Raw genomic sequence first — 461,373 nt, 5'->3', positions numbered from 1 at the left:
GATCCCATCCCGCTTGTAAAAGAGCGATTGCTGGTGGGGCGGCGCAGCGAGTGCGATATTCAATTGAAGTTCGCCAATGTTTCAAGCCAGCACTGCCGGTTGACTCTCGAGCACGGTTATTGGTTCATTCGGGACCTGAACAGCCGGAACGGATTGAAGGTCGATGGTCGCCCCGTCCAGCGTAAGCGTATCGACCCCAACAGCAAAGTGTCCATCGCACGCCACGAGTATCTCATTGAATATGAGCCGCAGTTGCTCGGCGCCTTCGGGCCTCCGCCTGCGGACGACGATTACATGGAAGACTTGATGAAGAGCTCTTTGATGGACCGCGCGGGATTGTCCCGCCGCGATTCAAAGAAGCCCTCTTCAAACCAAGGCTGAAGCGGTTAAGTTTAGCGGTTCTTGGTTCCATCCAGGGTCCTGTGGAAGACAATTCTGCGAGATTCTGGATGGGGATTACGTCCCGCTTCCCACCGTTTGATAAAGCACCTGCCCCCATGACTCGATTGGCTCATCACGTTTTTTTCACTTTGAAAGACCGCAGCGACGAAGCGGTTCAATCGCTCGTTGAAGCTTGTGAAAAGTATCTCAACAACCACGACGGCCTCGTCGATTTCGCCGTGGGAACGCGTGAAAAAGAGCTCGCTCGTCCGGTCAACCACGATTTCGATGTTTCGCTGCACACCGTTTTCGCCGATCGTGCGGCGCATGATGCTTACCAAACCGCTGAGCGTCATCTGCAGTTCATCGCGGAAAATAAAGAGAGCTGGGCCGAAGTGAAGGTCTGCGACAGCAACCTTCGCTAGAGAATCGCGTCACTGCCGATGGTGTCATTGCCAATCGGTTGGATCGATCCGGTAATACTTCTTTAGCAGCCCGAACAACTCGGGGTGCCGATTCTGCATCGGCCGAGGCCGCTCGAAAAAGCATTCGCTGGCGACGGCAAAGAACTCGGCTTCGTTGGTCGCACCGTACGGATCCAATAGCGTTCTTCGGCCTGCATCGACGTCGTGAACCAATTGCTGGAATTCTTGTCCGGCAATCTCGTTCCAAGCCGTTTGGTCGGCGGAATGGGCAAACGAAATCGAACCGCCCATCTCGCCATCAAGCCCATCCAAGTGATGGGCGAATTCGTGAATCACGACGTTGCGGCCATCGTCGTGATCGGCTGCTAACAAGACTTCGGGCCACGACAAAATCACCCCGCCATTGTCCCACGCTTCGCCGACGGTGTGCTCCAGTACGCCATCGTGGTTGCGAACCATCACGTCGGGGTAAACGAGAATCGTCGTCACCCCGTCGAAATAATAGTCTCCGGAACGAAGCAGGATGAACGCCGCATGTCCCGCGATCGTCGTCTTCATCTCAGCCGAGACTTCGAGCCCGTCGCAGCCTTCCCAGCGGCGTTCGGCGATCAAAATCCGAACGCAATCGAGAATCCGCTGTTGCAGCTCGGGCGGCAAATGGTTGAAGGCGGGAACGTTCTGTTTCAGGATTCGCAGTTGCGGTTCCGGTAACGCAACCGCCAACCACCTTCGTCGACGACGGTTGCGAAAAAAGGACCACATTACTTTTGATTGACCTCGACGCCAAAGGAGGTCAGTTCGGCGGTTTGGGCTTCAAGCTTTTTGGCGTCAATCGGGTTTTCACCGAGGTAAACCCGCAGAAACGGAGCGAACCGACGTTCCCCCTGAAAATCCTTGCGACACATCTCCACCAGTGGCGAGAGATCGGCGATCTTGTTTCGCAACAAGATCAGTAGACTCAATTCTCGCAACCCTGTGATCGGTTCAAGCGAGCTGATTTGGTTGCCAGCGATGTCCAGCGTCGACAGCCATCCGAGATTGCGAACCGGTTCCAAATCGGTCAGTTGGTTCTCCGAGACATCCAGCGACCAGATTTTGCTGAGATTTTTGATCCCGTCGATCGAGGTCAATGGGTTGTTAGCCAAATACAATGTCCGCAAATTGCTCATCGCTTCCAACGGCGATGTGTCGCTGACGCTGTTGCCCGATAAATCCAAAAGCTGCATCGCGGTCAATCCCGCCAGCGGTTTGAGGTCGGTGATTTGGTTGTTTGCCAGCGTCACCGACTGCAATCGTTTCAATTCCGCGATCGGCGTCAGATCGGTGATTTCGTTGTCCGCCAAATCGATCAGCATCAACGCATGACAATGCTCTAGCCCATCGAGGCTTTTGATCTTCTTTCCCTTGCCAACAACACGAGAGATGTTAGCGACATCTTCTTTGGTGATCGCTTCGTTGTTATTGCGTTTGGCGAAGACTTCGGCCCGCACGGCGGCTTCGAGTGCGGGGTCGGGAAATAAAGAAGGGGCCGGTTTAGCGGCTGCCTCTTTTGCTGCGGTTTCTTTTGCAGCATTCTGCTTGGCAGCGGCTTCCTTGTCTTCACCACGAACGGCAGTGGCCGGAAGGGCAATCAACAGCGTGAGCAGAAAAGCAGCGGTGGCATTCAAGACTGGCATGCGAACGTCTCTCCAGTACAGCAGGTGGGACCTGGTCAGCAAGCGGTTTCTCGCGTCGCAGGTGTGGATGGGACAAAACAGGAATGGTTGCCCATTCTAGTCCATTTCCCGCCGTGTTCCCATATCGCAGTGAAAGACGTGTCCCCAGGCGTGGGGGGCGGGGGCGGTCGGTGGTCAGTTGCAGCCTTGCCACCCCGCTGGCTTTCCGTCTGTCCTACCCCACCCGACAGCACGGAAGCCATTGATCACTTTGCCGATCGCAACACGCCGCCATCGGCAAACGTGTTTCCTGATACGAGCCGCTCTAGCCAAACAAACGCTCGTGTGGATCGGTCAAGCCGTCGGCGAGTCGTCGCAGTGCTTCGGTTTCGATCTGCCGAACACGTTCGCGGGTCAGTCCCAATTCGGCACCGATTTCTTTCAGTGTCTTGGGCTCGCAGCCGCCAAGTCCAAAACGCAGTTTCAAAACGGTGGCTTCACGCTCTTCGAGATCTCCGAGCAATTCCATTGCATGACGCAGGATGTCATGGTCAAGCATCTCTTCGTCCGGAGCCTTCAAGCGTTCGTCCATCACCATGTCGCCAAGAGACCAACCGGCTTCGGTTTGGTCGCTCTGGGGCGTACTGTTGCTGATGCGGATCGCTTTGCGAATGATCGGCAGCTTCTTTTTCGGAAGTCCCAACAATCGAGCAATCTCTTCGTTCGATGGCGTACGACCAAGCTCTTCGCTTAATCGCGCCGTCGCTCGTCGCCATTTGCTCAACAGCTCGACCATGTACGCAGGAATGCGAATGGTCTTGGCGCTGTTGATCAACGCGCGTTTGATCGATTGTTTGATCCAGTAGCTTGCGTAGGTACTGAAGCGAGTTCCCATCGTCGGGTCGAACCCTTCGACGGCTCGCAACAGTCCGAGGTTGCCCTCTTCGATCAAATCCTGCAGCCCCAGCCCTTTGCCGGTGTAACCGCGAGCGATGTTGACGACCAAACGCAGATTGGCGCGAACCATACGGTCGCGAGCCAACGCGTCGCCTTGAGCAATGCGTGCTGCGAGTTCGGTTTCGTCATCGGCGGATAACAACGCCGTTTCGTTGATCTCACGCAAATAAGTTTCCAATGGCGATTGAGCCGCATTGCTGCGAGGCATCGCTCGTTTGGACGGACGAATACGAGATTCCGCAAGTTCGGTATCAACTTCGGACTCGAGGTCGCTTGAAAGTTCTTCGATTTGTGACATGGATTACTCGGACGCTAGTGGTCGAACATCGTCTTTCGTCCATCACGTTGTCTGCTCGAATTCGTCGCCGCGCCGATTGCGATGTGGCGGTGATCCGGAAATTCGTCAAACAAGGGGAGGAAAACGTGACGCGAAAGACACATTCGAAGGGGTGGAGGTCAGGTGAACAATGCTAGCATCGGCAAGTTCTCGACTCTGACTCCACTTTCCAGAAAAGCGGACAAGTGTTTCCGATTATTCCGATTAGGCAGGCCTCTTGGGCTGCCCAAAGATTGCCGAACACGGCGGAATTGGACGGTTACGCAAAACCGTCAGGGGGACGTCAGCGGCGCGTCGTCGGTGAAAAGGATTGCCAAAACTTCAAAATGACCGAAGTTTTCAGGGGCGAAGGACGCGTGTACGACATGCAGCCCCACAGCGGCGTTGGCTCTTCGCCACGATCGTGGCTCGCGACCATTTCGTCCTCGTTCGCTCGACGCGATGATTTGCCGGTCGGCAGCCTGTTCGCTTGTCGATTGCTGATTGCAGATCGAAGCCCGCGAAGCCGTGTTTCCGGTCACCCAAGAGAGTCCAAAAGAAAACGCCGCCGGACCACAATCCGGCGGCGTTTCAAAATTCAAGTCAGCTTGAAGCCGCGTTGACTTCGCTCTGACGCGAACGATTTATTGCTTCGCAGTACCTTTTTATTGTTTTGCAGTACCTCTGAAGCTTTCGTTGCCAATTCCGATGATTCCAACGGCAACGCGTGGGCCGGCATCGCCCGACGGTTGGCTCTTGAGGTCATCTTTGCCAGCGTGCACCACAAACGATCGCCCCAAGATAAAGTGCAACGCGGTGTCCTTGGTGGTCACATTGACCGTGGCAACCCCTTGGTCATCCGCAAGAATGTTTCCGAGGTCGCCAGCGTGACTGTGAGCTCCGGGGGCGCCATGATCATGACCGGCCGGATTGAAGTGACCGCCCGCTGAGGTGCCGTCCGCTGCGCGGCGATCGCCGAACTCGTGGATGTGGAAGCCGTGCTCGCCCGGCGTCAGATTGCGGACTTTGCCAGTGATCACAAGCTCGTCGCCCTTCTGCATCAATCGCAGCGTGCCACGTGCCTTGTTGTCCTTGGTCGGCATCAAGACACAAACGCCAAACGTAGGCAGTTCGGCGTGTGCATGATCATGCGAATGCTTGTCATCTGCTGCGTTTGCAACAGGAGCAACAAACCATGCGGCGAGCGCAACCAGTGCCATTGTTTTCATAATACCCAGTTTCATCGATCGTCTCTCGTTGTAGGGGGGAATGGTGAAGGAGCAATTGTGTTAACTTTTTCTAAGTTAGCGATTGTACACATTCTGGGAATGTAAGTCGTTTACCCAAATCATGTTTTTTGAAAACGACACGTACTCGCATCCGCCGCAAAGGTCGTTCCGATTATGCAGCGGTTTCGTTGAATTTCGTTGAAAAGTTAGTTGGATTCTCATTTGGATGGGGTTCGTGTCATTCGCCAAGGCTGCTCAGCACGTTGGGATGTCACACACTGTCGGATGGCAACCGCTTTTGGCGGTCGATTGTGTTGTGGTTTCGATTGGCCCACCGACCTCCCCTCGCTTGCACCCGATTGAATGGCCAACACGATGGGGTGCGGTGGAGTAGTCGCAAACGCAAATCTAGCGGTCATGGCGGGATGCGACCGTGGATTGTCCTCACCTGCGGCAACGAGTATTGTTCGCTTGTCATCCCTGATTCTCCGCTGGCTGCTCCGGCGTGCCGCGGACCGTTTTGCTCTCTTGTTACGTGAAGTTCGATGCTGATTGATTGCCATCATCATTTGTGGAAATATTCCGCCGCCCAATACGGATGGATTTCGGACGAAATGTCCCGATTGAAGCAAGATTTTTGGACGGACGAGCTGCGACAAATTTCCAGCGAATCCGAGGTCACTGGTTTCGTCTCGGTCCAAGCCCGTCAATCGTTAGAAGAAACCGATGACCTGCTTCAGTTCGCCGCCACCGAGCCACTCGTCCGCGGCGTCGTCGGCTGGGTACCGCTTGCCACCGAGCAGATCGAAGCGTCTTTGGATCGCTATGCCGATGCCGAAAAGCTGAAAGGAGTACGGCATGTGGTCCAAGATGAACCGGATGACCGCTTCCTGCTTCGCCGCGATTTCAATCGCGGCGTTTCACTGCTAAAGGATTGCGGTTTGGTCTACGACATCTTGATCTTTGCTCGTCAATTGCCCGCCGCCGTTGAATTTGTCCGGCAACATCCCGATCAAGTATTCGTGCTGGACCACGTCGCGAAACCGACGATCAAGAAATCCGAGTTTGATCATCAATGGGAAACTCATTTTCGCGAGTTGGCGCGGTGCGAAAATGTCGCTTGCAAATTTTCGGGCATCGTTACCGAGGTTCGTGATGCTACATGGGACATTGAAACGCTGCGGCCCTATTGGGACGTCGCGTTGGAATCATTCGGTCCGAAACGATTGATGTATGCGAGCGATTGGCCTGTTTGCTTGTTGGCTAGCGAGTATTCACGCTGGTTGGGCGTGGTACAGGAATTGGCGAGCGAATTGTCGCAAGACGAGCAGGACGATTTCTTTGCCAACAATGCGGTCCGTCAATACAAGCTGTAACGCTAGTCCGCTGCAATCGCAGCCGCCGGCGGTAGCCAAAACCATTTCCCCATCATTTTGTACGGACGATTCCTGACCATGCGTGCCATCCAAATCTCGGAACTTAAGACTTTAAAGCAAGTGGACATCGCTGAACCCGCTGCTCCCGCCGCGGGCCAAGTGCTTGTTCGCACGCATCGCATGGGCGTTTGCGGAACCGACATCAGTTGTTATCTGGGCAAGTTTCCGTTTTTTGATTTTCCACGAATCCCCGGCCACGAACTGGGTGTGGAAGTCGTGTCGGTCGGTGATGGCGTTGCCCATGTCAAAGCCGGAGATCGCTGCAGCATCGAACCGTACATGAATTGCGGGGAATGTTACGCTTGTCGCCGCGGCGCCATCAATTGTTGCCAAAATCTAAAGGTGATTGGGGTGATGATGGATGGAGGACTATGTGAATCGTTTTTGGTCCGTGCGGATAAATTGCATCCATCGGCCAAGCTGACCTACGATCAATTGGCGCTGGTGGAAACGTTGGCCATTGGATGTCACGCCAACGATCGAGGTGCTCCGGAAAACGGCGACCACGCATTGATCATTGGGATGGGCCCGATCGGATTGGCGACACTCGAGTTTGCTCGGTTGACCGATGCAACCATTAGTGTGATGGACATGAACCCTGCGCGACTCGATTTCGTCCGTCAAAACTATGGCATCGAAAACACCGTGCTGTTCAAAGCCGATGGCAGCGAAATCGAGCGAATGAAAGAGATTACCGGCGGTGACATGTACCAAGTGATCACTGATGCCACCGGCAACAAACATTCAATGTCCGGGGCGCTGCAGTATTTGGCGCCAACCGGACGGCTTGTCTACGTCGGCATCACCACCGACGAATTGAGTTTCAAGCATCCGGTGATGCATCGCCCCGAGGCGACGATCCTGGCTTCCCGAAATGCCTTGCCGCCCGATTTCACCCGAATCATCGGTTTGATCGAAGACGGCACGATCAACACCGATCCTTGGATCACCCACCGCACCAGCTTTGATGGGGTAATGGATGAATTTGAATCCTTCACCAAGCCCGAAACCGGGGTGATCAAAGCGATCATCGAAGTGGTTTAGTGCGGAAAACGAAAAGGGAATCATCGCGATCGCCACCCCCTCTTTCGCATTGAAGCTCGATCGAATCGACCGTAACCGTTCATTGGTTCAGCGATCGGCGTCGTGGATCTCGCGAGAAATCCCTGTTTGCGCTGACGGAGGGTGATTGTGTTGGAACTCGGGCGAGTTCTGCGGCATAATGGCTGCGGGACGATTCTCTTGTCCCGATTCTTCAAGCTCTGCCCCTTCGCCAACGCTTCATTAGGTTGACTCGCATGAACCCCTTCAACTACTTCACGCGTCGAGCAGTCATGCTGTTCGGCATCTTAGCTTGGACTCTGGTCATTGCCGGTTCGGGCGAAGCGAAGCAGCCCAATGTGCTCTTCATCTGTGTCGATGACCTCAATCACTGGGTGGGGTACACCGGACGCAACCCGCAATGCAAAACTCCTAATATTGATCGCCTTTCCGCGATGGGTGTCTCGTTTACCAATGCCCACTGCGCCGCGCCCGCGTGCGGACCTTCGCGTGCGTCATTGTGGTCTGGTATTCGTCCGCACAGCTCGGGCTGTTACGTCAACGGTGATCCTTGGAAGCGGCACATTGCCGAGGGGCTGAATTTGAACGCGCACTTCAAGAAGAATGGCTACTACACGGCCGCGATGGGCAAGACCTATCACTCCAGCGCCGGCGGGCTGGCAACCGTCTATGCCTCGGAGTGGGACGAGTATCCTCCGGTGCACAGCGAGAACAGCGCTGGCCGCAGTCCTAGCAAATACGAAGGCTTCCACCAGCCGCTTGGACTTGACCTGCAAGACAAGGACCTTGCCGATTGGCACACCGTCGATTTCTGTATCGATCGCATGAAACAAAAACGGGACAAGCCGTTCTTCATCGCCTGCGGGTTGATCAAACCGCATCTGCCGTGGGCCGTCCCTCGCAAATATTACGACATGTACCCGCGTGACGAGGTTCAACTGCCGCCGCACCGCGAAGACGATTTAGCGGATCTTCCCAAAGCCGGTGTGAAGATGGCGGGGCCCGAAAAGGACCACGCAAAATTTTTGAAGTCGGGGCGTTGGAAAGACGCGGTTCAGTCCTATTTGGCAACGATCGCGTACGTTGACATGAACGTCGGCCGATTGCTGGATGCTTATCAAGACAGTCCCGAACGCGATAACACGATCATTGTGTTTTGGGGCGACCATGGTTGGCACCTCGGCGAAAAACAACACTGGCGGAAATTTGCATTGTGGGAAGAAGCCACTCGAACCCCTTTTATCTGGGTTGCACCCGGGGTCACCCAGCCTGGGACGCTTTGCGACCGCCCCGTCGATTTCATGAGCGTCTATCCGACACTTTGCGAGCTCGCAGGGCTCGAATCTCCCAACCACCTGGAGGGCAAAAGCATCGTGGGGCTACTTGAAAATCCTGCGTCCAAGTGGGACGGAGTTGCGTTAACGACCCACGGTTACCTCAATCATGCGATCCGCGATCAACGCTACCGTTACATTCGTTATGCGGACGGTTCAGAAGAGCTTTATGACCACCAAAATGATCCGTACGAATATACGAATCTCGCCGGAAACATCGAGTTCGCAGCGGTCAAGAAAAGGCTCGCCGCTCATGTGCCTTCGCAAAACGAGCCGCCCACGAAGCCCGCAGCGGCAAAGAAGGCAAATGCGGAAAAGAAGAAAGCCAAACGGCAATGAGATCGGTTGAATGCGAGTGCCATCGCAGTGGCAGGACGGATCAGCTTCCCTAGTGCGATTCACCGCTCAGCGCCCGTTGCAATCTAGCTTGGGTAACGCGCCGCTATCGAAAACATTCGTTCGGGGTCAAAGTCGATGGCATTGACCATGCGTCTGAAACGATTTGCCCCCGGCTACGTATTTTGAGTTTGCGCGATTGTCTTTAGGGGCAAAGCCCCGGACGTTTACCTAGCCCAGTCCAACGGGCTGGGACCAAGGAAACCAATGAATGGAAGGGCTAACGGCCCGGCCGTTTGTTCGGACTTAATGAGGGCGGCTAGGCAAATTGCTGGGCCGTTGGCCCGAAGAACGTCTAAACGCGCAACTTCAAAACTGACGCGTCGGGTTGGGACTTGCTGGGAAAAACGACAATGACGCAGCGTCAACAATTGTTGCGTGTGAATTGGTGGCTTCCGCAGCGGGCAAGCCAAAGCGGCCTGAGGATCAAGGGTCCGCAAGCAGCGAGCGGTACAATTCCGCCTCTTCCTCTGGCATCGTTTTTAACAGCGGCCGCATGGTGTAGTTTCCGTGCATCTTGCCATCCCGCATGAACATCCAATCGGAGATCTCGGTTTTCTTTACCGTCCATGATTGGCCGATCTCGACGTTGCTCACAACGCCGGGGTCGTTGTTAATCGTGCCCTTGAATTCGCCGTTTTGAAACGAGACGTCGGTCAGCCAAAAATGTTCGGTTTCCCCTGCGTCCTCGATCGGGGCTTTGACCGCATGGTCCGTCCCGGTTGGTTGCGAGAGCTCGCTGATAAATGAATCGACCTCGGCACGCGCACGCGAGATCGCCGTGTCCATTTCCTGTTCGTCGTAGCCGGATGTTACAAGTGTCTCTGGAGTGGTTTTGCCGCATCCACTGATTGCAAACAAGAGAATCAGGACGAGGCTTGAGCAATGTCTCATGAATGGGTTCCTGGTGAACAGTGGGCATAACGCGGGCGGAGTGAATGTGTCTGCGGCAACGTCAGGCACCTGAGTTGGGTTTAGGTTGGGTTGGGCGGCGGTTTAGTTACGCGGTTTAGTTACAACGCGAAGCAGTATACCCGAAGAACCACTAGCGCGAGAGGTGACGATGCCTGTAGCTGAAAGCGACGAGGGTGGTTTCCCCAAAACCATCGACTTTGGCACCGAACCGTTGGATTTTTACAGCGGAGCGGCGCAAGCCGCCCGGTCAACATCGAACGATTTACTCACCGCAACCCGGCGAAGCTGCATCCTGGATAGCGACTAGGATCTTCGGTGTCTGCCGCGGCGTTGTCGGCCGCGTCAAGATTCCTAGTGAGCTTGCCTTGCCGGTCGATGAGTGATCGCATTTTTGCTGGGATTGTCCCTGACTCACGCCTGCCATCGATTGGAAGCCGCCGGATCGGAAGTATCGCAGTCCGCTGCGTTTGCTATCGTCGCAAAAGGAGGGCAGGCAAGCGGAGGCGAAAAAAAACAGCGAAAGCCATTCAGCGTGGCTAGCCCGGTTCGCCCTCAATAACTTGGCTTCGCCCGGCAAAATGCTGGCCGTTGTGCCCACCTCTGGCGTCCTTTTTGCCTATTTGGCTTGACAATTTGGCTGTTTTAAACGATTGTTTAAAACAGTTGTTTAATAATACAGGTTGAGGGTGCAAACTTGTCTGAAATCAATTCGGCGGATCCGCCGCTGGATGTGGCGACCGATACTCGCACGCGGCTGTTGATGGCCGCCGGAGCCGTTTTCGCCAATCGCGGCTTCAATCGAGCGACCGTGCGTGAAATCTGCGGCGAAGCGAGCGTCAATATTGCCTCGGTGGGATACTACTTTGGCGACAAACTGGGGCTGTATCGTGAGGTGATGGAGTACGTTCGCCAGTCGCGTGAGCATGCGTTTCCGGTCCCGCCATGTCTCGGTGACGATCCTCGCTACGACCTGTATTGTCTGGTCCACACGCTGCTTTCGCGGATGTTGACCGACGACGAAGGGGGCTGGGAAACCGAGCTGTTTCTGCGCGAAATGCAGAATCCGACAGCGGTATTTTGCGAGATGGTTAATGACTGTTTCCGCCCAATCTTTGATCAGATTCGCAGTGCGGTGTCATCGATTCTTGACCAACCGGTGCCGCAGCACGTGATCGACCAACTAGCGCTTAGTGCGGTCGGTCAATGTCTCTATTACCGAGTCAGCAGCGGTGTGGTGAAGATTTTGATTCCCGAGTCCGAGCGTGACAAGCATTACGATGTTCGCTCGCTCAGCCACCACATCACGGCGGTAATCCTAGCGGCGGCGCAACATGCCGCCTTGGTGGACCACAAGTCGCAGCTCACTGAGTTAGTCGAGACACTTGCCAAACCCATCGAAAAGAACCAATAGAACGTCGTTTTCACCCAATATTCATCATGACTTCTCCTGCTGTTACTAACCATAGCGACGCGACTTTACCACCGTCGTCCGAAGCGTCGCGATCGATCGACGCGGGACATTCGCCGGATCCTTCCGTTTCATCCATGAATCCTGACCCCACATCCCCTCCGGCCACCCGGCACGTTTTTACGCCGTCGTGGTTCCTGTTCAATCTGATCATCCCCATTGCGATTGTGGTGGTCGCCGTGGCGACGGTGATCGCACTTGGCAAGGTGGCTCCGTCGCAGCGTCCGCCTGCTGATGCAAGCTATGCGGGACGCATGAAGGCGTTGACGCCGGTGCGGACCGAGCGCGTCAAAGCGTTGAGCGATTTCGGTCGGCAATTGCAGTTGCAGGTCGATGGCACCGTCGTTCCGTATCGCGAAGTGCGACTTGCGACGGAAGTCGCTGGGAAAATCATCTTCAAATCGGACCAATGCGAAGCGGGGGCGTTTGTCAAAAAAGGCGATTTGCTGATGCGGATCGATCCGACCGATTATGAACTTGAAGTCACTCGTTTGACCCGGCTGAAAGAACAAGAGTACGAGGCGCTCGGCGAAGTCGATCAGGAGATGGCGAACACCAAACGGTTGATCGAAGTCGCAATCCAAGACGAAACGTTGCAACAGCGCGAAGTGCAGCGGTTACAGTCGCTGCCGGGCGGTTTTGCCAGCGAGGGCGAAATCGATAAAGCGAGACGGGCGGTATTGCAATCGACGCAGCAGCGTGTTGGCTACGAAAACCAGCTTGAATTGCTTCGCAAACGTCGCGCTCGATTGGAAGCTTCCGAGCGGCTTGCCAGCGCTCAATTGGAAACCGCTCGTGTCAATTTGGAGCGAACCGAAATCCGATCTCCGATCGATGGAGTGATCGTTAACGAAGATGCCGAACTGAACACCTTTGTGGCTCGTGGCAATCCGATTGTGACGATCGAAGACACCACCAAAGTCGAAGTGGCCACCAATTTGCGAATGGATCAACTGTATTGGGTGCTTGATCAAGCCGATCGATCCGCCACACCGGGCAATGCCCAAGGACGCGGGTACGATCTTCCCGAAACCCCTGCGATTGTCGAGTTTGAAATCTCCGGTCGCGAGGGCAAGGTCTATCGTTGGGACGGGCGACTGTTGAGCTATGACGGCATCGGTCTTGATCCCACGACGCGAACCGTTCCCGTCCGTATTTTGGTCGACAATCCTAGCGCGTTCGAAACCGAGGACGATTCGTCGTCCTTGTCCGGGCCGTCGACATTGGTGCGAGGCATGTACGTGACCGTCAAGCTGCTGATCGAGCCGCGGACGCCATTGGTGGTCATTCCCGCAGCGGCGATGAAACCTGGCAACCGTGCCTGGGAATTTGTCCCCGACGAAACGGTACTCGAGGTTGCAGCGCAATCGTCGCTGCCGGGGGATCCAGCGCCGGCGACGACCTTGGTGTCGCAGTCCGAAAACGAATCCACGCTGGGATCGTCACCGGAATCGACTTCGGTGCAACCGCAAACACCCGATGAAACGTCCGACGAAGACAAAACCGATGGATTTGATCCGGCGGCATGGCAGGCGGGCCGAATCGTCAATCGCGATTCGATTTTCCCCGTCGATTCATTGTCGGTCGCCGGTGAGTTTGCCGAGTCCGATCAAGACAATCCGCTGCAAAATGGCGATAAGAAGTGGTGGGTATGTGAGGTCAAGGATCAACGAATGAAAGCAGGCGCGTACGTGGTCGTATCGCCGGTGGGTACGGTCGAAGGCGATACGATGCCTGCCCGCATGCGGACCATGGACGCATCGGGAATCGCAGCCGAAGCGTCCTCGACAACAACGCATGTATCGGCGGACTCGCGATTTGACGTGACCAAGGAGACCGCCAAGTGAAACGGTTTATTGGTTGGGCGATCCGAAATTCGCCAGGCATGAACGTCTTGATGTTGGCGCTGATGTTAGTCGGCGGGATTTCGCTTTGGAAAATGCGTCGGGAAGTTTTTCCCGAATTCGAACTCGAAGTCGTGATGGTCACGGTCCCCTACCCCGGTGCGACTCCGCAGGACACCGAAGAGGCGATCTGTCAAAAGATCGAAGAGGCGATTCGCGCCATCGATGGGATCAAAAAGGTCACGTCGATTGCTCAAGAAGGTTCGGGCTACGTGTTGGCGGAACTGCGCAGCGACGTCAAAGACGTGCAGAAGGTGATGTCCGAGATCGACCGCGAAGTCAATCGGATTCCTAGCTTTCCCGTGTTGGCCGAAGATCCACAGATTCAACAGATCACATTTCGCGAAGCCGCGATTCGTGTCGGCGTCGTCGGTCCCGATGACCGGTCTCGCGAAGCCGAATTGCGATTGCGTGAGGTAGCCGAAGAGGTTCGCGATGATCTGCTGCAAATCAACGCGGTCTCGTCCGCATCGATCATGGGGTCACGCGATTACCAAATTGATGTCGAGATTCCCGAGGCGACGCTGCGAAGCTATGGGCTGACGCTCAGCCAAGTGGCGTCGATCTTGCAAGCCAGGAACGTCGAATTGCCCGGTGGATTGCTTAAATCCGAAGGTCAAGAAGTTTTGCTGCGTGCAAAAAACAAAGGGCGTATCGGCGAAGAAATCGCCAAGCTTCCACTCGTCACTCAGGCCAACGGAGTCGTGTTGACGGTAGCCGATCTTGGTGTGGTCAAAGACGAATTCGCTGACGTAACGGCCACCGGTGAAATCAATGGCGAACCGGCCATGGTCGTGAATGTCGAACGCACCAAGAGCGAGGACTTGTTGGCGTTGGTCGACGCGGTTTACGAATACGTGGACGTAAAAGAGCTTCCCGAGGGCTATCGATTCGAAATTTGGGGCGACAGCAGCAAGGACGTGCGAGACCGTCTTTCGCTGTTGCTGCGAAACGGTGCACAGGGCTTGTTTCTTGTGTTCTTGGTACTCGCGTTGTTTCTTGAGATCCGTTTGGCCGTCTGGGTTGCCCTCGGTATTCCGATTTCAATTCTTGGCGCCGGCGCGATGTTGTCTTGGGGGGATCAGACCCTCAATATGCTAAGTCTGTTTTCGTTTCTGGTCGCATTGGGCATCGTTGTGGATGATGCGATTGTGATCGGCGAAAATATTTATTCGCACCAGCAGATGGGCAAATCGCTGCTCGATGCGGCGATCGACGGGGCCACCGAGGTTTTGCCCAGTGTGGCGGCATCGGTAACGACCACCGTGATCGCGTTTTCGCCGATGTTTTTCGTGTCGGGCGTGATGGGGAAATTCATGGCGGTGATTCCCTTTGCCGTGATCGCGATGCTGTTGATCTCGCTGTGGGAAAGCACGTTTGTATTGCCTTGTCACTTGGCTCATCGACATCACGGCGTTTTTCGCCTGATTTCGATCGTGATGTATCCGCTGCGACCGTTTGGATTGTTGTTGGGATGGGCCAGTGTGCGAGCGACCCAGGGCATGGATTGGGTTTGTACCCGGTTTTATGTTCCCACGTTGAAATTCAGTTTGCGACATCCTCCGTTCATGATCGCGGTCGCGGTTGCGATGTTCTTGATCACGATCGGAATGGTGCGAGGCGGAATCGTCAAAAGTATTTTGTTCCCGAAATCGGATAACAACTTCTTGCAAGCGACGATCGTGTTTCCCGACGGCACCTCAGCCTCGGAAACCGATCGGGCGACTCGCACAATGGAAGAAGCGATCCGTCGTGTCAGTATCCGCGTGGCGGAAGATCGGGCCGCAGAAACGGGCGTTCCTGTTGATGAAATCTACCCGCTGACCGACGGTAAGGTGACCGGGCCAGTCCGGTTGACCTATCGCGAGAACGGAAAGATCACCAATACCCAAGGCCCGATGGGCGGAAACGGGGGCGGTGGTAGCCATCTCGGACAGGTCTTTGTCGAACTGTTTGATACCGAAATTCGCGATATCCATAGCGATCAACTGCTAGCGATGTGGCGTGAGGAGGTGGGCGAGTTCGCAGGGGCCGAGAAAGTCACATACGGCTCGGTCGGCGTCGGACCGAGCGGCAAACCGATCGAATTCAAACTGCTTGCCCAAAGCGAAAACGTCGACCAATTGTTGGCCGCGACCGAAGCGATCAAAACTCGCCTGGCTGATTTCACTGGCGTCTATGATATCGCCGATGACAACACCCCAGGCAAATGGGAGTTCCAGTTCAAAGTCAAGGATCGAGCGCTCGCCACCGGCGTAACGCCGATGGATTTGGGGGATACCGTTCGCAATGCTTACTTCGGAGCCGAAGTGATGCGATTGCAGCGAGGACGTCATGAAGTCAAGTTGATGGTCCGGCATCCCGAAGACGAACGTAACAGTTTGGTCAATTTTCGCGAAATCCGTGTGCGTACCGCCGATGGAAAACAGAGCCCGATCACGGAATTGGCGGATGTGGAATTGAAGCGAGGATTTTCGGAAATCAACCGGGTCGACCAGATGCGTTCGGTAACCGTATCCGCCGACTTGGATGAAATAACGGCCAATGCCGATTTGATCATTGGTGAACTGCAAACGGATTACGTGCCGCAGTTGTTGAAACAATACCCCGCGGTATCGCTGCGATGGGAAGGGCAACGCGAACAGAGCAACGAGTCGGTGGGCAGTTTGATGGTCGGATTTGCGATCGCAATCGTGTGCATGTTTGTTTTGTTGGTGCTGCAGTTCCGCAGTTACGTCCAGCCGCTATTGATTTTGGCCATCGTCCCGTTTGGAATGATCGGTGCGGTGTGGGGACACGCGGTGCTCGGATTGCCGTTAACGTTGTTCAGCATGTTTGGACTCGTGGCATTGGCGGGAGTCGTGGTGAACGATTCGATCGTCTTGATCGACTTTATCAATTCACGAGTCCGCGCCGGGGTTCCGCCTCGTGTGGCACTGATCGAATCAGGTGAACGACGTTTCCGTCCGATCATGTTGACTAGCTTGACGACGATCGCAGGACTGTTGCCATTGTTAACCGAAAAGTCGTTCCAGGCACAATTGTTGATTCCGATGGCCGCCAGTTTGGCGTTCGGATTGATGTTGGCCACATCGCTCGTCCTGTTGTTGATCCCGGTGTTTTATCTGATCTATATCTGGGTCATCGAACACCTGGGTTTTTCCGTCACCGAAGATGAGTGACCACCGCATTTCAGCCGGTCAAAGCTAAATCGATCGTGGGCCGGATTGCAGCGAAGCGAAGATCCGGTAGTAGGCGGATTTGGGCGGGCAACACAGTGCAACTGTAACGCTCGCAGCATCAAGGCGGGTCATAGCCGCCTGGGTTCCAGGGATGGCAACGCAGAATACGCCACACCGCTTTGATGCTGCCTCGCAGCACCCCGTATTTGCGGATCGCTTCGATCGCATACTGGCTGCACGTGGGCGTAAAACGACAATTGGGACCTATCATCGGGCTGATCGCCATCTGATAAAAACGGATGGGAGCAAGCACGATCACGATGATCCAGCGGTGAATCGTTTTGAACATGCCTAGGTCTTGGTTTGCGCAACCGCAGATTCGCTGCGACCATCTCGGATATGAATCAACGCGGCGATGCTAACGACCGCAATCACGGCGGGCAGGATGAAAATCGAATAACCGGTTTTTAGGGTTTGCACGGAATCATAGTTCGTCGCTTCCGCAACCAGGATCGCGGTGTAGGCTGCAAACAACATCAGCATCACGGCGCCTTCGAACCGTGACACGGTCGAGCGGCTGATGAAAATAGGCCAACAGATCAGCGCGATCATCGCCATCACGGCCAGATCAAACCACAACACCGATGTCGTTACCGGCACGCCGGCGGGGGACAATACCGCCGCCGCTGGCAATACGATCATCAAATTAAACATGTTGCTGCCCACAGCGTTTCCGACGGCCAAGTCACGTTGCCCTTTCATCGCGGCGACCACCGACGTCGCTAACTCGGGAAGCGAAGTCCCAATCGCGACGATGGTCAACCCGATGACAATCTCGCTGATCCCAAACTCGGTCGCGATTTTCACTGCTGAATCCACCAGCAATTGAGCGCCCAGGACGAGCATTCCCAAACCGATCAAGATGTAAACGGCGTTCAAAGTGGCTTGGCCGATGGACAAGGTTGGGTGGGCTAGGAAGTCGGGTTCCAATTCAATCGCACTCCGCCGCGACGCTTCCTCGCGTCGGCCTTTGCGAATCATGTAAATCGTATAGAGGACAAAGCCGAGAAACAGCAGGATCCCTTCGACACGGGTGATCGCCCCGTCGTAGCCGGTTCCCCATACCGCCAACGAGGACGCGATCATCACCGGAACATCCAAGCGAACCAATTGGGACGACACGGTGAGCGGAACGATCACTGCCGAGATTCCCAGAATCAGCAGGATATTGCAAATGTTGCTGCCGATCACGTTGCCCAAGGCGATTTCCGAATCCCCCTTTAAACTGGAAACCGATGAAACGGCTAGCTCAGGGGCACTCGTTCCAAATGCCACGACAGTCAAGCCGATGATCAGAGGCGAAACGCCTGCAAATGCCGCAAGCGTCACCGAACCACGTACCAGCAGTTCCGCTCCGACCACAAGGATCACGAGTCCGACAAGAAGCAACACGTAGGTCATCTGGGAATCAATCTTTGCGTAACAAGAGGGGGGCTGTTGGGTGAACATGACGATTCTATGCGGAAAGTCAGGTTCGAGGAACATGCGTGCAATCGCGGGGGGACCGTCGCATGGCCGGGCAGTTTGTTGCCCAAATGGACGATTCGGGCTTAGTACCGTATCAATCTATTCCCGATCCATGTTGTGATCCGCGCCTCGGCCGCGGCTGACGCTACATGCGTGTTGCAGTAGAATGAGCCGTTCGTCCGCAAGCAGCTTTCGATGATGCCGCCTGCGTTCTCCATTTTTGCAAGTCCAAGTTTACGAGGTGACATTTGATGCGTTTCGTCTTTGCGTTGTTGATGATCGGAATGGGAGCTTCGCTGGTTCAAGCCGAAGTGCAAACCAAAGAAGTCACCTATCAGGATGGCGACGTGACACTCGAAGGTTTTGTCGCTTGGGATCCGGCTGCGATTTCCGAGCCCGTACCCGGTATCTTGGTGGTCCATCAATGGATGGGGCAAACCAACTACGAACGAGGTCGATGCAAACAATTGGCGGAATTGGGTTACGTCGCGTTTGCGTTGGACATTTACGGGAAAGGCAACCGGCCTGCAAATCCGCAGGAAGCGGCGAAAGTTTCGGGGACGTTCAAAAACAATTCGGCGCTCTACCGAAAACGTTTGAATTTGGGATTGCAACAATTGTTGGCGCAAAAGGGAGTCGACGAGAACCAAATCGCTGCAATCGGTTACTGTTTTGGTGGCAAGGGGGTGCTTGAATTGGCGCGTAGCGGTGCCGATGTCGATGGTGTCGTCAGCTTTCACGGAGCACTGGATTCCCCGAGTCCCGAAGATGGCAAGAACATCAAGGCCAAGGTGCTGATTTGTCACGGAGCCGATGATCCGTTTGTCCCCGAAGCCGACATCGACGCGATGAAGAAAGAGTTCAATGAAGCCAATGTGGATTGGCAAATGATTTACTACTCCGGAGCCGTGCACTCGTTCACGCAGCCGATGGCCGGCAACGATAACTCTCGCGGCGCCGCCTACAACGCCAAAGCCGACCAGCGATCATGGGTTGCGATGAAGGCATTTTTCGCCGAGTTGTTTGATTGAATCGCGTCCCACAAAACGTAGCGAAAGTCGCCAACGGCTTGTTGATTTAGTCGTACGATGGACTTCCTAGTCCGTCGAATGCGCCATTGACGGACTAGAAAGTCCATCATACACCCCTTGCCGCAGGAAACTTCATTAAATCAACAAGCCGTTAAGACTTTCGGCGGTTTGGAAGCAACTAGCCAAGTGTTTTTCTAAGCGGAGCGGTGCGAGCCGCCCGGTCAAAATCGAACGTTGAACTTGCTGCAACCGGGCGGCTTGCGCAGCACCGCTACCCAACGTCGATGACGTTGGGAAGCGTCCACTAGGCCTCTTTTTTGCCTGCCCGCTATCGCGTCGTATAATTCGCGATAGATTGATCACCGCTTCGCGCTTCGCTTTCCTCAAACCCAGAGTCAATATTCCAACATGACCTACCTATTGCTGTTGCTCGGCTTGGCCATTTTGGTGTTTGGAGCCGAACTACTTGTGCGTGGGGCGGTGACGTTGGCAGGGGCGGCTCGCATTTCACCGCTGGTGATCGGTTTGACCGTCGTCGCGTTCGGAACGAGTGCGCCGGAGCTTGCCGTTTCCTCGGTTTCCAGTTTGAAGGGCGACGCAGCGATCGCGCTGGGGAACGTTGTCGGCAGCAATATCTTCAACGTTTTGTTGATTCTTGGCGTATCCGCCGTCATTGTTCCGCTATCGGTGTCGTCCCAGTTGGTTCGTCTTGATGTGCCGATCATGATCCTCGGTTCGATGGTGGTTTGGCTAGCTGCCTACGATGGCACCATCGGACGTTGGGAAGGCGGCGGTATGTTGCTGTCTTTTCTGTTGTATACCGCATGGTTGATTCGCGCGGGCCGCAACGAAACCAAATCAGACGAACTGGCGGTCGAGACGCAGGTTTCGCCACGAAAGTTGATCGTAAGCCTTGTCTTGCTGTTGATCGGTTTAGTGGCGTTGGTTTTCGGCGCCGATCTGCTTGTCGATTCGGCAACGGTGATCGCCCGCCAGCTTGGTGTCAGTGATATGGTAATCGGATTGACCATTGTGGCTGCGGGAACCTCGTTACCTGAATTGGCAACATCGATTGTTGCAGCGATGCGAGGCCAACGTGACATTGCGGTCGGAAACATTGTCGGCAGCAACGTGTTCAATCTGATGATGGTGTTGGCCACTGCGGCGGTGTTAGGAGCCGACGGTGTCCCGGTTGCCGATGCGGTGCTGTGGTTCGACCTCCTCGTCATGTTTTGGGTGGCGATTCTCTGTTGGCCGATCTTTCTTTCGCACGCGGTCGTTTCGCGAGCCGAGGGCGCTGTGATGTTGATGCTGTTTCTGATTTACAACGGATTGCTGGTCGGCGGGGTGCTGCATTTGCAGTGGGTTGCGACAGCCAAAACGCTACTTGTTTTTGGATTGCTGCCAATCGTTTGCGTGGTTGTCAGTTACGTCGCTTGGAAACACACGCGGCCCCAGTCGCCCGCTGATCGTAGCGCCGACCAAGCATCGTAATGAAACCATGGTCGTTGATTGCTATGCGATCAACACGCTATTCGTCCATCGTCGATGTCGAACGATCGGGCGATCGCTGCACGAGCCAATCAAAGATAGGCGAAGTCATCAATGTGGTAACGATCGCCATCAACACCAACATCACGAACAGCTCTTCAGAGATCAATCCGCGTTGCAAACCGATATTGATCACGATCAATTCCATCAACCCTCGCGCGTTCATCAGCACGCCGATCCCGAGCGACTCACGCCCGGGAACGCCGGTCTTCCACGCCGCCATCGCGCATGCCGCTCCTTTGCCAACGATCGCGATCAGCAGCACGATTCCGCACAGCCCCCATTGATAGAAGCTGTCCAGCACCGTGATTTGCGTGTTCAAGCCTGAATAGGTAAAGAAAAGTGGCAACAAGATTGCGACCGTAAGCGGTTCAATTCGCTGGATCAATTCGCGAGTCACCGCTCCGCGTGGGATCACGGTGCCAATGATGAAGGCACCAAATACCGCGTGCAAATGAATTTTGTCCGTGAACCAAGCTCCAAGCGACATGGCGGCCAGCGCGATCGCCAAACTCGCTGGATGCAACGAATGTTCATTGGGGCGATTCCCATCAAGCAATCGGCTCAGCAGTGGCCGAATCACGATCACGGCGGTCAAGATAAATGCGATCCCGCCGCCGATGCTCCAGTATGCCAACGAAAAATCATCGTCAAAACTGGCCAACACGAGTGCTAACAAACACCAAGCCGCGGCATCGTCAATCGCGCCAGCCCCAATGGCGACTGTCCCCATCCGAGTTCCCGCGAGACCTTTGCTGTGAATGATCCGAGCCAGCATTGGAAACGCGGTGATGCACAATGAAGCGCCCAAGAACAACATGGCTTCGATCAGGCCGGTTTGCGGCATGAACAACGACGTATGTCGGACAAAGAACCACGCCAATGCCGAACCAAAGACAAACGGAACCAGCATCCCGGCGACTGAAACGGCAAGCGAGCTGCGAAAGTGTTGGCGAACAATATCGAGCCGAAACTCCATGCCAACGACGAACATGTAGAGTGCCAATCCGAGTTGAGAAATCGGATACAGATAGCTCTGCGAATCTCGCGACGTTTGGGTCGGATCCCATGGAAACAGCGATTGCTGCCACTCGGGCAACCAAAGACCAAATAACGAGGGCCCCAGTGCAACCCCTGCAATCATCTCTGCTACGACTTGCGGTTGGCCAAATTTCGCCGCTACCCATCCAACGCCTCGGCACACCAACAAGATCACAGCGATCTGCAGGAAAAGGTGCAGCGTTAGGTCAAGGTTATTCATGGGCGGCGGAAAACTCGCAATCAAGCATCGGATAGCGAACCGTTCGCAGAGTCGATACAGCACTCGGCAACAGACAACGCACCCCACGTCATCCAGTAACGATTATAGACAACGGTCGTATGTTGTCTTGGTTTTAGATGGTGCCATCCAACCGCTTTGCCCTCCCAACCGAGATTGCGGATGTTAACGTAGCGGAAGTCGCGGGCGGCTTGTTGTTTTAGTCGTACGATGGACTTCCTAGTCCGTCGAATCCACCATTGACGGACTAGGAAGTCCATCCTACACCCCTTGCCGCAGGAACCTTTACTAAATCAACAAGCCGTCAAGACTTTCGATCCATGACGCACGTCCCCCGAAACTCACACGCGACTCTCGCTACGAAATGCTTCACTATGTTCGTTCCCCGGCCCTGAGAATGGTTCGTCGCGAAGTGACGTCACGCAGTAGCCACGAACGCGAACGTCCGTGCCGCGGACTACCAAAACGAACCCCAGTCGCAAACGCGACGACGTGAAAGACGCCGCGATCGCTCTCAATCCGTTCTGCTGACCCGCCTAGACGGCCAGCTCGAGCGAATTGTCACTTGGCTTGTCGAAGTGACGCTGAACCGTGTCGGTTTCAAAATCGAATTCAAACTCGCCAGGCTCAAAATCGATGGGAACTTGGCAACGAGGCGGCTCGATGCGGTTGAGTTTCCAATCGATCCTGCGAAGCCACGACAGTGATTTTTCCCAGGCCTTGATCGCATCACGCATACGAACCGCCATCGGGTGATTCGGGTCGCGTGTTTCGTTGATGACATCCAGTGCACCGCTGGGTGACCCTTTCATTAACAACGCCATGGCAAAGTTGCGTTTGCACGCGTTGCTGACGTCGGCTCGCTCGGTGACACTTCCCGGCGTCAACACAAACTGACGAAATACAGCCAACGCTTCTTCGACATGACCGAGCCGCAATAGACAGACGCCAAGAGTGTTGCGAACCAAAGGGTCGCGTCCCGCGGACCGAAGCAGCTCGGTGGCCGCTTGATAGTCGCGTCGTCGAATCAGATTCGAAACGCGTGCAACCGCGGGATGCAGCGGGGCCGCATTTTTTGATTTCGTTGCCGACGATAAAGATTGACTTTGATTTCGGTTGTGTTTGTGAGTGCGCGCAGACATAGAATGGACTCTCGGTAAAAGAACAAATGCAAGAAGAAAAACAGATTGAAAACGAACCAAGCAGGTCGTTTAAATCTGCAATCGCACGTGCAAGTCCACGAGATTGGCTGCCGCCACCGTGTCTAGTTCGGTGATGCAACTGCAGCAATGCCACTGCGGAGAAGAATATTTCGCCTGCGAAACAAGGGCGAACCCGAGATCGAGCGTCTTTTGTGACTCAGGTCGATGTTCGTGGACGTGGCCGCTCTGGCCTGCGGGGCGAACGATTTCGATCGCCACCTTGGCATCCGCACTGACGTTGGTCACGCCTGCAGCGATGTTCGAACCAGGTTCTGCGGCTCGCTGGATCCCCATCGGGACCAACTGGACCAACGCCGCTAGGAAAATGAACAGCATCAGTGGTTGGCGACAGGCAAGATGCCACCGACTCGGCAAAAATGCCAAGAGTGAGACATCGCTAGGAAGTTGCCGTTGGGCCATCTAAATTGCGGTTCAATGGTCGGCCATCATGATTTGGCCGGCGAGTGTGAAAGCTCGGCTGCATCGCGTGTTTTGCGACACGATTACAACGCTTGCGTCAATTATCGGATGCGGCCGATCGTAAGCAAGAGCGCATTGCGAAAATTTTACGAACTCACCTCTCTTCATTCTGGGGGGCTCGATTGTGTCGTCTGTGTCACCCCTGAGGATCCCCCGCCGACGAAATCGATCGGATTGCACCGAATTCCCCAGCCCGCACGTTTTATGTAATCCATACCTATACGTTGCAGTAATTTTTGGGGCCATGTTAGAGGAACCGGGGCATGTTAACGGAACGACCAAACACAGAACGCAAAGCACTTGCAGTCAACTTGGACGCGCGTCGCTATGGATCGTTCGCCGAAATCGGCGCAGGCCAAGAAGTCGTCCGATGGTTCTTTCGCGTCGGCGGCGCAGCAGGCACAATCGCCAAGAGCATGTCGGCCTACGACATGTCTGTCAGCGATGCGATCTACGGCGAATGCGAACGCTATGTTTGCCGCCAACGACTGCAAGACATGCTCGATCACGAACATGCACTGAATCTGGAGCGTTTGCGAGAAAGCCGCGGCGACACGACGGCGTTCTTTGCGTTTGCTGACACCGTCTCGGCTCGCAATTTTCATGGCACCAACGATTGTCACGGCTGGATGGGAATCCGATTCCAAGCTCATCCACGCGACCAGGACAGCCAAATCATTCTTCACGTCCGCATGTTGGACACTGAAAACGCATTGCAACAAGAAGCCCTCGGTATCGTGGGAGTCAATTTGTTGTACGGCGCTTTCTTTCTAAACCATGAACCCGATCAATTGATCGAATCGCTGCTGGACAACCTCAGCACGCGTCGGATCGAAATCGACATGATCGAGTTTTCAGGGATCGCGTTCCGTCACGTCGACAATCGCGTCATGAGTTTGCGATTGGTGCAATTGGGGCTCAGCAGCGCCGCGATGTTTTCGGCCAACGGTGAAGTGCTGCAGCCATCGGAAGTGCTCTATAAAAAGCCGATCCTGGTCGAACGCGGCAGTTTTCGTCCGCTCACCAATGTCAATGTCGACATGATCGAAGCGGCGAAAGAAAAATTCCAAGGCGAATCCGACGTGGACGCAAACGAAGTGGTCTCGCTAGCCGAAATCACGATGAAAAATCTGCAGGCCAACGGTGACATTGATCTGCGAGACTTTCTCGCACGAGTCGATTTGCTTGCGGCCAGCGGGATGACTGTGTTGATTTCGGATTACTTTGAATATTACCGGCTCGCCGCCTATCTGGCCCGCTACACCAAAAAGAAGATTGGGATCACGATGGGGGCCGCCAGTTTGGTGGAGCTGTTCGACGAAAAATATTACACCAAGCTCGATGGTGGCATTCTTGAATCGTTTGGTCGTTTGTTCAAAAACGATTTGAAACTGTACATTTATCCGCTGCTGGATCGAAAATCGGGCGAGCTGACGACGGTGGATAACCTGAAAATTGCCGAGGAAATTCGCACGCTGTATCGTTACCTTGTCGACAAGGGATGCATCGAACAGCTTGACGATTACAATCCCGAACATCTCGGTACGTTCTCGCGTGAAGTCCTCGAACAAATCCAATCAGGCGATCCGAGTTGGACCGAACATGTGCCATCGGAAGTGGCCAAGTTGATCCAACAGCGAGGCTTCTTTGGTTGTCCACGTCCAAAGGCGGTGAAGGCCGTTGAAAAACCGCGAGCGGCAATCGCTCCTCTGGCTGTCGGCAACAAATTGATTCCGTCGGCGGAAGTCCACTCCTACTGATTCGCCGCCGCCATCGACACGGTTTGTCGCGATGCTTTATGATCATGCCCAAAACATGCGGCGTGATCGTCGCGGTCATTTCGCTGATTTTGGAAAACGCCGATGCGAATCAAACCTGTTGAAAATGTGGATCTGACGACGCCATACGGATCAATGCGAACGCACCTGTTTCGCCCTGATCGCGATGGAAAATTCCCAGGCGTGATCTTGTTCGCCGAAATCTACCAGATGACCGAACCGATTGCCCGCACCGCAGCCATGATCGCAGGTCATGGCTTCATCGTCGCAGTGCCCGATGTCTATCACGAATTCACCGAGCCCAGTGAAGCGTTTGCCTATGACGCCGTTGGGACCGAACGTGGAAATACGCTGAAGACGACCAAGGAACTGGCCAGCTACGATGCGGATGCACGGGCTGCAATCGAGTTTCTGCAAAATGATTCGCGGTGTAGCGGCCGGATTGGAACTGTCGGCATCTGTCTCGGTGGACATCTCGCCTTTCGTGCCGCCATGAACAAACCGGTGCAAGCCGCCGTTTGTTTCTATGCGACCGACATTCACAAACGCAGTTTGGGCAATGGAATGTGCGACGACAGCCTGGACCGTATTCCCGAGATCGATGCCGAGATGATGATGGTTTGGGGACGCCAAGATCCTCATATCCCCGGCGAAGGTCGCCGTTTGATTTACGACGCGATGACCGCCGCGGGCACGCGATTCAGTTGGCACGAATTTAATGGCGAACATGCGTTCATGCGAGACGTCGGCCATCGCTACGATCCCGAACTCGCCCATCTGTTAAACGGCATGATGTGTCAGCACTTCAACAGCCATCTGAAGTAGTACTGGTTTATACCCGCGTCACGAGGACCTATTAAACCTCGTTGTTCTGCACTGCCGCTTGCTGCGTCAATGTCGTCAAAACCGATGGCGACCAACTGGATTCGCTTTGGTGTCCCTTCGCAGCACGGCGTCCGATCCCGCCCATTTCGGGCAGCACGCTGGCGGCGATCGCAAGGATTTCGTTCGTCAGTTCGGGGAACATTTGCTGTAACGCGATGGTGAAATTCAAAGGATTACGAATAAACACCTCGCCACGTCCGTGTTGACATGCGGTCAAGATTTGCTTTGCTGCGGTTTCGGCACTCATTGCCATAGGCGGGATCGAATCGCCGATACTGAACCATGCGTACTCGCGGCGATGTTGCCCCTTGAAGATCGCATTGCGTGGGCTGCCCGTACGCATCAATGCGGGGCAGGCGGTGGTGACGAAGATGTTTTCTTGTTTCAGTTCGGCACGCAGCCCGTTGGAAAGTCCAACCAAGGCAAATTTGCTTGCTGCGTAGGGCAGCATGTGAGGCACCGCTCGTTTGCCGCCCAATGAAGCGACGTTGACAATCCGCCCCCATCGCTGATTTCGCATGTGGGGAAGCGTTTCCAAAATGGTATGCAACGCGCCCCAGCAATTCGTTCTCATCGCATTTTCGAAATCGTCCATCGTCATCGAATCCAACGGTCCCACCGTGATGATGCCTGCAACGTTGATCAGCACGTCGATTCCGCCATACTGCTGTGCAACTTCATCGATAAACGCGGCAACTTGTGATTTGTCTCGTACGTCACAAGGTTTTGCCAATACTTCGGCTCCACGTTGACGCAGTTCGTTGCAAGCGACATTGAGGTCTTCTTCGGTGCGAGCACAAATCGCTAGCCGTGCTCCTTGATCGGCCAATTGTCGAGCCAGAACCAATCCGAGTCCTCGTGATCCGCCACTGATCACCACTCGTTTGTCTTGCCAGGAAAACTCGCGGTTGTGTCGGGCGATCGTGCGAGCCAAATGTAAACCGCCGTAAGCAGCCGCGGCGGTGATCGCCAATTTGGTTAACTTACTCATGCGTCTGATAACTCACTTTCGCTTTTTAGCACTTCGTCACCATCGTCTTGTTCGATCAGGTAGGCCGGTTCATCGTCGCTGGCATTCCGCGTGATCTCACTTCCTTTGATCGTCTTGGTGACTTTTTGTTTATACGATTCTTTGATTTGTCCCGTCGCAGTGCCGCTTCCGTATTTCCAGCGGACATATTGGTTCACTCTAAATTTCTGTGACATGTTTCTCTCTCCGGAAAATGCGATGTGGTTGGTTCCACTAGGCCACGCTGGCAACTTGGACCACGCAATTGTCGCAGCAGCATTCGTTGCCCGCCTGCTCGTCCTGGGTTGCAAAATGTTTGGCAATCCGCGACCAGCGACATTCGGTTGATTCGGCGTACTGGACCATCTGATCCAACGCGATCCGGCGATGTTCGCTCCGCAATCGTGAATCGTCCGCCAGACGGTCCGTCACCTCGTGGTCGATTTGATCGACAAGACAAGTCCATTGCCCCCGACCCGATGGTGCTACCAAACCCGCAGACGCCAAATGCTGTAGGCAATTTTTCAACGTTTGTTGCCCTACTGGACTGATCTGTTTCAAGTCATTCAGAGACACTGATCCGGCAGCATCACCGTATCGCTGGACGCCTTGGATCAAGGTGTGATGAGCGGTTCGCAGCTGAGATGAATCAAGGCTGCCGCCGGCAAACAGTTTCTGCAGTCGCAAATCCTCGCGGTCGTACAGCAGCGTACATGCAGCGAGTTCTCCGTCGCGGCCGGCCCTGCCAAACTCTTGGTAATAAGCTTCAATCGAGCCGGGAATGTCGTGATGAATGACTCGCCGGATATTCGGTTTGTCGATTCCCAATCCAAAGGCATTCGTTGCGAACATCACCGCGGCCGGACCGTTCATGAATGCTTCCTGCGACTTGATTCGATCCGCTTTTTTCATCCGGCCATGATAGGCAAGTGTCGGCATTGGCAGATCGGCAAGCCGGTTAGCCAGTCGTTCGACCGTGTTCGTGGTTGCGCAGTACACGATCGCCGGTTCGTTCGCGATCAGGTCCGATTCATCGCTTAACAGAGATCGAAGCTGACGCTCTTTTTCATCATCGCCATACGACGCCATCACCGACAAACGTAAATTCGGTCGATGGGTCCCCGTCGCCACAATCGCTGGATCGGAAAGCTTCAAGCAACTGACAATTTGGTCGATCGTCTGAGGCGATGCCGTGGCGGTCATTGCCAGTGTCGGAGGGTTGCCAAGTCGTTGGCGAGCGTAATGCAAACACAAATAGTCAGGCCGGAAATCGTGTCCCCACTGGCTGACACAATGCGCTTCGTCAATCACAAACAGATCGACTCCGACCTCGCTCAGCAATTGACATATGTCGGACTGCTGAAGCCGCTCAGGCGTCGTAAAGACAAACTCGGCTTTTCCCGACTGGATGTCTTGATGAGATTCGCGAAGCTGTTTTGCTGACTTCGAACTATTTAGGATCGCGGCTTGGCATCCGAGTTCGCGAATGTGCTTGGCCTGATCTTCGGCTAACGAGATCAGCGGGCTGACTACCACCGTCACGCCCTCGAGTGCCAGTCCCGGAAGCTGGTAGCACAAGCTTTTGCCCGAGCCGGTGGGCATCAGGATCAACGTGTCCCGTCCCTCCATCGCCGCCTTACAAGCCTCGGATTGACCCGGTCGAAACTTTTTAAATCCGAAATCTTCGCTGAGACGATTACGGAGTTGTTTGATGGAGGTCACTGCAATCTCAATGATTGAAATATGGTGAACCGTCGGACCAACCGCAGTCGCAGCGGCCGACAGATAAGGTGTGTGTATTTCAGAACCGCCATGGCAAAGCACGCGTCAGCGTTTGACTGACATGGCGGTTCCACTGTCCGATGCGATAACGCAATTAGCGTTCCCGCTGCGTGGGGATTTTTGAATTCAGGCGTTTTGCCGAGCAAAATTCAGCTGAAACTGAAAATCCCATATCGGGCACGCCCACGGGGTTGACACGAGGGCTGATCGGACATTGACCAACAGGGCAATTCGTCAATCATGTGCTGGCTGAAATAAAAGTCTGCAAGCTGAATTCAGTGCCCCCCGGACCACCTTGATTTTGCACCGTCCCAATTCAAAACCGTCCCAATTCAGGATCGCCCCATTTCAGAGCGGGCAGTACGGCGAAACCGTGCCGTTGCCTCGTCGGCGCCAGCTCGGTTTCAGCTTGGCTCGGTTAGTCCGCTTCGCTGTTTTGCCGCAGAACCGGATGGCTGCAGGCGCCGAGGTCAATCACGCTCGTTTGCGGACCGAGCGGATCCGGTCCGAGGTTAGGCAATTTGCGTTGTTTAACGAAGCTAGTCTATAGGGAATGTCGCGATCGATGCCGCGATTCGCGAGGTTTGCCGTCTTCGTCTTGTCTATACAAAACGACATCAACCGATTGAATGCACACAAATGTGCACCAGCACACTCCGGAAAAAAAATTCAAATCTCTATACACTTTCTGCCTGATTGTTTTGTGACGGGGTGAAGATTGCGTTAGGATGGTCTGAGACTTCAGCGATTTGTGTACTCGGATACAAAGGTGCGAAATGATTCGAATGTTGCAATTGGTTGCGGTGATCGGCATTGCTGCAGGATGTGGGCAGAGTCATCTTTACGATCAATTCGCTGAGCTCGATATTCCTCAGTGGACCGAGGTTGCCGCGAGATTGCTTGAACCCGAAACATCACAAACCGAACCACCGAGCTACGCGGCGAGGTTTGTCTTGATTGATGTGGACAATGAAGCGTGTCGAAAGACCCACGGAATCGACAAATCCGAGTTGCAAGAACAAGTCTGGGCACGCGACATGTTGGATGTCACCCTTCGAGGAATCAAATTGGGGACCCATTACGACGCAGTCATCCAAAAGATTGGTGAACCAGAGCGTGTCGCGATGGGCAAAGCGAGAGACCCGCAGGGCGTCGTTACCTATGTCTGGCTTGATGACCAAGTGGGAATGACGATGTTGATGTTCGATCAGGATCGTTTGGCTGCAGTCATGCCCTGCTGGTGATTCACATGGCACCTCATTGCATATGATTGCCGGTTCGGAGCTTCGTCACGAGAGAACCATGCAGTTCCGCGTCAGGCACGGATGGAATCAACGGCAGTCATTTTTCGCTTTTGGGGACCGAGGCGATCGTTGACGTCCATGGCGGTCAGCATTGTGTTGTAAACGTCTAGCCCTTCGGCATTGACGTCCATGATCTGGCCTGTCTTGAAGCGTCCACCTGCCGCAGTGATGGCATGGAAGACACCGGAAAGTTCACGTTTGACATCGTTGTGACGCCCGTCCCCTGATTCGGTCGAGATCGTGATCAGCGAATTATCCAAAATCGTTTTGCCGTTGGCGTCGATGGAATCTTTATCGTCCAGTCGGCTCAGGAAGTAGACCACTTCACGCATCTTCAAGTGGGCGTGCGCACGTAGCTGTTCGTTCTTCTTCTTTTCGTTGAACTGGTGCCACCATTCGTGGCTGCATCCCTTGTCGCCCGAGGCTTTGTGCTGAGCCGCATCATCGAAGGCAAAGATCTTGCGGCCGTCATATTCGTAGTCGCCTTTCAAACGAATGCGTTCCCCCGCGGCAAGGAACGTGAGCGAACCGAAACGAACGCGATCCATTTGAATGGCCATCGCGTACAGATCCGCCATCAACCGCCATTCGCTGGTGAGTTCATCCACGGTGATGTCGATCCCCATTCCTCCTGGATCCGCTGCGCCGCCGTGCAACAGTTTCGATTCGGCGGGCAGCGTCGGTCCGCCATCGCTTTTTGACTTCATCGCATACGCTCGCTGCTCGAACTCGCGGATCCGTTCCAGATGCTCGACGATCCGTGCCTTCGAGGCCCTTCCCAGCGGCGAATTGGCTCCGGTGTAGAACTTGTACTCCTCCGCGACGGTATCGAGCACACTACGTTTGAGTCGATCACGCCGCGCGTCAATCGATTCGTTTGGCATCGCCAGTGATCCGAAGACACGCTCGAACACGTCGCGAGGCTTCTCTTGCATCGTCGCAGCCACGGTTCCATCGGGGGTGAAACTGTGCACGTAGCGGCCAACACGACTGCGGCGAAAGAAGGTGCCCGCCACCAACGTCGGTACCATCCCGGGCGGCAGACCGTTCGGGTGGTGGGCGCGGCGAACCATCTGGTCAATCGAGGCGCCGCCCGCTTTGGCTTCGCCGTCTGGCGGTTCGGCGGTGAAGGCGGCGGTCGCACCATCGTAGTGTGCATTGATTCCTTTTTCGTCGGCACGCACATGGTCGACGCCACGCATGATCAGCAATTTGTTGCTAAGCGGTTTCAGAGGTTCAAGCACTCCCGCAAAACCTTCCTTTTGCAGCGGCGCCGGAATACCGAGCCCAAAGAAAACGTTGAAGGCCCGCGCCGGAACGATCGCCTTCTCAGCCGCGTGAGCCGTCGAAACCAGCATCTCCTCAAGGAACGGCAGTCCGATGGTGATGCCACCGATCCCCTTAAGCAGCATCCGTCGATCAATACAAGTATTCGTCATTGATTGGTCTCCAACAGTGGGGATGGTAGTTGGTTTACAGGAAGGTTATTGACAAGAAGATAAAGGCAATTGTATTTCATTTTCCTGTCACCCATTTTCCTGTATCTCTTTTTCCGTTGGCCCGATTCCTGGGGCAGATCGCTAGGCACGCTCGCGACTCAACGGGCATGGGGTCGTCTGTCTATCGGTAGTTGGTTTACAGGAAGATGAATGACAGAAAGATGAAGGCGACTGCGTTTCATTTTCCTGTCACCCATTTTCCTGTATATCTTTTTCGTTGGCCCGATTCTTGGGCGAGATCGCTAGGCACGATCATGACTCAATCGGCATGGGTTCGTCTGGTTCTCGGTAGTTGGTTTACAGGAAGATGAATGACAGGAAGATGAAGGCGGCTGTGATTCATTTTCCTGTCACCCATTTTCCTGTATATCTTTTTCGTTGGCCCGATTCTTGGGCGAGATCGCTAGGCACGCTCGTGGCTCAATCGGGCATGGTTTCGACTGTTTCTCGGGAGTTGGTTTACAGGAAGATGAATGACAAGAAGATGAAGGCGACTGTGTTTTATTTTCCTGTCACCCATTTTCCTGTATCTCTTTTCGTTGGCCCTGATTTCTGGGCGAGATTGCTAGGCACGCTGGGGGCTCAATCGGCATGGGGTCGTCTGTTTCTCGGGAGTTGTTTTACAGGAAGATGAATGACAGGAAGATGAAGGCGACTTCGTTTCATTTTCCTGTCACCCATTTTCCTGTAAGTCCTGATTCGTTGGCCCGATTCTTGGGCGAGATCGCTAGGCACGCTGGTGGGTCAATCGGCCTGGGTTCGTCCGTTTCTCGGTAGTTGGTTTACAGGAAGATGAATGACAGGAAGATGAAGGCGACTGCGTTTCATTTTCTTGTCACCCATTTTCCTGTATATCTTTTTTCCTGGCGCCGATTTATGGACGAGATCGCTAACAATAATCGCAAGTCAATTGGCATCGGTTTGTCCGCTTCTTAGGATGTGGTTTACAAGTAGTTGGAAGAAAGCAAGATAGGGGCTACGCGGTTAAGGTTTTGAAGGTGACCAGCGACCGGTTGATGTTGATCCAGTGAATCGCTTTGAGTTCCGTGTGCTTAAGGATTCTGCGGGCGTGATGTTCAAAAGCATGCAACTGTTCAACGAGTGCAGTGATTCGAAAAGCGACGCATGGCCGGCAAAGTCTGAATTTCTGAGTGCCCAGTTTACCGTTCTGCGAAACGATATCCACGTTCTGCACGACCTGTTCCTCGCCACCTAGGATTTCTGTGGCGAAATCTACGTACAGGGTGATATCGAGTCCAACACCGATATCACGGAGGAAGTCTACCAAGCAGTTCTTTAAATCATTATCACGTTGGGCTTCCGCCTGCCAATGTTTGTCGTCGATCTCGAATTGCTTGCGATCGGAAGGCGTGAGTGTGCAGTTCACAAACTCATGTTGAACTTTTTCCGTTCGCACATTGATCAACATTCCACGACGCAGTCCGGTAAGTAATAAATAGTTGATGAGCTGTGACCGATGTCGTTCCGTTAGCGATTCGGTGGCCTTGAATTCAAATATCGCTCCAGCCCCCGCCAATACGTCGATGAAATACGGTTTCCGATAACTCTTAAACACAACCTCAATGGGCTCTTCTAACGAGAGATCGTCAACACAAAAGCTTAATTCCCGTTTGTAGATCACTTCGTCAAAGAACCGTCCAAACTCTTTGTGAATTTCAAAGGTCTTGCCAAGCACATTGTAGGCGACTTTGGTAAATCGTTCCTGATCCCAACGCTCAGGCGTGAATCGCATCTCAATCGGCATCGGTTCGTCCGTTTCTCGGGAGTTGTTTTACAGGAAGATGAATGACAGGAAGATAAAGGCGACTGTGATTCATTTTTTTGTCATCCATTTTCCTGTATCTCTTTTCGTTGGCCCTGATTTCTGGAGGAGATCGCTAGGCACGCTTGCGACTCAACGGGCATGGGGGCGTCTGGTTCTCGGTAGTCGGTTTACAGGAGGATGAATGACAAGAACATGAAGGCGACTGTGTTTCATTTTCCTGTCACCAATTTTCCTGTATATCTTTTTCGTTGGCCCGATTCTTGGGCGAGATTGCTAGGCACGCTCGTGGCTCAATCGGCATGGGGGGCGTCTGTTTCTCGGGTGTTGGTTTACAGGAAGATGAATGGCAGAAAGATGAAGGCCGCTGAGTTTCATTTTCCTGTCACCAATTTTCCTGTATCTCTTTTTCGGTGGCTCGATTCTTAGGCGAGATCGCTAGGCACGCTCGTTGTTCAATCGGCCTGGGGGCGTCCGTTTCTAGCTAGTTGTTTTACAGCAAGATGAATGACAAGAAGATGAAGGCGGCTGTGTTTCATTTTCCTGTGTGTCTTGTTTCCGTAGGCCTTGATTTTTGCACGAGATCGCTGAGGACAATTGCCGTCATCAAACTGGGGTACGTTCCGCCGGCGGATTGAGCCGACTTGTGGATGGCGGCGACGATCGGTGCATCGGCGGCGGTGAGGGGACGTCCCGTCGCAAACTGCGTGACCTTCCATGTCAGACTCTCACGAACTCGATCGCTGCCGGACAACACCTTCATCAACTCTGCCGACGACTGGTATTTCACCGGCTTGGCGTCGCCTGGAAACAGCACTTCGCCGTCGTCTCGCAGCTTGTTTCCAAATTGGTCCAGCTCATGATAGACGCCCACGCCATCAAACTTTTCCAATCCGAACGCCAGCGGTTCAAATCGCACATGACAGACACCGCACTTTACGTCCGCGATGCGTTGCTCGGCGATACCACGCTGAGTTAATCCGGCTTTGGTAGGTGGTGGAGTGGTATTGACGCAGGGCGGCGGCGCGTTGATCGTGCCCCGCAATAGATCATCGAGCACAAACAAGCCACGCGAGACCATTGACGCACCGTCGCCCCCGATGGTCAGGACGCTTCCCTGCGTTAACAGTCCGCCACGACCGGGAACCGACGAAACGTCGTAACGCTGCAAACCGTTGCCAATCGGTTTCAATCCATAATGTGTGGCCAGCTCGGGAGTGGCGTAGGTGAACTGGGCGTCTAGCAAGTCGGACAGGGGACGGTCCTCTTTCCACACCACGTCATGGAAATAAGCCAAGGTCTCGTCTCGCATGTCATCGGCGAGCTTTGCGTTCCAGTTTGGAAACCGCTTTGGATCGGGACGCATGTTCCGAAGCCGTGGCAGATTGAGCCATTCGGACACAAATTCAGCGGATCGGTCTTTGGCCAGCGGATCATTCAGCATTCGTTTTACTTGAGCATTTAATTTCGCAGCGTCCTGCAGCTCTCCGCGATCAGCGGCCTGCATCAAAGCTTCGTCCGGCGGTGCTCCCCACAGGATGTAGCTCAGCCGTGATGCCAGTTCGTAGGAATCGACTTCGCGTGAGCCGCCGGCGTCATGCTGACGTTCGACTCGATAAATGAATCGAGGCGACTGCAGCATCGCTTCGATGATGTACGCCATGGCTTGTTCGAAATCACCTCCGGCACTGGCGACCGTCGTCGCGATACCGCTGTATGCGTTGATCTCACGCTCACTGAGCGGTCCGCGGAACATCCATTTCCCCATCGCCGCGACATGGTCACGCATCGTGTCATCGGTTGACAATTTGGTGCTTTTAGAGAACCTTGCCGCGAACTTTTTCACATCCATGCGTTGGACCGTGATTTCGGCTAAACGAGCATAGGCTTCGACGTGCTTCAGATCGACGCTCAAGTTGTAGGCCGTGTTACGAAATCCGTCCGCCCGCAGGTCCGGCGGCAGAATCGCCTGCGCTTCCTTGGCAATATCGACTTCCACGGCGCGACGAATCGTGGTGATGTATTCGGTGACCGTTAGCCGCTGTACCCAGACGTCGCTGCTGCCTCCGCCGTGCACGTAAATCACAGGATCGATACGATCGACCGAATAGACCGCTCCGCTATCGAGCCACCTCTTCAGCGCGGCCTTTTCATCATTGCTCAGCGGAGCACGATCCTTGGGCATTTCGTCGGACGACACTGATTGCCACAGCAGGCTGTCTGCGGATTTCCCAGGCACGATCACCTCGCCGCTCTCACCACCCGCCAAGGCTGCGGTCTTTCTGGATAAATCCAAATCCCCTTTCTTGATGGCCGAGTCGTGACATTCCAAGCAGTGTTTGGCAAACAGCGGTGCCACATCATGCTCAAAAAGACTTGCTGAAACCGACGCCAGGCTCGGTGGCTTCGGAGGACTTGGTTTTGATCCTGCTGCAAAGTTCTGCTGCACTTGCGACTCCGTGAGCGCGGAAGCGAAAATCGCCACCATGTGCAATTCACCGATCCATGGGCGATCGCCTGTGGCTTCATTGGCGAGTATCAACCGATGCATTGCGTCCCAGTTGCCCAAGTCGCCCGCGACGTGTCGGTTGGCAACTTTCCGTCCGTCCAAATAAATCGTTGCCGTTCCTTTGCGATCGCGAGTGAAAACAACATGAGTCAATTTCGGTTGCAGCGACTTCCGAGGACTGGCCATCGAGGGCAATCCGTTGCGATCGGTCTTGCTCGACCGCAGGCGGATATCCACCATGTCTTTGTCTTGTCCGAGGGTGACGTTGCGTTGACTGGTATCCGAGGAAAGCGACACGATTCGGGCAGGTCCTGCTTGTGAATTGTTCGCAGGTTTGATCCAAGCTTCAATGGTGATTTCGCCGGACCGCTTGACCGAGTCGATGATCTTCGTGGCGGGGGTGGCCGAAACGATGGAGGTCGAAGAACGGATGACCAATGCGCCGTTTTTCCATTCAACGCCTTTCGCTGCTTGGATCTTCAGATCCAGCGGCTTTCCCGCGCCAGAACGATCACGGACGGTATCGCCCTGGTCCTCGTCAAAGGTGTACAGCGTCTGTAGATGACTCGATATACGCTGGGCATTCGCTGTATCGACGAGAATGATCGACATCGCCGCGACCAATAAGTAGACGATCGCTTTTCTCGTTCCCGGCAGCTTGATATGAGCGTTTGTCATACGTCGGTGAACCGCACCTTTTTGGGCAATGGGGATTCAGAGGCGAAACCTCTTTCACACCTTTATATGCCGGCCACCGACGAATGTGTTACCAAAAAATATCAAGTCTATTTGCTTATGCCGAACTTGGTTCACCGGCGTCGTAAGGCCGTCGCGAAAATCCTGTTTCGTTTCGTCCGGGGGAACGTGCTCGGCTGTAGACGGCCACCCGAAAGCATTTCCCCTTGCCCGGGGCGGTTGCCGCTGGCAAATCGAGCAAGCCGTCAAGACTTTCGTTCGATCACGGATGCCCCCGAAACTCACTCGCAAGTTTCGCTACCTGAGGCTTCGCAGCGACGACTGACTTGGGGAGACGATCAAAACTGTACTGCTAAGCTGGTTTTGTGGACGCTCATTCAGTGACTCGGTTGCGGACCATCAATTCATCGATCAATTTTTCGAGCCTGTCCGGTCGCCCTTGGATTGCCACGTAGCGATGCCGTTTCTTTCCACCGGATCTCCATTCGCTGTGTCCGTCCGAATCGATGATGACGCGGCCCGTCGGGCTGATCGTCCAGTACTCGTCTTGGACACCGCGAACGGCTAACAGCACGGCGGCTTGATCATGTGCAGGTTTGCCATGGTCGATCGCAGCGCCACCGAGGTACGGACGCAGTTCAAACGCGCGACGCACAGGATTGTCCGTTCCGCACGCCTGCAGCGACTTGCCACATCGCAGTGCCGCGCCCACTTCGAAGCCTTGCCAGATGATCTCGCCTGGCCAGCGATTGGTCACGCTGACGGCGGCGGCAGGGTCGAGACGAAGGTTCGTTTCCGGTTTGGCCGAACGAGGAAAGTGGCCTCCCATGATCACGGTCTGTTTCACCTTGGTACGGATCAGCTCTTCGCCGCTCAGCGGGCTGACCGAATCAGCCGACGAGTTCAGCAGGTCTTCCAGATTACTGAGTGCTCCGACGCTACAGATCACAACCGAATGGTCCTCTGCCGCCGCCAACGTTTCGCGATACAGACGCAGCGCGTCGATACACTGTTGGTCGCTCGGACAGTCGTGCGGGAATCCCGTCGCCAACGCTGGCGTGTAAGAACTCGGATGATTCCAAGGGACCTTCGCGCCGTCCTTGTCGGTCGCGATCGGGACATCACCGCGGCCATAAAACGTGTTGATCACGTCACAGGCAGCCGCCGACAGCCCTGCGGCGTCGGCGCGGTTGGTGATCACCGCCAGTAGTTTCGCTTCGCCGCGGTCGGCCAATTCGTTCAAGATCGCCAGCGCGCCCGCATCATCGCAATCGTCCGCCATGTCCGTGTCAAAAATAACGGGTACAGGCGTAACGGGAACGGGATCCGAGGCGTTAACGTACGTGGTTGCAGTAAACAACAAACAAACTTGGACAAAGTATTTCATGGCATCAGGGGAGATTGCTGATTTGGCTAGCCGTTTTTGGCCAACCGAAGAGCGACATTGTCGCACGGAACCAGCAGTCTTCATCGTCGGGGGGCGACAGGGGGGGATGGTAGCACTGAAAAAATGCACGCATTTTTATGCTTAGCCAGCATACAAGAAACTCGGGGCGAATGTCGCCGCAGACCGTGCGAAAACTCGCTGGCCCGCTAGCTGCAATGCAGTCAGCCAGTACGCCGATTTTTCCATTCGGGTTGGGAGGCAACAAAATTTGTGGCGACACGGGCGAGTTATTTGTGTCGGGCACTCGTTTTGATCACCGAATCGGGCATGACATCGGTAGGGGATTCTTGTTAAAAACGGGCCCTCGCCAATCGGAATTCCATGATCCCATTGCAAGCATTCGATCTGCCATGAAATTGAATTACAAAGAAACGTCGGCGGCACGAGTACCAGGGCACGTGATGGATGGGGGGACCCTGCGAATCGAGGGGGTCTATGCCCCAGCGGGAAATCATGCTGCGAAGAAGGCGTTTCTGAGCGTGATTCGCAGCCGCGCGGACATTGGCGTCCACGCATTTTTGTCAGAACGCACCGTGATCGGCCGTAGCCCGACGTGCACATTTCCGCTGCATGACATGAAGGTGTCGGGACATCACGCGACCATCACGCGGATCGGGGACGGAGGGTACATCATCGAGGACCTCAACTCGACCAATGGGACGCGAGTCGATGCGGTTCCGGTCGTGGGGCAAAAGGTATTGAAAGATGGCGACAAGATTTTTGTCGGCGAGACGGTGGTTCGCTTCGCGCTTGCTGATGAACTTGACATCGACTACCACAGCGAAGTCGCAACCCTGGTGGGCACCGATCCACTGACCGACCTTCCTTCGAAGCGACGGTTTGACGAAGCGCTGGAGTTCGCGTTCCAAAATTCGCTTCGCGGCGAGATGCCGCTTTCGGTTTTGATGATGGACATGGATGGCGTTAAACAGATCAACGACACCCATGGCCACCTTTACGGCGCCCACGTGATCGGTGAAACCGGTCGATTGATCGCCAAAGTGCTCGGGAATAAAGGACGAGCCTGCCGGTTTGGCGGCGACGAATTCAGTGCGTTTTTGCCGGGACAGGATCTTGCCTCGGCATGTACGGTCGCGGAGCAGATTCGCACCGCAGTGGAATCGGCCGGAATGGAGAAAGACGGTATTCCTCTGCGTCCGACGATCAGCATCGGAGTTTCATCGTACACGCCGGCGTTCACCAGTTCGCTTGCACTCATCACCAGTGCCGATGACGCGCTGTATCGCGCGAAAGCAAGTGGCAAAAATTGCGTTGCACTGTAAATCTTCTGTCTGATCACGCGTTGCTTTGAACCGGCATTGCCCAACCCGGGCAATGCATTGTTCATGCACGGCGATCTACCAAGTCTTGATTGCGTGACGCACTCGTTCATGCAAGCGTTCTTCTAATGCTACGTCTCGCGGTTGCGACTGCATGAGGAAGACCCGGACGCGAGTCCGAGGACGATGCCTTCGTGACTAACCATTCGCAGACTAGAGAAGCTAAAAAACATAAAGTGGGAAGGCGGAACGTGGCCGCAAACCCACTGCCGCAGCATTTCGGGCCAATTCCAATCGTGGTGGTCACTGACAGGACAATTTGTTGATCCTGCGACCAACGTGTTCTAAAAAATTGGCCTAAACGAAACGTTTCGACAGAGAACGCGTGCTTGGCACCGCATTGGATATTAACTGCTGCGGGTGCGTTGCTGATGCCAATCCTGGACGAATTCTGAGCCGTGATTGCCCGGCAAACAAGGCCTCTGGCAATCGGTGCCCCCGCGATCGGTTTGTCGTGACACCGTGCTCGATGATTCGCCTCTCTCGCACGTCACGCGAGCGGCCATTCACGTTAAGCCATACCATGATGGCGCAAACTTTGCAGCCTTGTTACAGGAGGTCAAAATCGCATCTTTTCCGGAGGTTTTTTGCGTTATGTCTTATGTCGAATCCGCCCACGACTCGGTCAAAACCATCACGGCCGAATCAAGTGCATCGCAACGGATTGCCGATTTTATCCGTCATCGCGAGCAACGCGATTCGTCGCCGCGTGAGCCGCGAAATAGCAAATTTTGGCAGCGGATGAACGCGACGACGACATCGCTGTGGCTGGACAGCGGTGATGTTGATTCGATCGATTCACTTTGGTGCCAACAATTCAGCGGTGTCACGACCAACAACACGCTACTGAACGATGAGGTGCAAAATGGGGCCTACGACGAATTGGTTCCCCAAATAAGCAAACTGGTGGGCAATCTCCCCGACGATGTGAGAGTGCGGGAAATTGGTTTCGTTTTGAACCTATGTCACGCACTGAAATTGGTCCAGCAGTTTCGCTGCAACGTCAGTGTCGAACTGCACACCGACGTTGCGCACGACAGTGAGGCGACGATGGCGTACGCGCGGCGATGCCATGACCTATGCCCCGAGTTTTTTATTGTCAAGATTCCGTTCACCCCGTCTGGTTTGATCGCCATCAAGCAGCTTCGCGACGAGGGGATACGCGTGAATTGCACGCTCGGGTTCAGCGCTCGGCAAAACTACGTCGCGACCGCCTTGTCGCGTCCATCGTTTGTGAATGTCTTTCTCGGACGTTTGAATTCGTATATCGCGGACAATCATCTTGGGGATGGGCAAGGCGTTGGCGAGAAAGCGACACTGGCCAGCCAGGCGGAAGTCAGCACATTCACACGAGGGTTGCCGATGACCGACACCCAGCAAATTGCCGCCAGTCTGCGTGACGCGTCGCAATTGCCCAAGCTCGCCGGCGTCGACGTAATCACGATGCCGACCAAGGTTGCAAAACAAGCTGAACAGTCGCTTGATCAACCTTGGCAATCCCAGTTAAATCAATCGCCGAAGGTGCAGCTAGGCGATCAAATTGATCCCAGTACCGTGCGAATCGAAAAACTTTGGGACGTCAGCAAGGCGGAACGCAATTTTGTGCAGAAAGCGATCCTGTTGCCGCCTGCCAACGCGGTGGAACTAAAACAGATGGCAGCTGATCATCAGATCGAAGATCTGTTTCCAGAGATGGCGTCCGAAGAGAAGCAGGCGATTGCCGAAGACGGCAAGATTCCCAATCATCAACGCTGGCAACAGCGAATGGTTCGTGGCGATCTGGCAATCGATTCACTTATGACTTTGGCCGGATTGGAAACGTTTGCTAAATCGCAATCGAAATTAGATGATCGCATTCGTAAGCAGTTGCGGTGATCGTTTATTGCATGATGTAGCTCAGTCACCGAATCGGTCGGCGGAGAGGTGACTGCGGTCATCGCAATGTGCGAATCTTCAGCTCCGTTTCCGAGGTCGAGGCTAATCCATCTCGAAGTGCTTTTTCAAGAATGCAACGGCGTGGTCCCAGCGGCGATTGTAAAAGAGTCGGTCCTTTGTGGTTTCGACTGTGAACACTTCGCATGGCACCCCTAGTTCATCAGCACGCTTTTTCAGTTCGAGGCCAAAGAAGGGGTGATGGATGCCGTCCATCGCATTTTGCATTGCGATCTCGGGATCCTTCGATCGCCGGTAATAGAACACCGAGGGCGGATCATCTTCGCTGAGATGAGTGATCGGCGAGCATTCTTGGATCGTCCGGAATTGCTCGTCCTCGATTTTGTCAGTGTCCTCGATTGTATAGCCAAATAGCTGCTGCAATCCGTCGCCCATCCAGGCGTCGCCAGGAATGTGTTTTTTGATCCAGCGGAAATCGTACGAGGTTTGTGCATTGAGCAAGACGACGGCGGAAACACGAGTCGACTGACGTAACATGGGATCCGCTGCCGTCGGATCCGCGCGGTCGGGGCTGTAGGCAATCCACTGCGCCAATCCCGCACCGGCTGAACCGCCCCCGATCGCAATGCGTGATTTGTCAATATTCCACTTCTCTGCGTTTTGTCTTAGAAACTGCACCGCATGAGCACAATCGTGAAAACAAGCCGGTGCAATCGCATGTTGGCTCAAGCGATAATTGAGCGTCACATAGTGAATGCCGTTTTCGACAAAGGGGCGTGCAAACAAGCTTCCTTCCGACTTGTCGCCGCGGCGGAATCCGCCGCCATGGATCCAGATCATGCATGGCGCAGGTTCATTGTTCTCCGTTTTAGCCAAGTAGACATCCAACACATGTCGTTCATGTTCGCCGTAGCGAACGTCCCGATGATCGGGGTCTCGCCGTTCTCTTTGTCCACCCCTCATGGCCGCGTCGCCCTGACGCAGATTGGCTGCTCGCGACTGAATCGTTTCCATCATCCGCTGGCGGTCCGCACTTCCGATCGCCGGTCCAGACTGATCGCCTGCTATCGCTCGTAAGTTTTTCAATTTTTGCGCAGCGACATCGGAAAGCAACAACACCCCGTCGCCATCTTCGTCCAACTGATCGAACAAGCGTTGTGGACCCGTAAACTCGGATCGCGTCAATTTGCCGTCACCGTTTATATCGTCGTTCTTCATACGGGTAATGAAACGGTCGGTGCCGCTTTGTGCGAGCAGCATGATTGGCAGCACAAGCGTGCCGAAGATCGCGATTGCAAATCTTGTTGTCACGAGTGATTTTCCAAGCTAAAACGAATGGAGGAAAAAACTTCCGATACGGCGATCGGACGAAACGGGGCTGCGGCATCCGTGCATGTGGCGGTCGCATTGTTAGGTGGATGCGGCGTGGTCTGCCACCATTGACTTTGGCGATTCGGAGCCCCGAGTGGACATTCATTCGCTACGTAGGATTTTTTCCATCTTGCGGCCTTTCGCCAATTCGTCGACTAGCTTGTCGAGGTATCTGACCTTTTGCGTCAGCGGATTCTCGATCTCCTCAACCCGGTAACCACAGATGACACCGGTGATCAGGTGGGCATTGGGATTCAGCTTGGCTTTCTGGAAAAACTGTTCAAAGTTGACCTTGTCTTTGATCTGTTTTTGCAGCGTCTTTTCATCAAATCCGGTTAGCCAGCGGATGACTTGATGCAGTTCGTCGGTGCTCCGGCCCTTCTTTTCCACCTTGGTGATATAGTGCGGGTAGACCGAAGCAAACGTCATCGTGGCTATCCGTTCATCGTGGCTTTTGGTGCTTTTCATAATGCAGTGCAAAATAAACGTGAAGTCAAATTTGGAATCCGCGAGCTCTAGAACCGAACGTAATGTTTCCAGTGGATATGCGTTTCGGTCTCATTGCTGCCACGCGACACGGTCAACGTGGTCGAGGTGTTTTTTGTGGTGACAAGGATCGTGTGAAGCGCAAAGGGCCGCCCCGCCGATTCGTCCGAAATCAGCACGGCTCGTCCATCGGTCCATTCTGCTTTCGTCTTGTCGTCGGCCTTGGGATTGGGCGTTAGTTTCTTCTCATAAAAGGCAATCACTTTTTCGACCGAGTCTTTGGTCGTCATATGGGTTTTGCACACCATGGACGCCGCCGTTCTGTTGCCATCGGCGTTGACCGTGGGAACGTCCGACATCTCACTGCCGCTAAGTTTGGATTGGGGGTATTGCCACTTTAGAATGGTCCCCATCAGCGTGATCGGTTCATCGGCGGTCGCTGTGGTTGGGGTTCCGATCCATACAGCCGCAATCAGGAACGTGGCAATCAATCGCATTTGACAGGGTTTCCAGTTTGTGAAAAGCGAGAAGGGACTCAGCGTCGGCGACAACATTCCAGTCAAGACGCAGTGCTATTGGTGGGTATCCAGACCAAGCCAATCATACCGCAAGCGTCGCGGCAAAGCGCGATGTTGGGCAAATTCAGCCACTCGTCGTCGTCACGGTCGCGCGGGCCTCGCGAGACCGCCAAATTTCGCAGCGGAACCTGACCTCGTCAAAACCGTCCCTGGTTTCGCCTGTCCGGTTCATAGGATCATTACCAGATGAGAATGATTAAAGGCGGGTGGGATTTCCCACCGCAAGATGCACGTTATTTCCGCTAACGCAAATACGGGCCTTCGACATTGCGATCGCTTCGGGGCTTTCGCATGGCTTTGGCGCGATCGATACATCATCGGAAAATCATTCGGCCCTTTTCGCGTCGAGGCTTTGTTTGGACATCTTTGCTTTGGGACCAAGAATCTCACTCTCATCCCCATCTGTTGCGAGATAAAACTCCCTTCGATGGCTAGCGAATCCCATCGCGACCAGCGGAGTGAATGCAAAACAAGTCGATCGAAAAAGAGAGGGTGATTTGACACACCCTCGATGAACGGGCTCGGCCATCGAGAGCACTCGAAGTGATTATGTGGCCCCCTATCTAGGTCTTTGGATAACCACGCCGGATTTCATCGCCAACCACCTTGCATGCAATAATACAGTGAGTTCAGATTGATGCGTTCTGTGGTGGTATTCCATCGTTGTAGAGCAGTGGTCCCCGTGGTTCTCCATTCCCCATACTCGTTTCATGCGTGAAGTCATTGGGGCAATGGTGCTGAAAATCTTGCAAGTGAAACCTTAGAAAACGCTAATCCGATGTCCAAACAACTCCACAAGCGACTTTCCACCGATATCCACTTGTTAGGCGATTTGTTGGGAAAGGTGATCCGCCGCCAAGCAGGGGTCAATGCGTTCGAACTCGAAGAACGTTTTCGTGCGTTATCGAAAGTGCGTCGACACGATCACGACTCGGCGGACGAAGTCGCCGTCCGCATCGCCGAGATCGTGGACGATTTAGATTTACAGCAGATCTGTGAAGTGGCCCGAGCTTTCACACTCTACTTTCAATTGATCAATGTGGCCGAAGAGCACCATCGCGCGAGGGTGCTGCGGACACGAATCAAAATGGAGTCGCCGAAACCGATCGCCGAATCGATTCGTGCTGCAATCGCGGAACTGGCCGACGCCGGGGTCGACGAGATGCACATGCAGAACATGTTGCAGGGGCTGCATATCGAGCCCGTGTTCACGGCACATCCCACCGAAGCAAAACGCCGTACCTTGATCTCGAAACTAAAACGGATCGAAGAAGGCCTCCGTCATCTGGACGAGATGAACTTGTTGCCGGCAGATGAAGTACGCGTGAAACAGGGGATGTTAGCCGAGATCACCGGGATGTGGCTCACGTCGCAAGCTCGGCAAGCGAAACCGACCGTTACCGACGAAGTTAAAACAGGGCTTTATTATTTCGATCAGACGATTTGGGATGTCGTTCCAAAGATCTATCGCGAGATGGAAGAAGCACTCGCCGAACATTTTCCCTCGGTGCAACTGCCCAAGCGGTTTCTGACATTCGGCAGCTGGATCGGCGGCGACCGAGATGGCAATCCGAATGTCACGGCGTTTGTTACTGCCGAAACATTACGGCTGCATCGCGGGATGGCTTTGTCGCGGCATGGCGAAACCGCGGGGGCGCTAACACGGACGCTTAGTCTCAGCGAGCAGTTGCATACGCCTGCAAAGGAGCTGCTTGAATTGCTCGAACAGGAATTGTCAGGCAACTCGGGACACGTCAAGTTTCTGGCGGAGCAGTATCCGGACGAGCCCTATCGATTGCTGGCTGCGGCGTTAAAAGCGGATTTAAATGATGCCAATCATGATCCTGTCAAATCGCGATTGCTGGAAGATGACAACTCGCCGATGGCCGAATTGCGTACAGCAGCGGACTTGCTAAAACCGCTAGAGAGCATTGACCTTAGTCTGCGCAACGGACGTACCGATACGATCGCCGACGCTCAGTTAAAAGACGCGTTGGTCCAAGCCAACGTCTTTGGGGTCAATGTAGCACGATTGGATATTCGTCAGTTCAGCGATTATCACGACGCAGCGTTGGCAGAGATTTTTGCCAAGCTGGGGATCTCCTCGAACTACTTGGAACTCACTCCAGCGGAACGAGCCGAATTGTTGACGACGCAACTTGCCAGCGACAATCCGGAGATCGGCGAACCGAGCGACTACAGCGAAACGACCGCCGAGCTTTTGCAATTGTTTCGGGTCATCGCACGAGCGGTAGAGTTGTACGGCCCAGAGATGATCGGACCGTATATCATCAGCATGTCCAAGGACGTCGACGACGTACTGGCCGTGTTGCTATTGGCAAAATGGTATGGACTGTGTCAGCGTAGTGATGGCAATCCACAGGCGCTGCCTGCGATCGCACCGTTGTTCGAGACTCGCGACGACTTGAAAAACGCCCCCGAGGTCATGACAAAACTGTTCGCTCATCCTGCTTATCGCGAGCATCTTGCGGCGCAGGGGATGGAACAGAACGTGATGATCGGCTATTCCGACAGCAACAAGGACGCCGGTTTTCTAACAGCGACCTGGGAACTGTATCAGGCGCAGGATCGGCTAACGAAGTGCTGTCGCGAGCACGGCGTGTCACTGACCATTTTTCACGGCCGCGGAGGCACCATCGCGCGAGGCGGCGGTCCAGCTAACCGTGCCATCCTGGCTCAGCCGCCGGGGTCCGTCGAAGGGCGTATTCGTATCACGGAACAAGGCGAGGTGATTAATGATTACTACTTCCACCCCGAGATTGCGGCTCGTCATTTAGAGCAGCTCGTTAGCGCGGTGTTGGTTGCTTCGACGCCGGCTCACAAGCGAAAGGCGACTCCAAAAAAATCTTGGTTGGACGCGATGGAGCAGCTTTCGGCCACAGCGTTTCGCAGCTACCGCGAATTCATTTATGAGACACCGGCACTGTTGCAATATTGGCAGGAAGCGACACCGATCAACGAACTGAGTAGCATGCGAATCGGATCACGTCCGGCGCGGCGAAAGGGGAACGATGTGCTAGCTGGTTTGCGTGCGATCCCGTGGGGATTCAGCTGGATGCAAAGTCGGCACAATCTGCCTGCATGGTATGGCGTCGGTCAGGCGATCGCGGCGTTCGTCGGCAGCGGTGATGACGCAGAGAAGAATTTGGCGTTACTGCAAGAGATGCATCGCCATTGGCCGTTCTTTCGCGCAATGACCGACAACCTGCAGGTCGCGCTGGGCAAAGCGGACATGGGCATTGCTCGCCGCTATGCCGACTTGGTCAGCGACGCGACGGTGCGTGAGGAGATTTATGAGTCGATCAAAGCGGCCTACTCACTGACCGAGCATTGGGTGCTACGCGTTGCCGGACAACGTGCGGTGTTGGAAAATCAACCCACGTTGCAGCGGTCAATCCGTCTGAGAAATCCGTACGTCGACCCGCTGAACTTCTTGCAGGTGCGGTTGTTAAAGCAGATGCGGCAACAGAGCGGCGGCAGCGAAGATCCCGAGTTGCAGCAAGCCTTCTACATCACCATCAACGGCATCGCCGCAGGTTTAAAGAACACCGGCTAGAGGTCGAACGCACAACGATTGGTAGCTGCGAAGATGATGAAATTGCAGAATGGCCGAGCCATCTGGCTTGGCGGGCTGTTCGTTGGCGGTTCGCGAATTGCCTTGCGGCTTGTTGAATCAATCTCAATGCGAATCGCGCCGGTCAGCCGTGGGCCGTACGGCCAATGCCATCTGCTTTCACACTGAACGGGTGGTTTTCATAGCGGAGCGGCGCGAGCCACCCGGTAAATTTGGAACGTGTTACTCGCTGCAACCGGGCGGGGCCCCGCGTTGCACCGCTACCCAAGGTCGATCGAATTGGGCGTAAGACACTTGGTAGTGCGTGGCACCCGGCCGCTGACGCGTCGCGGCTCAATAAGTCAACAAGCGGTTTGCTGATTTCGCGGCCACGTTTCGCGGTCGATAAGTGGGCTTGGCGAAAGCCCGTGTCTCGGTCGCTGCTTGCGACTAAGGCATCGCCGCTACTTTCGCGTTATCCAAGATGGCTGACGTACGGCAAATCGGACAGTGCGCTACGGCTTACTTTTCCAGAGTTTAACGTGCATCACGTCGTTCTTTTCGTCGGTCCCCTCGGTGCTGCGTCCCCGCCGGACGTCGGATTCGAGCAGACCGAGCAATCGATTGGCAACATCGGGTTCGCTCAAGTAGAGATTGTTGGTCTCGCCGAGATCCGACGCCAAGTCGTACAGTTGGGCTTCGGGGGCGTCAGCGGAAACATTTTTCTCACGCGGTGCGGTCAACCCGCCCGACCCGCGAGCGAGCAACAGTTTCCAATCACCCTGACGATAAGCAAAGTGGCCGTCGATTGCGTGGTGAATGATTCCCGCTCGAGTGGACTGGATCGGTTGGCCATGCAGCGCTGGCAAAAAACTGACGCTGTCTTCAGCGGAGCCCGCCGGCAACTCGGTCGCTAAAATTTCGGCGCACGTGGCCATCAGATCCCACTGGCCGATCGTTTGGTCCGAGCGTGTTGATGGTTCAATTTTGGCGGGCCAGCGAACAACAAACGGCACCCGATGGCCGCCCTCCCAAAGGTCACCTTTGGAACCTCGCAGCGGCCCGCTGACGTAGTGTCCCTTTTCTTTCAGCTGTTCGATTTTGGCCATCTTTGAACAGCCGTTGTCGGTGGTGAAAATAACGATTGTATTTTTCGCGCCGGGTGACTGATCGACCGCATCGACAATCGCGCCGACGACGTCGTCTGTCTGCATGACAAAATCACCGTAGCGGCCTACGGCGCTCTTCCCGTTCCACTGAGCCGATGGCACGATCGGGGTGTGGGGTGAGTTCAGTGCAATGTACGCAAAATACGGTCGCTCTGCTGTTTGCCGGTTGATGTACTGGACCGCTTTTTGTTTCAGCATCGGCAGCACGTCCACCGCTTCGAAATCCGGCTCCGCCGGTCCTTCACGCTGGTATTTCTTGGTTGCCGTCGCCTGGCCTACGAAGCGATCATTTTCGATGTAGATAAACGGTGGCATGTCGAGCGAGGCCGAGATGCCATAGAAGTAGTCGAAACCTCGCGCCGTTGGACCATTTTCGATCGTGCCCGTCCAATCGATGTTCTCGGGACTGTGACCTTTGCCCGGAGCCTTGCCATCGGTGGTAGGGATATCCATTCCCAGATGCCATTTGCCGATCGCAGCGGTGTTGTATCCCTGGTCCTTCAAGAAATCCGCCACGGTCACCCGGTGCGGATCGATCAGCGGCGGGCTATATCCATACAGCACGAACCGTTGCAGTTGGGTCCGCCAGTTGTAACGTCCGGTCAGGATGCTGTATCGCGTTGGCGTGCATACCGATGACGACGAGTGCGCGTCCGTAAAATGCATGCCTTGTGATACCAATTGATCGATGGCTGGCGTAGGCACCTTGCACCGATCGGGATTCATCGCAGACACCTCGCCGTATCCCATGTCGTCCGCAAGGATGAACACGATGTTGGGCCTGTCTGGCGGGGCCGCTCCTGCGACACCAACCAGTGCCGCAGTGCTAAACACGATAAACAGAAGAATCGTTTTGGGGGCGATTGTAGCCTTCATCATGCAACCTGATCTTGATAGAGCTTGGCCAAATTGATTTTGACCAAAAGCAACACCGCCGTTGGCCACAGCCTAAGAATCACTCTTCTTCCGCGTCGGGTTCCACATAGCCATCCTCCCACTGCTTCTCGTATTCATTTGCGCCTTCTACCAGCTCGGGATGTTCTTCAAGGTATGCATTGAGTTCATCCTTGCTGCCACCCGTCACGGAATTGTCTTGTTCTGAACAGCCCGTCATTGCCGCAACCAACATCACGGACAGGAGTGCAGCAAACACACACGGTTTTGAGATAATTCGTTTCACGATATCGATCCTAAAAGTAAAATAAATGGTCTTCCGATGCGTCTTGTTACAAGGCAAGACACACCAGATCAATAACGGTGCCAGCCCGATGACTGACACCGTTTCGTAACCTATCAACGCACTTAAGCGTTTCTGAGTTCTCGGTCGTCCATGATCATTGCATCCATGATCATTGCATTTGTGATCATTGCTGGATTGACGACAGACCCACCAGGAGCAGAGGCGGGATTAAAACTCGGAGTCAATGACTTCTTTGGCCGCTCGAGTGCCCAGAGCACCCCACAAACCATAAGGGCTCTCCGACCCCGGTGGTGTAGCGGACCCCAGCGTTGCAACTCTGGGGGCTTGCTGATTTCCAGCTTCGATCGAGTCAGTAATGAATTTGACTGCCCCGTCGCCCATCAGCACGTGGACACCACCTTGATGGCGACTGCTGGGCGGCGCGATGGCTGCAGCCCGCGAATTGGACGAACCCAGACACATCCGTTCGTTCGGAGGCCAGATCGTCGTCATCCCCGAATACGCGGGAGCCGCCCAAGCCCATTTGTACCCACGTCGGCGTTCCGCGTTCCCTTCCGTTTTCTGAGACGTGTGCCAAAATTGAGGGCGCTCGGGATCCGTATTGGGACACAAGTTGGACGGAACACGATCCGTGAGCCGTCTGCCATCGATATTCGTCGATTCGTAACCAAACTCGGTTCGTTTGTCGCGGTCTCCTAGGTCGGTCGCGATCTCGCCGCCGGCGATGGTGTTGGACAGGCCATCCAAAACGTCACGGAACCTCGTCGTTTGCCGCATCACGAACATCCCACGCTGAGCAGCCCGCACAGCCTGAGACGCTCGAGGAGCACCGGCTGCGTTCTTAGCGCCCTCGTGTGATTGGTGCGGGCTATCGCCGTAGCAGTAGGCGTAATTGGTTCTTCCTTGGGACGGAAGCCCGTTGCCAGGATCGCTGGGGCAACGCAGTGCCGGAATGTTGGTACGCCAGGGGACGTAGTTGTTCGCACCATGATGAGACAACCACATCTCTGGATTGGGGCCCATCGGCTGCCAAACGTCGTTTGTGGTGGAGGGATCGCCGTCGGCGTCAAGCGGATTGGAGATCTGTTCCCAAAGACTTTGTTGCTCGAAGAACGGTGTTAAGCCGACCAACCAATTCAAGTACACGTTATTGGCATTGGTTCCCGGCACAACCGCACTTGCAGAGGTGACTTTTGCTGTGCCGCTTCCGGCAGGCGGCAACTGCTTGTAGGCAGAATGGTAGTTGTGCATCGCCAAGCCGAGTTGCTTCAGATTGTTGCTACAACTCATTCGCCTCGCAGCTTCGCGGGCTGCTTGCACGGCCGGCAACAATAGCCCGACGAGGACGCCAATGATTGCGATGACAACGAGAAGCTCCACCAATGTGAAGCCAGAATGTTGTGGCTTTTTCATGTCATTCACCAGAAAAGAGAAAAGAAAGCGACTAACGCAGCCTGAGTCGATGGCTGTCCCACTCCATCTAACGGATGCAGCAGACAAACCAAATTGTTCAGAAAAAACGGTCGAGTGGTCGAAAAGATGCAGGAAAATTGGATTCAAGCGCGAACGGGACGTCGATCTGACATCCTGGAAATCACAATCCAACGCCGCACTTGATCTATGACGAGCAGGGGGAATTTCTTAACTACTAAAATGTAGGAAATTCACGTTTTTTTAAGGACCATGGTGCTGGATCACCGGCGAATCAAACCACCTACGCGTCGAAATAACCATTTTCATTATTCCATCAAGGCAGCCACGACTCAAGAATTTATTGCGACACCGGGTTAAGCATCTGCGACGCGCGAGTTGAGCCCCGATTTGCGACATGGATCACCGAACCATGGCGTTTTCATCGGTTGAACAAGAGCCAGTCAGACGGATTGTTGGTGAGATACATGCTGTGTCCCTCAGCGGTCCATTGTCGCTCGGCTTTCCAAGCCGATTGCGTTCATTCACTCAGAACAAACCGTTTGATCGGCAGTCACGTCCTTAAGCTCATGATTGCGAGCAGGACATCGCCAGCAACGACTCATTTCTGTCCGACGAATGGGAGGGCCGATGAACAAATTCAGAGCGACAATTTGCCAGACGTTGTTCTTACCCATCGTTTCAGTCGCGATAGCGACGGCAGCAGCGAACATGACTTGCGAATGTTGCTATCGCAACAAGATCTGCGCACCTCATTGTCGCTCGGCTTTCCAAGCCGATTGCGTTCATTCATTCGCATCAAACCGCTTGATCGGCAGTCACGTCCTTAAGCTCATGATTGCGAGCAGGACATCGCCAGCGACGATTCATTTCTGTCCGACGAATGGGAGGAGCGATGAACGAATTCAGAGCGACAATTTGCCAGACGTTGTTTTTACCCACCGTTTCAGTCGCGAAAGCGATGGCAGCAACGAACAAGACTTACGAGCGTTGCTATCGCAACAAGATCTGCGCACCTCATTGTCGCTCGGCTTTCCAAGCCGATTGCGTTCATTTACTCGCAACAAACCGCTTGATCGGCAATCGTTCATTGAAACCACGCGTGCACCACCAGCGATTAGCGCACCACTCGCACCGCCGCATCGGATGTAACCGTCTGCGGGGACAGACGAATACAAATCCGTAGCGTTACCCGTCGACGCTCAAACCCATCACGCTTCGCCCCCGATCTCGACCGGCTTACGTTTCCGAGATGGCTTAAAGTAAACCAACGCTCAGTAGCTGACTCTCCTGTTTTGCAGCACACCGTTTTGCTTATCAACGAAGTGCTCGCCAAATCAGCTGGCTTGCTGATTCCACATTCACTCTACGCGGCCCGATTGGTGTGTCCGTCATGTGATTGTCACCTCACCAAGGGCACGATCGACGATGCCAAGTTCTTCTGTGAGAAATGCGGTTCAGAATCCGCCCGTTCAACTGGCGTCCATAGCCATGTATCGCTTGCACGCGTAGAAGACTTGGGAAATCAAACGTAGTTCACGGTCACACAAGTTCTTCAGGTTTGGGGGCTGCGAGGGACGAGCCTAATCCCAAACCCATGTTGAAGGCGAGCCGCTTTGTGGCGGGAGGAGGCTGGATCGTTAAAGCGACGTCGTTTGACATTGCCAAACGCTGGTGGAGAGTGCCGCGCGATGCATCGCAGTGCCCCGGATGATGTCCTGCAATCATAGGAATACAGGAAAATGGGTGACAGGAAAATAGTGATGCTACAGTTGGGGGCTGATCATTTTTCTGTCCTTCATTTTCCTGTAAATCCACCTTTGCTTGATTGGTCGATGAAGCGATGCTTCGCGAGGTCGGTTCCTACACAATGAACTGACTAGCAACCCATAGTACATTGCCAGCAACGACTGAATAGAATCAGTGCAATCAAAAGCGAGACTCCAGCGTGGAGTCTCCTCCCCATAAAGATACGACACCGAGTCGTGCATAACTCCGTTGTCGGTGCGAGGTCTCTTGAATTGTCGGTCGTACTCAAAGACGTTCTCGCCGTTGTCGCGCCTCGACTTCGCGCCCACGGCTACAAAGGCTCTGGCCAGAACTACCGGCTCGTAGATGAAAATGCCGTTTCGGTCGTCAACTTCCAAAAGAGTTCAGGCGGTGAGCGATTCTACGTAAACGTTGGAGTCCAGCCGTTGTTCGTGCCAACGGAAGGTGAATCCACGCCGGACGCGAAGAAAATCAAAGAACCCGAATGCATTTTTCACACCCGTCTTAAGCCGCCGCAAAACGCAATGGCCGGTTGGCCCTATTCGGTCGATCTTGCTGAACAACTGGCAGCAGACTTCGACGACCTTCATGCCACGTTCGTCCAACCATTGATGACAATTCCAGGCCCCGTGACGGAGGCTTCCGTGGGCGACTTCGATGAACATACCGGGCATCCGCTGCTGGGTGCCCGACATGCCCGTAACTTTCTGCACTTTGCCCGTATCTCGTTGGCTCGTGGCAACACCGAGAGGGCTGCCGAATTCTCACAGGCGGCAATCGATATTTGTCCCGAGCGAGCATCGACTTTGCTTCATCATCTAAAGGACGTTTTAGCTAGAGCGTCGTTGTAGCTGTTCGATCGACGACAAGGCATTCACGCTGCGCCGCTTCGCGGACACCTTCGACGTAGTGCAAACCTCGTTGGTGTTATACAATCAGCTTAGATTCATGACATGGTTCGCTTCCATCGAGGCGTTGTCGTGAATGCCAGCCCATTGTCCAATCGAAGGCAAGGTAATGTGACCAAGATTAGATTCGAGGACTACTCTGGGGCCGCCCCAATTCTGCTTCCCGTGAGCATCCTGCACTATTGGCGCGGCTTCTACCTTCCGGCCGACCCGGAGGATGGGTTACCCGACCTCGAACTCCCAGACGGTGCGTTCAATATCTGTGACGATTTCGATTTTTCAAACCCGAAAACCGATTACGATCGGGCGTGCTCTCTCAGCGGAGCCGTCGAGACGATCTCGGTTGGTCCGGGGAAGGGGCTGGTCTTTGGTGCAGAGCTTGATTCGCTGACGTGGTGGCAGGATCAGCGCATGCTCGTCAATGGTGGTCTGCCGACAACATCGAGGCTGAACGAAGTCACATGGTCCGACGAGCTCGACTGGCACACCGCCGAATCAGACTTCGTCCTCATGAATGCATGCGACCACGGTGCTGATCCGAACCTGAAGAACTTCTTTGAAGTTAAACTTGCTGCCGGGGAATATCTGATACAACGTGGCGATTCCAGCGATTGTCGAAATGTGGGCAACGACCCCGCGTTCGTCTTGTTTCGTTTTCTGTTGAAACTCGATGGCTAGCATTTTGACGGAAGCACGGCCAACAATGCGTATCCGCAATGCCCACTTCGCGGGTCGCCTTTGTGTTTGAGTCAGCGGACGCCCTGACATAGAATCAATCGGTCATTCGACGTTTTCAGCTTCGTCCGAGGCGGCGTCGGATATGCAACCCGTTGTGCGACCTTGAGCAAACCACTTCGATGCCATCGATGCTCCACCAACTGCTATCCTATTCGCCGATCGCGTGGCTCACTTTTCTGTGCATCACTGCAATCGCATCATTCGCTGGACGCGGTTGGGGCATCATCGCAGGTCACGTCGCCGTGGCGTTCGCTGTACTCGGGTTCGACGTCCAGTGGGTTCAGTCTGAGATCGCAGAATCTGATTGGAGTGGGACGCCCGATCAAGACATCGTATTCCTCGTGGGTGTAGCCATTCGCGTCGTTCTTGTTAACGCCGCCCTGCTGCCTGTTGCCATCCTGTTTCGTCGGCTTTCGCTCCGCTGGCGTCCACGTCCATCGCAACCGGTCGCCTAACTACATAGGGGAGGGGTGATGTCAGCGACGGGCGAGCCTGATCCCAAACCCATGTTCGAGGCGAGCCGCTTCGTGGCAGGAGGCGGCTAGATCGTCGACGCGACGTCGTATCACATAACGAATCCTAGTGGAGAGTGCAGCTCGATACATCGCAGTGCCCCGGATGATGTCCTGCATTCAGAGGAATACAGGAAAATGGGTGACAGGAAAATGATGATTCTGTAAGTTGGGGACTGCCCATCTTTCTGTCCTTCATTTTCCTGTAAATCCACCTTTGCCTGATCGTTCAATCAAGCAATGCTTCGCGAGATCGATTTCTCCTCAATCGACCTTGCAGCAGCTCATAGTGCGTGGTTCAAATTATCGTTTGAAATCAGAATTCTGAGGAGTGAGCCTCCTGCGTGGAGCCACAATCCATAAGGTACGGCTCCGTGTCGCATGTACAAACTTGGTTGCGACTTATGTGCTTGCCGCAGCTGCAATTCTTATTTCGTGTCGATTAGTTCGCAAGAGCGTTCCCCTTTCTTTGGCTGCGCCGACACTCATTGCCGCTGATTGCGATTATTTCGATTGGCTGTGTGAGACGCCGATGGCAAAATTACGTCGGTCGACGTTACCGATTTATAGGTTGAGGTGCAGTCAAATGCACCTGACTCGAGCCGTTGCGATCCGCATTACCAGGCGGTTGGAAGATTACAGGAAGATGGGAGACAGGAAAATGATGATGCTGCAATTGGGTGCTGCTCATTTTTCTGTCCTTCATTTTCCTGTAAATCCACCTTTGCTTGATTGTTCAATCAAGCGATGCATCGCGAGATCGATTTCTCCTCAATCGACCTTGCAGCAGCTCATAGTGCGTGGTTCAAATTATCGTTTGAAATCAGAATTCTGAGGAGTGAGCCTCCTGCGTGGAGCCACAATCCATAAGGTACGGCTCCGTGTCGCATGTAAAAACTTGGTTGGCGACTTATGTGCTTGCCGCAGCTGCAGTTCCTCTTTCGTGTCGATTAGTTCGCAAGGGTGTTCCCCTTTCTTTGGCTGCGCCGACACTCACTGCCGCTGATTGCGATTATTTCGATTGGCTGTGTGAGACGCCGATGGCAAAATTACGTCGGTCGACGTCACCGTACTTTAGGTTGAGGTGCAGTCAGATGCACCTGACTCGAGCCGTTGCGATCCGCATTAACATGCGGTCAGAAGATTACAGGAAAATCGGTGACAGGAAAATGATGATGCTGTAAGTTGGGGGTGAGCATTTTTCTGTCGCTCATCTTTCTGAAAATCCACCTTTGTTTGATGGGTGTCTGAACCCATGTCTCGGGAGCCGATTTGTCGTGCAGCCGAACTTTGTAGTTACCCTTGGTGCCTCGTCAAAAAAATTGACGGAAATCGGAAGTCTGAAAAGCGAGTTTCTGCCTAGAGCCTCCACCGATAAGGTGCGGCAGCCAACACGTCTCAGCGGCACTCGTGGGCATTCATGCCGAATCGCCTTGACATTCCGCCTTTGGTAGACTGCACGACGTGCACGGCTGTTTGGTGTCGCGAACTGCGGCGATGGCGGTGCGGATCCGTTAGTAGACCCTCATTCGATGATGTTCATACCGATGCCTGCACTGATCGACATGCGTGGCAATTTGATTGCCGCTGCTATCTTGTTGGTGATTGGCGTCGTCGTGTTCCGGTTTGTTCGCCCACCATCTGCAACGACCTCGTCGCGTCGTTGGCTTCCGATTGTTGCTTTTGTCTGTGGTCCCGTGGTCGCGTTTCTCTGGACGATCGCAGATGTGTTGTGGATTCAGCCCGACTCGTATCTCAACTTCGCTGAATACGTCGAAACATTGATTCGCGTGCTTATCATCGGCGTCATCGGTGGCGTGGTCGGGGCGCTCGCTTTTGGGGTGGGCGACCGTATCACGCTTCACCGCCGCCGCTAATATAGTTTTGCGCTGGGGCTTCAGCAGGCCTTGTGCTGTTTGGCGGCGTCGGCAGGCCTAGGTGCAATTTTGGGTAGTTCAGGCTCAATCGCTTTGTTCGGGGCGTGTCGAAAGAACTTTGCTGTCTGACTCAAGTGCTTGCGGTAGTTGCAGTTCCTAACCGTGTCGATTGGTGCGTATTAGTGTTCGCTTTGCTTTGCCTGTACCGAACACTCCTTGCCGCTAATTGGCACAAATCAAGATTGGATGTGCCAGGCGACGATGGCACGATCACGTCGGCGGATGTCACCGAACGCTAGGTTGAGACGCAGTTAGATGCGACTGACTCCGTCTTTTGGAATCCACGTTATCCGGCGGTCTGGAGATTACAGGAAGATGGGTGACAGGAAAATGATGATGCTGTCGGTTTGACGATGAGCATTCTCGGTCGCAATGAACGTGCTGTCTCCGGCCTGCTGGCTCAGCGAAGGAAGAAAAGGACGAACGAAAGCGGGGCGGGGTTGGATTCGGGTGAAGGACGCCAGCTCCAGCGACTGCCGATCGCTAGTCGCGGCCATCAGCCAGAAAGGGCGACGCATTTCGTTCGGGATTCAGGCGAATCAGAATGGGCCAAGATCGAGATCGTTGCTGGCCGATGTGAAAAACGTTTGGCCTGAGGTATCGCTTGGCCAGAGATATTAGTCGACCAGAGATATTAGTCGGCCAGAGATATTAGTCGGCCAGAGAAGTTTGTGCCGGTGAGGTGGCATCGCTTGTTGCGGGAACGGCAGATGGTCAACTAGCCTCGTTGGGCTATCAACCTGCGTTCAAAAGAGTGGGCGATACTGGATTCGAACCAGTGACCTATGCCGTGTGAAAGCATCGCTCTAACCAACTGAGCCAATCGCCCTCTTTTTTCCGTCGTCGCGGTTTCGGTCGGGAATTTCGCAATGGTATTGCGGGTGACTTCACGACGGCGTCGACAGGCTTCAAAGCGTAACCGCAGACGCGGATCGGTTCCAGTGGCTGGTGCCGAAAATGTTTTTCGCGGTAGAAAAATGTTTGTCGAAAAATCTCTGCCGTCCCCAAACGTCGCTCCGTCGCGACTAGGAGGGAACGGCGACTAGCGGGAAACGACGACTAGGGATGAACGCCGATTGGCTGGAAGCTCGGCTTGATTACCGCAGCGGCTTCCAGCCAGAATCGTAATCCACGTCGCTTGATCAGGCTGGGGGTTTGAACTTTGGAGCCGATGGCTCTTCGGGTTCTTCCTCCGGCTCGTCCAGCTTGGTCGATGCAGGCGTGTCCATCGTCAAGGCTCGCTTGGCTTCGTATTCGGCCTCGCGAAATTGTTGCTGGACGTCGTTGAGAGTGCGTCGCACATCGCGGTAGCTGCTGCCAAATTTGCGGGCAACCTCGGGGAGATTGCCGCCAAACAACACGACTGCGATGACTCCGATCACCATCAACTCAAATGGTGACAAACCAAACATGTTACGCTTTCCCGCTTGGCGAGTGGGTCTCGTCCTCTTCGTCGTCCGCCGTTTCCGCCATGCCACGTTTGAACTCGTTCGCACTGCGACCGAGGTTTCGCATCAAACTAGGCAGCTTGGCTCCGCCGAACAGGACCAGTGCAATCAACAGCACGACCATCAATTCGGGAAGTCCAGGGAAACCGAATGCCAGTACCATGCACTGCGTAAACATCGACATCATTAACATTTTTTGCTCCGCTACCGAGGCTCTTGAAGGAGAATCCTGACGCAAACTTCGGCGAAAGCGGGTAGGTCGATCGACACGCGGGGGCGCCGAACACCTCCAGAACCGATGGTCGGGGATGGATGGGGGGCGAGCAACTTCGCTCGCGTTGCCCCCATTGTATTGTCCGGGCGAGAAGAGTCAAAGTCCCGTGGCTCAAAAATCAGTTTGCGGGTCTATTTGGGGTCGGATTTTGACGCCTTTCCTCGATCACCCCGCTACGACGGGCAAGCCAACGCAATGCTTTCTGATTTATGGCCCATCATTTCGAGTGTCCTGGGCGTGTTTTTGGTGATGGGGGTCGGGGTTCTGTGCCGTCAAACCGGCTGGTTGACCCGGCAAGCGGACCATTCGCTTGCCAACCTGACCGCCAAGGTGCTGTTGCCCGCCCTGTTTGCTCACCGGATTTTGACCAGTGATCAAATGAGTCAGTTTTCGACCGCTTGGTTTCCGCCGACGTTTGGATTTGGGACGACGGCGATCGGGTTCCTGGTTGGCTTTTTGATCGCTCGCTACGCCGGGCATTGGATCGGACTGGACAGCGATTCAAAGCAGCGAACGTTTGCACTTTGCGTCGGCATTTGCAATTACGGTTACATCCCGCTGCCGTTGGCTCAGCGGTTCTACCCGCAGGCCGAGGTGGATCTAATTTTGCACAACGTCGGTGTCGACATGGCGCTGTGGAGTATCGGGATTGCCGTGATCGGTGGTCAGAGCGGTGGTGGGTGGCGGCGGGTGATGTTGAGCGCGCCGGCGGTAACCGTGATCATCGCCGGAGTGATGAGGCGTTATGGACTCGAGCAATGGGTGCCCGCTTCATGCATGAGTGCCATCGAGATGCTGGGCAATTGCGCCATCCCGATGGGGTTGCTGCTAAGCGGCGCGATCATCGTCGACTACGTGAAGGAAACCACATGGGCGGGATCAGGCCGTGTGATCGCTTGGTCGATCGCGATCCGCCAATTGTTGCTGCCAAGTTTGATGATCGGGTTGGCCACCGCGATCGCGGCGTGGTCCAATTTGATGACGATCGACATGAAGCAGGTGGTGATGCTGGAAGCCGCGATGCCCGCCGCGGTGTTCCCGATTGTGTTGGTGCGGTTGTATGGGCGTGATACCTCGACCGCGCTGCGGGTGGTCTTGGCGACGTCGATCGCCGGAATCTTGTTGGTGCCGGTGTGGTTGGGAATCGGCAAATGGTGGTTCGGCATTTGAGTGGGTGGGTTGCCGGCGGCGCATAAAAGAAGCCGGGCGTGCCTCAACTCAGTGCACGCCCGGCCTCATTGTTTAGTCAGCCGTGACTCTCCGTCTTAGTTTAATTTTCCAGCGAAACGATCGTTGCTTCCAAGCTTGATCCGCCTGCCGTCCTGGCTGGCGATTACCTTTGATGCTTCTTGCATTTCAATCCTGGGACCTCTTGTCCGGTGAACGCGAATCCGTGCGTCAATCGAAATGTTTGTCGCGGCAATGAAGTTCGTTTTCAATCTCCCTAATCACCCGTCCGTGCGTAGCTCTACTTACTAAATTGGTTTTCGAATCAACTCGCTGCGATTTGCAGACTCCTTCTGCGGTGCAGCGTCTAGTGGAATCGAGGACGACATTGTGACCGTTGGATCGCGAGTCCGTGCGAACAAAGCGGAAAAGCAATGTTGTCGATGTTTGCCAGCTCGAACAAGTTGCCGATCCTACTTCGCTCCTCGAAGCAGGATGGCGGGGTTCGAGCGATGTGGAACTAGGCCACCAGTCGAAGGTCTTCTTGCATGACGCGTTCACGCACGCCATCGATGAATTCTTCGAAGATGCGGATGTCAAGCGCCGATGCGGCTCCGCACTCAGGATGGAATTGAGTTCCCAGGGCAAACCAATCCATCATCTCGCTTTCGATCGCTTCGATCACGCCATCGGGGCAGCGTGCGGTCACGCGGAAGCCAGGAGCGACTTCGTCAATTGCCATGTGATGACGGCTGCTAACACGGATTTCGCCATCGCCGTAAACGCGGCCGACCAACGAGTCGCTTTCCACGTTCAGCGTGTGGCGGTGATTGGGATCGTGAGGGTCGTGGTGAGGCACTGCGTTGGGCAGGTCCTCTTTGATGTTCAAGAACAGGTTTCCGCCCTGGTGAACATTCAACAATTGCATGCCGGTGCCAATTCCGAGCACGGGAACGCGACGTTCGGCAAGTTCAGCGATGATCAAGCGGTCGCTGGTTTCGCGAACAGGATCCAACGGGCGAACCGAAGGATGCAACATAAAGCCATCGTTGCGTGGGTCCAGGTCGGCTCCGCCGATCATGATAAAACCATGCAAGTTTTCAATCGCGGTGTGGATCGATTCCGCGTCGTCCATCGGCGGTAATACAACTGGAATCCCTCCCGCTGCGATCACCGATTGAAAGTATCCTGCTGCGATGTAACTGTAGGCGGGTACGTTACGATTGGCAGCACGAAAGTCGGCATTCATGCCGATCAAAGGCTTACACGTCATCCGAAAGTTCCTCTTCGAAGATCGCGAGTGATAAAAAACGCGTTGCAAAAATCATTTCGCAACATGTGGCGACAGAAAACAATTCAGAGAAGATTTTTTGAATTCGAAAAGGAATGCTTGCGATGTCAGTGAGTGCCATCTTGGCTTTCATCCCATCGTGACGTTTGGACAAGTCCTATAAACAAGTTCCGCAAGGAGCTATGTTGTTCGGAAATCCCATCGTTGTTTTCCGCCGGAAATGACACACGCCGTGTCACTTCTGGTGCGGCGAAACTTTATGCGGGTATGCGAACATTGCAAACCCTTTTTCCTAGCTAGGTGATATTCGCGGACGCTAGCACTACGGGTGGTGCTAGCAAATGCGTGGTTTGCTAGCAACAAGCGGATTTCCGCACTCGTTTTGGATCCTGGTCAGCCGCGGAATTGTTCGTTATAAATTCACCAACATCAATGCAGCCAACGACTTAGGACTAGAGCGTGAGATTTAGCAACGTTTGCCTCGATGCAATCGGTACCGAAATTCCCCAAGAGGTTTGGACGAGTGATGATTTGGAACAGAAACTCGAGCCGCTCTACAGCCGGTTAAAACTTCCCGAAGGTCGCCTGGCGCTGATGAGCGGGATCGACCAGCGACGGGTTTGGCCCAAGGGAACGATGCCCAGTGAACCGAGTGTACGTAGCGCTCGCCGCGCGATGGAAGCGTCGGGGATCGAGCCCCATCGGATTGGTTGTCTGATTCACGCCAGCGTTTGCCGTGACTTTTTAGAGCCCGCAACGGCCTCGCGAGTTCACCATGAATTGGGATTGCCGTCGAGCTGTTGGGTCTATGATGTTTCCAATGCCTGTTTGGGCTTGATGAACGGTGCCGTTCAAATTGCCACGCTGATCGAAGCCGGTGTCATCGAAGCGGGCATCGTGGTGGGGACCGAAAACAGTCGTCCACTATTGGAACAAACCATCGCTCAGTTGAACGCCGATCAAGCGCTGACTCGGCAAAGTGTGAAGCCTGCCTTTGCATCGCTGACGATCGGATCAGGAAGTTGCGCGTGGCTGTTGGCTCATCGTGATGTGATCGGATCAAGTGTTGAGGGGCGCGATCGCCAACGGACAATGTTTGACACCGCGATCGCCGAGGCGCGAACTGAGTTCCATGATCTGTGTCGCAGCGACCAGGATTCGGCTGGCGCCGGGATGACGCCGCTGATGGATACCGATTCGGAACGTTTGATGGCCGAGGGCATCGCGACCGGTGCGGCAGCATTTGAGCGATTGTTGTCCGAATCGAATTGGACGCGATCGGATATTTCACGAACGGTGTGTCATCAGGTCGGATCGCGTCACCGAGTGGCAATGCTTGAAGCAATGGGGCTTTCGCCAGAAACCGACAGCATCACGTTTCCGTTCTTGGGCAACACCGGTTCGGTCGCTCTGCCGTTGACGCTTGCCGCTGCTGCCAAGCGAGGTGATCTTTCCAGCGGAGACCAGGTCGCGATGTTGGGGATCGGATCAGGAATCAACAGCGTGATGATTGCAGCAAATTGGGGCGATACGAAGGTCAGCGGCAACATCGACGCCATCTTGTAGGTTAACGTGGTGTCGATCGCAAACGCCGACGGTTCGGTGTTTGTATTTCCACCATGGTTCGAAGCAGGGCGGTTCATCTTGAGCGACGAAGTGTTGGCATTTCTGTCATTGCTGCCGATCATCGTCGTGGCGGTGTTTTTGGTCATGTTGCGATGGCCCGCCAGCCGTGCGATGCCATTGGCGTACCTAGTTGCCTGCGGATTGTCACTGTGGGTTTGGCAAGTGGATGGATGGCAGGTCGCGGCGGCAAGCGTCAAAGGATTGATCGTGGCTGCGGAGTTGTTGTACATCATCTTCGGAGCGATCTTGTTACTGAACACGCTTCGTCAAAGCGGGGCGTTGCGGACGATCCGAAAGTCGTTTCAAGACATCTCGCCTGATCGACGCATCCAAGTGATCATCGTGGCATGGTTATTTGGATCGTTTATCGAAGGAGCTGCCGGTTTCGGAACGCCTGCGGCGATTGCAGTGCCACTGTTGGTCGGTCTGGGTTTTCCCGCGATGGCAGCGGTGGTGTCGGGGGTAGTGATCCAAAGCACTCCGGTCTCCTTTGGTGCCGTCGGCACGCCGATCCTGATTGGCGTCAGCAGCGGTTTGGCTGGCGAAGGGACGATCGACGGATTTGCCCAAAGCCATGGATTTGCCGATGGTGGGACATTGTTGTCGTTGATCGGATTGCGAGTGGCGATGTTGCATGCGATCGCCGGAACGTTGATTCCGCTGTGGTTGGTTGCGTTGATGACGCGATTCTTTGGTGAGAACCGCTCGTTCAAAGAGGGCTTGGCGGTTTGGCGTTTCGCACTGTTTGCTGCCGTGGCAATGACGGTTCCGTACGTCTTGGTCGCTTGGTTGTTGGGACCCGAGTTCCCATCGCTGTTGGGCGGATTGTGTGGATTGGCAATCGTGGTGCCCGCCGCGAAGGCTGGATTCTTGATGCCCAAAGCGGACGCGATTTGGGATTTTCCGCCCACCGACCAATGGCCCGCGGATTGGCTGGGCCGACCGCCTGGACGGCTGCGACACGACGCCGATGTTCAAACCGAAACGCGACCGATGGGATTGATCGCGGCATGGTCACCGTATGGGGTCGTGGCGCTGCTACTGGTGCTGACGCGGCTAGATTGGGTGCCGGGGATCGAGTGGTTGACGGGATACAATGGATCGCCGGCGCAATGGGTGAAGTCGTTTGCAGTACCTGTGAGTAATCTTTTTGGCACTTCGATCTCCGAGATCATTCGTCCGGTCTACTTGCCGGGGACCGTGTTTGTGATCGCCGCGTTGATCGCGGTGGTGTTTCAGCGAGTACCGATGCGTTGCTGTGTGGACGCGTGTGGTGAATCGTTTCGCACGATCCTGCGTGCTTCGGTTGCGTTGATCTTTACCGTGCCGATGGTTCAAGTTTTTATCAACAGTGGGCACGGGATCGCTGGTTACGAGTCGATGCCCATTACATTGGCCGAAGGCGTTAAGAACACGGTCGGCGATGCGTGGCCGGTGTTTGCCACGTTCATCGGCGGGTTTGGAGCTTCGATCGCAGGCAGCAATACGATCAGCAACATGATGTTCTCGTCGTTCCAATTCAACGTGGGCGAGAAGCTTGGTGTCGATCCCGTTTGGATCGTGGTGTTGCAAGCGGTCGGCGGCGCTGCGGGGAACACGATTTGTGTCCACAACGTGGTCGCGGCCTCGGCCGTCGTTGGCTTGGTGGGTAAAGAGGGAGTGATCATCCGCAAAACGCTGTGGGTGTTCACGTATTACGCGTTGCTACTTGGGATCATCGGCTATGGGATCGTGTGGTGGGGACGATGAGGTGGCACACCGTCGTTTGCCGCGTGTTCAGACCTGCAAATCGTTCAGGCATTGAAATCAATGTGGGGCGGCGGTTCTTGCGGAGTCGACGCCGCCTCTGCATTGGGATCGGCAGCGTCATGTTCGTCGCCGGGTTGTTCCTCTGGCTGCGTTTCTTGTTCGTCGTGCTCCTTGGCTCGTTCAAACGTGTCGTACATTTGACGGCCGTCTCCGCCGCGGTCATGGGTTTGTTCGCTCGAGTCGATTGCGCTGGCCTCGGCTGTCTTTCCGCCTGGGTTTTCGGCCGTCGCTTGTCGCTTGGTGGCTTCGGCTGCTTGCGAGTCCGCTTCGCCTCCGCGGGCGGCGGCGCGAGCGGTGCCTGCGATGTTGGCTGCGGCCGAGCTAGGATTGACTTGCATGATCACTTACCTCGCAGGTGTTCGAGACGGTGGAGGTGGGAAATGGGATCGTGCTAGCGAAACCAATTTCCAAATCCGCGTGGCGAAGGTTCCGTTGCTTCCGGGACGACCTCCCCCGTGTCATTTATACCAGGATTAGCATTGGTGATTGTCGGAATAAACCGTTCGAGCGTCTCGCCGACTCCTTCAAACGCACGTCGTTCGATGGTCGGTGCGTGAATTGGGCCCTTCACGTCGATGGTCCAGAGCGTGTATTTTTCGCCTCGCAATGGCCGAATGATTTGCGTAAACGCATTTTGAGGGCTGACGCGCGTATTGAACGACAGATCGAGTTCTCGGCGTCCATCGAGCGATCCGCTGCCGTCCAACGCGACCCAGTCGCCCCACATTTTTAGCTCGTTGAAGTTCACCGTGTCACCGAAAACGCTGAACTGGATCGTGCCATCGGTGAACGCGACATCTTCGGTCGGTTTGATACGCAGCTGGTTCAGGACCTGTACGATCAGTGGCAATTGGTAAAGATTGGCCTTGGTGACTTGGGCGTTCCCGGTGCCTTTTAGGAATTCGAGGGTCCCCAAACTGCCTTCGAGTGACGCCGTGCCCGAGAACTCGCCGCTGATGTCATTGTCGACATGTCCAAAGTCGGCAAGGATCGTGGGAAGTTGAGCGTCATGCACTGCAATGGCAACGTCAAAACTGCCCGAGGAAAGTTCCAGCTCGCCATGCAGTTCGATGACGCCGTCAAAGAGTCGGCCAGTAATCGATCGTGTCGACGGAGCCGGCGAAGGGACTTGATCGGCTCCGGCCAAACCCGATGCAGCCGCCTTGCTGCGCACTCCCAATTTCAGCACATCGTCCACCACGGTGAAGGGGCCTTGGATCGTCGTGATTTGCAGATCATCGATATGCATCGAATCGATATGCACATCGCCCGAGGCACGAATCCCCTGCTGGTCACGGCTACCGACGACCGAGATTTCACCTCGCAATGAGTGGACCGGGCCGACATCCGCGATTCGGTTTCCTTCGAGCTGCAGGGCGATGTCCCACTGGATCACGGGTTCGACGTGATCGGCGTCGGGCAGCATCGTTTTGGTTTGGCCGCGAAGCGACACGGGACCTCGCAGCTGCAATCGTCGCATCGCTTCACGCATTTCGTTAGGCAGTGCCGCGATCAATTCGGCATCCGGATTCAACCGGCTGCCGCCTTTCAGATTCAGCGTCAATTCCCAGCGTCCGCTCGGCGTTTTGACACAGTAGCCGTCGGCGGCTAAACGGGACGCACCATGTTGTCCATTGAGCGAGTCGATATAGATCTTTGATCCGTCGTAGCGAACCGTGCCACTGCTGATGTCGATTCGATAGGGCAGCGTGCTGGGACGCAAACTGAGCGTTCGGTTGTTGATCTGGTTGGCGTAGATTTGCCGAGCCGTCAAATCGATTTGCAGCGGTCCGGAATGCTCTTGTTGTGTCACCCAAACATCGGCTTCGTCCAACACGCCGCCCGGAGCGAGCGAGTCCCAAGTGTGCTGGGCCGACTCGGGTAGCGAGGACCGCAATGCATCATCCATCGGGATGTTGGTCGTTTGAAACACGAGGGCAAGCTGCGGCGGCACTTCGATACCGCTGCCTGAATCGGAGATGCGAAACAGATTTGGATCGGGCGAAGGTTTAGGAATGCGGTAGGTGCCTTCGCAGCGAACCTCGCCCGAATTGGCGCTCAATCCGCGAAAGTCCGTGATGCGAACGACGTCGTCAGTGACTTCGATGCGGCCATCGACGTTGTACAGCGGGTAGGCAAACTTTTCGTAACGCAAATGGCCATCGATGATTCGCAAATCCAATTGGCGAGTATTGCGGCCGCTTGCGTCAGTGCCAAACATCGCACTGGCAAGATGCACGGACCCGCGAGGCCGCAGCGATCGAACGAACGACTCGAGCGTCGATTGCGGCGCGCCGCGGTGCGACAGCGAATTGATTAGCGTGTTGTCGATGGCAATCGGGCCATCGGCGGCCATCACAAAGGTTTTTTCGTTGGTGATTCCTGGGCGAATGGGCAGACGGAATGCACACTGCATGCGGTGGCTGTCGATGCGTCCGTTTAGCGAATCACTTGACGCAATGCCGTCACGGACCTCGATGCGGCCCACCAATTGGTGCACTGGGTAGGGGAATTTTTCGTAGCGAATGTCGACACCTTTACAGGTCACGTCGGCGTCGGCGTCCCAGGTTCCCGAGCGGCAAGTCACATCGGCTTTGACATCGATGCGTCCATGCGGCTGCAGATGATCCCAGCCGCGACGGGCCGTCTCGGGCAGCACCGAGGCGAATTGGTCATCCAGCAGCAAGCCGTGCGTGACGACGTGCAGATCGGCATCCATCGGCCATCGATCGCCGCGTAGGTCGCCATGGACCCGCACGACGGCTTCACCCAGCGAGGCTTGCGACGCTTCGATTCGGATCGATTGCGGCTCGGCAACAAACACCCCTTGCAATTGGGTGATCGGTTTGGGCAGTTGAGCGTGAGTGAATTGGCCCTCGTGGATCGTGGACCGCACGCGGTATTTCCAATCACGACCGGGAGCTTGGAACAGTGAACAGGAAAGGTCGCAGACGCATTGCAGTCCACGTACATCGACCAATGGCCGCTGCAGCGCGACAGGCAAACGATTGAACAGTTCGCGATCAATCTTGACGCCCCGCACCGAGCCACGCAGATCGTTGCTCCCTTGGACCGAGTCCCACTGAACCCGAAACGCGTCCGCCAGATCGCTCGAACCGGTCGCCGAAACGGTGCGGTCCACTCCGCCATCAAGTCGCTCGGTGTTGACGATGCTTAGCTGAGCAATCTCGGTGCTGACCGGACGTTGAATGGCCGACGGATCGTACCAATGGATTGTCCCTCGCTGCACATCGATCCGCGGTGCTTCGGGGCCAAGTTTCGGCAATGGCATCAGATCCATCAGCGAAGGGGTGCCATCGTCGCTCAAGGTCACGTTGGCATGAAAGCCGTTAATGGCAACCCGGTTGGTCGTCAACGGGATCTCTTGGTCAAGCAACTTTTCAGGATGAATGTTGGCGACCACCACCAATTGTTCGATCCGAACGAGCTCGCGAAGCGGAGACGCGATCGCCGAAGGATTCGCGATCACAATGTTTTCAAAGATGATCCCAACCGAGCTTTCAAAACGACCACGCCCAATCGAGACGTCGTAACCGACGTAGTGGTCCTGCAACTTCTTTAGCAGATGCCGACGGGCTTGTTCCCCCAGCGTGTCGGGGGCCAACATCGGCACGACCGTCACCAGTGCGGCCGCAATGAGCGCAGCCCAAAACCAACGCGCGAATGCACGCGAGACTTTGGGTTTCGGATCAGAGTTGGACCCAGCCAATCGCAAACAGCCTATTCACAAACCAAGGGCATCCATGTCCCCTGATGCTGGGGGCTCTCGAAAAGACCACTCAGCACGAGGTTAATCTGTCGCGATACTAGTCCGAGGCTCAGCTGCCAAGCCACCCCAAAAACGACCAGAACCGGTAGATCCACGGCGATTGCCAAGGCGATTGCAACGCCGTCGACATCGAAAAAACGCTGATCGCTAGCATGGCGTGGAAGATGCCTCGCTTCTGCGCTTTCTCGGCATACTCGTCGAGAATCGGTGCTAGCATTAGCAGCCACAGCGGCGTGAACCATAACACCCAGCGAAAACAGCAGCTAACGCCTCCATAGTTGCGGTCGATCAGCGGGCGGGCGAGATAGAACAGCAGACAAACGACGCTAGCAATTAAGACTGCTAGCGTGAACCGGCGATAGTCGTGGGGCCCGAATGAGAGTCCTTTGATCAGCCCGATCGGGACCAACAAAAAGATCGGGGTGAGCGAAAAAATTCCGTGATGGCCGATCGTCATGTTGAGGAAATAGACGATTCTGGAGGGCTCGCCCAAATCGACCCCCTTCCGCCGGCCGTCTTGCCAGTAGCTATTGGGGTACTCGTACCAATCGTCCCAGAAATGCAGTGCCCAATTTCCAGTGGCGGTTCGAGTCAGTGAAAAGAGCTGGTCATCGTCGCTGCGGACACTCCATCGTCCTTTTTCGTCGGATGGTTTGACCGAGATTTGTTGCGAGGGTTCGATCAGATTGCGCTCGACGATTTTTTGATGAATCTGATCGGTGGGGACGGTATCGAGCGATGCATCGATTTCGGCAATCAGGTCGCCGTTGCCGCGATGAGCATAGGGAGGCCGCAGACTGCCATGGGCGGCATAGTTGGTTCCGAAAAATCCAGTAGCCACGATGATCAATCCGGCGGCAAACGGCAGCAGCGATCGCGAGTCGATCCAGACAAACAGGACGAACCACAACACCATCATCGAAAGGGCCGGCAGTTCGTTTGCCGCGGTAAAGGCAGCCGCCAATCCTGCCAACAGGTACACGGCCTTCGGCATCACGGTTGAAGCGCCCGTCACTGAATCGTCTAATTTCTCGCAGGCGAACAAGTAGATCCACATCGTCAATGCGGTGAAGGCGGCGGCCACCAAATGATTGTTCAGCGTCATCGAAAAGGGCAGTAACATCGTGCCAAAGACAATCGACAGGGCAAGCGATTGCCGAGCCCAAGCGTTTCCACAGATGCGCTCGATCGAACCGATCGTACAAAAGTAGAACAGCGCCAGTAGTGGCAGGTTCACCAGCGCTAGTACGATTCGCGTCGCATAGATGGGATGCTCGGTCATCGACAACCCAAGCAAGTTGTTGACAAGAAAGTAGACGCCTGCAACGAGCGTGGGAAACAGCGGAGGTTTGCTGCTGTAGTAATGCAGTTTGCCATCGTCGCCGCGGTGACGCACTTTGTCGATTGTGTTCCAAGGGGTGCGGTTCTTGGGGCCTTTGATGGCGATTTGGCGATCAATTTCGTAGGTTCGGTCTTCGACCAACGCGGCAACCGTGCACCAGCGGCTGCGATCATTGGCACTTAGAAACGCGGTGTCGCCTTCGCGGCTGGTCACGGTGGCGATCCGGCCTGCTGCGATCCCCAGTCCGATCAAAATCAGCAATAGATAGGCGGTGTATCGCTTCTTGCGTGCTTGCGTGTCTTTGTGCATCAAGGTTGTTCGTGAAGTAATTGATAGGAATGTGGGGTGGCGTTGTCGTCTTTGCGAAAATCAAAGTCGGCAATGGCAACGTGACATTTTAAGCTTGTTTACTCTGGTGTCCGATTCGTTTGGCAACACTAAACGGCGTCTGCGTGTCGCGCGAGAGCGAAACGATCAATTCCGCCAGCAAACCGGCCAACAAAAATTGGGCGCCCAGCAGCACGGCGACGATGCAGTAATAAAAGATCGCTGTTTCGTGTAGGTGGATGTCTTCGATCGATGCACTGGACCGGCTGATCACCCACCATGCGGACAAACTGACGATGCCCAATCCACCGAAGCTAAAGAAGATCATGCCTGCAGTCCCGATCAAATGCAGCGGGCGTCGCGAGTAACCGGTCAGGAAATAGATCGTCATCAGATCCAGAAAGCCTTTGATCAGTCGCGAGACTCCATATTTTGAATGACCGAAGCGGCGAGCATGATGTTCGACTTCAATCTCGCCGACTCGCCATCCTTTTGCCGCCGACAACACCGGCACAAAACGATGCAACTCACCATACAGTTTGACTTCGTCAAAAATCTCGCGGCGGTAAGCTTTGAAACCGCAATTGTGATCGTGCAAATGGACCCCGGTCATCCGGCTGACCAACCAATTGAACACGCGGCTTGGCAGCACTTTGTGCCATGGGTCGTGCCGCACCCGTTTCCAGCCGCTGACAACGTCCTTGTTCAATTCGAGTTGTTCGAGGAAACGTGGGATCTCTTTGGGATCGTCCTGCAGGTCGGCGTCCATGGTGATCACGATTTCGTTCTTCGCGACTTCGAAGCCGGCCGACAAGGCAGCGGCCTTGCCAAAATTGCGTCGTAGTTTGATGGCGCAAACTGAAGGGTCGGCCTCGGCGATCGCTTCGATCACCTGCCACGAATCATCGCGTGAACCATCGTCGACAAAGATGATTTGGCGTTGGATTTGTTCCGTCTGGCAAACCTCTGCGATGGCGGCATGCAGTGTTCTTAACGATTCGCTTTCGTCTAAAACCGGAATGACAAAGGAGACACTGTGGGCAGACAACGGAGTTCTCGATAACGGGACCACAAAACAACGGTTTCCTGCCGCGGGGTGTAGCGGAATTGCTTGGTAGGGGCAGGAGCCAAAACGACACTGTACCGGTTTGCGAGAGGGCTATCCATGGGACTGTGTACGAGCCGCAACCGGTGAACTTGATTTTCGCAGCGGGGTTGGCGGTCAACAGCGAAGCGTCCGGCAGCCATTTTATCGTCCATGTTGATTCTGTTTCGAGCACGGATTGGTTGCGTTTCGTTGCATTCGGCGCGGCCGCGAAATCGTCCGATTCGAACAAATGGCGTCAAGCGATTACCGGGGGAAACAGCGCGGCGGCGACCGGCACAGCAAATGCATTATTGACATTTTGCGGTTTAAAAACGCCGGTCGTTTCGAGTTTCTCGCCGCGGCCGTATTCGCAGTGACAATTGAAAATGGGAATTTAGGCGATGGCACATAAAAACAGACGAGTCGAGAATGCACGGACCAAAGAAGAACGCGAAGAGCTGCGGAACGAGGATCCGATTACGGGTGAAGCGGGATCGCATCCCGTCGGAACCGGGGTTGGCGCGGCACTGGGCGGTGCTGCGACCGGTGCCGCAGCGGGCGCCGTTGCTGGTCCCGTGGGGACAGTCGCGGGAGCGGTGATCGGCGGGATCGCCGGCGGTTTGGCAGGCAAGGCGGTCGCCGAGAATATCGATCCGACGGTCGAAGTGGCCTATTGGCGCGACGAACATCAAAACCGTGACTACTACAACGACTCCTACACCTACGACGACTACGCTCCGGCGTATCAGGCAGGCTGGGAATCGTTTGACCCGGACGTCAACGAGGACTGGGCTGACCGCGAGCGGATTGCACGTCAACGATGGGAGGAACAGGGCGGCGCCCCACTGATGCCTTGGGATGACGCCCGGCCCGCCGCCGAAGATGCCTATACTCGCGTGCGAAGCCGGTCGGTCAGTAAGCCGCGTTAAAGAAACACGCGGAAGCAATGGAATGCAGAACCGGTGTCCGTTGGATGGTTGCAGCGGTTTGCCAATCACTTCCGATTGGCAAACCGCTGCCATTTGGCACGCCGCGATAAAAGCCACCCGCTTCGTGCAAAAGTAGATGGCATTGGCTTCGTCTCGCGGGGTCACTCGGGCTGCAGAGCACGATCCGACGTTTTCGCAAGATCCAAAAATACGATGCACGAAGGATTGCCGACCGGCACATAGTGGTTCGTAAATGTCAAACCGCCGCTGTCGCGATGGACCCGAAACACGGCGATGTGGTCGGCGCGTTGGTTACAGCAATACAGAAAATTGCCACTTGGATCGAACTGGAAACTTCGCGGGTAATTGCCTCGCGTCCATTCTTCGCCAACATAACTCAGTTCGCCATCGTCGCCGACCGAGAAAATTCCGATGCTGTCGTGCAACCGATTGCCTGCGTAAACATACTTGCCATCGGCGGAAACCAAGATCTCAGAGCAAAAATTGCTACCTGTAAACTCGGCGGGTAACGTCGACACGGTTTGTCGGGCGGTTAGACGGCCGCTGTTTGGGTCGTAATCAAACAGCACAATCGTCGATCCCTCTTCTTGGATCGAATAGAACCAGCGACCGTTGGGGTGAAAATGGAAGTGGCGTGGGCCGTCACCCGCAGGAAGTGATATCGAAGCAGGATTGTTCGGAGTGAGCACGCCCTTATCCGCATCAAATTTCCAAACGAAAATCTTGTCCAATCCCAGGTCCGCGTGCAACGCAAAGCGTCCTGAGGCATCCGTTTGGATCATGTGAGCATGCGTGCGGTCATGTCCGCTGATGGCAAAACTGCCCTGCGGAGCGTGCGTGGCCGTGGTCGGGCCGATTTCTCCCTCGTCCACTTGAACGTCGCTGGCGTGATCAAGTTGGCCATCGTCCAAAATCGGCAGCACGGCGACAGAACCACCAAAGTAGTTCGCAACCAACAGATTTCGCCCGCTCGGGTCGATGTTGACGTAGGTCGGCCCCGCGCCGCCTGAGGGGACGGTATTGAGTCGTTTCAATTGACCGCTCGGGTGATCGATCGCAAACGAGCTGACGGTGCCTTGTTTGTCGGTTCCCACTCGATCGGTTTCGTTGGCCGAATACATTCGGCGGCCATCGGCACTGACAACCAAACTGCTGGGACTGGTCCCCATTCGGTACGTCCCGGCGGCCGTCATGGCTCCGGTGTCACGGTTGACCTTGAAAATGTGAATGCCGCGGCCGTTGCCGGGCGGTAAATCGACTTGCGTCGGTAACACGTCACGAAGCGGTGAGCTGAACGTGCCGACGTAGGCAAACAGCGGCTTTTCATGGTCCGCGGCCTGGGTCTGTCGCGAGCTGACCATCAGCGACATTGCTGCAAACACAGCGGCCAGAACATGAAGCGATAAAACGGTGGGTTGGTTTCGTGTCGACATGGCAAATTTGGGGCGGGGTGGCGATAGCAGAGCCATACTATAGCCGATCGATGGTTCGTGATCGCGCCGCAAACAAATGTTTTATTTTTCGGTCGTTGATCGCTGCTGCGATCACAACGCGATTTTCTAAACAGTGTCCGGCTCGCCATCGAATCAACCGGTAGAATGAAGCCGTCACGGAATTGGTTTGATCCGGATTCCGGATGCGGCCCCCAACCTCTGCCCCGAGCTCGCTATGACTTTGTTTTTTCGGCCCCTGTTCTTTGCTGCAATATTTGCCGCAGGGCCGCTGGGTTTGCTAACACCGTCGCTGCTTCCTCAAGCGAGCTGCCAGGCAGACGAACTGGGTTGGGTTCAGGTATCCGCCGATGGCAAAGGATTCTCGTTGGCCGATTCGGGCGAGTCATTCATTCCGTGGGGATTTAACTACGATCATGACGGTGACGGGCGTTTGATCGAAGATTATTGGGATGACCAATGGGATCGGGTTGCGTCGGCTTTTGGTGAAATGAAAGAGCTTGGCGCGAACGTCGTTCGCATCCATCTGCAGTTTGGCAAGTTCATGGACAGTCCGACTAAACCCAATGCAGGTTCACTCTCACAACTTGCCCGTCTAGTCGTCTTGGCCGAGCAAACAGGGCTTTATCTCGATTTGACGGGGCTGGGGTGTTACCACAAGCAGGACGTGCCGCAGTGGTACGACGCGTTGAGCGAACAAGATCGCTGGGCGGCGCAGGCGGTGTTTTGGGAAGCGATCGCCAAGCAGTGTGCGGACAGTCCCGCGGTGTTCTGTTACGACTTGATGAACGAACCGGTCGTCCCCGGCGGCGACAAGGCACGCACCGATTGGTTGGGGCATGGATTTGGTGACAAATATTTTGTGCAATTCATCACGCTGGATCGCAAAGGCCGTGATCGCACCGAGGTCGCGAGGGCGTGGGTTGGCAAACTTGTCTCGGCGATCCGTCAACATGACGACCGTCACTTGATCACGGTCGGGCTTGTGCCTTGGAGCCTTGATCGTCCTGGATTGACCTCCGGATTTGTGCCCGACAAGATCGCTGGCGACTTGGATTTCATCGCGGTGCATCTCTATCCCGAAACGGGAAAGGTGGACGAGGCGATCGAGACGCTCAAAGGATTTGCTGCTGTGGGCATGCCGGTTGTCATCGAGGAGGTCTTTCCCCTGAAATGCGGCGCCGAAGAGTTGGGCGACTTCGTCGATCGTTCCAAACCGTATGCAACGGGTTGGATCGGATTCTATTGGGGCAAAACACCGGCACAGCTACGGCCGGCGACCACGTTGTCCGAAGCATTGACATTGGCGTGGCTCGAGCTATTTCAGAGCAAGCGTGAATCGATCCTGGGTCCGCCAGAGGATACGTTTTTGTCCAACGGAGTGACTGCGCATCGTGGCAACTCGGGCGAGTTCCCTGAGAATACGTTGGCGGCGTTTCGCAGCGGGATCGATGTCGGCGCCGACTGGATCGAATTGGACGTCTTGCGGACACGTGATGGTCAGTTGGTGGTGATTCACGATCAAACGACTCGGCGAGTCGGTGACGTGGATCGTGTGGTCAGCGAATCGAGCTATGCTGAATTGGCTAAGATCGATGTTGCGACTGATTTCCGAAAACGCAGTGGAAAATCGCTGGCTGAGTGCCCACCCATGAATATGCCGCTGTTAAGCGAGGTTTTGGCGATGGTAAAGTCACAGCGACGAACACGTGTTTCGATTCAACCCAAGATGGACTGTGTGCCCGATGTAATCTCGTTGGTCCAATCGATGAATGCCGAGCCATGGGTGGGGCTAAATGATGGGAATTTGCAATACATGGCCGAGGTAAAGCGGATCGCACCAGAGATCCCCGTGTTTTGGGATCGCGGCCCGAATACCGACATCGAAAGTGATATTCAGATCGCCAAGCAACATCAATTCGAGTCCTTGGTGCTGCATCACTCGGGGATCACACCCGAGAAGGTTGCAAAGATCAAAGCGGCAGGCATCGAAGTCGGCGGCTGGACCGTGAACGATCCGGACGTGATGCGTCGATTGTTAGAAATGGGGGTGCAGCGAATCTATACCGATCATCCACGCCGGCTGTTGTCAATCAAATCATCGCGATGACCGCATTGGTGGATGCAGATTGCTTTCGTTGTCAATCATCCAATCGGTTCCAACCCAATCGGCTAGAAAGGAAAGCCCTGCAGCATGCAGATGATGCGATGATTTTAAAAAAAGGAGAAGCTTCGGCTAGGAACGGACTTTCTCGGTATCGTCGGACTTCTGTTTGATCTTTGCCACTTTTCGTTGGATGCGTCGTTCGATGAATCCAACCAGGATCAGGACCACGACGGCTAAGACTGCGATCCCCACCGCAAAGTAGAGTTGTCCAACGGCAACGGCGATTCCAATTCCGGCGGTCAATAGAATCGAGGCGGCGGTGGTTAGCCCTTCGACTCGATTGTCTTGATGATGAATGATCGTGCCTGCGCCAAGAAAGCTGATGCCGACCACGATGGCTTGGATCATTCGAATCGGATCGGCGCTGATGTTGTTTTCGTTGCCTTGATTGAATCGCTCGAGCACGACGTCGCCTAGCAGGACCAACATCGCCGAGGCGGCACAAACGAACATGTGAGTTCGCAATCCTGCGGGTTTGTCGGCGAATTCACGTTCAATTCCGACCACCGCGCCGAGGGCTCCGGCGATCACGACGACGACGATTTGGTAAAGCTGGTCTTCCATGGTGCTGAGTCGCAGTTGATTGATGAGCGATGGGATTCCGAGCGGTCCAATGAGTTCGTAACGAATCCGAAGCCGTGTGATTCACCCTCGTATCCGCCTTTTGAGGTTGCGCTATTGTCGTTTTTCCCGACAAATCCAAACCCGAAGCGTTAGCGAGGGACCAAGAAAATATCGAGATTCCCTCGCTGACGCTTCGGGTTGTGACAAAAATCGCAACTTCAAAACATCCGCTCGCGTTTTTATTCGTTACTGCTACAAATTTCGTGCCGAACCGGTTCGAGCTGATTTTGGATGTAAACCCAAGCAGCCAACGCCATCAAGCTTTCCACCGCGATGAAAACCATCCGCGCCATGATTGCGGCCAACAACGCGTGCGTGGGGCCGGTCACCAGGCCAAGGATGGTCGTTAAAACCAATTCGCGAATGCCCGCCCCGCCCGGCAGCAGCGATGCAAACCCGATCACCATAGCAAGTGAAATCGACGCAGTGGCGATGGCCAGTAACTGGGCCGTCGATTCGGGCGGCGCCGCCGTCGGAATCGCGGTCACGATCATCGCGAACGAGCCTCCGATCAGAATCCATTCAATCGTCGACCAAGCCCAGCCCTTACCGCACGCGATCCAAGCGTGATGACCAAGATCAGAGCTTTGCTTCATGAGCCGATTGGTCACGATTTGAAGCACCGGGGGCATCGTCGGAATGCTGGCCAGCACCGCTCCGGTTGCGGCGGCGACCATCATCCATACTGGGACTGGCAGGGTGACGATCACGATGCCTGCGACCGCGGCGCCGACGGCCATCATCATGAACGTTTCTAAAAACACGCAAATGGTCGCGGGCATGACCGGCACCGAACATCGCTTTAGCACACCGACTCGCAACACGACAACCATCGCCTTGCCCGGTACATACTTGCCGATGTGCCCGAGCATTTGCGCCGCGACAACGAGAGCCGCTGGAGGCCGATGCCCCAGCACCACCAACCAATCGCGAAGCACTATCCCCGATACAAGCGTTCCGGCGGCGTACAGAATCGCGGCCACGCCGATGCGTGACCAGCGGATGGTGCCAAGCGTGGGCAGGCTGCGCCGCAACGCAGCACGTTGCTCCTGCAGCGCGGACGTGGTGATCACATCCTCGGTCGCCGCGATTTGCAGGTCGATTTCGTGGATCTGGCGGACGACTCGGGCTCGCTCGGTTTGCCATTGGCGTGCGGCCGAGCGGACGGCAAAAAACAATCCAATCACCACCGCGATGGCAATCGCGATTTTGGCAATTCGCAGCCACCGTTTGCGTCCGTGACGATGTGATGCCGAGCCCGGTGACGAGACATCACTCATTTCGGGGGATTTGTTTGACTGAGCCACTGCGATTCTTTCGAGAACATTTGATCCGTCTATCCATAACGACGGCGATCCTTCACAATCGGGCACGATCCGATTGGGATACAATTCCTAACCAAGCTGCAACATCACTTCCACCCTTTCCCACCCACAAGCCGAGCAGGCTCGATGACGAAACGTCGACCCAAAAATTCTGCCAAACCGCCTCAGCCATCTTCGTCGCTCGCTTCCTCGCCGCAGTCGTCATCGACAACGGGCACGGGCGTCGATCCGTCGCCGCCGCGAACCCTGGCTTCCACCAAAGCGATGCTGGAACGATTGCCGTCGCTGTCGCGGATTTTGTCCGTATTGATGTTGCTGCTCGGTATATTCGCGGTCGGAGCGTTGTTCTACAAGGTGATGGCCGGGTTCTTTGTACCGTTGTTCCTGGCCGCCCTGTTGGTCGTGATCTTTCGTCCGGTGCATGATTGGATTTACATCCAAACCAAAGGAAAGCGGCGATTGGCGGCCGCAACGACCACGCTGATGATCCTGATGATGGTGTTGATGCCGATCATTGTCGTGTTGTCGGTGGCGACCAGTCAGTTTACCGCGATGGTCAGCCACATCAATTTTAATGATCTGACCAACGCACTCGATCGTGCTCGTGACCAATTTGGGATTTCATTGCCGCACGCGGAAAAGTTCCGTCGGTTGGATGAGCTGACCGATTCGCTGGACGATTCGGTGCTGGCCAGTGAGGGGCTGCGTGGTATCGACCAAGAGACGTCGGTCGCCGAGTTTTTGATGTCGTTGTCCGGCGTGATGCAGGCTTCGGAACATCGTCAGATCATTTTGGACAACATTTCCGAAGCAAAGTCGCTGATCCTGTTTCTGCAGAACGATGTCGAAGGTCCGCCCGCTGCAGATGCAGCAGCTGAAATCGCGATCGAGCGGTTGGACGAACTCAAGAATTCGTTGCCCCACGCCAGCGAAGTTGCAAATCGGCCGGACCCGGCAGATCCGATCGATGCGGGGGATCGCGAACCCGCTGCGGATTCGGACGTCGCGTTTGGCGACCCTGTGAACGAGCGTAATCCGGATGACGTTATTCCGCTGGATCAACTGAACGCCGAAGAACAATTTCATCGTCAAAGCGTGATCGCTTCGGCGGCAATCCGATCATGGATGCAAACGTTGCTTGGGGGGACGCTACGCAGCCAAGTTCGATTGATCGCCAACCCGAGTGCCGAAGATTTCAAGAGTCTTATGAGTCGCGGACGTGAATCACTGCAGCCGCGGTTTGTCAGTCTAACCAGTGCAACGGGAAATTACCTTGGCAAGATCGTGGTGGGGTTATTGGTTCTGATCATTGCGGTTTACTTTTTTCTGATCGATGGCGCAGCGATGATTCGCACGCTGATGCGGCTGAGCCCGCTGGACGACAATTACGAACGGCGGCTGTTGTTGGAATTTGATCGCACCAGTCGCGCGGTCGTGTTGGCAAGTGTACTCAGCGCAATCGTGCAAGGGATCTTGGGTGGACTGGGCTACTACGTACTCGGATTCGAATCGGTGGTGTTGTTGTTTTTGGCCACCACTCTGATGTCGTTGGTGCCGTTTTTGGGCGCCGCGTCGGTTTGGGTGCCATGTGTGGTTTGGCTTGGCATGGTCGAACAACGCTGGACCGCGGCAATTGTGTTGGCACTATACGGGATGTTGGTGATTTCATCGATCGACAACGTGATCAAAGTCTATGTGCTGCACGGCCGTTCGCAATTGCACCCGCTGTTTGCGCTGCTGAGCGTGTTGGGGGGGGTAAAAGTGTTTGGCCCGATCGGAATTTTGGTAGGCCCGATGGTCGTGGTGTTCTTGCAAACGCTGCTTGAAATCCTCAATCACGAGCTCGATGACACCGCCTCGGCCGAAGCCATCACCGAAACGACGGCGAATGAGGGCTAGACGGCCAAGCTCGCTATTCGCACCTTGAACCGTCTTTGCTTTGCTGCGGCAATGTTAAAACTAGCCGAAGCCATGTCTAGGCAAAAACTCTTGCCGTTGCGTGCATTTGTGTGATGCCGTGATCTATCATGGCAAGTTTTGAATCCGAAATAGAAGGTACGCGTTACATTGACCTTCTTTGCATCGCGAACGTCAAATAGGGGATTGCGGAGATGAAAATGTTCATTGCTGTCGCGAGGATTTGCCTGATAGTTGTGATTTGCCTTGCCGCCCCGATGTTGGCAGCGCTATCAGGCGTCGGTGGTACTGCGGCGTGTGCCGAGGAGGTTCTTTTCAGCACGTCGTTCGAATACGGCGACGACGCCGCTTTTCGTGCGGTCCAAGACGGTCCAATTCGAATCCATGCCACGGGAACTGCAAGTGTCACGTCGAAATATGCTCGCACGGGCAAGCAGTGTTTGCACTTGCTGGGCGACGAAAATAATTCGATCACGTTTGTGATCCCTGCCGAGATGCAAGCGGTCAAAGGAATCGAATTCCATGCGGAACGCTGGACCCGTCGAGACCCGTTTTCATTTTTGGTCGAGGCAAGACAAGGTGACCAGTGGCACGAGGTTTCCAAGATTGACCGTATCGTCAACGTCGGAGCTAGGTTTTTGTCGCACATTCAACTTGCGATCCCCGCTGACGAAAAGGTCGAGGCGATTCGCTTCAGCGTGACCGCGGCACCCCAAGCCGGGGTTTTGATCGACGATTTGTCGCTGCTCGCATCGCCGCCGCAGCGACCGAGTTCGATTCCATCGGACGTGATGCCAACGGAGCCACTGAAATTGATCGATGATCAACCGTTGTTCGTGTCCGGCCAAGACGACACGCATACCTTTCGAATTCCCGCGATCGTAACCGCGGTCAACGGTGATTTGATTGCGGCATGTGATGCGCGAAGAAAAGGGAGTGCGGATTTGATCGGACAGCGCACGATCGACATCGTCTTTCGGCGTAGCACCGACAACGGCAAAACCTGGTCGCCGATGGAGGTGCTTGACCCGTACCAGGACGGCGGCTGTAGCGATCCGTCTCTGATCGTCGACGAGACGACGGGGAATGTCTTTTGTTTCTACAATTACATGGTCGCCGATCGAACGAGTAAGGAATACCGCTTCGTGGTGCAAAAGAGCTCGGATCATGGCGTGACTTGGGACGCTCCGATTGACTTTACCGATCAAGTGGCTGGTCCTGAATTGAAGGATGCCTTTAAATTCATTACTTCGGGGCGCGGGATCCAAACGCGTGCGGGTTTGCTAGTGCACAACTATGTGCAGGTCGGCAAAGGCGTCACGTTGTTTGCAAGTCCAGACCATGGTGCGAGCTGGAAAACCATCGGTGATGTCAGCCCCGGTGACGAGTCGAAAGTTGCTGAGCTACCCGATGGAACGCTGATGGTGAATTCACGCATCGGTCCGGGAAAGCGGTTTGTACACAGGTCATCTGATGGCGGGCAAACGTGGGACAGCGTCAGCGATTTCAGCCTGCCCGACCCTCGCTGTAACGCCTGTCTCATCCAGTACACGGCCAAGCGAGATGGTTATGCCAAAGATCGGCTGCTATTTGTCAATGCCGCGTCCAATTCGGCACGCGAGAACTTGGCGGTGCGGATCAGCTACGACGGCGGTTGGACTTGGAGCGAAGGCAAGGTGATCGATCCAGGACTGTCAGCCTATTCGGAGATCACGGTGCTCGCAGATGGCAGCTTCGGCGTGCTCTACGAACCAGGATACAAAGAGGTCCGCTTCGTCCGCTTCACGCTCGAGGAATTGACCGACGGCGAGGATCAATTGGTCAAACCCTACGCTGCTGTAGGGAACAATTGACTGTCTCCATGAATCTCGCAGTCAGCGGCATTCACCAACGCTGTGAAGGATTTTGAGACGGCAAATGACGGCATTCGCGTTGCGTAGCTGCGCTCGCCAGAGCGTGGATAGTTGCCGGCCAATACGAATCACCACCTTCTGGCGAAGGTAGCTACGAGAAAATGCTTCACAGCGTTTCGGTTAACAACTGCCAGCAGACAAGTTGCATTCGTGGCATGTGAAACGGCCCTTTCCAAAGATTACCTTTCAGCGGCGAACTGACGCTTCCGTCGCGATGAAGGTAGCCAAACCACTCGCCATGTTCGGGGTCGGGAAAATGTTCATAGGTCCAATCATGGATCATCGCGTGCCATTTCGCATACTTCGGGTCGCCAGTCAGTTCGTAGGCTAATAGCGTCGCGATGATCGTTTCGTTTTGAGGCCACCAGAACTTCATGTCGTGCCAATATTCTTGAACCGGCAACCCGTTAACGTCGACGAAATAGAGCATTCCGCCATGTTCGCGATCCCAGCCATGCTCCCACATCCAGTCGAGCATCTTGCATCCGGTGCGAATCAGTTCCTGATCGCCACGGATTTTTCCTTCCATCATAATGAACCACGCACCCTCGATCGCATGCCCCGGATTGAGCGTTCGCCCATCGAAATGATCGATCCGTGCGCCGTCAACGCCCACCGTTTCCATCACACACTGGATGTCGTCTTTCAAGTGAAAACGCCGAATGTCTTCGATGCTGCGGTCGATCCACTCGTTGGCATCGGGCAGGTTGATCGATTCGCGTAACTCTTGGGCGGTGACGATCGTGATCATCGGAAAGCCGAGGCCACGCAGCGGACGAGTGTCGGTGAATTTGGGGGCGGTGTCTTGCGGATTCAGGTTGTGATCAATGAAACGCCGGAACGTCCGCTTCGCTTTTTCGGCATAATGCGATTCGCCCGTCGCTTTGGCCAACTCTCCGTAAGCGATCGCAGCAAAACTTTCAGTGAACGCATAGCGTCGCTTACGAATCGGTTTCCCATCACGCGTGACATGAAACCACATCCGGCCGTCACTTGGGTCAAAGCAGTGATCGTCAATGAACTTTGCTCCGTGCTTGGCTAGCTCGAGCCAATCAGGTCGCTGATCAACGTTGTTGTAGAGTTCCCCCAACAGCCATGCGAATCGTCCCTGTTGCCAAACGCCCTTGTCGGTATCGATGACGGTGCCATCACGATCCAGTGACATCATGAAACCGCCATGCTCTCGATCGACACAGTGCTCGGTCCAAAACGGCAATGTGTCATTGAGTAATCCATCGCGGTACGTCGAAATCAATTTAGCACGGCGGATAGCATCCATAAACGTTAACCTCGTAGCGAAAGTCGCAGAGACTTTCGGTTTCTGTTGGTTTGCTCGAAACTCTCTGCGAGTTTCGCTACGTCACTTACGGTGTAGCGTATAGATCGTCAGGCCTGTCAAATCGTTCGATGGCTTGCCAAACGCGAGACTGCTGGCGAAACCGACGACGACACAGGAGGTAATGCCGCTGGCGGTGTAGAGATATCCGTTGAAGGCAGTGAACTTCCATAGCCAAAACATCACTCCGGCACCCACGATCGCACCAAGCATTGCCCCGGTCGCATTGGCTCGTCGGCTGAGCGCTCCCAACACGAACAATCCGCCCAGCACTCCCATGAACAAACCGATGACCATGATGAACGTGTCAAATAGCGACTTGATGTCGGGATTGACGAAGACCAGTCCCAGCAGCGTGCCAAGCACTCCCAACGCGAGCGTCCAGAAACGGGCCGCGTTTAGGTAGCCGTGGTCGGATTTGCACAGATTTAATGGACGCATGAAATCGGTGACAATCGTGGTGGCCGTTGAATTCATGCTGGTCGACACCGTCGACTGAGCTGCCGCAAACACGGCGGCCACGATCAGACCGGCGATTCCAATCGGCATTTCACGAGCGATGAACAATGGAAAAATTTGATCGGTCGTGATCGTCGGATCCAGTTTCTCGGGATGCGAACGGTAGAAAGCAAACAGTGCCGTTCCGATCCCAAAGAACAATAACGTTGCTGGGATGGTCAGCACCGCGTTGGTCCAAATCGAACGTGCCGCCAACTCCTGGGTCGCCGTGGTCATGTACCGCTGCACCACCGCTTGATCGGCAGAGTACGACGAGACATTCTGAGCGATCGAACCAAGGATGATCACCCACAGGGCGATCTGCGCACTGGTGGCGTCCCAGTGGAAATTCGCAATTTGAAACTTCTTCGCATCCGCTGCTGTCGTCGCAAATCCACCGATACCTCCATCCACGCCGCTGACCAGCAAGATCATCGCCAACAGCCCGCCACCCAGTAACACCACGGTTTGGATGGTGTCGGTCCAAATGACGGCTTCGATTCCGCCCATTGTGCAGTAGGTGATGCTTAGCACGCCCATCAACAACACCGATTGCGCAGGGGTGAGCGGTGTGGCGACCGCGAGCGCCAAACCGGTGAGCGACATCACTACGGCCATTCGGAAAACATGAAACAGCGTGAAGCTGGCGCTGCCAAACAGACGCACGCCAGGACTAAATCGTTTTTCCAAGTACTCGTACGCACTGGTGGCGTCGATCCGGCGATAAAACGGCATCACCACAAAGACCGCCAGCACCGCGACCACCGGAATCATGAAATTGCCAATCGAGTACACCCAATCCTGAGCAAACGATTTGGACGGAATGCCGGTGAACGTCAGCGAGCTGAGCATGGTGGCAAAGATGCTGCAGCCAGCGGCCCACCACGGAATCGTCTGGCCGCCCCGGAAGAAATCGTTCGTGTTCTTGTTCTTGTTGGTGAAGTAGACGCCAACGCCAACCATTCCAAGTAAATAGCTAAAAAGGACGAGGTAATTGACCGCGCCGAAGTCTCGATCGGTGTTGGTCGGTGTGACGCGATACACCTGGGGCGATCGCACGCGTGGACGAATCTCGCCGCTGGGAACGATGATGGAACCGTCCCACTTCACTGCGATCGTGGTGACATGATTGGCAGTCGTCGCACCCGCTTCGACCCAGGTATCGGTGATCGTGTGATACGCCAGCGATTGTTTGATAAAGCCAGGATGATCGTCTTTGAGCTCATCGCCCTTGAAAAACAGTGAGCCATCGGCGCCGCCCAGCACGAAGATGTGGCTTTGCCCAAAGCCAATTCCGGTGCCAGCCATCACGCACCACGGCGTTTCATTTCGCTGCCGCCACTGCTGTGTCGCAGGCGTGTACTCCCAAACGTCCTTTAGAAAGTCAACTGTCTCACCGACTTGTCGCCGGCCGCTGATCACATAGACACAGTCGTGATACCCATTGTGCTGTGCGACGGTCAGATTGAACGCGCGTGAGGGACCTGGACACGGCGGAAGCTCTTTCCAACGGAATTCGCTGGCGTTGCCTCGCTGCGACAAGTCCAACGACCAAAAATTCGATATCGCCGACTCGAGTGAAGCATCTTGTTGGCCGCCAGCGAAATAAATCGTATTGCCGGATAACGTGGCGGCTCCATGGGCACACGGCTTTGGTAGCGGCGGATACTCCGCGACCGTGATTTTTTCGCCATCCCACTGCAGCAAGAAGACTTCATCATACGTGCCGGTGGAGTCACTTCCACCGATACAGACGACGCCGTCGTCAGTCGATACGGCGGCACCGTAGGCGATCGGTTTGGCGAGTTTGCCGCCGTCTTTCCACTTGTAATCGTCTCGGTCGTTTCCGAGGCGGTTCTTGACGAGTACGAAGATCTCGTCATGCCATTGTTTTTCGTTCTGCCAAACCGGTTTGGCAAAGTTTGCACCTCCGGCGATGATCAATGCGTCATTGTGAACCCCTGCGTAGGGCCCCGCGAATCCAAGCTCATCGGGCACCGGTGGCAGTTCGTTCCAAGTCAACCATTGCGGTTCGTCGGGCCAGGTCTTTGAACCAGAAAACATCGACATGGCGCCAATGAATACGCAGGCAAGAAAGATCGATGTGGCGAAGTGCCTCATAGCGAATTGGTCGAAAGTGAGGAACTAGGCTGTGACCACTGAAAGTACCCAAGTGACGACAAATCGTTTCGCAACCTTTCGATTTCAGATTCCGAAAGACGGCCTTGAGGCAGACGACAGCCACCGATATTGAATCCATTCATGCCGAGCACCGATTTCATGGCCGCGTGAAACGGATACTTGCCGATCGTCCGAATCATCTCTACCGAAAGCGACTGCAAACGTCGGGCTTCGTTCATATCGCCTTGGCGAAACGCTTCCATGATTCCAAGGTACAGCGGAGCAGCGATGTTAAAGGTGCTGCCGATGGCTGCTGTGGCGCCGGTCGCCAATGCGCCGAGCATCATTTCATCACACCCCCACACGACATCGAATCGTTCCGGATCCACCTGCAAACACTGCAGAAACACGTGCAGCTTGGTGTCGGTGTACTTCAAACCAACAAGATTGGAAATTCGTTTGCCCCCACGCTCGAGAAACTCGGCCATGTCCAGTGCCGAACCGGTCAGCGCCGGAATGTGGTAGTAGTAAAACGGCAGCTCAGGTGCACCACCGGCAACTTCAGCCATGCAATCGATCAGCGTGTCAACATCATTGATGCTGAAGTACGACGGGCAAGTCGCGGAGACGTAGTTCGCGCCAATCTCTTGAGCGTGAGCAGCAAGCTGTCTCGCTTCGGCCAAACTGTTGTGTCCGACTTGAATGATGACCGGCACGCGACCCGCAGCGGCTTTGACATATGCCTCCGCTACGACTCGCCGTTCCGCTCCACTGAGCGACATTCCCTCGCCCGTACTTCCGCAAACGTATAGCCCGCGGATGCCTTTCGCAAGCAACCAGTCGGTCATCGCCGCGATCGGATCAAGGTTCAGCTCGCCGTCATCGTGCAGTGGTGTATACGTCGCCGCAATCAATCCACTTAGTTTGTTGTCTGTCATGCTTTAACCGTTAAGGGGAACCGATGTTGGGAAATGCCGGATATATAATGTCCATAGACTACGCGACGTGCACGGTCGTGCAAACTACGAATTGCAGATTCGTGCCGCGTCATAGCTTAACCATTTTTCAATAGGGTAACGGAACGCGCGTGAGAGTTCTGGTTCGTTCGGGTAATCCGCCGAAAGTCTTGACGACTTCCGCTACGACCAGCCTGTAGTGGAGCTTGCTAAAGCTCCTCCCTCCCCAAGAAACAGGGAGCGTGAGCAAGCTCCACTCCATTAGAAACCTTACAGGTCAATGATTGACCAAGTACGCAAGTTCCTCTCGTTGATCCTCGACGATGTCCGGTGCATTACGCAAAAGTTACAGATTGTTGAGGTCTTGGCGATCCTCGTTGCGAACATAAGCTCCTGCGGCGTGAATGCGATCTACCAAGCCTTCATTGGTCAATCGAGGGTTTGCCATGCGAACCGGAATCACGCTCTTCCCAAATTTTCCCGCAAGCGTCCGATTTACGAGCTGTTTCCTCGGCGAAACCTCACCACTAGTGAGCCTGTCTCGGATAGATCCGATATAATCGTACGACATTTCAGCCAAGCTTCGATCGACAGATTTGCTCGGTTTCGACGTGGGACGAACAGGTAACGCAATGATGGAGCCATCGCGGTGGTTTATCGATAACAAGTGTCGGCGGCTGGGGCCTCGTGCAGGCTTGCCGTCGATGCACGTGAGCACTTTCGTCCATTCATGATCCCCCAAACCAAGTGAGTTTAACTTGCTCTCGATTTCCACTACGGACATTCATCTGCCCAGCCCCTTGCCGGTGGGGCTCTCTCGCTACGTCGATCGCAAGGAGATGGCTCGTGGCGGAAACGGCGTGCTGTATTCCGCATTTGACCAGGTCATCGGGCGAACGGTCGTGATCAAGGTGCTGTTGCAAGAATACCGATTGGATCGATCGTTTCGTCGTCGACTGCTACGCGAGGCGCGTGTCACCGCACAGCTCGAGCACCCTGGGACCGTTCCGGTCTATGACATTGGCGATGACAGCGAGCTCGGCATCTATTACGTGATGAAGCGAATTTCGGGTGAGAACTTCTTCAACGTGTTACGAGCCATCGCCAAGGGAGACAAGGAAGTGGAAGAAGCGTTTCCCCTGCGACGTCGAATCGAAATCATCGAAGCTGTGTGTCAAACGTTGGCATCGGCCCATGCGCGAGGTGTGATCCATCGTGACGTCAAACCCGAGAACATCTGGGTGGGAAATTTTGGCGAGGTCACGTTGCTCGACTGGGGGTCAGCAAAAGTATGGGGCGAACCCGCGGCGGCGGCGTTACAGGATGTGGACACGAATCAAAATCGTCGACGTGTGATCGCCGACTCGATAAGTACCGAGTTGGTGAAGCATGACGTTGACGACTTCGATCTGCCAAACTTGACGCCGGTTCAACAGTTGATCGGAACCCCGACTTACATGTCGCCCGAACAGATCGGCAACCGAGACATCGACGACCGCTGTGACGTGTTTTCGGCGGGCGTTTGTCTGTACGAAGCGATGGCGATTGCAGAGCCTTTTCGCGGTCGCGATCAAGAGGAAACCTTTGACAACATTTGTTCGCGACGGCCAACGCCACCGAGCGAGCGATCGCCAAGTCGGAATATTCCCGAACTGGCCGATGAAATCTTTGCAAAGGCGACCCGAAAACAACCGTCGCACCGTTACCAAACCATGCGTGAATTCATCGACGATCTGCATCGCTTGCTACTCGTGACGAGCACGACAAAACAGCGTTAAGTACTTTTCGGAAATAACTTCGTGACTCCAGTTTCATTATAAATCACGCGGGAAGTGCTTTCTCTGTAGAGGACGAGGCAACGAGTCCCGTCGTGTCACTCCGTCGCTGGGACTCGTTGCCTCGTCCACTACATTCTAATCTGGGATTCGTAGCCTCGGCATTGTTTTCATGGGTACGATTGGCACGCGTCTGCTTCCGGAACAACAGAAAAATGCTGCAGATGCAACGCAACGTCAAGGGTTGGTTTCCCGTCCCGAGCTTATTCACAGTTGCGGCGTGGACGGACAGATTCGCGAAATCAGAATTCCGCTTGGTGATTTTTTAAAGTAGGCGTGCCACTTCAGTTGTTGGTTCTTTTTGCGACGCTCGCCCTCGTGCCATCTCTGTTTCCATTCTAGCCCCGAACAGTTTTGAATGGCTCTGACCGGCTTTGCCCGTATTGAATCCGTTGTTGCGAAGCGAACGGATTCGCAATGTGCGAAGTGGTGTGTAGACAGTTCCCCTCGTTCGTTTCCCAGCGTTCGATCTCGTGCAGTGCTTCCCTGTCGAGGTTGATTGCCACCTTCCAAACGAGTGGTTTGCCTTCTGGCGTTTAGCGTAAGGAATCATCAGAAGCGTCAACCTGAGTTGTCTTGCTGTAAACGATGGTGCCGTTTTCGACGCAAAACGAGCTTGCTGTGCCATCAAACGCACTCTCAGGATCGTTGGCGCACTCGTTGCATTGTTCAGCCGGTGGTGTAAGTCGCTTAGCGTTTCGGCGCATGATCTTGATCCTGCCGCCCCCCACACAGCCTTTCTGGAACAGCAGCGTTTAATCGCCCCTACTTACTTGCACCCTTACTTACTCACTGGCTCACCTGGAGGTATCTGCCTTGCTCTTGTGGAAGACTTCGCCATCAGCAATCGACAGTGACGAGATTGCGCGACTGCCAAAACAGAAAGTTCGAGCGGCACCGCGAAACGTCAGCAAGGTTTCATGGACTGTCAAACCAAGTTTCGTCACGGACACTGAATCGGGTGACTACCAAAGAATTGGCGATGACGAGGCACGCTACATCTTCAAGATGGTACTGATGATGCTGCTAATACTCGTATTGCCCGCCGCCCTAATGCTGCTCTATCTACTCTTCCACTCGGAAGCTTTCCATTACGACCTCACTCGAAACCAGGTCCCCGTGTCATGGCTTCCACGCAAATGAACGTAGCCGATGAAGATGACGGCCGACTGGTTGAACGACGGGAACGTGAATAACACGGCGAGACAGCGGGCCCGACAGACAACCGGAACTTCTCCATGCATATGAATAATTGAAAACTGAATGAATCACATCGAAAAAACTCTACCGCTGCCACTACAACCGATCGACAAATGGCTGCGTCCCCTGGCTCGATTCTTGCACATCGAAGCGACCAGTGGCATCGTGCTGGTGGTCTGCACCGTGATTGCTTTAATCGCGGCTAATTCTCGATGGGCTGCGACCTACTTAGCCTTCTGGCAAACCGACATCACACTCGGTGTTGGCGATTATCTGTTTCATCATTCGCTGCATCACGTCATCAATGATGGCTTGATGGCGATCTTCTTTTTTGTGATTGGGCTGGAGGTTAAACGCGAAATCGCTCATGGGTCGCTGTCAGATTTCAAGCTGGCCTCGCTGCCAATCGCTGCTGCGATTGGCGGGATGATTGTTCCAGCGGGACTGTATCTTTCGATGCAGTACGGCGAACCCGGCATGCGGGGCTGGGGGATCCCCATGGCCACGGACATCGCCTTTGTCGTTGGCTGCTTGGCGATTCTCGGCTCGCGAGTACCGCACCGTCTCAGGATCCTGCTTCTATCGCTGGCCATCGTCGATGACATCGGCGCGATCCTGGTAATTGCAATTGGTTACACCGAATCACTCGACGGTCGCTTCTTGACGCTCGCCGCCGTTGCAATTGCAGTGGTGCACCTGTTTTCTCGCATTGGGGTGCGTCGGTTTCCTCCCTACATTGCCGTCGGTGCCGTGGCGTGGATCGCACTTCACGAATCAGGTGTACACGCCACGCTGATTGGGGTGATCCTGGGGCTGATGACGCCTGCGAAATCCACCTTGGTGCCTGAACTGTTTCGCGATTATCTGCACGAGAAGAAAGAGGATTTTCAGCAACAACGATGGGCCAAGCGAAGTCATCGAGCCGAAGTGGTTCAAGAAGTCCAGCGACTCTCGCGCGAAACTGTCTCGCCGCTGGAGTATCTTGAAATGACGCTTCATCCTTGGACGGCTTATGTCATCATGCCGGTCTTTGCACTCGCCAATGCAGGCGTGCTCATTGAACCGGCAAACTTAAGTGATTCGGTCGCGATCGCGGTCGTGTTGGGCTTGGTCGTTGGCAAGCCGATTGGAATCGTGTTGTTTAGTTGGTTGGTGATTCGTTCGGGTATGGCCAAGCTGCCTGAGGGAATCAGTTGGCCCGTATTGATTTCGGGCAGTTGCCTTGCAGGGATCGGATTCACGATGGCATTGTTTATTGACGGGTTGGCGTTCGGAGCCGAGGGGCTCGACACCGCCAAGACCGGCGTGTTGGTCGGTTCGGCCGTGAGTGCGGTTGCAGGCGTCGGTTTGCTGTTGTGGACATTGCCGAAACGATCGGCAGAATGAACGACACGTCGGTGTTGCAGACCTCGCAATCGCGAGTGGCTGGATTTGGCGTGACGGATCTGCATGACGTTTTTCAAACGATCGTATCGCAAGCGGATATTGCGGGCTCGAAGCCTTATCCCTAAGCCCACTTAAACGCATGTATTGCGTTGAATGTCCAGCCTCAGCAGCACGATCGATGTGTTTTAAAGATCGAACGCTCCGACTCGTTCAGGTTGAAACGACATTTTCTCGACTCGTTTTCGTGTCTCACGATTCAAGACGTGCAGTGTCAAACTATCGCCGACGCACAGTCCGAAGATTCCAGCGCCCAGTGGTGACAGGATCGATAGTTTGCCTTCCGCGATGCAGGCCTCGTCGGGATACACCAACGTGAACGTGTCCGCCTCATCGCGATCTAAGTCGAAAAGATTGAACGTCGAATTCATCGTCACGATGTCGGGCTGCATATCGCGAGAATCAACCACGGTGGCTCGCTCTAGCTTGCTTTTGAGTTCTTTCAAGTGTGTACGGTCGCTGCTGATCGCTGCAACGAAATGGCTGTCCAGTAGAGACTGTAGCCGAGTGAGGTCGGTTCGACTGACGACAATGGTGCGAGATGACATGATGGCGTACCGCGAAGAATGGTATGTGTTTTATAAGGGAGAGATCGAGAGTTTGTTTTTAAAGGAATCGAACGGAAGCGAAAAGTTTTGGCCACTTTCGCTGTGTGAATCAGACTGCAACGCTTTCATGTTCAGATTTGGAACAGGAGCTCTTCGGCTCGGTGTGTGAAACGAAGTTCGAGATTTCATGGTTCGTTTCGCAGCACAACCGTCATTTTGCAATTGGTTTGGCGAAAGAGTGTCTATGCGATTGCTCGCAGCAGAATCGCAATGACAAACAACAAGATCAATGCGATCTGACCAACCAGCGTTTCAGGGGACCGATGATCGACGAATGGTTCATCAAGCCCGTACTTGTTCTCAACTTTGGCTTGGATGGGGTACTCGGGAATTCGCATCAACATGACTGAACCTCCTTTTCAGTGAGAATGTAGCGAGTCACGTGACGTGGATCATCGGTTAATGCAACGTCCATACCAGCAAGCCGTGGTGTGCCACAGTGTGTGAATTCAGCCAAAATCATGACATGTACATGATTCTCGAGCGTCAAACGACGTTGCCAATGGCAATCCGAGTTGACGCATTCGAGTGGGGGATTGTCGCAGGCCGCTCCTTTGTTCCGTCGTGGAAACAACGGATCGACCGCGTGATCCGCGGCTTCGAAAATATCCCCGTCTTTGCCTCGACGATGCATTCCGCCAATGGACCATTGTTTGCATCAGGACAATAGCGAGCGCTCGTGAGAGCAAAGCAAAACGGAATCGAGATAAACGATATCAAATGACCGCATCCTGAACCGCGGCGTCATGTCTACCGAGACAACACGGCTGAATCGGTATTGTCCGATCTGAAAGGTTCCGTTTTGTGAGCAAACCTGATCGCTTTGTTCACGCGTCCAAAATCAGTTGCACAGCTCCGGTATCCGCCGGGATGCTGCTATGGAGTACCCCTACTCGATTAACGATTCAGTGGCTCTCTCGATGCCATCTGTGCAAAGACTTTCTCTCCCTTTTTTTATTGGGCTGCTTCTCATGACTCTTGATCTGTCGACTAACTTTGGCGGACTAAAACTTCGCACTCCGATTATCGTCGGTTCCTGTCCATTGACCGCCAATCCGCAGCATCGGATCGCGTTGGAGAGGTCCGGTGCGGGGGCAGTCGTATTGCCGTCGTTGTTTGAAGAGCATGTGATCGCGTGGCGGATTGGCAATGGCGGTTCGCCCACCGAGCGGGAACAACGATTGATCGATCGTGTAACAGGAATGACGCGAAAGGCATTGGTGCCCAATGTCGAAACCTATCTCGCCATGCTGAACCGCGCAAGCGTCCAGTCCAACATTCCCGTCATCGCCAGTCTACATGGTGGCACGGACGGAAATTGGTTGGACTTTGCGGGCGAGCTACAAGACACCGGTGCCGACGCGATCGAACTGAACGTGCATCATCGACCTGACAATGATTACGACAAGCCGCGAGAATTGGAGGATCAGGTTGTTGAATTGGTCAAGACGATTCGGACGTCGATATCGGTTCCGTTGTTTTTGAAACTGCATCGTGAATACACCGCCGTCAGCCATCTGGCGAGACGATTGGTCTCAGGTGTACAAGGGCTGGTGCTGTACGCACGCGATCCCGAGATCGACATTGCCTTGGATAGCCTGAAACTTCAATGCAAATGGGGAATGTCGTCACCCGGTTTCATCTCACCGACGCTACGCGCGTTGATGAGCGTCTACGGTCACTGTCCCGCGTTGCCATTGGCTGGCAACGGGGGCATCGGTCGCCCCGAAGACTTGATCAAAACCCTGCTTGCAGGCGCGGACGTCGCGATGATCGTTTCCGCGGTCTACCGGGAAGGTCCTGATATCATTCGCACGATGCTCGATGGATTGACGCAGTTTATGGAGTGCAATCGCGTCTGCTCACTGAACGAACTGCAATCCAAACGCCCGATGGAATTCACAAGCGAAGAGGATCGACTGAACACGATCGAAGGCTTATCACCGACGCCCTGTTGGATCGGAATCCGCAATGAAGAACATGTGATTCAAGGAGACAGGTGGGGGCATCCGGTCGGCTAACCCATGCGTCCCATTACCGAAAATCGTTCGCTTCGATGCCATGTCGTTTCAGCAGCTTATTTAATCCTTGACGCGACAAACCGGCTTGTCGTGCGGCGCTGGCGATGACACCGTTGTGTTTCTTGAGCACGGCCGTTAAGTACGCACGGTCTGCATTGTCGAGCGCTTCGTCGCGTGATATTTCCGAAAGCACCGCGACATCACTGCTACTGTCGTCGGGCGCGCGCAGTTGTGGTGGCAGGTCGCCCACTTCGATCGTTTCGCCGCGACCCAGCGTGATCGTGCGTTCGATAACATTTCGCAATTCACGGATGTTGCCCGGCCAGCGGTAGGCTCGGAAACAATCAATCACCTCGTTCGAAAAACCGGTGATATTGGAACCGCTCGGACGTAGTTGTTCGAGAAAGAAGTCTGCCAACTTCACCACGTCGTCACCACGCTCGCGAAGCGGTGCGAGTTCAATCGGAATGACCGCGAGTCGATAGAACAGGTCCTGGCGGAAACGCCCGGCATCGACCTCGCTCTGCAAATCTCGATTGGTCGCACAAATGAATCGCGTGTCAACTTTCACAGGGGTGCTTTCGCCAACCGGAGTGAAGGTTTGCTCTTGCACGGCCCGCAGCAGTTTGGCCTGAGAAGCGGCTGGCAGTTCCCCCACTTCGTCAAAGAATGCAGTGCCGCCATCACAGTGACGCAGCAAGCCTTTCTGGTCCTTGATCGCTCCGGTAAAGGAACCCTTGACATGCCCAAACAGAACCGACTCGAACAACGCATCGGGAATCGCGGTGCAGTCGATGATCTGAAACGCATGATTTCGCCGAGCACTGTGGTGGTGGATCGTGTTGGCCACCACCTCTTTGCCGGTCCCGCTTTCGCCTGTAATCAAGACATTCGTGTTACTGGCGGCCACTCGATTGACGATGTCCAGCAGTTGGATCATTGCTGGGCTGTCACCAATGATTTCAGGAAACTTTCCACGCCGATCCGTTTTGGACACCAATTCGATTTCGGTTTCGGTTTCCGGCGGCGCAGCTGGATGACGCAGTGCGCGTTGGACCGCCGTCAGCAGTTCTTCAAACTTGACTGGTTTAAGCAGGTAATCGGCAATCCCCAGCCGAACACTTTCGATGGCCGTGGGTATGGACGGCACCCCGGTGACGACAATCATTGGGATGTGCGAATACTTGCTGCGGCCCTCTTTGAGCAATTCCAATTTCAAATTGCCCGGCATGTTCAAGTCGGACAAGATCAAGTCGAACGAGTGCTCACGCAGCAAGCCAATCGCATCGTCAGCATTCTCGACGCAAATGCACTCGTAACCTTCCTCACGCAATAATTCCGCCGTCGTGTCACGGTAAAGAGGTTCGTCGTCGGCGATCAAGATTCGTTGTTGGTTTGCCATGGGATCTTATTCAAAGTAGCGAAATTCGCGGCGATGTTCGGACTGGGGAAAAGGAAAGCACGTCCTGGTGACGTTTGCTTAGGGAGTGGCCGCGTCGACGTCCAGTTGTCTTGGCAAACGCACGACAAATTCGGTGCCTTTGCCCGGTTCGCTCGTCACGTCAATGGTTCCGTTCATCGCTTCCACGATGCCACGCGTGACCGACAGCCCCAATCCCATGCCCTGGCCGACCGTTTCGGTTTTGGTACTAAAGAACGGATCAAAAATTTTGCTAATCAGGTTCGGCGAGATTCCGTGTCCGTGATCGGTAACCGTCAAAACGGTATGCCTTGCATCGGTCCGAGCGATAACGTTCACCTGACCGCCTGCGTCGGAGGCTTGGATGGCGTTATGAACCAAATTCAGCAGCACTTGTTTTAGTTCGCCTTCTCGCAAGACAACCTCGTCGGCAGCAAGTCCCTTGGCCTCGGACGATGAAGCAAACGAGGCCGTCACTTTCACGTTCGCCTTTCGCGACATGGGAAGCGCCAGCACGATGACTTCGTCCACCGATTGCTTGAGCGAGAAGGTCGTCGCCCGCTGCTGACTAGGACGGTAAAGCTGATACATTTGGTGAGTGATGTCGCTGATACGTTCAATTTCACCGTCGATCAAATCGAGCTTGTCGTAATGCTTCACATCAACGGGGATGTGTCGCTTCAGCAGTGCAAATGCATTTCTGATACCGGCTAAGGGATTGTTGATCTCATGAGCGACGCCCGCCGCCAATTCACCGAGGGCCGCGAGCTTCTCCATTTTCAAGCGATGCTGTTCCAGTTCCGCAACTCGAGCTGTGCGTTCTTGCACGAGCTGTTCCAGATGTTCGTTGTGCAACCGCAACTGTTCACGCATTTGCCGCTTGTCTGAAATGTCTCGCATACTGGCCCGAAATCCCAGCGACTGACCATCGGAGTCGGTCATCGGTTGCCAGGACACGGCTACCCAACACTTCGATCCATCGCGATGAAGCGTTTCAAATTCGATATTGTTTCCCGAGCTGCCGCGACCCGCTTCCGCAAAGTAGCGAGCGATTCGTTTGCGATGGTCCGGCGTTATGAGTGGCAACGGATAGTCCGGCATCGCCAAACACTCCGTGGGTGTATAGCCCGTGAATCGCTCGACAGCCTCGTTCACCCATAAGACTTCGCCTTCACACGACATCCAACTTTCCCAGTCAACGGTGTGTTCGGCGATCGAACGAAAGAAATCGGCCGCGATAGGTTCGCCGCGTTTCGGAACGTTGGGGGATGGTCGGTTCATACCGTCATTTTAGCTTCATCGTCGCTGATCTCGCAGGGGGCACATTCCGTCGGCGACGCAAACGCACGTTGTCACCGAGGTTAACTTGGGGCGACGTTTCCTTGGTTGAAGATGCGCTTGTTCTGACAATACACGCCGTTTCGAGATCGCCGCCACCGATTCTCTGCGGGGGGTGACACCGATTGGCATCTCATCCCCGGTCCGATAGTGTAAAGACCTAGTCCGCTGTCGTCATTGCATCTCGAAAGTACTGCTTGGTCGGCAGCTTAGAATTTGACATTCTTACGCAATTGTCATTGACCGCAAGGTTGAGCGGGAGCGGGCTTTGACCAACCCTCGGTTAGGTTCGTGAGCTGTGCGGCTAACGAACGAGTTCCTTCGCATTTGTACCTTCGAACAGGAAAACGCTCGTGACATTCTCGACGGATGATTTTGACTTCGTAGCCGCGCACGCTCGCGACGCGATGCTGTTGCAAACGATTGCCGATACGCTGGAGTGGGACGAGCGGACCGGGATGCCGATCGAAGGCGGCGATTATCGAGCAAACCAAGTCAGCACGTTGCGTGGGATGGTGCATCGTCGCCGGACCGATGCGAAATACGGTGAAACGCTTCAGTCGTTATCGGAAAATTTGGGCGACGAGGATCCTGCCGGTGATGTGGCCGCGACTGTTCGCGGGTTGCTGCGGAATTGGAAACGCGACCAACGATTGCCCGAGGAACTGGTCCAGCGGACTTCGCGAGCGACGGTCAAGGGACAACAACGCTGGGACGCCGCACGTCGTGCTGACGATTTTGGAATGTTTCGCGACACGCTCGCCGAGATCATCGATTTGAAACGCGAAGCGGGCCAACGGATTGCCGAAGGAACCGACCGATCGCCCTATGAAGCGTTGCTCGATGAATACGAACCCGATGCTCGTGTCGAACCGCTGAACCAAGTTTTTCAAGATCTGCGTAAGCCGCTGGTGGAATTGATCGAGTCAATTCGCGAAGCGCCGCGGCAACCCAACCGAAGTTTGCTGGAGCGTGATTTTGCCATTGCGGGACAACGCGATCTGAGCCGCTTTGTTGCCGAGCGTGTTGGCTTTGATTTTCAAGCAGGGCGGCTTGATGAAACCTCGCATCCGTTTTGTACAACGCTGGGGCCGCGAGATTGTCGCATCTTGACTCGCTACGATTTGAATTGGTTGCCGGCCGGATTGCTGGGGACGTTGCACGAAGCGGGGCATGGGATGTACGAACAAGGGATGCGGTCGGATTGGTTTGGCTTGCCGCCTGGATCGTATTGCTCGCTTGGGATCCACGAATCACAATCGCGTTTGTGGGAAAACCAGGTTGGACGCAGTCGACCGTTTTGGCAGTGGTTGTTTGATCGGACTCAAAAAACATTTGCTCCTACGTTGGACGACGTATCGCTCGACGATTTTCACTTTGCGATCAACCAAATTCAGCCTTCGTTGATCCGAGTCGAAGCGGACGAGGCGACCTACAACTTGCACATCATCATTCGCTTCGATCTCGAGCAGCAATTGATCGGAGGGACGTTGTCAGTGGATGATCTGCCGGCGGCATGGGATGCACGCTACCAAAGCGATCTGGGGGTCTGTGCACCCTCGCCGGCGGATGGCGTGCTTCAGGATGTCCACTGGAGTGCCGGGCTGATTGGCTATTTCCCCACCTATACGCTTGGGAATTTGGCGAGCGCCCAGTTATTTGACGCGGCGGCTTTGGAGCTGGGCGATTTGGATTCGATGTTTGCCCGCGGAGAGTTTTCGCCGCTGTTGGATTGGCTTCGCAGTCGAATTCACGAGCGAGGTCAATGCGAGTCTGGTGATTCGTTAATATTACGGGCCACCGGTAAATCGTTATCGGCCGATGCGTTGATCCGCTACCTGAATGGAAAACTGCGACCACTTTACGGATTGGATGGCTGATTATTGGTGGATCCAATACGGTTTGGCCGCTGTTTTTCGCATCATGGCGGGTTACAATCAGGCGGTCTTTTTAATTGAACTGGGGTTATTGAATGTTGACGTGCAATTGTCCTCGCTGTGATGAAACGATTGGATTACCTACCGCTGCGGTGCCATCCGACGCGACCGCCCAGTGTCCATGGTGTGGTGAAATCTATCCGGCCAGCGAAATCATCGAGAAGCTGCCTCCGATGGTGGAGCTGATCTCGGCGGACGGACAGCCGCTGTTTTTAGATTCGGCCGAGGGAACGGCAGCTCATTTGGCACCGGTTGCGTCGGCTGCGGGCGGGACCGGATCGTTCGCATCGTCGTTTGCATCCGATGCCCAAGACGATCAATTGAATGAGACTTGGGACGACAATTCGGAACTGACCATCGAAGCGGACGGCGAAAACGGATTCGACTTGGATGGATCGCTCGATGCGGAGCCGGAGCAACCCGAAAACGAGTTCAGTGGCGAAAGCCAAAACGACGAAATGCTGGACTTCCTCTCCAGCAATGATTCGGAGAACGAGTCGGCCGACACCGCAGGCCCGCTGATGCCGATGAAAGTCAAATCGGTCCCAGTGAATACCTACAAACGCAAGAAATCGTCGCCGATCAAAACCTTGATTGGCGTGGCGATGGGCCCGCTGGTGGCACTTCCCTTGGCAGGCGGAATCTTGCTTTGGCTTGGCAAGGCCCCGGATTTAGGATTTTGGCCGTTTGACGGATCGTTTAACAACGGTTCCTCGTCCCGGCTCAGTGCGGCGCCACCGATGGCGATGAACGATCCAATCAACCCGATTGACGACGAACCCGTTGACGACGAAACGCCGCTGACGGGTTCCGAGATGATGGTGCCGGATGCCGAGCCGTCGGATGAACTTGAACGCGCTCAACAAGAACTGGCGAATTTAGGAACCGGCACCGATCCAGCCAATCCAGCCGATTCGGCGGAGGATACGGCGAGCGGATTCGAGATGCCGTCGCTTGGAACCTCGCTGAAACCAGGCAGCGACGATGGCGCAGGCGAGCTTGCCACGGGCGAAGTGGAATATCCCGATGACGCCGCGGCCGGTGAGGATACGCTGTCGCAAGAGATCGCCGCGGACAAGGTGCCGATGGAGATGCCGGCGGTCGAGTTGACCGATGTGGCCGAGAAAATCGAAACGATCTTGGGCGAAGAACCCGTGGAACCGGCGCCGTCGATCACCGGCGAAGCACCACTCGCGGATAACGTGATGGAACAGCCCGCAATCGAAGAACCTGCCGCCGAAAAGCCTGCAGTCGAAGAAATGTCCCAGTCAGACGCGGAAACGGAAATCGCAGCGAGTGAACCCGAACCAGCAGCGGAGGCCGTCGCAGCAACCGAGCCTGCTGACGAACCTGAAACAACCGGGGAACCTGAGCCACCAACCGAATCACCCGAGGTCGCGGCGGCAGTTGGAAAGGCCAACAAACAACTCGCAAGCTTGATGAAGTTCGAAGGCGCCGAAGGCGATCGGCGTCGCTTGTTGGCGAATGCCTACGCCTCGGTTTCCGCGGTTGCGATCCAGCCGCGTGCGGGCGAAAGCGAGATGGTACAGAAGCTGTTGAACGCGCTTTCGCGATCGCCGCTGGTCAATGATTTGGGCAATGCCGCGAATCTGTGGTTGGATTACCCAAAACGGACGAACGAGGGGGTCTTGATGATTGGCACGCCCGCGACAAATGCCTCGGGATCAGTGCTTCGCATTTCCAGTTCGTCTGGTGACGCCCGAGAGGTGCCGGTTTCGGGTGCGTCGCTGCCTGAGACCGATCAGGTTATTGCTTTGGGGCAGATCGTCGACACCAACGATGGACCGACGGTCGAGTTGATCGCGGTTGAGAGCGTTGATCCGTAACGAAGCTTGCCTTATTGGGTGGCGGACAGCGTTCCGGTGACGATGCACGAGGCCGATTTGTCACCAGGCAGATCGGTTACGATGCGGATCTTTTGTGCGATATCGCCCGCAGTGCCGTTGCCTTCGAATCGCACTTTGACAAATTGCACTTTCTTGCGGCCCACCGGAATCTCGAACTCGAAACGTTGATCGCTGCAAACGATGTCCTTGATCTCAAACGGCTCGTCGCCTTTGACGATCAAACGTTTTTCGATCACCGCGTCGGCTGGCTTGCTGCCTAGATTGACTGCGGCGGGCGACACACTGATTGCCGAGCGGACTCGGCCCGAGATGTCCATCTCGGTGGTGGGGAACGCACGATCGTTGCTGATCAACGTCAATCGCTCGTGGATCTCGCCTTCTTCCATCGAGTCCTTCATCGTGACTCGCATGCGGTAGCGAACGATGCCGGGTGACAATTCCGGGGCACTCAGTCGGACTTGCAAACTTTCACAGTGGCTTCGCACATCGTTGATTCGCCAATTCGAGTTGCCGGTGTGAGTGATCACGATTTCGCGTTCCGGGGCGTCGCCGGAGGCAAATTCGCCAAAGGCCACTTCAGGAGGATCAAAGGTGATGTCGGTGCGAATGAATCCGCTGACTTTGAGCTGCGTTTCCGCGTAGAACGGTTTGTCAAACACGACAGTGATCGTCGCGGACTTTTGACCGATAAACGAACTGGTGTTGAACGTCGCGACCACCGCTCCGGTTTCGTGCGTCTTCAGCGTGTCTTTGGTGATCGACGGGCTGGTGCAGCCACAGCTCGATCGGACAGCGGCGATGTGGACGTCTTCTTCGTATTTGTTGGTCAGCTCGAAGTGGAACTCACATTTGGTTCCGCGACCGACCGTGCGAAAGTCATGACTGGTCTCGGCAAACATCTTGTCAGCCCAATTCTCTGCATGGACCTTTGTAGTCGAGAACAACGAGAGAACGACGATACTGGCGAGCAAAATGGAGTAACGCACCATGACATCCAGGCTACTTGAAAGCGGGAAATGGAAACACGGGAATGGGGGCAACGCGACTCAGTGGAATCCGCCGATCCAGGTGCATCGCCTCAGTTGTCCGACATCGCAGCTGGCATCGTCGGAACCGCACTAAACCCTTTATCGGGAATAAACCGCCCCTGAACCTTAGAAAGAATGGCTACTTCGGCAAAGAAGGTCCATCTTTCTCGATAGAAATCTCTGTCGCTAGCAAATCAAAGTCGCGAAATACTTCGGCTAGCCGCTCCATCGGCAACCCAACGACATTGGTTTCGCTGCCGCCGTCGAGGACTTCCAACCAATCGTTGCCGTCTTGGAAACCGAACGCACCCGCCTTGCCTTCCCAAAGCATCGATTCTAGGTACTCGGCGAGCATCGGCTCGCTGAGCGGCTGCATTTGCAGTTCGGTGCGGACGACTTCGACGACACAGCGATTTCGGCTGACCGACCAGACACAGAAGCCCGAGTAGACGTCGTGACGGCGACCGCTCAGTTGTCGCAGCATCGCTTCGGCATGCTCGATATCATGAGGTTTTCCCAAAATTTGGCCGTAGCACGACGCGACTGTGTCGGCAGCCAAAATCAATCCGGCATCCCGTTTTGATGCCACGTCGGCCGCCTTGCGATAGGCATAGCGTGCCACCAATTCCGGAGCGGTTTCACGGCTGCACATCCCGCATTCCGCTTCGTCGCTGGCGGGTTCTACGGTGAAATGGTATCCGGCCGCCTTCAGCAGTTGGCTGCGGCGAGGCGAACCGCTTGCCAAAATCAGTGGCTCGTCGGTCGGCAAATCGGCACGCGGCAAACCACTCATCAGAGGCAGATTGTCAGTGAATTTCATCCGTTCCTACTGCTAGTTGGGAGAATAAGTGCAAAAACATGGCTGCTTCTATGGTTTTACGGGTTCGTCAGCGGATTGGGAAGCAAGCGACGCTTTTCTCTTGACGGTTCCGCGAGTGACTTTGTAGTGTCCGCCAAGCCGTCCAGGCCCATTGCACTCAAAAAGTCTCGATTTCTACGTCGAAGTTGAATTTGACGCCGTACAAAAAGCGATCCGCTTGAACACCATGAACCGCCGACAGTTCTGCTCTCTGATTGCCGCTGGCTCGCTAGCGTCGTCGGTTGCTGGCTGCGCGACATGGATCGATCGTTCGGCCACGGACGCCGTGCTAAGTGCAAACCACAGCAATCCGTTGGCTCGGGTCAAACCGAGTTCTCAGGCGATCTTGTTGTCGGTCGGTTTCCATCCGATTCAGCCCGACGCGGCGAACCAGGATCGGGTTGCATCGATGTGGCAGTGGGTCGATGAAATGGTGATCGAACCAGCTCGCCGTAGTGAGCTTGCGGAAAATGGGATTCGGGTCGGCAAGGTCATTCGTCCTGACCAATTTCGCCAACGGCTGGCCGAGATGGCGGGACCGCGCGATGTCGTCGACGTCTTCTTGGGCGAAGCCGATGTGGCGAGCGAAGTCTCCGTCGGCTCGCGACAGATTCCGATGCGATTGGCAAAGCGATACGAATTGCCACTTCGTCAACCTCGCAGTGGGACTCACACGACGCTGCTTCGCAATCAAGGACAAACCGTAGGTCGAACGCTGCAAGACCCGCAGTACGTGTTGGCCATCACGCCAACACAGTCCAAGACCGCCTCGCAGATTCACCTGCAGTGTCGTCCCGAGATTCAACACGGTGTGATGCGTCAAAAATGGATCAGCAGCGATTCGGCGATGCGAATCGACAGTCGCCGTGACGCATGGTCGCTGCCGTGGCTCGATATCGATCTCGAAGGCGGCAAGGACGATCTGTTCGTGATCGCGGCAAGTCAACCGGCGTTTGGGCTCGGCAAAGAGATGATGTCAGGTGTCTCGGCCGACTACGTCGAAGAACAAGTTGTGGTGCTGATCCAGATCGACCGGTTGTCCGAGTCAAAGCTGTAGTCGCCCCACTCGGCTGGCGACACGACGTCTAGTGACGATATTTTATTGACGATATTGAGGCTCGGGCAACTCGTCAGGGCGACGGATCACCTCGGCTTCAATGATGCGATCGGGCGGGTAGACGACCTGGCCTTTCTTCTTTTCTTTGTGCGGATCGACTCGTCGAAGTTCGGTGAACAAATCCATGCCTTCGATCACGCGTCCAAACACCGTTTGTTCTTTGCTGACGGTGGGAACCGGAGTAAAGAAGATGGCAAATTGGCTACTTCCGCTATCGGGAACAAATTCGCCGGTATCCCCTTTGGGCAGTTTGGCCATCGCCAAAGAACCGCGGAACGCATTGCGAGCTCCTTCACGCTGATGTTCGTCGACGATGAATTGGCCGCTATTACCGGATCCTGTGCCTGTTTCGTCACCGGTCAGTGCCAACAGATCGTCAATCACTTGATAGAAATCCAGCCCGTCGTAGAAGCCCTGTTCGACCAATTTGATGAAGTGGGCGACCGTCGACGGCGCTTGGTCCAAAAACAGTTCAATGACGATATCGCCATGCGTTGTGGTTAGTTTGACGCGAGGAAGTTCTTTCTCGGCATCCTGTTCTCGGCGTTTCTGCTCTTCGGCCCATTGCTCTTTCATCGTTTCCATCTGGTAGCTGAAACGCTTGTCCAAGTCGCCGTAGTCTTCGGGTTTGAGGTACTCGTAGATTTTCTCGGCCGTTTCAAATTCGCCTGCACAAACCGAAGACCGAGCGGCGGTTTGAAATAGGAACACTTGGTTAAAGCCCAAGTCGATCAATAACGCACTGGCACGCATGGTCGACAACGAGTAATTCGAATTTTTAAAGCGATGTTCTAGCATCGTTAACAAGTACTGCGCGGCTTCTTGGTCGGGCGCCAACAACAAGTACTCGTACGCAGCGTCGAAGACTTCGTCAAACAAGGCATAACTCTGTTCGCGGAGTTCGCGGTATCGATCAAGTGCCTCAGGCGTTTGGTCCTCGCCGTTCATGTACAGCGTGTGAACCGTTCGCATTTCGATCAACACATCGACAAGCTTCTCTTTGGCCTGGACGTAGGTGTCTTTGGCTTGTTTGCCCTCTTCGTTCAATTCGAACGGCTTGCCGTCCGGTCCTTTGCCGAGCAGATTCGCCGGCTCTCGCGTTGCCCCCTTGGGCTTTGCCGAATCGTCATGGTGAGAATGGGGCTCCCCAGCGTGTGCATCGGCCGCGTGTGAATCATCCTGGCTGGTTGATGCAGCAGTGGAGTCCTGGGTGGCGGTGGTTTCCTGGGCAAACGACCGTGTCACAACGGGGGCCGGCAGCGAAAGTCCCGCAACCAATCCGAGGGTCGAGAGGGTGAACAAAAAGACGCGATCGATCATCAAAGACTCAAAATGGCTCAAAAACAAACGGGAAATCCACTGCACGAGTAGCTACGCAGCGATCCCCGGAATGGATCGAGAAAAACAGCCGATTTTTAGTTGCCCGCCTGCCTCTTGGACTACGGAGTGTCGACTACGGCGGTGAATCGATAGGTGAACGCACCCAATAAGTCGCCTGCATTCCCGGGGTGGCAAGCCAAACAGTCGTTCGTAGCCAATATCGCGCCCACCATTCGCAATGTGTGGCCGCTTCGCTCGGTCTGCAACTTTGCACCCATACGTAATTGATTGATCGCGTTGGTTTCAAAATCATTGAGTGGACGTGTTTTCAGTACTCCTGTTGCGATTGTGTTCATCGAGGGCAGCTCTTTTTCGACATACGCGACGGGTTCATCAAATCGATGAAGACTGACAAGTTCGATGAAATCTAATGTCCAGATTTTAGGGGACTGGGCGGCAATTTGATGCGACGAGATTTGTTGTAACTCATGATCAGCCAACGCAATTTCTGTTTGGCGGAGGGCAAAGTCCCCTGACGGTGTGTGTGGCACATCAGCGATGAAGGCCGAACTGACGGTTTGGTCGTCACCTCGCTTTTCTTCGGATACACGCGTCCCCAGAGTGCCCCACAATCCATAGGGGCTGGTTTCGAGCAAGCCCGTCTCATTGCTTGGAGGCGTTTGAGCGATAGCATCGTTTATAAAGCGAACAGCTCTTTCATCCATCAACACATGTGAACCACCACGATGACGCCCGTTGCCCGGCGCTTTACTGAAGCCGTCCTCATTCTGGACATGCAATTCGTAGGGAGATAACTCCTGCACCGGAACAATCGTTCCAGGCTCTGGCGTCGATTCTTGGTTAGGGATCTCAATTTCGTTCAGAGCCGGCGGTAACCGAGCGGAATCAATACCTCGCACGCTGTTGCTAAGTTGCAGTCCGTCAGTGATCGGGGGATACGAAAGTCGGAAAATCGCAATTGCTAATAGTGACATGACTAGAAGCGTTATGAACGATCGCATCACAATACCTTGGGTTTGACCACGACGAAGCCTCTATTCTACATCGCTGGCTGCGGAACGTTGCTGGGCGCGGCGAGCGTTTCAAGGAACGCCAAAACCGCTCGGCGATCGGCCAGCGGTAGTTTCAGGAAGCGATCGCGTGTCGCAGAGGCTTCCCCCTCATGCACGGCGATCGCTTCTAGCAGCGTTTCCGCTCGCCCGTCATGCATGTAGGGAGCCGAGTCACGCACACCCCACAGCGGTGGTGTTCTCCATTCCTGATTGAAGTTTGTCGGCTCGAAAATAAGTCGAACGTACTTGGTTTCTTTGACCAGGACCTGTCTTGTTTCGCCCTCACCGGGCGACGATTCCTCGTCGTCGGATTCCAATTCGATGTACCGTTCTCGGGATGACACGTCCACAATTTTCATCCGTTCGGTTGGCTGGTACGGCGGCACGAACAGATACTGCTTATTCGTTGCCGCTCTGTTGAAGATCGGAGTGGTCGCTCCGTAGTACCCAGGCTCACCCGGCCGTGGTGGTCTGGCCACGGTCGATTCATACCGAGTCAGCGGGATCACGCGAGCAATCTTGGGCTCGGCGTGATTCGGATCCAAGGATTCGTATCCCATGTCATGCAAAAGCAAATCGCTATAGATTCCTTTGGCAGGGCCGAGATCTTGAAGATGACAGTGGATGCACCCGACCGAAGCGAACACCTGTTCGCCTCGCTCGATCTGCTGCGCATGCCGCAAATTTTTGGGCGGTATCCGTGTGGGGGCTGGAAGTGCAGCAATGAAGTCCCGCATCGCCATGATCTGATTGTCGGAAACGTCAATCCCAGGGTTGTTGTAGCCTGGAGTCATTGGGTCACTCGGTTGCGATTGACGTCGCGTTTTCAGTCCGACTTCGTTTGCGCAAGCCATATCAATAAACTCGACCAAGGACCCCACGTTGGCCCGCCTACCGAACTTGCCAAATCGTCCATCGCTGAGCGTCGAAGGTCGCCCGCTGATTTCGGGATGTCGCTCTTGTATTTTGGCCTGAATCGCCATGTCGCGATTGCTGACCTGATCGATCAAACCGGCTCCGAATAACGAGGTGGTGTTTCGCTGGAACAATCGAGCATCGAGCGTGATGTTCGCATCGCCATGTTGCCAATTCATCTTGATCGGGGTGGCTGAGACGTAACGAACCTCTGCAGAATTCGTGGGGCCGCCGGATTGACTGAATTCGACCGGGACTTGTGACAGCAGCGTCTTGCGTTTGACCGCGTAGGCGTCCGAACCGCCCCGATGCGGAAGCGGCAAGGTGTTGTTGATGGTGCCATCGCTTTGAATAAAACCTGGATGCACCGATCGAACAATATCAAGCAGTTCACGATTGTCGAGCGGTTTGTTTTGCGAATGGATTCGCTCGATGGCAAGTGTCAATGCGTTGACCGAAGCATCGCCAGCACCGCCCACGCCTCCCTGGAAATGGCATCGCACACACGACGTGCTATTAAAGAGTGGCCCAAGTCCATCATTGCCCGTGATCGGGTTTCGCGGCGACCAATCTTGCTCGAACAGATCACGCCCCTGCGTGACCGAGTCGGGCTGGACCGCTTGGCAATGGAACACGCCCAGCGTGGCCAATGTAAGGATGCTAGAGAGCATCGTGATCCCGTTTCGATACAAGCGTTTCATTTTTCTTGATCCGGTTGAAGGTTGGCGAGGGAACTTGGTTTGGATCGTTGCAAGACGGATGCGAATCGCCCTGGTGAATCCGTGAGATGAACGACAAGCGGTGTCGGCTTTTGTGCGTCAACAAAGATGTAACGAGCGATGCTAGGGCGTTGGATGTCAATCGCAGGCCATTGTTGCGCCCGGCTCAGCAAGGCAAGTTGTTGCAGATCGACTTCGCGATTAGGGAACTTGGCGACCAGTGCCGCAACACGATCCCATGCTTTTGCAACGCGGCTTTGCTTGCCTTCGTTCTTGCCATCACCCTCTTCTTGAATCGGGGCCATTGCACTGGCGATCGGGGATTGAAGCAGCAGCACAAAGACGCCTTCCTTTTTGGCTGTCGTATGATCGCTTTGGGAGGCCGCCCAATCGATCACTTCAGCGGCGTCGGCGTCGGCGTTGACCAGGGGATGGCCCCAAATCGGCTGGATCAGTTTGCGATAGTGTTGCCGGAAATCCGCATTGGCGACCAAGGGCATGATCGAATCGCACCAAGGTTGCCGTGTGCAGACGTGCTGTTCCAGCAGTCCAAGTCGCGTCGCGTCTTCGGGATCCGACAACCCAAATCGCAATTGCGATTCGGCCAAGTACGACTGTTCCAATAGCGGCACGACACGGGCGATGCGATCCGCCGCTGCCTCGTCCGCCGGATTGTTTTCGATCTCGGTCACCGCCTGGACCATCCACTGCTGCCAACGACGCCCCACGCGGTCGGCACTTCGCTCGGCCAATTCACGGATCAATTGTTTGGGGGCTTCTTGGTGGATGCCCGCCAACGTTTGCACTTCTTCGGCGTCTTCAATCAACGTGACGAGTTCGTCGGTGTCAGGAATGCCGACACAAAACGAAAGCAACCGGTAGTCTCGATTGCAAATCGCGACGATTGCCCGCGCCGGAACGTTTCGCGATTCGCCTGCGGTCAAAACGGAGGGGATGCCGGCGGGCAGAAATTGAGTCGTGACTCGCTCTGCGAACCCCATTCGCTGCTGAGCGAGTTCCGCGATAGGTTCCTCTATCAACTCTCCGGCCCATCCGCCTGCATCCACATCGAACGGATCATCGTTGGTGACCAGTATCAAAATCAGCGATTTGTCGGCAGCGGATTCCGATCGAGTTTGGAAAGGTTTCTCCCAGAGGATCGTCGACGAAGGGACCTCTGCCGAAGCGGCCACAGCGATGAGGCTGAGTATCGTCATCAGCAGCAGTTTTCGCATGGATGCACCAGGGGTGTGGGCGGCTGAAACGTTTCGGCGATTCCGCTCAACCGATCAGTCTAGAGCGTGCCGAGTTCGCCCGTCAAGCAAAAGGTTTAATCGGAGCATCGGTTTTCGTGTTTTTGTCACTGCGAAGCCACGGGTCACTCGTTTTCATCACTCGTCAAGAGTTTTGTCGAGCGATTCCCATGAAACCGGGCCGCTCGCGGCACGAACAATACTAAAGCTGCTAAGAACTTGTTTTGCCCGTCTGCATCGCGGTTTCGATCTTTTCCAGCAGATCGCCGATCTGCTCGTGAGTTTTCTCGGTTGTCGACACGACCAATACACTTTCAATGGCCACGATCGTACTGGGGCCGCCAAGGACTTCCCAGGTATCCGGAGTAATCGTGGATGTCACGGCGCGGATGACTTTTGGGGTCTTGCCTTTTAGCGAATCCGCTAATGCATAGACTTTTGTCACTAAATTATTTTCTGCACACTCCGGTGTCGTGATTTGAATGAGTTCATCTTTGATCATGTAGGTTAGATCCAGTGGTCTCAGCGAAATCTTTAGTACCGTTCGCAGGCTGACGTTTTGAAGCGAAACGTGAATGTGTTGTTGGGGCGACAATCCAATCTCTTCGATTGCCCGAGTATCGAGCACCATCGGCGTGTTGGTTTTTTCAGACAGCAGGTGTAGAAATTCGCTGAGAGGCACTTCGTCGACGTGGATTGATGTCTGTTCCGATAACTTGCGGCGAAGTTGTTGCTCTATCGGATCCTGCCCGATGGTCATCGAGGGCGGCGTGTCTGGCGTGGCGGCAGGTTTCGCTTCGCTACCAAAGGGGTCTTGTTGAGCCTGCGCCCGCTGCGTTGGCATCAATCCCAGTGGGATTAGAAGCGTGAGGAGCGACATCACGAAACTTCGTGAGCGTCCGCTGTAATGTCCGAAGTGACGGCGAGCAGGTGGCAGCGATGAGACTTGCATGCGATTGGGTCCGTTCGAGTGAATGGCGAGAGAAGATGAGGGGCCGCGATGACGGGATTGGCTGTCCAGCGGGGTGACCGCTAGTCGCCGTCATGATCGCGCACGCAATCGCGGCGGTCAAGCAAAATCAGTGGCATCGCTTCGTTACAGAACAAGATCTCTGTCAAGGATTCTCGATCCGAACAGCCAACCGGCGGTTGGGGCTTTCACGGAGTCGAGAGCCGGGGCCCGTGGCGTAATCGATGACCGTGTGGCGTGGGCAAAGCGGTGGTCGCGGTCCGAGGTTTTCCCACTCCACCTGCGGTGCCGACAACGATCCGCTGAAAACCGTGTGGTGCCAAGCGAGGACCAATTCAAAAAATCTATGAAAAATTGGTGCTAAGTGGGGTTGCAGAAAACCGATAAAAACACGACAACCTTCGAACCTTCAAGTGACGGGCGATGTCTCGTTTCTTGTTCAAGGAATCCGGCTGCAGAAAGCGTGGTTTTATCGCTCTTTCGCTGCACCGGGGCGTAGCTCAGCCTGGCAGAGCGCCTGGTTTGGGACCAGGAGGTCGCATGTTCGAATCATGTCGCCCCGATCAATCAAAATCCCGTGTTTTGCCTGGCAAAACACGGGATTTTTTTTTCGTCTTGCTCGTCGCCGCCGGCGATTCCTCGCCCCGTTTTATGGGGCACCTGCGATTGCAAATTCGCTAGCCAATTCGCGAGTCGAGTGGATTGGTCGTCATGGCCATTGTCGGCCGCCCGCTGCGATCCTCACCCGCCGTCGCTTCGGGGTGTCGTGAGCATTTTGACTTGCCGGGTGGAGACTTTCACCAGCTGTGATGACGTTTTTTTCGTCCGAGAGTCGCTCGGACGCCGCTTTTGGCATGCGTCATGCTCGTGAGCGGAGTCATGAAGCCGTTTAAAATCCAGAGAGTGCACCAGCCGCTTTTTCGTCTCGTTCGTTTCTTTTGGGGCCGCGAGCCGATACTTTTGCTGGGATTTTTGTTGGTCGCACTCGGTACTTGGGGGTTCATTGAACTCGCCGACGAGGTCATCGAAGGGGGGACCCATACGTTCGATCGCTGGGCCGTCCGCAGTCTGCGTGCTGCCGATGACCCTTCGCGGCCGCTGGGGCCTGCGTGGATGGCCGAGGTCGGGCGTGACGTGACGGCTCTGGGTGGCGTGACGGTTCTGTTGTTGGCGATTGCATCCACGGCCGGCTTCCTTGCGATCAACCGTGTTTATCGCACGATGGGATTCCTGCTGGTTTCGACGATCGGTGGCATTGGTGCCAGTCTGCTGATGAAGCATTTCTTCGCCCGTCCTCGCCCCGATTTGGTTCCTCATTTGTCGTTGGTCTATACCAGCAGTTTTCCGAGCGGACATTCGATGATGGCAGCAGTTGTCTATCTGACGCTTGCTGTGTTAGTGGTCCCGGTGCTGCGTCACTTTTGGGTGCGGTTCTATGTCATTGCAGTGGCGATCGCCGTGACTGTGCTGGTGGGACTTAGTCGAGTCTATATGGGGGTGCATTACCCGACCGACGTGCTGGCGGGTTGGGTAGCCGGATTGGTGTGGGCGTTGTCGTGTTGGTTGATTTCACGTTCGTTAAAACTTCGTGAAACGCACCTCGCTAAATCGGACGTGCTGGCGCCTCCAAAAGGGTGATGGTCCCGCGAGTCGCCCAGTGCCATCTGCTTTCGCACTAACCGGTGGTTTGGTAGCGGAGCTGCGCGATCCGTCCGGGAATTTTCGAACGATTTGCTCGCTGCAACCGAGCGGTTCGCGCGCCTCATCGCTAACCAAGTTGGCGGCAAGTTTGACGAACCGAGGGCAACATGGACGGCGGACGAGCATCTGCCAACGGCGTGCTATGCCAGCGATCACATCTGGATGCTTCGGAGGGGCGTGATGTATCATTTGCCGGGACGTTGGCTGGACGAATGAATCGCGATTTTGGCGGGAACGCCAGAGCGTGAACAACGATTTTTGAGCGGGTTTTGCGTCCAACGCATAGGGGCTCGGCTAGCCGACGATCGGCGGGGGCGAAGCGGATGACCGGCGGGGGCGAAGCGGATGACGAGAAAACGTTGGCCCGCCAATTGCTCCCGAAAAACTTGGTTGAAGTAGACGCCTGTGATGGCGAGTTAATATTTTGGTATGCAGCTTATGAGCAATGTCGCCGACCCCAAGCCCCCTCATTGCGTGATCGCGGATGATCTGCGGGCATCCCGTGAACTGCTGCGCAGTTGGGTCGCCGAATGTGGGTATGAATGCACGACGACATCCAATGGCGAAGATGCCTGGGCCGCGGTCAAAGCGTTGCAGCCGCAATTGATCGTCACCGATATTGAGATGCCGGTCGCCAGCGGACTTGATCTGCTTTGTTCGCTGAGACATCACCGATCCGAGCAGATCAATTCGATTCCTGTGATCGTCATCAGCAGTTTACAGGACGACGACATCCGCTCGTTCGTGCAAAGTGCTGGCGGTACCGTCTTTCTGACCAAACCGTTAGAGAAAACTCGCACCCAGCAAATTGTTCAGCGGTTGGACCAGGAAGCGAGCGTGGTCAACCACGATTTTCAATACACCGTTCACGAGCAACCTTGGCCGAATAAACGAATTTCGCCAACCCTTCGCCGTCTGTATCGCGAAGTCCAAGAGAACGGCCCCAAATTCAGCTGATTTTGCCGATACAGCTTGGGCAACGTGACAGAAAGACTGATCACAACCTTCGCGTCGCCCCCGCCGCTCGCTTCTCGGTTGCGGCCTCCGATTCGATAGCGACCGCCATTTCACAGCGGCCTTCACAACCGCGGCATGGTAAATGCGTTTATTGCCACGCCAAGCCACCGCGGTGATATTATTGCATCGCTGTGTCGCAATTTCTTAAATCTGTCGCTCTCATCTACAGGGTATGGCGGTTGACCAACCAACGTGATCGCGAATCGGCCACCGGTCGAGTTTTTTTCAGTTTAGGCACTGTCTCGATGGTGCTGGCGATGCTGTATTTCGGCAAGCCCGTATTTGTTCCGATCGCGCTGAGTGTGTTGTTGGCTTTCATATTAACACCCTTGGTCAGCGTTTTGGAAAAATGGAAGTTGGGACGATTGCCTGCCGTCTTGCTCGCCAGCGGGTTGGCATTCGCAATTATCGGCATGGCGATGTGGGCTTTGGTGTCGCAAGTTCAAACGTTAGCCGTTGATTTGCCGAACCATCAGCAAGAGATCAAGAGCAAACTCGAATCGTTTCAGCTTCGCGAGGATTCGACCGTCAACCGGCTGTCCAACATGTTCAATGAACTGTTTCCGACGCCAGGTGCGGTGGTGGAACCCGATTCGCCGGACGATCCGATTGCGGTGGTCGAGGAAGTCACGGCTCCGCCGCCAACGATTGTTGTGGCCAGTGAGCCTGAAAGTCCGTTTACCGCTGCCACCGAGATCTTGCTGCCGGTCGTCGAGCCGATTGCCAATGTCGCCTTCGTGATCGTGTTGGTGATGTTCCTGCTGCTTCGCCGCGAAGACATTCGCTATCGGCTAATCTCGTTGATGGGGGATGCCGCGCTAACGGGGACTACGCGGTTAATGCGAGACACCGCCGAACGCGTCAGCAAGTATTTGTTGAACCTGTTGCTGGTCAATGCCGGTTTTGGTTTGTGGTTTGGCGTCGGGTTGTATTTGATGGGCGTTCCCTACGCACCGCTATGGGGATTCTTGACGCTTTGTTTCCGATTCATTCCGTTCCTGGGTAGTCCCGCGTCGGTATTGTTTCCCTTGCTGGTCAGCGTGGCGACATCGACGGGATGGACGCAGCCGATTGCGGTTTTGGTGTTCTTTACTGTCAGCGAACTGGTGACGGGCAACGTGATTGAACCCGTGCTCTTCGGCAAAACGACGGGGCTGACGCCAGTCGCATTGTTGGTTGCGGCACTTTTTTGGGCCTGGATTTGGGGACCTGTCGGTTTGTTGTTGTCCACTCCGCTAACGGTTTGTTTGGTGGTGCTTGGGCAACACCTGCCGCACCTGCGTTCGCTTAAGGTGCTGCTTGCCGAGCAACCGGTATTGGATGCGCGTCTACAGTTCTTTCAGCGTTTGCTGGCTCAAGATTTCATGGAGGGACGACGGGTCTATAAACAATACGTCAATGAATTTGGACAAGAACGTGCTTTTGACGAAGTGTTGATCCCTGCGCTCAGCTGGACACGGATCGAGCGAGGCAAGGAGTCCATCAGTGCCGCAGAGGAGCAGTTCATTTGGAGGGCGACACGAGATTCATTTATTCTTGACGATAAAAAACATTCGGACGCGTCGGAGGAAGTCGCGGTCGTGGAAAACAAATTAACCGATCCTGAGGATCAGGGGAACGATGAGGCGGCGGACCATGGCGATCCGGGTACCCTGAACACGCGACGCCGACGGCTGTTCGGTCATCCGGTCCATCACGAGTCCGAAGAAATTGCGTTGGCGATGTTGTCACAGTTGGTTGGCAATGATTGTGAAGTCGAATTAAGCACCACCAAGGAGTTGCCTTCACAGGTCGTATCAAAAATTTCCCGCAGTCAACCGGATGTTGTCGTCTTGTCGGTGCTACCACCAGGCGGATTGCCCCAGTTGAAATACATGTGCAGCGAGATTCGTGCAAGCCAACCGACCGTTCCGATTGTGGTGACCTATCTGGGCAAAATGAAAGATTATGACGAGTTATTGGTTCGAGTTCGCGAAGCCGGTGCAAGTTATCTGACGACCTCGTTGTCACAAACGAAACATCAGATCGACGTGCTGTTAAAAGAGATCAATCAAGCCGACGTCAATGATACCGTTTGCGATCGTTCGCGATCGACTGAATCACCAAAGTCCAACGTCGAAGAGGCCTCTCATGTCTCGTGATGACCTATTGGATGTCGTGTCAAAATGGGAACGCTGGTTGGCTCCGGTTGGTCTCGTTACCGCTTTGGCATTTTTAATTGGCACTTCGTGGATAACGTACCGGAATGTCCAACGTGCGGCCGAGTCGGCGGATTGGGTGTCGCAGTCGCGGCAAGTGCTTGCCGTCACCCATGGTATTCGTGCCGAGTTGAGTCAAGCGGAGTCGGCGGGCAGAGGTTTCTTGCTTTCGGATGACGAGATCTACCGCGAGCAATTTGATCGTGCGATTGCCGCAGCGGTGCAGCAGCAATCGAAATTGAAACAATTGACGCTCGACAACCCAGAGCAGAAGAAGCGTGTTGGATCGCTATCGGATTTGATTGAACCCAAGATCCAATTGATGCAGCAATTCGTGTTGTCTCACACCAATCCAGATCCCGACAGTATCGCAGCGGCAGCGGTGCTGCGTCTGGGGACGCAGCAAATGACCGACATTCGTGAACTGGTTCGCGAGATCGAGCAAGCGGAAGATGAATTGCTCACCCAACGCAGCGACATGCTGAAGCATCGTCTGACGATCACCCGCATTTCGTTGCTGCTATCGACCTTGCTCGCGTCGTCGTTGGTGTTGGGAACTTATTATCTGCTTCGTCGTCATTGGCGTTTGAAAACTTCGTCTGCGGACATGTCGCGACGCCATGTTCGTGAAAAGGACGAATTGGCGCGTTACAACCAACGGCTCTTGGAATCCACTGGCGAAGGAATCTATGGAATTGATACCGATGGGATCTGTACGTTCATGAATCGCGCGGGGGCATTGATCCTAGGAGGCAACCCAAGTGATTTTTTAGGCAAAGACATGCATGAATTGGTGCATCATACCACCAGCGATGGAGATCCCTATCCGGTGACCGATTGCCCAATTTACAAATCGTCGCGTTCGGGCGACGGATGTCGTGTGGACGATGAATTGTTTTGGCGGCTCGATGGCAAGTCGGTACCAGTCGAATATTCGTCGTTTCCATTAAAGAACAAGGATGTGGTCGAAGGGGCGGTGATCACGTTCAACGACATTACGTCGCGGTTGCGATCACGCCAAGAATTAGAACGCGCCAAAGAATCCGCCGAAGCGGCGAATGAATCAAAGAGCCAGTTTTTGGCAAACATGAGCCATGAGCTTCGAACGCCGCTGAACGCTGTAATCATGTACAGCGAGCTACTGGCCGAGGAGGCCGAAGATCAGCAGGTCCCCGAATTTATTCCTGATCTAAAACGGATTCGTTCCGCCGGGAAACATCTGCTCGAACTTGTCAATGGCGTGCTCGATTTGTCAAAAGTCGAAGCGGGCAAGATGGAGCTGTTCCCCGAGTCGTTCGAAGTCGCCGATGTGATCGATGAAGTCGTTGCGACCGTCGAAGCGCTCGTTGAAAAGAATGATAATCGATTGCAAGTCGATATCGACCAGGATGTTGCAACCATGGTCGGTGACGTCGTGAAGTTACGTCAAGTGCTTTACAACCTATTGTCCAATGCAAGTAAGTTCACCGAAAACGGACTGATTCGCTTGCACATCTCACGTGACGCTGACAACAAAATGGTGCGTTTCGCGGTCAGTGATACGGGCATCGGGATGACGTCCGAGCAACTGGCCCAGCTGTTCCAGCCGTTTGTCCAAGTCGATGCGTCGACGACGCGAAAGTATGGTGGGACAGGGTTGGGGTTGGCGATCATCAAACGCTTTACCGAATTGATGTGCGGAAGTGTGGATGTAAGTAGTGTTCAGGGCGAAGGCACGACATTCACGGTGTTGCTACCCGAAAATCTCGACAAAGTCGATGTGGCCAAAGCAGCCGAGCAGCGGGATGAAGCCGCGGCAGTGTCTGAAGCGGTGACGACACGGCAAAGTACGCCGTTGGCGGAAGGTGCGAGCGTTGTCTTGGTGATCGACGATGATCCGGCAATCCGTGATATCTTGACGCGGGTGTTGGTTGCCGAGGGGATTCGTCCGGTCACCGCCGCCGATGGGGCAGAAGGCTTGGTCCGAGCCAAACAGTGTCATCCCGACTTGATCATCTTGGACGTGATGATGCCCAAGGTGGACGGATGGTCCGTGTTGGCGTCATTGAAAGCGGACAATGAACTCGCCGACATTCCGGTGATCATGCAGTCGGTCAAAGACGATCATGATTTAGGATTCATGCTTGGTGCTTCAGAGTACTTGGTCAAGCCGATTGATCGACAAAAACTAGTCTCGATGTTGCGGCGATACATGCAAGACGATCCGTCCTATGTGTTGTTGGTCGAAGATGACGACACCACTCGCCGCGCCGTCGCACGCACGCTCGAGGACCAAGGGTGGCGAGTGATCCAGGCTGGCAATGGACGTGAAGCACTGGATTGTGTTCGTGGCGAAACCCCGGCGGTCGTGCTGCTCGATCTGATGATGCCAGAGATGGATGGATTTGAATTTTTGGAAGTCGTGCGAGCGGATCCGCAGTGGATTTCGATTCCCGTGGTTGTCCTGACTGCGATGGAATTGACCAGCGAGGATCATGCTCGGTTAAACGGCAGCGTCGAGCGGATTTTAGCCAAAGGATCGCTGAGCCGCCGCAAACTGTTAGACGAAGTGCGTCATTTAGTGACGAATTTGGCCCGTCGTCCCCATAAAACGGCCGTTGAAACCGAGTCGGCACAAGAAAAAGAAAAACAACAACCCACGGCGCAGTAGTTGCCTGTATAGCCAATCACGCGGGAATAATCGCCGTCGAATTGAGCAAAGGGCAACCGATCCGCTCCGACAACCAACCTCATAAAGGAACGAAACGATGCCTCGTATCTTAATCGTTGATGATAACGACGATAATCGTGATGTCTTGAAACGTCGGCTCGAACGACGTGGCTTTGACATTGTCACCGCCGGCGGCGGCAAAGAGGGAATCGAGCACGCGCAAGCCGATAGCCCCGACGTGATTTTGATGGACATGAATATGCCCGAGCTTGACGGGTGGGAAGCGACCAAGCAGATCCGCGAGCAAGGGATTACGGTGCCAGTCATTGCATTGACGGCGCACGCGATGGCGGGTGATCGCGAGCGAGCGATCGAAGCGGGGTGCACCGAATACCACACCAAACCGGTCGAGATGGACAAGTTATTGGCGTTAATTGAAAGCCTGTTGAGCGTTTCCTGAGTTACCGTTTCCTGAGTGCCAATTCATTTCTAATGAGAGTTTTATGATGTTACGCGTGGATGTAGGAAGTGACCTCGTTTATGAGGTTCGTTCTCCGAGTACGTTTCTGTTGCAAATCACCGCTGCGACCACGGCGCATCAGAGCGTGGTTTCCGAGAAATTAACGTTCGATCCCGAGTTGAGCGTCGAGCAGTATTGCGTTGGCGACGGAGGCAATCGCATGCACCGGATCGTCGTGGATCCGTGTCAATTGACGGTCAAGTACCGAGCCACTGTCGAATTATCGCCCGAAGTCGATCGGTCGACCGAGGTGAATGAGTCCAATGTGTCCGAAATGCCACCCGACGTGCTGACGTATTTAAATCCAAGTCGATATTGTGAGAGCGATCTGTTGTTGCGTTTTGCGTTTGAGGAGTTCGGCAGCCTTGAACGCGGGTTTGGACGTGTTCAGGCGGTCTGCGATTGGGTGAACCATCATCTCGATTACACTCCTGGCAGCACCAATGCGACCACGACGGCGGCCGACGTGTTGGTCCAGCGGACCGGGGTGTGTCGTGACTATGCCCATCTAACCATCGCACTGTGTCGCGGTATCGGCATCCCGGCGCGTTACGTTGCTGGATACGCCGTCGATTTGCAGCCCCCAGATTTCCATGGATTCGTCGAAGCCTATCTTGGCGGACAATGGTACTTGTTTGATCCGACGCGATTGGCCCCGATCAGCGGTCTTGTACGCATCGGGGTCGGACGCGACGCGGCGGACGTGTCGATTGCGACGATTACCGGCAACACCAATTTGACATCCCAAAAAGTATGGGCGAACACCGCCGCAGACGTGCAGAAGGCAACCAACAGCGAGCAGCCTCCGGCGGTCTCGACCGCATGATGCGACACCGCCGACCGGATTGTTGGCAAAGCGAGAATCCTTGAGTCGTGTCGATCCGTCCTCGGCCGATAGGGCATGTGCTAGACGTCCTGTTCTAACCATGATGCCGTGGCTCCGGTGCGAGTCGGTGCCGCATCGCGTCACCCCCGGTTCTCTGACCAACATCGTTTTCTGATCGCTGTTGTCTAAAACGGTGTGCTTTCAAAAATTGCTTGCTAGCTTCGCTGGCAGGGGTTACTGCGGCGGAAAAGGATGTCCGGCCAGTGCACTTCCTTTGCTCCTGACAGAGTGAATTTCGTAGCAGTGCGTCGCGGGGGAACACGCAGCACCGCTACGAAATTCGATGGCGTTGGGCCATCGCTGCCATGATGGTTCATGTGCGGCGGAGATCCAGTTTGATTGATTTGCACACATCCATTGCGGCCACCGAGCCTTTGCTTCGTTTCGGATTGCCGTAACGTCGGCGGAGATGGGCAACGTTTTCGATTCTCGCTCAAACTCGGTACGCCAATTGCAATTGCAATTCAACCACAACGAGCCCGATGTGTCAGCGAATCATCGGGGCGAAATGTTAGCAATGGCGACCACGCTCGCGACTGCGACATCAACAGAACACCCTCTTTTAACACAGGTGCCCGTCATGGTTACGAAGCAAGAAATTAGCGGCAAATGGAATTCGATTACCGGAGCCGTCAAGAAGAAATATGGACAGATCACTGATGACGAATTGAGCCAAGTCGAAGGCGACACCGATCAATTGATCGGGTTGATTCAACAGAAAACCGGCCAAGGACGCGAGCAGGTTGAAGCGTTTCTAAGCGAGGCTTGCCAAAACTGCGATTCACACTCGGGCAACTTCTCGGAGATGGCTTCGGAATATGCCGAAACCGCCAGCGAAACGTTTCGTGAAGGTTACGAGCAAGTCGCTCGGCGAGCCCGCGAAGGCTACGAACAATCGGCCGAAGTGCTCGCACAGCGTCCGCTCGAATCGGTGGTTGCTGCGTTAGGAGTCGGTTTGATTACTGGAATTGCGATTGGGATCTCAATCGCCAGTCACCGTCAACCCGAACCTTCGTGGCGTGATCGCTGGTCACGCTAGGTTTCGTCACGTCCGATGGGCTGCACAAGCGACTGATAGCGATCGCGAGTCTCGGCCATCTCGTTCACCCTTTGACCGTTTTCCCACACAAACTTCAATGAAGGATCTTATCCATGAATTCACCGACAATGCGTAGCGAAACGTCGACCCGACGTTCAGAGTCGACTGCGTCACCCGGCACCCAGGCTGCCGCTGAAAAACTGCAGCAGTGCAGCACTCATTATGTCACCGAGCCTGCCAAAGACATCATGGGACGGCTGAGCGAGTACGCACACGAAAAACCCGATGTCGCTGCGATGTGGTGCTTCGGGTTGGGCTTGATCGTGGGTTGGAAGTTGCGAGGCTAAGCCAGTAAACAAGCGATTTCAAAAGCGTTTTCGCTCTTCGAGTAAGTCGTGTGACCTGATGGGGTTGCACGACTTTTTCTTTTTTTACCCCGGTCTTTTTGTGCTTTGTGACGGTTCGAACGAGGCCGCCGATGGCATCGATGGTGGCAACGGCACAACGTTTGCTTTTCGACTTGCTTTTAGTCGCATCGTCCCCATTCGTTCGGCGGTGTCCGAGGTCTTTCAACCTAGCTTCGTCCAGTTTTCGGCGGATGGGGTTGGCAGCGATGGCAAAGGCCTTTGTGCCCCTGCGGAAGGTGACGATTCAAGACGGTAGAATCAATTACAACCCTAGCAAATTCATAAGCAAACAACGCAGGACCAGCAAATGCCTCTTTCTATCGGACAGCCGCAAACGACTTCGTTTGCCAAGCGGGCGTTTCATGTTTTCAAAGCTTGGATGAAGCAGCCTACCCAGGTTGCAACGATTTGTCCTAGCTCGCCGTTCTTAACAGAGAACATCGCGGACCGCGACAGCGTTCGCAGTGCATCGTCGGTTGTCGAATTGGGACCCGGCGCCGGTGGGACAACGTTGGCGCTGCTGTCACAAATGCGACCTGACGCTCGGCTGTTGGCGATTGAAAAAACCGATGCCTTTCGCGAAGCGCTCGACGAGATTGCGGATCCAAGGTTCACCTCTCATATCGGCGATGCCACCGATCTTATTGCGGTGCTTGAACAGCATCAATTTGCAAATCCCGATGTGATTGTGTCGGGCGTCCCCTTTAGCGCCATTCCTCCGATCATCGCTCAGGACTTGGTCCGAGCGATCCATCGAGTGCTCAAGCCTGGCGGCGAATTCATCGCCTATCAAGTTCGATCGGATGTCGAGCGATTTGCACGTCCACTGTTCGGGCCTGCGGAAACGGAACGGATTCCGATCAACATCCCGCCATTGACGGTGTTCACATGGCGAAAAATTGAAGCACCGATTCTCACCCGGGACATCGACACTCGAGACATTGCCTAGGCTCTGAAAGCCGTACCGGAAGTCGCGGGCGGCTTGTTGATTTCGTCGAACGACGGACTTCCTAGTCCGTCCAGTACACCATTGACGGACTAGGAAGTCCATCACGCACCCCATGCCGCAGGAAACTTCACTAAATCAACAGCCCGTCAAGACTTTCGGCAGCATGGCAGAACCGATCGGGAAATCGAGAGTCTTCACGAACGCCGCTACCAAGTTTCCGCCTCTGATGCGTTCTCGGACAGTGCCTGCTGGAAGCGAGTAGACCCATCGATCGGCGGGCGTCGTTTTAGCATTTGGTGGTTTCTAAGTCCGTCTTCTTGCTTGCGGTTGAATCGCCGTCGACCAAGTTGCGGGGTTAGCGAGCAGAGAAAGGGGGTTTTAAGAGCGAATTGAGAAAAATTGATCGTTAACTCCCAATCGCCACCACTTGGCACGGTGCTTGCAAAAGGAGTGTTTAAAAACCGGACTGTTGCTTGTCGAATCACCGTTTGTTTGTGCTGCCGGTCACCAACGAACTGTTGGAAAATAAAATCATGATTAAGAAATTTGCGAGTCTTACAGCGGCTTTGTTGATGGCGTTTGTCACCGTGGGTTGCGATGTGGACAAGACCGAAGAAGGTCGGATGCCCGACCTCGACGTGGACGTCAGCGGCGATCCGGGCAAAATGCCTGCCTACGACGTCGAAGGTCCCGATGTGGACGTTTCGATGGAGAAAAAGAAGGTCGATGTTCCGGATGTGGATGTGAACATGAAGGAAAAGGAAATGTCGGTTCCCGACATCGATGTTAGCGTTCCCGACGACAACGAATAGACGACGGTTTGATCCAAGCCGCATTGGCGTCATCGTGATCGCGTCGTATTCACATCGGCCCCTTGATTACGACGTTTGCAAACGGCATGTGATTACGGCCACATGATTGCTTTCGGGCGGTCATCTTTGCGGATGACCCGGAGGCTGACAATTTGAAGGCACTGCCACGCGTGGATCAATTTTCAGTTGGTTCACGCGTTTTTTATTCTCTCACTCCCAATCACCGTCGCGAGTGTCGCATGTGCGGCAGCGTTTTAGGTTGATCAAGGTTAGAAGTGGACTCCAGCGAGGACCTGCGCAGCGGAACTGCGGCCTATGAAAGCTCTCATCGTTACATGGACATCTCGTATCCGCGATAGCTATTGGTTTGTCCCTTCGGTTCTGGCCGTCGGGGCGTTGGTGCTTTCGTTTGTTACGACCGAGCTGGACAATCATTTCGGTTCCGAGTGGCTCGAGGAAATTGGTTGGCTTTACGCAAACGAACCTGCCGGAGCCAGGGCGGTATTGTCAACCGTCGCCGGATCGATGATCACCGTGGCTGGAGTCACGTTTTCGATGACAATTCTGTCGATCTCGTATACGACATCCCAGGTTGGCGCTCGCCTACTGAACAACTTCATGCGAGACCGCGGCAACCAGATCACGTTGGGAGTGTTTATCTCAACGTTCCTATACTGCTTGATGGTTTTGCGTACGGTCCGCAATGCCGAATCGGCGCCGGGCGGTGATATTGCTGAGCAAGAATTGGCGTCGGCGTTTGTGCCACACATTGCCGTCATTGTCGGGATCATGATGGCGGTTCTCAGCGTCGCGGTGCTGATCTACTTCATTCATCACGTCCCCGAAAGCATCCATGTATCGAATATTTTGGCGGGGATTGGCTGCGATTTGAACCGACAAATTGAGCAGCAATTTCCTGCTCGCGTAGGCGAACCGCACGAAGACGTTAGCCAACGGCGTGTCGATTCCAATCTTCCGCCATCGTTTTATGAAACCGCCAAAACCATTCGTGCCAAAGGATCAGGGTACGTCGAGTTTGTTGATACCGACGGGGTGATGGAGATTGCCGTCGAGCACGATTTGGTCATTCGCATGCGTTTTCGTGCGGGTGACTTCATCACGCCAGGCAATATTTTGATGTTGGCATCACCGGCGTCACGTGTCAGCGACGAAATTGTTGACCAATTAAGGGCAACCTATATTTCTGGGGCCCAGCGGACTCCGAAACAAAATCTTCGGTTTGTTTTCAATCAGTTAGTGGAAGTCGCCGAGCGAGCGCTATCACCAGGAGTGAACGATCCGTTTACGGCGATCAGTTGCATGGATTGGCTGCAATCCGCACTCCAGCATCTGGCGGAACGTAAGATGCCCGATGCCTACCGCTATGATTCGGATCACCGGCTGCGGATCGTGGCTGAGCCTGAGACATTTAGCGATTTTGTCTCGCTGGTGTCGGATCAATTGCGACCGTACGTTGCGGCGGATCGCAACGCGTCGATTCATATGATGGAAATGTTTGCCAAAATTGCGTTATCGGCGACCAGCGATTCGCATCGACGGTTGCTGGTGCGGCATGCAGGAGCTCTGCGGCGAGAGTGCAAGCGAGCGTTGAGCGACCAACGCGGGATGAAACTTTTGAACGATCGCTACCGCTCGATGGTGTGGTTGCTTCGTGATCCCGTGTATCGCAAACAGGTGCTTGATACCGGGAATTGGGTCGGCGGTCGAGCTTAACCGGACCCAGCAATTGCGTCAGATTTGCTGTCTCGGCATCCCGTTTGCATGGTAGTGGTGGTGAATGAATTCAACGCACCCCTGCAAGAAAAGGAAGCGCCCGATGGCTATGACAACCAGCGAAACGATACTTCAAACTCTGAAATCCGGCGACCTCGAAGAACTCGCTTCGGTCTCCGCGAAGCCGTGCGTTTCGATCCTGATGCGTACTCATCGATCGGGACCCGATACCCAACAAGGGCCCATTCGACTTAAAAATCTTCTCGGTGAAGCCAGCAGAAAACTGAAATCAGCCGATTTCGATGATGCGATCCTGGATCAGGTCAAGCAAGGTGTCCGAGAAAGTAATTTTTGGCAACATCAAGGCGAAGGGCTGGCGATTTTTCTTACGCCCGATAAGTGCCAAATGTTTCGCTTGAATCGCGAAGTGGACGATATCGTCCACGTAGGGGAAACGTTTTTATTGTTACCCTTGATCCGCGAACAAGGCAAACGCGATCGCTATTTTGTGCTGTCGTTGACGTGGGACGAAGCGAAATTGTTCCAACGCCGTGGCGAGTCGCTCGAGGTGATTCAAACCGATTCGCTCCCTGCCAAATTTGATGATCTGATTTTGCCGCGTGACCCCGAAGTCAGCTTGCAGAACCGTAGCCATCAAAGCATTGGTAATTCCGGGGGCTCGTCCACCGCGATGTTCCACGGTCATGGCCAAGGCGAAGGCAAGATCGAAGCGGATCGCGAGCACTACTTGTCATTGGTCGGCGAAGACGTTGTCGGCGCGATGTACAACACGGGTTTGCCACTTGTGGTGGTTGCAACCGACGAGGTGATCGGCCACTTGCGAGCGGTCAGCGACGTCAGTGTGGACGCCAAAGTGGATGCGAGTCCATCGCAGTGGAGCGAAGTTGAGCTTCGCGACCAAGCACACCAGGCGATCGCCCCGAAATTGGAATCATCGCACGATCAGTTCAAAGAGCGATTTGGCACCGCATTGGCACAATCCAAAGGATCCAACGACGTCGCTGATGTCTTGGATGCGGCGAAGAACGGCCGGATCGATGCGGTGATGATTCGCGACGGAGCACGCGAACTGAACCGTGTGAATCAAATCGTGATCGAAACGCTGCGAAACGGTGGAGACGTTTTCACCGAGCGGGATGGCGATTCAAACGACGAAGCCGAGGTAGCTGCGATCTTTCGATTCTAGTCGTCGCAGCTGAAATCGTATTTTTCGGAGACTCGCAAAAGAAGAGGCAGGGAGAATGTCGCGAGTGTTTTCAACTTCACCAACCCATTGGGTGACCCAAATGCAAAATCAACGAACGCTTGTTTTTTTCTTTGCCTATATTGCCTTGGCGGTAGCCGCCTTGGTAACCGTACGTGCCGACAGTCCGCCGCAAACCGCAGCCGCGGTTCCCGACGGGACGCCCAGTCGGATCAGTGATTGGGCTTTGGCCGGAGTGATCTGGAGCGACGCAAGTTTGACGCAGCGATTGGCGATTGAAGCGGCGAAACAGGCGGAAACGCCTGAGCAAGCCGAAGAACTACGCAAAATTGCTCGTCAATCATCACAGTTGATCGAGGCGTTAGAGGCATTTGGATGGCGTCATGTCGATCGAACGGCGCAGCAAGGCGTCAGCGATTCGGTGCAGGATCGTAGTCGTGACTCGGAATCGACGGCGTTGCCTAGTCCCGAAGCGGTGGGCAAAGCAATCGCGGACTCGCTAGATCCCGTGGTCGGGAACTCGTCGCCGGCAACGGAGCGTCGCTCTGCAAGCACGCAGCAATCCCGACCCGATGCCGCCGCCAATCCCGATGCGGCCGTCTTGCCCGAAAGCATCAAGCGTTTTGACACCGAAACACCAGTCGGTCGCGATGATCCGGGACTTGATGACGAGTTAACCGGACCGGCAACGCGATTGGATGTAGCACCCTATCGCGTGGATGACTACATCGACGAAACGGGCGCCGAGTCTCGTAATCGAGCCGACGCGATCGAAGATGGTGTCGAAGGTGCGATCGCGGCCGCCGCAGGCCGTCGTGGTTTACATCGTCCTGCGTCGGATCGGATCAGCGAACGAGAGGTGATGACCCGTTCGGCTACCCTTCCATTTGCTGAAGATTCGATCTACGACAGTGACGATTTCGACCCGGATATCGACTACAACATCAATAACGCTCGCCCCGTGGTGGGTGTCGATGCCGAAGGGGATCGCGATGACGATATCGATTTAGACGACCCTGCAGAGGTGATCAGCGGTGAGGACGAAATGATCGCAGACACCGCACGACGCAACGCCACGGGCGACACGACCAGCGTGCCGGCCGCGACCGCGGCCAGCCCATCGACGGGCACAACTCGGACGAACCTTGATCGCTATACCAGCGAGCGAATGGAGCATCTATCGGATGCGAATTGGGTCCAATTCCACCTGGATGCAAATCAGGCGGTTTGGCGACAATTTACCAACGCAGACAATGTGGTTCGCCGTGCTGCCGATGCGGTCGTCAAACTGAAGGCCGACGTCAGCGTGGCCATTCGAGCGACCAGTGATCCTCGGCTTCGCGAGATCCTGAGCGTGGTTGCCGACTAGTTGTCTCAGGCCTGAAATGACTTCGTCGCGTGGCCGATCGGTCACGCGATTTCTTTTACTTACAACATCACTCCTCGTTGCGACCGAGAACGTCGCACGAATCCTTTCGTTAAAACTTATGAACACGATAAAATTTGTTGCCACCGCAGCATTGATGATTGGCAGCTTGGGTTGTCAAAGCGAACCAACCACTCCACGAGAAGAGGCAGAGCAGGCGCAAGAGAATCTCGAGGCGGCACGTGAGCGCGCTGCCGAGATTGTAGCGGAATCCGAAGAGGAAGCAGTCGACATGATTGCCGACGCACGCGAGGAAGCGGCCGCGGAAGTGCGTGACGCTAAAGAGAAGGCCAAAACAATGGTGCAAGACGCGGAGGAAGAGTTAACGCTAAAGCTGAATGAATTGAGCGAACCCAAGGTGGATGCCAAACAGGAACAGGTCAAAGGCGTCGACGACATCCAACCCCATGCACCGCCAGCTGAATAATCGCCTGGCTAGGTCGGCCAAAACGCCGAGCCCGATAACCGATTTGTCGTAGCGGAAGCCGTCAACGGCTTGTTGTTTTAGTCGTACGATGGACTTCCTAGTCCGTCGAATGCGCCGTGGATGGACTAGAAAGTCCATCATACACCCCTTGCCGCAGGCAACTTCAATAAATCAACAAGTCGTCAAGACTTTCGTTCACCCTGCAGATTCACCAGCAAAACGCGTAATGTCGTCTTGATTTATTCCAAGTGCAAATCGCGCCGGTGAGCCGTGGGCCGTAAGGCACCGGGTATCGCGTGGGACCCGGCCGCTGACGCGTCGCGGCTCAATAAATCAACAAGTCGTCAACGGCTTGTTGTTCTAGTCGTACGATGGACTTCCTAGTCCGTCGAATGCGCCATGGACGGACTAGAAAGTCCATCTTACACCCCTTGCCGCAGGAAACTTCAATAAATCAACAAGCCGTCAAGACTTTCGTTCACCCTGTAGATTCACCAGCAAAACGCGTGATCTCTTCTTGATTTATTCCAAGTGCAAATCGCGCCGGTGAGCCGTGGGCCGTAAGGCACCGGGTATCGTGTGTAGGACCCGGCCGCTGACGCGTCGCGGCTCACTAAATCAACAAGCCGTTGACGGTCTGTTGATTGAATCCAATACCTCAACCGCGTCCTGCACCTAAACGCTTCGCAGCGACGCTCACTTGACTCGCATCCCGCTGCCGTGCCACAGCACTTGCAAATCATGCTCGCTCCACAACTCCAGACCAACCGATGGATCACCGATCAAGATACTGCCGTCGGGACGTTTGCCGAATGCGACCACCGAGTGTCCCAGACCGGGGATCCAGCCCCACTGGTCTGCATAACGCCGGTCCTCGACACCAAACGGCAGTTCGACTGCCAGCAGGACGGGCCAATCATCCTTTTCAAGCAGTTCCGCCTGAGTTTCATCAAGCACTTCGACAGTTCGGTCGTGCTGTTGTGCAATCAGCTTCACACCGCGATACAGTCCAAGCGTCGGAGTGCCACTGGAATCGGTCAAACACAGCGGAATCATTTGTGATTCCGTCACATCGATTCCTTCGGCGCGAAACAGCGTTGCGGCAGCCGCCGGGCTGCACGTCGCCCAGGACGTTTGCATGGCGACGCCGTTTGCCCAGTCATTGCCGCCTTCGGGTGGTGGACGCACCGCAATCGAAAGAAGAGGCCAATAGATCGCCGCCAAAGCGCTGAGCGACAATAACGTGGCAAGGGATCCGCGACGCCAGCGAGGCGTGTTGGGAAGCCGCCACGCCCATCCCGCTGCCAACGCAGCAAAGATCGCGGCAAAGTTGGTGTAGACAATCGCGGCTGACGACGGTACCAGTTTGGCCCAGAAAAGTTGGCCGGATCCATACAGTAGAAAATAAACCATCGCAAACACGGCCAGCGTTAGACAGAGGATGGTTCGCTGCCCTTTGCTCGAGTAGGCATAGAAAGCGGCAAACAATCCGCAGCCTAACGCTATTACCGTCATGACCGCGATCGCGATCGTCAAATCAATCGCCATTGGTTTCTCGCGCCGCCTCATTGTGCTCAATCAATCGTTCCGCGGTTTCTTCGCGATACCGTTGGGTTGAGGTCTCATGAGGCGGTTCGGCGGCATCGTCCGGGCCGTTTTTAAGTGCTTCATCGCGAGTAGGGTGCGATACACCGTGCACGGTTTGAACATTCGGCGTGGTCATCGTAACAACAAATCCTTGTAGTGAAAGTCAGTCGCATTGTGGCTGACTTTCGAGTCATGAAATGGGGAATCAATGGTCGAGTTCATGGGAACTCGACCTTGCAGGCAAAGTGAAGCAAAGAGCATGCCAGAGTTCCTGAATCGGTCGTAATGACGAGACGCTCAAGCACGTCGATCGTGGCAAATGAAAATGGTCAGCAGGTCATTGCAATAAAAAAGTGGCAGCCAACCATATTGGTTTTTGACTTAACCGATATTTCTTTGTGGGAGCCTGGGAGCCTGGGAGCCTGGGAGACGTCGGCAGGACAAAACGGCATGCCGAATGCATGAAATCGATTCAAACGGGGGCGGTCGCTGGGGCATCGCGATCAATGTTGGCTGCGAATGCTGGCTGCGATTTCACTCGTTCTTTTATTCACATTGTCTTAATCGCTCGATTTTAGTCCTACTCAAAATGCACCACGGTTACCTCTGCCGCCATCGATTTCGCGATTACATCCTCGTGCTGGGGATGTCAGTTCTTTGTGCGTCGGGGGCGTTCGCTCAAGATGCACCGTCCTCGGACACCAAAGACACAAGCGAACCACCGCCAACGATCGAAGTGGAAAATGTCGTCGAAGATTCGGCGATTGCATCGCGGCTGAGTCGGATTTTTGAATCATCCGGATGGTATCGTGATTTGGACATTCAGTCCGATAACGGCATTGTCACCATTGCGGGCGTGGCGGACACCGAAGAACATCGCGAGTGGGCGGGCAGTACGGCAAGGCGAACTCAGGACGTGATCGCCGTGATCAACAAAATGGAAGTCGATAGTGCGGTCGAGTTCACATCGAGCAAGCAGGTCATCACGGAAAGTTTGAATGAATTGTGGCGTGATCTGTTGGTGCGATCGCCGTTGTTGATTGCCGCTGCAATCGTGTTGGTCGCGACGTCGCTGCTGGCGAAATTCGTGGGTTGGTCGATCGTTCGTATCCTCGACAACCGAAAACTGCGGACCAGTTTGAAGGATCTGGTTTACCAATTGGTCTCGATCGCGGTATGGATTGTCGGCATCTTGACGGCTACCGTGGTCGCGTTTCCAGGGATGACGCCCTCCAAGGCGTTAACGGTACTTGGGTTAGGATCGGTGGCGGTCGGATTTGCGTTTAAAGACATTTTTGAAAACTTCTTCGCTGGCATCTTGATCCTGTGGCGTTACCCGTTTGATCGTGGTGACTTTATTACTTGCGAAGACGTCACCGGTCGAGTCGAGAAGATCACCATTCGCAACACGTTGATTCGTCGGCTGGACGGTGAATTGGCGGTCGTTCCCAATGCGAATCTGTTCAAAAGCACGGTGGACGTGTTGACGAACCAACCGCAGCGACGCGTTCGTATCATTTGTGGTGTGGCCTATGACGAGAACGTGGATCAGTCCCGCGAAGTGATTCGCAAGGCGGTGCAAGGGTGTGAATCGGTCCAGGGGGTGCGTACCGTCGAAATCTTTGCCCAGGAATTTGCCAGCTCGAGTGTGAACTTTGAAGTCGCATGGTGGACCGGATCCAAACCGTTGGAGATTCGGCGAAGTCGAGACGAGGTCATCGCCGCGATCAAACGTGAACTCGATGATGCAAAAATCGAAATTCCGTTCCCTTATCGCACCTTGGTCTTTAAAGATGCAGAGGATCGAAATGGGCTTGTTGACCGCCGTTCGGTCGAGTCGGCTTCGGATCAACCCCAGCAAGAGCAGTTCTGATCAACAAGGGGCTGAAGACAATAGGCCCCAGTAAAAAAAAGGCCCAGATACAGGAAAGCTCGAAAGCGAACTGGTCCTGCTAGGCATTAGTAACGAGCGGAGGGGCCAGCCTGCAAAAGGGTGGGGGTTCACTGTTTGTTTGGCAATGACGTCATCTGCTGAATGCAAATCTGCGGATCGGCGGACGATGGGGTTGGCGTCCCGCAATCCTGCAACGCTCATCGCCGCCGCCTGAGCTGCCGAGCGGTGATCGACCAGGTTGACCGGCTAGCGGTCGCTGTCGCCCACGCACGCCCAGGGTCATCGATTTGGGACGCGGTGCGGCGCGGGGCTCGTCCGGCTGCTGTGGGCAAAACGTTCGCAATCTACCGGGCGGGCCCCGCTCCGCACTGCGATAAAAAACACCCGGTCAGGGCCAATGTCGATGGCATTCAGCTCGCAGCCATCCCGCTCCTAATGTGGAGCATGCCGAGGACAACACCCCCGTTGGATCTCTTGTGTTCGCTGTTTGGCACGTGATGTGCTTTAAAAATCCCCTCACTGTGGTTTGGGCGGGCGCTTGCTTTGTACCGCGACCCACCCCCATGCGACCCTGTGTCATGCGACAGCAAGCCGAACGGCTTCCGATCAAGTGGCGCGAAGGATTGCCCGATAGCGGCACGACCGCGCCGCAGAAAACAAAACAAACTTGTGTGTAGACAATCGAGGGAGAGACTCATGCCAAATCGAGAGCAACTAAGAGGTCACTGGAACGAAGTGAAGGGGCGTCTGAAAGAGCATTGGGCGCAGCTCACCGAAGACGATTTGCGTCGCGCCGAAGGTTCGGCGGATCGATTGGTGGGAGTGGTGCAGCAAAAGACCGGTGCGACTCGCAGCGAGATCGAACGGTTTCTCGACAGCTTGTTCAATAGCGGGATGCGGGATCAAGCGACCGAAACGGTTCAGCAATACAGCGATGCTGCTCAAAAGATGGCGGCGGAGGCAAGTCAGTTTGCTCGCGATCAGGCACAGCGGTTGGCATCGCAATCGAGCGACTATTCAGCACGCGTGGTCGAGCGGGCTCGCACACGACCGGGCGAAACGTTGGCCATCGCCTTCGGTCTGGGACTTGCAGCGGGTGCGTTCCTGTTCTTGGGACGGAAGAAATAGACATGGCCACGACGCTTGCAACTGAAAAACAATCCGAGGCGATTCGCACGCGGATGCGAGAGATTCGCACCGACCTTCCCTATGACGTCGATGACGCGCGGCAGCGAGTCAAGCAGTTGTCGGATTGGCGGTACCACATGTCACGCCGTCCGCTGCCGATCCTGGCTGCCGCGATGGTGTTCGGTTATTGGTTGGTGCCCGCCAAGCACAAACAGCGAGATACCGTGGTGGTGCACCACGAAGCCGCTGCCCAGCCGAGCACGCCAGCCAAGCGAGGCATGTTGGGCGGTATCGCAGGTGCCGTGGCGACGTTGTTGCTTCGACAAGCGACGACGGTGGCTGCGAATCACTTCAGCAAGGCCATTTCGTCAAAATACCCCATGGACTCGATCCTTAAAGACAGGAGTCAACCTCTATCATGATCGCCCCCCTTGAACATCGACGTCGTAGCGAGCCTCGTGGTCTTCAGCGAGAACACATGCAGGCGATCGAGGAAGAAGAAAGTCGAATTCCTCGACGGATCCAAAGCGCAATCGAAGCCCAGCCCGCTGTCGCGGTTGCCGCCGCTCTGACGGTCGGCGTGGTGATCGGTTGGCTCGTCAAACGAAAGAATTGGTAAATCAAATGACCGAACAATCACGAGATCACCAATCCAGTTTCCAGCGGGTGACCGAAGACGTCCTCGACCTATTCGAGCTGCAGATGCAGTTGTTGTCGGTCGACAGCCAAGCGGCCAAGCGCAAGCTTTCGCAAGCCGTCGCCTGTGGCGCGGTTGCGATCGCGTTGGCCGGGTCCGCGTTGACCGTGCTGATGGTCGGCGGCGGTTTCCTGCTCTCTGAGTTCACTGAACTTACAGCAGGCCAATCGTTGTTGATTGTCGGAGTCGTCTTCTTTTTGATCGTTGCGTTGCTCGGGTGGATCGCGCTGAAAGCGGTCGGCGCCGCGGCTGCAGCAATGAGTGAGAGCAAGTCCGAGTTCGCTGAAAATTTGCGATGGTTAAAGGCCACCCTGGTGTCGCCAAAAACCTCGCCCCGAAACCAGATTCGTCGCGACTCATTTTCGGATGAAGATTCCGATTTGCGTCGACAATCAGCATGGAGCGGTTCCACGCATGATTCTGGCCAACGTCCCCCGGTTTATCCAAGGTAAATAGCGATGTCCAATATGCCTACTGAAAATAGCAAGTCTCCCACACGATCCGATCAAGCGAAAGAAACGGCCAGCCGGATTGCGGCCGGCGCAGGGGAAGCGGCACAAGGGGCTGCAACCCATTACGTCAAAGAACCCGCTCAAGATATCTTCAGCCTGGTGAAAGCCTACGCCAAAGATAACCCCGACGTCGCTGCGTGCTGGGCGTTCGGACTGGGCGTTATCGTCGGGTGGAAGTTGCGACCGTAAAACGGATCTGATCCTCAAGTCAAGGCGTGAATGAATTATGTCAACTTTAAGCGAAGCCGAGCGAACGCGTTTTTCCGATGCCCTCGAACGTGTGGGAGGGGACGAGGAAATGTTCATCGAGCTTGCTGAAATTGTGGCCGAAGATGCTCCCGGCATGCTGAGGGAACTCGAGGAGCAATTGCGATCCGACCAACTCGCGGAGGTGGCGCAGACGGCACACGCACTCAAAGGCCTGTTGAGCACCTTTCACACCGGGCCGCCCGTGGCACAGTTGCAACCCTTTATCGATGAGGCCCGTCAAGGTCATACGGATATCGTCGCAATGATGTTTCACGACCTCGTGCCGTCGCTACGACATTTTATCGGTCAGGTTCAACAGCTTAACGATCGGTCCTGATTCGGTTGTTTGGTGTTCGCAGCACGTCGATAGACCCGCTGCGTCGCTTTTTTCTGAAGCTGTCGTTGCTAACACGGCGGCCAAGTAAGCCCATTAAGTGAAAGCTTTCGCTTCCCCAACGCGCGGAAGTTGCTGCGGTGAATTAAACTGCAGCAACAGGACGCGAGCCCTGCGGTGATTTACCGTACGGCTCGTGCCCAATTCCGCTGGCGTTGCTTCCACGGCCCACCATCGCGATTAGCATTTGGATTAGATCAACAGCATGTTGATCTAGTGAGCCGCGACGCGTCAGCGGCCGGGTCCCCCACGCCACCCGGTGCCTTACCGCACTCGGCTCAACGTTGCGATTTGCCTTTGGATTAGATCAAGAAACTCGGCAAGAGTCTCGCGGGGCATGCGTCATAGAACAACGATCTTGACAACTTCCGCGACGCGTCAGATTAGCAACGTCCCAGGCTCATCCATGCATCGCGAGCGACGTCGTCCTTCGAAGCCGACAGGGCTTGAGTCAGCCAAAAACAGGTCGCCAAGACTAGGCAGGCGATTGCCACGAAGCTGATGCACGTGATCACCCATTGCATCGGAATCGTCGTGTATGACGACGTGTGCGGCGATGAAGTGCCATCATCGAACTCGGGGGCATCCGTCATCGCGTCGCTCGGTTGGGGGCGTTCGCCAAAAGTTGGGTTCTCAACGGGCTCGGTTCTGGCATCCGAATCTTGCGACGGCATTCGCGAATATTCCTTTCGTATTGGGAGGGGACAGGGGCACCTGGTGACACGGTAAAACCAAGTGACAGGAAGCATCCGAAACGCGGTGTGGAATCGCGGTGTGGTCGATCAACCCAATGCACTCGCATAGGACGCATCCAATTAAGCAAACGACGGATAAAGCAAACGACGGACCAGTTCTTCTTTCCGTACGGTCCTCGAGAACGTCGTGACGTCTCCGGTTTTCGCCGTAGGGGACCGCTGCGATTGTCAACCTGATATATTGTGGGTGTAGCCCTTCACCAGGGCGGACTGACACCTTGATTCCAATCGTTTGCCAACAACAAGACTGATGCACCCCCATGGACTATTTTCTACTCATCACGTACTTGTGCATCGCGATTGGTTTCTCGTTTCTGTGCTCGATTGCCGAAGCCGTTTTGCTTTCGATCACCCCAAGCTTCATCGCCGAGCGTCGCCGCGACAAAACGAAATCGTCGAAGCGGATCATCCAGCTCAAAGAGAATATTGATCGTCCATTGGCGGCAATCCTTAGTTTGAACACGATCGCCCACACCGTAGGTGCAGCGGGAGTCGGGGCTCAGGCTGCGAAGATTTACGGCGATCAATATCTGGGCGTGATCAGTGCGTTGTTGACGCTAATGATCCTGGTGCTTAGCGAGATCATCCCAAAGACCGTGGGGGCGCTGCATTGGCGACGACTTGCCGGCAGCGTGGCGTTGTTGGTCCAAGGATTGATCGTGTTGATGTTGCCATTGGTGTGGATGTCCGAATTTCTGACGCGGTGGCTCTCCGGCAACAAGCAGCAGCAGTTGGTCACGCGGGCTGAGATCGCCGCGGTGGCCGAGTTGGGGACGCGGGAAGGTTTGTTAAAACAACACGAATCTCGTATTTTGCGGAACCTGTTGAAGCTCGAGTCGATCACGGTCGAGGATGTGATGACACCGAGCACCGTGGTGATTGCATTCGAAGAATCGCGGCGATTGTCAGAGATGGTCGAAGAGCTAAAAACATTGCCGGTGTCTCGAATCCCAATCTATCGCGAACGACGCGACGTTGTCACCGGTTTTGTGCTTCGTAGCGATTTGTTGGCATCCGTGGTTTCGGGAGACAGCGACAAACCGGTGTCTGATTTCTCGCGATCGATTTTGCGAATCGGCGAAGACGAGAGCATCACGGTGGCGTTTGATCAATTGCTCGATTCACGTGCTCACATTGCGATGGTCATGGATAAATTTGGTGGTGTCGAAGGCTTGGTGACACTCGAAGACATCATCGAGACGCTACTGGGACTCGAGATCGTTGATGAGCATGATGCAACGGTCGACATGCAAGAACTCGCACGCCAACGTTGGGAAATGCGGCGTGAAAAACAAGGCATCGGGCCGATTCCTGCGGATGACCAACGCGAAGGCGATCAAGGAGATGATCCACGCGAAGACGATCCACGTGAAGACGACGAGCCCAAGATCGCAACGTCCGAATAAAATATTCACTCAATTCGGGTGTTTTTTGATTCGCCGCGAGCGTTAAAAATCCTTCATCGCCGCATCAAAACGGCGATCAAATTCGCTAAACAGTTCGAGTGTTTCGGGGCGATCAAGGACTTCTTCGAGTCGTTCCGCTCCGTCGTCGACTTTAGGGTTGGATTGCATCTCGGTTTCTTCCACCTCTTCTTTTCCCGCCACACGCGTGGCAACCGCGATGGCAGCCGATTTCCATCCACTGACGCTTGCGAGCGCGTCGATCATCGCCGCATGTAGCACGCGGAAATCCATGTGAGCAAACGTTTCTTCAAACGCCAATCGCATCCGCGCGGCTAGTTCGGAATTGAGTGTCATGTCGTCTCGTTTCAGGTACCGATCGAGCGTCCGGCCAAGCAGTACGGTTCGCATGATTTCAAGCGGGACGCCGCGAATCGAGGTCACCATCGCGACGATTTTTCGTAGCGGGAAAAGCAATAGCTTCAGCGGTGCCTTGGCAAGTAGTCCCAAGCATCCGGGCAAGCAACCGCCGTTATTGGAGTAGTACGGTTTCAGTTCGCCGAGCAGGTCGCTGCGATCATGAGCCGCCAACGTCCGCGAAACGACAAAGCGTCGGCATTGATCTCGAACCAAGTCATCGACAAACGGAATCGGAATGAATCTCGCGGTGGACGAAACCAGTCCGGCGACGACCCATTGATGGGTTAACCACGAGGAAGCATCGGGCATCGAATAATCCTTTTCTTACGCGTTCGTATTATCGGCGTTTGTGTTATCGGAATTCATCGCCGCATCGTTCTTGTGGGTGTCACCGCGTTGGCTGCCGATGGGACGGGGCTTTGGAGGATTTTTGCCCGCGGGCCAGCCCTCGCGTTGACGTGTGCGATCGCCATCGCGATCTTCGGTTTGGTCATGTAACAGCGTGACGTTGGTTGGATACGGCATATCAACGCCTGCATCGTCAAGGGCTTCTTTGATATCCGAGATGACTGCATTGCCAACGCGAACGACGTTAGCACGCTGGGGCTCGGTCCACCACCGAGCTCGTAACACCACACTGCTGCCGCCAAGCTCTGTCGCGACGACATCGGGCGCTGGCTCGCGAACCACACCCTCGGTCGATTCGAGAGTATTTAAAATGATCTTCGCGGCTTGCCGCAGGTCGTCTCCGTAGCCAACGCCGACGTCGTATTGCGTACGGACGGCGTCATAGGCGGTGTTGACGACGACCGGGTTGGTGAAGATCTGGCTATTAGGAATCACGACCCGTTTGCCATCGTACGTCTTGATCAATGTCGCTCGGGTTTCGATCGATTCGACTGTTCCTTCGTGGTCGCCCGAGACAATTTGGTCCCCAATTTTAAAGGGTTCGTTCAGCAGGATCAGCAAACCTGCCATAAAGTTCTGCAGGATATCTTTGAATGCGAAGCCGATCGCAATGCCGCCGATACCAAGCGACGTGAGCAGTTTTCCTGGCGTGATCGAGGGAGCCATGATCGTGACGGCAAGGATCAATCCGACGAAGTTCAATGCCCACTGAGCGATTCGCCCCATCACGCGTCCTAAATTCGCCGAACTCTTGCCTTGAGTGGTGCGTCGGACAAACCGCCGAACTGCCTTCGCAACAAAGTAGAAGATGGCAAAGACGACGATGCCTGTCAAAAGAAAGGGCAACCGGTCAAGGAAGCTGTCGATCATATTGTCGACGGTCCCCCAGACCGTGTCGATGTTGACGTCGACTTCACCGGGGACGTCTTTCTCATTTGTGAATGCTTCGGTCGAATCAGGGGACTCGCCGTCTGTCTCTGTGTCGAGTTGGGCGACCGCGAGAGCAACGAGAAGGGTTGAAAAGAGAGTCGTCATCGGTTTGCCTCGCGAATTGGTGGTTCCTGTTCGATAGTAACGCGAAGGCAACCCTTATGTCTTGGACCGCACCCGCCTTTGATGTCAAAAATTGCCTTTGTGCTGGCTTGCAAGCGACCAAGCTGCGTGTTGCCGAATCAAGTTTCCAATCTTTCGAGCGGTTTTGATCCATTTTCACGATTCGTAAGTCTGTGGCACGAGAATCGCAATATCTGCTTCTTCGTAACGCAACCCGCTGGTGAATGTCGCCAACGGATGGAACGTATACACACACTCACTTTCTGTTTGATTGGAGACTCCGATGTTAGGTTGGGCATTGACTTTTTTGGTGATCGCGTTGATTGCGGCGGTACTTGGTTTTGGTGGAATCGCCGGTTCGGCTGCGATGATCGCCAAGGTGCTGTTCGTCGTGTTCCTTGTGCTGTTCATTATCAGTTTGATCATGGGACGCCGTGGACCAACGGTCTAGAGCAACGTCATGGTAACGGTGCCGTTGTCGCTGTGCCTGTATCGTTGCGCTGTGTCGCTCGCGGCATCGAAGTTACCCGTGCCGACGCAGTTTGTTTATCGCCCCGGCGCTTGCGGCCCGGCGGCAAGGCTCGCTCCGATCGATTTGCCCCCGTCGTAACAGTCGGTTCAAATCGATCGGTTTTAGCCAGCTGGCTCGATCTAGCTCGAGTGCATTTGGGCGAAAATCGATCTGGGCAGGCTCGGTCTAGGCAGAATCGATCCAAGTGGGTTCACGGTACCGATGGCGGCTTTCGCTTGCGGTGACCTATTGGGGTCCGTTGCTGAAGCGTTTGGTGTTCCTGTGGCAAGCATTTTGCCGGATTCGGCTGCTTCGGTTCATTTCTTTGAAAGGATGTCGTGATGTTTGTTCTTGAACCACTTCTGACTGACGGTATCGCGCAGTTGTCCTACCTTGTTGCAGACACGAGCAACGGACATGCAGCGGTTATTGATCCACGAACCGATGTCGAGGTCTATGAGACGCTTGCTCGGAAGCATGGTGTTTCGATCACGCACATCTTTGAAACGCACATTCACGCGGACTTTGTCTCGGGCAGTCGCTCGTTAGCGGATCGCGTGGGGACGGCGAAGATCTATGTCAGTGATGTCAGGGCGGATTATCAATTCAGTGCCGAGCCCATCCGTGATGGCCAAGAGTTTGATTTCGGCGCATTCCGGTTGACCGCTCGGCATACTCCCGGCCACACGCCGGAACACATGTCATTCGAGCTCTGTGAATCGAAGCACTCGGCGATGCCGTGGGCTGTTTTTACCGGTGACTCGCTGTTTGTTGGTTCCGCGGGTCGCCCGGACTTGTTGGGCGAAGCGGAAACCGAAGGGTTGGCCAAGGATCTGTACAAATCGCTCTACGATTACTACCTGAAGCTTGAAGACTATGTCACGGTTTATCCTGGGCATGGTGCGGGGTCGGCATGTGGAGCGGACATTGGCGATCGAATGAGCAGCACGATCGGTTACGAACGCAGGACCAATCAGTTTTTGCGGTTCCCTGACTTCGAAGCATTTCGCCGCTTTGTTGTTGACGACGCGCCGCCGGCACCTTGGCATTATCCGATGCTAAAGAAGGTCAACGCAGCGGGACCTGAAATTATGGACCGACTGCCAAGCGTCCCTGCTTTGCCGCCAAGCGAGTTTCGCAAGGTGTCGCGTGAGTCGGGGGTCACGATTCTCGATACTCGATCGATGTTGGCGTTCGGCGGTGGCCATGTCCCCGGAGCGATCAACATCGGAGCCCGACCGGAAATGTCGGCCTGGGTTGGCCAGATGTTTGACCTCGATCAGCGTTTGCTGCTGGTGGTGGATGATGACTCTGACGTCGAGGCGGTTCAGCGATTGATCGTTCGCACAGGACATTCACGATTTGCGGGCTATCTGGCGGGTGGAATGAAGGCCTGGGAGGTTTCCGGGTTACCACTTCAGAAACTCGAGCAGGTTAGCGTAGAAGAAGTGCATCAGGACCAAAGCACCGCCTCGCATTTCAGTTTGATCGACGTCCGCTCGCCCAGTGAATGGGAATCAGGCCATCTGCCTGGTGCGGAACATCATTTTATCGGTGACATGCGCGATCGTATCACCGGACTCGACAAATCGAAAAGCTACGCAACGTACTGTGCAAGCGGTTATCGCGCCAGTATCGCATCGAGTTTGATGCAGTCGCGAGGGTTCAAGCAAGTCGCCAACATCCCCGGAAGCTATGGGGCATGGACCGCGGCCGGTTATGAAGTCGAACACGAGAAAGGATCAAAATCATGATTGCCCACTTGAGCTTGCTTGCCGCTGAGGGCGTTGACGCGTTGCAATATTCGGGGCCCGCATGGTCGCCCTACTTGGTCGGCACGCTGATCGGTGTGTTATCGATGTTCACGTTTTATTTTTCGAACAAGCCTCTCGGAGCCTCGACCGCGTATGCGCGAGTGGCAGGTTTGATTGGGGAAAAGGTCGCGCCGGCGCACACACATTCGCTTGCCTTTTTCAAGAAAAAAACACCCAAGATTGGGTGGGAATTGATGTTGGTCTGCGGTGTGGTGATCGGCGCCTTCATTGCCGCTTGGACGGGCGGCGAATGGACTGGGCGATTGCTGCCTGAGATGTGGCAAGATCGATTTGGCGCTGACAGCGGTCTATTGCGAGTCGTCGTGGCGCTAGCCGGCGGCATGATGATGGCGTTCGGAGCACGTATGGCAGGCGGATGCACCAGCGGGCATGGGATCAGCGGCACACTGCAATTGGCTGTGGGGTCGTGGGTTTCCGCCATCTGCTTTTTTGTCGGTGGGATCATCGTCGCAATGTTGGTTTATGCGATCTAAGGGATGATCGACATCGAATTCAGCGGAACTATCAACGGAGAATCGTAATGGCAACGACAGTTTCACAATCGACCAAAGCAAAACGCGAAACGGATGCAGCGGGGGCTCAGGTGTTGACGCTTGGACTCGTCTTTGGCGTTGTGTTCGGCTTCCTGCTGCAAAAAGGCGGTGTCGCCAAGTTCCATGTGCTGATCGGTCAATTGTTGCTTCAAGATTTTACGGTTTTGAAAGTGATGTTGTCCGCTGTGATCGTGGGCATGATCGGCATTCACGTGCTGCACCGCTTGGGAAAGGTGGAACTGCACATCAAACCGACACGATACGCTTCGAATATTTTGGGCGGGTTGTCGTTTGGTGCCGGGTTTGCATTGTCCGCCTACTGTCCGGGCACGGGCGCGGCTGCGCTTGGGCAAGGCAACTACGATGCGATCGCAATGATGGTCGGGATGGTCTGCGGATCCTATCTGTTTGCCGAATGCTCGGGCTGGATCGGACGCAAAATCGATCCCATTGGCGATCGCGGTGAATTAACGCTTCACAATTTGGTTCCGATCAACCGCAGCATGTTGGTCGCGGCCAGCGTGATTGTATTGTCTGCGGTGTTGTTTGCAATCGAAATGTGGACGGTCCGCTAAGTCGCAACGCGTGCCACCACGTTGCAGCTGTGAAGTTGAACCCCAATCTTAAAATTAAACAACCAAACTTAAACTCACTCTCTCGAACTCATTCCATCATTGCGAGCTAAATCATGAGCGACATGAACCCACAAATTAACGAACAACTCGACAAATTGGCCACGCTTTGTTGCGATCAGCTCGAGGGCAACGATCCGTCGGCGACGCTTGATGAAGCCTCTACAAAGTCGCTACTGAAATCGTTGTTGATGAGCGGCTTCTCTCGGCAAAAGGGGGCCTCTCTGCAAGTCGAAATCGAAAACCGTGTGAAAGATCGCTGTCGCGATACATCAATGCATCGTGGTGGCGCACTGTCGAGCATTACTGGGCAACTTCAAAAACAATTCGAGGAACTTGCACGTTGGGAATCAAAGCAGCCCAGCGATGACAGCAAGTCCAAAGCGGCAAATTTCAGTTCGGCCACCGACGCTTGATCGTCACTCTGCACGGGGAGAGGGATCATCGAAACGCCGCAATCGACTTTCAACTCCGCAGGCCGAGCGTCTGAGGACATTGCGAATCTGTTTTACTGGATGAGTGGAGGCGCGGTTGCGATCTGGTTGATCGTGATCGGTTTAGCCGTCTATGCAATCTACCAACCAGGGCCGCATCATCCGCGAACCACCAAGTTGTTAGTGATTGGTGGCGGCGCTGTCTTTCCGACCGTGGTTTTGACCGGTCTGCTTTGCTACTCGCTACCGATGTTGCCCGATTTGCAACGTCCGGCCCCAACCGGCAGTTTGCAGATCCATGTTAGCGGCGTGCTGTGGTGGTGGCGAATCGAGTACATCGGCGAGGACGGTCAAACGTTTGCCACGGCCAACGAGATTCGTTTGCCCGTGGATCAGCCCGTCGAATTCAAACTGCACAGCGAAGATGTCATTCATTCCTTTTGGATCCCATCGCTCGGTGGCAAAGTCGACATGATTCCAGGCCGCCAAACGCGACTGCAGTTGCACCCGACTCGGGTGGGCACCTACCGCGGCGCGTGTGCCGAGTTTTGTGGCACCGCCCATGCGCAAATGAATTTTGACGTGGTGGTGATGCCGGTCGATGAGTTCAATGACTGGTTGATTGCACAGCGTAAGGACGCGAAACCGCCTCAGGAATCGGTTGCGATTGAAGGGCAGCGACAATTTCTGAAACATGGTTGCAGTGCCTGTCATACGATTCGTGGCACCGACGCTCAAGGAAAGGTCGGCCCGGATTTGACGCATGTGGGCAGCCGAGTCAGTCTCGGGGCGGGCATTTTGAAGAACGGTCCCGAGAATCTTGCACGCTGGATCACGCAGACACATAAGGTAAAACCGGGAGTCGAGATGCCAGAATTTGACTCGTTGTCCGACGACGATCTGAAGTCCATGGTTGCTTACTTGGAGCAACTGAAATGAGCCAGGAACATCGCGTGGACGCCTTTTCGGACACGGACGACGCACCGGCATCCGAAGCGGGGTTGTCGGATCAAGCCAAACGACTGCTGGCGCCATGGCGGACACCCACGGGATGGCGTTATTGGTCGGCCGTCAACAATTCCGAAGTCGGATTGTGGTACACCGTCACCTCGTTCGCTTTCTTTCTATTTGGCGGCGTGCTGGCGTTGGTAATGCGCGTTCAGTTGTCGCTGCCCGAGAATGATTGGTTGACACCGGACCAATACAACCAAGTTTTCACGATGCATGGCAGCGTGATGATGTTTTTGTTTGCGGTACCGATCTTGGAAGCGATTTCGATCTTGTTGCTTCCGCAGATGCTAGGTGCGCGTGATTTGCCATTCCCGCGGCTATCGGCGTATGGTTATTGGTGCTTTTTAATCGGCGGGATCTTCGTTTGTGGATCGATATTTTTTGGCGTGGCGCCGCAAGGCGGTTGGTTTATGTACCCGCCGATGACGACGGAGTATCAAACCGGTGTCGGAGTCGATATCTGGTTGTTGGGGCTTTCGTTCATTGAGGTTGCCTCGATTGCCGCTGCGGTGGAATTGATCGTGGGCGTGTTGAAGTGTCGACCGCCAGGGATGCGGTTGAATCTAATTCCGCTGTATGCATGGTACATCCTGGTGGTGGCCGTGATGATTCTGTTTGCATTTCCGCCGCTGATCGCGGGCGATTTGTTAATGGAATTAGAGCGGTCACTCGATTGGCCGTTCTTTGACGCATCGCGAGGCGGTGACCCGCTATTATGGCAACATTTGTTTTGGATCTTTGGTCACCCCGAAGTCTATATCGTATTTCTGCCATCGATTGCCTTGGTGGCGATGATCGTGCCGACCTTTGCCCGGGTACCAATGGCTGGCTATGGATGGATAGTCTTAGCAGCGGTGGGGACCGGATTTTTGAGCTTTGGTTTGTGGGTGCACCACATGTTCACCACGGGCTTGCCAGGGCTGACAATTGGGATCTTTTCCGCCGCATCCGAAGCGGTGGCGATCCCCACCGGGATCCAAATCTTTTGCTTCATTGCCACGCTGTTGATCGGCCGGATCACGAGGTCCGTGCCGCTGTTGTTTGTGTTGGCGGGATTAGCAACGTTTATCATCGGTGGATTGACCGGAGTGATGGTCGCGGTGGCGCCGTTTGATTACCAAGCTCATGACACCTATTTCATTGTCGGGCATTTGCATTACGTGTTGGTCGGCGGCACCATCTTTCCGATCATGGCAGGCGTCTACTACTATTACCCGCTTGTAACCGGAAAGACGTTGTCCGAACGTTACGGACGTTGGGCATTTTGGTTGACGCTGATTGGTTTTAACGTCAGCTTTTTTCCGATGCATTTGACCGGTTTATTGGGGATGCCTCGGCGAGTTTATACCTATCCTGCCGGGATGGGGTTTGACACATTGAATCTGGTCTCGACCGTCGGCGCGTTCGTCTTGGCGGCCGGGTTTGTGGTCTTTCTGTGGGACGTGCTTCGGCCGAAGAAACATCAACCGCTGGCCGCTCGCAATTGCTGGAACGCTGGGACACTTGAATGGTTGGCCGACGTGCCAGATCAACCATGGGGGATCCGTTCGATCCCGATCATTAAAAGCCGCTACCCGCTGTGGGACCAAGAGAATTTTGTTGAGGACGTTGACCAAGGCAACTTCTATTTGCCCGATGCCGAAGAAGGGCTGCGGGAAACGTTGGTGACATCGACGATGGATGCGGAACCGGTTCAGTGTCTGCGAGTTCCCGGGCCCACGTTTGTAACCTTCTTTGCTGCGCTGTTCACCGGCGGCGTGTTTATTTTCTCGACCTATCATTGGTATACCGCTGCTTTGATCAGCGGAGTGTTGGCGCTGGCCGCGGTGATCCGGTGGTTGTGGATCGGAACCGCGTTGATCCCTGAAAAATCACACAAGGCCGTGGGGCTGGGGTTGAGTTTGCCAATCTATGTATCCGGTCCGCGTGCGGTCGGATGGTGGGCAATGTTTATCACGATGCTTGGCGATATGACCGCGTTCATGTCGCTGGTGTTTGGCTATTTCTTTTACTGGACCATTCACGAAGATTTTCCGCCCGAGGATGCTGCTGGACCAGGAACGCTGTGGCCGACGATCTCGCTAGTTGTCGCCGCCGTCGCGTGGGCATTGACCGTGCTGGCTCACAAATTCAATCGCAGTGATCGAGCCTTGTTATTTTATCTTTCGACCGGGGTTGCCATTGCAGCATCGCTGCTCGCGGCGACGGCATTAGCGATGGCGCCCTTTTGGACTCAGATGGATCCTACTCGCCACGTTTACCCGGCCATCGTTTGCGTGTTGGTGCTTTGGACGGTGGTCCATCTGTGTGTGGGAGCTCTGATGCAAGCGTACTGCGTCGCCCGTCGTTGGGCGGGCCGGATGACCGCTGCCTATGACGCGGATATCACCAATGTGACGCTGTACTGGCATTTCATGGGGCTGACGTCGCTGATCACGGTCGCAGTAATCGCCTGGTTTCCATGGGTTTCCTAAGCAATGGAGCGTGTCCCTTGATTCTAAGTAAACCCAGTAAAACGCGACGCAATCATATTCTGTGGTTGGTGGTGCCCCCGGGCGTGTGGGCAGTTCACTTTTTGGCCAGCTATCTGACGATTGCGATTTGGTGTGCTAAGTTCGCCGGCGACAACGCTGATGCGAACCCGGTGCGAATCGCAATTGCCGTCTACACCGTGGTCGCGCTTGCCATCATCGTGTTGATGGGATGGCTTAGTTATCGTCAACATCGTTCTGGAGGCTCGCCACCGCATGACCAAGACACCTACGAAGATCACGTTCGCTTTGTCGGCCAGGCGACCTTTTTGTTGGCGTTACTCAGCGGAGTGGCAACGATCTTCACGGCGCTTGTGGCCGTCTTTGTGAGGAGTTGTCACTAATGCAACTCGTCCTGTGGAATTTCGGTTGGATCGTTTTAGCGGCCGCTTGGTTGGGGCCGCTTCCCGAATTGGCAACGCAATCGTTTGCCGCGCACATGACGCTGCACATGGCCGTGGTTGCCGTGGCAGCACCGATGTTATCGGTTGCGATTGCAGGAAAACGATTTGACCCCGTGATTCGGTTTCCGGGGCCGTTTTCGCCCGTCCCTGCGTCGGTGGGCGAGCTATTGATTGTTTGGGCTTGGCATTCACCGGGGCTGCATCATTGGGCCCGTCATTCCGCGATGGGGTTTGTGATCGAACAAGGCATGTTTTTGGCCGCCGGGCTGTGGGTATGGTTGTCCGCGTTTGGCGGAACCACGCCGCGTGAACCGGGACGCAGCGCGGCCGGAGTGATCGGGCTGTTGCTGACCTCAATGCATATGACCTTGTTGGGAGCGTTGTTAGTGATGTCGCCGCGATTGTTGTACATGCACCATGGTCACAGTGAGATGTTGACACCGATCATGGACCAACACCTCGGTGGCGCCGTGATGTTGGTGGTCGGTGGCATCGTTTTTCTGGCAGGTGGGTTGTGGTTAACCAAGGACCTTGTGTCGCTGGATCGGCTCGAAATGAGGACGAATGAGGGATGAGCAACTCGCGAACGAATTGGCAACGATTCAAAGAACTAACGATCCTGATGGTGGGGTTGGGAGTCATCGGGGTTTTGGTGTTGGTCACCGGTGTGTTTCCGATCAAAGCCAGCAGCGGACACTGGCCGATCACGACTTGGGTGCTTGATTTTGCCAGCGATCGGTCGGTCGCTTTTCATAGTGCTGGGATCGAATCACCGCCGCTGGATGAACCGGGAATGATTCGGTTGGGGGCGGCAAGCTATGACGCGAATTGCCGGTGGTGTCACGGACGTCCTGGATTGCCCGAGCCACGCGTGCCCGGTGAAATGACGCCGTCGCCTCCTTTTTTTCCCACGGCGAAATTGGATCACGAGCCTCGTGAGTTGTTTTACATCGTCAAGCATGGGATCAAATTCGCAGGGATGCCAGCGTGGACGGCACGCCAACGTGAGGATGAGATTTGGCCGCTGGTGGCGTTTTTAAAATCGTTTCCCGAGTTGGAAGAAGCGACCTATCTCGATCATGTCGAAGTCGCAATGGAAACCGATTCGGCGGTAACGCAGCTGGTCGCGGCCGCGTGCGCCGCGTGCCACGGTCCCCACGGTCATGGTCGTGCCGGCGACCGCGTGCCGATGATCGCGGGACAGAACCGCGAATATTTGCAGCTAACGCTCGAGGCTTATAAAACCGGACAGCGACACAGCGGAATCATGGAACCGATCGCCGCACGGTTGACGGCGGAAGACATTCGCCGGCTGGCAGACTATTTTTCAAATCAATCCGAACACGCGGCTGCGAGCCAAACGGTCGAGGCTAGCTCGCATTCTGCGTCGGCCGATTTGGCGACGTTGACCGAATCCGAACGCCGGTTGTACGACCTTGGCGAATCACTCGCTATTCACGGCGACGGTCCTCAGAAAATTGCTTCCTGTAACGAGTGCCATGGTCCCACGAATGGCGACCACAACGCCGAGTATCCTCGGTTGCAAGGGCAGCCGGCAAAATACCTGCGACGTCAATTGCAACTGTTTGCTGATTCGCTTCGCGGCGGTACTGAGAATGTGGACTTGATGCACCCGATCGCCAACAAATTGAGCGAAGAACAGATAGATGCGTTGGCGTTGTACTATTCGCGCCAATGAATCAAATGCACTACTGAATCGATTTCCAGTAGCGGCGGTATCGCTTCAAAAACCGTTTGGGCTTCTCGGCAAACATTTTTTTGCCAAGACGGAACGCATGCGATTCGAGTTGGGCGGAGCGTTGGTCAATCATGCTGACAAAGGCGTCGGTGACATCGCGGTTGCCGTAGTCACTCGGTGAATCAGTGATTCGTTGTTTCAACACGGCCAAATCGTGGTGATCGCCAAGCCAATCCCCTAGGCGTTTGCCTTCTCCGTATCGAGATTCAATCAATGCAGGCCACAGCAATCGAAGTAGTTTGCAGTGGTACGTGTGATACTTGACACGTTTTCGCCATTCATGAAGCGTTTCGATGGATGGATCACTCTGTGCTTCTCGAAATGCCGTTCGCCCGCGACAGTAGGTTTTGCCCAATCCGTGGCTCCACGCCTCGTATCCCTTTGCGTCCAATCGCAAACTTTGGACGCTTTGGAATGCGTCTTTGAAATGTTCTTGAGCGTCGTCCAACCGCGTGGCAACGTCCACGTCGTCGCCCAACAGTTGTTCGCGGTGATACGACAACTGATCACGGATCGACTGGAAACGATCCTGCTGGTTCGCGTCGACAAATCTCGCTAAAAGCGAGTCAAAGGAATCGAGGTATATTTTGCTGTCACGTGCTTCGGATAACGGCTTTGCGATTTTACGAAACAGGCCATTCGCATTTGAGTAGGAAAAGTCGTCGGTCATCGCAGGGCGGACAAGTCGGACCAATCCGCGTAGCTTTTTACATCGCTTGCGAACTTGGTGCACTTTCTCAGCTTGCGACAGGTTCGAATCCTCGATTTCCTTGATCGCCTTTTCGATTTGCTCGCTAGCAATCCGTCGGATGGATTTCGAGACTGATTCACTCTGTTTCAGACGAAAAGTCATTGGCAGCAGAGAACGATTTGCTATGAAGCGACGACCAATTGATTACGCAGGGTCATACCACGAAGATGCGGGCGAAGCGATTCTTGGGCAATCTGCTTTAACACATAGCTGTCGACTTGTCCTTCGATGATCACCATTCGGCCATCGACGGTAACGCCGACCTGTTGAAGTTGCCGACGTCCTGTTTCCCGAAGCACCGCTTCGAGTCGACGTCCTTGCAAACGGTGTGCGGCGTGAACCACTGCGGCAGGATTCGAATTGGGGCTGTTGGGATGATTCGCGGGAGTCAGGTTTGCGGGGTGTCGACGGTTCGATATTGGCGTCGAAATCATAAATAGGCCTTTTGCTTTTTTGACGAGGATGGGGATCCACCAGAGATAGCAATTATTAGGCCGATTTCGTGAGCCTCGCGGGGCCCCACTGGGGCGAAACCGGATGGTACACAAATTGCAATCCGTCTGAATTGCGGTGTGTCATTCAAATCCAATTTGCCTCCGATGCGAACGCTGCCTTGGGGGAGGATCGCGAAGACGAAAAGAAAAATATTTTCGAGTTCAAGTCCGCTGCGGGATGGAAAATTCTGATCCACCAAGGGGCGAAAAACGCTCAACCTGCGCGCGTTATATGCTTGCATATTGAGCGATCGTCGATCGGTGTCCAATCGCATCGCGGTGCGAATGATCAGGTGAACAAATCAGCCGCTGGCAAGATGATCATCGGTTTGGCTCGGTGAGGCCAGGCGGTCGAGCTGCACTTCTGAAACTCGAACCTCGGCAGCCTCTAGATAGATCCCTAACTGGCCTTTGTTGAACGTTTGGTCGGCCAAGGACAATACGACTCGGCCATCGACGGACAGTTCCAGGTAGCTTCCAAAGGCGAGCAGGGCAATGGAGGCTTCGCTGCGCGACTTGGAGTACCAGAAGCCTGTTTGCAGCGACCGAAACGTCATCATGTGTTCACCGCTTCCGTCGGCGCCAGTACCCCAGGCGCGTAGCTGAGCTACTCCTTTGAGGATGTCCAGCGACAGGTAGTAGCCGTCGCGTGATTCGGGATCCAGGCGAAACACGAGCCCACATTTGCCCAGCCCCTGCATTTCCAACTTCGCCTGAAAACGAAAACAGTCGATGTTGCCATCAAAGACAAACGCTTGAAAGCCGCTTTCACAGGAAAGGTCCAAATGACCACCCTCGACTCGGCACACCTGGATCTGCGGACCGACATCTTCGATCAAGCTGTGAATGCAGCGGCTATCAATGCTTTCACGCAGGTAGGCGTCGATCCCTTCGAATGTCACCGCCCGCAGCAGTCCCGCTTCGCAGCGTACTAAACGCTTAGGCGGCGGCATCAAGTTTTCGGCCGTCCGGTCTAGCAGGTTCATCGAATAGAAATTCCAAAGCAGCCACCCTTTCTCATCACGGCATACGCGGCCCGCGTAGTTGCCTTGAGCCAACAGCACGTTGTCGTGATAACTTTGCCACGGATCGCCGATCTTTTTGGTGTGCCAGTAGCGAATCTTGGCGTCTTCGCGGATGCTGCCAATCAGATAGTGATCGTCATCAAAATAAATCAAATTGGGGACTTCGACGTCATCGTAAAGCCGGGGATGGTGCAGTGCCGGTTGGGCTTCGAATTGATGCGGGGCCACCTCTTTCATCAATGCCACGCAGCCGCGACGAACAATCGGTCCCTGCTTGACCCGGCCGGCGGCCAGTAGCCATCCATGCGTGCCATCGTGGTAGTAGAAAGGATCACGAAAACTAACCCAGTGCCGTCCCTCGTCTAACGATGACTCGTAATATCGCGGATCGGGTTCCAGTGGAAAGCAGCTGTCGGGATCAAATTCCGCATGCAAACTATTGGCTTGATGGCGGCGACTCTTCCGCACCGCCGCTTTGACAAGATCGGGGTCTTTGGGGCCGCGGTGGTCCTCCCAGTGCACAGGAGCTTTTCGCCAATGGTACAAATCATCGCTGACGGCCATTCCAAGACGTTGATAGCGGCCTTGATCGCGACGCGACAATCCGGTGTAGAACATTCGCCATCGCCCCGGTTGGTGAGGATCAGGCGAAACATGCATCGTCCACAGCATCAAATCGTCCCAGCTGCCGGGATCGCCAATGAACAATGCGTTGCAAACACGTCGCCAATTGATTGCGTCCGTGCTGACGGCATGCGCGATGAAATCGTGATTAGGAAGTACCAAGTGAAACAGATGGTACAGCCCATCGTGGTACAGAATGTCGACGTCGCCAATGGTTTTCCTACTGCCATCGGTTTCGGAGAACATAGTCGACTCGCTTGAACAGAGAAGGATCGGTGCTGAGAATCTGATAGCAAAATTTTAACGCAATCGACAAACGAACACCATAACAATCGGGGCGTTTATTGCAGTCAGTAGCGAACCGAAAAGCGAAAGAAACTGGCTGAGCCCGCGGCGGCATCGGTCCGCTGGCATTCGTAATGGGCATCCGTCAAGGCACAAAAAAAGCGCCCCATCCAGTGGATAGGGCACTCATGGAAGGCGAAAAGTCGCCTAGTGCGGTTACGCGGAATTAGCTTTTCGATTTCGCTTTCTCCCGCTTGATCTTCGTTTGATCGTCGCCTTCACCCATGCTTCGGGCCATCAAGACGATTCGGTCCTGCACCTTCACAGGCACTCCTTGGACGGTGATTTGATCGCCTTCGTTCGGCGTTTTTGACAATTGGTCCTTGCGGCCGAGGTCGACCATCATCGATTTGCCGTTGTCCGTTTTGACTTTTGCCAACAGGTGTTTCTGGCCTTGCACCGTGACCTCACGCGTGCTGGCGACTTGGCCGGTGTATTTGCGACCATTGCGGTCGATTGTCATGTCCGACGACTTGGTATTCGCCTTCGTTGCGATCAAAATCGACTTGTCGCCGACTTTCATTCGATGTCCGCTGGCGGTCAATTCATCACCTTGAGCCAACGAATGGGAATCTTGTTTGACACCGAGGTCGACGACGGTGGCTTTGCCATCGTTGCCTTTGACGTGCGCAACGATGTGATCACGGCCTCGAACGTTCACCGTCTTCATGCGTTCGATCGTACCTGAGACATGCTCCGTCTTCGAACTCAGCTCCTTCTGTTTATTCTGGGCTTCTGATTTTGCCTTCTGGTCTTGGTCGCCGGTGGAATCGAAACTGTAGAAGGTGAACGCGTCGTAGATACCGTCATTGTCGGTGTCACGATAACGGGTATAGCTATCGTAGACTCCGTCGTCGTTCGTATCTTGGTAAAGCGAAAACCAAGTCATCCCATCCTGGTTTGTCTGTTGAGCCGAGCCGTCGTCATAGTAGTCGTAGAACCAACGATCGTCTGACGATGCGTCGGACTGGTTGGAGGTGGTAGCCCGGTTCGTGTCGCTGGCGTAACCGTAATCACCGTAGTTGGTTTCGGTGTCGTTGATGTCGTCGTTGTCTTGGTCCGTGCTGGTTAGATTGTCCGAGTATTCGAAGGTTTCATTGTCCCAGCGTCCGATCGCTTCATCGGTGGGGTTGTAGTCGTTCCCGTCGAACCACTCGCTGACGTCATACCAGGCGTCGTCTTCGTAAAACCGAGACGCGTGTTCGTCGGCATTGGCGACTGGCATCGCGCAATAACTCGCTGCGATCAAACTCGCCAATAACATTCGCTTCTTACTCATCAATGTTTCTCCTGTGTTAGGGGACGTGAGCCGTGATCGTGACGATCACGGCGGAAATTCGAATTCATGAGTCAAAAAACGCAACGACCATGCCGACTGGTGGCCAGTTCATGTGGAAATTTCATTTTTATGCCGCGAAAAACGGCTCGATGGCGATATCGCAATTCGGTGTCAGAGCGAATGCCGGCCTCGAACAGCCCGTAACCAAGCCGACGTAGTAAAGCGCCCCCAGCATTACACATCGCAATGAGTGCCAGCATTTTTGCGGCAGGTGTATGTGCGAAAACAGATTCGGAAAAGAGATGCGGAAAGGGTGCGGCCAACGAATGACGCAGAACAGGCTGGCAAGTTAAGGGAGGGCGTTTTGAACAGCTTGGTCGGTCATTGAACAAACTTGGGGCGTGATCCGAGAGCATGTTGGTGGGATGCGATATCAAGTCCTTTCGGCACATCATTTGCCACTTTTCTGCACTGCGAATCTTACTTCACTTTGCGAAGCGTATCGCGAGTGGGACCGAGAGAGACTCTTCCTGCCCTGTGGGCATCGACTAACCTTTTCACTGGAGTAACGACAATGACCGTCCGTAAATTAGCCGCCTGTTTGCTGCCGCTGCTGATGATCTCATCCGCCCCCGCTCAAAACGATCGCGAAGCGGCCGACGTAGGCAGTCGCTACGAGGATGATGCGTGGTACGACGTCAGCGAGTGGTTCGACGGCAACGACTACAATCCCACCGACGAAGCGATCGGACGCTGGGATGACGAACGCTTCGATTACTATGACAAACAGACCAGCTCGGACAACGACAACGACGACGAAATGGTTTCGGCGGAAGAGTTCTACGGCGAAGATTTTGATGACGGCTACGCGACTTACCGAGACGATGACGGTGACGGTACCTACGAAAGCATGTCGCGATACCACGACACCGATGGTGATTACCTGCACGATAGCTATGCCACCTATCGCGACGACGACGGTGACGGGTTGTATGACAACTATGACTTTAGCCAGATCGCGGGCGAAAACGCGGTCCATCGAAGCAATGTCGCCCAGAGCACACAAAAGGGGTTGAGTGGCAAATCGCACACGGTGTCGGGTACCGTCGAGCAGACAAAGATGGTCAAGCGTCTTGGCGAAGTAAGTCTGTTGGTCAACGCGAAAACGGATGATGGCAAATCAATGTGGGTCGACTTCGGAGATGGCGGTCGATCGTTGCAGTTGTTCGAAGGTGACACGTTCACCGCGTCGGGACCGATGGTGAAACGAGGCGATAAGGACGTGTTGGTGGCAACCACGATCGAACGACAAGGTAAAAAACGCCAGATCGAGCGGACCGGTCGCCGCTTTACCGGCACCGTTCAGTCGACTCGCAAAGCCAATGTCAAAGGCAACGAGCATCTGGTCGTCAAATTGGACACCGAAGACGGTAAAAAACTGACCGTCGATATGGGAGACCCCGCTGCTGCGAAAGATCTGAAAGAAGGCAGCAAGGTGACGGTGACGGGAGTTCCGGTCAAAGTCGGCGATCGCGTGATTTTGATTGCTGATTCGAACCAAACGCAAAAACAGAGCAAGTAATTGTTTCGGGTTCTCTGATTAGCGGCCGACTTCGGTACGCTGATCGCACATGAAAAAACGTGTCCAGTTGGCGGTGTTCCTAGTTTCAAAAGGGAACACTCGCGGGCTGGGCACGTTTTTGTTTTGCAGGGTGCCGCCCCCCATGCCAGCCCGATTCCTTCTACCAACAAACAGGACACCCGTCTCATGACGATCACGAGTGTGAATCCCGCGACAAGCGAAACGCTTAAAACCTACAAGCCGCTGACAAAAGATCAGACGATCGACGCAATTGCAAAGGCCGACACGGCCTATCGCAGTTGGCGGGAAACATCGTTTGATCACCGCAAGAAGGTGATGTTGAAATTCGCCGATCATCTTCGCCAGCATGCCGATGAATATTCGCGGCTGATCACGCTCGATATGGGCAAGCGGATCTCGGAGAGCCAATACGAAATCGAGTATTGTGCGAACATCGCCGAGTTTTATGCCAATGGCGCCGAGTCCTTTCTCGCTGACCAACCGATGGACGTCGAGGGGGCTAATGCCTATCTCCAATATGCCCCACTCGGTGTGTTGATGGGGGTGATGCCTTGGAATTTCCCTTTCTACCAAGTCGTCCGCTTTGCAACCCCTAACATCATGGCCGGCAACACGGTGATGGTGAAGCACGCTAGCAACGTTCCGCAATGTGCTGAGGCAATTGCCAATGCCTTTGCCGATTGTGGGCTACCCGATGGCGTGTATACCAATTTGTTCATTCCGTCAGAGTTTGTCGAAGTGATCGTTTCGGATTCGCGAGTTCAAGGGATCTCGTTGACGGGAAGCGAAAAAGCCGGAGCCGCAGTGGCGGAATTGGCAGGCAAGAATCTGAAGCGTTCCGTACTGGAACTAGGCGGGAATGATCCCTTCATCGTGCTCGAGGATCCCGATCTCGATCAAACGGTGGAGCTTGCAGTCCAAGGCCGGATGGTGAACGCCGGACAATCCTGTGTCGCATCCAAGCGGTTCATCGTGGTGGAATCGGTCGCGGATGAGTTTTTGTCGGCATTCAAAGAAAAAATGGGTAACATGAAGTTAGGGGACCCGATGGACGAGGACACAACGCTGGCGCCGTTGTCGACCGAACAGGCTGCGGTCAAGCTGCAGGAACAAGTGCAAGCATCGATTGACGCCGGAGCCACTGTGGTGCTCGGCGGTGATCGTCCCGACCGCGAAGGTGCTTTCTTTAATCCGACGATCTTAACCGGCATCACTCCCGAGATGCCAACGTTCGACCAAGAGTTGTTTGGTCCCGTAGCAAGTGTTTATGTGGTCAAGGACGAAGAGGAAGCGATCGAGTTGGCGAATCGCTCATCCTATGGTCTCGGTGGCAGTGTTTATACAAAGGACATCAACCGGGCACGCCGCGTAGCAGAGCGAGTCGAGACCGGTATGATGTTCGTCAATCAGCCGACGAAATCGCAAGCCGAGTTGCCTTTCGGCGGAATCAAGAACTCGGGCTACGGCCGAGAATTGTCGCATCTCGGGATTCTCGAGTTTGTCAATAAGAAACTGATTCATTTGGGAACGAAATAAAGTAAACACCGACGATCGGCTGGCGGAAACTCACGTCGCCGCGTCATCAAGATGCCGCAAGATCAATTCATACAAAAGAGGAACAAGCGATGGCAGCGGAAACCGCAAAGAAAATAGAAAGTCACGAAATCCAACTCGCCTCACGTCCGACCGGAGTGCCTACAACCGAGAACTTCAAGCACGTCACGGTCGAGTTGCCGCCGTTAGCGGACGGTGAGTTTTTGGTCAAGAACGAGTGGATGTCGGTGGATCCCTACATGCGAGGGCGAATGAAGGAGGGCGAAAGTTACGTGCCGCCATTCGAAATCGATCAACCGCTCGAAGGTGGGTGTGTCGGTAAGGTGGTGGAATCGCGACATGAATGTTTTTCCGCAGGCGACTACGTGCTGGGCAACAGTGGATGGCGCGAATATTGGATCTCCAGTGGAAAGAACGTACACAAAGTGGATCCCAATGTGGCACCGATCCAGAGTTATTTGGGAGTGCTGGGGATGACCGGGTTTACCGCGTGGGTCGGGCTGAAGCGGATTGCCAATCTGCAGCCGGGAAACACCGTATTCGTTTCGGCAGCATCGGGCGCAGTGGGATCGGTGGTCTGTCAGATCGCCAAGGCGTACCAGTGCCGCGTGATTGGGAGTGCCGGTTCAGAAGAAAAACTTCTCTGGCTCCGTGAAAAAGCAAACGTCGACGAGGTCATCCACTACAAACAGACCAATGATTTGTCGGCCGCGTTAGCGGATCTCGCTCCCAATGGCATCGACGTCTATTTTGACAACGTCGGTGGTGAACACTTAGAGGCGGCCATTGATCATATGAACGATTTTGGATGCTGCGTCGAATGTGGCATGATTTCAACCTACAACGCGACCGAGCCTCCCACCGCGCCTCGCAATTTGTTCAAAATCATCGCCAAACGAATTCGCATGCAAGGTTTCATTGTTCGCGATCACCACGCCGACCACGATGAATTTCTACGCGACATGTCTGCATGGATTCGATCAGGAAAAATTCATTGGGAAGAAACGGTCACCGAAGGACTGCAGCATGCACCGGAGGCATTCATCGGATTGTTCAAAGGCAGCAATTTGGGCAAGTCATTGGTGCGAATCGGCTAGGCTCTGTCCGAAATCCGTAACGGAAGTCGCGGGCGGCTTGTTGATTTAGCGAGGTTTCCTGCGGCAAGGGGTGTATGATGGACTTCCTAGTCCGTCGATGGTGTATTCGACGGACTAGGAAGTCCGTCGTACGATTAAACCAACTAACCGTTGATCGCTTTCGTTCCATCACGTGGGCCCACCGAAACGTTCTTCCGTGATTTCTGCTACGAAATCTTCCACAGCCTTGGTCGTGGCATCCGCGAAAGTTCATTCACGCCGACCCCGGACTGTCAAAGCCGTTGCCGGGCTAGCGATTCAGCTCGGGCAGAATCAAAAGTTCGTCCGCATGCCGGGCGATGAACGCCTCGATCGCTGCGGCTTGGCCGTTGATTGCATCGTCAGCCGCCTGCTGGACTCCCGCGTCGGCACGGTGCTTGAAAAGACTTGGGACGTTGACCAACACCTCCAACTCGACGGTCAACACCACTCGCGTGCCATCGGGATCGGGTTTGGCGTCCAGCGTGGTTTGATAACGTTTCAAGCGGCCCGCGGGGCCTTTGGAAGCCGTGATCACGTCGATGTGATCGGGCTGAATGTCGGCGTTTTGCTCGAGCACAAGTTCACTGGCCTCGAGCATTGGATTTTCCAGCTGTACCGTCAATTCCTTGACCGCAGTGACTTCGGTTTTCGAGACGCCTCGAATGGCATTGAGTAGTGGACGGTCGTCTTGGGACGTGTCCACGGCCACGCCTTCGATCCGCTCGCCGATCAATCGCATTCCGGTGTGGCTGACGATCGCCGCGGTTGCATTCTTTCGCACCATGATTTGGCGAAACTTGTCAAAATCGCAGTCGACGACGAAGCTGCGTTGCTGTTGGCCGGTGGCAAGATGGTCGATCGATCGCATTTGCCACGCGATGATCGCAGCTAGGACCAACACCAGGCCGATTGCGAGGAGGATGCCATTTCGGCGAAAACGATTGGGATAAATCAACGAAGTGTTCTTTCGGGAGTTTCAATATTTAGGAATTAGAATCGGCTAACGACTTTCGGCAAGATAAAACGCCACCAAATTCATCAGCTTCACACCGTCGATCGGTTTGGGGAAGTAGTCATCGCACCCCATTGCGATACAGGCTTCGCGTTCGCCTTCCATGGCATCGGCGGTCAATGCGATGATCGGTGTTTTGAAGCCGAGTTCACGAAGTTCGGCTACCGCTTCCTGGCCCGTCATCACCGGCATCTGCATGTCCATCAGGATCAAATCAAAGGGGCGTTGTTCTTTCTGAGCTCGCTGCGTTTCTTCGACCGCTTGCAATCCGTCTTCGACCACCGTGACATCGGCACCGCATTTCTCTAAGAAATATTTGCCAATTCGCCAGATATCGCGACGATCGTCGGCCAGCAATACCCGCGCGCTAAACTTGGGAAAGGCTGCTCGTTTGGTCTCGACCGGTTCACGTGTCGGTTCCTCCGACGCAAGCGTGCGACGATTCGAGGCTTGGTCGGGAGTCAGCGGCAATGTGAACGTAAAGCAACTGCCGACGCCCAGTTCGCTTTGGACATCGATTTCGCCTCCCATGCCTTCGGCCAATCGCTTGCTGATACTCAATCCCAATCCGGTTCCGCCATATCGCCGCCGCCTCGCTGCGCCGGTATGGCTAAACGGAGTGAACAACTCGGTGAGATGGTTTTCATGGATACCGATTCCTGTGTCGCGTACTGCGATCACCAACGTGGGCGGATCGGTTTCTTCATTCATTCCGATCTCAACACACACACGTCCCTCGTCGGTAAATTTCAATGCATTGCTGATCAGATTGACAAGGACTTGGCGAACTCGGACCGCATCGGCGGTGATCTCTGCGGGGCTGTCGGGGCTCCAATCGAAGGTCAACGGGATGCCTTCCTCGGCAGCACGGACTTGCATCAATTCTTGGACTTCGGCTAACAGCTTGCGAACGCTCAAGGTTTGTGGGTGGATCTCCATCTTGCCCGATTCGATCTTGGAGAGATCCAAAATGTCATTCAGCAGCGCCAGCAAGTATTCACCATTGCGTTTGATCGTGCTTACTTTTTCGAGGAGCGGTTCGTCGGTCAATTCCTCGCTCAGCATGTCGGCGAACCCAAGCATGGCCGTCATCGGCGTTCGCAGTTCGTGACTCATGTTGGCCATGAACGAACTTTTCGCCTCACTCGCAGCCTTCGCTTCCTGATTGGCCAATTGCAACGCCTCTTGCACCTTCATGCGGTCGGTGATGTCGTTTTGGACGCCGACGAAGTTGACCAATCGGTCACGTTCATCGTAGACCGGAGTGATCTGCAAATCGTTCCAGAACGGCGTGCCATCTTTGCGGTAATTCTTCACCGCGACATGACATGATTCGCCTGCCGCGATGGCGGCACGCAACTGCGCTCGTGTTTCCGGATCGCTGTCTTCGCCCTGCAAAAAACGACAATTCACCCCCACGACTTCGTCGCGATCGTACCCGGTCAAATGCAGGAATCCGGGGTTCGCGTAGGTGATCGGGTTGTCCTCGGCCGTGGGATCGGTGATCACGATTCCATTGAGCGTGGACTCGATGGCGAGATGTTGCAGTCGCATCTCAAATTCGGCGGCGCGACGTTCGGTGATGTCGCGGGCATTGCCGCCCAAGAAACGCTCGTCTTCGATCTGTAGACTCCCCACGCTGATCTCCATCGGCAACAGTGAACCATTGGCTTGTTTCCAATCGGATTGATAGGGCTTCAGTTGATGGCGAGTGGCGTCGTCAAAGAGTTTCTTGAATTGGGGTTCATCGAGATCGCACTGCACATCCATCAGTGTCTTCTGCAATAGATCGTCGCGGCTGATACCAAGCGTGTTGCACATCGACGGATTGACGTAATGAAATCGTCCATGGTGATCCACCAAAAAGACGAGGTCACTAGCCGTTTCAGTCATGAATTTGAACCGCTCCAATTGAGCTTCGGCCGCCCTCAGCGTCGCGATGTCAATGAGTGTCAACACCACCCCGCGAACTTCGTTTTCCGACTGATAGGGGACCACTCGCAACAGAAACGCGTTCCCGGCTTGGTCGTGCAGCTTGGTTTCAAACTCCTGTTTCGTTTGCAGGACAAAGTTCAGGTTTTCAATCAGATCGTCGTATCGCAAACGGTGCGCAAAATCTTCGATCGATCGGCCGATGTCGTGTTCATGGATACGCAGTACTTCCGCAATCTGCGGTGTATAACGACGAATGCAGAAATCACGATCTAGAAAGACAACGCCGACGCGAGTGGTTGCCAGCAGGTTGTCCATGTCCGCGTTGGCTTCGGCCAATTCGACCACGCGGCGTTGGTGTTCTGCGTTGACCGTGTAAAGTTCTTCATTGACGCTGTGAAGTTCCTCATTTGTGCTTTGCAGTTCCTCGTTGGACGCAACAAGTTCTTCGTTTGCAGCTTGCAATTCCTCGTTGGACGTTTCCATCTCTTCGATGGTCGCTTGTAGATTTTCCTGCGATTGCTGTAACTCGGATTCGAGAAACGTAACACGGGCGCCTTCGGAATCGCTCGTCGCACCGACCGATTGATCCGCGATTTCGTTTTTCCAATTCACGGGTAACGCCGGCGTGACCTCGGTGAACGAGATTAAAAAGCTGCCGGTAAGCGATGAAGGGTCTCCGATCGGCTCGACCGCAACGATTAACTCGTTGGAATCGGATCCGGATGGTTGGGCAGCGGCCTTGAACTTGATCGCCTCTTGCTTTTTGGCGGTATGGTGCAGCGCCGCGGACAACGATGCCTTGATACGCGGAGCAATCGCATCAAGCACGTGGCTGCTAGGACGTCCGGCGCTGTACTGCAAGTATTTCTGGGCGCCCCCAAAAACATGCAGAATTTGGCCGGTCTGTTCGATCAGGATGCTGCACCCCATCTTTTGGTTCAGCAGTGCATCGTAGACACCTAGCAATTTTGCATCGACACGCTGACTTGGCCTTGCGGTGGGAACCAACGAGATCCCTGTGAACTTTTCGCTGCGTGGATTTAGCGGTAGATCGCTGCCCGGAGGCATACGCAGATCGCGGCGTTTGGAATAGATTCGCCAATGCGCATTGAGCACATCAAATTCGTCGCTCAATTCGCCTGGCGATTCACTGGGGCCGAGAAACAGCGTGCCACCGCACTTCAGCGAGAAGTGAAACAACGACAATGCTTTGTTCTGCGCAGGCGACTGCAAGTAGATCAATAGATTGCGGCACGTCACCAAGTCGATCTGCGTAAACGGAGCGTCACTGATGACGTTGTGCGGCGCGAACACAATCATCTGCCGCAGCTGAGGGCTGACCTGGTAACGGTCATGATCAAGGCGAAAGTAGTGAATGCGACGTTCGTCCGACAAATCGGCCAAGGCGTCGGCCGGGTAGATGCCTCGTGCGGCGGTCTGGATCGACGAAGGGTGAGCGTCGGTGGCAAAGATCTTGATGTCGAATTTTTCATCTCGCTTGCGTCGTTCCTCGTCCAACAAGATGGCAAGCGAATAAGCCTCTTCGCCTGATGCGCATCCTGCGACCCAAGCACGCACCGTCTTGCTGGCCGAGTTCGCATCGAAAATTTTCGGAATCACATCCTTGGCCAATGCGGCATACGCGTCGGGGTCACGAAAAAACTGAGTCACCCCGACCAGCAAATCACGATACAGCTCGCTCAATTCGTTTGGATGTTCTTCCAGATAGGACACATAGTCCTCGAAGCGGCGGATTCGCAACATGTCAAAGCGTCGTTGCAAACGGCGCCCGACCGTGGACGATTTGTATTGTGAAAAATCGATCCCAAACGCTTGTTGAAGCAATTGAAAGATGCGATCAATTCCCACCAGCGATGCCGTTGGAAATTGGTCTTCGCTAAGGTCATCGCGAGTGATGTCGCCTTGTACATATCGCATCAACGCTCTGGCCATCTCGCTCGGCGGCAGAACCAGATTGACCAAGCCCGTCTCTTGCGCACTAATCGGCATCCCATCGAACTTGGCGGACGATTGATCCTGAGCAACGACCAACCCGCCTGATTTGTGGATCTCGCGAATGCCCCGCGATCCATCGCTGCCGGTGCCCGAGAGCACGACGGCGATCGCATGCTGCTTTTGATCGTGGGCCAACGAGCAGAAGAATCGGTCGATCGGATGTGAGAAGCTGCGTTCAGGATTTCGCTCGGTCAACCGCAGCCGTCCGTCGGAAATCTCCATCTCTTTTTTCGCGGGCATCAAATAGATGGAATCAGGTTGGACCTGAATCCCATCTTGGACTTCGAGCACCGGGATGCCTGTTTTCCGCGAGATCAATTCGCCCATGTGACTTTTGAAATCGGGCGAGAGATGCTGGATGACAACAAACGCCATCCCTGTATCAGCGGGCATCTCCTGAAAAAAGGTTTCCAAAGCTTCCAAGCCGCCGGCAGAAGCGCCGATGCCGACGACGTAACACGGGTTCTTGGGCTTCGAATCGGGCTGCGGTAACGAACGTGATGAGGTGTCTTCCATAAACTTAAAGCGGACAAACCGATTCGAGGCAAACAGCAAACTTCATTTCTATTATCTTCAATTGCCAAGGGGCACGTTTTAGCAACTTTTATACCAACGGGCGATCACGACCGCTCCACCAAGGGGGGCAGTCGTGAGGTATGGTTTTAAGGACCGGTCGTGATGAATACGGCCTTCGGGTGAGCAGAAAAAGCATATCAGGTTGGCGTGAATTCACGCTAGGTTTGCGGGCAGGCTTCTCGTTCGGGGGGGATGGCTAGTCGCACCAATGGCTCACCGCCATGGAGCTGCGTGTTCGATCAGCATGCGAATGAGCTGGCGCGGTCACGCCGATCACCGATCCTCGCGTTTGGAAAGACGTTGAAACAGCGATTGCAGTTTGGTGATGTCGACAGGTTTGATCATGTGTTCATCGAAACCCGAGTTATGGGCCTGTTCGCGGTCCGCCGACTGGCCATACCCCGTCATCGCGACCAGATAGATGTTCGCGGTGGCATCGCGTTCACGCAACTTTCGAGCCAGGTCGTAACCGGTCATTCCTGGCATCGAGATGTCCGAAAAAATCACATCAGGGATCGATTGGCTCAGTTTTTCCAACGCGCTTAGCCCGTCCTCGGCCACCTCGACTTCGTGTCCAAGTTTGGTCAACAGTCGCGCCATGATCGTTCGCAGCGCCTTCATGTCTTCGACGACCAAGACCTTGAACGATTTCGTGACCCCGATCGGTTCGGTCGCGACCGCTTTGGGAAGCGTTTCGTCGCTGGGGTCGGCAAGCGGGATGCGAACGGTAAACGTGCTGCCCATGCCAATCCCATCACTTTGTGCAGTAACGCTTCCGCCGTGAATCTCGACCAAGGTTTTCACCAGCGTCAATCCGATTCCCAAGCCAGCGTTTCCTCGTCGTAGCGAGTCATCGACTTGTGCAAACATCTGGAAAATCTCTTCGATGCGGTCCGTCGCGATGCCGATGCCGTTGTCTTTCACGACGATCACCGCCGACCCGCGGTCGCCTTCGTCCGCTTGCACGGACAACGACAAATCGATGGTGCAATCGCAGTCGCTGTACCGCGACGAGTTGTTCAGCAAATTACAAATCACCTGCGTCATCCTTGCCGGATCGGCTCGCACGAACACATCTTCATCACAGAACGCCAATCGCAGGTGTTGTTCTTTTTCGTTAATGAACGTGCTAGATGCTTCGACTGCGGCTTTGATCACATCGCTCAGATTGACCACTTCCTTGTTCAGCTGAATTTTGCCACGACTAATCCGGGAAACGTCCAATAGGTCGTCGATCAAACGAATCAGCTGTTCGACTTGACGTGCCATGGTTTGACGCAGTTCTTCGGTGTCCGGCGGCAATTCGGACATGCTCATCAATTGGATTGCGTTTTTGATCGGCGCTAGCGGATTGCGAAGCTCATGTGCCAGCGTGGCGAGGAATTCGTTCTTGCGACGGTCCGCTTCGGACAATTTTGCGGCAAGTTCGGCGAGTTGATCTTGGTCCCGTTTGCGTTCGGTCAAATCACGCATCACTTTGCTGTAACCGACAATCTCGCCGTCGTTGTCTTTGACCACGCTGCTGATGCCGGACGCCCAAAATCGTTCACCATCGGCTCGCATCATCCAACGATCGTCGCTCGCACTGCCCAGCATGGCCGCGGTGGCAAACTCGGAATCAGGGATCCCCATCGCAATCGCTTCGGGGGTAAAGATCAGCTCGCGAATGTCTTTGCCGATAAAATCGGCCTCGTTAAAACCAAGCACTTTCAAAACCCCGCGGTTCCACGTGGTGGCTCGGCAATCGGCGTCCATGGCAAAGATGGCATAGTCTTCGATCTGTTCCAAGAACGTCCGCATGTACTGGTTCATCTTGACATTTTCCGACTCCAGTCGCCCGGCACGATCGAGTGTTTCTTGCAATCGATTTCGCTCGACCTTCAATGCGATGGCGTATTTCTCGGCGCGATGTCGATTGTGTTGCACCAAGTACAGTACCCCGACGACCAGGATCAAACCGGCGATGGTTGAGATCAGTCCGGTTGCGAGCGCCGTGTAGTAGGTGGTCGCTGCGACCTGTTCACGGCGTGCGATCGAGCTTTCTTCGCTGCGGCGGAATTTGGCGATTTGATCGTGGATGCTATCCATCGTTCGCTTGCCAAGGTTGGTTGCGACCATCGACTGTGCCGCTTCAAACCCGGCTTGCCGGCGAACATCCAACGTGGTCGAAAGCTCTTCGAGTTTCTGGTCAATCAAATCCTGCAGTGGGGCGATCCTTGCGTAGCGAACCGGATCCGATTTGGCGATCGATTCCAATTCGCCGATCAAGCCATGGATGGCGGTAATCGCCTCGTAATACGGTTCCAAATACGGCTCTTGGCCGGTAATCAAAAAGCCTCGTTGGCCCGTTTCCGCCGACTTGATCGTGGATTCGACCCGTTCAAGCACGCTCAACAATTGGTGAGATTGCTCGACCAGATTGGTGTGTGCCCGCAATCGCCGCGTGTTATGAAACGTGACGAAGCCTGTGATCACCAACAAGATGATGACGGCGGATACGGCAAACGGCTCCGCCATCCGTTGCGGACGGCGAATCGAATCAGGTTCCTTCACTGGGTTTCCATGCAAAATACTTCGTCCCGCGGTGACGGCGCGAATAAGGTGCGGTGTGGATCAATTGGATATTGAACCAACATAACGGCTTACCATCTGTAACATCGTGGCTTTGTGAATCGGTTTGCTAAGATAATCGTTACAGCCCTGTTCGATACATCGGCTCATGTCCCCCTGCATTGCGTCGGCAGTCAGCGCGATGATGGGGCCCGAAAACCCCATCCGGCGAAGTTTTTCCGCGGTTTGGTAACCATCCAGTTTAGGCATCTGCATATCCAGCAGGATCAAATCGTATGATTGTCCCTGGTCAAGCCGACTTTTCACTTTCTTGATCGCGATCACTCCGTCTTCGGCTTCGTCCACGGTGGCGCCCGCTTTGGTTAACATTGCCTTACTTAAAAAGCGAATGTCGCGGCGGTCATCGACCACTAAAACGGAACAATGCAGTGTGATCGACGCCATCGGTTCTTCGTCCCGGTCGGGCTGGATCATCGTCATCGGTTTGATCATGTCGACGCCTCGGATATCGCCGGTGGCAATGGTCAATGAAAACGTGCTGCCTTGGCCTTCGACGCTGTCAACCGAAATCGTTCCACCAAGCATTTTGGCTAATCGTTGACTGATCGCCAATCCGAGTCCCGTTCCACCAAAATGGCGTGTGACGCTCGAGTCGCCCTGCGTGAATGGTTTGAACAAGCGTGTTAACTGCTCGGGTTTCATGCCGATTCCGGTGTCGACAATGTCAATCCGCAATCGCTGATCCTCCGGCTGGTAGCGGATTCGCAAACGCACCTCTCCGCTAGGAGTGAACTTGATCGCGTTGCCGACTAAATTGATCAAGATTTGCTTCAAACGCTTCGGGTCCGAGACGACTTCCGAAGGGATTTCACCCTCATAGTCGACGTCCAGATTCAAGCCACCCTCGGTCGCCCGCACTTCCATGATCGAACGAACGTCTTCGATCAATCGATTGGGCGAAAACCGCTCCGAAGCGATGTCCAGTTTGCCGGCTTCGATTTTTGACAAATCCAAGATGTCATTTATGATGTCAAGCAGGAAATCGCCGTTGCAACGGATCGTGCGAACATGTTCGAGTGCCTCCGGATGCTCGATCTGTTCGGCGATCAAATCAATGTAGCCAAGGATCGCTGTCATCGGAGTGCGAATTTCATGGCTCATGTTCGCTAGAAATTCACTCTTCGATTCGCTGGCGGCTTCCGCTTGAGCCCGAGCTTCTTGCAATGAATCTTGCAATTCACGCTGCTCGGTGATGTCCCAGATCAACCCCAGGATTCGATTGGATTCTCCGTTGTCGCCAAGCACTCGTTCGCCCACACCGGCAATCCAGTGGACGGACCCATCAGGGCGAAGGACGCGGAATTCTTCATCAAGACTTGCGTTGCCGTTGACCGTTTGACGCCAAGCGTGGCTCATTCGTTTCAGGTCGTCCGGGTGAATGACCTGCATTAACGTGTGGACGTTGCGTTTGCACTCCGGCGAGAGTCCAAGCAGCTCATACATCGAATCTTCCCAAAACACCCCTTCGTCACTCCATTCCCACACCGCCATTCCGCCTGCACGCAGCGCCATCGTCAGCCGTTCTTTGCCCTCGGCAAGCGCCAATTCCGTTTGTTTTCGTTCGGTGACGTCTCGCGTGATACTGGTCACCAATTTGGCAATGCCCGCTTTGTTGCGACTGATCAGCCCCAAGTTTTCGACCCAGCTCGTTTTGCCGTTGTCTTCGCGAACGATGCGGCAATCAAACCGGTACGATGATTCGCTGCCTTGCACGACCGATCGCAAGTGCTGAGCGGCGTCCTCGCGATCCTCGGGATGGATGCTCTGCAGGATGTCGTCAAACGAGATGTTCTGTCGCGTTTCGCTCATCCCAAAAATGGACTGCAGTTCCTCGGACCATTTGATTTGGTCGGTGGTGGGGTTCCATTCCCATGTTCCCAGCCGCCCCGCTTGCAGCGACAATTTCAAATGCTGTTCACGCTTCCGCAGTTCTTCTTGTCCGTGTCGCACCTCGGTCACGTCGCTGCCATTGGCAACGACAAACACCACCTCGCCGTGCTGGTCGCGCGCCGGAGTGAAAATGAAGTCGATGATTCGCTCGGTCCCATCGGGCAACCAAAACGGCAAGTCCTCGCGATAGACTTTGCCCACCGCAGCTAAACGCAATCCATCGCGGAGCTTTTGTTTGACTTCTTCGTTGTTGCCCCACCACGGGCAATCCCAGATCCGTCGATGGATGGTCTCATCACGCGATGCACCAAGTTGTCGCAATGCAATTTCGTTGATATCGGTGGTCGTTCCGTCAAGTTCAATGATGCCGGTGTAGTAATAGCCGTTGTCAAACAACACCTGCAGTTTGCTCTCGGCGCGTTCGTAGTCGGCCAGCAGCGCAATCAGTTTGGCTTGCTTGTCAGCCAATTGGGCCGCATTGTGGCGGACCAAATCCTCAGCGGCCTTGCGGTCTTTGATGTCCACGCCCGACGGAATGACATAGGTGATCTTTCCGTCCGCATCACGAATCGGCGCCAACATGAAATCAATCGTCGTGCGATCGTCCTGGCCGATTCGAATGACGACGTCGTGCCGGGTGGTTTCGCCGTTGATGGCCCGGGCAAATTCCTCGCGTAGTTGCGTTGCCACGTCGTCGTCGTAGTTCCACCAGTGGCATTCCCAAAACGGTTTGCCGATCACCTCATCTCGCTGCAATCCGCCGGCGCGAAGCGCGGTTTGATTGGCTTCGAGCAAATTGCCTTCGCGATCCAGAATGCCAATCATTGCAACCGTGTTGTCGATCACGCGGCGGAGGTGGTTCTCGCGATCGGCTAATTCCGTTTCCGCCCGTGCGCGTTCAATGAGGACACAGATGCGATTGGCGATTTCCTGCAATAAGTTCAGCTCATCTGGCCGCCATTGGTACGCGTGTGATTTCAACGCCGAAACCACAAACCGAATGCGTTGTTCGGTCACGTAGGCCGAGTTGCAAAATGCACCGATTTGATACTCGCGGAATTTCGCCGCGATGTCAGGATCTTGGTCCGGATGCTGCGTATCGCCGAGATAGAACTGTTTACCGGCGAGCAACTTTTCGCGTTCGGCTTGCGAATGAAAATCCTTGACCAAATGCTTGCCCAACAGCGATGGTTGCGATTCGCTTGGATGTTCGTAGACGATATCAGCGTATTGGGCATTCTCGTCGAATTGAACCAACAAGCAACGCGACAGTCCGAGATACTCGGCGGTTTGCTGCGCTGCCAATTGCATCAATTCCGAAACCGACGAAATCGCGTTGAGCTGTGATTGTAAATCGGAAAGGAATGCAAGGTTCAATTCCGCTCGTTTGCGGTCGGTGATGTCTTGTGCCGCCAAGATAGCCGTGGTCGCGATCGGCGGATTAACCGAGCTGTCAAACGAAACCTGTTTTCGGGCGTTGATCCAACGCACTTCACCGCTGGGCATGACAATTCGGTGTTCAAGATCGCAGTGGCCATCGCCATGCGAATTGAGACAGGCTTGGACGAGTTGTACGACCTCTTCACGGTCATCGGGGTGATAGGTTTGATGAAATTTATCTCGTGAGATCGTGATCGCGTTGTCACTGATGCCGTACATCGCGGCTGCTTCGGCGGTCAATGCAACGCTGTTGCTGCGGAAATCAACGCGTCCTAGCCCCAACTTAGCCACCTCGACACCGACCGCTAACTCTCGACGTGATTCCCGTAATTCTTGTTCCGTGCGTTTGCGTTCGGTGATGTCCATCAACACCACGTGGCATCCGCCGATGCTGCCATCGGGGTTTTTTTGCGGTACGTAGGTTACTTCCTTGGTTCGTTTGCCGCAGACGCCTGGGAAAGTCAGTTGCATCTCATAGGTTTGCTGTAACCCGTTGAACGCATCGATTAGATAAGGTTGAATTTCTCGAAACGTCTTCTCGCCGATCACGTCGACAACATTTTTGCCCACGATCTCGTCAATCGAATGTTGCCAATGCGCAGCATGAGCGGCATTCGAAAAGCGGTATCGCATGTCACGATCGACAAACGCAAATGCCGGTGGAATCGCATCGGTAATCGTTCGCAGTTGAGCTTCACGTGTGGCGAGTTGTTCTTGGCTCGCATGCAACTCTCGATTTGTCGACAACAACTCCTCGTTCATCGACTGCAGTTCTTCGTTGGAAGCCCTGAGTTCCTCGTTGGTCGATTCCATTTCCTGGATCGACCGCTGAAGGTCCAAACGAGTCGCTTCGAGTTCGCGTTTCAAATCCGCAATGACGGATTCCAGATTCGATCGGTCGCTCTGCTTCATGGCTAGTTTTCTCCCGCCAAAGTTTAGCGGGTTCGATGTGAAATGTAGAGGTCGCGGCCGATCGGTGAGTGCGAATTTGTCGAGGTAATGGCTGAAAATAATGCCGCTGCTCGAGTCGTTGCGGGTGCATGTACACCCCCCTTCGCCTGAGCATCTTCGAGACTCATTTTTGCCTGGCGGGCGATCGATCAACTTGGCCGATTCTCGATCAGCTGGTCGCCTGGTCCGCGGTCTATGTAGTGTATCTTCTCCCATTCGCTAACTCCATCGGATTGCGACTTTACCGCTTCCCGGCATGCAATCTGCATCTTGTTTTGTTTAAACCCCGACAGGGACCTAAACAAAAAATTGTCATCCGACACGGAGATAGCAATGAGCAAGAAGACACTCAGCGGAAAACGAATCGCGTTTTTGGCCACCGATGGTTTTGAACAAGTGGAACTCACCCAGCCTTGGCAGGCCATCAAGGAGGCCGGGGCCGAAGTCGTGCTCGTCTCGCCAAAGAAAGGCGAGATCCAAGGCATGAATCACGACGAAAAAGCAGACACGTTCAAGGTTGACAAGGCTGTCGATTCGGTTTCGGCCGAAGACTTTGACGGATTGGTTTTGCCAGGCGGCGTGGCCAATCCCGACACGCTGCGAATGTGTGAGGATTCGGTCAGTTTTGTCCGCGATTTCTTCAAGCAGCACAAGCCAGTGGCCGCGATTTGCCACGGGCCATGGACCCTGATTGAAGCCGACGTTGTTCGCGGTCGCCGCGTCACGTCGTGGCCAAGTTTGAAAACGGATCTGAAAAATGCGGGGGCGGATTGGGTCGACGAGGAATGCGTGTGCGATGAAGGGCTGGTCACCAGTCGCAACCCCGATGATTTGCCCGCGTTCTGTGACAAGGCGATCGAAGAGTTTGCCGAGGGCAAGCACGCCGAGCAAACGGCGTGATGGCAAGTGGCGTCATGAACGCCAACCCTCAGTCAGCCCCAACCCTAGCACGATTCCGCAGTTGCCGTGTGAGCGATCACGCGGCGCGGTGCGGTGTCGATACAAGCCGCATGCCATTCGAAGAACAATAAGGAAGTAAACATCATGGATAAACACGAAAAACTAATTGATCTGATCTCCGAGTTTGATCACGCGATGCTCGTGACCCGTTCGGCCAGCGGAACGCTCGGTTCTCGACCGATGGCGGTCGCTCAAATGGAAGACGACGGAGATCTGTGGTTTGTGACCGATCGAAATTCGGGCAAAGTCGCCGACCTGATGCTTGATGATGACGTCGCGGTGACGATGCAAGGATCCAATAAATTTGTCTCGCTTTCGGGCAAGGCACATGCCGTGGATGATCAAGCCAAAATCGACGAGCTATGGAACGAAGCCTGGAAGGTGTGGTTTCCCGAAGGCAAATCGAGCCCATCGCTTGTGCTGCTGCGGGTCGAGCCGACACGCGGCGAGTACTGGGATAACTCAGGAGCGAGCGGATTGAAGTACCTCGTTAAAGCCGGAAAGGCCTACCTGCAAGGCGAGCGGCCCGAGAAGGATGCTTCGATCAATGCATCGGTTTCGATGTAAACCTGTCACGCGGCCGGCGATTCCGCCGCGGTCATCGCGGTGGAACACGGTTTGCGTCGAGTTAGTTGAGAATGAGTTAGTTGAGAATAAAAGGAGGTTCAAAAGAGCCTTCGATGATCACAGGTTGCTTCGCGATTCGAGAAGCAATCTGTTTTCGATTGATATAGTCCATTTCCCTTTTTGATGAGTCCGCGATCATGCGTGTTTTACGACTACTTCCCTTTGCTTTAGCGATTGTTTTGGCGGGGCCCGCGTGCTTCGTGACTCGGACCGCGTCGGCCGACGACGGGCTGTTCGGCGACGATGAAGCGTCCACCGCCCAAGGTGACATTTTGGAATCAAGCGGTGATTACGCTCGTGGGCTTGGCAAGGGAGCGTTACTGCGGTCGATGTCCGCGGTGCAATTGCAGCGAGCACTCGAAATGCGGCTACAAAACCGCGAAGAGAGCGTCGAGCAGTATTATGAATTGCAAGAATTGCGTGCGGATTCACAGCCCGACGCAAGGGGCACGATCGATGACGAGAAGGCTCGACGATTAGCAAAACAGGCGGCTCCGGATCGTTTGAGTGAAAATCAGATCAATCGCCAAACCGGACAACTCTATTGGCCCAAGCCTTTGGATCACGACGCGCTGAAACCGTATCGAAAACCAATCGAAGAAACCTTGGCAAAACGCAGTAGCCCTGGTCACACGTACCGACGCATGGACTATTTAAAGGTCCAGCGGATGATCGATCTGATGCGTGAATCGGTCGAATCGATCCAGGATAAGCTCGACAGCAACGAAGTCGTCGCGCTGAAAGGCTACTTGGATCAGATCGCTTATGACGCGCGGTTCGATGCCGCCGACGAGCGAGTCGACTACTAAGCTCGCAACATCGACCAACAGGAGATCTTGATGGATGCTCAAACCGATAACGCTCCGCTGAACCAAGTGCCGTGTCCTCATTGCGGGAAACACGTGGATGACCGAGCGGTCGCGTGCCCGCAGTGCGGCGAAAAAATCTATGTCGAACACCCTGGTGATATCACCCCCACGCGGCACTCGCAGATTGACTTTCCGGGCGAGTCAAATGAGTCGCTGCAGCCCAATGCGCCCGAGATTAAGGATGACCGTCGATGAGTGAGAAATGTTTGATTGCCGAGTTCAACAACAGCGAAAAATTCCGTACCGCAATCGAAGTGCTCGAAACCGCAGATTTCACGACCGAGGAAGTTTCGATCGTGACCCACGCTTCGGATGAAAATCTATCAGAGCTGCGGCAAGCGACTGAGACGAACGAAAGTGGATTGTCGGCCGAAAAGACAACCGCCGCTTCCACGTTGGCGGGCGGGACGCTCGGAGCGGCGCTGGGCACGATGACCATGATCGGACCGATGTTGGTCGCCGGGCCGATCGTTGGCATGGCGGCCGGAGCGGTGGGCGGCAGTCTGATGAGTGCCGTCAGTCGCTGGGGAATCGAGCACGATGTCGCCGCTCAATACGAGGCTAAGGTCCGCGACGGTTCTGTGTTGGTCATCGTTACCGGAGACGCGATCCGGGTGAATGAAGCCGCGGCGATGCTGCGAACCGTACCGCCAACTTCGCTCGAACAATTCGACAAATAGCCCACGCACTGCGGCGAATGAAACTGGCTGTGCAGCGAATGGCAATCGCAGTTCAACCAATCGCTCAGGCATTTTGATAAGTGGCACAGGCTGACCCCGCAGCCTGTGCCAATGTGTTTTCGTTGCAGGCTAGCAGCCTGCACTACGGCTAGCCGATTTGCACGTTGCTGGTCAACGAGATGTCGAACGTCGTGATTCGGTCTCGCAGTTTTCCACGCGTGATTCCCAGGATCTCAGCCGCCTGGCTTTGATTGCCGCCCGTCGATTTCAGCACTTCGGTGATCACGTACTTTTCCATGTACTGCGTCGCTTCGGCATAGACGTCGGTCGATTTTTCGGCCAGCAGCCGTTTAACCAACTGCGGCAAACCGGCACCATCGAGCGTTTCCGGGGACGCTGGAGCACCACCGGGGGCGTTGTCGACGGCCTTGATTCGCGTGATTTCCTTTGGCAATCCGTCTGGCGTGATGACCGGCATCACGGTATCCAGCACGCATCGGCGAATCACGGCTCGCAATTGACGCACGTTGCCAGGCCAGTGGTAGCCCTCGAACAACTCTGCCGCCTCGGGAGACAAGCCTTCAAGATCGGGTTTGTTGAACTCTTTCTTTGCCTGTGCCATGAAAAACTGTACAAGGGCAGGGACGTCGCTTAGCCGCTCGCGAAGCGGCGGCAGTTCAATCGTGACTCCGTTCAATCGGTACAGTAGGTCTTCGCGGTAATCGCCATCGGCGACCATCTGTTCAAGCGGCCGGTTCGTCGCCGCGATGATTCGCACGTCCGTTGTCAGCTCTTTGTTTCCACCGACTCGCTCGAATCGCTGTTCCTGCAATACACGCAGCACCTTGGCTTGAACCGAAGGGGCCATGTCGCCGATTTCGTCCAAAAACAGCGTGCCGCCGTTGCATTGTTCGAACTTACCGATCCGTCGTGATTCGGCCCCCGTGAACGCTCCCTTTTCATGTCCGAACAATTCGCTTTCAAGCAGATTGTCGGGAAGCGCTGCGCAGTTGACCGCCAAGAAAATTTCGTCGCTGCGGTGACTGTATTGATACAACGCACGCGCAACCAACTCTTTACCGGTTCCGCTCTCGCCGCGGATTAAAATCGGGACGTCTTGCTTGCTGACTTTTCCGATTGCTTTGAAAACACTCAGCATGGCTGGCGATCGGCCAATGAACAGCTCGCCTGATTCTCCAGGTGACTTGTCATCAGCACTGATTGCCACCGGAACGCTGCTGATTTGGCGTTGTTCGATCGCCTTTTCGATTAGATCACGAAGCGGTTCGACCGACAAAGGTTTTCCGATGTAGTCAAACGCACCGAGCTGCATCGCTTCGATCGCGGTGCTACTGGCCGCTTCGACGGTCATAAAGACCACCGGGATACGGCGATCGTATTCTCGGATCTCGCAGTAAACCGCCAACCCGTTTTGGTCTGGCAATTGAATGTCAAGCAACACGGTATCGAACGCACCGGCACGTAATTTTTCAAGACCTTCTTTGGCGGTCGCTGCGGTTTCAACATCCGCAATCGTTGAGAGTGCCTTTTCGGTCAGCGCTAAAATTGCGCGATCGTCATCAATGACCAGAACGCTGGGCATGGGCTTTGACCACTTGGACTTAGGAATAGGAGTGGGCTGAGGATTTGGATTAAGAGTGGCGACGCGATCATCCATCGGTGATTCCAAGATTCTACATACTAGTAAGGTTGATTGTCGATCAGGCTGAGTTCAAAACGAACGCAACTGGCGTGCCGCGATCTGGCATTATCGCATTGCCAGCGACCAATGCACGCTAAAAAACCTCAGATGTGGCAAAACATTCCCCCCAAAAAGCTAGCAGAAGTCGCAGCCAGTGACCTCGATTCCGCGATTGTCGCCGACCTGTCAATGACGGTCGCTCCCGCCGCTTCGGGGCTTGCGACTTTTTAGGGCGATCATGCCGGTGCGTTTTGCGGCGGTAGATGCGACCCAAGGGAGTCTGAGGATCCGCGTGACTGACTTCGCCGCTCGCGTTTTTGCCAGGCTGCCAGTGTTCGCCAGTCCGCCCGGTGTTTGCCAGTCCGCCCGGTGTTTGCCAGTCCGCCCGGTGTTTAGCCATTTAGCGGTGGAGTGAAGATTAGGGTGATGAGAAGTTCGCGATCAAGAAAAGTCCGTGGCGACCAAAATTCGCCCGACCCGCTATTTTCTCTGGATTCCCTCGTCGGTCAGCAGCAACTCGCTCGATTCGGTCAATCGCATTTCTGCATCGGTGTCCTTTAGCCAGAGCGTGGTGGGGAAACAGCGAGTCATTTTGATGATCGTCCGAGGCGGCATCTCGATCTCGTCCTGGCTGTCATTGGCCTCGCTGATCACGGTCTTCAGTTCGGCGGATTCATTGCGAATCGTGATCTTGATCGCTCGCGATTTGGGGCGTCCAAACAACTGGACGGCGTAATAGGTGACGCCGTCGGTCGTGGCGACAGCGACCCCGGTGTCGGTGACGTATTCTGCCAGCATGTTTTCACGGTGAGGCGGCGAATCAATCCACCCCTGTACAAAAATGTCAATCAAACTTTCGGCAGTGACGTCGCCGGTATTGGTGCGATAGGCAATGTTTTCGCGAATGACACAGTAGGTATAGCCAGCTGCTTTGGCGCGTTGGGCCGGCGTTTGCCCATCCGCATTATGGCCGTACTTGCCAGTTCGTGCCATGAAGGCTGCGAAATCCGAGGCGCTCTTCGTTAGATTTTCGTCGCGGGTCACCTCGTTGAGATCATGCTTGCTGCGAAATTCATTCGTCTGTTTGACGATCGCCTGTTCGACTTGCTGGATCAATGTGTCGTCCGGCGATGGATCTGCTGATCTCGCGGATGACGGCGCAATGGCAACACACAGCATGAGAAAACAGGATTGGAATCGCCACATCGGAATCACCTTGATCGTCGCGGAATAGAACGGGGCACAGTTGCTTTGCTAGGAAGCGACTCGCAATTCCCGCGCCGAGCGACGACTGCAAACCGGCGTGACTGGTGGGACCGGCGTTGATTGCCGCCGCATCATTGTGAGCGATTCGCAATCATCCGGCTGATCGATTGAGGTTCACGCGTTCGCGACCCAAGCGGCGGGATCCTCCGCGATGATGCTCCAATGCGATCCCTTTACCTCGTTTAGGGATCGTGTCCGTCGACGCAATCGATTGGTCCACAAAATGCATTCGCCTTGGCAGCAGCATTTTGTTAGCAGCAATTGAAATGCTTGTTCGCGACCCGATCTCAATGGCAATCTCGGCGAATTGGGCGACTTCTCTAGCGGAGTCAGCATTTTTCGATACACGTTCCCCCCTCTCTCTCTTTCTTACTCGGAGAAATTTGAATGAAGGCAACATTACGATATGCGATTTTGACAATCGCATTAGCCGCGTTGTCGTTTGACGTGGCATCGGCACAGGAAGCTCGCAACCAAGATCGTGACGTCGCTCGCAATCGCGATCGAGCCAACGTAGGCCAGTTGGATGACAAGACGCAAGGGACCACGATCCGAGTCAGCCAATTGATCGGCTACAACATCCAAAACTCGCAAGGCGAAAGCGTGGGCGAGATCAAGGATATTGTGCTCGACGCAAGGACGGGCAAGGTCCGCTACGCGGCCGTCACGTATGGTGGATTTTTGGGCATGGGCAACAAACTGTTTGCCGTTCCCTTTGAAGCGTTTCGGGTGCAGGTCGATCCCGATGAACTGGACGAGGGTGACGGCATCGATTCGGACGACTATGTCTTGATCTTGAACGTTACCAAGGAACAGCTCGAAGGCCAGCAGGGATTTGATGAGGACAATTGGCCCAACATGGCTGACCGAGCATGGGCCCGCGATCTGGACAAGCGATACAACGTCAACCGTAACGAAGACGCCAAGGATCGCATGTTACGCGAAAACCGCCAGAATCGTGTGAATCGCGAGAACCGCGGAAACCGTGCGAATCGCGAAGACGTCGAAACCGACAACCAATAGCTCGATTGAATCCGGCTAATGTCGGTTCGCAACATCATTTCGTCACGAGAGGCACGCTGCCCTCGTGGCGATTTTTTTGACACGCACGATCACGCCTCCCCATCACGCCACTCAAAAACGCAACACGGTCAAACTCTCTGTCAATTGGTTTCAAGTCATCTAGGTGAAGGTAAAAAATATGAAAAATTCGTTGTTACTCGCGATGGTTCTCGTCGCCTCGGTTGGTCTGGCCGGCTGCGATGTCGAACAAGGAGGCACGTCGGGTGCGGTTAGTCCCGCAGCCCCTGCCCCTGCAGTCGACGACGACGAGGGCGTCGATATTGACATTGATGCCGCGGACGCTCCGCTCAGTGATTCCGCCGCCGACAACCGCATCGAGCGTCGACAAGAACGCCGCGAAAATCTCCGTGAGGCGATTGATGACGTGGACGTGAATGTTGGCAATGGCGGAGTGGACGTGAACGTCGACTAAAACGTCCATCGGCCTCTGAACGATTTCCATCTGTCTAGCTTGGCGGTGCTGCGAGCGTCGCGGTCCGCCATCCGATGCCGCACGCAAAGCCTTTCCTGCGTGGCCCGCAGCGACGTGCTAGCGAATGTCTGAGGCGGGAAACAAAAATTGTGAGATCAGGCGAAGCGAATTGGGCTGCATCGCCACCGTCAAATGCGAGCCGATCAAATGGTGTACCGTCGCGTTGGGATGCTCATCGATTTCAACCGGGCGGACATACAGATCCATGCTTGCCCAAATCACCAATCGCCGCACGCTGGCGTCAACGTCGGCGTCGCAATTCGCCCGCACCGGATCGCCCATCACGGCAACCTCGGGGATCACGTCACCCGTGGCGTGATGCAATAAGTCGGGGACCAAGCCTGCCTGCATGACCGGAGCGATCGAAACAAGCGAGGATACTTGATGCGATCGGCTCGCGGTGATGGCCCGACGCGCGACCCAATCACCAAAGCTATGCGTGACCAACGCAATTGCACCACCCGATTGATGTTCTTGCAATGTGCGTTGTAGTCGAGCAACGCTTTCTTCGAGGTCGCGAAAGATCAGGCGATCGGGCCACAGTTGGACGTCGTCACAATGACGTTGTAACGCAAGCTTCAGTGGCCATAAAAACAACGGCGGCTCACAAAAACCAGGGATCAGCAGTACCTTGTCAATCATGCCCACAGAACCATTCGGCGGTGTCGATGCTGTTGAACTCGAATCGTTTGGCATGGCAAACACAATCAACAATCACGGTTTCGAGGATGAAGTGGCTCGGTCTACTTTATGCGTAACAAGTGAATTCGTCGAGCATTGGGGGTGTGAACGACGTATCGGTCCACGTCGACGTGTTCCGTTCGCCGTCTTCTGCAGTCGTATGATGATAACGTTCATGATCCTACGCCCTGTATCAATCAATCCGCGTTTATGCGGCCCCTGATGATGTAGCACGTGCCCCCAACTACCCCTGATCGGGATGGTGACCAAATATCGATTTGGTCGTGGTGCGAAAACTTCGGCACACTCTTTGCGTAAAGCAATTCGCCGCTCTCGAGTTGCTGGGCGTGCATCATCCATCTTTCAAGGAACGTCCATGTCAATCGCCATCTCGCCCGAATCAGCATCCGAAGCATCAAACGCTGCCAACCAAAACGAACAAACCAACTTGGCGGGCATGGGAGCCATCCTTCATGACAACGGAGTCGCGTTCCGCGTCTGGGCGCCGCACGCGGATCGCGTCAGCGTAATCGGGGACTTCAACGATTGGTCGGGGGACCGTCATCCTTTGCAAAACGAAGGCAACGGGTACTGGTACGGCAACGTCGAGGGGGCGGAAGCCGGCCAGGGATACAAGTTCCAAATCACCAACGGCGACCAGACATTCGATCGCATCGACCCCTATGCACGCGAGGTAACCAACTCGGTCGGCAAAGGAGTCATTCACGACTCTGCATATGATTGGGAAGGGGATGATTTTCAGATGCCCAATCACAACGAAATCGTCATCTACGAGATGCACATTGGCACGTTCCATCGCAGTGACGAGGATCAACCGGGGTCGTTCGACGACACGATCAAACGACTTCCCCATCTAAAACAACTCGGGGTCAATGTGCTGCAAATCATGCCAGTGGCGGAATTCGCCGGTGACCTTTCGTGGGGCTACAATCCGGCGCACATTTTTGCCGTTGAAAGTGCGTACGGCGGCCCGCTGGCGCTGAAGGACTTTGTCAAGCAGGCTCATGCCCACGGTTTCGCAGTGGTAATGGATGTGGTTTACAACCACTTTGGTCCGAGCGATTTGGATTTGTGGCGTTTCGATGGCTGGAGCGAAAACGACAAAGGCGGAATCTATTTCTACAATGACCATCGTTCTTCGACTCCGTGGGGCGAAACCCGTCCCGATTACGGTCGTGGCGAAGTGCGGCAATTTATCTACGACAACGCAAAAATGTGGCTCGAAGACTACCATGTCGATGGGCTGCGTTATGACATGACCGCCTACATCCGCACGATCAGCGGGATTGGTGATGATGACATCAGCGACGGATGGGGTTTGATGCAGTGGATCAATCGTGACTTGGCCCACCAGTTCCCCAATTGCTTGCTCGTTGCCGAAGATCTTCAAAAGAACAATTGGTTGACCAAGCCGCATGATCACGGCGGTGCGGGATTTTCCACTCAGTGGGATGCTGCGTTTGTGCACCCGATCCGCGAAGCGGTCCAGCAGATCGATGACGCTCATCGCGACATGTGGGCGGTGCGAGACGCGTTGTGCCATCGCTACAACGACGATGCGATGCAGCGAGTGATCTACAGTGAATCGCATGACGAAGTCGCCAACGGAAAGTCGCGAGTTCCGTCGGAAATCGACCAAGAAAACCCAGAGAGTGCACATGCGCAGAAACGCTCGGTGCTTGCCGCAGCGTTGGCGCTGACCGCCCCAGGAATCCCGATGCTATTCCAGGGGCAAGAGTTGCTCGAAGACGATTGGTTCGACGACACGGACCCAATCGACTGGGATCGTGCCGATCAATTCAAAGGGATCAAACAGTTGTTTCGTGATCTGATTCGATTGCGACTTAACCGTGAAGGAACGACGCGAGGTCTGCTGGGCCAGCACATTCACGTGCATCACGTCAACGATGGTGACAAGGTGATCGCGTTCGTACGATCTGGCCACGAGGATCCTGAAGGAGACGTCGTGGTGTTGGCGAATTTTGCAAATCGCAGTTGGGACGATTACGAAATTGGTTTCCCCGCAGCTGGACACTGGAAATTGCGTTTCAACTCGGATTGGAAAGGCTACAGCGAAGCGTTTGCCGATAAAGATGTCGATGACGTGGTGGCCGAAGAAACGCACCGCGACGGTTTGCCCGCGACCGCAAAATTGTCGTTCGGTCCCTACGCAGTGTTGGTGTTTTCCAAGCCCTAAACTTCATCGTCGGCAAGCTGTCCTAGCTGGAACCGCTACGATCAACCGGCTGCACGTAACAAGCGAGTTGATCCTCGCTTCGGCGGTCAAACTCGCGTCACGCCAACGGCTTGGAAAGCCGAGCGACAATGCTTCCCTCGTAGCGAAACTCGTCAAGAGTTTCGGCACCGGCAACACCCGCGAACTTCAGGTCAACGGCCGCGATACCAACAGAACGGTATTGAAAAAGTAAAATTGTAAATTGACAATTGAAAACTGCTGACAGTCGGAGCCGCGCACGAGGCGACCGCATGTTGCCTTGGTCGTCATGCCAGGCAAACCGACGTTCCAACTGCTTAGGAAGCGAGACGTTCCTCGCTTCGGTGGTCAAACTCGAGTCACGCTAACGGCTTGGAAAGCCGTGCGACAATGTTTCCCTCGTAGCGAAACTCGTCAAGAGTTTCGGCACCGGCAACGACCGCGAACTTCACGCCGACGGCCGCGATACCAAACGCAAGGTGTTGAAAAAGTAAAATTGTAAATTGACATTTGAAAACTGCTGACCCTCGCCGCAACGCATGTGGCGACCGCATGTAGCCTTGGTCGTCACGCCAAGGAAACCGGCGTTTCAAGTGCTTGCGAAACGAGATGGTCCTCGCTTTGGCGGTCAAACTCAGGGCCCGCTAACGGCTTGGAAAACCGTGCGACAATGCTCCTCGTAGCGGAACTCGTCAAGAGTTTCGGCACCGTCAACACCCACGACCTTCGGGTCAACCGCCGCGATACCAAACGAACGGTTATTGAAAAAGTAAAATTGTAAATTGACAATTGTAAATTGCTGAACCTCGCCGCAACGCACGCGGCGACCGCATGTTGCCTTGGTCGTCACGCCAGAGAAAGCGACGTTCCAAGTTTGCAGGAAACGGGATGGTCCTCGCTTTGACGGTCGAACTCGAGCCACGCTAACGGCTTGGAAAGCCGTGCGACAATGCTTCCCTCGTAGCGAAACTCGTCAAGAGTTTCGGCACCGTCAACACCCGCGACCTTCACGCCGACGGCCGCGATACCAAACGAATGGTATTGAAAAAGTAAAACTGTAAATTGCTGATTTCGCAGCCGCGCACGTGGAGACCGCATGTTGCCCGGTCGTCATGCCAAAGAAACCGGCGTTCCAAGGGCTCAGGAAACCAGATAATCCTCGCTTCGGCGGTCAAACTCGAGGACCGCTAACGGCTTGGAAAGCCGAGCGAAATTGCTCCTCGTAGCGAAACTCGTCAAGAGTTTCGGCACCGTCAACACCCGCGACCTTCACGCCGACGGCCGCGATACCAAACGAACGGTTATTGAAAAAGTAAAATTGTAAATTGACAATTGTAAACTGCTGACCCTCGCCGCAACGCACGCGGCGACCGCATGTTGCCTTGGTCGTCATGCCAAAGAAACCGACGATCCAAGTGCTTGCGAAACGGGATGGTCCTCGCTTTGACGGTCGAACTCGAGCCACGCCAACGGCTTGGAAAGCCGAGCGACATTGTCGGCCAGCTTTCCAAGCTGGAACCGCTACGATCAACCGGCTGCACGTAACAAGCCAGTTGATCCGCGCTTCAGCGGTCAATCTTGAGGCCCGCTAACGGCTTGGAAAGCCGTGCGACAATGCTTCCCTCGTAGCGAAACTCGTCAAGAGTTTCGGAACCTTCAACACCCGCGACCATCACGCCGACGACCCCAATACCAAACGAACGGTATTGAAAAAGTAAAATTGTAAATTGACAAGTGCAAACTGCTGACCGTCGCAACCACGCACGTGGCGACAGCGAACTATGCGGTTTCGATTTTTGCGATCGCTTGCAACCCAAGTTCCTCGATTGCCGTTTCGCGGATTTTGTACTTTTGGATTTTGCCCGTGACAGTCGTCGGAAATTGATCAACAAATTTCCAGTAATAAGGGACTTTGTATCGAGCCAGTGACTCGCTGCAAAACTCTCGCAATTCGTCTTCCGTTACCTCGCAACCGGCTTTGGGTTTGACCCATGCCAACACCGCTTCGCCAAACCGGCGGTCCGGCACACCGACAACTTGAACGTCTTCGACCGCTGGGTGTTGATACAGCCGCTCTTCGATCTCGCGAGGGTAAATGTTTTCGCCACCGCGAATGATCATATCGTGTAGCCGACCGGTGATGCGGAAATAACCATTGGATTGCCGCATCCCCAGGTCACCGGTGTGCAGCCATCCTTCGTCGTCGATCACGGCGGCGGTTTTATCCGGCATGTTGTAATAGCCGAGCATCACGCCGTGGCCACGACCGCAAAACTCACCTTGTTGTCCATCCTCGAGTTTTTGGTTGGTGATCGGATCGACGATCTTGGCCTCGAAACCAGGCAACGGACGCCCTACCGTGCCGACCCGCAGTTCAATTGGATCGTCGGTACGGGTTTGGGTGATGAGCGGCGACGCTTCGGTTTGTCCATAGCCGATCGTCATTTCCGATGCTCCCATGTCCGCTGTGACACGTTTCATCAACTCGATTGGGCAAGGGCTGCCAGCCATGATGCCGGTCCGCAGCGAGGCTAGGTCGCGGCCAGCGTAACTAGGGTGTTCCAGTTGAGCGATGAACATCGTCGGCACGCCATACAATGCGGTGCAGCGTTCCTTTTCAATCGCATCAAGTGTCGCCCCCGCACTGAAACACTCCGACGGGAACACCATCGCTGCCCCGTGAACAAGGCAGCATAGCGTGCCGAGAACACAACCAAAACAGTGATACAGTGGTACCGGTAACGCAATGCGATCCTGCGGACCGAGACGCTGAGATTGGCCTGCATAAAACGCATTGAGCAACACGTTGCGATGTGAAAGCGTTGCTCCTTTGGGGTGCCCCGTGGTGCCGGACGTGTACTGGATGTTAATCGCATCGGTGCACCGCAGCGTCTCGCTGATCTCCGCGACGTTCGCTGCTGGGACCGTTTCAGCTCGCTTCAAAAAATCATCCCACATCATTGCATAGCGGTGCGGATCGCCTCGCAAACCCACCACCCACTTCAACTTAGGAAAGTCCGCCGATTCCAAAGCCCCCGGCGACGCGGTGGCAAGATCGGGACACGCTTTTTCGAGCAATTCCCAAAAGTGAGTCGACTTGTGATGGTCGATCAACGCGATCCCGCGCACTTCGGATTGTTGCAGCGCGTACTTCAATTCATCCGCGCGGTACGACGGATTGATGTTCACCAACACCACTCCAATCCGCGCAGTCGCAAACTGCAGCAACACCCACTGGGGAACATTGGTGGCCCACACGCCGAAATGGTCGCCTGGTCGAAAACCCAACGCCAATAACCCTCGGGCACAATGCGTGACCGCGTCATCCAGCTCGGACCATGTCATGCGGTGCGGCGGGTCACAGAAGACAAACGCATCATGATTGGGATGCCGACGAGCGGTCTCCGTAAGAACCTGCCCGATTGTTAAACCATCGACCCAAGGTTTCGACGTTTCGTCTTGATTACGAATCGCGATCATGATTGGACTCCCGCCTTCGAGTACCTCTATTGTAAACGAGTGATAGAAATGCAGCCCAATTAAAAGCAATGAAAATCTTTTCCACCTCTCGCAGTGGCCTGCGTACAATGCGAAATAGGTGTACGAATCACGACCTGCAAGACGATCGGCGATTTTGGTTTCTGGAAAAACGTATGGGATGTTTCTTAAATGGGAAAAAAATCTCAGATGGGAAAGCGTGCCGTGCAATCGATTCACGGGTGAGGTCAGCGGATGGGGGACGCCTTTATTTTGTCGGCCTGCCGAACGCCAATGGGGCGCTTCCAAGGCGAGTTGGCGACATTGCCAGCGACGGCGCTGGGGGCAATCGTGGTGCGTGAAGCGGTCGCACGGTCGCGTTTGTCGGTCGGGTCGGTCAACGAAGTCATTCTCGGTCAAGTATTGACGGCCGGCGTCGGCCAAGCCCCGGCGCGTCAAGCGGCGATTCACGCCGGCCTGCAACCTTCGGTCGCCGCGTTGACCATCAATAAAGTGTGCGGTTCGGGGCTGAAAGCGGTCATCTTGGCGGCCCAGGCAATCCAGTGCGGTGATGCCGATGTGGTGGTGGCCGGCGGAATGGAAAGCATGAGTCGGGCGGGCTGGGTATTGCCTCGCGACTCGCCAAAGGTAGGCGATCGCAGCCTGCTCGATTCGCTCACCCACGATGGGTTGACGTGCACGTTTAGCGGTAGCGCCATGGGAGAGATCGCGGACCAGTTGGCGGAAACCGCAGGGATCTCACGCAGCGAACAAGATCTGTATGCATTGCAAAGTCATCAACGTGCACTGCGAGCAATGGATGCAGGGGATTTTGCGGCAGAAACGGTGCCCGTGGTCGTTTCCAAACCGTCAGGCGACATGACGGTGCTACACGACTCAGGCCCACGCCGTGACGTCACGCTTGAGCGTCTGTCGGCGCTACAGCCGGCCTTTCTTCCGCAGGGGACCGTGACCGCTGGGAATGCCTCGATGATCAGCGACGGTGCCGCCGCGGTGGTCGTTGGAAATCGATCCGCCAGCGAGCGGTCGGGCCACCGGGCGCTTTGCCGCATCGTTGCATCGGCCACCTCGGGCAGCGACCCTTCGCAATTGTTTGTGACTCCGGTCGAGGCGATCTTGAACGTCGTCCGCAAATCAGGTCATTCGCTAAGCGATATCGATCTGTTTGAAATCAACGAAGCGTTCGCCGTCCAGATGCTGGCGTGTCTCAGCCAGCTTGCAATCCCGGTGGACCGAGTCAACGTAAACGGCGGCGCCATTTCACTGGGCCATCCGATTGGCGCGAGCGGGGCGAGGGTATTGGTGACGCTCATTCATGCATTGCAGGCTCGCGGAGGACGGTTGGGAGTCGCAGCACTCTGTTTAGGCGGAGGCAACGCGGTGGCGATGCTGGTCGATACCGAGGTGGCGACATGACGTCATGGATTCCGCTCGGAGCGATGCAGTTGTTGCCCGTTAGCGGCGGCACCTTGAGGATTGACGGTGGCAATATGTTCGGCGTCGTCCCACGGCTGCTTTGGGAACAAGTCGCAGCACCCGACGAGCAGCACCGAATTCGAGTCGAGACGAATTGTCTCGTCGTACGGACACCCAATTCACTCGGTCTGATCGATTGCGGTTACGGCAGCAAGGCACCTGAGAAAATTCGTCGTCGCTATGCGATGCAGCCGGGGGCTCCGCTGGTGCGTAATCTACGTGACCATGACATCGCACCCGAACAGCTTGATTGGGTGATTTTGACGCACTTGCATTTTGATCATGCCGGCGGATGCACCTATCGTGACGAGAATCATCGATTGCAGCCAACGTTTCACCGTGCTCGGCACTACGTCCAGCGAGTCGAGTGGGAGGACGGTGTGGGGGACGTCCCCGAATTGGCTGGATCCTATTTCAAAGATGACTTCGTGCCGTTGGCGGAAGCCGATTTGCTGCAGTGCGTCGATAGCAAATTCGATATCGAACCCGGAGTCACGATGTCACTGACCGGGGGACACACTCGCGGCCATCAAATGGTCAAGCTGAAGTCGCAGGGAGAAACGGCCATTTACCCCGCCGATCTGTTCCCGATGATGCCGCATCTGCAAACATTTTGGACCTTGGCGTATGACCAATTCCCCATGATCGTTCGGCGTCTGAAACCGAGTCTCATCCGTGACATCATTGGGCACCAACGTTTGATGCTGTTTTCTCACGATCCGGATGTCGCGGCGGCGCGGTTAGTCATGGATGAATCGGGTAAACTTCGTGCCGATCCAATCATGCCCCTGCCCCATTAGTGCATCGATCGGGTCGGAATCGTCGTCCTTATCGATCCATCCATACTGCAGCGGTTGCATGGCCAAACCAAGCGGTGAAGGGACTTGACGCTGCCGTCCCATCTGATTGATCACCTCTAACGCGTCCAATGCGGTACCGTAGCCGTCTCGGTTGACATCCAAGTACGGCGAACCCGTGTCGCGGAATCGAGGTAAACGTGGTGATGATGGACTCCGCTGCAATGCGTTTACAATGACCAATGCATCGAGTGCCGAAATTTTGCCGTCATTGTTGACGTCAAACGGAGCATCGCTGTGGTGCCAAGGAAACGGATCCACGACGTCAATGTGAATCGTAGCCGAATCGGTTTTTGCAGGAGTTCCAGTGTCGGTAACCAAGACCGTCACATCAATGGATTGGTTACCGTATTGCTGATCGGGAGTCCACGTAAACAGTCCTGTCGATGGATCGATGCTCGAGCCAGGCGGTGATCCAGCATCGAGACTGTAGGTCAGTTCATTTGCCGGAACATCTAGATCCGTAGCAGTCACCCGAAAACGTAGCTCGGTACCGACATTAACCGACTTATCATCAATGGGAGCGATCACAGGAGCTTGGTTGACGTTTCCGGCATAATAGATCGCGGGAATCGGGGCCTCTTGCATGTCGGCACCAACAAAGAAACTTGGGTGCGGAGGTTGGTTGTAGCCAGTGTTTTGCCAAGCGATTGCCACACGATACTGTGTGTCATGCATCAACGTGTAAAGCCGGTTCTCAGCGGGAATGATGGTGGTGTAAATATCGAGAGCGGTGTTGTCACTGCGTCGCCAAATCACCTCTTCACGCCAATCTCCGAAAATATCTGCTGACAACGCGGGCGTACGTTTCGATCCGTTATTGGAGGAGGCACCCGGAGCAAAAATTTGACTTCGGCTGGTGCCTGGATCCAAATCAAAGTTGGAGCGCCCGGGATTGTTCCATTCCGAGATCGTCGTTCCGTCGAGCAATTCGCGAGTCAGGTCGGCATCCCACCAAACGACAAAGTTGATGAACATATTTGCGGACATGTCGTACAGTGGGTTACCTGCGGCGCTATAGACTTTTGGGTTTTCGACGCTAGCCCACATTTCGTAGCCGGGTGAGTTGGGATCGATATCGGCTGCCACGCCACGCCCAATGTCACCGGTGCCGGGGATCGCGAAGATCAATTCGCCCGTTGCCGCGTCACGAAATTCGCCACCAACACCCTGATGGGACGACGGATCTTCGTGGACCATGAAGATTTCTTGCCCAGGCCGAGTGGGATCCATGTCACTCATGTGCAATGCGTCACCGTGACCCAAGGTGGTAGAGTACAAACCGCGGCCATCATCATCGATCGCTGCGGCGCCATAGATGATCTCATCGCGTCCATCGCCATCGCCATCGCCAATGCTCAGCGAGTGAGCTCCTTCGCCGATATACTCGGAATTGACGTTGTCGTTGATGTTTTGGCCCGCTTTGAAGTGCCATCGCAGGGAAAGTTGGCCGTCGCGAAAATCATACGCTGCCACCTCGTTGCGTGCCTGACCGCCACCTTGGGCGTCGTAATAGCCGCGGCCGAATACGACGCTTGGGCGTGCCCCATCCAAATAGGCAACGCCTGCGGTAAACCGGTCGACACGGTTTCCATAGCTGTCGCCCCACTGAGTCACCGAGCCCCGCGCGGGCTCAAACGGGACCGTCGAAAGTGCTTGTCCGGTTAACCCCGAGAAGACCGTCAAATATTCAGGGCCACTCAAAATGTACCCGCCGTCGTTTCGATAGTCGTCCGAAACGTTGTCCGCATCCAACAACACCGCATCCCCTGAGCCGTCGATCGTTCCCGGTGCCGTCTTGGTGATCACTTCCGATTTTCCGTCGCCGTCAAAGTCGTAAACCATGAACTGGGTATAGTGCGCACCGGCTCGGATATTCCTTCCTAAATCGATTCGCCACAGCAACGTCCCGTCCATTCGATAGGCATCGAGCAAGACGTTTCCCGTCGTGCCTGATTGCGAGTTGTCTTTGGCGTTCGAGGGATCCCATTTTAAGATGATTTCATACTGCCCGTCTCCGTCAACATCTCCGACGCTGGCATCATTGGCTTCGTAGTGATAGTCGGGCCCAGGGGCGGGGATTTGAAGCGGGATACTGATCCGCTGCTGCACGGTTGCGTCTGCCGGCAACTCGTACGATTCACTTGCCGGTTGTTCCATTCCAGCGACAATGGCACGTACAAAGTATGTGTTGCTCTTCGTCAGGTCGGCGGTGGTGTCGACGAAGTCGGTTGTTCGAGTCAGCGGGGATGCATTCAACAAGACTGCGGCGGCCCCATCCGTCGAGCGATACAAATTGAAACCAATCTCACGGGGGTCATCGCCGAACAACCGCCACCCGATGTAGGCCTCGGTGTCGGATCTTCGTACGGCTACCACGCCTCGATTGAGCCGTTCGACTTGTCGCGGCGGCTGCGGGATCGCTGAATACTGTATCGTCAGCGTGGGACGGAGGTTTGGATCGGCGTTTTCTCTTGAACCATACCCCCACCCACGAACATTTCCTGTGTCCACCCGCGCAATGAAGGTTACGAATCCGTCATCGTCCACGCGGTCATTAAGAAATGCGACCAAGTCGTTGCCTGACAATCGTTGAGGGGCAACCGAGTTATCGACCGACTCGCTAACATCCGCTCCGCTCTCGGCGTCCAAGTTAGCCACTCGCGATAGATCTAGCCCGTCGCCAAACCTGTTGGTGTACTCCGCGCCTAAGTCGTTGTCCGCCAACGCATATTCGTTCCATTGTTGAGGCGTGTTTCCACCAAGATCGAGTAATCCAAAAACATCGAAACGATCTGCATTGATCGTGTCATTGCGGATGCCTTGCACTTTGTTGAGCGTCAATTCGGCAGACAAGACCTGATCGATATTCAATGCCGACAGATCAAAGCGAATGTATCCCAAGAAGTCGTTGCCGTTGAAATCGAGCACTTCGATCACTTCGGATCCGCCCACGTTCGAGTCTTTTCGAGTGTAGGTGTCCGCGACCGGAAACAGCGAGATGGCCGACAGCACACATCGTGCTTCCAGCGACTCAAAGCTTCGACGAAATTTCTGACGCTGTGCATGACAAAATCTCTGCATCGAGAGAGCGTCCTTCCAGAGCAAGAGTGAAAGGCGAGGTTGTCAACGACCAGAGCAAACGCAATGACTGTGTTGCGTTCCGATGGGCAATGACCGCACGCCAAAAATAGAGAGGCTGTATTGTAAGGGGGCAGACATAAAACAGAATGAGAATTGCCGCAGTTCGGTTGTGCTATTTCCCCGCTCGAGGGCGTTCGTTTCGTAGCGACGAGTGAAGCCGCAAAAGCGAGACGCGTCGAACGTGGCGAAGCATTTAGCCAAGGCAATCCATTGGATTGCCGTTTCGTAGCGACGCTCGCCAGAGCGTGGTTGGTTGCCGCGCAAATGAATCACCATTTTCTGGCGAAGGTCGCCACGAGAGAATGCTTCACTGCGTTACGCCGCATTGCTACAAACGCCAACCGTTGAGTTGCCAAATAGATGGCACTGTCATTAAGCCATTCGCTCGCACTGGCGTACTGGATTCCAAGCCGCTCAATCGCGTACTGTCGATACAAGCTGTTCCAACTACGTGGAGTGTTACGATGCCCCCCGTGTGGAAACGGCTGGGGCTGGAAAAAGGGGGCGAAAGCGTGCCAATTTAAGGGGCATGCCAATAAATTGCATTGCTAATAGCGGCCTAATCCGTTCCAATTTATTGTGTTCATAACAACACCAACCGTCCATCATCGTGGGGGGGCTTGTTCTTCGCTAATAATGCTCTGCACCCGATCCAATCCCCACACAAGCGGGGCACGCAGCGATTGTTTCCCCTCGTTTAGGTCACTACCAGAGGCGTACCATGTCGGACCCCGCGTTGAACGAATTGCCCATCATTCAAGACTTATCACTTCCGCTTGAGCGAGACGTGTTTTTGCGGACGCTGATCCGCGAATTGTCCGGGACGCTGCAAGATGTCGTCGGTCTGGACGAGGCGTCTGGATTTATCAGCATCGTGGGCCAACGTGTGGGCGATCAGATCAACGAAGATTACCGGACCGCGCTCAGCGTCGATCAGCTCGATCGTCACCAGGTGGCCGAGGTCTTGGTCGATCTGAAACGCCGAATCCAAGGCGATTTCTACGTCGTTCATGAAGACGATGACAAAATCGTCCTCAAGAACCGCAGCTGCCCGTTTGCAGAGAAAGTGATCGGTCGCCCGTCGCTGTGTATGATGACGTCGAATGTTTTTGGGGTGATTGCATCGGAAAATCTTGGTTATGCCAAGGTCGTCATCGAAGAAGCGATCGCGCGCGGGGACGCCGGTTGCACGATTGTGGTTCATCTGCGGCCGACCGCAAACGCCATGGCGGCGGACGGTCGTGAGTATCTAAAAGCCTAAAGTTTGAGCTCCATGTCACCCGCAGAATTTGCTTCTCTCGCCGATCGATTTTCCGAAGCGGCTTTGCTGCTCTCGCGCGATGGCACCGTGCTGGCGGTAAACCGTCCATGTCTTCGTTTGCCGATTGCCCACGCGCCGATGGTTGGGCGGCGATTGACGGAATTGTCCTGTTCCCCCGAAGACGATGTGAATCGCTATCTACGCGATTGTGCACGCAACCGTGATTCGGTCATTGGCGTTTTGAAATTTGAAACGACGCAAGGCGAAAATGTGGCGTTTCGCTGCGACGGGGCACTGCTGCATCATGATCCCGATGGCGGCAACACCCAGTTGATGATCAAATTGGTGCCGCGTGAACAATCAACAACGCATTTCGCGGTTCTAAATCAAAAACTAACCGATTTAAACGAAGAGATGCGGCGACGCCAACAGTTGCAACAGCAATTGTTGGCACAGGGCGAATCGTTGCGAGTGACGTTGGCAAGTATTGGCGACGGCGTGATCGTCTCGGACACCAATGGGTTGGTCACCTTCATCAACCCGATCGCTGAAAAGTTAACCGGTTGGCAACAAGATCATGCGGTCGGCCAGCCGGTGGAACAAGTTTTCAAGATCGTCGACGAAACGACCCGTCGACCTCAGCAAAACCCGGCTTCTCGCGCGCTGCGTGAACGCAGGATCGTCGGGCTTGCCAATCACAGCGTTTTGATCAGCCGGGATTCCAGTGAACGGCCGATCGACGATAGTGCTGCTCCGATCCAAGATGGCGAGGGTGACATTTTAGGAGTCGTGCTGGTCTTTCGCGATGTGTCCGAGCGACGCGCCGCAGAGATCGAGCAGGGTCGATTGGCGGCACTGGTCGATTCGTCCGAAGATGCGATCCTGGGCTTGACCTTCTCGGGTGTCGTTACCGACTGGAACGCCGGAGCGGAAAAACTGTTCGGTTTTGCTGCCGAAGAGACCGTGGGCCAATCGATCTTCGCTACGATCGCGCCAGCGGAAGCGAAAGAAGAGGTCTTGGAAACGCTTCGGCGTGTCCAGCAAGGCGAACGTGTCGAGCCGTTCGAGGCGATTCGGTTGCGGAAAAATGGACAAGTGGTCCCTGTAGAGATTCGTATCTCGCCGATCCGCGATAGTGAGGGAAATGTCGTGGGCGCGTCGGCAATCGACCGTGACATTTCTCAACAGAAGGCTGCCGAACTGCGGCGTAACGCGCGGATGGCGGTGGCCCAGGTGATTGCCGACCAAAAAGATGACGCGCAGGCGATCAAAAAAATCCTGGCCGTTTTGGGCAGTACGTTGAACTGGGATGCCGTTTGCTTTTGGAGTCCCGACTCGGATCCCACCCAATTGAAACTAACTCATGCCTGGTGTTCGCACGACTCGGATCTCGCAGCGAAGTCGGACGACTCGTCCTCGCGGACGTGCCAACTTGGTAGCGGAATTGCAGGCCATGTCGCGCAAAGCGGTGACCCGTTGTGGATTTCCGATATCGCCAGCGATGAGCGATTTGGTCACGATTCTTCCGCTATGCAGATCGGTTCACACGCCGTATTGGCGTATCCTGTTCGGATCGATGGGGCCTCCTTTGGCGTCATCGTGTTGCACAGCAGCGAAGTGAGACCTTCGGACGAAGAACTGATCGAGATGATGGGAACCGTCGTTTCCCAGTTGGGGCAATTTCTAGAGCGGTGTCATGCCGAGCGGAAACTTCGTCTCAGCCAGCAGGAGTTGGTCACCAGCGAAGAACGTCTTCGGCTCGCCCTGGATGCAGGACGGATGGGCAGCTGGGAATGGAAAATCCCTAGCGGCACGGTGATTTGGTCATCGACGCTGGAAAAGATCCACGGCATCCCCGAAGGAAGTTTCGATGGCTCGTTCGAGACCTTTCAGCGGGATATCTATCCCGAGGATCGAGACCGCGTCTTGAACACGATTCAAAGCACCGTTCGGCAAGGCCATTTGCATCATCTCGAGTACCGAATCGTATGGCCCGATGGCAGCGTTCACTGGCTCGAGTCTCGTGGCAGTGTGTTTCGCGACGACGCGGGAAACCCGGTTCGCATGATTGGTGTCTGTTCGGACATCACCGAACGCAAGCATCTAGAACAGACGCTTCGGTTTTTGGCCGAGTCGAGTAAGTCGTTGTCAACTTTAGTCGATTACAAATCGACGCTACAGAAAATTGCCAGCCTGTCGGTTCCCGATTTTGCGGATTGGTGTACCGTTGATATGCTCGAAGCCGAAGGGGCGGTACAGCGTTTGGCAGTCGCGCATGCGGATCCAAGCAAGGTGATGCTCGCCGAAGAACTGCATCGACGTTACCCGCCTGACGCGGATGCCGAATACGGAGTGATGAAGGTGCTGCGGACGGGCGAGGCCGAATTGGTACCAGAGATCCCGGATTCGCTGTTGCAAACCGCTGCCCAAAACGACGAGCATTTGGCGATGCTGCGTCAACTATCGTTGGCGTCCTACATGTGCGTGCCGCTGCGGGTCAAGGAGAAAGTGTTAGGCGTAGTGACTTTCGTCGGCGCCGAATCCGGTCGTCGCTATAGCGAAACGGACTTGGCCATGGCAGCCGACTTGGCCCACCGTGCGGCGATCGCGATTCAGAACGCGCTGCTGTACCAACAGGTTCGCGAGGCTGATCGCCGCAAAGACGAGTTCCTGGCGATGCTGGCTCATGAATTGCGAAATCCACTCGCGCCGATTCGCAGCGGACTTGATCTGTTGGCCATGGACTCGGCTGGTCATCGCGAGATCGTTGAATTGATGCAGGATCAAGTCGAACATGTGGTGCGATTGGTCGACGATTTGTTGGACGTCTCGCGGATCATGCGAGGCAAAGTGGAACTTCGCAAAGAAACGGTGAAGCTGGCGGATCTGATCAAACGCTCGGTCCATGCGGTCCAGTCTACGGTCGAAAGTCGGCATCAAAAATTGAACGTGCATGTCGCTGCCGATCCGATGCACGTCCATGTCGATCCCGTACGAATTGTCCAGGTGATCGAAAACTTGTTGACCAACGCGTCGAAATACATGGATTCCGGAGGCAAGATTGATTTGACCGTCCAGCGTGATGAAAACATGGCGGTGATCACCGTGCGAGATACCGGAGTGGGGATCGAAAAAGAACTCTTGCCGCAAGTCTTTGACTTGTTCACTCAGTCCTCGCGGTCACTTGATCGGTCGCAAGGCGGTTTGGGAATCGGCTTGACGCTCGTGCAGCGGCTTGTCGAAATGCACTCGGGATCGGTTTCCGCTCACAGTGAAGGACTCGGCCACGGCAGCACCTTCGTGGTGCATCTGCCGCTTGTCGAAGCCGCCGGAAACTCCCCAATCCTGCTCAACGAAGATGACGCGGTCGCGGCGTGTCGCGTTAGTGTTGTCGATGACAACCGATCGGCAGCTTGGTTGTTGAAGGCGCTACTAAAGAAAGTCGGCGATCACGAAGTCGAAACCGCATCGGACGGACCGACGCTGTTGGCGCGAATCAACGAATTCCAGCCGCAAGTCGTGTTTTTGGACATCGGACTGCCTGGCATGGACGGTCACCAAGTCGCCAAAGCAATACGAACGCAACCCGATTTGGATGACGTGCTGCTGGTGGCACTAACCGGGTACGGTCAAGAAGAAGATCGTAAAAACTCGCGTGCCGCCGGGTTTGACTTGCATCTTGTCAAACCGCCGTCGGTGACTCAAATCAAAAGCGTGTTCTCGCACCCAAAGCTAGCAGCGCACAACGCCAAACGCTCCTAGCGAATGCGTCAACCGATTCGATCCCGGCGGCAACGACAACGATCGTCCCGCACGAATTTCGCGACGTTCAACGGTGGTTTGCAACCTTCACAAAACTCTAGCCTGCCGAATTCACCGCGGTATCGTCTCCCTCTGGTCTCGCAGCGTGATTCGGCTCGTTCCAAGCAAGGATCTGATCGACCGTCAAGTCGTGTCGCCAGTGACTCATCCAGTGGCGAATCGTAGCAGCGGGGACGCGGTGATCTTGACGTGTGGATTCGGCAAGACGCTCGGCCCAGGCATCGAGTAATTCGCGGTCGACATAGCGTTGGTACTTCAGCAACACCCGCAATTCGAGCCACCATGAGGAATCCGGCTCAGCCAATTCAACGCGATAGCCGTGTTCGTACGCCAATGCGACATAGCGACGAGTCTCGAGGTTCAATCCATTACCACGGTCAACCACAATCGGGGTAGCCGCGTGACGGATTGCTTGGCGAAATCGCTCGAAATTCCATTGCCTCGCCGCTGGCAAAAGCGCTTCGCTATAGTCGTAAGATGCAGGATCGTCACCGACCTGCGAGTAGAAATACTGGTCGGTTTCCAGCACGACACCTTTGCCCGCGGCCAACCGCCGAGCAAGATGGCTTTTACCACATCCCGGCAAACCTCGCATCAAGTAGACCAATTTTTTGTTGTTTGCCATCGCGTCCAAAACGCCCTCTGCGGATTTGGTAAGTATCAAAGAGACGCTTCGGCTTGTTTGCCACAACGATGTCGATTCGCCCGCCCGCCTACTCGCTGCTGGCGGGCGACAATCGAATCGACATCCGGCCGGACGTCATTTGTCGGCGGCTTGGGGATACGCGAACTTTACTGCTTCATCTTATCGTCGCCGAAGCCCACCAGTAGATCATCGTCCTTTTCGCCTTTCATATCATCCTTGTCCCCATCGTCGCTCAGTAAACCGAGTGAGACTGGCGGAGCGGTTGGATTGGTACCCCAATCTGCCATCGCGGCATCGAGGGCGGCGAAATCGTATTCAAATTCCGCAATCCCGCCGATCAGCAGATCCTCTCCCTTGCCTCCCTTCAAATCGTCCTCTCCGTTGCCACCGATCAAAATATCCAGTCCATTGCCACCCTGCAGCTTGTCGTTGCCATCGCCACCGGACAGGACATCATCGCCGCCGCCGTCGGAACCACCGTCGCTGCCTCCTTTCAGGTCGTCATCGCCGCCACCGCCGAGCAGGATGTCGTTGCCCTTGCCTCCTTGAAGTTTGTCGTCACCGTCGCCACCGTCGAGCAGGTCGTCGCCGTCATAGCCCTTGATGTCGTCTTCGCCCGCGCCACCGATGATCGTGTCGTTGCCGCGACCGCCCTTCAGCTTATCATCGCCCGCACCGCCATCGATCAACGCATCGACCGTGATGTTGTTGTGCACATGAACATCATCGTCCTCACCGCACGTCAGCACGACAATGTCGGTGATCGTGAACAGCGACAGCGGGAAGTCTCGATCAAACTTCTCTTTGATGCCCTTTTTATCAAACGTGCCTTTGACGTTGATCACTTGGTCGGCGCCGCCGTCGCTGCCGCCATCGCTGCCTTTGAGTTTGATGTCGACTTTGTCTTCGCCCTCGGTGCCGATCACGTACAAGGTGCCATTGACCACCCCAACGCCGGTCGTCACGACTTGGGTAGTGATCACGTCGGACTCTCCATCGTCATCGATCACGGTAATCGTCACGGTATAAACACCGCCGTCGATGTAAGTGTGCGTGCCGCTGATGGTCCCGGAGGTCAGTACACCGGGACTGCCGTCAACTTCGGCGACGTCAATCGCGGGTACCGTTTCGACATTTCCATCGCCCCAATCAATCGTTGATGTGGTGAATGACTCGGTAGTACCACCCGCAGGGTTATCAAATCCCGGATCGGTGAAGCCGACCGACACGCTGATCGGATCACCCGCGTGCGTCAGCCCACAATCCGGTGACGAATTCGTCAGCGAAGCATCGCTAATGGTCGGTGCGACGTTGCCCACGAGCACCGTGAACGAGTCGGTAGTCGTTACGTCGTCATCGGTGACCGTGATGGTCACGGTGTAAATGCCGTCGTCGGCGTAGACATGGTCAGCGAAGTCGACCGTGCTATCGGCGCCCGCAGTTGATCCCGGAGGCCCAAAGGGAGCTTCAGTAACGGTTCCGTTTTCGGTGGCCGTGCCGTCACCCCAGTTGATCGTAGCGGTATGGGCATCGAGCGTGCCCAGGTCGTTGAAGTTGATCGTCCCGGCACTAACCAGGTCGCCTTCATCGACCGTTTGATCGGCCCCTGCGTCGAACGTTGGCGCTTCGTTTCCGACCGTGACCGTGAACGAGTCGGTAGTCGTTACGTCGTCATCGGTGACAGTAATCGTCACAGTGTAAATGCCGTCATCGGCGTAGACATGGTCAGCGAAGTTGACGGTGCCATCGGCGCCCGCGGTTGATCCCGGAGGCCCGAAGGGTGCTTCAGTAACGGTTCCGTTTTCGGTAGCCGTGCCATCACCCCAGTTGATCGTGGCGGTGTGTGCATCGAGCGTGCCCAGGTCATTGAAGTTGATCGTGCCGGCGCTAACGATCGCGCCCTCGCTGGACAATTGATCGGGACCTGCGTCGAACGTCGGTGCTTCGTTTCCGACCGTGACCGTGAACGTGTCGGTGGTCGTTTCGTCGTCATCGGTGACGGTGATGGTGACGGTGTAAACGCCATCGTCGGCATAGACATGGTCAGCGAAGTTGACGGTGCCATCGGCGCCCGCAGTTGATCCCGGAGGCCCAAAGGGAGCTTCAGTAATGGTTCCGTTTTCAGTGGTCGTGCCGTCACCCCAATTAATCGTAGCGGTGTGGGCATCGAGCGTGCCTAGGTCGTTGAAGTTGATCGTCCCGGCGCTAACGATCGCGCCCTCGCTGGACAATTGATCGGGACCTGCGTCGAAAGTCGGTGCTTCGTTTCCGACCGTGACCGTGAACGTGTCGGTGGTCGTAACGTCGTCATCGGTGACCGTGATGGTCACGATGTTAATGCCGTCATCGGCGTAGACATGGTCGGAAAAGTTGACAGTGCCATCGGCGCCCGCGGTTGATCCCGGAGGTCCGAAGGGTGCTTCAGTAACGGTTCCGTTTTCGGTGGCCGTGCCATCACCCCAGTTGATCGTGGCGGTGTGTGCATCGAGCGTGCCCAGGTCGTTGAAGTTGATCGTCCCGGCACTGACGATCGCTCCCTCGCTGGACAATTGATCGGCCCCTGCGTCGAACGTCGGTGCTTCGTTTCCGACCGTGACCGTGAACGTGTCGGTGGTCGTAACGTCGTCATCGGTGACCGTGATGGTCACGATGTAAATGCCGTCATCGGCGTAGACATAGTCGGAAAAGTTGACAGTGCCATCGGCGCCCGCGGTTGATCCCGGAGGTCCGAAGGGTGCTTCAGTAACGGTTCCGTTTTCGGTGGCCGTGCCATCACCCCAGTTGATCGTGGCGGTATGTGCATCGAGCGTGCCCAGGTCGTTGAAGTTGATCGTCCCGGCACTGACGATCGCGCCCTCGCTGGACAATTGATCGGCCCCTGCGTCGAACGTCGGCGCTTCGTTTCCGACCGTGACCGTGAAGGATGTCTCGACGAAGTCAACGCCGGCGACACCACTGGAAAAATCGCCCGTCATGTCATCATCAGCCACACGCACGGTAACGGTGTAGACTCCGTCGTTGGCATACACGTGGCTGCCGTCGAATGAAGCCTCGGTCGAAGTTTCAGCTGACCCGATCAGGTCGACTGATGTAGTGCCGTCATCGTTGTTTGCTCCATCACCCCAATCAATACTGTAAGTGAAGGTTTCGAAGGTGGCACCACCCGGATTGGCGAGGTTGTCGAACCCGGGATCGGTTAACGTGCCAAGGTTCGTGATCGATAGCACCGATCCCTCGTCGACAGTTTGATCGCCGACCACGCTCAAATCCGGGGCAACGTTGTTGACGGTGACAGACAGTCCCGTGGTCACGTACCGGCTAAAAAAGAACGCATCCCCGGACAGACCGAAGAAGACAATCACGTCACTATCGAGGCCTGAACCCAGGGCAAAGTTACCTTGAGCGTTGAGATTCCCGTTGTCGGCGAAGGATGGGTCCAATACACCATTAGGCAGGTATCTAGAGACCACACCTCCGGCGAGGGACAGCAACTTGTCGTTGGCATCCATGCGAATCGTCGTTCCCGGTCCAATGGTCCGGAAACCAGCTACTCCGTAATCAGTTCGCCGTGTGCCATCGGCCTCCAAGCTTATCGCAGAGCCGTTGGTGGCGGCATATACCCGGCTCTGACTGTCAACACCGATGTCGTAAGAAAAGTCGGAAGAGGAGCTTATATCAGTCAACACCAAGCCATCAATATTCTCGATCACCTGCGACCCATTACTGCTAAGCGAAATGCCGGCTCCAAAGTTTGTATCGAGCGTTCCGTCGACATTGTAACGCAGTGTAGCGATGTCGGTGAGACGCGTCGTGCCGTTGGCTGTCAAGGCATTGGTCGACGAACGTCCGGCGGCTACCAAGCGTCCCATTGCATCAATCGTGATGTCGGTGATTTCTTCACGGAAGTTTTCATCCGTATTTGACCCCCCATCCAACACGTTAGCGCCGTCAAATCCGTCGCCATCGTTCTGGCTGTAGTCGGTGTCGAGGCTGCCGTCGGGAAGGTAACGCGAGACGGAAAAATCAAAGGACACTGGGCCTGTGTTACGATACAAATATCCCCCCATGTAGATTCGGTCGAGTGAATCGATTGCCAGTGAAGCAGGGTTGTTGTTACTGATAAACTGACCTGGAGCGCGGTTGTTGTTTGCTTGGCCACCGAACGTGTTGTCGGGTGATCCGTCAGAGTTGTAAGCCAGCATGATGCGACCGCTGTATAGTAAGATGATCTTGCCTGTCGAAGTAATCAGCATGTCTCCTGGGGTGCTGTAACGATCGTCGATCACTAAACCATCAATCCCATCACCATCATTTTTGCCAAATTCGGTATCGAGGCTGCCGTCACGGTTGAGCCGACCAATCACGAGTGCAGGGTTGGTCCCACCGCCCGATCGATCATTGGTGCTTCCCGCAAAGACGATCTTGCCATCCGGCAGCACCTGGGCCACCTGAACGTTTTCATCCGATGTGCTTAGTGGAATTACCACCTCGCCACCGACTCCGAAGCTGGGATCGAGGACAAGTCCGCCGTCGCCGCCAAAAGAGATCGCGTCGTACGTGCCGTCTTCGTCGGTTGCGGTCGCGGTTATCGAGTATAAATCAGGCCCGTCGGCATAGACGTGCGTCACGCTGGATGGATTGCCCAAGATACTTTCTACCGTGCCATCGCCCCAGTCGATCGTCCACTGGTTGATCATGTCATCGCCCGGATCGCTCGACGTCAGATTCAGTGTGTAACTCGACCCCTCATCGATCGAATCATCGCCTGAGACGGTCAGCGTTGGGGCGACGTTTTCGACGTTGACTTGGAACGTTGTCTCAACAAAGTCGGTGCCGTTCACGCCGTCTATAAAATCGCCCGTCATGTCATCATCAGCCACACGCACGGTAACGGTGTAGACTCCGTCGTCGGCGTAGGTGTGACTGCCGCTGACAATTCCCGATCCAGCACCTTGTGCGACTGTACCAATTATTGCCGCACTGCCGTCGCCCCAGTCGATTTGCGCCGTATGAGTATCGACCGTGCCGACATCGGTGAACGTGGCGACATCCAATGTCAACGGTGACCCTTCGTCGATTGTCTGAGCTGGTGCGGCTGTCACGATTGGAGCGACATTTTTGACCGTTACGACCGGATCAACGAGGCCTGTCTTGATATAGGTTTTGAAGCCCATATCGATGTCCGAACTAGCCTGCCATCCAAGGGTGTTGTTGATATTTCGGTTGTACAAGCCACCGCCTCCGTAGGACCCTGGACTTTGTCCCGTCCAATTGAATCCAGAATTATCGGTGGTATTGGTCAATCGCAGCACGATCGCCAGTTCGTCGCCTTGGGACACGCTAACGTTGAAGGAACTTAGGTCAACCGATACGAACGTAGGAGTGCCAGGCACGTCGTTGGTAGTCAACACTACACTTGCCAGCGCATCGCCGTCGTTATCCACTGGAACACCGCCAACAGCGGGTCTCACATCGACGATCAGATCACTCACTGTCGATGATCCGTGGTTCAGACGCAAATCGACGCCGACTAATTGTCCGGTCTGACCGACAGTAAACGTTTGCGCTCTTTGAATTGTCTGATAGGGACCGGCACCTCGATTGGCTGACGTTCCAGGGTCAAAAGACTGGTCGAGAGAGGTTGCAACTCCCGTGCTGACGCTACCGTGGTCGTCGTCGGTGACGGTGACACCGATTGAGTAGTTATCGACCGACGTACCGCTCAGGTTGTCGTCCAGATACTGGTGATTGAGTGAGAACTCGCGCGTTGTAGGATTCCAATTAATTCCGTCAACGTTGTCGGTCAATGTGCTCGCACCCAAATTGAACAATTGAGAATCATTGGGACTCAATGGATCGCCCCAGTCCAGGTCGAGCGTGAATGTGTCCCGCGTTCCGGGATCCGTAATCATTCCAGCGAGCGTAGCCAGACCGTTCTCATCAATCACGCTGACTGGATCCAACGTTACACTGGGCGATACGTTTTTGACCGTTACCGTGCTCTGGGCAGTATCCGTATTGGATCCGTCGGAGGCTTCGACCGTGATCGTAACGGTCGCGTCGTCACCCAGTCCAATCGCGAGTAATTGCGCCGGCGTCAGTACTGGCGTTTCGCCGGTTATGTTTTCGTCAAAGTCGCCGTCACCATCGACATCCCAGCGGTAGGTCAGCGTCGTCAAGTCGGCGTCGGTCGTATCTGACGCATGAAGTGTCACACCGTCTCCTTCATCGATCACATACGGTCCACCAGCGTGAGCAACGGGTGCGAAGTCGTCATTCTCAATGGTTCCTTCGCCTTGGTTGTCCAGAAATGTTACCGCACGGCCACTCGCAAAAATCCCAAGTAGTTCGACAAAGAAGTTCTCGTCAGGTTCTGCCAAATTGTCGCCGTTGACCGTCACGTCGATCGTGGTTGAGGTCAACCCGCTGTTGATGCTTGCGGTTCCGTTGGCCGCTTGATAATCGTTATTGCCGACACCACCGGTGGCTTCCACGGCGAACCCGTCGACGGACTGGTAATTGATCGACACGTCGGTATCCACCTCGGCCGTCATGGTGACACCGAAACTGAAAGTGATCGTGCCGTCGGTCTCACTCTGGCTGACGTCACCGATCGAGATCGTAGCGCTGTCGTCATTGGTGATGGTGCCTGTGGCCTCGTTCACAACGATTGTCACATCGTTGATGCCAGAGGTGACACTGTCGAGTGAGACGGTGAATGTCTCGTTGTCTTCGACGACAGCATCTTCGATCGTGTTCACGGTGATCGGGCCGCTTACGAGTCCCCCCGCAACGGACGTCAGCGTACTGCCCACTAGCGAATAATCGCCCACGTTGGCAGTGCCCTGCGAACTGCTGTAGTTTATGTCGTAGGGCAGAAGAATATTGTCGCCCGTTGCGGTCACCGCGAACGACGCGGTGTCGCCTTCGGATACCGCAGTCGCATCGGCAATCGAGATAAAGGCCTGCAGGTCGGTAACCGTGACATAAATGTCCTGCGAATCGGTCAAGGGAGTACCCGGTCCCGAGTCGGTCACCGTCACCGTCACTTCATAAACGTTGTCTGAATTCGCGTCACCAGGAGTTTCGAAGTCCCTTGCGGTCGTGAACCAAAGTTCGCCGGTGGACGCGTTCAGGGTGAATAACGCCGCGTCTGCTCCCGACTTGCTGTACGTCAGACCGCTACCCTCCGAGTGCAAATCATCGGTCGTTTGCACGTTGGTGATAATGGCCGTGCTATTTTCGGAGATACTTTCAAACGCTTCATCACCGCCGACAATCCCCGGTGCCATATTGTCGGTCGTGCCCGTGATAGTCACGGTCAATGTGGAATCATCGCTGCCGCCATTGCTATCGATGATGTCCAAGTTGATGAAGGTGTCGTAGACCGTGTTGCCGGTATTCACACTATTCAGCAACATGTTCTGTACGTGGGTTGCCCCCAGTTCGTACACGTAGGATCCATCGGCATTTGTGATTGTCAGATTACCGTAGGTCCCGACGTGCACTGTCACGTCAGAGGCGTCCACGGTCAATATGTCGATGGTGTCAGGATCGCTGTCGGGGAGGGTATTAGGATTGCCAACACCGGTGATGATATTACCGCTGACAATGTTGCTCGACTCGTCACCAAACTGCTCAACAATAGCATGCGTGTCATCCACCGCCGTCGGCGCGTCATTGGTGCCATTGATTGTTACGGTGACCACCTGGGTGTCAGTAGCCCCCGACGATGAACTCACCCCACTCAGCTCGCGAACCCAAATGTGCCACGTACCTCCGCTGACGGAGCTTACACCAGCTTTTTTTGAACCGTCATCTTCACCCCAGTCCGTCCCGTCGCTCTGGATGTTGTCCATGCCACGGTCATCAAAGTCAACGGTGAAGTCACCGGTGTCGCCGGCATAGTCCTCTCCTTCGAGGTATCCGCAGTCCCACTGATCACCGAGTGGTCGAAAATCTCCGGTGAGCAGGTTCCGGCGAGCTGGTGGGGGCAGCGTTTGACCACTTCCGTCGCTCTCCTCGAACCCGATGTCGCCGTCATTGAACGAACTCGTAATCTCGTCGTACCACTGAATGTCGTAGAAGGCGAGGTCAACGTCGAAGGGGCCCACGTAGACTTCGGCACGAGCTGAAAAGCGAATGTCACTATTGCCGGAGGCAACTGGACGCATGCCATTCCAGATACCCTCGTGTCCTGAAACGGGACTGAGTGTCGTCAGGTCTGAGTAATAGAGGCTCGCCTGATCGTTTAACGTGATGTCGCGGGTCGACGCCACCAATGTCCATCCACCACCATCGGTCGTCATATCGGCATAGACCTGTTGTGGGGCATCACCTCCGGGACCGTCGGGATCGATCCAGTAGACGCCGTCGCTGGCGCCGGGTCGGTTATTTAAAATGTCCAGGGCCGACAACCCGGGGTTGGTCGCAGAGTCGCCAAGCGTCGAATTTCCATCGCCATTATCGGAAACGGACACCGTGTACTCAAGTTGCAATGACTCGCCTGCTGCGAGGTGATTAAACGCTTCGGTTCCACTGTCGAATGTCCAGTCGATCGTTCCAGTTGAGGAACTCCCATCGATCACTGGATTAGGACCGACAGTCATCATCGCCAGCAATGCCGCGTTGCCGCTCCCATTGTCGTCGCCGGTGACCGCTAGCGATTCAACAGAAGCAATCACCGTGTCGGATGCGTCGACATCTTCGACGCTGAGTGTGCGATCGACCGACAATAGTGAATCAGTTTCAAATAGCGTTTCACTCGCCGAGTCATTCGCGCCGATCGTAATCACCGGCGGATCATTGATAGGTACGACGGTCAGCGTCGTAGTGGCAATCTCGCTGTCCACCCCATCGGCGGTGGCAACGACTTCGATGATGCGATCTGTTGTGTTGGGGTTCTGTGACGTGTTGTTGTAGGTCACCGTTCGCAACACTTGCTCGTAATTCGCCGCGGTGTCAGTTCCGGTTAATGTTAGGACCCCCGCAATATACGACGCGGAGAGGGCGGTACCAGTTGTATCGGCTGATAATGTCTCGTTGATTCCATCCAATGGGTTTGTGAGCGTTACTGTCGCGGAATCAAGATTGCTTTCAGACAAGGAACCGAACTTGGCGATCGTAAACGCGTGAGATTGAATATTTCCATCTAGGTAGGGGCCGGTGCCTGTTAGAGAGCGGAGCGTGACTCTGACGCTATGTGCTCCAGGAGCCAACCCTGTAACCCAGTCTTCGAGACTAACTTGAAGGGTTGAGTCCGCCCCTGTTTGAGGTTCTTGGGGATCCAAGTCAAATTGACGGTAATGAACTGTTCCATCCACGTAGATCTTTGCTTCGACAGTCTCTAATCCGCTGCTGTTATTGGCTAAGTTAAGAGAAGCACTGGCGCGTACCATGTCGAAGAACGAATGGACATTGATAGTGTCGCTATAAACCGTGGTTTCGCTAGGGCCTAAGGAGATCGTATTGCTTGATGTTTGCTGACCTATTTCAAACGCACTGGGAGTACCATTCGGGAATTGATTAAATCTTACGACTCGCAGTGCGTGAGATTGGAAATTGCCGTCTAGGTATGGGCCGGAGCCAGTCAGAGAGCGAAGTGTGATTCTGACACTGTGTGTTCCAGGAGCCAAACCTGTGACCCAATCTTCAAGATTGACGTGAAAGGTTGAGTCCGCGCCTGTTTGAAGCTCTTGGGGATCCAGATCAAATCGTCGATAGTGAACTGTTCCGTCCACGTAAATCTTCGCTTCGACAGTCTCAAATCCGTTGCTGTTGTTGGCTAAGTTAAGTGAAGCACTGGCTCTAACCAGATCGGCGGACGAATTGACATTGAAAAAGTTGTTAAAAACCGTTGTTTCACCAGAGCTTAAGTAAATCGTATTGCTTGACGTTTGTTGAATTATTTCAGATGCACTAGGAGTACCATTTGGGAACTGATTAAATCTTACGACTCGCAGCGCGTGAGATTGGGGATTTCCGTCTAGGTATGGGCCGGTGCCTGTTAGAGAGCGGAGTGTGACTCTGACGCTGTGTGATCCAGGAGCTAACCCTGTGACCCAATCTTCAAGATTGACGTGAAAGGTTGAGTCCGCGCCTGTTTGAAGCTCTTGGGGATCCAGATCAAATCGTCGATAGTGAACTGTTCCGTCCACGTAAATCTTCGCTTCGACAGTCTCAAATCCGTTGCTGTTGTTGGCTAAGTTAAGTGAAGCACTGGCTCTAACCAGATCGGCGGACGAATTGACATTGAAAAAGTTGTTAAAAACCGTTGTTTCGCCAGAGCTTAAGTAAATCGTATTACTTGACGTTTGTTGAATTATTTCAGAGGCGATAGGGCCAGACGAGACTTCATCAATAGAAACGGCAAAATCCGTATCACCAACCAAGACCGGTCCGCCGTCTTCGGTGAACGTGGTCGCGAAATCGATCCCGGTTTGATCATCGCCGTTGAGATCGACTTCGGGGGCCGGATTTGGAATCAACACCACGTCGTTGCCTGTACCGCCGCTGTAGGAGATTGAAAAGACTGAACTGCCGGGCAGCGTGACGTTGTCTCCGTCGGCCAACCCAGCAAACTGGCCCGCGACGGAATTGGGGCCCGTGTTGTTGATTAACACAATCACGTCGGAAAGGGATGGCGTGAAGCCGATGGAATTAGAGACATCAAGCGTCGCGCCGTTCAGATTGACATCGCCGCTGACAATCACTTGATCGTGCAGACTGCCCGGCGTCGCGCCGTTAATCTCGGCATCGAATGTTATGCCTGCGGCAAGTGTCAAATTAACAACGCTAATGATACCGGGGCTGAGGCCGGGCGCCAGTGTAGCGTTGTCCTGCAGCACGACGTTGGGAAGGTTTCCGGTGCCGCCAAGTATGGCCGAATTGGATACGGTAACCGTGTTGCTGCCGCTGTAATCGCCGTTGATCAGTAGCGTGCCAGCGTTGATATCGATGCTGCTTAAGTTGCCGGTGCCCGCCAATGTTTGTGTTCCTACACCTTCTTTGACCAGCGTGATACCGCCCGATCCAGGACCGAGCGTGCCCGAGAAACTTCCGTCACCATCGCCACTGCCAACCGTCAAGGTCGTCACGCCGGTGCTGGTCACCAGACCATCCCCATTGAGTCCGTCGATTGCGTCACTATTGCCAAGTAGATCCAGTGTCGTGCCCACGCCGACCGTCACGCTGGTCGTGTCGGGGATGATGTTCGACGCAGAAGATTCGTAAAGGTCGGTCGACTGACCGTTGAGGATCAGATCAGCCGGTGCGAAATCGTCGTCCATCACCCGCAATTCGATGGTCGTTTCACCGGCCGCATTGACGGTAAGTGAATGGGATGGATTGGCAAACAAATGTTGCTCGAAGGCATCGGTTTCGCTGCGAATTCGCGACTGGCCATCGTTTGGCGTGCCAACGTCTTCCAGGAAGACGCGATGTCCGTCAACCCAAAATGCCGAACCAAAGCTGGTGACCGCACCGCCGCCACCGTTTGATACATTGTCGTAGAGGGTGACGACGGGCTGCCACGAACCTGCGAAGTAGGCCTGCATGCGAATCTGGGTACGGAACGGCTGTGTGACTTGATGTACCACACCGATATCGCCGTCAATGCCCAAAAAAGATGAGGGCTGTAGCGGCAACGGTGAACCGCTTGGGGTTGTCACGTCCAACAACAAGCGTGCTTGGACGTTGGTATCGGGTGAGTTGTTTCCACTGGTGTCAAAACCGATCGATGGCAATCGCCACTCGGCACGGCCTGCGCTGAAGTTCGAGTAACCCGAACCAGATGATAGTAGTCGGCTCGTATCGATCTTGTTCGTACTGGAATTCATTTGAGCGGCTCCGCTGAGCCCAATCCCGGTGTCGAATCCCCAGGGGATATAGCTGCCACCGGTCGTGTAAAAGAAGTCTTCGGTCAGGCCCCAGTAGGCCGTGTCAAAGCTGGAAGTGTCGATTCCGCTGTACGTTTTGCTGATCCCATTGCCAATCCCCGCGGCACCAGGTGTACTTGGAGTGGTCGAGGTGCTGACACCGCCGGGCAGCGTGACGACCGGGCCGAAGAATTCTGAACCTGGAATCAAGTTCAACGTCAGATCGTCAATGCCCGCTGCTGATTGGACCGGCTCAAGCCCGGTATAGTTGATCTGAGCTCCGTTGTCGAAGTCGAGCGTTCCCGCGTCTCGGCGCGTGAAGGTATGCTCCAACCCGCCTTCGTATCCCTCGATGCTGAGCGTATCAAACGCACCGACCCCGCCATTGACGAATAGCCCTCCGGGCGGAACTGGATCTCCGTTGACGTTGTTGACTTGCAGGAAGTCGTCGCTGAAGTTGCCTTCGACAGTCAAGGTATTGACGGGGGCATACGGCAAACGAAGGACTTCGGTAGAGTCGCTCATGTTCCGCAGTACTAAGTCGTCGCCCAAACGAATCAGCTCCAGCGCGCTATTGAGATTTGGCAGGTCGACCACAACATCGGGGTCGAGAAAAACTTCGAGATTTCGGGTCATGGTGTCTGTCAGACCGTCCGCGTCGGTTACACGAAGGCTGACTGGATTGCTGCCTATTGTGATGCCATAACTTGACAACTGGAGCCATGACAACTGCAGTTGTCCTCCGCTCGCGTCGGTGAAGTCGCCATCACCATCCAAATCCCAATCGAACTGCAGTGAGAAGTTGTTTGGCCCCGGATTGTCCTGCGACGAAACGGCGTCAAGCTGAATGCCGTTGCCAAATTCAAGCGGAACTGATGGATCAAAGGCGAACGAGGCGGTGGGACGCACGCCCAGCGACACCGCATAGTCTTCGACTTCACCGTCGTTGGCCGCGCTCGTCGGACTTAGGCCGCCCGCGGAACTGACCCGGAACCTTGCATACGTTCTGCCATGGTCGGCGATCGTGTTGATGACGGACGATGGAATCGAAATGTCGATGGTGTTGACGCCAGCGGATAGCAGGCTGGAGGTTATGATCTGTTCGCCACCGCCATCGAAGTCGTAGCTACCGTCTTCAAAGTCGATCCAGGCATCGACGTAGCCCGGCTCGGATAGCGTTATCTGCAACTGGTTGGTTTCGCCAATCACCAGCACGCCTTGCTCCAGCGGTGTGCCGTCAGCAAACGTGACTCCGTCCTCGTCGTCCACGTTGTTGTGGTCATCGCCTTGGGCGTCGTGCGAATCAAATGCTTCGTCTTCGGCGTCGACAGAACTTCCCAAATACAAGCTGCCTACGATATGAGTAGGACCTCCATCGCTCCGACGCGTGGGATACGCTCCGGATGCGTCCCCAAAGTCAACCGGTGCTGGCGGCAAAGCGGCGCCAGCGATTGCCGCCAGACCGACGTCTTCGTCATCACCATCGTCAAACGAGGGACCGCCGATCGCAATCATGCCGGCGTTCATCGAGACCGATGCACCGAACCGAGCCAGCGATTGTTGACCGACCAAAAAGTCCTGTTCAACATTGCTTGGATCCGATGGATCATCTGGAGCACCGGTAACATGTACCGCTCCGCCAGGAGCATCGGATCCAAGTACGAGATCAGGAACGCCGACCGCGAACGCGATGTCTCCCTGATCGAGATCCCGAACGTCGACTGCAACTGCTTCGCCATAATGCGCCGACGAGGGCACTGTGGACGCCTCGATCGCCGCCGCAAAGAGCTCGCTGGGCGAGAACAAATAGTCATAACTGCCAAACAATCCGGTATAGACGTGTGCCTCGCTAACACCCGGCGCGCCAACGATCACGATGTCTTGATCGACGTCGACCGACGCACCGAAATTCGCACCGTCCGCTGGAGCCGGAGCGGTAAATCGAGTGTCTTGTCCCCATTCAGCGACGCTATCGTTGCCAACGTGATCGGCGAAAGTGAAGCGGTAGCCGGCGCCGCGATCAGACGAGGCTACACCGTCGTCTTCGCCCGGTGCACCGACGATGATCTCTGGATCCACGCCGAATCCAGCTACATCCCGATTCTCGCTAATGGCTACGGCCGATCCAAACTGAGCATTCGATTGCGGTGTGCTGGATGTGAGTGTTGTGCTATCCCAAGTCGATCCATTGTACTCAAACACAAAGGCTGCACCCTCGTCACTGGAGCTGCCGTCGACGCCCGGTGCACCCACAACCACCTTTCCACCGTCGATATCAACTGACTCGCCAAACCGATTACCGTCGGCAGCAACGGGGGCCGTTAGCTTGTGAATGATGGGGGGACCTGACTCATTAAGCAGCGGCGAAATATCGTAGACGTAAACCGCACCCTGATCCGTTCCGCCATTGTCTTCTCCCGGTGCGCCAGCAACGACGTACGGCAAGCTAACAGCGATCGATGAACCGAATGCGGCCCCCGATTCTGGACTAGGTGCTGTGAACGAAAACGGAATTTGTCCCCACGTATCGTTCGTCGGGTCGTTGTCGCCCTGATCCTCTTGCCCAAAGACTTGGATGTTGCCAGCACTTGCGAGTCCATTGACGGTCGCACCCGGTGACGCCACAAATGCGGTCTCTTCAATGACCGCTACGCTCGCCCCAAACGACGCATTGGTCTCAGCGGAATCACTCGAAATCTCCACGGGCGTGCCAAAAACCGCCAGTACCCTGCGGTCTTCCAGCGACTCCATCAGTAGCCGGCGGTTGGCGCTGTGGTGGATTCGCTTTTGATTGCGTGCGGCGCGGCGACGAGGCCAGCGGTGGCGGCTTGGCGATGACATTTCAGTGTTCCTCGCATGGGGACAGGAGCGTAATTGCCCCTGAACCTAACCACCCGATGGAACTGCGTCTTTCGGACGTTCTGCCGACGAACAACTGTTCACCGGACATCTGTCCGGTGTGTGCCTGTGCCCTAGTGCATGCACTTGAGACATTTGGAAAATGACAGGTCACACCCCGTTGATTGAATCAACGCTGCGCAAAGACATGGCCCAAGCACGTTCGTGTGGATCGAAAGCTATGCAAGAATAGTCGAAGAGGGATTATCGTACGACGGAGCACCGTGCCGGCGTAGCGTGTCAAAGCACCGGATGCTGTCGTTTCGGCCGGCTTTGTCGAGATGCAGCGCTCGCAGGAAACAAGTCGTCATCCCCAACTTCCTCGCGTGGTTCGTCACCCGTGCGAAGTGCGTCGCGACACTCCACTACCTTCAAGACCAGAGCAACACGATCTTGCACCTCTAGCTTCAAATGCAGTTGTTCCACGTATTGGCGTACCGTACGCGGTTGGATCTCAAGCATGCGGCCAATCGCGTTGCGGGTATGACCGTAAAAGAGTAAGACTATCACGTCTAGCTCTCGCTGCGTCAGGTGCAAATGGGCTGCAATCTGAGGCCACTCGTCCCAGTTGACAAGCCGTGTGCCAGGATGAGTCTTCTCCCATGTATTGGCTGATTCTAGTTCGTTTGCTGTCGGACTTTGGCTGGGTTCTATTGAACCGGGATGTCCTACGCTCCCTCGATCGTCTAAACGCATCTCCACGCCCCTCCTATTCCAAAGAATCAATTCTTGCTGCCATTGTCAGCCAACCGCACCACTGACCTACGATATCCATTTATAACAGACAACATACTCCGGAGGGGGGGTGTGCGTCGTGGAGCGTTCTGTTTTTTAGGAAATATGGGATGCAGGGGATGCCGAGGGGATGACAATAGCGGTGCGTTGAATGCCTTTAATCGTCGTCTGAGCTGGATCCTAAGGCACTGCGGTTGAGTCCCACTCCGCCGTAAGTCTATTTTCCGGGGGGCATTCCAGTTCTTCCCACGATTGAGTCGCTCTCCCCCTCTGTTTTCAGCGACGCAGTGGTAGCGAATGTCGCCAAGACTTTGGTTATGTTTTGACGACCCAAGGGGCCCGATCGCGATGGTGAACCTATTTTTGGATGCAGTAGATTCGCTTGGCGGTGCGGATGAGTAATCGGTCCGCTGCGATCGCAGGCGTTGCCATCGCCATGTCATCGTCAGACAACGGATTGCTGCCCAATAACTCGAATTCTTTGCCCGCCTTGATCACCGACGTCACTCCGTCTTCGTTGATGCAGAAAATCTTGCCGTGATAGGCCCACGGTGATGATGTGAATTCGCCTCCGTTTGGGATCCGTACCTTCGAGTAAACTTCGCTGCCATCTGCGGCATCATACGCGGCAAACAAACCACGGTCATATAACACGTACACGATGCCTTCATACGCGATCGTTGTCGGATTGTACGGCGCTCCGGTCGGTTGACTCCAGACAATTGATTCGTTCGCAGTTTCGGTCCCCTCGAGTGAGATGTCGCCTTCGGCTCCTGGGCGGATCGCGTACAGCGGCCGATCGCGATCGCCAACGTACCCCGAACTGATGAAGAGCAAGCCATTGTGCTGGTACGGCGTCGCGATCGTGATGCTCGACATGCCGCTAAGTGACCACAACAAGTTACCATCCAAGTCGTACGAGCGAACCTTCTCAGAACCAAGCGTCACGATCTCGCGACGCAGTTCGTTCTTCCAAAGGTAAGGAGTCGACCAGTTGCTCTTTTCGTCCCGCGGAGTTCGCCAGACTTGTTCGCCCGTGCGTTTATCCAACGCCATCAGATAAGACTCTTCGTCATTGTCGTTGACCAGGTACAGTCGATCGCCAAACAGCACCGGCGACGCGGCGGTGCCCCAGCCGTATCGCGTTTTTCGTGGCTCGAGGTTGTGCATCCAAACCTCGTTGCCATCGATGTCAAAGCAGTAAACCCCCACCCCGCCAAACATCACGTACACGTGTTCGCCGTCGGTAACGGGCGTCTCCGATGCATAGCTGTTCTTTAAATGGATCGAGGTTTTTGGTGACGCCTTGCGAACCTGTTTTCTCCAAACCAGATCACCGCTGTCTAAATCCAAGCAGATCACCACCCACTCGTGTTCCGACGCCGGCAACTCAGGCCGATTGCCACCGAAATACAAGCCCTTCTTTGGCTCTTCGCCATCGCCGTGATTGATGACGGTGGTCAAAAAGACTCGGTTTCCCCAGACGACCGGGGATGACCATCCGCGTCCAGGAATCTCGGTTTTCCATGCCACGTTTTTATTGGCGGTCCACTGGACCGGAAGATCGTTTGCTTCGCGAACGACGCCATCCGCATGCGGCCCACGAAATTGCGGCCATGAATCACTCGCCACGGCAACCAACGGCATGGCGAGCCAAACGCAAACAAACAGTCCAGAAACCTTCACCGATTGAGGAGATTGCATCGCATGGTCCGTTTGAGGTTTTGTGTGGAGTAAAAAGGGAAGAGGTCAATCGCCCCAGTGCGGATTGTAGCGTCTACGGTCCTGCGGTGTCAGAAACCCTTGTCTGCCAGAAACCCTTTGCTGTCAGAAACCCTTGGCTGCCAGAAACCCTTTGGTACCAGAAACACAGTGGTTTCAGAAACTGCCGCGGCCGAAAACATCGAACTAGCTTGAGTCGGGATTGCGGTGGGATACGGATTTGGCAAAACGGTTTATACTGGGACTGCCAAACGCGACAGGAACAAACCTATTATAGGATCTAACCCCGCTGACCATGAGCGACATGCAGCCTTCGAAACGCCGATTCGCCCGTCGGCAAAAACGGTGGTTTTTTCCTGTCATGGCAGTTCTGATCGGTTTGGCCCCGGTGATCTTGTTCGAATTGGGACTCAGGGTGATCGATTGGCAGCCGCAAATCGTGCTGCGTGACCCATTTGTCGATTTCCAGAACGTGCGTCCTTTGTTCGTGCGAAGCGAGGATGGACAAAACTGGGGTACCGCCGAAAATCGGCTTGAATACTTTCAGCCCGAATCGTTCGCGGCGACCAAACCGCCGGACGAATATCGGATCGTTTGTTTAGGCGGCTCGACGGTTCAAGGACGACCGTATTCGATCGAGACTTCGTTCACGACATGGTTGGAACTCAGTCTGCAGGCGGCCGATCCGGCGAAGCAGTGGAAAGTGATCAATTGTGGGGGCGTGTCCTACGCCAGCTATCGGTTGGTCCCGATCCTCGAAGAGATGCTGCAGCATGAACCCGACTTGATCGTCGTGGCTACCGGACACAACGAGTTTCTCGAAGACCGTTCGTATGCCGGAATCAAGCAGTTACCAGACAGCGTGGCGGGGGCGTATCGGGGGATCAGCCAACTGCGGGTGACGCAGTGGGTTCACGGGCTCGCGGCCCCCGCGAGCGAAAGTTCGTCCGACCAAGATAGCGACGTCACCTCCCGAAACATGATGACGACCGAGGTCGACGCGTTGTTGGATTATCGGGGCGGCCTAGCAAAATACCATCGCGATGACGACTGGCAACAATCGGTCGTGATGCACTTTGGCTATAATCTTCGCCGCATCATCGAAATGGCAAAATCTGCTGCAGTCCCGATCTTGTTGGTCGATCTGCCTGTGAACTTGCGAGATTGTCCCCCGTTTAAAAGCGAAGATACAGCCGCGGTATCCGACGCGGATCGGCAACGTTGCGAAGAACTTGTCACCGAGGCGCGCGAAAGGTTTTCTCTTGATCGACGAAAAGCCATCGAAAAACTCGAACTCGCAGTCGACATCAACCCTCGTCACGCAGGCTTACATTACCAACTCGGCTTGCTCTACTTTGACGACCAACAATTCGTCAAAGCAAAGCAACACTTCCAAATTGCCGTCGACGAAGACATTTGCCCGCTGCGAATGGTGTCGCCCATTCGTGAGCGGCTTCGACAGGTTGCCGCGATCACTGATACTCCGTTGGTGCCGTCACGACAACGCTTTGAAATGCAAAGCAAGGGTGGAATCCCCGGTCAGAATTGGTTGCTCGATCATGTGCATCCCACGATTCCAGGCCACCAATCGATTGCTGCGGAGTTGATGAGCACACTCGAAGCAATGGAAGTCGTTTCGCCTCGCGACGATTGGCAGGTCGAGCGAGAGAGACGCTATCAAGCTCATTGGGAAACGTTGACCCCGGTGTACTTCGAGCGAGGCAAGCAGCGGCTCGAAGGATTGCGATTGTGGAGCGAAGGACGAGCCAAAAAACTTCGCGGTGATGTCAAGGGAGTCCAGGATTCGCCGTGATCAGTGCAATCAGCGTGGCGTCAGTTTGGCAGGTTCACCGAGGGTCATCGACTATGGAAATAGGTGGTTGGCTTTCGTAATAGCGCAAAGCCCTCGCCCGGAGAATTTCGAACGTTTTACTCGCTGCAACTGGGCGGGGCCCCGAGCCGCGAACGCTATTAAAGTCGATGGCACTAAGTTGACGTCCGTTGGGTCGAAACCGGGGGCACAGGGATTAGCATTGCCACGACCGCGATTTTGGGACGCTGGTGTTTCGCTTGCGACGGCACGTGTTTTGCAACCGTTTGACTCTCGCTTGCTGGCAAATTTAGTGATCCAACCCCTTATTGAGAGATAACCAAAAATGCATACACGAATGGTCGCCCCGTTGATGGTTTGTCTTTTTCTGATTACGGGCAGTGCGATTGCCCAAGACGTGATTTTGTACCGTCCCGTGGTCCAGCCCGTCGCGGCGACACCCGTGGTGACTGCACCTGTCGTTTCGGCACCTGTCGTGGTTGCCAGACCCGCGTATACGAGCGGCTATGCCGTTCCCGTGGCACCGAGCGTGACGGCGCCCGTGGTGGTACAGCGACCGACGCTCTACGACACTCCGTCGGTCGCGCCGGTGGTCTCGTACTCGCCTGCGGTTCCCGCCTCATCGGCTGCCTATGTCGCACCTGTCGCACCCGCTCCGGTCGCGGTATCGCCGGTGGTCGTGCGTCCAAAAGTCTACGTGCCCGGACGCCCGATCTACAACTTCTTTCAAGCGATCACGCCATAGTCAATCGACCTCCTCGTTGACATTCCAGTCGAGGCAACGGATTCATGCCGCATGGCATGATGCCCCCTGGGTAGTCGCACGGCTTTCCAAGCCGTTAGCGTGACGCTGGGGGTGATCGTCGCGGCAACCGTTACCGCGTTAATGAGCCGAGCGTGGCTCCGATCACGGCTCCCACTTGGAATGCGGGCCGACACGGGGACTTGCTCTTTTCTTGCTGGTTTGAAAAGCCTGTTGAAGTGGGCTTCAACAGGCTCGATTCGTTGGTGGACAGGCGAGAAGCCAATTGCACGCGGTTTTTAGTTGGCTTGAACTTTGATCCGGCGAGGTTTCACCTTTTCGGATTTTGGCAGTCGCAACGTCAATACGCCGTGCTTCATCTCGGCCGAAATCTTCTCGGCGTCGATGCTTTCACCAACTGTAAACGTTCGATGGAAATCGCCAGTGCCATATTCGCTAACCAAAAAATCGCCTTCGTGACGCGAGGGGACTTTTCCGTGAATCGTCAACTCGCGATTTTCAAACCGAATGTCGAGATCGTCGACGCTGACGCCCGGTAAGTCACCGTACAGCAACAGTTCTTCTTCGCCTTCCCAAATGTCAAACCGTGGAACGTAAGTCGATTGATAGGTTTGTTCAGGACTCGCGCTGTCGCCGGCTTGTTTATCCGCATTGCTCATGGTCGTGGACATTAGAATCACCTTTTGAAAAATTGAGTGGGGTGTGGGATGCTTGGGTGACGCGGCGTGCGGTTTCGCGACTAGCCTGCGTGCCGAATCGCGGCCGGCATCCGCGTCACTTTTTTAAGCAGGGAGCGGACAGAAAATCAGTTCGCTTTCACTTCGATACGCCGTGGTTTAGCCGCTTCGCTCTTGGGCATCGTCAGCGTCAAAATGCCGTTGCGGAAATTCGCAGACACGTTCTCGCTATCGACGTCCTGTTGCAATTCCAACGTGCGTCGGAACTTGCCAAAACCACGTTCTTGTCGATGCCATGCACCTGCTTCGTGCTCAGGCTGTTTTCGTTCTCCCGAAATCGACAACTGGTTACCACCGGTGACGTAGATCTCGAGATCATCCATCTCAAATCCTGGCAGTTCCGCTTCCAAATACAGCGCGTTGTCGTCTTCCCACATGTTCACCAATGGGAAGGTTCCGCGTCGTGAAGGACCATTGCCACCACTGACTTGACCAAACAAGCGGTCCAATTCGCTACGAAGCCGATTCACGTCTGCCATCGGCTGCCAATGTGAACTTAACATGATCGTAAGCCTCCAAAAGATTGAGTTAGGTGGGGGATGAGGGCTTGTGGCAGTGACTGTCAAAAATGGCACTCCAAACCGCTCGTCAGCCATAGAAAAGCAACGAGCGTGCCAATTGGCAAAACGATCCGGCAGCGCAGCACGCAACCGACCGCCTCCCGATTCACGAACTGCACCGTTACCCCCGTGCCGGTGTCCTCCGCCGCAGCCCCTGTCCCTATCGCGACCCTCGACCCCTGACGCTTACCTGGGATTCCGCGGTTCAGACGGAGTTTACCGCTGCGGTTGTTGCGGATAAGAACGACTGTAGATGCGTCGCGACGGGAGTGGGTTGGTCGAGCATGACAAAGTGGCGAGCGTTAGCGATCGGTTCCCACTGAGCACCGGGGATGTCCGTCGCCAAACGTTTCCCATACTTCGCCAGTTGAAACTTGTCATCTTCGCCCCACAACACCAACGTTGGTACCTCAATCCGGTGCAACCGATCGGTGATCTCGGTCGTCTGGTTGGTGTTCAGCGCAGCGGCGTTGCGGATCAATGACAATTTGCCGACTTCGGTGTGGTAGGGAGCCAGTAGTCCATCCATCACTTCGCTGTTAGGCGACGTGGCAAATCCGCTTTTCAGTGCCACGCCTAGCGACGTGATTGTTTTTGATGCCGAAGCGAGACTTTTGGCGCCAGGATGTCCAAATTGCAGCATCAATTCAATCGGCCACGAGTCATAGCAGACCGTGTTCATCACGCAAAGTCGCGAGACTCGGTGCGGAAACAGCGTTGCCAATCGCAGTGCGACGCCCCCGCCAATATCATGAGCGACAAATGCGGCCTGGGCGATCCCCAGTTTCTCCATCCATTGGTCGATCATTTCCGCTTGGCAAGTGATCGAGCGGTCAAAGCAGTCACGTCGATCGGAAAAACCGAAGCCTAGCAAATCCGGTATCAGCGTACGATGATGCGTTGCCAGTGCTGGCAACACTTGATGCCACAGGTAACCCCAAACGGGAATCCCATGCAGCAAGATCACCGGATCGTCGTCGGTGTTGTTTCCGCTGCCCTCATCGACATAGCTAACGAAGCGGTCGCCCAAGTTCGTTACTTTTTGTAATGCTTGATAATCACGCCAATTCATTTTGCACCTCCGGTGAATTCAGGTCGCTCGTCGTTTTGCGAGTTTGGTGAGATTGCAGTCGCGGGGAAGGGCGACTGAAGTAGAGCGTCATCGGGTTGCCAATCTCGCAGGCACATCGCGATATTTAGAATCAATCCCGGCAGCAGCTGTTCAAACGTTTCACAGCTCCGCAGCGTCTCATCAAAATCAATTCCTTCACCCTCTAGTCGGGTTCGTGACAAGGGCACGGGATAGGGCAGTTCGGATGCCAAGCGCCGCGACCGTTCTCGCAGATGATCCGCGGCGGCGGTATAGGCGGGGGATTGAACCTTGGGTTTCAGGTTGCGCCATACCGCGTCCAGATAATTCGGCCAAAGTGCCAAGCTGCGATAGTCGCTGTTGATCGAGCGTAGCGAAAGCGTTTCTGTGATGTCGCTAAAGAGTGTCTGCAGCTGTTCGTCGCTCGGGTTTTCGTCTTCCATCTCCAGTGCAGCCATCTCTGCCGGGACACCGGGGGCGATCCGCTCGGCCGGTTCGGTTGCCGAGTATCGTTTGATCGACAATTCCCCATCGAGTCCCTGACGTACCGCCGAAGCAATCAACAGCAGCTTAGGGTTGATGTAGTGATAGAGTTTTAAAATCTCGTGCAATTGAAACGCTTGGCTCGGGCCCAGTGACGTTTGCTGTTTCGCGCCGAGATCCCCTAGCGGCTTTGCCAGCTCCACTGCGGCCGCACGAATTTGATCCGAGGATTGTTCGAACATCATCGTCTCGGCGTTGGGACGGACCGTATCCCACAATATCGGCAGCAGCCCTTTGTGCCCGGCCCAGGTGCGAAAGATCAGATTGATGCCGCGTACCCGAAGCGTTTGTCGTACCTCGTGGTACACCCGCTCGATTTCGCCAGTCGCTGCGTACTCGGCAACGGGGCTCGTTTGATTTGATCCAAACACGACGTCCTCTCCCTGTGTGAGCATTCGTAATGCCTGAGCGCAGCATGACGACGATCGTCAACGCAGCGGCTCGGCTATCGGACGGAGGACGCGAATTCCATGCCGATCATGGACGGAGACCGCAATCAACCGTTCGGCAGCCACCGTTGAAACGCCGAAAGGATGGTTTAGCCCGCTTTTCCGTTGACGTACGCCACCGTCAACGGTTGTTGCGGCGTCTCGAAAATCCGTTCCCCGGTATCGTATTCAATCAGCGATCCCGTTCCCTCGGTGGCCCAAAAGAAAGCAGCGTAGTCGGCAATCCGACGCGCTTGCTGCAAATTGTGAGTGACTACCACCACGGTATAACGCCCACGAAATCGAGTCAGCAGTTCTTCGACCACGCGGCTCGAAAGCGGGTCTAGAGCGCTGCAGGGTTCATCCAGCAACAGCACTTCGGGACGCAACGCGAGGGCGCGAGCGATACACAAACGTTGCTGTTGGCCGCCTGAGAGCGAGAGCGCCGCAGCATCAAGTCGATCCTTCACCTCGCTCCACAATCCGACATCTTCCAAGACCGACTGGAGGATTTCGCCCCGCTCGGCGCGATTTCGGATGCCGTGCTCCTTTAGCGGCATTTCGATGTTTTTGCGAATCGACAATGGGAACGGATTCGGTTTCTGAAAAATCATGCCGACGCGGCGACGCAGTGAAATCACGTCACGGGTGGCTCGTACGTCGAGTCCTCCGAGCGTGATCTCGCCCTCGACCCGGCAGCCGGGAATCATGTCAGTCAGTCGATTCAAACTGCTCAAAAAGCTCGTCTTGCCACACCCTGAGGGCCCAATCAACGCAGTCAAACATCCGCGGTGGATTGTCAATGTGATTCCATCGAGTACACATTGGGGGCCGTAATGTACCGCCAAATTTTTAACGTGGATCAATGGCTCGGGCACACAGCACGGCGGCCCGACATCCACCGGTCCGATCGTAAACGGATCGCTGGCGGGATCGCATGGCTGGCGGTCCGTCGCTTTGGCGCGATGGGGTTGGTTAGGGTTCTCTGAACTCATAACGTCGTGATCCTGCGGTGTAACCATCGTTTAGCGGTCCAGGTGGCAGACGCATTGATGAGTAACAAGATGGCGATCAGCACCAGCGCCGATCCATAGGCGTGTCGGTCTCCACCGGCCACATTCATCGATAAATCAAAGATATGCACTGACAATACGCGACCCGAGTCGAACAGCGATTGAGGTGTCCGGTCCACATACCCGCTGGTGAAAAGTATTGCTGCGGTTTCTGCGAGCGCTCGGCCGATTCCCAGCACCAAACCGACCACGATTCCGGGGACCGCCGCGGGCAATAGCAATTGCCATAGCGTCGCCGTCCGCGACAATCCGAGTGCGGCAGCACCGAGTCGGTACTCGGGCGGAACCGAGCGAAATCCTTCCTCGGTCGACCGGATCAAGATCGGCAACACCATGCACGACAACGTCAATCCGCCCGACAGGATTGAAAACCCCAAGCCAAGATAGATGCAGAAGAACGCGTTTCCAAACAGCCCAAACACGATCGAGGGAACGCCTGCTAAAACATCCAAGCTGCGGCGGACCAAACGTGCGAACACACTCTCGGTCGCCGTTAGTTCGCTGAGCATGATTGCCGTTCCGACCCCCAACGGCAACGAGACCATCATTGTCACCGCCAATACCAACAACGTCGATTGGATGATCGGAGCAATGCCGCCATCACGACCGGCGTTATCAGGCGATTCAGTCAGAAACTGCCACGAAATCGCGGGCAAACCCGCGATAATGACGTCCAATAAAATCCATACAAACAAGCTGGTGACAATCGCTGCGATCGCCCAAACGAGGATCGTCATGGCCCGGTCGATCGCCGCCGCCGTGGTGGTCAATCCGTGTTGGTTCACTGTCGCCACTTGAGTGACGTCGACCACGTCGTCGGTGCGAAGTGATGTCGGTTTAACCATGAATCCGCCCCTGGCTAACCCATTCTGCGGCGCCCACTAACACGATCACCAATACCATCAACAGCAATCCGCACACGAACAAGGCGGATCGATGGTCTGCCATGGCGTACGCCATCTCGAGTGCGATGTTGGCGGTCAGCGTGCGGACCGGTTGGAACAGGCCCGTTGGATGTTGTACGACGTTTCCGGCGACCATCAACACCGCCATCGTCTCGCCGATCGCGCGGCCGGTACCCAGTAATATCGCAGTCGCAAGCCCCGAACGGGTCGCTGGCAAAACGACACTCAATACGGTTCGGCCTCGCGAGAGCCCCAGTGCCGCCGAGGCTTGCAAGTACTCGGCCGGCAAATTCTCAAACGCGGCACCCGCCAACAAGGCGATTGTCGGCAGGATCATGATCGTGAGCACCACGATGGCGGTAAACAAACTCGCACCAGGTGGTTGCACTCGGGCGACCAGCGGCACCAACACGATAAGTCCCCACAAGCCGTACACGACCGAGGGAATCCCCGCCAACAGTTCGATGACTTTTCCATACGCATGGCCCAAGGGCCGAGGAGCATAGAAATGGGCGAACATCGCCGATCCGATCCCCAGCGGCGTGGCCAACGCGACGGCGACGACGGTGCTCAGCAACGTGGCTGCCAACATTGGCACCAAATTGAACGTTCCCTGCGAAGCGCCACCCGACGGATGCCACGATGCGTCCGTGAAAAATCGTGTCAGTCCAACTTCGCGAAATGCAACGGAGGATTCCAGCAACAGAAACAGTAGGATCAGCAACACGATGGTGCCGGTGATCATTCCACATCCACGTAGAAACCACGCCAGCGATGCATCACGGGACCAAGGGAACAAAGTATTGCTCCTTGATGATGTCATGGACTTCATCCGATTTTGCAAATTCAATGAACGCGGCAACGCGTCCCGCCGGAGGTTGTTTGAGGACAAGATTCAGGGGGCGTGCCAGCGGAAAGCTGCCGTTGCGAACATTCTCGATGTTCGCCGCCACCCCGTTCATTGGCAACAGTTTGATTGCCACGCCAGCGGCGGCATCGTATTCCGCAGTGCCAATCGAAACGTAGCCGATCGCACGCGGGTTGCCCGCCACGGTCTTGATGCCTTGCTCGTTGTCTCCAATCACGATGTCGGCTCGGATACGACGATGGTCGACTTGAATGTATTGCGTAAACAACTCGAGTGTCGATCGTCCTTCGGCTTTGTTGACAACCGTGATCGGCCCCGGTTCGCCTCCTACGTCACGCCAATCTTCGATGTCTCCGGTGTAGATCGCGGCAATTTGGTTGTCGGTAAGTGAGGTGATCGGATTGTCGCGATGGACAATCACGGCGACGCCATCCAGGGCAATCGCAACGGAAATCAAATCCTGCTCTTCCGACTTCAGCTCGCGTGACACCATCCCAATATCAACAAGTTCACGGCGAGTGTCGGCAATGCCTCGTGAGGAGCCGCCGCTTTGGACGTCCACTCGGACGTTCGGGTGACGTGATTCGAACCGTTTGCCGATCTCCGCCGCCAAAGGTGCAATGGTGCTCGAGCCCGACAGACTAATTTGATTCTGGCCGTCGCGGCTGCGGTTAAGCGAACATGACGCCATCGTCAGCCACGCGATGGCTCCCAGACAGAAAATCGATGTTCGTCTTCGCCGCCCCTTCGTGTTCACGATACGTTCCGTTCTTCTTTCAAACGATCGCCCGCGTCACAAAGAGGGCGTCGGACTGGAGTGCAGGCAAAACAATAACGGCAGGTATCTTCGAATGCGAACATCGATGACGAAGTGAATAATCTAGCCACGCTATGGATCAAAGTCAATTTCCGTCCTCTGCCCGAATGTTTGTCGCATCGTTCGTTTCGCCGACGACGTTGTTTCTCATGACGTTGTTTCTCGGTGAGTAATGGCTGCGGCGACCGGTTGGTCCGCCACCGACGTCGAACTTTTGACGTTGGCTTTGCCGGAGGGACGGCGAAACGGCACCTTCCTTACAAACAAAATGTCGATTTTGCTGGCTTCGACCTACTTTGGCACTAGGCTCCGTCTGAAAACCGTAGCGGAAGTCGTCAAGACTTTCGGCAGTATGGCATAACCCATTGGGAAATCGAAATTCTACACGCTTGTTGATTTAGTGAAGTTTCCTGCGGCAAGGGGTGTATGATGGACTTCCTAGTCCGTCAATCATGTATTCGACGGACTAGGAAGTCCGTCGTACGACTAAATCAACAAGCCGTCAACGGCTTTCACCAGCATGGCATCACCCATAGGGAAATCGAAATGCTTCACGAGTTCCGCTACCAAGTTTCTGCCTCGGATGCGTTCTCAGACAGTGCCTAGTACGGTGATTTTTAACGGAGCGGCGCGGTAAATGTCGAACGTTTGACTCTTTGCATTTGGACGGCTTACGCCGCAGACGCGACCCAACTTGATTGAGCAAAGCGTTACGGTCCACGGCGCGGCAAGGCAAATCCCATTTTGATTCAATCCACAGCCCGCTCAAGCCGAGTCGTCGGCGCACCGCCACCGTGGGAGACATCAATCAATGCGGTTTATGAAGGAGTGCGGATGACCAAATTGCGAATTTCGGTCATGTCTTCCATCGCAAACACGATTCCTTCGCGGCCCAGTCCGCTGTCTTTCACGCCGCCGTAGGGCATGTTGTCGACTCGCCACGACGGCACATCGCCGATGACCACGCCGCCCACGTCCAGCGTGTCCCAGGCTTGATGGGCCTTGTACAGATCGCGAGTAAAGACGCCCGCTTGCAACCCGAACCTGCTGTCGTTCACCTCGGCAAGCGCGTCGCTGAAATCACTAAACCGGCTCAGCACAGCCACGGGGCCGAATGCCTCTTCGCTGCAAATCGTCTGATCGGCAGGCACGTTTTCCAGTAGCGTGGCGTCCAACATCGCTCCGTCGCGTTTGCCTCCGCACAACAATTTTCCACCCGCTGCGACCGCTTCGTCGATCCACTGCTGCAGCCGCTCCGCTTCCGCTTCGGAGATCATCGGACCAATGAACGTCTCTTCGGCTTTAGGGTCGCCAGCGACCAGAGCCTTGGTGGCGGTTACCAGCGAATCACGCAGTGAATCAAAGATCGCTTCATGGACAATGATCCGCTGGACCCCAATGCAGCTTTGTCCCGATTGGTAGAACGCACCAAACACAATTCGTTTGACGGCGTCTTCTAAATCCGCGTCGCGGTCGACGACACAGGCGGCATTGCCACCAAGTTCCAATACGACCTTCTTTTTGCCCGCCTTCGATTTCAATGCCCAACCCACCTCCGGTGAACCAGTGAAGCTGAGCATTTTCAAACGGTCATCGGTCGTGAACAAATCGGCTCCGTCACGCGAACAAGGTAGGATCGAAAACGTGCCTTTGGGCAGATCCGTTTCGGCGAGAACCTCGCCGATGATCAACGCCCCAAGCGGTGTGCGGCTGGCCGGTTTCAAAACAAACGGACATCCCACCGCCAATGCAGGGGCGACCTTGTGAGCGGCCAAATTCAATGGAAAGTTAAATGGGCTGATGAAGGAACATGGCCCAATCGGAACGCGTTTCCACATCCCACGATAGCCCGCGGCACGAGCCGAAATTTCCAGATTCATCACCTCGCCGCCGAGCCGTACCGATTCCTCGGCCGCAATTCGAAACGTGTCGATCAGGCGTGTGACTTCGCCACGCGCGTCCCGGATCGGTTTGCCTGCTTCGATGCACAACGACATCGCCAACTCATCGGACCGCTCTTGGAATCGTTTGACACAGTGATTCAAGATGGCTTGACGTTCATAGGGACGCATCGCCGCCAGCGGTCCGGCGGCTTCGACACAGCCGGCAATGCCACGGTCGATCGCATCCGCATTCGCTAGTGCCACCTCGGCGGCAACTTCACCCGAATACTTGTCCAACACTTTCAAGTCGGTATTGGGAGTCAGCGGGTCGTTGGCAAGAAAATAAGGCCATTTGCGTTTCATGATTTTTCTCGAGAGGTAACGGCACACGCAGGTGCATCGGTGGGGAGCATGATGTTGGAATGCAAACGCGAACGGATCAAGTGATCGCCAAACAAATTGATTCGTAAATTGCAGTGGCTTGGAGACGCTACCGCGAGGGGCCAGAGCGATCTCTCCCTGGCCCTGTTCGCCAAGCATGAGAGCCTAGCTTTGTTATACAGGATCCACCGCAAGTGAGTGTCGAGCAATTCGATGCCAATGTCGCCCGACAACGTGATTGTTGTCTTCGCCATTGTCGCACGGCTTTCCAAGCCGTTAGCGTGCGTCGTGGGTAGAGTGCCGGAACGAGAGGTTGGGTGCGCTGTGAATGGGGCGTTCGATGTTGGCGGTTCCAGCTTGGAAAGCTGGCCGACAATGGTGATTCCGCTGGCGGGGCCATTGTCGCACGGCTTTCCAAGCCGTTAGCGGACGTCGTGGATAGAGTGCCGGAACGAGCGGTTGGGTGCGCTGAGAATGAGGCGTTCGATATTGGCGGTTCCAGCTTGGAAAGCTGGCCGACAATGGTGACTCCGCTGGCAGGGCCATTGTCGCACGGCTTTCCAAGCCGTTAGCGTGCGTCGTGGGTAGAGTGCCGGAACGAGCGGTTGGGGCGCTGGGAATGGGGCGTTCGATATTGCCGGTTCCAGCTTGGAAAGCTGGCCGACAATGTGGTGCCGAAACTCTTGGCGAGTTTCGCTATGGGGGCATGACATCGAGATTGCGTGCTTCACCTCCCCGAAACTTGTTTTGGGGAGGTCAGAGCGAGCGGAGCAAGCTCACCGGTGGGGCCTCGGGGTGTTAGAGATAGACGGCTCAATCTAGCTGCCACGTTGCCCTCCCCGGAAAACTCGCATTGGGCTCGTTTTCCGACCCTCCTGTCTTCGCCGGGAGGGTGACAGGGGTGCGAAAAGATTGAAAAAGTCAAATTGAAAAATGAGGGTGCGCATCATTGTCGCACGGCTTTCCAAGCCGTTAGCGTGCGTCTTGGGTAGAGTGCCGGAACGAGAGGTTGAGTGCGCTGAGAATGGGTGTTCGATGTCGGCGGTTCCAGCTTGGAAAGCTGGCCGACAATAGTGACTACGCTTGCAGGTCCATTGTCGCACGGCTTTCCAAGCCGTTAGCGCGCGTCGTGAGTAGAGTGCCGGAACGAGAGCTTGGGTGCGCTGAGAATGGGGCGTTCGATATTGGCGGTTCCAGCTTGGAAAGCTGGCCGACAATAGTGACTCGGCTGGCAGGGCTATTGTCGCACGGCTTTCCAAGCCGTTAGCGTGCCCGAGCGATTGACCGTCGCAGCAAAGGTCACCACATCCAACGAAAAGAACCTTCGCAACTTATAGATCAAGCTCGCGGCACTAGCCGACAGCGGTTTTAGAGGAGGTCAATCCCAGCAGAAGATATTCCCGAGTGATCACAAATCCTTCAGCAACCTATTTCAGATCGGTCAGCGTCAGCGGACCGAGTGTCAAATCGGATCGCTGGACCATCGCGTCCACAATGATCGGATTGAGGTCACAGTCCGTTGCGACGACCGAACGCAAGTAATAATAGCCCGTTCCCGAATCACGGGTTTGCATCTCGTAGATCGCCAACACGGCCGGGGGATGATGCTCCGGCAATCGCAGCAAACGCCTTAACAACCTCAGCGAACTCACTGGTTGGTCTGCTGCGGTCGTTTTGATGGCAACAAAGGGCTTCATTGGGACCGCCACCCCATCGATGTGCCCGTCGATCGGTCCGCCGAAAAATTCGACCGCTCGCAAATAGTTGGTAGACATCAGCTCATCCCCTCATGACAGTTTGCATGCCTTCGATAAGTGCAATCGATGTGCCATTCATTTGAGTTAGCAAAAGCTAAATAAAGGCCCCGTTTGATCACCCGTTCCGGTTTGCTCGCGCTATCAATGCGGACGCCGTTGACGTCGGATCGACGTGAGCAGGCGAAGGAATTTTTGCCCACAGATCACGCGTCCTGTGTCATATTCGCACATCCATCATCGCCGTCTCGATCCACCCCATCTCTTCAGCAACCACGCCGGGTCGAAGTTGATGGCATTGCACGCTGGGACGTTGTTGGAGCGTCGTGGCAATGTCGGCTTCGCAGAGTGGACATCTTTGTCGTTGATACACGGCGAACGATGCCGTTAACGCGACATCGCAACCATTAAACGGTCTACTAACCGTGAGCAACGACGATCAGCAACAGGGACGATCCGCAACAGTGCTCTCTTCTTGCTCGGAACGTCTTGAAGTATATCTGCTCGGATGTAAGCGATGGTGATGAATTTCTGGGGCCCGTCGAGAAAAAAGGGAAAATATTTTCGCGGCGGCTTTGCGTTGTGTCGTGGCAGCACAGGCCGAGGGCGACCGTATCGTCCCATGACGATCTTGCCGCATTCCTTCTAGTTGCCGACATTCCATCGAAGCAGCATCGCGAGCATTTTTTTACTCCAAGGCGTCAATCGTGTACGGCTGAATTGGTCCCCTAGTTTCCGAATCGCCTCGGCCTGCGTTGGATACGGGTGAATTGCGGATCCGATTTTGGACAGCCCGATTCCCGCCGTCATCGCCAACGTGATTTCAGAAATCATGTCTCCCGCATTCTCCGCGACGATTGTCGCGCCGACAATCTTGTCGGTTCCTTTCTTGGTCAACACCTTCACAAATCCGTCGTCGTGGCCCTCCAAGATAGCGCGGTCGACGTCGCGGAGCGGCTGAACATAGGTATCGATTTCAATCCCCGCCTCGGCCGCGTCCTTTTCGTACATCCCGACATGTGCCACCTCGGGCGACGTGTAGGTGGCCCAAGGAATGACCAAGTCACTCGCCTTCTTTTTTCCAAATGGCCCGACCGCGAACAACGCGTTTTGAATCACGATTCTGGCTTGAAAATCCGCCGCGTGCGTAAACTTGTATATCGAGCAAATGTCGCCAGCGGCGTAGATGCGAGGGTTGGTCGTTTGCAGATGATCGTTCACCTCGACTCCCGTTTCGTCATATCGGACACCAACCGCTTCCAAATTCAGTCCCTCGGTATTCGGCGCACGTCCCACTGCAACCAACAATTGATCGACGACCACCTCTTTGGCTTCGCCCTTTTGCGTGACCTGAACCCGAATGCCGCCATCGGCTTCCGGCCTGAGTTTCATATCGACAGCGTCCAAGAACAGATTGATGCCATCATGTTCAAAATGGTTTTGCACCACTGCGGCTGCATCGGAATCCTCGCGAGGAAGCAGGTGAGGTCCCCGTTCAAACAAAAACACCTCGCTGCCCAAGCGAGCGAACGTTTGAGCCATCTCGCTTCCGATCGGGCCACTGCCAACGATGCCAAAGCGTTGAGGTAATTCCGTCAGCGAAAACAAATTTTCGTTCGTCAGATACGACACCGTATCGAGTCCCGGGATCGGCGGCGCCGACGCACGAGCCCCTGAGGCGATCACCGCCTTTTTGAATTTCAACTCACTCGCCGATCCGTCCTCACGCGTCACACGGAGCGTGCTGTCGTTGACGAACGAACCTTTGCCAAAAAAGACATCGATGCCCATCTCTGAAAATCGCTTCGCTGAATCATTGGGGCTGATCTTCGACCGCAACCGCCGCATCCGCTGCATCGCCATTCCGAAATCCACCTCGACGCCCTGCGGAACATGCACGCCGTAGGGTTCGGCATCACGAACCGACGCGGCCGCTCGCGCCGCACGGATGATCCCCTTCGACGGCACGCAGCCGACATTCAAGCAATCGCCCCCCATCAATTCTCGTTCGACGAGTGCGACGCGAGTCCCCAAGCCCGCAGCACCCGCGGCGGTCACCAGTCCTGCGGTCCCTGCGCCGACGACCACCAAGTGGTATTCGCCGCTCGGTTTCGGATTGACCCAACCAGGCGGATGAACGTGGGCTTCGAGCGACTGGTTGTGCTCGTCGTAGGGTTGCAGTTGAATCAGTGTCGATGACATTGATGATTTGCTTTTGGTGGAAGTGGGTTTGTTGATAAGTTCGCTATTCGTCGACATGCGTTTGACCTATTCTGATAGTTGTAGCGTACGAGTTTGATCGCAGTGCGGTCCGTGCCAATGTCAACTACAAAGGCCAATGTCCGCTACAAAGGGGGACGCCGTGATCGCCAACACCTTACAAGAAAGATAAATGAGCGGCCCTTTTCGCTCTCCGTCAAAGAATTCGCTGTATTTCGAATTTTGGATGTAAGGAATCACTCGTCACGGCGTCGTTGTCACAACAGAGAGTCGGTAGCGTGTTCGGATGCCGCTGCCACACTGATTATTTTTCGTCGTTTATAAAAGTTCGTTGACTGCTCATGCCGCTACCCAAAACATCGCTGCAACATCGTGGTAACCCCCTGGCCAACCCTTCGGAGCAATTGGTTGTGCTGATGCCGCCGCGTGGTACCGAAAAATTCGCAGCGAAGCTCAGTGAATCCGGAGTCGAGCGGCTCGCCAGTGATCGCATCGATATCTTGCAAGTCAATATCGGAAAGCTTTGCAACATGACTTGCAGCCATTGTCATGTCGATGCCGGCCCGGATCGTCGCGAAAACATGACTCGCGAAACGGTCGATGCGTGTATCGCCGCTTTGCGAGATCATCCTCAAATCGGAACCCTCGATTTGACCGGCGGTGCGCCGGAAATGAATCCAAATTTCAAGTACTTTGTCCGACATGCAAGATCGCTCGGCCGGCACGTGATCGATCGCTGCAACTTGACCATCCTGTTGGCCAAAGGGTTTGAAGACCTGCCCGGATTCTTGGCAGAGCATCAAGTCGAAATTGTCGCCTCGCTGCCCTGTTATCTCGAAGAAAACACCGATGCGCAGCGTGGCGACGGAGCGTTCTCGAAGTCAGTCCAAGCACTAAAACGACTCAACGATCTTGGCTATGGGCACCCCGGCAGCGGGCTGATGCTGACGTTGGTCTATAACCCGGTCGGAGCAAGTTTGCCGCCCGACCAGCAATCACTCGAGTCGGCCTACCGAAAAGAGCTCGACGCTCGCTTTGGAATTCAGTTCAACCGTTTGTTCACGATTACGAACATGCCCGTCAGTCGTTATTTGGAATACCTGGTACAAACGAACGAGTTTGACACCTACATGCAGAAGCTTGTTGACGCCTACAACCCCGCGTCGATTGACGGCTTGATGTGCCGCAATACACTTTCGGTCGGCTGGGATGGTCGGTTGTTCGATTGCGATTTCAATCAGATGTTGGATTTGCAAGTCGACAACGGCAACCCGACTCACATCCAAGACTTTGACTACGACGCACTTTCCAAACGCCAGATCATTGTCGGCCAACATTGTTTCGGCTGCACTGCCGGTGCCGGATCGGGCTGTCAAGGCGCGATCGCCAAATAGCCCCCCTGCCCTTCCCCGCAGCGGAATCTCGACCACTCATTTTCCTGCGGTGCTGGCCCAATGCCGTCTACTTTCGCACTAAACATGTGGTTTTGGTAGCGGCGCGGCGCGAGCCGCCCGGTCAAAATCGAACGTTTTACTGGCCGCAACGGACGGAGCCCCACGCCGCAAAACGCTACCCAAAGTAGATGGCATTGGGCGCCGGCCCGACTCTCTCACTGCCTGCATTCGACTCACGCTACACGATGTCGCAGCGGATGTTCGGTTACCTCGTGGTGCTCGAATCGTTCCTGATGCGCTTCGGCTTGAATGATTCGGCTGTACAATGCGGCGCCAGGCAGCGAGGTCATTCCGTGAACCACGACGCTGCAGGTCGCAGTCAAAATTGCCACGTTGAACAGCGACTCGCCATGAGGAAACGAATTTTTGCTGGTGACTAACAAGGCAAAGATTACTGACGCCAACCCTCGTGGTCCAAACCAGCCCATAAACAGCACCGTTGATGGATGCACCTTGGTTCCGATCAACGAGATCGCGACGGGGATCATCCGAATCGCCGTCAAGCTAAGAATCGCATATAGCCAATCGCTCCATCCCGCCGATTGAAACGCGGGCACGACCAAGACGGCACCGAACAGCATGAAGGTGACAAGCGAAAGCAGTTGTCCTTCGGTGTCAGCAAAATCTTGAATCACCGGCTTGACCGATTGCGTCATCGATGCGATTGCGAGCCCTGCGGTAAACGCTGCGATAAACGCATTGCCATCCACGACGGTCGCGATACTCCATGCCAAGATTGCCAGGGCGATTCCGGATAGTTGCATGAACGTGTCCATGACCCAGCCTTTCGCCGCAGCAAAATCGAGCAACTTGCCTCCGATCGCTCCCACTGCCACTCCCACCACAGGGCCTAGCGTTACCTGTTTCGCCCAAAAGAAAACCCAGTGAGTGACCGAATCGGATGCCGGGGTGTTGGCCGCCAGAGATGCAAACAACAACACTATGGGGACGGCAATCCCATCGTTCAGCCCGCTTTCGACATTCAACGCCTGGCGAATTCGTTGCGGTACGCGAGAACTGCTGACGACGGCTTGGCCGAGTGCCGCATCGGTCGGAGCTAAAATCGCAGCCAACAACGCCCCCTCCCACACCGTCAACTCAGGGAAAATCCACCAGGCGGCAAGCGTACCCAACGCAATCGTCAACGGCATGCCAATGCCGAGCAAGCGAACGGGGTATCCAAGCTCGCGAGTCAACACACGCGCGTCGATCCGCGACGCATCGGTAAACAACAAGATCACCAGCGTCAGTTCGGCCACCTTTTCGATCAGTTTTGCCAGATCCAGTTCCACCGACGATGTCAAGATCTCCGACAGTAAGACTCCGGCGGCGACAAAGCAGAGCGGGGCGGTCAACAGTGTTTTGGGGATCACGGCTGAGATCATCGCGTAAGCCAGTACCACAAACGCCGACACCAGTAGCAATGGTTCCATGAAAGGGTCTTGTGCGAGGAACGAAGAAGGCCGCGTGAATGCAAATGCTACCAAGGACCAGGTGGCTTTAGGAATCCACGGACGATTAGCCGCTTAGGCGAACGCCGTGAAGCATTTTCTCGTAGCTGCCTTCGCCAGAAGGCGGTGATTCGCTTGCGGCGAACGAAAACTCGCAAAAAATTTTGTAAGGCAACGGTCCTGTTTTCGTCTGCGGTGTGTATAAACACCGCAACTCTCTGTTTTTATTCACGGACGACAAAGGAAACCTCATGGTCCATCCACACGCCAAAACGCTTGCCGTCGCATTATTCGTCACCCTGATCGGTGGGTTGAAGGGGTATGCCGCTTCGCCGATCTACGTTGGAACCCAGGTTTCATCGCACTTGTCGATGGATCGCATCGATCACTCTCACTGGAACTTGTTGCTTCGCAAGTACGTCGATGGCAACGGCATGGTGAATTACAAAGCACTCAAGGCGTCCGGTAATGACGTGCAGATGCTGAACCGGTACTTGAAACAATTGTCGGTTGCCGGCGTGACCACTCCCGCGTCAAAGGATGCAACCTTGGCGTTTTGGATCAATGCCTACAACGCATTGACCGTCCACGGGATCTTACGCGAGTATCCGACGACCAGTATTCGCAACCACACGGCCAAATTGTGGGGGTACAACTTGTGGAAAGATCTGCAGTTGTACGTCGGAGGAAAACCGTACTCGCTCGAGCAAATCGAACATGAAGTGCTGCGAAAGATGGATGAGCCACGCATTCATTTTGCCATCGTGTGTGCCTCGATGGGCTGTCCGCGACTGCTAAACGAAGCGTACGTTGCCGATCGAGTCCAACAGCAATTGGAACTCAATACAAAAGATTTCTTTGCCCGCACCCAAAACTTTCAATACGATGCCGATCGAGGCGAGATGGAGCTATCGGCAATCCTGAGTTGGTTTAGCGAAGATTTTGGCAAGAACCAAGTGGCAGCATTGCAGCGAATCGCTCCCTGGTTGCCAACCGAAGAGGCTCGCGATGCGGCGCTGCAAAACACAACCACGGTCGGCTACCTGGAATACGACTGGAACCTCAACGCCCAATAGCACGTTCCCCCGTAGCGAAACTTGTCAAAAGTTTCGGCCGTCAATGTCGGCCAGCTTTCCAAGCTGGAACCGTTAACGATGTCACCCGCCCGGCGCAGCGGGGAGGGTCGGAAAACGAGCCCCCAGCGAGTTTTCCGGGGAGGGCACCGTGGCGGCTAGATTGAGCCGTCTATTTGCAACACCCCGAGGCCCCCCAGAGCTTGCTCCGCTCGCTCTGACCTCCCCAAAACAAGTTTCGGGGAGGTGAACACGCAATCTCGATGTCATGCCCCCGTAGCGAAACTTGCCAAAAGTTTCGTCACCCCATTGTCGGCCAGCTTTCCAAGCTGGAACCGCCAGCGTCGAACTCGCAATTCTCAGTGCACCCGATTCTCTCGCTCCAACAATCCAACCACGCCCCACGCCATCGGCTTGGAAAGCCGAGCGACAATGGTGCACACCTTCATTTTTCAATTTACAATCTTCAATTTAACTTTTTCAATCCTTCCGCCGAATTCACCCGCCCAGCGCAGCGGGGAGGGTCGGAAAACGAGCCCCCAGCGAGTTTTCCGGGGAGGGCACCGTGGCAGCTAGATTGAACCTTCTCTCTCTAACACACCGAGGCCCCACCGGTGAGCTTGCTCCACTCGCTCTAACCTCCCCAAAACAAGTTCCGGGGAGGTGAAGCACGCAATCTCGATGTCATGCTCTCCGTAGCGGAACTTGTCAAAAGTTTCGTCGCCACATTGTCGGCCAGCTTTCCAAGCTGGTACCGCCACCGTCGAACGCTCCATTCTCAGTGCACCCGATTTTCTCGCTCCAACGATATACCCACGCCGCCCGCAATCGGCTTGGAAAGCCGAGCGACAATGCTCCCCGTAGCGAAACTTGTCAAAAGTTTCGGCACCAGATTGTCGACCAGCTTTCCAAGCTGGTACCGCCGGCGTCGAACTCGCAATTCTCAGTGCCCCCGATTCTCGCGTTTCAAAAATCCAATCACGCCGCCCGCAATCGGCTTAGAAAGCCGAGCGACAATGCTCTCCGTAGCGGAACTTGTCAAAAGTTTCGTCGCCACATTGTCGGCCAGCTTTCCAAGCTGGTACCGCCAATGTCGAACGCTCCATTCTCAGCGCCCCCGATTCTCTCGATCCGCCAATCCAACCACCCCGCCCGCAATCGGCTTGGAAAGCCGAGCGACAATATCTCGCCACCGCGAAACTCGCGGCTCCCCAAATACTCTCGTACGCTCACGGTTCACCACTCCACCGTTGCCCGTCAGGGCATACTAAGAAGCCGTTTTGCTTAGCACGCTGCTGCGTCTACCGTCGGCCACGGCGGAATGCCGAGCCGAATTTGCAACAAGCTCGCGAATCACCGAGAACCAACTCGGGTAGACGGTGTCGCGGTACGGCGAATCACTCGGCAGCGATTGCATTAATCGGCGATGCGCGATGCCGAGATTGTGATAGGGCATCCGGGGGAACAAATGGTGTAGTCCGTGGTATCGCATCCCCAATGGGAACAGCAACTCGGTAAATACCGGCACCCCCGTGATGTTGGTGGAATCAAAAACTTGCGTCTCGTGCGACACCGCGTGTCCATCGTTCAGATAGCGGTGAGCCGCCAAGGTGCGAAGGTGATTGAGTCCCAACGACAGTGCCGCCAGTGCATACAAAAGCGGCACGCGACTCCAATCGTTCACACCGACGATACAAAGCACGAAAATCGCCCATGCCCGCGCGCTGCATGCCAAATCCATCCATGCCCAGGCTCGCAACGGCGCGGTGGCGGAAATCCGTCTGCGATAACGAAAATCGATCACAAAGGAAGAAGCACGCTCGAGCGTCCACCGTCGCAAACGAGGATGTAGAAACGTAAGCGGAGCCAGCAGAAAACGTACGGTGACGAAGATAGGCTGCAATAATATCTGTATTAGAAAGGTTGCAATGTCACGCAGCGGCCCCGTACCAAGTGGTAAATACTCGCCGTCCTGGTCAGTACCATAATGACGCGCGTTATGATGATCATTGTGGCTTTCGTAAAAGAATGACGGCGTCAGCATCGGGATTCCCGCCAACAAATCCCACACGATCCGAAAACGACGCATCTCCCCGGAGCGGAAGTGGACAATTTCGTGCATGAACGAGGCAACGCGGTAGAGCGCGACTGCGGCGATCGGCCAACAAATCCACTGCTGCAGCGAAAACAGCGGCGATTGCAAGTAAATGGCGGCAAATCCATAAGCAACCAGCAAACTCAGTAAAAAGTCGAGCCAATACAGTCTCGGTTTGGGCTGAAACAGGTCGGCGACGATCGGACGAGCTTGGACGGGAAACGAAGAGTGAGTGGAACGTGGTGCGGTCATCAGTCGTGGTGCGAAATTCGTGGTGTTGGCCATAACATGATCATGAACAACCCTTGGCGATCGAGAGCGTGACCGCTGGCTCAAGCCATCAGCGAAGCTTCCCCATTCAGCCCAGGTTGAACGTGGAAACGCTAGCACATCATGTTCCAGAAACTAGAATCTTGTGGCATGGTCGCACAAAATTATATGTTTTACGGGTGGTGCGGACGGGGCGAGGTTACCTCGCAGGCGGGTGTTTGCGAGCGGGGGGTACAAGGGGGAGTTCGTCCGCCCGACTTCGCCTGCGCCCGAGTTGGCCTGCGCCCGAGGGAGGGGGCGTGACGCGATGGAGAATGGGAAGGACCCCGGCCGCTGACGCGTTGCACCCGCTGTGGATGGAAACGGATTCGCATTGGCCGTATCATTTTTGACGAGCCGATTGGCAAACCCGACCGCGACTCCGCTTGATCCACGCTCCTTCATTCCGCTCTCCCACCCACCAAAACCAATCCCTTGCAATCGAAACGATCAACATCGATGCGTCCTCGCTGGCTCGCTGCTTTGACGGTGTTGACCACTGTCGCTGCCGGAATCGCAGGATGCCAACCGCAACCGTCGCCACAGACCGCATCGAGCCAGCAAGAATCTCAATCAACAGCGGCACGTCAATCCACACCGCTGGATGCGATGCAAGACGCCAAGAGAGCCGGGGATTTGCAGCTTGCTTGGTCGTTGTCGAAACCGGTGCTGTTAGCCTATCCCGAGGATCCCAAAATCATTACGGAGGTCGCACAACTCGCGTTTGAAAATGGTTTGAAACACGAGTCGGCGGATCTGCTTGTCGAGGCCGTACGTGCCAACGACCATGCCGATTTCGCCTACGTGCAGCGAGCGGTCATCGGTTTAATCGCAGTCGGCCGCATGTTTGACGCTATCGATCTATTGAACGCGGCACTCACGCGGCACCCTCAACAACATCCGTCGCGACGAATGCTGTTCGGTTTTCTTCGCGGCGCAGGAAACAACAACGCCGCCGTTTCACACGCTCGGCGACTGATACTTGACCGCCAAATCGAATTCGAATTTCTCTTGGCACTCGGCGACGCGGGAGAACACAAGCTCGAAACGGATTCGATGCAGCAAATGGTGGCTCGCTTTCCCGCCGACCAGCGTCCGCTGATGGCGGTCGCGAAAACGCTCGTTGACCAGACCGAATACGCCGCAGCGGAATCGATGCTGCAGTCCATCGTCAAACAGCACCCCGAATACCTTCCCGCTCAAATGCTGCTCGGACGCGTTTTGGTTGAACGTGGATCGTGGGCCGCTCTTGAAACTTGGTCACAAGAACTTTCCGGCGATTACGAATCCGATTGGTCCTATTGGCTTGTGCTCGGCGATTGGGCATACGAGCGAGCCGAGGTAGCGATGGCAGTGCGAGCGTACGCAGAGTCGATTCAGCGAAACCCGGACGTCCTGCAGGGGTGGACAAAGCTTAACGTCGCGCTGAATGAACTGTCTGCAATCGATGCGGCGAGCTACGAGGGTTTGGGGTGGGACAATTCGGTGCAAGATTGGATCGAAGATCGCGTGAGGCGACTTGCAACGCTGGAACAATTGCGAGAACAGTTCAATCCGCAACGTCCCGATGCCGTCATCCAAATTGTCGAGATTGCCTCAACTCTACGCGAACTTGGACGCTTGTGGGAAGCCGAAGCATGGGCCGCGATCGGCATGACCTTGCCAAATGGATCGAAGGATCGTTTGGCGGAAACGCGAGCCTCGATATTGCGGTTGCTTCGCAAGGACACGCCATGGCAATCGCTTGCAAAGCAACCCGTCTTGAACCTCGGTCTTTCAAATTTGCCCGCGCCTTCGTTTTTGAAACACGTCGACCGCGATGCCGCCCACAGCCATGTCGCGAAGGTGCAAAACGACGAAGCGTTTGCGGTATCGGCGACACCGAAATTGAGCGATGTTGCCGGCAATGTAGGGCTGACCTTCTTCGGTCGCACTCGCGACGATCTCGACAAGCCAGGGATACCGCTGTACGCAACGCTCGGATGCGGTGGTGGCACCCTTGACTATGACCTTGACGGCTGGCCCGATCTGATGCTGATGGCCGCCGGAGGGACACCGCCGCAACTCGACAGTCAGCCCAATGCATTGTTTCGAAACATAGGCGGTCGCTTTATCGACATGACGCAAACATCGGACGCTGTCGATACGGGATTTGGCCAAGGGGTTGCCGTCGGAGACATCAACGAAGACGGTTTTCCCGATGTCCTACTGCTCAACTACGGCGTCAACCGCGTGTTGGCAAACCAAGGCGATGGCACGTTTCGAGACATCAGCGACGAATTGTTTACCGATCGGAAATCGCAGTGGTCCACCAGCGGAGCGATTGCGGATCTCGACCTTGACGGACTTGCCGACATGATGGTCGTGAATTATTGCGACGGATTCGATGCGGTCACCCAGTTGTGCGAACAACCGCAAACGGGGTTATCGCGATCGTGTGCACCCACCCATTTTCCCGCCGCGGCCGACGTGGTCTACAAGTCCAACCCGCAAGGCAAATTGGTGGATGTGACTTCGAAGTGGCAGTCGACACCAAGCATGCTCGGACGAGGACTCGGTATTGTCGTCGGGGCCCTTGATGCCGCCGATGGCACCGATGTGCTGGTGGCAAACGATATGACCTACAACCACTTTTACGACTTCACCGCCACTGACCCTCCGCAGTTCTCCGAGTCGGCTTCGCTGCGAGGGCTTGCCGGCGATGCTCGAGGAAACCCTCAAGGATCGATGGGGATTGCGGTTGCGGATTTTGATCAAGATCAAAAAGTCGATCTGTACGTGACAAATTTCGAACAAGAATACAACACGTATTACCAACAACGCAGCAATCACACATGGATCGACACTACCGCGAAACGCAACCTCACGCAGCAGTCGCTTCCGTTGGTCGGGTTTGGTAGCCAAGCGATTGATTTTGATAACGATGGACAACAAGAATTGATCGTTACCAACGGACACATTGATTTTCCGCCGCCTGACACAAAGCTCGACTATTACCAACCGCTGCAGATTTTTCGTTTGCGCTCGGCGAATCAGTTCGAAAGCGTGGCTTTGCCCGAGCAAGATTCGTATGGTGCTTCGCTGCATGCGGGAAGAGCATTGTGGACGCTCGATTTCGACCGAGATGGACAACGTGACGTGGTCATCACCCATCAAACCGAACCCGTCGCGCTGTTGAAAAACGAGACCGGGACGCGACATCACTGGATTGCCGTGCAGTTGCGTGGCACCCGAGATTCTCGCGATGCGATCGGTTCGGTCATTCAAATTCGTCACGGCGACCAACAGCAAACTGCGGCTCTGACCGCGGGTGACGGATATTTATGTAGCAACGAGCGAGCGTCCTGGTTCGGATTGGCCGACGGCAGTTTGCCGATCGAGCTACAGGTCAGCTGGCCCGATGGTTCCCAGCAAACACATTCGCTTGACCAATACGATTGCCATTGGCTGATCGTCCAAGCTCAATCCGCCACGCGGTTGCCAAAATCCCGCTCCGGTGAAGGCGATTAAGCAATCTTGGTCGTCGATTCGCAGCACGTTCCTTTGGGGGTGAACAGAGGTCTGCTGGGGTGGTGACGCGAACGACGCGGATGACGAAGACGGTTGATTTTTGAGGGTCAATCCTTGACGATCGCGGAGTCCGCTTCTAGACTGCGATTCAAATCCGCGTTAACAGTCCCTAACGGTGGCATCACACCAATAACGCGGTCCCCTCCCCCACTTTCCCACCACCCTTCATCCCCCCTCCCCATAATGACGGCCGCAGTGCGGTTGCCTGGAAGACCAAGGCAGCGGCTTTGTCGGCGTTTTCCGCCTCTGCGGGCTCTTTTATTTAACAAGCGGTCGTTTCGATTGACGCCCTCTTTTTTTAACCCAAAGTCTATGGAGTTTTCTGATGATGTTGTTTCGTCGCAACCGATCCGCGTTTACGCTGGTCGAGTTGCTCGTGGTCATTGCGATCATTGGCGTGCTTGTTGGGCTATTGTTGCCGGCGGTCCAGGCGGCTCGCGAAGCGGCGCGGCGTATGAGCTGCAGCAATAATTTCAAGCAGCTTGGACTCGCGATCCACAACTATCACTCGGCATACAACCAATTGCCGATCCATGGGGCGGGAACGTACGACCCCACCGTCAACGGCGGTGACACCAGTTGGTGGCGTGCTTCGAATAAAGCGAACCAGTACAACCTTAGTTGCATGGTGGGATTGTTGCCGTTCATGGAGCAACAAGCCCTCTGGGAAGTCATTTCCAATCCCAACGACTACAACAACGATGGCACGGTGGATTATCAAGCGATGGGGCCAAGTCCGAACACGGCCAACTACGCTCCCTGGGCCACCGAAATCGCCGGACTTCGTTGTCCGAGTGACCCAGGCACCGGGTTGCCAGCGTTAGGACGAACCAATTACGCAGCGTCGCACGGCGACTCGGCTGACAATCTTTGGTTGGGAACGCTCAATGGCACCTTGCAGCCAAATGATTCCGCACGATTGCAGGCTTCGCGGGCCGCGGATCGCGGTGTTTTTGTGTTGCATGGTAAAACCGGGTTTCGTGATGTGCTTGACGGCACCGCCAATACGATTTGTATGGGAGAAATTGCTACCGATCTTGGCGACAAAGATGTCCGAACGATCTCTCCGAGCGGCGTCAACAAAGGCAATCTAGCATCAACGAATCCGTTGTATTGCCGGCAACAGCCCAATTGGATCGATCCGGCACGTCCTAAATTCTGGCTGTCGGTTCCTGGGCCGACCAGTGCTGTCAATGGACGCGGCTACGTGTGGGCTAGTGCTCACACCGCGATGAGCGCGTTCAATACGATCCTGCCGCCCAACTCGGAACTTTGTGTCACCCAGAACTACCAAGACATGAACATCGCTCCGCCATCGAGTCGTCACCAAGGCGGTTGCCATGTGTTGATGACCGATGGTGCGGTCAAGTTCATCACCGATTCGATCGAAGCTGGAAATTCGTCCAATCCGGTGGTATTCCAAGGAGGCACTGCGGCGAACAACAATCAACCTGGCGCCAAGAGTCCGTATGGGCTGTGGGGATCGCTCGGAACACGTGCTTCGAGAGAGACGATCAGTACGGAGTTCTAAGCACGCTTTAGTGAACTCGTTTTTACAGCTTGTGTCTGCCGCGGTGGAAGACGCAAGCGATTGTGATCGCGTGAGTCGTCACAATCATTTTTGACTCATTATCTCCTGATAGGATTCGACGAAGATGGATAGGTTTGCTTTGGCGTTTTTGCTTTTGCCGATGACGCTGACAGGTTGTGACTCGAAAGAAACCGGTGCCGTGATCGATACCACGGATGCCGACAAGGTGGCCGAGTACCAACGATTGGTAGAGGAGTCTGAAAAGCAAATGGAAGAGGCTGCTTCGAACAACAAATAATCGTATTGCGATCAACGTCGGGCCTTCGGACCACTGCGAGCAGCATGGGTTCGGACGGCCCGTTTTTTTATGTCCGCCCGATTCGCAGCGAGTGTTCTGTTCTTTGCGCAGACGGTTTTGGGGGGCGGGCGAAGTGACGTACACGGAGCACGCAGGGACGGTCTTCCCGTGAGCGACGACTGGTGATTTAGTCGCATTGATTGCCGCCCGGAAGCCCACACGCCCTCTGCTGGTGGCGTGAGCCCAATACCATCTACTCTCGCACTAAACGGGTGATTTTTATAGCAGAGCGGCGCGAGCCGACCGGTTAAAACCGAACGTCTTACTCGCTGCAACCGGGCGAGCCCCGCGCTGCTACCCAAAGTAGATGACATTGGGCGTGAGCTACCGGCTAACAGAGGTGGGAAAACAAAGCCCAGCTCGCGACTCATTCTCGGTCAGTGTGACGGCCACCGGCCTTGCAGTGACAGGTCGCCCCTAAACCGTTGAATCACGCCAACGGCAAGTTCTGTTTCGGCCTCCGCCCTATTCGCATGCTTCTGAATGGGTGGCGTACAGGTCGCGGGGGCAGGCACAGCAAAGACGCGGGGGCAGGCACGCGATGGCGTGCGTGCTTTCGGGATGGCGAAGTCATTCATCTCGATGTGAACCAGCGGCTACTGCGACGCTTTTCGAGGCCCTCGTCGGTAACCAATTTCCCGTTTTTCGCACCATCAACTTTCTCGGCCATTGGTCTTGGGGGTCCCCCCCGCACGAAGCGGATTCTGCATTCCAATAAGTGCCACCCACCAATCGGAGTCAGAGGAAAGCTGTAAAAAACGATAGGGAAAAATGTTTGTGAATTTTTGAGGGAGGGTGTTGCGTGGCACCACGGAGGGGTGTCTATTCGGAAGATCAGTTCGTTTGTCGTGGCCAAAATGTACTTTTTTGGGACCACGTATTTCCCCCAACTTGGAGCTGACAACATGGCGACCGGACCCTCTTCACTGCGTCAAGTGACCTCGCCGAAACGCCGGCGGAGACCTAAGTCCTTCCGCATTGCGAAGTCGCGGCAACTGTTGGTCGAGTGCCTTGAATCGCGTCATTTGCTCGCTGGTGACGTGGTCTTTATCAGCAGTGATACCGGGGGCACGATCGGTGGAATTGATTTCAGCAACGAAGACATCCTTGCGTACGAGCAGAGTAGCGGGAAATGGTCGCTGTACTTCGATGGCAGCGATGTTGGGTTGTCCAACAAAAATGTCGACGCCTTTCATGTGAATCAAAACGATGGCACGATTCTGTTGAGCGTCAGTATCGCAACCACGGGAATCCCAGGTTTAGGTCGTGTCGAGGATTCCGACATCATCCGCTTTACCCCGAACCAGCTTGGTCCCGGGACTTCAGGAACATTTGATTTCTTTCTAGATGGCAGCGATGTGGGGCTGTCCCCCGGCAGCGAAGACATTGATGCGATCTCATTGGACGATAGCGGAAATCTGATTATCAGCACGATCAGCAACTACATCGTTCCAGGATCGTCGGGCAATCTTTCGGGATCCAACGCGGATTTGTTGCTGTTTAGCGGCAATACGGGAAGCGATAACAACGTTGGAACCTGGTCGACCTATTTTGACGGCTCGGACATTGGGCTGACCACGTCCCAGGAAGCGATCATCGGAGCCTCGGTGCAGGTCGTGGGGCCTACGACACTGGTGCACCTTACGACCAAAGGTGCGTTTGACGTTCCCGGTCTGAGTGGTGATTTCAACGACATCATCGAGGTCGACGTCAATACGTTGGGCGACAACACGACGGCGAATTCGATCACGTTGGCGGTCGACGTTGGCTCGCTCGGGTTGTCGTCAACTAACCTTGACGGGATTCAAATCGGAGACTTTGTCGGTACCGAAACTTTCCAGGGGCTTGACTTTTACTTCAGCAGTGAAGGAGGCGGATCGCTTGGCGGTGTCAGTTTTTCCGATGATGACATTTTGCGATTCGACTCGACGACCGGATCCACTTCGATGTTCTTTGATGGCTCCGATGTGGGCGTGACGATGGATATTGACGGCTTCGTGGTCGAATCGGACACCAGCATTTTGATTAGTCTCGGATCACCACAATCATTGCCTGGGATCGGTTTGGTCGACGGCAGCGACATTGTGCGGTTCTCAGGTACGCTCGGAGAAGACACCCTTGGCAGCTTCACCATGATCTTTGACGGATCCGATGTCGGTTTGGACGGCTATTATGAAAACGTTGACGGAATGGCCATCGATCCGGTGTCGGGCAATCTGGTGATCAGCACCAACGGTGACTTTAGTGTTCCGGGCAGCAGCGGCACCGTCACGGGCAACAGTCGCGATCTGTTGGTTTTTAGCGATATCGCATTGGGGACAAACACGGTCGGTACGTTTTCGATTTTCCAGAATGGGGCGTCGGTTGGGCTGAATGCTACCTCCGAAGATGTCACCGGAATTTGGATTGATCCGCTCGGTCTTGGTACGTTTGTCAACACGAACGGCTCTTATTCGGTTCCTGGTTTGAGCGGCACCGGAGCCGATATCTTTTCTCCAGCCATCCCGCTGCTGCTGTTTGATTCGATTAAAAACGATATCGGCAGCCTGCCGATCGATGGCATTCACGTCGCCGTACAGAACTCGCCGCCCGAAATCGTTAGCGATGGCGGCGGGGCTTTGGCGAGTGTCAACGTCGATGAGAATCAAGTGTTTGTGACGGATGTGGATTCGACGGATCCTGATGGCGACGTCGAAGGGGCCGGTTTGAGTTACGCCATCACCGGGGGTGATGATTCGGCTCTATTTATTGTCGCTACGAGTACGGGAGAATTGACATTCCTTGCGGCTCCCGATTTCGAGAATCCAGCCGACAGTGGTGCCGATGGTACCTATGAGGTCGAAGTCACGGTAACCGATTCCGGTGGCCTGAGCGATTCACAACTCATCTCGATCACGGTAGTCGACGTGAACGACGCGCCAGTGATCACCAGCGACGGAGGCGGCGCTACTGCGGCAGTCAACGCCGCGGAAAACCAAACCGCAGTCACCACGGTCACCGCCAGCGACGAAGACTTGCCCGCCCAAACATTGACCTATTCGATCAGCGGGGGGGCGGATTCCGGGCTATTCAGCATCTCGAGCGGCGGCGTCCTGACTTTCAACGCCGCACCTGATTTCGAAAATCCCACCGACACGGGCGGAGACAATGTCTATGACGTCCAGGTCACCGTCACCGACGACGGAGTACCAAACCTTAGCGACGTTCAAGACATCGCGGTAACCGTGACCGATGCCAACGATGCCCCGGTGATCACCAGCGACGGAGGCGGCGCTACTGCGGCAGTCAATGCCGCGGAAAACCAAACCGCAGTCACCACGGTCACTGCCAGCGACGAAGATTTGCCCGCCCAAACATTCACCTATTCGATCAGCGGGGGGGCGGATTCCGGGTTATTCAGCATCTCGAGCGGTGGCGTCCTGACCTTCAACGCTGCACCTGATTTCGAAAATCCGACCGACACGGGCGGAGACAATGTCTATGACGTCCAAGTCACCGTGACCGACGACGGAGCACCGAACCTGAGTGACGTTCAAGACATCGCGGTAACCGTGACGGATGTCAACGACGCCCCGGTGATCACCAGCGACGGGGGCGGCGCTACTGCGGCAGTCAACGCCGCGGAAAACCAGACCGCAGTCACCACGGTCACCGCCAGCGACGAAGACTTGCCCGCTCAAACATTCACCTATTCGATCAGCGGGGGTGCGGATTCCGGGTTATTCAGCATCTCGAGCGGTGGCGTCCTGACCTTCAACGCTGCACCTGATTTCGAAAATCCGACCGACACGGGGGGAGACAATGTCTATGACGTCCAAGTCACCGTGACCGACGACGGAGTACCGAACCTGAGCGACATTCAAGACATCGCGGTAACCGTGACCAATGTCAACGACGCCCCGGTGATTACCAGCGACGGAGGCGGCGCCACGGCAGCAGTCAATGCCGCGGAAAACCAGACCGCAGTCACCACGGTCACTGCCAACGACGAAGACTTGCCCGCCCAAGCATTCACCTATTCGATCAGCGGGGGGGCGGATTCCGGGTTATTCAGCATCTCGAGCGGCGGCGTCCTGACCTTCAACGCTGCACCTGATTTCGAAAATCCGACCGACACGGGCGGAGACAATGTCTACGACGTCCAGGTCACCGTGACCGACGACGGAGTACCGAACCTTAGCGACGTTCAAGACATCGCGGTAACCGTGACCGATGCCAACGACGCCCCCGTGATTACCAGCGACGGAGGCGGCGCTACTGCGGCAGTCAACGCCGCGGAAAACCAGACCGCAGTCACCACGGTCACCGCCAGCGACGAAGACTTGCCCGCTCAAACATTAACCTATTCGATTAGCGGGGGTGCGGATTCCGGGTTATTCAGCATCTCGAGCGGTGGCGTTCTGACCTTCAACGCTGCACCTGATTTCGAAAATCCCACCGACACGGGCGGAGACAATGTCTATGACGTCCAGGTCACCGTGACCGACGACGGAGCACCGAACCTGAGCGACATTCAAGACATTGCGGTGACCGTGACCGATGTCGACCCTGAAAGTACTGCGGTGGACGATGCTTATTCGGGGATCGTTGGCAATGTTGGGCTGGACGTTCCGGTTGCCAATGGATTGTTGAGCAACGATTTGGGCGGTCCCGCCGCAGTGACCGCAGTCAACGGCGGAGCCAACGTCGGCATTGCCACCGCGACCACTCATGGCACCGTCACGGTGCAAGCGGACGGCAGCTTCCTGTATGAGCCGGATGCGGGAAATCTGCTGGCGGATTCGTTCACCTACGAACTCGACACCGCCACCACCGCGACCGTGAATTTGACGTTCGGTACCGATCTGGTTTGGTTCATTGATGTCACGCCCAGCGGCGCTGGTAACGAAGGCACGCTGAGCGATCCGTTTACTTCGATTCCGGACTATCACGGTGTGGCTGCCGCTGGCGACAAAGTTTTCATCGCCGAGGGCAGCTATACCGGTCCGCTGAATCTAGATAACAACACGATCGTGATCGGTGAAGGAGCGGTAGCCGGACCGGTGGTCTTTATCGTCGTGGGCGACCCCACTGCCGATCTATTGGGTGTGACCGTCCCCACCGATTCACGCGTGCTGCCGAGCGTTGGTGGAACCGCCCCGGTGATCACCTCCGCCACCAATGGTATTAACTTGGCCCAGGGCAACACGGTCCGCGGCGTGGACATCGGCAACACCAACGGTACCGGGATCTCCGGCACCAGCGTTGGCACTTCCACGGTGAGCGATGTCAGCATCACGGGGACCGGCGCCGGAGTGAACATCACCACGGGAACGTTGGCGATGAGTTTTGACGAGATCTCTTCAAGTAACGCGGCCGGAATCTCACTAAGCGGGGTGAGTGGCGATTTCGATGTGGCCACTGGCACGATCAACGCAGGGTCCTCCACTGCGGTCAATATCTCCGGAAATCCGGTCGATCTCGATGTGACATTGACCAGTGTCTCGTCAGACGGAGCTACCAATGGCATTGTCCTGAGCAACACCACCGGCAGCTTTACGATCACCGGTGACGGAAGCAACACGCAAAACGCCTCAGGCGGCACGATCGCCAATAGCACCAGCCACGGTATCCTGTTGACCAATACGCAAGGAATTTCGCTCACGTCAATGGACTTGCAAAGCCCGGGGGACTCGCTCGCCGAGCACGGGCTGTTGGCGACCAATATTCAAGGTAACAACTTGTTCCGTGCCGGGCGGGTGACCGGCATCGGGCACACCAGCGGCGATGGGATTTCAATCAACAATACCAATACGAATCTCAGCCTCTTTGAAATCAACAACAGCTTGTTCACCGGCGTCCCATTGGGAGGAAACGACGGCATTATCGTTCAAGCCCACGGCAACTCGACGATGCGAGTCGACGTGCTGAACAATTCCACGTTTGATTCACTCAACGGCGATGGCCTCCAAGCCATTTCGAATGACACATCTAATTTGACCGTCAATCTGAAGAACTCGGAATTCAATACCGATACCGGCGGCATCGACGGCGGGGCGAGTGGTGGCGTTTCGCGGGTCACGTTTTCCTCTACCGGCACTTCGACGTTGACCACCGTCGTCGAAGACAATGTGTTTGACGACACCGGCACGCAAACCGGGGCACTGCCGGTTAGCACCCAAGTTGGCGTTTTGGATTACGTCGCGAATGACAGCTCGAACCTGATCGCCCGGATTCGCCGCAACGAGATTTTCGGAGTGGACCAGGAGCAGGGGATTCGCGTAGTCGGTGATGACAACGCAGCGTCATTGGATGTGATCGTCGACGATAACGACATCAACAATATTCAAGATCAGGACGCAATCTTTTTCTACATTCGTGACGCAACGCAAGTGGCCAACATTAGCATCACCGACAACGATATCGGCACCGGTCCCGACGGCGCCGTCGGTGGCGGCGACGACCTACCGATCATCGGACATGGTATCCAGGTGCGAGTGCAATCCCGCAATACGACCAACGGGGGCGGAACGAATCCCAACACCCCGATCGTCACGAATCTGTTGATCAGCGGCAATGATATCGTCAACAACGACTCCAACGAGACAATTGACTTGGAATCCGAGGTGGACGATCCCGATGGGGCCAGTGCGATTCCAGCCGCAACACTCAATGCCACCGTGACAGGAAACAACCTGGTGAATTTGGGTAGCGGCGACGAATTGGAAGCCGACTCCGAGGACGGCGTCAACGCCGGTAACGCCCATGGTACGTCGCTGCTGTGTTTGAACATGTCCGCAAACACACTTAATGCGGGTGCCGGAACGATCGTGGTCGATGAAGACGGGGGAAGCAGTCTGGATGCACAGCTGAGTATCGTGCAAGCGGATCAGGCAACGCTGGCCTCGGTCAACGGCATCCCAACCGCGAACGTTACCATGGTGGGCTCGCCAAGCTTTGGTGCGGCGGCGTGTCCCACCCCAACGCATGCGGGCAGTCCTGCATTGATGGCGGCCAGCGGACAAGCAGCCGGGGTCGCCGCAAGTTTAACGGCGGCGGACTTGACCCGAGTTGTCAACGAGGCGAAGTCGCGGTTTGCCGCAGTCGGACTGTCGGTATCCCAGATGCAATTGTTGGGAACCGTCACCTTCGCGAGTGCCGATCTTGATGATGCTCGGCTCGGAGAAACCTTTGTGTCGAGTATCCGGATCGATGCGGACGCCGCAGGCTATGGCTGGTTCGTCGACACCACCCCAAGTGATGACGACGAGTTTGATATTGACGAAGGCGGCAATCAATACCAGGCCAGCCGCGGTGAAGCCGCCGGTCGGATCGACTTGTTGTCGGTGGTAATGCACGAACTCGGGCACGCCTTGGGGCTGCAACATACCGACGAAGGGCTGATGTCAGATTCGTTGGACGTCGGAATACGTCGTTTGCCGACCGCTCATGACGAAGTCTTCGCAAACCAGGCTTGGTAACCCACGACTTGATAGAGGTTTGAATTCCTGATGAGTGTTCGAAATCAATCCGCGGATGCAGAAACACCAGTGTTGGATAAACGCCCCGTCTTTGTTCTCAGCACGTTTACGAAACATCTCGATGATCGCTTCGTGATTCGGCTGGACTCGGGGGACTCACGTTCGGTTCAGCTGGTCGAGGCCAGCGCAAGTCCTCTGAACCAATCCGGGGATGCCACCAACTTTTGTTTAGTCTTTCACGACTCCGGCGCATCGCGGGCTAACTATTTGCCTCAAGCCTCGTACACATTGGAACACGAACAACTCGGAACCCTCCGCTTGTTCCTGGTGCCAATCGGTCCCAGCCAACATGGCGAAGGAATCAGTTACGAAGCGGTTTTTGCCACTCCCACTTGACGGCGGGCTCAACCCGCTACGAGCGTTTCATTCACATCCAACACAAGAGGAACACCTTATGTCCGAGCCCTTTTTGGCGGAAGTGCGAATCGTCGGGTTCAACTTCCCTCCGCGAGGCAACGCATTTTGCGATGGCCAGATCCTGCCGATCAACCAGAACCAATCGTTGTATTCGCTGCTTGGCACGACTTACGGCGGTGATGGCCGCACCACGTTTGCGCTACCCGAATTGCGAGGCCGCGTACCGATTCATGTTGGCAACAGCGAAACGGCCGGCAGCACAAATCATCCGCTAGGAAACAAAGCGGGATCGCAAGATGTCACGCTGACGTTGGCCCAGATACCGGAACACACGCACACGGTGATGGGCAGCGGGGACATGGCGACCACCAATAACCCGGACGCTAATATGCTCGCGACCGTGGCCCAAAATATTTACAACAACGCCGCCTCGTCGCCTCTTGTCGATTTGGCAAACGAAGGCAATGCCATGAACTCTTCCATCGTTGGCGGAGGGCAATCTCATCTGAATGAGCAACCCTACCTCGTCGTGAATTTTATCATTGCACTACAAGGACTTTTCCCGTCTCGAAACTGATCCTTCACCCATTCAAATCCAACTAGGAGAAATTGCGATGTCGGAACCCTACATCGGTCAAATCATAATGTTCGCAGGGAATTTTGCCCCGCGTGGCTGGGCACTATGCGACGGCCAACTGCTCGCAATTAGCAGTAACGATGCCCTCTTCTCTTTGTTCGGTACGATCTACGGCGGCGATGGCCGGACCACGTTCGGCTTACCCGACCTGCGTGGACGACTTGCCATGCATGCTGGCAGCGGGCCTGGGCTCTTCGATAGACGGCTCGGAGCAAAGTCGGGATCGGAATCCGTGACCTTGACCACGCCCCAACTTCCACCGCATCGGCACCAATGGAAAGCGACCAGTGCGGTTGGCAATGCGGGTTCGCCCTCCGGTGCACTGCTGGCACAGTCGCAATCCGATATCTATATCGACAATATCGACGATGGAGCGAGTCAACTGCATAACGCTGTCGTCGCGTCCAAGGGAGGCAGTCAATCGCACACAAATCTGATGCCGTTTTTGTGCATTAACTTCATAGTTGCCCTCGTTGGCATCTATCCGTCTCGAAGCTAAATCTGCCCCCATTTTTTAGGAACTCGAACATGTCTGAGCCCTTTGTCGCGGAAATCAAAATTTTTGCTGGTAACTTCGCTCCCCGTGGTTACGCATTTTGTAACGGTCAACTGCTGCCGATCAGCCAAAACACCGCATTGTTTTCACTCATCGGCACGACCTACGGCGGTGATGGGCGAACCACAACCGCTCTGCCAAATTTGCAAGGCCGCGCGGCAATGCATCATGGCCGCGGCCCCGGTCTGACCGATCGCAGATTAGGGGAAAAAGGAGGGGTTGAAATCGTCACCCTTAGCGAAACGCAAATGCCCAATCACAACCATCGGCTAACGGCCAGCGGCGAAGCGGAAGGAGAGGATAATGATTCTGCAGGAAACTATACCGGGCAAAATGGAATCTACGCGCCGGTCGCGAATGCTCAGCCGATGTCCGATCGGTCGCTTGCAAATCAAGGCGGCAATCAGCCCCACAACAATATGCAGCCCTACCTGGCAATGCATTACATCATCGCGCTAACCGGTACATATCCGAGTCGCGCCTGATCGGCGGCAACGGATTGCACTTGTGGCAAGTCAATGAAAAACGAAATAGGAGTAGGTTTGATGTCTCTCGAGATGAAAACGCCGCGCCGTGACTTTCTTGCAGCCACCACCGCGATCGCAGCCGCTTGTGCGGCATCAGTTCAAGTTTCCCAGGGGACCGCAAGCGATGACCTTGTTCTCACGCCGCAGTCGCGGGGGAGCATGACGGCGGACGATTTCAGCGAACGGATCGGCCAGAGTTTTCGCGTTGAAAATGCCTACGGTGTCCGATCGAGACAACAGGCCACGCTGGTTCTCGAACAGGTGATTCCTCACCGACACGACCCGCAGCGTCCTGAGCATCTGCGTCCTCGCGGCTACTCCTTGGTCTTCTCACCGCAAAACAATGAGCGTCTCGAGAGCCAGACGCATCGTTTTCAGACCGCCGGCATGGCTGCATTTGATATGCTACTTAATCAAACTACCCCCCCCGGTGCCGCGCGTATCCGCTACGAGGTTGTAGTGAATTAGCAAGCGATGGTGATCGGACTGTTACTCGATTCTCTCAGTGAACCCCATGCATCTCTCCTATCGCCCCATAGCGAATTCCGACTTGGCATTTCTCAATCAAGTGTATGCCAGCACGCGGGCAGAGGAGGTTGCGATGACAGGCTGGCCACTCAAAGAGCAGCAGCAGTTCCTGCAAATGCAATTTGCCGCTCAGCATCAGTATTACCAAGAACATTACTCGGATGCCGCGTTTGATTTGATTTTGGTCGATGGTGATCCTGCGGGGCGTCTGTATTTACAGCGCCGCCAGGACGAACATCGCGTAGTCGATATCGCACTGCTACCCGAATATCGTGGCAAAGGGATCGGCCACAAGATCATGCAAGGGATTCTCGACGAAGCCGCGGAAGCCGGGCTGCCGGTCCGCATCCACGTCGAACACAACAACCCGGCGATGCATCTGTATCAGCGACTGGGATTTCAAAAGATGGATGACACCGGGGTCTATTTCTTGATGGAACGATTGCCCGATCAACGACTGCCCGAGCCAGGCGTCCGGCCATCCCAGGACGCAAGCGTCTGTCAACCACACAACGGCGTGTGAGCGTGGAACGAGGTCTTCGCCACCCTCGCACGTCGCTCATAACAGGCGACGAACCTATTTCAAAACCGAACGGCGTTAACCCACGTTACCGCCAGCGGTTTGCGAACGCCTCTTTGCCGCATTGCTTCACTTGGTACCACATACGGAGGTCCCCATCATGTACTTGCCCACTGTCAATCACTCGCCTCGAAACAACGCAACCGATCGGCGAGCGTTCTTACAGCGTGCATCGCTAATGACTATCGCGGCCGCAGGGATGACCGCGACGTCCGTGCTTTCAGCTGCCGACGACGAGAAAATCGAAGAGCCAGCCGCTGCAGCGACTGGCCCCCTCGCGAAGTTAACGCTCGGGGTCAAACCGTCAATCGATGCGTTAGGAGCCGTCGTGGTCCCGCGAGCCCGAAACACCTACGTCAGTTTCCACGCCACTCAATTCGGCGAAGACGGCAACCCCAGCGTCAACGGAACCGCCGTCCTCGAGTTTGCGATGTGTGTCGAGCGGAAATTCCGTAGCAAAGGTGACGAAGCGACTGCCGAGCACGCGATCGATCTTGAGTCCCTCGACGTGTGTGAATGTTACGAGGTACTCGAATCGAGTTGGGCGAACAAATGGAATCAACTTCCCGACAGCAATTCGGACTCGGAGCCACGTGTCCGTCACTTCATCTTCACCTTCCTTGGCTATTGTCCCGGAGTCTGCAGCGGAACGATGCATTTTGAATGCCTTGCGACCGATGTGAACGCCCATTTTTTGGGGGACACCAGCTTTGAAGAGACGTTGCAGTTCATCGACTCACTCGAGTCCGTGGGGGCGTAGCGGATCGTAGTAAATCGCACCATTAAGCCGCGGACCGTCAGGCACCGGGGCGTGTGTGAGACCCAGCCGCTGACCCGCGAGCGGCAGACACAACCAACAAGCCCCAAAAGTTTCGGCCGTCACTGTCGGCCAGCTTTCCAAGCTGGAACCGCCAGCGTCGAACGCCGCATTCACGATGCACGTGATCGTCTCGCTCCAACGTCCAACCACAACGCACGCCATCGGCTTGGAAAGCCGAGCGACGATGCGCACGCGTCAAAACCTCATTTTTCAATTTGCAATTGTCAATTTAACTTTTTCGATCCTCCCGTCGAATTCACCCGCCCGGCGCAGCAGGGAGGGTCGGAAAACGAGCCTTCAGCGAGTTTTCCGGGGAGGGCAACGTGGCAGCTAAATCGAACGTTCTGCCTCTGACACCCCGAGGCCCCACCGGTGAGCTTGCTCCGCTCGCACTCACCTCCCCAAAACAAGTTTCGGGGAGGTGAAACACGTTGCCGACGTCACATTTCCTTAGCCGTCACACGCCCGTAGCGAAACTCACCAAGAGTTTCGGCCGTCATTGTCGGCCAGCTTTCCAAGCTGGAACCGCCAGCGTCGAACACCCCATTCTCGATGCACTTGATTCTCTCGCTCCAACTTCCAACCACAACCGCACGCAAACGGCTTGGAAAGCCGAGCGACAATGCACCTCGTAGCGGAACTTGTCAAAAGTTTCGGCACCACCATCCTCCCTCGCTTCCGGCTTTTGAAGTTGCGTTTTTATCACAACCCGACGCGTAAATTTTGAAGTTGCTGTTTTTGTGCCGGAGGCACTTCGTGGGATAGCCTTGGACTTTAGTCCAAGGTTTCGGTTCTGAAATTGGCGCCAAGTCGCGGAGCGACGTTCTGTGGCGAACGATCAAGTCACAAAACGTCCCGCTGGGACTCGATTGATATTGGCGAACATCCCTCGGACTGAAGTCCGAGGCTATCGAAACATGTCGCTCCGCGACAGCAAATAGCGCAACTTCAAAACTAACGCCTTGGCTTCTCTAGCCGAACCCATTCCACCTCCGGCGATTTACCGCATCCAACACAAGCCACCCGATCATTTCACCAAATCGCTCGAATCGTCGAACCGTTGCGGTGCCAAGCGACAACGGGTTTTGCCGTGACTTTTTCCTTGGCAAAATCGGTTGCTGATTTGATGTCACTTGGTACACCAATCGCTAGATGGTTTTCTTCATTACCCTTTCCCACAATTCCCTTTCGAGGAAAACCAATCATGTCAATGAAAACACTTGCGGACGCATTTTACGACGAGCTTCGTGATGCACTGAGTGCCGAGAAACAGCTGGTCAAAGCGCTGCCAAAGCTGGTCAAAAACGCGTCATCGGACAAGCTGAAAAAGGCTCTCGAGAACCACCTGCATGAAACCGAGCAACAAGTCGAGCGAGTCGAGAAGGCGTTCGAGGAAACCGGCAAGACCGCGCGGGCAAAGACCTGCGAAGCGATGAAGGGCTTGATCACCGAAGCAGAAGAGATGCTCAAGGAGGAGGCCGATCCGGCGGTCAAGGACGCAGTGATTATCGCCTGTGCGCAAAAGGTCGAGCACTACGAGATCGCGACCTACGGAACGCTTTGTACGTGGGCCAAATCGCTCGGCTACGACAACGCGTTAAAGTTGTTGAAACAGACGATTGACGAAGAAGAGACCGCCGACAAGAAGTTGTCGGAACTGGCCGAGTCGGTCAACAAGGACGCAATGGCCGTCGGCTAAACGTCGGCACGGAAAAGTGATTTCTCGCAACGCGAGGTTCAGTTGCGTTCCCAGGCCCCCGTCTGGGAACGCACTGCGACAAGAGGCTTCGGCCTCCTCTTCCCGTAGCGAAACTTGTCAAAAGTTTCGGCACATTGTCGGCCAGCTTTCCAAGCTGGGACCGTCAACGAGGTCACCCGCCCGGCGAAGCGGGGAGGGTCGGAAAACGAGCCCACAGCGAGTTTTCCGGGGAGCGCAACGTGGCGGCGAGTGGTACCCAGCCGCTCACGCATCACGGCTCAATTGAACGTTCTGTCTCTAACACCCCGAGGCCCGACCGGTGAGCTCGCTCCACTCGCTCTGACCTCCGCAAAACAAGTTTCAGGGAGGTGAAACACGTTGCCGGCGTCAGGTGCCCGTAGCGAAACTTGTCAAAAGTTTCGGCACCCACCATCGTCGGCCAGCTTTCCAAGCTGGAACCGTCAACGATGTCACCCGCCCGGCGCAGCGGGGAGGGTCGGAAAACGAGCCCACAGCGAGTTTTCCGGGGAGGGCAACGTGACAGCTAAATCGAACGTTCGATTTCTAACACCCCGAGGCCCCACCCAGAGCTCGCTCCACTTGCTCTGACCTCCCCAAAACAAGTTTCGGGGAGGTGAAACACGCTACCGGCGTCACATGCCCGTAGCCGTCACTTGCCCGTAGCGAAACTTGTCAAAAGTTTCGGCACATCGTCGGCCAGCTTTCCAAGCTGGGACCGCTAATGTCGAACGCCCCATTCTCGATGCACGTGATCCTCTCACTCCAACATCCAACCACGACGCACGCCATCGGCTTGGAAAGCCGAGCGACAATGCGCACGCCTCAAACCCTCATTTTTCAATTTACAATTTTCAATTTAACTTTTTCAATCTATCCCCACCCCATGTCACCCACGTGGTAAAGACGGGAGCGAGTTTTCCGAGAAGGGCAATGGGTGACGCCTGGGACCCGGCCACTGACGCGTCGCGGCTCAATGGACCATCAAGCAGTGCAGGATTTTCCCGTAGCTACCTTCGCCAGAAGGTGGTGATTCGTATTGGCCGGCAACCATCCACGCTCTGGCGAGCGTAGCTACGGAACGCAAATGCCGCCATTTGCCGCCGGGAATACGTCACCGGCTTGTTGATTTAGTCGTACGACGGACTTCCTAGTCCGTCCAGTACACCATTGACGGACTAGGAAGTCCATCATACGACCCTTGCCGCAGGAAACTTCACTAAATCAACAAGCCGTTGCCGGCTTCCGCTACGAAAAAACGCAGCGCATTGCAGCACTGCGTTTTATGCTTCCTCACGCGTGTCCGGCCGCGAATGCATTACGGCTCATTCGATTAGTCGTTCATGACCGGTGGCGACGTGACTTTCTCCATCGCTTGGCCGCAGCAGAGGAATTGGGTTTTGCAGTCGTCGCAGTCACAGCCTTTGGTGACGTGGATTTCCATTTCGCATTTTGCACAGCGGTACATGTCGCCGATCTTGGGAGCTTCGATTTTGGGGCTCATGATGATTCCTTTAATAGGTTTACGTGGTCGTTTTCCAGAATCAACCAACGCAAACGCTGTTCCATCGACCGCGCCACAGCTGCAGGCTTCGAGAAAGTCGTCCGCGAGTCCGACCAATGCCGTTCATGAAAACGAGGCCAGCCGCGTGGCGTCTTAGGCCATTTATCTGAAAATGGACGGTGCCGCGCGACTGACCCCACGGGAACATTGACGTGACCAACGGGTTACCCCGCCGCGTTATTGTCGCGAAGCGTCACGCGAGTTCGATTGGGGGTTGGTTCGGTCATCTTCGAACTTCTTGGCCAGCTGCTTTGTTTTGTCCAAGTGCATTTGGACTTTGCTCGAAGCTTGTTGGACGATCGGTTGCAGCGATTGCGGGCCATTGCTTTCGATCGCTTGCAGTTCCGCCAACAGCATCGTGTGAGCCACGGTTTGCTGACCCAAGAAGGCCATGTTGAAGTCCTGGCCTTCATAGTTGTTCAGCATCTCTTTGGTCATTTTCAGCGCATTGTCGTAGGCTTGTTCGCCGATTTGGCACAGCTCTTTTGGCACGGTTTGAGAGCCCCATTGGGTCATCCGGTCGCTGGTGGTTTGCGAATGAGTGGCAGGTTGGCTGCCCGTGCGGGCGGTGTGCCCAGGCTGTGATTGGTCCGTTTGCGACTGGCCTGTGGTCGATTGCTGTGTTTGCGATTGGCCCGATTGGGAACTTCTTGCATGTTGCTGCAGCGTTTGGTTCAGCGCTTGGTGATCTTGGATCAGCATTTGGGCGAATTTTTGGACTTCTTGGTTATCGGACTTTTGCTGAGCCAGTTTCGCAAGTTCGATCTCCGCTTCGTTGGCCTTGATCAATTTTTGCACCAAGGCTTGCGTGACCGTGGGGCCTTGTTGTTGCTGCGAATTTGTTGTGACGCGGCGTGCTTCATAGCGATCGCTTTGATTGCTTTGATCGTTTTGCGATCCCGCTGGCTGATCGGTGATCTGGCTTGGCAGTGTCGTGGGTTGACCAGGCTGATCGGGTTGAACGATCGGCGGACTGGTTGGCACGCCCGGTTGGTCGAGCGTCGTTTGCGCCGCGGCGGTCGAAAGACCCGAAAATGCCGCAACCGAAAGCGCGGCGGCCGAGAAACGTAGCTTGGACATGGGGGAACTCCTGAGATCGAAGAAGGAAGCGATTGCCACAACAACCGCGTCGTGGCCAACGTCCCAAAACCCGCTGCACGTCGCGTTCCCAATCAACCTGCCCGTCACCACCATTAGCAGACGCAAGCGAAAGCACCTGAGCCGCAAAGACACAAGAAAAATGATATCATCACAAGCAAACGTCAACGGGTAACCGTGTGGGATAGGCTTCCAGCCTGTCATCGTGTGCAAGGCACGGTCTCCCCTACCCCGTAGCGAAACTCGCCAAGAGTTTCGGCACATTGTCGGCCAGCTTTCCAAGCTGGAACCGCCACCATCGATGTCACCAATTTCAATGCAGGCGTTTATCTCGCAGCGACGTTCAATCACATCGCACGCCATCGGCTTTCCAAGCGGATGTCGCGGGGGGGGGGGGGGTCGGAGCGAGAGAGGTTGGGGGCGTAGAGAGCTGTCGCCACGTCCGTGGCTGAGGAGTCAGCAATTTTCCCTTTTCAATGTTCTCCGCGTTGCTGATGCGTGCACCTGGGTGTTCGTGGAGTGCTGAGGGTTTCGAAACGCATGACGCGTTTGTTGATGGAACGCCGGTTTTAGCTTCCGCGTTGCCCTCCCCGGAAAACTCGCTGTGGGCTCGTTTTCCGACCCTCCCTCGCTTCGCTGGGCGGGTGAAGTTGGTGGAAGAAATTGAAAAAGTTAAATTGACAATTGTAAATTGAAAAATAGGAGTGCGTGCATTGTCGCTCGGCTTTCCAAGCCGTTTGCGCGGGGTGTGGTTAGATGCCGGAGCGAGAGAGGTTGGGGGCTCTGAGAACTGTCGCCACGTTCGTGGCTGAGGAGTCAGCAATTTTCAGTTGTCAATTTACAATTTTCCCTTTTCAATGTTCTCGGTGTTGCTAACACCTGCACCCCGGTTTTGTGGGGTGTCGAGGGTTTCGAAACGCTTGACACGTTTGTTGATGGAACGTCGGTTTTAGCTGCCGCGTTGCCCTCCCCGGAAAACTCGCTGTGGGCTCGTTTTCCGACCCTCCCCGCTTCGCCGGGCGGGTGAATTTGGTGGCGGTTCCAGCTTGGAAAGCTGGTCGACAATGGTGGATCGAAACTTTTGACAAGTTTCGCTACGGGTTTGCGGGTTATTGTTGTTTCGCCAAATGCTTGGCGAGCTCTTGGAGCGAGAGGCGGCCGTCTTGGTTTTCGTCGGCTGCTTTTAATGTGGAAGCCGGCAACTTGCCGGGGCCGGAGGTGTCAGACGACAACTCGGCGGCTTCGATGAACGTTGATCGGTCGGTGTCGTGACGCAACAGCAGCCGGCGGGCGTTGGCGATGTGCTCGTCGCTGAACCCGAGCTGCTTTCGCTCGCTGGCAATGAACGATTGCACTTCCCCAAGCGTGACGGTGCCGTCGCCGTTGGCGTCAAACCGGGTGTACTGCGAGGACGCTGGCCCGTCCGTGGTGAACACGTCGCCTCCCATTTCGTCTTGGCTGATTTTGCCGTCTTGGTTGTAGTCGGCCATCGCGATGATCCGTTTCGCTTTGACGCCGTCCGATTTACTGAGCCCTAGTTCTCGCCGATGCTTTGAAAACAAGAGCGCCAGCTCCATGTTATTCAGCTTGCCGTCGCCGTTGTCATCGTGCCCGCGGGCATCGAGCGGCAATCCGGCGGCCGCCGATTCTTTGGCGTCCAGGTTTTGGTCGCCATCCTTATCAAACTTCTTCATCACCTTGATCGCACTCATGTTGTCGACCGCTTCGATCCCCAGTTCGCGGCGGAGCCCGCGGTTGAAGGCGAATTGCTCGGCGATTTCGATTACCGTGATGATGCCGTTGGCGTCTTTGTCAAACTTCGACGGATCCGGCGGCCAGCCGGCGGCGATCTCATCGGCGTCCAATTGCCCGTTGCGATTGCTGTCGTGCCGCTTGATGAAAACCTGGGAATTGTTGCGATCGAATTGAGTGATCCCCAACGCGTCGCGTTTTTTCGCAAGATAGATGGCGACTTCCAAGTGCGTTAGTTTGCCGTCGTGATTCAGGTCGAACGTGGCATGTTCGTCACGCCACGCCAGTTTTTTGCGTTCTGCTGAGTCGATGAATCCGTCTTCGTCGGCATCGCAAATCGTCATCGTTTGCGTCGCGTCCGACAGATCCGACTGGATCAGCACCAGCGAGAGCAGGTCGCTCGGTGCCGGAGGTGACTTTGGTTCGGGGGCTTGCGCGGCGGCTGGAACGCCGTGTAGAGCAAAAATGCCGTGCACCGCAACACAGAGGGCGCCCAAGCCAAGTGGCCACACGCTTGAATGTTTCATCGCTTCACTCCTGCGGCCCCATCGATTTGGATTGGAATCATCATCAACGGTTTCAATGTATTGCATCCCGCGATGGCTCGCAGCGTTTTTTTAGTAGTCCAATGCGAATTAGACGTTTTCGTTTTGGGGCGAGCGATTTGCCGTGAAGTTTGTTTGGATGGCGAAAAGGGCGTTTGCTGACTCGGGTGAGGCGGGTTGTGGCAACGAGTGGCGTGCGGGGGATGATGGAGACGCAGCATGGAGTAGCGTTTGATGGGTAGCGGAAGTCGTCAAGACTTTCGATGATGCGTTGGTCTCCACTGCAACGGTGCCCTCCCCGGAAAACTCGCTGTGGCTCGTTTTCCGACCCTCCCTGCTGCGCCGGGCGGGTGAAGTTGGTGGAAGAGATTGAAAAAGTTAAATTGACAATTGTAAATTGAAAAATGGGAGTGCGTGCATTGTCGCTCGGCTTTCCAAGCCGATGGCGTGGGGCGTGATTTGACTTCGCTGCGAGAGAGAGACGCCTGCATTGAAAGTGGTGACATCAACGCTGGCGGTTCCAGCTTGGAAAGCTGGCCGACCATGGTGCCGAAACTCTTCGCGAGTTTCGCTACGGGCGCGTGACGCCGGTAGCGTTTCACCTCCCCGAATTTTGTTTTGGGGAGGTCAGAGCGAACGGAGCAAGCTCTGAGGGCTTCGGGGGGGTAGAGATAGAAGGTTCGATTTAGCTGCAACGGTGCCCTCCCCGGAAAACTCGCTGGGGCTCGTTTTCCGACCCTCCCGTCTTCGCCGGGCGGGTGAAGTTGGTCGCGGTTCCAGCTTAGAAAGCTGGCCGACAATGTGCCGAAACTTTTGACAAGTTCCGCTACGACAAGTTTCGCTACGTGCTGTCGCCACGTCCGTCGCTGAGGTGTCAGCAATTTACAATTTAACCTTTTCAATATTTCGGTTTACTAACACCTAGCGTCGGTTTCGTAAAATACTGGTGGTGTCGAAACTCTTCGCGGCTTGCTGATGGAACGTCGGTTTTAGCTGCGACGTTGCCCTCCCCGGAAAACTCGCTGTGGGCTCGTTTTCCGACCCTCCCGTCTTCGCCGGGCGGGTGAACTTGGTCGCGGTTCCAGCTTGGAAAGCTGGCCGACAATGGTGCCGAAACTTTTGACAAGTTTCGCTGCGTGCTGCCGCCACGTCCGTGGCTGAGGAGTCAGCAATTTTCAATTGTCAATTTACAATTTAACCTTTTCAATCTTTTCGGTTTGCTTTCGGCGAAGCCGAGCAGGTGACGTGGCGCAGTGGGGATGCTGGGTTTTTAGGTTAACGGATTGGGCGGCAGGCTGGAGGATTTGAGCAGTTCGAGTTCGGCGATGCGGTTTTTGAGTCGCTCGATTTCTTCGTCGATCGAGGCGAAGTTGCGTTGGTCGATCGGGCCGAGCACCGCGGTGCCGCTGCGGTCCAGTTTGCTAATGCGGTGCAAGATCGGAATCACCAAGCTGATCGCGGCGACGACGATCGACATCGCGGCGATCAGTCGCCAGACGGCGGACGAATCGATCTCGCCCAAAATCACGCCGCACAATAGCAGCGAGTAGCCGAAAATGATTTGGCTGCCGATGAAATAGACCCAGCGAAATCGGCTGGCCAGTTTCGCGATCGAAAGCAGGCAGACGTGGACGGTGGTGACGGCCAGGATCGACAAGCAAGTGGTGGTTTTCCAGTACATTTCCGAGTCGTTGGTGGTCCAGATGCCCAACAATAGCAACGCGGCGGCGATCCCGGTCAGGATCAGTCCGGCTGAGGGCAGCAAATTGCGGCCATGCGGAGTGCGAGTCATGTCGCAGGCGAGACCACACAGACTGGCTGCGGCAATCACGACCGTCGTCATCACCACTTGGACCTCAAACCAGCTCCAGGTGTTCCGCAAGACGAAGAAGATGCCCAGGACGGCGCCAAACAAGACGGAGCCGATCAGGCCATACAGCAGCGGCTTTTTCAGTTTACTGGGGTGACTCATCGGTCGAGAGCTCGGTTGGGGGTGAAGTGGGGCGGTTTGCGTAGAAGCACGGCGGCCAAAGAAACAGAAACCGGACAGTGGCGTTCATAATCTAAGAGCCCCCGAAGCGGCGGATACTTCGCAGAAATTGTAGTCCAGGCTGCCAGCCTGGCCGAGCTGTCGATCCCACGCGGGTTCCCGCAGCCACGAAGCCCTCCCCGGGAAAACTCGGCGTGGTAGCGGATGTCGGCGAAGGGTGGCGTATGCCAAAAACGCCACGCCGGGAAGCATTTTCTTGTAGCTGCCTTCGCCAGAAGGTGGTGATTCGTATTGGCCGGCAGCGATCCACGCTCTGGCGAGCATAGCTACGGATCGCAAATGCCGTCATTTGCCGTTTCTCGATTCTTCACAGCGTTGGCCAACACGGCTAACGTCGCGGTCACTCCAGCACGGAACGAAACTCTTGGCGGCTTGTTGATTTAGTGAAGGTTCCTGCGGCAAGGGGTGTAGGATGGACTTCCTAGTCCGTCAATGGTGGACTCGACGGACTAGGAAGTCTATCGTACGACTAAAACAACAAGCCGTTGACGAGTTTCGCTGCGTCCCGGTCTCCTCACTCCTTGTCTCCTTGTCTCCTTGTCTCCTTGTCTCCTTGTCTCCTTGTCTCCTTGTCTCCTTGTCTCCTTGTCTCCCCCTCCCCCTCCCCCCTCCCCTGCCTTCCTTACCGGTTGCAGGGGCGAAACTTCGGAAACCTGATCGGCTAGCAAATTTGGCGGGCGGCTCGTAGGTTGACATTTCCGCTGTTCGGCGCTATCTTCGCCCTCCGCGGCGGGTCTACTTTGGTGGACCTGTTGATTGAAACTCCAGCAGAGCCGCTGTGAAACACCCAAAACTGCTGGCTTCCAAAATTGAAGGTATCGTTTCGACGTGAAGTTAGGTGTCCTGGGAGTCGTTTTTCCGGGATGCGTTGGCTGAGTTCGGGCGTACCGATGAATGAGACCGACTTGCGATGACTGTCGATCTAGAAGCAATTGCCCGTCGCGGGCGTTGCGAAGAATCAAGTTTACGAATTGCGTTGCCCCTGATTGAACAAGGATACTCGCCGCCATTTTTGGCGCGGTATCGGCGTGATGAATTGGGTGGTTTGGACGAGGCCAGCTTGTGGGCGCTCGCCGAAGCGCTGCAGGCGGACCGTCAACTGGCCGCGCGCCGCGCCGAGTTGCTCGAAAGCTGGCGGGCAACCCCGATTGCCGACCCCGCACTGGGGCGGGCGATCGAAAAAGCCAATTCGAAACGGATGCTCGAGCGTTTGGGCCGACGCATCAAGCTGGAGTCGAGCGAGGCGGTCGATTCCGCGACGCGGCTGGCTGTCCGGGTGCTGAACCCACAAAAGGGTGACGGCGACGACTTGCACGCGATCGCCGAACAGATGGAAACGATCGACGATGCCAACGAAGCCAGTGCGAAGCTGGAAAAATCGTTGGCTGGCCGGTTGGCTGGCGATCCGCGGATGATCAATGCGGCCGTCCAGTGGCTGGGCAAAAATGCCAAAATCCACGTCATCGAAATCCATGATCCCCACTCCAGTGCCGATCACGATGACGACGACGCGGCTGGCAATGCGGCCAAGCCAGGGTCGACGAAGTCCAAGAAAGCAAAGAGCACCAAGTCGGTTGACGCCAAATCAGCGACCAAGGACGAAGCGGCGCTGACCAAGGTCGCCGAGGAAAAAGCGTCCGAGGAAAAGGCGGCTGAAGAAAAAGTCGCGGCGGAAACGACTGCCGATGGCGAGACCGCCAAGGCCGAACCGCCGGCGGCAACGAGCGAAACCGCAGCGGATCCCGCCGCGGCGACAACGTCGGACAAACCTGCCGCGACCGAGAACGCTGCGACTGAGCCAGTGGCTACGGAATCCCCTGCGGCTGAGGCCAGCAGCGGCGAAGCGACAGCAGCGAGCACGGACACTGCACCAGCTGAAACCGCGGCACCCGAGTCCGCAGGTTCCGCAGCAGGCGAAGCTACCGCTGCGGCGGATGCATCTGCGACGACCGAGGCTCCCGCAACCGAGCCCGCCGTAACGGAGCCAGCGAAGAGCGGCGAAGAGGCTGCGGCGAGCGGCGACAAGCCAGCTGAGGCGAAGGGCAGTGAGCCCAAGGCCGAGAAGAAGTCCGAGCCGGCTCCGGCTAAGAAACAAAAGAAAGTGTCGCCTCGACAACGTCGTCGTCGTTGGTTGATGAGCGTATTGAAGCCGCTGGAAGGCAAGCGAATTCCGACCAACAAGCTCAGTTCGTTCCAAACCGTGATGCTGGCTCGCGCTCTTCGCAGCCAGGTCGCAAACTGCTCGTTCGAGTACGATGCGAACCGTTTGGTTGCCGAGCTGCAGAGCACTGCCGAGCGAATCAATCCGCGTTTGGCCGACATGCTGCGAAGCATTCTGATTGAGAACGAAGCGGACATCCGCGGCGCGGCCGAAGCGGCGTGGTGGGATGAACTGCAAGAGCGTGCGTCCACTCGATTGCTGGGCATCGCGGCGGACCATCTGCGAATGCAAGTCAATCGCAGCGGCGTCGAAGCCAAAGTGGTGATGTCGATCGATGCGGTCGGACCTCGCACCGCAGCTACTGCGATCGTGGCAAGCGATGGGCGTTTGCTGCACTGCGAAGATTTGCCTTGCCAATTGTCCGCTGGCATGCGTTCGCAAGCGGTATTGCGAATGGGCGAACTGATTCACGCTCATCACGTGGATTTGATCGTGATCAGCAACGGCCCGGCTCGCCGAGGTTGTTTGGTGGCGGTCAGCGAATTGGTCAAACAATCGCCTGAAAATTCGATCCGCTGGACGTTGGCCGACCGTAGTGGTGCCGATACCTATGCGGGCAGCCAAGTTGCCGACCAAGAGATGCGAACGACGCCACGTCGATTCCGCAGTGCCGCTTGGGTGGCATTTTCGGTGCTGCAGCCTGCTGGTGCAATCGCCAAGGTCGATCCGCTGAAGTTGCGATTGGGTTCGTTCCAGCGCGAGCTGTCGGACCAAGCGTTGATGGAGGTGCTGGATGACGTGATGGTCAGCGGTGCGTCCCGCGGCGGTGTGGATGCTAACGCGGCACCGACATCGTGGTTGTGCCGATTGCCTGGCGTAACGCCACAAGTTGCCGACGCACTGGATGCGGCTCGACGCCAAGAGTTGTTCAAGTCACGTGAGCAAATCGAAGAGCTTGATGCATGGGGAGACCAAGCCTCGACGCGTCAAGCACTGCCGTTTTTGCGGGTGTTTGGCAGCGACGAAACGCTTGATGGCACGTTGATTCACCCCGAGGATTACCCGCTGGCGAAAAAGTTGGCGACGGCGCTCGAGATCGAATTGCCTCCGGCGACACCGCCTGGCTACGAGACTCCGAATTTTGACGAAGACGCGTTGCCGAAGTTGAGCGATGCTGTCGAGCCGGTCGAAGCGAGCGAGGAATCGCCAAGTGAAGATACGACCGAGGAGAAACCGTTTGGCTTGACCGCAGAACTGGACGCGGCAGACGCCGGCAGCGACGCGGCGGCAACCGAATCGCCAGCGGCGAGTGACGCTGAAAACAAGGCGGAAGCAGAGTCGGCGGGCGAAGCGTCCGCGGCATCGGAAACGGCGGATGCCGAGTCATCCGCTGCGGAAGCTTCCGAACCGGAAGCGGCCTTGACCGACGGTGGCCAGTCTGAAGGCGAACAAGCCGAAACTCCAGCAGCGACCGACGCGGCGAAGCCAGCCGAAGAGGCTGCGGTTTCGATGCGAGTGGTTCGGCCGCGACCTGAAAAGGCCAAGATCGACAAGTGCATCAAGGAATGGCAGATCGGTGCCCGCCGAGCTCGCCAATTGGTCAGTTGGTTGTGCGACCCGTTTGGCGATAGCGATGTTGCTGATGGGGCTTCGAACGCCGTTTTGACGTCGATGCCGAACTTGAAGACGCTGAAGCCTGGCGACCAAGTGATTGGTGTGGTGGTCGGAGTGATGCCGTTTGGCGTGTTCGTCGAACTGGCACCCGATTGCAGTGGATTGATCCACGTCAGCCGTGTTTCGGAGCAGTTTGTCGAAGATTTGCACGAGGCGATTCAAGTGGGTGACGTGATCACGACTTGGGTGACCGGAATCGATACCAAGCGTCGTCGGGTCGCGTTGAGCGCGATTTCGCCTGAGCGTGAAATCGAACTCGAAGAACTACGTCGTCAACGCAGCGATCGGCCTCATCGCGGACAGCCATCGCAGAATCGTGGCGGTGCAAACCGCGGCGGTGGCGGTGGTGGTGCGCGTCGCAGCGACTCGGGGCCTGGCGGCGGACCGGCTGCCAAGGGTGGCCGTCCGGATAACCGCGGTGGCCGCGGCAAGGCGGGTGCGGGAAGCGGCGGTGGACAACGCGGCGGTCGCGATGGCGGTCGCGGACGCGATCACCGTGGTCGCGACAATCGCGGCGGCGGACGTGGCAAGCAGGCCGAAACGTACCGGGTTGTCAGCAGCAAGCCGGTTGAACCGATTAGCGATGCGATGCTGAAGGGCGATGAGCCGTTGCGTTCGTTTGGCGATTTGCTGCAGTTTGTCTCCAAAGACAAAGGCGAGCCGGCGAAGGAAGTGAAGCCGAAGAAGGAAAAGGCAGAAGCGAAGCCGGAAGCATCGGCGGCTGCCGAGCCGAAGGAAGTGACTGCGTCGGCTGGCGGCGAGAAAAGTAGCGAACCCGCTGCGGAAACCGCGAAGTCGGAAACTGCCAAACCCGAGGCAGCGAAATCGGAAACGGTCAAAGCGGAGTCGGCGGAAGTATCATCGACCGCTGCTGGCGACGACCCCACCTCCACCTCCACGGACACATCGGTCTGATTAGATGAGCGACGATTTTAACGAGCGACTCGAGTCAGCGATTCAGCGTGGGAAGCAGCGAGCGGAACGCAAAGCGTCGGCCGAGCGACAGCAGGAGATGTCGGCGGAAGAGCTGCGGCGGTTGCATACGTCGTATCGGTTGTCGCTGTCGGAACATATCGAAAAGGCGGTGCATCGTGTTGCCGATCATTTCCCGGGGTTCCGGACCGAGGCGTTGTTTGGCGAAAACGGCTGGGGTGCCGCGTGTTACCGCGACGATCTACGGATCGAAGCGGGCAAGCGAAGCAACCAATACAGTCGTTTGGAGATGATGATTCGCCCCTACAGCGACTTGAATGTGCTGGAGTTGAAGGGCAAGGGGACGGTGATGAACCGCGAGCTATTCAATCGCAATCACTTCGTCACGATCGCGGAAGTCAACGAGGTCGATTTTCTACGTCTAATCGACTCCTGGGCAATCGAGTACGCCGAAGTCTACGCCGCCAAGAGCATGTAAGCGCGCGCAGCCGCCGTAGCGGAAGTCGTCAAGACTTTCGATGAGCCGTTGGTTTAATGAGCCGTGACGCGTAAGCGGCCGGGGTCTACACGCTGCCTGGTGGGCTGCCTGTGCCCCCGCTTCGTCGGACGCGTGACGCCGGTATTGTGCTTTACCTCCTCGAAACTTGTTTTGGGGAGGTCAGAGCGAGCGGAGCAAGCTCTGGGTGGGGCCTCGGGGTGTTCGAGGTGGAAGGTTCGATTTAGCTGCCGCGTTGCCCTCCCCGGAAAACTCGCTGTGGCTCGTTTTCCGACCCTCCCCGCTGCGCCGGGCGGGTGACATCGGTAGTGTTTTACCTCCTCGAAACTTGTTTTGGGGAGGTCAGAGCGAGCGGGGCAAGCTCTGGGTGGGGCCTCGGGGTGTTCGAGGTGGAGGGGGCGATTTAGCTGCCACGTTGCCCTCCCCGGAAAACTCGCTGTGGCTCGTTTTCCGACCCTCCCCGCTGCGCCGGGCGGGTGATATCGGTGGAAGAGATTGAAAAAGTTAAATTGACAATTGTAAATTGAAAAATGGGAGTGCGTGCATTGTCGCTCGGCTTTCCAAGCCGATTGCGTGCGTCGGGTTTGGACGATAGTGCGAGAGAGACGCCTGCACTGAAATTGGTGATATCGGTCGCGGTTCCAGCTTGGAAAGCTGGCCGACAATAGTGCCGAAACTCTTCGCGAGTTTCGCTACGGACGCGTGATGCCGGTACTGCGTTTAACCGCCCCGAAACTTGTTTTGGGGAGGTCAGAGCGAGCGGAGCAAGCTCTGGGTGGGGCCTCGGGGTGTTAGAGATAGAAGGTTCGATTTAGCTGCCGCGTTGCCCTCCCCGGAAAACTCGCTGAAGGCTCGTTTTCCGACCCTCCCGTCTTCGCCGGGCGGGTGACATCGGTCGCGGTTCCAGCTTGGAAAGCTGGTCGACAATGGTGCCGAAACTTTCGACGGACTAGGAAGTCCATCGTACATCCCTTGCCGCAGGAAACTTCACTAAATCAACAAGCCGTTCGCGAGTCTCGCTACGGGCGGGGGCTTAGCGGGGTTTGCTGGGGGTCCAGCCGTAGATGTCGATCAGGGCTCCGACGACGACGTCGCATAACTGGTTTAGCCGAATTGGCTTGCTGAGCACTTGATAGGCTTGCATCGATTCGGCTTCGCGGCGGATCTGCTCGTCCAATTCGGCCGACATCAACACGCAAGCCGGGCGGTCGGGGGTGTCGACCAGCTGACGCAATAAATCGAGCCCGGTCACGCGAGGCATGTGCACGTCCAATAGGGCCAAATGGACGCGTCGTGTGCGGATCACCTGCAGGGCTTCGTCGCCGTCACTCGCTTCGCTGACTTGGAATCCGCGGCGCGTGAGCCCCTCACAAACGACACGTCGGAATGCCGAGTCGTCATCGGTTACGAGCAGGTTGGGCACAATCATCATCACAACATCCTCCGCTTGCACGATCCCTCGCTCTACAAGCTTGCCGGCTTCAAACCCTTGCCGGCCACACGCCAACGGGGCACTGCCAAACGGGCAGCCAGCCGGTACACTATTATAGCTTAGCAACTTTGATGCCGGTGCCATTTTAATCCGCTGGCGGCTTCCCTTTGCGTCGTTCTGAATAGGCTGCTTGTGAGTCCTTCTCCGCCAAAACCACCTGTGACGACTCCATCGACCCGCTCGGATACGTCGCCTGCCGCGGCGGCAGCGGTGGGCGAACTGGCTAAACGGATCATCGGCAACGTCGAGCTGGCGATTGTGGGCAAACGCAAACAATGTGTGTTGTCGCTGGTGGCTTGGCTCAGCGGAGGCCATATTCTGTTAGAGGACGTGCCGGGGGTCGCCAAAACCATGCTGGCTCGGGCCTTGGCACGCAGCGTGGGCTGCAATTTCAAGCGGGTCCAGTGTACACCCGACCTGCTGCCATCGGACGTCACCGGCACTTCGATCTTTAACCAGAAGACGGCCGAGTTCGAGTTTCGCCCTGGCCCCGTTTTCACTCAGATTCTGTTGGCGGACGAAATCAACCGGGCGACACCTCGAACGCAAGCGTCGCTGTTGGAAGCGATGGCGGAATCGTGTGTGACGGTGGACGGGCGGACGCATCCGCTGAAGCCGCCGTTCTTGGTCATCGCGACTCAGAACCCCGTCGATCACGAGGGGACCTTTCCGCTGCCCGAAGCGCAGCTAGACCGATTCATGATGCGATTCTCGCTCGGCTACCCTTCGATGGACGAAGAGTTTCGAATGTTAGAGTTGCTGCAAGGGGCGCATCCGGTGGACGGATTGACCGCGGTAGCGGCGGCCGAAGAGTTGGTGCAGGCACAACAGGAGATCAAGAAGATCCATGTGGATCCTCGCGTCCGGCAATACCTGCTGCAGATCGTGCATCAAACACGATTGCACGAGGATTTGGCGCTTGGCGGCAGTCCTCGCGCGACGATCGCGTTGTTCCGTTGTTCGCAAGCGATGGCAGCGATCCGCGGCCGTGCGTTTGTGTTGCCGGATGATGTGAAACGTATCGTCGCACCGGTGATGAATCACCGCTTGATCGTGCGGCCCGAAAGTCGGTTACGGAAAGTAACGGCGGAAAAAATCGTCGAAGAGATCCTCGGCGAAATCGCCGTACCCACGATCGAAGCGGCATGAGTTCGGTAGCGGAAGGGGCGGCGCCCTGCTTCGCTGGGCGGGGGATATCGGTGGAAGAAATTGAAAAAGTTAAATTGACAATTGTAAATTGAAAAATGTGGGTGCGCATCATTGTCGCTCGGCTTTCCAAGCCGATGGCGTGGGGCGGGGCTGGACGATAGTGCGAGAGTGACGCCTGCACTGAAAATGGTGACATCGCTGGCGGTTCCAGCTTGGAAAGCTGGCCGACAATGGTGGATCGAAACTTTTGACAAGTTTCGCTACGGGTGGGTGACGATGGTAACGCGATTCACCTCCTCGAAACTTGTTTTGGGGAGGTCAGAGCGAGCGGAGCAAGCTCTGGGTGGGGCCTCGGGGTGTTCGAGATAGAAGGTTCGATTTAGCTGCCACGATGCCCTCCCCGGAAAACTCGCTGAAGGCTCGTTTTCCGACCCTCCCCGCTTCGCCGGGCGGGTGAAGTTGGTGGAAGAGATTGAAAAAGTTAAATTGACAATTGTAAATTGAAAAATGGGGGTGCGTGCATTGTCGCTCGGCTTTCCAAGCCGATGGCGTGGGTTGTGATTGAACGTAGCAGCGAGAGAGACGCCTGCATTGAAAATGGTGCGTTTGACTCTGGCGGTTCCAGCTTGGAAAGCTGGCCGACAATGTGCCGAAACTTTTGACAAGTTTCGCTACGGAGGCGTGACGCTGGTATTTCGCTTCACCTCCTCGAAACTTGTTTTGGGGAGGTCAGAGCGTGCGGAGTGAGCTCTGGGTGGGGCTTCGGGGTGTTCGAGATAGAAGGTTCGATTTAGCTGCGACGTTGCCCTCCCCGGAAAACTCGCTGCGAGCTCGTTTTCCGACCCTCCCCGCTGCGCCGGGCGGGTGATATCGGTGGCGGTTCCAGCTTGGAAAGCTGGGCGACAATGGTGCCGAAACTCTTCGCGAGTTTCGCTACGGGCGCAGCGGGCTAGAAACGAGAGATCGTTTCGTGCAGGTTCAAAATCACGCGACAGACTTGCCCCAACGCCGCAATTTGACTTGGCTCGGCTTGGGATTGCTGTGGCGATTTACGGCCTACCTCGAGATACTTCGTTGCCTCCTGTGCGTTAGACCGATAGTACGCGAGTTGCCGGTCGTACAATCCACGCAGTGCCGCTCGTTCATCGTCACTGGGCAGCCGCGACAAGCTGCGGACAAAGGCTGCGCTGAGCCAATCGTCAAACTCGCCCTCTTCGTGATCGGCGATCAGTCGATCCGCCATCACGTGTGAGGCTTCGGCGAACGACGGATCGTTCAACAACGTCAACGCTTGTTGCGGACTGTTGGATTGCGCTCGGTCCGCTGTGCATTCGTCTCGCGACGGCGCGTCAAAATTGACCAGCATCGGATGCAGGAAGGTTCGCTGCCAATGCATGTACACGCCGCGTCGGTATTGCCGCGAATCGCGGCTGGCGTGGTAGGTCCGGTTGGGAAACTGTAAGTTCGAATAGTGCCCAGCCGGCTGGTAGGGATAGACGCTTGATCCGCCAATAAAGTCGGTGACCAACAAACCAGCGATCGCCAATGCGTTGTCGCGAATCACTTCGGCTTCGAGTCGGCGCGGCGATTGACTCGCGAGCAACCGGTTGTACGGATCACGCTCGGTCAGATCCGGCCGCTGAGCCGCCGTTTGCTGGTAGGTGCGACTGTTGACGATCAAGCGGACTAAATGTTTGACGTCCCAGCCGCTGTCGATAAACTCCGCTGCCATCCAATCCAACAGCAACGGATGACTCGGCCATTCTCCCTGACTTCCGAGATCGTCCAGCTTGCTTGACAATCCGGTGCCGAAGAATTGTTTCCAGGTTCGGTTAACGACATGCCGCGAGGTGAGCGGATTTTCGGGCGAGGTGACCCAGTTGGCTAGGTCGAGTCGAGTTAACCGGCGCTCGCTTTCAATTTCCAATTGCGGCAAAAAGTGGGGTGTCGCAGGCGGTGCCTGCTCGCCCGTTTTGTCTTGCCAATTCCCTCGAGGCAGCACGCGACTTTCGGGCAACCGGTCCTCCGGCACCGCTTGAACTACCACCGACATTGCCATCGCCGAATGCAGTTCTAGGATCTGGTCGCGATAAAAATGGCTGCTCGGTCGCTGTTGTGAATAGGGCACCGTGGCACGATGGAATGCACTGACGAGTTGTGCGTTTTGTTGCTCGCTACGCTTCGTCGCCGGTGTCTCGATCGCCGATTTCAATTCGGGCGTCGCGGCGTCCCAGCCAGCAATGGAGTGTGGCACGGGGGTGACAGAGATGCGAACGCGTCCGACATCACCACTGTGAAGCGTCATTCTCAAACGATCATTCGGCGTGACCCAGACGGGGTTGGCGAAATGGTAAACGGCGGTGTGCGGGTACTCGGTCTCGTTCGCAGGTAATTGCCACGCTGCCGGGCCGCTTCGCCAAACGTCCTCCAACACAAGTGGTTCGTCGCCACCGGTGTAGCGTTTTGGATTCTTGCGATCCGCTTCGCCCCAGGCGATTTTGATCGCTTCGCGGGTGTCCGCGACGATTTCGTTTGGAACCGCGATTTCCACCCACGGATTAGGCGTTGCCGGAGAAAACGACAACAATTCGTTGCGGTCGCTGGACAGCAATTTAACTTGGTAACGCGTTAAACGTTTTGCGTATTGGGCCGAGTCGGTACGGTTCCATATGACGATTTTTTCGACCTTGTTCGCTGCACCCAGATCTAGTTCCCACCACGGATCGTTACCAGGGTTGGTGTGGGTGACCGATTGAGCGTTGTAGTAATGACCATCGGTGTTACCGTCGATCGCAAGCGACGCGTCGCCCGATTTGTAATTCGACGAATGGCGAGCTTTACCCGCGACGGCGATGTTTCGCAGTTTCCCTTCGGCGTCCTTCGTGAACACTTGGACTTCGGCTAACGACAAGATCTTGTTCTTGCCCGGCAACTCGATTCGCACGAAGCGAGGTGTAACCGCGGTCGGTTGGGGTGGTTCGTTGCCGCCACGTTGGAGGTCGACCGAAACGCTCAAGGAAAAGCGTCCTTCGTCACTGCGTCCGACGCGGTTGCCGTGCGTTTCGTCGGGCAATACCTCGACACGAATCGAATTGACCAGCACGGTATCGTCAAGTTTGGTGTCCAGCGTGATCTGCTCGGACTTGTTGGCCGGTCCTGTCATTAAAACCGATCCATCGTCTTTCAGCGTCGGCTTGGTCGTGCCACTGGCGACGGCATCGACCACGTCGGCCACGATCCAGCCGGACGGATTGGACTGTAACGTTGTCGCGAGCGACTGCGTCCATTTTGCGAATTCCGGATCTGGCAATACTGAATCCGCGAGTTCGGAATAGAGATCGCGGTCACGTTCAGATTGCAGGAATTTGATTTCGTTTCGTGCCGCTTCACTTTCGATGCGGATTTCCGGCGGAAAGGGAAAGTCGTTGTTAAAGCCACGCAGCTCTGGATTCGGAGTGTATCCGTAGTCGGCGTAAACGCCCCATTGCCGGATGTCGTCAAAGAACGCGCCGATCGAATAGAAGTCTTTCGCCGAGAAAGGATCGTATTTGTGGTTGTGGCATTCGCAACACGCCAGCGTGCTGCCGAGGAACGCGGTGCCCATCATCCGTACGCGATCGGCCTTGGATTTGGCCAGGTACTCTTCGGGTTGAGCGCCGCCTTCGCGAGTGACCATGTTCAGTCGCAACAAACCGGTGGCGGCCAATTGTTGTGGCGTCGGATTGTCGAGCAAGTCACCGGCGAGTTGCTCTCGTGTGAAAACATCAAACGGTTTGTTGGAGTTAAACGCATCGATGACATAGTCGCGATAGGGAGCGACGCGTTGATTTTGGTCTCCGTGGAAACCGACGGTATCCGCAAAACGGACGAGGTCCAACCAGAAGCTGGCCATTCGTTCGCCAAAATGTTTTGACGACAACAATCGTTCGACCTGCCGCGCGTAGGCATCGGCGGATGGATCATCCAAAAACGATTGCAGTTCCGCTGGCGTCGGTGGCAAACCGATCAGATCCAGACTTAGGCGGCGCAGCACTGTGCGTTTGTCGGCAACGCCACTGGGCGAGATCCCTTCGGCTTCGAGTCGAGCCAGCACGAAGGCGTCGATTGGGTTGTGTACTTTGTCCGCGAACGTGTTGAGCGTGGGGACGTGGGGGCGAACGATCGGAGCGTATGACCAATGCTGTTCGTACTGGGCTCCTTGTTCGATCCACCTGCGAAACAATGCTTTGTCGTAATCGGTCAAGCGATGGCGGAATTCGGCGGGCGGCATTTGTTCGCCGTTGCCTTCGTCGATGATCCGCAGAAACGCTTCGCTATGCATCGGATCGCCGGGTTTGATCCCGACGGCTTCGTCATCCGACGGCAACCCGCTTGTCGCAGCGGCGAAGGAATCGAGCCGATACCCGCTGGGGTTTTCTTGCTCGTCCGGTCCGTGACAGGCAAAGCAGGTGTTGGACATGATCGGACGGATATGAGCGTTGAACGTCACTTGGTCGGGAAGTGCCGGCGTTTTGGACGTGCTGACCAAGGTTGGCGATTCGTCTGCGGTGACGATACGCGTGGCCACCAGCCCGAGAGCGATCAGCGTCGATGCGGCAAGGATGCGGAAGGTCAGTTTGAAATTCATGGGGAATACTAAATGGATCGTTTGCCGTGTGGGCATGGTAGTGCGTGCCGACGATGTGGTTTGGTTTACTGCGTTTTATCATTTGCTGCGTTTAGAGCGCGCCGACTTACACGAGGATATCTTTGACCACGCGACTCGGTTCGACCCCGGTCAATCGCAGGTCGAGGCCTTGAAAGCGTGCAGTCAAGCGTTCGTGCTCGACGCCAAACAGATGCAACAGGGTGGCGTGCAAGTCATGGACGGTGACGATGTTGTCGACTGAGTTGTAGCCGAGTTCATCGGTCGCTCCGTAAGTCATGCCAGGTTTCACTCCGCCGCCAGCCATCCATACGCTAAAGGCGTTGATGTGGTGATCGCGTCCGCTGCCTTGAGCCATCGGTGTGCGGCCAAATTCGCCGCCCCACAGCACCAATGTGTCTTCGAGTAGTCCGCTGCGTTTCAGATCCGCCAACAGTGCGGCGGTGGGACGGTCGGTGTCTCGAGCGGAGATCGGAAAGTTCTTTTCCAAATTGCTGTGGTGATCCCAACCGCGGTGATAGAGTTGAACGAAGCGAACACCTCGTTCGAGCAGTCGGCGGGCCAGCAGGCAATTGGATGCGTAGGAACCGTCGCCAGGCCGTTTGACACCATAGGCATCAAGCGTGTCTTGTGTTTCGGTCGACATGTCGGTCAGCTCCGGCACGGCGGTCTGCATCTTGAACGCCATCTCGTACTGCGAGATACGCGTATCGATTTCGGGATCGAGGTAACGTTCGGCCAACATGCCATTGAGCCGCTGCACCTCGTCAATCACTTGCCGCTGAGTCGATTGGCAAACGCCGTCGGGGTTGCCGATGTAGTGCACGGGCGAACCGCTGGCTTGAAACGCGATGCCTTGGTAGCGGCTCGGTAAGATGCCGGCGCTCCATTGCCGCGCCGAAACGGGCTGGGCCCCTGGCCCGGATGATGTCATCACGACGTAGCCGGGCAGGTTTTCAGTTTCGGCGCCCAATCCGTAAAGCAACCACGATCCCATGCAGGGGCGCCCCTTGATGATCGAGCCGGTGTTCATGAACGCGTGAGCCGTGTCGTGATTGATTTGCTCGGTCGTCATGCTGCGAATCACACACAGCTCGTCCGCCATCGCGCCGGTGTGCGGAAACAGCTCGGACATCTCCAATCCAGACTCGCCCCACTTCTTGAACTTGACGAACGACTTTCGTGCTTTCAGTTCAGAACCCTGCAATTGGGCAAGCTGTTGTCCTTGCGTGAACGAACTGGGAAACGGTTGTCCGTCGATGCGATCGAGTTCCGGTTTCGGATCGAGCGATTCGACGTGTGACGGGCCGCCCGCCATACAAAGGTGAACGATCCGTTTGGCCTTGGGGGCAAAATGCGGCAGCCCAGCGAGTGCGGGCCAAGGAGCGTCGCCCTGGGGTGAGTTTGCCGTGGGGGAGACGCCTGAGGCGGCCGAACCTGTCAATGAGGCCAGGGCGAGTCCCCCGATGCCGGCAAACGATCGGGTCAAGAAGGTGCGGCGAGCGACGTCGGTCGCATATTGCGATTTCAAACGCTGCGCCGACGGATGCGATGAGGTCATGAGATTGGTGGGAAAGATGGGGCGGGGCGGTGGGAACACGATTAGTAGTGCTATTTTAGCGTAGCGGAAATCGTTCGGACTTTCGTTCCTTGGCGTTTGTCCCCAGAAATTTTTGGCAAGTTTCGATACGAGGACCATTGTCGCTCGGCTTTCCAAGCCGATAGCGTGGGGCGGGTTTGCTGTCGCAGCGAGAGAGACGCCTGCATTGAAAATGGTGCGTTCGACGCTGGCGGTTCCAGCTTGGAAAGCTGGCCGACAATGGTGCCGAAACTTTTGACAAGTTCCGCTACGGTTGCGTGACGCAGGTATCGTGCTTCACCTCCTCGAAACTTGTTTTGGGGAGGTCAGAGCGAGCGGAGTGAGCTCTGGGTGGGGCCTCGGTGTGTTCGAGGTAGAAGGTTCGATTTAGCTGCCGCGTTGCCCTCGCCGGAAAACTCGCTGAAGGCTCGTTTTCCGACCCTTCCCGCTTCGCCGGGCGGGTGAAGTTGGTGGAAGAGATTGAAAAAGTTAAATTGACAATTGTAAATTGAAAAATGCGAGTGCGCACCATTGTCGCTCGGCTTTCCAAGCCGTTTGCGTGGGTTGTGATTGAACGTCGCAGCGAGAGAGACGCCTGCATTGAATATTGTGCGTTCGACTCTGGCGGTTCCAGCTTGGAAAGCTGGCTGACAATGGTGCCGAAACTTTTGACAAGTTCCGCTACGAGGACGGGGCTTTCGATTTTTAATCGTCGCCGATTTTGGAATTCACCGAGCCTCCCCAGCCCAACTTGTCTCTCAGTGTGCGGTAGTCGTTTTGGCCGGGGACCTCCAGCATTTTGAATGTCTGTTCGGCACGTTCGACGCGAACACGATCGCCTGGCTGCAGGGCACTTAAAATCCGTCCGTCCACCACCACGCTGGTGGAATCGTACGGTTCCGTCACTGTCAACTCGAGCACGGTTTCGGCGGAATCGACGACGGGGCGATAGGTCAACGTGTGGGGACTGATTGGCGAGATCACGATCGCTTGCAGATTCCGTCTCAGGATAGGCCCGCCAGCGGACAGGTTGTGCGCGGTCGATCCAACCGGAGTGGCGATGATCAATCCATCACATCGATAGCGAGTCGCTAGATGGCCGTCGGCATACAAATCGATGTCAAGGATCCGGTAGGGAGCACCCCGAAGAATCGCGGCCTCGTTGAGTGCCAATTGTTCGGCAACCACTTCGCCACTGCGTAGCACTGAAACCTGGAACATGATGTGATCGATCACGTCCGAGCCGCCTCGCATCACTTCGGGCCAAACGTTCAAAAAGTCGTCGGGCGATAGCGCGGCCAGAAACCCAAGTCGGCCGCAATTGATGCCCAACACCGGCGACTGTGACATTCCCATTTGGCGTGCGGCTTGCAAAATCGAACCGTCGCCCCCGAGTACGATCACCAAGTCGACCAATTGATCGTCAAAGTCGTAGGTGAAATCGAGATCCTCGGCGATGATGTTTGCCGATTCGGCAATCACAGGCCTCAGCCGCTGTAGCTCCGTGCGGACACGGTCGCGATTGGGTGCTCCTAGGATCACGACGTTGGGGCGATGTCCATCCTGGACCCATTGAACGACTTGGTTCGCAGGCATCAGTAGATCTACTCGACGAAAAGAATAACTAAATAGGGTGAGGCCGAGGACGTCGAGAACAGCGGAGTTGCGGTAAGTTGAATCAAGCGGGCGTACGCGTGACACGGAATGCTTCGGAAAAGCCAATCCCGTGTTCGAACCGTGCGAGCTGGACGGGTTGGGCCGGACGCGTTGGGCCGGTAAATCAGCCTAGCCCATCCGCCGCAGGATTCATCTGGTACCGTTGACGTTGCTGTTATTGTAGCGAGATTGGTTGCAGGTTGGCGGCCGCGCGGCAAGTTGCAGCGATCGGTTCGGCAGCGAGCCCATGTTCGGCCAACAACTCTTCGCGGTCTCCGTGTTCGATGAACTCGTCACGCAGGGCGAGGATATGGATTTTGCGAGTGTCTAGGCGTTCTTCGGCAGCCGCTTCCAGGAATGCCGAACCAAAACCGCCCATTTTGACATGTTCTTCCAGCGTCACCACGAACTTGTCTCCGGCCATCGTTTCGCGGATCATCTCGCGGTCGATCGGTTTGACAAACCGTGCGTTGACGACGCCGACGTCGAGATCGTCGCCAAGTAATTCGGCAGCAGCGAGAGCTTGGTCTAGCATCGCGCCATAGGCCACGATCGTGCCGTCACGGCCTTCGCGAATTCGCTCGCTCTTTCCGATCACGATTTCATCAGGCGTGCGATCGAGTTCCAATGCGGATGCCTTTGGATAACGAATCGCACACGAATGGTCATGTTCGATTGCTTTGGCGAGCATCAAGTCGACTTCGCCCGCGTATCCCGGCGCCATGATGACCATGTTCGGGAAAACGCGAAGGTAGCCGATGTCAAAAATGCCATGGTGCGTCGGACCATCGGGACCGGTCAATCCGGCGCGATCCATCATGAACACGACCGGCAAATCTTGCAGTGCGACTTCTTGGAAGATTTGGTCGTAGCTGCGTTGCAAGAACGTGCTGTAGATATCGACGATCGGTCGCATCCCGTTTTTGCATTGACCGGCGGCAAAGGCGACGGCGTGCGATTCGCAAATGCCGACGTCAAAGAATCGATCGGGAAATTGTTCGCGAATCGGTTCCAGTTTGTTGCCTTGGCACATTGCGGCCGTAATGATCGTGACACGTTTGTCATCGGCCATTTGACGACGGATTGCATCGCGAGCGTGTAGGGTGAACGGAGGGCATCCCGAGGACGCGGTCGAGACGGGTTTGCCACGATCATCCTTGAATGCAGGCGGCGTGTGAAAGAATACCGGATCTTCGGCGGCAGGTTTGTAGCCGTGTCCTTTTTCGGTGACAACGTGCAGCAGCACAGGCCCTTTCATCTCTCGGACCATCGCCAAATATTTTCGCATCATCGGGATGTCGTGGCCATCGATTGGACCGACGTAACGGATGTTCAATTCTTCGAACAGCATCCCGCCCAGCAATCCGGCCTTGACCCCTTCTTTCATCTGCGCCAACAGTCGTTCGGTGGGATCACCAAACATCGGCACGTGATCCAGCAGCCGTGCGACCTCGTGTTTCAATCCGGTGTAATAGGGATTCGAACGAAGACGGTCCAGGTACGTGGCGACCGAGCCAACACGAGGACAAATCGACATTTTGTTGTCGTTCAAGATGATTGTCAGATCGTCTTCGAGTTCGCCAGCGTTATTCATCGCTTCAAACACAATGCCGCTGGGGAACGCACCATCGCCGATCACCGCGACCGTACGCCGATCGGCGTTGCCCGAGAGCACATCGCCGCTGCGGAGACCCACCGCGGTGCTGACGCTACAACCGGCATGGCCGGTCATGAACAAGTCGTACTCGCTTTCGACCGGGTTGGGGTATCCCATCAATCCGCCGCGGGTGCGAATCGAAGGGAAATCATGGTAGCGTCCGGTCACCAATTTATGTGGATAGATTTGATGGCCCGTGTCCCAGATCAACCGGTCGTGGCGGAAATCAAATTCGCAGTGCAACGCGATGCACAATTCAACCACGCCCAAGTTCGATGCAAAGTGAGCCGTGCGTGTGGCCAACAGGTTGCACAACACATCACGAATCTCGCTGGCCACATCCTGCAATTGGTCGCGTGACATCGACCTCAGCGGGCTCGCGTCGGGCAAGCTCGAAAGCAGAGGGTGGCTGCAAGGTTGGGAGGTTGTTGGTTCCGGTTCGCTCATTATTTTATCCACTCGGTTGTCACACTGGCTCAATCGATCGCAGCACCTATTGTGCGATTCATCCATGTTCTTTCGACGCGGTCGATTGCTTTTTCGACGTGGTCGAGACTCGAAATGTCATTCCATCATTGGGTTCGTTCATAAACAAAATCAGCCAAACTCGTTAACCGCCAACCTGCGGGGCCAAAAAACATTGCATGGTTGCGTGCTGACGTGACAAGTTGGTCCGCTTTTTCGCGGGCCGCCTCGATGCCCAATAGACCAGGGTACGTCAGCTTACCTCGGTCTGCATCCTTTCCGGTGCGTTTACCTAATTCTTGCTCGTTGGCGGTAAAGTCAAGCAAATCGTCGACTACCTGGAACGCCAACCCAAGATCTGCGGCATAATCGGCCAACACGGACTTGGATTTCTCGTCCGCACCCGCCAGGATCGCTCCCATCGCCAGCGACGCTGAGAACAACGCGCCGGTTTTTCGCCGGTGGATCGATTCAAGGTGTTCGACGGTTCTCAGGGGTGGGGCTGCGGTTTCGGTTGAATTCGGATTGGCATTGGCCCAAGCCGCCTGGTCCCGCTCGGCTGACAAATCGTCGGACTGGCCCCCCACCAAATGGCAGGCACCAGCAGCGGACGCCAGCACGTGGATCGCCTCGATTGCACGCGACGGATCGCGGACGCCTTCGCTGAGTTGGCGAAACGCCTCGGCCTGAAGTGCATCGCCGACCAATATCGCAGTAGCCTCGTCAAATTGAATGTGAACTGTTGGCCGACCTCGACGCAAATCATCGTCATCCATCGCGGGCAAATCGTCGTGAACCAGCGAGTAGGCGTGGATCATTTCGACGGCAACCGCTGCCGGCAATGCTTCCTGCAACTCGCCGCCACACGCCTCGGCAGCCATCAAAACCAACGCAGGTCGCAGCCGTTTTCCGGGGGCCAACAACGCATAACGCATCGCATCACCCAAACGTTGGGGGCAACCATCGCCGAAATCGCACGCATTTTCAAGCGCTTGTTGGACCAGTGGACGAAGATCCTCCATTACGGAGGGGGAATTAGCCATAAGTTCGCTCAGATGGTTGGCAACTCATCAACAGAGTTTCCGTTGTCGGGGAAAACGTAAAAAGGAAGGGCGATCGTACGATATACCTACAATAATTACCGCAACGCGAAGTTGGTGATCACCCCCCGCCCATGGAAATTGTTGCTCAACCAGCAAAATCAGGTGGTTATCGAGAAACGGCAGGTCAGCGAAGAATCAGCGTCCATTGGAAAAAAGCAGGGGGCAGCGGAAAGCTGCGGCGTTGAAAACGGGCCGCACGCGAGAGCAAAGCGGGGGGTTAGAACAGGCCACCTATTTCGTCGTCATTGTCAGGTTTCCGTTTGGCGGTGCCGCGACCGCGTCGGCCTGCCTTCGCCGGGGCCGAATCCTTCTCATCGGCTCCTTCGAACGGATCGGTCACCGGATTGCCGTCGGCATCAAATCCCGACAGCAGCGTGACTTTGCGTTCGGCGGCTTCGAGCAGTCCATGGCATTGGTTCAGCCGCTTGATTCCGCGTTCGTAGTGACTCAGCGATTCGCTCAACCCCAGTTCGCCGCTTTCCAATTCGCTGACGATCTGCTGTACCTCGCCCACCGCTTGTTCAAAGTCGATCTCTGCAGAATCGGATTCACTCGCAGGATCCGACGCGGTGCTTTTCTTTTTAGCCATGTGTCTTTTTGACAAACCTAGTGTTTCGACGTAGGAATCAGTACGGGGAAAGATTCTGTGCGCTACGACCTGCGGTCCTCATTGGATGTGCAGCCGCGTACGAACCGAAATTTTAGCCGCTTCGGCCCGCAAGCGAAACGCGGCTGGCATGCTAACAAATACACAACCACTATGGCCAGGAAGACTCGAAAACGGAAGAAAAGTCACTATGCGAATGCGTCTGCGGCTGGTCGTGAAACGGCAAACAACAAGCCTCGGGGTGTCGCCTGCGCCGAAGTCGACCGCGGTGGATTGAAGCTTGCTGAATTAAATCGTTCGGAAATCGTCGACAACGATGCGATCCACTCGGACGCATCCAGCGCCAAACCGCTGAACGTCGAACCGCTAAATAACGTCGAACCAATTGATTCCGATTTAGCCGGACAATCGGCGTCACCCTCGGAATCGTCCGAATCGTCCCCCATCGAAGCGATGTGGGATTCGCTCGATGCGATCGAGCGCGAAGTCGCCGACTGGGAAACGCCGGAACCGCAAGCTGACGACGGGCCGATCCCGCAAGCGGCAAGCGAGGTGCCCAGTGATGCCGTGGATGAATTGGCCGGTGAAGTTTGCGAGCTGCAATCCATCGACGAATCTCCATCCATCGACGAATCGTTATGTTTGGACGAATCGTCATCGCAGGACGAATCGCAGTGGCAATCCGAATGGCAGCCAGCGGAGTTATCCGAAGCAGAGTCGCCCGAAGCGGAGTTGCACGCTGAAGAAGATTGGCAGGTTGGTGGTCAGTCCGAAGGGGCTTCGCCGCAGGTGGCGACGTCGGCTCAATCGCAAGCGATCTTGGATGCGGTCGACGGCAACCAATCGTTGCTTCGCCAATTGATCAGCGATTTTGCAGAGCTGCAAAGTCAGGTGCTTGCAGCGTCCGACAGCAGTTCACGTGATACGGCGCTTCGCGACAACAGTGAACGCATCGAACGTGGCGATCATGAAACCGCGATCACCTTGCTGCGAGACGAAATTGCGACGCTCGAAGACGAACTCTGCGAGCTGAAGCGTCAAAACAGCGACCTCGCGGCAAAGGTGGCGAACGCGAACGTCAAGAAATCGACCAGCGATACGCCATCGGACTTCACCGAGGCATTGTCGTGGGAAGAGCGGAAGCAATTGATTTTGCGTCAAATGGAAGAGGATTGCTTTGACGCCGAAACATTCTTGACGCAAACGGTTCAGTCTCGACTGAATGATGCTGATGAGGATGACGAGCGTGAGGTGGATCCGGTTACGTTTGTCGAGGAGCTGACAAGCGAAGTCACTCGGTTGCAGCAGCAGAACGAGCGGCTCGAGAAAGAGATCAGTGAGCTGAATCATCTGCTCGAAAATCGCCCTCAATCCGCCGGCGGGATGGCCATCGGAGCGGCCGCGATCGCCGAGATGATTGATGCGGACGAGTTGATTCAGGAGGAACGGCAGCGGCTACAGGCACTGCAGACGCAGTGGGAAGAGAAATTCCGGCAAGCGGAAATCGAAGCGTCGCTCGAGCGAGCCAAGCTATCGCGCGAGCGGCAGGAAGTCGCCACCAAGATCGCCGATCTCGACGAGCAATTGGATCGGCTTCGTCGTGAAGCAGCGCAAAACCAAAGCGGCGAAGGTCATTCTCGCAAATGGTTGGCCAAACTAGGCCTCGCCGGCGACGATTGAGTAAGTTCGGCTAGCGTTTCCCCGGAGCCACCATTGCGGTCTGGCAACGGATTTGCGTCATGGGGGGAATCGAGACGCATCCACAGCGGAATCGCTGGTGGGCGAATGCCTCCTTGTCCGGCTGGAATTTGTAGCGATGCGGCGCAGGGCCCGCCCGGTGTGAATCGAACGTTTTACCCGCCGCAACCGAGCGGGCTCTCCGTCATCCACGCCGCGGTCATCGACGACGCAATGATCGGAAAATGCGACAGGATTCTGCGGTCTCGAATGCCTTGGTGATAACGCGGATTGCATCTCCTTTCGATGCTGCGGTGGAAAGCCTAAACTGTGCGGCCTGACGAAAGTCGATTTCTGGATTTAATGCAGGCAGGCGAAAAATAGGCCCTGTCTTGCTTCCCTTTTTATTTCCAATCCGCCGCAATCTCAAAACGAAGGTAGCGAAACGATGAGTGTGTTGGTTCAGCAACAAGCCCCCGAATTTACAGCCAAAGCGGTCATGCCCAACGGCGAATTTAAAGAAATTTCGCTGTCGGATTACCGCGGTAAGTACGTCGTCCTGTTCTTCTGGCCTTTGGACTTTACGTTCGTCTGCCCCACCGAAATCATTGCCTTCAGCGACCGCGCGGCCGAGTTCGAAAAGCTGGGTGTCCAACTGCTTGGCGTTTCGGTCGATAGCGAGTTCACTCACTTGGCATGGACGAACACCAAACGCAGCGAAGGCGGAATCGGCAAGACCGACTATCCGTTGATCGCGGACTTGAATAAGCAAATCGCACGCGACTATGACGTGCTGATCGATGCCGGCGTGGCGCTTCGTGGGTTGTTCTTGATCGACAAGGACGGCGTCGTGCGTCATCAAGTCGTCAACGACCTGCCGCTCGGACGCAGCGTCGATGAAGCGATGCGAATCGTGCAAGCACTGCAGTACTTCGAGAAAAACGGCGAAGTCTGCCCTGCGAACTGGAAAGAAGGCAGCCGCACGATCAAGCCAGGCGTCAACGAGAGCAAAGAGTTCTTCAGCGCTGAATACGCCAGCTAACTTGGGTTGCCTTTGACGCGACGGGCTCCACGGTAGCATGCTTCACCTCCCCGAAACTTGTTTTGGGGAGGTCAGAGCGAGCGGAGTAAGCTCATCGGTGGGGGCTTAGTGTGTTGAAGTTAGAACGTTCGATTTAGCTGTGACGAAGCCCTCCCCGGAAAACTCGCTGAAGGCTCGTTTTCCGACCCTCCCAGCGTGCTGGGAGGGTGACATCGGTCGCGTTTCACCTCCTCGAGACTTGTTTTGGGGAGGTCAGAGCGAGCGGAGCAAGCTCTGGGTGGGGCCTCGGTGTGTTAGAGTTAGAACGTTCGATTTAGCTGCGACGGTGCCCTCCCCGGAAAACTCGCTGAAGGCTTGTTTTCCGACCCTCCCAGCGATGCTGGGAAGGTGACATCGGTCGCGTTTCACCTCCTCGAAACTTGTTTTGGGGAGGTCAGAGCGAGCGGAGCAAGCTCATCGGTGGGCCTCGGTGTGTTAGAGTTAGAACGTTCAATTTAGCTGTGACGGTGCCCTCCCCGGAAAACTCGCTGAAGGCTCGTTTTCCGACCCTCCCAGCGATGCTGGGAGGGTGAAGTTGGTGGCGGAAGTCGTCGAAACTTTTGACAAGTTCCGCTACGGGATGGTCCACTTTTAACCTTGTGCTCTGCCCTCAAAACGTACGAAAGAAAAACAGCTGATGTGGAAGACCGGCGAACTCGGCAAGGCAACATGGTCTAGTGCCAATGTGACGTGGCAGCTCAATGCGACGGGAGGATCCCAAGGGATTCAGCTCGGTTTAGCAGGCTCGGATCCCAAGCGAGTCCAGTTTTGCTCGGTGGGCGACGAGGTGTTCCCGCAGGCGGCTGAGCAATTCGTCCGCGGTGATGACTTGCACGTTTCGTATCCACAGCAAGAGGGATCGTATTCGATCGAAGCGGTTTTCAAACCGATTGCTTCGACCGATCAGCGATTAGTGATCGAGGTGATCCTGTCGCTCGAAACGCGATTGTTGGACACCCATCCGACCGTTGACTTGGTGGCTTCGCGATCTGCTGAATCGGCGGCGCCAAAAGAAACAATGCCGTTTCGTGGTTGCGACCCCATCTCGTTGGCAGCATCCTCAGGTCTTTCGGTTGCCGTGCTGCTGGGGCCCCACGATGCTCCGTTCACGGCAAATCATTCCAGCGACAATGAGCTTCGTCTGCGTTTGTTTGGCGAGTTTCTCGAGAAGGGGGTGATTCGCAAGGCACGTCCTTGGATCGTCTTGTCGACTTCGGACTCCGGCGTCGCGGACTCTGAATTGAGTGAGCTGTACGCAAAGTTGTGCGCCAGCCCGCTGCCGTTGACGTCCTAAGCGTTTTCCTTCTCTTTTTCAATCACTCGATTCGTTTGCTCTACTGATCTCGTTCGTTTGCCATCGCGTGATGAGTTCGAAGATCGCAAGCGACGGTAGCCAGCTGGCCCACGCGGCAATGGGGTACGCGGTAGATGCAGTGAGCTGCAAATCGGTAGCCAGCACCGCGAGGATGCGAAGCAAGACGGCGGAGCAGATCAGCAGGTAGCTTCGCCACATCCATTGTCGGTGTGAATCGAATCGTCCACTGGCGGCACGTTTCCAGCCCAACATGGTGGCGATCCAGGTCGCTACGCTCAGCACCGCAAATCCGCTGATCGCGCCGTAGCCATAGGGAGCGCGTAGCGACATGATCAATCCGCTTGGAGCAACACAGGCAAGGACGAGTCCCACATAGGTTTTGCCCATTCGCCGATGGAGCGCAGGCCATCGCACGCGGATTCGATGGTTCAGTTGTAGCAGTCCCAAGACAAGGACCAGCGGCGTGGTCACGATGTGCAAGAAGAACGCGGCTGCGTACAAACCATAAAAATAGGATTCGCGACCGCGTAAGAATCCGATTTCAAAATTGGGCGGGAAATAGAACGGATAGGCCTTCAGGATCAGCAACCCTGTCCAAAGGACCGCGATCGCTGAAACCCACGCCAGCACCGTGGTGACGAGAATCTGGTCAAAGCGATCAACGCACCATCGAGCAATTTTTGTTACGTGGCCCATCTCCAAACGATAGTCCCATTTCCATCGAAACGCCAATCGGCAGTGGGGATTAGAGGCGTGAATGCCGAGGTCATGTGAGCGATAGCGTGTAGCAGAGGCCGTCACGACTTTTTTGGGCTCGCTTCATGTTCTCGAAATTTGTTTTGGGGAGGGTCAGAGCGAGCTCTGGGTGGGGCCTCGGAGTGTTAGATAGAACATTCAATTGAGCCGTGACGCGTGAGCGGCCGGGTACCATTCGCTGCCACGGTGCCCTCCCCGGAAAACTCGCTGTGGCTCGTTTTCCGACCCTCCCCGCTGCGCCGGGCGGGTGACATCGGTGGAAGAGATTGAAAAAGTTAAATTGACAATTGTAAATTGAAAAATGTCGGGGCGCACCATTGTCGCTCGGCTTTCCAAGCCGATGGCGTGGGTCGTGATTGAACGTCGCTGCGAGAGAGAGTCACCTGCATTGAAAATGGTGCGTTCGACGCTGGCGGTTCCAGCTTGGAAAGCTGGCCGACAATGGTGCCGAAACTCTTCGCGAGTTTCGCTACGAGTAGGTGACGCCGGTATTGCGTTTTACCTCCTCGAAACTTGTTTTGGGGAGGTCAGAGCGAGCGGAGCAAGCTCTGGGTGGGGCTTCGGGGTGTTAGAGGTAGAAGGTTCGATTTAGCTGTCGCGTTGCCCTCCCCGGAAAACTCGCTGAAGGCTCGTTTTCCGACCCTCCCCGCTGCGCCGGGCGGGTGACATCGGTGGAAGAGATTGAAAAAGTTAAATTGACAATTGTAAATTGAAAAATGTGGGGGCGCACCATTGTCGCTCGGCTTTCCAAGCCGATTGCGTGGGTCGTGATTGAACGTCGCTGCGAGAGAGACGCCTGCATTGAAAATGGTGCGTTCGACGCTGGCGGTTCCAGCTTGGAAAGCTGGCCGACAATGTGCCGAAACTCTTCGCGAGTTTCGCTACGAGTAGGTGACGCCGGTATTGCGTTTTACCTCCTCGAAACTTGTTTTGGGGAGGTCAGAGCGAGCGGAGCAAGCTCTGGGTGGGGCTTCGGGGTGTCAGAGGTAGAAGGTTCGATTTAGCTGTCGCGTTGCCCTCCCCGGAAAACTCGCTGCGGGCTCGTTTTCCGACCCTCCCCGCTGCGCCGGGCGGGTGAAGTTGGTGGAAGAAATTGAAAAATGTGGGGACGCACCATTGTCGCTCGGCTTTCTAAGCCGTTTGCGTGCGTCGTGATTGAACGTCGCAGCGAGAGAGAGACGCCTGCATTGAAAATGGTGCGTTCGACGCTGGCGGTTCCAGCTTGGAAAGCTGGCCGACAATGTGCCGAAACTCTTCGCGAGTTTCGCTACGGGCGCGTGACGCCGGTATTGCGTTTTACCTCCTCGAAACTTGCTTTGGGGAGGTCAGAGCGAGCGGAGCAAGCTCTGGGTGGGGCATCGGGGTGTTAGAGGTAGAAGGTTCGATTTAGCTGCGACGGTGCCCTCCCCGGAAAACTCGCTGAAGGCTCGTTTTCGGACCCTCCCCGCTTCACCGGGCGGGTGATATCGCTGGCGGTTCCAGCTTGGAAAGCTGGCCGACAATGGTGCCGAAACTTTTGACAAGTTTCGCTATGGGGCGGTCCCTGCTGGCTTTGCCGGGCGGGTAAAATCAGGGGCGGTAGTCGTCATCATTTTTTTGAAGCGGACCGAAACGCTGACGCCGAATTCACGGTGTCTGGTTGGTCCCTACATGATGATGTTCAACATCTTATTCAGGTTTGGGCAAAACCAATGACTGATCCACCGCAGCCGCAACCTTATCAAACGCCGCCTGAGGTCAAGGAGGCTCGGCAACCGACGCGGTTTCGTGCCGCTAAACTTGCCGTATTGATGTTGATCCTGATCGGCGCCGGCGTGTTTGCGTATCGCGCGGTCGGCGTGATGCGAAACGAAGTCAACTTGAACCGAGCCCCCGTTGATCCGAACTGGGAACCGAACGGTATTCGCTACCCTCCGCGAGAAGAGCCGTTTCCAGAGGACTGAGTGCCATCGGATTCAGTCCCAGTGGACTGAATCCCAATGAACTGGGGGCCGGCGAAAGCGTTCGACTGAGCATTCGCCGGGCGAATGGTTCGGGCCGGCTGCAACGCGACGTCGATTGACGGTTTGGTAAGACCGGCAAACGTTTCACTTGGTCCATCGCGGGGCAATGGCGGCTGCCGTTCCCCGTGCTTGTTGATTCCGCAAGCGGCGCGATTGCCGTGGAGCAAACGTCTAGCGGTTCAGTTTCGGCTGAGCCAAGAAGTCGCTGACCGTTGCCACGTGTTCCGCTTCGGTTTCTTCGGCCGTTTTGCCGCCGCCAAACATCGAAGCGAAGAAGCCTGGAGAATCGTCCTTCGGTTCGCTCGATCCCGATGGCATCAAGCGACGTGGGTCAAGAACCTCTTTGGTTCGCTGCCAACTCTTGGACGCGGTGGCAGTAACATCACTGACCAAGCCATCCTTTTTCTGCTTAATTCGTGCCGTATCGTCTTGCCCCGGTAACAGGCTCTTGAAATTCGGCATCTTCCAATTCATCGGGTTCAAACCGCTCATGAATTCGCCCATCGTCGGCATGGTCGAAGTGGACGAAGGCGATTGAGCCTTGGCGGTGTTGATATTAAAAGCCAAAACGAGCGCAATCACGCTAACGGCGATTTTTGTCGTAGCCTGATTCATCCCTGAATCTCCTAGTGCTATCAGTTTCAGTTAACCTTCCTCGATCCATCGGTACCCCAACTGCGACGCAGACGAGATAGCGGACCGAGGGTGGGCTTGTAACGAAAGTATCGACCTCGCCTATCGCATTTCGATAGTCTTGATTGCAAGATCAATTCTTTTTTCTGGATTTATTGAAGTGGCGTTGGGGGGCTATGCGGCGGTTGGGCAAACGGACGACACGTTGGGTTCGCAATCGCGTGAATGCTTGCAATACTTGTGCTCTGTCCCCTGTCCCCTTCCAACTCTGGCTCACTTCCACCAAAAAAACGCTGCTCATGGCCAAGAAAAACTCCGCAAAAGTGAACGCTCGTCACCGCTTTGGTTCTCACGTTTCGGTTGCGGGGGGATTGGCCAAGGGGGTGGCGCGTGCGGTCGATGTTGGTTGTGACGTGATCCAAGTGTTCACAAAGAACAACAATCAATGGGCCGCCAAACCGCTGGTCGCTGCCGATGTCCAGGCTTGGAAAACGGCGCTAACGGATTCGGGGATTCTCAGCCCGATTGCGCACGCTTCCTATTTAATCAACTTGGCCACGCCCAAGGATGACTTGTTTCAGAAGTCGGTCGATTCGTTGGTGATGGAGCTGGAACGAGCCAACGAACTGGGGATCGAAGGGTTGGTCGTGCATCCAGGTGCGTTCACGACCAGCAGTGAAGCAGAAGGGATTGAGCGAATCATTGCCGCGATCGTCGAAATCCTCGGCCGCGTTCAACCAGGATCGTGTCGATTGCTGCTAGAGAATACCGCCGGCCAAGGCTCTTGTCTTGGACATCAGATTCAACAGCTTGCTGCGATGATCGAAGGAGGCGGCGATTTCAAACGGGTGGGGGTTTGTCTCGATACCTGCCACGCCTTTGCCGCAGGATACGAAATCAACACGAAGCAAGGGTTTGCCGATTTTCGGCAAGAGCTTGAGGATCGGTTGCCGGCCGGATCGATCGCGGCATTGCACTTGAACGACAGCAAGAAACCGCTAGGCAGCCGAGTGGATCGTCACGAGCACATCGGGCGTGGCGAAATCGGACTGGAAGGATTCCGCCACGTATTGGCCGATGACATGCTGAGCGTGATCCCTGGTTACTTGGAAACGGAAAAGGGGACCGACGAAGAAACCGGCGACGATTGGGATCGCATCAACCTTGCCGTGCTTCGCCGGTTAGCCGCCGAAATCAGCTGATTGCGTTTTTTCCGCCGGGCTCCCAGCTTTACTGGGCGGGTGAGTTCGGTCGCGTTGCACCTCCCCGAAACTTGTTTTGGGGAGGTCAGAGCGAGCGAAGCAAGCTCTGAGGGCCTCGGGGGGTTAGAGATAGAAGGTGCGATTTAGCTGCGACGTTGCCCTCCCCGGAAAACTCGCTGAAGGCTCGTTTTCCGACCCTCCCCGCTGCGCCGGGCGGGTGAGTTCGGTGGAAGAGATTGAAAAAGTTAAATTGACAATTGTAAATTTATAAATGTGGGTGCGTGGGGCGTGATTGGACGTCGCAGTGAGTGAGAGTCGCCTGCGTTGAAAATGGTGCGTTCGGCGTTAGCGGTTCCAGCTTGGAAAGCTGGCCGACAATGGTGTCGAAACTCTTCGCGAGTTTCGCTACGGGTACGTGACGCCGGTATTGTGCTTCACCTCCTCGAAACTTGTTTTGGGGAGGTCAGAGCGAGCGGAGTGAGCTCTGGGTGGGGCTTCGGTGTGTTCGAGGTAGAAGGTTCGATTTAGCTGCGACGGTGCCCTCCCCGGAAAACTCGCTGTGGCTCGTTTTCCGACCCTCCCCGCTTCGCCGGGCGGGTGACATCGGTCGCGGTTCCAGCTTGGAAAGCTGGCCGACAATGGTGCCGAAACTTTTGACAAGTTTCGCTACGGGGAACATTGTCGCTCCCAGTCTTCGCCGGGCGGGTGAATTCGGTCGCGCCCTGCCAAAGCGGAACGAAACTCTTGGCGAGTCTCGTTGCCTCGCTACCAATTGGCTGAGACATCGTGGGACGACACGTTGAACTTGAGCGTTCCATTTGCGGGTTTGTATGCCCATCCCGCTTTGGCGTTGGGCTGAGGGACCACTTCTTCAGCCACGTCGCGGTCCAGGTCGTAATAGACCGTGTTGCGACCTTGCAGTGGGCTGTAGACGGGAGATGCAAGCGGCTCGTGCAGTAGCGTTTCCATTACCTCGGGTAACTTGTTCGCCGGAGGATAAAATCCCGCATGAGCACGATACATCTCGATCGCGTTTCGCAGAATCGCCAACTGTCGGCGACTGGGGACATCGTTGACGGGGTCGCCGTCGGGCAGCATCCGTGGGGCGGCAAGCGTCACGACAATCCCAATCAACAGGGCGATCACCGTCATTTCGGCCAGAGTGAAACCGCGGCGAGCGGCGGCGAGGCGGTCGATCGGTAGCATGCTGTGTCGTCCTTGAGTTGGTAACGCCGTTGGTCTGTAATCGCGGCCACACCGCCAATTACGTTTTCTCGTCATCGTCGGCTGCGGTGCGAAGACTTCATCGCTGCCCCGCAACCTCACTGCGAATAACGCGGCAAACATGACGCTGGCGTGGCAAACATGATGGGACGCGCTTCGGTTTAAGAGCCCGGTTCTCAGGTCGCGTGCCCGATTCAAGATCGAATATCCGAGTGCCTTGGGATGAGCCAACCAACCCCTTTGCTGATCCGAACGAAAGGATCGGTAGCCATAATCCGCATAACCGTCAAAGTGGGGCGAGCACGCAGGTGTTGTTTTTTCGCGACCAATGAATGTCTCGGCGAATCATCATGTGGTGCTTGATGGCAACGTGCCCGAAACCGGTGCGTCGTTCTACGCAACTTGGCGAAAGTTGCAATGACAGCCTGCGTGCACGGCGATTTGTTTCAGTATCGCCGTCGGCCGAGTGATTCGCCGGCCGGCCGTGCTCGATCGCCGAATCGTTGTGGCGTGTCATTTGCAAGTTCATTCAATCCGTAGCGTGGTGTGGGCGGGATGTGGCTGACCGCGGATCCCGATGCGTTTGCATTTCGACTTTTGGATTCGCTTGATGTTCGCTTCGCTCGCACGGACCCCGCAACGCAACACACGGTAGAACCATCGTTCCATTTGGTACTGGAGCCTGCACTTGAGCGTCTTCCCTCACCGCCCATCGATTCGTATTGCCCAAGACACACTGGTCGACGCCCCAGCCCGCCGCAGCGGTGGTCGATCGGTGCAGCGAAAGTGGGGGAACGCTTTGGTGGCATCCTCGCATTTACGCGTGTTGCATTCTGAACAAGTCGATGATCCCGAAGACGCGGTTCCCACCCCGGCCGCAACGCAGGATGCAAACCGACAGGCAAGCCAAGAAGCTGGCACGGACTTGCAGCGAAACAGCAAGCACCAACGTGATCAAAGGGCCAGCGGACCGCCAGTGGATTGCAAGCCGGCCGCGGGCGCAAACGGGGTGTCATTGCTTGCTGCTGATGCTGGTATCCCTCAATCCGTGGGAAACAAAAGCGGGCTGGTTCAGGCCGCGGACAGTGAGCCTTCGACGGCCTCGTTGCCAATGCGACCCGATTCGTTCGACATTAAAAATTACAGCTGGTTTGGATTGTTTCTTGTGATCGTGTTGGTGTTTTCAAGTTTCGCGTCGGCTTAAGCGTTGACGCCGTTGCCGGTTTCCAGCACGCAAATTGCTTGACCCGTTCGCATCAGTCGGTGTACGCCCAGCGTGTGTCAGTCGGGACTCCGTGTGACGGTTCTGCGGGGCGTCGGTTGCGAAACGAAGGTTCGATTGGCGAATCGGTCGGCTTGCGTCGCGAAGGCCAAACAGGTGGGGGGAGCAGTCGAAAAAATCGTCTCAGCAATGCCGGCAGCCTTGTTGCTGGGAAACGTGATTAATTGATCCGGATTGTCGCCGAGTCTCGACAGCGAGCGGAAAACGGCATGGTACGAATGGTCAAGTCGAGCGGCGTTTTAGTCAGCAATTCCCGTTCATTTGCGCTAAGCCGTCAAGGCAATCCAGGCCTTAAGTTAACGTCGCTGTGATCTTATTTGTGACGCTCAGTCTTGGTTGACACTCCGGATTAGTATCGATAACCTAGATTAAACAATCGAGCATTCGCTGTGCCCGGGCCCCCAAAGGTTCGGGCAGTTTTTATAGAGCCCTTATCGAAGCCACGACTATGAATCCCCAAGACATCCTTCGTTACGTTGATTCGCTTCACCGCGAGAAGAACATTGACACGGAGCTTGTCTTTTCTGCGATCGAAGCGGCGCTGCAAACTGCGGCAAAGCGGCAATATGGGGAAGATGCCGACATCACCATTACGCTGAATCGCGAGAACGGACGCATTACCGCTCGTCATAATGGCGAAGAGTTAGGCGAAGATCAGATTGGTCGTATTGGCGCTCAAACCGCCAAGCAAGTGATCATCCAAAAAGTCAAAGAAGCCGAACGTGACTCGTTGATGGCCGAGTATCGCGAGCAAGTCGGACAGATCGTTGCCGGTATCATTGGTCGCGCCGATGGCGGTGTGGCCACCGTCAATCTAGGTAACGTCGAAGCCATCCTGCCTCGCAGCGAGCAGATTCCGGGTGAGTCGTTGCACGCCGGGGAACGAGTTCGTGCGGTGGTGTTTGAGGTCAAGGCCGCAGGCAACCGAGTTCGCGTGGTGCTCAGTCGCACCCGGCCGCAATTGGTGCAACGATTGTTTGAACAAGAGATTCCTGAAATCTCGGAAGAAGTGATCTCGATCAAATCGATCAGCCGCGAGCCTGGTTATCGCAGCAAGGTTGCGGTCAGCAGCGTTGATTCGCAAGTCGACCCGATCGCCGTGTGCGTCGGATTCCGCGGCAGCCGGATCAAGGCGGTTCGCGAAGAGTTGGCGGGCGAGCACATTGACGTCGTTCGCTACAGCGAAGACCCCGAGGTTTTGATTCCCAACTCGCTGCAACCGGCGACCGTCGAGCAAGTTTTGCTTTGCGATATGATCGGCCGAGCGATTGTGTTGGTCCAAGAGGATCAGTTGTCGTTGGCGATTGGTCGGCGTGGTCAAAACGTTCGACTGGCCAGTAAACTGTGCGGCTGGGACATCGAAATCATGACCGGTGCCGAGCTCGAAGAGCAAATCGAACGTGCGGTCGCAGGTTTCAGTCAAATCGACGGTGTGACCGAAGAAATCGCCCAGTCACTTGTCGAACAAGGTTACTTGTCCTACGACGACCTGTCGGTGATCGAGCCGGACTTGTTCATGGAAATGAGCGGTTTGACGGCCGAGCAAGTTGACTATATTGTCGAAACAGCGGAGGCACGTGCCGAAGAAGCCGAGCAGGCTGCCAACGAAGAGCGTCGTGCTCGTAAAGAGAAGGATCGGTTGATGCGTGAAGCCGAAGCGGCGGGGATCGCTGAGCCCGAAGGTGCCGCGGCGTCCGCAGCAACATCGGCAGCTCCCGAAGCGGCGGCTCCTGAAGCGGCTTCGGCCGAGACTGAAACGGCAAACGCCGAAACTGAAAATAGCGAAGCTGCGGAAGCTGCTGAACCAGAGGCTGCTGAGCCCGAGGCCGCCGAAGCGGAAACTGCCGAGCCAGAAGCCGCCGATTCCGAGTCCTCCGCGAGCAAGTCGAGTTAACGGCTCGTTGATTTAGTGAAGTTTCCTGCGGCAAGGGGTGTATGATGGACTTTCTAGTCCGTCAATGGTGTATTCGACGGACTAGGAAGTCCATCGTACGACTAAAGCAACAAGCCGTTAACGGCATTGCTGCGAGGGTCGCCGAGGCCTTCGTCTTCGCGATCGTTTGCGGCCCCTGCGTCTAGCGGGTGCTTGCTTCCCCCGCGAGGAAGGCTTCGTTCGCAGTGTTTTCTGCGGAGTTCCTTCATCGCTGTTGCCGCATCGGACCGCGTGTCGATGCCGGTGGGGGTGAGGTGGGCTTGTTTTTTGCTGGCAAATTCGTCATTGTTTGCCGCTTGCAGCGGCGATCAATGTGGCTGGCAGTCCTAAAATTTTTCGGATTGCGGCAGAATCTGGCGAAGTGCCACTCTGCGACAAGCACAATTTTCGCTATTCTTAACCCCAGACAGGGCCTCTTGCAGGTCCAAAGCATCACTTGAATCATTCCCCGACATCATCTTCCCCGTGTTTTATTCACTCCGTGGGATCCGATGATGGCGATGGAGGAAATCATTTATGTAACTTCAACCACATTGAACGAATCGGTATGCCATCAATCCAGGTGTGATCCGCCAAACTTTATTTGATCACCTACAGTCGAATTGAACGCGATTGAAGAAATGCGTTTGAGCCGACGGCGTGTTAGTGAAACACGCAAAGCGTTGCACGTATTCAGCAGGACATGTTGTCCGCCGGATGCGGTCGCGTGTGCTTTCCGTCGTGTTGATAAGGAAAGCGTAGTTGGTCGTACCGATTCCCAAACGAAACTGACAGGATTTCTACCCCGTGCCCGCACGCATTTACGCGCTCGCCAAAGAACTGAACTTAGACAGCAAAGATCTCGTCGATATCGTCAAGAAAGTCGGTATTACCGGCAAAGGCTCGGCGCTTGCCAGTCTGACCGACGAAGAAACTCAGAAGGTTCGCGATCATCTCGCCGGATCTGCCAAACCTGCTGCTCCCAAAACACCTGTGGTTGCCAAGGCAACGACATCTTCGACCGCCCCCGTCGCGGCGGTCCGCGACTCGGTGGTTCCCGAGAAACGCAAACCGGTTGCCATTCAGATCGGCCGGCCGAACAAGCCAAAACCAGCGAGCGTGGGTGGATCCAAGCCTGCGGCGCCGGCGCCCATTCGTTCGCCGTTGTTTGACGATTCGCCATCGAGCAAAAAAGCGGCAGCAGAATCGGCAGCCAAGGCCCCCGCAGCCGAATCGGCTCCCCCGGCACCCGCAGCCCCCAAACCGCCTGCAGCGAAACCCGCTGCGGACTCGGGAAACAAATCCAAGGAAACGCCGCAGCGAAAAAGTGGCGTCAGTGGATTGGCAGCTCGGGTTGCGGACAAGGTCGGCTTCAGCAAGCGTACGATTCCAACCGGAGCGATCGATCGCAGTGCACCCGTTGCCGCAGTGCGTCCAGAATCGCCAGCAACGAGTGGCGGAGGCATCCGTTCGCTCGATCGTCCTGCCTCGAGTGGAAGCGGCGAAAAGAAGGGTTCCAAGCCCAAACGTCGCGAGCCACGAATCAACGTCAAGATGGCAGCGCTCGGCGATGCACCTGAGAAGGTGGTCCCCAAATCGGCTCCGGGTGAACCGAAGGCACAAAAGCCCGATATCAAGCTCAGCAAGGATGTGATCGCCGGTCACAAGCAAGGCATGAAGGCGCCGCTAGAGCAAATCGCTCAGGACGACGCCGAGAGCAAGCGTGGCGGAACTCGCAAAATCGGCAGCGGTGGCCTCAGTGGTTTCACCGGTGAAAAGGGGCACAAGGGTGGCAAGTCGATCGAAGACGAGGATAAACCACGCAAGAAGGGGCTGTCCGGAATGGCCAGCGCCCGCGCCGAACGCTCGCGTGGCGGTGGTGGCGGACGTCGTCACAAGAATGAAACGTTCGATCGAAGCACCGGACGCGAATCACCGTATCGTCGTCGTACGTTAAAGCGAAAAGGCACCAACACGGCGGCCCCGCGTAAAGACAAGATCCAATTGGAACTGCCCTGCACCGTGCGAAGCTTCTCGGAAGCCGCCGGGGTGCCCGTGGCGCAAGTGTTGCGAACGTTGATGGGCATGCAGATCATGGTCAACATCAACGCCCAACTTGATTACGAAACCGCGGAACTGGTTGCCGCGGAGATGGATCTTGATATCGAATTGAAAGCTTCCGAGACGCTCGAAGAAGAGCTGATCACGGAGCTGGAAGAAAAGGAAGACGACGAAGAATCGCTCGTGCCTCGTGCTCCGATCGTGACATTCTTGGGCCACGTCGACCACGGCAAGACGAGTTTGTTGGATTACCTGATCGGGATCAATGTCGTCAGCGGCGAAGCTGGCGGGATCACCCAGCACATTCGTGCTTATGAAATCGACAAAGACGGACGGAAAGTCACCTTTGTCGATACGCCGGGTCACGAAGCGTTTACCGAAATGCGAGCTCGGGGTGCCAACGTCACCGACATTGCGGTGCTTGTCATCGCGGCCGACGACGGCATCATGCCGCAAACCGCTGAAGCGATCAGCCATGCCAAAGCGGCGGGCGTTCCGATCGTGGTCGCGCTGAACAAAATTGACCTCGAAGGGGTCGATCCTAACCGCGTGTTGACGCAATTGACCGAACATCAATTGACGCCAAGCGAATGGGGCGGCGATGTTGAAGTCATCCGCACCAGTGCCACCAAGGGCACCGGGATGGACGAACTGCTCGAGACATTGCTGACGATCGCGGAAATGAACGAGTACAAAGCGAATCCTGACCGTCAAGCGCTTGGGGTTTGTATCGAGTCCGAACAGCAAGGCGACCGCGGTGTGGTTGCCAAACTTGTTGTGCAAAACGGAACGCTGCGAGTCGGCGATGTGTTGGTATGTGGTCCGTCACACGGACGCGTGCGTTCGATGAAGGACACACTGACTGGCAAAAACATCAAAGAAGCGGGCCCAAGTACTCCGGTCAACATCACCGGATTGGATCAAGCTCCGGGGGCGGGCGACCGTTTCCACGTGCTCAAGGACATCGCTCAAGCGAGAGAGATCGCTGAGAATCGCGAATCCAATTCGAGCCGCGAGAACTTGTCGGGCAGCACCACCAAGGTGTCGTTCGATACGTTCCAAGAGATGTTGGCAGGCGGCAAGATTGGAGTCGAAGATCGCGTCAAATTGAACTTGATCATCCGCGCCGATGTCAAAGGCTCGCTCGAAGCAATCGAGAAAGAACTCAGCAAGTTCGATCACCCCGAAGTCGAGTTGCGAGTGCTGCAGAAGAGCGTCGGTGGCGTATCGCTGGCCGACATCACGCTGGCCTCAGCATCCGAGGCGGTTGTGTTGGCGTTCAACGTGATCCCGGATGACCAAGCTCGTTCGTTGGCCGAAGAACGTGGTATCGAAATACGACGTTACCAAGTCATCTACAAGCTGGCAGACGACATCAAGGCGATGATCGAAGGTCGCTTGAAACCCGAAGAACGAATCGTCGAACTGGGGCGGGCCCTGGTGAAACAGGTCTTCCAAATCAGCCGAGTCGGCACGATCGCAGGTTGCTATGTCGCGCAAGGAGTGATCCAGCGTGGATGTCGTATCCGAGTCAATCGCGATGGTCGTACGATCGGCGATTACCCGCTCGAAACCGTCAAGCGTATCAAGGAAGATGTCAAAGAAGTGCCTCGCGGGATGGAATGTGGTATCCGTCTGAGTGGATTCAACGACATCAAGCAAGACGACGTGTTGGAAGCCTATCGCATTGAAGAGGTTGCTCGAACATTGGATTAAGTCGGTCGCGGTTGACCCTACCGCTGGCAGGTGTCGCCCGCATCGCTGCCGGTGTGACACCCCTGCCTTGTACCGATCGAGCCGGACGTGATTGTCTGGCTCGTGGTCGAGCGGGTGGCAAAACGGCGGAGTGGCTGACTTTGGTGGCCGAGTTCAATCGTGTTGATCGAGTCGCAGTTGGATTGGTCGCAGCCAAAAGTTGCGGGGGCAAACCGACCGCGTCCGCGAGACGTATCCGTGGGTCAGCGACCGGTTACCGAAACACTTCGGTGAATGGTAAGCGGTTTTTGGCGGTCGGATGATTGCTTTGCCATACGATTTAATCAACCGTGTGATTCAATCAACAATGCGGCCAAATCAACCTTGCGATTTAGCTCGCATTGGGCTGTGACCATGGCGATCCCCCACTGAGTTTGTTTCTGCTTTAACGTTCTTTCGACCCGCTGCCGTTTAGGCTGCGTTATCCCCCCTCTATTTTCTACCTTCTTTCTCAACCCTCGTTCCTAATGTCCCGTCGTTTACTAAAAGCTGCTGAAGCGATCCGCGAAGTCGTCGCGTCGACGATTTTGACCGAAGTTCGTGACCCGCGTGTCAAAGATGTCACCGTGATCGGAGTCGAGGTGTCGCCTGATATGCGCGAAGCCAAGGTGTCGGTCAGCGTGATGGGGAACGACAGCCAGCAGCAACTTGCCATCCGCGGGCTGCAGAATTGTGCGGGATTTCTACAAGCCAAGATCGCCAACCGGATCGACGCCCGCTATACGCCGAAATTAACATTCAAGCTGGACAAGGGACTGCAAAACGCCCTGGTCGTGAGCGAATTGTTAAATAAGATAAAACAAGAAAAATCGGGAGCGACGTCTTCCGAATCCGTCCCTGCGGATCCAGATGACGAGCCAGCCGAAGACGCTCAATCGCAGGAGCAAGCCGAAGCAGCTTCGGAGGACGATTCGAATCCGTCCCAAGGCGGGCCATCGCCATCGTGATGATGGTGGACTCGTCGCTTTTGACGTGTTCGATGCCCTCCGGCGTCTGGATCGTTGGCCAAGGATGGTCGCTGGCGAATGCCCTACAAATTGACAACACCCAATACCTCTTCATTGCCGCAAGATGTCCGCAAGTAACCGCGCTGCCCTGATCACCAAACTGTACGCTGCGTTAAAGAAGCACTACAAACCAACGCCGCCACAGCCTGCTCGGCCATTGCTCGAGCACATTTTGTACGCCTCGTTATTGCAAGACGCTTCGGCCGAGCTTGCGGATGAAGGTATGGCAAAGTGCGAGCAAGACTTCTTCGATTGGAATGAAGTACGGGTCACCACGATCAGCGAGTTGAGCCAAGTGCTTTCCCGGCTGCCCGATCCGACCAAAGCGGCGACACGGCTAAAATCGAATTTGCAATCGGTGTTCGAAGAGTTTTATACCTTTGACCTCGATCATTTGAAGAAAGAGAACTTGGGCAAGGCGGTTGCGAAGTTCGAAAAGATGCCTGGCATGACCCCTTTCGTGCTCAGTTACACCATCCAACATGGACTCGGCGGTCATTCGATCCCGGTGGACTATTCCGCCATGGTGATTTTGATGGTCACCGACATTGCCTCGCAAGCCGAAGCGGCGGCGGGTAAGGTCCCTGGACTCGAACGAGCGATTCCGAAGAGCAAGGGAATTGAGTTTTCCGATCTGTTGCATCAAGCCGCGGTGGCGTTGAACAATAATGCCAAAGACAAAAAGTCGCGTGCGTTGGTGGACGATGTTGCCAAAGGATCGAGCAAGCGATTGGATGAATGGCACAGCAATCTGAAGGCGGCCAAGCAACGCGTCGCGGATCGCAAGGCGAAAGCGGCTGAGGACGAAGAGGCAGAGCAGGAGACCGAGGACGTAAAACCGGCCACTAAGAAGTCGGCCGAGGCTGCGACCAAGGCGAAGAAAGCGGACAGCAAGGCCGCGGCGGCCGAAGATACGTCAGCGACCAAGTCCAAGAAATCAGCATCCAAGAAGGCGTTGCCGACGAAGGCCGCCGAGATCGCTGCCGAACGCACCGAGTCCAAGAAGAAGACGTCCAGTAAAGGGACCAAGAAAAAGTCGGCTAAAGCGAGCGAATCGACAGGCGACGCCGCAAAGCCAGCGACAAAAAAATCGGCTAGCCGAAAACTTTCCAAGCGAAAGCCGCGATAGTGTGTGTCGCAGCCGTTTCACTTTGAACTGCATTTTCATCCCATCACTCCAATTATCCTTTTCTGAGCAATCATGGCTGGGCACTCAAAATGGGCGAACATTCAGCATCGTAAAGGCCGTGTGGACGCCCAACGCGGCAAGATGTGGAGCAAGCTGAGTAAAGCCATTATCGTGGCGGCAAAAATGGGCGGGGGCGACCCCGATGCAAACATTCGATTGCGTAAGGCGATCGAAGACGCCAAAGCGGTCAGCATGCCCAAGGACAATATCCAGCGCGCCATCAAACGAGGTACCGGCGAACTCGAAGGCAGCGAAGTCGAAGAGTTGCTGTACGAAGGCTACGGCCCCGGTGGGGTCGCGGTGATGTGCGAGGTGATGACCGATAATCGCAATCGCACCACCCCCGAGCTGCGGAGCATGTTTGGCAAATTTGGCGGAAACCTAGGCAATACCGGCTGCGTTTCGTACTTGTTTGACCGCAAGGGATTGTTTGTGTTTGATCCCGCAACGGCCGACGAAGAAAAGCTGACCGAGATCGCACTGGAAAACGGAGGCGAGGATGTCGAGCCGCTTGACGATGGCAAGATCCAAGTGACCTGTCATCCCGATTCGCATCAAACGCTTGCTGACGCGTTCGCCGCAGCGGAGCTTGTCCCCGAGATGTCGTCGATTAGCCAGATCGCTCAGACGATGGTCGACGTCGAGGGCTCAACGGCCAAGTCGGTACTGCGACTACTCGAGGCACTTGATGATCACGACGACGTGCAAAACGTCAGCACCAACTTGAACATCACCGACGAGATGTTCGAAGACGAGTGATCGCTCAGCGTCCAGTTTTAGGGGACCCTCGTAGCGGAAGTCGTCAAGACTTTCGTGGAGCAATGCTGTTCTGCCCCGCAATTTTGCGTCTTCGTCGTTCTCGAATTGTCAAACCACCGAAACCTGCTAGAATGCAGGTTGCTTCATGGATCATCATTTTACGATGGCCCGTACCCGGAACCGGGGGCGATCTGGATTCGACCGGACGTTTTGAAGCGATGGTTGCATGTCGTGGTTGATCAGTTGGCCACGTAAAAAGCTGATCAAAATTTTTAGTTGCAGACGAAAGTTTCGCACTGGCCGCCTAAGAACAGGCAGCCCGGGCTGATGGGGGCCGCCAGAGTCGCCTGAATGCCCGTCACAATTCTGGATCGCTTGCCGTCCTACTCGAGACGCGGTGAGTTAAAAAAGATTCGAGTTAGCGAGGCTTGGAGCCTGTCAGGCAGCGCCAAGCTGAGCGAAAAGTCTCTTTCGAGGAGACACAAATAGTTTGACTAAACATGTAGACGCTGTCGTGGATGCATCGCGGGACGCGGGTTCAATTCCCGCCGCCTCCATCAAGGCCACTTGAGTCAATTGACTTAAGTGGCCTTTTCTATTGCCCTTACGGTGATCGTCAGCAGATCCTGACGTTCGCTTATTCGCGGAACCTCTCGAGTTTCCGATAGCGTTTCCGATAAGGCCCCACTTTGAACGAGAATGTTCCGGTTGCCACGACACTCTGCCGGTCGGCATCGCGCCCGCCAAGGAAAAACGGTAGCTAAAAAGCTACCTTATCAATGTTGCCTTGCTCGGGTGCAAAATGGTGGATCGGTCGTCAATGAGGTTTGACCCCTTTCATCTGCTCGCTATACGTCGCGGTCGCGGAGACGCTTCTGCAGTTCTTCGAGCTGAGTTGTAAGTACGCTGATCTCTTGCCGAAGCAGCTCCGTATCATTCGTAAGTGGCTCTCCGAGCAACTGCTGCAGTAGCTGAATCTGACCTGCCAATTTCCCTTCTTCCCGTCCTTCTTCTCGTCCTTCTTCTCGGGCACCGGTGATGGCCCACTCGTAGTCTCGTTGAGCTTTTTCGCGTTGGTCGTACATCTGTTTGTCCTCCGTCTTCGCGGATATGATTTCCATGGTTGAAATCGCGATTTCAAACTCAATCCCTGGTAGCTAAACGGATTGAGAATTTCGACCGCAACGACTGGGTGTTCAAAATCGAGGATGGCGTTGAGCAATCCGATCAGGGCAGCCGAGTTTTGTGGCGAGCCAAAGATCTTTTTGAATGCGAAATCAACGGTCGGCCGAATTCCCAGCGGCATGGCGTTCATCCTAACTGGATTGTCAAAAACATCAGAACCTTGCCTCAATCGTAACGGAGCCGAGCTGTTTGTGCGAACACGACATGAGCGGCTCGATTGCTAGCCCCAATTTTAGGAATGCCTCCACCGGCGTTGCATACGGAAATGTCGGAAGCTTACGAGTCGAATCCGCTTCTGCATTTTCTAACCTCCCATTTTCTAACCTTACTCTTCCGTTGTTCTACATTTTGCCGTCGCATCGCATTGCGTCTCGGTCACAGGCAGTGCATCAACCCATCACTAGCGGATTGCAGACGAATCCTTCAGAATCGTCTCTGAAAACCAACAGGTCAGAACATCGCAAGCATCAATTAGCAACCGTCGTGACCTGCCCGCCTGCGTCCTCACCCTCCCTGTCTCTCGATCTTGGCTACGGATAATTTTGGCCAAGCAAACGCGAAATCATAAAAATGCAACTTCGAATCACACTCCTGCTGCTCGCTTTGTTCACTCGATCGCTCGGCACCTCCTACGCAGACGACGTCGCGATGCCGATGGCAATTCGCGATGATCTGGGTCGCCAAATTGTTGTGTCAGGCTTTGTCACGATTACCGAGGACTTGCAGGGGACGGTTCGTTACACCGCCGACGATTATCGGCGGATGGTTCGAATGGGAGCCAACTTTCAAGTCATCCGCACGGCGCTGGGGCGATTGGGCGGTTGGCCAGGCAAAGACGAAGACCCTGCCTACCTGGAACAACTCGACGAGATGGTTCGATTGGCTGACGCCGCTGGAATGCAGTCAATCTTCAAATTGGTGGTCTATGACATCCGACCTTTTGGACATCCGCAGTGGGATGCGATCTACGAAAACACGAACGGCGCTCAAGACCAACTGATCCGTGCGTGGACCAAAATTTGGACTCGCTACAAAGACGACCCCTCGGTGTTCGGCTATGACATCCTAAATGAACCCCAACACGGCTTGGATCCCAACTTACAACGTTGCTTTCGCGAACAATTGCTTCCGACTCAGCGGCGATTGGTTGACGCGATGCAGGCGATCAGCCCCAATAAATGGGCACTCTACCAACCGTTGTATCGAGAGACGGGAGCAGGTGAAGGGCCTTTTCTGCCGATGAACGTTCCGTTCGGACGCAGCCGCGTCGTCTATGCGCCTCATCTGTATCAAATGAATTTGGATCGGATGCGTAAAACACTGCGGCGTTATGAACGCGAGGCCGTGATTTCTGAGGCACCGTTGCTGCTAGGCGAATGGGGGCCGGCGACGGACATCGCGGCGGACACCGACGAGACGCTGCAGTCTCGGTATAGGAACGTGTACCAAGTAACGGCCAGCGAATTAGACCGCCACGGGATCGGGGCAATCAAAGCATGGTTCTGTGGCTCTCGAGTGGAGCTGAGGTCCAAGGTGCGGCGTGATCCGTTTACATGGGCAATCTTTTCGGACAAAACCCCGGTTGGGATCGTCGAACGAAAGTTCGTCACAGATGTTCTCGCACGCCCGCGTCCGTTAACGATTGCGGGCGATCTAGAAGACTGTCGATATGATTTCGCCACTCGCGTTTTGGGAATAAGACTCAAGCCGGACGCGACATTGGGCAGCAGTGTGATTTTTGTTCCTCAGGAACGTTTCTATGAGGATGGATTCCGCGTTGAAATCGGTTCGAAGTTGGTGCTGGAAATGCTTCCAGGCGAATCTCATTTTTCGACTTCCAGCGTCAACGCTGCGACGCTTCGTGAACAAGCGAGTGCATTACGGTGGGACGCTGATTCGCAGCGTCTCATCATCAAAGCTTGGGTCGTGGATGATCCCATGCTGACCGTACGGCTTTCGCCGTTAGTGGCAAAAAAACGCGGTAGCAAGCCGTGAGTGAGAGCGCACAAAAAAGATAGGTGACACGCGGTAAGTGCCAAAAACGTCGACTCGGGATTTCTAAGGAACGTTCTAAATCGCGGTCTGTTAAGATGGCTCTAGCTGCACTCCGTCGCCCGAAAAAATGGAACGGAAGGGAAGCCAGCGAAACGAACAAGACTTACGTTTTAAATTGCCAACATTCATCCCAAAAACTTTGCCTGTGGATAACCGCAAATGGCAACTCTGTCCTTCAAAGGCGGTGCACTCGGTGCGGGCGCCGCAAGGGCTAGCGTGGTGGCTTCCAGACCCGGCGTTAGCGTCCACGGTTTGCTTTCCGCCAGTCCAGCCGATCTTCATCTTCATCACGACACGAGCAACGAATTATGGCGAATCCTGATCGATTCTCACGCACTAACATTTGGACTCATGGCAGGCTTGCCGCATTGGTCGTCGTCGCAAGCCTGTTTTTTTCAACGCTGCAGGCCGAAGAGATCACCGGTGATTGGTCCCTTGACCTCGAATCGGGCATGCCAGCGTGGATGCGTGTGGTTCAGCAGGACGGTCAGACGCAAGTCTACATGCGTTTGTATATAGGCCCAACCGGCCCCTATGTCGCCGAGCAGGTAGAAGGGCGATTGAAGTTTGAGATTCGAAGAAACCCAAAAAATAAAAATGGGCACGCCTCGGTCACGAAGGTGGACGTGGGGATGAAGGAGGGCAAGCTTGAAGGTGTCCTTGAGCGTCAGCTCGCCGATGGAACATCCCAGCGCGATGCGTTTACGGGAACCCGAGTCCCACCGATGCCCGCATCGGCACCCGATTTGTCGAAGGTCCGGTTTGGCCATCCGATCATGATCTTCAACGGAATAGACATGAGCGGTTGGCGAACTCACGAATCTGACAAGACGAATGGATGGAGCGTGATTGATGGAATGCTGGTGAACACCACCACCAAGACCGACTTTAGTCCCACTGGCTCGTACGCCAATTTACGCACCGAAGCTGAATTTGAAGACTTTTGGTTGCACATCGAATTCCTGGTGGAAGAAGCACGCAACAGCGGTATTTATTTACGAGGAATGTATGAGGCTCAGGTGGTCGATCGGGACAGCCGGATGCAAGGCATTCAGGGGGTGGGGGCGATCTTCGGTGCGATCGCGCCATCGAGCAACGCCGGGAAACCGGGAGGCCAATGGCAAACGTACGATCTGACTCTGGTCGATCGGCACGTTACCGTGGTGCTGAATGGCGTCAAAGTTATCGACAACCAACCCATCGACGCCCCGACCGCAGGAGCCATCTACACGAACGCCGCCGCACCGGGGCCGATCTATCTGCAAGGTGACCATACCTCGGTCAAATACAAAAATATCTACTTAGCGCCGGTGCTAAAGGATTGATCATCCAATCACGAAGCGTTTGGTCGCTCTCACGTTTGCTGGTCTGTTGAAAATGACATCATCGGTGATGACGAGTGCCGCATTTACAACAATCGCATTTACAAGCGAACCGGCGAAGCTCACGGTTGCTCAGGCTGCTTTGAAGAGCACTTGTTTGCGTGGCACTCGGCCAATCGCTTCATGGCCGTAGGTGGAAAGCGTCGCATCGGCGACTTCGAAGCCGTGTCGAAATAGCAAGCTAAATTCGTGATCGGTCAACCGTCGCAGTGTGGTTTCAAGCTGCGAGACCAAACGAACTTCGCTATCGGTTAATGCGGGTTTGCCGCCAACGGGACTTCGCGAATACACCTTCTGCGTACTCAGCCCGAGTCGCAGATAGGCTCCTGTTCCAGGATTCTGCTTAAAATATTCCATCAGCATCCGCGCACGTAGACTGCGGACTTGGTCGGTCGCAACATCCACCAACCGCATCGATGCCTTTAAATATCCCGGCCGCCAACGGGATTGACGGGTTTCGTTTGAAAGCGGGCGTGACGCATCGCAAACGATCAAGAAATCGGTTCCTTCGCGTAGCCCGTCGCCGGGCTTGAACAGCGATTCGACTCCCAAATTGTCATAGACTCCCCCGTCCCAAAGATGCAGACGTTTGTATTTTGGAGCGATCGTTTGCCAGTCATCTTCGCGGAATTCGCTCCATTGATGCTGTCGCGATCGGATCATTAACGGGCCGATCAAACCGGGGACTGCCGCGGATGCCGCAAGCGCGTGTGACAATCGAAAATCAGGATCGGTGATGTATTTGGTTTGGTAATCGCCCATCAAGTCACGCTGAAATCGCCAGTTCTTTCCAGTCTGGTAACAGGTCGCGTTGATGATCCAGTTCGGCGCGATCGGCAAATCGGCCAGCGATCCGGTGATGCCCCACTTGCTCTCCAGAGCATCGCCTAGCACCGAGGCTCGGCCAGAGGCGAGTCGCCACGGCAGGAGCAGCGATTTCAGTACATAGGTGTGCTGGACGTTTCGCTTTGTCAGGAGCGAAAGGCATTTGGGCACGATGTCGTGCAAGTATTCTTCGCTACTGGGCCAGCGGTATCCGGCCGAGGCAAAGACAAGTCCTGCCGCCAGCGAGCCGCCTGAAACACTGGAGATGATCTTGACGTTGCTGAGTAGGTCGTGCCGCGCCAATCGAGCGAGCACGCCAAGGTGAAACACGGTCGCACGGACGCCGCCTCCTGAAAATGCAAGTGCGATCTTCATCAAACCATTTTTTGGATTTGGGGCGGGACGAACGTAAACCGGGCGAGCAAAAAACTTGCGAAGCAGGATCGCGATTGGCGAGGAGATGATTCACTTTTTCTAGAGTCTGCCAGCCCACCGAAGCATAGCAACGGGCCAGTTGCCAAATCCATATCAATCGTCCAGGGATGAGCGGTCAATGCCATCGCGTTTGGGTGAGCGGTAGGTTGGGCGGCGGCAGCGGAGAAGATTGCTGCGAGGTTGTGGTGGCGAGCTGTGGCGTGTTATGTCATAAGTCCTGCGAAAGAAGTTTTGCCCTGCAAAGTGATCATCGTGATTTCCAATTTTAGCCCCCTGATTGATGACCCACATTGCGGGTGTGTCAGTGAAACACGAGTGAAACGAGCCAGCTGAAAAAATCGTTAAATTTGGTTTAAGTCCCCTAACCGTCAAAGTCGATGAATCGACTAGCAGACAACCGGCAGCCGCGTTTGAACGCGTATTAGCGGTCGGTTGTCTGAGCAAATAGAAGTTGAAAATCGGATTGTCCGCCGCCGTGCGTGAAACCGAGGTTGTCCACGAGAGGAAGCGTTCCTTTCCAATCCACGTTCTGAGATGTAGCTGATGCCTGAATCGAGATTTCGCGTTGTTTCTGAGAATGGTTCTTCGATGGCGAGCCCGGCGAGCCGAAAGCTGACCGTTCAACATTCCCAAGAACGCAAAGAACGCGAATTAGACCGCATCAGCGGGGCTGCCGCCCCCAAAACGGTCGACGTTTCACTCAAGCAGATTGTGCCGCTGTTGATCGATGCGGAAAAATCGAACCGAACTTGGCTTTCGGACTTCGCGGACGACACAGTTCGTATCGACTCGGACCTGTACGATGTGTTATTGGCATACCAACAGTACCGTCAACGCGAAGCTGCCTAGCTAGCACACCAAATTTTACCGCTGCGGAGTCGCCATTTTGAATGCAACCGCAGTGGAGTCGAATGGAAGACGGAACCGGGAAACTTTCATCCGTGTTGTCGCAGGACGCGGGCGATCGTGACAGCAAACAAGCCTGCGAACCACCTGTAACTGCTACCTCCAAACGCTAACTCGCCCCATCAAGGATGATTTTACCATGCGATCGATCGCTGTGATTAACCAAAAAGGTGGTGTTGGCAAAACGACCAGCTCCGTCAACCTTTCGTCGGCTCTTGCGGCTCAAGGCCGTCGCGTTTGCTTGCTCGACCTTGATCCTCAAGCTCATGCTTCACTGCATCTCGGCATCACCGCGGTCGACGGCGAAGCAAGCATGTACGAGGTCCTCTGTGGCGAAGCGACCATCGCGCAAGCACGTTGCTGGGTCAACGAGAATCTGTGCGTGATTCCATCGAATTTGGATCTTGCCGCGGCTGAGTTGGAATTGGCCAGCGAAGTGGGCCGCGAAATGATTCTTCGCGATAAACTTGATGCTGACGACGAACCGTTTGACTACTTCATTCTCGATTGTCCTCCGAGTCTCGGTGTTTTGACCGTCAATGCCTTGGTCGCCGTGAACGAAGTCTTCTTGCCGCTGCAGCCTCACTTTTTGGCGCTGCATGGATTGAGCAAACTACTTCGGACGGTCGAAGTCGTTTCGCGACGACTCAACAGCGACCTGCGGTTGTCGGGGGTCATGCTTTGCATGTACGACTCCAACACGCGATTGGCTGCCGAAGTCAGTACCGACATTGACGAGTTCTTTGAAGCAAGCAAAGGCGCGCGAGAGTTTTATCGAAGTGCCAAATTCTTCGAAACTCGCATTCGACGCAACGTCCGCTTGGCCGAAGCGCCAAGTTTCGGCAAATCGATCTTCCAGTACTCGCCCGAAAGCAACGGCGCAGCAGACTACCAGGCGCTTGCCGAAGAAGTGATCGCTCAAGAGAACACGTTTGTGCAGATGCCGCAACAAGCTGCGGCCTAAGGCATGTCAGCGTAAGAGTTTCGGCTGACGATTTGTTCAGCCACGCTCGCACGCCAACGCATCGCTGTGACGAGTTTTCTGGCCAGCTACGAGACGCATACGCGGTCATTCCCGGTCTCGAATCGCTTCTCTGCGTTAGCAGGCGAACTTGTATCCGGGGACTTGGTTAGCCAATTGCAATCCAAATTGGCTTGCGGTTTGTGGCAGCAAACTCAGCTGTAACGGCCCACGCCCCATTCGGATGATCGTGCCAATCGGTTTCATGCCAACGTGAGAAAACGCCCGGCAGGAACGCTCGTTGGTCCAGTCCATGGTGGTCGCCAGCACATCGGTTTCCGATAACCGGTTTTCGAAGACGTGCGAGATCATGCAACCGATCAGTCGTTGGCCACGGTGATCCGGATGGGTCCATGCATTGAACAGAAATCCCGCACGGGGTGGCAAGTCGATCGAGGTGCCTAGATGGCGGGCACGCGAAAAGTTCTCGTTCGCGTCAACCGATTCGATCGCAATCCACAAATACGAAACGACTTGGTTGTCTCGGTTCGTGGTGATCACCACACGCCGCTGGCCCGAGATGTTTCGCGGGCTGCCGATCGGTGCGGGGGCCTTGCCGGCTTGGATCAGTTCAAAGAGTTCTCCCTCATCCGGCGAGCGGATGCTGTAGCCGTCGGCCAAGACCGGGGAGCGGAAATCCGCTGATTTCAGATACATCAGCCGCGTGGCATCGGCAATTTGTAACCGACGCGCAAGGGTGTAAGTGACGCGAAGAATGAAGAGGGGCAATTTCATTCGGGCATTCAAGTTTACAGCGAGTGCAAAATAACGAAGTCGGCGCGAGGTCCACCGTCCACTGCAAACGTAGTTTGAAAACAGACGGGTTGGCCGGTCGCAATGAGACGATTTTTGAGTTCGCCGCGATCGAGCGAATGCACGTTAACGATATTGCCGGATATTCACGCTCGGCTGGTTGCATCGCTCCACACCGCTGAGCCTGTCGCATGGTAAACCGCGTGCGGTTCGTTGCTGAGTCTTACGTTGCTGAGTCTTCCGTTGCCGGCGCACGTTCATCGCCGATGCTTGCGCGGCGCATAAAAAATGCCTCGAGTCTTTCTCGAAGACCCGAGGCGCGCGTGCTGCACAATATTCAGTTGGATACGCAATTCCCGATTTTATTTCTTTTCAACCACTTCGATGCTCTTGATGACCACTGGCGTGGTCGGAACATCTTGCATCAGCATACCGGGGACCTGCGGATTCGGTTTTGCTTGGGTTGCCGCTTTTCCAATGCGATCGACCACCTCTTTGCCTTCGACGACGCGTCCAAACACGGCATAGCCAAAACCGTCTTGCGAATTCTCGCGATTAAGAAAGTCATTGTTGGCGGTGTTCACAAAGAATTGACTCGACGCGCTATGGGGAGCGCTGGTGCGTGCCATCGCGACGGTATAGTGATCGTTTTTCAGACCGTTTCCGCCTTCGTTTCGCACCATACGAGGAGCATCTTTTTCTTTCATGTCGGCGGTAAACCCGCCCCCTTGGATCATGAAACCATCGATCACACGGTGGAAAATGGTGTTCGTGTAGTGTCCCTCTTTGACGTACTTCAAGAAGTTATCAACGGTCTTGGGGGCCTTGGCCGGATTCAATTCGATGACAAACGCTCCTTCGGTCGTGTCGACCTTCACGTGAACGGGAGCAGCGGGGTCTTGGCCACGGACCGTCGTGCTGGTGCAAAGAACCAAAGCGGGCAACGCCATCATCAAAGCCAATCGAGAAACCATTCGTTTCCAATCCTCATACGCGTAATTTAGGTCTGTACTGAAGTCACTGTGCTACGATTTAAACGTGCAGGGCGGTTCGCGTAAAGTCCGGAGTGAACAACGCCCTATCGACCATCGCAAATGCCAGCATTTTAGCACGGTCGTTTCCGCCGAGGCGATTTCAGCGCCCGTTCGATGTACGCGGCCGCGTCAGGCGTCTTGCAGCTCGTTTCGCCGTGATCGACCGAAACTTTGCCGATGGCCTTGGCGACACGAATCGCTCGGTCATGATACGCGGGCAAGCAGATTCCGATCGAAATCAGAGCTTGGTTCATCGCGTGTCTTGCTTGGTTTGGCTTGTCGTGAATGGTCGTTTCAATTTGCTCGAGCGCTGCTTCGACAAACTCAACGGGCACGCTGGCCGAATCATGGACCATCCAGCTCGCCAGCAGTGTGTAGCCGGCAGCCAAACTTCGCTCTTGACGACTTTGCGACCATTTTTTCCATTTCGCCGCGGCAAACGACGTTCGTGACGCCAGGTCTGCCAGCATTCCGACCAGCAGCGAATAGTGCATTTGCTTGAGCCAATCGTCGATTTGCCGCGAACGGATCAGGTTCGGATCCGCGATCAGTAGCGCCAACGTCATCGCATCGCTATTGCCCGATTCGATCAGCAGTTCGGCGAGCTGTTGATCACCTCGGTGGCGTTTTTGCAACGGACGCAAATCACCGAACTTGACACCAAACAGCGGCTCCGATGCCCCGTGTCGCAAATAGGTTTTGCGAGTCTGTGCGGAACCGAGCGATTCGAGTTCCGCCATGACATCGTCATAGGTTGGGTTCATTCTAAGCCGCCACATGCGAATGAGGGACCGTTACCGAAGTGATGGCTTTGCCGTTTTCGCCACGGTCTCGCCTTCCGCTTTTTCGTCGGCTGCGGTCGACTTTTTGAACGCTTCGACTCCGCCCACCACCGGCAAGCTCAGCCGCGTCGCATCGAGATCGACGGTCAATTCCGTACCGGGCGTCGGCCATAGAGTGACATCGCGATCGCTCGAAAAAATCATCAATCCGATCTGTTGCCCTTTGGCAATGATTTGGTCGTCCGGTTGAAGATCAAATTTCACGTCATAGAACTTGCCTGGTTCGAGCGGTTCACTCTCGCGAATCGATCGCTGGTTCTGAGGGTCCGCCCAACCGCGTGTGATGATGTTATCGGTGATGTGCGCCTTCTTGTCGTCGTTCCAAGGCAGCGAGACAAGCCAGACCGACAAATTCGCGAACGGCTTGCTGCTGGCCAATTTCAATTCGATTTTTGGCGTCCCTGACAAATGCAGTGGTTCCGTTAGAGTTTTTGAAACATAGATCAGTCGATGCTCGGTCCATTCGGCTTGAGCCAGCGAGTCTCCGCTGAAGGAGAAATTGTCGACCAATTTCTCGGTCCCTTGGCTCGATTCGGTTTCGAGGACCAGCGATCCACGTTCGGGGGCGCCGGCGGTTGGTCGCAGCGTGACCGGCGACGCGGCGGGGTTCGGGTAATCTTCGTACGAAGTCGGATTTTCATGTTTGGCACCCTCTCGCACGATCCAGGCCCGTGGATCATCCTCGACGCCGTTTTCGATCCCGTGCAGAAACCGAGTGAACCAACGGTTCATCAATTTCATTGGCGGCGGGCCACCGTGGCCGTCTTGATGATAGTAGGTTTGTACTGGAACCCCTTTCGCTTTGACCGCTTGATAAATTCGGTTGCTGTGCTCCGGCACGACGTTCCAGTCGTTGAACCCATGCGACATCAGCAGCGCCGCTTTCATTGGACCGAGATCATGGATGTAGTCGCGTTTCGCCCAGAAATCGTTGTAGTCTCCGCTCACACGATCCATGCCTTCCGCCATTTCTTTATCGCGAATTTCGCAATCGCAATACTCACGTCGGGCCGCGTTGCCGCTATGGATAAAGTCGTACAAGTAGTCGACGTCCTCACCCAGATAGCCGCCTGGGTGTCGTACCAAACCGTTGGATCGGTAGTAGTGATAGTACGAGGTGTTAGGGGCGACCGGGATGATGGCTTCGAGTCCTTCGACACCTGTGGTAGCGGCCGCTAGTGGGATCGTGCCATTGTAGGAGGTCCCGGTCATTCCGACTTTACCGGTGCTCCAGTACGCCGTCACAGGTTCGTCGCCATCGACCGTTGTGTAACCTTTGCCGCGACCACACAGCCAATCAATGACCGCTTTGGGAGCCAGCGATTCGTTATCACCACCAATCGTCGGGCAGCCTTCGGAGAGTCCTGTTCCCGGCGACGAAGAATGGACCACGATGTAGCCACGAGGCAGCCAATCGGCCACATGTTTTTTAGAGATGATTGGTCGCTGGATCTTCAGTTCGATCTCCGGCATGTGCTCTCGCGGTGGCGGCACCTCGCCGAGTTCATGCCGTGTGTCCCAGAAATACTTTTCGTCGGAATCACCAACGCCGCAGTAATAGGGACTCGAGCCATAGACGACTGGCAATTTCAGCCCTTCGGTATCCGTTTGCCGAGGCCGTGTGACGTCCACGTGCATGCGATCGAGTTTGCCGTCGCCGTCGGAATCAAATTCAGTTTCGACCCACAGGTCATGACGAATCCAGAAATCAGGGTCCTTGAATTCGTCGACGATTTGGGCTTCGCCGTCTTTGAAAACCGGCGCGGCGCGTTTTGCTTCCTTGCCATGGATCGTCACGATCGTGACAAGATTCAAAACGGCGACGATCGTTAGCGATCTCAATAAACACGTTGTCATGTTGCTTTTTGTCTTGCGAATTCAGTAGGAACAGATTTGGGGTTCAGTGAACAATAAAATGCGAAGGGATGCCTCACCCGCCGGATGATCAGTTCGCATTTTCACGAGTTAGTTTGTCGTAGATTGGAAGTGCAAAATCGGGCTCGATCGATCGTGTTTCGACGTACGTTGCCTCGAGTCGCTTGATGATTTCGGGATGCGTTGCTGCAACGTCGTGCTGTTCGTCGCGGTCGGTGTCCAAGTTGTACAGTTCCCAATCGCCAGGATTCTTTTTCAGCAAATTTCGCCGAATCGCTTTCCAGTGGCCATCACGGATGGCCACGATGCCTCCGTAGTTATGGAAATCCCAAACCATCGGGCTCTCTCGAGTTGGCGTCGATGTGGACTTCAATTCCGGCAACAAATTGATCCCATCGAGCATCAAGTTGGATGTCAGGTCGTTGGTTTGCAAATCGACCTTTGCGACCGCGCAAAGCGTGACGAACCAATCAGGGAAATAAGACGGCAGTTCCGAAACACTGTTTTCTTTGATGTGCCCCGGCCATTTCACGATGCACGGCACGCGAATACCGCCTTCGTAACAACTGCCCTTGAATCCTCGTAGTCCACCGGTCGAATTAAAGAAAGTGCAAGCGGCCCCGCCAACATGAAAGCGAGGATCGCGGCCACCGTGCGTTGGGCCATTGTCCGACGTGAAAACGATTAGCGTGTTTTCGCTTAGCCCATGCTTTTCTAATTGTTGCAGAATCGTGCCGACGTGTTCATCGAGATCCGAGATCATCGATGCATAAGCCGCGCGTGGCCGAGGGTGTGGCAAGTAGCCATTTTCGCCTCGATAGGGCCCGTTTTCTTCGTCCCACGATTCGGGGTATTGATCTAGCCATTGCTGCGGAGGCTGCATCGCAACGTGAGGTTCGACAAACGGCAAGTACAAAAAGAAAGGTTTGTTTTTGTGTTTGTCGATAAACTTGGTCGCTTCGGCAAGGATTAAATCCGGAGCATAATTCTTCGCACGGTAGTCGTTGGCGATCACTTCGCCATCGGGTTTGCGGTCGTGTCCAGGAATCGGGTAAAGGTTGATTTGGACTTCGCGTTCGTCGCTGTCCAGAAACGGCGGGTAATAGCTATGGGCGTTGCGTTGGCAATTGTATCCATAGTAGCGGTCGAACCCCTGTTTCATCGGTGACCCGGAGGTGTTAGAAGGGCCGAGTCCCCATTTGCCAAACGCTCCGGTGACATAGCCTGCCTCTTTCAAGACTTCCGCGATGGTGACGGCGTCGGCGGTGATCGGCCATTGGCCTGGATAGATGCGTCCGTTTCCTGAATCGCGATTGCCACGGATTTGGGCATGCGACAGGTTCTGGCCGGTCATCAGCACGCAGCGTGCCGGCGCACAGACGGGGGCGCCCGTATAATGCTGGGTGAAACGCATCCCTTCGCTGGCGAGACGGTCAAGATTGGGAGTCTTGATTTTTTGTTGGCCGTAAGACCCTAGTTCGCCATAGCCAAGGTCATCCGCCAGGATGAACACGATGTTCGGTTGGTCGGTCGAGTCCGCCCACACAACGCCGGACGCCGCAAGCGGTACCGCGATGGCAAAGACGATCCGAAGCAACGAGCTGGCAAATCGACGTGAGGGGGATCGCCCCGCCGCAGCGGTGTGGTTGGATTGGTGTTGCGACGAGCGAGACGAAGGACGCAGACGAAATAATCGATTCATAAGGTTTTTTTGCGATGGCGTGGACGCAATGGCAACGAGGCCGGCGAGAAATTTTTATAGCAATCGCAGTATAAGTAACGAACTCGCTCGATGCGCAATGCATCGCTGATGAACCGAAAAGTCGTGGCAATTTTTTGTTGATCGAGACTCGATTAATTGGGGGGCCGCATCTGGTGTTGAGCGGGTTGACCCAGCAGGAGGACAAGGATCGTTTTGTCATCCGTCCCGGCTAGCTCCTGAGCAGACGCCAGTTCCGAATCGTGTGCCTAGCTCGAATGCTGGGCGAGCCCGAATCGTGGGCGAAGTTGATCCGCAATGTCGGTATGCCCCCATCAACGCGATCGAATCTGCATTGATGGAATTCCCAGTGATGCCGGGAGCGATGAAAAGACCATGCTGCCGCAAGCCATGGTTATCGCTGGAGACTGCTTGGGTTCGACGCCGTCAAGCCTTGGGATAGCATTCCCATTGGCGTGCGCAATCCTGTTTCTCGCTCTTGTGAAGCGGGGTTGAAGAAAGCGTTAAGTTCGCAATGCAGCTTCGCGCAATCAAGATACCGTTGTCGACATTCGGCATCGTTTTGCAGTAGCAGCTCGAGTCGGCGAAGATCGGCCTCGGAGATGTTGTTGTCGAGCATCTTCCAGCTGAGTTCTTCGACGTCGTCCATCTGAAACGAAGATTGATTCCCTGGGGTTGCATTCATGACCATGTTGGTCTTCCTTGTCTTGATTCGTTTATCAATTGTCGAGGTGCATCGACACTCGTTCGAGGTCGTTGGCGTCGACGGATTGCGTTGCAGGTGTCGATGATGATGTCGCCAATCGAGTGTGGTTATCGAATACGAAGACGGATAACACTCGGGCGACGGTGCAAGACTCGTAGCAACTGATACACCAACCTGGATGTTGTTTTTGTTTGGGTGTCAGAAGCCGCCTTCGCTGCAAGTTAAGGTTGCACGCGTCCAAAACGCTCGAAAAGAGACCTCATGGTTGCTGACAAAAACGGCAGCACCGCTGGCGTTTTATGCAGCACCGGGGGGCAAAATTGGCAGCGAAGCACCAGCCGGTGCAGTGCTTTGGCATTGCTTAGCGCCCCCCGTATAGGGTGGTGGTCTTGTGCCGATGACTGGAAGGCAACGCTAGAATGCAGCGGAGTTGGGAAGACAAATCCCAGCGGGCGACACACTATCGGCCGGTGTGTCGGACTCCGGCCTATTCGGTTGCTACTAAGTTGACAGTCCAGAAAATAGAGAGGGGCTACCGCAGGTTGTTTGCGTTTACGGATGGACGTTTACAGGGGGGGCAAGGTTGCGTTGCCTGTAGCCCAGAAGAGGTGGGTACAGAAACGATGGTCCCGACCCGAGTGGTCGCCCCACTACAGATTGCCTCCAGATCCAGAGGCATGTGGGAGTCAAGAAAGGTTGTGCGGATGGCCCCACATGTCATCAGGCCCATTTAGTGCCACCGCCGCTTCGGTGGCATTCATTTCGGCACCGTTCACCGCGGTGCCGTTCCGCAGTCTCTGGCCGCTGGGCACTGTCTGAGAACGCATCCGAGGCGGAAACTTGGTAGCGGAATTCGTGAACGGCTTGTTGATTTAGTGAAGGTTCCTGCGGCAAGGGGTGTATGATGGACGTCCTCGTCCGTCAATGATGGATTCGACGGACTAGGAAGTCCGTCGTACGACTAAAACAACAAGCCGTGAAGAATTTCGATTTCCCAGTGGGTTATGCCATGCTGCCGAAAGCCTTGACGGCTTGTTGATTCAGTGAAGTTTCCTGGGGCATGAGGTGTATGATGGACGTCCTCGTCCGTCAATGATGTATCCGACGGACTAGGAAGTCCATCGTACGACTAAAACAACAAGCCGTGAAGAATTTCGATTTCCCAGTGGGTTATGCCATGCTACCGAAAGCCTTGACGGCTTGTTGATTTAGCGAAGTTTCCTGCGGCATGGGATGTATGATGGACGTCCTCGTCCGTCAATGATGTATCCGACCGACTAGGAAGTCCGTCGTACAACTAAATCAACAAGCCGTGAAGAATTTCGATTTCCCAGTGGGTTATGCCATGCTGCCGAAAGCCTTGACGGGCTGTTGATTTAGTGAAGTTTCCTGCGGCATGGGGTGTATGATGGACGTCCTCGTCCGTCAATGATGTATCCGACGGACTAGGAAGTCCCTCGTACGACTAAAACAACAAGCCGTGAAGAATTTCGATTTCCCAGTGGGTTATGCCATGCTGCCGAAAGCCTTGACGGGCTGTTGATTTAGTGAAGTTTGCTGCGGCATGGGATGTATGATGGACGTCCTCGTCCGTCAATGATGGATTCGACGGACTAGGAAGTCCATCGTACGACTAAAACAACAAGCCGTGAAGAATTTCGATTTCGCAGTGGGTTATGGCATGCTACCGAAAGCCTTGACGGGCTGTTGATTTAGTGAAGTTTCCTGCGGCATGGGATGTATGATGGACGTCCTCGTCCGTCAATGATGGATTCGACGGACTAGGAAGTCCGTCGTACGACTAAAACAACAAGCAGCCCGCGACTTCCGCTACGGTTTTCAGGCAGTCCGCTAGAACTGGTGTCCGCGGCGGGGGCCGTTTTCGGTCAACGTCAAAATCTCGGGACCTTCTTCGGTCATCAGCAGCGTGTGCTCGAACTGTGCCGACGGCAAGCCGTCCTTGGTTCGCACGGTCCAGCCGTCTTGCTTGTCACAGCGGGTGTAGCGAGTTCCGGCGTTGATCATCGGTTCGACGGTGAAGCACATTCCGGGAAACAGACGGTCGCTGCGGCTTTCGCGGTTGGGGTAGTGAGGGATCGAGGGATCGAGGTGGAATTGGCGACCAAGGCCGTGTCCGACGTATTCCCGCACGACGGTGAATCCTCGTCGATGCGCCTCGGGCACGATGGTTTCACCAATCTCGCTGACGCGGCAACCCGGGGTGAGTGCGTCGATGGCCAGGTACAGGCAATCAAATGCGCATTGGGTGACCGCTCGGCGTTCTTCACTGACTTCTTCGATCAAAAAGGTTTCGCTTTGGTCGCCATGCCATCCGTCAACGATTGTGGTGATGTCGACGTTGACAATGTCGCCTGGTTGCAATTCGTAGGGGCCCGGGATGCCGTGACAGATCACTTCATTGACACTGATACAGCAGCTCTTGGGATAGTTTTGATAGCCGAGCGTGGCAGGAACATGGCCATGATCTCGCGTCCATTGAGCGACAAGGTCATCGATGCTTTGCGTAGTCACTCCAGCAACGACGTGGGGACGGATAAAGTCCATCAGGCGGGCGTTGACTCGACCGGCGCGTCGCATTGAATCTCGCTGGGCCTCGTCCAGGATCAATTTTTTTTGCTGTTTAAGCATTAGATCATTCTCGAAAATTAGACTTGTCGCTGCACAAGTTAAAAAAGTGGGGTGAGGATGCACGATCCTGCCTTCGGCGATGACGCCCTTAAACGATCATACCAGACTGCAATGGCGTTCCCAAGCGTCAAATAGCGTTTGGGACAAAACAGAGGAGAACCAAAAAACTCCTCGATTCATGGGGAATCGAGGAGTTTTGGTGTGCGAAAATGCGAATTCCGTGACCGAATTCGCTATGGGAAACGCTGTCCTAGATCGAGTGACTAGAAGCCTTTGAAAGGGTGAGCAGCGGAGTCCTTTTTCGCAAGCATTTCGTCAACCGTCGGTTTTCCGTTCATTGCAGCGACGAGTGCTTGCTTGGTTGCTTCGTAGTTGTAGTTGTAAATCTTTTCGTCGTCTTCGGCGTGGGGGTGAATGAACACGCCACAAACGCAAACGAGGTCCTCGGCTTGGTCCTTCGGAATCACGCCATCGCTGACCGAATCGGCAACGGCTTTGGCGACGGCGGCTTGAGCCGGGCCAAACATTTGGACTGCTTGTTTCATCCCTTTGATCGTCACTTTGGTGATCATGACGGTCGACGGTTTGACGGCAACGTTGGGCTCGAGAACGGCTAGCAGGTTCGTGTGCCCTTCGCTCTGGTTCGACAATGCGTTGGCAAACGCAGCTCCAACCGGTCCGTTTTTGCTGCCGATCATCAAGTCGATGTGTGCGATTTCGTTACCATCGCCGACTAAAGCTTCTCCAATGTTAAACTGCATGGAAGGGGACTCCGTTGGGAAGTTGTAGGGTTGAGGAAGGACACCATGTGATGTATTTGATGTTTTGGGACGCCGAAGTCAATTCGCAACGGCAATCCAAAGCAACGGGAACGGTACCAGATCCACTGATTTAGGACCACTCCCCCCATTCGCTCGCCTGGAACGACACCCTTGAAAAATCACAGCTCGCGGCCGAATCTAACGCTTGTCGGGGCTAGTGTGCGAGCGGCCGCACAATCGGCCGCCCGAGCCGGATTGAGTGTCGTCGGGTTCGATTTGTTCGGAGATAGCGATTGTCGATCCGTGTGCGATCAATTTGAGTTGATTTCGCCTCCGATCGAGACGGCAGCCGCGGGTGCCACCACCGCTGCCGGTGCCACCGCGTTGCGTCTTCATGCCGCGTTACGTCTTCATGATGTGCCAAGCGGGGCGGCTTCGTCGGTGCTTCAGGTCGGCGGTTTGTCGAGCGAGGTTTGTTCCGATCCGGCTGTCGATTCCCTAATCGCTCGCTCGACCGCCGACATGCGGCTACGGGATCCCGACTTCTTGGCTGATTTGGTCGCTGCGGCAGGAATAAAATTCCCCCTAACGCTGCGAGCCGGTAAAGCGTCCACGCGGTTTGTTCGCCAGCGGATTACGTCGACGGGAGAGCGATGGCTCTGGAAAGATGCTTCGGGCAGCGGCGGCATCCACGTCCGCTGGGTCTCGGATCGCCCCGACCCAAATTGTGCATCGCCAGATTGCCCTGGCTCAGATTGCCCAGGTTCAGATTGCCCGCCTTCGGGGATCGTCGACGCCGATCAAGCGTCCGACGCTGACTCGCATATTTATCAGCGGTGGATTGCCGGCAAGCGGTTCGGTGCATCCTACCTGAGTGACGGTAACGAAACGATCATGCTCGGCGTGTGTCGTTCACTACACACGCGAAAGCCGCCGTTCCCGTTTGTTTACGGTGGCTCGTATGGTCCCGTTTCGCTCACCGCCCAGCAAACCGAAACGCTGTGCAAGCTGGGCGACACCCTGGTCACTAACACAGGGCTGAAGGGATTGTTCGGTATCGATGTGATCGTTGATGCATGGCAGCGGCTGTGGTTGCTGGAAATCAATCCGCGTTGGACCGCGTCAAGCGAATTGATCGAGCGAAGTCTAATTCGCCGAAATGTGATTGGGCCATGCCAATCGTTGATCGGATCGACATGCAGAATCCAGTTTCCTCATCTTGAAAACGAAATCGATTCGCCATCGCTTGCCGAGGTAAGAACGCGGCTATTGCAAAACGTCGAAGTGACACCGCGGTTTCTGAAAAAAGTTGTGTTCGCACGCAAATCAGGAAACTTGGATCGCCAAGAACTTGCGCGAGCAGAAATGGACGGCATCCAGTGTTATGATGTTCCCCAGCATGCCGCGTTCATTTCCAAGGGGCATCCGCTGTGTAGTCTGATTGCAGCCGCTCCGTCGCAAGGCAAAGCGGCATGTCCCGCATCGCGGGAAATGCGATGGCGGGAAAGCATTCGCATCGCACAAGCGTCCGTGCGTTAGGAAACGATTGCGTAATACACGCATCGCGGATGCATTGCCACGACGAGCACGCGGATAAACCAAGCCGGCTTCATCGGGTCCGATAACCCACGGCGGACCGCGGTTCACACTCGACTAAAATAAGGATCCTCTTCGTGACTTCATTTGGAATGCCGGGCGCCGCTGAAATCGTCATTATCATGTTGATCTTGGGCGTGCTGGTGTTGCCGCTCGTGCTTGTGATTGCCATGGTGATTTTCGTCCGCAGGACGAATGCAACGTCGCAACCAACGCACGAGCCACTGTCGCTGGATTGTCCGAGCTGTCATGTTGCCATCCCACATGCAAGTGCGTTTTGTCCTCATTGCGGCGCGGCACTGACATCGACAGACGATCGCTGAGCGTTGTTATCGCATGCAACTTTCGCCAGAACGTGTGATTTACACAGGACGCAAGAATCCACACTCGAACGAACCCAACGTACGAAACGCAACTGCCGTCATTGACGCGGTGATTGCGATTTTCGCTTGCCTTTCGATGCATTGGTTAGCTGGTCTTCCTTTGCCATGAAAGCTTCGCGAATCGAGACATCGTCGTGCGACTGCAACACCATGGCAACCGGATCGTTCATCTGTTTCAGAGACGACGTCAATCGGTTTCGCAATGATTGCACGGTTTGTTGTGCTGCAGGGCTGTCGATCAAATTGACCAAACAATCGGGATCATTTTTCAAGTCGTACAGTTCTTCGAGGACTCGATGGTCAAACATATGTAATCTTGCCGCGATGTCAGATTCCTGCTTGGCACGTTTGATCATTTGGCGATACGTCACAGTACCGGTGGTTGCGGTGGCAAATTTTCGCTTGCCATTGCTCCATGGATTGAACAGGTACAAATGCTCGCGAGTCTGGATGCCTCGCATTGGATGTCGGTTCCGGCCAGCGTTCTCGTTGTATTGCAAAATGACGAAGTCGCGATCGGATTGCGTTTCGCCACGCAGCAGCGGAGCAAAGGAGCGTCCGTGCAGGATCTCTGGCGTAGGATGATCCTGCTGCATCACTTCAAGCAGCGTCGGCAAGAAATCGATAGCCGAAACCATGTGAGTGGAGTCTTTCGAATTGGGGCGCGTGACACCGGGCCATCGGACCATCAGCGGCGTGTGCGTGCTGTGATAATAGAGCTGTGTCTTGGCAAAGGGCAGCGGCATGCCGTGGTCCGACAAAAACATGACCAAGGTTGTGTCCGCTTTCCCCGATTCGTCGAGCGCTGACATGATCTCGCGAAAACAATCGTCCGCTCGACGAACCGACGAGTAATAGAGGGCGAGTTCCTCTCGCACCAACGGGTCATCAAACAGAAACCCAGGAACGGGAACCTCTTCGGCGGCGAATGTGTGCGAGGGTTGGTTCGCATCGCGTGGTCCCGAGTAAAACGGTTTGTGGGGATCCGAAATGTTGACCATCAAGCAAAACGGTTTGTTCGCTTGCTCTGCCATCCGAATTCCATCGGCGGTCGATTTACCATAGCTTGCGGCATCTTTGTTATGGTGCTTCTTGCCGTTGGCGTCGGTGTCAAGAACCGCGTCCCAGGCGTATGGGGTGTACGGAGTCGAGTGGGGGACTTTGCCACGGATGCCGGCAAAGTAACCAGCCTGCTTTGCCAAATCGCACAACACCGGATAGTCGGGCGACTTGTTTTGCCGAAATCCTTCGACACCGTTGACGTGAGAATATAGTCCCGACCACATGATGTTGCGGCCTGGCATGCAATTGCCGACCAACACATGAGCATGCTCGAACCGCAACGCGGTTTTTGCAAACGCATCGATGCTGGGCGACGTTTCCGATAGTTCGCAGCCGTACACACCGAGTGAATCGGCGCTCATGTCATCAACCGTCACGATCAATATGTTTGGTCGCGCAGGATCCGCTGCCGCAACCCACGGGACCGTCACGAGCCATGTCGAGACGGCAAGCAGACACACACGAACAAGAGCAACCATAACTGTGATCCCTGGGGAGATAGGATGAATTCGCAGGCGGAAGTTTTGATGCGTTCGATTGTACTACAGCGGTGCTGCAGCGGGGCGATTCGTCCGCGCTCGCTGTCAGCGAGCGCCGTCAACTATCGTCGACAACGATCACGTTCACTCGCTGGTTGCCGCATTGGGGTCGATCATGGCCGGAGCGGGCAAGCGGCAGACGGCTCGTTTGATCGCGATCAATTTGGGGTCGCGGTCCCGTGTTTCCAGCACCAATACTTCGTCAACGGCCCCGTAGAAACGTGCCGCTTTGTAGCGGCTGCTGTCGGGGTAACAGACAATTTGATTTCGTTTTAGTGGGGTATCCTCGTCAATCAAATCGCCCGTCAAGCTGATATCGAACGAACTGTACGAGGCGGCATATTTCGAGGCGATCGTGGCCGCTTTTTCTAACGAAGGATCGAGATTTTTGATCACATTGACCGTATGATATGGCAGGCGGTCGCGTTCAAAGAATTGATCGTACAGCACCCGTGCCATCTCGGGATCGTCAGCCACTTTTTCGCCATACAACTTGCTGACCATCAAATCAAAGACAGACTGGTCTGCCGTTTTCAGCGTGGTGATCACCCGGTCTCGTTCGGTCACGTCGGGCACCGTCTGCTGCATTGCCGCGTGTTCGGCAAGTCGTTTTTCTTGTTCCTTTGCCGATTTCTCCTTCGCTTGCTTGTACGCAACGATTTCCTCTTCGGGTAGCCGTTGCAACTCGAGTGAACAAGGCACGGTGATCTCGTGATTGGGTTCCTTCCAGACAATGCGAAGCGAAAGTTTCAGCGAGTCCACCGATCCACGCTCTCGCGCGAAGGCGACTTCGCGATCCCCCGTGACCTCGATTTGAGGATTCAGTCCGCTGCCGTCAATCGAATAGGATTCTCGAAACGTCGGCACCGGATCGTCTTTGTCGATCCATTGTCGCTGCATCACAGCGAGTGCGATTTTCTCGGACGTTGTGTCTGCTCGCGAAACGGCGCGATGCGATCGAAATGGATCTTTGATTTCCGGTGACACTTCAATCAGTTGAAGTTGGTTGTAAACGTGAATGCTTTGGACCAGCGAGACAGGTTGGGTGATCTTCCATTGGTCATCGGCACTCAATTGCGGAAACGCGATTCGTCCGAGATCGATTGGCAGACCAAATATCCAAGCCGGCCGCGAGACCTGAATCGGTTTGCCCTTGCTGTCGATCTCGCACGCGGCAGCTCGACCACTGGGCAACCGTGACAAAAGTCGGAACACACGATCTCGGTAAACCCCGCGGTAGTTCGAATTGCGTTTCCATTGACACTCGCACTCGATCGACAACGTATCGCCATCGGTTTGCGTCAGCTCGTAAACCAGGATCCCCTCCAAATCCAATTTTTCCGACGATGCACCGTAATCCGCTTTCAGTTTGATTTGATAGAAAAGGGGCGAAGGCGTGGCGGTGTATTCGCACTGCGTTTCCACTTCTCCTGAATCGGTATCCGTTTGCGTCGCCGGATTCGCTGGAGTTTCTTGGGCAAAAACGCCAGCCCGATCAAGGACCGCAGTGAGACCAATGAATACGACGAGTGAATGAGCTAGGAGTGATCGCATTGATAAGAACCACACGAAATGAGGGAGCGGTGATGACGAGGTGTTCCTCTTGGATCGTACCTGAATGAGTGTCGTCGTTCTACAAACCGAGGGGGGTAACGGGAAAGAATCGCTGGAGTGGCGGATCGTGGCGGGGCGAGACCAAGTGGATCGACCCCTGCCGAAATTTTTTTTCGGCATTCTTCGATTTTGTTATTCCACGCAAAAACGCGGATGGTCACGGGCTGCGACAACACCCTCGGGCGGCGGGGGACTCCGTTTTTATCACTACCCGCGTTTATGGTCCCGCGTGATCAAAAGGGATGCGGTTACGCTGCGGTCGCCAACCTTCTGCGACCCCTGAATGCAAGTTTCGCGACCTTAGCCTTCCGCAGCGAACGCCCTTGGACGATGGACCGCAGAAGTCTATTGACTTCGCCTTGCCCCCATTGGCGGGGCGGGTGGCGACGCGTGGACACAGCACTGGTGGGTTGATTTTCAGCCGCCAAGTCAACATTCATCGTAAAGCCAACATCGTTGTCGATTTGGGCGATACAATAATGTGGAATTGAAGTTTGGCTTCGAGTATCTTGCTCGGAGGTACCGTTCCACAGACCCTCCAGACCAGCCCACCACTTCCTTAGGATTTTTTGAAATGAAGAAAACGCCCAACACTCCTGCGTTTCGAAAACCGTCGCCTGTGGCGTCGCCGAATCGTCGTCGCTTTCTGCAAACGACCAGTGCCGGCATCTTGGCAGCGGGCGTGTTCAGCGAATTGCCTGCAGCCGAATCCACCTCGGCCAACAGTAAACTGAAATTGCTTTGTGTTGGAACCGCCAACCGTGCGGCTGCGGATATTGATGGTGTCAAAAGTCAGGACATCGTCGGTTTGTGTGACGTCGACAAAAACTATCTCGATCGCGCAGCGGCATCATTCAAAGATGCCAAACTGTATGCCGACTATCGCGAGATGATCGCAAACGAAGCTGACAAAGCCGACGGCATCGTGATCGGAACGACCGACCATCATCACGCCCCGGCGGCACTGCGTGCCATCAACGCGGGACTTCACTGCTACTGTGAAAAACCGTTGACCCACACGATTCACGAAGCACGCGTGATCGCCGAAGCGGCCAAGGCCAAGGGGGTGGCAACGCAGATGGGAACGCAAATCCATGCGGAACCGAACTATCGCCGTGTCGTCGAAATCGTCCAAGCCGGCGTGCTGGGCGACATCAAAGAGGTCCACGTTTGGGTCGGCAAAGGTTGGGGCGGGGGCGAACGTCCCGAAGTGGGACAAGAGCCGCCTGCGAATCTCGACTGGAATCTCTGGCTCGGCGGTGCTCCAGAGCGTCCGTATGCAGCCGGTCGTTACCATCCGGCCCAATGGCGTCGTTGGTGGGACTTTGGCCAAGGAACGCTTGGGGACATGGGATGTCACTACATGGATTTGCCATTCTGGGCATTGAATCTGCGTCACCCCACCTCGTGTGAAGCCGAAGGGCCCGAGGTTCATCCGGAAACCTGCCCGCTGGGTTTGAAAGTCAAATACAAGTTCCCGGCTCGAGGCGATATGCCCGGCGTCGACTTGACTTGGTACGACGGCAACCTGACTCCGAAAGAGGTTGCGGGCGAACGCGTTCCTGGCAGTGGCGTGATGTTTGTCGGCAGCAACGGCCACATGTACGCGAACTACTCGAACTATAAGTTGTTCCCGCAAGACAAGTTCTCGGACTTCACTCCGCCGCCGAAAACGATTCCTGATTCGATCGGACATCACGCCGAATGGATCAAGGCGTGCAAAGACGGTTCGCCAACACTGTGTAACTTCGATTACTCGGGCGCGTTGACTGAATCGGTTCTGCTAGGCAACGTTGCCTATCGTACTGGCAAACAACTCGATTGGGACGCCAAGGCCCTCAAGGCCACCAATTGCCCCGAAGCGGACCAGTACATCAAGAAAGAGTATCGCAAAGGCTGGGAAGTCGCCTAATTCGACCGCGGGACGTTCGTTCCCAGGCATTTGTCTGGGAACGCAGTCTCGCCGGCAGGCAACTTCGAGACGCCGTCGGCTTTCGCCCGAACCGCGGGGTCTTTATAGCGGAGCGGCGTGGGGCGGCGCCCGGTCAATTTCGAACGTTTTGCCCGCCGCAACCGGCCGGGCCTCGTGGCGTAGGTTGTGGCGTACACTGTGCCGTACATTTTTTCGTAGCTACCTTCGCTAGAAGGTGGTGATTCGAATGGGACGTCAAGCCTCCATTCTCGGGCGAGCGTAATGACGCAACGCAAACGCCGCTCTTTCCAAGCCAGGATCCCAGCAGGATCCCAGGGACAGCCAAACATAGGCGGCAGGCCCCTTCCGGCCCGGTCAAAACGGCACTATTTGGGCAGATTTTCGCGATCTTTGCGAAAGCACTTTGCAGACGAGTGAGGACAGGCATTACAATAAGGTGCGTCACGCGGCCGTACCTCGCGTCTTAACGTCGTTGCAGTTAGCGTTGCAAGCGATGTTGTCGTTGTCGTTGATGCAGGAACGTTGCGGTGGTGTGACACAGATTGCTCCTTCCCCAATCTCCCACCTCCCTACGACTTCCGATGTTAAATCTAACCTCGCGTGGTATCGCACACACTTGTGACGGCATATCGCGTCGCGACTTTTTGCAGGTCGGCACGCTCGGCGCGATCGGGTTGAGTTTGCCCGAGCTATTGGCGGCGGAAGAAATCGGAGCGGTCGATCGCAGCAGTGACAAACGCAGCTGCATCATGATTTTTAATCTCGGGGCGCCCAGTCAAGTCGACACATTCGACATGAAACCGGAAGCCCCCGCCGAAGTGCGAGGCCCGTTCAAACCGATTTCCACTCGCGGCGATTTTCAACTTTCCGAGATCCTGCCCAAGCACGCCGAGGTGGCGGACAAGTTCTCGATCGTGCGGTCGTGTTACCACACCTCTGCCGCGGTTCACGACGCGGGTTGGCAGATGATGCAAACCGGACGTCAATTCAGCGGCGGCGTGAACTATCCTCACGCCGGAGCGGTGGTCCAGTATCTACAAGGCCGCCGTAGTGACTTGCCCGCCCATGTCGTTTTGCCTGAAACGATGGGCCGCGGTGGCGGCAATTTGCCAAACGGCCAAGCGGGCGGATTTCTGGGCAAAGCGTTCGATCCCTTCGCACTGATGGCCGACCCCAGTCAGGCGAACTTCAAGGTCCCCGATTTGCTTCCCCCTTCGACTCTGGGTGATGTGCGAATCGATCGCCGTCGTCGGATGCGCGATGCGATCGAGGGACGGATGATGCAGCTCGAAGCGTCTGAGTCGGCCAAGATGATGGACAAAAACTTTGAATCGGCTTATCGGCTGATGAGCAGTCCGCAAGCTCGCGAGGCGTTTGATTTGACGCAGGAAACGACGGCGGTACGTGAACGCTACGGAATGAATCGCTTTGGACAATGTTGTTTGTTGTCGCGAAGGTTGATCGAAGCCGGAGTCCGATTCGTTACGATCAATACCTTCTTAACGGTATTCAACGAAGTCACTTGGGATATCCACGGAAGCAAGCCGTTCACAACGATCGAAGGGATGAAGAACATCGTCGCCCCAATGTACGACCAGGCCTACTCGGCATTGATCGCCGATTTGGCGCAGCGGGGGATGCTTGATGACACGATGGTTTGTGGTTTGGCTGAGTTCGGCCGGACTCCCAAAGTCAATCCCGCAGGCGGACGTGACCATTGGCCCCAATGTTTCTCGTGCACCTTTGCTGGCGGTGGCGTCAAGGGCGGCCGTGCGATCGGAGCGAGTGACCCGATGGGAGCGGTGCCCGCAGATCGACCGGCGAATCCCGGCGAAGTGATCGCCACGATCTTCAAAAGTCTAGGACTCAAACTGCATGCCGAACTGCCCGGCCCCGCCGGACGACCGTTTCCTTTGGTTGATTTCGGAGTCCGCGAGATCAAAGAGCTGTTCGCATAGAAACCGTGGCCGGCGAATGGTCGTTAGTCGCTTTGCGATCGAGACGACGACTCGCGGTTCGAATGGAAAATGGCTGGCGGATTTCGAGGTCGCTGGCGTCGCAATGACGGCGGAAATCAACGCTCCGAATTTGTTCCAACGTTTTAAACCGGCCCGATGGGCAATCCACCCAGTTCATAAAAAAACTATCGCAACCATGATCATCCCGAATCGCTTGCACCTCTTGTTGCTCGCTGCCGTGGTCTCGCAGATCGCGATGGCGGCCGATGAGATTGCGGTGCTGCCGAAATCGTTCACGCTCTCTAGCAGCGAAGGACGGCAACAATTGATGGTCGTTCAGCGGTCCGATTCCAATCCATTCCCCGCTGCTATCATCGATGACCATGTGCAGTGGACTTCTGGTGATCCAGAGGTCGTCGCGATCAAAAACAACGTCGCGGTTGCGACCGGCAACGGATCGACAACGATCACCGCTCGCGTTGGCGATGCGGTGTCGACAACCGAAGTCACCGTCGATGGGTTCGATGATCCTCACCAGTGGAGTTTTCGCAACGATGTTCAATCGGTGTTGTCTCGGTTGGGCTGCAACACCGGTGCTTGCCATGGCGCGTTGGCAGGCAAGGGGGGATTCCGGCTTTCGCTGCGTGGTTACGACAGCCAATCGGACTTCCTCAGTATCACACGAGAAGCCAAGGGGCGTCGTGTCGAGTTGTCGGATCCTGGTCGTAGTTTGTTGATCGCCAAACCGAGTGGCGCGTTGCCACATAAAGGGGGGCTGCGAATCGATACCGAGTCACGTGATTACCGAGTTTTGTCGTCTTGGATCGCAGCGGGGGCGGCGGGGCCACGCGAGGACGATCCACGTTTGGAAAGCATCTCGGTGACTCCGGCGGCAAGCATGCTGCAACCCGGTGATCGAACGCGAGTGCTTGTCAATGCACATTACGACGATGGTCGCGTCGTTGACGTGACTCATTGGGCCGTCTTCTCGGCGACCGATGAAGCGATCGTGACGGTGGATGAATCTGGCATCGTCGACGTGGTCGGCTGTGGTGAAGCCGCGGTGTTGGTGTGGTTTGGCAGCAAAGTCGCATTGGCGCGAATGACCGTGCCCTATCCTTACGAAGTTGCCGACGAGGTGTACGTGACGTCGCAGCGGCGAAATTTCATTGACGATCTGAACCTTGCCCAATTGAAAACACTGAACCTGCGTCCTTCGCCGCGATGTGACGACGAGACATTCCTACGCCGCGCGACGCTCGATTCAATCGGGCGTTTGCCAAGTCTCGCCGAACGCGAAATCTTCTTGGCGGACCCCGATATCGAACGACGCGATCGTTTGATCGAGCGATTGTTGTCCAGTGATGATTATGTTGACTATTGGACCTATCGATGGTGTGACATCTTGCTCGTCAATGGCACACGGCTGCGTCCGATCGCGGTCAAAACCTATTACCAATGGATCCGCGACCAGGTTCAACAAAATAAACCGTGGGATCAGATGGTTCGCGAGATCCTGACGGCCTCGGGATTGAGTAACGAAAATGGTGCGACCAACTTTTACGCGTTGCACCAAACACCTGAAGAGATGACCGAGAACGCTTGCCAAGCATTCATGGGGTTATCGATCGGTTGTGCGAAATGTCATAACCATCCGCTTGAAAAATGGAGTAACGACCAGTACTACGCCATGGCGAATTTGTTCGCGCGGGTGCGTGCCAAGGGTTGGGGCGGGGACAGTCGTAACGGAGACGGTGTGCGTACGCTGTACGTGGCGACGTCTGGGGATCTGATCCAGCCGAATCGTGGCAAGCCACAGCAGCCCGCGCCGCTCGATGCGGCTCCCTTGGAATTCGACGATCCATCGGACCGACGCATCGTTCTTGCCGATTGGATGACCGATCCTGCGAATCCCTATTTCGCTCGCTCGATCACCAACCGTGTGTGGGCAAACTTTTTCGGTCGCGGGTTGGTCGAACAAGTGGATGATCTGCGATTGAGCAATCCCGCCAGCAACGAACCGCTGTTAGCAGCGACGGCCCAATACGTGATCGATGCCGATTTTGACTTGAAGAAGTTGATGCGTCTGATCATGCAAAGTGAGACGTACCAACGCAGCAGTATCCCGCTCGCTGAAAATGAACTCGAACAGAAGTACCTGAGTCGCTATTACCCCCGCCGCCTGATGGCCGAAGTGATGCTCGATGCGATCGACCAAACGTTACAGACGGCATCTAATTTCGATCAGGTCGCGTTCCCGGGGGCCGACAAGCAAAAGACCGACTTTTATCCCGCAGGAACCAAAGCGATCGAGCTGTATGATTCCGCCGTCGCATCGTATTTTCTCGACACGTTTGGCCGCAATCCTCGCGAGATCACTTGTGAATGCGAACGCAGTGATGGTCAGAGCATGGTGCAAGTGCTGCATCTGTCCAACGGCGAAACGTTAAACCCAAAACTAGCGGACGCCAACAATCGAATCGCCAAGATGATTGCTGGCGGAAAATCGCCGTCCGAGATGATTGACACGTTGTTCGTCGCTGCACTGTCGCGGTCGCCATCTGATCAAGAGCGAGAGCGTGTGCTAAGCGTTGTAGCGGAATATGGCGACGATCTTAGTACCGCGATGCAAGACGTTGCCTGGAGCGTGTTGACGAGCACCGAATTTACATTCAACCATTGACGGCCGTTCGACTACCGAAGACTGCTTGAATCTGCCCACACGACCTGAAGTTCTTTTCGCCATTTGAACCGCTATGATCCGTTTCCTATTTTCTCTCTTGCTGTTGATCTCGTTGAGTGTCGCGGTCAGTGCTGCCGACACAGTGGATTTTGTCTCGGACGTGTTGCCGATTTTGAACAAGCACTGTGTTGGTTGCCACAACGCGGACGACAGCGAAGGTGGTTTGCGATTGGATGACCATGCAGCGCTGCTTGATGGCGGCGATACCGGTTTGGCGGTAACAGCGGGGGCGGCGACTAGCAGCCGGATGTTGTTGATGATCAAGGGCGAAATCGATCCTGTCATGCCGCCCGAGGGTGAGCCGGGGTTGAACGCGGATCAGATCGAGACGATTGCCGCATGGATCGATCAGGGCGCCGTGGGGCCGGATGGCGACATGCCAATCAAAGCGACGCTACGTACACCACAAATCGAACCCGATCCGAACACGGCACGTCCGATCACCTCGATCGCGGTTTCGGATGATGGGCGTTTGCGTGCACTGGCTCGCTTTTCGTCGGTCCAGATCGTGCGTGCCGACGGGGCGATGGTGTCACAGCTCGATTCGTTGCCCGGCAAAGTCAATTCACTTGCGTTTAGTCATGATGCAAAACAGGTTCTGGTGGCATCCGGGGTAACCGGGGCCTATGGACGCGCCGGGATTTATCGCATTGACGATGGAAGCTTGGAATCCGAGATGCTCGGCCATCGCGATGTGTTGTATTCGGCTGTCTTTTCGCCTGATGAAAAGTGGATAGCGACGGCGGGCTATGACCGTGTCATTAAATTATGGAGTCGTGACACTGCGAAGGTCGTTCATGAATTGACCGGGCACAACGGCGCGATTTATGACTTGGCGTTTTCGCCTGATTCAAAGGTTTTGGCCAGTGCTAGTGGCGATGCCACGATCAAAGTTTGGCAGGTCGAAACCGGAAAACGGCTGGACACGCTCAGCCAGGGCGAAGACGAGATGTTGGCCGTCGGCTTTACCGCCGACGGCAAGTCGATTGTCGCTTGCGGTGCGGATAATCGTCTGCGTGTTTGGCGACTCAAGAGCATCAACACGGCTGCAATCAATCCGCTACTTGTCACGCGGTTTGTTGATGATTCGCCGCTGGTCGGTTTCGCGTTCTCAGCCGATTCGCATCACTTGGCAGTGCTGAGCCAATCGGGAAATGTAAAACTGCTTGACACTCGGACATGGAAACAAGTCGCATCGCTCGAATCGGTCCCCGATACCGGGACCGACATCGCGTTCGACGCGGCATCCGATTCCGTGCTGATCTCGTTGATGAACGGTCAGTTGGTCAGCCGGAAGTTGCCCCGGTCGACCGACAAACAAATCATTGCTGCAAAACCGGTCACGCCGATCTACATGGATCTTGATCCGCCTGCGGTTCGCAGCGAATCCGATGGCAAAACGCTTCCTCGCGGTGCGGAGGTTAGCGGAGTGATCTCTGCGGCGGGCGAAGTTGACGTTTACGCTTGGCATGCCAACGCAGGCGAAGTTTGGGCGATTGACGCGGACAAGATTGGAAACAGTCCGATCGATCCGATCGTTGCAATCGTTGACGACGAGGACCAACCCGTGTTGCGAACGCGGTTGCAAGCCATTCGCGAATCGTATTTCACGTTTCGCGGTAAGGACAGCATGCAGTCGAATGATTTTCGTGTGTTCAATTGGCAGGATATGAATTTGGGTGACTACTTCTATTCCTCCGGCGAAGTGTCGCGATTGTGGAAACATCCACGCGGTCCCGATTCAGGGTTCGACACGTATCCGGGCGAAGGCCAACGATGGACCTATTTCGGGACCAGCGGAACCACGCATGCGTTGGGAGAACCAGGATATGTCGTCCGTCCACTGGATTTGCATGAGACCCCGATTGCGAATGGATTGCCCGTGTTTGATGTGTACTACGAAAATGATGACGATCCCATGCGGATCGCCGGCAATGCCAGTCGATTGTTGTTCGCGGCGCCCCATGATGGTACCTTCAAAGTGCGGCTGTCCGATACTCGAGGCGAAGGAGGCGAGGTGTTTCAGTACCGGTTGGCGGTGCGTGCGGCATCGCCGAGCTTCCGCCCGTCGATCACTCCATTGAAAGGCCCCATTTTCAAAGGTACTGGTCGCGAATTTATCGTTCGCGTGGATCGTGTCGACGGCTTTGAAGGCCCTGTTACGTTCACCCTCGACGGTTTACCAAATTCGGTGGTTTCGAACTCGCCCATTGTGATTGAATCCGGCCAACGATCAGCGGTCGGAACCCTGTGGGTCCCCGAAACGATCAGCGACAAGGACGTGGCCCAGTGGAGCGGCGAGTTCAGCGTCGATGTGGTCGCGACCGCAGACGTGCTGGGGCAGCATGTCGAACGCTCGGCGGGGCAATTGAGCAAAATCAAGCTTGCTGATGCGGCTAGTGTGATTCCCAGCTTGCATCCTTTGGATCATGATGTGGCAGAAGATGAAACTTGGGTTTTGCAGGTTCGCCGTGGTGAAACCGTTTCAGCGCGTGTGCGTTTGAGACGCAAGCCAGGTTTTGGTAACGAGGTTTCGTTTGGCAAAGAAGACTCGGGGCGAAACGCCACTCAAGGCGTTTACGTTGACAACATCGGGTTAAATGGTTTGCTGATTTTGGCGGGCAGCAACGAACGAGAGTTCTTTTTGACCGCCGATCCCACCTCGGTTCCCGGTCGCCGCTCGTTCTTTTTGAACGCCAATGTCAATGGCGGCGTGACCACCCATCCGATCATCGTCGAAGTTTTACCTTAGAACACCGGCCTCGTTTGGCCGCACTCCCTTCCTCCCCCTTTCCGTTTCCCTCCAGTAGCTAGGTTTGTTCATGCTCGCTCGGTTTTCTCGATTTGCAACTTTGCTTTTCTTCTCACTTGTCGCCACGATATCGCTTGCTCAAGAAAGCAAGCCCAACGTGGTCATGATCCTATCCGACGACCAAGCGTGGGGCGATTATTCGTTCATGGGGCACGACGCGATTCAGACGCCTCATTTGGATCAGCTTGCGTCGGAGAGTTTGACGTTCACGCGTGGCTACGTTCCCACCAGTCTGTGTCGTCCATCGCTTTCGACGATCATCACGGGGCTGTATCCGCACCAACATGGTGTCGTTGGCAATGATCCACCTTGGAAAGGAATGAAAGAGGGCCAAAAGCGCCCTAATCATACGCAACCCGAATACGTCAAGAATCGCGAAGCCTATCTGTCGCACATCGACAATATGAAGACGCTGCCGGATTACTTAGCACCGCTGGGCTATCGATCGCTGCAGACCGGCAAATGGTGGGAAGGAAACTACAGGCGTGGTGGCTTTAGCGAAGGGATGACGCAGGGCGATTTCAACAAAGATGGACGTCATGGCGACAAAGGATTGAATATCGGACGCACTGGCATGGAACCGATCGATTCGTTTCTTGACAGCTGCAAAGAAAACGACGACCCGTTCTTTGTTTGGTATGCACCGTTTTTGCCACATACACCCCACAACCCACCGCAGCGGATTTTGGATAAGTACACCTCCAAAACCGACTCGTTGCCAATGGCCAAGTACTGGGCGATGTGTGAGTGGTTTGACGAAACTTGTGGTCAGTTGTTTGCGTCGCTCGAGGAGCGAGGGCTCGCTGAAAATACAATCGTGATCTACGTGACCGACAATGGATGGATCAACGAGCTTAGCGCCAGCCGCTATGCACCTCGCAGCAAGCGAAGTCCCAACGAAGGCGGCACTCGAACTCCGATCATGATCAAGTGGCCAGGCCACGTCGCACCCAAAATGGACAAGGAAACGTTGGCGTCGTCGATCGACCTCGTGCCCACCGTGTTGGCGGCGGTCGGCGTTGAGACCGACCGAAATTTGCCGGGTATCAATTTGTTGGATAAGAGCAAACGCGAGTCGCGCGATACCCTCTTTGGTGAAATCTTCGAGCACGACATTCAATCGATGGACGATCCGGCCGCCAGCTTGCGTTACCGCTGGATGATCCAAGGCGATTGGAAGTTGATTCTGCCTTCGAGCCGAATGCGGGGCGAGAAGCCAGAGCTGTATAACCTGAAGCAAGATCCGCACGAGAACAACGATCTCGCCGCTGAGCATCCCCAAAAGGTCAAATCGATGACCGATGCGATCAACGCATGGTGGGACGCCGAGTAGGTCAGCAGGCGTAGTGCCTTTTATTTCTAGGTTTGCACAGGCTTTTCTGTCACCTCTCCCAAACGCAGTTTGGGAGAGGTCGAGCAAGCCTTTAGCGATGCTCGGGTGAAGGTTACCGAGCAAGTCATTGGCGGCGCGGCCTCCGTGTCCATTTGATTGGCGGCGGCGTTCTAACCGGCAACCGTTGCATCTCTATCCGAGGTTTTTATCGATTGAACTTGAATTCACTGCGAAACCCTGCGTGATAACCGAGGTTTAAAACCCTGGCCGCCAGGGTCGCCGCAGTGCCGTTCTACACCTATTCAAGTTCAGTTATGAAACGAAAACTCCTCGCGTCGCTTATCCTTCTCGCCTGCAGTTCGACGCTATCGGCGGAGGATTGGCTTCGTTTTCGCGGTCCCGAAGGCTCCGGCGTCAGCCTCGATACCGATCCGCTTCCGACCCAGTGGTCCCCCAAAGCCAACGTGGCATGGAAGGCCGAGCTTCCCGGGGCGGGAGTCTCAAGCCCAATCATCGTTGGTGACCGGGTTTTTGTGACCTGTTATTCGGGCTACGGATTGAGCCGTGAAAATCCGGGTGACCTCAAAGACTTGGTGCGGCATCTGGTCTGCTATGACGTGAAAACGGGTGCCAAGCTTTGGCAAAAAGACGTCGCCGCCACGCTACCCGAAGACCCGTACACCGGAGTTGGGGTGCCGTCACATGGTTACGCCTCACACACTCCGGTTTCGGACGGTAAAAGCGTGTTTGCCTTTTTCGGTAAAAGCGGAGTGCACGCTTACGGCCTTGATGGGACCGAGTTGTGGAACGTGAATGTGGGCAAAGAGTCGGACCCGTGGGCGTGGGGATCGGCGTCAAGTCCGATCGTATACGAAGACACGGTGATCGTAACCGCGTCGGCGGAAAGCCAAGCGATTGTGGGACTGGATAAAGCGACCGGCAAAGAAGTGTGGCGTCAAGAAGCATCGGGGCTTGATGGCATGTGGGGAACTCCCGCGCTGGTGAAGCTTGACGATTCGCGAACGGACCTTGTGATGAGCGTGGCGAAAGAAGTTTGGGGGCTCGATCCCAGCAATGGCAAATTGCGTTGGTACAGCGCCGCCACGGGAGCCGATCAGGCTCAATCCAGCATCGTCACCGATGGTCCAGTGGCGTTTGCGTTGACCGGTCGCGGCGGCGGCAGTGTGGCAGTGAAAGTCGGCGGCGAGGGCGATACGACTGATGAGGCGATTTTATGGAGCGGTAGTGATTCAGCGAGGTTTGCATCCCCCATTCAATACAAGTCACGACTGTACTCGATCGCCAATGGCGTCGTCACCATCATCGATGCAAAGTCAGGCGACAAGATTGATCAAGTGCGACTTGACGGTGCGGTGCGCGGTGGTGGCGGGTTTGGTTCGCTCGATTATCCATCGCCTGTGATCGCAGGCGAGAAGATGTATTACCTCAACGGTCCAGGGCAAATGTTCGTCTTCGAACTCGGTGACGAACCGAAGCAGATCAGTGTTAACCGCGTTACCTCGGATGCGGAATCGTTCGGCGGTACTCCCGCGATCAGCGACGGTCGTATGATTTTGCGAAGTGACAAGCATTTGTACTGCGTGATGGACGAAGGGGAGAGCGTCAATCCTGCAGACAACCTGATTGCCAAATCGGAAGCGGATGACGATGCCGGTGGACGCGGCCGATTCGGTGGCGGACGTCCTGGCGGCGGCGAAGGTGGTCGGCCTGGCGGTTTCCGTGGCGGAGGCGGCGATCGACGCCCTGGCGGCGGTGGTGGCTTCGGTCGCGGTCAACGCGAAGACAACCGTCCCAAGCGACCCCAACGCCCCGAACTGGATAGTTAGGTAGACATCGGAGCGGAGTTCCGGCACGAACGAACTCACTCGCCCGGCGAAGACGGGAGGGTCGACCTCCACGTAGCGAAACTTGTCAAAAGTTTCGGCACCCTCAGCTGTGCCACCATTGTCGGCCAGCTCGCCAAGCTGGAACCGCCATCGTCAAACGCACCATTTGCAACGCAGGCATTTCTCTCGCTGCGACGTTCAATCACGACGCACGCAATCGGCTTGGAAAGCCGAGCGACAATGGTGCGCCGTCACTCATTTTTCAATTTACAATTGTCAATTTAACTTTTTCAATCTTTCCGCATTGAACTCACCCGCCCGGCGAAGACGGGAGGGTCGGAAAACGAGCCCCAGCGAGTATTCCGGGGAGGGCTACGTGGCGGCTAAATCGAACAATCTATCTCTAACACTCCGAGGCCCCACCCAGAGCTTGCTCCGCTCGCTCTGACCTCCCCAAAACAAGTTTCGAGGAGGTGAAGCACAATACCGGCGTCGCGTGCCCGTAGCGAAACTTGTCAAAAGTTTCGGCACCGTCAGCAGGGGCACTATTGTCGGCCAGCTTTCCAGGCTGGAACCGCCCACGTCGTACGCCCATTTGCAATGTATGCATCTCTTTCGCCGCGACGTCGAATCACGACGCGCGCAATCGGCTTGGAAAGCCGAGCGACAATGGTGCGCCGTCACCCAATTTTCAATTTGCAATTGTCAATTTAACTTTTTCAATCTTTCCGCAAGGAACTCACCCGCCCGGCGAAGACGGGAGGGTCGGAAAACGAGCCTTCAGCGAGTTTTCCGGGGAGGGCTTCGTGGCAGCTAAATTGAACGTTCTATCTCTAACACCCCGAGGCCCCACCGGTTAGCTTGCTCCGCTCGCTCTGACCTCCCCAAAACAAGTTTCGAGGAGGTGAAGCACAATACCGACGTCATGTGCCCGTAGCGAAGCTTGTCAAAAGTTTTGGCACCGTCAGTTGTGCCACCATTGTCGGCCAGCTTTCCAAGCTGGAACCGCCCGCGTCGTACGCCCCGTTTGCAATGCAGGCATCTTTCTCGCTGCGACGTTCAATCACGACGCCCGCCATCGGCTTGGAAAGCCGAGCGACAATGGTGCGCCGTAGCGAAACTTGTCGAAAGTTTCGATCCGATTTGGGAGTCCGCTAAGGAACTCACCCGCCCGGCGAAGACGGGAGGGGCGGAAAACGAGCCTTCAGCGAGTTTTCCGGGGAGGGCTACGTGGCGGCTAAATCGAACCACCTATCTCTAACACCCCGAGGCCCCACCGGTGAGCTTGCTCCGCTCGCTCTGACCTCCCCAAAACAAGTTTCGGGGAGGTGAAGCACAATACCGGCGTCACGTACCCGTAGCGAAACTTGTCAAAAGTTTCGGCACCGTCAGCAGGGGCACCATTGTCGGCCAGCTTTCCAGGCTGGAACCGCCTGCGTCGTACGCAACATGTGCAACGCAGGCATCTCTCTCGCTGCGACGTCTAACCACGACGCACGCAATCGGCTTGGAAAGCCGAGCGACAATGGTGCGCCGTAGCGAAACTTGTCAAAAGTTTCGGCACCGTAAGCTGTGCCACGATTGTCGGCCAGCTTTCCAAGCTGGAACCGCCCGCGTCGTACGCACCATTTGCAACGCAGGCATCACTCTCGCTGCGACGTCGAATCACGACGCCCGCAATCGGCTTGGAAAGCCGAGCGACAATGGTAGAGCGGAATTCCGACAACACGTGTGCAACCGACGAAAGTCTTCACGACTTTCGCTACGGGCTGCGGCACTGCCATCACCTACTTGGCGATTTGCTTTTCAAATCGCTCGAATAGATAGTGGCTGTCGTGAGGTCCCGAGGCGGCTTCGGGGTGATATTGCACTCCGAAGGCGGAGTGTTCGCGGTGTCGAACACCAGCGACGGTGTCGTCGTTCAAGTTGCGATGGGTGACTTCCAAGCAATCGGGAAGCGATTTCTCATCGACCGCAAAGCCGTGATTCTGAGTCGTGATCTCGACCTTGCCGGTTTGAATATCGAATACCGGTTGATTGACACCGCGATGTCCGAACTTCAGCTTGAATGTTTTCGCGCCACAGGCCAGCGATAACAGTTGATGGCCAAGGCAGATCCCAAATACCGGAACTTGCCCCAACAATTCGCGGATCGTGTTGTGTGCGTACTCGAGCGGTTCCGGGTCGCCGGGGCCATTGGACAAAAACACGCCGTCGGGGTTCTGCTTCATGATCTCGTCGGCAGACGTGTCGCCGGGCACTACCGTGACTTGGTTTCCACGCGATGCAAAGTGACGCGGGATGTTCCATTTCATGCCGAAGTCCATACAAACAACATGCGCCCCGCTGTTGGTTCGATCATGTTTGCTGACTTCGGTTTCAGTCCAGTCGTCGAGCTTTTCGTCCCATGACATCGCCTTTTTCGGCATCACTTCGCGAACAATATCACGGCCAACCAGCCCTTGCGACGCTTTGGCTTTCTCGACCAAGCTTTCGTCATTCAGGTCGCTCGTCGACAAGATCCCCCGCATTGCTCCGGTGGTCCGAATCCGGCGAACGAGTGCTCGCGTATCAATTCCGGTCAATCCGAGGATGTTGTTTTTTTGCAGGTACGACTGCAGGTCGCCCTCGGCCCGATAGTTACTGAAGATTCGACTGTCCGAGCGAACGATGAAGCCCGAAAGCGACGGCGATTCGTGCTCGATGTCGATCGAATTGACGCCGTAATTTCCGATCTCGGGATACGTCATCGTGACGATTTGACCGCGATAACTTGGGTCGGTCAAAATCTCTTGGTAGCCAGTCATCGCCGTATTGAAGACGACTTCCCCAGCCACCTCCCCCTCGGCACCAAACGCGTATCCTTCGTAAACGGTACCATCTTCGAGCGCAAGTTTCGCTGGTTTGGGCATATCAGATGCAGAGTGTTTTTGGTTAAGGGAACAAAATTCCGATAGCCTTAGAATAAACACCTTTTGCATTTTTGACGAGGCGGGGTGTGTCGCTGTCCTACGAACTTGCCAACTCAGCCCGGCAAATCCAGCTAACCGGGGGGCCGCGAATCGACAAAACGATTCGCGAACAAGGATGGTTGTCCTGTTGTCATCGCTCGCCAACAAAAAAGCCGCAATCCGAAGATTGCGGCTTGCGATGGTCGCCGAATCGATCAACGGATCATTCAGCAGTGACCCGCAGGAAGCTGACTCGCAGGAACATGCCCGCTCGATCAGCCTGCCCAATGTGCCTGCCCGATCAGCCCGCTCAATAATCCGTTCGATCAGCTTAAGTGACAAACTGCAGTCGGGCCGAGTCGCCGGCCGTCACGCTTTGCGAATCAGGTATCAATCAAGTCTTCGGGCGACAGGATGGGCACCTTGTTCTCTTCGACCTCTTGCTTTTCACGCCAAGGCTTGTTGTTGCGATAGCTTTCGAGTTCCTCTTTGAGCTGTTCAAGCTGCTCGTTCTCCTCTTCCTTGCCAAGCTCGACCGCCTTGCTGCTCCACTCGATCGCTTTTTCGAAGTCGCCGTTTTCGGCGTAGCCGGCCGCAAGCGTGCTGAGGATATGAGCTTCTTTGAACTCGGTCAATTCCGCGGCTCGTGTGCCATATTTGATGGCTCGCTCGCCGTCTCGCAATTCATCGTTGGGCGAGGTGGCCAGAACCCATGCCAAGTTATTGAGGATGCCCGGCAGTTCCAAGCTGTCCTCTTCGGCTACTTTCACCGCTCGCTCGTAATCCGCGACAGCGTCAGCATGTTCGCCAACGCTGAGCAGTGCATCGGCGCGGGATCGCAGGACGGCTGCGTTCTTGGGGTCGCGGTCCAAGACGGCCGAAAGCGTTTCGATCGCTTGGCGAGGCCGGTCGTCTTGTAAGTACAGATTGGCAAGTTGCAATTGACGCACAATGCTGGTGGGATCGCGGTCGACCAGCGTTTTCATATCGCTGATCGCATCGGCCATTCGGCCTTCCTCGACCGCAATCAAAACACGCACGACGATGGTTTGTTCTGCATCAGCGATTTGTGGTGCGATTCCCATGGCCGATTTCAGGTCTCGTTTGGCAGCGCGAATGTCGCCGCGTGAAAGTGCGATCTCGGCACGCTGCAGTAACGAGATGGGATCTTTCGGCTGCATCGCGAGCGCTTTGTTCAAATCGGCAAACGCCTCGTCTTCTTTGCCTTGCATGCGGTACAGAATCGCTCGCATGCGGTACATCCCTTCGCTTGGTTTGGCTTCCAAGGTTTTGGTGATCAAATCGACCGCATCATCCACTCGCTCGGCATCGAGCAATTGTTGCACCGCGGCTTGCGCGACCACCTGATTTCCAGGATCGACGGCCAAGATTTTCTCGAGATCCGCCATCGCACCATCGACGTCATCGTTTTGCATTCGCAAACCGGCACGGGCCTGCAATGCTTCGATGTTGGTGGAATCGGCTTCGATGGCCGAATTTAAATCGGCCATTTTCTTTTCGTCGTCTTCTTGGGCAACCGCACGCAAGACATAGGCTCGGCTCTGCTGAACCGGTTCGTCCTGAAGCAGTTCGATGGCCTTGCTTGTCGCTTCGGTCATCTCGTCGCGGTTGCCTTCGGGCAACATGTTCAATTGAGCGATCATCAAATACGCTTCGACAATCGATTCGTCGCTTTTGGTTGCCTTGCGAAGAAACTCGAGCGCTTCGTCGCGAATCTGCAGCATGCGGCGACCGCGAACCCGCTGCATCAGCGCCACCAAGTGCTGGCTCCGCTGAACCAGGACACTGGCCAGCATTTTTTCGGCAAACGATTTATTTTCTTCGTTCAGGCCCTTCGCCAAGGCCGATTCGAGCAAGGTCGTGACCGCAGCGAGTTCTTCGGGGGTATCGGCATCGATCCGTTTGATCACGGCATCGTCAAATTCCGCTTGGCCCGCTCCGACCGTGGTTTCGCTTTCCCCCGCATCGGATTTTCCGCCGCTGCCGCCTTTGACCTGCGGGGCCGAAATGTCGTCCGCCACGGCCACATCTTGAGCCACCACCGTTTGGTTGGCATCCCCTAGTGTATGCGTCAAGCTGACGAGAGTTGCAAGGATCGCAATCCCGACTCGTTGCTGAAAAACCATCTATCGCAAATCCATTATCCGAGGCTGATCGATGGTGAAGAAAAGCTCTCCACCCAGGGCCCATTATGACGTGATTTGCTCGTCCCGCGAAGACAGAGTCCGCCTGCGAGAAAAGAATTCTTTAGATTTGCAGCTTCGGCGGTTTTCGCGTTTGCCGGCCTGAAAAGGCCCCGCACCGCGGCCGGAAGCTCGACGATGGCCAAGTCGGTGCGGAACAAATGTACGGCGGTTAAACGCCGACGCGTTCGTTTCGCAGCGCGTCGATCTCGTTTCTTAACTGCTCGTTCTCGTCTTTGAGCGAGTTCAGTTGCACCAAAACGAGGTTGAAATCGTCCGCAGCGGATAACCAAAAATCACCCGTACGGAACTTGATCGCCTTGATCGACTCGCCGCGTGCCATTGCGGACATCGCGGTTCGCAGCCGATACATCGGTCCAGCAAATCGATTGCTCATGACCAGCGTGTCCCGCAAAAATACGGGTAAAAGCACAAACATGACGACGACAATCGGTGCTTGGGCAATGATCGCCGATTGCACCGCATCCCAGAACGGTTGGTTAATCACGTTCGCGAAAACGCGGACGCAGACGTTGATCGAGACCAGGCACATCAGAAAAATCGCCCAGTGAGCCGCTACACGGGCGGCGATCGACCATTGGACTTTGGGATCCACAAGGAAGCGGGTTCGCTTGGACATAATGTTTGTCGCTATGTAGGAACACGGATGGAATCTATAGGAATTCGCTATCGGAATCCTCGCTAAGGTTCCCTCGATAGGACGAAACACTCCCCCCAACTGTTTTTGGAACCTTTTCAATCTAGCATGCAAATGTTGCTGCTCTGGACGATTACCACTTTTCACCCAGGCAAACCCCTTTTGGTGCCGGGTATATCCGGCAAGGTCATCCTGATCGTTAGGACCGACGCCAGAAGTGGGGGAATCGCAACCGCACCGAGATGCACGGTCAAACGCTGGTGACGAATGAACCGATTACCCCAGTAGCAGCAATCGTCCGCAATCTCGCAATGAATCCGAACGTAGCTTCGGCTCTCCTACCCGTCATGCCGACCCCAATTGGATGCATGTCGCCATCCCGGTTTGGCATGGGGCGGGCAAGAGTACCGAATCTACGCCTAAGGGATCGATGGAGCGAGAAGCTCTGAACTCGCTGATCTTTTTGCCGCCAACCACTCCGAACCGAGCGTCCGTCCGATGAGCAAATTTGTTTTCGAATTTCGACCGGTGAATTCCGTAGGGCCTAACCATCTTGGACGCTGGCGAAGTCAGCCGAAATCGACCCTTGTCGCGATCTGGGTTTCCGCCGTCCTGCTTGGCGGTGGTAGTGTGTCGGCAGAGGTGCCCGGTTCGATGAAACAGGGCTCACATAAACACAGCTCGCTGCAGCAACTTGGTCGCATCGTCGGCGCAGGGTGGGGCGATGGCTATCACGCCTGCAAGTGCTCGGACGCTTCGATGTGCGCCGACATGCCGCCACGACCCTATTGCGAAGGAAACTGCGGACACGGCAATTGCGATGCGTGCGGAACCAACCGTTCTAGCGACATCGTCCAGTGCGATTCCGGTTGCGCTTTGCCAAAGCCGGCTGGATTCTTGCCTCACGGCATCTTGGGCAATGTGAACGAGACCGGGGTGGCGCTAAAAGCAGGGACGCTACCCGCTTGTCGCAGCGTTCCCTGTAACGATTTGCGTTGCAAATCGCCGACGTGCAAGCTGAAATTGCAGGGCAACGTCAACGAAACCGGGCTTGCGCTGAAGGCCACCGGGACCGCTCGATACAGCAAGCCATTGTTCAATGTTTCATTGCCTCGTCCCCACTTTCGTACTCCCATTTTCCGTCAATTGGCCCCACAGCCTGCTTGTGACACCACTTGTGACGTGAATGTTGGCCCCGCCTACCCGTTTCCGGCATATCACAACGACTCGGGTGACTCGATTGAGTCCACGGAATCGGACGCCGTTACCGATTCGCCGCTCGCCGAATTCCCTGCGGATGCGGTGATGAACCCGTCGCATGCGAATCCAGAATTCGTCTCGACTGTCGAATCACTCGCGACGTCGGTGGTTGAACCCGAGAAGAAGGTGGCTGTCTCGGTGCTGGCAGCACCTCAAATCAATTCCGAACCCGTTGCCGAAGTTCGTCATCCGGTGCGGATTGCCCAAGGCAAGGTCAAGCCAAGGTCCAGCGAGATGTCGGTGCCTGCGGAAAGGTCGTTACCAACCGTGCCGGCCGAAACGTCAGCAAAAACGCCGGCAAAACCATCGCCTTCGTCGACAGTAGCAAAACCATCGACTGCGACGGCCGCGACGAAGCCAGCCCCCGTGTCGATGCCGAAGAAATCACGGATTGCGATTTCAGATCCGCTACCCACCAACGTCTATGTCAATCATTTCGTTGAAACGGATGCGGAAGTGGCGGCCCAACCCGAACCAGCGACTAACGCTCCGAAGCGTTTGCCCGTGGTCCGCTAAAATCTCGCGGGCCCGCAAAAACGGCAATACGGGCGTGTTGATTTGCTGATCCGCATTAGGTGATCAGCAGGTTCCCGCCCTGGTCGCCTTCTTCGATTTCGCGGCGGACTTCGCGAAGTCCGTAGGCACAAAGCTCAAATTGCTCGCTCAATCGGTACAGCAAATCGCAGGACGGACGGTCTTCGCCCCCTTCAATCTCTGCTGCGATTGCGTAGGCGCGCTTGCCTTGACGGCAATAGTCGACGAAGCCATCGGGGGATGTTTCAGGTTGAATCCTTCGCAGGCTTTCTGGGTACATTCCGGACCAGAACAACGTGAAGTCCCCGATATGACGATGCACCTCGCGGCGAGCAATTCCGACGCGACGATCCGCTTCGACGACCATCTGGAACACTTCGGTCACCGGTTTTCCGTTGGGCCGTCGCACTCGGTGTAACGACTCGACGCGGACGAATCGCAGCAGCAACTCGCTGAGATAGTCGACCAGCTGGACGTCGGCGACGCCTAACTTCGACAAAAAGATGCACTCGCTTAAACCCGCAAAGAAACGCTCGATAGTCGAGTGTTCCGGGGTCGGATTCTCGTTCGGATCTGGCTTCATCTTAGCCTCCGCGATATTTAGAGCATCGGAAGGGGACGCGAGGCTTTCGCGACCTGTTTCAACATCTAGTATAGTTAGCCGGCCAGATCAAGAGAAATTTATTTAGCCGTGGGGTAAGGGCAGCGAATCCGCAACCGCTGCGGTCCTAATGGCGTCCCCCCTTTTGGGCCGCGCATAAAAAAACGACCGGCGGATTGCTCCGCCGGTCGCTCTATGATGAAGCGTTGATCTTGCGATCGGGTGACACTAGTACATGTCGTGATCGCCGCCGTGACCGCCTGCCTTCTTCGCAGTCGGCTTCTCGGCTACCAACGCGTCGCTTGTCAAAAGCAACGTTGCAACACTCGCAGCGTTGCCAAGTGCAGTTCGGGTTACCTTGGTGGGGTCGATGACGCCCGCTTTGACGAGGTCTTCGTAGGTGTCGGTGAGGGCGTTGTAGCCTTCGTTGTTCTTCATGCCGACAACCTTCTCGCAAACGATCCCGCCGTCTTGGCCGGCGTTTTCCGAGATCATCGTGATTGGAGCGCGGCAAGCGCGAAGCACGATGTTGTAACCGACGATTTGATCTTCGTTCAGATCGTCGCCAGGTTTGACCTTGCTCGATGCACGCAGCAGAGCCACGCCACCGCCCGGCAGAATGCCTTCTTCAACCGCAGCACGGGTAGCGTGAAGGGCGTCTTCGACGCGAGCCTTCTTCTCTTTCATTTCGCTTTCGGTCGCTGCACCGACGTTGACCTTTGCAACACCGCCAGCCAATTTGGCCAAACGCTCTTCGAGCTTTTCTTTGTCGTAGTCGCTGGTGCTCAGTTCGATTTCGCGGCGGATCTGGTCGATACGCGCCTTGATGTCCGAGCTCTTGCCAGCACCTTCGATGATCGTGGTGTTGTCCTTGTCGATGATGACCTTCTTGGCGCGGCCAAGTTGTGGCAGGTCAACGCTTTCGAGCTTGACACCCAACGCTTCGAAGATCGCTTGACCACCGGTCAGGATCGCGATGTCTTCCATCATTGCCTTGCGACGATCGCCGTAGCCAGGAGCCTTCACGGCGGCGACTGCGAACGTGCCACGCAGACGGTTGATGACCAAAGTGGCCAATGCTTCGCCGTCGACGTCTTCGGCGATGATCAACAAAGGCTTGCCTTGTTGAACCACCTTTTCCAACATCGGAACCATGTCCTTGATGTTGCTGATCTTCTTTTCGAAAACCAAGATGTAGGCGTCTTCGAGAACCGCTTCCATCGTGGACGAATCGGTGACGAAGTAAGGCGACAGGTAGCCGCGATCAAACTGCATCCCTTCGACCCACTCTTGCTCGGTGTGAAGGCTCTTGCCTTCGTCGACGGTGATCACGCCGTCCTTGCCCACCTTGCTCATCGCGTCGGCAAGCAAGTTTCCGATTTCTCGGTCGTTGTTGCTGGCGATCGTGGCAACGTTTGCCATTGCTTCTTTGTCTTTGACCTTGGTCGCCATCGAGTGCAGTTTTTCGGTCAAATCCGAAACCGCTCGCTCGATACCCGACTTCAACTGCACGGGGTTCACGCCCGCCACGACAGCCTTGAGGCCTTCGTTGAAGATCGCTTCGGCCATCACGGTTGCGGTCGTGGTTCCGTCGCCCGCGACGTCGCTGGTGCGGCTTGCGACTTCGCGAACCATTTGAGCGCCCATGTTTTCATAGACGTCTTCGAGTTCGATTTCCTTGGCAACGGTGACACCGTCTTTGGTGACCGTCGGGCTTCCGAAGCTCTTTTGCAAGATAACGTTGCGGCCCTTAGGACCGAGAGTGACCTTGACGGTGCGAGCCAATTTGGAAACACCGCGGCGGATCGCTTCGCGAGCTTCCTGGTCGTAGGCAATAATCTTTGGCATGGGAGAGGTTGTTCCAGTTTTTCGAGGGATTGTTTTGTTTTGCCGGTACTGTGTTTGACCGGAGAATTACTCGATGACAGCCAAGACGTCGTCTTCACGCATCAGCAGGTATTCGACGCCATCGACTTCGATGTTCTCGCCAGCGTAGCTGCTGAACAGAACCTTTTCGTTGGGCTTGAGTTGGCATGCAGCACGGGTTCCATCGTCGAGCAATTTGCCGTTGCCGACCGCCACGACGGTGCCGCGAGCTGGTTTTTCTTGAGCCGAATCAGGCAGCACGATGCCGCCAGCCGTCATCTGCTCGCTCTCTTCACGTTGGATCACGATACGTTCGCCGAGGGGTTGCAAGCGAATCTTCGAGTTCTTCTTGGTGGCAGTCGCCATCTCCGTGACACCTTTCGTCTATCAGGACAGAAATTTGAGTTGTTATTGAGGCACACCCTTGCCATGCGTCAAAACGAATCGATGCACAAATGGCAGGGAGCCACGACTTGGATCGCTTTGAGAGCAACCCGCGTGCCGATCGCTCTATTTTCGTCGCAAGTCGTTGGGGGTAAACAACTTATCTGCAAAGTGGCGTTGCTCCAGCAAAGTGCCAATTCCAGAATGGCAGCCCTTGCACGCCCCGCGTTTCTGTTCCACCCGGCAAAATCACAGCTCAGCAAGCCAATTTCGGGGCGTACGGTGATGAGGTGGCGTCAGATGAGAAGAGGCTCGCTTGCCGTGTTTGAAGGAAACCTAGACCGACGCGTTCGTTTTGATGATCGTGTTTTTCTCAACCCGACGCGTAAGTTTTGAAGCCCAGCCCAACGGGCTGGGGCAAAAAAATCGATGGATTGTAGGGCCAACGGCCCGGCCGTTTGCTGGGACTCAATGAGGGCGGCTAGTAAATGGCCGGTCCTTTGGCCCGAAGAACGTCTAAACACGCAACTTCAAAACTAACGCGTCGAGTTGTGATTGGTTTGAGCGACGGGAGTCGTGAATTTTTTGCTCTGCCGCTTTGGATCCCATTGTTGATGGCGAATTATTTGGTTTTCCGCCAATCGCCAGTTTGATTCGCACTGCCAGAAAGTTCACCTAATCCGCATAACTTGGTTGTTTTTGGTTTTTGAAGCGAACCATTTTCAGGAAACACGATTCCCTTTAATATCAGCCGTTGACGGTAAAGCGGCGGGAAAGTAAATTCCCGTGCATCGACAGACGGTGGGTGTAGCTCAGTTGGTTAGAGCGTTGGATTGTGGTTCCAAATGTCGGGGGTTCGAATCCCCTCACTCACCCTGTTTTTTCTTCTGCGGCCGCTGCCGGGACTTTCCAATGAGAGTTGCCGACAGCAGAATCTTCCGCCCGTTCACTTTACTCTTGAAGTGACCATCAAGTCCTTTTTCCGCAACGCTGTGAAGCATTTTCGGTTGTCGAATTCGTGCTGGTTTGCTGTGGCGGATGTCGTCGACGACTTGTTGATTGATTGAGCCGCGACGCGTAAGCGGCCGGGGCCCACTCGCTACCCATTACCTTACGGCCCACGGCTCACCGTCGCGATTTCCATTTGGATGAAATCAACAAGCCGTTGAGACGTTTGGACTTGGCGTAATCGGATTCGCGGCGGACCGCTAAGTAAGGGCGATGGGATCGGATCGACGGTTTCAAGCAACGCCTTTGTCGAATTGGTTTTTGTCGAACCGGCAATGTCACATCGTGTAGAATCGCAGCAGCCACATGAAAGGTGATCCTGCTTCTAGATTGGATCCGTGACTTGGTCGTATCGATCGATGACGACTTGAGAGAGAGCTCGCAGGCAAACCCAGCGAGCGTTTCGTTCGCTTTTCTAAAATCAAGGCTAGTCCAAACCTCTGTGGCAACCGCTTGACGATGAATCTGGTTCAAAATGCATTTGCTGACCTAAATTTACAGGGAAATCCGATGTCGCAGTCTAAGATCGCTTTAACGCTATTCGCATCGCTGGTACTCGCTGCATTTGTCGTGGCCTCTGAAGGTGATGAGCTTCGTGAAAATGCCCGAGCCATGCAGCGGGAGGCCGCGGAACTCGCTGAACGTGGACACCAAAAGGAGGCTGAAAACCTGGAACGCAAAGCGGCAGCAATGCTCGAAAAAATCAAGCATCGCGAACACCGACCGCCGAATCACCGTGATGCTGAGATCGTGGAAATGAAAGAGCGGCTGCAGATGCTACGCAGAGAACAGAGGGAACTTGAAGACGATGGCGGGAATGAAGAACGACTCGTCGAAGTTCGGCATCAAGCAGAGAGAATCCAGCGAGAGCTGCACGAGTTGTCGGATGGCTCCGAACGTGAACAACTTGGACCACACGCTGAGATGACTCGTCGCTTAGAACACATGCGGATCGCAGTCGAGCACTTGCGGCATGCTGGTCTGCATGACGTAGCCGAGCGTGTCGCTAAGAGGGCTGAGACCACGGAGCGGCAGTTGCACGACCAGCAACGCCATCACGAACGAGATCCAATCCACGAGATCATGAAGCAGCTTGACGAAATTCGCCATGAGATGGGGCGACTGCGTGACGAGATCAAGGAAAGCCGCAAGTCGCACTAGAGGCCACTTGCAGTGTAGCGGGACAGCGATCCGGCTTGTTGATCGATAGAGCCGCGACGCATCAGCGGCCGTGGCCCACTCGCCGCACCGCTACTAAAGTCGATGGCATTGGCCTTACGGGCTACGGCTCACCACTGCGATACTAGCAGAAAAGCGAGACGAGCCAACGCGGTTGGGATTCGCGTGATTCTAGCGACTCGGTCGTCACTGATCTGCGCCCCGAGTCTGCTCGTTGACAGCATCCGTCTCGCTTCCGTTGGGCCGAATCATTTCAAAGTACTTGCGGATGGTTTGGCGATGGCCGAGCGGGATCGATTCAGACTCCAAGACCGATTCACTGAGTGCTTCATATTCGTCGGCCTTTTCGCGATAGGCTCGCACAGCGGCCTGTTGCTGTTGATCACTTGCCTCGGTTTCGACGTCCACATCCCCCTGAGACGATTCTTGTCCTTTAAGATTCATTTGAGGTTGTGTTTTTAGCTTGGCGGTTTTGTCCCCAGGGTCATTTCCGCTAGCCGCTGAACCCGCCTTGTTGCCCCCCTTCTTGTTGCTCATCGCTTGGCTGCGGCATTCGCTCTCGCATTCCGATTTGCATTCACCCAGACATTGACACTGTTTTCGCAACAAGTCCGACAGTTTCTTTTTTTGTCCTTGCTTTCGTGCTTCGCTGGCGAGGCCTTTCATGCCGTCACTGAACTTGCCGCGGTTACCTTGGCTGAGCCCCTGGCTGATTTGAGTTGCGGCTTCTTGGATCGATTTCTTTTGATTACCATCGCCAGCGTCTTGGTTCAGTTTGTTCAGTTGCTCGGTGATGGCTTTTTCGGTTTTGCGATCGAGTTCGGGCATTTCGAGTTTCTCGAGTTCATCGGCGGCTTTCTCCATTTCGCCCTTGGACAGTGCTTGTCCCGCCATCGCCATCGCGTCGGACAACGAAAGTGCATCACCGACTTGTTGAAGTTCCTCCGCAGCGTGCGGATCATCCAGCTTTTGTTGCATCTCCTGCAGCGAGGCTTCCATTTCCGACAGCTTGGCCAGTGCCTCTTTGGGATCCATTCCCGGTTCTTTCAGTTGCTCGACCATCAGCTGAAGGTCCTTCAGTAGTTCATCCAGTTCAGGGTCCTGGCGTTCTTCTTGAAGCGACTTCAGTTCTTCGAGCCCATCCTCCACTCGCAATGCTTGTCGATCGACCACGTCGTTGCGAACTTCGGCCGCAGTGAGATCAGCGGGAGGCCCTGAAATGAACGCGAGTACGACCGCAGCAGCAGTGAGCGACAAAGCGATAGGCCATGCGCGTAGGCGTTGCGGCGGGACGACACGATCGGGCTGTACCGATTCGGCATGTGCTTCGGCGTCGGCGAGCTGTAAGCGTTGCAGCGCAGTGGGCTCCGTTGCCGCAGCTGTGTGATGAAACTGCAGTGCCGTTTCCGTACGGTCTTTTAAGTTGCACGCTTTGTCGATCGCGGTGGCCGCGCTACGCAGCGAACGAGCTGTAAGGTACGAGTAGGCGAACCCGATCAACGGGCCAGAAATGCTGAGGACTGCGATCCATCCCCAGCCGAATGCACCCTGAGTCAATAGCCGAGCGAGACCCACTAGGCACGCCATCCCACCGCTGATGAGCATCCCCGTCATCACACACTTCCCCATCCATTGCCGCTGTTGGCGATTTTGAACGGCTGCGATCTGCTGCTGTAATCGAGTCACGGATAAGTCCTTTGTAGAACGAGGAAACGTATTCCGACGCAAGTCTTAGCATATCGAGCCGACGCTCGGTCAACTAGAGATTTTCAGGAAATTGATCGTTGCAATTTGTCGCCAATCGTGCAGCTATTTGACATCTTCAACGGGCGACTTCTCGTGGATGGTTAGCTTTTCGAGCGTGATTTCGGACCGACCGACGCTGTCGGAACATTTGCTCTGGAAAAAAGTGCCCGAGATCGCTGTGTCACCCACGGCGAAGCTGGCTAACAAACGAAACGGGGCCGCTTCAGCCGGTGCGACCAAACAATGGATCTGGCCGCCCTCGCGAACCATCCTCAAACGTCCTGATTTGGACGCATTGCTGATCGTAACCGAATCGTAGGTATGGTTCTTTCCATCAGCCATGTAGCGCGCGATTTGAGCTCTGTAGACAAGTTGAGCGTCCTTGTTCAGCGACAGTTGGCAATCCACTCGCGTCTTTTCAGGATCGTCCATCGACAAAGACAACCCCGTGTTGATTCCCCAACCGTCTTGGTTCGGTGATATTTCGACGTCGCGATAATCGACGGTCACTTCCATATCTCCATGGACTTTCTTCCATCTTGCGATACCGGGCCAAGTTGGATAGCCGTCGGAATCTTGCTGTGTGATTCGAAGCCCGTCGTCACCAACGGCGAATTGGTTTGCCGAGCCTAAGACATTAATCCCTATTGATTTGAGTTTTTCGAGCGGTTGATCTAGTGACACATCCAATGTGGACGAAGGGGCATTTAGCGCGAATGGGCCTTCGGCTGGATAGGCCAACTCTTGTTCGTTGACGGTGGGGAGCGTCTTTGGCCATTCGCCTCGGTGAACCAGATTGCGGACGCGACACTCCGTTTTATTCGAGTAGCGAAACAGCGCAAATTGACGTTCATTGATGACCACTTCGACTGCGACCTTAGCGACGTCCACGTCATTGACCGAAATCGTCAACGCGTCGCCCTTCAGCGTCATTCGAATTTTGTTCCATGCTTTCTCCTTGAGCGGAACTTCTGTTGCCGATGCTGGCAGGGGGGATTCATTTCCAGGATTCAGATCTGAAGCTTCGTATTGCGCGTTGGTCAAACGATGAAGCCGAATACCGCTGGGGCTGATGAGGTACGCGTTGGGACCGAGCGCTGGGTGAACTTCAAACTTGTCCTTCTCGTACCAGGTTTCGAACTCGATGACGCCGTCTTCGAGCATCGGACGCTGGTACAACAACAAGCTCTCGAGATGTTCGACGGACGTATTTTCACGCAGTTGCCCCGTCAATTCATCGCCCACTCTTTTCCATGGCGCCTTGCCATCGCCGATCGTCGAGAAAAACTCGCCGTAAACATCGGCCCGCCAAGCCGCCCAACGCTCCATGTCAATCAAATTGATTTCGGATGGTATCTCGGGTGTGCCGATGATTCGCAGGTTGTTGACCGTCGAGTAGTTGGATGGATGGGATGATTGAAGGACTAACCAAGGTGCCGGCGGATGGTCAAATGTCTGTTCGTGAATTTGCACGCCGTTGGTCCAAGTCGTTACCTTGTTGCCGTCAACCTTGATGCGAGTTTCGGCGGTAGGATCCCAGGCAGGTAACGTAATTTTTTCACCTACCCTCTTTGAGTCATGCATGACCGTCGTGACTTGAGTCTTCGATAAATCGTGAAGAGGTTGGGCCGCGTGCATTCCATAAGCGATGGAGACTTCCCGATGTCCATAGGTGGAGTGTTCAGCCACGATTTCGAATTGACCTCGCAGCGGCGACTGAAAATACAATTGGCTCCATGCCGCTCCAGGAATGTGTTGCAAGGATCCTTTTGCCGCGATCCATGTCGAGGGGCGACAGCCTTGTGACTTCAGGTCCGGCTTGAAATACGGCACCTGCGTCCACTGAGACAACGGGCGGGCGATGGATTGAGTCACGCGTGACGGAGTGAGCCGCTCTGCGTTCTCAATGTCGCCAAATAACGCATGGACGTGTCTAGAGAAAATTTGGTCGTTAGAGCGTCGCTTCTCGTCGCGTTCGATCTTTCGCAGCTCACGGACGATGTCCGATGCCGTTGTGCGGGTGCTTTCATCCTGCGCCGCACGCCATGCGACGACAAATTCTGCGGCACGGTCGGCCGCCGACAACGATTGCGGAATGCCAGCGATCAGCGTTTTCCAAACTTCTGTCACGGCAGCCTTGGTTGCATCTTTGTCACCCGATTCGATTGCGATCAGAGCCTCGATCGCTTGGCGATTGCGAGATTGCAGATCGCTGTCGTCGTGAAGTTGTTCGATGATTGTCCTCAGGTCGTCAAGTTTACCGGTTGCCTTGGCCAGACGAACCAACTCAATCGCGGGACAGAGCACCGTATCAAATCGCGTCGTGGGCACGGAAGCATTCGCTTTTTGTGCTTGGTTGACGACCGCAGCCGAATCGGCCATTGGATTGTCGATCGCGTAGTACAATCGAAGATTGGAATGGCTCGCCGACGGCAGCACCCAGTCTCGTAAAACGCCAAACGCTTGGTCCGACGGCATGTCGCGAGTTGTGCGGACGATTTCCGCAGTTAATGGCTCAACCGTGGCGTCGTCGACGATGGTTGCGACGACTCGCACTTGTTCGTCCGTGGGGGGATTGGCGAGTGCAGTCAGGTGCTGGTGTACTTGATCACTCAGTTCGGTTGGCCAATCGCCGGTAAGTACCGCATTTCGGACCTTGCTCGATTGGTGCTTCGAGCGATAGATACCGAAGCGAGTGCTAAGTTCGGCATCGAGCGGTCGCTCAAAAACAACACTGCCATTGACACTGACAACGGCGGCGCCGTCTCGCAGCGTCAACTCAACCTGATTCCAATCACCAACCTTCAATGGCAATGGGGCAGTGCCACGCCGGCAGGATGCTTCGACGAGGGAGTTGTCTAATTCGACGCCATTGTAATCGTCGTCCCACTTGGGCGTGGCGATCCAGTGGGTCTCGACGCCATCCGGTTGCAGCATCAATGCGATGCGACCGATCGTGGGATGAGCCACTGATTTTTCCGGGGTATAGAAGAACTCGTACTGAACCGAATCGCCGTTCTGTAGCGGACGATGGTAATAGATCCAGCTTTGTTCAGCCGGATCACCGCTTGCTTCGCTTGCGTGACCCTCTAAGACGCCGTCTTGGACATTCCAATCGAAGGTGGACGGCTCTTGCTGCTGATAATAGGCCAACGCGCTATTCTCAGGTGTAGGATTCTCAGCCATCAAACGCTTGCGAGGCTGTGATTCACTAAACTTCGTGCAATCCCATCCGTCCATTCGATCGGCGCTGAACAAATCGACTTGACGGGGAATGACCGGAGATCCCTCAATGCGGATGTTGTGAAAGGAAACAACTCGCGTTCCTTCCGATGCCAGCGTCAGCCAAGGACTTGTTGTCCCGACGGCTTCCTCATAAACGAGGTATTTGTTCATGAAATACTTCGCTTGCCCGTCCTTGACTTGCACGGTCACTCGATTGACGCCAGCAGACGCTCGTTTCCTTCCACCCGAATGCGTAATCGAATCATGACCGCTTACGGATCGGATGGCGGTGTTGCTGCGATTCGACGACACGACAATGCCTCCGTAGCCCACCCCACCTTCGGCCGAGGGATCTCCAATGCAATCCATTGACACGGTAAAGTCTCCGGCCAACGGATAGTTGAAGTACAGCAGGTCATGGCTGCGGCCGCTGAGATTAGTGATTTGGCCTTCGTAGCCAGCCCACCAAGCTTTTTCGTTGGTGCCGGCGTCTTCGGATGACGTCACCAACCAATGTTCAAACGGGCGATCGAGCGGCAGATCCGATTGCTTTGTCGCCGCAGTCACGCGATTGGACCAATCGACGTTTGCCAACCTCGCGTAGGCAGTCTGTGAAGCATCCAACAACTGCTTGCGAAACGCCGGCAAGCGGTTCTCAAACAAGGGGGCGAACGATTCGGATGCTAAGCAGGCCTGATAGACAAGGTATTCAGCGGCAGCGTTTGGGCGTACTCTGGAAGTGCCGGACTTCAGACGCTCCTTCATTGACGACAGTAGTTTTTCGACGTTCTTATTGCCGAGCTCGACATCGTTCTGAGCGATCATCGTGAGCGTCTGAAGGAATTCCGCGTGCTCCGATTTCTTTTCCGCTAATACATCGACCTCGGATCGCAGTTGGTCGAGAGTGCCAGCGTCGCGGGCTGCGTTAACCAGTTCCGTGAAATTGCTTAACAAGACGGACGAGTTGGCGGGGGTTTTGCGTTCGGTTTGTTCGAGGAAGACCTTTGGGACTTCCGCGTGGTGGATGAGCTCGGCGGTAAATCGGATTGCCTCGCGTCCTGCGGTTGGCATTGTCCATTCGTGCCACGCGCTGTATCTCTGATCCGCCGAGCCTGATTTTAAGTGCTGGCTAACGATTGCTAAGGGAGTTGGTAATCTTGGCCGAGAATAGTTTGGTAATTCGAAATCAACCAGACGCCCCAATAGGTCGAGCGTTAGCTGTGGCATTCCCAGTTCGGCGGCTTGGCTAGTGATGGTGCCGAGGTCACGCATCTGTTGGTAAAGACCATGGTCGCCACTGAAACGGCTGTAGTAAGCCTGGCGTCCCATCAGCAGGCTTTCGAAATAGTCTTTGACCGATTGCTCGTCTCCGGTGGATGCAAGGTAGGTGTTGACCAATCTAGGGAGTTTCCCTTCACCGTCGAATTGACCACTTGAATTTGCCGTAGCTTGCTGGATGGATTGCTGCAGCGTTTGGTGAATGATGGGAAACGCGGCTGCTTTTAATTTTTCGTTTTCAAATGCCTTGAGTGCCGCGAGTAATGCGACGTGCTTGTCGGCGGACGCGGCGCCGGTGCTAACCTTTGCTGTCAAGTCATTCAAGAGCTGGATCGAATCATCAACGCGATCGTTTTGCGCTGCGGCAATCAACGTTTTCATGGCGATCGAGGGAATGGTTGACGCCGTTTCGCGTGTTCGTTGGTTCACCGCCTCGAGAAGTTCCGGCAGTCGATCGGAACCTTTGGCTGCCATCACAAGTTGAAACGCCAAACTGTCAATCTTCACGTCCATCAGATCGGTAACGGTGACATACATCAAGATTTCAGAGGGACGATTCGCAGGCATTACGAGCGCCTTCAACACGTCGTAGGTGTCTTCGACGGGATAGTCATTGCCGTTCCAGACCGAGACGATTTCTTTTAACGACGTGATCACTTCGGTTTCGATCGGGTCGGCATCGTTCGGCTCGGAGGACGAGGAGTGTACTATAAAGGATCCTCTCGAGTTGTCGGGGCTCTCTGCAACGGGATCGGCAACGGGGAAACCTCCTTTCAGCGATTCTGAAACCGCTCTACGAGAAAGTTCAGGCATGTCATTTTCCGCGGCCGATTTGGCGATCGTGACTGCCGTGCGGAATTGAGACAGCGTTAGCGGCGAAATCAATTTAGCGCTGTTCTGCGGTTTGGGGCGTGAGGATCGAGCCGCGGGATTGGCATCACCGGCTAGGCTTTGCGTGGGCAGTCCGGGGGGGAGTTGCATCGCGATGAAACCGATCCGGTGGAAGATCGATATCGACGCGAGCATCGACATGACGCCATTTTGCCGTCGAAAACTCGCCTTTGGATCTTTTGAACGAGTGGGCCGCTGTGTTGCAATCTCCAGCAGTTCCGCCCATCGTGCTTCGGCTTGTGCCTTGTTGCCCTGTTCGACTAGCACCCTTCCCCATTCGTATAGAATCGCCGACTGTTCTTTGATGCCGATCTGACGTCGTGCCGCCTTCAGTGCAACCTCCGCGAGCTGATGTCCAAGGTCCTGCAGTTCGTCGTGTTTGATGCAATCGCGGGCGACGATCCACACAGGAATCATCATCGCTGCTTCGCGCCGCTGCCGCGAATTGGGTCGACGTCCTTCGGCGATTTGTTCCAGAGGATTTTTCGATGCCATCTGCGTCAATTGACGTACCGCCTGAACCGCTTCGTCGTCTTCGCTGCTCAACTTCCACGCGGCTGAAGCGACAGCGATGGAAAGATCCAGCGGATATTGTTCCGCTAGCTGATCCAGCCGATCGGTAATCACACTGGAAACTTGCGACTCTTTTGACAGCGTGGTCAACAGTTCGACAAGCGAACTCTTCATCCGCTGGTTCGCCAAGTCCTTGGCGTCGGGAATCGACAGCATCAAATCAATTGCGGAGTGACTGGAATCACTCGATTCGGGATCCACTAATAACTGTGAAACCAATTCGTTTGCATTGGAGCCGTCCATCGATGCGACCGCTTTGCTCATGCCCTTTTCGAGCATTTCGACATGGTACTCGGCGGTGCGGCCGCTGTATTGTTTTGCCGATGCAAGTGCCTCGGGGTGATCAAGCAATTTGCGGTAAATTCGTATTGCGTCGACCGGAAACTTCATCTCTAGCATTTTGCCGGCAACCCACTTCTCATTCTCAAGCCGTTGGTAAGCAGCATAGCCTGGATCATAGTTTTGCAATCCCGAACCCTTCATCTGCTGTATCAGCAATTCTCGAGCCTCGTCTCTACGGCCTGCTTTGGCATAGCTGTCAACGAGCTTCACCACGGGTGAATACTGAATTTGGTTCATCGAGTTCTGCGACGGTGACGCAACGGCTTTCTCGAACAGCATCATCGCAGTCGGCTGAGTCTCTTCGAATCGGTTAAGTTCCTGTCCGATGATCCAGCAGGCTTCTGTGGTGATCGACTCCATTGCGGCTTCATCGCTGATCAACGCTTGCAGTCGAGCACGCGCGGCCTTTTTTCGGTCGGTGGAAAGTTCGATCAATGCCAACATCGCTCGGCCGCTCATCCACTGCGGCTGTTGTTTCGCCAATTCGTCGATGGATTTCTCTAGATCCGCCAACCGATCCGAGGATTTCAGTCCTGCAATCATTTTGTGAAAGAACACGTTGACTTCACCGTTACTGGAATAGGAGTTGATTTCGCTCAGCCCCACCCACGGATTGGACATCACATCGAGTTCGCTTGGCAAAACAAGTCGTTTGGCAAACCGGTAAAAGCGTTCGTTCTTCCAAATCGCTTCGTTGCGTACGTTTCTCACCAAGTTCTGGCGATACTGTGGAAAGGCGTCGAATGCCCGTTCCAGCAGCGCAATCGCCACATCGGCATTCTCGTCATCTTGTAGCAAGTTCGAGGCGATATTGGCGAGATAATACGGCTGTGAAATCGACTTGAAATTGATCTTGGTGATCGCCTTGACAAGATCGAGCTTGCGTTTCGCTTGCGTGAACACTCGCTCCACTTGATAGAGCTCCGAAGTCACCCAGTCGGGTTGCAGTTTCAACAGCTCGAGATACTGATCGCAAGCTTCGCTCATCTTGCCCGTTTGTTCGTAGTGTTTGGCAAGTTGCAATCGCAAGGTTGCAGAGTCGGGGTTGTGCTCAATCCCCTGTTGCAGCAACGTCACCGCCTCGGCCTTTTGACCGGCCACACCGTAAAACTCAATCAGCTGTTCGAGCAAACGGACTGAATCGGGAGACCGTTCGTACTGGACTTGCAGTCGCTCGATCAATGACTTCAATTCGCCGCTACGTTGCAGCAACTGCAACGCTTGAGTCCGCTGACTGCTATCGCTGGTGCGATATCGCAGCGGGTTGCGAGACGATCGCGAATTGACCGACAAAGGTGACGTCGTGCGGCGCAGCAGCATATGCGCCAGCTGGTTGGCTTGGTCCATCTTGCCCTGCCCTTGGTACAGCATCATCAACGACGCCAGCGAGGAGGTTTGGTTGCTGGACGTTCTTTCTACTCGAGCCAATACGGCGTCCGCCAACTCATTTAATCCGAGTCGTCGCATTCGATCGACGAGCGTCAATTGAATTTGAGAACTGAGCCGCAGACCGAATAGCCGTTCGGCGGCACTGCGGGCGCGATCGATGTCGCCAAGACGTTCTGCGAGGTGCAGTGCCATGAGCTCACGCCGCTGTAACACTTGTTGGTCTCGCGGCGTGATCGATTCGATCAGCGTCATCGCGTCTTCGAAATCGCCACGCGACTCGTACATTTGCGCCATGTTGAAGCGTATGTCCAAGTCATCTGGAAGTTGATTCACCACGCTTGCCATCAATTCAACCGCTTCGTCCTGCTCTTCCATCCACCACAGCACGGACGCCAAATAGAGTTGGTTGTAGAGCGTTTCGTCATCTCGATCGGCTTGGTCATTGCCGTTCGTGTTTTCCTGCGACTCGCCCATCGCAGATTTGGATGAGGTCGACAACCGTTTCCTCAGCGCGTCAACGAGATCGCTAGCCACGTCATTTCGTTGCAAGACCTCATGGGCTTGTTTTAACAATGTGATCGCGGATTGATCGATGTAGGTGCTTGCTGGCGGGAAGCTGATCGTCGATTGGGTCGCTTCTTTGCCGAAGTAAATCGTCATTCGAACCGGTTGCAGGCTAGATGTTTTCGAAGTCGATTTTCGCGTTTGTGCCGCCTCGACAAGCCGACGATGTTTGGCTTCGGCAACTGCCACATCCAATGCGGTTTCGATCACCGCCAGTACTTGCGCGTTCTCTTCTTCCGGTCCCAATCTACCCATCCATTGTTGGAGCGAATTCAAGGCAGACGGAAGAACCGAAGCCGAGACCTGGTTCTTGGCTTGACGAGATGAACCTCGAGTCGGCGGCTTCACCGGAGCTTCGGCGATTTGCTTCAGTGCCGCCTCCTTCCAGCGGCCAAGGTACTGCTCAAGTTCATTCAGTCGATCTTCCTTCAGTAGTAACGACATTGCTTCGGCGAGCTGCGTTGCCGATCCCGCCTTTTGCAAATGTTCGATCAGCAGTTGGTTCGCTTCATCCGTTTTGCCCGCCAAGCGAAGTTCGTCGGCCAATTGGGTCAAGAAACCTCCTTCACCGCGGAATACACCGGGCAGCATTGTGTAGCCGCCGCCAATCATCACATAGACTTGCCCATTTGCTCCATAGGCGACGTTCCCACCATAGATCGCCGCGAGATCGACTTGGTTGTCCTCGCGAGTGAGCGCTTCGTAGCACGTTCTTGCGAGTTCCAGATCGTCTTCGCTAAGTGGTTTCTTGTTGGCCGTTGCGGCTTGAGACGAAGATCGCCCGGATTGGGCTGGATCGACCTGCCGCGTGTTGAGCGAGGAGAGAAAGAATCGCTGTTCCTCGGCGCCGCCATCCTTCGCTAGTCGGCGGGCGATTTTGAATATCGTAGGGTAATCATTCTTCAATTGTGCAACGTAGAGCGAATCGTAGATGGCCTCGCGTGATGCATCATCTGCTTGGGCGCGTTCGTGCACTGTCGCCGCCAATGACGCAGTGGAACCTGAGTGTTGGTTAGTTGTGTGATCGTCGCTATTTACGGTCGCAGCGAAATTTGCGTCATCTTCGAATTTCAATAGCCATCCATACGCGGCCATGCGAGCAACGCCGTAGGCGTCGGGGCTCCACACCGGAGGCGTTGATCTCTGAGCGTAGTAGTAATTGTCGGCAATCAAACCGCACGAACGCTGTACTTGGTTTGACATGCTACGCATTGCCAACGGTGACTGTCGCTGCGGCGAGACGGTGGCAACGCCACGTAGATTGTCAGATTTTGCTTTAGCTCGAGCCTGTTTCAACTTGGCTTCCGCGGAACGGCCCAGCGAATCGTAGGGCAACGTCAGCGATAACAGTCGCTCTAACCGCAGCTTGGCTTCGTCGAATTTCTCGAGCGAAGCCCAGGCAACGGCTTCACGATACAACAATTCCCAATCGTCACGTTTCTGGGCAAGCAGCGGTTCGATGACGTTGATCACCGATTCGTAATTGCCCTGCGTCAGCAACGAATCCAGCGATTTCATTTGTCGTACGGGATCTTCTTCACGCTGGGTCAATTTAACGAAGATTTCCCTTGCCTCGTCGGTTTGGCCACTGGACATTAGCATGCCGGCCAACGGGAATTCCGTTTCGTGCCCGGGCGCGATCGCGACCAGTTGCCGCTGGTAACCAATCGCAGCGTCCAGATCAGCGCCGTCCTGGCACAGTTTCGCCAATTGGTTCAACAAGTTCGTGTCGCGGGTATCCTCACTCAGTAGACTTTCAAGTTCTTGCCGCGCGGCGCCGAAGTCGCCAGTCGTGTGCCAGGCCTGGGCCAGACAAATGGTCAGCTCTCGTCGTTTGTCCTCCGACCGACGATCACGTTCGAACCGCTCAATGAGTTTGTCGAACTGATTGAGGCGTTCGTACAGGGGAGCGAGCTTCATCGTCAGACCGACTTTGTCTTCGACCTCGTCCGTCTTTTCGAATGCGCGCCAGTAGACTTCGATCGCTTCATCGGTACGCAACTGATCCGCCAGCGCCGATGCCAATGCCGTGATCAAATGCGGCTCATTCGGATTGATACGCACCGCTTTCCGCAGTGCCTCTAAACCGTCCTCCGGTTTCCCGAGTCGAAAACAAGTCTGCGCATAGAATTCGTAGTTATCGGTATTGCCTGGGGCGGATAGGATCAGTTCTTCGGCCGCTTTGAGTGCCTCGTCGGCGCGACCGAGTTGTGTTTCTAAGCGTGAAACGTTCATCAGGTGATCGCCACGGGAACGCCGATCGATCTTAGCCAATTTGCGGCTGGTTTCGGCGGCGCGGCCATAGTCGCCCGAAGCCTCGGCGATTCGAGCCGCGACGGTGAATGCCGCGATCGACTTTGGATCCAGTCGAATCGCGTTGTCAATCGCAGCGGATGCATCGGACCATCGTCGATTTGATTCAAGGTACCTTGCCAATAGGTACCACTGGGCCGATGTCGCGTTCTCGTCCGCGCGGATTTGCTCGGCCAAGCGTTCAGCTTCGTCGTCAAGTCGCTGACTTGTTTGCAGGATATCAATCCGCTGTTGGATGACCGCGTCTCGTTCGTCATCGCTACTTACAAGTTGCTCGGCATTTTCTACATACGCCAGTGCTTCATCAAATTTGCCAGCACGGCTGTGGTAGTCAGCGGCACGCAGTTGCAAGCTAAAGTCCTTGGCAGCCTGCGTTACGGCCTCTGCGATTTCGATGACCGCTTTTTCGGGAAAACCGAAGCTGTTGTAGACTTCAGCTAAACGGGTCATGTTGATCGCGTTGCGGCGATCCCCTGCTGCGATTCCGGACCAGACGACGATCGCTTCGTCGGGCCGTTTTTGAACATGCAGGAATTCACCCAAGTACTCGCGGTATTGAGGATCCGCCGGAGCAAGTTCCACCGCCTTGCGATATAACTGCTCGGCCTGATCGAACATATTGTTTTGGCGATACAGGTCAGCGACCTGTGACACGGTCAGCGCGTCGTCCGGACGCGTTTGCAGAATTTGGTTCCAAATGCGAGCAGCCTCTTTGCGTCTTTGCTCTTCGGGTTGCTCTTTGTTTCGCAAGACGAGTTTGCCCCAATCTCGCAGGAAGTCTGCATTCCCCGGAACGACGGACACCAATTGTTCATATTGTTGGATTGCTTCCGGATAACGTTGATCATTGACGAGTTGATCAATAAAAGTCTTGCGAAGGTCGGTTCGCGAGGGAGCGAGTTTTAAGGCCTTTTCCATCCACTGTGACGCTTCGGGGACTCGGGCCGATGATGCTAAAAAGCGAGCTAGCCGAGACATCCCCTCGACATCTTCGGGATGACCTTCGAGCCAAGCTTGGTAATACTTTACCAGCCCATCCTGGTCGCCCGATCTCAGGAACACATCATCGATTCGGCGTCTGACGTCGCGATACAGCCAGCTTTCTGGGTTCAGATTCCCTAGCACCGATTCAAAACTTGCGATCCCGACATCTCGCTGACCGGCTTTGATTCTCAGTTCAGCGGCAGCCACCTGAAACATGACGCGGCGATAGTCGTCACGCACAAGGGTTGCCAATTTTTCATACCGCGGTAATGCAAGTTCCGGCTGACCCTCTTCGGCCAATGTGACTGCAATTTGTTCAAGCACCCGAGGGTCGTCGGGAAACAACGCTTCCAATCGTTGCCAAACATTTAACGCTTCATCCGTTCGCTGGGCCCGTTGATGCACGCGGCCGAGTTGTTGGTAGATCTCCAGTACGTCCGCCCGCGGCGGATTTCGCTCGATGCCTCGTTCAAACGATGCGATCGCTTCTTCGGATTGGCCAATTCGCAATTGCGATTGGCCGAGATAGTAGCTGGCCATCGCGTCGGTTGGCCGAAGTCGCTCTGCTTGGACAAACGCCTGCGCGGCTGCTGCGTCGTTGCCCCGCTGAGCTTCAAACAAGCCGAGCAACATCCACGCGGCGCCGTCATCGGCTGACTGCTGCGAGCGTTCTCGTAGTGAATCCAGGAATTCGTCGAGCGATCCGAACTCGACGTGGTGTCCATACACGCGGTCCAGTGCAGTGCCGCGACGAGGGTTTTTCTCCAAAATACTGAAGAACCTCTCCGCTGTCTTGATTTGCCGAGCTTCTTCCTCGCTCAGTTCATTGTCGTACGGCGTATCCGATTGAATCTGGGGAGCCGCATTCAATCTCGACTCACAAAACATCGACTCACAAACTATCGGGCCGCCGAGCAAGCCTGCCAGCACGACCAGGCAAACACGACCGACAAATGAACCGTTAACCTGTTTCACAGCGGGACCCCAAAGGAGATGTTTTCGTCGTTCACAAACCGCGATATCGACCTTGCCTTTTTAGTTCGCTTTGCATTGAAAACGACGCAAGCGATTGTTGTTCAGGGCCGATGGCGCTAACTGTTGTTGTACTGAAAATACCGCAGTGCAATGCCACAGGCTAGTGTCTGTTTCGAAATAACCCGTTCAAATGACTGAAGACCACTCCGCTGCCGATTTGTCATGTTTTGACTTTGTGTGAGCGACGTTTGTCATTGGGGGATTTGTCTCTGTTGATTTATTTTTCTGGCAATCTGCAACTTGCGGTCACGCCGTCAAATAGCGGCGTTTTTCACGTTATTTGCCGGGGTTCTGGTGTCCTCGTATGCGACAGCCAAGCGGTTGTCGGCGACTCGGTTGTCTGCATGAGATGTGTCAGTTGCCGTAACGCAACTCTTTGTTGCGAAACTGTTTGTGCATGTTTTTAGCAGGACAGACACGCTCCGAATGAAGCATTGCGGTCTGTGTTGCCGTTAAGCCCCATGGCGTCTGCGATTGGTTTTGGGGCGTTCGTTTGGCCCTCGAAGGCTTGTGCTTGCAAACCTATAGAGTCGTCGATTGCGGTGTGAAATGCGGCTGTCGAGTTTGTGGTTCGGGGAGTGTAAGAGCATGAAAGGTGCAAAATTTGAAAACATTCAAGTTTCGAACGTGTGCGAAGCTAGACAACGCGTTCGCACCAACGGATAATCCGGCTACCATTTTCGAACGAGTCATACGTTCGCGCCTGATAAAACCTGCGGAGCCGCTGGATGAACAATGATGAACAGCTGAAGCAGCAATTCGACGACTTTCGGCGAGACTTCCAGCGTTTGAAGTCAGAAATTGCGAAGGTGATCGTGGGGCAGCAGGAGATCCTCGACGACATGTTGATCTCATTGATCGCAGGGGGGCATGTGTTGTTGGAGGGGGTTCCTGGGCTCGGGAAAACGCTAACGGTTCGGACGCTCGCCGATGCACTGCACCTCGAATTTCGTCGCATTCAATTCACGCCTGACCTGATGCCGGCGGACCTGATTGGAACACAGGTGATTGGCGAAGCGGGCGACGGTCACAAGGTGTTCGAGTTTCAAAAAGGCCCGATGTTTGCCAACGTGTTGTTGGCGGACGAAATCAATCGTGCGACGCCAAAAACACAGTCCGCGTTACTTGAGGCGATGCAGGAACACTGCGTCACGGTTGCGGGCGTCACGCATCGCTTGACGGAGCCGTTCTTTGTGATGGCAACCCAGAATCCATTGGAAATGGAGGGCACGTACCCGCTGCCCGAAGCCCAGTTGGATCGATTTTTTTGCAAGCTGCTGGTCAAATATCCAACCGTGGACGATTTAGAAACGATTCTTGATCGCACCACCGAATCGGTCAAGACGAATGTGGAAGCAGTCATGACGGGCGAGCGGATTTTAGAAATGTCCGCGCTGGCGAGGCTGATTCCGATTGCATCGGACGTGCGTCGCTATGGGATCGCGATCGTCGTCGCCACGCACCCAGAACACGAATTGGCCGCTGCACCGACGAAAAAATACGTGCGTTACGGTGCCAGTCCGCGCGGTTTGCAGTCGTTGATTCTAGGAGCCAAGATCCGTGCGATCCTGGATAACCGTTACCATGTTGCCCGCGAAGACCTGCGAGCGATGGCAACCCCAGTGCTGCGACACCGGCTGATTTTGAATTTCGAAGGCCAGGCCGAAGGGATCAGTGCGGACGACGTCATCAGCAAAATTATCGCGAGCATTTCCGAAAATGCACTCGCGGCTGCGTGAGAGATTGTCGAAGGATCTTTGTTTTAACTCTTTGGTGAGTGCTCCATGCTGTTTCCCGCCGACTTTCTGACTCGCTTGGAATACCTTTCGATTATGTCGAAACGCGTCTTCCGAGGGACGCTGTTGGCTCAGCGGCGAACGACTCAGATGGGCTCAGGGATCGAATTTTCGGATCACCGGGAATACTCGATTGGCGACGACCTGCGTTACCTCGACTGGAATATCTATGCTCGCCACGGCGACTTGCTGCTCAAGCGTTTCCAAGAGGAACAGGACTTACACGTTTATTTGATGTTGGACTGTTCTCGCAGCATGGCGTTTGGGCAACCAGCCAAGTTTGAATTGGCTTGCCATTTGACCGCAGCGCTGGCCTATATCGCGTTGGCTGATCTTGATCGGATCGCGGTCGTTGCTTACGCAGATGGCATTGTGCAGGAATTTCCCGTCACCCGTGGCAAGGCACGCATTCTTGCGCTGATGCGATTTCTCGAGAATCTTTCTACCGGAGGGCAAGATACGAATCTAGCTCGGTCCGTCCAGGGTTTGCTGCATCGCGGAACCCGCGCGGGATTGGCGGTGGTGATTAGCGATCTGTTCGACGAACGCGGTTTCCAAAGCGGGTTGGATCAGTTGCGTTCTCGACGTTTCGATGCGCATGTGTTGCAGCTGCATGATCCCAAAGAGGCCGATCCAAGCTTGTTGGGCGATGTGGAATTTGTCGACATCGAGACCGACTCGCTGCGGATGGTTACCGTGACGGAAAAGAACCTGCGAACTTACAAGCAACTGTTTCAGCAACATCAGCAGTCGGTCCGCGACTACTGCAGCAATTATGGGTTGGGCTGCACTCAATCGTCTTCGCAAGTCCCGTTTGATACGCTTGTGCTCAGCATGATGCGTGCGTCCGCGGTGGGAAGGTAGTCGCCATGTTATTCGGAGCCCCTCTCGCGTTTTTGTTGGTCGCAGTTGCGATTCCGATCGTAGCACTGTACATCCTGAAGGTTCGGCTGCGGCGGATTCCGGTCTCGACAAACTTGTTTTGGAAACAAGTGTATGACGAAAAGCCGCCTCGTTCGTTGTGGCAACAACTGCGTCATTGGGTTTCGCTTTTGGCTCAGCTGATATTGCTGCTGATTTTGGTGCTCTCGATTGCGGATCCTTACTTTCCGTGGCAGTCGCTTCAAGCTCGCCGGCTTGTCTTCGTGTTGGATACGTCTGCCAGCATGCGTGCGGGTGACGTTGCCCCGTCGCGGTTCGAGGCCGCGCGAGCTGCAGCTCACCAAATGCTTGATGGTCTCCGCAGTCGTGATCAAGTCGCGATTGTCTCGGCTGGCAGTCGGCCTGAGGTGGCGCTTGGGATGACCGGACACGTGCCGACACTGCGTCGTGCGGTTGAGTCGATTGGGTTGAGCGATGCTGCGGCCTCGTTGGATGCGGCCATCGAGTTGGGAAAGCAGCTGATTGGTGATCATCCACACGGCCAAGTCGTCGTTTTTACCGACGGTTGTGCTCAGCGAACGAATGCTGCAGCGGACCCATCGCCACTCGCACCCGCCGAAATCAAACCGGGTGAACCAACACCGGAAATTTCAACCGAGAACACGCTTGTGTCAACGCAAAACAGGGTGAGACAAAGCGAGATTGTCACAGCGGCATCGACGCCGAGCATCGGCGTTCAATATCAGACGTTTGCGACCGCCGCAGGCAACGTCGGAATAACTCAGTTCCAATCGCGACGTAGTCTCGTTGATCCCATCGGCTATGAGATTTTAGTCAAGGTTCGCAATGCATCCGATCGGCAAGTCAAAGGTCGGCTGGAGTTAGAACTCGATGACGTCACGATTGATGTCTTGCCGCTGAATCTAAAACCCGAAGAACAATGGACCCGCGTGATCGAGAAAACATCGCTCGAAGGGGGACTGCTAAAGGCCACGCTCACTCAGATCACGGCGGACCTTGGGGATGTCGATAACGCTGGGGATGCCGAACAGGACTCGCATGCGAACATCAACTGGCTTGCGACCGACGACACCGCATGGGCGATCATTCCGCCGCGAATGGTGCAACGCGTGTTGATTGTCTCGCCCGGGAACCTGTTTCTACAAAAGGTTTTTGAGGCGAATCCGTTGGTCCAAGTCAGCGTCCGTCACGATCTGCCCGACCCGTGGCCGGCCGACACGATTGTGATTTGTCATCGAATCGTTCCCGAAACCATGCCGCTGGGAGAAGTGTTGGTGGTTGACCCCGAAACCAGTTGCGATCTGTGGGAGGTGGGTGATACGATTGAACATCCGATTGTCACCGAGCAAGACGACACGTCCGAGTTGATGACGCATCTCCGAATGGACAACGTGCTGATGCCAGAAGCTCGTCGTTTGAAATTCAATTCGGCATTCAAGAGTCTCGCGGCAACCGTCACGGGTGAGCCCGTGTATGCGGTCGTTCCTCGTCCGCAGGGTGATTGTTTGGTGTTGAATTTGAACTTGGAACGAAGTGACTTGGCGTTCCGAACGGCGTTTCCGATTCTGATCACCAATGCGTTGAGCTGGTTTGCTGGGCTGCCCGGTGAACTGCAACCGTCGGTTTCGGCGGGGCAATTGACGAGTCTGTCGCTTGCCGACGACTTGGACTTTGTCGAGGTACCGGACGGCGAAACAACGCCCGATACCGCTGTGCAATCCGCAGCGGTGAAGCCGCAAATCGTTCATCGCACGTTGCTCTCGCCATCGCAGAACCAATCGCCGCTGCTTGGCAACCAAGTCGGTCCCCTGAACGAGGTCGGTGTTTGGAGCGTGCACGAAAGCTTAGACCACAAAAACGCTGTGCCGAACCGTCAGCCCGTGACGGATGCAGTCGATTCCCCCGTAGTGCAACGTGTCGCCGTGAATCTTGCCAACGCGAACGAGTCTGATCTGCGTCCTGTGGACACTTCGCAATCAAATGACGGCCTGCCGGTAGTTTCCGGTGAATGGTTCACGCGTCCGATTTGGTTTTATTTGATTGTGGTCGCCTGCCTAGTGTCGACGCTTGAGTGGTTCCTTTATCAACGACGTTTCATTAGCTAGATATTCTTCGTGTTTCCATTTGAACTTACTCGACCGTGGATCTTGCTGGTACTGGTGCCAATGGCATTGGTGGTGGCCTATTTTTTTCGTCGCAGCCTGAGCGATTTTCCGCGATCGCAGCGGATCGTGTCGATGGCGATGCGATTGGCCATGCTGCTGCTGTTGGTCTTGGCTCTCGCCGATCTCACGTTGCTAAAGGAAACAGACGAGCAATTTGTGATCGTGCTCGCTGACCAAAGCCTCAGTATCGGTGACGAGGGAGCGACGAAGGCGAAGGAGTTTTTAAGCGAAGCCGTCCAGGCGAAGGGTGAAAACAAGCTTGCGGTGTTGAGGTTTGCCTCAGCCGCCGAGAAGGTCCAAGAGCTGAACGAGTCCGGCGATGTGGATGCGCCGCCAAGCGAACAATCCGGGCCACTGCGAAATGATTCGCCACACGAAGCGGTGCACGAGACCGCAAGTATCGGTGAGGTTTCGGCAAGCGGTTCATCCATATCACATGAGAAACGCAAGCAGCTCGAAGGAACAAACTTGGCCGCAGCGATCGAAGCCGCCGCTGGCTCGATGCCGCCGGGGTATGTGCCTCAGATTGTCTTGTTGACCGATGGAAATCAGACAGCGGGTGATGCGCTTGCGGCGGCCGCGCAAAGCCATATCCCGATCACGACGATTCCGTTGCCGACGTTAACGGAGCCCGAAGTGCAAGTGGCCGAGGTCAACGTGCCGGCCGAAGTCCGCGAAGGAGAGCCCTTCTATGTCAATGTGGTGATTCAGTCGAATCACGAAGACGAAGGTCTCGTCGAAGTGTTTCGTGGTGACCACAAAGTGATCAGCGAAACCAGGAAATTGAAGGCGGGTGAAAATCGTTTTCGTTTTCAGCAATCGATTCAGCGTGATCGCCTGGCAGCGTTTAGCGTGCGAATCTCGGGGGTCGGCCGAGATACACTCCTAGATAACAATAGCGACACGGGGCTGGTCTACGTGTCGGGCAAACCCAGAGTCTTGATTGTCGAAAGCGATCCGAATCTGATTCGCGAATTGGCGTACGCGTTGGAGGACGAAGGGATTCAGGTGGATGTTCGTCCGCCACAAGGAATGCCGGAAACGCTTGCGGATTTACAAAACTACGAGTGCTTGATGCTCTCGAACGTTCCGGCGACCGCGATCACGCAACAACAGATGCAGATTGCCCGCACTTGGGTGCAAGAGCTTGGTGGCGGAATCATCATGCTCGGCGGGGAACAGTCGTTCGGTTTGGGCGGTTATTACAAGAGCACCCTCGAAGAAGTGCTGCCCGTACGTAGCGACTTTGAGAAGGAAAAAGAGAAACCGTCGCTCGGCATGATTTTGGTGATCGACAAGTCAGGGTCGATGGACGGCGATCGAATTGAAATGGCGAAATCTGCATCCCGAGCCGCCGTTGAACTATTGGGGCGTCGTGATCAAGTGGCGGTGCTGGCCTTTGACGGCGATACCTATGTCATCAGTGAAATGCAGCCCGCCAACAGCGCATTGAAAATCAGCGACGAAATCTCACGCATTGAGGCCGGTGGCGGTACCAATATGTACCCTGCGATGGAAATGTCGTTCGAGATGTTGTTCACCACGTCAGCGAAACTAAAGCATGTCATCCTGTTGACCGATGGGATTTCCATTGGCGGTGACTTTGAAGGGATGGCTCAACAGATGTCGTCTGCCAAAATCACGGTCTCGACCGTTGCGGTCGGAGACGGATCGGACACCGAATTGCTGGAACAGATCGCGAGAGTCGGCAAAGGACGCTACTACTTCACGAGCGATCCTGCCCAAGTGCCCCAAATCTTTGCCAAAGAAACCGTCACTGCCAGTAAGTCAGCGATCGACGAGCAGCCATTCATTCCGCAGGTGATTCGAGCGACGCATGCGCTCGCCGATCTCGAACTGGAATCGGCCCCGTTCTTGTTGGGTTACGTGATGACGCGTCCAAAGCCGACGTCCGAAGTGATTCTGGCGACCGAAAGCGGGGATCCACTGTTGGTTTGGTGGCGGTATGGTCTGGGTATGTCGGCCGCGTTCACATCGGATGCGAAATCGCGATGGGCTGCCGAATGGATGACGTGGCCCGGGTATGGCAAATTTTGGACTCACGTCGTTCGCCAAGTGATGAGAAAGAGCGACACTCGGGGCATTCAGGTCCAAATGGCGAGGCATTCCGAGCAGGCCGCCGTTTCCGTTGACGCAGTGAACGAAGTGGGCCAGTTTATCAACGATGCTGAGGTCGAATTGACGTTGATCAACCCGCAATTGCAACGCCAATCGTTGCGGATGAGTCAATCGGCTCCTGGTCGCTACTCGAGCGATTTTCAATTGTCACAGCCGGGTTCCTACCACATGGAGTTTGCTGTGAAGCAAAACGGCCAGACGATCTACCGCCAATCCCGCGGCATGATACGAGGTTACAGTGACGAACTGCGTATTCGTCCAACCAATGAAACGCTGCTCCGTGAAGTTGCCAATGCTTCAGGCGGACGATTTAATCCGACGCCCGCTGAACTGTTCCATCCGACTGCGGTGCGAGCGAACCGCCCGACTCCGCTATGGCCATGGATTCTAGCCGCAGCCGTGGTATTGCTGATTCTCGATGTCGCGTTGCGACGCATCGATTTTACGCTCTTCCTCTCTTTGCCTTCGCCCGCGAAAAGCTGACGATCGGCCGCATCCAGTCGCACGCTCGGTCTGCTCATGCTTGCATGCGTCGACTTGCCAGTTGTTGGCTCCGCTTCGGGTAAGCCGGGGGCGTTAGAGTGGAGCGGCGCGGGGTCCCGCTCGGTAAATTTCGAACGTTTTACTCACCGCAACCGGGCGGGGCACCGCGCCGCGAGCGCTACTAAAGTCGATGGCATTGGCCGGTTGGCTATGATAGAGATGGATTTGCATGACGCGGTCAATCTCTTCTTCTCGCATCGGATTGTTGCATGAACACACTCTCCTTGGCCGGTTCGTCGACGCGTTGGTTTCTTCGCGGCACCGCGGTCGGCATGCTGTTGATGGCCGCCGTCAACGCGCTGTCATATTTTGTGCGTTCAAGCGACTGGAGCAGTCTGGTCGGCAAACCTCAATCCCAAAACGAATCGATCGGGTTTCCACTGACGGTGTGGGAGGCCGGCAATACTTACGGCGGTCTGTTTGCGGACTATCCCAACATGGGCGTCAATATTCTAGTAGCCGCGGCCGTCGGTTCGCTGATTGGCATGGTCGCGGCGCGTTATCGCGATTATTTAAATCAGTTGGTGGGCGATTTCGACGAGGGCGACAGCGCAAACTCCCGCACTCAGCCGATCCAGTTCAGTCTGTTTGGATTGATGGTGGTGACCACCATCGCAGCGGTGTTCGCGACGGTGGCAAGCAAGTTGGCGGTGCGGCCGGAGACGTTGATCGCGATCTATACACTTGGCCCCGTCACCCTGGTCGCACTGGCGATGCTGCCGCGGCGGTTATCGTGGCAGCAGCGTGTCGTGATCATTACTCCAGCAGCCTTCTCACTAATCGCCGTGGCAATTGCGGTAGGGCGAGGGCTGGGAATGGAATTCGACAAAGTCCTGATGGGAATCTTCCTCAGTTGGACGCCGCAAAGTGCAATCGCGGCGATCATGCTGACGAGCTACCTGTTGATTCGGCAGTCCAGGGAAGTGAGGAGTGAGGAGTGAGGAGTGAGGAGTGAGGAGTGAGGAGTGAGGAGTGAGGAGTGAGGAGTGAGGAGTGAGGAGTGAGGAGTGAGGAGTGAGGAGTGAGGAGTGAGGAGTGAGGAGTGAGGAGTGCTTGGGAACACCGTTGTGTTAAAGTTCCAAGACCAGGTCGTCGTTCATCGATTTTTGCAACGCCTGCAGTCGTGTGAAAAGGTCTTTCACGGTTGGCTGCATCGCCGCTTCGCCTGCTAGATCGTGCATCTCCAGCGGGTCTTTTTTGATGTCGAACAGCCGCACGGTCTTGGCTTTCGGATAAACGATCAGCTTGTATTTGTCGGTGCGGATGCTCCGCTGCAAATTCAGGTAGCATCCATAGACCTCTTCGAGCGTCCCCGGTTGGCCTGCCAAGATTGGCAGCACGGAGTGAAATTCGACGAAATCCGGTTTCGCAGTGCCGGCCAATTCGAGTGTCGTGGGCATGACGTCTTGCAAGTAGATCGGCTGATCGATTTTTGCGTTCGCTTTGACTCCGGGGCCGACCGCGATAAAGGGGACACGGACGCTGTGATCGTACATGTTTTGTTTGCCGAACAATCCGTGTTGGCCAACGGCAAGTCCGTGGTCGGCGGTAAAGAAGATCCAAGTGTTGTCCGATTTGCCTGACGCTTCGACCGCTTTCAAAATCCGGCCAATTTGATCATCCATGTGCGTGATCAACGCGTAATATTCACCGCGATGGACTTGCACCGCGTGCTCGGTGCGAGGGAACGGTCCGAGACGCTCGTCACGCAGTCCCTTGCCGCAACCGATCGATTCGGCGTAGGGATAGAACGGTTGGAAATTTTTGGGAACCGCCACGGAATCGCTGGGGTAACGATCGACGTATTCTTGCGGCGATTGACGTGGATCATGCGGTGCGTTGAACGCAAGGTACATAAAGAACGGATCCTCTTGCGATGCTGCTTCTTGCAGAAAATCTTCGGCGTGGTTGGCGACCACCTTGCTCCAGTGCGTTCCGCCTTGCCAGTATCCGCCAAACTTTGGATCCGACGGGGACCAGGGATCGCTGCCATCGGGGGCGGGACGGTTGTATCCGTCCCGAGTGTCTTTGGGCATCCCCGGGCGAATGTCTCGCGCGACGTCAAATGACTTTTCCGCACTTGCGGCGCAATGCCACTTGCCGGTCATGTAGGTGCGATAGCCAGCGGATTTCATCAGCTCGCTCCACCATCGCCCCTGTTGCCGCTCGTTTTCGCTCGTCTTGTGGATCGCGTTTGCGTTCCACACGTAGCGTCCCGAGTTCAGCATCGTGCGGCTGGCCACGCAAACCGCACCGCTCCACGATCCCATGTTGTAGGCGTGGGTGAATGTGGTACCGCGTCGCGCCAAGGCATCCAGATGGGGCGTTTGGATCTCGGGATGGCCGAAGTTGGCGATGGTGTCAAAGCACATGTCGTCCGCAAAGATGAAGACGATATTCGGCTTTTCCGCCGCCGTCGCGGCCGATGTGATGACCGATGTGGCAGCGAGGGCAAAAATGAAACTTGCAAAAGAACGGAGAATCATGAGGGAAAGTCTCGTCGAGATGTTTTTTCGCGTTTGGAAATTCAAGCCCAGCGTGCTTTGAATCGGCTCGTAACGTGGAATCCAGCCCCCCAATGCAGCTGGGTAGGGCGTCTCTCTAGCGAACGTGAAGCATGATTTTAGCCAATGCAGTACGGATTTTACAGCTCTACGACGGGGAAATTGCGTCTCGAGGCGGCTTTGCCCACGGTCGAAGCGGGAAAATCCGACCTTTCGGAGGTTCAATCCTTGGCGGCTTACGCTTAAACTAAATGATGTCGACTGTATCTCTATTTCGACGCGACCCGTATGCAAGAGAGGAACACATCATCTTATTGAATTAGCCACTAAGTCGTCGTGGTTCGCTGGTGATCTTACATCCTTGCTTGTGAACCCATTTCATGGTTGCCCGTCTATTCACCGTGCTGGCAGCCACTCCAAAAAAAGCATCTACGCGACACGAAAGGTGACGAATGAACGGATATGGTGCGTTTAGCGACGACTATTACTTGAACATGGTTCTAACGACCGAGATGGATTTGCCCAAAGGTCGTGAATCGATCCTCCATTTTTTTGAACAAATCCGCCGCCGCTATCCGAAGATGCAAAACTTCTACGGCCGCGAAAAAAACGAGTTTGTTTTAGAAGAGGAAAAAGAGGCTGGAGCCTATCGTTGGGTTTCGACTGAATTGAAACGGGTCAATTCGGGAGTCGTGAATCCCGAATCCGCCGAAGCGATCGACGATCTGCACCGTAGCGTGTTGGAATTGATCCCGTACGAATTGTCCGCCAGTCCGCTGGATTGCGAATCGCTGAGCGTGATGTTCGGTTTCGATTTCGCCTACCGTGGCAATCACAACGACATTTTGTCCGAGGTCGTTGGGGTCGCGCCGGGTTTACAAGGGTTCATGAACCTGCCCTTCGGAAAGGTGTTATCACACGAGCCGGCGATTCAATTTGCGCTGGACGAAGAGTGCCGGACGCAGTGCCGGATCAGTTTTGAATCGCGAACCAATGCTTACCAAGTTCGCACGGGGGATTACAGCGAGGATCCGATCAGCGTTTATTTGACGGTCCGCCGTTACGACAGCCTGGGACCGGACGAGACGTATGTCCAAGAATACGATCGACTGGTTGCGCTCGGACGCGACTTGATCGACGAATATCTAGTGGCAAGCGTGCTGAAGCCGCTGCAGGACGCCATTTCGCTGCGTTAAATTTTGCTGCGTTAACCCGCCGCGATTGCTCAAACTCCGATTCATTGGCGCCTCACTCGGTTTGTGACCTTCACAACCGAATGAGGCGTTTTTTTTTTGGAGAATCGATTCGCGATTCAGGCCGTTGCATAGCGGTTTTGTGGTGCTTTGCGATGTCGACTCTCGCAAAACGCGGGCGAAATCACTTGTTAAATCGAAGAATTCGGTTCCTCGGGGATCATAGTGGCAGTCACCGATTGGGTGGATTAAGATTAACCCACACCCTGCCTTTCCAGCATAGTCCACAGACTTTCCTGCCCCCGACAAATTCTGATGCAACGAGGATTTTCCCCTATGAGCCGTCGAACCACGAGTCGCTACGTAAAACGCCGACGTCTTTTTGCTGAAACGCTCGAGGATCGTCGTTTGCTCGCGGTGATCGATTTATTGCCAGTGGTGGGAAGTGCAACGGAAACCGAAGGGACGACGGTCGTCAGTGCGAGCGGGGGTTCGACCATTCGTTTCGAAGCGTCGTTGACGGCGGCCGAGCAAGCGGTTCGTGGTTTCCAGTTGAATTTTGCCAGCAGTGCTTCGGCGCTCGAGATTGACGAGTTTTTCGAGTCCGAGGATTTCCCCGTTTTCATTGACAAAGTGATCAATCGCGAGGCCGGCGATTCGGTGGTTTCGAGCTCAGCCACTGCGGCGCTGGGCGTCCCGCCGACTCGCAGCCTGGGCACGTTCGATGTGACCGTTCCCGACGTGGCCGGTGATTATCGGTTGACGCTCAATGCGACCGGAGTCAGTTCGCCGACGCGAACGCTTGTTGTTGACGCCGAATCCAATTCACTACCAATCACGGACTATGGCGACGTCATTCTGCGAGTCAGTGACGCAAGTGAAACGGTGGTCAGCACAACGACCACGACGCAATCACAGCTTGAGGATGTCGAAACCGTAAGCGTGAATGTCTCGCTTTCGCAGATTACCAACGAAGACGTGATCGTTCCGTTTACCGTGTCGGGAACGGCCACCGAAGGCAGTGATTTTACTGTGGACGCGTCGCCGTTGATCATTCCGGCGGGCAGTATGTCGGCCGACATCACGTTCACGATCCATGATGATTTGTCGCCCGAACCCGCCGAGACCATTGTGGTGACCCTGGGCAATGCGACTGGCGCCCTATTGGGAGTTCAAAAGACGCACACAATCAATATCGTTGATGACGATGACAGCACCCCGATCGCAACGCTCGGATTGGCGACATCGACCATTCAAGAGAACGCGGGGACGGCAGAGATGACCGTCACGCTTTCTGGACCGACGGAATCGGATGTGATCATTCCTTATACGGTTTCCGGCAGTGCTTCGCGGAACAGCGATTTTGTGATCAGCGGCGATTCGCTGATCATTCCTTCGGGTGAAACAAGTGCAACCATTGCGATCGCGATCACCGACGACTTTGCACTGGAAAACAATGAAACGGTGATTGTCAAACTCGACCCGCCGACCAACGCGAAACTTGGTACGCCCAATCGTCAAGTGTTGACGATTATTGACAACGACGAAGTCCCTCCGCCGACCGTCAATTTCCGTGCTTCGTCGTTAACGGTCGGTGAAGACATTGGCACGATCTCGCTAAACGTGATTTTGTCGAAGCCGAGCGATGCGCCGATCACGGTGCCGTTTACGTTTAGTGGTACCGCCAGCCCGAATACCGACTTCTCGATCTCGTCGAGCCCGCTTGTCTTCGCCGCTGGACAAACCGCGGCGTCGATCACGGTGGAAATCAATGACGACACCGTTGTCGATGGCGATAAGGTGTTGTTCGTGAATTTGGCAGCGCCGACCGGTGCCGTCCTCGGTGATATTCCGACCGAGCAAATCACGATTAGCGACAATGACCAATCGCCTCCGCCGACGATCAATATCGAACAATCCACGCTTAGCGTTTCTGAAGGTGACCCGGCGATCTTCGTTACGGTGCGTTTGTCGGAAGTCACTGAGTCGTTTGTCGAAGTGCCATTCTTTCTTTCTGGCACCGCGATCAACGGTCACGATTATGCCAGTTTGACCAACGTCGTGGGATTTGCCGCGGGCGAAACCTCTCGAACCATCAAGATAAATTTGTTCGAAGACAGTTTGATCGAATTGGATGAAACGATCGTGTTCACGCTCGGCGTGCCGAGTTTTGGCAATTTAGGCAGCGTGACCGAGACGACGATCACCATCACCGATAACGACGTCGAGGGCAGCAATCCGACCGTCGAATTCACGACCGACGAAATCACGGTGTCCGAGTCGTCGATGGCCGCATTGGCAACCGCGCGATTGAGCATTCTGGCTCCCGAATTGATCACCGTTCCAGTGACGATTATCGGTACGGCGTCCAATGGAAGCGATTTTATGATCGGACAGCAATCGTTAAGGTTCGAAGCAGGAACCAGCACTACGAGTTTGCCGATCGAAATCATCGACGATGATTTGGTCGAATCGGTCGAGACGATCTTGATCAGTTTGTCGCCTCCGGCAGGCTATGATCTGGGGACGAACTCGACGTTGACGATTTCGATCACGGACAATGATTCGACCGTGCCCACCGATCCCGTGGTCGATTTCTCAATCGTTGCCCAAACGGTCAGCGAAGATGGCGGCAACGTTTCAATTTCGGTCTTATTGTCGGCTGCTGCGGATTCGGAAGTTGTCATCCCGTTTGAGGTAAGCGGAACGGCAACGGCAGGAACGGACTACACGATCAGCAGCAGTCCGCTGCGGATTCCCGCCGGAGCCACTTCGGGGGCGATCGTGGTGACGGCGATCAGTGACACCGAGAGCGAAGCAGATGAATCGATCTCGATCACCTTGCAGCCGCCAACCGGAGCCAGCTTGGGCACGGCAACCACGCATACGATCACGCTGCAGAATACCGATCCGTCGGTTCCAAGCCTGCCCATCGTCACGATCGCCAATGTGACCCAGTCGGTCAGCGAGGCATCTTCGGCGATCAACGTGACGGTGCAGCTATCGAAGCCAAGCGATTCGGCGATCACGGTTCCCTTTACGCTGACAGGTTCGGCAACCTCGGGAAGCGACTACACCGTGGCGGCGAACCCGATCACCATCGCCGCCGGGCAAACCGCTGGCAATATCACGATCAATTTGGTGGATGATGCAATCGTCGAAAGCGTGGAAACGGTGGTGGTGACGCTGAATCAACCGTCTGGAGCCAATCTTGGCGAGAGCACCGTGTTTACCGGTTCGATTTTGGACAACGACACAAGTGGGGGCGGCGGTTCGGTGATCACCGCCAACATCGCACGTCCGCAAGTGATCCCCGCCAGCAATCAGTCGACGGCAATCTTGTTCGGCGCGGTCAAGAATACGACATTGACCGTGGGGCACGTCGGGTCAACATCGGTCACCGCGAAAGTGGTGCTGTATGACGAGGATCTCAATCCGCTGGCCGATGACGCGGGCGGCGTTTTGACGGCGAATCTGACCGCCGGAAACTTGTACGCGTTGATTGTCAACGCGTCCGACGAAGACCAAATTTTGATCGTCCGTTCCTCGGCTGGAAGCGATGCCGTGACGGGGGTCAGCCCTACTAATTTGATTGAGTCCACCGATGTCGATGGCAGCGGTGAAACCACCACCATGGATGCGTTGTTGGTGGTCAACCAATTAGACCGACAAGGCGGTGCGGAAGGCGAGACGATGGTGGCTCCGGGACGCTATTACGACGTCAATGCGGATGGACGCATTACGGCGATGGACGCGTTGCGAGTGATCAACGAATTGTCACGTAGCGCTGCGAACCGCGACGGTGGCGAATCATCCGCCGCTGCGTTGGCATTGCCGACGTCGGGTTCCGATCCCGTCGATGAGCCCGTCGCCGAATCATCGCAAACGGTTGCCGAGGTTCAATCGAGCAAGGTCACCACGTTCGCCCAATTGCCGGCCCTTGGCGACACCGCTGAATTGGAGACGGTCCAAGCGACGGCGTCGCAGGTCGATAAGGCGATGGCCGATCTCGACGACACGTTGCAGTTACTCGGATAGTGGATACCGTTAACGGGCTGTTGATTTAGTCGTACGATGGACTTCCTAGTCCGTCGAATACACCATTGACGGACTTGGAAGTCCATCATGCCCCCCTTGCCGCTGGAAACATCACTAAATCAACAAGCCGTGAACGGGTTGTTGATTTAATGAGCCGCGACGCGTCAGCGGCCGGGTCGCACGCGCCGCACCGCTACCGGAGTGGATAGCATTGGCCCCGCGCCGCGCCGTTACCCAAAGTAGACGTAGTGTCGTCATTTTGTGGAAACATTCTTTCCATCTCGTTTTAGGGCTTGGAAAGATTCTGGACATCCGCCGCCATCGAGAACCGCTGTTCCTGCTCACAGGAGGGGTGAATGCGGTGTGGTGGGGTAGATTGGTGAGACAAAATGACGAAGTCGCGAGATTTTCTTAGTTTCACAGCACGATTGGTCCGGCGGTTGCTTTGTTCCGCGTATCAAGTCGAAATCTGACTTCGAAAAACAACCCATTCAAGGATCGAATCATGTTAGTGCTCAGCCGCAAAGTAGGCGAAACCATTCAAATCGGATCGGACGTATTGTTGACGATCAACCGTGTCGCCGGTGGCCGAGTTCAAATTGGGATCGTCGCCCCTCGCGAGGTCGCGATTCGTCGCGGCGAGCTGCCACCCGCAACGACCGAGTCGACTACGTTGCAGATCGTTGCATTGCCCACCGAGTTGGCGGACGCGGAAACCCAGGTGTTGAATTTGTCGCCATGAGCCGCAACGGTTAGGCGGACCGGTTTGCGGGGTAGATCCGCTGATGACTGAAAAATCACCAGCAAGATCGTCGATCGAAGGGACGCGGGAACGGGGGCAAGACCGTTGGTTACACTTCGTGTGATGTGCCGTCTTGTTCGTAGACCACTTTGTAGAGTCCACGTTGGCGGTCGTTCCAATTTTGCACCGAACCGGTTTCGCGGTGGCGGCGGAGCTGTTCAAAATCTAAGTCGTGAATGATCACGGTTTCGACATTCGGATTGCATTCTGCGGCAATCCCATCGCGCGCAAACTCGACGTCGGCCGGGGTATAGATCCCCGACTGCGCGTAGTGGATATCGGAATTCTCGACAAAAGGCAGGTTGCCGGTACAGCCCGAGATGGCGACATACAGATGATTTTCGATACAGCGAGCCTGGGCACAATATCGCACGCGTAGGTAGCCGTGACGAGTGTCGGTGTTGAACGGCACAAAGATGATTTGAGCGCCTTTCTGGGTAGCGATTCGAGTCAATTCAGGGAACTCGATGTCGTAACAGATTTGGATGGCGATCGGTCCGCAATCGGTTTCAAACACTTCGACCGATTTACCTGGATTGACGCCCCACCATTTGCGTTCGCTTGGCGTGATGTGAATCTTGTATTGTTTGCCGATCGATCCATCGCGGCGGAACAGATAGGCGACGTTGTACAGCGTGCCGTTTTCGATCACGAACTGTGAACCGCCAATCACGTTGATGTCGTACTTGACCGACAACTCGGTGAACAGATCGAGATACTGCGGCGTGAAGTCAGCCAATTGGCGGGCGGCTTGCCCAGGACGACTCGACTCGACACAGGAAAGCAGTTGAGTTGTGAACAATTCGGGGAACAAGATAAAGTCACACTTGTAATCCGAAGCGGTGTCGAGAAAAAACTCGCACTGCTGCGCAAACTCGTCAAACCCATTGATGGCTCGCAATTGGTACTGCACGACGCAGACCCGGATGGGTTCGACGACGTTGTGAAAACGCCGTTTCGCGCCAGGCACGTACTCAATATTGCTCCAAATCGCATGCGTTGCGTAGCCGCACGATTCGGTATCCGAGGGCAGGTAGTTGGGGGTCAGTCCGCGAACGATAAATCCGTTGGACAGTTGGGCGGTCAACACCGGATCGTAGTTCTCTTTTTCGACCACCGAATCGATGTATTGCCGCGCAGACATTTTGTCGGCGTGTTTGTGGTAACCAGGAATTCGGCCGCCGATGATGATTTGCGACAGATTCTTTTGGCGACACAATTCTTTCCGTGCGTCGTACAACCGCCGAGACAATTTCATGCCGCGGTATTCAGGATCGACCATGATTTCGATCCCGTACAGCGTGTCTCCCTTGGGTTTGTGGTTGCGAATATAGCCACCGTCGGCAATCGCTTTCCAGTTATGCCATTCCAGCGACGAATCGTATTCCAGAATCAAGCTGGACGAAGATGCCGCCAGTTTGCCATCGATTTCCACACAGATCTGGCCTTCGGGAAAAATCGCCAATTGGCTTTCAATCTGATCGCGACCCCAAGGTTCCATCCCAGGAAAACAACGTTTGGCAATTTCGACCAACGCATCGTAGTCGTCGATGGTCAACTGACGCACCACGATCTTCCATTCAAATTCAGTAAGATCAAGCGGTTCCATGTTTGACGTCCCTTGTTGGTTCGGTCGGCTATTGGTTTTGTTGGGGAATCGGCGAATCGGCGACAAGTGGCCGAGGGGCTGCGGGAATGGCCGCTGCCGAGGACGGCCGTTAGTCAATCAGTTTCGAAAGCATCGTCGTGGCGAGCCCGAGCACAAAGAAGAATCCACACATGTCGGTGACCGTCGTTAGCAGCGGGCCGCTGGCCACGGCGGGATCAAAACCAAATCGCTTCAGTACCAATGGCACCACGCCGCCGATCGACACTGCTACTATTGTATTCGCGAACAGGGCAATTCCGACGACGATTCCGAGATACGGATTCCCATTAAACAGCACCGCGACGATTGCAACGAGCAGCCCGAGGGCCGAGCCATTGATCAGCCCCACCGAAACCTCTTGCCACCAAACACGTAGCATTTCGGTGGGCCGCACCAACCCGAGTGAAAGCTCTCGCATGCTGACCGCGACAGCCTGGTTACCACTGCATCCGCTCATATCACTGATGATCGGCAAAAATACCGCCAACGCGATCACGGCTTGAAGCGTGTCTTGGAAATAGGCAATGACCGCGGCGGCGCCGATGTTCAAAAACACATTGATGCTCAACCAACTCAATCGTCGCCGGGCTCGGAGCCACAACGGCATCGTCCGCAGTTCTTCGCCGCCAACGATCCCTTGGCTTTTTAGGTAATCGCTTTCGGCTGCCCGCGTCTCTTCGTATTGCACCGCCTCGCGGTGAACGATGCCTTGCAGTCGGCCCAGTTCGTCGACCACCGGCACGGCGAGGTAGTTGTGGGTGTCGAACAATTCGACCAAATCGTCCAACGACGCGGTCGCCTGCACCGATAACGGGTCTCGAATCATTAGGTCCGAAAGCTGTTCGGCGCGTTTGACGAACAATAGATTCTGCATTGGCAAAACGCCAACAAGCCGGTCCTGCGAATCACAGACATAGGCGTATCGAACGTCAATGTCGCTGTAATCCTCGCCGTGTTCGCTGAGGTCCTGGATCACGTCCCGCACCAACATTTGATCGTTGAAGCGAAGCATTTCGCGAACCATCATCCCGCCCGCTTCGTCATCCTCGTACGACGAAAGCTCGCGAACCGCAGCCGCCTCGTCCTGAGGCAGTTCCTCTAGAATCGCTTCGGCCTGTTCGTCGCTCAGGTCGCCGAGCAAATCGGCCTGCTCGTCGCTGGGCAATTCATGGACGATCGCCGCGGCGGTGGACGAATCGAGCAGCGCCAACATCCGAGCGGCTTCGATCTCGGGCAAATGGCTGATCAATTCCGCTGCGTCGGCGGCATCCATCGCCTCCAATACCTGCATTTCTTCCTCTTCGTCCAACCGGCTCAGCGCCAAGGCTTGATCGGCCGTCGAAAGCTGCGAGACGTAATCTTCGAGCTGGACTTGATCTCCCTCTTGGGCCAATCGCAGCATTTCTTCCCACGGACGATCGTCCAATTGGGGTGCACCGGTTGATAGATCCTCAGAGCTAGGCATCGACGACTCTTTCGTGGATGGAGAAATGGGTGACAGCTTTGCAAGCAAATTCGAAGGATCGACCATTCCACACGTCGATTCTCCAAAAGGACTGGCTTTGATAGCCGCCGGGGCGTTGACGTTCAAGCCGCCAGGGTCGGCAAGTGATTAGCTTGACGAAAAAACTCGGTAACCGATAGCACGGCTGGCGTTTGAGGTGGCAAGAAGGTTTCCAATGGAAAACTAATTGCCGCTATGAGCAACAGCTTTGCAGAGCCATGGCTTGTTCAAAGCGTTTTAGCAGCGGCTGGTAGACGACCGGTTCGCGGTACTTCTGCTCTAACGCGACGGCCTCGCCGAGCAATCGGTGAACCTCGCCGTTTTCGCCCGCTTCGACCGCTCGCACCGCTTGTTCGGCAAGTTCTCCGGCAAGCGCAGCATCCTGTTCGACCGCAGCCAACCAGATGGCGGCACCACCCCAGCATCGCGATTCCTCGCCGCGAGTCGCCTTTTCCGCAATCCCCGCCTGACGACTCCGCAATCCCTCGAGATTTAACCGCGAACTTCCAAATTGCGTCGGCCATTGGCAACCGATCCAAATCGATTTTGCTTGGCGAAGTGCGTCTTGGAAAGTTTGGGGTTCGTTCATAAATTTTGTTGAAAATCAATCACAAGCCTGCTGATATTAAATGCTCAGCGAGCTTAGACTCTTGCGAATAGCAGCGGCAAACGGGTGAGCGACTCGATACGGGACCGAACGGCCAATGGGAATGTCCAATCGGATCGAGACGCGGGGCTGATGACACAGGATTCGGTCGGTAGCTAGAAAAATCTCACACACTACCGAATTGACGTCATCCCTGACGACGCCGAACCCCCAACGCCTTTGGGTCACCTGATCGTAAGCAAACAATCGTAAGCAAACGATGTGCCGATTGGCAAAGATTAATTCACTGTGAAACTTGTTCCATCACTCACTGTATTACCCAAGTGACCATCGATGCGTTGGTTGCGGAATAACGCGTTCGCAATTGCGGTGGCGATTGCCGTCTTGACGATCATGGTTTCGTGCTTGATCACCTATCGAGCGCTTGATGGGTTGCCACGCTCGCATCGTCGTATTGTCAACACCGAAGAACAACTTGGGCGACTTGCCACGCTGCGATTCACGCTTGGTACGGCTGCTTCACGACTGAGGGCATTGACTTTGGGGGGCGACGAACAAGATCGCCGTGAAATGGTCGAAGCGATCGGTCGCTGTGAACAACTCATCGAAGAGTTGCAGAAGGTCGCGTTGTCCAACGAGGCGGCGGTGTTACAAGGACTTGATCCTTTGTTGTTTGATTCCCGACGCTATCTCAACGAGATTCGACCGCTGACCCCGATCGCGACTTCGTTGGATTTGCCGCAGCGAACACGACTGCGCAACGAAGCCACCAATTTGCGTGCTCGCTTGGAAACGAGTTTGTCCGAGCATCATCAGCGTTTGACGACGATGAAAAAGTCGGCTGACCGCGAGCGGCGTAGTGCTGCATGGGTATTGATCGGAGGCCATGCAATGATGCTGGGGTTGGTTGGGCTGCTGTATGCGGCGCGACGCAGCGAGCAACAGTTGCGACGACTCGCCGATTTAAGGACGCTCGAAGCGGACGAGCGGTTTGCGTTGATCGTGCGGGGATCGTCCGACGGCATTCTGTTGACGGACGAAAATGGCCGGATCCAGATGACCAACCCTGCGCTGGATGAAATGTTTCAGTCCGACGAAGCGACGCTCAAGGGGATGACGGTCGGATCGTTATTCGCCACCACCGTGATCGACGAGTGGTTGGCCAATCGCTTGGTCGAAAATGATCGTGAGAGCACGTTGTCACGGCGAGTCAAAGCCACTCGGCCCAATGGAACACGACTGCACACCGAATTGACCGTCACGCCGCAAACCATCCGTGATCAAGAGTTTTTGGCGATTTCCGTACGTGATGTCTCCGAACGCGAGGCATCGAGATTGCGGTTAAAGCAACACGAGGCGCTATTGAGCGAGATTCCCGAACCACTGCATATCTTGGACGCGGTCGGCCGTGTGGTGTATTGGAATCGCGGAGCCCAGCGGTTGTTTGGTTTCGAAGCCGGAGAGGTGATCGGGCAAACCGCAAACGATCTGTTGAAAATCGTTCCCCCCAAAGGCAACGACAACAACATCCACGCGGTCAAATATGCTGAAACCGAGCGTTGGTCGGGCGAATTGGTGGCGACCACCAAAGCAGGTCGTGGCATTCGCATTGAGCGACGTCGTACACGGATCCGCGAAGCGAACGAGACCATTGGCGAAGTCGTGCTGGATTTGGATCTTGGTGAACGCAAACGATTGCAACAAGTCGAACGGCGACGGCAACGCTTGGAGAGTTTGGGTACCTTGGCCAGCGGTATCGCTCACGATTTAAACAATTTGCTGACGCCAATTTTGATGAGCTGCCGTATGCTGCAGCGAAAAAACGCCAACATTGATCGCGATGCCTTGCTTGAAACGATCGGCAGTGGCGCCAGCCGGGGTGCGGATCTGATTGCTCAATTGTTGACCTTTGCTCGCGGGGGTGACGGTGAGCACGAACCGATCCATGTGGGAACGATCATCCCCGAAGTTGCCGCAATTTTGCAGGCGACGCTGCCGAAAGGCATTGAATTAAAGACCGAAGTGGCCTCGGATCTGCCTGACATCCTCGGCGACGAAACCGAAATCAGTCAAGTGATTATGAATCTTGCCATCAACGCTCGCGATGCGATGAATCAACACGGCGAATTGACAATTTCCGCAGTTCCGATGACGTTGGCAAGCGAGCGATCGTATTCCTACGCAACGCTGCAACCAGGTCAATACTTGTCGATCACGGTGTCCGATACGGGAACCGGGATCCCCAAAGAGATTCGCGAACGGATGTTCGATCCCTTTTTCACGACGAAAGAACGCGGCCAAGGCACGGGGCTTGGTTTGAGCACGACGATCGGTATCGTGCGAAGCCACGAGGGGGTGGTCGACGTGCGATCGACGGTCGGTGAAGGAACGCGAATCTCGGTAATCTTCCCTGCTCTTTCCTCTTCGTTCCATGAAAGCGATTCGGCCAAATGACGTCCAATGATCCGAGCACCTTGTTGGTGGTAGATGATGATTCATTGATTCTGCAGGTCATGAAACTATGTTTGCCGGCGCCGGACTACCACGTCATCACGGCTGATTCGGCAAGCAAAGGTTTGCAGCTGTTTGCGGAACACAAACCCGATGCTGTGCTGTTGGATATCCAATTGCCGGATCAATCCGGGTTGGCGGCGCTGCACGAATTCCGTGAACTCGATCGCCGAGTCCCGGTGATCATGATGACGGGGCACGGAACTGCCGAAACGGCGATTGGCGCGATGAGCGGCGGCGCGTTTGAGTACGTGACCAAGCCGTTCGAACCGGACGATATCTTGCCAGTGATCGATTCTGCGTTAGAAACCAGCCGAATGGCGAGGAAGCCAGCGGTATTGCCATCGGAAACGCAAGGCGATGCGGATGACTCGAGCACCGACCGCGTGCTGGGTGACTGCCAAGCGATGGTCGAAGTGTTTCGTTCGATCGGACGTGTGGCGGCACGTGATGTGGCCGTGTTGATTCTCGGAGAAACCGGTACCGGGAAAGAGGTGGTCGCCCGCGCGATCTATCAGCACAGCAATCGTCGTGATCAATTGTTTCATGCGATCAACTGCGCCGCGATTCCCGAGAATTTGCTCGAAAGTGAATTGTTTGGTCACGAGAAAGGGGCGTTCACAGGGGCTGATCAGCGGCATGTCGGTAAATTCGAAGTCTGTAACGGCGGCACGTTGTTCTTGGACGAAATCGGTGACATGAGTCCGATGATGCAAACCAAGCTGCTGCGTGTGCTGCAAGAGAAAGAGTTCGAGCGGGTCGGCGGTACCAAGACGATCAAATCCGATGTTCGGATCATCGCAGCAACCAACCGAGATGTCGAAGCCGCGATCTTGGACAATAGCTTTCGCAGTGACCTGTATTACCGATTGAACGAATACACCATCTCGTTGCCACCGCTGCGTGAACGTGGCGAAGACATCAAGATCATGGCCGAGTACTTTTTTGCAAGGTTCGCTAAAACGCTGGGGAAAGAGTATGTCTCGATCGCACCGGAAACGATGGCGTCACTGAAACTTCATTCATGGCCGGGCAATGTCCGCGAGTTACAAGGCGTCATCAAGCAAACGCTACTGAAGGCAAGTGGTCCCGTGATCGTGCCGGCCTTTTTGCCAAAAACGTTTAGCCCACTTAGCGATGATGGTTTGACGAAACCCGCAAACGTGGGGACGTGGCAAGAAAATCTGAGGAATTGGGCCTCTACGTTACTCGAAGATGGATCGCATAACATTGCTGCGGATATCCACGATGCCGTTGATCGAGAAATTTTGCCCGAAATTCTGCGTGCCACTCAGGGCAACGTCAGCGCGGCAAGCAGCCGGTTGGGAATGAGTCGGCCGACACTACGAAGTCGGCTGAAACAATTGGGATTAGGAAGTGGGGCTGAAAAGAACGGCTAGGTCGAGTGAGTATCGCAGACGGCAATCGATCGCGATCACCAATGCGGGCTTTCTTTGGTATCAAGAATGCATTTATGCCAGCCATTCAAGCTGATTGCATGTTTTCTTGGATGATTCATTGGCTCTGGTTGCCAAAGTCGCGTAACTTAGAGCTTATCGCGACAGCGCGATGTTCTTTCGCGTTGCATTCCCTCTTTTCTCGACGAAGGTTTTGCCGTTATGAAACTTGGCATCATTTCTTGCGCACCGCGGTGTTACAGCACTCGCCGGTTGGTCGCCGCGGCAAAGGAACGTGGATACAAGGTCTCGGTGATCAATACACTGAAGTGTGCGATTGATCTGCAGCGAGGCAAACCGGATTTGTACTATCGCGGCAAACCGCTGGCGGATTTTGATGCGATGATTCCTCGTATCGGTGCCAGCATTACTTATTTCGGTACTGCGGTGGTTCGCCAGTTGGAGCAGATGAATGTGTTTGTAGCCAACAGCTCCGCTGGGATTGCCAACAGTCGCGACAAGCTGCGTAGTCTTCAGATTCTTAGCCGGCATCACATTGGGATGCCAAAGACGACCTTTGTTCGCGATCGCGGCGACGTGATCCCGGCGATTGAGCGGATTGGCGGAGCACCGGTGATCATCAAATTGCTCGAGGGCACCCAAGGGGTCGGCGTGATTTTGGCGGACACGATCAAAATTGCTGAAGCGATTATCGAAACATTGCAAACCGCGAAACAAAACGTGCTAGTGCAAAGCTTCGTTTCCGAAAGCAAAGGACGCGACGTGCGAGCGTTTGTGGTTGGCGATCGAGTCATCGGAGCGATGCGGCGTGTTGCTCAAGGAGACGAGTTTCGCAGCAATGTGCACCGTGGTGGGGTGGTCGAAGCGGTGGAACTTAATGACGAGTTTCGTGAAACCGCGATTCGTGCGGCTCAAATCATGGGGCTGCGGGTCGCCGGAGTCGATATGCTCGAAGGGCAACATGGGCCGCAAGTCATGGAGGTCAACAGTTCGCCGGGACTAGAAGGCATCGAGCGGGCGACGCAAAAGGACATTGCCGGCGCGATCATCGAATATTGTGCCGCGCACGTGGATTTCCCAGAAATGGATATTCGTCAACGTTTGACGGTTAGCCGCGGTTATGGGGTTTGTGAATTGGTCGTACCCGAAGGCTCGCAGTTCGTGGGGATGACGATCACCGACGCGGCCTTTACCGATCGCGACATCAATGTGTTGACGTTGTATCGCGGCAATACCGTGATTCCAAACCCGAAATACTCTCGCAAGATGGAAGCGGGTGACCGGTTGTTGTGCTTTGGAAAACTCGAAGCAATGAAAGAAATGGTGCCGACCAAGACACGTAAGAAACGGGCACCCAAGATCAAGACGCTCGAACAAGCGAGGATCGATGAAGCGTCGACGCATTCACCATCGCACTAACGATAGTGTAAAATAGAGGGACACGCCTTTTTTGAAGGCGGTGTTTTCTTGAAAGCAGGAATCGTATGACGCTTTGTCAGGTCAGATGCGATTCCGAAAAACGAGACTTTTCACCCAAGTGGACACGGATCGAGTAACGTTTCATTCATGACTAATTCTGACCATCATTGGTTCGGCTGCGATATCGCGCCGGGCCAATCGGCAAACACCGAATTCGAAGTAACGGAAAGCTACAGCAGTCGTAGCGTGGTGATCCCGATTCAAATTCGACGTGGGCTATCACCGGGACCGACGGTGTTTGTGACCGCGGCACTGCACGGAGACGAATTGAACGGGACCGGTGCGATTCGCGCGTTGTTGGCCGATCGTTCATGGGTGTTGCAGTCGGGGACGTTGTTGTTGATCCCGGTGCTGAATGTGCTGGGGTTCGAACGTCACTCACGCTATCTGCCCGATCGTCGCGATTTGAATCGTTGTTTTCCCGGGACCCGGGGCGGCAGCATGGCGTCGCGATTGGCCAAGGTGATTTTCGATTCGTTGATCACCAAGTGCGACTACGGCATCGATTTGCACACCGCTGCGGTACGTCGCACGAATTTTCCGAACGTCCGCGCTGATCTTTCGAATCCTGATTGTGTCCGTTTAGCCGAAGCGTTTGGCGCTGGGATTATTTTGCATGGCAAAGGCCCCAAGGGCTCGCTGCGACGCGAAGCAACGAAGGCGGGCTGCCCGACGATCATCATCGAAGGTGGCGAAGTGTGGAAGGTGGAATCGTCCGTTGCCGATTGTATGACCCGCGGCATCTTCAATTGTTTGAAGGAATTAGACATGATGCCGGGTAAGCCAGATATTCCTGACACTCAGGCGATCATTCGCGAGACGCGTTGGTTGCGCGCCGAGCGCGGCGGGTTTATGTCGATGCACGTCGCACCCGGCGACACCGTCGTCAAAGGACAAGCGATTGCCACCAACAGCAACCTGTTGGCAGAAGATCAAAACCGCTTGGAAGCACCGTTTTCGGGAGTGGTGATCGGGATGACGACGCTGCCCGCGGTGCAGCCCGGTGAACCGGTGGTCCATATCGGCAGACTCGCGAATCCAAAATCTGCGAGACGGCACGAAAAACAGATCGCGGGAGATGATGTGCAGCGAACCGCCCACGAACACCTCGCCACCAACATTCAGGTCACCGAAGCCAGCGAATCGCCAATCGACGAATCATAAAACGTTTTGTAGCCGCGTTTGCCAATGCGTGGATGGCGGTCGTCGATCGCGAAGCACCATCTTCAGGCGAAATATCGCTATCGGAAACGTGGCGAATCGAATAACGATTACGGTTTCATCGAATATTCTTGGCACTGGGGACAGCTCTTCTCACCGTTCCAGCGAACGCTCTGTTTAACATCTTCCCAAATCGTCATGCTGGGGACGTAAATGCGGTCTCCGGGCATCAATTGGTAATTCGTGGCGACGTCGCCAAGTTGCAGGATTTGTTGATAACAAACCGGCAGAATCAATCGAGGTTGTCCCGGCAATTGCGGCCGCGTCAGGATGATCTTGTGATCGTTGCTGCGGTCGGAAAGCCCACCGGCGGCGATGATTGCATCGAGCACCGTTTCGTGCCCGACCAATGGGTAAGATCCCGGCGCGTTGACTTCGCCCATCACGTAATACAGCCCACTCTCTTTGTTAACCAATCGCACGGTCACGCCGTGATCGATCGGGGCCAATGGCTCCTCTTCGGTGTCCCCACGGTGTGACGCAAGCGCGATCCGGGTTTGACGCTTTTGCGTTTCATGATGAGCCACCAACCCTTGGACTTGTCGCTGGATCTCTTCGGCCGTCATTCCCGCGACTTGCATTCGTCCGTAGGAACCGAGTTCAATCGTGCCGTCTTGTTGGACCGTTTGGTCGCTCGATAAACGCACCGGTGAATCAAAATCATTGGGTTCGATCACCAACACATCGCCTGCTTCGACGCGATGAGGCGGAAGGGTCAATTTGGCTAGCTCGGTTGCCACATTGCCTTGATGGCCAACCGTTTCGCGAATCTCGGCTGCGTCGGACATCAATGTGTGCGAACCAGCCGAAACGGGCAGTCCCATCGATGCCGCGGTACGACACCCCGACTGAGTCCAAATCAGCGAGATGACGAGCGAGGTGGTTAGAACGGCCGTCCCGACCGCGCGATAGACAACAGGTTTCAGTTTCATCGATTCATCCTTGTCAATAAAAACGTGTACGGTTAAGGCCGCCATGGCGGTTGTCGCAGTCGCCACGCTAACGGCGTGATGGACGGTTTTGCGGGCCGACGGCATCTGCCACGTTTGTGCCCAGACTGCTTGAGAGAAAGAAACGCACGGCGTCCTGACTCAATTGTTTTCCTGGTTGCAAACGCAGCGTGGGGCGTGCCGATGTGCCTCCGACATGCACATGCACGACCCGGTCTTTGAGTAATTCGTTGGCCTTCGCGACCACGGCAATCGGCGCCGCGGTGGCCATCATGACCGGCGAATTGGCCATTTCCAAAAGTTGGTCGGCGGGGCCGTTGGATTCGGTACTTGCGGTCACGTCGAAATCCAATCGCCCGTCCATCGATGCCGTCCCGGACATCAATACCTGTACCGTGCTTTGCGAGATCGCGAGCTCTTCGACCTGCACCAAACCGCCTGCGATTCGCCCGTAGACATACCCGCCATCTTGCCCATTTCCGGGGCGTGATGGGGCCAAACGCACCAGCGACGATAACTCGTCCATGATGGGCAGTTCCATCGCATTGATATTTGACATTTCCAGGTCAAAGTGACCGACAAAGTTTTTCGCGTCACGAGCTCGCTTGGCGTTCAGCGTCACCTTGCCGTCGATCACACCCGCGCCCGACGAGGATCCTTGCAACAACTTGGCCGTGTCGACACGTTCGATTCGCATCGAGGTCGCCATCGACAAACTGCGATCAAAATTGCCTTGCGACGCAACATGGACACGTCCGCCGCCGACACCGACCACACCCGCTCGACATTGCCACCGCGCGATCTGCGATGCCTGAGAATAACTCCAGTCCACGGGGAATCGGGCTTCGCGAATGACTAGTCCTGCCATCACCGCGTGATCGACCGAAACGTCAGCACGTCCCGAGACGACGGGGCCGATACGTCCGCTGACTTGGACATTGGCGGTGCCGGACATTTCTGCGGAAACAAACGGCGCCGTGGCGCGACGCAAGTTGATTCGGTTGGCCGAAAAATCAAAACGTCCCACCGGCGTGGCCGAGAAGTCGACACTCGCTTTGCCCGATAGTCGTCCGTCGGCGAAATGGCCGCTGAGGTTGTCTACGTCGATGCGACTGGGATGAATCGCCATGCTGACGGCAACGCGATCCGAAACGAGACTGCGATCCCACCGCAGTTTCTCGAGCGATCCATTCAGGCTGCACAAGCGGCTGCCATCGAACATCGCGGACGTGCGAACACAGTCACCCGAGATTGTCGCCCTCAATCGACGCGTATCTCGAGGCAAATCCATTGCTGCAATCACACGATGCAGCGCCAAATCCGACAGCTTGGCTTCGAAGGTGACCGGAATCTGCTCAAGCATCGGTGGCGATTCCGATTCGAAAAATCGCACCAAGCGATCAAGTTGGCCATGGCCGGCGACGGCATAGCGACCTGTCGCCAAGCCGCCGTCGCTGTTGACTGAGACGGCGCCTGCGTCCACCTTGATCGCGGCTTGTCGAATTTCCAGCGGCAATTGTTTCATTGACAAGTTCTTGCTTTGCAGCCACGCATGGCCGTTTAGCGATTCGAGGTCGGCGATCGAAGTGACCCGCAATCCACCGTGCAGGGTGCCGCTCGAGGGAATCGATAGACCGCTGCAAGCGACCAGCCGCGATGCTTGAATATTCTGGAATTCGCCTTCGACGATGGTTTTGGTCCAGTCCAAATCGCGAGCCGTCGCGGTCAGTTGATACTGTCCACCGAAAAGATCGTCTGACGAACTCGCCAATGCAAACGAAGACGGATCGGCGTTCCATCGCAGCTGGGCCGCGCCTAGCCATTTTCCGGCATAGCGGGCATTTTCAAGCGAAGCGTCACCCCCTGCGGTAAATTTCAGCGGCGAGCTGCTGAAATCAAAATGGCCGCGGATCGATGCATCGCCAGATGCACGCAACCGACTTCCTGAAAATCGTGAAACGACGGCGGATAGATCATCGACGCGAACCGTATTCGACTGAATCGTTCCCGATAGGGTGAGCGAATCGTCCACGCTTCCATCGGCCGAGAATTGGCACTGATTTTCACGCCAACGCAATGCAAATGCAGGGACCGAAATCTGGCCGCTACCAAGGCTGGGATGGATGTCGAAATCGTTGATGGATTCGCCGGCCACGATCAAGTCACGTCCACGCACGTTTATGTTCGCCGTCCAGGCGGCCGCCTGGGCAGCGTGTCGAACCGGACACGACGCGGTGATTTCAGTAGCCAATCGGCCACTAAGCTGCGTTTTCGGAAGTCCCAGCAGCGTGGGAAGCGAATCGGATGGGGTGATCGAGATAGTCGCACGTGAATCGATGTCAGCGTCCATGTCCAGCGGGATCGTCGCGGACGCGAGCAGGTGTAACCAAGGATGTCCCGGTTTGTCACGAACGAGCACGTCCGTGCTGCTAAGCGTTGCGGTTCCCTCGGCAACCGAAAGACGGAATTCTGCGTCATCCATCGTGGCATCCTGGGTCGACACCCCGCTGCAATTCACGATCACCTCGCCTGTGTGGCCGTTGGGCGAGGCAAGCTGTTGTAGATCGAGGTCGATTGATCCGCAAAGCCGCACGTTTCCGCTCATCTCGGGATCTTCGAGACGTTCACCAAGCTGACGCAAATTGACTCCGCCGGATTCGATAGATCCGGTAATGTGTCCGGCGAGCGATTCGGGATGCTGAGGATCGATCGAGCCTTGGGTTTGCATGTCCGCATGAACATCGGCGATGGAGATGCCGTCGAGATCTAAATCGGACGCTGTCCCGGTGACGTTGCCTTGGAAAGCCAGCCGGTCGCGTTGCCATTGCAGCGAAAGGTGGCTGGTTGATTGGCACGCCAGCATGAAGCGAGGGATTTGTGGAAAGGCGGTTGAGATGCGTTTCCAATCGCAATTTTCCAATTTGCTGGTCGCGGTGACGGTGGCCGATTCGGATTGAATCTTGGCATCCAGTTTCATCTCAGCCAGTCCGTCCAGTGGATCGCCGGTGGCTTCGATGCGAAGATCGCCGTGTCGCAGCGCCGCCTTCAATTCGAATTGTTTGGCGATACGACCTAGGTGTTGCGATTGGATGTTTGACAGGCTGCCTTTGATCGCTATCGACAATGAATCAGGTGCGATTCCGGTCGCGTGATTGCAGGCCACCTGCAGTGATCCGCTCGATGTGATCGGATGCTGGTTGATGGACTTGGGTACCAAGGGCAGATGTTGCAGTTTGGCAGTGTCAAACTTGATGCCATGAACCACGAGGCTCGTATTTCCGACGAACGTCGTGGGGTGAATTCGAGTCCGAATGTCGATGCTTCCCCCGAACAGATCGGGAATCAAGGTGCGAAGCTGGATCGCATCACTAAACTCGGCCTGCACTCGAATGTCGGGCACAGTAAAGGATTCGCGGCCGGTTTGGTGGATCACCAACCTCGCTCCGTCGACCGACAATTGTTGGATCGGGATCTTGCCGCTGGGATCTCCCCCAGAGGCTTCGCTTTGTGGAAAACGCGAGATCAACGCTCCGGTGTCGTCGAATCGCACGTGCAAACAGGGGGCATGGACCACCACGCGAGGTGCCCAGACGCCTTCGCGAAGTCCACTGAGAATGGACCAGTCGACAGTGAGGCCACCGATGGTGACCTGAGGGTCGGCGGTTTCGTGAGCGGTGACGGCGTCATGGTCAATGCTACCGTCTTCGCTGGTCCGCGGTTCACGCAGTGTGATGCCACTGACGCTGAACGTACCCCAATTGAGCAGGACGGAATCAATTTCCAAAGACGTGGATAGAAAGTAGCTGCCGAGTTTGACCGCGGCAACACGCGCGATGTGGTTGCGACAGAGCACTAAGATGAAGCCAGCAGCAAACGCCAGCGTCAACCAGCGCCGCCACTTCGATTTCATCCCTGAAACAACCACGTTGAAAAACTCGCACTAAAGTAGCCCAGGTTGCCAACCTGTCGGTCTGATTCAATCGTCCAGCGGCGAGGCCTGCCGTTTCGCGTTCCACTGGATGCCGAATGGTTGATGGCAAACGGCTTTGGGGGCACGTGACTTGGAGGCCACGTGACTTGGGGGCCACGTGACTTGGGGGGCAGCGGTGCACGTCGACCCGAGCCTGTTGATAGAACCTGGTTGACACAAGCTTGTTGACTGAAAAATGTTTCCCCGCCGCATCACGCGGCGTTTTGATCACGCACCCGCTCGCGGTCGCGTTCGACTTCTCGCGGCATCAGCGCCGCGAGTGATTGCACGGACTTGATGTGCAGATCACGTTGTGGGAACGCGATTTCGATCCCAGCCCGTCGCAGTTCGGTGACAATCGCGGAATTCAATTCGTTCAGCACGACCGTATAGACATCGCGTTTTGGAATGAAAACGTGAAGCCGAATGTCGAGTGTGCTTTCGGCGAACCCTTTGAATAACGTGCTTGGCGCAGGTTCTTTTAAGACCGACGGATTTCGCTCGGCGATTTTCAGCAGGATTCGTTGTACTTGAGCCACGTCCGTCCCGTAAGCCACCCCGACCGGCAATACAATACGGCTAATGGGGTCGGACAAGGTCCAGTTGATGACGTTGTCGGTGATGAATTTTTTGTTCGGCACAATCATCTCGCGGCGATCGAAATCGGTAATCGTGGTTGCCCGCATTTGCATACGAGAAACGTTGCCGGTCAGATCGCCAACGGTCACCATGTCACCGACACGGATTGGACGTTCAAACAGAATGATCAGACCGCTGACTAGGTTGGCAAAGATCTCTTGCAATCCGAAACCCAAGCCCACGGTCATCGCTGCGGCCAACCACTGAACGCTACTCCACGACAACCGGATCACTTGACAGGCAAAAAGAATACCGGCGATGGTGGCGGCGTAGCGGACCAGGATCGAGACAGCTTGATGGGTTCCAGATTCCAGGGGCAACCGGTCCAAGACCGTCAGCGCTAAAACGCTGGGCAATCGCCGCCCGATCATCATGGTTGCCATGACAACCAAAATGGCTGCGATTGCATCGGTTAGCGTCGTGGGAACCGAGCGATCGGTCATTACGACCGATTGATAGCCTTGGCGGTCGACAACGGTTTCGGCAATCGTTTCGATGTTTGTCCAAAGCACGACGCGGTCGAGCACTCGCAAAGCGGGTAACACGTCGGCCCAAATGATCCATCCACCACAGATCAGCAACATCACGCTGCCCCAACGCAGTAGATCACAAAATTCAGAATTGACAGTTTCTTGCAAGTCGACCGGAGCGAGCATGTCGGCATCTGCATCCTCGTCGTCTTCGGCGTTCGGTTGGTTCGCATGAACCTCGAGCGATTTGGCTTGTTCGGCCTCCGCTGCAATCTGCTTTGCCAACGCCCGGTTGAATCCGGTGACTTCTAACCAACAAATCGCCAACGAATACAGTACGATGATCGCAACCAATGCGATCCCCGTCTCGGCCAAGCGGCCTGATAATTGGTAGGCCGAGAAATGGTATCCGACCAACGACAGGATCGCGAAGGCGATCGGGGCGCCCGTGACGGCCAACCAAATCGGATGCCGCAATCGATACGTCATCGACGTCGAATCTTCGCGTTGCAGACACAACATGAATGGACCCCACGGTCGAACCAACCAACCGATTTGAAGTCCCACAAAGGCCAAGATCGAAATGAACAGCAAACGCTGCAGACTTCGCATCTCCTCGACCTCGCTGAGCTGGGTCAACTGCAGCAGGGCAAAGACGGGCGTACCGACAAATACGGTCAAATCGACGACGTTGCGCACTTTCGCCAATGCCGTGGGCGACCATTTGAACACACGCTCGCCTACCCCTTCACGACGAGACAGTTCGCGGACCAGCGAACAAGCCCATAGGAACAGCACCGTGGTGACGCAGGCGTCACCAACGGCTTGGGTCCATTCGGTCGATCCGCTTGCCATTCGCAAGCGGCATCCCGCGGCCAGTAACAATATGGGCCAGCGAACGGATAGAAAGACGGTGATGCCAAAGGCGGCTGCGTAACGTAAAAAGCTCGCTTCGGTGCCAGGCTCGGGCGGCTGCGACAAACGGCGAACCGCCGCCAGCATTTGAGCGTGAAAGAGAACCAGCAGCACAAACGATGAAGCCAGAAAGACCATGATGACGGGCCGACGAAGCATGTCACCGGCAAACACCTGCGCGACTTCGATCCATTTCGAAGGGGCCATCAACAGCAAGAATCCCTTGAATGCTTCGCGAAGATCCTTGACCGCGATTGCGTCGGAGCTGCGGATCCAAAGGACCCGTTGATCGAGGAATTGGCGGAATTCGTCGACCTGCGTTTCCACCGTCTGGTTGATCAACTCGAGTTCGTTCAGGTTCCGCAGCAGCGATTCCTCATCCGCGATCGCGTTATCAAGCAGGTCGCGGCGATCACGAAGTAGCCGGGAAACGACACTGACCACATTGTCGTGATCATATTGCTGGACTGATGCCGCAAGTGATTCGACCATCAATTTGGCCGCCTCGTCCGGGTCGGACACATCCCGCCGCATCTGTTTCCATTCGGTCAATTGCAGATGCGTGGCGGGCATCTCGGTTTCGACCAACTCGACGCGACTGGCAAACTCCTGAGGCTTGGGCAATTCGCCTCGTTGTTTCTGTAGCAACAACCCGGTGGACGATGTCGCGCCGGCATGCTCGACCTTGGAACGCAGCGTTTCAAACGCTTCTTCGAAGTGCTTGTTTTTAGCCTGCAGTTGCTCGTGCATCTTGCCAATTCGCTCGATGTCGGCTGCGGTCTTGATCCGAGATTCAGCGATCTCGGCATTCACCTCGGCCGCCGATTTCAGTGCCGGATGCGATTCATCGGCGACACGTCGTGCCTCGGCAGCTTGACGCAGTGATTCATCCTTTCGCCATTTATCAACGGCGGACTGCCAGCTGACCAGTTGCTTTTTTCGGTGGTTCAGCGTGCGGTTGATTAGATCGCGTTGCAGCGGTAACAGCGGAGCGACCTCTTCGAGTCGACGGCGTTCCGCCTTCATCGTGATCAATTGCTGCTCCAGACACAGCATGCGAGCCTGTTGTTCGATGGATTGAACGCGACTGGAAAGCTCTTCGGTACCAAGCGATGCGACTTGTTTCTTGGCATCGCCCAACCGCTTTTCGAGTTCGACGGTCTCTTTGGCGAGGTCGCTAAGACGGACCGTGCGATTTTCGATATCGCGTTCTTTGCGCTGTAGTTCCTTTTCGTCGGCTTCGATCTGAGTCCGCAGGCCAATCAATTGTTGTTCGAGCTGCGCAATGGTGCCGCTGGCGGGGACCACCGAAGCCTCGGGTTCGGGCGGTGCCGCCACGCCTGCTTGTGCTTCGGCAAGGGCGGTGGGCAGCGTTTGTAGAAACGTTTCCATTTCAGCGAGACGTTTCTTGGCAACTTCGCGGTTGTCTAACCATTCGGTTGCTTTACGCAGACGCTCGACGTACGCTTTGCGATCATCTTCGGACAAATTGGTTGCCGCTTCGATCGAGGCCAACTCGGTCGCGATCGTCTCTTTTTTGATGTTCGCTGCGACCTTGGCCTCGGGTGCGACGCTTGGTTCCGTAAAGGCGGCAGGAACGACGACGTCATCAAGATGAACCTCAACCGTCGTTGGCAGTGGAACGTTTTCTGGAAGCGCAAAGCCTTGCTCGGCATGAGACGGAGCCGCTGCCAAAATCAGGGCTGCGATGACCTGAAAGACTGCAACGTGTCGCAAAAGGCACTTCGGTTGGTTCATACAAATGGTTTTTAAAGACTCGTGACAGATTCCAAGAGACGCACGGCTGCACAGGCACTTCGAATACGCAATCCGTGCCAGGACGGTCAAGCCGCAAAACGAGAGAAGTTTCGAGCTGGCGGAACGATCGGATCTACGGAGCGAGGATCCACCAATATCGCGACGATGTGGCTGAACAAAGGGCCAAGCGTTTCACGAAAGCGCCGCTGTGATGTTGGGCTTCGTTCGTTGGTTCGCTCGCTCGCTTTTTTGGACGGGCCGCAACCCGCGTCGATCTCGTCGCGCGGTTGCCACCGCGCGGTTGCCACCGCGCGGACTGATGTTTTTCGAAAGGGCCCGCAGAGGTTGTCTTTTTTTTAGTATTCCGCTGTGCGGACCGCTCGAGCGACGCGAATGTGAGGCGTGTTCAATCCTTGCAGATAGCTGCGGGTACCGTGAATGCGAACTTCACTATTAAGGTGCATTCGCAGGTTCAGCCCCGGTGAGGGTGTCGCGTAGGCGAGCGTGCGGCCGGTGCTGTCGGTGATTGCAAACGGAGGGCTGTCCTTTCTCGCTGAATAGACTTGGACCAAAAATCCGGTCGCCGTCAATTCGTCTGTGTTCTCGGGCTCACCGTCGGCTGCTGCGATGCCGGGAGGCGTTTGCAGTAGCGGTACGTCGGCGGGGGCGGGCATCGCGGTTTGAGGCTGCGTTGGGATTCTGGGCTGCATCGGGCTGATTGACGCGACCGATGCTGGCACCGTCATCGACGGGATCGATGGGGTGTGGGATGCTTGGATTACCGCCGTGCCGTCGCGGCGTTGGGCGACGTTTTGGTATTTTTGAATTCGTTCGCTCAGCGATCTCGCTCGTTCCGCCGTCGCCTGATCCGGTGCTGAGGTTGCGATTTGATTCGCCGCTTTTGCGACGGGGCCCATTTCGGCAGCCGATGCGCTGGCCGCCATCAGTCGTGAAAAAATCAGGCTTAGTTTCTCGATGTCGGCGGTGCGAACTTCGGTTTCGACCGCGGCGATCGCGGCGGCGGAAACATAGCGTGTTGCCGGAGCGGGGGCTGCGGGAATTGGGGACACCGGTGGGCTGGTTGTTGCAGTCGCCGAGGCCAACGGTTGGCTACCCGCGACTTGTTGGATTGATTGGGTGCGGCCTCGCGTCGACCCAGTTACCCAGTTTGTTTCGGTTGATGGCGTTCCCGCGCTGGCGGTGTCGCCGCCGGCCGAGGTGCGGTCGAGCAAACCGCCGCCGATTTGACGAATGCCGGCATCGATGTCGGCTAACCGCGGACGGCCGATGAATTCAACCGAGGCCAATAGCCCGCGTTTTGACATCGCTTCGCCAACGGTTTCGTTTTGTGCGGTTTCACCCGAGGTACGGTCGGTGGGGTTCGAACGCCATTGTTCGCTAACGCCGCTGCCGATTGCTTCGGTTGCTGATTGAGCGTCGCCTACCCGAGGTGCCTCGCGTAGCTGAGGCGAGTTTCCATCGGTGACCTGGGATAGCGAGACCGATGAGTGGTGGTTGCCTGCGTGCGAATCAGCGTCGGGATCGCGAAGGAGCACCGAGGGAGTGTTTTGCAGTGATGCAGGGACGGCATGCGAGTGGCGTCGGCTTGATGAATCGGAGCTCAGGGTGCCGCGTCCCGCGAACGAGTCTTCTTCGTCGGCGATCGGATGGGGGTGGCTGGGCGGAGTGTCGCTGTTGGCGACTGCGTCTCGCGACGGCGAGTCTCGGCGAGTGGTGCTGCCGCCGGGCAAGAATTCGATGTCGGTGTTTCGCTGTTTGCGAATGGCTTGGACAAGTTGTTCGGCACTCTCGGCGATCTGGCTTTGATGCACCCAGCGAAATTCGCCGGACGGAGGAACGATGCGGTACCACAATCGCGGTCCGTCCGCTCCTTCGCGTTCGCCTTTTCCAATGATCGTCACGGGTTCGCCGACGGCAAGTTGGACTTGCCAACGAAACTGACGAGCTCGTCCCAGGTGTGTTCCGATCCATGCCACGGTGCGGTCTTCGGTAACCACGGCCGTGTCGCCATCGCGGGCGACTTCGACCGCGTCGGCGGGGACCCAGCAAAAGCTGTCATCAGGAGGTCGAACGCCGAGCCATCCGTCGGCGGTTTCAACGTAGACTTCGAGTTCTTGTCCGTAGCGTAATGGGTCGGTGCGGTAGAATTCGTCCGAGGGGCCGCATCGCGCATACGCCTCGTCTTGAGCAACAAAGACGACGTAGGGATCCGATGCCAGGCTACCGTCGTCCGCCATCAACGGAGTCCAATCCGCAACGCAAGCCACCGCACTTAGTGCGACAACGCTTAGCCATGTAGCATTCATTGGCGAACCCATGAGAACAAATTCTCTGTACACGAATCAAAATTTCAGGAATCAATTGACTCGTTGTTAGCGATTTCGCGGTGGTGGGGACAAGAGGAATCTTTTTCTGGATCAGGTTTTCGGGCGTTTTTGAAACTTGAACTCCTGGTCGGGCGGGCTGAGGAAGGTCGTAAACGACGTCCGCACGCCTGTTTTGTCCGTTTACGTCTTGGCAACACCCGCTAAGATCGTGTAGTGAAGATCGTGGTGGTGGGAAGGAAGCACCCCACGTTTGAAAAACTCCCCTGCCAAACATTCCACGACACCCGCCGTCGCGACTTGGTTGCAAATGCTATTGCTAGGACTCTCGTAATGACGATTCTGATTAGCTGCGAAATGGGAGGCGAGCTTGTGCCCCCATGGCTGGTTCGTCAGCCGATGTCGAGCGGATGTGCGTTGAATTCTGAGGTCGTGGCGACTACGCAGGAAATTAGTCCAGATCACGAAGACTCAGCTGCGAAAACCAGCGTGATTTGCCAGTGGCCACGATGCGAAAGCAACAGTGGTGGCGGTGAGACGGTTGTCCCGGCGATCGCGCGAGAGGACTCGGTTGCCGAGTCGCCAGCGATGACGAGTTCAATGGCAAGCGGTGGTTCGTTGGCGATGGAAGCTGCTTCGGTGATGGAAACTTCTTCGGCAAACGAGGTTTCGTCAGGGAAGCAGGACCATTCTCAGTGCAGCGGTGGCAAGTTGGTGTTCGGCCGGTTTCCTGAAAAGTTGCCTGGCGACGATGCTGCTCGCTACGTGGCTCGGCGAATGGCAAAGTTATTGCAGTCGCCAATCATTGAAAACAAATACACTTCCGCTCTGATTGATGTCACCCGGTCGGCTCGCCACCGCAGTGTGATGCCGGCTGAGGTTCGCAAATGGCCACGTGAAGTTCGCGATCGGCTGATCCAAGAGGTGCATGCCGATTACCGAAACCGAGTCCAAGCTGCGATCGAGCAGAATTCGCGGCGACACGGGTTCACCATCCACGTCTCGGTTCGTTCCTTCGCTCTGAAAAGCGAAGGACGATTGCGACGGACGGACGTGGGGTTGTTGTACGATCCATCGCGTGAGGACGAAATGGCGTTCTGTCTCGACTGGATTGACGAGATGTACGATTTGGCGCCGATGATTCGCGTACGTCGAAATTATCCACGCCGCGGAACGACCGAGAGTTTGGTTACCGCGATGAGAAGCCATTTCACGGCAGACGATTATATCGGTGTGGAATTGCTGCTGAATCGAGCTTGGGCTGGCCGCCGAGTCGCGCTGCGAGATCAGGCGATCGAAGGGATTTGCAAATCGCTCGACGAAGTGCTCGAATTCCAAGCGGCCGACGCAGCCTAAATCGCTGCAGCCTTGACGCCATTCGGTGTGCAGTGCGGCTTGCAGTGCAATCGTCAAAATCGCCGGGCGAAAAAGTTGCAGCGGCGTCTGCGATGGTACCGCATGGATTGGCCCGGGGATTCCGCGTCCCGAATCGGCGTCTTTTGGTGGGCGAATGCGACGCTCAGAGCCCCCGATCGGACTGGCAAATCGACGATCCAAGGGTGTTGTGACCGTCATGTGAGGCTAATGTGACTCTATTGACGCTAACTCATTATGATTTCTATACTTCAGCGCTTCGGTCGCCGGGCTACGCCCGCCAATCGCCCCCGAGTGAATCAGTGACACCGTTTTCGACGTGTCAATTTAATCCAAATAAGACGAAGTGATGAAAAGCGAACGCCGACACGAACTGCAAGAAAACATCCTCGCCAACTATTTAGGGCGAATCAATCAATCGATCGAGCCCTATTCGCGTCCGATTGGGATTGCGGTCGCAGTCTTGCTGATCGGCGGTATCGGCTACGCCATCTACAGCAGCAAAGTTAGCGAAGATCGCAGCCAAGCGACGTTTGAGCTTCTGATGCAGCAAACCGGATCGCAAGATCCCGAAGGGCTTGCCTCGGTAAGCGTCAAGTACCCGAATACCCCAGCTGCCGCATGGGCCCACCTTTATCAAGGCAGTGCCTTGTTGGCGCAGGGCACGCGGACGTTGTACGTCAACCGCATGGATGCCGAAGACCAGTTAAACGGAGCAAGCAAGGCGTTTCGTAATGCGATCGCCGAAGGCAATAACGAATTGTTGCTCTCACGTGCTTATTTCGGAATTGCTCGCAGTGAGGAAGCACTGGGCAATCTCGATAAGGCCATTGCCGCTTACAAAGAATGTGTTCGCATCGGCGAATCCGAAGAAATGGTCAATGCGTGTGAGGAGCGAATTGCCGCCCTTTCTAAAGAAAGCACCAAAGACTTTTTGACTTGGTTCAAGGATCAAGATTTTTCGCCAAGCGATCCCTCGGCTCCCCCATCGCTGCCAAGTGGATCGATGTTGCCGGAAATGCCCGATTTGGATCTGCCCGATCTCGGAGGGGCTAGTGACGAAGAGCCCGGTGACGGTTTGAACCTTCCCGACGACGCGGAGATGACCGAAGAGGGCAAGGAAGAGGCCAAAGAACAGGCCAGCGAAGAAGCTGCCGTTACGGAAGAGCCTGCGGACGAGAAGCCAGCCGACGAGAAGAAGGCTGAGCCCAAAGATACGCCTGCTGCAGACGACAAAGATGCTGCCGAAGAGAAGTCGCCTGCAGCCGAGCAGGAGACGGAGCTGAATCCACCGGCCGAAAATACCGACAAAGCAGAAAAGGAAGCGGCGGTAGAGGAAGTCGAAGTGGATGAAGCAGCAGAGACACCCGAAGCCGCTGAAGCCAGCGAAGCGGACGAAACGCCTGCGGTGGATGAAGCCAAGACCGAGTCGGACGCGTCGTGATCAAAGACTCCTCTGACGATGATATCGTGTTCGGTCCCGCGGCAAGTGAATCGGACGTGCCGAATGAGGACCTCGGTGGCGAGGAGCTCGATGGCGACGACCTTGACGGCGACGACACCGGGGGCGAGGTCCGCATTGGCGAAGAGGTCTTTCGTGATATCGTCGTGCCCGAATCGGCCAACGGCCAGCGAATCGACTTCTTTTTGACGCAGGCTTGTGACGGCTTCAGCCGCACTCAAATCACCCAGGCGATCCAGGCGGAAGGGGCGACGCTTGACGGACGGACGGTCCGACCAAGTGTGCGGATTCAGGCGAGCCAGCGAATTCGTTTTCGTATGCCTGAGCCGCCTACGGACGATACCGTTCCCGAGAACATTCCGTTGGATGTGTTGTACGAAGATGACGGGTTGGTCGTCGTCAACAAGCCACCGGGGATGGTCGTTCACCCTGCACGCGGTAACTGGACCGGCACGTTAACTAGCGCGTTGGCGTTTCGCTTTCAATCGCTTTCGGACGTGGGCGGGCCTACGCGGCCAGGGATCGTGCATCGGTTGGATCGTGACACCAGCGGCGTGATTGTAGTGGCTAAAACCAACGCCGTTCATATGCATTTGTCCGAGCAATTCGCGAATCGTGTTGTCGAGAAAGAATACTTTGCGATCACGGCGGCTCGGATCGATCGCGATCGTGACATTATCGACATGCCGATTGGTCGTCATCCGTACCAGCGTGACAAAATGGCGATCCGCGAGCACCATGAAACCAGCAAGCCTGCGTCGACGTTCTATGAAGTGATCAGCCGCCATGGTCGATTCACGCAAGTTCGTGTGAAACCAAAGACCGGTCGCACGCATCAAATCCGCGTGCACTTGTCACATCTTGGCGCTGCAATCCTTTGCGACCGGCTGTACGCCGGGCACGCGGAAGTCACGATGGGAATGTTGACCGGGACGCACGACGAAACCAAAGACAAGGTGCTGTTGGATCGGCAAGCGCTGCATGCTCGCAAGTTGACGTTCGAGCATCCACAAAGTGGCAAGTCGATGACATTCGAGGCCCCGCTGCCCGCGGACATTATGCGAGTGGTCAACGTGTTAGAGCGGTTGCCGTAGCGTAGGTCGTCTGTTAATGATTTACGGAGCCGCGACGCGTCAGCGGCCGGGGCCCACACGCTACTCGGTGCCTTACGGACAATGCCATTTAGTTTCTCGCTAAACGGGTGGTTTTTATAGCGGTGCGGCGCGAGCCGCCCGGTCAAAATCGAACGGTTTACTCGCCGCAACCGGACGGCTGGCGCCGCGAGCGCTACCCAAAGTCGATGGCATTGGCCTTACGGGCCTCGGCTCACCGCTGCGATTTGCATGCGAATTAACTCAGCAAGCTGTCAACGCTATTGTGCCGTTTGTGATCACTCGGCTTGACCGTCTTGGACCGATTCGACCTTGGAAACGACACGGCCTTTGTGAAGCCGTGTTTCCATCACGTCGCCGGGATGAAGCGAATTCGCATCGGCAATCGCTTTGCCGTCGGCGTCCAGCGTGACGCTGTATCCTCGCGACAGCACCGCCACGGGGGACAGTGCCGATAGCGACGCTGCGAGTTCACTCACCTGGCTTCGCCCCGCTTTCAAGTTCGCGGTGATCGCGCGTCTTGCTCTTGCGTCCAATTCATCAAGCATCCGCGATCGCGAGTGGACGATCTCCATCGGTTTTCGCAGGATCGGCCGCTGCATCAGCGCGGCCACTTCGGTCTGTCGCTCGTGAATCACCAAGCGTATGGCCCGATCGAGACGTTGCCGCAGATTCGCCGCCGTCGTTTTGAGGGAAACTCCGTCGGGCAGCACGCGAGTGGCGGCGTCGGTAGGCGTCAGGGCACGCAAGTCTGCGGCAAGATCACAGAGCGTGACATCGATTTCGTGTCCCACGGCCGAGACCGTGGGGATGGCGGACGCTGCTACCGCGCGGACGACGGGTTCTTCGTTAAAGCACCACAAATCTTCGAGGCTGCCGCCGCCACGTGAGACGACCAGCACGTCAAGCTTGGGGGTGATTCGTTGTGCTGATCGGATTGCCGCAACGATCGACTGGGCCGCTCCTTCGCCTTGGACCAAAGCGGGGATCACCACCACGTCGGCGCCATGGTAGCGGTTGGATGCCGCCTGCAGGAAATCGCGAACTGCGGCACCCGAGGGGCTTGTGACGATACCGATCCGGCGTGGCAGTGACGGAAGCGGGCGTTTCCGCTCTGCGGCAAACAAGCCCTCGCGTTCGAGTTTGACCTGCAATTGCTGAAACGCCAATTGCAGCGATCCCATACCTTGTGGTTCGACCTTGCGAACGACTAACTGGTACGTTCCGCGTGCAGCGTAGACATCGATGTTGCCAAAACAGAGCACCGCTTGGCCATCTTCGAGATCATGTTTGATTCGCATCGCGGTGTTTCGCCAAAGCACACCGCGAATTTGCGCGTCATCATCTTTTAGCGTAAAGTAGATGTGGCCGCTGCGTGCACGAACCAAGTCCGAAATTTCGCCAGCGACCCACAGCGCGGGAAAGGTTCCTTCCATCACCGCTTTGATGTGACCGTTTAATTCCGAAACGGAAATCGCGTGTACCGACTCGCCGGCTAGTGCAGCATCACTCACGCGTTCCATTCTCCGGAAAAAACTTCGACGGCTCCACCGGTCATCATCACGTGTCCGCTCGACTCGGACCACTGCAGCGTGAGGTCACCGCCAAGCAGGTGATTCAAAATTTTGCGGTTGGTTTTTCCAGTCAATACGCCTGCCACACAGACGGCGGACGCACCGGTTCCACAAGCCCAAGTTTCGCCGCTGCCGCGTTCCCAGGTTCGTTGACGTACTTCGTTTGGTGAGATGACTTCGACAAACTCGACATTGATTCGCTTGGGAAATCGCGGGTCCGTTTCGATTTTGGGACCAAGTCCGAGTACCAAATCGTCGGTTGCTTCGGGAACGAAAATCACGCAGTGGGGATTGCCCATCGACACGCAGGTGACGGCTAGTTTGCGGCCATCGATTTCGATTTCGTGTTCGACCACCTTGCCGCTTTCCACGATGGACGTCGGCACTTTGGATGCTTCGAGAATGGGTTCACCCATATCGACTGTCACGCTGTCGACTTTGCCGTCGTCGCCGATCGCGAGCGAGAGGTCGAGTACCGATCCACCGGATTCGATTTTCAGGTTTTCTTTCTGGGCGATCCCATGGTCATAAACGTATTTTGCCACACAGCGAATGCCGTTGCCGCACATCTCGCTTTCGCTGCCATCGGCATTGAGCATCTGCATCCGCGCGTCCGCGACATCGCTGGGACGAATCAGGATCAAACCGTCGCCGCCAACGCCGAAATGACGATGCGAGATCGATTTTGCCAGCTCGGTTACATCGCAATGATCAAGGTTTTCGGCAAAGCAATCGACGTAAACGTAGTCGTTGCCAGCGCCATGCATTTTTGTAAATCGCATCGAACAGAAGTTTCGCGGGAAAGGGATCGTGGTGGCCAGTGGTTTGCATCGAAAGCGTCAATCTAAACCGATTCTTGGGATTTGCGTAGGCGGCAACCGATTTGGCGAGGAATGCAGCATCTACCAAATGAGGCGAAATTGCAGCAGAATACGCACATGGTGCTGGACTGCCCTCTCGTCTGAATGCTCGCCCCCCGATTTGGAAATTGATTATGTCGCGTCCTGACACACTACTCGTTGGATTGGGGGTGGTTGGACGTGCGATTGCCAAAGTTCACCTGGCCGCCAACGTCTCGATCACGATTGGCGACGTGGATGCCGAGGCGTTGGAAAGCTGCGTCGAGGAACTCGATTTGGATCCCTCGGTTTGGCAGATCGCCTCGCCGCGATCGGATATCGAGGGCATCACGATGATCGACTTGTCGCATCGCGATTTCGTTACGTCGGATGCGAGGCCGATTTTGATTGAATCGATTGTCGAGCGACTGCAGGTCAAGCAGCAGTTTTTTCAGCGCGTCGAGCGATGCCTTGGTAAGGACTGGATACTTTGCAGTAACACATCCACGCTTCGTATCGGTGATATCGCGGGTTCCTTGAACGATCCGTCGCGGTTGATTGGGATGCATTTTTTCATGCCGGTTACGTTGCGAGATGCCGTCGAGGTGATCCCGACGGCCGACACGTCGGCGGTGAACTTGGCTGCGGTCACTGAGCATGTTCGGCGAATTGATCGTTCGCCGCTGGTGGTTGCGGACTCGCCAGGGTTCATTGTCAATCGCATGCTCTCGCCTTATCTGAACGAGGCGATGTTGTTGCTCAGTCAAGGGGCGACAGCGGAGCAGATCGAGCAAGCGGCTTTGCGATTTGGGATGCCGCTATCGCCGCTGGAGTTGATCGATTTGATCGGTTCACGAACGATGTTTGATGCCGGGCGTGTTTATTGGCAATCGTTTCCGACACGCATCGATCCTTCGCCGATGTTGCCGGCAATGATTAAAAAGGGGCGTGGCGGACGATTCAGTGGCGGTGGATTTTACGATTATGTCGACGGCGTTCGTAGTACGACGCTGGCGGCAGCGGCGATGGAAATTCGGGATCGGTATTCGCGAAATACCAGAGTCTTTGGTGACGACGAAGTGCTGGACCGATTGAGGTTGGCGATGTGGATCGAGTCGGCGTTGTTACTTCGCGAAGGGGTGGCCCAAACGCTTGAGCAAGTCGAGATTGCGATGGCCGGCGGGCTCGGGTATCGCCCGCGCGGCGAATGGTACGCCAGTTTCGATCGGATTGGGAGCGATGTGATTTGTCGCAGCATTGCTGCGGCCGCCGCCGATTCGAAATCGTTGCAGCCGCCAGCGGAGTTGCTTGAATTGCTCAGCGATCACACACCGAGTGAATCGATTGTGAGGTTTGCGAGGGGTGGATAGATCGTAGCGAACGTTAATTGAGGCTTGTTGATTTATTAAGCCGCGACGCGTCAGCGGCCGGGGCCCACACGCCACCCGGTGCATTATGGCCAATGCGAAGCGGACAACACACTCGGTTCCTTTGGATTGCCACCGGAAAACAGATTGCCGTATTCGGCCGAAAAAGTTTCCGATTTGACGAAATCGGGTGAACCATTTGGTGGTACTGATCGTCTGAAAAAATGTCCTCTGAATTACTTGCCTTTGCTTGTGAAGGTAGTGATAATGGGGATTGCCGTGTTGCGATAACGCGTCGCAACGAAACTTTCCGTACGATCTTCAATCCTCTCTGGTTGGCACCCGGATTGAACTCGTCAAACAAGATTGTGAAAGGAGGTGATCAAGTGGATTATTGCTGTACTTGCCAACGGGGTGGTAACCCGTAGTTTTAAGTCGGCGGGCTGATGCTTCGGCGCAGCCACCCCACTCGCGATCATCTTCGATGGTACTGCGAGACATGCCCGTCTGTTGAGTTGCATTCTGCTCTCAACAGGCGGGTTTTTTATTGGCCCGACATCTTAGTTCAGGCGTTTCCCCCGCACCCTTCTCACCCAGGGACACAGCACTTTTTTGGGGGCCATGCAAATCCCTTTCTTGCCACGACATTCTCCCGCCAGCTTAAGTAGCAGCCTTAAGTAGGGACACAGCATCTTGTTGGGGGTGCCGCAAATGCCTTGCTTGTGAGGGGCGGAAAAAAGCTTCGTGGATTTAAGTGGCAGCAGTACGGCGGTATCGCGCCTTTGGCACGGATTCGTAGTTACTGGTATCCCAAGATCCGAGAGGGCAGATGCAACGTCATCTTCGGGATCAAGGCCCGGTTGCGATCACGGGAGGGAAAGGAGGCTTGCAGCCTTAATCGAGCCTTGTTAGTAGCTCGCGTGCCCGCTGCCGCAAATGATAGCGGCGTCGCGTGTGATGGCTTCGCATCGAATCGACACACTCCGGCCGCCCTGCTACGGTAGAAAACAGCCGTCCAAAATCACTCACCAATTCACACCAGGAAGCTGCATCCAGTCCTAATCGCTTCAGCACCGGAGGCACGCCACTAGGTGTCCTGCCGCGTTTCCCCGGCCTCACTTGGCGAGCCGTCCAGTCGAGCATTTCCAAGTAGTCCGCGGTTGAGACTGAAAGGAATCCTTTGTTGCTGCAGCGAGTTGCCGACTGGCTTACGCAGGGGCCGATGGGATCAAATCGCTCATCAATCGACAGCGGAGAAAGAAAGCCATCAATGGCGTCGGCTGGCAATTTTGGAATCGGATTCTCTCCATTACAAGATGCATCTTTGGCGGCGGTAATTGCTTGGATTCGCCGCTGCACCGACGTGTGATCACTTTGCTCAAGCGTTTCAGCCATTGCGGCGCGAATCGGATTGAGGTCGACATAGGCTGCACATGCAAGCAGTGATGCTTCGTCCGCGATCCGAGTGGCGTGAAACCGGTCTTGAAAGAAATGCCCCGTTTCTTCGTCCTCTTGGTTAGCCCGCATCGCGATGCGTTGGCAAAGGAGTCGCATCCACCAGCTGATGCTGCTGAGCCGCTTGCGAATTTCAGCGCATTTGATCGGACAGCCCGCGATCGAGTGAATTTCACTGTCGGTCGGTGGCATCGCTGAGCCATCGGCATTTCGGCGATGAGGGCATATCAGCATCCATCGCCGAGCCACTTCTTTGTCGTCCCAGAGAGCAACCACATCCGGACGCGAGCGCAGGATGAGGTGGAAATGGTTCGATAAGATTGAGAAACAGAGTAAATCTACGCCGAATGTGCCCGCGAAGTGAATTAATCGCTGTTCGATCCACACTTTGCGATGATCGAAGTTTTTTCCTGAGATGGGGTCGTCGCCCATCAAGAAACATCGCCGAACCGTGCGATTCGAGGTGTGAGCTATTGCGATTTCATCAGGATCGAAGACCTCCGAGCGTGCTAAGCGTACCATCGTGGGCCTCGCTAGCGTTGAAGGAATCAAGACACTTTACTTAAGAACTGTTTCCCCGCATGCGTCGAAAGTCAACCCCCGGGATTGGGCGGCGTGGCGACAGGGTTCCAAAAAATGCCAAACTCACGCCCCCCCCAGAATAATGCTATGTCCCTCCGGGATACTGCTGGCGAATTCAGTTCCCCGATAGCATGCTCTGTCCCTCGATGAAGTGATGAACTCGATGAAGTGATGAACTCGATGAAGTGATGAACTCGATGAAGTGATGAACTCGATGAAGTGCGCGGCAGGATTGCTTGCAATCATGCTCCGCTAACATGACAGTTGGGCTCCCCCCCCTAAAACATGCTGTGTCCCTCATGGAAGTGGTGGAAGTGGCGACAATCGGTTTGAGGGAGGGCCTCGCTATGTGGGGGTGTTGTGGTCGATCTTGTTGGCGATGCTTTCGATCACAATCACGGCGACGGCTGCGGCAACGGCTAGAGCCACCAACACCGCAATGCTGCCAGGCCACTGGCTGTACGATACAAATTCCATCTGCCGAAACTTGCTTTCGAGATTTGCCGTCTCTGGCGTTGGTTGTTGCAGCGGCCATAGTTTGCCGACGCTGCCAATCATCAATCCAATCAGCCCCGCCATCGTGGTGCTGCGATGATGTTCTAACATCCAACGCAGCAATCGCGAAAACGCCAATAACCCAAATGCACAACCACTGGCGAAGACTGCGATCTGTAACAGCGATTCCAGCGACACAATTCCTCTCGCGGCATCTTTGATCAATCCGGTTACCGGGTGATAGACTCCGAACAACAACAGCACAAACGCGCCACTAATCCCTGGCAAGATCATCGCACAAATTGCCACCGAGGCGCTCAAAAACAAAAACGGAAGACCCATGTCTCCCTCGCCCATTGGCATCAACGTGATCGCCACCGCCACGGCAACGCCCAATACACAGGCGACCACCTGCGGCACCCTCCAGTGGCTGACGTAGCTTTTGACAATCCAAACACTGGCGAGAATCAAGCCAAAGAAAACCGCAAACGTCTCGGGTTGCTTGTGATCCAACAACCAATGCATCAGCCCCGCTAGCGAGACAATCCCTGCCGCAATCCCAATGCCCAACGCCATCAAGAAACGAAGGTCGATGTGGCGTCCCGCTTCACGAAATTTTCGATGCAGCACCAGCGAAACGAAATGCGAGTCAATTTGTGAGATACAGGTCACCAGCCGCTGGTAATGCCCCAAAATCAACGCCACCGTGCCTCCGCTAACACCAGGCACGGTGTCGGCAGCTCCCATGCAGAATCCGCGAACCACATTGATGACGTCGCCCAAAACGGTGGGATTCGTTGCCAGCTTTAGCGGTCCCTCGGCGTCGCTGGACGTGACTTGGTCCGTCCCAGTCGGACTTGCAACGGTGTCTGCAACCGAGTCTTCGGTGTGATGCATCAAACTTTCCTGTCTTTGAATTAAGTCGCAGTGGACATAGCGACAACTATAATCCGATTTTCTAACACTGGGCGTTGCCCTTCCACAACTCCGGACCGCGCTTTAAAACCCGCATGGCTCACTCCGAGTCTGTCTCGCTGTCTCGCCCCGACCTTCCCGCCAAGGACCAACGCCGCCGTGTTACAGATTCTTTTTCTCGCTGTCGTACAAGGCATTGCAGAATTCCTGCCCATTAGTTCTTCGGGGCATTTGGTCGTGCTCGGCGCTCTGACGGGCAAACTGAGTGAATCGCCAACGCTAGAAATCATCCTTCACGCTGGCACGCTCGGCTCCATCCTGGTGATCTATTGGCGACGCATCCTCGACCTTCTGTTCAGCGATCGCCGCGTCATCGGATTGCTGATTATCGGCACCATCCCAGCAGTCATTGTGGGGTTAACGATCAAGAAAAACTTTGAATGGTTGATGCGCTCGCCACTTCTAGCTGGCTCGATGTTGATCGTCACGGGAATCTTCCTGATCCTGCTCGGCCGTCTGAAACCCCGTGAGGGCGAATATCAAAAGATGAGCCTGATGGCCGCTTTTGCGGTGGGCTGCTTTCAAGCGTTTGCCATTTTGCCCGGCATCAGCCGCAGCGGATCCACAATCCTGGGAGCACGGCTGCTAGGGGTGAAAAATGAAGACTCCGTCACGTTTTCCTTCCTGTTGGCGATACCCGCCATCTGTGGCGCCGTGGTGCTGGAATTAAAGGATTTCCTCGAAGCTCGCCAACTTTCCCCAGCGCTGCAGACCGAGGCGACAGACGTGGTTTTCTCGCCCGCCGCACTCGCCATCGGAGCACTCGTTTCCTTCGTCGTCGGCATCATCGCGCTGAAATGGCTGATCGGATGGAGCCGCCTGGATCGACTCCACTGGTTCGCTTGGTGGTGCATCCCCGCTGGCGCGGCGGCGGTAGTGTTGGTGCTAGGGGGGATGCTGTCCCCATAGAGGGCACGTTCGCCGCTATCTGGGCCCCGCACAGACGGGGGCAGGTCGGCCACGCCAGATTATTGTGGACACACGTTTAGTGCATGGTACAATCGTGGGCATTCGCTTGTTATGCTAGCGACATAACGACCCCCAATGTGTTAGAAAAAGGCCCCCTCGATGTCGGCTCAACTCACAGACCGCCAGCAGAATGTCTACAACATGATTCGCTCGCTGATTGTAAAGCGAGGCTACGGGCCAACCGTCCGAGAGATTGGTGAACATTTCGGTATCAAAAGTCCCAACGGAGTGATGTGCCATCTTCGCGCCCTTGAGCGCAAAGGCTTGATCATCCGCAGTCCGAATAAGTCGCGAGCGATCGAGTTGACGCAGGCGGCCGACCGTAACCCAAACAGCCTATCGATGGGCGGGGTTGTCGCCGGGGCTCCTTCCTCGTTGTCAGCCGAGCAAAATGAACGAGTTGACTTTAGCGAGATGCTGTTTGGCGACAATCGTTTCGTGCTGCAAGTCAGCGGCGACTCGATGATCGACGCCAAGATCGTCGACGGTGACTACGTGATCGTGCAGCGACAAGACCACGCTTTTCCCGGACAAATGGTCGTCGCTCAGACACCCGACGGCGATTGCGCGTTGGCCTATTGGCACCCCGAAGCGGATCGCATTCGATTGCAATCAGCCAACGCAGCGATACCGCCTCGCTACGTCAAAACGGCGACCGTGGTCGGAGTCGCCGTGGGATTGGTGCGCACGGGGATCTAGATCGCTAATCATATCGATCATCAATCAGGTGGATCGATGACGCAATTAGCCGCCAGCGAAGTTAGCCGCCAGCGATTCAGGACCGCGCTTGCGTGACGCGGCAATCCTGTTCACCGTAATCCTATTCGCGGCGGTCATTCCACTTGCTGCATCTTCCTGTCTCGTGATGCAACGTCTTGGTCAACTGGCCAGCTTTTTCTCTTCGGCCGAATTGATCTTGTTGTAAAGCGTTTTCAGACTGACGCCCAATTCTTCGGCGACCGCTGGTTTATTGCCATCGTGCCGGGCGAGCGCTCGTTCGATCGCGAGCATTTCCATGTCACGCAGTGTCATCGGTTCCGAATCACGCAACTCTTTGCGCAGTTGACGGCGGCCGAAATGACGCGGCAGGTGTTCGGTTCCAATTGGTAGTGAATCACACAAAATCGCGGCATGTTCGATCACGTTCGCAAGTTCGCGAACATTACCCGGCCACTGATGCGACTTGAGTTCCGCGATCGCTTCGGGTGTAAAGAGATGTTCACTGCTGCCATCGGTACGGTGTCGGCACAGTAGATGCGATGCCAACGGAAGGATATCTTCGGTTCGCTCTCGCAGCGCGGGGACATGGATTTCGAAGGTGTTGATTCGGAACATCAAGTCTTCGCGAAACGTGCCATCTTCAACCATCTTTTCGAGATCTCGGTGAGTTGCGCAGACGACACGAACGTTGACATTGACCGTTTGGTTGTCACCAAGTCGGCGAATGTCACCGGTTTCGAGGACACGCAGCAATTTGGCCTGCATCGCCAATGGCAACTCGCCAATTTCGTCCAGAAAGATCGTGCCGCCATCGGCAACTTCGAACAATCCGGTGCGAGCAGCATCAGCGCCGGTGAACGCGCCTTTGCAGTGCCCGAACAGTTCGCTTTCGATCAAATTTTCCGGCAGTGCTCCGCAGTTGATCGCGACCATCGGTTGCTCGGCACGCAAGCTTGAATCGTGGATCGCGCGTGCGACCAATTCTTTGCCGCATCCGGTTTCGCCTCGAATCAACACGCTGCTTTCGGTAGGCGCAACCTTCGCGATCAAGTTGCGTACGGCCTCCATCGCAGCGCCGTTGCCGACCATTTTGCAATCACCCTCGGCTCGCTTTAGCCGGTGCTGGAGCGCTGCAAGTTGGCGTTTGGTTTGACGACGCTCGGCGACCCGTCCAAGCAGCCCCGCGATGTCCGCCAAACGACAGGGTTTCGTCAGGTAATCGAAGGCTTGGTGACGCAGCGCCGCGATCGCAGTCTCCTGGCTCGGTTTGCCGGTCATGACAACCGCTTCGATTTCAGGACGCAGCTCGCGTGCTTTGCCGATCACATCGATGCCATTCATTCCCGGCATGTCTAGATCGACTAGCAAGCAATCAAACGGTTCTTTCTCGAGTGCGGCGACGGCCGTCAAACCGTCCGGGCACACGGTCACGGTGTAACCCATGCGAGGAAGTTCACTACGCATCAACTCTTGCAAGTTCTTTTCGTCGTCGGCGAACAGGATATGCATTGCATTGCGTTTAGGCTGCTTTGACTGACTCATGATTCCATCCAATTGTATCGCGACTTTTTGTAGGATTGTCTTCGTGTACGGCGCGGGCAGGCAAGGACACTTCCATTCGTGATCCTCGCCCTTCGCCATCGCTGTGTGCGGTCAAGGAACCGCCGTGCTGAGATACGATGCGATAGGTGATGCTCAAACCGAGTCCCGTGCCGGTGCCATCGCGGCGGCGAGTGAAGAAGGGTTCGAACAAATGCTTCAGCACATCGGGGCTCATTCCGCAACCGTTGTCTTGAACAACGACTGTGGTCGTGTTGTCGTCGCCGGAAACGTAAATGTCAACCGCGCCGTCGGTATCAACGCTTTCGAGCGCGTTGGTGACCAAGTTCAGCACGACTTGCCGGATTTCTTGCGGATTGACATGAGCATAGGCCGACTCGGCGATATGGGTGCGCAACGTCTTGCAGCGATACTTACCCACCTTGCTAACCATCGAGACGACTTCTTCGACCAGCTCTTTCAAGTCGGTCGATGCGCGTCGCACTTCATTCAAACGACTGAAATCGAGCAGCCGTTCGGTGATCCCTTTGCAGCGGAAGGCTTCGTCTTCGATACGCCGCAAATTGGTACGTACGATGGTCAAAAAGTCATCATCAAATTTGTTCTCAGTGCCGGTCAAACAAATCGCTTCCTCGAGTCGGGATTCGAGCGATTCAGCGCTCCAAGCAATGGTCGCCAATGGATTGTTGATCTCGTGAGCCACGCCTGCCGCTAAAAAACCAACGCTGGCGAGTTGCTCGTTCTGGATCACTTCACGCGTTCGTTCGCGGACTTGCCGGTCCAAGTCGGTGCATAGCGAATTGACTTTCTTGTACGCTTTCTGAAAACGATCGGTCATTTCGTTCATCGCTGCGGCCAGCTCGCTAAGCTCGTCGCCGGTCCCCAAGTCGATGCGGTGATTCAATTGGCCGCCGGCAACCAGCCGCGACCCGACGATCAGCGTGCGAAACGGTTTGACGACCAACGAGTGGAACCCCCAAACCAGCAGCGCCACCAAGCTCATCGATACGATCGTGCACAGGCATGCGACCGCAAACCACGTGCGGTATTGACCGCGGACATCATGGCTAAACGCCGCCATCCCGCCGTGGATTAGCGACAGATGTTCGTGGGTCTGTTCGACCAGCGAATCCAACCGCTCGGACAATTCGCTTTTCAGCGAGTAGTCAATCGTGACCGGTCGACGATGAAAACGATCAAGGTCATCGACGGATTTTCGAATCTCCGCCAGACTTCGTCGTTGCCGCGCCGCATCGATCAGCAAGTTCGATTCGGCATCAATCGAGTTCAGGACGTCCTCGTAAAGCTGGAGCCGCAAATCAAGTTCGAGCAACACTTGCTTGTAGCGAGACCGCTCAATCTCAACGAGCGGGTTTTCTAGCAACGCGGCATCGATCATGCCCCCGTTGTGCTGCAAATCCTTGAGCCGGCTATTGCGATCCCGCAGCGTTTCCGCCAAACGATTGATATCATTGGCGTAAGGGATCTCCGTCGCCCGCCGGCTGATCGCGTTGGCGAGTTGCTGGTAGCGGTTAAGCCCCCAGAAACCGCTAAAGGCAAGGATCAACATGATTGTTGAAAGTAGCCCGAGAGCGGCAAAAAGTTTTGTACGAATGGATCGTCGACGAAGCACGAAAATTCCCCTCCCTGGCCGAAAACGCTTGAAAAATCCTTTTCAGCGGCGCGAAACTTCAGCCTATCGATCTGCATCGAATTGGACAAGACGAACCCAAACAGAAACTTGTTGTCGCGGCTTCCTATCCCAACGAAGCCGCCGAGAGTTCAGCCCGCTGCCGTCAATCCTACGACAAGATGCAATCAGTTGCTTGCATTTGATTGCTAGCGTTTGAGTGTCAATGCTGGAAATTTTCAGCGTAAAAGACGAAGTGGATCTCTTGGAAATGACGAAACAAGTCGAGTAGGCTGTTTGGGATCCCTGGGAATGATTTTGTTTCCGGGTGCATTTCTGAACGTCTTAAACGCTTTCAAGGTGAGGCGTTTCATCTACCTCCGAGCTGCCGGTGGCACTTGATTCGTTCTCTTAGTCGTTTCTGTTCTCAGCCTTCTCGATCCACGAAGCGGGCGATCCTTTTCGCAATGTTGTTGTGGGGGATGACGCCTGAATCGACACGTGGCAGCGAAGTCGATGCATCGTGGCTGCGATTAGCTAGCCATGGGCAAAAGCAAACACCGATCGAATTGCCTTGGAGCAAACCGCCGGGCGAAGCTGCGGTTCCATTGACGGATGCTAGCGGAACGGTGCGTGCCGATGGCGGCGACGCGAGCCCTAGTTGGTTCGATCCGTCGCTCGGCGATGCGACACGTCCGAGGAATCGCACCGACGAAACGACAGGATGGGGATTCACCGACGGGATGATTACGGAGTCTTCCCCATCGTCAGAACATGCCCGTTTGCATGGTCAGGTCCATACGTTCGAACAGGACACCGTACATGAAGAGTGGTTGCCGTCGGTGCATTCATCGAATGCAAATCGATCGCAACCGCAACATGATTGGGTGATTTTGCCGGACGGGCTGCTCTATAAATCGTACCTTGCCGGGCCTCACGAGCCGCGTATTTCGACTGTCCTGTTTAGCGATACCGAGAGCGGGATCTTGTGGGACGCGACGCTCGGCGGACGTGTCGGATTGTTGCGCTATGGAACGCCGGGGGCGGTCGCAGCGGAAGGTTGGCAGTGGGATCTCGAAGGAGCCGTGATGGTTCGGTTGGATGTCGAAAATTCAGAAGACGTCGAATCGATGGACTTTCGTTTCGGAACGCTGATCACGTACGCGGATGGACCATGGTCCGCGAAACTCGGCTACTTTCACATCTCGTCGCACGTGGGCGACGAATACATGGAACGTTTTCCGTTGTTTCAGCGAATCAACTATGTGACGGAATCGCTGATCGCGGGCGTTAGTTACCAAGCATCTGATCCGCTGCGGGTGTACGGCGAGTTTGCCTATGCGGTAAAGGCGTCCGGCGGCGCCAAGCCAATCCAAATTCAATTCGGTGCCGAGCACGTACCGGTTCCGCTACAGCCTAAGCGTGGCGGGCCATTTAACGCCATCAACGTCGACGTTCGTGAAGCAGTCGATTTTTCGCCCACGATGACGCTGCAAACCGGTTGGCAGTGGCAGGGTATGGCGTCACAACGCCGAATTCGTTTTGGACTGCAATATCTAAACGGCTACACCACGCAGTTCGAGTTCTTTCATCAACGCGAAGAGCAAATCGGCATCGGTAGCTGGTTCGATTACTAGCATCGCCTCGGTAATCATCTTCACAAAAAAAAGCGGCCAACCCTCGCCAGAGGGCAGCCGCTTTTGGTTGTCAGGTTTCGCCGTGTGATCACCGAGCAAATCGGTGCGTTCGGAGATTAGCGTATCGCCGGAGTTGGGACGCCGCGAGCAACGCTAGGTTTCGAGCGAAAGATCTTTCGAGTGCGTTCCGGTTTGTACGCGGGCTCTTCGGATTCGACGATGGTTTCGCCGGGGTAGTGCGATTCGCCTGAGATGTATTCTTCGCCAACGTGAAATTCGCTCGGGTAAGATTCCGAAACGCAGGATTCGCAACCGCAGCCGACCTCGCAACCTGAATCGCAACCGCCGTCACAGCCACCATGGCAACCGCCATCACAGCCTGATTCGACCCCACATCGATATCCCCACAGGCTTTCAATTCCTGAGAAGACCGAGCGGCATTTGCCACAGGATTGGCCGTTGTGATTCCCGCACTTGTCGCAGGGATCGCAAGCGTCGGCGGGATGGTTGATCCAAGGATCGACGTACAGTTCGCCACAGCCATCACATTCGCCGCATCCGGGCGTACCGCAGCCTCCGCCGCCGAACATCAGCGGTCCATTGGCTCCGCCGCACGTGGGACCGCAACACCCGGTGAACCAAAGGAGGGCGATGGAGAGAGTCAGGAGTGAGAGCTGTTGTGTCGGTTTCATTGGATTTAGACCTTCGTCGTCTTGCCGAGTGGATAGTTGTCAATTCGGCCATCCCATTCGACTCAGTCCAATAAATCCTTATAATCCGCAAAATTTAACAGCCCGCGGAATGCTAGCAGCCCACGGAATGCTGGTAGCCCCATGCGAGTAGGCCAAGGAACAGCGGAATCAAATTCCCACGGCCTCAATCGGGCCAGTTATCATTGGTCCCTTGGCGTTGCCCACTGCTGACCATGAGATTGCTCGCCTGGCTGGCATTTTTGGCCAAGTTAGGACGGCTTCCTCGTCCTGGCTTCCTCACACTCCCCTCCCCCCTTCATCTTTGCTGATCTGCTTTGGAGACGACTTCATGAAATGGCGTTTGATTGCTGGAACTCTTTTCGTTTGCTTTGCCTGTGGTGGTGCTGTTGCCCAATCGGCCGCGGAAACTGCCGCGAAACCATCCTCGGCTGATCTGCCTGAGGTGGGCAAGATTGACGGCGTGCAACCTCGAAACGTCGTTTTCATTTTGACAGACGACCATCGCTATGACGCGATGGGGTTCATGGGGCATCCGTTTCTCGAAACGCCGCACCTCGATTCGCTCGCCTCGGGCGGAGTCCATTTGAAGAATGCGTTTGTCACAACATCCCTTTGTTCACCCAGCCGGGCGTCGATTTTGACAGGGCTGTACACCCACAAGCATCGCGTGATTGACAACAATCGTGCGGTGCCTGAGGGAACGATTTTTTTTCCTCAGTACCTGCAAAAGGCTGGCTACCGCACTGGGTTCATCGGCAAATGGCATATGGGCGGCGAGCATGACGACCCACGCCCTGGATTTGACCACTGGATCAGCTTCCGTGGCCAAGGCAATTACTTGCCACCGGGGCCGAATTACACGCTGAACGTCAATGGTAAACGAGTCAAGCAGAAAGGTTACATCACCGATGAATTGACCGACTACGCGATCGAGTGGCTTGAATCGCAGAAGGACTCGGATGAACCGTTTTGTTTGTATCTGTCGCATAAGGCGGTGCATTCGAATTTCACGCCTGCCAAGCGACATGCCGACCGCTACGCCAATGCCGACCTTAGCTTTCTTCCGCGTGGCAAAGAAATCTCCGCCGAAAACAACGCACCTCGTTGGGTTCGCGACCAACGCAACAGCTGGCACGGCATCGATTTTTCCTACCACAGCGACAATGGACTCGATTACCTCTACCGCCGATATTGTGAATCGCTGTTGGCGGTGGACGACAGTGTCGGCCGTGTGCTTGATCAGCTTAAAAAGATGGGAATCCACGACTCGACGCTGGTCATCTATATGGGCGACAATGGTTTTATGTGGGGCGAACATGGCTTGATCGACAAACGGGTTTCGTACGAAGCGTCGATTCGCGTGCCGATGATGATGCATTGCCCTGAACTCTACGAAGGAGGGACGGTGGTCGAATCGGTGATTGGAAACATCGATATCGGGCCCACGATCTTGCATGCTGCGGGCTTGGAAACGCCCGACTACATGGACGGCAAGAGTTTTCTCGAACTCCCCAACAATCCCGACTTGGATTGGCGAGACTATTTTCTCTACGTCTACTATTGGGAAAAGAACTTTCCGCAGTCGCCCACGCAATTTGCGCTTCGCGGTGATCGTTTCAAATACATCACCTATTACGGACTGTGGGACGTCGACGAATTGTATGACCTGGCCAGCGATCCAGGCGAAACAAAGAATCTGATCGCCAATCCCGACTACCGGTCGGTCGTCAAAGAGATGGAGAACCGGTTGTACGAAATGCTAGGCGACGCCGGAGGGATGGACATCCCGATGAATCAACCTCGCGGCGGTTCGCAGAACAAACGTTGGGCGGAGCGTGGTGGTGAGGAAGCTGCGGATTTCCCTGCCGCGATCGTGGTCGAAGAACCGCTGAACAAAGGCGCCCGCTAAAACGAGCGACCCTCATTTTGGGATATTGCCGTCACCGAGCCCGCATCGGCACTCGGTGACGGCGAATTTGGCCGCGTGCCAAACGCATTGTGGAACGTTTTCTCGCGACCGGTTATATGGGTAGCGGGGCGAGAGTGGCAACTTGCGCAGTGGTCTATTTTACCTAATCGGCGCCAGCGGTCGGGGCGCGATGGAACACGGTGACGCCAAGGACGATTTTGATATCGGATTTTACGCAATTTTCCGAACGAAACATCTAGAAGGAGTCGGTCGTCGGGATCGACAACGTGGATTGCAACTGACGAAGTGATCCTGCGTTTGTCCCTTCGTTCGATTTTTCCGTCGGAGAGATCCCGTGAACCGGTTGCCTCAAACGCCCGAAGAACTGGTGCTTCAATTTGAGCTCGCCGAAATGCTCGAGCTGCTCGAGGATCTCGGTTTCGAGTCCAATGCTCAGGCCGCCGCCATGTTCAAACAGACGCTGAAATCGCTGGGATGCCTCGAAAAGACGCTGGCTCACTTTGCCGCGCCCACTCGGTTGCGCCGCGCAGGCTAGCCGATCCCCCGTGTTGTTAGGCCCGCCATCTGTGGCGGTTATGTTCGGCGGGCTCGCGGCGGGCCGAGAATAATCTAAAATGCTTTGCTTCACTACGAATCGGAGCGTTGGACCTTGGACCTCAAAAATACGAATCAGCCCGCACTGTATTTGCGTCACCTCGATCTCGAGCATGTTGACGCATTGGCGCGGCGAATGGTCGATTGCTTGCCCGCCGGGATTTCCTTTGGATTGGTCGGGACGTTGGGGGCGGGCAAAACGCGGATCGTCCAGTCGATTGCCGCGGCGACGGGGGTTGATCCTGCGGATGTAACAAGTCCCACGTTCACGCTGCTGCAATCCCATCACGGATCGATCACGCTGCATCATTTGGATGCCTACCGCGTCAGCGATGACGATGAATTTTTGGAGTTGGGGGTCGAAGAACTCTTTGACGATCCACAAGCTTGGACACTGGTCGAGTGGGCGGATCTCGTCCGTTCGGTGATGCCATTGGAAACCGTGTGGATCAAGATCGATATCGAACAGGATGCCCGTTTTCGTCAAATCACGATGTCGACTCAGGATCTCGCGCTGCATGAATCGCTTCGCTTGCTTCATCAACAGTGCATTGACGATGGCTGGTCTGCGGCATGAGTGACGCTGTCCGTTCAGTGCTGAAAAATTGGTTCGAACATTCTCGCATCGAATCGATCCAGCCGATTGCGTCGGGATTGAGCGGGGCTGCCGTGTTTCGTGTCTCGATTGCCCAGGGGCAGACGTGGGCGCTGAAACGCTATCCGCTGCACACTTCTTTGTCTCGCGTGGACCAGATTCATAGGGTGATGGTCACGGCAAAGAACAACGGCTGCGATGTGGTACCCGAGCTTAAGCGATGCGGGCCAAAGCTGGGCGGGCCAAAGCGATACGATCCAGGTGATGCCGGAGTGCCCAATCGCTACGCCATTGATGATGGCCAATACGTTTGGGAGCTAGCCCAGTGGATTGACGGCCAACCATGGCGCGAGCCCGCGACGGGAACCGGTCTGCTGGTCAGCGATTCAGCGGCTGCAGGCGATCTTGCTGCCAATGCGGAAACCGAACGACGACGCCACGAAGCGATGTTGCGTGGCGGATCGGCAATCGCCGTTTTTCACCGCTCGGTACGTTCGTTGGGAACGCAGCTGCAAGCACCCCCATGTGTCTTGACGCGTCAAAAGCGGCTAAAGGAATTGGGCTCGCAAATGGACGCGATCATCGCAAGCGATCTGATGCAGGTCGAGCATCTGCATCTGCGGTTTTCGTTGCAGACGGCGATCGAGCGATTTCGAGCCGATTGGAATCGCGTCACAAGTCCGCTGGCTGCGACTTTGGCGGCGCTATCACACGAGTCGGTTGAGACGCAAATCGTGCTGGGGGACGTTCATGCCGAGCACATTTTCTTTGCCAATTCCTGCGCGGGCGATGCAGTCGAATCTTGTTCGGTCGTCGGGATCATCGATTTTGACGCGGTTCGGATGGATGCGGCTGCCACCGATCTGGCCCGCTGGATTTCCAGCTTCCTAGGTGAGTGTACGGATGTGCATACTGCGTGGCATTCGGTATTGGCGGGTTATCGGCTAGAATCGTCATTGGATGAACAGCAAGAAGTGATTGCGAAAAGCATCGTTCAGGTTTCAGCCTGGATTAACCTTGCCAATTGGGCGACTTGGTTATTGCTTGACCATCAGAATTTTTCCTACGATGACGAGCAGATTGCCCAGCGGATCGATCAATGGATTCGAGTCATTGATAAACTCGGTAGATGATCGGTTGGCGAAGCGAATTGGATTCTCGGCAAAGAGCTTATTTGAAGCGTACTGAACATGATAAATAGAAACGGCGGCGGACTTCTTGGACTTGGATGTTTGTTGCTGGCCTTTGTGGTCGGCATCCCCCATGTTGCAACAGCCCAGTCGGGGTTTGGCAACGACGGCGGCGTCTTCTCCGATTTCTCACTGGGCGGATTCGGCCAAGACTCGGGGGACCCGGCGAAATGGGAAGCCAAGTACTTTGTCGAGGAATCCGGCACGCAAGGACGTTTGGAGGTGATCGTCGATGTGGACGCGGGTTGGCATATCTATTCGGTGACGCAGCCCGCCGGCGGACCGATGAAGACGAAATTGTCAATCGAGTCGCCCGAGTCCGTGAAATTGGCAGGCAAGTTCGTTCCCGACGAAGCGCCGCACAAAAGTGTGTCGGAGATTTTTAAAGGGATCACGATCGAAGAACATGGCGGCCGCGTGGTCTGGTCTGCGCCACTTGTCGTCCCCACTGATTTTCGTGACCCGATTTCGATCGCCGTCGAGGCCCAGGTTTGTAAGCCCGATGGCGCTTGCATCCCCATTTCAGAAACATTGACGGCCGCCTTCGCAGGCAACGTCGCCGCTGCCGCCGCGATGACCCAAGCTGATGCCGAATCGGGAAATCAAGCGGTTGAACCGGCGAAGACGGTTGCTACCAAACCATTTCGAGACGACGGTTACGAGGTGCAGTGGACGGCGGAATTGACGCCTGCCACGGTGGCTCCGGGAGATCGAGCGACGCTAAAGCTGACGGCGATTCCGGATGCTGGATTCCATGTTTATCAATTGACCGTGGATGACGCCGACTTTTCGACCAACATGGTGGTGTCTGAAAAATCGGGACTGCTCGTTGGCCAACCCAAAGCGAGCAGCGTCGCGGTGCCGGTCGATGTCAAATTGTTGCCGGGCGTGATGTTTCACAAAGGCACTGTGACATGGTCGTTGCCTGTGCAGGTTCCCAAGGACGCCGAACCGGGGGCTCACAAGATCGCCGGCATGATCGCGTACCAAGCTTGTACGGACAAGAGTTGCCAACAACCGATGGCGCTGACGTTTTCAACCACGCTGAATGTCGGCAGCGCAAGCGGGGCTGGGACCTCGTCTGCGGCGGTCCAGTTCGCTAGCGTGAAACGCGCCGATGTACTTGATGCGGCTGCCGAGACCCAGTGGGTCGACAAACTGCCAACCAAGCCTGCACCCGCAACCCAAGACACCGGCGACGACACCGAATCGCAGCCCACCGGTGACGCGGTTGCAACCGGCGCAGCGACTGCCGCCGACGGCGAAGCATCTCTTGATGACAACGCCGAAGACACTGCGGCCCATCCAGCCACTCCGGTTCAGCCCATCGTGATCAACGATGGCGACGACTCCGAAGGCCGCCCGTTTGCGGTCGTATTGATGTTTGCGTTCTTAGGCGGGGTGATCCTGAACTTCATGCCCTGCGTGTTGCCGGTGGTGGGACTAAAAGTAATGAGTTTTGTTCAGCAAGCCGGCGCCGATCGCAAGCGTGCGTTCTTGCTGAATTTCTTCTACGCGGCCGGCATCATGTCGGTATTCGCACTGTTAACGGCACTGGCCGTCGTCTTTTCACTGTCTTGGGGTGAGCAGTTTACCTACTTGCCTGTTCGACTCGGTTTGACGCTGCTGATGTTTGCGATGGCGCTTAGCTACCTTGGCGTGTGGGAGATTCCAGCGCCGGGCATGGCCGGTGGCAAGGTCTCGCAAGACTTGCAAAAACGTGAAGGTTATCCGGGGGCGTTCGCCAAAGGGGCGTTTGCCACCGTGTTGTCGACGCCTTGTAGTGGCCCGTTTCTCGGCGCCATTTTCGGTTTGACGATCGCTTTGACCGCCGCGGAAACGACCGCGTTGATGATGACCATCGGATTGGGAATGGCGATCCCTTATATCATGATCGGCATTTGGCCCAAGCTGGTGGCGTGGTTGCCCAAGCCAGGAAATTGGATGGAGACGCTAAAAGAATTTTTGGCGTTCTTGTTCTTGGCCACCGTGGCATTCTTTTTCAACCAGTTCAGCGACGACCACAAGGTGCCGGTCTTCGTAACGTTGTTAGGCGTATGGTTCGGTTGCTGGATCATCGGCAAGGTTCCCAATTGGGCCGATATCGAAAAACGATTGGTGGCTTGGGTGAGCGGTGTGGCAGTCGCCACGGCAATCGGCATGATGGCGTTTCAGTACTTGGGCGCCGAGCCCGCTCCTCAAGAGGGCGTCAAGACGATCGCTTGGGAAGAGTACAGCGAAGAACGTCTGCAGGAATTGCAAGCCGAAGGCCGCACCGTGATGATCGATTTCACTGCAAAGTGGTGCGTGAACTGTATTGTCAACTACAACGTGGCGCTGAACACCGAGGAAACTCGCAAGGTGATCGAAGAACTCGATGCGGTGCCGATGTTGGCGGATTGGACTGATCACAATCCCGAGATCAAATCGAAACTGGCTGAATTGCAGAGTCGCTCGATCCCGGTTTTGGCGATCTACCCCGGATCCAACCCGAACCAACCGATCGTGCTGCGTGACTTGGTTAGCCAATCCGCAGTCATCGACGCATTGCGTCAAGCCGGTGCGAGTGTCGACGATCCGGCGATCGCGCGATCGAAGAAGTCGCCATCGAAATCAACGGCGTTTGTTCATTAACATGCTTGATTCCAATGAAACCATCGTGGCCATCGCGTCACCGACCACACCCGCGATGCGAGGAATTGTTCGCATGTCGGGGCAATCGGTGGTGCCGATCTTGGAAGCGGTGGGAATCAAGTCCTCACAAGCCAAACGCGCTCAAGTGATCCAAAGCCGGATCGATCTCGGCACACCGCTCGGTAAATTGGATATCGCGGTGTCGCTGTGGCCGACATCGCAAAGTTATACGGGGCAACCGTCTGCGGAACTGCACACGATTGGTTCGGCGCCTGTGTTGCAATCGATCGTCAACGTGTTGACGACCGCGGGGGCGCGTGCGGCGCGTCCCGGTGAATTTACGATGCGGGCGTTTTTGGCAGGACGGTTGGATTTGCCGCAAGCCGAAGCGGTGCTTGGCGTCATCGAAGCCGAACAACGAGGGTCGCTCGAGCATGCGTTGAATCAATTGGCGGGAAATCTATCCCGGCCGCTCGAACAGATGCGTAGCGAGATGCTTGATCTGCTTGCCGACGTCGAAGCAGGACTCGATTTTGTCGACGAGGACATCGAATTCATCAGTGACGAAGCGCTCGTTGAGCGGCTTAGTGTGATTCATGCCGCGGTCGATAAAACACGCCAATCGATGGAATCCCGAGGCGGCAACCGCTCGCGAGCGATTGTAGCGTTTCGCGGTAATCCCAACGCGGGTAAGAGCCATTTAATCAATGCATTGGTGGGCCGCGAGGTGGCGATTGTCGCTGACGTTGCCGGTACCACCCGCGATGTCGTCTCGGTCGAAACCACGCTCGACGGACATGCCGTTCAGTGGGTCGACACCGCGGGGATCGAGAGCCGAGCTCAGCACGACCCACTGTTTGAGATCACCGCGGCGTCACAGGCTCACGCGCTTCGCGCTTCGCAAAATGCGGACGTGCGAATTTGGTGTGTCGATGCGTGCCACGACGATCTGGCGGCTCAGCGACGTTATTTTGAAACGCACGATGGATCATCCAAGCGGTCGTCGATTGACATTTGGGTCGCTACGAAATCCGATCTGATTGATTCAACCCAACGACAACCTGATTGGATGTATACCAGCGTGATCACGGGTGACGGTGTCGATCGATTGCGTGATCGAGTATCACAGTTCGTCGCATCGCATGACAAGGAAGAAGTGGGCTCGATCATGGGAACGGCCGCACGCTGTTCCGGTTCGCTCGCCCACGCTGCCACGTGCATCGAAACGGCGATTCGTTTTGTGCAGCAAGGCGACGGTCATGAATTTGTCGCGTCCGAACTGCGAGTCGCTGTTGAATGCCTTGGTGAGGTCACCGGGGCGGTCTACACTGACGATATCTTGGATCGTGTGTTCGGTCGCTTCTGTATCGGAAAATAATCATGCAATCGCAGAAACCAATCGCCGCAGTGCTACCGCGAAATCGTGTGCGGGGAAATCAAGTGCCCGCTGCGGTTCATGTGGCTCCGCATGATTCGCCCCTAGGCGTGATCCATTCGGTTTGGACGACGCGTGGATTGTGGCGTTTGCAATGGGGCAATGAAACGCCGGAATGGAGTGAGCAGGACGGTTCGCAAACGGTTCTCGGTTGGGCTCAATCGCTTGACGATCGTTTGAATTCCTTTTTCGAATTCGGTTGCACAACGTTTGAGACCATCCCGGTGGACGAATCGAATTGGACTCCGTTTGCCAAAGCGGTTTATCGCCAGTGTCGTGAAATCCAGCCTGGCAACACGCTTACCTACAAACAGCTTGCTGAACGCGCGGGAAGCCCTGCCGCCAGCCGCGCCGTAGGCAGCTGCATGGCTCGCAATCGGATTCCCATCGTCATCCCCTGTCATCGCGTCGTTGCATCCTCGGGACACCTTTGCGGATTCAGTGCCCCTGGCGGTCTGGACACCAAACAATTTTTGTTGGACTTGGAAAATAGCGATGCGGTACCGCTGGCCGTCACTTGGACATCGTGATCGGAGTCGACGAGTCAAACTGCTTGCATCGCCGACTTGATTGCTCCAGCGTTCCCCTCAATTGACGGCGTTGAGCAACCGAAATGATTTTAAGCGATCCACGCCCGAATTGCTGATTGCCGACGTCTGCGGTGACGATGTTCACCTCAGCGGCGTGTTGGTGACACCGGTCGCCTTGCCTGGTTACAAACTCGCCAAAAACGAAGAACTCGTTCAGAAAAACGAAATTCATGAGCAGCACGTTCACTTACTCTGACATTGCCAAAATGATCGATCACGCGTTGCTGGCACCAACGCTATCGGCGTCTGATTTGGATCATGGAATCAAATTGGCATTGGCCTACGATGTGGCAAGCGTTTGTATCATGCCGTGTGCGGTGCCGCAGTGTGCGGAACAATTGTCCGGCAGCACGGTCAAGACATCGACGGTGATTGGGTTCCCGCTTGGCGTGAACAGCACGACGGTGAAACAAACCGAGGCCGAGCGGGCGATCGCAGATGGTTGCGAAGAACTCGACATGGTCGTCAATATTTCAAAGGTGCTCAGCGGCGATTGGACGTACGTTCGCGATGACGTCGCAGCGGTGATCGATGTTGCCCATCAAGCTGGGCAAAAAGTGAAAGTGATCTTCGAAAATTGTTATCTGAACGAGGATCAAAAGGTTCGGCTCTGTCAGATCTGCGGCGAACTGAATGCCGACTGGGTCAAAACATCGACGGGGTTTGGAACCGGTGGCGCGACGATCGAAGATCTCCAGCTGATGCGATCTCAGACGCCCAGCCACGTCCAAGTGAAAGCAGCCGGCGGAATTCGTGACCTGCAAATGGTCATCAAGGTGCGAGAAATGGGTGTCACACGGGTTGGCGCCAGCCGGACAAAAGAGATGCTTGATGAGTGCCGATCGCAGCTTGGATTTCCCCCAATTGACGTAACTGCTGGACCCACAAGCACTTACTGATTTCGGTAAAAAAAGATGAGTACATCTTCTGTCTTCCGTCGTTAAAGAGCTGCCCTTAATCGGGTTTTTGCGAACGTTTAGTCCGCCTTGGTAAAACCCACGGCGCAAAAATACTGAAATTTGCGGCAGATTTTCGCATTTACATGGCCCCCCCACGTTGCGGAAAAACCGCTTTTGTAGTTTACTATCCGTAGAGCTTAGCTCTCCCCAGCGAATAGTTATCAGGTCCCTGTTTAGAGGGGCCGTCACAAGCTAGCTGGTGGGTGACCAACTCCGTCGTTTGCCCCACGACGCATTGTGTTGCCCGCCAGCTTTTTTTATTGGGGAATTGGCAGTGGACTGCCCGCTTTTCACGGCCATCCTCTTCGCGTTCTCTCGTTGCCGTCCTGGGATCGTGATTGGTATTCACGCTCTTTTATCCAACCGCAATCTCAGTCGAATTGTTTTTTTTCGAGTAAGCGGTCAAAATAGAGACACACGGCAGGAAAGCAGCCATCACAATCGTCCGTCAAATCAACCGACGTGTTCCCAGAGTTCCCCTCATGACGACTCCTCTTCAAGCGATTCGCGATTTACTGAACGAAGATAAACGTTATCGCATCGAAGCTTATCAATTCATCCGCGAGTCGCTGCATTACGCTCACGAGAACAACGAAGCGACCAGTGCGGCGATGGCCGACGCGGATCCGTCGCCGGGAATCGCTTCGGAAAATCCGAATCACGTCACCGGACAACAACTTTGCGAGTCATGTCGACGTTACGCGATTGATCAATATGGCTACTTGGCCAAGATGGTTTTGGCCAATTGGGGCATTCGCTCGACAAGCGACCTCGGCGAATTGGTGTACAATCTGATTCGCATCGAACAGATGCGTAAAAGTGAAACCGATCGCCGCGAGGATTTTGATGACGTCTTTGATTTTGACGACGCGTTCGAGCCTCAGTTTGAACTTGTCGCTCGCGACGAAGACTGAGTCAAAACGAGTGCCAAAACGAGTGCCAGCTTGGTTGTGGGCTGGATGCTTCGTCTGCTTCCTGATCGCCGGTTCGGCGAACAGCGTTTCGGCTCAAGGTACCACCACTGACGAACCATCAACGCAATCGGTGGATCACTCAGCGTCCCCCCCGGACGAAAAGCCGCGGCGTACTTATTTGGGACGCATTGTCGCGCAGCCGATGGGGCATCAAGGCGCACCATGGCTGATTCGTGATAACCGCGACGATGAAGAAAACGCGTCGGATTCGTTCGTTCAACTGCAGTTAACCGAAGGCATGGTCGTATGCGATCTTGGCTGCGGCAATGGTTACTGGACGCTGCCGATGGCGAAAAAGGTTGGCGAGAGCGGCCGCGTGTTGGCGGTCGACATTCAGCGTGAAATGCTCCAAAAACTTCGGGTTCGCAGTGCCAAAGCCAAACTGCGAAACATCGAACCGATTCTCGGGAAAGTCGACAATCCCAATCTGCCGCTTGGCGAATTGGATCTCGTTTTAATGGTCGACGTTTACCACGAATTCTCGCATCCCGAATCAATGCTGTGGCACCTCCACCGCGCACTAAAACCAACGGGCGTCATTGCGCTGCTGGAATACCGTGAGGAGGACCCTTCGGTGCCGATTAAGCCCCTGCATAAGATGTCAAAAAATCAGATCATGAAGGAGTATCAGCGGAACCACTTCAAGCTGGTGAAAGAGTATAACATGCTGCCTTGGCAACATTTGATGTTCTTCGCCCGTGACGACAGTCCGCTTGAATCCATCGATCCGATTCCGGCGAAGCAAGTTCTCGAAGCACTTCCTTGAACCAACGTCGCCGTACAACCTGCCTATATTCCTCCCACCCAACGGAAGTCCCACGCAATGGCTCCTAGTGTTCGCATCCGTCTTTCCGTCATGATGTTCCTGCAGTTCTTTATCTGGGGATCATGGTATGTGACTGCCCCCAATTATCTGAGCACCATCGGATTCGAGGCGACTGATTTTGGAAATACCTATTCGGTGGGGCCGATTGCCGGTTTGCTAACACCGCTGTTGGTCGGTTTGATCGCGGATCGTTTCTTTTCGGCCCAAAAGGTACTCGCGATCCTGCATCTGCTCGGGGGCGTGATCATGTTTGCCGCGGTTTCGTTTATGAAGGGAGAATCGCCGTCGCCATCGGTGATCAACTGGGGATTCTTCCTTGGCTACATGCTGACCTATTATCCGACGCTAGCGTTGACCAATACGATCGCGTTGAAAAACATGTCCGACCCGGAAAAGGAATTTCCTGGCATTCGAGTGCTGGGCACCATTGGCTGGATTGCCGCTGGTTTTGCGTTGACCTTTACTGGTTACGAGACCAATTCGGGAATGTTTTATATGACCGCGGTAGCCGCGATCGCGCTGGGCGTGTTCAGCTTTGGGCTTCCGGATACCCCGCCCGTCCGCTCGGACGAAAAGGTTTCGCTTCGTCAGCTGTTCGGGCTTGATGCGTTGGCGCTGCTGAAAGATCGTTCGTATTTGGTCTTTCTGGTCTCTTCGATGTTGATCTGCATTCCGCTGGCGTTTTATTACCAAATCACCAGCCGCGTGGTGGAGTTAACCGGGTTGCCGATTGGGACAACGATGTCGTATGGCCAGATCTCGGAAATCGTGTTCATGTTGGTCATGCCGTTTTTCTTCAAACGGCTTGGCGTCAAATGGATGCTCGCAATTGGGATGTTGGCATGGGTGGGACGTTACACCTTGTTTGCCTTTGGTGCGTCCGATGAAATTCGCTGGATGATCATCTTAGGGATCGTGCTGCACGGAATCTGTTACGACTTTTTCTTCGTTACCGGACAAATTTATACCGACAAGAAAGCCCCGGAATCGGTGCGTGCTCAAGCACAAGGTTTGCTGGTCATGTTGACGCTTGGATTGGGCATGATGATTGGGGCTCAGGTCGCCGGCGTCGTCGAAGGCCAGCACACCACGGCTGAGTCGGTCGAATTTAGCGAGGTCGTGGTTGCCAAGACCAAACAGATCGACGACGCGACCAAGGCAAACGTGAGCGAATCCGAAATTGAGCTGATGCAGCAAGAAAAGGCCGACGCGCGTCATTCCGAGTTGGCGGCGATCCAGTGGTATGAGTTGTGGATGAAGCCTGCACTGTTTGCCTTGGCCGTATTGATCGGCTTTGTCTTGCTGTTCCACGAACGGGGCGTTGATATCGCCAAAGCCGACATTGACCCTGTCGAGACAAATCCGGTTGAGTGAACGCGGTGAATCGAGTTCGGCCATGTCGCCATCTGAATTTTTGGTGACGTTTCGAAACCAAGCTGCCGAGCTTGGTTTCATCGCTGTCGGAGTCGCTCCGGCGATCCAATCGCATGGTTTTTCCAATTTAGCCCGCTGGATCGAAGCGGGCTACGCGGGCGAGATGGATTACATCGCAAACCGCTTGGACGCGTACAAGCATCCTAGTGGCGTGCTCGATGGGTGCCGCAGTGTGATCGCGTTGGCGTATCCCTATGATGCCGCGCCGACGCAATCGGTCGCTCCGGGGACCGGCCGTGTAGCACGCTATGCGTGGCAAGGCGTCGATTACCACGACGTGATCCATCCTAAATTGAAACAATTGGTAGCGGCGATTCGTAAATCGTTCCCCGATGCGGCGGCGCGGGGTGTGATCGACACCGCTCCGATCATGGAGCGCGAGATCGCTCAGCTCGCGGGATTGGGATGGCAAGGAAAGAACACGCTGTTGTTGAACAAACAGCTCGGCAGCTATTTCTTTCTCGCCTGCGTATTGACCGATGTCGACTTTCCGCCCGACACGCCCCACGAATCATCGCACTGTGGCACCTGCACCGCGTGTCTGGATGCCTGTCCCACCGATGCGTTTCCACGGCCTGGCGTGTTGGACGCCACTCGCTGTATCAGTTATCTGACGATCGAAAGTCGCAGTGAAATCGCCGAGGATTTGCGTGAATCGTTAGGCGATTGGGCGTTTGGATGTGACGTTTGCCAAGAGGTGTGTCCGTGGAATCGTAAACCGACACGACACTACGAACAGGCTTCGCCGCCACGGCAACCGCTGGATGTGTTAGAGCTGCGTGCGTTGTTCTCACTGGATGAAGCGGGGTTCCGCCAACGTTATCGTAAAACGCCGTTGTGGCGGACGCGGCGGCGAGGCGTGCTGCGAAATGCCGCTCTTGTGCTGGGCAATCAACGCGATCCCGAATCGTTGCCCGCGTTGCGAATCGGGTTGGCCGACGAAGACGCCCTGGTTCGCGAAGCTTCGCAATGGGCAATCGACCAGATCCAGCGAGATTCACTTGGCTGAATGGACGAACGAGGGTTTGTCGTGAGGCGAGGTAGCTCGTGAATTACAGTCACCTCTCCCAAAACGCAGTTTAGGGAGAGGTCGAGCAGAGCCTTCAGCGATGCTCGGGTGAGGGCCTGCCTCCGGATCGCTAGCACGTCAAATCACGATCGACAGCCGATTGCTGCACCCCTTGCTCGGACGACCCTCACCCGGACGAGGCCTGCTGGGCCCGTCCGACCTCTCCCGCGCTTCGCGCGGGTGAGGTGACTTGCGAATTACAGTCACCTCTCCCAAAACGCAGTTTAGGGAGAGGTCGAGCAGAGCCTTCAGCGATGCTCGGGTGAGGGCCTGCCTCCGGCTCACTAGCAGGTCAAGTCAGGATCGACAGACGATTGTTGCACGGCTTGCTCGGACGATCCTCACCCGGACGAGGCCTGCTGGGCCCGTCCGACCTCTCCCACGCCTCGCTCGGGAGAGGTGACTTGCGAATTACAGTCACCTCTCCCAAAACGCAGTTTAGGGAGAGGTCGAGCAGAGCCTTCAGCGATGCTCGGGTGAGGGCCTGCCTCCGGCTCACTTGCACGTCAAGTCAGGATCGACAGACGATTGTTGCACGGCTTGCTCGGACGACCCTCACCCGGACGAGGCCTGCTGGGCCCGTCCGACCTCTCCCGTGCTTCGCTCGGGAGAGGTGACTTGTGCAGTCACCTCTCCCAAAACGCAGTTTAGGGAGAGGTCGAGCAGAGCCTTCAGCGATGCTCGGGTGAGGGCCTGCCTCCGGCTCACTAGCAGGTCAAGTCACGATCGACAGTTGATTGCTGCACCCCTTGCTCGGACGCCCTCACCCGGACGAGGCCTGCTGGGCCCGTCCGACCTCTCCCGTGCTTCGCTCGGGATAGGTGACTTGCGAGTTACAGTCACCTCTCCCAAAACGCAGTCTAGGGAGAGGTCGAGCAGTGCCTTCAGCGATGCTCGGGTGAGGGCCTGCCTCCGGCTCACTTGCACGTCAAATCAGGATCGACAGCCGATTGCCGCACGGCTTGCTCGGACGACCCTCACCCGGACGAGGCCTGCTGGGCCCGTCCGACCTCTCCCGCGCTTCGCGCGGGTGAGGTGCCTTGCCACTTCCAGGGGCAAGTGCTTTCTGCATCAGCCGAGCACAAACGGCGGAAGACCAAAATCTTCGGCGGTCCTCGAAGTCTGCGATAAGGCGGCCGAAAAGCTGCAGAAGCCAGAGTCTCAATCAGGCTGGATCGACCACGATTTAGCGGCCCAGACTTACCCTGAAACGGGGTTCGCGTCCTCACCAGTATGAGTGACGTTGGCCAAGGTCGCTTCGAGCTGTTCGATCAACACCAACGCGGCATCCGCGATTTTGGTTCCAGGCCCAAAGATTGCCGTGGCGCCGGCTTCATACAACACCTCGTAATCTTGAGGCGGCACGACGCCTCCGACAACAATCATGATCTGTTCGTGACCGCGTCGAACCAGTTCATTATGCAGGATCGGAACGAGCGTCAAATGGTTGGCGGTCAGCGAGCTGACACCGATCACTTGCACAATCTGCTCGATCGCCGCAGCGGCCGTTTCTTCGGCAGTTTGGAACAGCGGTCCAATGACAACATCGAACCCCATATCGGCCAGTGCCGATGCAATTACTTTTTGTCCACGATCGTGACCATCTTGGCCCATCTTGGCAACCAAGATCCGTGGCGTCTGTCCCGCCGCATCGGAATACTCGGCGACTCGTTGTTGTACTGCTGAAAACGAATCGTTGTGTTTTGCTCCGGACGAATAGACGCCTCGTACGACACGCGGCGGAGCCGAATAGCGACCATAGACCGATTCGAGGGCATCACTGATTTCACCGACCGTGGCTCTTGCGCGAGCAGCATCCACGGCAGCCGCCAATAGGTTGGTTTTGGGATCCGACGCTGCATCACGCAGTGTCGCCAAACTTCGCTGCAATTCAGCCGGATCACGTTCAGCACGCAAACGATTAAGCCGGTCGAGTTGGTTCTGCAGTACCGCGGCGTTGTCGATTTTGCGAACTCGGAATTCATCTTGGCTGGGCAAACAATATCGATTCAATCCAACCACGATCGTCGAACCCGATTCGATATTCATCTGAGCTCGAGTGGCCGCCTCTTCGATTCGCTGCCGAGGGATTCCCATTTGAATCGCTTTGGTCATCCCACCGGCGGCTTCGATTTCATCAATATGTTGCTGGGCTCGGGTGATCAAGTCATGCGTCAACCGTTCCACGAAATAGCTGCCGCCCCAAGCGTCGACGACTTTGCAGGTATCCGTTTCGTGCTGTAGGAAAAGCTGGGTGTTGCGGGCGATGCGAGCGGAAAAATCGCTGGGAAGTGCAAACGCCTCGTCGATCGCGTTGGTGTGTAGCGATTGAGTGTGCCCATGTGTCGCCGCCATCGCTTCGATGCACGTCCGTGTTGCGTTGTTGTAGACGTCTTGCGCGACCAAACTGTAACCGCTGGTTTGGCAGTGTGCTCGCAAACACATGCTCTTGGGGTTGCTCGGGCCAAACGTTTTGACAATCTCAGCCCACATCAATCGAGCGGCACGCAGCTTGGCTACTTCCATAAAGTAGTCCATGCCGATGCCCCAAAAGAAAGAAAAACGCGGGCAAAATTGGTCGACGTGCAAACCTGCATTGACTCCCGCTCGGATGTATTCCAAACCATCGGCAAGCGTGTAGGCCAATTCGAGATCGGCAGTCGCACCGGCTTCTTGCATGTGGTAGCCGCTGATGCTGATGCTGTTGAACCGCGGCATCCGCTCGGTCGTGTAATGCAGAATGTCCGCCACGATCCGCATGCTGGCGTCGGGCGGATAGATGTAAGTGTTGCGGACCAGAAACTCTTTCAAAATGTCATTTTGAATCGTGCCCTGCAACTGGCTTGCCTGGACGCCTTGTTCCTCGGCGGCCACCAAATACATTGCCATGATCGGCAACACGGCGCCGTTCATGGTCATCGAGACACTCATTTTGTCCAGCGGAATGTCGTGGAACAAAATCCGCATGTCTTCGATGCTATCGATCGCCACGCCAGCCATGCCAACATCACCGGCGACGCGAGGATGGTCCGAGTCGTAGCCGCGATGGGTTGGCAAATCAAATGCAACACTTAATCCACGCTGTCCCGCAGCCACGTTGTGACGAAAAAAAGCGTTGGAGTCTTCGGCGGTCGAGAAGCCTGCGTATTGCCGGATCGTCCACGGTCGCTCGCGATACATGGTTTCGTGTGGACCGCGAACAAACGGAGCCGCACCTGGCAGCGAATCCAAATGCTCTAAACCAACCAAATCGGCGGCGGTGTAGATCGGTCGGATGCGAATCAATTCGTCGGTTTGCGTTGCTGACGCGGCGGGTGGGATGGATGGTTCCTGTATCGTTCCATTGGCATCCGGCCAGCAGCCGTCGCTCGGTCTCGCAGTCGCAGTTTGCTCAGGGGAATCATCACGCAGTGGCACGTTGGCAAAGTTTGGAACCGGATTCACGATGACACCTCTCGACTGACTTGATCTCCTAGCAGACGATTCAATTGCGGAATCGATGCGCCGCCACGGGCTGCGACGAACATCGCCTCGGCGAGGTTGGGGCCGTGTTCGAGCAGCGGGATCGCGACTTGGGCATCGTGATGTTCCGCGAACCTAGTGATCGCGATTTGCCGCAGCCGGTCCACATCCGGCGGAGCCCGGCGAACGATCCGGTCGCGAGCATGAACGAACTTGGTCACTCCGACAACGGTTTTCTCGCCAAAAGCAAACTGGCTCGCCCATTTTTCGGCGGACTGCGCGATTTGTTTTGCGATCCAACCGTTACGAACGCAGGCGAGCATGCCGCCGCGCTGCTCGACTTCTTGAAACAGCGTCCACGCTTGATCGCACAGTTGATTGGTTAGCGTTTCCAAAAAGTAGCTTCCGCCACTTGGGTCGACCACACGCCGCAGTTGCGCTTCGTCACGCAAGATCAGCAACGTGTTGCGTGCCATTCGCCGTCCAAATTCGTCGGGCAATTGGATGGCGTGATCCAGTGGCAGCGATGTGATCACATCAGCGCCGCCGATTAGTCCCGAAAACACGGCGGTACAGTTGCGGAGCAAATTGAGATTAATGTCGCGATCCGCCATCACTCGAGAACTGGTGCATGTTTGGATCTTCATCGCCGATGGCGACCCACCACATGCTTGGATCACGCGAGCCCATAACACACGTGCCGCTCGAAGTTTTGCAATGGAAAGGAAATGGTCCGTGCCGAGACTGAAACGGAACATGATCTGCGCGACCGCTTGGTCGATCGTCAGTGTTTCGGTTTGCGGAACACGCGGCGTCGTCATCGTTCGCAGGTACTGCACCGCGGTGGCGATCGAGAACGCCAGTTCTTGGGTGTCCGTGGATCCGGCGTCGTAATACGGCGTGCTATCGACTGCGACGGAGGTAACATGCGGATAGGTTCGCGAAGTCCAGGCGGCAAGATCGGATAAGCCGTGCATCGATTTGCCACGAAGCCGGGCGAGCGAAGGATCACGCGAAAGGGAGCCAATCGGGTCGGCATTGAAACCGCCGCGAGCCTGGGCAGGATCGACACCGCGGCGTTCCCATAGCCTCGCCAATAACGCGGCGGCGGCTAGGAAACCGTTACCCGCATCGAGTGCGATGGCGGTTTGATCCAGCGGGACCGAAGCGAGTGCCGTGTCAAAATCACTCGCCTCGTAAAGCATCACGCCGTCGTTCCCCAACCCCTCGCGGTCTTGCTGTTCCTCAGCGCCGTGCGGTCCCTCGTTGGCACGCTCGCCGTGTGGGCAAAACGCTTGCCATGATCCTGAGCGGATTGCACGGTCCAAACGCAATTCAATCGAGCGGACTCCTCCCTGTAGATCGTCCAGCACCGCTTGGTTGGTCAATTCGGGATCAGGATGGGCATGACGCTGGCGAAGATCGACTTCGATCTCGCTGCCGAGTTCCTTCGTGACGCCGCGAAGTAGAAAATTACGATCCGCGATCATGCATGGCGACGTCTCCGTGGCCGAGCGAGTGTAGAGCGGTTGCAACACGATGCCGTCATCGGTGCACCAATCGGCGGCATGGTTTTGACTGGGCGGTTGATGAAGGTCAGCCGAGGCTGCCGAGCGAGACGTATCGGTTTGGGAACACGCATCCGTTGGCGCGGTCGAGTATTGCGCGGAAAAGCATTTGGGATCAAGCATGATGGACGCCATCGACTCGGTGTCTCAATTCGGAACCGACCGCCCTCATTGTAATCGATGTCAATCACTCCGTGCGACTCTGACACAATTCTGTCAAAACACCTCCACAACTGTTCGGATGTATAAATGCGACATCCATTTGATCCGCCCCGGGACGCGGCACCGTGTCGATCATCGTGAGTCCGATTCGCTTGATCTGATCGATGCGTTGGCAAAGATCGTCCACGACGAAGGCCAGGTGATGAAGCCCTTCGCCGCGTTTGTCGATAAAACGTGCGAGCGGACTTTGCGGATCAGTCGCTTGCAACAGTTCGATGCGGACATCGCCGATTTTAAAAAATGCCACCCGGACATGCTGGCTTGGAACCTCTTCGATTCCTTCAAATGTCCCCCCTAACACGTCTTCGTAGAAAGCTCGTTGCGATTCGATCGCTCGAACCGCAATCCCGATATGGCTGAGTGATTTGACTGGCTTCATCGAGTTTTCCAATCGCAACGTGTCGTGGATTCAGGCGGCAGCGGACCGTGTTCAGGGATAAACGAATTCGTTTTCCGAGAGTTTCTGGTCGTTGTTTTTGTCGAATTTTGGGAAGCGCTTAGGAGCCTCGTCGGGATCGGGTTGATGCAGCAAAAACTCTTCGAGCGTCAAGAATCCGTCTTGGTCGCGATCGCGTTTGGCAAACATGCCCTTCCGCGACTTGGCATTCTGAGCCCGTTTTTCCTGGTCCCGTTTCAATTTTTCTGCCGCGGCGGCTCGCTGTTTGGGCGTTTTCCATTGCGGTTTGGGCTCGGGTTGCTGGTCAAGTATCGCAACCATCTTGGCGACCACTTCAGGATATTTGCTGGCAATGTTCTGAGTCTCGAGCGGATCGGTTTGATAGTCGTAAAGTTCAATCTCGGCCGTTTCCGGCTTCGCTCCGACCTCTTTCCAATGGACCATGCGGTAACGCGAGTTGCGGATCGCTCGGCCGAGTCGTGACCCACGGGGATAAACGTGAGTTACGTAATCGCGTACATGTTCCGTTGGGTTTTGAACGACTGCCGCTTGACTGACGCCATCCAGGTTCTCCGCCGTTTCGATGCCTGCCAATTCGACCAACGTCGGATAGATATCAACCGTTTCGATCATCGCAGCAGTCGTCGCGCCGCGGGCAGCACCGGGAGCGGAAATGATCACCGGGATCCGGGCGGCCTGCTCGTAGTTGGTGTGCTTGCACCACATGCCGTGGTCTCCCAGATGCCATCCGTGGTCGCCCCACAGCACGATGATGGTGTTATCGGCGAAACCATGCTGGTCGATTGCGTCGATGACTTTACCAATTTGCGCGTCCGCGTAACTTGTTGCCGCGTAGTAGCCGTGAATCAAATGACGTGTGGTCGACTCGTCAATGGGGCCGGTGCTTCGCATGTCGCTATAGTTGCGAAGCTCACCGCCGCTGGTAGCCGCATACGAAGGCGCACCGGTCGGCGGTGATGTCACCTCGGGCATCGGCAATTTGGCCGGGTCGTAGAGGTCCCAGTATTTCTTTGGAGCGACGAAGGGGAGGTGGGGTTTTAGAAAACCGGTCGCGATAAAGAAGGGCTGGTCCGGCGTCTGTTTCGCTTTCGCAATTCGCTCGATCGTTTCCAATGCGACTTGGCCATCGGCATACGTATCGTCCGACACGTCCGCCGCTTCGGTTGCCGGACCCCGTTTTCGACCTTTGGCATCGGGCACGATGTTTTTCAGACTGGCGTCCAACACATAGCTGGGGGCCTTGGGACGCCATGACGGCATGCTCCATGATGCTTTGTCGTCGATGTTGCCGTGCCCGACGTGGTAGATTTTACCAAGCCCCTGAGCGAGATAACCGTTGTTTTTGAAGTGTTGACTCAGCGTTAACACTTCGCCTCGTTGGGGATCCTGTGCGGTCAACTCGGCGGTTGCCAATCGAAAATGGGTGGGCAAGTCATAGACACCAATCGTTTGCGGACGCAGCCCCGTCATTAACGAATTGCGGCTCGGCGAGCAAACGGCTTGATTGCAGTACGCCGAATCAAAACGGACACCTCGTTTTGCCAACGCATCGATATTGGGCGTGACGGCGATCGGATCTCCAAAGCAACCGATCGTGGGCTTCAGGTCGTCGACGCAGATCAACAACACGTTGGGACGCTCGCCCGCGAGAGCGACCATTGGGAAAGTCGTCAGAAAAAGGACGCAGAGAAAGATTCGAGTCAACAACCGCTGAGGTCGCAGTAAGCTGGGGGACGTTAAGTGGTGGAACAATGCGATGCGAGGCATTGATGAACTCCGCAGGTAGGATCGAGGGTAGGTCGTAGCGACAAGAACCCTTAATATAGTCGCTGCGAGATGCTGCGGAATCCAGCCGAGCGATCGCGGTTTGTCGATTCGAATCTTTTTCGTTCTGATGACGAACCAACGTCCATGTTTGCCCCGCAGCGATTTCTAAACCAAATGGCATGCAACCTGCTTCGTAGACTCTGCTCGCAACCTCGGATCACTCCCCTAGTCCTGTTAAACACCGATAGAAACTATGAAATTGCCCACTCGAAAACTCGGACGCACCGGCATCGAAGTCACTCAGCTTGGTTACGGCAGCATGGGGCTTCGAGGGCCAAAAACATGGGGCGTTCGTGAGGTGAGCGACCAGGATGCCGAGGCGTTCCTGAATTTAGTGCTCGATTCAGGGATCAATTTCATCGACACCGCGCCGGACTATGGTGTTAGCGAATCGCGGATCGGTCGTTTTATTGGATCACGACGGTCCGAGTACTTTTTGGCTAGCAAGTGCGGATGCGTGTACACGCAACACGAGGACCATTTGGAAATTGATCATCAATGGAAAAAGGATGTCATCCAGCGCAATTTGGAAACGAGCTTGGCCAGGTTACAGACCGGGCATCTGGATCTGCTGCAGTTCCACGGTGGTGATGCGGAAACATTGGAACGCCAAGGATTGATTCGTCAGTTGGTCGAATTTCGCTCGCAGGGGCTGATCCGCTTCATCGGCATTTCGACCAAATTGCCCGAAATGACCAAGTTGATGAAGTTAGGCGTGTTTGACACGTTTCAAGTTCCCTATTCGGCACTCGCTCCCGAACATCATCAAGCGATATCGGATGCGGCTAACAACGGTGCGGGAATCATTTTACGGGGCGGGATCGCCCACGGCGGTCCCGACGCCGAGATCAAGCGTCCGGCGCTTGACGATGTTTGGACTCGCGCGAATCTGGACGAATTGCGGCCCGAAGGAATGTCACGCGCGGAGCTGATTCTGCGTTACACGCTGTCGCATCCCCATTGTCATACCACGATCGTGGGCACATGCAATCGAGAACATCTGGCCGAAAACATTTCCGCGGCTCAAAAAGGCGCTCTTCCAGAGGATCTGTACCAAGCGATCGGTCAACGCGTTGCCGAACTGGCATAAAGGGTTCACCACGGATCGGCAACGCGACGCGATGACGTCGCGGTTGCCGGCGGATCCGTGATGCGACAGGCCGTTTTTAGCAGGCCGTTATTCCACGAGCGTTTGACCGCCGTCGAACTGCTGCATCAAGCTGTAGTCCGGTGCACGTGGCTGCGGACGCGATGGCAAACAACAATCGTTGCAGCCGCCGATCATGCCCGATTCGCGTGTCCCGGACAGCGTCAGCAGGTAATCGGGATCCAATTTGCCTGGATCAATCCACAATCCTTCGGCAGTCAATTCCATCGTGCCGAGGTCAAAGTCCAAGCTGCGGCGAACGACTTCGTAGTTAACGAAGATGTTCAGCAGCGAGTTCTGTGCGTCCAACAAGTCGTTCAACGCACTGATCGCATCACGAGCGGCAGTCGGACCGCTGCTTCGACCCCGAGCATCGTTGAGTGCTCGAATGTCGGCATTCAATTCGATTTGAGACGCGGCGATGCTGACCGCTTGGCGACCGAGTTCGAAGGTCAAACGGTTCGCCTGAAGCTGGCGAATCTCAGCACGCAGCTGCTGCCACACATCGTCTTCGAAACCATAATACTCTCGTTTGGCTTGTTCGTAGGCGATCAAGATCGCACGGTAATTGTTCCGCTCGATCAAACGCGTGATCGGGGCATCCCATTGCAATCCGACTCGCAAACGTCCCGTCGATGAACGCAGGTCCAACGGATTGTTTCCGACATTTTGCACGTCGCCATTGAAGACCACATCAAGCGAACTTTCCAAATCATTGGCGACGACCTCGATCAATCGCCATTGGTCCACCAAATTCGCACGAGCATTGGCCCAATCGCGACGATTCGCACGAGCGATCTGCAGCGCGGTTGCAGGTTCGATTTCCACCTCGGGAAGCAACACGCTTTCGGTCCTGGCTCGTGCCTGGATCAGTTGCAACGTCAACACGTCGTCGGCCAGTTCGGACAACAAGTCTTGGGATACCAGAATGACGTTATCTCGCAACGTTTGAGCCACGACGCGTGGATCGGTGTCCTCGGGGCCTTGTGTTGCCAATTTCTCAATCGATGCGTCGAGCTGCTCTATCCGTTGTTGATAGGTGTTCAAACGCTCGCCGAGTCGATCGTATTGGTCTTTCAATATTTCGCTGAGCGAATCCAACCCTTCGATATCAAACAGCGACTCGTCGATTTCCGATGTGTTCAGCAGCGAACAGATTTGGGTTTTCTGTTCCTGGTACATCTTGCTCAATTGACGATTTTGACTTTGGCGTTCGGCCAATGATTCGTTAAATCGCTCGATATCTTCCGCGATTCGCGGCAGGTCATCAACGATCAAGGTGCGGTTGAATTCTGCGAGCGGTTGAATTTCGCCCTTCAATGTCAACAGCCATTTCGCCAATTCGTCGTTCCATTCGATCTGAGACTCGGGCAACCCGGTCGCCTCGTCCACCTTGAACGTTGCTCGTTCCAGGATCGAAACATTCAATCGTCCGACGTTGGTTCGCACCGACGCCAATTGTTCGCGGCGGCCAAGTAGATCGCGGTCGATCAACTCAAACCGTTGCAAGATGGGGTCTTCAAGCCGTGCGCAGATATACGGTGGCAAACCAAGGTTGCGAAGAAACGCGTCGACCGATCGTTCGTAGCCGGCTTGCTGTGCGACCAATTGGCTTTGTGAACGCAATAAACTCGATTGGGCCTGGGCGACTTGCAACCGTTGACGGATGATCGTTTCAGCGTCATCCGGGATCGTGGTCAATTGCTCGATCAAGGTGTCTTCGAGGATCAGCAAGTTTTCCGATTGGCGGGCAATGTTCTCTTCGAGGTTGCGGATCTGCAATTGAGTTTGTAGCAGACCAAGGTAACCGCTCGCGCTGCCACCGCCAGTCCCAAAGCCTTGTCCGTTGATCGATAGGTTTGGGCCGCCGGTACTGACTTGGCTTTCCAATCCGCGTCCGATTGTGATGTTTAAAAAGAAACTGCGGCGATAACGTTCGAACGCGCGAACGTTGGCGAGCAGGTTTCGCTCGGCATACGTCAAGCCTTCGAGCACTTGGTCACGACCGGCACCCCGCAACAGCGGTTGCAACAACGTGAAATCAAAGATCGTCGATGCACTTTGCGAATTCGGACCGCTCAATTCCCAGACGATGTTGTTGGCAACGCCCGCGATCAATTCGCCACCGGTCGCAAAACGACGCTCGAGCGAAAGCGGACGGCTGCCACTGCTATAGGTGCCGACTTCGAACCGAGTGCTGCTGTCACCACCGCCGCCGCTACGACGGCGACCGTCGGCGGTCAAAAACGTCTGCAGACCGCCAAAGAATTGGGTATCGAATTGGAACCGCTGGTTGCTGACATCCAGGGCGGCCAAATACAGTTCTTCGAGCTGGGCTTGGTATTCGGGCGAATGCAACAGCGCGATTCGAACTGCGTTTTCGGCGTTCAGCACCAACACGCCGTCCTCGTCGAGTGGCAAAAATTGCCACCAATCGGGACTTTCGGCGGTGTTCGTCACCCCGGATGCTTCCCACAGCGGATAACCACGCCGGCCATCGACACATTGCATGTACTCGTACGACGAGGGATCGTCGGTGGGAATCGGCTGAAAATCCAAGTCGAATGGATTGAACATCCGGCTGCGGCGATCGACATCGATTCGCAACGCCGTGTTGGGAGGCCGAGATATGTGTTGCGATTTCTCGTCCAACAACATGTTGACTTCACAATCGGCTTGTTTGCGATAGTACTGGCGATGACAGCCCACGCTGCTAAGCAGCAGTGTGCTAAGCAGGATTGCGCAACCGAGTGGGATTATCCTCTGCCGAACTAGCGACGGGGCAGCCGCAAGTCGTTCCGCCGTGATTGTCGAGCCGACCGTCAATCGGGAATGAAATTTACTCACGTGGGCAATTCGGGTGTGAGAGAATTGGTTTATTGGGGATAACGCCTACAAAACGCACATCCGTCAGTACAGTTAACGAATTCGGCGTCCCGTCGTGCGGTCTTCACCGGATCGGTTGGTTATGACGGTGGGCCGGGTGAATGCATTGACGGCGGTATCGATTGCAGCGACTTTGACGACGCTGCCGGCGGGGGGCTTGATCGATTGTTGGTCCCGCCAAAAGGGGCAGATGCCCCCGTTTGGACCTCCCAATCACGCGAATCTCCCGCAGATTACGAGAAAAGCTTGACGGCGCATCTTGCCCAACTTATTATCCAACGGAGGCATTTTTGTTTGTGACGCTCAACCGCAAACCGCCTCCGAACCCACGCGGTCGTCTTCTTCATCTACTTAATGCCTGTTCAACCTCTCGCTTAAACGATCATGCAATACGCTATTCTGGGCCTACTGATCGTTGTCGTGATTGGCTTCTTCGTCTTGGTGTGGAAGGCAGCACCCACGTGGCGTTGGTATCACCTCGTCACCGTCAGCATCACGATGCTGTTGGCCGTGCTGTTTATCTTTCCCACCGCCGGAGCCCTCAAAAGCCGTGCGGCATGGCACCAGACCAAAGAAAAACTTGAAGTCCGAGCGGAAAAAGCAAAACAAGAGTACCAAACGCTCAAGTTCGGCAGTTTGACCGATCCCGAAGCTGGCAAGGGAGTGGTCGCATTGAACCACGAGTTGTCGGTGATCTCGGTCGAAGCTGGTCGAGTTTGGCGATCCTTGGAGCTCAAAAATGGCGATCTCAAAGGGATCGTCCTGGCGAACACCCAACCCGCTGCGGTGATTCCGGACGACGTGGCCGCGCCGGCTGCGGATGCAGCAGATGCTGCTGCGGCCCCCGCCGCCCCCGAGGCATTGGTCCCCGAAGGCTTGATCGTGTACGGGTTTGCCGAACGTCCCGTGCCCAGTATGAACTTGCAATTGCCGCGGTTCTATTTGGGAGAATTTCGCGTGATCTCGAGCACTCCAGATCAAGTCACCCTGCAGCCGACCGGCAAGCTGGAAAAAAATCAACAAGATGCGATCACAAGCATGCAGGCGAGCCAATGGTCCATCTACGAAATGTTGCCGCTTGATGGACACGAGATTTTCATTGCCGAAGGCAGCTCTCCCGACGAAAACCACCTGTTCGGAAGGGTTGACGACCAATTGCTTGCCAATCTGTTTGAGTCCGGAGTGAGCCAGGAGACGTTAAATTCATACCTGCGGGATGGCAGCCAAGCGACGCCTGACGATCCGCCGCTGAGTCGTTGGACTCGCGTTGAATTCATCAAAAAACACAAGATTCAAGTCGACGGGCAACGCACCACTGCAGCGACCGATGGCGACTTTTTCGATGGCACCGGACGCGCCTTGGACAGTCGTTTGCAACGCAGCGAAGAGGACGAGGTATCGTTCAACGTCGGCGATCAGCTTGTTCTCAAAGAAGAGGCGGCCAACGAATTGATCGATCTCGGAGTGGTCAAGCTGATCAATCAATATTACATCCGCCCGCTAAACGATTACCGATTCGTGCTCCGCCGCATCCGGTTGCGGCTGACCGCACTGGAGTCTCAGATTCAGGAAGCGGATTATCAGAAAACGGTGCTGCAGGAAGCAATCCGCGCGACCGAGGCCATGTTGACCTCGACGCAGGCGGACAAGTTAAAGCTCGAGCAAGATTTCGAGCAAACCGAGAAGGAGCGAATCGCAATCCAAAACTACCATGACGAGATTGCGTCGCGAGTCGATCAGACCCGCCAAGAATTAGTTCGGCTCTACAACCAAAATCAGCAGCTCGAACAGCAACTCGAAACGATCCACAAGACGATCAAAAGTCGCATGGACGCGCTGACACTGGCTCCCTAGTCGTCCTTCTCGCTCACTCGCACACCCCCGTCCGCCCCCGTAGTGGACGAGGCAACGGGTCCCGCCCGCGCACCCATCCCACGCGCGTACTTCACTCGCCACCCTTCTGCGCACCCCACGTTCCTTTTGCGTATCCCCTCTGCGCATCACAACCAGGCTCCCAAGCCCGCTCCCACCCAATCCGCAAACGTCTACCCAATTCACGTAAGTTTTGCGAAAGAAACTTCCTTCGCTTCGGCATGCTTCGGCGTTCTAATTAGCGGAGTCGCGATCCAACTGCCAATAAAAACAACGAAATCCGCGGTTTGTGAATGAGCACGCGAGAAAAACTCTGGCGGCAATATATCTCAATTGTGATGCGTGATTCCTACTTGGCGGCAGCCTCGTTTCCTGTCACAATGATGGGGTGCCTTCTTGGCTGCATCTCCCACCTTGCTCGATTCAAAGCACCGTCTTCATCTCCTTCCACCGACGGCAAGAAAAAAATTATGATTCGACAAATCGCCTCCGCTTTTCTTCGTCCGCTCGGCTCTAACGTGGCCCTCGTGTTGGCGAGTTTTGGTTTATGCGGAGCGATGGGAAGCATTACGGCGCGTTTGGATGCAGCCGAGGTGGCTGCTGACACAGCGAAGACGCCGCCACCTGCGGCGGTTGATTTCACCAAACAGGTGCAACCGATCTTGGCCAAGCGGTGCTTCGCCTGTCATGGTCCGGATAAAGCCGAAGGCGGAATTTCGTTTGCGGAACAAGAATCCGCGTTTGCCGAAGCCGAGTCTGGCGAATACGCGATTGTCCCCGGTGATGTGGACGCCAGTATGTTGGTCGCGCGAATCACCACCGACGACGAATTTGAACGCATGCCACCCGATGGCGATCCCGTGACCGCGTCCGAGGCGGAGTTGCTCTCACAATGGATCGCCCAGGGAGCCGCTTGGGGAACACACTTTGCATTCGAGCCAATGGGGAATCCGGATCCGCCGCAAGTCGCCTATCCGCTTTGGAATGAAAACCCGATCGACGCGTTCCTTTACGCTTCGCTTGATCAAGCCGGTTTGAAACCGAACGCTTCGGCAGACCGCCGAACGTTGGTGCGGCGAGCCTACTACGATTTGACCGGTCTGCCGCCATCGCCGTCGGAGGTGGATGCGTTTGTCAACGATGATTCCCCGGATGCATTCTCGGAACTGGTGGACCGATTGCTTCAATCACCTCATTACGGTGAACGTTGGGGACGCCATTGGTTGGACTTGGTCCGCTACGCCGAATCCAACTCGTTCGAACGCGACAACCCAAAACCAAATGCTTGGAAGTATCGAGATTATGTCATCAAGTCGTTCAATGACGATAAACCGTACGACCAATTCGTCCGCGAACAACTAGCGGGTGACGAACTCGACACCGTTACCACCGAATCGCTGACCGCAACCGGCTACTATCGCTTGGGGATTTGGGATGACGAGCCTGCCGATCCCGTGCAAGCTCGTTTCGACGAGATGGATGACTTGATCACGACGACCGGGCAAGCCTTTCTGGGGCTGACGATCAATTGTGCTCGATGTCATGACCACAAGATCGATCCGATCCCGCAAAGCGATTACTACAGCATGCTGTCGTTTTTCGAGGATGTGACTCGCTATGCGACTCGTGGCGACGCGGTTGAGAACAACCAAATCGATGTCACCTCCGCAGAGCTCAAAGCCCGTTATCACGAAAATGACGAGGCTCGCAAGAAAATCGAAGCCGCGATGCACGAAATCGAGCAAGCCGGAATCGTCAAAATGTCCGCTCCGGATCAACGCGCGACCGAAGGGCCTCGTCGTGAACGCGACAAGATCCTTAAGGAAAAACTGAAAGACCACCTCAGCGCCGAACAGTGGCGTGAATACGAATCGCTTCGCAAACAATTACGCGACAACCAGCGAGAACTGAAGCAGCTGCCGCCACGCGACTCAGTGATGGGGTTGGCGAAATACCCGGCGGATCCTGGCAAAACGTTTGTGATGTTTCGCGGCAATCCCCATTCGCCTGGTGACGAGGTGCAGCCGTCATTTCCTGAAATCTTTGAGACGGCCATTGCTGAGGTCCCGGCGACTAGCAAGGTCACACGCGTTGATGCGTTTAACAACCGTTCGCTTGGCCGCCGCCGTGTATTGGCGGATTGGATCGCCAGCGAAGACAACCGGCTGACCGCTCGCGTGATGGTCAATCGAATCTGGCAATTCCATTTCGGACGCGGCATCGTTCGCAGCAGCAATAATTTTGGCCAACTCGGAACGCCGCCGACGCATCCAGAGTTGCTTGATTGGTTGGCTCAAACGTTTGTCGACAACGGCTGGAAAATCAAAGACATGCATCGCATGATCATGAATAGCCAGGCCTATCAAATGTCGTCGGCGAGTCACGAGCAGGGGTTGGCGATCGATCCGGCAAACGATTTGTTTTGGCGGTTTGACCCGCGTCGTCTGAGTGCCGAAGAAGTTCGTGATTCGATTCTGGCGGTCAACGGATCACTGAACCGGAGCGTTTATGGCCCAAGTTTCTACGAGAAATTGTCGGCCGAAGTGCTCGCTGGGCAATCTCGACCAGGCCAAGGTTGGGGCGACTCACCCGAGGAACAACGCAATCGACGCAGCATCTATATCCATGTCAAGCGATCGTTGTTGACTCCACTGTTGACTGCGTTCGATTTTCCAGATCCCGACCTGACCTGTGAAGCTCGCTTTGCCACGCTGCAGCCTGGGCAAGCGTTGTCGCTGTTGAACAGTGACTTTATTCACGAACAATCCGCCATGTTTGCCAAGTCGATTGATGCGGCGAACATCGGCAACGCCGAAGTGGTCCGGCGAGCTGTGAACGCCGCGTTCGCTCGAGAAGCGACCGAGGCCGAGATTGCCGATGGGGTGGCGTTGATCGAGAAATTAACATCGACCGATGGAATTACACGCGATCGGGCGGTCAGCTTGTATTGTCTGACGGTGATGAATTGGAACGAGTTCCTGTTTTTAGACTAAACGTGTGTTGACCATTGCCTCACCCCGATAGCGTTAATTGACTTTCCCACGAAATTCACTGAGATCCCGAACATGACCAAACGAGACAACTTCTGCGGCCGCACTCGTCGCGAATTCTTGTGGCAAACCGGCGGCGGCTTCGGTGCTGCGGCGATGGCGTCGATGCTCGGGGCCGATGGCTTTTTCGATCAAGCGACCGCATCAGAATCCGATGCCCCGTTTGTGAATCCTTTGGCGGCAAAACCACCGCACTTCGCACCAAAGGCGAAGTCGGTGATCTTTTTGTTTATGTATGGCGGGCCTAGCCATATCGATACGTTCGATTACAAACCGAACATGATCGGTATGGATGGCAAGACGGTCGACGTGAAAACGTTTGGTCGCGGAGGGCACAAAAGCGGCGGCCGCATCGTCGAACCGCGTTGGAAATTTAAACAGCATGGCGAATGCGGAAAGTGGGTCAGTTCGCTGTTTCCCAATGTCGCAAACCATGTCGATGACATCGCATTTTTGCACTCGATGACCGCCGATTCGCCGATCCACGGATCCGCGATGTTGATGATGAACAGTGGCCGAATTCTCTCAGGCAATCCCGCGATGGGATCATGGTTGACTTACGGGCTCGGCAGCGTCAATGAGAACCTGCCTGGTTTCGTCGTGATGCTTGACCCCAGTGGCGGACCGATCAGCGGCGCGAAAAACTGGAGCAGTGGCTACATGCCCGCCACATACCAAGGCAACGTGTTTCGCGTCGAAGGGGCTCCGATCTTAGATCTCGCCCCTCCAAGCGATCTGCCCGAGGGAGTGCAGCGGCAATTGATCGATTCGATCCAAAAAGCAAATAACCGGCACTTGGTTTCTCGTGAAAGTAACAGCGATCTGTCGTCACGAATCGCCAGCTACGAATTAGCGTACAAAATGCAATCTGCGGCACCCGAGGCGGTGGATCTTAGCAGCGAAGACGCAAAAACGATTGCGATGTACGGCGCCGATCAAGAGCCGACGCGGGACTTTGGCAAACGCTGTATTATCGCACGACGGCTGGTCGAACGCGGAGTGCGGTTCATTCAGTTGTACAGCGGCGGGGCTCACAACGACCATAACTGGGACGCCCACGGCAACCTCGAAGACAACCACAACAAACACGCCGGCGCGACCGACAAACCGGTCGCGGCGCTGCTGGCCGATTTGAAACAGCGTGGCATGCTTGATGAAACGCTCGTTGTGTGGGGAGGCGAGTTTGGCCGACAACCCACCGCCGAATATGCAGAAGGGTCGGGCCGAGATCACAACGCGTACGGCTTTACGATGTTCATGGCAGGCGGCGGGATCAAAGGCGGGATCAGCCACGGCACGACCGACGAACTGGGGGCGCAAGCTGCAGAGAACCCCCTTCACGTCAAAAACCTGCATGCCACGATCCTGCACCAAATGGGACTCGACCCCAACCACTTGTCGTACTTCTATGGCGGCTTAGAGCAAAAATTGGTCGGCGTCGAACACGTCGAACCGATCCACGAGATCATCGCCTAGCACCACGCGTGTTCCACTGAGCCAGTCGCAATGCGAAGGCAGCATGTAGACCGAGCCCGCGCAAGTGGGGATTGCCGGCAAGTCGCAACGCGACGAAAGGCGATGGCAACACGCGCGAGTCCGTGGGACGCCGCACCAGTCGCAATGCGAAGGCATGCGATAGCCAGGGGCGTGAGTTCATGGAACGTCTAGGTGCTAACCAATCCAGTCTGACCTACCAGTCGCAACGCGACGATATGCAGTAGCCACGGACGTCAGTCCGTGGAAGAGGACGCACCCCACCGCACAGAGTCGCGAAGCGACGGCAGGTGTTACGGCCACGGTGCAACGCACGATCCATGCAGCGAAAGGTTAAATGATGCGAAATTAAAAAAATGGGGAAGATGCCGGACATCGTATTCCGTCACGAATCGCCGTGACAGTCGCATTTTTCTGTCGCACCAATCTTCCTGTCGACGCATCGTCCGCGCACTCCAAATCGACCCGCAGATTCTCATTGCATCCTGTTGCCGTCGGGCAAGCTCGCTCACACCGTGTGAGAGGACAGAAAGATTGGTGCGACAGAAAGATTCAAAGACCTGAACACTGGATTATCCATCTAGCTGCCAACTGATCCAGCCAGTGTCACCAGTCGCAACGCGACGATATGCAGTAGCCACGGACGTCAGTCCGTGGAAGAGGACGCACCCCACCGCAAAGAGTCGCGAAGCGACGGCAGGTGTTGCGGCCACGGTGCAACGCACCATCAATGCAGGAAGAGGTTAAAAGATGAGAGATTAAAAATGGAGACTACGCCGGACATCGTATTCCGTGAAGAATCGCCGTGGCCGTCACATTTTTCTGTCGCATCAATATTCCTGTCGACCCATCGTCCGCGCACACCGAATCGACCCGCAGATTCTCAGTCCATCCTGTTGCCGTCGGGTAAGCTCGCTCACACCGCGTGAGAGGACAGAAAGATTGGTGCGACAGAAAGATTCAAAGACCTGAACACTGGACTATCCATCTAGCTGCCAACTGATCCAACCAGTGTTGCCAGTCGCAACGCGACGACAGGCTGTAGCCACGGACGCGAGTCCGTGGAAGAGGACGCACCCTATCGCACAGAGTCGCGAAGCGACGGCAGGAGATGCGGCCACGTTGCAACGCACGATCAATGCAGCCAAAGGTTAGAAGATGATAGATTAAAAAATAGTGCCAACGCCGGACATCGTATTCCGTCAAGTATCGCGATGCCCGTCACATTTTTCTGTCGCACCAATCTTTCTGTCGACTCATCGTCCGCGTGCACACCGCATCGAACCGCAGATTCTCAGTCCATCCTGTTGCCATCGTGCAAGCTCGCTCACACCGCGTGAGAGGACAGAAAGATTGGTGCGACAGAAAGATTGCAAAGGCAAGGAAAACGGCACTGCCTGTCGTGCGATAACCCATGGGAATCGATTCATCCCGCTCTGCAGTCGCAACGCGACGACAGGCTGTAGCCACGGACGTCAGTCCGTGGAAGAGGACGCACCCCGGCGCACAAAGTCGCGAAGCGACGGCAGGTGTTGCGACTACAGTGCAACGCACCCGATCTGCAGCGAAAGGTTAAAAGATGTGAGATTAGAAAATGGAGCCAACGCCGGACATCGTATTCCGTCAAGAATCGCCGTGCCCGTCACAATTTTCTGTCGACCCATCGTCCTCGCGCATACCGAATCGATCCTCAGATGGTGAATCCGTCCAGTTCCATCGTGCCAGCTCGCTCACACCGCACGTAAAGACAGAAAGGTTGGTGCGACAGAAAGATTCAAAAACCTGAGCACCGAAATATCTATCGTGGTGGCACCCATTTAACCAGTGTTACCAGTCGCAACGCGACGACAGGCTGTAGCCACGGACGTCAGTCCGTGGAAGAGGACGCACCCCGGCGCACAAAGTCGCGAAGCGACGGCAGGTGTTGCGGCCACGTTGCAACGCACGATCAATGCAGCAAGAGGTTAAAAGATGAGAGATTAAAAATGGAGACAATGCTGGCAATCGTGTTCTGTCACGAATCGCCGTGGCAGTCACATTTTTCTGTCGCATCAATTTTTCTGTCTACCCATCGTCCGCGCACTCCGAATCGACCCGCAGATTCTCAGTCCATCCTGTTGCCGTCGGGCAAACACGCTCACACCGCGTGAGAGGACAGAAAGATTGGTGCGACAGAAAGATTCAAAGACCTGAACACTGGACTATCCATCTAGCTGCCAACTGATCCAACCAGTGTTGCCAGTCGCAACGCGACGATATGCAGTAGCCACGGACGCGAGTCCGTGGAAGAGGACGCACCCCGGCGCACAAAGTCGCGAAGCGACGGCAGGTGTTGCGGCCACGTTGCAACGCACGATCAATGCAGCAAGAGGTTAAAAGATGAGAGATTAAAAATGGAGACAACGCCGGCAATCGTATTCCGTCAAGAATCGCCGTGGCCGTCACATTTTTCTGTCGCACCAATCTTTCTGTCGACCCATCGTCCGCGCGCACCGAATCGAACCGCAGATTCTCAGTGCATCCTGTTGCCGTCGTGCAAGCTCGCTCACACCGCGTGAGAGGACAGAAAGATTGGTGCGACAGAAAGATTTCAAAAACCTGAGCACCGGACGATCTATTCTGGTACCAACCGATCGAAATTGTCCTACCAGTCGCAACGCGACGAACCGCTGTGACCAGCCCCAGAATGCCGGACGGCATGCAGCGTGCTCGGTGCAATGTCGCTGGATTGTCACGCTGGCGCGGTCGACGGTTAGTCCCGGTCGAAATTTTCCTTGATCACACCCGCCAAGTCACAGAGTAATTGGTCACACGGTCCGGTATACGACGAGCCGTGCATGACCGCCAGCGTGTCAGGTTTTAGATCAGCCAGTGATCGCAAAACGCCTTCGGTTTGCCGCGTATACGGCATGTAACCTGCCAGCGGTCCACCCTGCATTTGCTGCATCGCGGCCTGCGTTGGCTCGATTAAATCCGACGAGGTCAGTGGTTCGACATCGCCAAAGTGATGGAACAAATCGGAACAGAACAGGGATTTGCGTGTCTCCTCGAACATTACCCCCGCATCCCAGCCGTGTGGAATGTGAGGTGACCGATAGAACCGATACCGGTACTTTCCGGTGACCAGAACATCGTCGGCACTCATTCCCAAGGCGGGACGGATGGCAAAATCGTCGACGTTGACGATTTTGCCAACCAACGTGCAAACAGGTTGCGCTTGCGGGGCTATTCGCAGCCAATCATTGAGTCCTCCGCACTCGTCGGATTCAAAATGACTCCAGGCAACATGTCGAAGTTTGGTGGGGTCAATCAACTGGGCCACCGCCTCACGCAACATCGGAAACATCGCCTTCAGTCCTGCGTGAAACAGCAGCGGCTCGTCGTCGCGAACGAGGAAGTGATTGAACTGCATGTCAAGCTCTGCGACGTAGATCGAGAGCCGAAACAGATCCGGGGCGATTTCGTTAATGGTGGTCATGGTTCACAATCGATGAGACATTCAGTTGCCTAACGGTCGATCGTCCCCGACGACAGACGATAAGATTTTGTATTGCCAGGCCGGGCGAGCTGGCGAGACGAGGAACGATTCGCTAACCCAGCGGCGGTGCAATGCGATTGTACCACGCCGCTGCAGAGCGAAACAGAAAAAACGGAGGATTACGAACCACTCCACGCACGCCTTCTTCCGTTGGCTCTTCGTCGATTTTAGTGGCTGATTTCCGAGCGGTCTTGGTTTTTCTACCATGGTTGCATGAATGAACTACATGCTCACTATCGTTTGCTACTGGGACTTGATGACCAGTGGCAGGTCCAGAACGTTGACCTTCAGATGGATGCCAACAGGGTTGTGATCCAATTGCGTCACTCCGGCGGCAAACCCTGCTGCCCCGAGTGCCAGGATGAATGCTCTCGTGCGGACACCGCGCCAACGCGTCGGTGGAGGCACCTGGACACCATGCAGTTCGAGACCATCATCGAAGCGGCAATCCCTCGCTCACAATGCACTCAGTGCGGAGTGAAAACCATTGCCGTGCCCTGGGCCGGGAAGCACTCTCGATTCACGCTGATGTTTGAAGCCTTTGCCATTAAAGTCCTTCAGTCGGCTAGTAGCGTTTTGGCGGCGACCAAGTTACTAAAAATCTCCTGGAACACCGCTCACGAGATCATGCAGCGTGGGGTCGAGCGAGGACTACAGCGTCGTGATACCGACCCAATTGAAACCATCGGCATTGATGAAAAGAGTTTTGGCAAAGGTCAAGACTACGTGTCGCTGATGGTGGACCTGGAAGGATCGCGGGTGCTGGAAGTCGTCAAAGACCGCAGTGAGGAATCTTGCGACAAACTCTTTGACAGTCTCACCGATGAGCAAAAATCGGGTATCCGGGCAGTCGCGGTGGACTTCTGGCAAGCCTTTCGAAACAGCATCGTCAAGCAAGTTCCCAAAGCAAAGATCGTTCACGACCATTTTCACATTAGCCAGCACCTCGTCGAAGCGGTCGACCTGGTTCGACGTCGAGAGAACAAACTCCTTCGACGCGAAGGCATTAACGCGCTAACGGGCACGCGTCAGTTTTGGCTCTTCAACGAGGAGACTCTTGATGATGCCAAGCAAAAGCAAATGGAGGACATTCGCCGAGTAGCGATCAAGACGGCACGCGCGTGGGGAATCAAAGAGATGTTTCGTGACTTCTGGACTTACCGAAGCGCCGCTTGGGCGGAGAAGTTTTTTGATCGTTGGTATGCATGGGCGATTCGCAGCAAGCTTGATCCGATCAAGAAGGTGGCGAGGATGCTCAAGAAACACCTCGCTGGTTTGCTGGCCTACTTCGAGTACTCCATTACGAACGCCAAAAGTGAAGCTTTCAACGGTCGGGTGCAGGCAATCAAGTCGGCAGCCCGCGGCTTCCGCAACTTTGAGAACTACCGTATCCGGATCCTGTTCTATTGTGGAAAGCTACAGCTGGAACCAGATTTTAGCCACTAAAATCGACGAAGAGCCTCTTCCGTTTAAACCCTGCCTCTGGACGCTCACCGAGACGATCCGCAGGTTCTGAAGCCACTATTTTTCCAGCGAACACGCTCGATCACACCAAAAGCGTGGATAGAAAGATGGGTGCGACATCGAACTTTATTTGCGTTAGGCCAGCACCGGCAGAGGACGACGTTGCTTGAGTTTCGTTGCGAGTCATTGGCGAAGAATCAGATCCCGTACTTCGGTACACGCCTCACCCGACTTCGCGTTTGTCGAAACCACCACGACCATGTTGCGCGCGGGGACGATGTAGAGTCCGGAATAGTTCATGCCATTGGTCCCTGTATGCCAATGAAGCTCGCCAGGAACCCAGTCGGGATGACTGATCGTCCATCCAAGTCCGTAGTTTTGCTTTAGTGGGTCCGTATGCAATCGGACAAAGGTTGGGCGTGACAAAAGCTTAGAGGTGGCTGGACTGTATTGCAGATGCAAATGTCCAAATACCGCCAGATCGATCACGCTGCAATGCACTCGGCTGGACGGTCCCATGCAGGGTGCGTTGTCGGCTGTGGGACGGGCTGGCGTCATCTCCGCGCCCAATCCAATATGCCCACGCGGTTGATCGATCTTGTCGGGATCCGAAGGCGGGCCGAACCCTGCTGTTTCCATTTTTAGCGGTGCAAACAGCATCTCATTCATCATGTCTTCCCACGATTCGCCAGTCGCTGCCTCTGCCATCGCAGCGGCGACACAATATCCAAAATTGGCGTAGACATGCTTCTCACCCATCGACGCGACCGGCGGTTGTTGAAGCACGATTTCCACCATCTTCTTTCGCTGCTCCAAGATGTCTCCACTTAGCCCACTGATCGCCGCATTGAGTTCGGGGGATTGTCGTCGATCGCTCGGCAATCCGGATCGATGCAGCAAAAAATGCTCCAGCGTTACGTTCGCGTATTCGGGCCGAATGCGATCGAGCAAATCAGGAAACGCTTGGGCTACGGTGGTGTTCCAGCGGAGTTTTCCTCGGTCCACCAGCATGCCAATTAACATTGACGTCATCGGCTTTGATATCGAGCCATGATGAAACTTGTCATCGATGGTGACCGTCTCGTTGGAATCCATCTGTCGCAGACCAACAGCACCGACTGCGATCAGCTGGTTGCCCTGAACAACGGCCGCCGCCAAGGCGGGGACTCCGTGTTTTTGTCGCACCGGTTCCAGCATTGCGTTGAGTGAAGCAACATTGTGGCGGGCAAGGAGCGAGGTGTTTTGCGTAGGCTGACGGCGATCACGGTTTTGGACACGGTCCTTTTGCATTTCGCTTTGTTGTTCACGCACGAATTGATGGTCGGACTCACTGAGTTTCGTCAACGGTACGGTGATCGTATTTCCGTCCGCTTTGCGGAGACGGATCGTGCTTCGACGTAGGTCGACGAATTCCGCCTCAACCGTAAATGCCCCATCGTCACTCGTCCACGTCCGAAGTGACTCCGAGGATGTTTGTGCGTCGACTGCACCGATGAATACCATCGCCGTCAGAGCTAACGAGAGAAGAATTCGGATTGTCATGAACGGGATTGTCCCTAAATCGGTTCACTATTGGTACGTTGCGTGACGCTGGTGTCACTGGGCGGCGATCCACGATGTGACCCTCAAGAAGACGCGAAGACGCAATGCGTGGCCGTCGCACGTTTGCACCCTTCGGGCCTTGCGTTTCACTCAATCAGCTGAAATTTCGTCCATCAAATCGCTCTGCCGCAACGACAAGATACCGGAGACGCCGAGACCAGGCAACGATCGTAGGCGATTTGCCCAATCGCGAATCGTCATCCCTGACTCTTCTTTCTGCAGCACCAGTGTTTCTGTCTACCTATCATCAAAAGCGACAGCCGAACGAAGATCACCGACAGTTCGATGCAGCGCGTGTGTCAGCAATCCGCGACCGTCGCTCCGGACTTGTTACCGTGATCGCCGAGGACTGCGGTGGAAACAAGTTAGTGAATATTCGCGGGATCGGTTGGCTCGTGCGTTTCCAGTCGGACCACATCAGGATAACGCTCATTCCGTTGTGATGATGCCAGTCGGGAACCAAGGTTAACCGGGCCGCTGGCTCGATTCAGGTGATTCTTTGACAGCGCGAGTCTAGCCTGGCGTCAGTTAGTCACAGCCAAGGTCTTCAACAAATCGTTGCTCAGGGTAGATCCTGTCGTAATCGACGCCCAGTTGTTCCGAAATGATCCGGCGCACTTTTAGGGCACGTTCGCGATTGACCGCAGGCGAGCAGCGGCGGATGAACTCGTCTTCCGAAATGGGCGGCCATTGGTCTGCGGATGGAATGCTTGCTGAGTTGAACCACCATGCGGTCAAAACAATCGTGACAAGTAAGATCCCGATCAACCATAGCATGACAACAATCTCGGTTGGAGTCAGAGACAGAAAGTGTGAAATGAGTTGGGGGTGTGATTGGGTTGGGGGTAACGTATCGCATCAACCCTTGGGTAAGGTTCAGCCCGGATGATGGCTTTCCATCATCGTCTCGGCGCGATTAGCATGATCAAACGCCTTTCGTCGCCGTGCTGCGTCTTTGATGCTCGATCGATTGTTGTTGGTAATCACGCAGGTACGGAATGCCGACGAAAAACATCCTCCCGAAGGCCAATAATGCAAGTACTGTCACGCGGAACGAGAGACTGCGGTTTGTTGGCATTGCTATCGGTCGTGCACGGATTCAATCGGAACAGGTCAGTTCCTCGTTGTACGACAGAGCAAGCTGGATCCAGGATTTCAAAGCTTGTTTCGATTTTACGGAGTCTGCGTCAATGTAAACATAGCCCTGGTATTGTCGACCACGCATAACGACGGTCGTGCATCCTTTTCGTTTGATTGATTTTTGGTGTAACGCAGGGGCAATTCGGCACATCAGGCGTTCTTCGCGAGCAGTCACGCACATCTTGCCACGCACCATAAAGGCAAGACTGCCGAACATCTTTTTTTCGGAGACGTCCGATACGTCGGCGAGCAAGTCGCGAACACGTGTCACAAGGTTAATGCAAGCCATTGGATCAACTACTTCAGGAATGGGGCACTCTCAACGCGATATTTTGGTGTAGTGCGAACGGTGTCATCGGGGTCAACGGTTCATCCTCGATGCGGACTGCATTTTAGCAAGCGTATTCAGCAAAAGTAATCGCTACTTGCGTATAAGACGTTCAGTCGTCTTGTGCCCATTGGTACGAAAGAAACGCGAAGTATCCAGCCATTGCGATACGAACGAGGCGATGCGTTCGCTCGGACAGCGTAAGAGCGAGCACTGCCACCGTTCTCGCCACCCCTGTACCGCGGAATAAACGATTCCGTAGACCAAAGTTCCCGGCCCAACGCCGCTGCGATCTCGCGGTTATCGGTCATACTAAGACGCCTATTCGATAAGGTGGCTTCGGTACAGCGGTTGTCGTCTTTAAAAGGCCAACGATTGATCGTTCGTTTGCAATGTTGCGTCAGCCGAACTCGGGTGCACGACATCGTCCTGACTGCCATTCGTGCTCCGTTCGCAGGAACAACAAATTCGCGTGCGACCCTAAGGACTAAAAGTACCTCACGCGACTTGCCCAGGTCAGTCCCATTTTTCTGTCGCACCAATTATTCTGTCTATCTATCGTTCGAGCGTGTGCGATCATACCGCAACTACCGACAAAAAGATTGGTGCGACAGAAAGATTCAAAGGCAAGTAAAACGGCACTGTCCGTACTGCTATGACCCTCGTGAATCGCCTCATCCCGCTCCCCAGTCGCAATGCGACGAAATTCGATAGCCACGGACGCGAGTCCGTGGAACACCAACGCGGGAGTCAAGCAGTAGTCGCAGCGCGACGGCAGGAGATCCCCGCCAGCACCAGTTAGCCCGCGAATCACGCGAATCACCGCGAATGCTCATCGCAATGTTGAATTGACGATGCGACTAGACGACCGCAATCGCAATAGGACGCAATGTTCGCTGATGACCAACCATCAGGCAAAAATATGGGTGACAAAAAGATGAAGACACTCAACACGCGGTCTTAAAATCTTTCTGTCGCACCAATCTTTCTGCCCTACATCCGCGATCACCTGAAACGCACTCCTCACTCCTCACTCCTCACTCCGTGTCTCCGTGTCTCCGTGTCTCCATGTCTCCATGTCTCCATGTCTCCATGTCTCCATGTCTCGCCCGCGCCCGGTCGTCAATCCCACCTTGCCAGTCCGCAGGTTCTCGACTTGGTTATCCGTCGTTGCGGGCTGCGTCAGAGATTGGGGAAGTACTGCTGCAGCGGAGAGTTTAATAAGTCTCCAATATTGCAAACGCTAAAGTCGGAGAGGAATAGCAGGAAAAACGTGCCAAGATAGAGTTTAATCGCACTCGTGGAACGCCCCTCAACCGCTATCCGAACAGCGTGAAAGATGAGACAGGTTGCAACAATGGAGCAAAAGATCAGTGAACAGGCGCCAAACGAATATAGGACATAGTGGCTGGGATAGAGTCTGATCAATCGCCAGATTGCACCGTTCACGAGTACGATATGAAACAGGAGAAACGGAGTAGTCAACAGCATGAACCCGATCACTTGGCGTCGCGTAAGCGACCGCCAGAAGGCAGTCGTCGAACGTACGTCGATAGCTGTGTCTGGCGGGACGTAGGGGTTTGGCATGCTTCCGTCGGCAAAAGAGGACATACAGGGGACAGGGAGTTGATCATCCACTTGAGAAAACGCCACAAGCCGTGTTTTCGTGCATGTCATGGTTCCCCGCTTTTGTTTGCACGCACCAACCATTCGGAGCAAGCCCGTGCCACAGAAGCGGAGAAAAGCATCGAGTTGTGTGTATGCAGTGTAACCGATGCTTCTTCGACGTTGGGGTGACGCGTACAGGATGCCGGTACCGAAAAGTCAAATCGCCCGGCGATTGTTTTGATGGCACATCCCGTCAGCATCGGTAATCGAAACCCTGGAGCGGTCATTCGTTCACGGTGATCCAACAGCGGTGCAAAGGGCCAACGCATGCATCCAGGAATGAGTCGTGTCGCAGGAAGTGCGGTTAGCGGGGGAGCCAGCAGAACGAGCGGACCACTCCAACCAGTATTGTGGACCGCGAGCCAAGTCGCGACGCAACCGAGGCTATGAGCGACGATCCCGTCCGGTCGCTGCTCTCGAAGATTGGACGAAAGCCGGTCAACGATGTCATCGAGTCGTAACCCGACGCTTGGGTAGCGGAAAAGTGTCGCTTCTACAGAATCGCGCTGCAGTCGCCGCAACAATGGGCGGAATACATACGAAGCGACGGCAAAGCCGTGAACAAGTTGGACCGAAGTCTTGTGCAATGTATTCAGTCGGCGAACAGCGGACATGACAGGGGACGGCGGGTTGATCTTCCATCTCTAAACGGGCGACGCAGTCCTCCACGTGCACGACGTTGTAATCGACGATTGCCGAACGGCAGTTGACCATCCACTTCGAGAAGCCAACTCTGATTTTCAGTTAGTCCACCCAAGCGTCCATCGCATCTTCAGTGGAAATCGTTGCGATTACGCCGTGGTCTGTCTACTTCTTCCAAGTATAGTCCCGAGAGAGCACTTGGCCATTGTTACTGATCACTGGATCGCGCCACTCCTTATGGTATCCGTATACGATCGCGATAGTGATCGGTTAAACGACTGCAGCGTGCGATGATGCAACGACGAGCGGAAAAGAAAGCAGAGTGGCGAGATTGAATTTAAACACGATGAGTACGCTGGATTAGTGTGGCGAACGGGAGCGATATGCGGTCGGCGGCGAAAAACTCGAACTCAGTGTAACGACGACTCCGCCGCTCCGTCTGAATCCGTTGGTTATCCGAAATGCAAGTGCTTTTACGGCAGCAACATTTGAAGACCCAACGAGCATGAACGCCGATCATCTGCGTACAGTTGTCAGTCACTAGATGCACCGTGTTGCACCAACAAGTTGACGACACGCTCAGCGAGTTGTTCTGATTCGTGGTCACGTCTCCATAGTGTTTTACGGTCCGGGACGACCATGATGAACATGGTCTTGTTCCCGAGTCGTCGTTCAAGCCAGACGTCAACATGAGAACGCTCATCGACCACGTCGAATTCCGCGGTATCAAATCGGAGAACTCCATTCACGTTTGATTCGCGATGTTTCTCGATCGCGCGGAAATCGCTTGCTGCCAAAACATTACCGACGTCGTCAAACAGCGTCGACGGGGATTCGAGACAATGTGCGTTCACCATTCATCTTTTTTGTTCGCAGAGGTCCCGACTAATGAGATCGGATTGCGTATGCGATCACCTGCTCGCCGCGAACGACTCGCCACCGCTAAGAACTCAACTCGGCGACTCGCCTGCAGTACGCCCAGCATGGGCGTGAACTTATCGGGTGCAAGTCCCCCGTACATAGTTCCGGTTTCTTTCAATGAGTTCAGTATACCAATTAAAATCCTAACGAAAGAACAGTACGAGGCCCCTTGCCTGACAACGCGGCAACTGCGGACGACGTGACGATCCGTGGGACCGGTAGCTCCAGGCTTCTGGCCATGTGAAGACGAAGCAAAACCGGAGGACGGAGTGCAGGTAGATGTGGCACTTGCGTGGGGATACATCTCGCTCAAATTTGGGGAGATCTGTCAGGCGTGCCCGTGAGTAGGGTTTGCCCGAAAGCCAGGACCGTGCATTCGTAAGTTACTCGCTGCCGACTGGAAGTCAGCAGAGGGCATCGTAGCTGACCCACGCGGTCAGCGAAGGCCCGAGGGGAACGAGCAAGTACGTATTTCGGCCACTCGCATGCATGTCTCCTCCGCGACAAGCCGTCGTACGGCGGTCAACTCATGGTGGCGCTGGCTGTTGTTCAATGGCCCCAAGTCGTCGTGGCAACATGACGATTTAAAACTCGTGTTTAGGCCGCCGGATGCGGACCCGCATGTCCGGTGTGTGCGAGGGACTCCCGAGCAATCCGGGGCCCTTTTTCGATTCCGTTTGTTGTCTAGCAACTCGTCACGTTAGGACCAGTTTGCCATCTGGAAAAGCACCATTCCAACCAATTGGCAGTTTTCCACGGGTGATCCACTGGCAACATTCGGTAGCAAAAGCCGAATGACCATCAGGATATTCCATTTCCAAGCAAGCGTGAAGAATCAAGCCGCGAACGTCGTTTGGATCGAATTGGAGCATCGTCGCTGGAGTTTTATTAAGTTTGGCCGCCATCATTCCATCGAGTATTTCGTTCAATTTTGAAAACAGCGGAGTCAAGCAAGCATGATGACAACCAGT

At 55.3% G+C, this 461,373-nt stretch carries 319 protein-coding genes, 3 tRNA genes, 1 other RNA gene and 1 pseudogene (2 of these 324 running past the window's edge); 175 read left to right on the top strand and 149 right to left on the bottom strand.

Translation table 11 applies throughout. The features are described from left to right. Together ABEA92_RS06200 and ABEA92_RS06195 are read left to right on the top strand one after the other, a co-directional pair. Nucleotides 1–381, top strand: the 3' portion of a protein-coding gene (locus ABEA92_RS06200) for an FHA domain-containing protein (RefSeq protein ID WP_345682936.1). It extends 75 nt beyond the left edge of the window; only the last 381 of its 456 coding nucleotides appear in the window; its start codon lies off the left edge, out of view; it ends in the stop codon at nucleotides 379–381. Nucleotides 382–497: 116 nt separating this feature from the next. Beyond that, nucleotides 498–806: a Dabb family protein gene (locus ABEA92_RS06195; RefSeq protein WP_345682935.1), complete on the top strand. Its 309-nt coding sequence runs from the start codon at nucleotides 498–500 to the stop codon at nucleotides 804–806. 24 nt (nucleotides 807–830) lie between these two features. Here ABEA92_RS06195 and ABEA92_RS06190 read toward each other — a convergent pair whose 3' ends face one another. The 4 genes from ABEA92_RS06190 to ABEA92_RS06175 form a co-directional block, all read right to left on the bottom strand. Beyond that, nucleotides 831–1,568 carry a M90 family metallopeptidase gene (locus ABEA92_RS06190; protein WP_345682934.1) on the bottom strand — a complete coding sequence of 246 codons (738 nt, stop codon included), beginning with the start codon at nucleotides 1,566–1,568 and terminating at the stop codon, nucleotides 831–833. After that, nucleotides 1,568–2,482 carry a leucine-rich repeat domain-containing protein gene (locus tag ABEA92_RS06185; protein ID WP_345682933.1) on the bottom strand — a complete coding sequence of 305 codons (915 nt, stop codon included), beginning with the start codon at nucleotides 2,480–2,482 and terminating at the stop codon, nucleotides 1,568–1,570. The genes ABEA92_RS06190 and ABEA92_RS06185 overlap by 1 nt, the downstream gene beginning before the upstream one ends. Before the next feature lie 304 nt (nucleotides 2,483–2,786). Next, nucleotides 2,787–3,716, bottom strand: coding sequence for a sigma-70 family RNA polymerase sigma factor (locus tag ABEA92_RS06180; RefSeq protein WP_345682932.1), 930 nt, complete (start codon nucleotides 3,714–3,716; stop codon nucleotides 2,787–2,789). Nucleotides 3,717–4,399: 683 nt separating this feature from the next. After that, entirely contained in the window at nucleotides 4,400–4,978 is a 579-nt protein-coding gene (locus ABEA92_RS06175) for a superoxide dismutase family protein (RefSeq protein ID WP_345682931.1), read from the bottom strand. A gap of 530 nt (nucleotides 4,979–5,508) precedes the next feature. Here ABEA92_RS06175 and ABEA92_RS06170 point away from each other — a divergent pair. The 3 genes from ABEA92_RS06170 to ABEA92_RS06160 all read left to right on the top strand — a co-directional run bounded on the left by ABEA92_RS06170 (nucleotide 5,509) and on the right by ABEA92_RS06160 (nucleotide 9,134). Then, the gene (locus ABEA92_RS06170; RefSeq protein WP_345682930.1) at nucleotides 5,509–6,339 is read left to right on the top strand and encodes an amidohydrolase family protein; all 831 of its coding nucleotides are present in this window, start codon (nucleotides 5,509–5,511) and stop codon (nucleotides 6,337–6,339) included. A 78-nt stretch (nucleotides 6,340–6,417) separates the two neighbouring features. Continuing rightward, nucleotides 6,418–7,443, top strand: a complete 1,026-nt coding sequence (locus ABEA92_RS06165; RefSeq protein ID WP_345682929.1) for a zinc-binding alcohol dehydrogenase family protein — start codon at nucleotides 6,418–6,420, stop codon at nucleotides 7,441–7,443. A gap of 254 nt (nucleotides 7,444–7,697) precedes the next feature. Further along, nucleotides 7,698–9,134 (top strand): sulfatase, encoded by a 1,437-nt coding sequence (locus ABEA92_RS06160; RefSeq protein ID WP_345682928.1) that lies wholly within the window; start codon nucleotides 7,698–7,700, stop codon nucleotides 9,132–9,134. Between the two features lie 483 nt (nucleotides 9,135–9,617). On the opposite strand, the gene ABEA92_RS06155 is transcribed toward ABEA92_RS06160, so the two are convergent. Then, complete coding sequence (locus ABEA92_RS06155; protein ID WP_345682927.1) at nucleotides 9,618–10,085, bottom strand: YegJ family protein; 468 nt, start codon at nucleotides 10,083–10,085, stop codon at nucleotides 9,618–9,620. Between the two features lie 169 nt (nucleotides 10,086–10,254). Here ABEA92_RS06155 and ABEA92_RS06150 point away from each other — a divergent pair, with 169 nt between their 5' ends. From ABEA92_RS06150 to ABEA92_RS06135, 4 genes are all read left to right on the top strand, one after another. Further along, nucleotides 10,255–10,413, top strand: a complete 159-nt coding sequence (locus ABEA92_RS06150; RefSeq protein ID WP_345682926.1) for a hypothetical protein — start codon at nucleotides 10,255–10,257, stop codon at nucleotides 10,411–10,413. A gap of 387 nt (nucleotides 10,414–10,800) precedes the next feature. Continuing rightward, a complete protein-coding gene (locus tag ABEA92_RS06145; protein ID WP_345682925.1) occupies nucleotides 10,801–11,517 on the top strand; it encodes a CerR family C-terminal domain-containing protein in 717 nt (238 codons plus the stop codon). A gap of 26 nt (nucleotides 11,518–11,543) precedes the next feature. After that, nucleotides 11,544–13,421: an efflux RND transporter periplasmic adaptor subunit gene (locus tag ABEA92_RS06140; protein WP_345682924.1), complete on the top strand. Its 1,878-nt coding sequence runs from the start codon at nucleotides 11,544–11,546 to the stop codon at nucleotides 13,419–13,421. After that, a complete protein-coding gene (locus ABEA92_RS06135; RefSeq protein ID WP_345682923.1) occupies nucleotides 13,418–16,660 on the top strand; it encodes an efflux RND transporter permease subunit in 3,243 nt (1,080 codons plus the stop codon). The genes ABEA92_RS06140 and ABEA92_RS06135 overlap by 4 nt, the downstream gene beginning before the upstream one ends. A 118-nt stretch (nucleotides 16,661–16,778) precedes the next feature. Here ABEA92_RS06135 and yidD read toward each other — a convergent pair whose 3' ends face one another. Further along, a complete protein-coding gene (gene yidD, locus ABEA92_RS06130) occupies nucleotides 16,779–17,009 on the bottom strand; it encodes a membrane protein insertion efficiency factor YidD (RefSeq protein WP_345682922.1) in 231 nt (76 codons plus the stop codon). A 2-nt stretch (nucleotides 17,010–17,011) separates the two neighbouring features. Continuing rightward, nucleotides 17,012–18,169, bottom strand: coding sequence for a calcium/sodium antiporter (locus tag ABEA92_RS06125; protein WP_345682921.1), 1,158 nt, complete (start codon nucleotides 18,167–18,169; stop codon nucleotides 17,012–17,014). Between the two features lie 269 nt (nucleotides 18,170–18,438). On the opposite strand from ABEA92_RS06125, the gene ABEA92_RS06120 reads away from it, so the two are divergent. Then, entirely contained in the window at nucleotides 18,439–19,218 is a 780-nt protein-coding gene (locus tag ABEA92_RS06120; protein WP_345682920.1) for a dienelactone hydrolase family protein, read from the top strand. Between the two features lie 408 nt (nucleotides 19,219–19,626). Continuing rightward, a complete protein-coding gene (locus ABEA92_RS06115; protein ID WP_345682919.1) occupies nucleotides 19,627–20,712 on the top strand; it encodes a calcium/sodium antiporter in 1,086 nt (361 codons plus the stop codon). A 37-nt stretch (nucleotides 20,713–20,749) separates the two neighbouring features. On the opposite strand, the gene ABEA92_RS06110 is transcribed toward ABEA92_RS06115, so the two are convergent. The 3 genes from ABEA92_RS06110 to ABEA92_RS06100 form a co-directional block, all read right to left on the bottom strand. Then, nucleotides 20,750–22,030: a cation:proton antiporter domain-containing protein gene (locus ABEA92_RS06110; RefSeq protein ID WP_345682918.1), complete on the bottom strand. Its 1,281-nt coding sequence runs from the start codon at nucleotides 22,028–22,030 to the stop codon at nucleotides 20,750–20,752. A 554-nt stretch (nucleotides 22,031–22,584) separates the two neighbouring features. Beyond that, the gene (locus ABEA92_RS06105) at nucleotides 22,585–23,190 is read right to left on the bottom strand and encodes a tetratricopeptide repeat protein (protein WP_345682917.1); all 606 of its coding nucleotides are present in this window, start codon (nucleotides 23,188–23,190) and stop codon (nucleotides 22,585–22,587) included. A gap of 69 nt (nucleotides 23,191–23,259) precedes the next feature. Beyond that, nucleotides 23,260–23,670, bottom strand: a complete 411-nt coding sequence (locus ABEA92_RS06100; RefSeq protein WP_345682916.1) for a hypothetical protein — start codon at nucleotides 23,668–23,670, stop codon at nucleotides 23,260–23,262. Between the two features lie 323 nt (nucleotides 23,671–23,993). On the opposite strand from ABEA92_RS06100, the gene ABEA92_RS06095 reads away from it, so the two are divergent. Continuing rightward, a complete protein-coding gene (locus tag ABEA92_RS06095; protein WP_345682915.1) occupies nucleotides 23,994–25,490 on the top strand; it encodes a TonB-dependent receptor in 1,497 nt (498 codons plus the stop codon). A gap of 102 nt (nucleotides 25,491–25,592) precedes the next feature. Beyond that, complete coding sequence (locus ABEA92_RS06090; RefSeq protein ID WP_345682914.1) at nucleotides 25,593–26,333, top strand: dienelactone hydrolase family protein; 741 nt, start codon at nucleotides 25,593–25,595, stop codon at nucleotides 26,331–26,333. 31 nt (nucleotides 26,334–26,364) lie between these two features. Here ABEA92_RS06090 and ABEA92_RS06085 read toward each other — a convergent pair whose 3' ends face one another. Genes ABEA92_RS06085 through ABEA92_RS06075 form a run of 3 tightly spaced genes read right to left on the bottom strand, consistent with a single transcriptional unit; the run spans nucleotide 26,365 to nucleotide 29,124 of the window. Further along, nucleotides 26,365–27,384: an SDR family NAD(P)-dependent oxidoreductase gene (locus ABEA92_RS06085; RefSeq protein ID WP_345682913.1), complete on the bottom strand. Its 1,020-nt coding sequence runs from the start codon at nucleotides 27,382–27,384 to the stop codon at nucleotides 26,365–26,367. Further along, a complete protein-coding gene (locus tag ABEA92_RS06080; protein ID WP_345682912.1) occupies nucleotides 27,381–27,599 on the bottom strand; it encodes a hypervirulence associated TUDOR domain-containing protein in 219 nt (72 codons plus the stop codon). Before ABEA92_RS06080 ends, ABEA92_RS06085 begins: the two co-directional genes overlap by 4 nt. Nucleotides 27,600–27,636: 37 nt before the next feature. Beyond that, on the bottom strand, nucleotides 27,637–29,124 hold the full coding sequence (locus ABEA92_RS06075; protein ID WP_345682911.1) for a RecQ family ATP-dependent DNA helicase: 1,488 nt from the start codon (nucleotides 29,122–29,124) through the stop codon (nucleotides 27,637–27,639). An 836-nt stretch (nucleotides 29,125–29,960) separates the two neighbouring features. Between ABEA92_RS06075 and ABEA92_RS06070 the strand changes: the two genes are divergently transcribed. After that, on the top strand, nucleotides 29,961–30,428 hold the full coding sequence (locus tag ABEA92_RS06070; protein WP_345682910.1) for a hypothetical protein: 468 nt from the start codon (nucleotides 29,961–29,963) through the stop codon (nucleotides 30,426–30,428). Nucleotides 30,429–30,499: 71 nt separating this feature from the next. Here ABEA92_RS06070 and ABEA92_RS06065 read toward each other — a convergent pair whose 3' ends face one another. From ABEA92_RS06065 to ABEA92_RS06050, 4 genes are all read right to left on the bottom strand, one after another. After that, the gene (locus tag ABEA92_RS06065) at nucleotides 30,500–31,927 is read right to left on the bottom strand and encodes a DUF1552 domain-containing protein (protein WP_345682909.1); all 1,428 of its coding nucleotides are present in this window, start codon (nucleotides 31,925–31,927) and stop codon (nucleotides 30,500–30,502) included. 1,036 nt (nucleotides 31,928–32,963) lie between these two features. Further along, complete coding sequence (locus tag ABEA92_RS06060) at nucleotides 32,964–33,752, bottom strand: GxxExxY protein (RefSeq protein WP_345682908.1); 789 nt, start codon at nucleotides 33,750–33,752, stop codon at nucleotides 32,964–32,966. A 553-nt stretch (nucleotides 33,753–34,305) separates the two neighbouring features. After that, on the bottom strand, nucleotides 34,306–36,957 hold the full coding sequence (locus tag ABEA92_RS06055; RefSeq protein ID WP_345682907.1) for a DUF1592 domain-containing protein: 2,652 nt from the start codon (nucleotides 36,955–36,957) through the stop codon (nucleotides 34,306–34,308). Nucleotides 36,958–37,348: 391 nt separating this feature from the next. Next, nucleotides 37,349–38,362, bottom strand: coding sequence for a nucleoside hydrolase (locus ABEA92_RS06050; RefSeq protein ID WP_345682906.1), 1,014 nt, complete (start codon nucleotides 38,360–38,362; stop codon nucleotides 37,349–37,351). 410 nt (nucleotides 38,363–38,772) lie between these two features. On the opposite strand from ABEA92_RS06050, the gene ABEA92_RS06045 reads away from it, so the two are divergent. Both ABEA92_RS06045 and ABEA92_RS06040 read left to right on the top strand, forming a co-directional pair. Beyond that, the gene (locus tag ABEA92_RS06045) at nucleotides 38,773–39,705 is read left to right on the top strand and encodes a diguanylate cyclase (RefSeq protein WP_345682905.1); all 933 of its coding nucleotides are present in this window, start codon (nucleotides 38,773–38,775) and stop codon (nucleotides 39,703–39,705) included. A 651-nt stretch (nucleotides 39,706–40,356) separates the two neighbouring features. Beyond that, on the top strand, nucleotides 40,357–41,637 hold the full coding sequence (locus ABEA92_RS06040) for a transaldolase family protein (protein WP_345682904.1): 1,281 nt from the start codon (nucleotides 40,357–40,359) through the stop codon (nucleotides 41,635–41,637). A gap of 102 nt (nucleotides 41,638–41,739) precedes the next feature. Here the strand turns inward: ABEA92_RS06040 and ABEA92_RS06035 are convergent, their stop codons facing one another. The 3 genes from ABEA92_RS06035 to ABEA92_RS06025 all read right to left on the bottom strand — a co-directional run bounded on the left by ABEA92_RS06035 (nucleotide 41,740) and on the right by ABEA92_RS06025 (nucleotide 44,009). Then, nucleotides 41,740–42,966 carry an alpha/beta hydrolase fold domain-containing protein gene (locus ABEA92_RS06035; protein WP_345682903.1) on the bottom strand — a complete coding sequence of 409 codons (1,227 nt, stop codon included), beginning with the start codon at nucleotides 42,964–42,966 and terminating at the stop codon, nucleotides 41,740–41,742. Between the two features lie 162 nt (nucleotides 42,967–43,128). Then, nucleotides 43,129–43,494 carry a DUF2200 domain-containing protein gene (locus ABEA92_RS06030; protein ID WP_345682902.1) on the bottom strand — a complete coding sequence of 122 codons (366 nt, stop codon included), beginning with the start codon at nucleotides 43,492–43,494 and terminating at the stop codon, nucleotides 43,129–43,131. Between the two features lie 47 nt (nucleotides 43,495–43,541). After that, nucleotides 43,542–44,009: a hypothetical protein gene (locus tag ABEA92_RS06025; RefSeq protein ID WP_345682901.1), complete on the bottom strand. Its 468-nt coding sequence runs from the start codon at nucleotides 44,007–44,009 to the stop codon at nucleotides 43,542–43,544. 859 nt (nucleotides 44,010–44,868) lie between these two features. Between ABEA92_RS06025 and ppc the strand changes: the two genes are divergently transcribed. Beyond that, nucleotides 44,869–47,667 (top strand): phosphoenolpyruvate carboxylase, encoded by a 2,799-nt coding sequence (gene ppc, locus ABEA92_RS06020; protein WP_345682900.1) that lies wholly within the window; start codon nucleotides 44,869–44,871, stop codon nucleotides 47,665–47,667. A gap of 512 nt (nucleotides 47,668–48,179) precedes the next feature. Here the strand turns inward: ppc and ABEA92_RS06015 are convergent. From ABEA92_RS06015 to ABEA92_RS06005, 3 genes are all read right to left on the bottom strand, one after another. After that, nucleotides 48,180–49,712 carry a sulfatase family protein gene (locus tag ABEA92_RS06015; protein WP_345682899.1) on the bottom strand — a complete coding sequence of 511 codons (1,533 nt, stop codon included), beginning with the start codon at nucleotides 49,710–49,712 and terminating at the stop codon, nucleotides 48,180–48,182. A gap of 76 nt (nucleotides 49,713–49,788) precedes the next feature. Continuing rightward, nucleotides 49,789–50,013 (bottom strand): hypothetical protein, encoded by a 225-nt coding sequence (locus ABEA92_RS06010; RefSeq protein ID WP_345682898.1) that lies wholly within the window; start codon nucleotides 50,011–50,013, stop codon nucleotides 49,789–49,791. 228 nt (nucleotides 50,014–50,241) lie between these two features. Beyond that, the gene (locus ABEA92_RS06005) at nucleotides 50,242–51,447 is read right to left on the bottom strand and encodes a DUF1559 family PulG-like putative transporter (RefSeq protein WP_345682897.1); all 1,206 of its coding nucleotides are present in this window, start codon (nucleotides 51,445–51,447) and stop codon (nucleotides 50,242–50,244) included. 671 nt (nucleotides 51,448–52,118) lie between these two features. On the opposite strand from ABEA92_RS06005, the gene ABEA92_RS06000 reads away from it, so the two are divergent. The 6 genes from ABEA92_RS06000 (at nucleotide 52,119) to ABEA92_RS05975 (ending at nucleotide 57,270) form a co-directional block, all read left to right on the top strand. Further along, nucleotides 52,119–52,295: a hypothetical protein gene (locus tag ABEA92_RS06000; protein ID WP_345682896.1), complete on the top strand. Its 177-nt coding sequence runs from the start codon at nucleotides 52,119–52,121 to the stop codon at nucleotides 52,293–52,295. Nucleotides 52,296–52,383: 88 nt separating this feature from the next. Continuing rightward, nucleotides 52,384–52,617 carry a hypothetical protein gene (locus ABEA92_RS05995; RefSeq protein WP_345682895.1) on the top strand — a complete coding sequence of 78 codons (234 nt, stop codon included), beginning with the start codon at nucleotides 52,384–52,386 and terminating at the stop codon, nucleotides 52,615–52,617. An 833-nt stretch (nucleotides 52,618–53,450) separates the two neighbouring features. Beyond that, nucleotides 53,451–54,086: a DUF4304 domain-containing protein gene (locus ABEA92_RS05990; protein WP_345682894.1), complete on the top strand. Its 636-nt coding sequence runs from the start codon at nucleotides 53,451–53,453 to the stop codon at nucleotides 54,084–54,086. 222 nt (nucleotides 54,087–54,308) lie between these two features. After that, nucleotides 54,309–54,821, top strand: coding sequence for an Imm21 family immunity protein (locus ABEA92_RS05985; RefSeq protein ID WP_345682893.1), 513 nt, complete (start codon nucleotides 54,309–54,311; stop codon nucleotides 54,819–54,821). Nucleotides 54,822–55,009: 188 nt separating this feature from the next. Continuing rightward, nucleotides 55,010–55,336 (top strand): hypothetical protein, encoded by a 327-nt coding sequence (locus tag ABEA92_RS05980; RefSeq protein WP_345682892.1) that lies wholly within the window; start codon nucleotides 55,010–55,012, stop codon nucleotides 55,334–55,336. 1,589 nt (nucleotides 55,337–56,925) lie between these two features. Further along, complete coding sequence (locus tag ABEA92_RS05975) at nucleotides 56,926–57,270, top strand: hypothetical protein (protein WP_345682891.1); 345 nt, start codon at nucleotides 56,926–56,928, stop codon at nucleotides 57,268–57,270. A 365-nt stretch (nucleotides 57,271–57,635) separates the two neighbouring features. Here the strand turns inward: ABEA92_RS05975 and ABEA92_RS05970 are convergent, their stop codons facing one another. The 4 genes from ABEA92_RS05970 to tatA all read right to left on the bottom strand — a co-directional run bounded on the left by ABEA92_RS05970 (nucleotide 57,636) and on the right by tatA (nucleotide 58,971). Continuing rightward, nucleotides 57,636–57,848 (bottom strand): hypothetical protein, encoded by a 213-nt coding sequence (locus ABEA92_RS05970; protein ID WP_345682890.1) that lies wholly within the window; start codon nucleotides 57,846–57,848, stop codon nucleotides 57,636–57,638. A 237-nt stretch (nucleotides 57,849–58,085) separates the two neighbouring features. Next, nucleotides 58,086–58,159: transfer RNA gene (locus ABEA92_RS05965), tRNA-Val, on the bottom strand. A 313-nt stretch (nucleotides 58,160–58,472) separates the two neighbouring features. Further along, the gene (locus ABEA92_RS05960) at nucleotides 58,473–58,742 is read right to left on the bottom strand and encodes a Sec-independent protein translocase subunit TatA/TatB (RefSeq protein ID WP_345682889.1); all 270 of its coding nucleotides are present in this window, start codon (nucleotides 58,740–58,742) and stop codon (nucleotides 58,473–58,475) included. 1 nt (nucleotide 58,743) lies between these two features. Next, nucleotides 58,744–58,971, bottom strand: a complete 228-nt coding sequence (tatA, locus tag ABEA92_RS05955) for a twin-arginine translocase TatA/TatE family subunit (protein WP_425572398.1) — start codon at nucleotides 58,969–58,971, stop codon at nucleotides 58,744–58,746. A gap of 276 nt (nucleotides 58,972–59,247) precedes the next feature. On the opposite strand from tatA, the gene ABEA92_RS05950 reads away from it, so the two are divergent. Continuing rightward, a complete protein-coding gene (locus tag ABEA92_RS05950; protein ID WP_345682888.1) occupies nucleotides 59,248–60,222 on the top strand; it encodes an AEC family transporter in 975 nt (324 codons plus the stop codon). A 517-nt stretch (nucleotides 60,223–60,739) separates the two neighbouring features. On the opposite strand, the gene ABEA92_RS05945 is transcribed toward ABEA92_RS05950, so the two are convergent. Continuing rightward, complete coding sequence (locus tag ABEA92_RS05945; RefSeq protein ID WP_345682887.1) at nucleotides 60,740–61,492, bottom strand: gamma-glutamyl-gamma-aminobutyrate hydrolase family protein; 753 nt, start codon at nucleotides 61,490–61,492, stop codon at nucleotides 60,740–60,742. A 359-nt stretch (nucleotides 61,493–61,851) separates the two neighbouring features. Here ABEA92_RS05945 and ABEA92_RS05940 point away from each other — a divergent pair, with 359 nt between their 5' ends. From ABEA92_RS05940 to ABEA92_RS05930, 3 genes are read left to right on the top strand one after another with little or no spacing between them, the layout of a single operon-like run. Then, nucleotides 61,852–61,980 (top strand): hypothetical protein, encoded by a 129-nt coding sequence (locus ABEA92_RS05940; protein ID WP_345682886.1) that lies wholly within the window; start codon nucleotides 61,852–61,854, stop codon nucleotides 61,978–61,980. Beyond that, nucleotides 61,970–63,076: a 3-oxoacyl-ACP synthase III gene (locus ABEA92_RS05935; RefSeq protein ID WP_345682885.1), complete on the top strand. Its 1,107-nt coding sequence runs from the start codon at nucleotides 61,970–61,972 to the stop codon at nucleotides 63,074–63,076. The genes ABEA92_RS05940 and ABEA92_RS05935 overlap by 11 nt, the downstream gene beginning before the upstream one ends. Before the next feature lie 9 nt (nucleotides 63,077–63,085). Further along, a complete protein-coding gene (locus ABEA92_RS05930) occupies nucleotides 63,086–64,885 on the top strand; it encodes an L-lactate permease (protein ID WP_345682884.1) in 1,800 nt (599 codons plus the stop codon). A gap of 44 nt (nucleotides 64,886–64,929) precedes the next feature. Here ABEA92_RS05930 and ABEA92_RS05925 read toward each other — a convergent pair whose 3' ends face one another. The 4 genes from ABEA92_RS05925 to ABEA92_RS05910 form a co-directional block, all read right to left on the bottom strand. Then, nucleotides 64,930–65,283 (bottom strand): hypothetical protein, encoded by a 354-nt coding sequence (locus ABEA92_RS05925; RefSeq protein WP_345682883.1) that lies wholly within the window; start codon nucleotides 65,281–65,283, stop codon nucleotides 64,930–64,932. Between the two features lie 53 nt (nucleotides 65,284–65,336). Continuing rightward, nucleotides 65,337–68,675, bottom strand: a complete 3,339-nt coding sequence (locus ABEA92_RS05920) for an AsmA-like C-terminal region-containing protein (RefSeq protein WP_345682882.1) — start codon at nucleotides 68,673–68,675, stop codon at nucleotides 65,337–65,339. Between the two features lie 109 nt (nucleotides 68,676–68,784). Beyond that, entirely contained in the window at nucleotides 68,785–70,386 is a 1,602-nt protein-coding gene (locus ABEA92_RS05915; protein WP_345682881.1) for a hypothetical protein, read from the bottom strand. 88 nt (nucleotides 70,387–70,474) lie between these two features. Further along, nucleotides 70,475–71,452, bottom strand: coding sequence for a glycosyltransferase family 2 protein (locus tag ABEA92_RS05910; protein WP_345682880.1), 978 nt, complete (start codon nucleotides 71,450–71,452; stop codon nucleotides 70,475–70,477). Between the two features lie 143 nt (nucleotides 71,453–71,595). On the opposite strand from ABEA92_RS05910, the gene ABEA92_RS05905 reads away from it, so the two are divergent. Together ABEA92_RS05905 and ABEA92_RS05900 are read left to right on the top strand one after the other, a co-directional pair. Then, nucleotides 71,596–71,868 carry a hypothetical protein gene (locus tag ABEA92_RS05905; RefSeq protein WP_345682879.1) on the top strand — a complete coding sequence of 91 codons (273 nt, stop codon included), beginning with the start codon at nucleotides 71,596–71,598 and terminating at the stop codon, nucleotides 71,866–71,868. Nucleotides 71,869–71,892: 24 nt separating this feature from the next. Continuing rightward, nucleotides 71,893–72,420: a hypothetical protein gene (locus ABEA92_RS05900; RefSeq protein WP_345682878.1), complete on the top strand. Its 528-nt coding sequence runs from the start codon at nucleotides 71,893–71,895 to the stop codon at nucleotides 72,418–72,420. Between the two features lie 161 nt (nucleotides 72,421–72,581). Here ABEA92_RS05900 and ABEA92_RS05895 read toward each other — a convergent pair whose 3' ends face one another. Next, a complete protein-coding gene (locus tag ABEA92_RS05895) occupies nucleotides 72,582–73,874 on the bottom strand; it encodes a lactonase family protein (RefSeq protein WP_345682877.1) in 1,293 nt (430 codons plus the stop codon). Between the two features lie 235 nt (nucleotides 73,875–74,109). On the opposite strand from ABEA92_RS05895, the gene ABEA92_RS05890 reads away from it, so the two are divergent. Beyond that, complete coding sequence (locus tag ABEA92_RS05890) at nucleotides 74,110–76,002, top strand: glycerophosphodiester phosphodiesterase family protein (protein ID WP_345682876.1); 1,893 nt, start codon at nucleotides 74,110–74,112, stop codon at nucleotides 76,000–76,002. Between the two features lie 126 nt (nucleotides 76,003–76,128). On the opposite strand, the gene ABEA92_RS05885 is transcribed toward ABEA92_RS05890, so the two are convergent. Together ABEA92_RS05885 and ABEA92_RS05880 are read right to left on the bottom strand one after the other, a co-directional pair. Beyond that, nucleotides 76,129–76,623 (bottom strand): MgtC/SapB family protein, encoded by a 495-nt coding sequence (locus tag ABEA92_RS05885; RefSeq protein ID WP_345682875.1) that lies wholly within the window; start codon nucleotides 76,621–76,623, stop codon nucleotides 76,129–76,131. Between the two features lie 239 nt (nucleotides 76,624–76,862). Next, nucleotides 76,863–77,963, bottom strand: coding sequence for a lysylphosphatidylglycerol synthase transmembrane domain-containing protein (locus ABEA92_RS05880; RefSeq protein ID WP_345682874.1), 1,101 nt, complete (start codon nucleotides 77,961–77,963; stop codon nucleotides 76,863–76,865). A 171-nt stretch (nucleotides 77,964–78,134) separates the two neighbouring features. On the opposite strand from ABEA92_RS05880, the gene ABEA92_RS05875 reads away from it, so the two are divergent. Both ABEA92_RS05875 and ABEA92_RS05870 read left to right on the top strand, forming a co-directional pair. Then, nucleotides 78,135–79,907, top strand: a complete 1,773-nt coding sequence (locus tag ABEA92_RS05875) for an AI-2E family transporter (protein ID WP_345682873.1) — start codon at nucleotides 78,135–78,137, stop codon at nucleotides 79,905–79,907. Nucleotides 79,908–80,161: 254 nt separating this feature from the next. After that, nucleotides 80,162–81,778, top strand: a complete 1,617-nt coding sequence (locus ABEA92_RS05870) for a sialidase family protein (RefSeq protein ID WP_345682872.1) — start codon at nucleotides 80,162–80,164, stop codon at nucleotides 81,776–81,778. Between the two features lie 166 nt (nucleotides 81,779–81,944). Here the strand turns inward: ABEA92_RS05870 and ABEA92_RS05865 are convergent, their stop codons facing one another. The 4 genes from ABEA92_RS05865 to ABEA92_RS05850 form a co-directional block, all read right to left on the bottom strand. After that, nucleotides 81,945–83,117, bottom strand: a complete 1,173-nt coding sequence (locus tag ABEA92_RS05865) for an AGE family epimerase/isomerase (RefSeq protein ID WP_345682871.1) — start codon at nucleotides 83,115–83,117, stop codon at nucleotides 81,945–81,947. A gap of 81 nt (nucleotides 83,118–83,198) precedes the next feature. Continuing rightward, nucleotides 83,199–85,742, bottom strand: coding sequence for a sodium:solute symporter family protein (locus tag ABEA92_RS05860; protein ID WP_345682870.1), 2,544 nt, complete (start codon nucleotides 85,740–85,742; stop codon nucleotides 83,199–83,201). A gap of 47 nt (nucleotides 85,743–85,789) precedes the next feature. After that, nucleotides 85,790–86,731, bottom strand: coding sequence for a dihydrodipicolinate synthase family protein (locus ABEA92_RS05855; protein WP_345682869.1), 942 nt, complete (start codon nucleotides 86,729–86,731; stop codon nucleotides 85,790–85,792). A gap of 364 nt (nucleotides 86,732–87,095) precedes the next feature. After that, on the bottom strand, nucleotides 87,096–87,320 hold the full coding sequence (locus ABEA92_RS05850) for a GntR family transcriptional regulator (protein WP_345682868.1): 225 nt from the start codon (nucleotides 87,318–87,320) through the stop codon (nucleotides 87,096–87,098). 187 nt (nucleotides 87,321–87,507) lie between these two features. On the opposite strand from ABEA92_RS05850, the gene ABEA92_RS05845 reads away from it, so the two are divergent. The 4 genes from ABEA92_RS05845 (at nucleotide 87,508) to ABEA92_RS05830 (ending at nucleotide 91,295) form a co-directional block, all read left to right on the top strand. Next, nucleotides 87,508–88,527: a serine/threonine protein kinase gene (locus ABEA92_RS05845; RefSeq protein ID WP_345682867.1), complete on the top strand. Its 1,020-nt coding sequence runs from the start codon at nucleotides 87,508–87,510 to the stop codon at nucleotides 88,525–88,527. 873 nt (nucleotides 88,528–89,400) lie between these two features. Continuing rightward, complete coding sequence (locus tag ABEA92_RS05840) at nucleotides 89,401–89,727, top strand: hypothetical protein (protein WP_345682866.1); 327 nt, start codon at nucleotides 89,401–89,403, stop codon at nucleotides 89,725–89,727. Nucleotides 89,728–89,847: 120 nt separating this feature from the next. Continuing rightward, nucleotides 89,848–91,170, top strand: coding sequence for a Na+/H+ antiporter NhaA (gene nhaA / locus ABEA92_RS05835; protein WP_345682865.1), 1,323 nt, complete (start codon nucleotides 89,848–89,850; stop codon nucleotides 91,168–91,170). Continuing rightward, a complete protein-coding gene (locus ABEA92_RS05830; protein ID WP_345682864.1) occupies nucleotides 91,167–91,295 on the top strand; it encodes a hypothetical protein in 129 nt (42 codons plus the stop codon). Before nhaA ends, ABEA92_RS05830 begins: the two co-directional genes overlap by 4 nt. Nucleotides 91,296–91,355: 60 nt before the next feature. On the opposite strand, the gene ABEA92_RS05825 is transcribed toward ABEA92_RS05830, so the two are convergent. Beyond that, the gene (locus ABEA92_RS05825; protein ID WP_345682863.1) at nucleotides 91,356–91,775 is read right to left on the bottom strand and encodes a GreA/GreB family elongation factor; all 420 of its coding nucleotides are present in this window, start codon (nucleotides 91,773–91,775) and stop codon (nucleotides 91,356–91,358) included. Nucleotides 91,776–92,017: 242 nt separating this feature from the next. Then, entirely contained in the window at nucleotides 92,018–92,179 is a 162-nt protein-coding gene (locus tag ABEA92_RS05820; RefSeq protein ID WP_345682862.1) for a hypothetical protein, read from the bottom strand. Between the two features lie 158 nt (nucleotides 92,180–92,337). On the opposite strand from ABEA92_RS05820, the gene ABEA92_RS05815 reads away from it, so the two are divergent. Next, the gene (locus tag ABEA92_RS05815) at nucleotides 92,338–92,505 is read left to right on the top strand and encodes a hypothetical protein (protein WP_345682861.1); all 168 of its coding nucleotides are present in this window, start codon (nucleotides 92,338–92,340) and stop codon (nucleotides 92,503–92,505) included. A 301-nt stretch (nucleotides 92,506–92,806) separates the two neighbouring features. Further along, nucleotides 92,807–93,856 carry a beta/alpha barrel domain-containing protein gene (locus ABEA92_RS05810; RefSeq protein WP_345682860.1) on the top strand — a complete coding sequence of 350 codons (1,050 nt, stop codon included), beginning with the start codon at nucleotides 92,807–92,809 and terminating at the stop codon, nucleotides 93,854–93,856. Between the two features lie 13 nt (nucleotides 93,857–93,869). On the opposite strand, the gene ABEA92_RS05805 is transcribed toward ABEA92_RS05810, so the two are convergent. Together ABEA92_RS05805 and ABEA92_RS05800 are read right to left on the bottom strand one after the other, a co-directional pair. Further along, complete coding sequence (locus ABEA92_RS05805; protein WP_345682859.1) at nucleotides 93,870–95,258, bottom strand: sigma-54-dependent transcriptional regulator; 1,389 nt, start codon at nucleotides 95,256–95,258, stop codon at nucleotides 93,870–93,872. A 78-nt stretch (nucleotides 95,259–95,336) separates the two neighbouring features. Next, complete coding sequence (locus ABEA92_RS05800; RefSeq protein ID WP_345682858.1) at nucleotides 95,337–96,557, bottom strand: two-component system sensor histidine kinase NtrB; 1,221 nt, start codon at nucleotides 96,555–96,557, stop codon at nucleotides 95,337–95,339. A 410-nt stretch (nucleotides 96,558–96,967) separates the two neighbouring features. Here ABEA92_RS05800 and ABEA92_RS05795 point away from each other — a divergent pair, with 410 nt between their 5' ends. Genes ABEA92_RS05795 through ABEA92_RS05785 form a run of 3 tightly spaced genes read left to right on the top strand, consistent with a single transcriptional unit; the run spans nucleotide 96,968 to nucleotide 100,398 of the window. Beyond that, nucleotides 96,968–98,494 (top strand): gluzincin family metallopeptidase, encoded by a 1,527-nt coding sequence (locus tag ABEA92_RS05795; RefSeq protein ID WP_345682857.1) that lies wholly within the window; start codon nucleotides 96,968–96,970, stop codon nucleotides 98,492–98,494. Beyond that, nucleotides 98,487–98,615 carry a hypothetical protein gene (locus ABEA92_RS05790; protein WP_345682856.1) on the top strand — a complete coding sequence of 43 codons (129 nt, stop codon included), beginning with the start codon at nucleotides 98,487–98,489 and terminating at the stop codon, nucleotides 98,613–98,615. Before ABEA92_RS05795 ends, ABEA92_RS05790 begins: the two co-directional genes overlap by 8 nt. Then, complete coding sequence (locus ABEA92_RS05785) at nucleotides 98,587–100,398, top strand: hypothetical protein (protein ID WP_345682855.1); 1,812 nt, start codon at nucleotides 98,587–98,589, stop codon at nucleotides 100,396–100,398. The genes ABEA92_RS05790 and ABEA92_RS05785 overlap by 29 nt, the downstream gene beginning before the upstream one ends. Nucleotides 100,399–100,409: 11 nt before the next feature. Here ABEA92_RS05785 and ABEA92_RS05780 read toward each other — a convergent pair whose 3' ends face one another. Further along, nucleotides 100,410–101,408, bottom strand: a complete 999-nt coding sequence (locus ABEA92_RS05780) for a DUF1573 domain-containing protein (protein ID WP_345682854.1) — start codon at nucleotides 101,406–101,408, stop codon at nucleotides 100,410–100,412. Here ABEA92_RS05780 and ABEA92_RS05775 point away from each other — a divergent pair. Continuing rightward, entirely contained in the window at nucleotides 101,407–101,541 is a 135-nt protein-coding gene (locus ABEA92_RS05775) for a hypothetical protein (protein ID WP_345682853.1), read from the top strand. The two genes, ABEA92_RS05780 and ABEA92_RS05775, sit on opposite strands and share 2 nt — an antisense overlap. Nucleotides 101,542–101,586: 45 nt before the next feature. Here ABEA92_RS05775 and ABEA92_RS05770 read toward each other — a convergent pair whose 3' ends face one another. Further along, the gene (locus tag ABEA92_RS05770; RefSeq protein ID WP_345683199.1) at nucleotides 101,587–102,240 is read right to left on the bottom strand and encodes a Maf family protein; all 654 of its coding nucleotides are present in this window, start codon (nucleotides 102,238–102,240) and stop codon (nucleotides 101,587–101,589) included. Between the two features lie 253 nt (nucleotides 102,241–102,493). Here ABEA92_RS05770 and ABEA92_RS05765 point away from each other — a divergent pair, with 253 nt between their 5' ends. Then, nucleotides 102,494–103,363 (top strand): hypothetical protein, encoded by an 870-nt coding sequence (locus ABEA92_RS05765; RefSeq protein ID WP_345682852.1) that lies wholly within the window; start codon nucleotides 102,494–102,496, stop codon nucleotides 103,361–103,363. A 42-nt stretch (nucleotides 103,364–103,405) separates the two neighbouring features. Here ABEA92_RS05765 and ABEA92_RS05760 read toward each other — a convergent pair whose 3' ends face one another. The 5 genes from ABEA92_RS05760 to ABEA92_RS05740 all read right to left on the bottom strand — a co-directional run bounded on the left by ABEA92_RS05760 (nucleotide 103,406) and on the right by ABEA92_RS05740 (nucleotide 109,583). After that, nucleotides 103,406–104,743, bottom strand: coding sequence for a peptidylprolyl isomerase (locus ABEA92_RS05760; protein ID WP_345682851.1), 1,338 nt, complete (start codon nucleotides 104,741–104,743; stop codon nucleotides 103,406–103,408). Nucleotides 104,744–104,862: 119 nt separating this feature from the next. After that, nucleotides 104,863–105,738, bottom strand: a complete 876-nt coding sequence (locus ABEA92_RS05755) for a hypothetical protein (RefSeq protein ID WP_345682850.1) — start codon at nucleotides 105,736–105,738, stop codon at nucleotides 104,863–104,865. 65 nt (nucleotides 105,739–105,803) lie between these two features. Continuing rightward, nucleotides 105,804–107,432, bottom strand: coding sequence for a di-heme oxidoredictase family protein (locus tag ABEA92_RS05750; protein ID WP_345682849.1), 1,629 nt, complete (start codon nucleotides 107,430–107,432; stop codon nucleotides 105,804–105,806). Further along, nucleotides 107,429–108,685, bottom strand: coding sequence for a hypothetical protein (locus ABEA92_RS05745; RefSeq protein ID WP_345682848.1), 1,257 nt, complete (start codon nucleotides 108,683–108,685; stop codon nucleotides 107,429–107,431). Before ABEA92_RS05745 ends, ABEA92_RS05750 begins: the two co-directional genes overlap by 4 nt. A 229-nt stretch (nucleotides 108,686–108,914) precedes the next feature. Further along, a complete protein-coding gene (locus ABEA92_RS05740) occupies nucleotides 108,915–109,583 on the bottom strand; it encodes a hypothetical protein (RefSeq protein WP_345682847.1) in 669 nt (222 codons plus the stop codon). 579 nt (nucleotides 109,584–110,162) lie between these two features. Between ABEA92_RS05740 and ABEA92_RS05735 the strand changes: the two genes are divergently transcribed. From ABEA92_RS05735 to ABEA92_RS05665, 15 genes are all read left to right on the top strand, one after another. Beyond that, nucleotides 110,163–110,236, top strand: a tRNA-Pro gene (locus ABEA92_RS05735). 316 nt (nucleotides 110,237–110,552) lie between these two features. After that, a complete protein-coding gene (locus ABEA92_RS05730; RefSeq protein ID WP_345682846.1) occupies nucleotides 110,553–111,311 on the top strand; it encodes a phosphatase PAP2 family protein in 759 nt (252 codons plus the stop codon). 501 nt (nucleotides 111,312–111,812) lie between these two features. Then, nucleotides 111,813–112,331 carry a response regulator gene (locus tag ABEA92_RS05725; RefSeq protein WP_345682845.1) on the top strand — a complete coding sequence of 173 codons (519 nt, stop codon included), beginning with the start codon at nucleotides 111,813–111,815 and terminating at the stop codon, nucleotides 112,329–112,331. Between the two features lie 239 nt (nucleotides 112,332–112,570). Continuing rightward, nucleotides 112,571–114,532, top strand: coding sequence for an AI-2E family transporter (locus ABEA92_RS05720; protein WP_345682844.1), 1,962 nt, complete (start codon nucleotides 112,571–112,573; stop codon nucleotides 114,530–114,532). Next, complete coding sequence (locus ABEA92_RS05715; protein ID WP_345682843.1) at nucleotides 114,522–117,239, top strand: response regulator; 2,718 nt, start codon at nucleotides 114,522–114,524, stop codon at nucleotides 117,237–117,239. Before ABEA92_RS05720 ends, ABEA92_RS05715 begins: the two co-directional genes overlap by 11 nt. Nucleotides 117,240–117,336: 97 nt before the next feature. Further along, entirely contained in the window at nucleotides 117,337–117,699 is a 363-nt protein-coding gene (locus ABEA92_RS05710) for a response regulator (protein WP_345682842.1), read from the top strand. A gap of 43 nt (nucleotides 117,700–117,742) precedes the next feature. After that, complete coding sequence (locus tag ABEA92_RS05705; protein ID WP_345682841.1) at nucleotides 117,743–118,585, top strand: transglutaminase-like domain-containing protein; 843 nt, start codon at nucleotides 117,743–117,745, stop codon at nucleotides 118,583–118,585. 640 nt (nucleotides 118,586–119,225) lie between these two features. Next, nucleotides 119,226–119,684, top strand: coding sequence for a CsbD family protein (locus ABEA92_RS05700; RefSeq protein ID WP_345682840.1), 459 nt, complete (start codon nucleotides 119,226–119,228; stop codon nucleotides 119,682–119,684). A 113-nt stretch (nucleotides 119,685–119,797) separates the two neighbouring features. Then, nucleotides 119,798–120,031 (top strand): hypothetical protein, encoded by a 234-nt coding sequence (locus ABEA92_RS05695; protein WP_345682839.1) that lies wholly within the window; start codon nucleotides 119,798–119,800, stop codon nucleotides 120,029–120,031. Between the two features lie 367 nt (nucleotides 120,032–120,398). Continuing rightward, nucleotides 120,399–121,040 carry a class I SAM-dependent methyltransferase gene (locus ABEA92_RS05690; RefSeq protein WP_345682838.1) on the top strand — a complete coding sequence of 214 codons (642 nt, stop codon included), beginning with the start codon at nucleotides 120,399–120,401 and terminating at the stop codon, nucleotides 121,038–121,040. Nucleotides 121,041–121,573: 533 nt separating this feature from the next. Next, a complete protein-coding gene (locus tag ABEA92_RS05685; RefSeq protein WP_345682837.1) occupies nucleotides 121,574–121,852 on the top strand; it encodes a hypothetical protein in 279 nt (92 codons plus the stop codon). 315 nt (nucleotides 121,853–122,167) lie between these two features. Beyond that, nucleotides 122,168–123,586 (top strand): DUF2254 domain-containing protein, encoded by a 1,419-nt coding sequence (locus tag ABEA92_RS05680; RefSeq protein WP_345682836.1) that lies wholly within the window; start codon nucleotides 122,168–122,170, stop codon nucleotides 123,584–123,586. Nucleotides 123,587–123,689: 103 nt separating this feature from the next. Continuing rightward, on the top strand, nucleotides 123,690–124,793 hold the full coding sequence (locus ABEA92_RS05675) for a baeRF3 domain-containing protein (protein ID WP_345682835.1): 1,104 nt from the start codon (nucleotides 123,690–123,692) through the stop codon (nucleotides 124,791–124,793). A gap of 100 nt (nucleotides 124,794–124,893) precedes the next feature. Then, the gene (locus ABEA92_RS05670) at nucleotides 124,894–126,180 is read left to right on the top strand and encodes a hypothetical protein (protein ID WP_345682834.1); all 1,287 of its coding nucleotides are present in this window, start codon (nucleotides 124,894–124,896) and stop codon (nucleotides 126,178–126,180) included. Between the two features lie 118 nt (nucleotides 126,181–126,298). Then, complete coding sequence (locus tag ABEA92_RS05665; RefSeq protein WP_345682833.1) at nucleotides 126,299–126,664, top strand: hypothetical protein; 366 nt, start codon at nucleotides 126,299–126,301, stop codon at nucleotides 126,662–126,664. 696 nt (nucleotides 126,665–127,360) lie between these two features. Here the strand turns inward: ABEA92_RS05665 and ABEA92_RS05660 are convergent. After that, complete coding sequence (locus ABEA92_RS05660) at nucleotides 127,361–128,212, bottom strand: cysteine peptidase family C39 domain-containing protein (RefSeq protein WP_345682832.1); 852 nt, start codon at nucleotides 128,210–128,212, stop codon at nucleotides 127,361–127,363. Continuing rightward, complete coding sequence (locus ABEA92_RS05655) at nucleotides 128,202–128,387, bottom strand: hypothetical protein (protein WP_345682831.1); 186 nt, start codon at nucleotides 128,385–128,387, stop codon at nucleotides 128,202–128,204. The genes ABEA92_RS05660 and ABEA92_RS05655 overlap by 11 nt, the downstream gene beginning before the upstream one ends. A 510-nt stretch (nucleotides 128,388–128,897) precedes the next feature. Between ABEA92_RS05655 and ABEA92_RS05650 the strand changes: the two genes are divergently transcribed. The 7 genes from ABEA92_RS05650 to ABEA92_RS05620 all read left to right on the top strand — a co-directional run bounded on the left by ABEA92_RS05650 (nucleotide 128,898) and on the right by ABEA92_RS05620 (nucleotide 133,068). Beyond that, nucleotides 128,898–130,124 carry a mechanosensitive ion channel domain-containing protein gene (locus ABEA92_RS05650; RefSeq protein ID WP_345682830.1) on the top strand — a complete coding sequence of 409 codons (1,227 nt, stop codon included), beginning with the start codon at nucleotides 128,898–128,900 and terminating at the stop codon, nucleotides 130,122–130,124. Between the two features lie 717 nt (nucleotides 130,125–130,841). After that, a complete protein-coding gene (locus tag ABEA92_RS05645; protein WP_345682829.1) occupies nucleotides 130,842–131,273 on the top strand; it encodes a CsbD family protein in 432 nt (143 codons plus the stop codon). Nucleotides 131,274–131,275: 2 nt separating this feature from the next. After that, the gene (locus tag ABEA92_RS05640; RefSeq protein ID WP_345682828.1) at nucleotides 131,276–131,695 is read left to right on the top strand and encodes a hypothetical protein; all 420 of its coding nucleotides are present in this window, start codon (nucleotides 131,276–131,278) and stop codon (nucleotides 131,693–131,695) included. After that, nucleotides 131,692–131,892, top strand: coding sequence for a hypothetical protein (locus tag ABEA92_RS05635; protein ID WP_345682827.1), 201 nt, complete (start codon nucleotides 131,692–131,694; stop codon nucleotides 131,890–131,892). The genes ABEA92_RS05640 and ABEA92_RS05635 overlap by 4 nt, the downstream gene beginning before the upstream one ends. Nucleotides 131,893–131,897: 5 nt before the next feature. Continuing rightward, nucleotides 131,898–132,422: a phage holin family protein gene (locus ABEA92_RS05630; RefSeq protein WP_345682826.1), complete on the top strand. Its 525-nt coding sequence runs from the start codon at nucleotides 131,898–131,900 to the stop codon at nucleotides 132,420–132,422. A 6-nt stretch (nucleotides 132,423–132,428) separates the two neighbouring features. Then, nucleotides 132,429–132,671 (top strand): hypothetical protein, encoded by a 243-nt coding sequence (locus tag ABEA92_RS05625; protein ID WP_345682825.1) that lies wholly within the window; start codon nucleotides 132,429–132,431, stop codon nucleotides 132,669–132,671. A 109-nt stretch (nucleotides 132,672–132,780) separates the two neighbouring features. Continuing rightward, complete coding sequence (locus tag ABEA92_RS05620) at nucleotides 132,781–133,068, top strand: Hpt domain-containing protein (protein ID WP_345682824.1); 288 nt, start codon at nucleotides 132,781–132,783, stop codon at nucleotides 133,066–133,068. 440 nt (nucleotides 133,069–133,508) lie between these two features. Here the strand turns inward: ABEA92_RS05620 and ABEA92_RS05615 are convergent, their stop codons facing one another. Continuing rightward, nucleotides 133,509–133,799: a hypothetical protein gene (locus ABEA92_RS05615; RefSeq protein ID WP_345682823.1), complete on the bottom strand. Its 291-nt coding sequence runs from the start codon at nucleotides 133,797–133,799 to the stop codon at nucleotides 133,509–133,511. Nucleotides 133,800–134,140: 341 nt separating this feature from the next. On the opposite strand from ABEA92_RS05615, the gene ABEA92_RS05610 reads away from it, so the two are divergent. Next, nucleotides 134,141–135,286, top strand: coding sequence for a CNNM domain-containing protein (locus tag ABEA92_RS05610; protein WP_345682822.1), 1,146 nt, complete (start codon nucleotides 134,141–134,143; stop codon nucleotides 135,284–135,286). A 42-nt stretch (nucleotides 135,287–135,328) separates the two neighbouring features. On the opposite strand, the gene ABEA92_RS05605 is transcribed toward ABEA92_RS05610, so the two are convergent. Both ABEA92_RS05605 and ABEA92_RS05600 read right to left on the bottom strand, forming a co-directional pair. Beyond that, nucleotides 135,329–136,012: a hypothetical protein gene (locus ABEA92_RS05605; RefSeq protein ID WP_345682821.1), complete on the bottom strand. Its 684-nt coding sequence runs from the start codon at nucleotides 136,010–136,012 to the stop codon at nucleotides 135,329–135,331. Between the two features lie 15 nt (nucleotides 136,013–136,027). Beyond that, on the bottom strand, nucleotides 136,028–137,146 hold the full coding sequence (locus ABEA92_RS05600) for a mechanosensitive ion channel family protein (RefSeq protein WP_345682820.1): 1,119 nt from the start codon (nucleotides 137,144–137,146) through the stop codon (nucleotides 136,028–136,030). A 301-nt stretch (nucleotides 137,147–137,447) separates the two neighbouring features. Here ABEA92_RS05600 and ABEA92_RS05595 point away from each other — a divergent pair, with 301 nt between their 5' ends. From ABEA92_RS05595 to ABEA92_RS05550, 10 genes are all read left to right on the top strand, one after another. Then, on the top strand, nucleotides 137,448–137,615 hold the full coding sequence (locus ABEA92_RS05595) for a DUF1328 domain-containing protein (protein ID WP_345682819.1): 168 nt from the start codon (nucleotides 137,448–137,450) through the stop codon (nucleotides 137,613–137,615). Between the two features lie 401 nt (nucleotides 137,616–138,016). After that, nucleotides 138,017–139,429 carry an MBL fold metallo-hydrolase gene (locus ABEA92_RS05590; RefSeq protein WP_345682818.1) on the top strand — a complete coding sequence of 471 codons (1,413 nt, stop codon included), beginning with the start codon at nucleotides 138,017–138,019 and terminating at the stop codon, nucleotides 139,427–139,429. After that, a complete protein-coding gene (locus ABEA92_RS05585; RefSeq protein ID WP_345682817.1) occupies nucleotides 139,426–139,983 on the top strand; it encodes a YeeE/YedE thiosulfate transporter family protein in 558 nt (185 codons plus the stop codon). Before ABEA92_RS05590 ends, ABEA92_RS05585 begins: the two co-directional genes overlap by 4 nt. Nucleotides 139,984–140,030: 47 nt before the next feature. Next, complete coding sequence (locus tag ABEA92_RS05580) at nucleotides 140,031–140,618, top strand: DUF6691 family protein (protein WP_345682816.1); 588 nt, start codon at nucleotides 140,031–140,033, stop codon at nucleotides 140,616–140,618. A 113-nt stretch (nucleotides 140,619–140,731) separates the two neighbouring features. Beyond that, nucleotides 140,732–141,091 carry a hypothetical protein gene (locus tag ABEA92_RS05575; protein ID WP_345682815.1) on the top strand — a complete coding sequence of 120 codons (360 nt, stop codon included), beginning with the start codon at nucleotides 140,732–140,734 and terminating at the stop codon, nucleotides 141,089–141,091. Between the two features lie 24 nt (nucleotides 141,092–141,115). Continuing rightward, nucleotides 141,116–142,048, top strand: a complete 933-nt coding sequence (gene coxB / locus ABEA92_RS05570) for a cytochrome c oxidase subunit II (protein ID WP_345683198.1) — start codon at nucleotides 141,116–141,118, stop codon at nucleotides 142,046–142,048. A 62-nt stretch (nucleotides 142,049–142,110) separates the two neighbouring features. After that, nucleotides 142,111–144,594, top strand: a complete 2,484-nt coding sequence (gene ctaD, locus ABEA92_RS05565) for a cytochrome c oxidase subunit I (RefSeq protein WP_345683197.1) — start codon at nucleotides 142,111–142,113, stop codon at nucleotides 144,592–144,594. A gap of 17 nt (nucleotides 144,595–144,611) precedes the next feature. After that, nucleotides 144,612–144,995: a transmembrane prediction gene (locus ABEA92_RS05560; RefSeq protein WP_345682814.1), complete on the top strand. Its 384-nt coding sequence runs from the start codon at nucleotides 144,612–144,614 to the stop codon at nucleotides 144,993–144,995. Then, complete coding sequence (locus ABEA92_RS05555) at nucleotides 144,995–145,630, top strand: cytochrome c oxidase assembly protein (protein WP_345682813.1); 636 nt, start codon at nucleotides 144,995–144,997, stop codon at nucleotides 145,628–145,630. Before ABEA92_RS05560 ends, ABEA92_RS05555 begins: the two co-directional genes overlap by 1 nt. Further along, nucleotides 145,627–146,754 (top strand): c-type cytochrome, encoded by a 1,128-nt coding sequence (locus ABEA92_RS05550; protein ID WP_345682812.1) that lies wholly within the window; start codon nucleotides 145,627–145,629, stop codon nucleotides 146,752–146,754. The genes ABEA92_RS05555 and ABEA92_RS05550 overlap by 4 nt, the downstream gene beginning before the upstream one ends. A gap of 10 nt (nucleotides 146,755–146,764) precedes the next feature. Here the strand turns inward: ABEA92_RS05550 and ABEA92_RS05545 are convergent, their stop codons facing one another. From ABEA92_RS05545 to ABEA92_RS05530, 4 genes are all read right to left on the bottom strand, one after another. Continuing rightward, nucleotides 146,765–147,667: a CHAD domain-containing protein gene (locus ABEA92_RS05545; protein ID WP_345682811.1), complete on the bottom strand. Its 903-nt coding sequence runs from the start codon at nucleotides 147,665–147,667 to the stop codon at nucleotides 146,765–146,767. 20 nt (nucleotides 147,668–147,687) lie between these two features. Beyond that, nucleotides 147,688–147,999, bottom strand: coding sequence for a hypothetical protein (locus tag ABEA92_RS05540; protein ID WP_345682810.1), 312 nt, complete (start codon nucleotides 147,997–147,999; stop codon nucleotides 147,688–147,690). Between the two features lie 362 nt (nucleotides 148,000–148,361). Continuing rightward, complete coding sequence (locus tag ABEA92_RS05535) at nucleotides 148,362–149,954, bottom strand: glycoside hydrolase family protein (RefSeq protein ID WP_345682809.1); 1,593 nt, start codon at nucleotides 149,952–149,954, stop codon at nucleotides 148,362–148,364. A 265-nt stretch (nucleotides 149,955–150,219) separates the two neighbouring features. Continuing rightward, nucleotides 150,220–151,332 (bottom strand): hypothetical protein, encoded by a 1,113-nt coding sequence (locus tag ABEA92_RS05530; RefSeq protein WP_345682808.1) that lies wholly within the window; start codon nucleotides 151,330–151,332, stop codon nucleotides 150,220–150,222. A 32-nt stretch (nucleotides 151,333–151,364) separates the two neighbouring features. Between ABEA92_RS05530 and ABEA92_RS05525 the strand changes: the two genes are divergently transcribed. The 4 genes from ABEA92_RS05525 to ABEA92_RS05510 all read left to right on the top strand — a co-directional run bounded on the left by ABEA92_RS05525 (nucleotide 151,365) and on the right by ABEA92_RS05510 (nucleotide 155,586). Beyond that, nucleotides 151,365–151,550: a hypothetical protein gene (locus ABEA92_RS05525; protein WP_345682807.1), complete on the top strand. Its 186-nt coding sequence runs from the start codon at nucleotides 151,365–151,367 to the stop codon at nucleotides 151,548–151,550. A gap of 356 nt (nucleotides 151,551–151,906) precedes the next feature. Further along, nucleotides 151,907–152,914 carry a hypothetical protein gene (locus tag ABEA92_RS05520; protein WP_345682806.1) on the top strand — a complete coding sequence of 336 codons (1,008 nt, stop codon included), beginning with the start codon at nucleotides 151,907–151,909 and terminating at the stop codon, nucleotides 152,912–152,914. A gap of 186 nt (nucleotides 152,915–153,100) precedes the next feature. Further along, nucleotides 153,101–154,471: an NAD-dependent succinate-semialdehyde dehydrogenase gene (locus ABEA92_RS05515; RefSeq protein ID WP_345682805.1), complete on the top strand. Its 1,371-nt coding sequence runs from the start codon at nucleotides 153,101–153,103 to the stop codon at nucleotides 154,469–154,471. Nucleotides 154,472–154,560: 89 nt separating this feature from the next. Next, nucleotides 154,561–155,586: an NADP-dependent oxidoreductase gene (locus ABEA92_RS05510; RefSeq protein ID WP_345682804.1), complete on the top strand. Its 1,026-nt coding sequence runs from the start codon at nucleotides 154,561–154,563 to the stop codon at nucleotides 155,584–155,586. A gap of 289 nt (nucleotides 155,587–155,875) precedes the next feature. Here the strand turns inward: ABEA92_RS05510 and ABEA92_RS05505 are convergent, their stop codons facing one another. From ABEA92_RS05505 to ABEA92_RS05490, 4 genes are all read right to left on the bottom strand, one after another. Beyond that, nucleotides 155,876–156,562: a hypothetical protein gene (locus tag ABEA92_RS05505; RefSeq protein ID WP_345682803.1), complete on the bottom strand. Its 687-nt coding sequence runs from the start codon at nucleotides 156,560–156,562 to the stop codon at nucleotides 155,876–155,878. A gap of 45 nt (nucleotides 156,563–156,607) precedes the next feature. Next, nucleotides 156,608–161,086, bottom strand: coding sequence for a chemotaxis protein CheB (locus ABEA92_RS05500; RefSeq protein ID WP_345682802.1), 4,479 nt, complete (start codon nucleotides 161,084–161,086; stop codon nucleotides 156,608–156,610). A 333-nt stretch (nucleotides 161,087–161,419) separates the two neighbouring features. Further along, nucleotides 161,420–163,699, bottom strand: coding sequence for a hybrid sensor histidine kinase/response regulator (locus ABEA92_RS05495; RefSeq protein ID WP_345682801.1), 2,280 nt, complete (start codon nucleotides 163,697–163,699; stop codon nucleotides 161,420–161,422). A gap of 60 nt (nucleotides 163,700–163,759) precedes the next feature. Next, nucleotides 163,760–168,019 (bottom strand): PAS domain S-box protein, encoded by a 4,260-nt coding sequence (locus ABEA92_RS05490; protein WP_345682800.1) that lies wholly within the window; start codon nucleotides 168,017–168,019, stop codon nucleotides 163,760–163,762. A gap of 372 nt (nucleotides 168,020–168,391) precedes the next feature. Here ABEA92_RS05490 and ABEA92_RS05485 point away from each other — a divergent pair, with 372 nt between their 5' ends. From ABEA92_RS05485 to ABEA92_RS05465, 5 genes are all read left to right on the top strand, one after another. Continuing rightward, nucleotides 168,392–168,958, top strand: a complete 567-nt coding sequence (locus ABEA92_RS05485) for a type 1 glutamine amidotransferase domain-containing protein (RefSeq protein ID WP_345682799.1) — start codon at nucleotides 168,392–168,394, stop codon at nucleotides 168,956–168,958. A gap of 144 nt (nucleotides 168,959–169,102) precedes the next feature. Further along, nucleotides 169,103–169,585 (top strand): pyridoxamine 5'-phosphate oxidase family protein, encoded by a 483-nt coding sequence (locus ABEA92_RS05480; RefSeq protein ID WP_345682798.1) that lies wholly within the window; start codon nucleotides 169,103–169,105, stop codon nucleotides 169,583–169,585. 197 nt (nucleotides 169,586–169,782) lie between these two features. Continuing rightward, the gene (locus ABEA92_RS05475; protein WP_345682797.1) at nucleotides 169,783–170,454 is read left to right on the top strand and encodes a hypothetical protein; all 672 of its coding nucleotides are present in this window, start codon (nucleotides 169,783–169,785) and stop codon (nucleotides 170,452–170,454) included. A gap of 30 nt (nucleotides 170,455–170,484) precedes the next feature. Further along, a complete protein-coding gene (locus tag ABEA92_RS05470; RefSeq protein WP_345682796.1) occupies nucleotides 170,485–170,709 on the top strand; it encodes a zinc ribbon domain-containing protein in 225 nt (74 codons plus the stop codon). Then, complete coding sequence (locus tag ABEA92_RS05465) at nucleotides 170,706–171,194, top strand: DUF1269 domain-containing protein (RefSeq protein WP_345682795.1); 489 nt, start codon at nucleotides 170,706–170,708, stop codon at nucleotides 171,192–171,194. Before ABEA92_RS05470 ends, ABEA92_RS05465 begins: the two co-directional genes overlap by 4 nt. A gap of 148 nt (nucleotides 171,195–171,342) precedes the next feature. Here ABEA92_RS05465 and ABEA92_RS05460 read toward each other — a convergent pair whose 3' ends face one another. Beyond that, complete coding sequence (locus tag ABEA92_RS05460; protein ID WP_345682794.1) at nucleotides 171,343–172,797, bottom strand: sigma-54-dependent transcriptional regulator; 1,455 nt, start codon at nucleotides 172,795–172,797, stop codon at nucleotides 171,343–171,345. Between the two features lie 579 nt (nucleotides 172,798–173,376). Continuing rightward, a complete protein-coding gene (locus tag ABEA92_RS05455) occupies nucleotides 173,377–174,102 on the bottom strand; it encodes a CAP domain-containing protein (RefSeq protein WP_345682793.1) in 726 nt (241 codons plus the stop codon). A 447-nt stretch (nucleotides 174,103–174,549) separates the two neighbouring features. Between ABEA92_RS05455 and ABEA92_RS05450 the strand changes: the two genes are divergently transcribed. After that, nucleotides 174,550–175,185: a PRC-barrel domain-containing protein gene (locus ABEA92_RS05450; protein WP_345682792.1), complete on the top strand. Its 636-nt coding sequence runs from the start codon at nucleotides 174,550–174,552 to the stop codon at nucleotides 175,183–175,185. Between the two features lie 178 nt (nucleotides 175,186–175,363). Continuing rightward, nucleotides 175,364–175,657 carry a hypothetical protein gene (locus tag ABEA92_RS05445; RefSeq protein ID WP_345682791.1) on the top strand — a complete coding sequence of 98 codons (294 nt, stop codon included), beginning with the start codon at nucleotides 175,364–175,366 and terminating at the stop codon, nucleotides 175,655–175,657. Nucleotides 175,658–175,774: 117 nt separating this feature from the next. Here ABEA92_RS05445 and ABEA92_RS05440 read toward each other — a convergent pair whose 3' ends face one another. Beyond that, nucleotides 175,775–176,359 carry a lipase family protein gene (locus ABEA92_RS05440; RefSeq protein WP_345682790.1) on the bottom strand — a complete coding sequence of 195 codons (585 nt, stop codon included), beginning with the start codon at nucleotides 176,357–176,359 and terminating at the stop codon, nucleotides 175,775–175,777. Nucleotides 176,360–176,774: 415 nt separating this feature from the next. Between ABEA92_RS05440 and ABEA92_RS05435 the strand changes: the two genes are divergently transcribed. Beyond that, nucleotides 176,775–178,616 carry an alpha-amylase family glycosyl hydrolase gene (locus ABEA92_RS05435; protein WP_345682789.1) on the top strand — a complete coding sequence of 614 codons (1,842 nt, stop codon included), beginning with the start codon at nucleotides 176,775–176,777 and terminating at the stop codon, nucleotides 178,614–178,616. Nucleotides 178,617–179,480: 864 nt separating this feature from the next. On the opposite strand, the gene ABEA92_RS05430 is transcribed toward ABEA92_RS05435, so the two are convergent. Together ABEA92_RS05430 and ABEA92_RS05425 are read right to left on the bottom strand one after the other, a co-directional pair. Beyond that, nucleotides 179,481–179,732: a hypothetical protein gene (locus ABEA92_RS05430; RefSeq protein WP_345682788.1), complete on the bottom strand. Its 252-nt coding sequence runs from the start codon at nucleotides 179,730–179,732 to the stop codon at nucleotides 179,481–179,483. A 681-nt stretch (nucleotides 179,733–180,413) separates the two neighbouring features. Continuing rightward, nucleotides 180,414–182,114, bottom strand: coding sequence for an AMP-binding protein (locus ABEA92_RS05425; RefSeq protein ID WP_345682787.1), 1,701 nt, complete (start codon nucleotides 182,112–182,114; stop codon nucleotides 180,414–180,416). 252 nt (nucleotides 182,115–182,366) lie between these two features. On the opposite strand from ABEA92_RS05425, the gene ABEA92_RS05420 reads away from it, so the two are divergent. Beyond that, nucleotides 182,367–183,548 carry a thiolase family protein gene (locus tag ABEA92_RS05420; protein WP_345682786.1) on the top strand — a complete coding sequence of 394 codons (1,182 nt, stop codon included), beginning with the start codon at nucleotides 182,367–182,369 and terminating at the stop codon, nucleotides 183,546–183,548. Continuing rightward, on the top strand, nucleotides 183,545–184,408 hold the full coding sequence (locus tag ABEA92_RS05415) for an MBL fold metallo-hydrolase (protein WP_345682785.1): 864 nt from the start codon (nucleotides 183,545–183,547) through the stop codon (nucleotides 184,406–184,408). The genes ABEA92_RS05420 and ABEA92_RS05415 overlap by 4 nt, the downstream gene beginning before the upstream one ends. On the opposite strand, the gene ABEA92_RS05410 is transcribed toward ABEA92_RS05415, so the two are convergent. Then, on the bottom strand, nucleotides 184,349–187,549 hold the full coding sequence (locus tag ABEA92_RS05410) for a rhamnogalacturonan lyase family protein (RefSeq protein WP_345682784.1): 3,201 nt from the start codon (nucleotides 187,547–187,549) through the stop codon (nucleotides 184,349–184,351). The genes ABEA92_RS05415 and ABEA92_RS05410 overlap by 60 nt on opposite strands. Nucleotides 187,550–188,330: 781 nt before the next feature. Between ABEA92_RS05410 and ABEA92_RS05405 the strand changes: the two genes are divergently transcribed. Continuing rightward, nucleotides 188,331–188,870: a methanogen output domain 1-containing protein gene (locus tag ABEA92_RS05405; RefSeq protein ID WP_345682783.1), complete on the top strand. Its 540-nt coding sequence runs from the start codon at nucleotides 188,331–188,333 to the stop codon at nucleotides 188,868–188,870. Between the two features lie 12 nt (nucleotides 188,871–188,882). Then, on the top strand, nucleotides 188,883–192,632 hold the full coding sequence (locus ABEA92_RS05400) for a PAS domain S-box protein (protein WP_345682782.1): 3,750 nt from the start codon (nucleotides 188,883–188,885) through the stop codon (nucleotides 192,630–192,632). A gap of 97 nt (nucleotides 192,633–192,729) precedes the next feature. Here the strand turns inward: ABEA92_RS05400 and ABEA92_RS05395 are convergent, their stop codons facing one another. From ABEA92_RS05395 to ABEA92_RS05380, 4 genes are all read right to left on the bottom strand, one after another. Further along, nucleotides 192,730–193,356, bottom strand: coding sequence for an AAA family ATPase (locus tag ABEA92_RS05395; RefSeq protein WP_345682781.1), 627 nt, complete (start codon nucleotides 193,354–193,356; stop codon nucleotides 192,730–192,732). A gap of 128 nt (nucleotides 193,357–193,484) precedes the next feature. Next, nucleotides 193,485–208,055 carry a PKD domain-containing protein gene (locus tag ABEA92_RS05390; RefSeq protein WP_345682780.1) on the bottom strand — a complete coding sequence of 4,857 codons (14,571 nt, stop codon included), beginning with the start codon at nucleotides 208,053–208,055 and terminating at the stop codon, nucleotides 193,485–193,487. 297 nt (nucleotides 208,056–208,352) lie between these two features. Continuing rightward, on the bottom strand, nucleotides 208,353–208,808 hold the full coding sequence (locus ABEA92_RS05385) for a response regulator transcription factor (RefSeq protein ID WP_345682779.1): 456 nt from the start codon (nucleotides 208,806–208,808) through the stop codon (nucleotides 208,353–208,355). Nucleotides 208,809–209,204: 396 nt separating this feature from the next. Continuing rightward, nucleotides 209,205–210,551: an outer membrane protein assembly factor BamB family protein gene (locus ABEA92_RS05380; RefSeq protein WP_345682778.1), complete on the bottom strand. Its 1,347-nt coding sequence runs from the start codon at nucleotides 210,549–210,551 to the stop codon at nucleotides 209,205–209,207. Between the two features lie 379 nt (nucleotides 210,552–210,930). Here ABEA92_RS05380 and ABEA92_RS05375 point away from each other — a divergent pair, with 379 nt between their 5' ends. Beyond that, nucleotides 210,931–212,382, top strand: coding sequence for a hypothetical protein (locus tag ABEA92_RS05375; RefSeq protein ID WP_345682777.1), 1,452 nt, complete (start codon nucleotides 210,931–210,933; stop codon nucleotides 212,380–212,382). A gap of 343 nt (nucleotides 212,383–212,725) precedes the next feature. Next, nucleotides 212,726–213,145 carry a hypothetical protein gene (locus tag ABEA92_RS05370; RefSeq protein ID WP_345682776.1) on the top strand — a complete coding sequence of 140 codons (420 nt, stop codon included), beginning with the start codon at nucleotides 212,726–212,728 and terminating at the stop codon, nucleotides 213,143–213,145. 296 nt (nucleotides 213,146–213,441) lie between these two features. Here ABEA92_RS05370 and ABEA92_RS05365 read toward each other — a convergent pair whose 3' ends face one another. From ABEA92_RS05365 to ABEA92_RS05315, 11 genes are all read right to left on the bottom strand, one after another. Beyond that, nucleotides 213,442–213,834: an Hsp20/alpha crystallin family protein gene (locus ABEA92_RS05365; protein ID WP_345682775.1), complete on the bottom strand. Its 393-nt coding sequence runs from the start codon at nucleotides 213,832–213,834 to the stop codon at nucleotides 213,442–213,444. Between the two features lie 134 nt (nucleotides 213,835–213,968). After that, nucleotides 213,969–214,403, bottom strand: coding sequence for an Hsp20/alpha crystallin family protein (locus tag ABEA92_RS05360; protein ID WP_345682774.1), 435 nt, complete (start codon nucleotides 214,401–214,403; stop codon nucleotides 213,969–213,971). A gap of 262 nt (nucleotides 214,404–214,665) precedes the next feature. Continuing rightward, nucleotides 214,666–215,532 (bottom strand): alpha/beta fold hydrolase, encoded by an 867-nt coding sequence (locus tag ABEA92_RS05355; RefSeq protein ID WP_345682773.1) that lies wholly within the window; start codon nucleotides 215,530–215,532, stop codon nucleotides 214,666–214,668. Next, nucleotides 215,529–216,464: a halocarboxylic acid dehydrogenase DehI family protein gene (locus ABEA92_RS05350; protein WP_345682772.1), complete on the bottom strand. Its 936-nt coding sequence runs from the start codon at nucleotides 216,462–216,464 to the stop codon at nucleotides 215,529–215,531. Before ABEA92_RS05350 ends, ABEA92_RS05355 begins: the two co-directional genes overlap by 4 nt. Nucleotides 216,465–216,631: 167 nt before the next feature. Further along, nucleotides 216,632–217,516 carry a phosphate ABC transporter ATP-binding protein gene (locus ABEA92_RS05345; protein WP_345682771.1) on the bottom strand — a complete coding sequence of 295 codons (885 nt, stop codon included), beginning with the start codon at nucleotides 217,514–217,516 and terminating at the stop codon, nucleotides 216,632–216,634. After that, nucleotides 217,513–218,439, bottom strand: a complete 927-nt coding sequence (pstA, locus tag ABEA92_RS05340; RefSeq protein ID WP_345682770.1) for a phosphate ABC transporter permease PstA — start codon at nucleotides 218,437–218,439, stop codon at nucleotides 217,513–217,515. The genes ABEA92_RS05345 and pstA overlap by 4 nt, the downstream gene beginning before the upstream one ends. Beyond that, nucleotides 218,432–219,298, bottom strand: coding sequence for a phosphate ABC transporter permease subunit PstC (gene pstC / locus ABEA92_RS05335; RefSeq protein WP_345682769.1), 867 nt, complete (start codon nucleotides 219,296–219,298; stop codon nucleotides 218,432–218,434). Before pstC ends, pstA begins: the two co-directional genes overlap by 8 nt. Further along, nucleotides 219,279–220,124, bottom strand: coding sequence for a phosphate ABC transporter substrate-binding protein (locus tag ABEA92_RS05330; protein ID WP_345682768.1), 846 nt, complete (start codon nucleotides 220,122–220,124; stop codon nucleotides 219,279–219,281). Before ABEA92_RS05330 ends, pstC begins: the two co-directional genes overlap by 20 nt. A gap of 878 nt (nucleotides 220,125–221,002) precedes the next feature. Continuing rightward, nucleotides 221,003–222,430 (bottom strand): aldehyde dehydrogenase family protein, encoded by a 1,428-nt coding sequence (locus tag ABEA92_RS05325; RefSeq protein ID WP_345682767.1) that lies wholly within the window; start codon nucleotides 222,428–222,430, stop codon nucleotides 221,003–221,005. Nucleotides 222,431–223,875: 1,445 nt separating this feature from the next. After that, on the bottom strand, nucleotides 223,876–224,223 hold the full coding sequence (locus ABEA92_RS05320) for a hypothetical protein (RefSeq protein ID WP_345682766.1): 348 nt from the start codon (nucleotides 224,221–224,223) through the stop codon (nucleotides 223,876–223,878). 624 nt (nucleotides 224,224–224,847) lie between these two features. Next, nucleotides 224,848–226,404, bottom strand: coding sequence for a mercuric reductase (locus ABEA92_RS05315; protein ID WP_345682765.1), 1,557 nt, complete (start codon nucleotides 226,402–226,404; stop codon nucleotides 224,848–224,850). A gap of 359 nt (nucleotides 226,405–226,763) precedes the next feature. Between ABEA92_RS05315 and arsS the strand changes: the two genes are divergently transcribed. Then, nucleotides 226,764–227,816 carry an arsenosugar biosynthesis radical SAM (seleno)protein ArsS gene (arsS, locus tag ABEA92_RS05310; protein WP_345682764.1) on the top strand — a complete coding sequence of 351 codons (1,053 nt, stop codon included), beginning with the start codon at nucleotides 226,764–226,766 and terminating at the stop codon, nucleotides 227,814–227,816. Nucleotides 227,817–228,049: 233 nt separating this feature from the next. On the opposite strand, the gene ABEA92_RS05305 is transcribed toward arsS, so the two are convergent. Beyond that, the gene (locus ABEA92_RS05305; RefSeq protein WP_345682763.1) at nucleotides 228,050–229,309 is read right to left on the bottom strand and encodes a cation:proton antiporter; all 1,260 of its coding nucleotides are present in this window, start codon (nucleotides 229,307–229,309) and stop codon (nucleotides 228,050–228,052) included. Nucleotides 229,310–229,578: 269 nt separating this feature from the next. Here ABEA92_RS05305 and ABEA92_RS05300 point away from each other — a divergent pair, with 269 nt between their 5' ends. Next, the gene (locus tag ABEA92_RS05300; protein WP_345682762.1) at nucleotides 229,579–230,403 is read left to right on the top strand and encodes a DUF547 domain-containing protein; all 825 of its coding nucleotides are present in this window, start codon (nucleotides 229,579–229,581) and stop codon (nucleotides 230,401–230,403) included. 1,264 nt (nucleotides 230,404–231,667) lie between these two features. Here the strand turns inward: ABEA92_RS05300 and ABEA92_RS05295 are convergent. Continuing rightward, nucleotides 231,668–232,747 (bottom strand): fatty acid desaturase family protein, encoded by a 1,080-nt coding sequence (locus ABEA92_RS05295; RefSeq protein WP_345682761.1) that lies wholly within the window; start codon nucleotides 232,745–232,747, stop codon nucleotides 231,668–231,670. Between the two features lie 516 nt (nucleotides 232,748–233,263). Here ABEA92_RS05295 and ABEA92_RS05290 point away from each other — a divergent pair. From ABEA92_RS05290 to ABEA92_RS05235, 12 genes are all read left to right on the top strand, one after another. Beyond that, nucleotides 233,264–236,314 (top strand): CRTAC1 family protein, encoded by a 3,051-nt coding sequence (locus tag ABEA92_RS05290; RefSeq protein ID WP_345682760.1) that lies wholly within the window; start codon nucleotides 233,264–233,266, stop codon nucleotides 236,312–236,314. A 385-nt stretch (nucleotides 236,315–236,699) separates the two neighbouring features. Further along, the gene (locus tag ABEA92_RS05285; RefSeq protein WP_425572397.1) at nucleotides 236,700–237,905 is read left to right on the top strand and encodes a DUF1559 family PulG-like putative transporter; all 1,206 of its coding nucleotides are present in this window, start codon (nucleotides 236,700–236,702) and stop codon (nucleotides 237,903–237,905) included. 124 nt (nucleotides 237,906–238,029) lie between these two features. Further along, nucleotides 238,030–238,203: a hypothetical protein gene (locus ABEA92_RS05280; RefSeq protein ID WP_345682759.1), complete on the top strand. Its 174-nt coding sequence runs from the start codon at nucleotides 238,030–238,032 to the stop codon at nucleotides 238,201–238,203. Between the two features lie 965 nt (nucleotides 238,204–239,168). Next, nucleotides 239,169–245,723, top strand: a complete 6,555-nt coding sequence (locus ABEA92_RS05275) for a cadherin domain-containing protein (RefSeq protein WP_345682758.1) — start codon at nucleotides 239,169–239,171, stop codon at nucleotides 245,721–245,723. Nucleotides 245,724–245,753: 30 nt separating this feature from the next. After that, nucleotides 245,754–246,119 (top strand): DUF6916 family protein, encoded by a 366-nt coding sequence (locus tag ABEA92_RS05270; RefSeq protein WP_345682757.1) that lies wholly within the window; start codon nucleotides 245,754–245,756, stop codon nucleotides 246,117–246,119. A gap of 58 nt (nucleotides 246,120–246,177) precedes the next feature. After that, the gene (locus ABEA92_RS05265) at nucleotides 246,178–246,717 is read left to right on the top strand and encodes a phage tail protein (protein WP_345682756.1); all 540 of its coding nucleotides are present in this window, start codon (nucleotides 246,178–246,180) and stop codon (nucleotides 246,715–246,717) included. A gap of 37 nt (nucleotides 246,718–246,754) precedes the next feature. Next, nucleotides 246,755–247,276, top strand: a complete 522-nt coding sequence (locus tag ABEA92_RS05260) for a phage tail protein (RefSeq protein WP_345682755.1) — start codon at nucleotides 246,755–246,757, stop codon at nucleotides 247,274–247,276. Nucleotides 247,277–247,305: 29 nt separating this feature from the next. Then, nucleotides 247,306–247,818 carry a phage tail protein gene (locus ABEA92_RS05255; RefSeq protein ID WP_345682754.1) on the top strand — a complete coding sequence of 171 codons (513 nt, stop codon included), beginning with the start codon at nucleotides 247,306–247,308 and terminating at the stop codon, nucleotides 247,816–247,818. A gap of 60 nt (nucleotides 247,819–247,878) precedes the next feature. Further along, on the top strand, nucleotides 247,879–248,328 hold the full coding sequence (locus ABEA92_RS05250; RefSeq protein WP_345682753.1) for a DUF6916 family protein: 450 nt from the start codon (nucleotides 247,879–247,881) through the stop codon (nucleotides 248,326–248,328). A 46-nt stretch (nucleotides 248,329–248,374) separates the two neighbouring features. Continuing rightward, the gene (locus tag ABEA92_RS05245; RefSeq protein ID WP_345682752.1) at nucleotides 248,375–248,911 is read left to right on the top strand and encodes a GNAT family N-acetyltransferase; all 537 of its coding nucleotides are present in this window, start codon (nucleotides 248,375–248,377) and stop codon (nucleotides 248,909–248,911) included. 157 nt (nucleotides 248,912–249,068) lie between these two features. Then, on the top strand, nucleotides 249,069–249,728 hold the full coding sequence (locus ABEA92_RS05240) for a hypothetical protein (RefSeq protein ID WP_345682751.1): 660 nt from the start codon (nucleotides 249,069–249,071) through the stop codon (nucleotides 249,726–249,728). Nucleotides 249,729–250,992: 1,264 nt separating this feature from the next. Continuing rightward, entirely contained in the window at nucleotides 250,993–251,487 is a 495-nt protein-coding gene (locus ABEA92_RS05235; RefSeq protein WP_345682750.1) for a YciE/YciF ferroxidase family protein, read from the top strand. A 1,351-nt stretch (nucleotides 251,488–252,838) separates the two neighbouring features. On the opposite strand, the gene ABEA92_RS05230 is transcribed toward ABEA92_RS05235, so the two are convergent. The 4 genes from ABEA92_RS05230 to ABEA92_RS05215 all read right to left on the bottom strand — a co-directional run bounded on the left by ABEA92_RS05230 (nucleotide 252,839) and on the right by ABEA92_RS05215 (nucleotide 258,436). Beyond that, nucleotides 252,839–253,009 carry a hypothetical protein gene (locus tag ABEA92_RS05230; protein ID WP_345682749.1) on the bottom strand — a complete coding sequence of 57 codons (171 nt, stop codon included), beginning with the start codon at nucleotides 253,007–253,009 and terminating at the stop codon, nucleotides 252,839–252,841. A gap of 237 nt (nucleotides 253,010–253,246) precedes the next feature. After that, nucleotides 253,247–254,149, bottom strand: a complete 903-nt coding sequence (locus tag ABEA92_RS05225) for a DUF4142 domain-containing protein (protein ID WP_345682748.1) — start codon at nucleotides 254,147–254,149, stop codon at nucleotides 253,247–253,249. 1,127 nt (nucleotides 254,150–255,276) lie between these two features. Then, nucleotides 255,277–256,446 (bottom strand): EF-hand domain-containing protein, encoded by a 1,170-nt coding sequence (locus ABEA92_RS05220; RefSeq protein WP_345682747.1) that lies wholly within the window; start codon nucleotides 256,444–256,446, stop codon nucleotides 255,277–255,279. 1,288 nt (nucleotides 256,447–257,734) lie between these two features. Beyond that, the gene (locus ABEA92_RS05215) at nucleotides 257,735–258,436 is read right to left on the bottom strand and encodes a hypothetical protein (protein ID WP_345682746.1); all 702 of its coding nucleotides are present in this window, start codon (nucleotides 258,434–258,436) and stop codon (nucleotides 257,735–257,737) included. Nucleotides 258,437–259,424: 988 nt separating this feature from the next. Here ABEA92_RS05215 and ABEA92_RS05210 point away from each other — a divergent pair. Both ABEA92_RS05210 and ABEA92_RS05205 read left to right on the top strand, forming a co-directional pair. After that, complete coding sequence (locus ABEA92_RS05210) at nucleotides 259,425–263,264, top strand: S1 RNA-binding domain-containing protein (RefSeq protein ID WP_345682745.1); 3,840 nt, start codon at nucleotides 259,425–259,427, stop codon at nucleotides 263,262–263,264. Between the two features lie 4 nt (nucleotides 263,265–263,268). Continuing rightward, on the top strand, nucleotides 263,269–263,760 hold the full coding sequence (locus ABEA92_RS05205) for a hypothetical protein (RefSeq protein WP_345682744.1): 492 nt from the start codon (nucleotides 263,269–263,271) through the stop codon (nucleotides 263,758–263,760). 1,051 nt (nucleotides 263,761–264,811) lie between these two features. Here the strand turns inward: ABEA92_RS05205 and ABEA92_RS05200 are convergent. Then, nucleotides 264,812–265,210: a response regulator gene (locus ABEA92_RS05200; protein WP_345682743.1), complete on the bottom strand. Its 399-nt coding sequence runs from the start codon at nucleotides 265,208–265,210 to the stop codon at nucleotides 264,812–264,814. 219 nt (nucleotides 265,211–265,429) lie between these two features. Here ABEA92_RS05200 and ABEA92_RS05195 point away from each other — a divergent pair, with 219 nt between their 5' ends. After that, nucleotides 265,430–266,419: an AAA family ATPase gene (locus tag ABEA92_RS05195; RefSeq protein ID WP_345682742.1), complete on the top strand. Its 990-nt coding sequence runs from the start codon at nucleotides 265,430–265,432 to the stop codon at nucleotides 266,417–266,419. Between the two features lie 949 nt (nucleotides 266,420–267,368). Here the strand turns inward: ABEA92_RS05195 and ABEA92_RS05190 are convergent. The 6 genes from ABEA92_RS05190 to xseB form a co-directional block, all read right to left on the bottom strand. Continuing rightward, nucleotides 267,369–271,046, bottom strand: coding sequence for a DUF1553 domain-containing protein (locus ABEA92_RS05190; RefSeq protein WP_345682741.1), 3,678 nt, complete (start codon nucleotides 271,044–271,046; stop codon nucleotides 267,369–267,371). 106 nt (nucleotides 271,047–271,152) lie between these two features. Further along, nucleotides 271,153–272,625, bottom strand: coding sequence for a DUF1501 domain-containing protein (locus ABEA92_RS05185; protein WP_345682740.1), 1,473 nt, complete (start codon nucleotides 272,623–272,625; stop codon nucleotides 271,153–271,155). Nucleotides 272,626–273,348: 723 nt separating this feature from the next. Next, nucleotides 273,349–274,239, bottom strand: coding sequence for an NAD(+)/NADH kinase (locus ABEA92_RS05180; RefSeq protein WP_345682739.1), 891 nt, complete (start codon nucleotides 274,237–274,239; stop codon nucleotides 273,349–273,351). Between the two features lie 235 nt (nucleotides 274,240–274,474). Beyond that, on the bottom strand, nucleotides 274,475–276,403 hold the full coding sequence (dxs, locus tag ABEA92_RS05175) for a 1-deoxy-D-xylulose-5-phosphate synthase (RefSeq protein ID WP_345682738.1): 1,929 nt from the start codon (nucleotides 276,401–276,403) through the stop codon (nucleotides 274,475–274,477). A gap of 125 nt (nucleotides 276,404–276,528) precedes the next feature. After that, the gene (locus tag ABEA92_RS05170) at nucleotides 276,529–277,464 is read right to left on the bottom strand and encodes a polyprenyl synthetase family protein (RefSeq protein WP_345682737.1); all 936 of its coding nucleotides are present in this window, start codon (nucleotides 277,462–277,464) and stop codon (nucleotides 276,529–276,531) included. Between the two features lie 277 nt (nucleotides 277,465–277,741). Then, on the bottom strand, nucleotides 277,742–278,113 hold the full coding sequence (gene xseB, locus ABEA92_RS05165) for an exodeoxyribonuclease VII small subunit (protein WP_345682736.1): 372 nt from the start codon (nucleotides 278,111–278,113) through the stop codon (nucleotides 277,742–277,744). A gap of 171 nt (nucleotides 278,114–278,284) precedes the next feature. Here xseB and ABEA92_RS05160 point away from each other — a divergent pair, with 171 nt between their 5' ends. The 3 genes from ABEA92_RS05160 (at nucleotide 278,285) to ABEA92_RS05150 (ending at nucleotide 282,183) form a co-directional block, all read left to right on the top strand. Next, nucleotides 278,285–279,811, top strand: a complete 1,527-nt coding sequence (locus tag ABEA92_RS05160) for a coiled-coil domain-containing protein (protein ID WP_345682735.1) — start codon at nucleotides 278,285–278,287, stop codon at nucleotides 279,809–279,811. A 445-nt stretch (nucleotides 279,812–280,256) separates the two neighbouring features. Continuing rightward, nucleotides 280,257–280,850: a peroxiredoxin gene (locus tag ABEA92_RS05155; RefSeq protein ID WP_345682734.1), complete on the top strand. Its 594-nt coding sequence runs from the start codon at nucleotides 280,257–280,259 to the stop codon at nucleotides 280,848–280,850. Nucleotides 280,851–281,526: 676 nt separating this feature from the next. Beyond that, entirely contained in the window at nucleotides 281,527–282,183 is a 657-nt protein-coding gene (locus ABEA92_RS05150; RefSeq protein ID WP_345682733.1) for a hypothetical protein, read from the top strand. A gap of 18 nt (nucleotides 282,184–282,201) precedes the next feature. Here ABEA92_RS05150 and ABEA92_RS05145 read toward each other — a convergent pair whose 3' ends face one another. Further along, nucleotides 282,202–283,005 (bottom strand): DUF2306 domain-containing protein, encoded by an 804-nt coding sequence (locus ABEA92_RS05145; protein ID WP_345682732.1) that lies wholly within the window; start codon nucleotides 283,003–283,005, stop codon nucleotides 282,202–282,204. A gap of 1,646 nt (nucleotides 283,006–284,651) precedes the next feature. On the opposite strand from ABEA92_RS05145, the gene ABEA92_RS05140 reads away from it, so the two are divergent. Then, nucleotides 284,652–284,903 carry a hypothetical protein gene (locus ABEA92_RS05140; RefSeq protein WP_345682731.1) on the top strand — a complete coding sequence of 84 codons (252 nt, stop codon included), beginning with the start codon at nucleotides 284,652–284,654 and terminating at the stop codon, nucleotides 284,901–284,903. A 231-nt stretch (nucleotides 284,904–285,134) separates the two neighbouring features. Here the strand turns inward: ABEA92_RS05140 and ABEA92_RS05135 are convergent, their stop codons facing one another. After that, complete coding sequence (locus ABEA92_RS05135) at nucleotides 285,135–285,578, bottom strand: hypothetical protein (protein ID WP_345682730.1); 444 nt, start codon at nucleotides 285,576–285,578, stop codon at nucleotides 285,135–285,137. A 317-nt stretch (nucleotides 285,579–285,895) separates the two neighbouring features. On the opposite strand from ABEA92_RS05135, the gene ABEA92_RS05130 reads away from it, so the two are divergent. Beyond that, entirely contained in the window at nucleotides 285,896–286,798 is a 903-nt protein-coding gene (locus tag ABEA92_RS05130) for a deoxyribonuclease IV (protein WP_345682729.1), read from the top strand. A 765-nt stretch (nucleotides 286,799–287,563) separates the two neighbouring features. On the opposite strand, the gene ABEA92_RS05125 is transcribed toward ABEA92_RS05130, so the two are convergent. Further along, nucleotides 287,564–288,004 carry a type II secretion system protein gene (locus ABEA92_RS05125; RefSeq protein WP_345682728.1) on the bottom strand — a complete coding sequence of 147 codons (441 nt, stop codon included), beginning with the start codon at nucleotides 288,002–288,004 and terminating at the stop codon, nucleotides 287,564–287,566. Between the two features lie 706 nt (nucleotides 288,005–288,710). Here ABEA92_RS05125 and ABEA92_RS05120 point away from each other — a divergent pair. The 7 genes from ABEA92_RS05120 (at nucleotide 288,711) to ssrA (ending at nucleotide 298,547) form a co-directional block, all read left to right on the top strand. Beyond that, complete coding sequence (locus ABEA92_RS05120; RefSeq protein WP_345682727.1) at nucleotides 288,711–289,226, top strand: hypothetical protein; 516 nt, start codon at nucleotides 288,711–288,713, stop codon at nucleotides 289,224–289,226. A gap of 526 nt (nucleotides 289,227–289,752) precedes the next feature. Continuing rightward, on the top strand, nucleotides 289,753–291,198 hold the full coding sequence (nusA, locus tag ABEA92_RS05115; RefSeq protein ID WP_345682726.1) for a transcription termination factor NusA: 1,446 nt from the start codon (nucleotides 289,753–289,755) through the stop codon (nucleotides 291,196–291,198). Between the two features lie 825 nt (nucleotides 291,199–292,023). Further along, nucleotides 292,024–294,993, top strand: coding sequence for a translation initiation factor IF-2 (gene infB, locus ABEA92_RS05110; RefSeq protein WP_345682725.1), 2,970 nt, complete (start codon nucleotides 292,024–292,026; stop codon nucleotides 294,991–294,993). 506 nt (nucleotides 294,994–295,499) lie between these two features. Further along, nucleotides 295,500–295,979 (top strand): 30S ribosome-binding factor RbfA, encoded by a 480-nt coding sequence (rbfA, locus tag ABEA92_RS05105; RefSeq protein ID WP_345682724.1) that lies wholly within the window; start codon nucleotides 295,500–295,502, stop codon nucleotides 295,977–295,979. 124 nt (nucleotides 295,980–296,103) lie between these two features. Continuing rightward, a complete protein-coding gene (locus ABEA92_RS05100; RefSeq protein WP_345682723.1) occupies nucleotides 296,104–297,168 on the top strand; it encodes a hypothetical protein in 1,065 nt (354 codons plus the stop codon). A 72-nt stretch (nucleotides 297,169–297,240) separates the two neighbouring features. Next, nucleotides 297,241–297,987, top strand: a complete 747-nt coding sequence (locus tag ABEA92_RS05095) for a YebC/PmpR family DNA-binding transcriptional regulator (RefSeq protein WP_345682722.1) — start codon at nucleotides 297,241–297,243, stop codon at nucleotides 297,985–297,987. A 182-nt stretch (nucleotides 297,988–298,169) separates the two neighbouring features. Next, nucleotides 298,170–298,547: a transfer-messenger RNA gene (gene ssrA / locus ABEA92_RS05090) on the top strand. A 288-nt stretch (nucleotides 298,548–298,835) separates the two neighbouring features. On the opposite strand, the gene ABEA92_RS05085 is transcribed toward ssrA, so the two are convergent. Further along, entirely contained in the window at nucleotides 298,836–299,108 is a 273-nt protein-coding gene (locus tag ABEA92_RS05085) for a hypothetical protein (protein ID WP_345682721.1), read from the bottom strand. 47 nt (nucleotides 299,109–299,155) lie between these two features. Next, nucleotides 299,156–299,293, bottom strand: a pseudogene (locus ABEA92_RS31350) (PD-(D/E)XK nuclease family transposase); the annotation flags it as partial. Between the two features lie 449 nt (nucleotides 299,294–299,742). Between ABEA92_RS31350 and ABEA92_RS05080 the strand changes: the two are divergent. Together ABEA92_RS05080 and ABEA92_RS05075 are read left to right on the top strand one after the other, a co-directional pair. Then, a complete protein-coding gene (locus ABEA92_RS05080; RefSeq protein ID WP_345682720.1) occupies nucleotides 299,743–301,167 on the top strand; it encodes a glycoside hydrolase family 5 protein in 1,425 nt (474 codons plus the stop codon). Nucleotides 301,168–301,535: 368 nt separating this feature from the next. Next, on the top strand, nucleotides 301,536–302,552 hold the full coding sequence (locus tag ABEA92_RS05075) for a 3-keto-disaccharide hydrolase (RefSeq protein WP_345682719.1): 1,017 nt from the start codon (nucleotides 301,536–301,538) through the stop codon (nucleotides 302,550–302,552). A 129-nt stretch (nucleotides 302,553–302,681) separates the two neighbouring features. On the opposite strand, the gene ABEA92_RS05070 is transcribed toward ABEA92_RS05075, so the two are convergent. Next, the gene (locus tag ABEA92_RS05070; protein ID WP_345682718.1) at nucleotides 302,682–303,809 is read right to left on the bottom strand and encodes a patatin-like phospholipase family protein; all 1,128 of its coding nucleotides are present in this window, start codon (nucleotides 303,807–303,809) and stop codon (nucleotides 302,682–302,684) included. A gap of 603 nt (nucleotides 303,810–304,412) precedes the next feature. Here ABEA92_RS05070 and ABEA92_RS05065 point away from each other — a divergent pair. Further along, nucleotides 304,413–304,718: a hypothetical protein gene (locus ABEA92_RS05065; protein ID WP_345682717.1), complete on the top strand. Its 306-nt coding sequence runs from the start codon at nucleotides 304,413–304,415 to the stop codon at nucleotides 304,716–304,718. Between the two features lie 196 nt (nucleotides 304,719–304,914). Next, entirely contained in the window at nucleotides 304,915–305,739 is an 825-nt protein-coding gene (locus ABEA92_RS05060; protein ID WP_345682716.1) for a ParA family protein, read from the top strand. Nucleotides 305,740–305,874: 135 nt separating this feature from the next. On the opposite strand, the gene ABEA92_RS05055 is transcribed toward ABEA92_RS05060, so the two are convergent. The 9 genes from ABEA92_RS05055 to fae form a co-directional block, all read right to left on the bottom strand. Beyond that, a complete protein-coding gene (locus tag ABEA92_RS05055; RefSeq protein WP_345682715.1) occupies nucleotides 305,875–306,531 on the bottom strand; it encodes a hypothetical protein in 657 nt (218 codons plus the stop codon). Between the two features lie 380 nt (nucleotides 306,532–306,911). Beyond that, nucleotides 306,912–307,523, bottom strand: a complete 612-nt coding sequence (locus tag ABEA92_RS05050) for a peptidylprolyl isomerase (RefSeq protein WP_345682714.1) — start codon at nucleotides 307,521–307,523, stop codon at nucleotides 306,912–306,914. A 131-nt stretch (nucleotides 307,524–307,654) separates the two neighbouring features. Then, a complete protein-coding gene (locus ABEA92_RS05045; RefSeq protein ID WP_345682713.1) occupies nucleotides 307,655–308,347 on the bottom strand; it encodes a DNA alkylation repair protein in 693 nt (230 codons plus the stop codon). A 30-nt stretch (nucleotides 308,348–308,377) separates the two neighbouring features. Further along, nucleotides 308,378–310,282, bottom strand: a complete 1,905-nt coding sequence (locus tag ABEA92_RS05040) for a Xaa-Pro dipeptidyl-peptidase (protein WP_345682712.1) — start codon at nucleotides 310,280–310,282, stop codon at nucleotides 308,378–308,380. Nucleotides 310,283–310,370: 88 nt separating this feature from the next. Continuing rightward, nucleotides 310,371–312,002: an arylsulfatase gene (locus ABEA92_RS05035; RefSeq protein WP_345682711.1), complete on the bottom strand. Its 1,632-nt coding sequence runs from the start codon at nucleotides 312,000–312,002 to the stop codon at nucleotides 310,371–310,373. 412 nt (nucleotides 312,003–312,414) lie between these two features. Next, on the bottom strand, nucleotides 312,415–312,711 hold the full coding sequence (locus ABEA92_RS05030; RefSeq protein ID WP_345682710.1) for a hypothetical protein: 297 nt from the start codon (nucleotides 312,709–312,711) through the stop codon (nucleotides 312,415–312,417). Nucleotides 312,712–313,412: 701 nt separating this feature from the next. Then, a complete protein-coding gene (locus ABEA92_RS05025) occupies nucleotides 313,413–313,553 on the bottom strand; it encodes a hypothetical protein (protein ID WP_345682709.1) in 141 nt (46 codons plus the stop codon). 1,024 nt (nucleotides 313,554–314,577) lie between these two features. Continuing rightward, nucleotides 314,578–315,375, bottom strand: a complete 798-nt coding sequence (gene map / locus ABEA92_RS05020) for a type I methionyl aminopeptidase (RefSeq protein WP_345682708.1) — start codon at nucleotides 315,373–315,375, stop codon at nucleotides 314,578–314,580. A 263-nt stretch (nucleotides 315,376–315,638) separates the two neighbouring features. Beyond that, entirely contained in the window at nucleotides 315,639–316,136 is a 498-nt protein-coding gene (gene fae / locus ABEA92_RS05015) for a formaldehyde-activating enzyme (RefSeq protein ID WP_345682707.1), read from the bottom strand. Between the two features lie 171 nt (nucleotides 316,137–316,307). Here fae and ABEA92_RS05010 point away from each other — a divergent pair, with 171 nt between their 5' ends. Together ABEA92_RS05010 and ABEA92_RS05005 are read left to right on the top strand one after the other, a co-directional pair. Further along, a complete protein-coding gene (locus tag ABEA92_RS05010) occupies nucleotides 316,308–317,675 on the top strand; it encodes an ATP-grasp domain-containing protein (protein ID WP_345682706.1) in 1,368 nt (455 codons plus the stop codon). Nucleotides 317,676–317,809: 134 nt separating this feature from the next. Then, nucleotides 317,810–318,055 (top strand): zinc ribbon domain-containing protein, encoded by a 246-nt coding sequence (locus ABEA92_RS05005; RefSeq protein ID WP_345682705.1) that lies wholly within the window; start codon nucleotides 317,810–317,812, stop codon nucleotides 318,053–318,055. A gap of 98 nt (nucleotides 318,056–318,153) precedes the next feature. Here ABEA92_RS05005 and ABEA92_RS05000 read toward each other — a convergent pair whose 3' ends face one another. After that, nucleotides 318,154–319,656, bottom strand: a complete 1,503-nt coding sequence (locus tag ABEA92_RS05000) for a sulfatase family protein (RefSeq protein ID WP_345682704.1) — start codon at nucleotides 319,654–319,656, stop codon at nucleotides 318,154–318,156. Nucleotides 319,657–319,800: 144 nt separating this feature from the next. Further along, nucleotides 319,801–321,270, bottom strand: coding sequence for a hypothetical protein (locus ABEA92_RS04995; RefSeq protein ID WP_345682703.1), 1,470 nt, complete (start codon nucleotides 321,268–321,270; stop codon nucleotides 319,801–319,803). A 634-nt stretch (nucleotides 321,271–321,904) separates the two neighbouring features. On the opposite strand from ABEA92_RS04995, the gene ABEA92_RS04990 reads away from it, so the two are divergent. The 6 genes from ABEA92_RS04990 (at nucleotide 321,905) to ABEA92_RS04965 (ending at nucleotide 333,956) form a co-directional block, all read left to right on the top strand. Continuing rightward, entirely contained in the window at nucleotides 321,905–323,242 is a 1,338-nt protein-coding gene (locus ABEA92_RS04990) for a Gfo/Idh/MocA family protein (RefSeq protein ID WP_345682702.1), read from the top strand. Nucleotides 323,243–323,844: 602 nt separating this feature from the next. Continuing rightward, nucleotides 323,845–325,221: a DUF1501 domain-containing protein gene (locus ABEA92_RS04985; RefSeq protein ID WP_345682701.1), complete on the top strand. Its 1,377-nt coding sequence runs from the start codon at nucleotides 323,845–323,847 to the stop codon at nucleotides 325,219–325,221. 196 nt (nucleotides 325,222–325,417) lie between these two features. Beyond that, nucleotides 325,418–327,904: a DUF1549 domain-containing protein gene (locus ABEA92_RS04980; protein WP_345682700.1), complete on the top strand. Its 2,487-nt coding sequence runs from the start codon at nucleotides 325,418–325,420 to the stop codon at nucleotides 327,902–327,904. Between the two features lie 73 nt (nucleotides 327,905–327,977). Then, the gene (locus ABEA92_RS04975) at nucleotides 327,978–330,716 is read left to right on the top strand and encodes a WD40 repeat domain-containing protein (protein ID WP_345682699.1); all 2,739 of its coding nucleotides are present in this window, start codon (nucleotides 327,978–327,980) and stop codon (nucleotides 330,714–330,716) included. A 70-nt stretch (nucleotides 330,717–330,786) separates the two neighbouring features. Then, on the top strand, nucleotides 330,787–332,109 hold the full coding sequence (locus ABEA92_RS04970; protein WP_345682698.1) for a sulfatase family protein: 1,323 nt from the start codon (nucleotides 330,787–330,789) through the stop codon (nucleotides 332,107–332,109). 314 nt (nucleotides 332,110–332,423) lie between these two features. Beyond that, a complete protein-coding gene (locus ABEA92_RS04965) occupies nucleotides 332,424–333,956 on the top strand; it encodes an outer membrane protein assembly factor BamB family protein (protein ID WP_345682697.1) in 1,533 nt (510 codons plus the stop codon). Nucleotides 333,957–335,743: 1,787 nt separating this feature from the next. On the opposite strand, the gene carA is transcribed toward ABEA92_RS04965, so the two are convergent. The 3 genes from carA to ABEA92_RS04950 all read right to left on the bottom strand — a co-directional run bounded on the left by carA (nucleotide 335,744) and on the right by ABEA92_RS04950 (nucleotide 339,751). Then, nucleotides 335,744–336,868 (bottom strand): glutamine-hydrolyzing carbamoyl-phosphate synthase small subunit, encoded by a 1,125-nt coding sequence (gene carA / locus ABEA92_RS04960; RefSeq protein ID WP_345682696.1) that lies wholly within the window; start codon nucleotides 336,866–336,868, stop codon nucleotides 335,744–335,746. A gap of 422 nt (nucleotides 336,869–337,290) precedes the next feature. Continuing rightward, nucleotides 337,291–339,054, bottom strand: coding sequence for a tetratricopeptide repeat protein (locus ABEA92_RS04955; protein WP_345682695.1), 1,764 nt, complete (start codon nucleotides 339,052–339,054; stop codon nucleotides 337,291–337,293). 229 nt (nucleotides 339,055–339,283) lie between these two features. After that, nucleotides 339,284–339,751, bottom strand: coding sequence for a hypothetical protein (locus tag ABEA92_RS04950; RefSeq protein ID WP_345682694.1), 468 nt, complete (start codon nucleotides 339,749–339,751; stop codon nucleotides 339,284–339,286). Nucleotides 339,752–340,267: 516 nt separating this feature from the next. On the opposite strand from ABEA92_RS04950, the gene ABEA92_RS04945 reads away from it, so the two are divergent. Beyond that, nucleotides 340,268–341,545, top strand: coding sequence for a hypothetical protein (locus ABEA92_RS04945; RefSeq protein WP_345682693.1), 1,278 nt, complete (start codon nucleotides 340,268–340,270; stop codon nucleotides 341,543–341,545). Between the two features lie 55 nt (nucleotides 341,546–341,600). Here the strand turns inward: ABEA92_RS04945 and ABEA92_RS04940 are convergent, their stop codons facing one another. The 3 genes from ABEA92_RS04940 to ABEA92_RS04930 form a co-directional block, all read right to left on the bottom strand. Further along, entirely contained in the window at nucleotides 341,601–342,146 is a 546-nt protein-coding gene (locus tag ABEA92_RS04940) for a hypothetical protein (RefSeq protein WP_345682692.1), read from the bottom strand. 246 nt (nucleotides 342,147–342,392) lie between these two features. Then, nucleotides 342,393–344,012 (bottom strand): chaperonin GroEL, encoded by a 1,620-nt coding sequence (gene groL, locus ABEA92_RS04935; RefSeq protein WP_345682691.1) that lies wholly within the window; start codon nucleotides 344,010–344,012, stop codon nucleotides 342,393–342,395. Between the two features lie 66 nt (nucleotides 344,013–344,078). Further along, nucleotides 344,079–344,396, bottom strand: coding sequence for a co-chaperone GroES (locus ABEA92_RS04930; protein ID WP_008699031.1), 318 nt, complete (start codon nucleotides 344,394–344,396; stop codon nucleotides 344,079–344,081). An 819-nt stretch (nucleotides 344,397–345,215) separates the two neighbouring features. On the opposite strand from ABEA92_RS04930, the gene ABEA92_RS04925 reads away from it, so the two are divergent. Together ABEA92_RS04925 and ABEA92_RS04920 are read left to right on the top strand one after the other, a co-directional pair. Beyond that, nucleotides 345,216–345,289 (top strand) — tRNA-His (locus ABEA92_RS04925). 643 nt (nucleotides 345,290–345,932) lie between these two features. Beyond that, entirely contained in the window at nucleotides 345,933–346,583 is a 651-nt protein-coding gene (locus ABEA92_RS04920) for an FUSC family protein (protein ID WP_345682690.1), read from the top strand. Between the two features lie 204 nt (nucleotides 346,584–346,787). Here the strand turns inward: ABEA92_RS04920 and ABEA92_RS04915 are convergent, their stop codons facing one another. Both ABEA92_RS04915 and ABEA92_RS04910 read right to left on the bottom strand, forming a co-directional pair. Continuing rightward, on the bottom strand, nucleotides 346,788–348,287 hold the full coding sequence (locus tag ABEA92_RS04915; protein ID WP_345682689.1) for a hypothetical protein: 1,500 nt from the start codon (nucleotides 348,285–348,287) through the stop codon (nucleotides 346,788–346,790). 123 nt (nucleotides 348,288–348,410) lie between these two features. Beyond that, nucleotides 348,411–360,776 carry a DUF1583 domain-containing protein gene (locus ABEA92_RS04910; protein WP_345682688.1) on the bottom strand — a complete coding sequence of 4,122 codons (12,366 nt, stop codon included), beginning with the start codon at nucleotides 360,774–360,776 and terminating at the stop codon, nucleotides 348,411–348,413. 893 nt (nucleotides 360,777–361,669) lie between these two features. On the opposite strand from ABEA92_RS04910, the gene ABEA92_RS04905 reads away from it, so the two are divergent. The 5 genes from ABEA92_RS04905 (at nucleotide 361,670) to ABEA92_RS04885 (ending at nucleotide 369,428) form a co-directional block, all read left to right on the top strand. Next, nucleotides 361,670–362,680 (top strand): AAA family ATPase, encoded by a 1,011-nt coding sequence (locus ABEA92_RS04905; protein ID WP_345682687.1) that lies wholly within the window; start codon nucleotides 361,670–361,672, stop codon nucleotides 362,678–362,680. A 45-nt stretch (nucleotides 362,681–362,725) separates the two neighbouring features. Beyond that, entirely contained in the window at nucleotides 362,726–363,601 is an 876-nt protein-coding gene (locus ABEA92_RS04900; protein ID WP_345682686.1) for a DUF58 domain-containing protein, read from the top strand. Nucleotides 363,602–363,606: 5 nt separating this feature from the next. Next, complete coding sequence (locus ABEA92_RS04895) at nucleotides 363,607–365,745, top strand: VWA domain-containing protein (protein ID WP_345682685.1); 2,139 nt, start codon at nucleotides 363,607–363,609, stop codon at nucleotides 365,743–365,745. A 9-nt stretch (nucleotides 365,746–365,754) separates the two neighbouring features. Beyond that, nucleotides 365,755–368,427, top strand: coding sequence for a VWA domain-containing protein (locus ABEA92_RS04890; RefSeq protein WP_345682684.1), 2,673 nt, complete (start codon nucleotides 365,755–365,757; stop codon nucleotides 368,425–368,427). Nucleotides 368,428–368,696: 269 nt separating this feature from the next. Then, a complete protein-coding gene (locus ABEA92_RS04885; RefSeq protein ID WP_345682683.1) occupies nucleotides 368,697–369,428 on the top strand; it encodes a hypothetical protein in 732 nt (243 codons plus the stop codon). A gap of 129 nt (nucleotides 369,429–369,557) precedes the next feature. Here the strand turns inward: ABEA92_RS04885 and ABEA92_RS04880 are convergent, their stop codons facing one another. Next, nucleotides 369,558–370,973, bottom strand: coding sequence for a sulfatase family protein (locus ABEA92_RS04880; RefSeq protein WP_345682682.1), 1,416 nt, complete (start codon nucleotides 370,971–370,973; stop codon nucleotides 369,558–369,560). A 470-nt stretch (nucleotides 370,974–371,443) separates the two neighbouring features. Here ABEA92_RS04880 and ABEA92_RS04875 point away from each other — a divergent pair, with 470 nt between their 5' ends. From ABEA92_RS04875 to ABEA92_RS04865, 3 genes are all read left to right on the top strand, one after another. After that, nucleotides 371,444–372,187 carry a hypothetical protein gene (locus ABEA92_RS04875; protein ID WP_345682681.1) on the top strand — a complete coding sequence of 248 codons (744 nt, stop codon included), beginning with the start codon at nucleotides 371,444–371,446 and terminating at the stop codon, nucleotides 372,185–372,187. Between the two features lie 333 nt (nucleotides 372,188–372,520). Continuing rightward, complete coding sequence (locus ABEA92_RS04870; protein ID WP_345682680.1) at nucleotides 372,521–376,222, top strand: Calx-beta domain-containing protein; 3,702 nt, start codon at nucleotides 372,521–372,523, stop codon at nucleotides 376,220–376,222. 505 nt (nucleotides 376,223–376,727) lie between these two features. After that, complete coding sequence (locus tag ABEA92_RS04865) at nucleotides 376,728–376,964, top strand: carbon storage regulator (protein WP_345682679.1); 237 nt, start codon at nucleotides 376,728–376,730, stop codon at nucleotides 376,962–376,964. A 109-nt stretch (nucleotides 376,965–377,073) separates the two neighbouring features. Here the strand turns inward: ABEA92_RS04865 and ABEA92_RS04860 are convergent, their stop codons facing one another. The 3 genes from ABEA92_RS04860 to ABEA92_RS04850 all read right to left on the bottom strand — a co-directional run bounded on the left by ABEA92_RS04860 (nucleotide 377,074) and on the right by ABEA92_RS04850 (nucleotide 380,765). Further along, complete coding sequence (locus ABEA92_RS04860; protein ID WP_345682678.1) at nucleotides 377,074–378,633, bottom strand: GNAT family N-acetyltransferase; 1,560 nt, start codon at nucleotides 378,631–378,633, stop codon at nucleotides 377,074–377,076. Nucleotides 378,634–378,742: 109 nt separating this feature from the next. Then, nucleotides 378,743–380,137: a magnesium transporter gene (mgtE, locus tag ABEA92_RS04855; protein ID WP_345682677.1), complete on the bottom strand. Its 1,395-nt coding sequence runs from the start codon at nucleotides 380,135–380,137 to the stop codon at nucleotides 378,743–378,745. A 232-nt stretch (nucleotides 380,138–380,369) separates the two neighbouring features. Further along, complete coding sequence (locus ABEA92_RS04850) at nucleotides 380,370–380,765, bottom strand: hypothetical protein (protein WP_345682676.1); 396 nt, start codon at nucleotides 380,763–380,765, stop codon at nucleotides 380,370–380,372. A gap of 351 nt (nucleotides 380,766–381,116) precedes the next feature. On the opposite strand from ABEA92_RS04850, the gene ABEA92_RS04845 reads away from it, so the two are divergent. The 4 genes from ABEA92_RS04845 (at nucleotide 381,117) to ABEA92_RS04830 (ending at nucleotide 387,355) form a co-directional block, all read left to right on the top strand. Then, the gene (locus ABEA92_RS04845; protein ID WP_345682675.1) at nucleotides 381,117–383,237 is read left to right on the top strand and encodes a PAS domain-containing sensor histidine kinase; all 2,121 of its coding nucleotides are present in this window, start codon (nucleotides 381,117–381,119) and stop codon (nucleotides 383,235–383,237) included. After that, nucleotides 383,234–384,694, top strand: coding sequence for a sigma-54-dependent transcriptional regulator (locus ABEA92_RS04840; protein ID WP_345682674.1), 1,461 nt, complete (start codon nucleotides 383,234–383,236; stop codon nucleotides 384,692–384,694). The genes ABEA92_RS04845 and ABEA92_RS04840 overlap by 4 nt, the downstream gene beginning before the upstream one ends. Before the next feature lie 219 nt (nucleotides 384,695–384,913). Further along, the gene (locus ABEA92_RS04835; protein WP_345682673.1) at nucleotides 384,914–386,131 is read left to right on the top strand and encodes a RimK family alpha-L-glutamate ligase; all 1,218 of its coding nucleotides are present in this window, start codon (nucleotides 384,914–384,916) and stop codon (nucleotides 386,129–386,131) included. A gap of 147 nt (nucleotides 386,132–386,278) precedes the next feature. Further along, the gene (locus ABEA92_RS04830; RefSeq protein WP_345682672.1) at nucleotides 386,279–387,355 is read left to right on the top strand and encodes a succinylglutamate desuccinylase/aspartoacylase family protein; all 1,077 of its coding nucleotides are present in this window, start codon (nucleotides 386,279–386,281) and stop codon (nucleotides 387,353–387,355) included. A 107-nt stretch (nucleotides 387,356–387,462) separates the two neighbouring features. Here the strand turns inward: ABEA92_RS04830 and ABEA92_RS04825 are convergent, their stop codons facing one another. From ABEA92_RS04825 to ABEA92_RS04810, 4 genes are all read right to left on the bottom strand, one after another. After that, nucleotides 387,463–388,344: a polysaccharide biosynthesis/export family protein gene (locus ABEA92_RS04825; RefSeq protein WP_345682671.1), complete on the bottom strand. Its 882-nt coding sequence runs from the start codon at nucleotides 388,342–388,344 to the stop codon at nucleotides 387,463–387,465. Nucleotides 388,345–388,411: 67 nt separating this feature from the next. Further along, nucleotides 388,412–392,272 (bottom strand): translocation/assembly module TamB domain-containing protein, encoded by a 3,861-nt coding sequence (locus ABEA92_RS04820; protein ID WP_345682670.1) that lies wholly within the window; start codon nucleotides 392,270–392,272, stop codon nucleotides 388,412–388,414. 272 nt (nucleotides 392,273–392,544) lie between these two features. Further along, complete coding sequence (locus ABEA92_RS04815; protein WP_345682669.1) at nucleotides 392,545–396,093, bottom strand: mechanosensitive ion channel domain-containing protein; 3,549 nt, start codon at nucleotides 396,091–396,093, stop codon at nucleotides 392,545–392,547. A 377-nt stretch (nucleotides 396,094–396,470) separates the two neighbouring features. Then, complete coding sequence (locus ABEA92_RS04810; RefSeq protein WP_345682668.1) at nucleotides 396,471–398,441, bottom strand: SH3 domain-containing protein; 1,971 nt, start codon at nucleotides 398,439–398,441, stop codon at nucleotides 396,471–396,473. Between the two features lie 351 nt (nucleotides 398,442–398,792). Here ABEA92_RS04810 and ABEA92_RS04805 point away from each other — a divergent pair, with 351 nt between their 5' ends. The 3 genes from ABEA92_RS04805 to ABEA92_RS04795 all read left to right on the top strand — a co-directional run bounded on the left by ABEA92_RS04805 (nucleotide 398,793) and on the right by ABEA92_RS04795 (nucleotide 402,389). Then, a complete protein-coding gene (locus ABEA92_RS04805) occupies nucleotides 398,793–399,815 on the top strand; it encodes an N-formylglutamate amidohydrolase (RefSeq protein ID WP_345682667.1) in 1,023 nt (340 codons plus the stop codon). Between the two features lie 367 nt (nucleotides 399,816–400,182). After that, complete coding sequence (locus ABEA92_RS04800) at nucleotides 400,183–401,277, top strand: YfgM family protein (RefSeq protein WP_345682666.1); 1,095 nt, start codon at nucleotides 400,183–400,185, stop codon at nucleotides 401,275–401,277. After that, nucleotides 401,274–402,389: an RluA family pseudouridine synthase gene (locus ABEA92_RS04795; RefSeq protein WP_425572396.1), complete on the top strand. Its 1,116-nt coding sequence runs from the start codon at nucleotides 401,274–401,276 to the stop codon at nucleotides 402,387–402,389. Before ABEA92_RS04800 ends, ABEA92_RS04795 begins: the two co-directional genes overlap by 4 nt. Before the next feature lie 296 nt (nucleotides 402,390–402,685). On the opposite strand, the gene xseA is transcribed toward ABEA92_RS04795, so the two are convergent. Continuing rightward, nucleotides 402,686–403,930: an exodeoxyribonuclease VII large subunit gene (gene xseA, locus ABEA92_RS04790; RefSeq protein WP_425572395.1), complete on the bottom strand. Its 1,245-nt coding sequence runs from the start codon at nucleotides 403,928–403,930 to the stop codon at nucleotides 402,686–402,688. Continuing rightward, complete coding sequence (gene dapF, locus ABEA92_RS04785) at nucleotides 403,918–404,763, bottom strand: diaminopimelate epimerase (protein ID WP_345682664.1); 846 nt, start codon at nucleotides 404,761–404,763, stop codon at nucleotides 403,918–403,920. Before dapF ends, xseA begins: the two co-directional genes overlap by 13 nt. A 212-nt stretch (nucleotides 404,764–404,975) precedes the next feature. Between dapF and ABEA92_RS04780 the strand changes: the two genes are divergently transcribed. Beyond that, complete coding sequence (locus ABEA92_RS04780; protein ID WP_345682663.1) at nucleotides 404,976–406,190, top strand: 3-hydroxyacyl-CoA dehydrogenase family protein; 1,215 nt, start codon at nucleotides 404,976–404,978, stop codon at nucleotides 406,188–406,190. An 891-nt stretch (nucleotides 406,191–407,081) separates the two neighbouring features. Here the strand turns inward: ABEA92_RS04780 and ABEA92_RS04775 are convergent. Both ABEA92_RS04775 and ABEA92_RS04770 read right to left on the bottom strand, forming a co-directional pair. Then, complete coding sequence (locus ABEA92_RS04775; protein ID WP_345682662.1) at nucleotides 407,082–408,164, bottom strand: hypothetical protein; 1,083 nt, start codon at nucleotides 408,162–408,164, stop codon at nucleotides 407,082–407,084. A gap of 405 nt (nucleotides 408,165–408,569) precedes the next feature. Then, nucleotides 408,570–409,616, bottom strand: coding sequence for a DUF368 domain-containing protein (locus ABEA92_RS04770; RefSeq protein ID WP_345682661.1), 1,047 nt, complete (start codon nucleotides 409,614–409,616; stop codon nucleotides 408,570–408,572). A gap of 177 nt (nucleotides 409,617–409,793) precedes the next feature. Between ABEA92_RS04770 and ABEA92_RS04765 the strand changes: the two genes are divergently transcribed. Both ABEA92_RS04765 and lexA read left to right on the top strand, forming a co-directional pair. After that, entirely contained in the window at nucleotides 409,794–410,603 is an 810-nt protein-coding gene (locus ABEA92_RS04765; RefSeq protein WP_345682660.1) for an undecaprenyl-diphosphate phosphatase, read from the top strand. 159 nt (nucleotides 410,604–410,762) lie between these two features. Beyond that, complete coding sequence (gene lexA, locus ABEA92_RS04760; RefSeq protein WP_345682659.1) at nucleotides 410,763–411,362, top strand: transcriptional repressor LexA; 600 nt, start codon at nucleotides 410,763–410,765, stop codon at nucleotides 411,360–411,362. A 180-nt stretch (nucleotides 411,363–411,542) separates the two neighbouring features. Here lexA and ABEA92_RS04755 read toward each other — a convergent pair whose 3' ends face one another. Further along, entirely contained in the window at nucleotides 411,543–412,892 is a 1,350-nt protein-coding gene (locus tag ABEA92_RS04755) for a sigma-54-dependent transcriptional regulator (RefSeq protein ID WP_345683194.1), read from the bottom strand. A 10-nt stretch (nucleotides 412,893–412,902) separates the two neighbouring features. Further along, nucleotides 412,903–414,576 (bottom strand): sensor histidine kinase, encoded by a 1,674-nt coding sequence (locus ABEA92_RS04750; RefSeq protein WP_345682658.1) that lies wholly within the window; start codon nucleotides 414,574–414,576, stop codon nucleotides 412,903–412,905. A gap of 479 nt (nucleotides 414,577–415,055) precedes the next feature. Between ABEA92_RS04750 and ABEA92_RS04745 the strand changes: the two genes are divergently transcribed. Next, the gene (locus ABEA92_RS04745; RefSeq protein ID WP_345682657.1) at nucleotides 415,056–416,210 is read left to right on the top strand and encodes a DUF1207 domain-containing protein; all 1,155 of its coding nucleotides are present in this window, start codon (nucleotides 415,056–415,058) and stop codon (nucleotides 416,208–416,210) included. A gap of 116 nt (nucleotides 416,211–416,326) precedes the next feature. On the opposite strand, the gene ABEA92_RS04740 is transcribed toward ABEA92_RS04745, so the two are convergent. After that, nucleotides 416,327–416,902 carry a hypothetical protein gene (locus ABEA92_RS04740; RefSeq protein ID WP_345682656.1) on the bottom strand — a complete coding sequence of 192 codons (576 nt, stop codon included), beginning with the start codon at nucleotides 416,900–416,902 and terminating at the stop codon, nucleotides 416,327–416,329. A gap of 349 nt (nucleotides 416,903–417,251) precedes the next feature. On the opposite strand from ABEA92_RS04740, the gene ABEA92_RS04735 reads away from it, so the two are divergent. The 13 genes from ABEA92_RS04735 to queG all read left to right on the top strand — a co-directional run bounded on the left by ABEA92_RS04735 (nucleotide 417,252) and on the right by queG (nucleotide 431,093). Beyond that, nucleotides 417,252–418,832: a sulfatase family protein gene (locus ABEA92_RS04735; RefSeq protein ID WP_345682655.1), complete on the top strand. Its 1,581-nt coding sequence runs from the start codon at nucleotides 417,252–417,254 to the stop codon at nucleotides 418,830–418,832. A gap of 355 nt (nucleotides 418,833–419,187) precedes the next feature. Further along, a complete protein-coding gene (locus ABEA92_RS04730; protein ID WP_345682654.1) occupies nucleotides 419,188–419,388 on the top strand; it encodes a hypothetical protein in 201 nt (66 codons plus the stop codon). A 114-nt stretch (nucleotides 419,389–419,502) separates the two neighbouring features. Beyond that, on the top strand, nucleotides 419,503–420,024 hold the full coding sequence (tsaE, locus tag ABEA92_RS04725) for a tRNA (adenosine(37)-N6)-threonylcarbamoyltransferase complex ATPase subunit type 1 TsaE (RefSeq protein WP_345682653.1): 522 nt from the start codon (nucleotides 419,503–419,505) through the stop codon (nucleotides 420,022–420,024). Continuing rightward, on the top strand, nucleotides 420,021–421,175 hold the full coding sequence (locus ABEA92_RS04720) for a phosphotransferase (RefSeq protein WP_345682652.1): 1,155 nt from the start codon (nucleotides 420,021–420,023) through the stop codon (nucleotides 421,173–421,175). Before tsaE ends, ABEA92_RS04720 begins: the two co-directional genes overlap by 4 nt. Before the next feature lie 57 nt (nucleotides 421,176–421,232). Beyond that, the gene (locus ABEA92_RS04715) at nucleotides 421,233–423,866 is read left to right on the top strand and encodes a protein-disulfide reductase DsbD family protein (protein ID WP_345682651.1); all 2,634 of its coding nucleotides are present in this window, start codon (nucleotides 421,233–421,235) and stop codon (nucleotides 423,864–423,866) included. 1 nt (nucleotide 423,867) lies between these two features. Beyond that, nucleotides 423,868–425,244 carry a tRNA modification GTPase gene (locus tag ABEA92_RS04710; RefSeq protein WP_345682650.1) on the top strand — a complete coding sequence of 459 codons (1,377 nt, stop codon included), beginning with the start codon at nucleotides 423,868–423,870 and terminating at the stop codon, nucleotides 425,242–425,244. 2 nt (nucleotides 425,245–425,246) lie between these two features. Then, entirely contained in the window at nucleotides 425,247–425,831 is a 585-nt protein-coding gene (locus ABEA92_RS04705) for a methylated-DNA--[protein]-cysteine S-methyltransferase (RefSeq protein WP_345682649.1), read from the top strand. 70 nt (nucleotides 425,832–425,901) lie between these two features. Then, entirely contained in the window at nucleotides 425,902–426,087 is a 186-nt protein-coding gene (locus ABEA92_RS04700) for a hypothetical protein (protein ID WP_345682648.1), read from the top strand. Then, nucleotides 426,062–426,790, top strand: a complete 729-nt coding sequence (deoC, locus tag ABEA92_RS04695) for a deoxyribose-phosphate aldolase (protein WP_345682647.1) — start codon at nucleotides 426,062–426,064, stop codon at nucleotides 426,788–426,790. Before ABEA92_RS04700 ends, deoC begins: the two co-directional genes overlap by 26 nt. Before the next feature lie 542 nt (nucleotides 426,791–427,332). Next, nucleotides 427,333–427,764, top strand: coding sequence for a Minf_1886 family protein (locus ABEA92_RS04690; protein WP_345682646.1), 432 nt, complete (start codon nucleotides 427,333–427,335; stop codon nucleotides 427,762–427,764). A 61-nt stretch (nucleotides 427,765–427,825) separates the two neighbouring features. After that, a complete protein-coding gene (locus ABEA92_RS04685) occupies nucleotides 427,826–428,590 on the top strand; it encodes a class I SAM-dependent methyltransferase (protein ID WP_425572402.1) in 765 nt (254 codons plus the stop codon). Between the two features lie 57 nt (nucleotides 428,591–428,647). Next, entirely contained in the window at nucleotides 428,648–430,024 is a 1,377-nt protein-coding gene (locus ABEA92_RS04680) for an MFS transporter (RefSeq protein WP_345682644.1), read from the top strand. Nucleotides 430,025–430,046: 22 nt separating this feature from the next. Continuing rightward, nucleotides 430,047–431,093 carry a tRNA epoxyqueuosine(34) reductase QueG gene (gene queG, locus ABEA92_RS04675; RefSeq protein WP_345682643.1) on the top strand — a complete coding sequence of 349 codons (1,047 nt, stop codon included), beginning with the start codon at nucleotides 430,047–430,049 and terminating at the stop codon, nucleotides 431,091–431,093. Between the two features lie 1,260 nt (nucleotides 431,094–432,353). On the opposite strand, the gene scpA is transcribed toward queG, so the two are convergent. The 4 genes from scpA to ABEA92_RS04655 form a co-directional block, all read right to left on the bottom strand. Continuing rightward, the gene (gene scpA, locus ABEA92_RS04670) at nucleotides 432,354–434,597 is read right to left on the bottom strand and encodes a methylmalonyl-CoA mutase (protein ID WP_345682642.1); all 2,244 of its coding nucleotides are present in this window, start codon (nucleotides 434,595–434,597) and stop codon (nucleotides 432,354–432,356) included. After that, nucleotides 434,594–436,306, bottom strand: a complete 1,713-nt coding sequence (locus ABEA92_RS04665) for a methylmalonyl-CoA mutase family protein (protein WP_345682641.1) — start codon at nucleotides 436,304–436,306, stop codon at nucleotides 434,594–434,596. Before ABEA92_RS04665 ends, scpA begins: the two co-directional genes overlap by 4 nt. 64 nt (nucleotides 436,307–436,370) lie before the next feature. Next, nucleotides 436,371–436,784: a methylmalonyl-CoA epimerase gene (gene mce, locus ABEA92_RS04660; RefSeq protein ID WP_345682640.1), complete on the bottom strand. Its 414-nt coding sequence runs from the start codon at nucleotides 436,782–436,784 to the stop codon at nucleotides 436,371–436,373. Between the two features lie 51 nt (nucleotides 436,785–436,835). Beyond that, complete coding sequence (locus ABEA92_RS04655) at nucleotides 436,836–438,590, bottom strand: sulfatase-like hydrolase/transferase (protein ID WP_345682639.1); 1,755 nt, start codon at nucleotides 438,588–438,590, stop codon at nucleotides 436,836–436,838. A gap of 253 nt (nucleotides 438,591–438,843) precedes the next feature. On the opposite strand from ABEA92_RS04655, the gene ABEA92_RS04650 reads away from it, so the two are divergent. Continuing rightward, nucleotides 438,844–439,740: an aldo/keto reductase gene (locus ABEA92_RS04650; protein ID WP_345682638.1), complete on the top strand. Its 897-nt coding sequence runs from the start codon at nucleotides 438,844–438,846 to the stop codon at nucleotides 439,738–439,740. A gap of 87 nt (nucleotides 439,741–439,827) precedes the next feature. Here the strand turns inward: ABEA92_RS04650 and ABEA92_RS04645 are convergent, their stop codons facing one another. Beyond that, nucleotides 439,828–442,644: a hypothetical protein gene (locus ABEA92_RS04645; RefSeq protein ID WP_345682637.1), complete on the bottom strand. Its 2,817-nt coding sequence runs from the start codon at nucleotides 442,642–442,644 to the stop codon at nucleotides 439,828–439,830. Between the two features lie 423 nt (nucleotides 442,645–443,067). Here ABEA92_RS04645 and ABEA92_RS04640 point away from each other — a divergent pair, with 423 nt between their 5' ends. The 3 genes from ABEA92_RS04640 (at nucleotide 443,068) to ABEA92_RS04630 (ending at nucleotide 449,081) form a co-directional block, all read left to right on the top strand. Further along, nucleotides 443,068–444,537 (top strand): hypothetical protein, encoded by a 1,470-nt coding sequence (locus ABEA92_RS04640; protein ID WP_345682636.1) that lies wholly within the window; start codon nucleotides 443,068–443,070, stop codon nucleotides 444,535–444,537. A 488-nt stretch (nucleotides 444,538–445,025) separates the two neighbouring features. Continuing rightward, on the top strand, nucleotides 445,026–447,548 hold the full coding sequence (locus ABEA92_RS04635) for a PSD1 and planctomycete cytochrome C domain-containing protein (RefSeq protein ID WP_345682635.1): 2,523 nt from the start codon (nucleotides 445,026–445,028) through the stop codon (nucleotides 447,546–447,548). Nucleotides 447,549–447,620: 72 nt separating this feature from the next. Next, nucleotides 447,621–449,081: a DUF1501 domain-containing protein gene (locus tag ABEA92_RS04630; RefSeq protein ID WP_345682634.1), complete on the top strand. Its 1,461-nt coding sequence runs from the start codon at nucleotides 447,621–447,623 to the stop codon at nucleotides 449,079–449,081. Between the two features lie 2,770 nt (nucleotides 449,082–451,851). Here ABEA92_RS04630 and ABEA92_RS04625 read toward each other — a convergent pair. Next, entirely contained in the window at nucleotides 451,852–452,577 is a 726-nt protein-coding gene (locus tag ABEA92_RS04625) for an oxygen-binding di-iron domain-containing protein (RefSeq protein ID WP_345682633.1), read from the bottom strand. 273 nt (nucleotides 452,578–452,850) lie between these two features. Between ABEA92_RS04625 and ABEA92_RS04620 the strand changes: the two genes are divergently transcribed. Further along, a complete protein-coding gene (locus tag ABEA92_RS04620) occupies nucleotides 452,851–454,083 on the top strand; it encodes an ISL3 family transposase (RefSeq protein WP_345682632.1) in 1,233 nt (410 codons plus the stop codon). Between the two features lie 201 nt (nucleotides 454,084–454,284). On the opposite strand, the gene ABEA92_RS04615 is transcribed toward ABEA92_RS04620, so the two are convergent. The 6 genes from ABEA92_RS04615 to ABEA92_RS04590 all read right to left on the bottom strand — a co-directional run. Beyond that, entirely contained in the window at nucleotides 454,285–455,643 is a 1,359-nt protein-coding gene (locus ABEA92_RS04615) for a serine hydrolase (protein WP_345682631.1), read from the bottom strand. A gap of 588 nt (nucleotides 455,644–456,231) precedes the next feature. Next, nucleotides 456,232–456,480 carry an acyl carrier protein gene (locus tag ABEA92_RS04610; RefSeq protein ID WP_345682630.1) on the bottom strand — a complete coding sequence of 83 codons (249 nt, stop codon included), beginning with the start codon at nucleotides 456,478–456,480 and terminating at the stop codon, nucleotides 456,232–456,234. Between the two features lie 322 nt (nucleotides 456,481–456,802). Further along, nucleotides 456,803–457,132: a TfoX/Sxy family protein gene (locus ABEA92_RS04605; protein ID WP_345682629.1), complete on the bottom strand. Its 330-nt coding sequence runs from the start codon at nucleotides 457,130–457,132 to the stop codon at nucleotides 456,803–456,805. Between the two features lie 1,712 nt (nucleotides 457,133–458,844). Then, nucleotides 458,845–459,453: an alpha/beta fold hydrolase gene (locus ABEA92_RS04600; protein ID WP_345682628.1), complete on the bottom strand. Its 609-nt coding sequence runs from the start codon at nucleotides 459,451–459,453 to the stop codon at nucleotides 458,845–458,847. A gap of 561 nt (nucleotides 459,454–460,014) precedes the next feature. Continuing rightward, nucleotides 460,015–460,338 (bottom strand): hypothetical protein, encoded by a 324-nt coding sequence (locus ABEA92_RS04595; protein WP_345682627.1) that lies wholly within the window; start codon nucleotides 460,336–460,338, stop codon nucleotides 460,015–460,017. A gap of 759 nt (nucleotides 460,339–461,097) precedes the next feature. Then, nucleotides 461,098–461,373 carry the 3' portion of a hypothetical protein gene (locus tag ABEA92_RS04590; RefSeq protein ID WP_345682626.1) on the bottom strand. The gene runs 507 nt beyond the window's last position, so the window shows 276 of its 783 coding nt (coding positions 508–783); its start codon lies off the right edge, out of view; its stop codon occupies nucleotides 461,098–461,100.

Source organism: Novipirellula caenicola, from assembly GCF_039545035.1.
Classification (GTDB): domain Bacteria; phylum Planctomycetota; class Planctomycetia; order Pirellulales; family Pirellulaceae; genus Novipirellula; species Novipirellula caenicola.
Note: the sequence above shows the minus strand (reverse complement) of the source record. Positions and strands in the feature narration are given on the sequence as shown.

Bases quoted from the DNA above. Each gene is read 5' to 3' on its own strand.
- ABEA92_RS06195 (WP_345682935.1), top strand. From the start codon at position 498: ATGACTCGATTGGCTCATCACGTTTTTTTCACTTTGAAAGACCGCAGC.
- ABEA92_RS06190 (WP_345682934.1), bottom strand. From the start codon at position 1,568: ATGTGGTCCTTTTTTCGCAACCGTCGTCGACGAAGGTGGTTGGCGGTT.
- ABEA92_RS06185 (WP_345682933.1), bottom strand. From the start codon at position 2,482: ATGCCAGTCTTGAATGCCACCGCTGCTTTTCTGCTCACGCTGTTGATT.
- ABEA92_RS06180 (WP_345682932.1), bottom strand. From the start codon at position 3,716: ATGTCACAAATCGAAGAACTTTCAAGCGACCTCGAGTCCGAAGTTGAT.
- ABEA92_RS06175 (WP_345682931.1), bottom strand. From the start codon at position 4,978: ATGAAACTGGGTATTATGAAAACAATGGCACTGGTTGCGCTCGCCGCA.
- ABEA92_RS06170 (WP_345682930.1), top strand. From the start codon at position 5,509: ATGCTGATTGATTGCCATCATCATTTGTGGAAATATTCCGCCGCCCAA.
- ABEA92_RS06165 (WP_345682929.1), top strand. From the start codon at position 6,418: ATGCGTGCCATCCAAATCTCGGAACTTAAGACTTTAAAGCAAGTGGAC.
- ABEA92_RS06160 (WP_345682928.1), top strand. From the start codon at position 7,698: ATGAACCCCTTCAACTACTTCACGCGTCGAGCAGTCATGCTGTTCGGC.
- ABEA92_RS06155 (WP_345682927.1), bottom strand. From the start codon at position 10,085: ATGAGACATTGCTCAAGCCTCGTCCTGATTCTCTTGTTTGCAATCAGT.
- ABEA92_RS06150 (WP_345682926.1), top strand. From the start codon at position 10,255: ATGCCTGTAGCTGAAAGCGACGAGGGTGGTTTCCCCAAAACCATCGAC.
- ABEA92_RS06140 (WP_345682924.1), top strand. From the start codon at position 11,544: ATGACTTCTCCTGCTGTTACTAACCATAGCGACGCGACTTTACCACCG.
- yidD (WP_345682922.1), bottom strand. From the start codon at position 17,009: ATGTTCAAAACGATTCACCGCTGGATCATCGTGATCGTGCTTGCTCCC.
- ABEA92_RS06125 (WP_345682921.1), bottom strand. From the start codon at position 18,169: ATGTTCACCCAACAGCCCCCCTCTTGTTACGCAAAGATTGATTCCCAG.
- ABEA92_RS06120 (WP_345682920.1), top strand. From the start codon at position 18,439: ATGCGTTTCGTCTTTGCGTTGTTGATGATCGGAATGGGAGCTTCGCTG.
- ABEA92_RS06115 (WP_345682919.1), top strand. From the start codon at position 19,627: ATGACCTACCTATTGCTGTTGCTCGGCTTGGCCATTTTGGTGTTTGGA.
- ABEA92_RS06110 (WP_345682918.1), bottom strand. From the start codon at position 22,030: ATGAATAACCTTGACCTAACGCTGCACCTTTTCCTGCAGATCGCTGTG.
- ABEA92_RS06105 (WP_345682917.1), bottom strand. From the start codon at position 23,190: ATGTCTGCGCGCACTCACAAACACAACCGAAATCAAAGTCAATCTTTA.
- ABEA92_RS06100 (WP_345682916.1), bottom strand. From the start codon at position 23,670: ATGGCCCAACGGCAACTTCCTAGCGATGTCTCACTCTTGGCATTTTTG.
- ABEA92_RS06095 (WP_345682915.1), top strand. From the start codon at position 23,994: ATGTTAACGGAACGACCAAACACAGAACGCAAAGCACTTGCAGTCAAC.
- ABEA92_RS06090 (WP_345682914.1), top strand. From the start codon at position 25,593: ATGCGAATCAAACCTGTTGAAAATGTGGATCTGACGACGCCATACGGA.
- ABEA92_RS06085 (WP_345682913.1), bottom strand. From the start codon at position 27,384: ATGAGTAAGTTAACCAAATTGGCGATCACCGCCGCGGCTGCTTACGGC.
- ABEA92_RS06080 (WP_345682912.1), bottom strand. From the start codon at position 27,599: ATGTCACAGAAATTTAGAGTGAACCAATATGTCCGCTGGAAATACGGA.
- ABEA92_RS06070 (WP_345682910.1), top strand. From the start codon at position 29,961: ATGATTCGAATGTTGCAATTGGTTGCGGTGATCGGCATTGCTGCAGGA.
- ABEA92_RS06065 (WP_345682909.1), bottom strand. From the start codon at position 31,927: ATGACGAATACTTGTATTGATCGACGGATGCTGCTTAAGGGGATCGGT.
- ABEA92_RS06060 (WP_345682908.1), bottom strand. From the start codon at position 33,752: ATGCCGATTGAGATGCGATTCACGCCTGAGCGTTGGGATCAGGAACGA.
- ABEA92_RS06055 (WP_345682907.1), bottom strand. From the start codon at position 36,957: ATGACAAACGCTCATATCAAGCTGCCGGGAACGAGAAAAGCGATCGTC.
- ABEA92_RS06050 (WP_345682906.1), bottom strand. From the start codon at position 38,362: ATGAAATACTTTGTCCAAGTTTGTTTGTTGTTTACTGCAACCACGTAC.
- ABEA92_RS06045 (WP_345682905.1), top strand. From the start codon at position 38,773: ATGAAATTGAATTACAAAGAAACGTCGGCGGCACGAGTACCAGGGCAC.
- ABEA92_RS06040 (WP_345682904.1), top strand. From the start codon at position 40,357: ATGTCTTATGTCGAATCCGCCCACGACTCGGTCAAAACCATCACGGCC.
- ABEA92_RS06030 (WP_345682902.1), bottom strand. From the start codon at position 43,494: ATGAAAAGCACCAAAAGCCACGATGAACGGATAGCCACGATGACGTTT.
- ABEA92_RS06025 (WP_345682901.1), bottom strand. From the start codon at position 44,009: ATGCGATTGATTGCCACGTTCCTGATTGCGGCTGTATGGATCGGAACC.
- ppc (WP_345682900.1), top strand. From the start codon at position 44,869: ATGTCCAAACAACTCCACAAGCGACTTTCCACCGATATCCACTTGTTA.
- ABEA92_RS06015 (WP_345682899.1), bottom strand. From the start codon at position 49,712: ATGATGAAGGCTACAATCGCCCCCAAAACGATTCTTCTGTTTATCGTG.
- ABEA92_RS06005 (WP_345682897.1), bottom strand. From the start codon at position 51,447: ATGAAAAAGCCACAACATTCTGGCTTCACATTGGTGGAGCTTCTCGTT.
- ABEA92_RS05980 (WP_345682892.1), top strand. From the start codon at position 55,010: ATGCTCCACCAACTGCTATCCTATTCGCCGATCGCGTGGCTCACTTTT.
- ABEA92_RS05975 (WP_345682891.1), top strand. From the start codon at position 56,926: ATGATGTTCATACCGATGCCTGCACTGATCGACATGCGTGGCAATTTG.
- ABEA92_RS05970 (WP_345682890.1), bottom strand. From the start codon at position 57,848: ATGCGTCGCCCTTTCTGGCTGATGGCCGCGACTAGCGATCGGCAGTCG.
- ABEA92_RS05960 (WP_345682889.1), bottom strand. From the start codon at position 58,742: ATGTTTGGTTTGTCACCATTTGAGTTGATGGTGATCGGAGTCATCGCA.
- tatA (WP_425572398.1), bottom strand. From the start codon at position 58,971: ATGTTAATGATGTCGATGTTTACGCAGTGCATGGTACTGGCATTCGGT.
- ABEA92_RS05950 (WP_345682888.1), top strand. From the start codon at position 59,248: ATGCTTTCTGATTTATGGCCCATCATTTCGAGTGTCCTGGGCGTGTTT.
- ABEA92_RS05945 (WP_345682887.1), bottom strand. From the start codon at position 61,492: ATGACGTGTAAGCCTTTGATCGGCATGAATGCCGACTTTCGTGCTGCC.
- ABEA92_RS05940 (WP_345682886.1), top strand. From the start codon at position 61,852: ATGCGTGGTTTGCTAGCAACAAGCGGATTTCCGCACTCGTTTTGGATC.
- ABEA92_RS05925 (WP_345682883.1), bottom strand. From the start codon at position 65,283: ATGCAAGTCAATCCTAGCTCGGCCGCAGCCAACATCGCAGGCACCGCT.
- ABEA92_RS05915 (WP_345682881.1), bottom strand. From the start codon at position 70,386: ATGCACAAAGACACGCAAGCACGCAAGAAGCGATACACCGCCTATCTA.
- ABEA92_RS05900 (WP_345682878.1), top strand. From the start codon at position 71,893: ATGGCACATAAAAACAGACGAGTCGAGAATGCACGGACCAAAGAAGAA.
- ABEA92_RS05895 (WP_345682877.1), bottom strand. From the start codon at position 73,874: ATGTCGACACGAAACCAACCCACCGTTTTATCGCTTCATGTTCTGGCC.
- ABEA92_RS05890 (WP_345682876.1), top strand. From the start codon at position 74,110: ATGACTTTGTTTTTTCGGCCCCTGTTCTTTGCTGCAATATTTGCCGCA.
- ABEA92_RS05885 (WP_345682875.1), bottom strand. From the start codon at position 76,623: ATGGAAGACCAGCTTTACCAAATCGTCGTCGTCGTGATCGCCGGAGCC.
- ABEA92_RS05880 (WP_345682874.1), bottom strand. From the start codon at position 77,963: ATGAGTGATGTCTCGTCACCGGGCTCGGCATCACATCGTCACGGACGC.
- ABEA92_RS05875 (WP_345682873.1), top strand. From the start codon at position 78,135: ATGACGAAACGTCGACCCAAAAATTCTGCCAAACCGCCTCAGCCATCT.
- ABEA92_RS05865 (WP_345682871.1), bottom strand. From the start codon at position 83,117: ATGGATGCTATCCGCCGTGCTAAATTGATTTCGACGTACCGCGATGGA.
- ABEA92_RS05860 (WP_345682870.1), bottom strand. From the start codon at position 85,742: ATGTCGATGTTTTCTGGTTCAAAGACCTGGCCCGACGAACCGCAATGG.
- ABEA92_RS05855 (WP_345682869.1), bottom strand. From the start codon at position 86,731: ATGACAGACAACAAACTAAGTGGATTGATTGCGGCGACGTATACACCA.
- ABEA92_RS05850 (WP_345682868.1), bottom strand. From the start codon at position 87,320: ATGTCGTACGATTATATCGGATCTATCCGAGACAGGCTCACTAGTGGT.
- nhaA (WP_345682865.1), top strand. From the start codon at position 89,848: ATGAATCACATCGAAAAAACTCTACCGCTGCCACTACAACCGATCGAC.
- ABEA92_RS05830 (WP_345682864.1), top strand. From the start codon at position 91,167: ATGAACGACACGTCGGTGTTGCAGACCTCGCAATCGCGAGTGGCTGGA.
- ABEA92_RS05825 (WP_345682863.1), bottom strand. From the start codon at position 91,775: ATGTCATCTCGCACCATTGTCGTCAGTCGAACCGACCTCACTCGGCTA.
- ABEA92_RS05820 (WP_345682862.1), bottom strand. From the start codon at position 92,179: ATGTTGATGCGAATTCCCGAGTACCCCATCCAAGCCAAAGTTGAGAAC.
- ABEA92_RS05815 (WP_345682861.1), top strand. From the start codon at position 92,338: ATGGCAATCCGAGTTGACGCATTCGAGTGGGGGATTGTCGCAGGCCGC.
- ABEA92_RS05810 (WP_345682860.1), top strand. From the start codon at position 92,807: ATGACTCTTGATCTGTCGACTAACTTTGGCGGACTAAAACTTCGCACT.
- ABEA92_RS05805 (WP_345682859.1), bottom strand. From the start codon at position 95,258: ATGGCAAACCAACAACGAATCTTGATCGCCGACGACGAACCTCTTTAC.
- ABEA92_RS05800 (WP_345682858.1), bottom strand. From the start codon at position 96,557: ATGAACCGACCATCCCCCAACGTTCCGAAACGCGGCGAACCTATCGCG.
- ABEA92_RS05790 (WP_345682856.1), top strand. From the start codon at position 98,487: ATGGCTGATTATTGGTGGATCCAATACGGTTTGGCCGCTGTTTTTCGC.
- ABEA92_RS05785 (WP_345682855.1), top strand. From the start codon at position 98,587: ATGTTGACGTGCAATTGTCCTCGCTGTGATGAAACGATTGGATTACCT.
- ABEA92_RS05775 (WP_345682853.1), top strand. From the start codon at position 101,407: ATGACATCCAGGCTACTTGAAAGCGGGAAATGGAAACACGGGAATGGG.
- ABEA92_RS05780 (WP_345682854.1), bottom strand. From the start codon at position 101,408: ATGGTGCGTTACTCCATTTTGCTCGCCAGTATCGTCGTTCTCTCGTTG.
- ABEA92_RS05770 (WP_345683199.1), bottom strand. From the start codon at position 102,240: ATGAGTGGTTTGCCGCGTGCCGATTTGCCGACCGACGAGCCACTGATT.
- ABEA92_RS05765 (WP_345682852.1), top strand. From the start codon at position 102,494: ATGAACCGCCGACAGTTCTGCTCTCTGATTGCCGCTGGCTCGCTAGCG.
- ABEA92_RS05760 (WP_345682851.1), bottom strand. From the start codon at position 104,743: ATGATCGATCGCGTCTTTTTGTTCACCCTCTCGACCCTCGGATTGGTT.
- ABEA92_RS05755 (WP_345682850.1), bottom strand. From the start codon at position 105,738: ATGTCACTATTAGCAATTGCGATTTTCCGACTTTCGTATCCCCCGATC.
- ABEA92_RS05750 (WP_345682849.1), bottom strand. From the start codon at position 107,432: ATGAAACGCTTGTATCGAAACGGGATCACGATGCTCTCTAGCATCCTT.
- ABEA92_RS05745 (WP_345682848.1), bottom strand. From the start codon at position 108,685: ATGCGAAAACTGCTGCTGATGACGATACTCAGCCTCATCGCTGTGGCC.
- ABEA92_RS05740 (WP_345682847.1), bottom strand. From the start codon at position 109,583: ATGTCGCTCCTCACGCTTCTAATCCCACTGGGATTGATGCCAACGCAG.
- ABEA92_RS05730 (WP_345682846.1), top strand. From the start codon at position 110,553: ATGAAGCCGTTTAAAATCCAGAGAGTGCACCAGCCGCTTTTTCGTCTC.
- ABEA92_RS05725 (WP_345682845.1), top strand. From the start codon at position 111,813: ATGAGCAATGTCGCCGACCCCAAGCCCCCTCATTGCGTGATCGCGGAT.
- ABEA92_RS05715 (WP_345682843.1), top strand. From the start codon at position 114,522: ATGTCTCGTGATGACCTATTGGATGTCGTGTCAAAATGGGAACGCTGG.
- ABEA92_RS05710 (WP_345682842.1), top strand. From the start codon at position 117,337: ATGCCTCGTATCTTAATCGTTGATGATAACGACGATAATCGTGATGTC.
- ABEA92_RS05705 (WP_345682841.1), top strand. From the start codon at position 117,743: ATGATGTTACGCGTGGATGTAGGAAGTGACCTCGTTTATGAGGTTCGT.
- ABEA92_RS05700 (WP_345682840.1), top strand. From the start codon at position 119,226: ATGGTTACGAAGCAAGAAATTAGCGGCAAATGGAATTCGATTACCGGA.
- ABEA92_RS05695 (WP_345682839.1), top strand. From the start codon at position 119,798: ATGAATTCACCGACAATGCGTAGCGAAACGTCGACCCGACGTTCAGAG.
- ABEA92_RS05690 (WP_345682838.1), top strand. From the start codon at position 120,399: ATGCCTCTTTCTATCGGACAGCCGCAAACGACTTCGTTTGCCAAGCGG.
- ABEA92_RS05685 (WP_345682837.1), top strand. From the start codon at position 121,574: ATGATTAAGAAATTTGCGAGTCTTACAGCGGCTTTGTTGATGGCGTTT.
- ABEA92_RS05680 (WP_345682836.1), top strand. From the start codon at position 122,168: ATGAAAGCTCTCATCGTTACATGGACATCTCGTATCCGCGATAGCTAT.
- ABEA92_RS05675 (WP_345682835.1), top strand. From the start codon at position 123,690: ATGGCTATGACAACCAGCGAAACGATACTTCAAACTCTGAAATCCGGC.
- ABEA92_RS05670 (WP_345682834.1), top strand. From the start codon at position 124,894: ATGCAAAATCAACGAACGCTTGTTTTTTTCTTTGCCTATATTGCCTTG.
- ABEA92_RS05665 (WP_345682833.1), top strand. From the start codon at position 126,299: ATGAACACGATAAAATTTGTTGCCACCGCAGCATTGATGATTGGCAGC.
- ABEA92_RS05660 (WP_345682832.1), bottom strand. From the start codon at position 128,212: ATGGCGATTGATTTGACGATCGCGATCGCGGTCATGACGGTAATAGCG.
- ABEA92_RS05655 (WP_345682831.1), bottom strand. From the start codon at position 128,387: ATGACCACGCCGAATGTTCAAACCGTGCACGGTGTATCGCACCCTACT.
- ABEA92_RS05650 (WP_345682830.1), top strand. From the start codon at position 128,898: ATGTCAGTTCTTTGTGCGTCGGGGGCGTTCGCTCAAGATGCACCGTCC.
- ABEA92_RS05645 (WP_345682829.1), top strand. From the start codon at position 130,842: ATGCCAAATCGAGAGCAACTAAGAGGTCACTGGAACGAAGTGAAGGGG.
- ABEA92_RS05640 (WP_345682828.1), top strand. From the start codon at position 131,276: ATGGCCACGACGCTTGCAACTGAAAAACAATCCGAGGCGATTCGCACG.
- ABEA92_RS05635 (WP_345682827.1), top strand. From the start codon at position 131,692: ATGATCGCCCCCCTTGAACATCGACGTCGTAGCGAGCCTCGTGGTCTT.
- ABEA92_RS05630 (WP_345682826.1), top strand. From the start codon at position 131,898: ATGACCGAACAATCACGAGATCACCAATCCAGTTTCCAGCGGGTGACC.
- ABEA92_RS05625 (WP_345682825.1), top strand. From the start codon at position 132,429: ATGTCCAATATGCCTACTGAAAATAGCAAGTCTCCCACACGATCCGAT.
- ABEA92_RS05620 (WP_345682824.1), top strand. From the start codon at position 132,781: ATGTTCATCGAGCTTGCTGAAATTGTGGCCGAAGATGCTCCCGGCATG.
- ABEA92_RS05615 (WP_345682823.1), bottom strand. From the start codon at position 133,799: ATGCCGTCGCAAGATTCGGATGCCAGAACCGAGCCCGTTGAGAACCCA.
- ABEA92_RS05610 (WP_345682822.1), top strand. From the start codon at position 134,141: ATGGACTATTTTCTACTCATCACGTACTTGTGCATCGCGATTGGTTTC.
- ABEA92_RS05605 (WP_345682821.1), bottom strand. From the start codon at position 136,012: ATGCCCGATGCTTCCTCGTGGTTAACCCATCAATGGGTCGTCGCCGGA.
- ABEA92_RS05600 (WP_345682820.1), bottom strand. From the start codon at position 137,146: ATGACGACTCTCTTTTCAACCCTTCTCGTTGCTCTCGCGGTCGCCCAA.
- ABEA92_RS05595 (WP_345682819.1), top strand. From the start codon at position 137,448: ATGTTAGGTTGGGCATTGACTTTTTTGGTGATCGCGTTGATTGCGGCG.
- ABEA92_RS05590 (WP_345682818.1), top strand. From the start codon at position 138,017: ATGTTTGTTCTTGAACCACTTCTGACTGACGGTATCGCGCAGTTGTCC.
- ABEA92_RS05585 (WP_345682817.1), top strand. From the start codon at position 139,426: ATGATTGCCCACTTGAGCTTGCTTGCCGCTGAGGGCGTTGACGCGTTG.
- ABEA92_RS05580 (WP_345682816.1), top strand. From the start codon at position 140,031: ATGGCAACGACAGTTTCACAATCGACCAAAGCAAAACGCGAAACGGAT.
- ABEA92_RS05575 (WP_345682815.1), top strand. From the start codon at position 140,732: ATGAGCGACATGAACCCACAAATTAACGAACAACTCGACAAATTGGCC.
- ABEA92_RS05555 (WP_345682813.1), top strand. From the start codon at position 144,995: ATGCAACTCGTCCTGTGGAATTTCGGTTGGATCGTTTTAGCGGCCGCT.
- ABEA92_RS05550 (WP_345682812.1), top strand. From the start codon at position 145,627: ATGAGCAACTCGCGAACGAATTGGCAACGATTCAAAGAACTAACGATC.
- ABEA92_RS05545 (WP_345682811.1), bottom strand. From the start codon at position 147,667: ATGACTTTTCGTCTGAAACAGAGTGAATCAGTCTCGAAATCCATCCGA.
- ABEA92_RS05540 (WP_345682810.1), bottom strand. From the start codon at position 147,999: ATGATTTCGACGCCAATATCGAACCGTCGACACCCCGCAAACCTGACT.
- ABEA92_RS05535 (WP_345682809.1), bottom strand. From the start codon at position 149,954: ATGTTCTCCGAAACCGATGGCAGTAGGAAAACCATTGGCGACGTCGAC.
- ABEA92_RS05530 (WP_345682808.1), bottom strand. From the start codon at position 151,332: ATGAGTAAGAAGCGAATGTTATTGGCGAGTTTGATCGCAGCGAGTTAT.
- ABEA92_RS05520 (WP_345682806.1), top strand. From the start codon at position 151,907: ATGACCGTCCGTAAATTAGCCGCCTGTTTGCTGCCGCTGCTGATGATC.
- ABEA92_RS05515 (WP_345682805.1), top strand. From the start codon at position 153,101: ATGACGATCACGAGTGTGAATCCCGCGACAAGCGAAACGCTTAAAACC.
- ABEA92_RS05510 (WP_345682804.1), top strand. From the start codon at position 154,561: ATGGCAGCGGAAACCGCAAAGAAAATAGAAAGTCACGAAATCCAACTC.
- ABEA92_RS05500 (WP_345682802.1), bottom strand. From the start codon at position 161,086: ATGGAAGACACCTCATCACGTTCGTTACCGCAGCCCGATTCGAAGCCC.
- ABEA92_RS05490 (WP_345682800.1), bottom strand. From the start codon at position 168,019: ATGAAGCAGAGCGACCGATCGAATCTGGAATCCGTCATTGCGGATTTG.
- ABEA92_RS05485 (WP_345682799.1), top strand. From the start codon at position 168,392: ATGAGCAAGAAGACACTCAGCGGAAAACGAATCGCGTTTTTGGCCACC.
- ABEA92_RS05480 (WP_345682798.1), top strand. From the start codon at position 169,103: ATGGATAAACACGAAAAACTAATTGATCTGATCTCCGAGTTTGATCAC.
- ABEA92_RS05475 (WP_345682797.1), top strand. From the start codon at position 169,783: ATGCGTGTTTTACGACTACTTCCCTTTGCTTTAGCGATTGTTTTGGCG.
- ABEA92_RS05470 (WP_345682796.1), top strand. From the start codon at position 170,485: ATGGATGCTCAAACCGATAACGCTCCGCTGAACCAAGTGCCGTGTCCT.
- ABEA92_RS05465 (WP_345682795.1), top strand. From the start codon at position 170,706: ATGAGTGAGAAATGTTTGATTGCCGAGTTCAACAACAGCGAAAAATTC.
- ABEA92_RS05460 (WP_345682794.1), bottom strand. From the start codon at position 172,797: ATGCCCAGCGTTCTGGTCATTGATGACGATCGCGCAATTTTAGCGCTG.
- ABEA92_RS05455 (WP_345682793.1), bottom strand. From the start codon at position 174,102: ATGTGGCGATTCCAATCCTGTTTTCTCATGCTGTGTGTTGCCATTGCG.
- ABEA92_RS05450 (WP_345682792.1), top strand. From the start codon at position 174,550: ATGAAGGCAACATTACGATATGCGATTTTGACAATCGCATTAGCCGCG.
- ABEA92_RS05445 (WP_345682791.1), top strand. From the start codon at position 175,364: ATGAAAAATTCGTTGTTACTCGCGATGGTTCTCGTCGCCTCGGTTGGT.
- ABEA92_RS05440 (WP_345682790.1), bottom strand. From the start codon at position 176,359: ATGATTGACAAGGTACTGCTGATCCCTGGTTTTTGTGAGCCGCCGTTG.
- ABEA92_RS05435 (WP_345682789.1), top strand. From the start codon at position 176,775: ATGTCAATCGCCATCTCGCCCGAATCAGCATCCGAAGCATCAAACGCT.
- ABEA92_RS05430 (WP_345682788.1), bottom strand. From the start codon at position 179,732: ATGCGGTCTCCACGTGCGCGGCTGCGAAATCAGCAATTTACAGTTTTA.
- ABEA92_RS05425 (WP_345682787.1), bottom strand. From the start codon at position 182,114: ATGATCGCGATTCGTAATCAAGACGAAACGTCGAAACCTTGGGTCGAT.
- ABEA92_RS05420 (WP_345682786.1), top strand. From the start codon at position 182,367: ATGGGGGACGCCTTTATTTTGTCGGCCTGCCGAACGCCAATGGGGCGC.
- ABEA92_RS05415 (WP_345682785.1), top strand. From the start codon at position 183,545: ATGACGTCATGGATTCCGCTCGGAGCGATGCAGTTGTTGCCCGTTAGC.
- ABEA92_RS05410 (WP_345682784.1), bottom strand. From the start codon at position 187,549: ATGCAGAGATTTTGTCATGCACAGCGTCAGAAATTTCGTCGAAGCTTT.
- ABEA92_RS05405 (WP_345682783.1), top strand. From the start codon at position 188,331: ATGTCGGACCCCGCGTTGAACGAATTGCCCATCATTCAAGACTTATCA.
- ABEA92_RS05400 (WP_345682782.1), top strand. From the start codon at position 188,883: ATGTCACCCGCAGAATTTGCTTCTCTCGCCGATCGATTTTCCGAAGCG.
- ABEA92_RS05390 (WP_345682780.1), bottom strand. From the start codon at position 208,055: ATGTCATCGCCAAGCCGCCACCGCTGGCCTCGTCGCCGCGCCGCACGC.
- ABEA92_RS05385 (WP_345682779.1), bottom strand. From the start codon at position 208,808: ATGCGTTTAGACGATCGAGGGAGCGTAGGACATCCCGGTTCAATAGAA.
- ABEA92_RS05380 (WP_345682778.1), bottom strand. From the start codon at position 210,551: ATGCAATCTCCTCAATCGGTGAAGGTTTCTGGACTGTTTGTTTGCGTT.
- ABEA92_RS05375 (WP_345682777.1), top strand. From the start codon at position 210,931: ATGGCAGTTCTGATCGGTTTGGCCCCGGTGATCTTGTTCGAATTGGGA.
- ABEA92_RS05370 (WP_345682776.1), top strand. From the start codon at position 212,726: ATGCATACACGAATGGTCGCCCCGTTGATGGTTTGTCTTTTTCTGATT.
- ABEA92_RS05365 (WP_345682775.1), bottom strand. From the start codon at position 213,834: ATGTCCACGACCATGAGCAATGCGGATAAACAAGCCGGCGACAGCGCG.
- ABEA92_RS05360 (WP_345682774.1), bottom strand. From the start codon at position 214,403: ATGTTAAGTTCACATTGGCAGCCGATGGCAGACGTGAATCGGCTTCGT.
- ABEA92_RS05355 (WP_345682773.1), bottom strand. From the start codon at position 215,532: ATGAATTGGCGTGATTATCAAGCATTACAAAAAGTAACGAACTTGGGC.
- ABEA92_RS05345 (WP_345682771.1), bottom strand. From the start codon at position 217,516: ATGAGTTCAGAGAACCCTAACCAACCCCATCGCGCCAAAGCGACGGAC.
- pstA (WP_345682770.1), bottom strand. From the start codon at position 218,439: ATGGTTAAACCGACATCACTTCGCACCGACGACGTGGTCGACGTCACT.
- ABEA92_RS05325 (WP_345682767.1), bottom strand. From the start codon at position 222,430: ATGAAACGCAAATGGCCTTATTTTCTTGCCAACGACCCGCTGACTCCC.
- ABEA92_RS05320 (WP_345682766.1), bottom strand. From the start codon at position 224,223: ATGTCTACCAACTATTTGCGAGCGGTCGAATTTTTCGGCGGACCGATC.
- ABEA92_RS05315 (WP_345682765.1), bottom strand. From the start codon at position 226,404: ATGTCATCGACACTGATTCAACTGCAACCCTACGACGAGCACAACCAG.
- arsS (WP_345682764.1), top strand. From the start codon at position 226,764: ATGCCGCTACCCAAAACATCGCTGCAACATCGTGGTAACCCCCTGGCC.
- ABEA92_RS05305 (WP_345682763.1), bottom strand. From the start codon at position 229,309: ATGGAACCATTGCTACTGGTGTCGGCGTTTGTGGTACTGGCTTACGCG.
- ABEA92_RS05300 (WP_345682762.1), top strand. From the start codon at position 229,579: ATGGTCCATCCACACGCCAAAACGCTTGCCGTCGCATTATTCGTCACC.
- ABEA92_RS05295 (WP_345682761.1), bottom strand. From the start codon at position 232,747: ATGACCGCACCACGTTCCACTCACTCTTCGTTTCCCGTCCAAGCTCGT.
- ABEA92_RS05290 (WP_345682760.1), top strand. From the start codon at position 233,264: ATGCGTCCTCGCTGGCTCGCTGCTTTGACGGTGTTGACCACTGTCGCT.
- ABEA92_RS05285 (WP_425572397.1), top strand. From the start codon at position 236,700: ATGATGTTGTTTCGTCGCAACCGATCCGCGTTTACGCTGGTCGAGTTG.
- ABEA92_RS05280 (WP_345682759.1), top strand. From the start codon at position 238,030: ATGGATAGGTTTGCTTTGGCGTTTTTGCTTTTGCCGATGACGCTGACA.
- ABEA92_RS05275 (WP_345682758.1), top strand. From the start codon at position 239,169: ATGGCGACCGGACCCTCTTCACTGCGTCAAGTGACCTCGCCGAAACGC.
- ABEA92_RS05270 (WP_345682757.1), top strand. From the start codon at position 245,754: ATGAGTGTTCGAAATCAATCCGCGGATGCAGAAACACCAGTGTTGGAT.
- ABEA92_RS05265 (WP_345682756.1), top strand. From the start codon at position 246,178: ATGTCCGAGCCCTTTTTGGCGGAAGTGCGAATCGTCGGGTTCAACTTC.
- ABEA92_RS05260 (WP_345682755.1), top strand. From the start codon at position 246,755: ATGTCGGAACCCTACATCGGTCAAATCATAATGTTCGCAGGGAATTTT.
- ABEA92_RS05255 (WP_345682754.1), top strand. From the start codon at position 247,306: ATGTCTGAGCCCTTTGTCGCGGAAATCAAAATTTTTGCTGGTAACTTC.
- ABEA92_RS05250 (WP_345682753.1), top strand. From the start codon at position 247,879: ATGTCTCTCGAGATGAAAACGCCGCGCCGTGACTTTCTTGCAGCCACC.
- ABEA92_RS05245 (WP_345682752.1), top strand. From the start codon at position 248,375: ATGCATCTCTCCTATCGCCCCATAGCGAATTCCGACTTGGCATTTCTC.
- ABEA92_RS05240 (WP_345682751.1), top strand. From the start codon at position 249,069: ATGTACTTGCCCACTGTCAATCACTCGCCTCGAAACAACGCAACCGAT.
- ABEA92_RS05235 (WP_345682750.1), top strand. From the start codon at position 250,993: ATGTCAATGAAAACACTTGCGGACGCATTTTACGACGAGCTTCGTGAT.
- ABEA92_RS05230 (WP_345682749.1), bottom strand. From the start codon at position 253,009: ATGAGCCCCAAAATCGAAGCTCCCAAGATCGGCGACATGTACCGCTGT.
- ABEA92_RS05225 (WP_345682748.1), bottom strand. From the start codon at position 254,149: ATGTCCAAGCTACGTTTCTCGGCCGCCGCGCTTTCGGTTGCGGCATTT.
- ABEA92_RS05220 (WP_345682747.1), bottom strand. From the start codon at position 256,446: ATGAAACATTCAAGCGTGTGGCCACTTGGCTTGGGCGCCCTCTGTGTT.
- ABEA92_RS05215 (WP_345682746.1), bottom strand. From the start codon at position 258,436: ATGAGTCACCCCAGTAAACTGAAAAAGCCGCTGCTGTATGGCCTGATC.
- ABEA92_RS05210 (WP_345682745.1), top strand. From the start codon at position 259,425: ATGACTGTCGATCTAGAAGCAATTGCCCGTCGCGGGCGTTGCGAAGAA.
- ABEA92_RS05205 (WP_345682744.1), top strand. From the start codon at position 263,269: ATGAGCGACGATTTTAACGAGCGACTCGAGTCAGCGATTCAGCGTGGG.
- ABEA92_RS05200 (WP_345682743.1), bottom strand. From the start codon at position 265,210: ATGATGATTGTGCCCAACCTGCTCGTAACCGATGACGACTCGGCATTC.
- ABEA92_RS05190 (WP_345682741.1), bottom strand. From the start codon at position 271,046: ATGAATTTCAAACTGACCTTCCGCATCCTTGCCGCATCGACGCTGATC.
- ABEA92_RS05185 (WP_345682740.1), bottom strand. From the start codon at position 272,625: ATGACCTCATCGCATCCGTCGGCGCAGCGTTTGAAATCGCAATATGCG.
- ABEA92_RS05180 (WP_345682739.1), bottom strand. From the start codon at position 274,239: ATGCCTGCGAACCAAGTCGTTCAATGGGTCCAGGATGGACATCGCCCC.
- dxs (WP_345682738.1), bottom strand. From the start codon at position 276,403: ATGAGCGAACCGGAACCAACAACCTCCCAACCTTGCAGCCACCCTCTG.
- ABEA92_RS05170 (WP_345682737.1), bottom strand. From the start codon at position 277,464: ATGGCTAATTCCCCCTCCGTAATGGAGGATCTTCGTCCACTGGTCCAA.
- xseB (WP_345682736.1), bottom strand. From the start codon at position 278,113: ATGGCTAAAAAGAAAAGCACCGCGTCGGATCCTGCGAGTGAATCCGAT.
- ABEA92_RS05160 (WP_345682735.1), top strand. From the start codon at position 278,285: ATGGCCAGGAAGACTCGAAAACGGAAGAAAAGTCACTATGCGAATGCG.
- ABEA92_RS05155 (WP_345682734.1), top strand. From the start codon at position 280,257: ATGAGTGTGTTGGTTCAGCAACAAGCCCCCGAATTTACAGCCAAAGCG.
- ABEA92_RS05150 (WP_345682733.1), top strand. From the start codon at position 281,527: ATGTGGAAGACCGGCGAACTCGGCAAGGCAACATGGTCTAGTGCCAAT.
- ABEA92_RS05140 (WP_345682731.1), top strand. From the start codon at position 284,652: ATGACTGATCCACCGCAGCCGCAACCTTATCAAACGCCGCCTGAGGTC.
- ABEA92_RS05135 (WP_345682730.1), bottom strand. From the start codon at position 285,578: ATGAATCAGGCTACGACAAAAATCGCCGTTAGCGTGATTGCGCTCGTT.
- ABEA92_RS05130 (WP_345682729.1), top strand. From the start codon at position 285,896: ATGGCCAAGAAAAACTCCGCAAAAGTGAACGCTCGTCACCGCTTTGGT.
- ABEA92_RS05125 (WP_345682728.1), bottom strand. From the start codon at position 288,004: ATGCTACCGATCGACCGCCTCGCCGCCGCTCGCCGCGGTTTCACTCTG.
- nusA (WP_345682726.1), top strand. From the start codon at position 289,753: ATGAATCCCCAAGACATCCTTCGTTACGTTGATTCGCTTCACCGCGAG.
- rbfA (WP_345682724.1), top strand. From the start codon at position 295,500: ATGTCCCGTCGTTTACTAAAAGCTGCTGAAGCGATCCGCGAAGTCGTC.
- ABEA92_RS05100 (WP_345682723.1), top strand. From the start codon at position 296,104: ATGTCCGCAAGTAACCGCGCTGCCCTGATCACCAAACTGTACGCTGCG.
- ABEA92_RS05095 (WP_345682722.1), top strand. From the start codon at position 297,241: ATGGCTGGGCACTCAAAATGGGCGAACATTCAGCATCGTAAAGGCCGT.
- ABEA92_RS05085 (WP_345682721.1), bottom strand. From the start codon at position 299,108: ATGGAAATCATATCCGCGAAGACGGAGGACAAACAGATGTACGACCAA.
- ABEA92_RS05080 (WP_345682720.1), top strand. From the start codon at position 299,743: ATGCAACTTCGAATCACACTCCTGCTGCTCGCTTTGTTCACTCGATCG.
- ABEA92_RS05075 (WP_345682719.1), top strand. From the start codon at position 301,536: ATGGCGAATCCTGATCGATTCTCACGCACTAACATTTGGACTCATGGC.
- ABEA92_RS05070 (WP_345682718.1), bottom strand. From the start codon at position 303,809: ATGAAGATCGCACTTGCATTTTCAGGAGGCGGCGTCCGTGCGACCGTG.
- ABEA92_RS05065 (WP_345682717.1), top strand. From the start codon at position 304,413: ATGCCTGAATCGAGATTTCGCGTTGTTTCTGAGAATGGTTCTTCGATG.
- ABEA92_RS05060 (WP_345682716.1), top strand. From the start codon at position 304,915: ATGCGATCGATCGCTGTGATTAACCAAAAAGGTGGTGTTGGCAAAACG.
- ABEA92_RS05055 (WP_345682715.1), bottom strand. From the start codon at position 306,531: ATGAAATTGCCCCTCTTCATTCTTCGCGTCACTTACACCCTTGCGCGT.
- ABEA92_RS05050 (WP_345682714.1), bottom strand. From the start codon at position 307,523: ATGGTTTCTCGATTGGCTTTGATGATGGCGTTGCCCGCTTTGGTTCTT.
- ABEA92_RS05045 (WP_345682713.1), bottom strand. From the start codon at position 308,347: ATGAACCCAACCTATGACGATGTCATGGCGGAACTCGAATCGCTCGGT.
- ABEA92_RS05040 (WP_345682712.1), bottom strand. From the start codon at position 310,282: ATGACAACGTGTTTATTGAGATCGCTAACGATCGTCGCCGTTTTGAAT.
- ABEA92_RS05035 (WP_345682711.1), bottom strand. From the start codon at position 312,002: ATGAATCGATTATTTCGTCTGCGTCCTTCGTCTCGCTCGTCGCAACAC.
- ABEA92_RS05030 (WP_345682710.1), bottom strand. From the start codon at position 312,711: ATGGTCATGAATGCAACCCCAGGGAATCAATCTTCGTTTCAGATGGAC.
- ABEA92_RS05025 (WP_345682709.1), bottom strand. From the start codon at position 313,553: ATGCGTTCTCAGACAGTGCCCAGCGGCCAGAGACTGCGGAACGGCACC.
- map (WP_345682708.1), bottom strand. From the start codon at position 315,375: ATGCTTAAACAGCAAAAAAAATTGATCCTGGACGAGGCCCAGCGAGAT.
- fae (WP_345682707.1), bottom strand. From the start codon at position 316,136: ATGCAGTTTAACATTGGAGAAGCTTTAGTCGGCGATGGTAACGAAATC.
- ABEA92_RS05000 (WP_345682704.1), bottom strand. From the start codon at position 319,656: ATGGTTGCTCTTGTTCGTGTGTGTCTGCTTGCCGTCTCGACATGGCTC.
- ABEA92_RS04995 (WP_345682703.1), bottom strand. From the start codon at position 321,270: ATGCGATCACTCCTAGCTCATTCACTCGTCGTATTCATTGGTCTCACT.
- ABEA92_RS04990 (WP_345682702.1), top strand. From the start codon at position 321,905: ATGAAGAAAACGCCCAACACTCCTGCGTTTCGAAAACCGTCGCCTGTG.
- ABEA92_RS04985 (WP_345682701.1), top strand. From the start codon at position 323,845: ATGTTAAATCTAACCTCGCGTGGTATCGCACACACTTGTGACGGCATA.
- ABEA92_RS04980 (WP_345682700.1), top strand. From the start codon at position 325,418: ATGATCATCCCGAATCGCTTGCACCTCTTGTTGCTCGCTGCCGTGGTC.
- ABEA92_RS04975 (WP_345682699.1), top strand. From the start codon at position 327,978: ATGATCCGTTTCCTATTTTCTCTCTTGCTGTTGATCTCGTTGAGTGTC.
- ABEA92_RS04970 (WP_345682698.1), top strand. From the start codon at position 330,787: ATGCTCGCTCGGTTTTCTCGATTTGCAACTTTGCTTTTCTTCTCACTT.
- ABEA92_RS04965 (WP_345682697.1), top strand. From the start codon at position 332,424: ATGAAACGAAAACTCCTCGCGTCGCTTATCCTTCTCGCCTGCAGTTCG.
- carA (WP_345682696.1), bottom strand. From the start codon at position 336,868: ATGCCCAAACCAGCGAAACTTGCGCTCGAAGATGGTACCGTTTACGAA.
- ABEA92_RS04955 (WP_345682695.1), bottom strand. From the start codon at position 339,054: ATGGTTTTTCAGCAACGAGTCGGGATTGCGATCCTTGCAACTCTCGTC.
- ABEA92_RS04950 (WP_345682694.1), bottom strand. From the start codon at position 339,751: ATGTCCAAGCGAACCCGCTTCCTTGTGGATCCCAAAGTCCAATGGTCG.
- ABEA92_RS04945 (WP_345682693.1), top strand. From the start codon at position 340,268: ATGAGCAAATTTGTTTTCGAATTTCGACCGGTGAATTCCGTAGGGCCT.
- ABEA92_RS04940 (WP_345682692.1), bottom strand. From the start codon at position 342,146: ATGAAGCCAGATCCGAACGAGAATCCGACCCCGGAACACTCGACTATC.
- groL (WP_345682691.1), bottom strand. From the start codon at position 344,012: ATGCCAAAGATTATTGCCTACGACCAGGAAGCTCGCGAAGCGATCCGC.
- ABEA92_RS04930 (WP_008699031.1), bottom strand. From the start codon at position 344,396: ATGGCGACTGCCACCAAGAAGAACTCGAAGATTCGCTTGCAACCCCTC.
- ABEA92_RS04920 (WP_345682690.1), top strand. From the start codon at position 345,933: ATGTCGCAGTCTAAGATCGCTTTAACGCTATTCGCATCGCTGGTACTC.
- ABEA92_RS04905 (WP_345682687.1), top strand. From the start codon at position 361,670: ATGAACAATGATGAACAGCTGAAGCAGCAATTCGACGACTTTCGGCGA.
- ABEA92_RS04900 (WP_345682686.1), top strand. From the start codon at position 362,726: ATGCTGTTTCCCGCCGACTTTCTGACTCGCTTGGAATACCTTTCGATT.
- ABEA92_RS04895 (WP_345682685.1), top strand. From the start codon at position 363,607: ATGTTATTCGGAGCCCCTCTCGCGTTTTTGTTGGTCGCAGTTGCGATT.
- ABEA92_RS04885 (WP_345682683.1), top strand. From the start codon at position 368,697: ATGAACACACTCTCCTTGGCCGGTTCGTCGACGCGTTGGTTTCTTCGC.
- ABEA92_RS04880 (WP_345682682.1), bottom strand. From the start codon at position 370,973: ATGATTCTCCGTTCTTTTGCAAGTTTCATTTTTGCCCTCGCTGCCACA.
- ABEA92_RS04875 (WP_345682681.1), top strand. From the start codon at position 371,444: ATGAACGGATATGGTGCGTTTAGCGACGACTATTACTTGAACATGGTT.
- ABEA92_RS04870 (WP_345682680.1), top strand. From the start codon at position 372,521: ATGAGCCGTCGAACCACGAGTCGCTACGTAAAACGCCGACGTCTTTTT.
- ABEA92_RS04865 (WP_345682679.1), top strand. From the start codon at position 376,728: ATGTTAGTGCTCAGCCGCAAAGTAGGCGAAACCATTCAAATCGGATCG.
- ABEA92_RS04860 (WP_345682678.1), bottom strand. From the start codon at position 378,633: ATGGAACCGCTTGATCTTACTGAATTTGAATGGAAGATCGTGGTGCGT.
- mgtE (WP_345682677.1), bottom strand. From the start codon at position 380,137: ATGCCTAGCTCTGAGGATCTATCAACCGGTGCACCCCAATTGGACGAT.
- ABEA92_RS04850 (WP_345682676.1), bottom strand. From the start codon at position 380,765: ATGAACGAACCCCAAACTTTCCAAGACGCACTTCGCCAAGCAAAATCG.
- ABEA92_RS04845 (WP_345682675.1), top strand. From the start codon at position 381,117: ATGCGTTGGTTGCGGAATAACGCGTTCGCAATTGCGGTGGCGATTGCC.
- ABEA92_RS04840 (WP_345682674.1), top strand. From the start codon at position 383,234: ATGACGTCCAATGATCCGAGCACCTTGTTGGTGGTAGATGATGATTCA.
- ABEA92_RS04835 (WP_345682673.1), top strand. From the start codon at position 384,914: ATGAAACTTGGCATCATTTCTTGCGCACCGCGGTGTTACAGCACTCGC.
- ABEA92_RS04830 (WP_345682672.1), top strand. From the start codon at position 386,279: ATGACTAATTCTGACCATCATTGGTTCGGCTGCGATATCGCGCCGGGC.
- ABEA92_RS04825 (WP_345682671.1), bottom strand. From the start codon at position 388,344: ATGAAACTGAAACCTGTTGTCTATCGCGCGGTCGGGACGGCCGTTCTA.
- ABEA92_RS04820 (WP_345682670.1), bottom strand. From the start codon at position 392,272: ATGAAATCGAAGTGGCGGCGCTGGTTGACGCTGGCGTTTGCTGCTGGC.
- ABEA92_RS04810 (WP_345682668.1), bottom strand. From the start codon at position 398,441: ATGAATGCTACATGGCTAAGCGTTGTCGCACTAAGTGCGGTGGCTTGC.
- ABEA92_RS04805 (WP_345682667.1), top strand. From the start codon at position 398,793: ATGACGATTCTGATTAGCTGCGAAATGGGAGGCGAGCTTGTGCCCCCA.
- ABEA92_RS04800 (WP_345682666.1), top strand. From the start codon at position 400,183: ATGAAAAGCGAACGCCGACACGAACTGCAAGAAAACATCCTCGCCAAC.
- xseA (WP_425572395.1), bottom strand. From the start codon at position 403,930: ATGGAACGCGTGAGTGATGCTGCACTAGCCGGCGAGTCGGTACACGCG.
- dapF (WP_345682664.1), bottom strand. From the start codon at position 404,763: ATGCGATTTACAAAAATGCATGGCGCTGGCAACGACTACGTTTACGTC.
- ABEA92_RS04780 (WP_345682663.1), top strand. From the start codon at position 404,976: ATGTCGCGTCCTGACACACTACTCGTTGGATTGGGGGTGGTTGGACGT.
- ABEA92_RS04775 (WP_345682662.1), bottom strand. From the start codon at position 408,164: ATGGTACGCTTAGCACGCTCGGAGGTCTTCGATCCTGATGAAATCGCA.
- ABEA92_RS04770 (WP_345682661.1), bottom strand. From the start codon at position 409,616: ATGCATCACACCGAAGACTCGGTTGCAGACACCGTTGCAAGTCCGACT.
- lexA (WP_345682659.1), top strand. From the start codon at position 410,763: ATGTCGGCTCAACTCACAGACCGCCAGCAGAATGTCTACAACATGATT.
- ABEA92_RS04755 (WP_345683194.1), bottom strand. From the start codon at position 412,892: ATGCATATCCTGTTCGCCGACGACGAAAAGAACTTGCAAGAGTTGATG.
- ABEA92_RS04745 (WP_345682657.1), top strand. From the start codon at position 415,056: ATGACGCCTGAATCGACACGTGGCAGCGAAGTCGATGCATCGTGGCTG.
- ABEA92_RS04740 (WP_345682656.1), bottom strand. From the start codon at position 416,902: ATGAAACCGACACAACAGCTCTCACTCCTGACTCTCTCCATCGCCCTC.
- ABEA92_RS04735 (WP_345682655.1), top strand. From the start codon at position 417,252: ATGAAATGGCGTTTGATTGCTGGAACTCTTTTCGTTTGCTTTGCCTGT.
- ABEA92_RS04720 (WP_345682652.1), top strand. From the start codon at position 420,021: ATGAGTGACGCTGTCCGTTCAGTGCTGAAAAATTGGTTCGAACATTCT.
- ABEA92_RS04715 (WP_345682651.1), top strand. From the start codon at position 421,233: ATGATAAATAGAAACGGCGGCGGACTTCTTGGACTTGGATGTTTGTTG.
- ABEA92_RS04710 (WP_345682650.1), top strand. From the start codon at position 423,868: ATGCTTGATTCCAATGAAACCATCGTGGCCATCGCGTCACCGACCACA.
- ABEA92_RS04705 (WP_345682649.1), top strand. From the start codon at position 425,247: ATGCAATCGCAGAAACCAATCGCCGCAGTGCTACCGCGAAATCGTGTG.
- deoC (WP_345682647.1), top strand. From the start codon at position 426,062: ATGAGCAGCACGTTCACTTACTCTGACATTGCCAAAATGATCGATCAC.
- ABEA92_RS04690 (WP_345682646.1), top strand. From the start codon at position 427,333: ATGACGACTCCTCTTCAAGCGATTCGCGATTTACTGAACGAAGATAAA.
- ABEA92_RS04680 (WP_345682644.1), top strand. From the start codon at position 428,648: ATGGCTCCTAGTGTTCGCATCCGTCTTTCCGTCATGATGTTCCTGCAG.
- queG (WP_345682643.1), top strand. From the start codon at position 430,047: ATGTCGCCATCTGAATTTTTGGTGACGTTTCGAAACCAAGCTGCCGAG.
- ABEA92_RS04665 (WP_345682641.1), bottom strand. From the start codon at position 436,306: ATGCTTGATCCCAAATGCTTTTCCGCGCAATACTCGACCGCGCCAACG.
- mce (WP_345682640.1), bottom strand. From the start codon at position 436,784: ATGAAGCCAGTCAAATCACTCAGCCATATCGGGATTGCGGTTCGAGCG.
- ABEA92_RS04655 (WP_345682639.1), bottom strand. From the start codon at position 438,590: ATGCCTCGCATCGCATTGTTCCACCACTTAACGTCCCCCAGCTTACTG.
- ABEA92_RS04650 (WP_345682638.1), top strand. From the start codon at position 438,844: ATGAAATTGCCCACTCGAAAACTCGGACGCACCGGCATCGAAGTCACT.
- ABEA92_RS04640 (WP_345682636.1), top strand. From the start codon at position 443,068: ATGCAATACGCTATTCTGGGCCTACTGATCGTTGTCGTGATTGGCTTC.
- ABEA92_RS04635 (WP_345682635.1), top strand. From the start codon at position 445,026: ATGATTCGACAAATCGCCTCCGCTTTTCTTCGTCCGCTCGGCTCTAAC.
- ABEA92_RS04630 (WP_345682634.1), top strand. From the start codon at position 447,621: ATGACCAAACGAGACAACTTCTGCGGCCGCACTCGTCGCGAATTCTTG.
- ABEA92_RS04625 (WP_345682633.1), bottom strand. From the start codon at position 452,577: ATGACCACCATTAACGAAATCGCCCCGGATCTGTTTCGGCTCTCGATC.
- ABEA92_RS04620 (WP_345682632.1), top strand. From the start codon at position 452,851: ATGAATGAACTACATGCTCACTATCGTTTGCTACTGGGACTTGATGAC.
- ABEA92_RS04615 (WP_345682631.1), bottom strand. From the start codon at position 455,643: ATGACAATCCGAATTCTTCTCTCGTTAGCTCTGACGGCGATGGTATTC.
- ABEA92_RS04610 (WP_345682630.1), bottom strand. From the start codon at position 456,480: ATGCTATGGTTGATCGGGATCTTACTTGTCACGATTGTTTTGACCGCA.
- ABEA92_RS04605 (WP_345682629.1), bottom strand. From the start codon at position 457,132: ATGGCTTGCATTAACCTTGTGACACGTGTTCGCGACTTGCTCGCCGAC.
- ABEA92_RS04600 (WP_345682628.1), bottom strand. From the start codon at position 459,453: ATGTCCGCTGTTCGCCGACTGAATACATTGCACAAGACTTCGGTCCAA.
- ABEA92_RS04595 (WP_345682627.1), bottom strand. From the start codon at position 460,338: ATGGTGAACGCACATTGTCTCGAATCCCCGTCGACGCTGTTTGACGAC.